The sequence below is a fragment of the Methylosinus sp. shoA genome (genome assembly GCF_059718125.1).
Window position 1 is genome coordinate 337,980 of sequence record NZ_AP046091.1, and the last position, 455,107, is coordinate 793,086.

The window sequence follows — 455,107 nt, forward strand, 5'->3', positions numbered from 1 at the left end:
CGGGCCGGTCAACATCGGCAAGTCGATCAGCATCGTGAACGACGGCGTCGGCGCCGCCGGCGTGCTGAGCATGAAGCCCAATCAGACCGCGATCTATGTCGGCGCCGGCCCGTCCGACGTCGTCGTTCTGCGCGGGTTGACGATCGTCGGCGCGAGCACGGGTCAGGGCGGCGGCGCCGGCATCGTGCTGACCTCGGCCCGTTCCGCCAGCATAACGGGCGTGCGCTTGCGCAAGCTGCTCTTCGGCATCGTCGCCGACGCGGTCGACTTCTCCATCTCCGACGCCACCGTCACGGAGGCCGATTCGGCGATCGTCGTCGATCCGACGACGGGCGGCGTCAACGGCGTCATCAAGAATGTCGTTCTCTCGCACAATATGAGCTGGGGATTGCAGGTCGACAGCAATGTGGCCAAGGGGCCGGTGCGGGTCGAGGTCAGCGACAGCGTCTTCACGGGCAATTGCTACGGCGTGCTGGTGAACGGCTCGGCCCGCCAGCTCGCCGACGTGACGCTGCGCGAGATCGTCTCCAGCAGCAATGCCGCCTGCGCCTCGGGCGCGGGGATCGCCGCCATCGGCGGGCGGGCGCGCGTGCGCCTCGCACATTTGGTCGCGACCGACAACGCCGTGGGCGTGCAGATCGGCGCCGGGCCGGCGGTCGTCGAGAGCTATCGCGACAATGACCTGCGCGGCAACGGCGCCGCGGTCGCGGGCGGCGCGCTCACCATCGTTCCCAATCAGTGACGGCGCCTCTCGAGGACGCGAGACATCGAAAGGATTTCGCCATGATTTCGCACAGCGCTTTTCACCGTCTTCTTCACGTCGGCCCCGCCGCCGCGGCTCTTCTCGTCGCGGCGCCGGCTCTCGCCGCGCCGGATGTGATCTATGTCTCCGGCAAGGGCAATGACGCCAACGCCTGCGACACGATCGACAAGCCCTGCCTGACGCTGCAGGCCTCCCATGACAAAGCGGCGCCCGGCGGCACGGTGGTCGTCGTCGACGGCGGCAATTACAAGCCGCTCGTCATCAAGAAGTCGATCAACATCGTCAATGAGAGCGCCGGCGTCGCCGATATCCTGCAGCCGGCGGCCGGCGGCGACGCGATCACCGTCGCCGCGGAGGCGAACGACGTCGTCCAGTTGCGCGGCCTGTCGCTCGACGGCGCGGGCGTCGCGGCGAGCGGCGTGCGATTGAAGAGCGCCGGCTCTCTACACATCGCCGATTGCGTCGCGCGCCGCTTCGCGACCGCGGGCTATCTCGTCGTTCCGGTCACGAAGACATTCTTCGTCTTCGACAATGCGGCAGGCTCCGACAACGCGGCGGGCGTCGACATCGCGCCGAGCGACGGCGCCGTGAAGGGAGTCATCCGGAACTCGCGCTTCTCCGACAACAAGGGTTTCGGCGTCCGCGCCCAGCGCAAGAGCGTGGTGAGCCTCGTCGGCGGCTTCGCTTCGCGCAATGATGTGGGCGTCATGGCGAGCGGCGGCGCCGTTCTCACGGCGCGCGACGCGACGTCGAGCAACAACAGATCCCTCGGCTACGCCGCCGCGGACAAGGGCTCGATCCTGCGTCTCGCGCATTCGGTCGCGAGCGGCAACGCCACCGGAGCGTCGGGCGCCGGCGGCGCGCAGGTGGAGAGCTACAGCGACAATAATCTGCGCGGCAACGGCGCCGCGATCAGCGGCGCCTTCGTGGCCGTGGCGACGCAATGAGCGCGCGGGCCTCGGCGTTCGCGCCGAGGCCCGCCGCTTCCTCGCCGCATCGCCTCCTGGAGCATCCTTCGAGGCTTTTCGCCTTCGGCAAAAAGCGCCTCGGGATGAGGGGGTGGATGGGGCTTTTCATTTCGGCGAAACCAGTTCCCGCGCCCTGAGGAGCCCGCGCAAGCGGGCGTCTCGAAGGGCGCGCCGCCCGCGGGGCTTCTCGCCTCCGGCGAGAAGCCCCGCGGGATGATGGGGTGTGTTTACGGTCAAAGCCGGCGGCTCAGCTCGTCCGCCACATCGGCCATCGACGGGCGCGCCGCCCTATTCGGCTGAAGGCAGGCGCCGGCCAGTTCGCGCAGCGGTTCTGCCGTGCTTCGCGCCGCCAATTCGTCGAGCAGCACCCCGAAGGCGCGCGCCTCGACGCGTGTCCAGCGTTCGCCCGCGGCGCCGTCGGGCAGCGCGCAGGCGGCGCCGAAATCGGCGAGCGCCGCTTCGCCGTCTGTTCCATCCCAGACGATATTATGCGCGTAGAGATCGCCGTGCATGACGCCTCTCGCGTGCAGATGCGCGGCCGCCGCCGCGACGCATTGCGCGAGACGCAGCGCCGCCGTGGGGGCGAGGCGCAGCGCATCCTCATAGACGTCGCGGCTGCACGTCGAGAAATCCGGAGGTCCGGCGAGCGCGCGCCAGCTGTCGGGCAGCAGCGGCGTCAACAATCCCTCTCTGCCTTCGGGATGGCCCTCGACGCGCCCGAGCGCCGAGACGAGATGCGGATGCGCGCCGGCGGCGAGGCTCGCCGCCATCTCGCTCGCAGGCGCGCCGTCGCTGGTCATCGCGCCGCGGAACAGTTTTACCGCGACGGGCCACGGTTCGGGGACATGCGCCGCGCGCCAGCGCGCGCGAAAGACGTCGCCCGAGGCGCCGCCGCCGAGAGGCTCGCCCGTCGCGATATCCGACCATCGCGCCGCCGCCGCGGTCGCGAAGGGGAGGACGCGCTCGGCCGGATTGCCGCTCCAGGAGATCCAGGCGAGCGTCGGCACATCCGTGAGCCAGGCCGGAATCTCCTCGAAGCGATTGGCGCTGAGCCGAATCAGCTCGAGAGAGGGCGCCTCGGCGAGGCGCCGCGGAAGCGAGGAGAGCCGATTGCCGGCCAGCATCAGCTTCTGCAGCAGCGGCCTCTGGCCGAGCGAATCGGGGAGGCGCTCGATTCGATTGTCCGTGAGGGTCAGCCAGCGCAGCGCGGGCGGCAGGGATTCGGCGGGAATCTCCCGAAGTCGGGCGGCGCGAAGGCCGATCTGGCTCAGGCCCTCGCAATCGCCGAGCGAAGGCGGAAGCCGCTCGAAACGATTGTTCGACGCGAACAGAATGCGCAGGCGGCGCAGGCGTCCCATGTCGTGCGGCAGTTCTGTGAGCGCGCCGCCGCTGATGTCCAAGAACTCGAGCGTGTCCGCGAGGCCGAAAATTTCGCGCGGCAGTTCGGTCAGGCCCGGCAGGCGCAGCGTCCGCGCGCCGGCGAGGTCGCCGCGGCGAAGGGCGTCGAGATCGCAGACGTGGTTCGGCATTCCCCTCGCGCTCCGGCTCGATTATTCACGAGAGTCGATGCAGACGGAAGACCCCGCCCGGCGCTCCGCGGTGATGCGCGCAGTCAAATCGCGCGATACGGCCCCCGAACGGGCGGTGCGCGCCCTGTTGCGCGGCTTCGCGCCGTATTACCGGCTGCATCGCAAAGACATTCCCGGCAATCCCGATGTCGCCTATGTCGGGAAAAAGCTCGCCATATTCGTGCACGGCTGCTTCTGGCACGGCCATGATTGCGCGCGCGGCGCGCGCATGCCGAAGGCGAACGCCGATTACTGGCGCGCCAAGATCGGCCGCAACCGCGCGCGCGACGCCGCCCATCGGGAAAATCTCGCGGCGCTCGGCTGGCGCGCGCTCGTCGTGTGGGAATGCGAGCTGAAGGATCGCGCCGCGGTCGAGCGGAAGCTGCGAGAGTTCGTCGCGCAAGACGCTACGCCCTCGCCACGGCGCGGGCGAGGTTGAGCTCGAGGCGTTTCGCGAGCGCTCGGTCGAAATATCCTGCGACCCAGCCATAGGCGGCGGCAGCTTCGACACGGGCGATCATGTCCCAGCGCGCCGCTCGGCATCGGCGCCGGGAACATGACGTGCGAGCCGCGGCTCGGCTATTCGTAAGAAATGATCTCGCGCTCGTCCTCATGGACGACATTCAGGCGCGCCGGCTCGCCCCTCTTGCGGCGCGTCGAAAAGCGCGAGCGGCGCTGCTGCACCGAGACATTGCGCCGGCGCTCCAGAGCGCCGCGGAAGGCGACCTCGCCGATGCGCGGATCCAGCGTCTCCAGCTCCCCGCCGCGGCAGGAGAGGCGCGGCAAGTCGAGCCAGGCCGCCCAATATTTCCAGTCGGCGGAGACGGCGCCGCCGTCGGCGGTCTCCGCCAGCACGACGTCGAGATCGGGATCGCGATGGGCGAGCGACAGGCGATAGGAGGCGCCGCCGTCGCCGCGCGGCTCGACGTCCAGTGCGACGCCGCGATAGGCGCGCACCGGCACGCTGATCATCATCGAGACGCCGGCGAGGCGGCGCGTAATGAGAACGTCGCGGCGGCCGACTCGCACGCGCCGCTCGCCCTCGTCGGCCCGCCGGTCGGGCTGGATCGCGAATTGCGGGAAGGCTTCCGCCGCTTTGCCGTGCTCGAACATGCCGTCTCTCCGAAAGTGAAGCTCGGGTCTCGTTGGACGCATGTTGCGCGATCGCCGGGCCAGAGCTTGCTAACGAGGCTGGTGAATCCGGCGTAAACTATTGCTTTTCTGATCAAATCGCCGAGATTGGGTTAGCGCGCGGCAAACGCGGTCGATCAAATCGACGACATTTCGCCGCAAAAAGGCGCCTTGCGGGGCAGGCTCGCCTCGCATAACCACTGGGCAATGGCCGATAATCGAACAGACCTCGCGGCGAAGCTGCCGCTGCTCGAAGCCGTTGCGCGTCGGGCAGGCGAGATCGCGCTGGCCTATTTCCGTCCCGGCGCGAAAACGAGCGCGGCGATTTCCTTCAAGGACGGCGGCTCACCTGTCACCGAGGCCGATCTCGCCGTCGACCGCTTCCTGTTCGAGGCCGCGCCGGCGCTGTTCCCGGAGGCCGGCTGGCTGTCGGAGGAGACAGCGGACAGCGAGGCGCGCCTTTCCCATTCGCGCATCTTCGTCGTCGATCCGATCGACGGCACCTTCGCATTCTCACGCGGGGACACGCGTTGGGCGGTGTCGATCGCGCTGATCGAGGAGGGAAGGCCGGTCCTCGGCGTCATTCACGCCCCGGCGATGGAGGCCACATTCGCCGCCGCGGCGGGTTCCGGCGCGTCGCTCAATGGCCAGCCGATCCGCGTCTCGGAGCGCGCCGGGCTCGCGGGCGCGCGCATCGTCGCGCCGCGCGGGCTCGCAGGCTATTTCGCGCGCTCCCCTCACAAGTTCGATCTGCAGACGCGCACGCCCTCTCTCGCCCTGCGCCTCGCCGACATCGCCGCCGGCCGCAACGACCTCGCCATTGCATCGAAGGATTCGCGCGACTGGGACATCGCCGCCGCCGATGTGATACTCACCGAGGCGGGCGGCGTGCTTTCGGAGCTCGAGGGCGCGCCCTTGCGCTACAATCGTCCCGAGCTGCGGCGCGACATGCTGGTCGCCGCGCCGCAATCGATCTTTCCCGAGAGCCTCGCATTGGCGCGAGCCGTTTCGAAAGGCGAAATATGAGCAAATCGGCAGTCGAAGCCGGCGCTGCGCCGGCGCAGCCCCTCCACCTCGTATTCGGCGGCGAACTCGCCGATCTGCATGGCGTCGCCTTCCGCGATCCGTCCAAGCTCGACATCGTCGGCATTTTCTCCGACGTCGACTCCGCGCTCGCCGCCTGGAAGGCGAAGGCGCATGCGACGGTCGACAATGCGCATATGCGCTATTTCGTCGTTCATCTGCACGGACTGCTCGACCCAGAGGCCGAACGGGCCTGAAGACCGATCGCGCCGCTCGTCGGGGACGGCGCCCGCCAGCGCGGCCGCGCCGCGGCGCGGCCGGATTGTCTTTCCTGTCTCGGAACGCCGATGCCGTTGCTGACGATCTACAGATTGCTGACTATCGGCCTGACGCCCTTCGCCGGCGGCGTGCTCGCCTGGCGGGCGCGGCGTGGCAAGGAGGACCCGGACCGGCTGAAGGAGCGCGTCGGCGTCGCCAGCGCGGAGCGTCCGGAGGGCCGGCTCGTCTGGCTGCATGGCGCGAGCATCGGGGAGAGCCTCGCCCTGCTGCCGCTGGTCGACCGCTTCATCCAGCGGGGCGTCGACGTGCTGGTGACCACCGGCACGGTCACCTCGGCCAAAGTGGTGAAGGTGCGCCTGCCCGCCGGAGCGACGCATCAATATCTTCCGCTCGACGCGCCGCGCTTCATCGAGCGCTTCCTCGGCCATTGGCGGCCCGACATCGTGCTGTTCGCCGAATCGGAGCTGTGGCCGAACATGATCCGCGCCATTCATGCGCGGCGGCTGCCGCTCATCCTCGTCAACGCCACGATCTCCCGCCGCTCGGCGGAACGTTGGCGCCGTCTGCCCGGCGGACCGGACCGGCTGCTCGGCAAGATCGACCTCTGCCTCGCCCAGAACGCCGAGAGCGCGGCGCGCTATCTCGGGCTCGGCGCGCCGCGGGTGCGCGTCTGCGGCAATCTCAAATTCGACGTGCCGCCGCCGCCTGCCGGCCCGGCCAAGCTCGCCGCCTTCACCGGCGCGATCGGCGCGCGGGCGGTCTGGGTCGCCGTCTCCACCCACGAGGGCGAGGAAAAGATCGCCATCGAGGCGCATCTTTCGCTCGCCCGCGACATTCCCGGCCTCCTCACCATCATCGCCCCGCGCCACCCCGAGCGCGGCGGGGAGATCGCGGCCCTGGCGCGGGGCGAGGGGCTCGACACGGCGCAGCGCACGCTGGACGGCGAGCCGCGCCGCGCGACACAGATTTATGTAGCGGACACGGTCGGCGAATTGGGACTTCTCCTGCGCACGGCGGGCGTCGTGTTCATGGGCAAATCGCTGACCGCCGCGGGCGGACAGAGCCCGATCGAGCCGGCCAAGCTCGGCTGCGCGGTGCTGCATGGCCCGCATGTGGAGAATTTCGCCGACATCTACGCCGAGCTCGCGACGGCGCGCGCGGCGGCGCGGGTGACCGACGCGGAGACGCTCGCGCGCGCGCTGCACTATCTGCTGGCCGACCCCTCGCGCATGCGCAAGATGGGCCGGGCGGGGACCGAGGTCGTCGCGCGCCTCGGCGGCGCTTCGCAGAGCATCATGGCGGCGATCGAGCCCTATCTCGCGCAATCGGCGCTGGAGCAGCGATGATCCGCGCGCCGGGCTTCTGGCGACGGGCGCCCGCGTCTCCGCTCGCCCGCGCGCTCGCCCCGCTCGGCGCGATTTACGGCGCGGCGGCCGGAGCGCGACTGGCGCGGCCGGCGCCGCACGCCGAGCTGCCGGTCATTATCGTCGGCGGCCTCACTCTGGGCGGAGACGGCAAGACGCCGACCGCCCTCGCCCTCGCGACGCTGTTGCGCGAACTCGGCGAAACGCCGGTCATTCTGACGCGCGGGTACGGGGGAGCGCGGCGCGGCGCGCCGTTCCGCGTCGATCCGGCGCGCCACACGGCCGCGGAGGCGGGCGACGAAGCGCTGCTCCTGGCGCGCCGCGCGCCGACCTTCGTCGGCGCCGACCGCCTCGCCGCGGCGCGGCTCGCGCGGACGGCCGGCGCGACGGCGCTGGTTCTGGACGACGGCCTACACAGCCGCCGGCTCGGCGCCGATCTCGCCTTCGCCGTCGTCGACGCCGCTCACGGGGCCGGCAATGGCCTGTGCCCGCCCGCCGGGCCGCTGCGCGCGCCGCTCGTCCGCCAACTCGCCGTGGTCGACGCCGTGATCGTCCTCGGCGCCGGCGAGGCCGGCGACGAGATCGCCGATCTCGCCCGCGCGTCCGGCAAGCCCGTGTTCCCCGCGCGGATTCGGCCGGACGCCGAGGCGGCGGGCCGCTTGGCGGGATTGCCGGTCCTGGCCTTCGCGGGGATCGCCCGCCCGGAGAAATTCTTCGCGACTCTCGAGGAAACGGGGGCGCGGCTCGTCGGACGGCGCGCTTTCCCCGACCATCATCGCTATCGGCCGCGGGAGATCGTCTCGTTGGAGCGGGAGGCGCGCGCGCTCGGGGCGAAGCTCGTCACCACGGAGAAGGACGCGGCCCGTTATCCGGCCGGCCCTTCGGTATTGCCGATCGCTGTTCGCTTCGAGGAAGAGGGGGCGGTTCTCGCGGCGCTGGCGCAGGCGCTCGCCCGCGTGCGGCTCACCCTTCGCGCGGCTTGACGCCGAGCCGCGCCAGCTTGGCCTGCGGACTGCTGTAGGCCTCCTGCAGGTCGACGTTCCAATAGCGCAGATCCTCGAGCGGAATGGGCTCGCCGGTGACGGCGCAGCGCACGAAATTCCCTGCCCGGCGCACGCGGAACTCGCCGTCGCCATACTCGACCTCGGCCTCCGCCGCGGCCTGCGGATGTCGCTCGAATTTGTTCATTCTCATCCCGCGTCTCGCGCGCGCCGCGAGGCGCCGCACCGACGAAATAATCGAGGTCATACGGAATTTTCAATAGGGTCGCCGCGCTTGGCAAGAGGGAAAGCGCGAAAGCCACCGCCGCGCCTGGAAAAACAGGACGGCCGCCCCGACAGTCGGGACGGCCGCAGTTGCATATAGGGCGTCGACGATCGCCCGCCGGCGCCGCTGGATTTCAAAACGGCCGCGACTCCGTCCGAGCGACTCCCCGCCTCTACTTGCCGAGGATGGCGCCGAGATCGAAATGGCGGTTGACGCCCGCCTGGATCACATTGCCGTCGAAGCGGGTGCGCGTCGTCGCCGAATATTGGAACAAGCCGTTGGGCTGCAAGGAATAGGCGGTAGCCGACGCCGTCCCCAGATCATAGCGCAGATACTCGACCTTGACGCTCCACTTCGAATCGAGCGCCCATTCGACGCCGCCGCCGGCCGCCCAGCCGACGAGCGAGTCGCGATAGGCCGGACTGGCCGAGGTGAGGCCCGCCACGCCGATGGGCTGGGTGAGGAGCGCAGCGTAGGTCATGACGCCGCCATAGGCCAAGCCGCCCGTGCCATAGAGCTGCAGCGTCGGCGTCACGAGATAGCCGACGCGGCCGCGGATGGTCCCGAAGTAGTTGAGAACCGTCGTGCGCTGCCCGAAATTGACGAAGGTGGTCCCCCCCGCCGCGACCGTGGACGTCTGCCGTTTCATATCCAGAGCGTTCGAAGCGCCGTGCAGATCGGCTTCCACGCCGGCGACGAAGCCGTTGTCGAAGCGCCAGTTCGCGCCGATCTCGACGCCGCCTTTGAAGCCCGAGAGGCTGTTGCCCTGGTCCGCGATGACGGATGCGGCGGCGACCGGAGCGCTGGCGGGGGCGGCGCTCAGCGGGGCGGTGACGATGCTCGCCTGCGGGCTGGACCAGGCGGCGCCGCCGCTCAAGCCGGCATAGACGTCGCGCCAGCTCGGCGGGGCCGCTTTCTTTTGCGCCTCGGCCGCGCCGAGCCCGGCGAATTGCGACGCGATGGTTCCTTCGATCGGCTTTCCGTCGCCGAAGGCGTTCGCCGTCACCTGAATATAGATGAAATCGGTCGGACGCGCCGTCAGCCCGTTGGTCGTTCCGGTCTGTCCGGTGAAGGTCTGCGGGAAATAAGTCTGGAAGGCGGTCGGCGGCGCGAAGCTGGATGTGAACGCGCCCGGCCAGAAGCGGGCATAGCTCAACTCCCAATCGATGAACTGATTGAGCTTGTAGCGGATGCGGATGTCGAACTCGGAGCCGAGATAGTCGCCCCTGTTGCCGAGCGGCGCGACGAGATTGGCGCGTTCCCACGCGCCGGCCGCGCTCGCGAGCCAATAGGCGCTGAAGGCGGTGTCCACCTTCACGTCCTTGATCGGCTCGAACTCGATCCGGCCTTTGAGATTCTTGGTGTTGTTCCAGGCGAAATAGTCGTTGCGCGAGAACGGCTGGTTGAAGCCGTAGAAGATGTCGAAGTTCTGATTGGCGTTGTCGTACGGGCTCTTGTCGCCCGAGCCATAGGTGTAGCCCACGCTCACGCGCGGCTTCCACGGGTGCTCGGAGAAGGTGTAGCCTCCTTCGAGCCCGTAAGCGATGGCGTCGTGGCGCACATTCGTCAGGGCGCCGCTGCGGAGCTCTCCGCGCTCCCCGAGCTGCTTGTTGATGTCGATGTCGTAGTCGAAATCGCCGAGCACGCCATAGGCTCTCAAGCCCGGCGCGTAGGTTTCACGCGGCAGCCGAAGCGCGGAGGACTCGTTCAATGTGTCCCCATATTGCTTGCGCCCGATGAAATAGGGCTGAATCGTCGCATATTCCGACCAATTGCGAATGCTGAGAACGCCGCCGTAGATCCATGTGCCCCATTCCGGCCGGTCCCATTCGTAGGGGATGCGGCGGACAGGCCGCATCAGGAAGGTGTCGAGATCCCAATCATTGTCACGCTTTCCGAGCTTGATCCGGAAGCCCTCGAAATTATTCGTGGTGTTGCGGAACTGGTTGTTGCCGATCAGCCGGCGGTCGAGCAGCTCGAGATGGAAACGTCCCGCCTTGAGCGTGAGCGGGCGATCGTTTCCGAGATCGTCCTTGCCGAGCGCATCCTTGAAATAGAGCTCGGCGTAAGCCTGGATCAGCTCGTTCTCATCGATTTCCTGGCCTTGCAGCTCGTAAAAATTGTTGTTCGCGCGTGAATCCTGGAACTCGACGGCGAAGCGCAGGGGATCGAGCACTTTCTTGACGCCGAGATAGGCGCGCGTGCGGGTGAGCCACAGAGAGTCGGGGAAATTGCGTCGCTGAGACGCCGGCACGCCGGGAGCGGTGGTCGTCCACGGCCGATAGTCGTCCTTGCGATATTCGAAGCGAACCCGCTCATCGAGACCGACATCGAGCCAGTCGATCCCTTCGAACTCCTTGTAGGTCTTGCCCAGCTCCCTGACATAGTCGGGCACGTCCGGGGCCGGATCGAGCCGATAGGCGCGCGTCTTGACGTAATAGCTCTTCGGTTTTTCCGACTTCTTCTCTTCGGTCTTCGACGCGGCCTTCGCGGCGCCGACCGCCGGCTCGGGGGTGCGAACGGCGGAGGCCGAAGCCGCGAAAGCGGATCCATTCGCCCACAGCGCGACCGAACTCAGCAGCGCGGCCGTCCCCAACCGCGTCTTGCGAACTCGCGCTTTCACCGTTGACGATATCGGCGCGGCGTCGGCGCCCGGCGCGACTCGCGGGCTCGCACGCCGAGGCCGAGAGGGTTCGCACAGAGCAACGAACGCCCGGGTCCATTCTCCTGCCGTCGGCCGCCTCGACCGCGACGCGCCCGTCGCGCCGAATTCGTCAATTCTCATCTCATCCCCCTTCGACGTGTCGCGCTCTCATGCGCGCGCCACGAAACGCGTCGGCTCTCCGACGCCTTCCAAATCGCTGGTCGATCTCACGAAGATCGTCGGTCCGCATGCGAGGCAGACCATGACCTCGATGGTCCTTATCTGGAATAGATTTCTCTTACCTCTCGACGGCCAAGGCAAGGACAGAGTCTGCTATCTCCTACGTGTGCGCCGCAGAGTGACATTTCTGTCACACCTCATGGCGGTCTGCGCCGCGCCTTCGAAGAAGAGCCTGTGTTTTGCGCTCCGCCGGGCCGGGCTCCGTCACTCGTTCGTCGGAGGTCTCGGGCGAGGACCGTTCTCGTCTCGCCGTCGAGCAGTTCAAGTCACCCATGGAATTAGTAAGGAATACAGCGCCATTACGTTCGAGTGCGGGCGCGCGCTTCGTCGACAGACGGCGCGGCTTGTGACCTCCGGGACACATCGCATGGGGAATCGGCTGCAAAAAACGCCCGAGCTCCCGTTTGTAGCAATAGTGTCACGAACCACCTCTAGCGCTGCCGCGGCTGTCATCGAACGACTGAGACGGATCGAGGCCGACAATGACAAATGTGACGCGCCGGTATGGTGGAACCCAGGGGTCGGCGACGGTGAGAGGCGCGATGCGCTCGCGGCTGAAGAGCGGCGCCGCGCTGCTCGCTCTGCTCGGGTCCGCGGCTCTGCCTGCGACCGCGCTCGCGGATACGGCGAGCGAGATCAGAGCGCTCAAGGCGCGCCTGCTGAAGCTCGAGACCCAGGCCGCGAAGGAGAGGCAGGAAGCCAAGGAGAAGCAGGCGAAGAGCCAACCCGCGTCGGCTCACGCGTCGTCGGGAAGCGGATCGGCGCCCGCCCCGTCGCATTGGTACGAGCGCATCAGCCTGCGCGGCTACACGCAGGTGCGCTGGAATGACGTCCTGGACGCCGGACCGTACTATAACGACGTCGTCAATCCCGCCGACCGGTCCGTCGGACGGCGCAACAATTTTCTCATCCGTCGCGCGCGGCTCATCTTCAGCGGCGACATCACCGATCATCTCTCGATCTACATCCAGCCGGATTTGGCGAGTTCTCCGAACAGCTCTTACTCGGCGAGCCCGACGATCGCCAACACCAGCCTCTACGGCGCGTATAATCCGGGCCTGTTCGGCACATACGCGAACAACGGCGGCGGATATTTCGCGCAGCTGCGCGACGCCTATGCGGACATCTATTTCGATGACGACAAGGAGTTCCGCGCCCGCGTCGGCCAATCTAAGATTCCGTTCGGCTTCGAGAACATGCAATCCTCGCAGAACCGTCTCGCTCTCGACCGTAACGACGCGATCAACAGCTGCTGCCGCGACGAGCGCGATCTCGGCATCTTCTTCTACTACACGCCCAAGGAGCTGCGGCCGCTGTTCCGGGACCTCGTGCGCAACAATCTGAAGGGCAGCGGCGATTACGGCATGCTGGCGTTCGGCGTCTACAACGGTCAGGGCGCCAATCGCGTCGAGCTGAACCGGAACCTGCATCTCGTCGCACGCGCGACCTATCCTTACGTCTTCGAGAATGGACAGATCGTCGAAGTGAGCGTGCAGGGCTACACCGGCCGTTTCGTTCCCTTCACCACGGCCATCACGCCGTCCTTGTTCGGCGCCTCTTTCCAGGCCGGCTATCGCCCGCCGGACGCTCCCGCCGCCGGCATTCCGCTCGTGAACGCGCCCGGCTATGGCCCCGGCAATTTCACCCTCGGCACATATCCCTCCTCGAACCCGTGGGTCGCTCAGGCCGTGAACGGCGGACAGGGCGTGAGAGACGAGCGCGTCGCGGTGTCGGGCGTTCTCTATCCGCAGCCTTTCGGTCTGCAGGCCGAATGGAACTGGGGCCGCGGCCCGGGCCTCGATCCGACGCAGACGGTGATCTCCTCCGGCTCGCTGAACGGCGGATATGTGCAGGCGACCTACAAATACGTCGACACGGGGCTCGGCACCGGAACCTGGTTCCCCTTCGTGAAATATCAGTATTTCAAGGGCGGCCAGAAGTTCGAGAACAATGCGCCGCTCGCGCGGCTCTACGAGTGGGACTTCGGCGTCGAATGGCAGCCGGTTCCCGAGCTCGAGCTCACGGCGATCTACACCAAGACGGATCGCACGAATGTCCTGGCGGCGCCATACAGGCAGTTCCACGCCGATCTCTTGCGAATGCAGCTTCAGTGGAACTACTGAAGCGGTCCGGCCGGTACGGACTTCGGACGAGGCGCTCCCGCATCTGCGGGAGCGCTTTTTTTATGCGCTCTATGAGACGTCAGGCTCGGCGTCGACGCCGAACGCATCCCGGGTTCCGATCTACCCTCATGGCAGGGCGCGGGACGTTTCAGCGGCGGAACGAGAAGGCCCCGTCCTCCTCCATCAGCTCGAGCAGCATGCCCTCGCGCAGGCCGCGGTCGGCGATGCGCGTGCGCGCGGCGGGGAAGATGCCGCGGATCGCCTCGAAGATGGCGCAGCCGGCGAGCACCAGATCGGCGCGCTGCGGGCCGATGCAGCCATTGGCCGCGCGCTCGTCGAAATCCATGGCGCGCAGCCGCTCGATCGCCCGCGTCGCATCCGTGTCGGAGAGCCACAGACCGTCGACGCGCCAGCGGTCGTAGCGCTCGAGGCCGAGATGCACGCCGGCGAGGGTCGTCACCGTGCCGGACGTGCCAAGCAGATGAAAGCGCCGGCAGCGGCGCTCCGAAGCGGTGAGCGCGGCGAAGGGCGCCAATGCGTCGAAGGCGTGGGCCGTCATCGTCGCGAAGGTCGCCTCGCTGACGCTGCGGCCGCCGTAACGCTCGGCGAGCGAGACGACGCCGAGCTCGAGCGAGGTCCAATGGCGCAGCTCGAAAGCGCTCGTCACCGACGCCTCTTGCGCCAGCCAGACGAGCTCGGTGGAGCCGCCGCCGATGTCGAACAAGAGAACGCTCTCGGCCTGCGGATCGGCCAGAGAGCCGCAGCCCCGCGCGGCGAAGCGCGCTTCGGTCTCGCGATCGATGATCTCGAGCCTCAGGCCGGTGCGCTCATAGACCCGCCGCACGAACTCCTCGCCGTTTTCCGCCGCGCGGCACGCCTGTGTGGCGACGAGCCGCGCCCTTGTGACGCCGCGCGCGTTCATCTTCTCGCTGCAGACGTCGAGCGCCGAGAGCGTGCGCTCGATCGCCTCCTCGCTGATGCGGCGGGCGTGGCCCATGCCTTCGCCGAGCCGCACGATGCGCGAGAAAGCGTCGACGACGCGCAGCATGTCGGACTTGCGCCGCGCACGGTGGTCGCGGCGGGCGATCAACAGCCGGCAATTATTGGTCCCGAGGTCGAGAGCGGCGTAGACGGGCTCACGGCCCTGCGCAGCGCAAGGTCCGGCCGCCGGCCGATCGGCCTCCTCGCGGAGAGAAGCCGGCGGACGCGCGCCGCGCGTCGAGGCGAAACGATCGAGCCGCCGCGGCCCGCCGTCCGCTCCGCTCCAATATTCCGGTTTTCTCAACGCTCCTCCCGCCCGGCCGCCGTCGACAAGGGCGAGCCGCCGGTCCGCTCGTCGCTAGAAATATGGTCGAGACGAGCATAGCAAGGACGGCGGGAATGCCAAGAACAGGTTTCTGCTCGGCGCCGGGGACGGCGCACGAAAGCTAATCCGTCGGCGGAAAAGCGGCGAGCGTGGCCGTGATGTCGTTTTGCGACGGCAGGCCGGCCTCATTGCCGAGATGCTGGATCTTGAAGGCCGAGGCGGCGCGGGCGAAACGGAAATGCTCGCGCCAGGACGCCTCCGGCCGCTCGACGAAGGAGGCGACATAGGCGCCGTGGAACACGTCGCCCGCCCCGGAGGTATCGACGATCTTCTCCTTCGGCACGGGCAGCGCGGCGAGCCGCGAAATCTCGCCGGTTTCGTCGAACCACAACATGCCGTGCTCGCCGGTCGTGACGCCGCCGATGCGGCACCCTTTCTCGCGCAGGAAGGCGAGCATCTCCGTCTCCGAGAACGACATCTGCTCGCACAGGCGCTCGGCGACGACGGCCACGTCGACATAGTCGAGCAGCTCCAGAATGCCCGGCCGCAGCGCGCCGCCGTCGAGCGAGACCAGCGCGCCGCTCTCGCGGCAGGCGCGCGCATAGTGGATCGCGGCGTCGCTCATATGGCCGTCGACATGCAGCACGCGCAGGCCGCTCGGGTCGACGCGCGGGAAATCCTCGAGGAAATCGGCGTCGCGCGCGCGGAGAATGGCGCGCTTGCCGTCATTGGGCAGCACGAAGGAGAGCGACGAGCGCCGCACCCGGCGCGGATGCACGCGAATGCCGTAGCTCGCCGCCATGTCCATGAACATGTGGCCGAGCCAGTCCGGCGCGAGCGAGGTGACGAGATCGACGCCCTTGCCGATGAGCTTGGCGCAGGCGAAGCCGGCCGTCACCGCATTGCCGCCGAATGACACGGCGTAATCCTGGGCGACCGATTTCTGGTCGCCATGCGGCACGACATCGGTGCGCATGGTCACATCGATATAGGAATGGCCGATGAAGAGCGCGTCCAAACGAAACTCCGGAATTGGGGAATGGCGCCGGCGGCGCTCTAGACCGAGAAGCTCGCGCCGCAGCCGCAGGAGGAGGCGGCGTTGGGATTGTCGATCCGGAAGGACTGACCCATCAAATCCTCCACATAGTCGATCCGCGCGCCCGCGAGATAGGCGAGCGACGCCGGATCGACGACGATCCTGGCGCCGTCGCGCTCGATCGTCACATCCTCGTCGGCGGGCGCAGTCTCGACCGAATAGGTGTATTGGAAGCCGGAGCAGCCGCCCCCGCCGACGCCGACGCGCAGCGCCGCACCCTTCGCCGCGTCGGCCAGCAGGGCGATGATGCGCTTGGCCGCCCGCTCGGTCAGTTCCGGCCTCGTGACCGTCTGCGCAAGATCCATGTCCTTCTTCCGCCTTTCGTTCCGGGCGTCGCGTGCGGCCCTCGTCGATCCCGGCCGGCGAGCGTTTTGTTCGCCGATCCCTTGCGCGCCGCCGCCGGGCCGAGATATTCCTCGCGGCAACATATGGCCGCCCGCGTGACCTTGCAATGACAGGAGGAGCCGTTTGGCGACCTTGGACCTCCCCGCCGCCCGTCGCGCCGTCTACGCCTGCGATCCGGGGAAATCGCGCGGGCGGCTCGTTCCCGAGCACGCCTCGCCGACGCGCACCGAATTCCAGCGCGACCGTGACCGTATCATCCATTCGACCGCCTTCCGCCGCCTCGCGCACAAGACTCAGGTCTTCGTGCCGCTCGACGGCGACCATTTTCGCACGCGGCTCACGCATACGATCGAGGTCGGGCAGATCGCGCGGGCGCTGGCGCGGGCCTTGGCGCTGGACGAGGATCTGGCCGAGGCGGTGGCGCTCGCGCACGACCTCGGCCATCCCCCCTTCGGCCACGCCGGCGAGCGCGCGCTGCAGCGCTGCATGGCCGATCACGGCGGCTTCGACCACAACGCCCAGGCCCTTCGCGTCGTCACTCTGCTGGAGCGCCGCTACGCCCGCTACGACGGGATCGACCTCACCTTCGAGACGCTGGAAGGCATCGTCAAACACAACGGACCGCTCGTCGGGCCGAAGGCGACGCGGATCCTGCCGGCTTATGTGAAGGAGTTCGACGCGCAGTTTCCGCTGGAGCTCGACACCTTCTCGAGCGCCGAGGCGCAGGCGGCGGCGATCGCCGACGACATCGCCTATGACGCCCATGACATGGACGATGGGCTGCGCGCCGGCCTGTTCTCGCTGGACGACATCGCGCAGGCGCCCTTCATCGGCGTCATGCTGGAGGAGATCGCCGCGGTCTATGGAGCGATCGAGCGGCCGCGAATCATTCACGAGCTGGTGCGGCGCGTCATCACCCGCTTCGTCGAGGATGTGATCGTGCAGTCGAAGAAGCGCCTGGCGCTGACGGCGCCGCAGAGCGCCGACGAGGTGCGCCGCGCGGGCGTCGCGGTCGTGACCTTCTCGCCGCCCATGGCCGAGGCCGACCGCTCCATCAAGGCGTTTCTGTTCCCGCGCATGTATCGGCACGAGAAGGTGAAATGCGTCTGGGAACGGGCCGAGCAGGTGATCTCGCGGCTCTTCCCGGTCTATCTCGACGATCCGGGGCGGATGCCGGCCGAATGGGCCGAGCTGGCGCGAGCCGCCGAAGGGGTGGAGCGGGCGCGGCGCGTCGCCGACTACATCGCCGGCATGACCGACCGCTATGCGCTCGGCGAATATCGCCGCCTGTTCGGCGAGGAGGTGGCGCTCGGCTGAGGAAGGGCGCCATTCGACGTTCCCGCGCGCCATTCCATTTCCACGGAATTCGCGTTATGGCGTCGGCTCGAAACAATGGGTTTTCGAAGATGCGCCGGCGAGGAGCCGGACGCCATCGGCAAGGGGCCTTCAGCAATGAGCGCAGAGGTGTTGGAGCCGGGTCGGCTCGTGACGGTGTTCGGCGGGTCCGGCTTCATCGGCCGCCATGTCGTGGGCGCGCTCGCCCGCGACGGCTGGCGCATTCGCGTCGCCTGCCGCCGGCCGGATCTCGCCTTCCACCTGCAGCCGCTGGGCAAGGTCGGGCAGATTTTCCCGGTTCAGGCCAATCTGCGCAACAAGGCGTCGGTTGCCGCCGCGGCGAAGGGCGCCGAGGCGGTCGTCAATCTGGTCGGCATTCTCGCCGAGGGCGGCAAGCAGAGCTTCTCCGCCCTTCACGCGGAGGGCGCCAAGGCGGTCGCCGAAGCCGCGGTGGCTGCGGGCGCCACTCATTTCGTCCAGATCTCGGCGCTCGGCGCGGACGCCGATTCGCCCTCCGTCTACGCCCGCACCAAGGCCGCGGGCGAGGCCGCCACGCGCGAGGCCTTTCCCGCCGCGGTGATCCTGCGGCCGTCGGTCGTGTTCGGTCCCGAGGATGATTTCTTCAATCGCTTCGCGACCATGGCGCGCTATTTTCCGGTCATTCCCGTGGTCGGCGAGGCGACGCGTTTCCAGCCCGTCTATGTCGGCGATGTGGCGCGCGCCGTGGCGCTGGCGGTCGACGGACAGGCCGCCGCCGGGGCGACCTACGAGCTCGGCGGTCCGGAAGTGAAGAGCTTCCGCGAGCTCGTCCAATATGTGCTCGAGGTGACCGAGCGCGACCGCCGCATCCTGCCCTTCTCCTTCGAGACCGGCAAGAAAATCGCGGCGCTCACCCAGCTCTTCGCCAAGCTGTCGTTCGGCCTGTTTCCGAAGCTGCTCTCGATGACGACCGATCAGGTCGAGCTGCTGCGGCGCGACAATGTCGTCTCGGCCGAGGCGAAATCGACCGGTCTCACGCTCGAGGGACTGGGCGTCGCGCCGACGGCGATCGAGTCGGTCGTTCCGTCCTATCTCTACCGCTATCGCAAAACCGGCCAGTATCAGGCTCAGCGTCTCGCTTGATCCGTCACGGCGCGCGCACGAAGGGGCGCGGCGAGGGCGCGGCCGCGAGCCGCTTGTGCATCCGCACCATGAAGGCCACGCCGAACAGGGGCGTCAGCAGATTGAGCCCCGGCACGGCGACGAAGCCGGCGATGAAGAGGCCGGCGACGAACAAGGTCGTCGCATGGCGGCGCGTCAATTCGCGCGCCTCCTCCAGCGAGCGATAGCGCGTCGCCGCGAAGGCGAAATATTCCCGCCCGAACAGGAAGGCGTTGGCGAGCAGGAAAACGACCGCATTGACGCCGGGCACGAGCAGCAGCAGCAGCGCGAGGAAGTTGACGCCGGCCGAGACCAGCGCGAAGCGCAGGGCCATCACCAGGGCCTGACCGGCCGGAAGCGGGCGCCCGGGCGGGCCCTCGGGATCGACCTCCCGTTCGACGATTTCGGCGAGATCGTCGAGGAACAGGCCCGCCACCAGCACCGAGATCGGCGCGATCAGAAAGGCGAGGCCGACGACGAGCCCGGCGCCGGTCGCGAAAGTGATCGCCGTGTGCAGTATGACATTGTCGACATCGACGAAGGAGAGCGCCAGCCGATCGAGGCCGACCCAGGCGAGAGCCAGCAGCGCGAAGGTCATGCCGAGGCTCTTCAGCAGAACATTGCGGAAGGGCGGCGAGAGAATTTCGCGTACGGCGTCGATGGCGGCTTGCAGCATGAGAACTCCGATCGGCGAGCCCGCCGCGAAAATGGGAAGGCGGAGGCGCGGGCGCAAGTCCCGCAGCGTCGTCACTCTCGCGGCCATTCGGTCGGTTCGCGGTCGGCGGCCATCTCTTCGCATTCGCGCTCGCTCAGGGCTTTCGAGAGATCGCGGGCGCGGCGCATCTGCTCGACGGTCGCGCGCTCCGCACCGCGGCTCGCAGGCGTCTCGCTGTGATGGAACAGCACGTCCATCACCGTCTGCACGCCCGAAGGGCTCACCGAGCGCAGGTCGGCCTCGAAAAAGCCGGCCGAATGCGGTCCCGTCACGATCTCATAGGCGGGGAAATAAACGAGGTCGGGGCAGTCCTGCGCCGCTTCCTCGCAGGCCGCGCGCAGCGCCGCCTTGCTGTAGGAGGTCGCGCGCTGGACATGGGCGCCGGAGGCGGTCGCGACGAGCGGGACCGGCGAGACGGTCGTCATCATGCGAATGGCGGGATTGATGCGCTTCAGCAGCCGCACGCTCGCGAGGAGATCGTCGCGAACCTCGCCGCTGCGGAAATTCACGAAAGCGTGGCGATCGGCGTCGAAAGCGCCGGCGATCGTCCCCGGACAGGCCGGAAAGACGGCCCCGTCCGCCTTGGAGACCCAGGCCTCGGTGAGCCCGAGGGTGAAGACGAAGAGGCTCGCTCGGCCGATCGCCTCGCGAATCCGGTCGTGATGGGAGGCGAGGATCAGGTCGAATTCCTCGTCCGATCCGGCCGGATCGGGCAGGCCCGGACGGAATGGATCGATCACCGCCTCGCCGATGGCCCAGCGGTCCTCGACCGGGCGGAAGGCGCCCGAGAGGCGTTCCAGCAGCTGCCGCAACTGGCGCGCCGTGTAGATGTTCCCATAGGCCGCGGAATAGAGATGGTAGCCGTAACGGTCGGCCTCCTCGACATATTCCGTGCGGACGTAATGGAAGCCCGCGGTCTCGAAGAAGGGGATGATATTGGCGGCGAAGCAGCTTCCCGCCGACATGATCCTGTCGTCGGCGCGTAGCAGCGGCGCCGCCGGGCCGACGAGGGCGCGCGCGTCGAAGCCGCGCGCCACCGATCGCGACCAGAAAGCCGTGTCCGGCAGGGTCAGATAGGGATGGCTCGCGCTCCTTTTCACGGAGCGATTCCCTCCATCACTTTTCGCAGCACGATCGCGCCATAGGCGGCGTTGGCGTGCGTGACGTCCGGATGCCAATATTGCTTGAGCAGGAATCCCTCCTCGTCCTGCAGCGTGCTCGGCACGGGGATGAATCGGGCGCCGTGGCGGCCGGCGATCTCCGCGATCATATCCTGCAGCAGGAACCACATCTTCAACCGGATATGCGGATCGGTGATCTTGATCTCCGCCGTGCTCTGGCCGAGCTGGGCCGCCCAATCGCAGAAATAGGGCTCCTTTTCCAAGAGCTTGCGCAGCGCCTCATTGTCCTTTTTGGGCGGCGGCGTGCCGACCAGCGTCACCGACGCGGGAGCGCGCTCGTTCAGCATCGCCAGCACGCCGTTCAGCTCGTCGAGATCGATCTCGTTGAAGCGTCGCTTGATTCGGCTCTGCGAGACGATCTGGAAGCTCGGGATCAGCCGCTTCACTTTGTTGGAGAGGAAGTCGAAGGCGAAAGCGGCCTGGAAGAAAAAGCTGACATTATGCTCGTTGCCGCCCCAGACGATCACGATGTCGGCGCCGGCGGCGTTGTCGGCGAGCGCCCGCCAATAGGCCGCGTCGCGCGGCCAAGTCCCTTCCAGCACGTGAAGATTGTCGCGCTGGCGGAGCGCGCGCAGCGCCGGCGGGTCTTTCACATGATTGACAGTCAAGGCGGTCAGATGGGAATGTCCTGCGAGGATCACCTTCGCCGACGGCTGAATGGATGCGGCGGTGTCGGCAGTTTCGCCAAGGTCTTGGTCACCTGCGCGGATGGCCATTTCGACGCTCGATCTCTCTCTTCTGTGCACCTTGCCACGCTCCTTGCGCAAAGGGGTCCGGCGATTCGCTGCAAGCACACTGATAAACCCACGCAGAGCATGCGCCGGGCCGGCGCAGCGCTCCGTTCATACGACCGTGCGACCCTAGAGATCAAATATGAAATTGGAAAGCCCGGGGCGCGCCCGGCTCACGGCGCGGTCTCGGCGTCCTCGCGGGCGTGGGGACGCCAGGCGCGGTCTGTCGCGCCTTTCCCCGCCGCGCGACTGACGGACATCATTTCCTCTTCTTCCCTGTGCGTCTGCCTGGCCATGGCGACATAGGCGGCGTTCTCCTCGGGCGCGAGCTTCGAATCATGGAGCTCGGCCAGCTTGCGCAGCGAAATGCGGTCGCCCTTGACGAAGGTCTTCACGATCTTCTCGGCCTCGTAAGGGTGGACGCCGAGCGCCTCCAGGGACGAGCGCCCGGCGCGAACCGCGCTGTCGAAGGTCTCGCGAATAATGTCGTCACAACCGGCGCTGTATAGATCATAAACATGCAATCGATCATAGGCGCGGGCGACGATATGAATGTCGGGGCGGACACGCTTGGCGTATCGGACGATGGTCAGCGCGCGCTCGCGGTCGTCGATGGCGACGATGAGGAGGCGCGCCTCCGCGAGGCCCGCGGCTTCGAGCAGATCCGGCCGCGCAGCGTCGCCGAAGAAGGTCTTGACGCCGAACCTCGCCATGGCGTCGACCATTTCGGCGCTGAGGTCGAGCACGACGGTCTCATAGCCGTTGGAGCGCAGGATGCGATTGACGATCTGCCCGAAGCGACCGATGCCGGCGATGATCGCGACGCCTCTCACATCGATCGCATCGGCCTCGCGCGTCTGTTCCTGCGTCGTGCGCGGCACGATCACGCGATCGAACAGGATGAACAGGAGCGGCGTCGCGAGCATCGACAGGGCGGCGACCAGCAGCAGCAGCTTCGCGAGCGCGCCGGGCAGGATGGCGTGCTGTTCGGCGAAGGCGAGGAGCACGAAGGCGAACTCGCTCGCCTGCGCCAGCCCGAGCGTGAACAGCCAGCGGTCGGCGCCGCGCAGGCGGAACGCGCCGCCGATCGAGAACAGAATTGCCGCCTTGACGAGGATGAGAACGGCGGTCAGCCCGAGCACCAGTGGCGCGTTCTCGAGGAAGAGCGAGAAATCGACTCCCGCGCCGACGGTGATGAAGAAGAGGCCTAGCAGCAGGCCCTTGAACGGCTCGATGTCGCTCTCGAGCTCGTGGCGATATTCGCTGTCGGCCAGCACGACGCCGGCGAGAAAGGCGCCGAGCGCCGGCGAAAGTCCGACCAGCGTCATCAGCATCGCGATGCCGATCACGAGCAGCAGCGCCGTCGCCGTGAACACCTCGCGCAGTTGCGCCGAGGCGATGAAGCGGAACAGCGGTCGTGTCAGATAATGTCCGCCGACGACCACGAGGGCGACCGCCGACAGAGTGACGCCGCCGGCCGCCCAGCCCGGCAGGCCCTGCAGAAGCGTCGCGCCATGTTCTGCGGGCTCGCCCGACGCCGGACGCGCGCCGGGGCCGGCCAGAAGAGGCATCAGGGCGAGCGTCGGAATGACGGCGATGTCCTGCAGCAGCAGCACGGCGAATCCGGCCTTGCCGCCGTCGCTCTCGAGCAAGCCTTTTTCCCCGAGGGTCTGGAGAACGATCGCAGTGCACGAGCCCGCCGCCATCAGGCCGATCGCCACGGCCGTCGGCCAGCGCGTTCCGACCGCGAAGGCGAGCGCCGCGATCGCCAAAGCCGTGGCGACGAACTGCAGACCGCCCAATCCGAGCAGGCGGTTGCGCATCGCCCAGAGCTGCCGCGGCTCGAGCTCGAGGCCGACCAGAAACAGCATCATCACGACGCCGAATTCGGCGAATTCCTGAAGCCTCTGCGTCTCGGCGCCGACGAGCCCCATCAAGGGGCCGATGACGACGCCCGCGACCAGATAGCCGAGCACCGATCCGAGCCCGAATCGCTTCGCCAGCGGGACGGCCGTCACCCCGGCGCAAAGATAGACGAAGGAGTGGAAGAAAAGGCTGTCCATGCGGCTCTCACCCGATCATCGCGCTGTCGAGACGGGCCGCGAACAGATAGTCGTTCGCATGAGAGGCCTCGATGTCGAGCCGATCGTCGCGCAGCGCCTCGAGCAGGCGGACATAGCCGTCAACATGCGCGCGTCGCCGCGCCTCGTCGGCGTCGGGCGCGCCGAACAGAATATACGGCGCGAGAAACGTCATCCGGCAGAGATTTGCGGTCGCCTCCAGCGGCAGCAGCAGCCGCCGCACCGGCGGATAGTCGCGGCTGTCGGGCCCATAGGCATGCTCCGGCGCGCCGGTGGTGATGACGCAGAGCCATGGCTTGCCGGCGAGGGCGACGCCCGTCTCGCCATAGGCGAAGCCGTGCTCGAGCACGAGATCCTGCCATTCCTTGAGCAGCGAGGGCGTGGAATACCAGTAGAGCGGAAACTGGAAGACGATCGCCTCGTGATCGAGCAGCCGTTGCTGCTCGCGCTCCACATCGATCTCGAACCTCGGATAGTCCGCGTAGAGATCGACGACGGTGATCCCGTCGATCCGCCGCGCGGCGTCCAGCATGATCCGATTGGTTCGCGAATGCCGGTGCGCGGGGTGAGCGCAGAGAACCAGCGTCTTCATTTTTCCTCCCGCCGCCGCTGTCCACCGTCCTTTCCGAGGCTTTATAGCACCGATCGCCCGGCGGAGCCGAGGCGCGAGCGCAGCTTTCGCAGGGCGATCGGGTGAAGGAATACAGCCCTATCATCCTCGTCCCGAGGAGCCCGCGAAGCGGGCGTCTCGAAGGACGGCTGTTATTCGGCGTGCAAATTTGACCCCCATACGAGGGGAATCGGCGTCGAAAATTGACCCCCTCTGGTGAAGCCAGGACTGTCCGCTCGCTTTGGTTGAAAGGGCGGGCGGCTATGACGCCGTGCGTCGCTACGCGCGCAAATGGCGCAGCGAGCAAGGCGCGGCGACGGCGGCCGCTTATGTGCCGCTGAGCTTCGAACCGGGTGAAGCCTACCAGTTCGACTGGAGCCATGAGATTGTTCTGCTCGACGGCGTGACTCAAACGAAACGGCCTCCGGCAAACCCGGGGCAGTTCAGAGGTCTCGTCGAGACACACGACGGGGCGCTGCGGATCATGCGGCCGTTGATAAACGGCAAGCACATCCTCCATGTTGGCGACGAAAGCGGCGTTGGCTTCCGGCGCGATCACCCATTGCTGTCTGAGATGCGGTTTGAGAATGTTTTTTTGAGCATGCGCCCGATCGTGTTGTCGCTGGCTTTTTCCACGATCTTCAATTCCACGACCTTCTCTTCGAGCAGGCTCAACGTCCATCTGGCGTAGCCTGCGGGCGCCGGCCCGCAGGCGAGCGCGATCAGCTTGGCTTCGGCCGCGCCGTCGAAAATCCGCGGCCGGGCGCAGCTCGGATTATATTTGCGGGTCAGCACCGCCTCGAACCCTTCCTCCACCAATTGTCGGCGCGTCCGCTCGACATTGGCGACGCTGGTGTCGAGCGCCTCGGCGATCTTACTATCGCTCCAACCTTCACCGGAATCCGAAACGTCAGCCTTCAACAGAATGCGCGCCTTCGTCAGCAATTGCGCCGAGCGCTTGCCCGAGCCGATAAAGCGCGTGAGCTTCTCGCGTTCATCCGCGCTCAGCCGAACCACGTATTTCTTGACGGCGATCTCTTTCCCGGCCACGAATCACCTCCAACGCTACTGCTGCGGCAGTGATTCAGAACTTCACGTCAATAGCAATGACGCAGACCACTAGCATCCGCCCGTTTCCGGCCGATCCCCCGAGATCCATCAAAATGCTGATAAGCCGATCTCGTAGCGCTTCACGCAAGTTCAATATCCCCCAGAAGGCAGCTATCCGGCGCCGGCCGCAGTATCAAGCCTGCTTGCCCAAAAAGCATCACCCTCTTCATGGGGCGGGGCAAGGCGCCGAAGAAGAATGGTGCCGGCAGAGAGGATTGAACTCCCGACCTTCGGTTTACAAAACCGCTGCTCTACCGCTGAGCTATGCCGGCCCCTGCGACACCGAATCCGGTGCCTATTCGGTACTTGGTCGAACCGCGCTGACCCTAAGCGCATGATCCGATTCGCCTTCTCGTCTCAAGGCCCTTCGATTACAAATCAGTTGCTCTACCAGCTGAGCTAAACCGGCCCCGTGCGCACTCGAGCGGGCCTTCGCGCGCTCGCGGCGCTTGCCCCGCCCGGCTTCTATACGCGCCCTCGGCGCGTCGGAAAAGACCCGGATCTCCGCTTCTATGCGGGCTTGACCTGATCACGTCTCCCACAGCTTTCGTCGCCGCTCGCCCTCACGCAGCCTTGCGGCGTTCGAGCTTTCCACGAAGGAGTTCCTCATGCGCCGGCCGCATGCGCCTTCGGCGGTCTGGCGGCCTCGACGTTTCGGAGAGCCGGAGCCGTGACGGCCGCGCCCAATGTCATCTTCGTCAATCGGTTCTTCGCGCCGGACCAGTCCGCGACCAGCCGCCTGCTCTCCGATCTCGCTTTTCATCTCGCCGGGCGGGGCATGAACGTGACCGTGGTCGACAGCCGTGGGCGCTATGAGACCATCGGCGGCGGCGTCCTTCGGACCTACGAGCCGCGCTTCGGCCGCCATTCTACTACGGGCCGCGCGCTCGATTGTCTCGCAATGTATCGCAGCGTCGCGTCGCGCGGCTCGCGCGGCCGGGCGACCGCATTGTCGCCAAGACCGATCCGCCGATGCTCTCCGCCGCGCGCGCCCGCCTCGTCAACTGGCTGCAGGACCTCTATCCCGAGGTCGCGCTCGGACTGAGCGTCCGCGCGCTTTTCCCCGCCGCGCGCGACAAGAGCCTCGCCTGCGCCGTGCGCAATGTAGTGATCGGCGAGCGCATGCGCGCGCTCGGCCTCGCCGAGGCGCGCATCGAGGTCATTCCGAACTGGTGCGACGACGAGGCCATCATCCCGCGCGCGCCACGACAATCCGCTGCGCGCCGCCTGGGGCCTCGGCGACAAATTCGTCGTCGGCTATTCGGGCAATCTCGGCCGCGCGCATGACTACGCCACTCTGCTCGGCGCCGCCGAGCGGCTGCGCGACGAAGCCGACCTCCTGTTCATCGGCAGCGGCCGCCTCGCCGCAGGCCTCGAGGCCGAGGTCCGCGCCCGAGAACTCGCGCCCATGTTCCAGTTCCGTCCCTATCAGACGCCTTGTTGCCCTTGTCGCTCGCCCTGCCCGACGTTCACTGGATCTCGCTGCGCCCCGCCATGGAGGGGCTGATCGCGCCGAGCAAATTCTATGGCGTCGCGGCGGCCGGACGCGGCGTCATCGCCATCGGCGATCCGCAGGGCGAACTCGCCTCCACGATCGTCGCGCATGATCGGCGACGTCGTCGCGGAAGGCGAGCCGCGCGGCTCGCCGATGTCATACTTACGTATAAATACGATCAAGTGAAATTATATCGTGTCGGATCGAACGCACGAAAGCTTCTTGATAGGCATCTTTCGTGCAGATATGCTTTCGAGCGTTGGGAGTTATTGATACGTAATTAACACTGGCGCAGCTCGAGAGGCTGCGTCGCGAGCGTTGCGAGGATGCCCATGAGAGAAGAACGGATCTGGGTCGCCGGACATGGCGGAATGGTCGGCTCCGCTCTGACGCGCCTGCTGCGCGCGCAGGGCCGCAATGTCATCACCGTGGATCGGTCGATCCTCGATCTCAGAAGCCAGCCGGAGGTCGAATTCTGGCTGCGCGCCAATCAGCCGACGGCGATCCTGTTCGCGGCCGCCAAGGTCGGCGGCATTCTCGCCAACAGCCGCTATCCCGCCGATTTCATCTATGACAATCTGACCATCCAGAGCAATGTGATCCATGGCGCGCACAAGGCCGGCGTCGATCGCCTCGTGTTCCTCGGCTCCTCCTGCATCTATCCCAAATTCGCCGAGCAGCCGATCCGCGAGGCCTCGCTCCTCACCGGCGCGCTGGAGCCGACCAATGAATGGTATGCGATCGCCAAGATCGCCGGCATCATGACCTGTCAGGCCTATCGGCGCCAGCACGGTCGCCGCTATATTTCCGTGATGCCCTGCAATCTCTATGGGCCCAACGACAATTTCGACCTCGAGACCAGCCATGTGCTGCCGGCGCTGATGCGCAAGCTGCACGAGGCGAGGCTGGCGGGCGCCCGCGAGGTGATCGTCTGGGGCACAGGAACGCCGCTGCGCGAGTTCCTGCATGTCGACGATCTCGCCAAGGGCGTCGTCCATTGCCTCGATCATTACGACGATTATCCGCACATCAATTGCGGCGCCGGCTCCGAGGTCTCGATCCGCGAGATCGCCGAAACCATGGCGCGCGTCGTCGGCTTCGACGGCCGTCTCGTCTTCGATACGACGAAGCCCGACGGGATGCCGCGCAAGATCATGGAGTCGAGCCGCATCCGCGCGCTCGGCTGGGCGCCGGAGATCTCGCTCGAAGCGGGGCTCGCCGCGACCTATCGCTGGTATCTGGCGAATGTCGTCCCGAAAGCGCAGGACGAGGCGCGCGCGAAGGTCGACGCCGCCTGAGCGCGGCGCCTATCGCGCGACGGCCGGCGGTCGCATGGCGAGGGAGGCGACCGCCTCCCACAGATCGTCGAAATGCGAGATCACCCGATCGGGCCCGAAGCTCGCGACCGGCTCCTGCGTATAGCCGAAATCGACGGCGACGACCGGCGCCCCGGCCGCTTTCGCCGTGTCGATGTCGGTCTGCGAATCGCCGATCATCACCGCCCGCGAAAAATCGCCGCCGGCGCGCGCGATCGTCTCGGTCAGCGCACGCGGATCGGGCTTGTGGAAGGGGAAGCTGTCGCGGCCGCAAATCGCCGAAAAGCGCCGCGCGACGCCGAGCCGCTCGAGCAGCAGGATCGACAGCTCCTCCGGCTTGTTGGTGCAGACGGCGAGCCGCCAGCCGGCCGAGGAGAAGCGCTCGAGCGCCGCCTCGGCGCCCGGGAAGAGGCGCGTCTCCTGCGCGATCCGTTCGCGGTAATGAGCGAGAAAGAGGTGGAACAGCAGTTCCAGCCGCTCGGGCGCGAGCTCGGCGCCGCTCGCCGCATAGCCGCGCTGGATCAGCGCGCGCGCCCCGGCGCCGACCAGCGCGCGCGCGGCCGGGGCCGGCAGGGGCGCATGGCCGTCCCGCCGCAGCAGGACGCCGAGCGTTCCGATGAGGTCGCCGGCAGTGTCGGCGAGCGTGCCGTCGAGATCGAACACCAGGATCGGCGCGCCCGTCATGAGCCCCCTCGGTCTGTGCCGCCGCGCCGGCGCCTCGCGAATGACGCGTCGGCGTGTAGACTGCGGCAGGTGATTCGCCGGTGGAGTTTAACCTTGCGCCCGACCTTCCGTCTCCCCTTCCTCGGCCTCTTCCTTCTCGCCGCGCCCGGCGCCGCGCTCGCCGGCAATTATGAATTTCTGGCCGCGCCGCAGACCGATCTCAACCGCGTGTTCCGCCTGGACCGGGCGAGCGGCGAGGTCGGCGCCTGCCAATATGGCCTCAAAGAGGGCGCCTCGATCGGCGTGACGCTCTGCTATCCGCCGGGCGAGGGCGCGAAGGCCGGTCCCTTCAGCGAATATGCGCTCATCGCCTCGCGCCACACGGGCGAGGGCGGCGTGTTCCGCGTCGATCTGCGCACGGGGCTGATGTCCATCTGTTTCGTGCTGAACGAGAGCTCGGTGGTGTGCACGCCGCCGGCGAAGTGAGAAGGGGCCGGGGAACCCGAGTTCGAACGCGAGTTCATCTCGTATGCCGCTCGGCCGGATCGCGCGCTCTTAGAACTCGAACATCCGCATCGGGGCGCACGAGCGACGCGAAGCGCTCCATCGGCCGTTGGGCGCTTCCGGAGCCCGACTCGTCGTATTGGCGAGGTCAGGCCGTCCGCGTCGCGCCGCCGTCGATGCGGCCGAACACGCCGTTCGGCACGCGCGGCGTCGGCAATATGTAGCGGTCGCGGTCGCGCACCATGGTCACGACCGCGGCGAAATCGAGCTTGCCCGAGCCGAGCAGCGGCAGGCGCTCGACGATCATGATCTCCGCGGGAACCATCAGCTCCGCGGCGCCTTTCGATTTGGCGAAGGCGAGGAAATCGGCGCGCGTCGCGTCGCGCTGCTGCGTGACCAGCACGATGCGCTCGCCCTTGCGCGGATCGAGCTCGCGCGCCGCCGCCGACAGGGCGTTCGGCCACAGCTCGGCGGCGAGCGATTCGACCGCGGCAAGCGAGATCATCTCCCCGCCGATCTTGGCGAAACGCTTGGCGCGGCCCTGTATCCTGACGAAGCCTTCGGCGTCGATCGAGACGATGTCGCCCGTATCGTGCCAACCTTCGTGCGGCGGCTTCAGAGCGCCCGGCGCATCGGCGGTGAGATAGCCGAGCATCACATTGGGGCCACGAACGAAGAGCCGCCCGCCCTCGGCGACGCCGGAAACCGCCTCGAGCCGCGCCTCCATGCCCGGCAGCAGCCGCCCCACAGTGCCGAAGCGGTTGAACATCGGCGTATTGAGCGCCAGCGCCGGCGCCGTCTCGGTGACGCCATAGCCCTCGAGTATGCGAATGCCGAATTTCTCGAGATAGACGTCGCGCGTTCCCTGCTTCACCGGCTCGGCGCCGGCGATCACATAGCGCAGCGAGCGGAAGTCGTACGCATGGGCGACGCGCGCATAGCCGGAGAGGAACGTGTCGGTTCCGAGCAGCACTGTGGCGTTGACGCCATAGACGAGCTCCGGCACCAGCTTGTAGTGCAGCGGCGAGGGATAGAAATAGATCCGCACGCCGGAGACGAGCGGCAGCACCAGGCCGACATTGAGCCCGAAGCAGTGGAACGCCGGCAGCACGCTGAACAGCGTGTCGGTGCGGCCGAAGTCGATGCGCGCCGCCGCCTGCGCGGCGTTGGCCAGCAGATTCTTGTGCGAGAGCGCGACGCCCTTGGGCGCCCCTTCCGAGCCCGAGGTGAAGAGAATGGCCGCCATGTCGTCCGGCCGGCGCGCGGCGAGCGGACGGCGATGGCAGAACATCGCGCGCAGCCTGTCGCCGAGCGACACCTCCGCGCGCAGGTCCTCGAGATAGACGACGCGGAAATCCGGCTCCAGCGCGGCGACGAGTTTCTCCAGCTTCGCCTTCTCGAGGAAGGCGCGCGAGGTGAGCAGCGTCTTCGCCTGCGCCGCGCCGAGGCCGGCGCGGATATTGGCGGCGCCCGCGGTGAAATTGACCATGGCCGCGACGCGTCCGGCGCCGACCACGGCGAAGAAGGTCGCAGCCGCGGCGTTGGAGTTCGGCAGCATCACGCCGATCGCTTCGCCGATCTCCGATTTCTGCATCAGCTTGCGGCCGAGCGCATGGGCCCCGATCAGCAGACGCCGATAGGAGAGCGTCCCCGTGATCGGATCCTCGATCGCGATGCGGCCGGGGCCGTGCTCGCGCGCCGCCTCGACGAGCGCGCGATGCAGCGTGCGCTCGATCGGGCTCGTGCGGAACACGAGGTCGGACATGATCTCATAGAGCGCCGCGCCGGAAGCGATGCGCCGCGCCTTGCCCTTCAGCGCCGGGTCGACATGGAGCTTTGCCGGCTCCTGTATGGAGAGCGTGAGTTTGGGAAAGAGGCGACGGCGCGCCTGCGCGCGCGTCAGCCGCGAGAACATGGTCGCCTCCGCGCCCTCGATGCGCACGGGCACGACGAAAGCGCCCGTCTTCTCGGCGATGAGGCCGGCGCCGTCATAGACCTTCATCAGGCTGCCGGTGACGGTGAGGCGACCTTCCGGAAAGATGATCAGCGGATCGCCGTTCTTCACGGCGTTGACCAGCGTGCGCGCGCCGAGCGGGCGCGCGGGATCGAGCGGAATGGCGCGCGCGAATTTCAGAAACGGCCGCACCCACCATTTCTTCGCGATCGTCGAATCGACGGCGAAGACAGGATCGATCGGCAGCATGCAGAGGATCGCCGCCGCGTCGAGGAAGCTCACATGATTGAGCGCGATGATCGGATTCTCGCCGGCCCTGTCGAGATTGGAGAGGCCCTTCGCCTCGAGCCGATAGAAGGCGCGAAAGACGATCGACAGGGCGTCACGAAAAGGGGAGACGACGACCGCCTCATAGATCCACAGCGCGGCGAGCGCCATCAGCGCGCCCATGCCGAGGAAGAGGTTCGGCACACCGGCGCCTTCCGCCTGCAGCAGAGCGACGGCAAGCGTGCCGGACGCCATGAAGGCGGCGTTGAGCACATTGACCGCGGCGATGATGCGCGCACGCTCGAAATTGGGCGCGAAGGCCTGGATCGCGGCGAAGGAGGGCACGATCATCAGTCCGCCCGCGACAGCGAGCAGAGCGAGATCGATGGTGACGCGCCAGGCGCCCGGCTGCACGAGGAAGTCGGCGGCCTCGAGCGGCGCGACCGCCTCGACCGGCGCGATCGTCGAGAGCGTCAGCCCGAGGTCGATCGAGACGCCGGCGATGATGGCCGCGCCGATCGCCGCCGGCAGCAGCACGATGCGCCCGGCGAGCAGGAAGGAGGCGAGGCCGGAGCCCGCCGCAATGGCGATGGCGAAGACCGCGAGATACAGCGTCACGACGAGTTCGGAGCCATGCATCGTGCGCGTGACGAGCGGGGCGAGCAGCGACAGGGCGACGGCGCCGACGAGCCAGAAGATGCTGGTGACGACGCCCACGCGCCAGAGGCGCCTGTCCCGCCACAATTCCCGCAGCAGCGCGAAGGTGGAGCGCAGGATGTTGGGATCGAGCCTCAGATCGGGCGCCGCGCGGGCGGTGGAGGGGATGTAGCAGGCGGCGCCCCAGGCGGCGATCGCCGCGGCTCCGACGCCGAGCGCCGTGACCAGCAGCTCGCCGCCGCTGCGCATGGCGAGACCGCCGGCGATGGTTCCGGCGAGAATGGCGAGGAAAGTCGCGCCCTCGATGAGCGCATTGCCGCCCGGCAATTCCGTTTCGCGCAGATGGTCGGGCAATATGCCGTATTTGACCGGGCCGAACAGCGCGCCGAGGGACCCGAAGCAGAACAGAGCGAGGAAGAGAATCGGCACGGAAGCGAGGGCGAAGCCCGTCGCGGCGATCGCCGCTGCTCCGATCTCGACGAGCTTCAGGCGGCGCGCGACGAGCGCCTTGTCGAATTTGTCGGCGATCTGCCCGCCGAGCGCGGAGAGCACGAAATAGGGCGCGATGAACACGGCGCCGGCGAGAGTGACGAGCGATTCGCCCTCCGAGCCGCCGATTTTGAAGAGGATGAGCAGGACCAATGCGTTCTTCAGGAAATTATCGTTGAAGGCCGCGAAAAACTGGCACCAGAACAAAGGCGCGAAGCGCTTGGCGAAGAGCAGATGGTCGGACATCATCGACGTTCCGTTTGCGCGCGGCGGGAAAGAAGCCTTTTTCGCCGATTCTGTTTAAGGACGGGTTTTCGACAGTGGACGCGGAAATCGGCGGCGCGCGGACAGCGGGCTTGCTCATTGAGCGTCTCCTGTTATGAACATCGTTCAAGTTGGATCATAACACAAGCTGAACGCTGTTCAAGAAAATTTGGAACGTCGTTCATGTCATTGAACAGGGGCGTCCCTTGGTCGGGAGGAAAGCATGATAGAGGCGCAGCGTAGCGCCGCGAAGACCGCCGCGCGGCGCGCCGGCCTGCGTGAGCGTCTGCTCGCCGCCGGGCGCGCGGCGATCGAGGCGGGCGGGCTACACAGCCTGAAGGCCCGCGATCTCGCCGCGGCGGCCGGCTGCGCGGTCGGGGCGATCTATACCGTGTTCGCCGATCTCGACGAGCTCGTCCTCGAGATCGGAGCCGGCACCTTGCACGCGCTCGAGAGCGCGCTCGAGCCGCCGAACGCCGGCGTCCTCTCCTCGCCGGTCGACGAGCTGTCGCGTCTCGCGCGCGGCTATCTCCAATTCGCCCGCGCCAATGAGCGACTGTGGCGGGCCTTGTTCGAGCATCGCCTCGGCGGCCGCGCCGTCCCGGCCTGGTTCCTCGAGGATCAGAACCGCCTTTTCGCCCTGGTCGAAACGCCGCTGGCGCGTCTTCTGCCGCAAGAGCCGGCCGCTTCGCGCGCGCGCCTCGCCCGCAGCTTGTTCTCTGCCGTGCATGGCGTGGTCTCGCTCGGCCTCGAGGAGAAGCTCGCGCCGATTCCGGCCGCGACGCTCGACGCCGAGCTCGACCGCTTGGTGCGCGCCTTCGCCGCGGGTCTCGCCGCTCAGAGTCCCGGATCGTGCGGCTGGTCGATCAACTGATCCATGGTCAGCGACGGCTCGGCGGCGCCGACGTCGCCGATGATGCGGGCGGGCACGCCCGCGACCGTCTTGTGCGGCGGCACGGATTCCATCACCACGGAGCCCGCTGCGACACGCGCGCATTCGCCGATCTCGATGTCGCCGAGAATTTTTGCGCCTGCGCCGATCAGCACGCCGCGGCGCACCTTGGGATGGCGCGCCCCTCCCGCCGTGCCGGTGCCGCCGAGAGTCACGCCGTGCAGCATGGACACATTGTCCTCGATCACGCTGGTCGAGCCGATGACGACGCCGGTCGCGTGATCGAGGAAAAAACCCCTGCCGATTCGCGCCTGCGGATGAATGTCGGTCTGAAAGCGCGCGGAAGAGGCGCTCTGCAGCCAAAGCGCGAGGTCGCTCCGGCCGGACTTCCACAGCCCATGCGCCAGACGGTGCGTCTCGATGGCATGGAAGCCTTTGAAATAGAGCGCCGGCTCAAGAATGCGCGTACAGGCCGGATCGCGATCGAAGACCGCGACAATATCGGCGCGCAGCGCCTCGCCGAAGCCGGGATCGCGCGCCATTCTGTCGAGCAGGACGCGACCGAGCAGAGCGGCCGGCATGTCCGGCGCTTCGAGCCGCTGAGCGAGCCGATGGGCGATGACGCTCTCGAGCGAATCATGCGAGAGCACGGCCGCATAGAGAAAGCTCGCAATGTTCGCATCGCGCCCCGCCGCGTCCTGGGCTTCCGCATGGATGCGTGCGAACAGCGGATCAGCCCCGGCGAGAGCGAGGATTTGCGCGGCGCCGATTTTTTCCTGTGGAGACATGGCCATGGCGGTCCTTCCGCGATGGGCGGAGCGCTTCGTCTACTCGCGATGCGCGAGGAAATCGAGCACGGCCTGCTTGTAGACGCGATCGCCGACGGCGCGATTATGGTCGCGTCCCGGTATGTCGACAATATGCGCGTCGCGAAACAGCGGATGCAGCGGATGCGGATCGCCCGCCACTTCGTCGCGCGTGCCGACGCAGATGAGCACCGGCGCGACGATCTGCGCGAGCGATGCGCGATCGACGATCTGATTCGCGCCGCGGGCGCAGGCGGCGAGCGCGGCGAGGTCGGAGCGCGACGCTTCGGCGAAGCCGCGGAACATCTTCAGCAGCGGATCGTCGATGTCCTCGATGCGCTCGGCCTCCATCGCTTCCGGCAGGCCGCGCGGCAGAGGCGCGCCGACGAGATTGGCGCCGATTCCGCCGAGAATTAGCGAGCGGACGCGCTTCGGATGGGCGATGGCGAGGCGCGTCGCGATTCGCGCGCCCATGGAATAGCCCATGACGTCGGCGCGTTCGACGCCGAGATGATCGAGCAGATGAGCTACGTCGTCGGCCATCAGAGCGACGTCATAGGCCGCCGGATCATAAATCTTCTCCGACCGGCCATGGCCGCGATTGTCGAGCACGACGACGCGCCGTCCGTCTTCCGTCAGAGTCTTGACCCATTGGGGGAAGAGCCAATTGACGGCATGCGTCGAGGCGAAGCCGTGAACGAGAACGATCGGCTCTCCACGATCCCCCGCGAGCGGCGGAAAATCGACATAGGCGAGCTGCACACCGTTCGACTCGAACTGCTCCATCATGAATTTCCATTTCTATTACATCGAACGCGCGCGGGCATCAGGATCACCGGTACTTATCGCACCCGTGAGGCCCCGCAAGCCGATCAAGACATGAAATATCGTCTATTGCCAAGAGCCTTGCGAGGCGCTAAACGACGGCCTCGTCGCGAAAGCGGGGTCGAAACACGCCCGCGTCGCCGATCGACGGGCGCCCGTAGCTCAGCTGGATAGAGCACCAGACTACGAATCTGGGGGTCAGGAGTTCGAATCTCTTCGGGCGCGCCATTTCGGTATAAAACTGCGAACGCCAGCAGCCGCCGATTCTACGCCAGCAGCCGCGACAAGTGTCCGCAGCAGTTCGGTTTTCGACCCCAGGATACGAATTTCGGTCCGGTCGATAACCTCGACACGTTGCGCGAGGGCCCGTAGATGGTCCCGCCGATACGTTCCATCTTCGTTCCGGAGCTTGCGGCGCGCAACCAGCGCGAACCGCCGCAAGCTGTCAGGCGTAATGGCCGGGCCCAAGCGCTCGACGGCTGCCGTTGCACGTTCTGCGTCGGCTTGTGCTTGATCGCGAACGGCCGCGAGTTCGGCGATCCGATCCTTAAGCGATGGGTCCGCCACATCCACGACGCCATTTTCGATCGCGTCATAGAGGCGCTTCAACTTCGCCTCGGCCTCGGCCGCACGCTTTCGCAATTCGCCAATGTGTCCGCGCCGACGCTCGTTCCACTCGTCGCGCCGCACAAGTAGCTGATCCATCAGCATCGCCAAGCGCGAGGGATCGAGCAAGCGCCATTCGAGGTGATCGGCAACTGCCCGGTCAAGCTTGTCCATCGGCACTGTCAGCCCACGACAGCCGCTCACCCCCTGCCGCGCCTTCGTCGAGCAGGTGTAATATCGATATTGGCTCCCCTTGCCGGTCCGCAGCGTCATCGCACCGCCGCAAGATGCGCAAAAGCAAATCCCGGTCAGCAACGTCGGCCCGCTCACGGCACGCGGGGGCATCCACTGCGGGCTGCGCGCCTTCAACGCCGCCTGCACGGCGTCGAACTCCGCTTCGGTGATGATCGATGGAACGTCCATAACTGCGTGTTCGGCTGCGGGCTTCGCCGTGCGTGTCTTGTGGTCACGCGTATTGAATCGGTGTTGGCCGATATAGGTCGTGCGCGTGAGGATCTGATGCACCGAGGCGACGCCCCAACGGCCGCCATCGCGAGTGCGAATGTCGCGTTCGTTGAGATATGTAGTGATCGACTTGATTCCCAACGGGCCTCTGTCGCCATCGCCGTTGAGCGCTAGCCTGTAGATCAAGCGCACTGTGTCGGCATGGATCGGATCAATCTCCAACTTCTTTTTGATCTTCGCTCCACGCTGCTCGGCTGCGACGATCCGATAGCCGATCGGCGGCAACGCGCCATTCCAGTAGCCTTGGCGCGCATTCTCTTTCATGGCGCGCAGGGTGTGTTTAGCATTCTCCTTTGACTGGTATTCGTCGAACAGCGTCATGATCTGGCGCATCATCACACTCATCGGATCGTCGCCGAGGTCTTGCGTGATGGAGATCAACCGCACGCCGTTCTTGGCGAGCTTGCGGACGTAGAACTCGAACTGAAACTGATCGCGGAAGAAGCGCGAGAAGGAGTGGACTACGATGACGGTGAAGGTCGGAGGCTTCACCAGCGCTGCGTCGATCATCGCCTGGAACGCCGGGCGGCGATCATCCGTGGCGGTGTTGCCAGGCTCGACGAATTCGGCCGCGACATCCCAGCCCTTGGCGACACAATAGGCCGTAATCTGCCGGCGCTGATCGGGGATCGACAAATCGCTCTCCGCCTGCCGTCCGGTCGAAACGCGCAAGTAGAGCGCTGCCTTGGCAAGCGCGGTCCCAGGCATCACGTCGGGTGAAGCAGGCACTGCGTCCGTCATTGTTCCACCATTCGCTGGATCGCGTGCATCGGCAGTACCAGCCGGAGCGAATCCGGCAGGCGCACAAAACCATTTCCCTCGTAGAAGGCGGCGGCCCGCTCACTGATGGCGTCGACAACCAGCATTGATGAACCGACCGTGGCCGCGCTCGCGTAGGCGCGGCGCACGGCGTCGGCGAGAAGCATCGCACCCAGGCGTTCACCCTGCCGCGCCTCCGAAACCGCCAGCCGTCCGACCAGTGTGGAGCTGACCAGCGGATACCGGGGAATATGCTTGCGGGCAGCGGCCGGCACATCGCCCTGCGCCACCCCGGTCGCGCATAGAGTATAATAGCCAAGCACGACGTCCGGCTTGTCCGGCTCGACGAGAATGAAGACCCCGTTGGCTTTGCGCCGCACATCCTGGCTCGCCTGCGTCCGGAGATAGCGGTCGAGGCTGTCGACGCCGCACGAAAAACCATCACGGTCGTGATGCGACGCAAGCGCCTCGATCTTCAAATCTGGCCGAGGCGTCGCCATGCTCAGGAAGCGACCCGGCGCTTATGCTCGGCCAGAGCCCGGACCAGCCGCTCGCTTGGCTCAGGCGGATTGACCAGTGCGTCGAAGAACGCCACGCGATCCCGGTCGGACAGCACAAGTGTCTCATGTTCGGCGATCGTCCGACGCGCCGTATCGGTGAGCGCGGTCACGCAAAAATCGCTGACCTTACGCCGTGACAAATGAGCGGCCCGCTCGATCAGATCCTTCGTCTCTTCGTCGAGACGAAATCCCAGGCGCTCGATGCGATTGGGCGTCTCCCGTTCAATTTTGCTCTGCTTGCGTGGCATTGGAATCGCTCCTAGCATGGCCTACTTTCCCCACAATGTACGTCATATCGACTAACAATTCAAGTCTTTTCTACTCGTGCTTTAGGCACGCGGCCCAAAGATCGCGTCAAGCTCCTCAGCAAAGTGGCCTTCTATGACCCGCAACTCGGCCTCGGTGATCGGCACCACCACCGGCCAGTCGTCTGTCACCTTGATCGGCTCCTCCGAACACGCAGAGCACCTGCCCGCGCGCGGCGGGATCGGTTGGACATAATCAAAAAGGTCTTCAAGGGCACCAGACCAGCCAAGCCGGGCCCGGCGCGCACTTCGCCGCTTCTGAGCCATGCCATAAGGGAGCCGAGCCACGGCGCCCGGTGCAATCAAAACTCCGCGCCATCGTGCTGTGGCGAAGAAAGACAGGTTGTCGGCGAGCCGCCGGTCCGGCGGCCTTCCAGAGGAAGAGGGCTGCGGCTGTCGCCGTGACGGGTTGAGGGTCGAGAGAGAGGCTCACGGCCAGCCCGTCATGGAGATTTGCCATGACACGGACAAGCACCATCGCCGAGCGCGACGCCTTCGCATCGTCGGTTTCCGCCGGGTTTAAAGTTGACATCTCGCGAGGCGAACGGATCGGGCGCGTGTCGTCCGAATGGTTCTCGCGGCCCGATGACGAACGCTATCTATCCCTTAGCGATCTCTACGCCGCCGTTCGCACACGCGCCGACCGCGCCACCGCACGCACCGTCGAATCCCGCGCCATCCGCGTCGAAGCCAGTCGCGACGACGCCGAACACCTGGCGCTGATCGTGCCCGGCCGCGAAGAGCCTATCGCTCCAACGCACTGGTCATTCGGTCAAATGTGCAGCCTGATCGTAAGCGCCGTTGCGACCCCATTGATTCTTCGGGTTCGGAAGGATTTTCGGATGTGAGATTCTTCTGAGGGACAGCCATGTCTCTGGAAGGATCCGAAGATGAACGAGAATGCGACGATCGAAACGGCTTTTGGCGCAGGATTTGTCGGACGTGTGGATTTTCGTCGTTCACGTTCGGGCAATCGGCTGTGGTCGAAGGAGCTGAAGGGCCGGATCGTACGAGAGAGTCTCGCGCCTGGAGCGCGCGTCGCCGACGTGGCCCGCAAATATCGGATATGCGCGCAGCAATTGACGCAGTGGCGCCGCCAGGCGCGCACCGGGCGGCTCGCGCTGGTGACCGACGGTCCCGCGGAGTTCGTGGAGATCGAGCTCGAGCAGCCCTCCGTTCGTAACGAGAGCGATGCGAAGATCGAGATCGTCGTCGGCAAGGTCGTGTTACGGCTGGATCAGGACACCGCGTCGACGCGCATCGCCGAGATCATGACGGCGCTGGAGCGCGGCGCGTGATCATTCCGTCGCAAGGGTTGCGGATCGTGCTCGCCGTGCGTCCCGTCGATTTCCGCTGCGGGCATGACGCGCTGGCCGCTCTCGTGCAAAACAAGCTCGGACTCGATCCGCATTCCGGGCTCATCGTCGTGTTCCGCTCGAAGCGAATGGATCGCTTGAAGATTTTGCTGTGGGACGGAACCGGACTCGTGCTCGTCTACAAGCGTCTCGGCGATAGCCGCTTTTCTTGGCCGCAGATCAGCGACGGCGTCCTGCAATTGAGCCGGGTGCAATTCGAAGCTCTATTCGACGGGCTCAACTGGAAGCGCGTCGGCGAGCGGATCGTGGCGACGCCGACCGCGGCGAACTGATCGCAACTTCGGCTTCATTCGGCGCCTCGCTTGCGATAGATTCGCCGACGTGACGCCGAGCTTCGATCCCTCCAGACTCGCAGAGCTGCCTGCCGAACTACGCGCATTGTTCGAAGCTCAGCGCGCCATGCTCGAAGCCGAACGCATCCGCGCCGATCATGAGCTCGCCGCGCGCCTTCACACCGAGAGCGAGCTCGCAGCGTCGAAGGAGACGGTCGAACGTCTGCAATTGCTCGTCAAGGAATATGAACGCGCGCGTTTCGGCAAGCGTTCGGAGAAACTCGATCCCGATCAGTTACAGCTCGTTCTGGAAGATATCGAGATCGCCATTGCCGAAGTCCAGGAGCGGGAAGACGATCGCGCGCGCCGCTCGGGGCGCCCGGCGACCAGGGAGCGCGCCGCCCGCGCCGCGCGCGCCTTTCCTGCTCATCTGCCGCGCGTCGAGCGCGTGATCGAGCCAGAAAGCCTCGCCTGTCCCTGCGGCTGCGGCCTGATGGTTCGGATCGGCGAGGACCGCTCCAGCCGCCTCGACGTGACGCCGGCGCAATATCGCGTCATCGAGACCGTGCGGCCCCGCTACGCCTGTCCGACAGGATGCGCGGGCGTCGCCCAGGCGCCGGCTCCTGCGCATCTGATCGAGGGCGGCGTTCCCACCGAGGCGCTGCTGGCGCAAGTGGCGGTCGCCAAGTTCAGCGAGCACATGCCGCTCTACCGTCAATCGCAGGTCTTCGCGCGCCACAGGATCATGCTCGACCGCGCCGTTCTGGCCGATTGGATGGGAACGACGGCCTTCCACCTCGCGCCGATCGTCGAGCGCATGAGCGCGCTGATGAAGCTGTCCGGCCGTCTATTCATGGACGAGACTCGGGCGCCGGTTCTCGATCCCGGCCGCGGCCGGACGAAAACTGGCTATCTCTGGGCGGTTCTGCGCGACGACCGCGGGCACGGCGGCGCCGATCCGCCGATCGTGGTCTATCATTACGCGCCGGGTCGCAGCGGCGAGCACGCCGAGCGGATGCTCGAAGGATTCGACGGCGTTCTCCAGGTCGACGGCTATGGCGGCTATCATCGTCTGGCGCGCGCCGAGCGCAAAGGTGGCGCCCCACTGCGGCTCGCCTGGTGTTGGAGCCATGGCAGGCGCGAGATCATCGCCGCCACGCCGAAAGCGGGCTCGCCCATCGCCGAGGCGATCCTGGCGCGCATCGCCGCGCTCTATGCGATCGAGGCGGACATCCGGGGCAAAGAGGCGCCGATCCGGCAGAGCGTTCGCGCCGAGCGGTCGCGGCCTCTTGTCGTCGAGCTCGAAGAGTTTTTGCGCGCCCAGGCCGCTCGCCTCTCCGGCCGCAGCGACATGGGCAAGGCGGTCGCCTATCTTCTGAATCATTGGGCCGGGCTGACCCTGTTCCTCGACGATGGACGCGTCGAGATGGACACCAACCTCGTCGAAAATCAGATTCGGCCGCTGACTCTCACGCGCAAGAATGCGTTATTCGCGGGGCACGATGAAGGTGGACGTTCCTGGTCACGTCTCGCTTCGCTCATTGCGACATGCAAGTTGAACAGCGTCGATCCCTATGCCTGGATGAAGGCGACGCTCGAGGCGATCGCCGATGGCCATCCGCAGTCGCGCATCGACGAGCTGATGCCCTGGGCCTTCAAATCCTCGTCGCCGACGCCAGCCGCCTGATCGCTCACCATTGCGCTGAACCAATCGCTGACAAAGCTTTGCGCCAAAGGCTTGCAATGCCTTGTCGCAACGAATTGCAAGCTATTCTTCCATTCCAGCGGCAATGGGACGACAACGGCGCTTACGCCTGATCGGCGCGCCCGCCAGCTACATGCGGCAGCTTCCCGCCCCGCTCGCTGGCATCAATATGCAACATGGGTTGCTCTCGCACCGTGCCGAGCTGGTGAAGACTTTGGAGTCAGACGACGGACGAATCGAACTACGCGCCGTCACCGGCCCCGACTATGGCCGCATCTGGGACCACGAGCTGGTCGCTGCGGTCATGAAGATCGCCGGCGAGGGAACGGGCGACACCCGGTGGAAGGTGCCGGGCCTGCTCGATTGGTCGACCATGACGCACAATCCATTCGTCGAGGTGACAAAAGACACCACCACGCTTTACGCCTCCGACCGCGATGTCTTCCTCTTCCTCGTGGATGACACTCATCCGATCGAGGCCGACCGCCTGCCCAACGGCGACCCCGACCTCTATTTCCGGGGCTTCTGTGCGCCGTGACGGCGCGGGAGGTAAACATGACTTGAGGCTTATCTCCCAAACTAGCTGATCTTCGACCGGCGGCTGCAATGCCGCCCCCCTGCTGGGAGAACAGCAGGCGGAAGGGGACCGAAAAGCCTGATCGGGCGCTTGCCGGTTGGGTGTCATAAGCAGATCGGTCTGAACTGAATCGGCTGCGGACCATCACCCGCAGGCCGGACTACCACAGTGTCTATGGCGAGGTAACGAAGTGGGCGCTGGACGCCTCTGTATTTACGGAAGCCTGTCTCCACATGCCGTGATGGCGGCGGAGGCCGGGCGATCAGAAGTGGTGGGGCTAGAATCTCCTCACTGCTGGATGCGCGCAACGCATTCGAGATGGGGCATCTTCTCCTCGACCCATCTTCCGCATCGCCAGGGGTATAGCTCACCGCCTAACGACACGAAGGTTGAAGATCGGAACACGGGAACTCGGATCGTCCGCCCAGCAAGGAACCGGGCTAGCCGCAGCGGCCGGAGAAGGACGACACCGAGGGCGGAGCTTCCGTAGTAGTCGGCGCGCGGGAAAGCCGCGCACATGGCGAAGGGAAGCAGGAAGACGATGGAATAGCGAGACGGAGGAATGATCTGTGGACACGGATCGCCAGGCCGACGAGGCTTGGATACTCGGCGTTCAGCGCAAACTCTATCAGTGGAGTCAGGCACATCCCAACGACGCTTGGCGAGATATGTGGGGTTGGCTTACCGACCCGCGCATACTCCGCCACGCTTGGCGGCGCGTCGCCTCTAATAGAGGCGCGCGCTCCGCCGGGATCGACGGGGTGACCGCGGATAGCATCCGGAAGAAGGGTAACGAGCAACGCTTCCTCGACAGGTTACATGCCGAGTTGCGCTCCGGCGCATATCGGCCCAGCCCGTCGCGGCGCAAGCTCATTCCCAAGGCCGGTAAACCAGGGCAATTCCGACCCCTGGGCATTCCGACGGTCAAAGATCGCGTCGTACAAGGCGCGGTCAAAATTCTCTTGGAGCCGATCTTCGAGGCGCAGTTCTGGCATGTCTCCTATGGGTTCCGGCCCGGCAGGAGCACGCATGCCGCCTTGGAGTATATCCGTCGCGCCATCCTCCCGCGCAAGATCGGTAAGGACGGACGACGGGCGGGAATGCCGTACAGTTGGGTCATCGAGGGGGATATCAAGGGCTGCTTCGACAACATCGACCATCATCATCTGATGAATCGGATACGCGCTCGCGTCGCCGACCATAGGGTGACACGGCTGGTGGGGCAGTTTCTCAAAGCCGGCGTCCTGGCGGAAGATCAATTCCTCCGCACAGACGACGGCGCCCCTCAAGGCGGAATCGTTTCGCCGTTGCTCGCCAACATCGCACTCAGTGCGATCGAGGAGCGCTACGAACGGTGGACGTATCAACGCGCCAAGGCCCGGCCCGATAATCCCGAACTCGGGATCGTCGCGGCGCGCAGAGCGAGGGTTTGGGATCGCGGTGCTGGTCACTGCGTATTCCTGCCGATCCGCTATGCGGACGATTTCGTGGTTCTGGTCTCCGGCACGCAGGAGGACGCCGTCGCAGAGAAATCCGCGCTGGCCGAGCATCTGCGGGCGACCACCGGCCTCGAATTGTCGCCCGAAAAGACGAAGGTCACAGCCATGACGGACGGATTCGAGTTCCTCGGATTCCACGTCACGATGCGATGGGACAAGCGCTACGGCTACGGCCCGCGCGTGGAAATTCCCAAAGCGGTGGCCGCCGACCTTCGGCGAAAAGTCAAGCAACTGACCAAACGTAACACGGTGTTGGTCAGTCTTGGCGCAAAGCTCCAAGAGCTCAATCCCACCCTGCGCGGATGGACGAATTACTACCGCCACTGCGCCTATGCGGGCCGAGTGTTCACCAGTCTCGACTGGTACATCCGTGACCGCTTGTGGCGTTGGCTGCGGATGAAACGCCCGAAGGCGGGAATGCGCGACATACGGGATGCGTTCTTACCCAGTCGCGTGCGCCCGACACGGCGGGTCTGGCAGGAAGGAACAGTCGAGCAATTTTTGCTCGCGTGGGCGTCACGTCGATGACGATGAGCGTGGTGGCGATGAACGCCACCTCGCCGCCGAGAAGGCCGAACCCGCTATCTATGTAGCGGGTGAAGGTGCCGAGAAAATTGTCGATGACGCCCGCGCCGCCCATGCGTCACCGCCCTTCGCTGTCGTTGGAAGCGGGCGCGGCCGGTGCGCGCGTGCGGCCGAGAAAGCGGTCGCGTGTCTCGGCCCATACGCGCAGGCACTCGGCGTTGTTCGCCGCCTCCTGGCCGAGCTGCTGGCAACGGCGCTGCGCCTCGCGCAGCGGGTTGCGCTCGGACTGGACGGCCCGCGCCGGCGTTTCTGCCGGCGCGTCGTCCTTGCGGGTCATTTCGATGGCCATCGCCGTGATGGCGATGGCGACGAAGGCGATTGCGCCGATGCGCGCCAGCATCTTGCCGTCCATCGCAGCGCCCTCAATTGCCGCTATTGAACATGGTCGCGTTGCCGGGCTGGTAGCCGCTGCCCGGCGTGAGGAAGCGGCGACGCTGCTCGCGTCCCTGCTCGGCGGCGGCGGCGCGCTCGGCCTCGGTCAGCGCGCTCGCCCGGCCGTTGGCGGCAAGAAGCGCGACAAGATCGGAAAGCTGCTGCGATTGCAGCGCGAGAATCTGATTGCCGGCTTGCGTGGCTTGCAGCGCGCCGGTCGCACCCTGGCTCTGGCCGACCAGCGCCGACATCTGCGCGCGGTTGGAGTCGATATTGCCAACGGCCCCGGCCTGCACGCGCCTCGCGTCCTGCAAGCCGCCGACCGTGTTCTGCCAGCGGGCGCGGGCATCGGCGACGAGCTGCCGGTCGCTCGCCGACATCGACGCGCTGCCGTATTGCGTTTGAAACGCCTGGTCGATGCGCTGCACGTCGAAGCCGATGTTCTGCGCCTGGTTCAAGAGCTGCTGCGTGCGCTGCACGTTCTGCTGGAGCTGCTGGAGCGCCGAATACGGCAGGCTCGCCAGATTGCGCGCCTGGTTGATAAGCATCTGCGCTTCGTTTTGCAGGCTCGTGATCTGGTTGGTGATCTGCTGGAGCGTGCGGGCGGCGGTCAGCACGTTTTGCGCGTAGTTCGACGGATCGAAGACGATCCCGCCGAATTGCGCGTGGGCCGGCGTCGCGATGATCGGCGCGAGCGCCAGCGGCGCGGCGAGCATGGTCGCGGCCATGAAGACGGCGCGCGAGCGGAAACGGCGAATGGTCATGGGTGGGACTCCTTTTCGGTTTGGGGGGTGAGCGTCGGGACGTTCGGGAGAAGATCGACGGCCCAGGCGACATCGCGCTCGGCGAGCCATGCGGCGAGGAAGCCGCCGCGGCCGTGCTCGGCGACGATCCGCGCAATGAGCGTCTGGTCGGATTTGGCGGATGCGGCGCAGAGCGCGAGGCCGACTTCGGACAGGCCCAGCTCGAACAGGCGATTGCCGCGCCGCGACTGGCAGTAATAATCGCGCTTCGGCGTCGCCCGCGCGATCAGCTCAATCTGTCTGTCGTTCAAGCCGAAGCGGCGATAGATCGCCGTGATCTGCGGTTCGATGGCGCGCTCGTTCGGCAGCAAGAGGCGCGTCGGGCAGCTCTCGATGATCGCGGGCGCAATCGGCGAGTTGTCGATGTCGGACAGGCTTTGCGTGGCGAAGATGACGCTGGCGTTCTTCTTGCGCAGCGTTTTGAGCCATTCGCGAAGCTGGTTCGCAAACCCCTCGTCGTCGAGCGCGAGCCAGCCTTCATCTATGATGAGCAGCGTTGGCCGCCCGTCCAGCCTGTCGCCGATGCGATGGAACAGATAGGCGAGCACGGCCGGAGCCGCGCCGGTCCCGACAAGGCCCTCGATCTCAAACGCCTGCACGTCGGCCGAGCCGAGATGTTCGGATTCTGCATCGAGCAGCCGGCCATAAGGACCGCCGACGCAATACGGTCGAAGCGCCTGCTTCAAATCGTTGGACTGCAACAGCACCGCGAGGCCGGTGATCTGGCGATGCGGACCGTGGCGCAGCCTCGAGCAGGTCGAGTTCGCCACGCTCGAATGGGTGGACTGGTTCAACAACAAGAGACTGCTGGAGCCGATCGGAAACATCCCCCCGGCCGAAGCCGAAGCGCGCTACTATGCGCAGATCAAAGAGCACGCCATGGCGGCGTGGCTCAAACAAAACGGCCTCCGGCAAACCCGGGGCGGTTCATTCTCCTTGGACTGATATTCGTCGAACAGCGCCATGATCTGCCTCATCATGACGTGCATGGGATCGTCGCCCATTCTTGCGTGATGGAGACGAGCTTGACGCCATTCTTGGCGAGCTTTCTGACGTAGAACTCTAGCTCGAAGTGATCGCGAAAGAAGCGCGAGAAGCTGTGAACCACGACGACATCGAACGGCACGGGCTTCGACGTGCCCGCTTCGATCATGCGCTGGAACTCGGGGCGGCGGTCGTTGGTGGCCGAGGCGCCGGCTTCCACGAAGGTCTCGACAGGCTGGTAGCCCCGCGCGGCGCAATAGGCTTCGGCCCTGCTTTCGCTGATCGGGAATCGACACATCGTGCTCGGCTTGCCGCACTGTCGAGATGCGCAGATAGAGGGCGGCGCGCGTGGCGGTCACGGCGCTCTGATGGATGTTCATCGCCGCCCTCCCGCCGCCTTTCGGGGCTTGGCGCGCTTTGTCAGCGGCAGCTCCAGTTCAACCATGTCATGTACGACCTTCGGCGCGAGCTTGCGGCCCTCGCCGGGGTCCATGCGAACGAGCCCATAGCTCGCCATCTTCTTCAACGTGCGCGACAGGTTGGATTTGGCTCGGCCGGTGATCTCGGCCAGTTCCTCGAGCGAGCCCGGCGCCTGCTCGGCGATGACGCGCAGCAACTCGCGGTTTCCATCTGGCGCGCTCTGCGCAGGAAGGCCGAACCATCGTCGTGATGATCGACCAGAGCAAGGTCAACGACGCTCATCAGATGGTCATGGTCTCGTTGCGGGTCGGCGAACGCGCGCTGCCGCTCGCCTGGCGCATGAAGAAGACACAAGGCGCGATCGGCTTTCGCGAGCAGAAGGAGGCGCTGGAGGCGGTCGCGGCCCTGCTTGCCTCGACCGCCAATCTGGATGAGGGACGCGGTAGCAAATCGCTCCCTAAAGGGCGTTCGAAACGAAACGTCGACGCCTGCTTCCATCAGGCTCGTCACAACCAGCGTCCAGTCATCCGGATAATTCGTCGCGCCGTTCAGTCGCGTCTCGATGATCCCCAAGACTACATCGCGATCGCGCGGCGCCAGCGCCGTCGACATTCGCCGACAGGGTCTCGAAGAACTGGACGGCGGTGGTCAGGACGATCGGGGCGGTCCATAGCGCCGCCAGATCACGAGACGAAATGGAGTCGAAATCAGCCCGATGATGGTGCTCGGCGACGATCATGTCCGCCTTGTCGCGCTCGTCGTCCAGCAACAGAGCCGCCCGCAGCCGCTCCGCGGTCTGCGACAGAATGCTGTGTATGGCGCAACGACAAACAGGCGGCGCGCGCCCGTCGAGATGGCGCGCCGCAGGAGATAGGTCGTCACCGCCGTAGTCTTGCCGATGCCGACCGGCCCTTCGCAGGCCATCAGCGCATGATCCGGCTCACAGCTTCGACAGGCGTCGTAGAATCTGCGCCTCAGATCGTCTTGTCCGTCACCTTTGCCGAGCTCTGCCACATACGCGTCCAACGCGGCCAGCCGTTCGGTCCAGCGCGGTCGCGGCGCGTCCGGCGCCGTCCACTCCGTGTCTGCGTAAGCCGTGTCGCTATGGTCGGCATCGGCCAAACAGGACAAGGCCAAGCGCATCGCGAGGCGCGCGGGAAGATCGTCGGGCAGAGCCCGTTGGAATGTCGTATTCCTCGATGCCGAGCGACGGCTGCGCCGGACCGAATTCCGGTTGCCATTTCGGCTTCAGCGCGCCGAGGATCAGCTGGTCCGGGCAGGAGCCGAGCGGGTTCTTGTGCTCCGCATACCAGGCATGGACAATGTACGCTTCGGGACGGATGCCGGATGCTGTTTGTGCATAGGCATGAGGAATGAGAAATTTGAGAACATCGATGTCCCGCGCATCGCAACCGCTCTTGTGAGCGGCGCTCGGATTGACGAAGAACGGCATGACATAAAGTCCGTGACGCACGACTCGAAACGCCAACGACGCCATGCCACGGTCCTTGTCGCCCTCGACGCCTGCCTTGTTGGTCAAGGTGATGCTCGTGACCTGTAACGACCTCGCAGGTCCGAATGGCGAGATCCCGACCGTCGATGCTGAACTGCCGGACATTCTGCTCGGAGATGTGAAGGCGCGGCGCACCGATCGAGAGGTCCTTTTTGCCTACAACAGCGGGATGGTGATCATAGATGCGGCGCTGGGGCGGTATCTCGCCGACCGCGCGCTTGCGCAAAAATCTCGGAGAGAGAGTGAAGCTATTGGACGTAGCAACATAATAATCCAGCGAACGTTAATGGCTATCGGGAGCTTGCCGACGACCTCTTTGCGAATTCGGGGCCCGGCGTTACGCATCTATTCGGAGCTGTGGAAACGGGGGGCTCTCTGTGTGGAACAGCCTGCGCGCTTAAAGTGCGTATTCCAGAACTCGTGATCGTCGGCGTAGAACCCCAGGGATCCGTTATTTTCGGCGGCGTCGGAACTCCGTACCATCAGTCGGGTACATCCGAACGAGACGGCTCTGGTCGGATTGGGCGAGTCGGAGCAATAGGCGCCGCGTCAGGGCGAATCATCGACATCAAAGTCGAAGGGCATCGATTTTCTCGGCTCTGCGGGACGGTTGAGATGAACGAGTTCAGGCCAGTTTTCATAAGTCCGGCGCGGCTTCTTCCGCACGAGGAGACAGTCGACGAAAATGTCGCCGAACTCGGGAAGGCGAGTGCGCAGGAAGGCGTTTGGACGACGCTTTTGTACGTCGATCGAGACAGCCTGGTAATAATGGATGGGCATCATCGGCGAGCCGTCGCAATGACGATGGCTCTGGTGGTCGCGCCTTGTCTCATGCTGTCTTAATGACATCGTTTCTGTCGTCAGCATGAGAGAGGACCATGGAGCCCTTCCAGAAGATATCATCGCGCGGGCGCGACAGGACGCCTATTTCCTCCAAAGACGACGAAACACCACTTATGCAGCCCGGCGCCGGCCCTCTCATTGCCGTTGCCCTTGTTGAGGTCGAGTTGATCTCGCGCCTCTGGACGCTTTACGGATGCTCGCGCGGATCCGGCCTCCCATTTTATCGACGGGCCGTCATCGGACTCCGGTTACTCACCGAATTCGTTATGAGGGGTTTTCCGAACGGACCAGCGTTGTTCATCGGAACTTTGCGCTGTCCGATCGACACGCAAGGGAAAGCCGAGGGGCGCTTCCATTCCTGCGCCGATATAGTATAGTCCCCCATACTATATCGGCAACCGAAAGTCTCGGCTGAATGTCCCACGTCACACGTCAGAAAGCGAAGCTCGTTGCTCGCGTTCGCCGGATAAAGGGCCAGCTGGACGCGGCCGAGCGGGCGTTGGAGGCCGAGGCGTCTTGCGCGGAGGTGCTAAGGCTCATCGCTTCGGCGCAAGGCGCATTGAACGGGCTGACGATGGAAGTGATGGAAAACCATCTGCGCGAGCATGTGCTGGAGGCGAAAGCCAACGACGATCGTCGCCAAGCCGGCGAGGAGCTCATCGAAGTGATGAGATCCTACATGAAATGAGCAGATCGGCTCACTGAAGAGGATCGATCGATGGCCACGCGGGACTCTTCGTCCTCGACTCATGATCATGTTTTCCTCGGCGACGACTATCTGCGTAACGAGCGCAGGGTATGGTTCGTCATCGCATTGACGGCGAGCATGATGGGAATCGAGATCGGCGCGGGCGCAATCTATGGTTCGATGGCGCTCGTCGCCGACGGATGGCACATGTCGACCCACGCCGCCGCCATGTTGATTTCGGCGCTCGCCTATTATTACGCCCGCCGGCACGTTCACGATCGCCGTTTCACCTTCGGAACCGGCAAGCTCGGCGATCTCGCGGGCTTTACCAGCGCAATCGTGCTCGCCTTGGTTGCGCTTTCTATCTGCTATCAGAGCCTGCTACGTTTCTTCGATCCTGTCGCGATCGGCTTCGACGAGGCGATTGCGGTCGCAGCGCTCGGGCTCGTCGTCAATCTCGTCAGCGCCCGGCTTCTGAGCGCCGCTCATTCACATCACGTTCATGCACATGAAGGTCGGCGCGGCCACGAGCACAGCAATCACGATGATCTTCATCGCGCCCGCAGCGGCCCCGGGAGCGACAATAGTCTTCGCGCGGCCTATATTCATGTCCTCGCCGACGCTCTGACATCGGTGCTCGCGATCATCGCCCTGCTGCTCGGTCGATCGAGGGCTGGCTCTGGGCCGATCCCTTGATCGGCGTCATAGGAGCCCTGGCGATCGCCTACTGGTCATGGGGCTTGATCCGCGATGCAGGCGCAGTGCTGCTGGATTTCACGGGGAATGAAGAGTTGGCGAATGAAATCCGCGACTCGCTCGGGAACGAGGATGCACGCATCACGGATCTGCATGTGTGGCGGATCGGGCCTCGGCATCATGCCGCCATCATCGCGCTCGCCGTTTCGGAGCCGAAGCGCCTGTCGTTCTACAAGGGCCGAGTGGGTCATATTCATGAACTCTCGCATGTGACTTTCGAGATTCATGACGAAGACGGTCGAGCAGCCACGGACGGTTGAACGTCCCGTTGGCGTACGCCAGCGGCGCTTCGACTGGTTCGACGTCGAATTCGCCGAAGTGACGCATCTGCGAAACGCGTTGATCGCGCTGCGTGCGAATGTCCGATGCCTCGTCGTCGCTAACGCCGATCCGACAGCTGGCTCGGATCGCTACCGTGGCGGAAGGGGCGGCCGACATTGGTGTCGGCGGAAGGCGTGCTGATGTATTTTGCAGCGACGTTGGTTCAATATCTCGGCCGGGGGCAGATCCAGTCTATGCTGTTCCTGTCGCTCATCGGATGTCTCGCCGGAATTATGGCGTTCGAGGAAATCCGGGCTTCTTCACCGCCCGGACCTCATTGAAGCGCCGTCTATTCGATCTTAGCGATCGGTCGCCGAGGGCCGAGCGCGGCGGATCACGGATTGCGTCGCGGCGCCAGAGTGCTACAAGAGCGCATGACACTACTCGGCCAATGCCGCCGGACGTGACGCGAATTCCACGACTTGTGCCTTCCGGCGCCCGAGGCCGGCGTCCTCCCGCCATGAATACGCAGGTCATTGGAATCATGTAAAAATCATGGGCGCGCAAAATTGCGCGAACGGAAGTTCTCGAGGCGAGCGACGAAAACATGGCGGCGAGATCGGTCGCGCTCTGCGCGGATGATTACGGGCTGTCGATGGGCGTCAGCCTCGGCATTCTCGAGGCGCTGGAGGCCGGACGGCTCTCCGCCGTCTCGGCGATGACCAATAGCGCGTTCTGGCCCGCCATGGGCCGCGAGCTGGCGCGTCGCCGGCTCGACATCGACATCGGCCTGCATTTCAACCTGACGCTCGGCGCGCCTTTGTCGAACATGCCGAAATTCGCGGCCGGCGGCGCGCTGCCGCCGGTCGGCGAGGTGATTCGCATGGCGATGCGCGGCAAGCTGCCGATGGAGGAGATCGCCTACGAGATCGAACGCCAGCTCGACCGCTTCATCGCCGTGATGGGCCGCGCGCCCGACCATCTCGACGGACACCAGCACGTGCATGTGCTGCCGGGCGTGCGCACGGCGCTGTTCGACGCGCTGGAGCGCCGCGATCTCGCCGGCAGAGTCTGGCTGCGCGACGCGGGCGACAGCCTCTTCCGCATCTTCCTGCGCGGGTCCGACATGCGCAAGGCGCTCGCCGTGCGCGCCATCGGCCGCGGCTTCCGGCGCGAGGCGAAGGACCGGGGCTTTCCGCTCAACGACGGCTTCGCCGGCTTCTCCGATTTCGATCCGCGTGGCGATTACGCCGCGCGCTTTGAAAACTATCTGCGCGCGCCGGGCGAGCGCCATCTGGTGATGTGCCATCCCGGCCGCGTGGATCAGGATCTCGTCGCCCTCGATCCCGTCACGGTGACGCGCGAACAGGAACTCGCCTTTCTGCTCTCTCCCGGTTTCGAAGAAGTGATGACTCTGCGCGGCGCGCAGCTCGGCCGCCTCAGCCGGCCTTGAGCCGCCTTCGGACGATCACCACGTCGAGGCCGAGGTCGAGCGTCCTCGCCGAATGGGTGAGCGCGCCGACCGAGATCAGATCGACGCCGGTTTCGGCGATGGCGGCGATCGTCTCCAATGTCACGCCGCCCGAAGCTTCGACGATCATGCGGCCGCTGATCGTCCCGACCGCCTCGCGCAGCATGAACGGCGGCATATTGTCGAGCAGCACGATATCGGCGCCCTCGGTGAGGACCTCCTCGAGTTGCGCGAGCGTGTCGACCTCGATCTCGATCTTCACCATATGTCCGGCGAATTGTTTCGCCGCGCGCAGAGCCGCGGCGACTCCGCCGGCGACGGCGATGTGATTGTCCTTGATCAGCACGGCGTCGTCGAGACCGAAGCGGTGATTGGCGCCGCCGCCGCAGCGCACCGCATATTTTTCGAAAGCGCGCAGCAGCGGCGTCGTCTTGCGCGTGTCGCAGACCTTCGCCTTCGTATGCGCGACGCGCTCGGCGTAGCACGCCGTGAGCGAAGCGATTCCACTCAGTCGTCCGAGAAAATTGAGCGCGACCCGCTCGGCCGACAGAATGGCGCGGGCCGGCCCTTCGATGCGGACGAGAATGTCGCCCTTGTCGATGCGCGCGCCGTCTTGCGTTTCGGCGGCGAAGACGACCGCAGGATCGACGAGACGAAACGCGCAGGCGGCGACATCGAGCCCGGCGGCGACGCCCGCTTCGCGAGCGGCGATGACGGCGCGGGCTCGGGCCGTCGCCGGAATCGTCGCCTGCGTCGTGATGTCCCCGGCGCGGCCCAAATCTTCGACGAGCGCGGCGCGGACGACGTCCTCGACGAGCAGAGGCGGAAGAGTCCGGCCGGTCATGACAGCGCCTCGGCGATGGCGCGCGCCTGCGGCAGGGTCATATAGGAACGTTTCGCAAGTGCGGCCTCGGCTTGTGGGAAATCGGAGCGGAAATGCGCGCCGCGGCTCTCTTGCCGCGCCGCCGCCGCGCTCGTGACGAGCAGAGCCGTGGTCGCCATATTGCGCAGCTCGGCATTGGTGGTCGCGGATTCGATGCACAGAATCGCGCGCGCCGCGCGCGCGAGCCCGGCGCGGTCGCGAATGACGCCGACATCGCGCGCCATCACATCGCGCAGCTCTTCGACGAGCGAGACATCGAGCGCATCCTCTGGCGAGGCCGTGTCACAAAGCGCGGCAGGCGGCGCCTCATCGGCGGCGTCACGGAGATCGGCCGCGATGCGCGCGGAAAAGACCAGCGCCTCGAGCAGCGAGTTGGACGCGAGCCGATTGGCGCCGTGCACGCCGGTGGAGGCGACCTCCCCGGCGGCCCATAGGCCCGCGAGCGAGGTTCTTCCGCGCGCGTCGGCAGCGATTCCGCCCATATGGTAATGCGCCGCCGGCGCGATCGGAATGGGCTCCTTTGCCGGATCGACGCCGCCCGCCATGCAGCTCGCATAAACGGTCGGAAAACGCGCCGGAAATTCGGCGCCCACGGCGGCGCGCGCGTCGAGAAAGGCGCCGCGTCCGGCGGCGATGGAGGCGAAGACGCCACGCGCGACAATGTCGCGCGGCGCGAGCTCGGCGGCCGGATCGATATCGGCCATGAAGCGGCGGCCGTACGAATCGACGATGATCGCGCCTTCGCCGCGCAGCGATTCGGTCGCGAGCGGCGCAGGATCGACGCCGATGTCGATCGCCGTCGGATGAAATTGCACGAACTCCGCATCCGCGACGAGCGCGCCGGCGCGCGCGGCGATGGCGAGGCCGACGCCGCGCGCCTCCTTCGGATTGGTGGTGACGCGATAGAGATGGCCGATCCCGCCCGTCGCCAGAACGACCGCCGGCGCGAGGAAATCGCGTGTCGCGCCGTCGCGATGGCGCGCGCGCAGGCCGATGACGCGGCCGTCCCGTGTCAGCAGATGCCGCGCGGAAAAACCTTCGGCGAGATCGATCGAAGCGCGGGCGCGCGCGGCGCGGACCAGCGTCTCCATGATCGCGCGGCCGGCTGTGTCGCCTTTGACGCGCACGATGCGCCGCTCGGAATGCGCCGCCTCGCGCGAGGGCGTGAAGTTTCCTTCGGCGCGATCGAACGGCACGCCGAAGGCGAAGAGGTCGTCGATGCGCGCGCGCGCTTCGCGCGCCATGCCGAGCGCGATCTCCGCATCGACGACGCCGGCGCCGGCTTTCACCGTGTCCTCGGCGTGGCGCTCGGGCGAATCCGTGTCGAGCACGGCCGCGGCCACGCCGCCCTGCGCCCAGAAGGAGGCGGCGCCTTCGTCGATCGATCCGGGCGTCAGCACCAGAGCGCGCCGTGGCGCGAGCTTCAGCGCGCAAAACAGGCCGGCGAGCCCGCCGCCGACGATCAGAACGGGAGGAACGGCCATGATTTCAGTCGATCGCGACAGTGGCGAGCTTGGCGAGCGCCTCGCTCTCGCGCGCGATCGCCGCGGCGACGAGCGCGCGCGTTCGCTCGGGCAGAGGCAAGGCGAGCGCGGCCGCATGGCCCTTGGGCGACATCTTGCAGAGGGTCTTGGCCAATATGTCGACGATCTTGTCGTCGTCGTAATCTTTGTATTTCTCGTGGAAGTCGTCGAAATAATGCTCGAGGAAGACGATCGCCGCGACATTCTCCAGCGCCTGGGATTCGCGCTCCTTCTTCAGCTTCTCCTTGCGGATCAGCGAGCCCACATGGGCGACGGCCTCTTCGTCATAACCATGCGCGCGCATCAGCTCGCCGACGAGGCGGGCATGATGGACGCGGCATTCCTTGCGCCATTCGTTGTAGCCGTGACGGCCGAGCGGAAAGTTTTCGCGCGGAATGTCGAAGCGGCGAAGATGCTGTGCGCGCGCGGCGATCTTCAGCAACTCGGAGGCGTCGGGATAGATCGCGGAAAGGCGCGCGCTCATGCGCTCGGCGTAGAGAATCTCGAAGGGCCTCGCGACGCCGTCGATCTCGACCTCGCGCGGATCGTCGGCGTTGGCGGCGTCGATCGCCGCGATGAGAGCCTCGAATTGAGCCGTCACGATCACGCTCCTGAATGACGACGCCGACGGAAGCTCCCGCCCCTCACCCTGAGGAGCCTGCAGCGAGCGTCTCGAAGGGGTCGCCCCACCGAGATCCTTCGAGGCTTTTTGCGTTTCGCAAAAAGCGCCTCAGGACGAGGGGGCTGCTTGCTGCTCACCCCACGTCGATCATCCGCTGCACGCTCCGCCGCGCGCGCGCGGCGACGAGCGGATCGACCGTCACCTCCTCGCGCATATGGAGCAGCGAGTCGAGAATCTTCGGCAGCGTGATCCGCTTCATATGGGGGCAAAAATTGCACGGGCGCACGAATTCCGTCCCCGTCGTCTCGGCCGCGACATTGTCGGCCATCGAGCATTCGGTGACGAGCAGCACGCGCGCCGGCCTGTTCCGCCGCACATAGTCGATCATCGCCGCGGTCGAGCCCGAGAAATCGGAGATTTCGACGACCTCGCGCGGACATTCGGGATGAGCGATGATCGTCAGCCCCGGATTATCGGCGCGATAGGCGTCGAGCTCCGCCGGTGTGAAGCGCTCGTGAACTTCGCAGGCGCCGTGCCAGGCGAGGATCTTCACCTTGGTCTGCGCCGCGACATTCTCGGCGAGATAACGATCCGGCAGCATGATCACGCGGTCCGAGCCGAGGCTCTCGACCACCTTCAGCGCATTGGAGGAGGTGCAGCAGATGTCGACCTCGGCCTTCACCTCGGCGGAAGTGTTCACGTAAGCGACGATCGGCACGCCCGAATATTCGGCGCGCAGGGCGCGCACGTCGGCCGCCGTGATGGAGGCGGCGAGCGAGCAGCCGGCCTCGAGGTCGGGCGTCAGCACGACCTTCTCGGGACTCAAGATTTTCGACGTCTCGGCCATGAAATGCACGCCGCCCTGCACGATGACCTCGGCCTCCGAGGCCGCGGCCAGCTTGGCGAGCTGCAGGCTGTCGCCGACGAAATCGGCGACGCAATGATAGATCTCGGGCGTCTGGTAATTATGCGCGAGGATGACGGCGTTGCGCTCGCGTTTCAGCTCATTGATCGCCTTCACATAGGGCGCGTGGAACGGCCATTCGATCGCCGGAATGACCTTGGCGACCCGCGCATAGAGATGGGCCGTCGCGGCCTCGACGTCCCTGTTCCAGGCGAGGCCCGGAGCGGGCAGCGGGGGGAAACGCCGCGAAGCGCCATGGGTCGCCAGCGACGACAGAGCGGATGCCGGAGGTTTCTCGCCAGTCTGGAACGGCAGGGCCATGTCCTTGCTCCGAACTAACTTATACTCATTAAGAGTATAAGTCGGCCAATCAAAAACTCCCACGGGCGCCGCTCGAAGGAGTAGGATGTTTCAGCTTAGAGGCTGTGTGACAATTCGGCAACCCTCGCCGAGCCGTCGTCAAAGACATATGCTCGTGATGAGCATATGTCAAATCCGGCCGGGAGACGATTTTTCGTCGAAGCGAAGCGGGGCCGTCCACTCATGTGGAGCCCGCCTCGCGGAGCCCATCTCGGCCGGCGATCCGATGCGGCCGCATCGAACAGGCCGGACATATGGACGCAAGCGATCCGATCGAAAAAGTCTCTCTCAGACACTTGCGAGCGGGCCGTCCACATATGGATTGCTTCGCTGCCGCGCTCCTCGCAATGACGCGACCGCGCGCCCTATCGCGCGAAGACCGCGCCCTTCCGCTTCAGATAGTTGCGATCCACATATCCCGACTTGCCCTCATAGGTCACCTTGCACCATTTGTTCATCCAGCCCTGCTGGCAGCCGGAGGCGGCGACCTTCTCGCCCGGCGGAATCGTGGCGATCACCTTCCATTTATTGCCGGGACCGGAGCGCACGGCCGTGATGTCGCGCGTCACCAGAGGAGCCACGACCACGCTGTTGCTGGTCGGCGCGAGGGTGTTGGCGGGGACGAAGCCCATCTTGCCTTTGTAATGGACCTGACACCAGTCGCGTTTCCAGCCGGGACCGCAATTGTCGAGCCGGACCTTCGCACCGGCGGGGATCTGCGCGATCACCGGCCATTTCGCGCCGGGGCCGGACCGCATATTGGAGACGTCGGTCGCGATGCGCGGAGCCGCCGTGGCGGAGGCCGCGAGGAAAAGAAAGAACGCCGCGACGAGCGGCGAGCCGGGCCGAATTTGCATGGCGATCTCCTGTTTTTCACGAAAATTGTCGAGATAGAGAGGTCCCGCTCGGGCAAGACCGAAAACTCCTTTCAGGGTCCTTGGTTCCGCCGTCGCTTTCGAGCGATTTCGGTCAGGATTTCTCGAGCATTCTCGTCGCATCGCAGGATGGCTCGCGCGTGAGAAGCTGCTATAGACGGCTCTCATGCCGCAAAGACCGACGCCTCTCCTCTTTCCGCATCGCCATCTGCTCGGGATCGAGGGCCTGTCGCGCCCGGACATCGTCACTCTGCTCGACATGGCCGAGGATGCGATCGAGGTCTCACGCCAGGTGGAGAAGAAGCGCGCGACCCTGCGCGGCCGCACGCAGGTCAATCTGTTCTACGAGGCGTCGACCCGCACCCAGGCCTCCTTCGAGATCGCCGGAAAACGCCTCGGCGCCGATGTGATGAACATGTCGGTCGCCAACTCCTCGGAGAAGAAGGGCGAGACACTCGTCGACACGGCGACGACTCTCAACGCCATGCGCCCCGATATTCTGGTGATCCGCCATGCGCAGGCCGGCGCCGTGCATCTGCTCGCGCGCAAGGTCGATTGCGCCGTGGTCAACGCGGGCGACGGCGCGCATGAGCATCCGACGCAGGCGCTGCTCGACGCCTTGACGATCCGCCGCCACAAGGGCCGCATCGAGGGACTCACCGTGGCCATCTGCGGCGACGTGCTGCATTCGCGCGTCGCGCGCTCCAATATTCTGCTGCTCGGCGCGCTCGGCGCGCGCGTGCGCGTCGTCGGGCCCTCGACGCTCGCGCCCGATTCGCTCGCGCGGCTGGGGGTCGAGGTGTTTCACGAGATGCGCGCCGGTCTCGCGGGCGCCGATATCGTGATGATGCTGCGGCTGCAGCGCGAGCGCATGAACGGCGCCTTCGTGCCGAGCCCGCGCGAATATTTCCATTTCTTCGGACTCGACGAGGAGAAGCTGGGCTTTGCCGCGCCGGACGCGCTGGTGATGCATCCGGGGCCGATGAACCGCGGAGTCGAGATCGACTCGGGCGTGGCCGACGGCGCCCGCTCGCTGATTCGGGATCAGGTGGAGATGGGCGTCGCCGTGCGCATGGCGGTGCTGGAGGCGCTCGCGCAACATCTCCCGAATGTGTAGAATGACGGCGCGTCCGCCGATCGCAGGGGGCTCCTCATGCTGAAGATCCTACGGCTGATCACGCTGTTTCTCGAAAGCGTTCTCCATCAATTCGTCAATGGAATAGGCGTCCTCGGGCTGACGGCGGCGCTCGCCGCCGGCTTTCTGCGAGCGCCTTGGTGGAGCGTCTTCGTCCTGACCTTCGGCTTTGGCGTCGGCGTGGACTTGTTCTTCGAAGGACGCATCGCGATCTCGGACAAATCCGCGAGCGCCAGCGAGCGGCTCTTGTGGCTCCTGTTGATTTATTTCTTCATTTCCGCCGTCGGCTATATGACCGGGCGGATGTGGCGCCGCTACGTGGAGCGGCGCGGCAAAGCCGCGCCGCGTCCGCATTGATGGAGCTCAAACTCCCTCGAATAGCGCGGTCGACAAATAGCGCTCGGCGAAATCCGGGATGATGAGCACGATGTTCTTGCCCTCGGCCTCCGGCCGCGCGGCGATCTCGAGCGCGGCGGCGACCGCCGCGCCGGAGGAGATGCCGACCGGAATGCCCTCGACGCGGGCGAGCTGGCGCGCCGTCTCGAAGGCCGTCTGATTGCCGATGGTGATGATTTCGTCGATGACGCCGCGGTCGAGGATCGGCGGCACGAAGCCGGCGCCGATGCCCTGGATTTTGTGCGGTCCCGGCGGGCGGCCGGACAGAACCGCCGAATCCTCGGGCTCCACGGCGACGATCTTGAGGCTCGGACGCCGCGGCTTCAGAACCTGGCCGACGCCGGTGATGGTGCCGCCGGTGCCGACGCCGGAGATGAAATAATCGACCTCGCCATTGGTGTCGTTCCAGATCTCCTCGGCCGTGGTCAGCCGGTGAATCTCCGGATTGGCGGGATTTTCGAACTGCTGCGGAATGACCGAGTCCGGGTTCTCGGCGGCGAGCTCCCCGGCCTTGGCCACCGCGCCCTTCATGCCCTGGGCCGCCGGCGTCAGCACCAGTTCGGCGCCGAGCAGGGCGAGAACGCGGCGACGCTCCAGCGACATGGATTCGGGCATGACCAGGATCAGGCGATAGCCGCGCGCCGCGGCGACGAAAGCGAGCGCGATGCCGGTGTTGCCGGAGGTCGGCTCGATGAGCAGGGTCTTGCCCGGCGCGATCCGGCCGCTCTTTTCGAGCGAGTCGATCAGATTGACGCCGATGCGGTCCTTGACGCTGGCAAGCGGATTGAAGAACTCAAGCTTGCCGAGGAGATTGGCCTTGACCCCTTTCTCCTTGGCGAGCCGGTCGAAGCGAACGAGCGGCGTGTCGCCGATCGTCTCGGTGATCGATTGATAGACGCGCCCGCGTCCGGGCGTATGGGCGATCGCTGATTCCGACATGAAATGTGCTCCCTGGCTGTTCCTCGTCCTTCGGATTCAGAAGGCGACCTCGCCTTGCAAGCTTCGCGCTACTCCGCCGCCGCCTCCGCGACGCGGCGCATACGCGGCGGAACCGCGATCGATTCCAGCGGCAGCGCCGTCGTCGCCTTGATGCGCTCCATGGCGAAGCGGGAGACGACGTTGCGCAGCGGCGCGATCGCGATCAAACGTTTGTAGAACTCGTCGAAAGCCGCCATGTCCGGCACGACGACACGTAGCACATAGTCGACGTCCCCCGCCATGCGATAGAATTCGACGACTTGCGGCATCTCCGCCACGGCGCGGGTGAAGCGCTCGAGCCAGACGTCCGAATGCTCGCCGGCGACCACCGACACATAGACGGTGAGGCCGAGCCCGAGCTTTTCCGGCGACAGCAGCGCGACCCGGCCCTGAAGCACGCCGCTCGCCTCGAGGCGCTGAATGCGCTTCCAGCAGGGCGTCTGCGACAGGCCGACGCGCGCGGCGATTTCGGCGATCGAAAGCGACGCGTCTTCCTGTAGAATAGACAAGATATGGCGATCGATCGCGTCCATTGGCCCGTACCGCCCGTTCTGGTCGCAGTCCGGCCGAACGAGGCACAGGACCGCTCGAAGAGGAATAATCCTATAGTCCACAAAATTAGTATAGCATGTCAAGATCGTCTTCCGCCGCGATGCGGCGGGGGACGGACGCGACGGACGATCAGGGTCTCCGCGCGACGACGGATCGCGTGTGCGCCGACCTCCTTCGAAATCCCTCCCCCGACAAGCGAGAAGAACTCCAGGAAGGCGTCGCTTCATGCTGACGAAGAAAGCGAAATACGGGCTGAAGGCCATGATCTATCTCGCCGGCTTCGAGCCCGGCCGGACCGCCCTCGTCGCCAATATCGCCGCGGCCAATCAGATTCCGAAGAAATTTCTCGACGCCATTCTCGGCGAGCTGCGCAACGCCGGCTTCGTCCATTCCAAGAAGGGCAAAGGCGGCGGATACACTCTCGCCCGCCCCGCGGAGGACATCCGCGTCGGCGCCGTCATACGGGTGCTCGACGGACCGCTCGCGCCGATCCAATGCGCCAGCCGCACGGTCTATCGCCGCTGCGACGATTGCGAGAACGAGGCGCGCTGCACGGTCCGCCTGGTGATGGTGGAGGCGCGGGACGCCATCGCCAGCGTGCTGGACAATCGCACCCTCGCCCAGATGCGCGCGCTGGGAGAAGGCGCCGAGCCCTGCGAACCGGCGCCGGCGCTCGGAGAGAATTGACGGAGCAGCGCGCGCGACGGCATGGACATGCGCGCGGCGCGAACCTATAAAGCGCGCAAGGCCGAGCTCATGTGCGAGCGCGGCGCATGTCGATCAGCGTCCGCGGCCAGGGAGCCGGCCCGTCGGCGGACGTCCTCTCCCGAGGTCGTGTCAAAGGCGGGCATTCGCGCGGCGGACCGGCGGCCGCTGGGGCGAAAACCGCGAGAGGCCGGCGCGACGCCGGATTATCGATGGCCGAAGCTGCTGAGATCCCCGCAGAAACGCATTCGCACCTCGGCGCGGCGACCGCCGCTCTGCGCCAGACCATGGTCGAGCGGCAGCTGCGCACTTTCGATGTGACCGATCTGCCGCTGCTGCGGCGCTTCCTCACCGTGCCGCGGGAACTCTTCCTCCCGCACGATCTCGTCCCCCTCGCCTATTCGGATCTGCCGCTGACGCTCAAGTCCGAGCGCGGCCGTCCGCTGCGCCAGTTGCTGCCGCCGCTCATTCTCGCGCGCATCCTGCAGGAGGCGGAGATTCGCGAGAACGATCGTGTGCTGCTCATCGGCGGCGGCGCCTTCTATTCCGCGGCGCTGATCGCGCCGCTCGCCCGTGAGGTCGTCGCGCTGGAGAGCGAGGCGCGCCTCGCCGCGGCGGCGCGCAGCCATCTCGACGCGCTGGGCCTTTCCGGCGTGCGCGTCGAGGAGGGTCCGCTGCCCGCCGGCGTCCCTGCTGCGGCGCCTTTCGATCTCATCGTCATCGAAGGCGCAATCGAGACAGGGCTCGACGCCCTCGAGTCGCAACTGACCGCCGACGGTCGCCTTCTGGCGATCGCCAAGCCCGAGGCGGACGCCGGATGGGCGGTAACTCGCTTCGATCGCTCGGGCGGCCAGCCCGCGGGGGCGCGCGCGCTGTTCGACGCTTCCGCGCCCGTGCTCGAAGGTTTCGCCAAAGCTCCGGCCTTCGTGTTCTAGAGACCTTCGTCGCCGGAACGAAGCGCGACGCGGCGCTCCGTTCCGGAAGCGTCGCCCGAGAGTGGGTCGTTCGGTATGCGTCTCGTCGTCGAGCGTGCGGTGTGGGGCAGGCGCGGCCTTGCGCGGGCCATCGGCGCCGGCATGCTCGCCGTCCTGCCATTGCTCGGGCCGGCGCGCGCCGAGACCCTGAAATCGGCGCTGGCCCAGGCCTATCACGCCAATCCCGATCTCCAGCAGCAGAGGGCGAGCGTCCGCGCGCGCGACGAGGAGGCGCCCAAGGCAGCGGCCGGCCTGCGCCCGCACGCCGCCATCACCGCCAATGCGGGACCGCAATTCTCCAACATCAAGATTCCCGCCGGGCGCAATATGCCGACCGGCGGCCGCGCTTATTCGTACGACGAATATCTCGGCTATCCGCGCGGCGCGGCGCTCGACTTGTCGCAGACCCTATACGACGGCGGACGCACCGGCGCGGCGGTGCGCCAGGCCGTGGCGGGAATCGACGCGGCGCGCGCCGGCTTGCGCCTCACAGAGCAGGCGATTCTGCAGAACGGCGCCACCGCTTATATGAATGTGCTGCGCGATGCGGCCGTGCTCGGCCTGCGCAAGAACAATATCGCGGTTCTCGAGCAGCAGCTGCGCATGACGCGCGACCGCTACGAGGTCGGCGAGGTGACGCGCACCGACGTCGCCCAGGCGGAGGCGACGCTCGCCCAGGCGCGCACCGAATTCTACGGCGCGCAGTCGCAGCTGAAGACCACCATCGCCAATTACCGGCAGATCATCGGATCCGAGCCGAAGAATTTGCAGCCGGCGCGAGCCGTCGATTCTCTGCTGCCGAAATCGCTGGATCGGGCGGTCGCGGTCGCGCTGGTCGAGCACCCGGGCGTCGTCGCCGCTCTCCGTCAGGTCGACTCCGCCGAGCATGCCGTGAAAGTGGCGGAAGGCGCTCTCGCCCCCACCCTGTCGGTCGGCGCGCAGATCGCCCAGCAATATGATTCGTTCCTCGGTTCGCCGGCGACGCGACAATTCTCGGCCTCGGCGACCGGCCGGCTCAATGTGCCGATCTATCAAGGCGGCGCGGAATACGCCTCGATTCGGCAAGCGAAAGAGCAATTGGGCCAGGCGCGCTTCAACGCCGATCTGCAGCGCGACAGCGTGCGGGCCAGCGTCGTGTCGAGCTATGGTCAACTCGAGACGGCCAGAGCGTCGATCGTCTCGGGCCAGGCCGCGGTGAAGGCGGCGGAAATGGCCTTGCAGGGCGTGCGCGAGGAGGCGCAGGTCGGCCAGCGCACGACGCTGGACGTGCTCAATGCGCAATATTCGCTGCTCAATGCGCGCGTCGCCGTGGTCACTGCGCAGCGCGACCGCGTCGTCGCCTCTTACGCCGCGCTCGGCGCGATCGGGCGCCTGTCCGCGACGATGCTCGGACTCGATGTCGCGGTTTATGATCCGCGCGCGCATTTCGAGGAGGTGAAGGACCGTTGGATCGGGACCGGCGCGAGCGACGGCCGCTGAACCCGCGCGCACGGGCGCTGTTTCTACCCAAAAGCGAAAAAAGCATGTGATTAAGTCGGCTCCGCACAATCACGTGGTTTTACGACTGTGCGGAATTGTCCGATGATGTCTCTCGTCGCCGGGGACAACGCGACGGGAGCGCGCGGCCTGGGGCTTTTTCGTCCTCCGCGATGACACGAGAAGCACGACATCCATGAGCGCAATGAACGCTTCGATCAATCCGACCTCGCTCGACGCCGAGCGCCGTTCGCACGAGCCGTCGATGGAAGAGATTTTGGCGTCCATCCGGCGTATCATCGCCGATGACGACGCTCTTCCCGTCATTCGCCGAGAACGGGAGAAGGACAGACGGCCGCCGGCGGCGGCCGAAGCTCCGAAGCAGGCGGACCCGCGAGCAGCGACTCCCGTAGCCGCGTCCGAATCGCGTCGCCCCTCGTCCCCTGCCGTCGCCGCCCTGGGGCCTGTCCGCCCCTCCGTCGTCGCTCTCACGCCCATCGAAGAGGTCGAGCCCGATACGAGACCGGTCGTCGAGGCGAAAGTCTCGGAGGAGTCCGGCGAATTCTGGCTGCGCGCCGGTCATCCGCCAGCCGAGGATCTCACCGTGGACGACGAGCCCTCCGAAGAACAGAGCCGGTGGGCGATCGACGCCGATCAGGATGCGCGCGCACCGGAGGAAGACGAAACGACCGACGATCTGCGCGAGGCCGGCCGCTACGAGCCGGAGGCGAGGGCTGCACAGCCGGATGAAGGGCAGGAGGAGGACGCCTCCCCCGCCCTCGTCTCTCCCGACGCGGCCAATTCGATCGCTTCGCATTTCCAGGCTCTGGCGGCGAGCATCGTGATCAGCGAATCGGATCTCATCGAGCGCTATGCGCGCGATCTGCTGCGCCCGCTGCTGAAGCAATGGCTGGACGACAACCTGCCCCATATCGTCGAGAAGCTCGTGCGAGCCGAGATCGAGCGCGTCGCCCGCGGACGGCGGTGAAGGCGAGAGACGAGGTGAGGACGCTCGGGTGAAGGACCTTGGTTCTCGCCCTCATGCCGAGGAGTCCGCGAAGCGGACGTCCTTAAAGCACGAGGACGAGCTCCGGATCACGGAACGAAGGTCTTCGCGGGCTTCGGACGGCTCCTTCGGAGCCTCCATCGGCATGAGGAAGCCTTTACCCGATCGCCATGGAGGCGAGGTCGCCTTTCTGAGCATTTTCGACTAAAGGAGAGGCCGCGCGCCGGGCAATCGAGCGGTCGGAGCCATGCGCGCCTTACGAATCCTATCGGCCGCGCGGTTCCTCCGGAATGAAGCCTCTTCTCGCCGCGCTCGTTTTTCTCCTGCCGCTCTGCGCGGCTTCGGCGCCGGCCCGCGAAAGCGGGCTCGCTTTCACCGAGAGCGTCGACCCGCATCGGCATCTGCCTACGCCGCCGGAGCCGGGCTCATCGGCGGACGAGGCGGAGCTCGCGGAGCTGCATCGAATCGAGGCGACGCGCTCGGAAGAGGATGTCGCCGAGGCGAGAGCGGACGCCGCCGACAAGAGCGTGTTCCTGTTCAGAAACGTCTTCGGCGACAAATTCGCCAAGGAAAATCTTCCGGCGCTGGACGCTCTCGGCGCGAGACTCGCCCGTGACGAGCACGAGGCGAACGAGGAGACGAAGACGGAATTCCATCGCCCGCGTCCCTATAAGGTCGACAGGACGCTGCACCCCGCCTGCAAGACGACGGAAAAGGACGATTCCTATCCGAGCGGCCATACGACGCTCGGCTATGTGCTGGCGCTGACGCTCGTCGACCTGGCGCCGGAGAGGCGCGACGCCATTCTGGCGCGGGCGGACGAATATGGCCGCAACCGGCTCGTCTGCGGCGTGCATTATCCGAGCGACGTCGCCGCCGGCCGGCTCGCCGCTTATGCGCTGCACGCCGTCATCGCGCTCGATCCGCGCTATCGCGAGGAGCTCGCCGCCGCGAAGGCGGAGCTGCGACGCGCGCTGGGAACGGCGCGCGCCGACTGAGCATATGGGACGCGGCGCGTCCCGGCCGTATCAGTAGGAGCGATAGTAGCGTATGCAGACGCGGTTGCCGTAATCGTCCCAGCCCCAGCGCGCGCACCGCGGCGGGGGCGGCGGATAATAGCCGGGCTCCGGCTGGGGAGCCGTCGCGGCGCCGACCACGGCGCCGGTCGCGGCGCCGAGCGCCGCGCCCGCGAGCGTGCCGCCGGCGCGTCCGCCGGAGGCCGCGGCGCCGATCGCCGCGCCGCTGGCGCCGCCGAGCAGCGCGCCGCCCGTGGCGCGCTCGCCGGGCGTATTGCAAGCCGAGAGCGACGCCGCTGACGCCAGCGCCGTCGCCATGATGAGAATGCGTTTCATGAAGCGTCTCTCCCTTCCGACCAGCCCGCGCACTCACGCCCGCGCCGCCGACGCCGCGCCGCGCGGCGCGACCGAATCAGTCGGCGCCGGGACGGCTACGTTCGAGACAAGCGGCGCAAGCCGGCGGAAAAAAGGCGCGCGGCCGGCGCGATTGTCGGATGGCGAGGTTACCGAAACATGGACAATTCGAGCGTTCGCTCTGCTCGGGCCCGCGATGCGCGTCGTGGTCGCGGCGGCCGCGTTCGGATTCGCCGCGCCGCCGCCGGCCCACGCCGGTGAATCTTACGCCTGGGTCCAATTCACAGCGGCAGGGCTGCAAGCGCGCGCCGTCACCCGGCAGACGGCGTGTCCGCCGGCCGAAATCGACGGCGCGCCCGCCGCAATGGCGCCGCGCGCGCAGCCCGACGAGGCTTTCCCGATCCTGGTCTGCGCGCTCGATCTTCCGCGCGGCGCGGCGCGCGCATCGATCGACGGCCGCGCGCTGCCGCTGCCGCCGCCGCGCGTCGACAGGCTGATCGTCATCGGCGACACCGGATGCCGGCTGAAGGGACTCTACTGGCAGGAATGCAATTCGCCGGAAGGATGGCCCTTCGCGCGCGTGGCGATGACCGCCGCAGCGCGGGCGCCGGAGCTCGTCCTGCATGTCGGCGATTATTATTATCGCGAGAGCGCCTGCCCGCCGCTACGCGGGTCCTGCGCGGGCTCGCCGTATGGCGACAATTGGGAGGCGTGGAGAGCGGATTTCTTCGATCCCGCCGCGCCGCTCCTCGCCGCCGCGCCCTTCGTGTTCGTGCGCGGCAATCACGAGAATTGCGAGCGCGGCCGGCGCGGCTGGGCGCGGTTGCTGTCGCCCTTTCCCATCGAGGGAGACGCCTGCACGACGCGAGAGTCGACCTATTCGGTCGATCTCGGCGGCCCGACTCTCCTCGTCATGGATGTCACCGCGGCGGAGGATCGCGCGGTCGATCCCGCGCTCGCGCCGGTCTTCGCGCGCGAACTCACAGCGGCGCAGGCTGTTCGAGGCCCCGTCTGGTACGCCTTCCACAAACCGATCTATTCGACCATTCGCGTGATCGCGGGCGCGAGCGTCGGCGACAACAAGACGCTGGGCGAAGCGGCGCGCGCCGGCTTGCCTGCCAATGTGCAGGCGATCCTCTCGGGCCATCTCCATACATTTCAGGTGGCAAGCTATGTGGAAGATTTTCCGGCCCAGATCGTCGCCGGCCATGGCGGCGACGCCATGGACATGTTCGTGCCGGCGAATTTCGACGATCTGAAGATCGATCGCGTCACCGTCGAGCAAGGCCGCAGCGTCGGCGGCGTATTCGGCTTCGTCACGCTCGAGCGCGCAACCGCCGATTGGCGTGTGACGGACGTCGACGCGGAAGGCAAATCGCTGCTGAGCTGCCTGTTGCGCGAACGCAAGCTCGATTGCGATGGAAAAGGCGATCCTTCGCCATGAGGAGCCCGCCAAGCGGGCGGTTTCGAAGGGCGGGGGAGCCTCACGCGCCTCCGGAGCATCCTTCGAGGCTTTTGCCACCGGCAAAAAGCCTCTGGATGAAGGAGTGGAATTCGTCGTCAGTTCCCGCCGACCGCCTTGCGGTCGGCGGGGGTGAGCGCCGCATCGATCGCCGCGCTCACCGCGTCGACCGGCTTCATGCCGTCGACCTGTTTCAGCTCACCCTTGTCCGCATAATAATGCGAGACCGGGGCTGTCTGGCTGCGATAGGCCTCGAGCCGCGTCTTGAACGCCTGCGGGTTGTCGTCGGCTCGCACCGATCCTCCGGTCGCGATGGTCTCCGCGACGCGCTTCTGCATCCGCGCGAGCAGCGCATTTTCATCGACGCTGAGCTCGATCACCGCATCGAGCCGCTGGCCTTCGCGTTGCAGCAGTTCGTCCAGCGCGCGCGCCTGCGCGACCGTGCGCGGAAAACCGTCGAGAATAAAGCCGCGCGCGGCGTCCTTCTCCTTGATGCGCTGGCCGATGATGCCGACGACGACCTCGTCCGGCACGAGCGCGCCACTGTCCATGATCTCCTTCGCCTGGAGACCGATGGGCGTCCGCGCCTCGACGGCGGCGCGCAGCATGTCGCCGGTCGAGAGCTGGGGAATCGCATATTTGGCGACGAGCCGTGCCGACTGCGTTCCCTTGCCCGCGCCGGGGGGGCCGAGAAGCACCAGCCTCATTTGCGCCGCCCGCGCAGCTTCGTCTTGCGGATCAGCCCTTCGTATTGATGGGCCTGGAGGTGGCCGTGGATCTGCGCGACGGTGTCCATGGTGACGCTCACGACGATCAGTAGCGATGTGCCGCCGAAATAGAAGGGCAGATTGGCGTAGGAGATCAGCATCTCCGGCAAGAGGCAGATCACCGCGAGATAGGCGGCGCCGAGCACGGTGATGCGCATCAGCACGTCGTCGATGAACTTCGCGGTGCGCTCGCCCGGACGAATGCCCGGGATGAAGCCGCCGTGCTTCTTCAGATTGTCGGCCGTTTCCGTCGGATTGAAGACGATCGCCGTGTAGAAGAAGGCGAAGAACACGATCAGCGCCACATAGGACAGCATATAGAGCGGCCGCCCGTGCCCGAAATAGGCGGAGATCGTCGCGAAGATGTTATCCGTGCCCTGCGTCTGGTAGAAATTGGCGATCGTCGTCGGCAGCAGCAGCAGCGAGGAGGCGAAGATCGGCGGAATGACGCCCGAGGTGTTGAGCTTCAGCGGCAGGAAGGACGTCTGCCCTTCATAGACGCGATTGCCGTGCTGGCGTTTCGGATAAGTGATCAACAGACGCCGCTGCGCCCGCTCCATATAGACGATGAAGGCGATGACGAAGAAAGACATCGCCAGCACGCCGAGGATGATGCCGGTCGAGATCGCGCCCTGGCGGCCGAGCTCCAAAGTGCTGAGAATCGCCGCCGGGAAGGCGGCGACGATGCCGGCGAAGATGATGAGCGACGACCCGTTGCCGATGCCGCGCGAGGTGATCTGCTCGCCGAGCCACATCAGGAACATGGTGCCGCCGACGAGGGTGACGACCGTCGTCAGGCGGAAGAACAGACCCGGCTCGGTGACGACGCCCTGCTGGCCCTCGAGGCCGATCGCCATGCCATAGGCCTGGAATGTGGCGAGAACGACGGTGAGATAGCGCGTATATTGATTGAGGACCTTGCGGCCCTGCTCGCCCTCCTTCTTCACCTGCTCGAGCGTCGGAATGACCGTCGTCAAGAGCTGGATGATGATGGAGGCGGAGATGTAGGGCATGATGTTCAGCGCGAAGATGGCGCTGCGCTGAACGGCGCCGCCGGCGAACATGTTGAACAGCTCGAGCACGCCCTTGGACTGGCCGAAAAAGCTCTTGGCGAAAGCGTCGGGGTCGATGCCGGGCAGCGGAATATAGGTGCCGAGTCGATAGACGATCAGCGCGCCGAGCGTGAACCAGATGCGCTTCTTGAGCTCTTCCGCCTTGCCGAAAGCGGAGAAATTGACGTTGGCCGCGAGCTGTTCGGCTGCCGATGCCATTGCGGGGCTCCCTGTCGCGCGCCGCGCGTTGCTTTGAGCGTCGAAGCGCCGCAGCGTCACGCCACGACGCCGCGCTCCGTTTTTCTTCCGGCGCATTTCGCCGGACCCGGCGCATTATTGTCGGTCGAAAGCGGCGAAAAAAACGTTTGCGCTCTTCGTCGCCGGCTCGTCCCGGCGACTCCGTATCACGACGGAGCGGCGGCCCGCCAGTTTTTTGCTGGGCCTCGCCGCCCCTCCGCCTGCGATGTTCGGCTCAGGCCGAAGCCGGCTCGACCGCTCCCGCGAGCAGCTTGATCGTTCCGCCGACGGCTTCGATCGCCGCCACGGCTCCCTTGGACGCCGCGGCCACCTCGAAGGCGAGCTTCGCCTCGAGCTTGCCATTGCCGAGGATCTTTACGCCGTCGCGCGCCTTGGCGACGACGCCGGCGGCGATCAGCGCCTCGACCGTCACCGGCGCTGCGGCGTCGAGCTTGCCGGCCTCGACCGCCTGCTGAATGCGGCCGAGATTGACCTCGTTGTAATCCGTCGGAAACGGATTGTGGAAGCCGCGCTTGGGCAAACGGCGATGCAGAGGCATCTGGCCGCCTTCGAAGCCTTTCACGGAGACGCCGGTGCGGGCCTTCTGGCCCTTGACGCCGCGTCCGCAGGTCTTGCCCTTGCCGGAGCCGATGCCGCGGCCGACGCGCATGCGATCCTTGCCGGCGCCGGGATTGTCGGAGAGTTCGTTGAGCTTCATGTCGGAGCCCTCACTTCTCGTCGACGATTTTGACGAGATGCGCCACTTTGGCGATCATCCCGCGCACGGCGGGCGTGTCCTCGAGCGTGCGGCGGCGGCCGATGCGGGTCAGGCCGAGGCCGAGCAGAGTCTTGTGCTGGCGGTCCGGCCGGCCGATGGCGCTGCCGGTCTGCTCCACGGTGATCTTCTTGTCGGTCATCGCTCAGCGCTCCTCTCAGGCGTCGACCGCCTCGGCCTCGGCGCCCTGGCGGCGCGCCTGCAGGGCCGAAACCTTGAGAGACCGGCGCGCGGCGACGGAACGCGGCGAGTCCTCGCGCTCCAGCGCGTCGAAGGTTGCGCGGATCATATTGTAGGGGTTGGACGAGCCCTGGCTCTTGGCGACGATGTCGTGGACGCCGAGCGTCTCGAACACGGCGCGCATCGGGCCGCCGGCGATGATGCCGGTGCCGGGCGGCGCCGCGCGCAGCACGACGCGGCCCGCGCCATGGCGGCCGTTGACGTCGTGATGCAGCGTGCGGCCCTCGCGCAGCGGCACGCGGATCAGCGCGCGCTTGGCGGCTTCCGTCGCCTTGCGGATCGCTTCCGGCACTTCGCGCGCCTTGCCATGGCCATAGCCGACCCGGCCCTTCTGGTCGCCGACGACGACCAGCGCGGCGAAGCCGAAGCGCCGGCCGCCCTTCACCACTTTGGCGACGCGATTGATGTGGACCAGACGGTCCACGAATTCGCTGTCGCGGTCTTCCCGATCTCGGTCGCGGCCGCGGCCGCCTTCTGGTTCACGCGCCATTTTCTCTTCCGTCACTTACGCGGCAGGATCGCCGCTCGCTTGGGTGTTCCTCCCTCTCCCGCCTGCGGGAGAGGGTGGCCTCGCGAAGCGAGGTCGGGTGAGGGCCCCTCAGGCCATCATCCGACCTAGTCGCAGCGGCCCTCATCCGTCGCTGCTTCGCAGCGACGCCTTCTCCCGCGAACGGGAGAAGGGATCAAAACTGCAGCCCCCCCTCACGGGCGCCCTCGGCCAGCGCCTGCACGCGGCCGTGATAGATATACGCTCCGCGGTCGAACACCACTTCGGTGATGCCCTTGGCGATGGCGCGCTCGGCGATCTGCTTGCCGACGATATGCGCCGCCTCCTTGTTGGCGCCGGTCGCGAGGCTCTCGCGGTTGGCCTTCTCGAGAGTCGACGCCGAGACCAGCGTCACGCCCTTCTCGTCGTCGATGATCTGCGCATAGATCTGCTCCGAGGAGCGGAACACCGACAGACGCGGACGGCCATAGGCGCGCGCCCGAATGCTGCGGCGGACCCGCGCCTTGCGGCGGTCGAGTGCATTGACGTCCTTTGCCATGGCTGGCGTCCTTACTTCTTCTTGCCTTCCTTGCGGAAGATGAATTCGCCGGCGTATTTGACGCCCTTGCCCTTATAGGGCTCGGGGCCGCGCAACGCTCTGATCTCGGCCGCGACCTGCCCCACTTGGCGCTTGTCGATGCCGGAAATGGCGATCTCGGTCGGCTTCGGCGTCACGATGTTGATGCCGGCCGGAATCGGATAGTTCACGTCGTGCGAATAGCCGAGCGCGAGCTGCAGATTCTTGCCCTGGACCGCGGCGCGATAGCCGACGCCGTTGATCTCGAGCTTCTTCTCGAAGCCCGCCGTGACGCCGACGACCAGATTGTTCACCTGCGCGCGCGAGGTGCCCCACAGCGCGCGGGCGCGCTTCGTCTGCGAGCGCGGATCGACCTTGATCGCATTACCTTCGCAGGTAACCGCGACATCGTCCGGCACGCGGAACTGCAGCTCGCCCTTCGCGCCCTTGATCTGCACGAGCTGGCCGTCGACCTTGGCGGTGACGCCGGCCGGCACGATGACGGGCTTCTTGCCGATACGAGACATGGTAGATTCCTATTCTCGATCGCTGGAGCGAAGGTCAGAAGACCTTCGCCAGCACCTCGCCGCCGACATTGTTCTCGCGGGCCTTATGATCGGCCATGACGCCCTTGGGCGTCGACACGATGGTGATGCCGAGGCCGTTGGCGACGCGCGGAGTCTTGTCGACGCCCGCATAGACGCGCCGGCCCGGACGCGAGACGCGCTCGATCTGCCGAATGACGGGCTCGCCGTCGTAATATTTCAGCTCGATCTCGAACTCGGTGCGACCGTTGCTGAAATCCGTGGTCGTATAGCCGCGGATGTAGCCTTCTTCCTTGAGCACGTCGAGCACATGACCGCGCAGGCGCGAGCCCGGGGTCGAAACCTTGTCCTTGCGGCGCAGCTGAGCATTGCGGATGCGGGTGAGCAGATCGCCCAACGGATCGCTGATCGACATGAGCGCTCTCCCTTACCAGCTGGACTTCACGAGACCGGGGATGAGCCCCCGCGAGCCGAGCTCGCGCAGAGCGACGCGCGACAGCTTCAGCTTGCGATAGAAGGCGCGCGGGCGGCCCGACACTTCGCAGCGGTTGCGGATGCGGATCGCGGCCGAATTGCGCGGCAGCTCGGCGAGCTTGAGACGCGCCTCGAACCGCTCCTCCGGCGTCAGCGCCTCGTCATTCGCCTTGGCCTTCAGCCGCTCTCTGCGGCCCGCATAGGCCTTGGCGAGCTTCGCCCTGCGCTTGTTGGTCTCGATCGAACTCTTCTTGGCCATGGTCTCGCCTTCGGTTTCCGCGTCTGAGACTCTCGATCGCCTCACTGCCGGAACGGGAAATTGAACGCGTGCAGCAGAGCGCGCGCCTCATCGTCTGTCTTCGCCGTCGTGACGACGATGACGTCCATGCCGAGGATCGACTCGGCCTTGTCGTAGTCGATCTCCGGGAACACGATGTGCTCCTTGATGCCGAGCGCATAGGAGCCGCGGCCGTCGAAGGACTTCGGATTGAGCCCGCGGAAGTCGCGCACGCGCGGCAGCGCGATCGTGATCAGGCGATCCAGGAACTCGTACATGCGCGTCTTGCGCAGAGTCACCTTGGCGCCGATCGGCATGTTCTCGCGCACCTTGAAGGTCGAGATCGCCTTGCGGGCGCGCGTCACCACGGGCTTCTGGCCCGCGATGAGCCCGAGGTCGGCGGCCGCAGCCGTCACCTTCTTGCTGTCGTTGACCGCCTCGCCGACGCCCATGTTGAGCACGATCTTCTCGATCGCCGGCACTTCGAAGGCGTTCTTATAGCCGAACTGCTCGGTGAGCTTCGGCCGCACGACCTCTTCATAGTGCGTCTTCATGCGCGGCGTATAGGGACCCTCCGGCAGAACCGCCTTCGCGGCCGAAGAGGATTCGGCGTGCGCGGCCTCGGGAGCGGCTTTCGCCTTGCCGGCCTTGCCCTCTCCCTTCGGAGCCTTGGCGGCCTTCGGCTTCTTTTCCTCAGCCATCGATCTGTTCTCCGGAACGCTTGGCGAAGCGGACCTTGCGGCCGTCTTCGAGAATCTTGAATCCGACGCGCGTCGGCTGGCCGTCCTTGGGATCGGCGATCGCGAGATTGGAGAGGTCGATCGGCGCCGTCTTGGTGACGATGCCTGCCTCTTGCGTCCGCGTCTGGCGCTGATGGCGCTTGACGAGATTGACGCCCTCGACCACCGCGCGGCCTTCGCTCGGCAGCACCTGCAGCACCTGGCCCGAGCGGCCCTTGTCGCGGCCGGTGAGAACGACGACCTTGTCGCCTTTCTTGATCTTGGCGGCCATTACAGCACCTCCGGCGCGAGCGAGATGATCTTCATATGGTTCTTGGCGCGCAGCTCGCGCGGCACCGGTCCGAAGATGCGCGTGCCGATCGGCTCCTGCTGATTGTTGATCAGCACCGCCGCATTGGAATCGAAACGGATCACCGAGCCGTCGGCGCGCTTGATGTCCTTCGACGTGCGCACGACGACCGCCTTCAGCACGTCGCCCTTCTTCACGCGGCCGCGCGGAATCGCCTCCTTGATCGAGACGACGATGATGTCGCCGACCCCGGCATATTTGCGCTTCGAGCCGCCCAGCACCTTGATGCACATGACGCGGCGGGCGCCCGAATTATCGGCGACATCGAGATTTGTCTGCATCTGTATCATGGCTCGTCCCGCCTTTGGTCCCGGTCTGGTTTCGGTCGCCCGACTTCGTCCGGGAAAACCATTTCACGATTTGACGTTCCGTCGCGTCAGGCCTTCCCGACGACGCCGATGACCTTCCAGCGCTTCAGTCGCGAGATCGGCGCCGTCTCCTCGATGGCCACCTCGTCGCCGACCTTGAACTGCCGCTCTTCGTCATGAGCGTGATAGTTCTTGGTCCGCCGCACGGTCTTCTTGAACAGCGGATGGGTGAAGCGGCGCTCCACCTTCACCACCACGGTCTTTTCCTGCTTGTCGCTGACGACGACGCCCTGGAGAATTCGCTTCGGCATTGCGCCCTCTCAACTCAGCTTTTCGGCGCGCTTCTGCGCGGCGATGGTCTTGGCGCGGGCGATGTCGCGGCGAACGACCCGCACGCGCGCGGTGTTCTCGAGCTGTCCCGTCGCCCGCTGGAAGCGCAGGTTGAACTGCTCCTTCTTCAGCTTCAGGACCTCGTCGTTCAGCTGATCCTCGGACTGAGCGCGAAGATCGGAAACGCGTTGCTTGGTCGTGCTCATCTCGAAAGCCCTCACTCGGCGATGCGCTCGACGAAGCGCGTCTTGATCGGCAGCTTGGCGGCGGCGAGCGTCAGAGCCTCGCGCGCCAGCTGTCCGGAGACGCCGTCGACCTCGAACATGATGCGGCCCGGCGCGACGCGCACGGCCCAGAGCTCCGGCGCGCCCTTGCCCTTGCCCATGCGCACCTCGGTCGGCTTCTTCGACACCGGAACGTCCGGGAAGATGCGGATCCACACGCGTCCGGCGCGCTTCATGTGGCGCGTCATGGCGCGGCGGGCCGCCTCGATCTGGCGCGCCGTCACGCGCTCCGGCTCCAGGGCCTTCAGCCCGAACTGGCCGAAGTTGAGCGAGAAGCCGCCCTTGGCGTTCCCGTGGATGCGGCCCTTGAAGGCCTTGCGGAATCTGGTGCGCTTGGGTTGCAGCATGATGCGTTGCTCTCGAGTTTAAGCCGCGTCGCGCGGTTCGCGCGGCTCGCGGCGGCGACGCTCGCCATGATGGTCGCGTTCTCCGCCGCCCGCGGCCTGCTCGGCGAGACGCTTGTCCTGAGCCATCGGATCATGCTCGAGGATCTCGCCCTTGAAGATCCACACTTTGATTCCGCAGGCGCCATAAGCGGTGTGCGCGGTGGCGACGCCGTAGTCGACATCGGCGCGCAGCGTGTGCAGCGGCACACGGCCCTCGCGATACCATTCGAGACGGGCGATCTCGGCGCCGCCGAGACGGCCCGAGCAATTGATGCGGATGCCCTGCGCGCCGAGGCGGATCGCCGACTGCACGGCGCGCTTCATCGCGCGGCGGAAGGCGACGCGGCGCTCGAGCTGCTGCGCGATCGAATCGGCGACGAGCGTCGCCTCGACCTCGGGCTTCCTCACCTCGACGATGTTGATGACGACCTCGCTGCCGGTCAGTCTGCCGACCAGCTTGCGGATCTTGTCGATATCCGCGCCCTTCTTGCCGATGACGACGCCCGGACGCGCCGAGTGAATGGTCACGCGGCACTTCTTGTGCGGGCGCTCGATGACGATGCGCGACACCGCCGCCTGCTTCAATTGCTTGGCGACCGCCGCGCGGATCGCCAGATCCTCGTGCAGAAGCTTGGCGTATTCGCCCTTGTTGGCGAACCAGCGCGAATCCCAAGTGCGGTTGACGCCGAGGCGCAGACCGATCGGATTGACCTTCTGACCCATCGTTTGCTCCTCTTTAGATTACGCCTTCGCCGGCGCTTCGACTTCGCGGACGATGATGGTCAGATTCGCGAAAGGCTTCTCGATGCGGCTCGAGCGGCCGCGCGCCCGGGCGGCGAAGCGCTTCATGACGAGCGACTTGCCGACGAAGGCCTGCGCGACGATGAGGTCGTCGACGTCGAGGCCGTGATTGTTCTCCGCATTGGCGATGGCGCTCTCGAGCGTCTTCTTCACCTCATGCGCGATGCGCTTGCGGGAGAACTCGAGATCGGCCAGAGCGCGATCGACCTTCTTGCCGCGGATGAGCTGGGCGAGAAGATTGAGCTTCTGCGGGGAGACGCGCAGCGTGTTGGCGACGGCCTTCGCTTCATTGTCGGCGAGCGCGCGCGGATTGCTCGGCTTGGACATGGGATATCAGCCTCTCTTCGCCTTCTTGTCCGCGGCATGGCCGTGGAAGGTGCGCGTCGGGGAAAACTCGCCGAACTTGTGGCCGATCATGTCCTCGGAAACGAGCACCGGAACATGCTTGTGACCATTGTGGACGCCGAAGGTGAGCCCGACGAACTGCGGCAGGATGGTGGAGCGGCGGCTCCAGATCTTGATGATCTCGTTGCGTCCCGACGCGCGCGCGGTCTCCGCCTTCTTCAGCAGATAGCCGTCGACGAACGGGCCTTTCCAGATAGAGCGAGTCATGGATCAGCCCTTCTTCTTCTTGGCGTGCCGCGAGGACACGATGAATTTGTCGGTCTGCTTGTTCGTGCGGGTCTTCTTGCCCTTGGTCGGCTTGCCCCAGGGCGTGACCGGATGACGGCCGCCCGAGGTGCGGCCCTCGCCGCCGCCGTGCGGATGGTCGACCGGGTTCATGGTGACGCCGCGATTGTGCGGACGGCGGCCGAGCCAGCGATTGCGGCCTGCCTTGCCGAGCGAAATATTCATATGGTCGGGGTTCGATACGGCGCCGATCGTCGCGAAGCACTGGCCATGCACCAAGCGCTGCTCGCCGGAATTGAGACGGATGATGACGTAACCCTGATCGCGGCCGACGATCTGCGCGTAATTTCCCGCCGAGCGCGCGATCGCGCCACCCTTGCCGATCTTCACCTCGACGTTATGCACGATCGTGCCGACCGGGATGTTGCCGATCGGCATGGCGTTGCCGGGCTTCACATCGACCTGGTTGCCGGCGATCACCTCGTCGCCTGCGGAGAGGCGCTGCGGCGCGAGAATATAGGACAGTTCGCCGTCGGCGTAGCGGATGAGCGCGATGAAGGCGGTGCGGTTCGGATCATATTCGATCCGCTCCACTTTCGCCGTGACATCGAGCTTGCGGCGCTTGAAGTCGACGAGGCGATAGGCCTGCTTGTGGCCGCCGCCGCGGAAGCGCACGGTCACGCGGCCGAGATTATTGCGGCCGCCTTTCTGCGTCTTGCCCTCGGTCAGCGTCTTGACCGGCTTGCCCTTATAGAGATCGCTGCGGTCGACGATGACGAGCTGGCGAAGGCTCGGCGTGACCGGCTTGAATGTCTTCAGCGCCATGGTTCTTGTCCTCGAGCCCTTCAGAGTCCCGTCGTCACGTCGATCTTGTGGCCTTCGGCCAGAGTGACGACCGCTTTCTTCACATCCGACTGGCGGCCGCGCACGCCGCGGAAGGCGCGCAGCTTGCCCTTGCGAAGAAGCGTGTTGACCGCATCGACCTTCACGTCGAACAGCCCCTCGACCGCCGCCTTGATCTGCGGCTTGGTCGCGGTGCGCGCGACATTGAAGACCACCTTGTTCTGCTCCGAAGCGATCGTCGCCTTCTCGGTGATGACCGGAGAGACGATCACGTCGTAATGGCGCGGATCCTTGCTCATTTCAGGCGCGCCTCCAGCGCATCGACGGCCGCGCGGGTGAGCACCAGCTTCTCACGGCGCAGAATGTCGTAGACATTGACGCCGGCGACCGGCAGCACGTCGATCCTCGGCAGATTGCGGGCGGCGAGCGCGAAATTCGTCTGCGGCTCGGCGCCGTCGATGATCAGCGCGCTGGTCAGCCCCGTCTTGTCGAAACCGGCCTTCAGGATCTTCGTCTTCGGCGCGTCGAGCGCGGCGTTGTCCCAGACAATGATCGCGCCGTCCTTGGCCTTGGCCGAGAGCGCATGCTTCAGCGCGAGGGCGCGCACCTTCTTCGGCAGATCGTGCTCATGGCTGCGCACCACGGGCCCGAAAGCGCGGCCGCCGCCGATGAATTGCGGCACGCGGCGCGATCCGTGACGGGCGCCGCCCGTGCCCTTCTGCTTATACATCTTCTTGCCGGTGCGGGCGATGTCCGCGCGGTTCTTCACCGCATGCGTGCCCGCCCGCCGCTTGGCGAGCTGCCAGCGGATCATGCGGAAGATGAGATCCGTTCGCGGCTCGAGACCGAAGATTTCGTCCGCGAGCTCGATCGAGCCGGCCTCCTGGCCGTCGTACGACGTGACGCCGATCTGCACGGCTCAGTCCTCCTTGTTTTCGTCTTGCGCGGCGGCGGCGTCGCCGAGGCGATATTTGCCCGGCTGCGGCGCCTCCGCCGGCAACGCGCGCTTCACCGCGTCGCGCACGAAGATCCAGCCGCCGGCATGCCCCGGAACCGAGCCTTCGACCAGCAACAGGCCGCGCTCGACGTCGGTCTGCACGACGCGCAAATTCTGCGTGGTCACGCGCTCGACGCCCATATGGCCGGCCATTTTCTTGTTCTTGAATGTCTTGCCCGGATCCTGACGGCCGCCGGTCGAACCATGCGAGCGATGCGAGATCGAAACGCCGTGCGTGGCGCGCAGGCCGCCGAAGCTCCAACGCTTCATGGCGCCGGCGAAGCCTTTGCCCATCGAGGTGCCGGTCACGTCGACGAACTGTCCGACGACGAAATGATCGGCGGTGATCTCCGCGCCGACCGGCAGCAGCTCGGATTCCTCGACGCGGAACTCGGCGAGCTTCAGCTTCGGCTCGACCTTGGCGACGGCGAAACGGCCGCGCTCGGCCTTGGAGACGTTCTTCACCTTGGCGCGGCCGATGCCGAGCTGCACGGCGGTGTAGCCGTTCTGCTCCTTGGTGCGATGCGCGACGACTTGGCAGCCGTCGAGCTTCAGCACGGTGACCGGCACATGCTCGCCCGCCTCGGTGAAAACGCGGGTCATTCCGACCTTTTGCGCGATGACGCCAGACCGCATGATCTCTTCCTTCGCAAGGCGCATCGCTCTTCTCACGGCGAGAGGCGCCCGGTTTATTTCTTTTAGAGCTTGATCTCGACGTCGACGCCCGCGGCGAGATCGAGCTTCATCAGCGCGTCCACCGTCTGCGGGGTCGGATCGACGATATCGAGCACGCGCTTATGCGTCCTGATCTCGAACTGCTCGCGCGATTTCTTGTCGATATGCGGCGAACGGTTCACCGTGAACTTCTCGATCTTGGTCGGCAGCGGAATCGGCCCCCGCACTTGAGCGCCCGTGCGCTTGGCGGTGGAGACGATCTCCTTCGTCGACGTGTCGAGAATCCGGTGATCGAACGCCTTGAGGCGAATCCGGATGTTCTGGCCATTCATCAGCGTCTTCCTCTTGGACCGCGGGCCGGGGCCCTTCTCGGACTGCGAGCCTTTTCGGGCTCGCAATCCCGCTTCGTGAATGCGAGCCTGAAGGCTCGCGGTCCAAATTCGCGTTACTCGATGATGCTCGCGACGACGCCGGCGCCGACGGTGCGGCCGCCTTCGCGGATGGCGAAGCGCAGCTTCTCCTCCATGGCGATCGGAACGATGAGGCTCACCTCCATCGCCACATTGTCGCCCGGCATCACCATCTCGACGCCCTCCGGCAACTGCACCACGCCGGTCACATCCGTCGTGCGGAAGTAGAACTGCGGACGGTAGTTGGTGAAGAACGGCGTGTGGCGGCCGCCCTCCTCCTTCGTCAGGATATACGCCTCGGCCTTGAACTTGGTGTGCGGCTTCACCGTGCCGGGCTTGCACAGCACCTGGCCGCGCTCCACGTCCTCACGCTTCGTGCCGCGCAGCAGGCAGCCCACATTGTCGCCCGCCTCGCCCTGGTCGAGCAGCTTGCGGAACATTTCGACGCCCGTCACCGTCGTCTTCGTCGTCGCGCGGATGCCGACGATCTCCACTTCCTCGCCGACCTTGATGATGCCGCGCTCGATGCGCCCCGTCACCACCGTGCCGCGGCCCGAAATCGAGAACACGTCTTCGACCGGCATCAGGAACGGCTGATCCTTCGGGCGCTCCGGCTGCGGAATATAGGCGTCGACCTCGGCCATCAGCTTCAGGATCGCGTCATGGCCGAGCTCGGGATTCTTGTTCTCCAGCGCGCACAGCGCCGAGCCCTTGACGATCGGAATGTCGTCGCCGGGGAACTCGTATTTCGACAAGAGCTCGCGCACTTCGAGCTCGACGAGCTCGAGCAGCTCCGGGTCGTCGACCATGTCGACCTTGTTCAGGAACACGACCAGCGCCGGCACGCCGACCTGGCGGGCGAGCAGAATGTGCTCGCGGGTCTGCGGCATGGGGCCGTCCGCGGCGGACACGACCAGAATGGCGCCGTCCATCTGCGCGGCGCCGGTGATCATGTTCTTCACATAGTCGGCGTGGCCGGGGCAGTCGACATGCGCGTAGTGGCGGTTCTGCGTCTCGTATTCGACATGCGCCGTCGAGATGGTGATGCCGCGCGCGCGCTCCTCGGGGGCCTTGTCGATCTGGTCATAGGCCGTGAAGGTCGCGCCGCCCGTCTCGGCCAGAACCTTGGTGATCGCCGCCGTCAGCGACGTCTTGCCATGGTCCACGTGACCGATCGTGCCGATGTTGCAATGCGGCTTCGTGCGTGAGAACTTTTCCTTGGCCATGGCCACACTCCTTCAGAAGACTGATTCCGAGACGACGGGACGATCAGGCGTATTTCGCCTGGACCTTCTTCGACTCCGCCTCGGGGACCTGGTCGTAGTGGTCGAATTGCATGGTGTAGTTGGCGCGCCCCTGGGTGAAGGAGCGCAGCTGATTGACGTAGCCGAACATATTGGCGAGCGGCACCATCGCGTCGATGACCACCGCATTGCCGCGCATGTCCTGGCCCTGGATCTGCCCGCGCCGCGAGTTGAGGTCGCCGATGACCGAGCCCGTATATTCCTCGGGCGTCACCACCTCGACCTTCATGATCGGCTCGAGCAGCACCGAGCCGCCCTTCTGCAGCGCTTCGCGCGTCGCCGCGCGGGACGCGATCTCGAAGGCCAGCACCGAAGAGTCGACGTCGTGGAAGGCGCCGTCGATCAGCGTCGCCTTCAGATCGACGACCGGGAAGCCGGCGAGAATGCCGGAGCCCATCACCGACTGAATGCCCTTGTCGACGCCGGGGATATATTCCTTCGGCACCGCGCCGCCGACGATCTGGCTCTCGAAGCTGTTGCCCGCGCCCGGCTCGTTGGGCTCGAAGATGATCTTCACGCGCGCGAACTGGCCGGTGCCGCCGGTCTGCTTCTTGTGCGTGTAGTCGATTTCCTGCTTGCGCGAGAGGCGCTCGCGATAGGCGACCTGCGGCGCGCCGATATTGGCGTCGACCTTATAGGTGCGCTTCAGAATATCGACCTTGATGTCGAGATGCAGCTCGCCCATCCCCTTCAGAATGGTCTGGCCGCTCTCCTGATCGGTCGAGACGCGGAAGGACGGATCCTCGGCCGCGAGCTTGGAGAGCGCGATGCCGAGCTTCTCCTGATCGGCCTTCGACTTCGGCTCGATGGCGATCTCGATGACCGGCTCCGGGAACTCCATGCGCTCGAGGATCGCCGGCTTCAGCGTGTCGCAGAGCGTGTCGCCGGTGCGGGTCTCCTTGAGGCCCGCGAGCGCGACGATGTCGCCGGCGAAGGCTTCCTTGATGTCCTCGCGGTTGTTCGCATGCATCAGCAGCATGCGGCCGACGCGCTCTTTCTTGTCCTTCGTGGAGTTGAGCACGGTGGTGCCCGACTCGATCTTGCCCGAATAGACGCGGCAGAAAGTGATGGTGCCGACAAAGGGATCGTCCATGATCTTGAAGGCGAGCATGGAGAAGGGCTCGGCGTCGGACGGATTGCGCACGAGTTCGGCGCCCGTGTTCATGTCGACGCCCTTGATCGCCTCGCGATCGACAGGCGAGGGCAGATAGTCGACGACGGCGTCGAGCAGCGGCTGCACGCCCTTGTTCTTGAAGGCCGAGCCGCAGAACACCGGATGGAAGGAGGTCTGGCGCACGGCCTTGCGGACCAGCGCCTTCAGCGTCGCCTCGTCGGGCTCCTGGCCGTCGAGATAGGCGGCCATGGCGTCGTCGTCGAGCTCGACGGCGGCCTCGATCAGCTTGATGCGATAGTCCTTGGCCTTCTCGACGAGATCGGCCGGAATCTCCTCGTCGTGATATTTCGCGCCGAGGCCCTCGTCCTCCCAGACGACCGCCTTCATGCGGACGAGATCGACGACGCCCTTGAAGGTGTTCTCGGCGCCGATCGGCAGCTGCATGCAGACCGGCTTGCCGCCGACCTTGGTCACGATGTCGTCGACGCAGCGATAGAAGTCGGCGCCGATCTTGTCCATCTTGTTGACGAAGACGACGCGCGGAACGCCATATTTGTCGGCCTGACGCCATACCGTCTCGGTCTGCGGCTCGACACCCTGATTGCCGTCGAGCACGCAGACCGCGCCGTCGAGCACGCGCAGCGAGCGCTCGACCTCGATGGTGAAGTCGACGTGGCCGGGCGTATCGATGATGTTGAGGCGCTTGCCGTTCCAGAACGTCGTCGTCGCAGCCGAGGTGATGGTGATGCCGCGCTCCTGCTCCTGCTCCATCCAGTCCATCGTCGCGGCGCCTTCATGCACCTCGCCGATCTTGTGACTCTTGCCGGAATAATAGAGGATGCGCTCGGTCGTCGTCGTCTTGCCCGCGTCGATGTGGGCCATGATGCCGAAGTTGCGATAGTCTTCGATGGGATGGCTGCGGGGCATTGGACAAGTCCTCGGTCAGAGGGCGACGGAAACGGGTTACCAGCGGTAGTGCGAGAAGGCGCGGTTGGCTTCCGCCATGCGGTGCGTGTCCTCGCGCTTCTTCACGGCGTTGCCGCGGTTGTTGGAGGCGTCGAGCAGCTCCGCCGACAGGCGATCCACCATCGTCTTGTCGTTGCGGGCGCGCGCCGCGGTGATGATCCAGCGGATCGCCAGCGCTTGGCGGCGCTCGTTGCGCACCTCGACCGGCACCTGATAGGTGGCGCCGCCGACGCGCCGCGAGCGCACCTCGATCGCCGGCGCGACATTGTCGAGCGCCTGCTTGAAGACCTGCAGCGGATCGGTCTTGGCCTTGGCCTCGATCGAGTCGAAGGCTCCGTAGACGATCGCCTCGGCCACCGACTTCTTGCCGGCGTACATGATCGAGTTCATGAACTTGGTGACGACGGTATCGCCGAACTTGGCGTCCTCGATGATTTCCCGCTTCTCGGCGCGATGTCGACGCGACATGGCTCTCGCTCCTTACTTCGGACGCTTCGCGCCGTATTTCGAACGGCGCTGCTTGCGGTCCTTGACGCCCTGCGTGTCGAGCACGCCGCGCAGAATATGGTAGCGCACGCCGGGAAGGTCCTTCACGCGGCCGCCGCGGATCATGACCACCGAGTGCTCCTGGAGGTTATGCCCCTCGCCCGGGATGTAGCCGATGACCTCGAAGCCGTTGGTCAGGCGAACCTTGGCGACCTTGCGGAGAGCCGAGTTCGGCTTCTTCGGCGTCGTCGTATAGACGCGCGTGCAGACGCCGCGCTTCTGCGGGCAGGCCCCGAGATGGCGGGACTTCTCGCGGTAGGTCTTCGGTTGCCGCGGCTTGCGGATCAACTGGCTGATCGTCGGCATTCCAGGTCCTTCGCGTGTGGCGAATTGGCGATTCTTACTGTTCCAAACCCGCCGGCGTTCCGTGAACGCAAGCGAGCCGAGCGCCCTCGGCCGGCCGGCCCAAGGCGCTCCTCATGCAGAGGACCCCGGAAACCGGGGTCGTGCCTTCCTGTCCGGCGCTTTCACGCCGTATGATGACCAACCGCGTGGCAGTCTCAGGTGAGGCCGGCAGCGTTTAAGTCCGGAATGTCGCACGCGAGGCGCGCGCGACCACATGGAACTTACGGCCTGCCGAAAGTGCGCGGAACCTAATGTCCGCGCCGCGACGCGTCAAGCGCAGATTGCGGCGCGTGAAAGAAAATTTCACGAAATCCCCGGCATGAGCTGGGCCGATGGCGCGTCGATCGTCTCTCGCGGGCCCCCGGCCGACATGGGCGAAAGCCGGAAAGACGCGCGCCGCGGCTCGTCGGAACCTCGTGCGCGTGCTATATCGAAGCCATGTCCGCGCAAGTGCTCTTCAACCAGCTCGCCTATGTGGACCGCCTCACCCGCGGCGGCTTCACGCCCGAGCAGGCGCGGGCCTCCGCCGAGGCGCTGGAGACGGCCTTTTCCGAGAGCGTCGCCACCAAAGCGGATGTGGAGGGCTCCAAGCGCGAGCTCCAATCGAGCATCGAGGCCTTCAGGCACGAGACGACCGCGAGCATCGAGGCCCTCAAGCACGAGACGGCGGCGAGCATCGAGGCCCTCAAGCACGAGACGACGGCGAGCATCGAGGCCCTCAAGCACGAGACGGCGGCGAGCATCGAGTCTCTCAGACGGGAGACGGCGTCGAACGTCGAAGGCGTAAAGCACGAAATTTCGTTGCTGAAGCACGATTTCGAGGGCCTGCGGCGAGACGTCGCCGATTCGGAGTCCCGGCTCCGGCTGGAATTCAAGCGGGACATCTCCGAATCCGAGGTCCGCGTGCGGCTCGAGATCGCCCAATCGAAGAACGAGACGTTGCGCTGGCTGTTCGGCTTCGTCATCGTGCTGATCGGCGCCATCTTCACCATCGTGAAATTCGTCCGCTGAGCCGCCCATGACCGTCGTCGACCGGCTGAGGGCCGCCGAACTAGCCATCGCCGCGCGCGCGCGCGACTGCGGCCGCGATCCGGCCGGGATCACCCTCGTCTGCGTCGCCAAGACTTTTCCGGCCGAGGCGGTCGTCCCGCTGCTCGAGGCCGGCCATCGCGTCTTCGGAGAGAACAAGGTGCAGGAGGCGCGCGCCAAATGGGGGCCGCTTCGCGAACGATTCCCGGATGTGGAGCTGCATCTCATCGGCCCGCTGCAGTCCAACAAGACGCGCGAAGCGGTCGAGACCTTCGACGTCATCGAGAGCGTCGACCGACCGAAGATCGCCGAGGCCATCGCCGCCGAGATCGCCCGCCAGGGCCGGCGCCCGCGCCTGCTCGTGCAGGTCAATACGGGCGAGGAGCCGCAGAAGGCCGGCGTGAGGCCGCAGGAGGCGGACGCCTTCATAAAGCAGTGCCGCGAGCAATATGGGCTCGACATCGCCGGGCTGATGTGCGTGCCGCCGGTCGATCAGCAGGCCTCGCCGCATTTCGCGCTGCTCGCGGAGATCGCGCGGCGCAACGGGCTCGAGGAGCTGTCCATGGGCATGAGCGCCGATTACGAGCTCGCCATTCAGCTCGGCGCGACACATGTGCGCATCGGCTCGGCCATCATGGGCGAACGCGACTATTCGAACGGCTGATCGATCGCCAGCCTCACGCCCCGCGAAAGCCTCGGCAGCAGCCGCGCCATGTCGCGAGCCCGCAGCGCGACGCAGCCCGCCGTCGGGCCGAGATCGCGCGTCGCGATGTGAAAGAAGATCGCGCTGCCGCGCCCGAGCGAGCGCGGGCGGATATTGTAATCGAGCACGCCGATGACGTCATAGAGGCGGTCGCTCCGCCACAGGCGCTCATGGCCGAGCCTCGTCGGCGCGCGCAGAGGCCGATTGTAGGAGAAGGAGGCCGGATCGTCGCACCAGAGATCGTCCCGCCGGATGAAGCGGGACGGAATGCCGCAGGCCGCCGCCCGACCCGGGCGCAGCATGAAATGGAGAAGACGCAGCCGCCCCGCGGGGGTCGCGCCGTCGCCCTCGCGCTTGGCGCGGGTCACGCCGGCGCGGCCGAACGCACAGGGAAGGACGAGGGTCCCCGCGATCAATTTTCCTCTGTGCCGGGGCTCCCCGTCGAACCGGCGGGCCACGCGCAAGAGGCCGAGACCGTGGCGGACCTGCGGCGAATGGGACGTGAGGACGGACATGGGACCTCGTTTACACCCTCGGCGCGCCGAGAGAAAATATCGGACAGGGGTCGGCGCGCGCCGAGTTGCTCGCAGCCGGCCGATCGAGAGAGCGCCGGAGCTCCCCATCTCGTGTCGCGTCCGCGCCGCATTCTGATCTTCGCCGCGCCGAGCCTGCGCGAAGCGCTCGTCGAGCAGCTCGCGCTTCATCCGGAGTTCGAAATCGCGGAAGCGGCCTCCGCCGATGAAGCCGAGAGGATCGTCGCGTCCGGCGCGCTCGACATTCTGCTCATCGACGCAGAGGCCGGACCGGCGTTCGCCACGGCGCGCTTCGGCGGGGCCGTCTTCCTGATCGGCGACGCCGAGGTGCGGGATCGCGACGCGCAGCCGCTTTCGATCGAGCGGATCGCGCGCCCGTTCCGCTTCGCCGATCTCCTGCGCCGGCTCCGCGCTGCAGGCGTCGTGGCGGGGCGGGAGGTCGTCATCGGCGCCCGCCGCTTCCGGCCCGGCGCCTTCGAGCTCCTCGACGAAGCCGGCCGGCGTCTGCCGCTCACCGAGAAGGAGGCGGCGATCCTCTCCCGCCTCGTGGAGGCCGATGGGGAGATCGTGACGAAGGAGATATTGCTGCGCGACATTTGGGGCTATCGTCCGGACGTGACGACGCGGACGCTGGAGACTCATCTGAGCCGCCTGCGCCGCAAGATCGGGACGACGCCCGGCGCACGCTCCCTACTCACCGAGAAGAACGGCTATCGCCTGATCTTCCGGCGGACGGACGAATTGGGGGAAGCGAAGGCCGAACTTTGAAAGGGGCCTCCAGAAATGGCTCTCGATGATGACATCGCCAATCTGCGGCGCATTTCCCTGTTCGAGGATTTCGAGACCGAGGCGTTGCGCCTGCTCGTCTTCGGCTCCGAAACGAAACTGCTGCGCGCCGGCGACGCTTTGTTCCGGCGCGGCGAGCCCTCGGACGGCGGCTATATCCTAACTGGCGGCTCGATCGCGCTGGAGAAGCGCGACGACGGCCGCCCCGCCGAGAAAATCCTGCGGCCGGTCACGCTGATCGGCGAGACGGCGCTGATCGCCGAAACCATCCGGCCGATCACGGCGATCGCACGCGAGCCGGCGACCACGCTGAAAATCACCCGCGCTCTGTTCCACCGGCTGCTCGAGGAATATCCCGCCACCGCGCTGCGCGTGCGGCGGCGTCTCGCGGGTCGGCTGGCGCAGCTCGCCGGCGAGCTCGCCTTCGAAGCCTGACGCCCTCGGAGGATTCACGCGAGCGCGCTCTCGACGGCGCGCGCATCCCTCACTATTTATTAAAATGCGAGTGGGGGCGCATCGTTCGCCGGCGCGCGAGTTCTGCGTCGCCGGCAGGAGGAAAGCCATGCCTCATTCCATCCGATCGGGCGCCGCCGCGGCGCTCGGCGCAACGATCGCTCTCGCATTCCCGCCGTCCGAAAGTTCGGCCGGGCCGACCAGCGTCGCCGGCAGAGCGGTCGTCGAATTGCAGTCCCCGGTCGAGACCGTCGCTTATTGCGGCAAGCGCCATCGTCAGAAACGCTGCCGCCACGCCGGCGCCCGCGTCAAGCGTGTTTATAATTATGTCTATGGAGCGAGCGCGGCGCCGGTCGTGACGACCTACCGGGTCTATTCCGACTATCCCTCTTATTACGATTATGGCTACGGCTACCCCGGTTATGGCTACGGCTGGAGCGCCCCGGTCTTGTGGGGCGGCGGCTGGGGCTATCGCCGCCCACTCGGCGCGTGGGGCGGCTGGGGCGGTCATCGCCACATCGGCCATTGGGGCGGCGGCTGGGGCGGTCCCCGTTGGGGCGGAGGCGGCTTCCATCGCGGCGGCCATTGGGGCGGCGGTCGCGGCTTCGGCGGAGGCTTCCGCCCGGGCGGCTTCGGCGGTTTCGGCGGGGTCCACCATGGCGGTTTCGGCGGGTTCCACGGCCGGCGCTGACATTTGATCGCGATCTCGCGCCGAGCCCTGCCGGCCCGGCGCGACGCCATTCGCCGCATTCCTTCCCGGGTGGGAGCCGATATGCTCTCTGTCCGATTCGGGAGGAGAACGAGGCGACATGGAACGGGACGACGAGGGCCGCGCGGGCGCGGCGAGCAGGCTCCGGGAGCACGAAGCGCGCGCCGCAGTCCTCGCGGAGCTGCACGCCCGGCCGTTTTTGCCGATCGAGCTGCCGCAGCGTATCTACCATTTCGCTTTCGCGACCGACGAGGAGGAGGCGCGCGCCGACCGCTCCGCGCTCGCCGAGCTGCTCCGCTCGCATATGCTGCCGCCGCCGACCGGCGACGCCAAATTCCAGCGCCTCTCCATCGGCGACTGGCGGCTGCGCTGGGAGCAGCATACGGAGTTCACCACCTACACCTGGTCCTCGCAGAAGGAGGCGGACGAGCCTTTCGCTCGCACGGATCCGCTCGGCGCGGGCGAAATCGCCTTCCGCCCGCCGGGCCGGCTGATCGTCGCGACCCATCTCAGCGCCATAGAGGGCGGCCATTCGCACGAGGTCTATGCGCAGATGTTCAATTCGCAGAGCCTGTGCCTCGTGCGCGCGGCCAAGGGCGGCGCGCATGTGATGACCGACTTCGCCGTCGATCCCTTCGGCTTCACGCGCTTCTTGGTGAAGACGAGCGGGATCGGGCCGCTGGAGTCGGGACGCCTGCTGCAGCGCGTGCTGGAGATCGAAACCTATCGCACCATGGCGCTGCTCGGCCTGCCGGAGGCCCGCAGCGCGGGCGCGCGATTGCGCGCGATGGAGAGCGAGATCTCCGATGTCACCCATGCCCTGAGCCAGACGCAGGACATGCGCACCAGCCGCGATCTGCTGAAACGCTCGAGCGATCTGCTCGCGAGAAGCGAGGCGCTGTCGACGCGCACGGCCTTCCGCTTCGGCGCGAGCCGCGCCTATCACGCCATAGTGAAGAACCGCCTGGCGCTGATCCAGGAGGCGAAGGAGAGCCATTACACGACCATCTCCGCCTTCTTCAGCGCCAGGCTCGATCCGGCGATCGAGACCTGCAACGCCTTCGAGGCGCGCCAGGCGCGCCTCGCCGCCCAGGTCGAGCGCGCCGTCGACCTGATGCGCACCGGCATCACCTTCGAGCTCGAACAGCAGAACCGAGACCTGCTCGATGATATGAACCGCCGCGCACGGCTGCAGATGCGCCTGCAAAAGCTCGTCGGCGGCCTCTCGATCGCCGCGCTCAGCTATTACGTCGCCGGCCTCTCGCTCTATTTCTTCAAGGGTGTGAAAGACGCGGGCTTCCTGCCGTTCGGCTTCACCGGCGAGGAGGCGGCCGCGGCGGCCATGCCGCTCGTCATCTTCGGCGCCTGGGCCTTCTGGCAGCGCGTGAAGCGCCTCTCGGCCAAGGCGCAGGAGGAGGAGCGGGTGAGCTGACGCGCGCAGAGGCCCGCCACGAAGCTGCGAATTACATGGATTTGACGAAATTCGTCTTATTTAGACAAGTGAATTCGATAGAATTGTCTTGATTTCGGCGCGCCGACGCGCTCGTTTCCCGCTCGGCAGCGCAAATACCCTTCGGGCCAAGCACCTGTTTATACGAGATATTTTTCGAACGCTCGCTTCCGCTGGCCGCATATAAGTAAATGCCCCAATTTTGGATTCGGCTCTGAGCAAGTATTGACGAGCATCCACCCAGCTCGCAGCCGGACCCGGCTGGAGAACTGGCCAAGAAGAGGGCAGAAAATGAGCAAAAATTTACGTACGCATTCGATCAATTTGAAGTATTTCTTTTCGTGACTCCCACCGTCCCCCGCGGATTCGGCTGACCGGATGGAGGCGCCGTTGTCTTTCTGAGCCATACGCCGCCCGAGCCGGGCGGGTCGTCGTTTGCGTAACGCGTAAGGAGCTCATCATGATTTCTGTGTCGGAATGCGCGGCCCTCGCAGGCCTCGCGTCGAACGAGCTGATCCTCGGCGCCGTTCCCTCTCCGAAGCACCGCTCCCTTCTCTCGAGCTACCTGCTCAACACCCACCGCGGCCTCGACGCCGTGCGCGGCCTGATCGTCGCCGATCTGCGCCGCTTCCTCGATCTCGGCGTTCCGGCGCGCGCCGCCGATCTGCTGATCGTGCTGCGGTTGTTGTTGACCCATCACCCAGAGGCGCGCCGGCCCGCGCTCGTTCCAGCGTCGTGCGGGTCGCGACTGCTCGAAGTCACGCTCGCCGACGTCGAGGGGTTCCACCACCCGCTCGAAACCGGAGTGGTGCTGTCCTTCACGCGCAGAACGCGGCGCAGCGACCCGCTCGGCTATTTCGACCGCGCGGGCGAAGGGCGCGCCGCCCGCCGCCGCGGCGCGCGAAATTTTCAGCTGCGCGGCGACGGCTGACGGTCCGCGCCGCCGCTGCGAGCCTGTTTCGGAAACCGTCAGCCGCAGTTCACGCCACTTTGGCGAAGTCCGCGACCTGCAACATGGCGCCGCGCAGCTCCGCGAGCAGGCGCAGGCGATTGAGCCGCAGCCTCGGGTCCTCGCAATTGACGGTCACCGTGTCGAAAAAGGCGTCGACCGGCTCGCGCAGCTTGGCGAGCGCCTGCATGGCGCCTTCGAAATTCTCCTTGTCGAGCCGCTCGGCGGTCTCCTCACGGGCGCGCTTGATGGCGGCGGCGAGCTTGTGCTCGGGCATTTCCATGCGCAGATTGGGATGGTGGGGCTCCTCATAGGCGCCGGCGCCATCCTTCTTCTCCTCGATCTTGAGAATATTCGCCGCCCGGCGAAAGCCCGAGAGCAGATTCTTGCCGTCGTCGGTATCGAGGAACTTGGCCAGGGCCTCGACCTTGCGGGTGATGGCGAGCAGATCGTCTTGCATGTTCGCGCTCCCTTCTCCCGCTCGCGGGAGAAGGCGCCCCCGCGAAGCGGGGCCGGATGAGGGTAGAGCTCCCAGCGCCGCATCGATCAGGTCATATCGTGCGCCGCGATCGCGAAGGTAGACCTTCAGGCGATCGATGAAGAAGGCGAGGAGGTCGGCGGCGTTCGACCCGAGCAGAGACGGCAGCGTCTCCCGCACGAAGATTTCGGCTTGCGCCGACGGCGCTTCGGCGCTGTTCTCGCGGCCGATCGCCGCGAGCCGCTTTTCTATGTCCGCGCGCAGATGCGCCTGCGCATCCGCGGTGAGGCTCGACGCGCCGTTCGGCGAAAGATCGGAGGCGACGCGAGCGACCTCGCCCGTCACCAGCTCGCGCAGCGGCGTGCGGGCGTCGAACCAGATCGCCGTTTGCGCAGCGGCGAAAACTTTGCGCAGCGGCAAGCGCAGCCCATTCTCGAGCGCGATGCGAATGACGCCGAGCGCCGCCCTGCGCAGCGCATAAGGGTCCTTGCTGCCGGTCGGCTTCTCGTCGATCGCCCAGAAGCCGACGAGCGTGTCGATCTTGTCGGCGAGCGCCACCGCGATCGATACGGGAATCGTCGGAATGCGGTCGTTCGGCCCCTGCGGCTTGTAGTGCTCCTCGAGCGCCGCCGCGACATCGGCGGTTTCGTCCTGCGCCGCGGCATAATAGCGGCCCATCAGCCCTTGCAGCTCGGGAAATTCGCCGACCATCTCGGTGACGAGATCGGCCTTTGCGAGCCGCGCCGCGCGCTCGGCTCTGTCCGCATCGGCGCCGACGAGAGGCGCGAGCTCGCGCGCGAGCGCGGCGATGCGCGCGACGCGCTCGCCCTGCGTGCCGAGCTTCTCGTGAAACACGATGTTGTCGAGCTTCGGCAGGCGCGCCTCGAGAGGCGTCTTCATATCCGTCTCATAGAAGAATTTCGCATCCGAGAGCCGCGCCGCGATGACCCGCTGATTGCCGCCGACGATGGTCGCGCCGCCGTCGCTCGCCTCGACATTGGCGACGAGAATGAACCTGTTGGCGAGCCCGCCGTCGGCGCGCTTCAGCACGAAGCATTTCTGATTGACGCGAATGGTCGCGCGAATGACTTCCGGAGGAATGGCGAGAAAGCTCTCGTCGAAAGAGCCCATCAGCGTGACGGGCCATTCGACGAGGCCGGCGACTTCTTCCAGCAACGCCGCGTCCTCGACGAGCTCCAGCCCCTGCGCCATGGCGAGATTGCGCGCGTCGTGCAGTACGATGTCGCGCCGCCGCGCGGAGTCGAGCACGACCTTCGCCTTCTCGAGCGAAGGAACATAATCGTCGAAGCGGCGCACGACAAAACCTTCCGGCGCCATGAAGCGATGGCCGTGGGCGATATTGCCGCTCTCGATTCCGTCGATCGAGAAACGGACGATCTCGGGCGTCTCGGTCTCGGGTCCGAAGGTGGCGAGGACCGACTGCAAGGGACGCACCCAGCGCAGCGAATCGAGCTTGGCGGAGGCGGCGCCCCAGCGCATCGACTTCGGCCAGGGAAAGCTCTTCACGATCCCCGGCAGAATCTCCGCCAGCACCTCGATCGTCTCGCGCCCGGCGCGCTCGATCACGGCGACATAGAATTCGCCCTTCTTCGGGTCCTTCTCGATCTTCGCTTCATCGAGCGAGGCGAGGCCGGCGCTCTTCAGAAAGCCGCCGATGGCGGCCTCGGGCGCGCCGACGCGCGGGCCTTTCTTCTCCTCCCGCACATCGGGCTGGCGCGTCGGCAATCCGGCGACATGCAGCGCGAGCCGCCGCGGCGTCGCATGAGCGGTCGCGCCCTCGAAGGCCACCCCGCGCTCGGCCAGCGCGCCGCAGACGAGCCGCTGCAGATCATCTGCCGCCTGGCGCTGCATGCGGGCGGGAATTTCTTCGGAGAAGAGCTCGAGGAGAAGGTCGGACATCGCTTTGTCTGGTCAGGAGAGAAAAATTCGCGGCCGCTCCACCCTCCCCTTCCTCAAGGGTAGGGTGGGGGCGCGGGTTTCTCACAACGGCTCCTCGGAGGCGAGCGTCTCGGCCGGGGCGGGCGCATCGAGAAGATATCGCTCTACGTCGAGCGCGGCCATGCAGCCGAGGCCGGCCGCCGTCACCGCCTGGCGATAAATGTCGTCGGCCACGTCGCCCGCCGCGAAGACGCCGGGAATGTTGGTGCGCGTCGTGCCCGGCTGCACGAGGATGTAACCCGAAGGCTTGAGCTCCAGCTGGCCGACGAACAGCTCCGAGGCCGGCTGATGCCCGATGGCGACGAACACGCCGTCGACGTCGAGGGTCTGCGTCGCGCCGGTCTTCACATTCTTCACTCGCGCCTTGGTCACCGAGAGCGGATTCGTCTCGCCCAGAATCTCGTCGATCGCATGGTCGAACACTATCGTGACATTGGGGCGCGCGGCGAGCCGCTCCTGCAGCACGCGCTCAGCGCGGAAGACGTCGCGCCGATGCACGATCGTCACATGCGCGGCGAGCTGCGAGAGATAGAGCGCCTCCTCGACCGCCGTATTGCCGCCGCCGACGACCAAGACCTTCTTGCCGCGGAAGAAGAAGCCGTCGCAGGTGGCGCAGGCGGAGACGCCATAGCCCTTGAACTTCTCCTCGCTCGGAATGCCCAGCCATTTGGCTTTCGCTCCGGTCGCGACGATCAGCGCATCGGCCGTGTAGAGCTTTCCCGAATCGCCCAGGAGCTCGAAAGGCCGCTCGCCGAGCCTCGCCTCCACGATATGGTCGGAGACGAGCCTTGCGCCGACATGCTCGGCCTGGGCGCGCATCTGATCCATCAGCCAAGGGCCCTGGATCGGCTCGGCGAAGCCCGGATAATTCTCGACGTCGGTGGTGATCATCAGCTGCCCGCCCTGGTCGAAGCCGGCGATGACCACGGGCTCGAGCATGGCGCGCGCCGTATAGATCGCCGCCGTATAGCCGGCGGGGCCGGAGCCGAGCACGATGACGCGGGCGTGCAGGCCTTTATCGTCTGCGGACATGAAGGAGCCTTTTGCGAAAGACGACGAGCGCGCCGGCGGCGCGGACATGGGCGCAATCTAGTCATTATGCGTTGCGCCGCAACCTTCGCTCGCGCGCAGCAAATCAGGCGCCGTCCCCCGACCGGAAGCGCCGATAGGCGCGCGCGATCTCCTGCGCGACCTCGGCGGTCGAATTCAGCGGCTGGCGGCGCCGGCGTTCGAGCCGGCCGCCCCAGCGCCGCACGGCGCCCTGCGTTTCGAGAGCGTCGAGAAAGGCGGCGAGCTTCGCCGAGCCCCCGCCGGGCGCGAAGACATGAACCGGCGCCCCGGTCGACGCCGCCTCCGAGATCATATTGACGCTGTCGCCGGTGACGAGCAGCGCGTCCGAGCAGGCGAGGATGGAGAGATAGGGGTTTTCCCCCTGCCCTTCCCAAAGAAAAGCTCGCGGAATCGTCGTGAGCGACTCCTTCTCCCGCTCGCGGGAGAAGGCGGCCCCGCAAAGCGGGGTCGGGCGAGGGCTCGCACCGCCGCGATGATCCTGAAGCTCTCCCCACGAACCACGAACCGCAGCCGCCCTCATCCGACCCGACTTCGTCGGGCCGCCTTCCCCCGCGAACGGGAGAAGGGAGGACCGCAACGCGTCCGCCAGCCGCGGCGGCGTCCGCCGCGACAGGGTGGCTGCGACGCTCCAGCCCTCCGCGAGCAGCCCGTGCGCCGCCGCCGCCAGCTCGGCGACATCCCGCTCCGAAAACCGGAAATGCCGACTATCGCCTCCGACGAGCAGCCCGGCGATCGGCCCCGGCAGCGCCGCGATGCGAGGGTCCGGCGCCGCGCGCGCCTCGGCGAGCCGCTCCGGCGTCAGGCGATTGGGCGGCGTCGGCGGCGTGAGGACATTTGCGCCCGAAATGCCGTCGTGCCGCGGCGCGACGATCACATCGGCGGTCCCGAGCCCGCTCGCCGGCTTGTTGACATAGACGGTGAACGCCGCGCCGCCCGAGGCGCGCTTCACATGACGGAGATAGGGAATGGTCCGCCGCCCACAGGCGAGCACGAGATCGGGAAAAGGCGGAGCGAGCAGGCCCGCCTCGCGCGGATCGATCGGACCGAAGGGCGCGAAGGCGGCGATCAGGCGGCGCGGCGCAATGCGGACGAGGCGAGGGGAGAGGCCGAGCGATTCGACGAGGCCGAGGGTCTGCGCCTCATGGCCGGCGCGACCGTCGGAGAGAACCCAGACCGTCGCCAAATCGTCCGACGTTGTTCAATCCTCTAGACGTTTCTTCCTTCTCCCGCAGAGCGGGAGAAGGTGGACGCGAACCTTCAGACGAAGGCGACCTTCAGGATCTCGTAACTCTTCCCGCCGCCGGGCGTCTTCACCTCGACCGTGTCGCCGACCTTCTTGCCGATCAGCGCGCGGGCGATGGGAGAGGCGATGGAGACGCGGCCGTTCTTGGCGTCGGCCTCCGGCTCGCCGACGATCTGATAGGCCTTCTCTTCCTCGGTGTCCTCGTCGACCAGCGTGACCGTCGCGCCGAATTTGATCGTATTGCCGCTGAGCTTCGACACGTCGATGACCTCGGCGCGGGAGAGCTTGTCCTCGAGCTCGGCGATGCGCCCTTCGTTCAGCGACTGCGCTTCCTTGGCGGCATGATATTCGGCGTTCTCCGACAAATCGCCGTGCGAGCGGGCTTCGGCGATCGCCTGGATGATGCGCGGACGCTCGGTCTGCTGGCGATGCCTCAACTCCGTATCGAGAGCGGCGTAGCCGGCGGCGGTCATGGGCACCTTGTCCATCTCTCTTGCTCTCTTGCTCTTTTCGTTCCCGGAGGGTCGGTCGCGCTGAAAAATCCTTTCCGACGCCGGCCTCTCGCGAGACACGGCGGGCGATCGTACCTCCACGACATGAATGAGCCGCTGATGCGGCGGCCGAATTTACGCTTCGCGCGCGCCCGGCCGAGGCGCGTCAGTCACGCGAAATAGTCCTGTAGGGCGCGGACTTCGAGATCTCCCGATACATAGGCCCTGATGCTCTGCGCCGCCGCTATCGCGCCGGCGAGCGTCGTATAATAGGGCACTTTATGCAATAGCGCAGCTTGGCGCAAGGAACGTGAGTCGGCCAGCGCCTGGGCGCCTTCGGTCGTGTTGAACACGAGCTGGACCGAGCCGTTCTTGATCGCGTCCACGATATGCGGACGCCCTTCCGACACTTTGTTGAGCTTTTGCGCCGGCACGCCGTTCTCGGCGAGATAGCGGGCGGTGCCGCCGGTCGCCACGACGGCGAAGCCGAGCTCGGCGAGCAGCCGCACGGCCGGCAGCACGCGCGGCTTGTCGGCGTCGCGCACCGAGACGAAGACCGTCCCCTGCCGCGGCACCTTGGTCCCGCCCCCGAGCTGGCTCTTGGCGAAGGCGGCCTCGAAGCTGCGGTCGAGGCCGATGACCTCGCCGGTCGAGCGCATCTCCGGCCCGAGCACCGTATCGACGCCCGGAAAACGCGCGAAGGGGAATACCGACTCCTTCACCCCGACGTGATTGGGCGCAGGCCGCGGTAGGCCGAACCCCGCGAGTTTCTCGCCGGACATGATTCGGGCCGCGATCTTGGCGATCGGCGCGCCGATCACCTTGGCGACGAAGGGCACGGTGCGCGAAGCGCGCGGATTGACCTCGAGCACATAAATCTCGCCGTCCTTCAGCGCGAATTGCACATTCATCAGCCCGACGACTCCGAGCGCCTTGGCGAGCAGCACCGTCTGCCGCTCGAGCTCGACGACCGTCTCGGCGGAGAGCGAGCGCGGCGGCAGCGAGCAGGCCGAATCGCCGGAATGAATGCCCGCTTCCTCGATATGCTCCATCACGCCGGCGATCGCCGCGCTCTCGCCATCGGCGACGCAATCGACGTCCACCTCGATCGCATCGGTGAGATAGCGGTCGAACAGAAGAGGATTGCGGCCGAGCACGGTGTTGATCTGCCCGGTCTTGTCGTTGGGATAGCGCGCCTTGACGTCCGACGGCACCAGGCTCGGCAGCGTGCCGAGCAGGTAATCGTCGAGCGCGTTCTGATCGCGGATGATCGCCATGGCGCGCCCGCCGAGCACGTAAGACGGCCGCACGACGAGCGGCAGGCCGAGCTCGCCGGCGACGAGCCGCGACTGCTCCACCGAATAGGCGATGCCGTTCTTGGGCTGCTTCAGGCCGAGCTTGTCGAGCAGGCGCTTGAAGCGGTCGCGATCCTCGGCGAGATCGATCGAATCGACCGGCGTGCCGAGGATCGGCAAGCCCGCCGAGCTCAGCGCATGAGCGAGCTTCAAGGGCGTCTGCCCGCCATATTGGACGATGACGCCGACGAGCGTTCCCTCGCCGCGCTCGACGTCGAGGATCTCCTCGACGTCCTCCGCCGTCAGCGGCTCGAAATAGAGACGATCGGAGGTGTCGTAATCCGTCGACACCGTCTCCGGATTGCAGTTGATCATGATCGTCTCGAAGCCGGCCCCGGCGAGCGCGAAGCAGGCGTGGCAGCAGCAATAATCGAATTCTATGCCCTGGCCGATGCGGTTCGGCCCGCCGCCGAGAATGACGATCTTGCGCCGATCGGACGGCCGCGCCTCATTGGCGGGAGCGCCCATGAAAGGCGCTTCATAGGTCGAATACATATAGGCGGTCGGAGAGGCGAACTCCGCCGCGCATGTGTCGATGCGCTTATAGACCGGCCGCACGTCCAGCGCCCTCCGCGCGCCGCGGACGTCTTTTTCTGTCGCGCCGGCGAGCGTCGCGAGCCGCGCGTCGGAAAAGCCGGCGAACTTCAGCGCGCGAAAATTCTCGGCGTCCTTCGGCAGGCCGAATTTGCGCACTTTGTTCTCGAGCGCGACGATCTCCTCTATGCGCGCGATGAACCAGGGATCGATCTTGCAGGCTTCGTGTATCTCCTGCGCGCTCATGCCGAGGCGCAGCGCCTGGCCGACGACGAGCAGCCGGTCCGGCGTCGGCGTGCCGAGCGCGGCGCGCAGCACATTCATATCGTCGCCGCGACCGACGCCGTCGATCTCGATCTCGTCGAGACCGGAGAGGCCGGTCTCCAGCGAGCGCAGCGCCTTCTGCAGGCTTTCCGCGAAATTGCGCCCGATCGCCATGGCCTCGCCGACCGATTTCATCGCGGTCGTCAGCACCGGCTCGGCGCCCGGAAACTTCTCGAAGGCGAAGCGCGGAATCTTGGTGACGACGTAATCGATCGTCGGCTCGAAGGAGGCCGGCGTCGCGCCGCCCGTGATGTCATTGGCGATCTCGTCGAGCGTGTAGCCGACGGCGAGCTTCGCCGCGACCTTGGCGATCGGAAAGCCCGTCGCCTTGGACGCCAGGGCGGAGGAGCGCGAGACGCGCGGATTCATCTCGATGACGATCATGCGGCCGGTCTTCGGATCGACGGCGAATTGCACATTCGATCCGCCGGTCTCGACGCCGATTTCGCGCAGCACGGCGATCGAGGCGTCGCGCATGATCTGATATTCTTTATCGGTCAGCGTCAGCGCCGGGGCGACGGTGATCGAATCGCCCGTATGCACGCCCATCGGATCGATGTTCTCGATCGAGCAGACGATGATGCAATTGTCCGCTCTGTCGCGGACGACCTCCATCTCATATTCCTTCCAGCCGATGACGCTCTCTTCGATCAGCACCTCGGTGGTCGGCGAGGCGTCGAGCCCGCGCTCGATGATGTCGATGAACTCGGCCTTGTTGTAGGCGATGCCGCCGCCCGTGCCGGCCAGAGTGAAGGACGGCCGGATGATCGCCGGCAGGCCGATATCCTCCAGCGCCTCCAGCGCCTCGGTCAGGCCCTTGGAAATATAGCGCCGCTTGCGCTCCGGCTCGTCCGCCTCCCAGCGGCGGCGGATCTCGGCGATCGCCTTCTTCTTCTCCTCGTCCGGCAGGGCCGAAGCCTCGATCTCGGCGATCTCGGCGTTGCGCCTGGCCTTGTCCGCGGTCTTGAGGTCGGTGGCGTTGGCGAGGCGCGAGCGCGGCGTCTCGAGGCCGATCTTCGTCATGGCCTCACGGAACAATTCGCGATCCTCGGCCTTGTCGATGGCCTCGGCGTCGGCGCCGATCATCTCGACGCCGAATTTTTCGAGCACGCTCATGCGCTCCAGCGAGAGCGCGCAGTTCAAGGCCGTCTGCCCGCCCATCGTCGGCAGAAGGGCGAAGCCGCCGGGATGGGCGTAGCGCTCCTTCTCGATGATCTTGGCGACGATCTCGGGCGTGATCGGCTCGACATAGGTCCGATCCGCCATATCGGGATCGGTCATGATGGTGGCGGGATTGGAATTGACGAGGACGATGCGATAGCCCTCGGCGCGCAGGGCCTTGCAGGCCTGGGTTCCCGAATAGTCGAATTCGCAGGCCTGGCCGATGACGATGGGGCCGGCGCCGATGATCAGAATGGTCGATATGTCGGTTCGTTTCGGCATGTCGCTTTCGTCTGTCATCCTTTCTTCGCGCGCGGGCCCGCCTCGGCAGGAGGGAAAGCGCGCGCCCGGTCGCGCGCCGCCGTCACATTCCGCACGGGCGCACACAAAAAAAGGCCGCGCCGCAGCCCTTTCTCAGGTTCGGCGCGCCCTCCGTGGGGACGAGATCGAGCGGGGCGAGCGGCCCGCCCGGCGGTCGGGCGTGTGTTAGACGAGAATTCGCGGCAGGGGAAGGGGGCGCAGCGACGCACTCGACGGGAAGCCCCGCTTCGCCGCTCGAACAGGCGCTCCTCGAATATCGTGGATCGTTTGTCGCATAAAGCGGAATAAAGATAGTGATTCCGAGAGATGATCGCGTCTCGACGACGATGCTTCCGATATCGAATGTCATTGCGTAGGAGAGAGCTCGGCAAGATCTCTGCAAAATCGCTGAAACTGCCGCGCTCGAGCGGCGGACGGCGGCGGCTGTGGCTTCGAAATGTCAGCGCGACGTTCGAGTTGCATCGAATTCTTCTTTCGCGGCCGCACTGTGCAACGGTGGACAACAAGCTCTGCCGCATTATCTGCCTGGCGGCGGGCCTCGCTCGCGAGAGCCGCAAGGCGAGACAGGGCGGAGAGTGTCGCATGGAGAAGAGGGCCGAAAACCGCACGTCCCCAACCCCGGACGCCGATTACGACAAGCTCGGCCGCGACGCGCTGATCGCGCTTCTGCGCAGCGCGATCCAGCAGCGCGACGAGGTGATCTCGAAATATGAGGCGATGGCCTACCAGGTCGACGACGCGACCCGCGAGGTCGACGACGCCATGCTGGACGCGCGCCGCAAGGCGCAGCAGGCCGAGAAGAACGAGCGCCACGCCGAGGAAGAGGAGGCGCTCGTGCACAAGCTCGAGAGCCTTCTCGACGAGGAGCGCGGCAAGAACGCCGCGCTCGCGGCAGATTTCGCCCGTTTCCGCGAACGGATGGCGAAGACGCCGGTCGAGGACCCGTGGGGCCATCTCGGACGAGCCCTCTCCCAGATCGGCGACGACGGCGTCGCCTGGACACGGGAAAAGATTCCGCCGGACAGCCAGATGCTGCCCTGGTTCGACCGGGCGGTCCAAGCCTCGAAGCGAGCTGGACGGCTCGCCGGCAAATGGGGCTGCGCCGCATATGATTGGGCGAAGCCGCGGGCGATCGAGCTCTATGAGTGGGCGCGGCCCCGCGTGATCGAAGCGTATAAGAGGGCGCGAGGAGAAATCGAGCGTCGGATGGGCAAGGGACAAGGACATTCAGGCTCCTGAACCGGCTCGCATCGGCGCGCGCCCAGTCGATTACGACGACACCAGCCGCATTCGGCTCGAGCACGGCTCGCTCGAGCGATTGCACGCGATCTCGTGCGAGCTTTTTGTGATCCGCGGTCGCTCGGCTGTCGGCTTCGATACGCGCCGCCGCTTTGCCTCGACCGCGCGTCATCCTATGATGTCCCGCGAGCAGGCGGGGACCTTCATTCATGAGCTTCGGCGCGCAGGACGAGACCGTCCGCTTCCTCATGGCGCAGGGCGAGAGCGCCGGCGCGCCGATCGTCACCCATATCTCGATCGTCGTTCTGACGCGCGAGCGCGCCTATAAGCTCAAGCGCGACGTCGTCTTTCCTTATCTCGATTTTCATACGCCGCAGATCCGGCTCGCCATGTGCGAGCGCGAGCATGAATTGAACCGCCGTCTCGCCCCCTCGCTCTATCTCGCCGCGCGGCCCGTCACCCGCGAGAGCGACGGCTCGCTGGCTTTCGACGGCGCGGGCGAGCTCGTCGATGCGGTCGTCGAGATGCGCCGCTTCGACGAAGACGCGCTGCTCGACCGCCTCGCTCTGGCGGGCCGTCTGACGGCGCCGCTGATCGAGCGGCTCGCGGCGCGCCTCGCCGCCTTCCACGACGGCGCCGAGATCGATCGCGCGCATGGCGGAGGCGAAGCGATGGCCGCGCTGCTCGATCTCGGCGACACGAGTTCGCTCGCCAAATCCCCCGTCGTCGGGATGCGAGAGCGCCTCGCGCTGGCCGAGGGGCTGCGCGCCGCGGCGCTCGGCCATGGCGGGCTCCTCGATCGCAGGCGCGACGAAGGCAGAGTGCGCCGGTGCCACGGCGATCTCACGCTTCGCAATATCTGCGTCGTCGACGGCGAGCCGACGCCCTTCGACTGCATCGAATTCTCCGACGATCTGGCGACGATCGACACGCTCTACGATCTCGCCTTTCTGCTGATGGATCTGACGCGGCGCGGCGCGCGCGCGCTGGCGGCGCTGGCGCTGAACCGCTATCTCGACGATCGTGACGAGACGGACGGGCTTTCGCTGCTGCCCTTCTTCATGGCGCTGCGCGCGGCGATCCGCGCCGATGTGGCGGCGGCCCGCGCCGTCGAGCCCGACGTCGACGCCGCCGCGCCGAACGCCGAGACGCGCGATTATTTCGATCTCGCCTGCGCGCTGCTGCGCCCCGCTCCGCCGCGCGTGGTCGCGATCGGCGGGCTCAGCGGAACCGGCAAGTCGAGCATCGCCGCGGCGCTGGCGCCGCTCCTCGGCGCCGCGCCCGGCGCGCGCGTGCTCTCCAGCGACCGGCTGCGCAAGCGGCTCTGCGGCGTCGCGCCGACGACGCGCTTGGCCCCGCACGCCTACACGCCCGAAATGTCCGCGCGGGTCTATGCGTCGCTGCGCAGCGAAGCGGCGCGCGCCGCCGCCGCCGGCTGGAGCGTCATCGTCGACGCCGTGCACGCCCGCCCCGAGGAGCGCGCCGCGATAGAAGCGGAAGCGCTCGAGGTCGGCGTCCCCTTCGCAGGCGTCTGGCTCGAGGCCGACGCCTTTCTCGCCGAGAGCCGCGTCGCGGCGCGCCGCAACGACGTCTCCGACGCAACGCCTCGAGTGCTCGCCGAGCAGCGCCGCTACGACATCGGCGAAATGACATGGACGCGCATCGACGCGTCGCGCAGAGTCGACGAGATCGCCCGAGACGTTGCGGGGCGCTTGTAGAAAGGGCGCTCCCTTCTCCCGCAAAGCAGGAGAAGGGAGCGCCTGCCCGAAAATTGGTCCGCCGCGCCTTCGACAGCCGTCCTTCCATCATATTCGAAACTCATGTCCAGCGCGCCGGCGCGCGTGTCGGTCAGCACATTGCCGGCCGCGTCATAGTGAAATTGCGCGGGCGTTCGTCGTTCTTCTCAATCCGACAAGTAAGACACGATTCTCAATTTCGCGCCGATTGTTGTTAAACTGTCGACAATGCGCGGCGGGATCTCGACTGAGAAGGAAGCTTTACTCGAAGGATGGAAGATAGCTATCTCTGCAATCAGATCATAAGGCGTCACCTTTTCTAAGGCAGCAAACAATTCAGTTTGGCGTCTCTTCAGAAAGAAAGAGCGGTCCAAAAGAATTGCAAAACTTACTGTCGGCCGTCCATCGGCGTAACGAACGTGCCGACGATGAGGTTTTATTATCTCCTCGTATTTTGAGGCGATACTCTTTCTTCCGGGAAAACTCAGCCAGAGAACAACGTCCGAAGCCCTTATTTTCATTTCCCCTCCCTAGGGCTTCCCGAGCCGGCACCATTCGTCGTGAAAGGCACAAGCTTCTTCATATGTCAGGTCGGCGTCGCCCTCCCGCTTGCATTCTCGGTGATACCACCGCCAAAAAAGCTTTGGCAGCCCAAATCTCTTAGATCACCGGCGAGCCGGTCGCGACCTTGTCCACCACGGCGAGCGGAATGTCGTTCAGCCAGATATATTCCCGCTGCGTCGCGCCGCTCGCATCCGTCTCCGCGATGATGTGGTCGTCGAGGTCGTGGACATAGAGCGTCGTGAAGGTGGTCGGCGCCGCCGTCTGCGTCACCGTGCGCGAGACGAGGCGATTGCGGGCGTCATAGCGGTAGGTCCCGCCGATGCCGGGAGAATTGGTCCGCCGCGCCTTCGACAGCCGCCCTTCCACATCATATTCGAAACTCATGCCCAGCGCGCCGGCGCGCGTGTCGGTCAGCACATTGCCGACCGCGTCATAGGTGAAACTGCGCACCGTGCCGCCGGGCGGCGACACCGAGGCGAGACGGTTCGACATTGCCCGTCTCAATCGCGGCTGGTGACAGTCCGCGGGGGGTCAGAGCGTTCGCCTCAAGGCCTCAAAAGCGAAGAGACCGGCCGCAATTGCCCCAGGAACCCAACCATTTGCCGCAAGGAATGGAAAAAACAGAGAGATACAAAACAGATCAATCGCAGATACGCTGCTGCTGTAACCATTCAATAGCAATAAACTAGCGGCGAGGTATGAAAATGAACTACAAATATAACTCGCGCAAATTACATAAAATATACGCAATACTAACATCTTATTCCCTATAACAAAACCGCATATTGTAAATGAAACGATATACGCTGCAATAAACGTACCCGTTAGTATCGTCAGTCGACGAGATAACATCTCTCCCTGCAAAATAACGTAGAAACTCGTCGCGACCGCACACCAAGCGGCTGCGACGATCCGATCCCGATGTCCTCCTAGGCCTAGCTTATGGGAGTGCATAATTCAGGCCACGAGGAGTCCAGGTCAGAGGCAAGTTTCGGAAGGGACCAATCCCTTGTAACGCATTGCTTGTGCATCGCGCGCAAAGCCCTGGAAAACAGGCGCCTTGATCCTCGATTCTCTGCCTAATTTGATCTTCTTCATTCGGCGAAGTGTTATAGCGATGAATATGCACGTTCGGCCCATCTTGCCGCTGATATCTTAAATAATCTCGAATATTTACATCTGGCCCCGTGACAGTATCGTCCGATCCTCGTCCAGCATTCGCCTTATAGCTGCCACCTGGGTCGTAAATATTTGTAACTCTGCTCGATTCTATGATCACACCGGCGTGAGTCCCGATAAAGGCCGTATTGCCATTGATGATCATGATCCCGCGCGGATCGGTCTTCTGCGTGACCAATCCCCGCGATTCATGGCGAGCGGTCCCCTTTGAGTAGGGAGTTCATCTCGGAGTTATGATGCGGATTTCACTAGTCCTAGGAAGCGAGATATCGCCGTTGATCTCCAGGATACCCATGCCCTGTAAATGAACAACACGCTCTAAGATATCGCCCTCAAGGCCATCCGACCATTGCTCGCCCATTGATTTTAGTACCCGCGCGATAATCAAAGCCGTCTTTTTCCAGTTCTGATCTACGCTTGCTGTTATCGCAGCATCTATCATTTCAGCCCGACTCACAGTCACGCACTCCCCTGAGTTATCCCGCCTTAGTGAGACACCGGATTTCCGCCGCATCTTTCAGAGACGTATCCCATCGCGCATCTATGCAAATTGTATGGCTCAGGACCAAACCTTCTTCTATTAAAATTCTCCCCGTTATTCATCAATTCTCGGCATATGCCGTAGGCTTCCTCCCATTCTTTATCACAGTCTTTATCTTTTGTTTTACGGCAATAATTCTCTATTGCCCACGCACCTCCCAAAACAACCGATGTCCCCAATATTGCACCGACTACTGTACCAGGGCCTGGCAATATAGCCGTTCCGAGTTCAGCACCTGCCACTGTGCCTGCATTCCGTCCCTCGGGATCAATCCACACTAAGGGACTCTGCCCCACATACCCATACAAATTTCGCCCACCCGCGTAGCCAATCGGATCCGGCTGCAGATACCTCCCCAGCGTCGCATCATAATGCCGATGCCAGTTGTAGGCGAGCCCGCTCTCCAGCTGGAACCATTGACCCGGAAAGCGGATGTCGTTCGTCCCCGGATTGGTCTTTATATAGCTCGTCTCGCCGAAGGGCGAGTAGATCACGTCCCACACCCAGGCTTGGTTCTGCGCGGTCATCCGCGCCGGGCGGCCGAGATGGTCGGCGTGGACGTAATAGATCACCGGCGAGCCGGTCGCGACCTTGTCCACAACCGCCAGCGGAATGTCGTCCAGCCAGATATATTCCCGCAGCGTCGCGCCGCTCGCATCTGTCTCCGCGATGATGTGGTCGTCGAGGTCGTGGACATAGAGCGTCGTGAATGTGGTCGGCGCCGCGGTCTGCGTCACCGTGCGCGAGACGAGGCGATTGCGGGCGTCATAGCGGTAGGTCCCGCCGATGCCCGGAGAATTGGTCCGCCGCGCCTTCGACAGCCGCCCTTCCACATCATATTCGAAACTCATGCCCAGCGCGCCGGCGCGCGTGTCGGTCAGCACATTGCCGGCCGCGTCATAGGTGAAGCTGCGCACCGTGCCGCCGGGCGGCGACACCGAGGCGAGACGGTTCGACGTCGGCGGATAGGAATAAGGCGAGGTCACGCCGTTGAGCGTCTGCGACGCGCGGTTGCCGTTGGCGTCATAGGTCCAGGAGAGTGCGCCATAATAGCCGCTCGCGGTCTTGAGCCTGCGCGTCGGCGTATAGGTGAAGCTCTGCGTCTGCGCGGCGTAGTCGCCGGGCGGCGTGGTTCCGGGGGACAGATTGTCGACGATCGAATCGATCGTCTCGCCGGTCCAGCCGAGGCTGCGGTCGAGCGTGGCGCCCGGGCTGCCGGCGGGGCCGACCCGAACCCGTGTGATCCGATAGTCCGTGTCCAGCGTGTAGCTCGCGGCGAGGCCATTGCCGAACGCGATGCCGGAGACCGGGCCGAACGGGGCCCATGTGACGGGTGAAGCGAGGGTCTGCGCGGCGGCGGCCGCATTCTTGTAGGTGACGACGCCGCTGATGCGCCCGGCGGCGTCGCGCGAGAAGGCGACGCGCCGGCCGGAAGGATAGACCATTCCGATGACGTTTCCCGCCGCGTCATAGCTGTAGTCGACTTCGACAGCGGGCGCGGGGCTATTGGTTCGATAATCGATCGCTATGCGTCCCTTGCGGTCGAACACGCGCCAATCGGAGCCCGATTCGTCGTAGACGCCGACGAGACGACCCTTGCCGAAATTGCCCGTCTGCGTCTCATCCCAGCGGAACGTCTGCCAATAGGCCGAATTGCCGGGATAGGACTTGGCCGTGAGGCGGCCGGCGTTGTCATAAGCGTAATCCGTCACGATCCCGCGCGGGTCGGTCTTGCGCGTGACGAGGCCGCGCGCGTCGCGCACATAGACCGTCGTCCCCTTGTCCGGCGAACTCTCCTGGATCACCTCGCCGAAGCCGTTGCGAACATAGGTCGTCGTGAGATTGCGCGCATCCTTATAGGCCGTGACCTCGTCCTGACCGTCGCGGGTGAGATCGACGACCGCGCCTTCCTCGTCCACCTCGCGGAACAGCCGGTCCAGGGCGTCGAAGCCATAGGAGAAGACCTTGGATCGAGGATCCTTGACACTGGTGAGATTGCCGGTGCGATCATAGCCGAAGCTATGCGTCTGCGAGCCCGCTCCGATCGATTTGATCAAACGCCCGAGCTCGTCGAACGTCTGCGTCTTCCGATAGACGATGGCCGAGCTCGCCTCGGCGATCGCGATCTTGGTCGCATTGCCCATCGCGTCGCGCGTGTAGCCGATCTTCTCGCCGGCGGAATTGGTGATTCTGGTGAGCCGCCTCGCGTCGTCATAGGTATAGATTTCATAGACGCCATTCGGCTGCGTGATTTTGGTCACATCGCCGACGGCGTTATATTCGATCGTCGTCACCGCGGGCGTGTTCGCCTTGTCGACGGAGATGCGCGTGACCCGTCCGCGCCCGTCATAGTCCAGCGCCGTCCCCACACCATTGGCGTCGATGAACGATGTCGGCTGTCCGAGCGCATTCCAGGCGGTGATGTTGGTGATGAGGCCGACCTCGTCGGTGACGCTCTCCAGTCCGCCCGCCGCATTGTAAGCGAAGCGGATAGTGTCGCCCGTTCCGGCGAGCGGGCCATGGACCGAGGTGAGACGGCCCGTCGTATCATAGCCGAACCCCCAGACGCGCTTCTGCCCTTTTGTGGAATAGGGAACGGTTTGCGTCGTCGTATCCGTCTTCTGAATTTGGGTGACGAGGCCGGAAGGACCGATCGTCAGCTCTGTCGTCAGCCCGGGCTCGACGATCTTCTTCGGCAGATTATAGTCGCTGCTCCATGTCACCGAGGTCGTCGACGCCTGAGGCGCGCCGACGCCCCGGGTGATCGACGTCGGGCGAGCGCGCGAGTCGCGCACGAAGGTCGTGACGCGCCCCTCCTCATCCGTCTGGGAATCCGTGAATCCATTCGCGCCGTACGTGTAGCTGCTCGCGCTGGCTGGACAATTGGTCGACGCCTTGCCGACGACCGAGGTCTGCCGCGACAGGTTGCTGTTGGCGGGATGGCTCCAATGATATTCGGCCTTTTTCCCGAGAGGATTGGTCACAGTGCGGATCAGCTCGTTGGGCAGTGTGGAGGCCGGCGTGTTGTAGAGGATCGAATAAGCGTCCTGGCCGGCGTGCGATGTCGAAATGGCGCGGCCTCGAGTATCATAGGCAAATGTGGCGTATCGAATGTTCCGAGCGTCGGTTATGCCGGTCAGGAATTCGGGGTAGGTGAGGTTCTCGTAATGGTAGGTCGTGGCGTCGATCAGCGTCCCGCCTCCGCCGAACAGCTCGGCTTTGACGAGTCGAACTGCAAGAAGCGATATTCCACGTGCGTCGACATCCGGATCTGGATGTTCTGGATCGTGATAATCGAAGGTTTGCTCATACGTGTATTTGAGAGTCTGAGTGCCCGGTAGATTGATCTGTGCTATGCTGACAGGTCGGTCGAACCATACTGCGTCTGTCGCCTGAGGATTAGTCTTCTTCGGATAAACAAGGATATTCCAGGTAAAACTAAATATTCGATTAAAACTGTCTCGAATTGACAAAAGCATCCCATTCGTATCATAGGAAAATACCACACATAGCCACCTGGCGCAGTCATCTTTATGGGTCTGGCTATATTGAATATAGATGTAGTCTCTTTATTATTTTTTCGACCATCGAATGTCTGCAGCAACCAAGTTCTGTTTGCAGAGTCCTTCACGCTCCATTGCGTCATCCCTCGAGTTACATTTGGCCAGCCTCCTGCCGGCGTCGTTCCCAGGAACGACAATTCATAATCGCCTTGAGGGTTGCTCCCGGGTGTAGAAGAAAATTGAGATTCGGACCTCGAAAAGTCGTAAGCGACGCCGTTCGGCAGATGCAGAGTGACGGCATTGCCGGTATCCTGCAAATGAAGTTCGATTTCGAAGCCGAAACGCCAGCCGCCGATTGCGCCGCGGATATCGCCGTTGCGCGCCTGAACTCCAAAAATCTGCGGTATGCTGCGATAATGGCGCTCGATCAGGAAACGACCGTCCGCCGTCGAAAAATCCGTTACACGCTCGACCTTTGCGCCGTCGAACAGCGCTATGGGATTTCCTGCTTGGGTATTGGGGAGGCCGCCCGAATTCGTGTTGCATCCATCGCCGCGCGCCGGCGCGTCTTCATTGTCACGGGCGCATTGCGAGACTCCGATCGGGTGATACCCAGGTATACAAGATATAAGCCGTGGAAGGACCGCCGAAACCACACGATAAATTTCCTTCGCACCGGCCGTCCACCGCATTCGTGAAATCGCACCGAAAAGCAGCTGGGTTGCTGGTCGGAAAAGCGCCTAAATATCGCGTCTTCTTGGTGTTGGGTGGATCCATGGTCTGAATCCACTGCTCGTGACAAGTTTGTTCGGGGCTAGGGCTGCAAATGGGCGGAGCGCCGAGCCCGGCTGTGACGGCGCACCATTCTGCGGGCCCTTCTCCGGAAGAAGACTGCTGCGCTCGAACGCTGGCAGGGGTGAGGCATGCCAGCACTACGAAAATCGCAACAGCGCAACCGACGAAGGAGACGAACCGCATAATCGACCTCAGAAAGGTGATGAGAATTTAACCATGTATGACCACTTAAGTTTCTTCCTATCTTCTTCATATGTCAAGGCCAAGCTTTCGCAGTGTCCGTGGTCTTCGCCCAGGAAGACATGCGCATGGGTCGGCGTGGAAAAGTCGTCGGCAACCATAGACTTTACGTCTCCGCATCATGGAATTCTCGCATCCTTGGATATCATGTCCACATTGCGCGCCATTCCGGACAGCGTCGGCGCGCCGAACGCAGCCCTCAGAGAAAATCGGATCGAAAAATCGCGGTTGATGGCCTGTGTCAGCTGGGTCAGCAGAATGGAGTTCCCGCCGGACTCGAAAAAGTCATCGTCACGCCCGACATGCTCGACGCCGAGCAGCTCTCGCCAGAGCGAAGCGATCCTGATCTCGGTCCTGCCGGAAGGCGGCGCCGACGCCCGATCCGCCGCCGAAGCCGAGGGCGCGGCCAGTTTTCGTTTCAAGATTTTGCCCGTCGGAGTAACCGGCCAATTGCGAACCGTCACGACATGGTGGGGAATGAAGGAAGGCGGCAAGCTGCGCCGCAGATGGTTCTTCACGCGCAGCGCGAGGTCGCCCGCGCTCACGGCGTCATAAGGAATATTGGCGTAGGACGCCCGCGCCACATTCGCGTCCGCCGGTTCGGCGACTGTCGGGCGAAGCGCGCCCCGAGGAACGAAGGCGGCGCGAAACTCCGCCGGATCGTCGGTCAGGTCCAAGCCGACGACCGTCTGATAGCCCATCGCAGACCCCAATTGCGCGAGCGTAGACGGATCCGAGCCGATCGCCGCGGGGCTCGATCCGGCGAGCTCGTCGTCGACCATTCGTCGCCATTCGGCGACCGGCGCCTCGGGCGCGATCTGCTCGAGGCCGCGCGCCGCCGCGGCGGCGCGCGCGAGGCGGCGATGAGGGATGGCGCGAACCGCCAGGATTTGCGGAGCTTTGCTCAGCTCGCTCGTCACCTCCTCCGCGCCTGCCCATTCTCGCCAGACGAGAGGCGTCCCGCCAGGCTGGCGATCGAGATGGAGGATGACGTCGTATCGATATGTGGTGAGCTCGTTATCGTGCGCGTTCGGCTTCGGGCGCGCCTCCACTGCGGCTAGGCGCGGCAGCCGGCGCCCGAGGCCCAAAAAGAAGCGTGGGTCGAGAAGCAGCTCCGGCTCATGCTCGAGCCGCTCGTTCAACCATCCGAAAATCGTCGCCATGTCGGCGCTGTCCGGCATGCGGACGAGAAGCGTATCGACGAGAAGCAGACGTTGCAGATGATGGGCCCTTATATCCGCGATGACGATGCGCCCTCCCTTCGCCACGCTCGGCTCGAGCTCGGCAAGGGCGCGTCGCAGATAGTCGGCGTCCGGGAAATATTGCACGACGGAGCTCAGGAGCGCGCAATCGAAGCCGCCGGTCGGGACGAGCTCCTCCGGCAGCCGACGATCGGCAGGCGCCTGATGCAGCCGCACATGCGCGAGCTCCGGATGCGCTTTCTGAAGCCGCCGCACGCATTCCAACGCGTCGTGACTGATGTCGACGCCGAGATAACAGGCGTATTCCGCAGCCATCCGGCCGAGCAGAAGCCCCTGTCCGCAGCCGATCTCCACGATGCTGTTCGGCTCGCCTTCGCGGGTCAGCGCGATCGTCGCATCGACCCAGGCGCGCATATGGTCGGCGGGTATGGGCTTGCCGTCGATCGCGCCGACCCAGATTCGGAAATCGTCGAGCGCGCGCCCCTCGCGCGCGATCTCCTGATAGGCGTCGTCATAGAGCGCGCGCCAATTCTCGGCTCGCTGCTCGGACGTCGGTTCATGCGCATGAGGCTCCACATAGGCGACGAGCCGCTTCTCCTCCGGCGCGGCGCCCGGAACGGCGAGGACGACCGCCGTCTTCACCTCGGGAAGCTCCGATATCTTCGCCTCGATCTCTCCCGGTTCGATGCGCACGCCGCCGATCTTGATCTGCGCGTCCTTGCGGCCGAGATGGACGAGCGCGCCATCGAAGCGCCGCCTCGCCAGATCGCCGGTCGCGAAAATTCTGACGCTGCGGCCATCCGGCGCGCGCCAGACTCGAAAGCGGCGCGCCGTCAGATCGTCGTCGCCATGATATCCGAGCGCGAGCGCCGCGCCTGCGACATGCAGTTCGCCGACGGAGCCGCGGGGCGTTGGCGCGCCATTGTGATCGAGCAGCCAGATCTCGCAGCCGGGAAGCGGCGTTCCGATGACGATGTCGGGCGCGTCGGCGGCGATGTCGATCCTCGCCGCCGTCACATCGGCGCTCACCTCGGTCGACCCGTACATGTCGAGAGCGAGCGCATCGGGCGGAAGCTTGCGAGAAAGATCACGCACGAGGCGAGGATGGAGCGGTTCGCCGGAGATGTGCAGCCGCTTCACGGGCCAGGCGGACGTGTCGCCATCGGCGTCGATCATCGCGGCGAGCACCGAGGGCGTGGCCACGAGCCGCGTCGCTTTCGCGAGTCGGAGCAAGACCATGAGCGCGGACGGAGACCTCGCCTCTTCCGGATCGGGAACGACGACCGGATAGCCGTCCAGCAGGGGCTGCAAGGCTTCGGCGACGGCGTCGACGAAGGCCGGCGAGGTCTTGAGCAGCCCGCGCGCCGCCTCCTCGCGGGGATAGACGGAGGAGCCCCAATTCAGGCGATTGAAGATGGCGCTTTCGCTCAGCACAGGCGCTTTGGGCGTTCCGGTGGAGCCCGAGGTCCACACCATCAGCATGGGCGCGTCGGGATCGGAATTCGGACGCGGCTCCGGCGCCGCGACGGTCGGCGCCGTCTCCGGATCGATGACGATCACGCCCGAGGGAGCGCGCAGGGCGGAGAGGCGAGCCGAGGAGGCGACGAGCGCGCGAATGCCGCTGTTCGCCAAGCGCGCGGCCATGGCTTGCGCCGGCAGCAGCGGATCGATCGGAGCATAGCAGCTCCCGCGCCTGAGGCAGGCGAGGATCAACGCGACATAAGCGAGGCCGGGCTCGAGCAGAAGCGCGATCGTCTCGCCGCCGCCGACGCCCGAAGCCGAAAGCACGGCGTCGATAGCGGCGGCGCGGGCGAGAAGCTGCGGACCGTCGGCGATCACGGCCCCGTCGGGAGCGAGCAGCGATGCGCCCGTCTTCGCGAGGCGCTTCTCCAAAGTCGCCCACAGGCCCTCGGTCGGCCGCGGGCGAGGAGCGCCGCAGAGGACCGGCGCGGCGCAGTCCGGAGCGAGCGAATATTCCGAGAGCCGCCGTTCCAGGCTTCGCGGCAGCCAGCAGAGGGCGTGATGGAAGCGTTCCAGAAGAAGTCTGATCGCCGCGCCGTCGAATTGGCCGGCGTCATAATTGGCGTGCAGCATCGGATGCATGCCGGCGGCGAGGCGCAGGCTCAATGGAAAGGCGCCGCCATCGGGGACGGAAAGAGAGCGAAAGCCGAAGCCGATATCACGCCAGGGCGTCGCCGGATCATCGTCGCCTTCGTTCACGGCCACGCTGGACGTGAGGAATTCGGCATCCGGGAGAACGCCGGCGAGAGATCGCAGCTCGGAAACGGATAAGCTGTCATGCTCGCGGGCGTCGATCAGCGTCGCATGCAGCTCTCGCAGCCGAGCGCCGACGGGCTTGTGGTCGTCGAGCACGACGAAGCAGGGCAGGTCGACGGTCAGCGGCCCCAGGATCGGCGCGTCCGAGGACAGGAACTGCGGCCGACGCCGGTGAGGAACGGCGAACAGCGCCTGCTCCTGCATCTCGTGCCGTCCCAGCAGAAGCGCCCACGCGCCCAGAACGAGAGTTTCCACGCTCGCTCCGATGCGCGCGGCCGCTTCGGACAGGGCGCGCATATCCTCTGAGGGAAGCGGGATGGTCGAAATGCAAAAACTCCGCGCCGCTCGCTCAGGCTGCCCTGCGTCGCGCAGCGGCAAGCGGGAAGGCGCCGCGCCATCCAAATGCGCCGACCAGAACATCGTGGCCGCCTCGACATCTTGTCGCGCGAGCGGGTCCGTGAACGTCGGGACGGCTGGAAGCTCTTTACACGGGCGCGCGGCGCGCCCAGCGTAGATCTCCGCCGTCTCGCGCAACGCGATTTCCAGCGACCGGTCGTCTGCGACGAGAGGATGAGCGGTGATCGCCAAGCCGAAAAGGTCGGTCCCGAGCCGGGCGATCGTCAGTCGAGCCAGAGGCGGACGGCTCACGTCGAAACGCCGGTCGTCGGATGAAAGGCTCCGAAGCCATTTCTCCTCGCTATCGGCGCCATGAGCGCTCCAGTCCTCGACGCCGGCCGCCAGATCGACCGACGGCTCGACGATCGCCGACCAGCCACTCGTCGAATCGTGATGGAAGCCGCTGCGGAGAACCGCATGACGCTCCGTCACGGCGCCCCAGGCGTCGATCAGGAGGCCGATTTCGACCGGCCCCTGTATCGCTATGGCGCGTATGCGAAGAAATAACTCCGGCAATGCGTCGGCGCGTTCCAAGAGGTCGAGCTGCGAAGCGCTCGGAGGGCAGCGATCCAGAACCTTTATCGTTTTGCTCATGCCTATCGCTCGTCTGAAAAATAATCATCATATGCGACTGCGAGAGCGAGCGTTCAGGTCTTCGCCGATATGGCGTCGGCGCTCCGCCCTCAATCGAATTTGATGGTCAGGCCCACTCCCGCGGTTCGGCCCTGGCCGACGACGAGCCCGATCGCCTGCGCCGAGAGATAGCTGCCGAAAGCTTCGTAGCGTATGTCGAATAGATTTCGCGCGAAGCCGTAGATGCGCACGCGGTCGTTCTCGACGCCGGCCGTCAGATTGACGAGGCCATATGATTTGAGATCGAAATTATTGACCGGATCGCCGGCCCGCTTGCCGACATATTGATATTCGACGCTTCCGATGAGCCGGCCCGCGAAGGAGTCGACGACGATCGGGTGTTTCACGTCGAGCCCGAAGTTCGCGTTCCAATCGGGAACATTGGGCACGATGTTCCCGCTGCGCACATTGGCCGCGTCGTCCAGGGGGACATTGGCCAGCTCCGCGTGGATGTAGCCGACGCCGCCGCGCACGCTCACCGACTCGGTAATGGCGAACCGGCCTTGCAGCTCGAAGCCCGTCGAGCGGTAGTCATAGGGCATATAGGCGAAGGTGGCCGTCATGGGGTCGTAGTTGAAGGTCGGGCCGTTCTTCACATCGGTGAAGAAGCCCGCCGCCGTGATGTCGAACTTGCCCTCGGGATCGAAATATTTGACGCCCGCCTCGTAGCTCCAGTTCGTCGCCGGCTCGAAGGCGTCCTCCGGCTGGCCGAAGGGAGCGTTGTTGGTGAAATGGCTATAGCCGCCGGACGAGTGGCCGCGCGCGACGCTGGCGTAGGTCGTGAAGGCGTCCGTCCACGCATAGCTCAGAGCAGCGCGCCCCGTGACATAAGTCTCGTCGAATTTGTGACGCTGATCGAAGAAGGGCGCGATCGTGAAGATCCCGTTGGAGCGATAGCTCCCGTCGAACCATTGGTCGTCATGCGCGACGCGCAGCCCGAGCGTGAATGTCAGCTTGTCGATCACCGGCACGGAGGCTTCGCCGAACGCGCCATAGGTGTTGGAAGTCAGAGTGTTCTTGAAATAGCCATTGGCGACCGGCGAGATGCTGCTGATGGCGTTCTGCGTGTAGCCGTAGTCCGAGCTGAAATAGGACAGTCCCCCGACCCATTTGATCTCGCTGTTATCGAGCGAACTCAGCCGCAACTCCTGGCTGACGACGGTCTCGCTCTGGTCGACGCGCGACTTATCCATGTTCGGATCGGCCCAGAAGGAGGGCGGCAGGCCCGGGAAAAACGGATGAACGGCGAACAGGTACGAGTCGGTGATGTCGGTGAGGTTCAAGGCGTCGACCTGCTGGACCGCGGTGACGGAGGTCACTCGCGCAAAGTCGAGATCATGCGTGATGGTCACATTGGCGAAGCCGATCTCGCGATTCGCCTTCTGGTGAATGTCCGTGCCGCTGACCGGAAAGCCGATCATGTCGCGCAGAACGAATTGGGGAATGTTGGTTCGCTCATTGTTGTAGAAGCCGGTCACCTTGACCGTCGTCGCGTGGTCGGGCGAGACGAAGCGGAGCGTGCCTTTGAACGCCGACAAGGCCTGGCCGCCGTCATTGCCGCCGATGATCCCGTTATGGATGTCGCCGTCGAAGTCGCTGAAGCGGACCGCGACACGACCGAACAGCGTATCGGGAACGAGCGTGGCGCCTGCGGTCAGCTCTCCGAGCTTGTAGCCCTTCGAGCCGATTTCTCCGCGGAAGAAGGCCTCGGACTTTCCGTCGGCCTCCTTCGAGATGTAATTGATCGCGCCGGCGAGCGTGCCGCGGCCGTAGAGCGTGCCCTGCGGCCCGCGCAGCACCTCGATCCTTTCGACGTCCAGCGGCTGCACGCCCGCGCCCAACAGAGTGGTCGGCGCTCCGTCGTAAGTGAAGCCGACCGTGCTATCCATCGAGTTGAGCGGTCGGATGAGCGGCCCCATGCCGCGTATGCTGTAGGAGCTCTGGGTCGGATCACCGATATTGGCATAGGTGACGTTGGGTGTCTGCCGGGCGAGCGAATTCGGCATGTCCGCGACGGTGTTGCTCAATGCCGGAGCGGCGAGGATGCTGACATTCGCCGGAACGCCCTTCAGCGGCTCCTTTATCTTTCGCGCAGTCACCGAGATGGTGATGTCGTCGAGCGCGACCGGCTCCTTGCCGGATGCTTGCTGGGCGAGACAAGGCGAGCCGAAAGCGGTGAGCATGCACGGCATGATCGCGACCGTGCTCTTCGCACGGAATCGAAAGCGCTTCATTGTTCATTTGCTCCAAGCTGAGGATGTTCGGTCGAAGGAGTGTCGTGATCGATCCGGCGCCGGCGGCGTCGCTGCGGCGAGAAAGACGGAGGCGTATCCACTCTTTGTTTCCCGCTTTCGATTATTGCGCGGCCGACGCCGTGATAGCTTCCGATGATCGAATGGCGATCGATCGCGCATTCGCCTGAATGGTCCACAAGCGCGCGTAGAGTCCGCCGCGCGCGAGCAGATCCGCATGGCGCCCCTCGGTCACGACTCGTCCGCCTTCGAGCACCACGATATGGTCGGCGTGCTCCGCGGAGGCGAGATCATGGCTGACGACGAGAACGGTCTTGCCTGCGCAGAGCCGCGCCAGGGCGGCGCGGATGTCCTCCTTCGCGTCGGGATCGACCGCGGCGACGGCTTCGTCGAGCAGCACGATCTCGGAATCTTTCAGCAGGGCGCGGGCGAGGGCGAGGCGCTGGCGCTCGCCGCCGGAGAGAGGCGCGCCATTCTCGCCGAGCACGGTGTCGTAGCCATTCGGCAAAGCGACGATCGTCTCATGGATCTGCGCCGCGACGGCGGCCTGCGCGATCTCGTCGTCGGGAGCGCCCGGGCGTCCGAGCGCGATATTGGCGCGCGCCGTGTCCCGGAACAGGAAGGGGTCCTGGAAGACGATGGACAGGCGCGAATACAGATCCGCCAGCGGGAGATTGCGAATATCCACGCCGCCGATCTCGATCGATCCGCGCTCCACGTCCCAGAAGCGCGCGAGCAGCGAGAGGGCCGTGCTCTTCCCGGCGCCCGAGGGTCCGACGATGGCGGTGACCTTCCCTTCGGGAGCCTCGATGTCGACATCGCGCAAGCCGCCATGCCGCTCGCCATAGGCGAAGGACACGTCGCGGAAACGAACCGCGCTTCCGCTCGGCGCCGCAGCCGCGGCGCGGAGCGAGGGAAGCGGAGAGACGGCGAGAACGGCGGCGATCGCCTCGACATGGCCGGCGAGCGAACGGCCATAGGCGACGAGCTCGATCAAATCGAACATCGGCCTGTAGAAGACGAGGCCGAGCGTCACGAAGATCGCAAATGCGGCGGCGGAGAGGCTTCCCTCCACGAAGAACGCGCCGCCGAGCGCGAGAATGGCGACGAAGCCGAGCTCGAGCGCCGCCGGGCCGATCGCGGCGATGATCGCGATCGGCCGAGTCGCCGCGAGAGCCGCCTGCGCTTCGTCTCGGATAGCGCGCGAGAATCGCGGCAGCCGATCGCCGATGAGCTGGAAGCTGCGCGCAACGGGCAGGCCGAGGAGATATTCCAACGTCAGCGCATTGGCGCGTTCGCGGCAGGCGAGGAGACGGCGCGACGCCTCGACATGGCTGCGACCGTTCCAGAAGAGGACGGCGGCGAAGACCGGGACGCCGGCGAGCGCGGCGAGGCCGAGACGCCAGTCCAGCCAGAGCAGGAACAGCGCGGAGACCGCGGGCATCGCCGCCGCGCGGATGAGCAGCGTCGGCGGCGTCACGAGATCGAGCTGGCCGAGATGGGTGGAAAAGAGGCCGCTGACCGCATTGCCGCCGGCGCCTTGAAAGAAGCCGAGCGGCAAGCTCATCATGTGGCGGATGACCCGCCGCTGGAGCGAGGAGGCCGCGAGCCGCTGCGAGCGGAACAAGATCGACTGCGCGGCATAGGTCAGCGCGCCGGAGATCACATAGGCCGCGACGAGAAAGACCGTCGCTCGAAATGCGACGGATGCATCGATGGCGTCGGACTGGACGGCGATCACGACGGAAAGGGCGATGAAGACCGGCGCCGAGGAAAAGATCGTCTCGAGCGCGAGCAGTGGCGCCGCATGGCGCGTCAGCGGAATGCGGGCGGGCCCCAGCAGAGAGAGCAGCGTGCGCCAGGCCGATCCGGTCACGAGGGGCTCGGGCGCCGCCCGTTCTTCCGCAATGGAGACGGGCGTCGGCGGATTACGTACGCCCTTTCGTTCCGGCGCCGCCGGAATTGCGGATGGCGCGCCTGCCGGCTTCTCGGACCAGAAGGCCGCATAGACCGCGTCTCGCGCGATCAGATCCTCATGCGGGCCGCAGGCCCTGAGCGCGCCGTCATGCAGGAAGGCGACCTGATCGGCCGCGCGAACCGAGGCCAGCCGATGCGCGATGACGAGCGTCGTCCGGCCCGCGACCAGCTCGGCGAGCGCGATCAAGACTTGCGCCTCCGTCTCGGGATCGAGTGACGCCGTCGCTTCGTCGAGCAGGATGATCGGCGCATCCTTCAGCAGCGCGCGGGCGATCGCCACACGTTGCCGCTGTCCCCCAGAGAGACGCCCGCCATTATGCCCGACAGGCGTGTCGAGACCCTCCGGAAAGGCGTCGGAGAACTCCGTGACCTGCGCGCGGCGCGCGGCTTCGATGATTTCTTCGGCGCTCGCGTCCGGCCGGCCGAGACGGATGTTCTCGTAGATCGTGTCGTCGAACAGAAACGTATCCTGAAACACCATGGCGACGCGCGCGAGCAGGTCGCTCTCCGACATCTCCGATACATCGACGCCGCCGATCCGGACATGGCCCGCCGCCGGCTCGGCGAAGCGCGCGACCAAGAGAGCGAGGCTCGTCTTGCCGGCGCCGGACGCGCCGACGAGCGCGGTCATCGATCCGGCCGGAACCGAGAAGGTCACGTTCGAAAGAATGGTCTTGTCGTCGTGCCGAACCGCGACGTCATCGAAGCGAAGGTCGTCGTCGGCGGGACGGCGCGGCGCCGCCGGCTCCGGAATCTCCGGCGTCTCCATCAGCCATGCGAAATTGCGGCCCGCGAGATGAACCTTCCAGACGAAGCCAGTCGCCGTATAGGCGAGATTCAGCAGCGGCTGATTGAACACCAGCGACAGCAGCACGAACAAGAGGAAGGTCGCCGCATCGAGCGAGCCGGAGAGGGCGAGCCAGCCGCCGACCGGAACGACGACGAGCAAAGTCGCCCGCAGGCAGACGAGAAACGCCGACCATGGAGCGAGGCTCACGCGCTCGGCGGCTTCGTTGATGGCGGCGAGATCGTCGACGGTCGCGAGAAGCTCGTCGAGGGCGCGAGGCGCGCCGCCATAGGCCTTCAGCACCTTGACGCCTCGCGCGACCTCGACGGCCTGCGCGTTGAATCGGGCGAGCGCCTGTCCATAGGCGGATATGAGGCTGCGCTTGGCGCGCATCGTCCAGACATAGAGGGCGACGAGAACAGGCGCCGTGGCGATCAGAGCCAGGGTCATGCGCCAGTCCGCCACAAAGAGCGCCGCCGCGGTCAGCACGGGCGCCGCGACGCCGGCGGCGATGTCCGGAACCGCGTGAGCGAAAGCGTCCTCCAGGCGGTCGACGTCGTCCCGCAATATGGTCTTCAACCGTCCCGATTGCTGCCGATCGAGAAATCCGAGTGGAAGCTTCGCGAGTTTCTCCGCCGCGGCTCGCCGCAGATCCGCGAGCAGAGCGAAGGCCGCGGCGTGCGCGGCATAGGCCGCGCCGGCGGTCAGCAGGCTCCTCACGACGATGCCCGCGGCGGCCGCGGCCAAGAGCCGGGGCGATTCGTCGCGCAGGCCGGCGACGTCATCGGCGAAGGCCAGCGCGATCAGGCGATAGGCGACGAAGAACGGAATGAGCGCGAAGCCGGAGGCGAGCGCCGACATCGCGGCGGAGGCCGCGAGCGGCTTCGCGCGCCTGCGAATGTAAGGGGCGATAGGGCGAAAGACAGACAGCATGATATCGGCTCTTGCAAATTCTCAACGACTATCGACCGTCGGACTCGCGGCGTTGGCGCCGGCGAACGATCGACGCAAAACTCCGTTCCCTGCGCGTCTCAGTCAATAGTTCAGGAAATAGTTCAGAAATATTCCAGTTCTCATCTAATTTGAAACGAGTCTAAAATCAGATTTCAATGTTGCCGAACTGTTATTGCCATGCCTACGATATGCACATCAAAAATTATTCAGTCAGGCGACGCCGATCGACTCGACGTTGCTAACCCGTAGTAAGTATTTACTCTTTCGACGCGAGTATTTCATATGCTCACGAAAGCCGCCAGACGCCGGGGCGAAACCGGATCGGCAATCGAGTTCGGTCGCGAGAGCGACAGCGGCTTGGAGGCCGCAATCTCGCGCCTTCCGGGCGTCGCCGAGGCCGCCGTCGCGCAAGGGGTGATTTATCTCGTCTCGAGGACGACGGAGGACAGCGCGTCGTGGAGCGCGCGTATCGAAGAAGCGCTCGGCCTCTCGTCCGCGAAGCCTGTCGTCCTCTTCTCCCGCCTACCGCGCCTCGGAGATGGATCGCTCGACCACGAAGCGCTTCGCGCGGCGCCCGAAGTCTCGCTCGCCGTCGCGAAACAGATCGCCGCTGCGGTCGGTCCTCGCGCGACCGCAGGCTTGCGGCGGCGCGCCAGTCCGATGCGGCGATCCCATGTCTTCGACCTGGCCGGATGCGATCCGCTCGTCCGCGAGTCGTACGAGGCGTTGAGCCTCGCCGATCTGCCGAGGGCGGACGCGCGGGGCGGAAAATCATCGGAATGCGCCGGGCCGCCGGTCCCTACGCGCCCCGAGAGCGTCGATTTTCTGGAAATCCTTCGGAACGCCTCCGCCGCAGGGAAGGGCGTCGCCTTTCGAGACGGCCCGGCGAGACGCGGCGAGATCTTCTACGCCGAGCTCGTGGACGACGCCCGCCGGCTCGGATCGGCGTTGCGCGCGACAGGGATGCGCGCCGGGACGCCCGTGCTGATCTGCCTCTCCGAGCCGCGGGCGATGTTGACGGCATTCTGGGCCTGTCTCGGCGCCGGTCTCGTCGCGGCGCCCTTGCGGACGCCCAGATTGTGGACGATGCAAGACCCGCTGGCGCGCCGCGTGACGGACATGGCGCGCCACGCCGTCGCCTTTGTGGGCGGCGAAATCGGCGCGCCTGTGATGCTGGCGGATCTCGAGTCGCACGAGAGCGCTATCGCCCTGTTGCGCGAGAACGGGCTGCCGCAGCCCCTCCTGTTCGCTCGGACCGCTCACGAGGTCTGCGACGAAACATTCGACGCTCATGTGTGGAAGCCGGAGGAGATCGCTCTCCTCACCCTCACCTCCGGAAGCACGGGCGACCCGAAATGCGTTCCGCTGACGGTCGAGAACATTCTTTCGACTCCGGAGAATCTTTGTAGCGAGCTCGGCCTGTCGAGCGCCGACACGCTTCTCAACATCATGTCGCTCGATCATGTCGCCTCGCTCGTCGGCTTCTGCGGCGCGGCCATTCACGCCGGCGCTCGCCTGGTCGTCGCGCAGCTCGAGCCGATTCTCGCGGAGCCGGAGCTTCTTCCCGCTCTGCTGGCGGAGGAGCGCGTGACGCGCAGCTGGGCGCCCGACTTTCTCTGGCGCTTGCTCGCCGGCGCGCTCGAGGGCGAGCGGCGTCATGCGCTCGACGCCTTGCGCACATTGATTTCCGGCGGAGAAAGCGTCCGCCGCGAGACCTTCCTGCGATTGGCGCCGCTGCTCATCCGCCATGGCGCGAGATCCGACAGTCTTCGCACGTCTTGGGGAATGTCGGAGACGACATCCTTCATGACCTTGTCGCCGCCATGGGACGGCGATGGCAGCCACGCGACCTATCGGGGCGTGCTCGACAACGGACGGCCGATGCCGGGCAATGCGCTGCGCGTGGTCGACGCCGACGGCGCCGTGATTCCCGAAGGAATGGTCGGCCTGCTGAAGGCGAAAGGGCGTTCGGTCTTTCCCGGATATCTCGGAGACGCGCCCCGCGCCGACGGCTGGATGGCCACCGGCGATCTGGCCGAGATGCGCGACGGGGCGACCTTCGTCCGCGGCAGGGAGAAAGAGTTTCTCGTCGTCAATGGACAAAACATCCCGCATGTCGAGATCGAAGCCCAGGTCGAGGGGATCGAGGGCGTGGAGCCGGGCCATGCGGCGGCCGTCTCGACGCGCAACCGGGTTCTCGATCGCGACGAACTCGTCGTCTTCTTCACGCCGAGCGCCGGCGGGACGGCCTCGAGCGAAGGCCGGCGAGCGCTGATCGAGCGCATCTCCGGCGCCGTCGCCGGATTCTGCGGCGTGCGGCCGCGCTTCGTGCTGGCGGTCGAAGCCGCAGATATTCCGAAATCCGGAATCGGAAAGCTGCAGCGGAGCGTGCTGCGCCGTCGCTTCGAGATCGGGGCGTTCGAGACGGCCGTTCGCGAGGCGGACGAGCTCTGCGGCGGCGAGAGGATGACGCCTCAATGGAGATCGCGCCTGCGATGGGCGCCGCTGGCGAGCCCGCCGGTTCATGGACTGGAGGGGCGCGCCGTCATCGTCGTCGGCGAAGGGGCCGATGCGGCGCGCCTCGCGAGAGCCTGCGCCGACTCCGGCGCCATCGTCGAATCCGCGCCGGACGCAGCCGCTCTCGCGCGCATTCTTACGACCGAAACAGCGTTCGGCGTCCAAGTCGAGATCGTCGATTGCCGACTCGGCGCCGGCCGCGATCTCGATGCGGCGGAGGCGCTCGCGCGAGCGCTCGGTCCTTGTCTCGAGACAGCGCGCCTTCTCGCGAGCATGCGCCAGGGCGAAGTCGCGCATTACCTTCTTCTCACGCGCGGCGCCTTCGGCGATGCGCCCGGCGGGTCCCGATCATTCGACGGCGCTCTCGGCGCGGCCCTCTCGGGATTCGTCTGCAGCCTCGAATCCGAAACCGACAGGATCGGCGTGTCGCACGTCGATCTCTCGGCGGCCGGCGCCGCGGACGCCGCGCTCGCATGGATCGCAGCGCCGACGGCGGCGATGCGGCTCGCGGAGCGGGACGGCGCATGGTTCGGCCTCCGTCTCGAACCGTTCGAGATGACCAGCGGCGATCCGACGATCGGCCGCGGCGCCGAAGCGCTCCGTTCCGATGGGGTGTGCCTGATCGCCGGCGGGCTCGGACGCGTGGGCCGCGCCATCGTGCGCCGCCTCGCGATCGCCGGCGGCCGGCGTATCGCCGTCGCGGGCCGCGCCACGCCAGAGGAGGCGCGCGAAGGTTTCGGAGCGCTGAACGCCGAGCAGAGCGACCGCCTCCACTATGTGCGCCTCGATCCCGCCGATGCGGAGTCGGTGGATGCCGCCTTCTCCGAAATCCGGCGCCGCTTCGGCGAGCCGCCGCGATCGGTGATCCATCTCGCCGCGGAAACCGGCCCCTCGCCTCTCGCGCGCTGCGCCGAGGCGGATCTCGCCGCCGCGCTCCGGCCCCGCGTCGACGGGACGCGGGCTCTTGCCCGCGCGCTCGCGGCGCGCGGCGGCGGCTCGATGCTGACCCTGGCTTCGGTCTTCGGCTTGATCGGAACGAAGGATCATCTGGCGCACGCCGTCGGCGAAGCCTGCGCGCTCGAACAAGCGGAAACGCTCGCGCGCGAATTTCCCTCCGTGCATCAGCAGGCGGCCGCCTGGGCTCCGTGGCGCCTCGAAGACGCTCCGGCGGCGCTCCTCGCCTATCTCGAGCGGCGCGGCCTTCTTCCCGCGACGCCCCTCCAGGCGCTCGCGACGCTTCTGGCCGGCCCGGCGGATGCTCCGGTCGTCACGGTCGCGGGCGTGGATTTATGGGCGCCGGCGGTGGCCGGCTTCGCAGCCCCGCCGGCCGGACCGGCCGAGACGATCGTGATCCGGCGCCCCTCGGGTGGGAACGAGGCGGCCGCACGGGCGCTCGCCGACGAGATCGGCGCGCCCTTGGAGATGGAGCCGCTGCCGACGCAGTCCTCGGACAGGATCGAGGACTCGAAGCCGCTGCGCCGCATTCTGGCGATCTGGCGCGAGGTGCTAGGCAATCCCGGCGTCGCCGCCGACAGCAATTTCTTCGACGCGGGCGGGAGCTCCATCCTCGCCGCTCGCGTCCATGCCCGGCTGCGCGACGACGCCGGCGTCGATTGCGCTCTGATCGATCTGTTCATCCATCCGACGCCGCGCGCGCTCGCCGCGAGCGTCCTCGCGAAGGACGCGGACGACGAAGCCGCAGTGCCCGCGCAGCTCGCGGCGGCGCGCCTTCGCCGTCGCGCCCGGCGCGGCGCGCGCGGCCCGGTCGTGTCGAGAGCGTCAGCGCAAGGAGAACCCGCATGAGAGACGAAGTTGCTCCCTTCGATCGCGTCGATGTCGACGACGCGGCGCCGGCGATCGCGATCGTCGGCATGGCCGGCCGCTTTCCCGGAGCGGAGTCCCTCGACGCGCTCTGGGACCTGCTCGAAGCCGGCGGCTCGACGCTCGAGCGTCTCGACCGTGACGCGCTGATCCGGAACGGGCGAGACGAGACGGAGATGGCCGCTCCGGGCTTCGTGCCCGTCGGCGGCTATATGCGGGATGTCCGGCGGTTCGACGCGCAATTCTTCGGCTACACGCCGCGCGAAGCCTCCTTCATGGATCCTCAGCTCAGGGCCATGCTCGAGACCGCCTGGCACGTCTTCGAGGACGCCGGGATCGATCCTGCGCGCGCGGGAGAGCGCACGGGCGTCTTCGCCAGCATGAAGATCAGCAGCTATCTGCTGAAGAACCTGCCCCTGGAGCTCGCGCGCGGCGGCGTCAACATGGAGACGCTCTGCGTCACCATGAACGGGCAGGATTATGTCGCGACCTGGATCGCCTACAAGCTCGGCTTGACGGGCCCTGCGATGAATGTGCAGACGGCGTGCTCGAGCGGTCTCGCCAATGTCGTCGTCGCCTGCCGCTGCCTCGACGACCATAGCTGCGACGCGGCGCTCGCCATCGCCGGCGCGGTCACCGTGCCGCAGGGTCGCGGATATGTCGCCGAGCCCGACAGCATCGTTTCCACCGATGGGGTGTGCCGCCCCTTCGACGCCGACGCGAATGGAACGATCTTCGCCGACGGCGTCGCAGGCGTGCTGCTGAAGCGGCTCGAGGACGCGCTCGAGGACGGCGACCGCATCGTCGCGGTCATCCGCGGCTTCGCGCTCAACAATGACGGGCAGCGCAAGGTGAGCTACAGCGCGCCGAGCGTCGACGGCCAGGCCGAGGCCGTCGCCGAGGCGCTGGCGATGAGCGGGCTAGATCCGAGCGACGTCGATTTCATCGAGGCGCATGGGACCGGCACCCATCTCGGCGATCCGATCGAGTTCGCGGCCTTCGACCGAATCTACGGATCGGCGCGGCGCAAGACCCCGATCGTCATCGGCGCGATCAAGGCGAGCATCGGACACACGGCCGAAGCCTCCGGTATGGCGGGGCTGATCAAGGCCGCCATGTGTGTCGATCGCGGCCGTATTCTTCCGCATCCGACCTTCCGGACGTTCAATCCGCACATCAACGCGCGCGCGGATCGGTTCCGCGTCGCCACGGCGCCGGAGCCGTGGCCGCAGCAGGATGCGCCGCGGCGCGCCGCCGTGAGCTCGCTCGGCTTCGGCGGAACCAACAGCCATGTCGTTCTGGAGCAAGCCCCCTCGGCCGCATCGCCGAAGACCACCGGCGGCGTCGATGACGGGCCGCATGTCTTGGTTCTCTCCGCGCGATCCCGCGACGCGCTCGAGAAATTGCGCGACCGCTATTTGGGCCGGCTGGCCGGCGCGAACGACGAAGAGATACAGGATCTCTGCGCGACCTCCTGGCGCGGTCGGGCGCAAATGCCATGGCGGCTCGCCGTTTCCGGCGCGGAAGCCGCGGAGCTGCGGGCCGCGCTCGCCGCCGCCGCGCCGCCGCGCAAGCCGGTCCCGCCGACGCCGCGGCTCGCCTTCGTGTTCGGCGGGCACGGGCCGGAGAGCCTGCGGTCGGCGCGCGAGATGGCCGATCGATCGCCGGAGTTTCGCGCGGCCGTCGAGGCGGGTCTCGCCGCGCTCGGCCGCAATGCGCCGCCCGTGCGCGCGCTGCTCGAGGGCGCGGATCTCGCGTCCGCCGAGCCGCCGGCGGCCCAGAGCGCGATCGTTCTGCAAGGGTGCGCCGCCGCCCGCGCCTGGCGGAGCCGGGGCCACCGCCCGGATCTCGTCATCGGCCACAGCCTCGGCGAGCTGGCCGCTGCGGAAACCGCGGGAGTCGTCGACCTCTCCGACGCGGTCTCCCTGGCCTGGGCGCGGGGAGAGGCCATGCTGCGGAACGCTCCGGCGGGCGCCATGCTCGCTCTCGCGCTTTCCGAGGCGGAGGCGGCCGCGCTGATCGACCGTATGCGCGAGGATGGCTCGCTCGCGCTCTCCGGCGTCAATGGCGTGCGGCAATGCGTGGCGTCCGGCGACGTCGAGGCGATCGAGCGTCTGCGCCGGGCCTGCGCCGAGGCGGGCGTCACGGCGAGGCGCCTCGGCGCGCCCTTCGCCTTCCATTCGCCCGCCATGGCGCAGGCCGCGCACGCTTTCGCCGAGACGGCGCGAAGAACGACCTTCCGAACGGCGAAAACGCCCCTCGTCTCCACGGTCTCCGGCGCGCTCGACGACGGGTCGATGGGAACGTCCGATTACTGGCGCCGTCAGATGCTGGCGCAGGTGCGATTCAGCGACGCCGTGCTGGCGGCCGTCGGCGAAGGAGCCACGGCGTTCCTCGAAATATCGGCGCACACGCTCTACGCCTTCGCGGCCCGGGCCACTCTCGACTCCGCCGGCCGCGACGCCGCCTGGATCGGCTCGTTCGGCTCCGACCTCGGAGGTCCGGCGTCCTTCGCCGCCGCGCGCGCGCAGCTCTTCGTGGCGGGTTTTTCCGGCAATGAGCCGCCCCCTCCCCGTCGTCGCGCGGCTCTGCCGCTCTATCCCTTCGCCGAGACGAGGTTCTGGATCGATCCCCCCGAGGCGATTGCGCGGATCCGCGACGGCGCCCTGGCCGCGGAGACGAACGTTCCTCCTCCCCTCTCTACGCCGTCGCCGGAGGAGGAAACCGATCCTCTGCTCGAAGAACTTGCGGCGATCTGGAGAGACCGCATCGGGGGCGAGGTGGGGCTCGACGACGATTTCTTCGCTCTCGGCGGCAACTCGCTCGTGGCGCTCAGCATCCTCAGCGATCTCGAGCTCGGGCTGGGCGTGCGTCCGCCGCTGTCGAGCTTCCTCGAGGCGCGGACGGTGAGAAGCCTCGCCCAGCTCGTCGAGCGCCTCGTCGAAAACGCCGCGCCCGCCGCCTGACCTTTTTATTCGGGAATGCATTCCATGACGCAGATATCGCAATCATCGAGCCGTGAATCCATCGCGCGTCGCCTGGCGGAGAGCCGGCGACGAACCGTCCCGAAGCAGGTGGCGATCACGCCCGATCCTTCGGCGCGCTTCGAGCCGTTCCCGCTCGCGGACATGCAGCACGCCTATTGGGTCGGCCGCGACTCCCGGCTCGACAGCGCGGGAGCGATCCAGTTCTACCTCGAGTTCCAGACGGTAGACTTCGATCGGAATCGTTTCGAGCAGGCATGGAACGCGCTCGTCGCCCGCCACGACATGTTGCGGGCGGTGGTCACGGAAGATGGACGACAGCGCGTCCTCGAAACCGCGCCGTTCCAGAGGGTCGAGGTCGAGGATCTCTCCGGCCTCGCGACGGAGGAGCAGGAGACGCGCGTGCAGGCGTCGCGCGCCCGGCTGCAGAGCGAGGTCGCCGACATCGCACGCTGGCCGCAGTCGACCTTCGTGTTCTCCCGTCTCGGCGCCGAGAGGGCCGGGCGACTGCACATGAAATTCGACATCTGGTGCACCGACGGCCGCAGCCTGCAGATCATCTTCGAGGAGCTCGCGGCCCTGTATCTGCGTCCCTCCGCCGAGCTGCCCGCGATCACGCTCTCCTTCCGCGATTATGTGCTGGCGCTTCGGGCCTATGAGCAGGGCGAGGACTGGCGCCGCTCGCTCGAATGGTGGCGCGGCCGGCTCGCGGACCTGCCGCCTCCGCCGCCCCTGCCGACCCGCCGCGCGCCCGGCGGCGCGCCGCTCTTCGTGCGCCATGACGACAGCCTCGACGCGTCCGAGACGGAGGCTCTGCGGAGCGCCGCGGCCCGCAACGGTCTTTCGCTGCCGGTGACGATGCTCGCCGCCTACGCCGAGGCGCTCGGGCGGTGGTCCGGCGCGCGGCGATTCACCATCAACGTGCCGCGCTTCAACCGGCTGGACTGGCACCCGGACATCGACCGCGTGGTCGGCGAGTTCGCCTCCTTCAACCTGCTGGCGATCGACCTCGACCAGGGCGCGACCTTCCTCGACAGGGCGCGCGCCATTCAGCAGCGCCTCTGGGCGGACCTCGAGCATCAGACCGTGTCCGGCATCCGCCAGCTTCGCGAATATGCGCGCCTGCACGGCGGCATAGAGGCCGGCGCCATGCCGATCGTGTTCACCACCATGCCGGAGAGCCGCCCGGGCGAATCCGGCCGGCTGACGGATGCGCTCGCGCCGTTCGGCGAGATCGTCGACGCCGTGAGCCGGACGCCGCAGGTGTGGATCGACTGCCAATATTTCGAGAACGCCGGCCGCTTCGTCTTCAACTGGGACGTGATCGACGCGATGTTCCCGGACGGCGTCGTCGAAAGCGCCTTCGGCGCATTCTCGGGGCTCGTGAAGGGCCTCTCGCGCGATCCCGCCGTCTGGACGCAGGCGGAGCCGATCTCTCTGCCGCAAGCGCAGATTCGGGCCCGCGAGCGCGCCAATGCGACGGCGCGCCCGATCGTCGAGCATGCGCCCATCGAGGAGATTCTCGAGCGCGAGACCCGCGCGCCGCGGGCGCCCGCCGTCATCGAGGCGAAGGGCGAGACGTTGAGCTATCACGCGCTGCTCGGCCGCGCGCGCCGCATCGCAGAGGAGATGGAGCGCGCCGGCGCGCGCCGACGGGGCGTCGTCGCCCTGTTGCTCCGCAAGGGCTGGCGGCAGCCGGTCGGCGTCCTCGCGGCGCATCTGCTCGGCTGCGCCTATCTGCCCATCGATCCCTCGAACCCGGACGAGCGCATCGCGCGCATCCTCGCCGTGGCGCGTCCCGATCTGCTCGTGACCGACGATCCGGCGCGATCGCATCTGCACGAACGCGTGCTCGCGATCGGCGGCGCGGTCCTCGACGGCGAAGCCGAAGGCCCTGTCTTTTCGCCGCCCGGCCTCGACGATGCGGCCTGCGTGATCTTCACCTCGGGCAGCACCGGCGCGCCCAAGGGCGTCGCTCTCACTCATCGCGGTCTCGCCAACTCCCTCCAATTCAGCGCCGAGCGCTTCGCTCTCGCGCCGCAGGATCGCGTCATCGCCGTCACCGGCCTGCATCACGATCTTTCGCTCTTCGACCTGCTCGGAACACTGTCGACCGGCGGCGCCGTCGTGATCCCCGACGCGCGACGCGAGATCGATCCCGATCATTGGCTGGACCTCGTCGCCGACGCCGGCGTCACGATCTGGAACAGCGTGCCGCGCTTCATGGAATTGCTCGCGGCCGCCGCCGAAAGCCGGGGCGAGGGCCTGCCGAAGAGCCTGCGGCAGGTCATGCTCGGCGGCGATTGGATTCCCGTGGATCTGCCCGGCCGCCTCCGGGCGCTCCGGCCGGATGTCCGAATCACCAGCGTCGGCGGCCCGACCGAGACGACGATCTGGAACATCATGCACGAGGCGACCGAGCCGCGCCCGGCCGATTGCCCGAGCATTCTCTATGGACGCCCGATCGCCAACACGTCCTACCACATCTTCGACGAAGCGCTGCGGGACTGCCCCGATTTCGTGCCCGGGGAGATGTATTGCGGCGGCGTCGGCGTCGCGATCGGCTATGTCGATGACGACGATGCGACGGCGGCCCGCTTCGTCATTCATCCGCGCAGCGGCGAGCGTCTCTACCGCACGGGCGACCGCGGCTGCTACCGGCCGGACGGAACGATCGAGTTCCTGGGCCGCGTCGACTTCCAGCTGAATTTCGGCGGCCATCGCGCCGATCCGCTGGAGATCGAACAGGCGATCGCCGCGCATCCGGCGGTGCGGGACGCCGTGGTGGTGACACATTCGGCGACGGGGACGCCGCTTCTGGTCGCCTTCTACCGTGCGGCGGTCGAGATCGACGGCGAGGCCCTGCGCGAGTGGACGGCGCGTCGCGTGCCGCCCTCGCTGGTGCCGCGCGTGTTTCAGCCCATCGAGAGCTATCCGCTCAGCGCCAATGGCAAGGTGGATCGAGCGGCGCTCGCCGCGGCGCCGCTCGAAGCGAGAGCCGGCGACGACGAGCCGCCTGAGACGCCCCTCGAGCGGCATGTGGCGACGATCTGGTCGGAGACGCTCGGCCGGCCCGTCACGCGCGCCGGCGACAATTTCTTCGAGCTCGGCGGGGACTCGCTCAACGCCACGCAGATCTTGCTCCGGCTCGAGGCGGATATCGGCGTGAGGCCGCCGCTCGCCCTCGTCTTCACCAACGCCACTGTCCGCTCCTTCTCGGCCGCCGTGATCCGGCTGATCGCCGAAGGGAACGAGATCGAGAACGCCGCCTGAGAGGAAACGCGATGACCAGCACGTCAGCCGCCGCCGGCGCCCCGGGCGATATTTCGGGCCTTTCGCTGAACGCCCTCGCCGCGCTCGCACGAAAGAAGCGGGCGAGCGATCAGACCGACGCCCTCCCGAGCGCCGATCCGGTCGAGCCGGATCTGTCCTTCGCGCAGGAGAGGCTCTGGTTCATGGACCGGCTCGTTCCGGGCAATCCGTTCTACAACCTGCCCTTCTGCATCGAGATCGAAGGGCCGCTCGACGTCGGCGCGCTGGTCGGCGCGATCAACGACGTCGTGGCGCGCCACGAGCCCCTGCGCACCATCTTCCCGGCGGGAAGCAGCTCGGCGCGCCAGAAGATCCTGCCGGAGCTCGTCATCGACGCGCCGCTCGAAGACCTGCGCACGCGAAGCGCGGAAGAGCAGGAGGCGATCGTGCAGGCCGCGATGCGGGCCGAGGCGGCGACGCCCTATGACATCGCCGCCGGGCCGCTCCTGCGGGCGCGGCTGTTCCGCCGGGCCGACGATCTTCACGTCCTCGTCTACGGCTTCCACCATATCGCCTTCGACGGCTGGTCGATCACGGTGTTCAACAGCGAGCTGATGGCGTTCTACGCGGCGCGCGCGCACGGAACGGCGATCGCTCCGCCGGCGCCTCGCCGTTACGCGGATTTCGCGCTCTGGGAGCGCAGGCAGCTCGACGGGCCGCGCCGATCGGAGATCGTCGAATATTGGCGGGCGCGGCTCGCCGGCCTCCCGCCTCTTCAGCTTCCGACCGACCGCCGGCGGCCGCCCGTGCAGACCTTCGCCGGCGGGACCGCCTTCTTCCGCTTGTCCGCGGAGAGTCGCCGGGCGGTGGAGGCCATGGCCCGCGGCATGCGGGCGACGCCCTTCATGGTCATGCTCGCCGCCTTTCAGGCCGCCATGGGGCGTTGCGCCGATCAGGAGCGCTTCGTCATGGGCGCCTCGATCGCCGGCCGCACCCATCCGGCGACGCAGGACATGGTCGGCTTCTTCGTCAATAATCTGCCGATCCGCTGCGATCTTTCCGGCGAGCCGAGCTTCGCCGCGGTCGTGGAGCGCGCGCGCGACGAGCTTCTGGAGACTGCTCCTCGCCAGAGCTATCCCTTCCAGGATCTCGTCGACGCGCTCGAAGGCGGGCGCGACCTCAGCCGGAACGCCGTCTATCAGGTTTCTTTCACCTATCAGCCGGCGCCCTTGAGCGGCGCGTCCGTGGCGGGGCTCGCTCTGCGGTCCGTCCCGGTGCGGACGGACGCGACGCATATGGACTTCGAGGTCCTCGCCTGGCCCGACGGCGACGAAATCCTGTTCTGCATCATCTATGCGAGCGACCTGTTCGACGAGAGCTCGGTCGCGCGCTTCTTCGAAGCATTCCGCAGGACGCTGGAGACGGGGCTCGCGGAGCCGGATCGGGCGATCTCCGAGCTTCCCGTCGCCGCGCCGGAGGAACTCGCCCGCTGGGCGAGGATCGACGGGCCGCCGCCGACTCGGGGCGCGCCCGTCTGGGAGGTCGTCTCCGGCCAGGCGGCTCGCCGCGGGAAGCAGGACGCATTGATCCTCGCGTCCGGGCGGCGCGTGAGCTGGGACGCCCTGATGGAGGAGGTCGCGCGCTTCGCCGACTCGATTTGGGCCGTCTCCCCGAAAACGGGGCCGGTCGCGATCCGTCTTTTTCCTGGACTGCCTTATGTGAGCGCGATTCTCGCGGCGCTCCGCCTCGGACGGCCCTGGATTCCCGTCGATCCGCGCCGGCCGCAGGAGGCGGTCGAGGACATGCTTCGAAGCGTCGGCGCCGAGGTCCTGCTGACGGACCGGGCGCTATGGGGTGGAGCGAGCGATGCGGAAGCCGGCTTCGTCATGCTCGACGTCGACGCGTTGCCGGCGGGAGCGGCTCCGCCGCCCTATCGCAGGCCGACGGACGAGGACCCGATCTTCATCCAGTTCACCTCCGGCTCGCTCGGACGGCCGAAACCGGCGGAGATCAATCACGGCGCTTTCGCGAACCGCCTTCCCTGGGCGCTGTCGGCGACCGAGGTCGGCGAGGGCGAGCGCGGCTGCCTCAAGACATCGCCCGCCTTCGTGGACGCGGTCGGGGAGCTCTTGGACTCCCTCGCGCTCGGCATGACGCTGGTCGCGCCAGATCCGGACGTGGCGCGCAGTCCCCGGGAGCTGCTCCAGCTCATCGAGAGCGCGGGCGTCACCCGGCTCATGGCGACCCCCTCGCTCGCCGACGCGATGCTCGAGGTTCTGGGCGATCGCGAGCTGCCGCTGCGCCATCTGATCCTCGGCGGCGAGAATGTGCGAACGGATCTCGCCGCGCGGCTGCTGGGCGCGTTGCCCGAAGGCGCGCGTCTCGTCAACTTCTACGGCTCCACCGAGCTGACCTCGGACGCCGCCTTTCACGTCGTCACGAAGGATGATCTCGCCGCCGGCGCGGTTCATGCGCCGATCGGAGGTCCCCTGCCGGGCGTCGCCATCTGGCTGCTCGATTCCAGAGGGCGCCTCGCCGCTCCCGGCGCTCCCGGAGAGATCCATGTCAGCGGGGCCAATCTCGCGACGGGCTATCGCGGCGCGCCGGACCTCACGCGCGCGGCGTTCCGCGATTGGCGGACGCCCGAGGGCGAGACGATCCGGCTCTATGCGACCGGCGACATCGCCACCCGCCGAGCCGACGGAAAGCTCGTCTGCCTCGGCCGGCGAGATCATCAGATCAAGATCCGCGGCATGAGGATCGAGGCCGGCGAGATCGAGACGCGCCTGCGCGAGCATCCCGACGTCGCCGACGCTCTCGTGACGCTGCGGCGCGGCTCCAGCGGAGCGGACGACCGGCTCCTCGCCTATGTGCTCCGACGCGCCGGCGCCGAATGCGCGACGCAGGCCCTGCGGGCTCATCTCGCGCGTTTCCTGCCGCAGAGCGTCATGCCGGGCGCCATGGTGGTTCTCGACGCCTGGCCATTGACCGGGACGGGCAAGATCGATCGCCACGCGCTTCCGGAACCCTCGACGACGGGCGTCGAAGGCGCGGCGCCGAAGCCTCCGGAGAACGACCTGCAGCGCGCTCTTCTGGCGATCTGGCGCGAGGCGCTCGGACGCGAGGACATCGGCGTCAACGACAGTTTCTTCGAGGCCGGCGGCAACTCCCTCCTGCTGGCGCGCGTGCATCACAGAGTGTGCGGCCTCGTCGGCCGCGACGTGCCGCTCACCGCGCTGTTCCAGCACCCGACCATCGCGAGTCTCGCGGACCGGCTCGCGGCGGCCGACGGCCCGCCGGGGGCTTCCTCCGACGAAGCGCTCCGGCGGGCCGAGGCGAGGCGTCAGGCGCTTCGCGGCCGCCGGCGCTCCAGCGCGGCGGGAGGCGGCGCATGAGCTCCTTCGAACTCGCGGAGGCGGGGCGCGGCGGCGTCGCGATCATCGGAGTCGCCGGCAGATTTCCCGGAGCGCCCGACGCGCCGGCGCTGCGCCGCATGCTGGCGGACGGGCGCGGCGGCTATCGCGATCTCGCCCCGGAGGATCTCGCCGGGACGATTCACCGCGACCTCGCGCGGAACCCGGATTACGTGCCGGTCACGCTGGCGCTCGACGGCTACGACCTCTTCGACGCGGCCTTCTTCGGCTATTCGCCTCGGGAGGCGGCCTTCATCGATCCGCAGCAGCGGCTGATGCTCGAATGCGCCTGGCACGCATTCGAGCAGGCCGGCCGCGTCCCGGGAGATGCGCCCGACCAGCGCACGGCCGTCTTCGCGAGCTCCAGCCAGAGCGGATATTATTCGGCGCACATCCTGCCCTTCATCGTGCGCGGCGAGGCCGACATGCTCGACGGCGCGATCGGCGCCGACAAGGACTATGCGGCGACCAGGATCGCCCACAAGCTCGGTTTGACCGGGGCGGCGATCGGCGTGCAGACGGCCTGCTCCTCGTCGCTCGTGGCGGTTCATCTCGCATGCCAGAGCCTGCTCGGTTTCGAGGCGGACCAGGCCCTCGTGGCCGCCGCCTCGATCCCGGTCCCTCTGGGACTGGGCTATCTGAAGCAGATCGCGGGCATACGCGCCCATGACGGCCGCTGCCGCCCCTTCGACGCCGACAGCTCGGGAACGGTCTTCGGCGCCGCGGCGGCGGCCGTCCTGCTGCGGCGCGTCGAGGACGCGGTCGCGGACGGCGATCCCATTCTGGCGGTGATCCTCGGCAGCGCGGTCACCAATGACGGAGCGCGGCGGCTGAGCTTCACCGCTCCCGGCGTCGACGGCCAGGCCCGGGCGATCGCCGAGGCGCTGACGGTGGCGGGCGTCGACGCGGCCGAGGTCGGCTATGTCGAATGCCACGGCACCGGGACGCAGCTCGGCGATCCGGTCGAGATCGCGGCGCTCGATCAGGCTTTCAGATCGGCATCGTCGGATCCGGCCGCGCTGCGACCAGGACGCTGCGTCATCGGCTCGATCAAGAGCAATATCGGTCATCTCGACGTCGCCGCCGGCCTCGCCGGCCTGATCAAGGCCGCCTTCTGCGTCTTCGACGGCGTGACGCCCGCGACCGTGAATTTTTCGCGCCCCAATCCGAAATTGGGGCTCGAGCGGACCCCCTTCCGGGTCGCGGCGTCGACACGAGAGTGGCGCGCGCCGGGCGGCCGTCGCGTCGCGGGCGTCAGCTCCTTCGGCTTCGGCGGCGCCAACGCGCATGCGGTGCTCTGCGAGGCGCCGCCGTCCCTCCCGTCCCGCCAGGAGCCCGAAACGGGACTGCAGCTTCTGGTGGCGAGCGCCGCCGACGCAGAGGCGTGCGATCGACTGTGCGCCGCCCTCGCGAGCCGGCTCGCTGGAGGCGAGCCGCGGCTGGCGGACGCGGCGTATACGCTCGCGGTCGGGCGGAAGACGCTGCGCCACCGCCGCTTCGTCGTGGCCTCGTCGGGCGAGGAGGCGGCGGCAGCCTTCGCCCGCGCCCGCGGCGCGGATGCGCCGGACGAGCCGGCGAAGATCGCCTTTCTCTTCCCGGGCCAGGGCGTGCGTCATCGAGGCGCCGCCGCCGAGCTCGCCGCGCGGGAGCCGACGTTCCATCGTCATCTGGACGAGGCGCTGGAGGCGGCGCGCGCCGCCGGCCGCCCCGACATTCACGCGCTCCTTTTCGAAGCCCGCGCCGGCGAGCCCGCCGACACGGCGCGCGCGCAGCCCGCCATTTTCGCGCTCGAATATGCGCTCGGACGCACGCTGATCGACTTCGGCCTCGCGCCGGACGCGATGATCGGCCACAGCGTCGGCGAATATGCCGCGGCCTGCCTGTCGGGACTGTTCTCGCTCGGCGACGCCAGCCGGCTCGTCGCCGCCCGCGCCGCCGCCATGGCCGATTGCCCGGCAGGAGCGATGGCTCTCCTGGCCGCGCCGGAAGAGGCGGTGACGGCGCTCCTCTCAGGGCGTCCGGACGTCGGCGTCGCGGCGGTCAATGCGCCGGAAGCCGTCGTCGTCGCCGGCGACGCCGCCGCCGTGGCCGCGGTCCTCGCCGAGGCGCGCGCGCGAAGCTGGCCGGCCCGGCCGATCGACTCGTCGCGCGCCTTTCACAGCCCGGCGATGCGTCCGGCTATCGAGCCAATGAGGATGGCCTTCTCGTCGGTCGGCTTCGGCGCTCTCGCCATTCCGATCGTCTCGACGGTCACGGGCAGATTGTTGACGACGGCGGAGGCGTCGACGCCCGAATATTGGCTCCGCCAGATTCTCGAGCCCGTGCGTTTCCGCGACGCGGCTGCGGCGCTCGATGCCGACGAGAGATGGACCTGCGTCGAGGTCGGACCGAGCGGAGGGCTCGCGCGCTTCGCCGCCGCCTCCCGGGACGACCGCTCTGGTTCCGCGCTGCTGCCGGGCTCCGCCGGCGCCGGAACAAACGACCATCGCCGCTTCCTGGAGACGATCGGCGAATTGTGGCGGGCGGGGCATCGGATCGATTGGGCGGCCTTCGCCGACGGCCGGCCGACGGCGCGCAGGCTCGGCGACCTGCCGCTCTATCCCTTCGCCCGGGACCGGCATTGGCTGCCCGACGCCTATGATGCTCTGCTCGGCGCATTCGGCGCGCCGATCGCTTCGCCTCCGGCCTCGCCCGCGCGTGAGCGAGCGAGCCTGCATCGGATACGCCCCGGCGGCGCCGGCGAGAGCGTCCCTCCGCTGTTCGGCGTCGAGACGCGGCTCGCCGCGCTGTGGGAGGATCTGCTCTTCATCCGGCCGATCGGCCGCGACGACGACGTGTTCGCTCTGGGGGCGGATTCGATCCTGATCCTCCAATTCGTGAAGCGCGCCCGCGACGAAGGGCTGTCGATCGAGCCGGCCGACGTGTTCGAGACGCGCGCCGTCTCGGCGCTCGCCGAGCGGCTCGAAAGCCGCTCCGCCGCCCGACCGCCGTCGTCTCGGCGCCCGCCCGCCGCGGGCGGCTTGTCGGGGGTCTCGGAGACCGATCTCGCCGGCCTGATCGCGCAGACAGGAGGAAATCGACATGGCTGACGCGTCGCATCTCGAAGACGTCCTGCCGACGACGCCGCTCCAGCAGGGGCTGCTCTATCACGCGCTGGAGAGCGGGGATTCGAGCCTCTATCTGGAGCAGTTCGGCTTCACCGTCGAAGGCGCGTTCGACATCGAGCGCTGCCGGGACGCCTGGGCGCGCCTGATGGTCCGCCAGCCGTCCCTGCGGACGTCGTTTCATTGGGAAGGGCTCGAGAAGTCCTATCAGGTCATCCATCGCGAGGCCGCGCTCGATTTCGCCTTCGAGGATCTCTCGGCGCTGAGCGAGACGGATCGGACGTCCAGGCTCGCCGCATGGCGGTCGCTGGACCGCTCGAGAGGATTCGGCGTGGATCGCGCGCCGCTCTTCCGTGTGACGGTCCATCGTCTCGGCGCCGAGCGGCACGAGGTCACGCTCAGCCTGCATCATGTGATCGCGGACGGCTGGTCGCTGACGCTGCTGACCCGCGAGTTCGCGGAGATCTACGCGGCCGGCCGTTCGCCGGAATCCGTCCCGGCGCCGTCTCTGCGCGGATATGTCGAATGGCTGGCGCAGCAGGATCGCGACGCCGCGGCGCAATTCTGGCGCGCGCGGCTCGCCGAGGTCTCCGCGCCGACTCCGGCTCCGCTCGCGCGGGAGGCCGCCGCGGAGCGCGAGGCCGCGAGCGGCCTCCTGACCTTCGCTTTGGAGGAGAGCCGGAGTCTGCGTGAGGGAGCGCGCCGCTTCGGCGTCACCGAGAGCACTCTGTTTCTCGCGGCGTGGGGGCTGCTGCTCGCACGCTATAATCGCCAATCCGTCGTCGTCTTCGGCGAGACGGTGGCCACGAGGCCGCCCGATGTCGAGGGCGTCGACACGCTGGTCGGCCTCCTGCTCAATGTTCTGCCGGCGGTCGTGCCCGTGGAGGAAGACGCGCCGGTCGGGGACTGGCTGAGGGAGATCCAGCGGCGGCAGGCGGCGACGCGGCGCTTCGATTATTTCCCGCTCGCCGAGATGGGCGCGCTCGCCGGCCTCAGAGGAACCGGCCTTCTCGATACAATGGTCGTCTGGGAGAATCAGCCCGGCGGTCCCGCCGTCACGACGCCCGGGGCCCCTCGCGTGACGGGAACGAGCTTCTACGATCGCAGCAGCTATGCCCTGATGCTCGCGGGCTATCCGGGCGAGCGCGTCGTGCTCAGGATGAGCTATTCGCCCTCCCGCTTCGCCGCCGACGTCGTCGACGGCCTGTTGCGGCAGATGGCGCATCTGATGCTGTCGCTGGCGGAGGGCGGCGATCGTCGCGTCGGCGATCTGGGGCTCGCGCCCGAGCCTGTCGACGCGTCCTCGGCGCCTCTGCGTCCGACGCGCTGCGATTTATGGGCGCGCTTCACCGAGCTGGCGGATCGAGATCCGTCGGCGCCCGCCCTGATCATCGCCGAGACCGGAGAAACGGTCACGCGGGAGAAGCTGACGGAGCGCGCCAAGCTGATCGCGGCGCGCGTTCTCTCCGTTCGTCCGAATGTCTCGGCGCTGGCCGTGCGTCTTCATCCCGGCCCTGATCATGCAGCAAGCGTTCTCTGCGCCCTGCTGCTCGGCATTCCCTGGCTGTCGATCGATCCGCGCCGCCCGGCGCAGGCGGTCGCGGAGAGGCTCGCGGACGAGAGGGCTTCGTGCCTGCTCACGACCGACGACCTCTGGGAGGCGGGCCGGGACGAGGGGTTCGACGTCATTCGTCTCGATCGCGAGACCGGTTCGAAGCTGCCGCCGCCGCAGCGACGAACGCCCGCGCCGCAGGACGTCGCCTGCGTCGTTTTCACCTCCGGATCGACGGGACGGCCGAAAGCAGTCGAGCTGACCTTCGCCGGCCTCGCGAACCGCATCGATTGGATGGCCCGTCGCTTTCCGCCGGACGGGGAGCGCCTCGGCTGCCTCAAGACGTCTCCCGCCTTTGTCGATTCCGTCTTCGAGCTGCTCGGACCCCTGCTCGACGGCCATCCCGCGCTCGCGCCGGATCCGGACATCGCGCGCGATCCGCCCGCGCTCGGCGCGCTGGCCGCCGAGCGTGGCGTCGGGCATCTCGTCGTCACGCCGACCTATCTCATCGCCATGCTGGCCGCGGAGGCGGAGCCGAACGATCGTCTCCGCCTGCTTCAGATCAGCGGAGAAGCCCTGTCGCCATCGACCGCGAAACATGCGCGCGCGGCGTTCCCGCTGGCGACGATCGTCAATCTCTACGGCTCCTCGGAGACGACCGCGGACGCGACCGTCGAGATCCTGCAGGGCGACGAGCGCGTCGTATCGATCGGCCGCCCGATCGACGGAGCGGAGGTCTTCGTGCTGGACGAGCGCGGCCTCCAGGCGCCGCGCGGCGCAGTCGGCGAGATCCATGTCGGCGGGCTCTGTCTCGCCAGAGGATATCGCGGCGAGCCGGAACGAACCGCCGCGGCGTTTCACGAATGGACCGGCCCCGACGGGCGGACGCGCCGGCTCTACGCCACAGGAGACCTCGGCTCGGTCGAGGAGGACGGCCGGCTGCGCTATCGCGGCCGCAAGGACCGCCAGATCAAGATTCGCGGCGTCCGAGTCGAGCCGGAGGAGATCGAGCTCCTGCTCCGAAGCCATCCCGGCGTGACCGAGGCGCTGGTCGTCACGAGTCCGTCGGAGACGGGAGGACGGCTCGTCGGCTATGTCGCCGCCCCGGCGGCGCGCGGCGACGAGGGCGCGTTGCGGCGGTCCCTGCGGGAGCTGCTGTTGCGCCGCCTCCCCTCCGCGCTGGCGCCGGAGGCCTTCGTCATTCTCGACGCCATGCCGCGCTCGGGGACCGGCAAGCTGGACCTCGCGGCCCTGCCGCCGCCGATCTTCGCGCCTTCGGACGGACAACGGCGCGGCGGCCCTCCGGCGACGCGGACGGAAATCCGGCTGGCCGAAATCTGGCGAAAGGTCCTCGGCGTGGAGGATCCCGGCGTCGAGGATGATTTCTTCGACTGCGGCGGCAATTCGATCCTGATGACGCAGCTCTGCTTCTCGGCGCGACGGGAGTTCGCCGTCGACTTTCCGCTGCGCGCGGCCTTCGAGGCGCCCGACATTCGGCGCCAGGCCGCGCTGATCGACGCGCTTCTCGCCGGCGCTGCGCCGGCCGCGGCCGCTTCGTCCACGCTCGATCTGGAGCAGGACGTGAGGCTGGCCGACGATGCGCTCGGACGACCCATGGCCTCGGCGCCGGCATGGACACGCGGCGGCGGAACGATCTTCCTGTCCGGCGCACAGGGATACATCAATGCCCGGCTCCTCTCCCGCCTGCTCGACGGCGCGGCCGATCGCGTCCTGTGTCTCGCGCCCGGAGGCGACGACGACGAGGCGTTGGTGAATCTGAAGCGGCATTTGAACAGTTTCGGCCTGCTGACGGCCGCCCGCGCCGCGCGGCTCGCTGCGATCGCCGGAGATCTCGCTCGTCCCAAGTTCGGATTGGGCGAGGAGCGCTGGCGCCGCATCGCGAAAGAGGCGGACGCGCTGTTCCATACGGGCGTCGCCATCAACTTCGTGCTGCCATACGAACGGCTGCGCGATTCCAATGTTCTCTCCACACGTGCGATGATCGAGCTCGCGACGACGGAGCGCGCGAAGCCGCTGCATTTCGTCGGCAGCGTCAACATCGTCGATCATGGCGGAGCGACGCCCGGATGCGCGGCGGTGGACGAGACCGCGGCGCTGTCCTCGTGGCGGACCTTGCCGAACGGCTATCTGCAGGCGCGCTGGGTCTCGGACCGGATGATGCGGCGCGCCATGACACGCGGCCTCGCCGGCTCGGTCATGCGTCTCACCACCGTCTGCGGCGACCTTGTCGAGAACCGTCCCAATCCGGAAGATTTCTTCTGGCGCGTCGTCACCTTCGTCATCGAGCTCGGCGCGGCCCCCGATGGCGAGCGCCCGCTCGCATTCACCCCGATCGACGAAACCGTCGCGGCGGTGATCGGCCTCGCCGGCGATCCCCTCTCGCTTGGCAAAGCGCATCATCTGTGCGGCGAAACGTCATTGCGCTGGCGCGACGTGGCGCGCGTGCTGAACCGGATGGGCTATTCGGCGGCGCTGCTGCCGGGACCGCAATGGGTCGCGCGCGTGCGCTCGGAGGCGGCGAGACATTCGGAGAGTCGCCTGTGGCGCGAGATCCTGCCGATCGTCGGCGACGTCTGGCGCGATCACGAGAGCTTCATCCCCGTCCATTCGGACATCACGCGCCGCCGGCTCGGCGAGCTCGGCCTTCCCCTCCGAGCGATGGACGAGCCGCTGCTCGAGGCCAATCTCCGGCGGCTCGTTCATGACGGCGTGCTGCCGCGCGCCTTCGCTTCCCTCGCCGGATAAGGATCGAACATGACCGCATCGACGACACCCTTTCCCGACATCGGCCGCTCGCCCTGGTTCAGCCGCGTCGCGCGTAGCGACGCAGCGCGGGCGCGCCTCGTCTGCCTGCCTTTCGCCGGCGGCGGCGCCGATTTCTATCGCAGCTGGAGCGATTGGCTTCCGCCCGGTCTCGAAGTCTGGCCGGTTCAGCCGCCCGGTCGCGGCGCCCGGATGATGGAGAAGCCGCATGAGGACGTGTCGGCGATGGTCCGTTCGATCGTCGAGGCAGCCGCGCCTCTGCTGGACGACCTGCCGGTCGCGCTGTTCGGGCACAGCATGGGGGCGCTGCTCGCCTTCGAGCTCGCGCATGAGCTCGTCGCGCGCGGCGCGCCGGCGCCGAAGCTGCTCATCCTGAGCGGCCGCCCGGCGCCCGCCTGGCGTCTGCCACGGATCCGGCATGTCATGACCGACGCCGAGCTGCTCGGCGAACTGAAGTCCTTCGCCGGCACGCCGGCCGAGGCGCTGAACAATCCCGAGCTCATGGAACTCATGCTCCCGACGATCCGCGCGGATTTCAAGCTGGTCGAGACCTATCGCCGTCCCGGCGGACGACCCCCGCTCGGCATTCCGTTCTTCGTTTGCTGCGGCGACGAGGACGAGCTCGCGCCGGCGGCGTCGCTCGAGGGCTGGAAAGAAGAGACCGCTGCGGCCGCCGAAATTCAGATCTTTCCGGGCGGACATTTCTATTTGGCGGGACCGCCCGAGGCGGTTCGGCGCGCCATTCGCGGCGCGATCGCGGACCGCCTTCCGGAGCCGGCGACAATCGGCCAAACGACAGGCGTTCCGGCGCCGCACGAAAATATTTCATGAAAGAAGGAGATGCAGAGATGCTTCAGGTCGTCAGAGCAAAGCTTCACGGAATCGCCGTCACGGGCGCCGATCTCGACTATCACGGATCGATCACGCTCGATCCGGATCATTGCACCATGGCGGGTATCCGTCCGCTGGAATTCGTCGATATTTTCAACAAGAACAATGGAGCGCGGTTCTATACTTATGTGATCTTCGGAGAGGCCGGCTCCGGCTGCTGCGTGCTGAACGGCGCCTCCGCTCGGCAATGCCAGAAGGGCGATCAACTGATCATCTGCGCCTCCTCCTACATCCTGGAGGAGAGGCTCTACGACGTTCGCCCGAAGGTGTTGACCTTCGCCGCCGACAACATGGTGAGCGAAATCTTGAGCTACGAGGTCTTCGAAAGCGAAAAGCGGCCGTTCGATTTCGCCATGAGGATCGAGGAAACCGCAGATGCGGGACGCCAGATCGGCCGGGTCGACGTCAAGGCCTTCCGCGAGGATCTGCGCGCGCGTGGGCTCGGCGACCATGCGGTCGCGGACATCATCGCCCGCCATTTGAAAGCCGTCGCGTGAGGCGGGCGACCCGCCGCGTCTCCGGCTGGCGCAGAAGGCCATGAGCACACAACGATCGTCCGCCGAATCTCGGATTCGAAGTGAGGCGATCGTTGAGCTCTGAGAGGCATGGCCCAGCGTCTATCGCGCAGAAATGGTTGCGAAGTCGGCGCTGGGAAAAGGAGACCGTCACTTCGAGCGCACGGGTTCGACGCCTCACATCCGCGACGCGCCTTTGCCTTTCGCCGCAGCTTTTCTGGAACGGCAACGCGAGTGATCGGAATTGGAGACCAGAAGCGAGTCATCTCCGCTGTCCGTCCTCGAAGGGATGAGTCGAAGCTCCCTTGCGCCGGTCAAGGACACGATATTGCCATCCTACAGAATGCGCGGCGCCGCTACCGAAGCGAGGCCTCATTAATCCTCGCCGTGGCAATCGAGGCTCCGATGTTTTTGTCATGCGGCAGGAACAACTCCGCGGCGGCTCTCGTTATGCACGAAATCCGATCGAGGAGGAGAAGGCATGAGACTCCGTGGATATCTGGTGGCGGCGGCGACGCTGCTGGCGACAGCGGCTTGGAGCCAGGCGACGGCTCCCGTCCAATATCTCTCCATAGCGCCCGATGCGCTTTTCACGTCCAAGGTCGTGGGCCTCGACGTCTATAATCAGAACAATGAAAAGATCGGCGAAATTGCCGACGTCGTGCTCGAACGCGGATCTCTCGAGGGGTATGTGCTCTCGGTGGGCGGCTTCCTGGGCCTGGGCGAACGTTATGTCGCGGTGCAGCCGTCGTCCATCGCTCTCAAATATGACGAGCCGGCGCAAAAATGGCGCGCCACGGCGAACGCCACCAAGGATCAACTCAAATCGGCGCCCGAGTTCAAGTATCACTCCCGGTGGAAGGGTTGAGTTTTTCACCCGATGCCTCTGCGTGTGAAGTTGCATGGAATAAGGACCCCGCTTTGGGGGTGATTTGCATCCAATCGGGACCCCGGGGCTGAGGGTTCACACTGGCCTCCTGATGTGAGGGAGGCCGAGATTGGAATGCTCGTTGTGGAAACGATTGCGAAGATTCGCCGCGCCTATTTTGTCCAGAAGAAGCCGATCAAGGAGATCTGCCGGGACCTTCACGTGTCGCGGAAGGTCGTGCGGAAGGTGGTCCGCTCGGAAGCGACTGAGTTTCACTATCATCGCGAGACGCAGCCGCTTCCCAAGATCGGCCCCTGGCGCGAGCGGCTGGACGCGCTTTTGTCGGAGAATGAAGGGAAAGCGTCTCGCGAACGGCTGACGCTCGTGCGGCTCTACGAGGAGCTGCGCGGTTTTGGTTACGAAGGCAGCTACGCCGCCGTTCGTCGTTACGCGGTCGGTTGGCGCAAGGAGCGCGGAGCCGCCGAGGCGCAGGCCTATGTGCCGCTGAACTTTGCGCCGGGCGACGCCTATCAGTTCGACTGGAGCCACGAGATCAAGCCTATGCCGACCGCGTCGTCATTCGACAGGACGGGGTTGTCGTCGGCGAACATTGCCGTCGCTTCGGACGCGAAGAAACAGCCTATAATCCTTGGCATTACGTGCCTGTCCTTGCGAAGAAGCCCGGCGCTCTGCGCAATGGCGCGCCGTTCAAGGACTGGGTCCTTCCCGCCGCTATGGAAAAAATCCGGCGCAAGCTCGCCGGCTCGGCCAATGGCGATCGGCAGATGGTGAAAATCTTCGCCGCCGTTCTCGACGACGGGCTGCCGGCGGTCGAGGCCGCCTGCGCCGAAGCGCTGGATCAGAGCGTTCACTCCGCCGACGTCATTCTGAACATACTCGCACGGCGCCGCGATCCCGGTCCGCCAGTGACCATCCTCACGCCGGACGCGCTGCGACTGAGGCGCGCGCCGCGCGCCGACTGACCAACCAGTACCAGAGATAGCGCTGTTCGACAGCTTTTGGTCGAAAGACGTGAAACTCGGTCGAGCCTGCGGCATACCCCAAAGGCAACCCCGTCACGGGCGCCACCTTACCGTTCTCCATGCAGGGTGTGATCTTTGCGAAGATCACGTCACCTTCCATGAAACGGACGTAGCCCTTCGCAACTTCATTGACGGGCCGACGGATAGAGAGGTCGATCTGGCCTGTTTCTTCTGAGACAGCCGCCATTGGCACGAAGGGGATCGACTCCGTTCCTGAGAGGCAATCGAGGCTCGTGGTCGGGTTAATGTCGGCTATCTCCGCATACTTAGCCCACACCCATCCTTCCGGCAGTTCCCACGGCCCATCCCCGCGCGCCGCCTCGCCGCCCGCAGCCTTCGGCTTCGCCTCCACGAGCGTCATGCCGCCCAATCCGTTACCAGCAGCCCCGGCACGCGCTCAAACTCGCGGCGGTTGAGCGTCACCAGCGCTGCGCCGCGCCGCCGCGCCTGCGCCGCAACGAGATAGTCGAAGGGACCGATCGGCGTCCCCTGCCGTTCGAGGAACGCCCTTATGTCCGCCGCTTCGCGCGCATCCTCGGCGTCAAACGCCGGCTGGCCGATCCCGGCGGACAAGAAGCCGTTGAGGAGGGCGCGCGCCTGTTCGACTCGGTCGCTCTTGGCGATTCCATATTCGAGTTCGAACAGCACGATCGCCGGGACGATGAGCGTCGTTCCCGCCATAAGCTCATTCTCAAGCCGCGTGGCGATCCAGGGCTTCCGCTTGTTCAAGGCGAAGATGACGATGTTGGTGTCGAGACAAAACATCGTCCGCGTCAATCGAATGAGATCGAGTCGTCGGGCTCGAGCGGCGGATCGTCGGGCAGACCATCGGGCAAGAAGTCCCGCGCGCCCAAGGCGTCGAGCCGCGCGCGCCAGGCCTCCACGTCGAACGGCTCCTTTTTCAAAGGCTCCAGGATCACCTTGTCGCCCACCTTGCTGACTCGCACCTCTTTCCCCTCGAAGCGGAATTCCTTGGGCAGGCGCACGGCCTGGCTGCGGCCATGCATGAACAGCTTGGCGGTCGCTTTCCCTTCGATGGGCTTGTCGGCGCTCGCGGTCATCTCGCGTCTCGGTTGAATGGCGTCTATCTGTGATAGATATCATGCGACCAGAGCATCGGTCAATTCGTCGAGAAGCGCAGGCAGGCGCGCGCCGAACAAAGCGCGCGCCCGGACGATTCCGCCGCGGGCGGCGAAATCCGGTGCGTCCATGACGTCCTGCTGCCTGATCTCGATATTGACCGCAAGATGATCGCGGATTGCCGTGAGCCATTCTCTCTGCTCGTCGCTATAGACGCGGCCCGCCTTTTCCTCTCGGCCGAGCCACAGGTTGAAGCGGCCGGCGACGACCGACGGCAGCGGCTCCAGCGCCTCGCTCTCGCTGAGCGCATAGCGCACGAGCATGACGATGTCGGCCAAAGTGCCGGCCGGGTTTCCGTGCGGATGCGAAAGACCTCGAAAGCGACATTCACGCCGTCCACGACGGAGCGCTTCGAGGGATCACGCCGCTGCGCCGCATGCGCCCGATAGCTGGACGGGGCGATCGGCAAGACCTTGCAGATCGGCTCGACCCCGTAGCTGTCGCGGTTCTCGTCGATGAAGGCGATCATGGCTTCGACCGGCGGTCGAGCTCCGCCTGGGCAAAATAGGCCGACGCCTTGCGCAAAATCTCGTTGGCCTGCCGGAGTTCGCGGTTCTCCCGCTCCAGCGCCTTTAAGCGCGCCCCTTCGTCGGTCGTCAGACCGGCGCGCGATCCGGCGTCGCGCTCCCCTTGCCGGACCCACTGCGCAGCGTCTCCCCGGTGCAGCCGAACTTCGAGGCGATCGAGTTCAGCGCCGCCCATTCCGACGGATATTCGCCGCGATGCTCCTGAACCATCCGCACCGCCCGTTCGCGGACCTCAGATGAAAATTTGTTCGTCGTCTTCTTTGCTTCCATGACCCCAGTCTCTCAAGAGTTGGGGCCTCCGGCATACCCGGGGCGGTTCAGGCGTTGTTCGGACGTTGACTTGCGTCACGAGCGGGCCGCTCGAAGCGGCGCAGTTCCCCGGCGACGCCGTGCGCCGCTATCGTCCCTGCGCTGCGAGCGCATGTGCGCAGCCCCGTGGCGAGCGCGCCATGACGCCGAGCCATGTGACCCACGAACAGCCGAGACATCCCATGGCGAGCGTCGCCATGGGACGCTCGCCAGGTTTTTTCGAGGAGCCGCTTCGATCTCGTTCGAAACACGATTTTTGCGCGCAGGACGGGAACCGTCGACGCGCCCGGCGGTTGGGCCGAACACGCCGCTCATTCGAGCGGACGCCCGCTCAGGGAGAAGATCATGCCGATCCAATCGACTGAGCAGCTCCTTGTTCACGAGCTGCAGAGTATTCAGGACGCCGAGACGCAGGCCGCTCGAGCGCTCAAGGCGCATCTCGATGAGGTGGACGACGATGAGCTCTGCGAGCTTCTGGAACGTCGTCTGAAGGAGGGCGAGCAGGTCCTGCGGGACGTTCGCAAGTCGCTCGACAAGTTCGACGGAAAGGGTCGCGGAAAGGAGAACAAAGCCGCACGGGGGCTGATCGAGGAAGCCGAAAAGACGGCGGACGACGTCGAGTCGCAGGAAATCAAGGAGGCGGTCATCATCGCAGGAGCGCAGAAGCTCGAGCACTATTGCATCGCCGCCTGGGGCACGGTGAAAGCGATCGCCACCGAGCTGAGCGAAGACGAGTTGGCGAAAGCGATGGAGCGCGCGCTCGACGAAGGCTACCGCTGGGACGAGGAAATGTCGGAGTTGGCCGAAGGCGCGATCAATCCGGCTGCGCTCGAGAGCGAAAGCGAAGAGCCGAAACAGACAACCGCCTCGCAGAAGGGCAACGCGCGACGCGACGGGCGCAAAAAATCCAAGTGAGGAGCGACCACGAGAGCAGGACTTGACGTCGCACGCGTCATGCGCCGCCGACATCGGAAGCAGAATCACGCCGAGTCCCGGCCGGCGCCGCCGACCGCCCGCCCTCAATAAGCGCGGGCGATCAAAATTAATAAGCGCGGGCGATCAAAATTTCCTCCGCCGCCGCGCGGCCGGTGAAGACGCAAGTTCCGCTCGCCGGGCCCTGGCCGAGCGGGATATTGCGCAAGGTCAGCTTCAGCGCCTTCAGCCGCGCTTCCACCTCCTCGAGCTCCGCGCCGGTCGGCCGCGCCCAGGGAGCGCGCACCCAGCCCTTGAAGGAAGCGGCCTCGTCGTCCTCGGCCGCTTTGCCGAAATAATCGGCGATGTCGTCGAAGCTCGTCAGATCGGCGCGAATATTGGCGTCGAGCCGCGCCTTCGCCTCCTCGAACAAATTCCGCTGAATCTCGGCGAGCAGCGCCGGCGCCTGGGCCAGGAACTCCGCCCGAGGCAGGGCGGCGGAGACGATCTTGTCGCCGTCGCGCAGCCTGTCGCGGCGGATCATCGTCACCATGCCGCTCGCGGCGTCGCGCGGGCCGATCTCGAGGATGATCGGCGCGCCGCGCCGCGCCCAGTCCCAGCGCTTGTTGGCGGCGCGGATCGGCTTCTTGTCGACATGGGCGCGCAGAGGCGCCTTCAACGCAAGGAGCCCGTCCAGCTCCGCCTTCAGCGCCTCGCAATAGCCGAGGACCTCGGCGTCCTCGGGCTTCTCGCGCAGCATGGGGACGATGACGATCTGCTTGGGCGCGATGGCGGGCGGCAGGCGCAGGCCGTCGTCGTCGCCATGGGTCATGATCACGCCGCCGACGAGGCGCGTCGAGACGCCCCAGCTCGTGGTGTGGCAGAATGAGAGCTCGCCCGAGGCGCCCTGGAAGCGGATGCCCTGCGCCTGCGCGAAATTGGTTCCGAGATAATGCGAGGTGCCGGCCTGCAGGGCCTTGCCGTCCTGCATCATGGCCTCGATCGAAAACGTGTTCACGGCGCCGGGGAAACGCTCGTTCTCCGGCTTCTCGCCGGCGACGACCGGCAACGCCAGGACGTCTTCGACGATCTGCCGATAGACTTCGAGCATCTTCAGCGTCTCCTCGCGCGCCTCGGCCTCGTCGGCATGGGCCGTGTGGCCCTCCTGCCAGAGGAATTCGCTGGTGCGGAGAAAAAGCCGCGTGCGCATCTCCCAGCGCACGACATTGGCCCATTGGTTGACGAGCACCGGCAGATCGCGATGTGAACTCACCCAGCGGCGGAAGGCGTCGCCGATGATGGTCTCCGAGGTCGGCCGCACGATCAGCGGCTCCTCGAGCCTCGATTCGGGGTCGACGACGAGCTTGCCGTCTTGCGCTTTCAGCCGGTGATGGGTGACGACCGCCATCTCCTTGGCGAAGCCTTCGACATGGCTCGCCTCCTGAGCGATGAAGCTCATCGGGATGAACAGGGGGAAATAGCAGTTCTCGTGGCCGGTCTCCTTGATGCGCCGGTCGAGCGCGGCCTGGATCAGCTCCCAGACGCCATAGCCCCATGGCTTGATGATCATGCAGCCGCGCACCGGGCTCGTCTCGGCGAGATCGGCCTCGGCGACGACCGCCTGATACCATTGCGCGAAGTTTTCTTCTCTGGTGACCGACAGGGCGCGTTTCATCTTGGCCTTCGGGATGCGAGTCTCAGGGCTTCGACCCGAGAGATAGCCCAAGCTTGCAGTCATGGCGAGCCGCGCGACCAAGAGCGCAGCCGCTCGTTCGGGTCACGGCCGAGGCGCGTCGTCCGGCCAGAAGTCGGCCGCCGTGATGTCTTCGAAACTCCAGGGACAGGCCGCAGGGAAGACGTCTTCCCCGAAGCCCGTTTCCCGCTGGGCCCCGATGAGCGCCAGCTCGTAGCCTTCGACCATCGCCGCGTCCAGCAGGGCCTTCAGGCTCGGATTGTCCTCGAGATGACGCTTTATGCGCAGCCTCTGCTCGCGAATGCTGAGCCTCCAGCTGTTGCCGCGGAGCCCGGGCTGATAGCGCCATTTCAGCAAATGCGCGAGCAAAATCGCCAGCCGGCTCACCAGCTCCCGCTTCTCGCTGCGGCCCATGCTCTCGATCTCCTCGGCGATATTCTCGATATCGGCCGCCTGGAGCGCGCCGGCGCGCAGAAGCGCCGCCTGTTCTCGCGCCCAGGCGTAGAAATCGGTCTCGTAGAGCGGGCTCTGAGGCATATCGCTTTCCCCGTCACGACATTCACGAAGAATACACGACATCCCCGCTTCGCGCGACGCATTCGCCGTCTTCGCGCTTTGGGTATATAGTCCCGCGCGAGCCTCCCATCGGTCCCGTGAGGCGCGAGCGGAGCTTATGGCGCGCAAGTGATCGACAAGCTGGAATTCTTCATCACCGTCGCCAAGGAGCGCAGCTTCTCCCGCGCCGCCGAGCTGTGCGGCGTCACTCAGCCCACGCTCTCGGCCGGCATCAAGCAGCTCGAGGACAGTCTCGGCGTGCTGCTCGTCAACCGCTCCTCGCGCTTCCACGGCCTCACCGCCGAGGGCGAGCGGGTGCTGGAATGGGCCAAGCGCATCGTCGCCGACGCGCGGGCGATGCGCCAGGAGGTGCGCTCGCTGAAGGAGGGACTGGGCGGCCAGTTGAAGATCGCCGCCATCCCCACCGCCCTCACCATGATTCCGGCGCTGACGACGCCCTTCCGCGAAAAACATCCGGGCGTCCGCTTCACGATTCTGACCAGCTCCTCGACCGATATTCTGTCGATGCTCGACAATCTCGAGATCGACGCCGGCCTCACCTATCTCGACAATGAGCCGCTGGGACGCGTCAGGACGGTCCCGCTCTTCTCCGAGCGCTACCGGCTGCTGACCTCGGCCGAAAATCCACTCGGCAATCGCGACAGGGTCACATGGGCGGATGTCGGGCGCATTCCGCTCTGCCTGCTGACGCCCGACATGCAGAACCGCCGCATCGTCGAGCGGCTGATCCGCGACGCCGGCGGCGAGCCAGAGCCCGCCCTCGAGTCCAATTCGGTGATCGTGCTCTTCGCCCATGTGAAGACCGGGCGCTGGGCCACTATCCTACCCGAAAAGCTGGCCGACTCCCTGCGCGTCACCGCCCCCTTGCGGTCGATCCCCATCGTCGAGCCCGAGGCCGTCCACGAGATCGGATTGGTCGTTCCGCATCGCGAGCCGACCATTCCGCAAGTGGCCGCGCTCGTGCTGGAGGCCAAGAAACTCGCCAAAAATCCGTCGGCTGCGGATTTATAGGCGCGACCTATCGTCTAACGATTCCAGGTTATTGATCGAAAGCCGGTTTTGCTGCACTGTTACGGAAATTACCTAAAATGGGCGGACGTCGCCCGTCCGGGTCCGCTCTATAAGAACGGGGAAGAAATGTCTGGCGCTGTTCCATGGAACGAGGCGCGGGCGCAGGAGATCATCGACGCCCATCTCGGGCTCGAGGGGCCTGCCCTGCCCATCCTGCATGCCATTCAGGAAGAGTTCGGCTATGTGCCCGAGGCGGCGGTGCCGCAGATCGCGCAATCGCTGAACATCTCCCGGGCCGAGATGCACGGCGTCGTCACCTTCTACCACGACTTCCGCCGCGAGCCGGCTGGCCGCCATGTGCTGAAGCTGTGCCGCGCCGAGTCGTGCCAATCCATGGGCTCGGAGAAAATCGCCCGGGATTTCCTCGAGCGCCTGAAGCTCGAATGGGGCGCGACGACCAATGACGGCTCGCTGACCGTCGAGGCGATTTATTGCCTCGGCCTCTGCGCCCACAGCCCCGGCGCGCTGTTCGACGGCGAGCCGATCGGCCGCGTCGACGCCGAGCTGCTGGACGAATTGGCGGCGGAGGCGCAAAGGTCATGACCAAGGTCTATGTTCCTCGCGATATGGCGGCGCTGGCGGTCGGCGCCAAGCGCGTCCTCGCCGCGATCGAGAAAGAGGCCGCCGCGCGCGGCGAGACCATTCAGATCGTGCGCAACGGCTCGCGCGGCCTGCTGTGGCTGGAGCCGCTGGTCGAGGTCGAGACGCCCGACGGGCGCATCGGCTACGGCAATGTGAAGCCCTCCGATATTCCTTCGCTGTTCGACGCCGGCTTTCTGAAGGGCGGGGCGCATCCGCTCTCGATCGGCAAGGTCGAGGAGCATCCCTATTGGGCCAAGCAGACGCGTGTGACCTTCGAGCGCGTCGGCGTGATCGACCCCGTGAATCTCGACGATTATGTCGCCCATGGCGGCGGGCAGGGTCTCGCCAAGGCTTTCGAGATCGGCCCGGCCAAGGTCATCGAGGAAGTGACGAAATCCGGCCTGCGCGGCCGCGGCGGCGCGGGCTTCCCGGCCGGCATCAAATGGAAAACGGTCGCCGACGCTCCGGCCGATCGCCGCTATGTCGTCACCAACGCCGACGAGGGCGACAGCGGCACTTTCGCCGACCGCATGGTGATGGAGGGCGATCCCTTCGTTCTTCTCGAGGGCATGACGATCTGCGGCTACGCCATCGGCGCGAGCAAGGGCTTCATTTATCTGCGCGCGGAATATCCGCAATGCGCCGAGGTGCTGACCGAGGCGCTCGCGGCCGCCCGCAAGGCCGGCTGGCTCGGGCCGAATGTGCGCGGCTCCGGTTTCGCCTTCGACATCGAGCTGCGCATCGGCGCCGGCGCCTATGTCTGCGGCGAGGAGACCTCGCTGCTCGAGAGTCTCGAGGGCAAGCGCGGCATCGTGCGCGCCAAGCCGCCGCTGCCGGCGCATGTCGGCTTCATGGGCCGTCCGACCGTCGTCAACAATGTGCTGACGCTCGCCACCGCGCCCGCCATTCTCGCCAAGGGCGGCGAATATTACGCCTCCTTCGGCGTCGGCCGCTCGCGCGGCACCATGCCGCTGCAGATCGCCGGCAATGTGAAATATGGCGGGCTCTACGAGACGCCCTTCGGCCTGACGCTCGGCGAGATCGTCAACGACATCGGCGGCGGGACGCTCTCCGGCCGGCCCGTGCGCGCCGTGCAATGCGGCGGCCCGCTCGGCGCCTATGTGCCGCCGTCGCTGTTCGGCACGCCCTTCGACTATGAGGCGTTCCAGAAGCACGACAGCCTCATCGGCCATGGCGGCCTCGTCGTGTTCGACGATACGGTCGACATGGCGCAGATGGCGCGCTTCGGCATGGAGTTCTGCGCCATCGAGAGCTGCGGCAAATGCACGCCCTGCCGCATCGGCTCGACGCGCGGCGTCGAGACGATCGACAGGATCGTCGAAGGCGTCGACGTCGAGGCGAATATCGAGCTCTTGTCCGATCTCTGCCACACGATGAAATTCGGGTCCCTCTGCGCGCTCGGAGGTTTCGCCCCATATCCTGTCGAGAGCGCTCTTCGTCATTATCCGGAAGATTTCCGCAAAGCGACGCTTCCCGCCGCCGCCGAGTGAGGAGCACAGCCATGAGCCTCGTCAAAGAAATCGATTACGGCACGCCCGCGTCGAAGTCCGAGAAAGACGTCACTCTGACCATCGACGGCGTATCCGTCACCGTGCCGGAGGGCACGTCCATCATGCGCGCGGCGATGGAGGTCGGGACCGAGATCCCGAAGCTCTGCGCCACCGACAGCCTGAAGGCCTTCGGCTCCTGCCGTCTCTGCGTCGTCGAGATCGAGGGCCGCTTCGGCACGCCGGCCTCCTGCACCACGCCGGCGCTGCCGAACATGGTCGTTCATACGCAGACGCCGCGCCTGAAATCGATCCGCCGCGGCGTGATGGAGCTCTACATCTCCGACCATCCGCTCGACTGCCTGACCTGCGCCGCCAATGGCGATTGCGAGCTGCAGACCATGGCCGGCGCGGTCGGCCTGCGCGACGTGCGCTATGGCTATGACGGCGCGAATCACGTGTTCGCCCGCAGCCGCGTCGACGGCAAGGCCAATTTCGAGTGGAAGCCGAAGGACGAGTCGAACCCCTACTTCACTTACGATCCGTCCAAGTGCATCGTCTGCAATCGCTGCGTTCGCGCCTGTGAGGAAGTGCAGGGCACTTTCGCGCTGACGATCGACGGCCGCGGCTTCGACAGCCGCGTCTCGCCCGGCGCGGGCGAAGCCTTCATGGAGTCGGAATGCGTCTCCTGCGGCGCCTGCGTGCAGGCCTGCCCGACCGCGACGCTCACCGAAAAATCGGTCATCGCCATCGGACAGCCGGAGCATTCGGAAGTCACCACCTGCGCCTATTGCGGCGTCGGTTGCACCTTCAAGGCCGAGATGCGCGGCGAGGAGATCGTCCGCATGGTCCCCTGGAAGGACGGCAAGGCGAACCATGGCCATTCCTGCATCAAGGGCCGTTTCGCCTATGGCTATGCGCTGCACAAGGAACGCGTCACCACGCCGATGATCCGCGACAAGGCGACGGATCCCTGGCGCGTCGTCTCCTTCGAGGAGGCCATCGCCTTCGCGGCCGATCGCTTCAAGAAGATCATCGAGACGCATGGCAAGCGCTCGGTCGGCGTCATCACGTCCTCGCGTTGCTCCAATGAGGAGACTTATCTCGTCCAGAAGCTGACCCGCGCCGGCTTCGGCAACAACAACACCGACACTTGCGCGCGCGTCTGCCATTCGCCGACGGGCTACGGCCTCAACCAGGCCTTCGGCACCTCCGCCGGCACGCAGGACTTCGACTCGGTCGACGATTCGGACGTCATCCTGGTCATCGGCGCCAATCCGACCGATGCGCATCCGGTGTTCGGCTCGCGCATGAAGAAGCGCCTGCGCGAGGGCGCCAAGCTCATCGTCGTCGATCCGCGCCGCATCGACCTCGTGCGCTCGCCCCATATCGAGGCGGATTATCATCTGGCCTTGCGGCCCGGCGCCAATGTCGCGATCGTCACCGCGCTGGCGCATGTGATCGTGAAGGAAGGCCTCGTCGACGAAGCCTTCGTGCGCGAGCGTTGCGACTGGGACGAGTTCCAGGATTGGGCGGCCTTTGTCTCCGAGGACCGCAACAGCCCCGAAGAGGTCGAGAAGCTCTCGGGCGTTCCGGCCGAGGACATTCGCGCGGCGGCGCGTCTCTACGCCACGGGCGGGCGCGCGGCGATCTATTACGGCCTCGGCGTCACCGAGCACAGCCAGGGCTCGACGACGGTGATGGCGATCGCCAATCTCGCCATGGCGACCGGCAATCTCGGCCGCCGCGGCGTCGGCGTGAACCCGCTGCGCGGACAGAACAATGTGCAGGGCTCCTGCGACATGGGCTCGTTCCCGCACGAGCTGCCGGGCTATCGCCACGTCTCCAACGACGCGGTGCGCCAATCGTTCGAAGAGGCTTGGGGCGTCACGCTCGACAATGAGCCGGGCCTGCGCATCCCGAACATGTTCGACGCGGCGATCGCGGGCGAGTTCAGAGGCCTCTATTGCCAGGGCGAGGACATTCTCCAATCCGACCCGGACACGAAGCATGTGTCGGCGGCGCTCTCCGCCATGGAATGCGTCATCGTGCAGGATCTCTTCCTGAACGAGACCGCCAATTACGCCCATGTCTTCCTGCCGGGCGCGAGCTTCCTCGAGAAGGACGGCACCTTCACCAATGCGGAGCGCCGCATCCAGCGCATCCGCAAGGTGATGAGCCCGAAGAACGGCTATGGCGACTGGGAGATCACCCAAATGCTCGCCAAGGCTTTCGGCCTCGACTGGAACTATGCGCATCCGAGCGAGATCATGGACGAGATCGCGCGGCTGACGCCGACCTTCAAGAACGTCTCCTATGAGAAGCTCGACAAGGACGGCTCGGTGCAGTGGCCGTGCAACGACGCCTCCCCGGAAGGCATGCCGATCATGCACATCGAAGGCTTCGCCCGCGGCAAGGGCAAATTCGTCATCACCGAATATGTCCCGACCGACGAGCGGACGGGACCGCGCTTCCCGTTGCTGCTGACGACCGGCCGCATCCTCTCGCAGTACAATGTCGGCGCGCAGACCCGCCGCACCGAGAACAGCCAGTGGCATCCCGAGGATGTGCTCGAGATTCATCCGCACGACGCCGAGCTTCGCGGCGTGCGCGACGGAGATTGGGTGCGCATCCAGAGCCGCGCCGGCGAGATCACGCTGCACGCCAAAGTCACCGACCGCGTGGCGCCGGGCGTCGTCTACACCACCTTCCATCACCCACTCTCGCAGGCGAATGTGGTGACCACCGATAATTCGGATTGGGCGACCAACTGCCCCGAATACAAGGTGACGGCGGTGCAGATCTCGCCCTCCAACGGCCCGACGGAATGGCAGGAGCAGTACCGCGAAATGGCCGAGAACGCCCGCCGTGTCGCGGCGGAGTGATATAGGGCCGAATCGATGTGAGCGCTTCCTTCTCCCACTCGTGGGAGAAGGTGGCCCGGCGCAGCCGGGTCGGATGAGGGCCCGTGTGAGCGGCTTCATCTTCCGCCGATCGATCGCGAAACGATGTGGACCCTCATCCGACCCCGCTTCGCGGGGCCACCTTCTCCCGCAAGCGGGAGAAGGGGCGTGCGCTGGAGAAAGATCGAGGAAATGACGGAGGAGCTGCCTGCCCCGAGCGTTCGCGTTCCGTGCATCGCACGGCGCAACGACGCCGCGTCGGACAGCTCCCGGACCATTCCCGAAGAGACGCCCGTCGCCTTCACCTATGGCGGCTCCACCCATGCGGTGATGATGGCGACACCTGCCGATCTCGAGGATTTCTCCCTGGGCTTCGCAATCACCGAAGGGCTGATCGACTCGGTCGAACAAGCGGGAGAGTTCGAGATCGTCTCGTCCGACGCCGGGATCGAGCTGCGCAGCTGGCTCGCCGGCGGGCGGCAAGAGGCCTATGCCGCGCGCAAGCGCTCGATGGCCGGGCCGACCGGCTGCGGACTCTGCGGCATAGAGAGCCTGGAGCAGGCGAGCCGGCCCTTGCCGGTCCTCGACAATGCGCTGCGGGTTCCGGCGATCGCGCTGATCGAGGCGATGGACCGCCTTCCCGGCGCGCAGCCGCTCAATCGCGAGACGCGCGCGGTCCATGCCGCCGCATTCTGGACGCCGGGCGACGACACGCTGATCGTGCGCGAGGACGTCGGCCGCCATAATGCGCTCGACAAGCTCGCCGGCGCGCTGGCGCGGCAGGGCGTTCCTGCTGCGCAGGGCGTCGTGCTGATGACGAGCCGCGTCTCCGTCGAGCTGGTGCAGAAGGCAGCGCGCATCGGCGCGCCCATCATCGCCGCGGTCTCCGCGCCCACGGCGCTCGCCGTGCGCACGGCGGAAAAATGCGGCTCGACGCTCGTCGCCGTCGTGCGCGGGCGCGACTTCGAAATCTTCACCCACCCCGAACGCATTCTGGAGCAGGTCTCGTCCCATGTCGCATAATTCGGCCGACAAGCTCGTCAAAATGGCCAATCAGATCGGCAAATTCTTCGCCGCGCAAAGGCATTCGGACGCGGTCGCCGGCACGGCCGAGCATTTGAAGAAATTCTGGGACCCACGCATGCGCGCCGGCATTATCGCCCATGTCGAGCATGGCGGAGAGGGCCTCGACAAAGTGCCGCTCGAAGCGGTTCTGAAGCTCGCAGAAAAATAGCGCTCGTCATTGCGAGCGACGACGGATTTCATCGGCTCCGCAATCTCTCCAGCACGTCTTTGGTCGCGAAGCCATCGGCGGGGCGCATGCCGACGCTCAGCTGAAAGGCGTGCACGGCGTTGCGGCTCGTGCGGCCGAGCTTGCCGTCGATCGTCCCATGATAGAAGCCGCGCGCGGCGAGCAGGCGCTGCATCTCCATGCAATCGGCGGTCGAGAGCGCGGCGATCTTCGGCCAGGGGACGATCGGCGATCGCCGCCCGGCGATGAGTTCGGCGAGCAGCGCCACGGACAGCGCATAGGCGTCCGACGTATTGTATTGGCGGATGACTTCGAAATTATCGGTGATGAGAAAGGCCGGTCCCGCCGCCCCCGCGGGCTGAAACAGGCTCGCCGCTCCACTGTCGGGCAAGACGCCTCCGTCGGCGCGCGAAAAGCCCAGAGCGCGCCATTGCGAGAGATCGCGATCGAGCGTCGCATAGTCGAACCCGCGCGGAACGACGACCTCCATGACCGGGGGAAGACCGGCGACCCAGCCCGACTTTTTCAGGAAATTGCCGATCGAGGCGAGGGAGTCGAGCCGATTCGTCCAAATATCCGCGGGACGTTCGCCGTCATAGCTCTGCGCATATTCGAGATAGGCGGAGGGAAGGAACTGCGGCTGTCCCATGGCGCCGGCCCAGGATCCCCGGAGGCGCTCGCGCGCGACATAGCCCTTTTGCAGCATCACCAGCGCCGCGACGAATTCATCGGCGAAGACCGTAGCCCTGTGGCCTCCATAGGCCAGCGTCGCGAGGACGCGCAGCGTGTCCGCTCCGCCGGTCGCGGAACCGAAATTGCTTTCCACTCCGAGAATGGCGAGGAGGGCCTCCGAAGCGACGCCGCTGCGCTCTTCGATCCGCGCCAAAGGCGCGGCGAGCTCCGAGGCGAGGCCGCGGCCGCGCGCGACGCGCGGCGGCGTAATTGCGCTTGAAAGATAAGACGGTATAGAGACAGTAAATTCCGCTTGAGCATGCGGACGCTTCAAGACACCCGGTTCAATAGTCAAGCTTTCGACCGCATTGTCAAAGATTTCGCGGGAGACGCCAGCATCGCGCGCCGCGGGCCACATCTGCTGCAGGAAAGCCGCGAGACCAGCGTCGTCCCGCGCGTTCGCGGCGCCGCAGAAAACGTTGAGAATGCAAATCAAAACAGTGAAGAACGAGAGAAGGGCGCCGATGATGGGGCCTGTTACGCCGCCCGCCTCCGCCGCAACGGCGACGGCGCCCGCCGGGCCCGCGGCGTCCGGCCATATTTTGGAATGTTTACACCTTTGGCCATTTCGTTTGACAGCCGGCGGCGTGGCGTTTTCTATTGACATTAATTCGACTTCCCTAAAGGAGCCGCACGCACGACCGAGGCGGAACCGAAAATGACGCATCAACCCATGATTACGAATTTTCGCGCCCCGATCCAGTTGGGTAAGCGGCCGACAAAGACCTCCTCGACGCGCGGCGACGAGGAGCTGAAGACGAAGCTCAGAAGCGCCGGCCTACGGCCGACGGTGCAGCGCATCGCGCTCTCCAAGCTGCTCTACGGCAATGGCGACCGCCATGTGAGCGCCGAAGCGCTGCACGCCGAAGCGCGCGAGGCCGGACTGCAGATGTCGCTGTCCACCGTCTACAACACGCTCAACCAGTTCGCCGACGCAGGGCTGTTGCGCGAGATCGCCGTGCAAGGCCCCCGCACCTATTTCCACACGCGCACCTCGCCGCATCACCATTTCATGGACGAGGCCAGCAAGAAAATGTTCGACGTCGCCGACGGCAGCGTCCAATTCGCCAGCCTGCCGGCGCCGCCCGAGGGCATGGAGATCGTCGGCTGCGACGTGATCATTCGCCTGCGGCCGAAGCGTAAGGTTTGATGGCAGTCCTCGACATTGGGCAGTAGGGCTTGGTCAGAGCTTCTACTGCCCATTGCCCTCACAGCAGCTTCTTCAGCTCGGCGCGCAGTCCATCGGCGATGTCCGGCCGCGCCAGTCCGAAGGCGATATTGGCGGCGAGAAAGCCGAGCTTCGATCCCGTGTCATAGGTTCGGCCGTCGAATCGCACGCCGTGGAAAGCTTGGCTCGCCTGCAGCGCCACCATGCCGTCGGTGAGCTGAATCTCTCCGCCCGCGCCTTTCTCTCCCTTCTCCAAGATGGCGAAGATTTCCGGCTGAAGAACATAGCGGCCGGAGATCATCAGATTGCTCGGCGCCGTTCCGCGCGGCGGCTTCTCCACCATTCCGGCGATCTCGAAACTGTCGCCATAATCCTTGCCGAGCGCGACGATCCCATATTGATGCGCCTCTTCCGGCGGGACCTCCTCGACCGCGATGATATTGCCGCCATGCGTCTCATAGGCGGCGACGGCCTGCGCCAGGCAGCGGCTCCGCTTCGGACCATTGGGCAAGGTCACCATATCGGGCAGCAGCACGGCGAAGGGCTCGTCGCCAACGATGTCGCGCGCGCACCAGACGGCGTGGCCGAGGCCGAGCGGCGCCTGCTGGCGCGTGAAGCTCGTCGCGCCGGCGGGCGGCAGATCGGCGGCGAGCGCTTCATATTCCTTTGTCTTGCCGCGCCGGCGCAGCGTATCCTCGAGCTCATAGGCGATGTCGAAATGATCCTCGATCACCGCCTTGTTGCGTCCGGTCACGAAGATGAAATGTTCGATGCCCGCCTCGCGCGCCTCGTCGACGACATGCTGCAGCACCGGCCGGTCGACCACGGTGAGCATTTCCTTCGGCACCGCCTTGGTGGCGGGGAGAAAACGCGTGCCGAGGCCGGCGACGGGAAAAACTGCCTTGCGAATGCGCTTGCTCATGTGTAATCCGTTGCATCGGTAGCGATTGCGGCGATGCGTCGCCGCCCGGCGCTCGCGGCGAGCGCGCACGCCCTATTTGCCCTTTATTTCGGTCCGGGGGAAGTCTCCAGCAGAGGCATGGCCGCATGACCATTCTCGTAACCGGCGGCGCGGGCTATATCGGCAGCCATATGACGCTCGAGCTTCGCGACGCCGGCGAGAAGGTCGTCGTGCTCGACGATCTCTCCACCGGCTTCCGCTCCGCCGTCCCCGCGGATACGCCGCTGATCGTCGGCGACTTCGGCGACGAAGCCCTGGTGCGCGATATTCTCGTCCATCACGAAATCGAATCGATCATCCATTTCGCCGCAAAGATCGTCGTGCCCGAATCCGTCGCCGATCCGCTCGGCTATTATCTCAACAATACGGCGAAAGCGCGCAGCCTTCTGGCGAACGCCATCCAGGCGGGCGTGAAGCGCTTCATCTTCTCCTCCACCGCCGCCGTCTATGGCGATCCGCAGGCGAACCCCGTCACCGAGGATGCGGCCCTCGTTCCTGTCTCGCCCTATGGCCGTTCGAAACTGATGGTCGAATGGATGCTGGAGGACACCGGCCGGGCGCATGGCCTCGGCTATGTCGCGCTCCGCTATTTCAACGTCGCCGGCGCCGATCCGCTCGGCCGCTCGGGACAGTCGACGCCCAACGCCACTCATCTCATCAAGGTCGCCGCGCAGGCGGCGCTGGGACTGCGCCCGAAGCTGCAGGTGTTCGGCACGGATTATCCGACGCCGGACGGGACCTGCGTGCGCGACTACATCCAGGTGAACGACCTCGCCCGCGCCCATCTCGACGCTCTGCGCCACTTGCGCTCGAAGGGCTCGAGCCTCGTCTGCAACTGCGGCTATGGTCACGGCTTCTCCGTGCTCGAAGTGATCGAGATGGTGAAGCGCGTCTCGGGCGTCGACTTCCCGGTCGAGCTCGCCGGAAGGCGCGCGGGCGATCCGGCGGCGATCGTCGCCGCCAATGAGAGGATCGAGGCCGCCTTCGGCTGGACGCCGCGCTATGACGATCTCGAGACGATCGTGCGCCAGGCGCTCGAATGGGAGCGCCGCCTCGCCGAACAGCCTCCGGCCTGAGCGCTATTTTGCGCGCCTCCACATGGAAGGCTCTGATCGATGGCGGATCGAGAGCGTTAGCGAGACGTGCGCAAGGCCGAGAATTCGCGGCGAAAAATGTCGAATGTTCGTCGTTCGACGGGCAGCGCCGAATGCGTTTGGCGTCCCGGCGCTTTTCGCCTATGTGCTTGCGGAGCGAGGTCACGCCTGAGGAGAAACGATGTTCCCGAAGCCCGTCGCCGAATTGTCGCCCAATACTTTCGCCTATGAGCAGACGCCGCTCGTCAAGCCCACGGGATTTCGCGAATATGACGCGCGCTGGCTGTTCGAGAAAGAGCTCAATCTGATGGGCGTGCAGGCGCTGGGTCTCGGGCTCGGCACGCTGATCCACGAAATGGGCGTCCCGCTCGAACTCGTCACCGGCCATGATTATCGCGCCTATTCCGCCTCCATCAAGCTCGCGCTCGTCTCCGGCCTGATGGCGGCGGGCGTGCGCGTGCACGACATCGGCCTCGCGCTGTCGCCCATGGCCTATTTCGCGCAATTCGCGCTCGACGTTCCCGCCGTCGCGATGGTCACCGCCTCGCACAACGACAACGGCTGGACCGGCGTGAAGATGGGCGCGCAGCGTCCCGTCACCTTCGGCCCCGTGGAGATGGGCCGGCTGAAGGAGATCGTGCTCGCCGGCGCCTTCCGCTTCGCCGAGGGCGGCTCCTATCGTTATGTCGAGAATTTCGGAGCGCGCTATCTCGACGATCTCGCGTCCGGCGTGACGCTCACCCGCAAGCTCAAGGTCGTCGCAGCCTGCGGCAACGGCACGGCCGGCGCCTTCGCGCCGAAGCTGCTCGAGCGGCTCGGCTGCGAGGTCGTGCCGCTCGACATCGAGCTCGACTATAATTTCCCGCATTACAATCCGAATCCGGAAGACCTGCATATGCTGCACGCCATGGCCGACAAGGTGCGCGAGAGCGGCGCCGACGTCGGTCTCGGCTTCGACGGCGACGGCGACCGCTGCGGCGTCGTCGACGACAGGGGCGACGAGATTTTCGCCGACAAGATCGGCGTGATGCTGGCGCGCGACCTCGCCAAGCTCTATCCGGGCTCGACCTTCGTCGTCGATGTGAAGTCGACCGGTCTCTTCGCGACCGATCCGGAACTCCTGTCGCGCGGCGTCAAGGCGGATTATTGGAAGACCGGTCATTCCTACATCAAGCGCCGCGTCACCGAGCTGAAGGCGCTCGCCGGCTTCGAAAAGTCGGGACATTTCTTCTTCAACGCGCCGATCGGCCGCGGCTATGACGACGGTCTTCTGACCGCCGTGCATGTGCTGCAGATGCTCGACCGCAATCCGACGAAGTCGATGGCCGATCTCTACGCCGATCTGCCCAAGACCTGGGGCTCGCCGACCATGTCGCCGCATTGCGCCGACGAGCGGAAATATCAGGTCGTCGAGGAGGTGACGGGGCGCTTCCAGAAGATGGCGGCCGATGGCGGATCTTTCACCGGTCAGAAGATCCGCGATCTCGTGACGGTGAATGGCGTGCGCGTGACGGTCGAGGACGGCACCTGGGGACTGGTGCGCGCCTCCTCCAACAAGCCGGAGCTGGTCGTCGTCGTCGAGAGCCCGGCGTCGGAAGCCCGGATGCGCGAGATGTTTCAGGCGGTGGACGCCGTGCTGCGCAAGAGCGAGGGCGTCGGCGCCTATAATCAGACGATCTGATCGGCGTCGAAAGCAAGCCTCAGGTTTCATTCGCCGATTCTCGACGCGCGTCCCTTCTCCCACTTGTGGGAGAAGGTGGCCCTTTTCTTCATCGGACCGGATGCCCGGATCACTCGCTCTCCGCCGCTCCGTCGCGGCGGAACGGCAGGCCGGCCTCGTAATCGGCGATCGCCTCGTCGATCGCGACCTTCTCGCGGGAGAGAAACTGGTCGACCGCCGTGCGCAGCCGCGCGTCGGCGAAATCATGCGCCGAGCGCGTCGCCACCGGCCGATAGCCGCGCGCGAGCTTGTGCTCGCCTTGCGCGCCGGCCTCCACGCGCGCGTAGCCGTGGCGGATTGCATATTCGATCGCCTGATAATAGCAGACCTCGAAATGCAGGAAGGGCCGCTCCTCCAGCGCGCCCCAGTTGCGGCCATAGATGGCGTCGTCGCCGAGGAAATTGATCGCGCCGGCGATATGCTCGCTCCCGCGCCGCGCCATCACCAGCAGGACCCGCTCGGCCATGGTCTCGCCGATGCGGTGGAAGAAGTCGCGGGTGAGATAGGGCCGGCCCCATTTGCGCGCGCCCGTGTCCATGTAGAAGGCGAAGAACCTGTCCCAATGCTCGGGCTTCAGGTCTCGCCCGGTGAGCAGATCGATCGACAGATCGTCGCCCAGCGCCTCGCGCCGCTCGCGCTTGATGGTCTTGCGCTTGCGCGAGGAGAGGGCGGCGAGGAAATCGTCGAAATCGCGATAATTCTCATTGAAGAAATGGAACTGCTCGCCGGCGCGTGGCGCGAAGCCCGCGGCCTCCAGCGCCCGGCTGTCCGCCTCGGTCCCGAAGGTGACGTGAATCGAGGAGGCTTCCGCCGCCTGACGCAGCGCGCGCAGGGCGGCGATCAAGGATTCGCCTGCGCCCTCCGGCGCGTCGCGCGCCACGAGCAGGCGCCGGCCCGTCGCCGGGGTGAAGGGAACCGCGACCTGAACCTTGGGATAATAACGCCCGCCGGCCGCCTCATAGGCCTGCGCCCAGCCGAAGTCGAAGACATATTCGCCCATGCTGTGCGTCTTGACATAAGAGGGCGCCGCGGCGACGAGCCGCCCCTCGGCGTCATCCAGCAGAGTGTAGAGCGGCGTCCAGCCGGTGCGCGCGCCGACCGATTTCGAGCGCTCGAGCGCCAGCAGAAAGGCGCTGGAGACGAAGGGATTATAGCGCTCGCCGTCGGCCTCGTGCGGCGCCAGGCCCGGCGGATTGGCGAGCGCGTCCCAGGCCGCGGCGTCGATCTGCTCGAGCGAGGGAATGAAGCGGGCTTTGAAGCGGGCGACGGACATCGGCGGCGGGGGTGAAAGGGGCGGTGCTCCATTGTATCTCAAGCGAAAGCCGTTCCAGAAGCGGAGCAGGCCGAGAATAGGCGGCACGAAGCTTGCTTGAAATTTAGGCGCCGTCCCCGGCCGGGCGGCGCGCACGACCAAAACGGACAAGAGGAACAGGATGCCGCTCTATTCCTATGAATGCGAGAATTGCCACGCGGAATTCGAGCTTCTGGTTCGCGCCTCGGACACGCCGGCGTGCCCCTCCTGCGGCAGCGAGAAGCTGAACCAGGCGGTCTCGAAAATCCAAAAGGAGATCAAATATCCGGCCATCGCCAAATCCTGGCGGCGCGCGGCCGCCGCGGCCGGCGATCTCAATAATTTCAGTCAGAAGGAAATCGCGGCGCCGAAGAAGAGCTGACGCTCAGCGCTCCTCTCCCTCGTCGCGCACGCCGAGCTCATAGACGCTCCACAGCGCCGCGGCGGCCAGCACGCAATCGAAGATCGTCACCTGCCAGCGCGGCATCGCGTCGGCGACATGCGGCTGGAGAAAATGCGCCGAGGCGGTGAGCAGGGCCGCGAGCGGCAACAGGGTGGCGAGGCCGGCGGGCGCCGGCCGGCCGAGCGCCCGGAAGCGCTTGGCGGAAAGATTGACGAAGCTCGCCGCGATCACCAGCACGGCCAAAGCATACAGGCAGAGATAGAAATAGGCGACCATCGTCTGCCAGACGAACAGCGGGCTCGTCGCGAGATCATGGAACGTATAAGGCAGCAGCGCCCACATGATCAGCGTCAGCGCGGCGAGCGCCGCGGCGAGGAGCGCGATCCCCTCGCGCCAGCTCGCGCGATCGATGCGGCCCGCCTCCGTGCGAAAGAGGAAGGACAGGCGCTCGCGGCCGGGCAGCGCCATCAGTCCCTCAACAGCTCGTTGATCGCGGTCTTGCCGCGCGTCTGCGCGTCCACGGTCTTCACGATGACGGCGCAATAGAGCGACGGCCCCGCCGAGCCGTCCGGCAGCGGCTTGCCCGGCAGGCCGCCCGAGACCACCACCGAATAGGGCGGCACATGGCCAATGTGAATCTGGCCGGTGGCGCGGTCGATCACCTTGGTCGAGGCGCCGATGAAGACGCCCATGGAGATCACCGAGCCCTTGCCCACGACGACGCCCTCGACGATCTCCGAGCGCGCGCCGATGAAGCAATCGTCCTCGATGATGGTGGGGCCGGCCTGCAGCGGCTCCAGCACGCCCCCGATGCCGACGCCGCCGGAGAGATGCACATTCTTGCCGATCTGCGCGCAGGAGCCGACCGTCGCCCAGGTGTCGACCATGGTCCCGGCGTCCACATAGGCGCCGAGATTGACGAAGGAGGGCATCAGGATCACGCCGGGGGCGACATAGGCCGAGTGGCGCACGACGGCGCCGGGCACGGAGCGGAAGCCCGCGGCCTTGTGCTCGGCCGCGCCCCAGCCGGCGAATTTGGACGGAACCTTGTCCCACCAGGTCGCGCCGCCGGGCCCGCCCTCGATGATGCTCATGTCGTTGAGGCGGAAGGAGAGCAGCACGGCTTTTTTCAGCCATTGATTGACCTTCCAGGAGCCGGGACCCGTCTCGCCTTCGATCTTCTCGGCGACGCGCAGCTTGCCCGCATCGAGGAGGCGCAGCGCGCTCTCGACCGCGTGGCGGATGTCGCCCTGCGTGGAGGCGTCGATATCGGCCCTGTTCTCGAAGGCGGCGGTGATGATGTTCTCGAGACCGGTGTGCGGCATGAAATCGTCGGGCTCCGGGGCGAAGGACTTGGCCGGCTATAGGCGGCAAGGCCGCGGCGCTGTCAATCGGCGAAATTGGACATGCTGAGGCGTCAGCTCCCCTCGCCCCATGCTGCGGAACCCGCGAAGCGGGCGTCTCGACGAGGGCGAATTCCAGAACGCGGATGAAGGTTGCTGCGTGCTTCGAGACGGCTCCTTCGGAGCCTCCCCTCGGCATGAGGGAGCCTTCGCCGGATCGCTCTCACGGACGCTCCTCACCGCGACGCTTCGGACCCTGCCTCCATGCCCGCCTCTCGCGCGCCGATGAATTGCGCGCGGGCAAGCTTCTCGAACAGCCCGCCCCTCGCCACCAACTCGTCGAAGCTTCCGCTCTCGACGATCTCGCCCTTTTCCAGCACCAGAATCCGGTCCGCGTGGCGTACCGTGGAGAGACGATGCGCGATGATGAAAGTGGTGCGGCCGCGGGTCGCAGCCTCCAGCGCCTTCTGCAGCAGCCGCTCGGTGGTCGCGTCCAGCGCGCTGGTCGCCTCGTCGAAAATCAGGATCGGCGGGTCCTTGAGCAAAGCGCGGGCGATCGACAGGCGCTGGCGCTCGCCGCCCGAGAGCGTGCGGCCGCGCTCGCCGATGCGCGTCGAAAGCCCGTCGCTCTGGCGCGCCACGAGATCGCGCGCCTGCGCCAGCTCCACCGCGCGCGCGATCTCCTCCTCGCTCGCGTCCGGCTTGCCGACGCGCAGATTCTCCTCGATCGAGCGGGCGAACAGCATCGGCTCCTGGAACACGACGCCGATGTTGCGGCGGAGCGAGGCCAGCGTCATGTCGCGAATGTCGACGCCGTCTATGGCGATGCGCCCCTCTTTCGGATCGAAGACGCGATGCAGGAGGCCGAGCGTCGTCGATTTGCCGGAGCCCGTGGCGCCGACGAGCGCGATCGTCTCGCCCGGCCGCGCATGGAAGGAGACGGACCGCAGCGCGAGGCGGGCCCCATCATAGGAGAAGCTCACATTCTCGAAAGCGACGGCGCCCTCGAGCCGGCCCATCTCGCGCACGCCCGGACGGTCGGCCACGTCGGGATGCGTGTCGAGGATCGAGAAGAACTCGCCGATCTTCGGCGCGAGCAGGAACAGCACGTTGAGAAAGCCGACGACCTGCTCGAGGCGGCCGATCAGCATGGTCGCGAAGCTCATGAAGGCGACGATCTCGCCGATCGAGGCGAGGCCCTGCAGATGCAGCCAGGAGCCGAGCAGGAAGATGACGAGCAGGGTGAGCGTCGCCGAGGCGCGGCTCGCCACCGCGGCGACCGCCCACCAGGAGAGCACCGGAATTTGCGCCGCCAGCAGCTCGTCGATGATGCGGCGCAGGGCGCGGGTCTCGCTGTCGATGCGGGTGAAGCTCTGCACCACGGCGACATTGCCGAGCGTGTCCGAGGCGTGCTCGGCGAGATCCGAATGATGCCGTTCGACGGCATTCTGCAGTTCCTGCGTGCGGCGCAGGACGAAAGCCGTGAGCAGGCCGAAGGCGGCGACGAGGACGATGAGCGGCAGAGCGAGCCGCCAATTGACGAAGAGCGTCGCCGGAAGCAGCACGAACAGAGCGACGAAGGAGGCGCAATTCTCGCGAAAGAAGGACAGCCACAGGCCGAACATGCCGCCGGCGCCCTCGAGCATGACCTTCAGCAGGCGCCCCGAATGCGCGCCGGAGTGAAAGCTCGAAGGAAGGTCGAGCACATGCTCGAAATAGCCGGCCATCGCCGCGAGGCGCCGGCGATGCGCGAGCCGGTCGGCATGAAGCGCGACCAGAACCGAGGCGGCGATGGAGAAGAGGCCGAAGCCGCCCCAGGCCGCGAGCAGAGGCAGAAGATCGCTCCAGGCGAGGCGCTGGCCGGCGACCTGCGCCTTGGTGAGCACGTCGATGACGCGGCCGAACAGCATCGGCTCGGCGAATTGCGCGATAGCGACGGCGAGATTGGCCGCGACGAGGCTCGCGGCGAGCCGCGCCTCGGGCTTCAGCTGCCGCAGCACGCGAAAATAGATGGCGAGAACGGACATGTTCGGATGAGATGGGGAGCACAGACAGCGCCGTCTACAGCGGGCGCGGCGGCCGCGCAAGGCGACCAGCCGAATCTCGGCGCGGGCCCTCATCCGACCCCGCTTCGCGGGGCCACCCTCTCCCACGAGTGGGAGAAGGGAACGCCCCCGCCTCCGCCGCTTGCCGGGCGAGGGCCATCTGATATGGATCATGAAACAGAGGCTTGCGACGGAGAGCCGGCATGTTTCACGATCCCGATTTCCTCCCCTTCACGCCGCGTGAGACGCCTTCCTTCCTCGCGGTCACGCGCAATTTCCTCGAAAACTATCCGCCCGAGGCCTATCGCTCGGAATACTGGACGTCCGAAGGATTTCTCGGCCTCGTGCCGCGCATGCATTATGTGGCGAGCCCGGCGCTGATCGAGGAACTGCTGGTCTCCCGCGCCGACGCCTTCCGCCGCGACGTCGTGACGAGCGAGGCTCTCGCCGGGCCGGTGGAGCGCGACAGCCTGTTCTTCTCGGAAGGCGCCGAGTGGAAATGGCAGAGGCGCGCGCTGTCGCCGGCCTTCCGCCACGAGAATCTACTCGCGCTCGTCCCCCATTTCTCCCATTGCGCTCAGGCGCAGGCGGACGAATGGCGCGGCCTCGGGCAGAGCGCGGCCGTCGACGTCATGCACGCCATGTCGAGCACCACCTTCGCCGTGATCGAGAAGGCGGTCTACGGCGCCTCGGAGGATTTCGACGGCGAGAGCTTCGTCGCGGCGCTGCGCCCCGTGCTCGGCGGCGTCGGCTGGCGCATGCTGGCGGCGATGTTCCGCCTGCCGCCGGATTTAACGCCCTACCCCGGGTTTTTCGCCGCGCGGCGCGCGACGCGCTTCCTGCGCGCGGAGACCGAGAAGCTGCTCGCCGCGCGCCGCGCCGCCGCGGAAGGAAGCCGCGACATTCTCGGCCTGATGCTCTCGGCCCGCGACCCGGAGAACGGCCGCGCCCTCGACGATTCCGAGCTGGTCGCCAATATTCACGGCTTTCTGCTCGCCGGCCACGAGACGGCGGCCGTGGCGTTGGCCTGGAGCCTGTGGCTGCTCGCCAAGGATCAGAATTCCCAGCAGCGCCTGCGCGAGGAAGTCCTGAGCGTCTGCGGCGACGCGGACGTCGGCCGCGACACGGTGGAGACGCTGGCCTTCGCGCGGCAGGTTCTGCAGGAGTCGATGCGGCTCTTCCCGCCGGCGGCGGCGATCGGCCGGCAGGCGCGCGAGGACACGACGCTCGGCCCGCATCGCGTGCGAAAGAACGAGCCGATCTATGTCATGACCTGGTGCCTGCACCGCAACGAGACGCTGTGGGAGGAGCCGCTGGGCTTCGATCCCGACCGCTTCACGCCGGAGACGGTAAAGACCCGGCCGCGCTACGCCTACCTGCCTTTCGGCGCGGGTCCGCGCATCTGCGTCGGCATGGGCTTCGCGATGCTGGAGATGACCACGATCCTCGCCACTCTCGTTCGCGCGTTCCGCTTCGAGACGGCGCCCGGCCATCGCCTCGAGCTCGCGCCGAGCTTCACCACACGGCCGAAAGGCGCGCTGCCGCTGCGCGTCACGCCGATCCGGGCGAGCGCCGGCGCCGCCGCTTCGCGTCAGCTCCCGGCATAGGCGGCTTCCAGCGCGGCGACGTCGATCTTCGCCATCTGCAGCATGGCGCGCATCGCGCGTTCGGCGCCGGCGCGATCGGCGCTTCCGATGAGCTCGGAGAGGCGCCGCGGCGTGATCTGCCAGGAGAGACCGTAACGGTCCTTCAACCAGCCGCAATGGCTGTATCGCCCGCCGGCGCCGAGCCTCTCCCAATAGAAATCGACCTCGGATTGATCCACGCAATCGACGGCGAGCGAGATCGCCTCGGTGAATGTGAAGATCGGGCCGCCGTTGAGCGCCATGAAGGGCTGGCCCGCGAGCTGGAAGGAGACGACCATCACCGAGCCCGGCGCGCCCGGTCCCGCCTCGCCGTAACGGGATATTCCGGCGATGCGCGAATCGGGAAACAGCGAGACATAAAATTCGGCCGCCTCCTCGGCCTCGCGGTCGAACCAGAGGCAGGGGCGGATCTTCGAAGCGGAGATCATCGAGGCGCCTCCTCTCTGGCGGTCTCGACCAGCGTCTTCAGATCGGCGAGGCCCTTCTCGAAGGCGCCGCCGATCATCTTGTCCGAATTCACCACGAGGCCGAACAGCTTGCCGACGAAGGTCTGGCGGCCGGTCATCTCCCAGGTGACGAGCGAGCCGCCGTCCTGCGGCAGAATGGTGAATTCGACCTGGTTGCGGCACGTCATCGGACGGTCCATGCGCAGAGACAGCGCCACTCTCGTCGGCGCGACCGATTCGACGATCTCGATGCGTCCGACGCCCGCGCGCGAGCCGCCGTCGAAGTCATCGGCCGCGCCGACGCCGCGCTCGGGGCCGCTGTAGACATTCGTCACGCCCGGCTGGTTCGCGAAGGGATTCCATTCGTTCATCGCGCGCAGATCGTCGACGAGCGGAAAGACGCGCTCCGGCGGCGCGGCGATGAAGATCGACCGCGCGGTGTGGCAGATGTCGGGCCGGCGCGCGGCCAGGAGGAGAATTGCGGCGATGACGACGGCGACGCCGGCGCCGATGATTTCCAACATGTCGAACCTCGCGAATACACGCGGCGGCGCTCCTCGCCAAAGGAGCGCCGCGCGCCGTCACTGCGGCACGACCACCATCCAATGAACGCCGAAGCGATCGGTGAGCATGCCGAAAGCAGGTGAGAAGAACGTCTTGGCGAGTTTCATCTGCGTCTCGCCGCCCTCGGCGAGCGCGGCGAAGATTCGCTCGGCGTCCTCGGGAGTCTTGGCGCTGTAGGAGAGCGAGAAGCCCTTGAAGCCGGTCGGCTCGCCGTCGCCGTCCGAGCCGAAGACGACGGAATCGCCGATCTCGAGGCGCATGTGCATGACCTTGTCGGTCCAGCCGGGCGGCAGCATCTCGGCGGGCGGCGGCACGGGGCCGTCCTTGTAGCGCATCAGCATGGCGGTCTTGGCGCCGAGCGCTTTCTCGTAGAAGGCGGCGGCTTCCTCGGCGCGGCCATCGAAGACCAGATAGGGTTGAACGGTCATGACATTCTCTTCGCGTCGTTCGAGCGTCGCCGGAAGCGCGACGCCTCGTCTCGGAGGAGAGATCATGTCCCCGCGCCGGCCTTCGTCAACCGCCGATCGCGGCTCACTGCGGGACGATGACCATCCACAGCACGCCGAAGCGATCGGCGACCATGCCGAAGCGCGGCGAGAAGAAGGTCCTGCCGAGCGGCATGCGGATTTCGCCGCCCTCGGCGAGCGCGGCGAAGATTCGGTCCGCCTCCGCCTCGTCCTTCGCCGCCGCGGAGAGCGCGAAATTGGCGAAACCCGCGGCGTCGGCGCCGCAGCCGTCCGAGCAATGCACGACGCCGTCGCCGATCTTCAGCGTCGCATGCAGGATCTTCTCCTCGAAGCCGGGCGGGACGACGCCCTCCGGCGCCGGCTCTGGACTGTCCTTGTGACGCAGCAGCATCTGCACTTGTGCTCCGAGGGTGTCGCCATAAAAGGCGATCGCCTCCTCGGCGCGGCCGGCGAAGAAGAGATAAGGTTGGATATTCATGCGTCTTCTCCCTTTGCGCCGGGCTCGCTCGCGAGATAGAGGTCGAGCTGCTCGAATGTTCCCGCCCAACCGTTCTTCATGGCGTCGAGCGCGCCGGCGAAGGTCGCGATCTCTTCCGCGCTCGCCTCGAAAGGCCGCGCGCGCAAGGTCAATTCGGCGCCCCCGTCTCTTTCCGCGAATAGATAGGTCGTCGCGACCTTCAGCGGCCAGGTTTCGCTGAGCGGATGGCGAGTGAGGCGGCGCGTCTCGTCGGAGAAGGAGGCGATCAGAACGATGCGCGTCGGCGCGTCGATCTCGCGATAATCGAACAAGCCCCACATGGCGCCGCCGTCCGGCGTGCGCAGCCCGTAGTGATAGGAGCCGCCGGGACGAAAATCCATTTCGGATGCGATCACGGGAACGCCTTTCGGCCCGAACCATTGCGCCATGCGCTCGGGCTCTGTGAGCGCTTTCCACAAGGCGTCGCGCGACGCGTCGAAACGGCGCGAGACGATGAAGACGGGGCCGGCCGTCTCTTCGACGAAATCGCCGAGGCGTCCGAGATTTTCCGTAAGGCCGGTCGCGACGCCATAGTCGCGCTCGGCGCGATCGCGCGCGTCGAACGTCGGAAAGCGCATGCGCCAGTCGATGCGGGTCTTGCCCCCCTCCTCCGAGAAAGAGATCATCGTCTCCTTCCTCGCAGGGTCGGCGTCGCCGTCGCCCGGATGGACATAGGAGATGCGCTCGGGCCGCACGATCTCCTGAAAGACGATTTTGTTATCATAGTCACGGCCGTCGGGTCCGTGCATGACGAAGCGCCAGACGCCCCCGGGCGCGAATTCGAAGGATTGCGTCGTGAGCGAAAATCCTTTGGGTCCGAACCAGCGCGCGAGACGGTCCGCTGCGGCGAAAGCGTCGAAGACCAGCTCGCGCGGCGCATCGAAGAAGCGCGTCCCGCAGATTTCAGGCGCATCCGCAGGAACGGTGATGCGAATGTCGCCGGACATGGCTGCTCCTCGATGATTGGCGGCGTCGAGCTCGCGCGCGAGCGCGGCGAGAGAATCGAAGGCGCCGGTCCAGCCGTGCTGATGCGAGGCGGCGGATTCCGCCGTGGCGAGTCCGCTCTGCACGAAGATCATCTCGGTCTTGCCGTCCTGCTCCGAGAGCTCGATCTCGAGCGTCGTCAGCGCGGCGGGCTCCAGATGATTTCGCTCCCATCGATGCGTCATCACGAGGCGCGCGGGCGGCGCGATCTCGACATATTCGCCGTGATGAATGAACTCCTCGCCGTCCGGCGAGCGCATGCCGCCGCGCCATTTGCCGCCGATGCGAAGATCGCTCTCGACGAACAGGACTTCGAATGTCGCCGGGCAGAGCCATCGCATCAGACGCCGCGGCTCGGTCCAGCACTCGAAGACGAGCGCGCGCGGAGCGTCGAAGCTGCGCAGCAGAATGAGCCGATGAGGCGCGTCGGCCTCGCCGGTCTCGCGCGCGAGGCCTTCGAGAACGCCGGCCCAGCCGGCGCGGAAGGCGAAGGATTTCGGCGCCCATTCCGGCGCGATGATTTGCGTCAGAGTGAGGACGCTCCCGTCGCCGTCCGGGGCGATGTCGATCGCAACGCGCGAGAACGGGCCCTCGCGGCTCCCGCCGAAGGTGAAGGCCAGGCGGCGAGGGCGATCGATCTCGAGATACTCCCCGAAATGCGTCGCGAGCGTATCGCCGCGCATCTCGTGGATCGCGAAGCCGCCGCCGACGCGCGCGTCGATCTCGACATGCGCCGACCGGCCGCCCGGAGTCGCGAAGAGCCAGGCGCCGACCGCCTTCGGGTCGAGCCAGGCGTCGAACACGATCCGAGGGGGCGCGGCGAAACGGCGCGTGACGACGAGAGGCTCGAGAGCCGCATCAGTTCTTCGGCGCATCGGGATCGCCCTTCTGCAATTCGGCGAGATAGGCGTCGAGCCGGTCGAAGCTCTCCTCCCAGAAACGCCGATAGGTCTCGAGCCAGTCGGAGACTTCGCGCAGGCGCGCCGCGTCGAGCTTGCACGGCCGCGACTGCGCGGCGCGGCCGCGCTTGATGAGCCCGGCCTGCTCCAGCACCTTCAGATGTTTCGAGACGGCCGGCTGGCTGATCGAAAAAGGGGCGGCCAGTTCGCCGACCGTGGCCTCGCCCCGCGCGAGCCGGGCCAGAATGGCTCGGCGCGTGGGGTCGGCGAGGGCGGCGAAAGTGGCGCTGAGCGGGTCGGGCACGGATAGCCTGTAAGATATGTAACTATCTAGATATATAAATGATACGGAATGAGCGTGTCAACCGTATCGCGGCAGCGATGCGAAGTCCGGGAAAACCGCCGCCATCGCGAGCGTAGCGAAGCGATGACGCAGAGGCTCGCGCGTTCAAAGGCGTCGGTTGCGTCTCTGGACAAATGGCGGCATGTAGGAAATCGTTTTTCCACACGGCCCGAGCGGGCCTCTTCGAAAGAGCGAGAGAGAATGAGCGCTGCGACCGAGACCTCCTCCACGAATTGGCTGCCCGACGCAAAGGCGGCTTTCGCCTCGGTGGAGGCGCTCTATGCGCAAGCGCTCGACGCCGTGCGCGCGCGCGTCGCCAAGGACGGCAAGCTCTCGAACGAGCTGATCGAGGTCGAGCAGCACGCCGCCCATGGCCTCTCCTGGTTCGCGACCTATGTGCAGGGCCTGCGCGAATTGCTCTCCTACGCCGATCGTCTTTCCGCCGAAGGCGCCTATGGCGAAGTGGAGAATCTCCTCACCCGCATCGCCTTCTCCGAATATCTCGCGCAAGTGTTCGGCGGCATTCCGATGAGCCAGGGCGAGTTCGTCCGCCTCTCGGATTTCGAGCTCTCGCCCGAGCAGGTCGCGGCGCGCCGCACGCCCGAGGTCGACCGGCTGATCGCGACCGGCTCGACTGCGAAGAACCGCGCGCGTCTCGCCGAGCTCATCGACCATCACGAAGCGGCCGAGACGATCGGCGCGACCGGCCTCGACGAGACGCTCGAAGCGATCCGCAGCGAGATGCGCAAATTCGCCGCCGACAATGTCACGCCGCATGCGCATGAATGGCATTTGAAGAACGCCTATATTCCGCTCGAGGTCATCGCCGGCCTCGCCGAGCTCGGCGTCTTCGGCCTCACCATTCCGGAGGAATACGGCGGCTCCGGCATGGGCAAGATCGCCATGTGCGTGGTGTCCGAGGAATTGTCGCGCGCCTATATCGGCGTCGGCTCGCTCGGCACGCGTTCGGAGATCGCCGGCGAATTGATCCTCGTCGGCGGCACTAAGGAGCAGAAGCAGAAATATCTGCCGAAGATCGCCTCCGGCGAAATTCTGCCGACCGCCGTCTTCACCGAGCCGAACAATGGCTCGGACCTCGCCAATCTGCGCACGCGCGCGACGCGTGAGGGCGATGTCTACAAGGTCGTCGGCGCCAAGACCTGGATCACCCATCCGGTGCGCGCCGACGTGATGACGCTGCTCGTGCGCACCAATCCGAACGAGAAGGGCTATAAGGGCCTCTCGATGCTGCTCGCCGAAAAGCCGCGGGGCACGGATGAGAATCCTTTCCCGGCGAAGGGCATGACCGGCGGCGAGATCGAGGTGCTCGGCTATCGCGGCATGAAGGAGTTCGAGATCGGCTTCGACAATTTCGAAGTGCCGGCCGAAAACCTCCTCGGCGGCAAAGAGGGCAATGGCTTCAAGCAGCTGATGGAGACTTTCGAATCCGCGCGCATCCAGACCGCGGCGCGCGCGCTCGGAGTCGCGCAGGCGGCGCTGGACTTGGGACTCCGCTATGCGAAAGAGCGCATCCAGTTCGGCAAACCGCTGTTCTCCTTCCCGCGCGTTTCCGACAAGATCGTCACCATGGCGATCGAGATCCATGTGGCGCGACAGATCACCTATTTCGCCGCCCGCGAGAAGGACGAGGGCAAGCGCTGCGATCTCGAGGCCGGCATGGCGAAGCTCCTCGGCGCGCGCGTCGCCTGGGCGGCGGCGGACAATGCGCTGCAGATTCACGGCGGCAACGGCTTCGCGCTGGAATATCCGGTCTCCCGCGTGCTCTGCGACGCGCGCATCCTCAACATCTTCGAGGGCGCGGCGGAAATTCAGGCGCAGGTCATCGCGCGGCGCCTGCTGGAGGGTTGATGTCGCGGCTGATCGGTTCACGAGCGGCGGCCACGACGAGCCCTCGCCCTGAGGAGCCGGCGAAGCCGGCGTCTCGAAAGGTCATCTCCATTCCGGGCCTGCTCGCCGGCCGCGGCATAGGCGCGCGGTCGAACGCCGAATGGCTCGAGCGCGGCAATCCACCACGCTTGCCGTCGCGCTCGACTCCCCCCAGATTCACCCTGTAGGGCCGTTCAACGAAAGACGAACAAAATGACCAATATTGCGGTTCACAACGGAGCTTGGGTTCTCGTCGGCGACGGCCGGAGAGCCCTGTTTCTGCAAAATCACGGCGATCCGGATCTGCTCGATCTGCGTGTCATCGAGGCGCGCGTCGACGAAAATCCGCCGACCCGCGAGCAGGGAAGCGACGCGCCGGGCCGCGCCTATGGCACGGCGGGAGCGCCGCGCAGCGCTGTCGAGAATTCCGACTGGCACGAGCTCGAAAAGGAGCATTTCGCCAAAGAGATCGCCGAGCGGATCAATACCGCCGCCGAATCCGGCGAATTGAGCGAGATCGTCATCATCGCCCCGCCGCGCGTGCTCGGCGAATTGCGCCAGGAGCTGTCGCAGAAGGCCAAGGGCAAAGTGAGGGGCGAGCTGGACAAGGATCTGACCCGCCATCCGCTGCCGGAAATCGAGAAGGCGCTGGCGCGGGAGTTCCGGGCGGAATAGCGAAAGCGAGTGGCGAGTGGCGAGCAGAGCGCCACTCACCGTCTCACGGCTCGCTTTTCAATAGGGTCCGATCGGAAAATATTTCAGATACAGCTCCGAATAAACGCCCTTCTGGGCGATGCGCGCCAGCGCATAGTCGAGCGCGCGGCGCAGCGCGACATTGCTCTTCTTCACGGCGATGCCGACGCCGTCGCCGAAGAAGCGGGGATCGGAATACGGCCCGTCCTTGAACTGGCAGCAATCGCCCGCCTCCTGGCCGTTGAGCCAGAAGGAGAGCGTGATGGCGTCGCCGAACATCGCATGGACGCGTCCCTCCTTCAGCGCCGCGCGCGCCTGCTGCGCGGTGGCGAAAGCCGCGAGCCTGGCTTTGGGAAAGAAGGTCTTCAGAAACGCCTCATGGGCGCTGCCCTCGGCGACGGCGACGGTGCGATCCGCGAGCGCGGCCGGAGTCGCGGCGGGGAGCAGCGAATCCTTGCGGATCACGAAGCGGCCGGGCGTCGTGTAATAGGGCGCGGTGAAATCGACCGTCTTACGCGCCTCGTCGCTGATCGCCATGGAGGCGACGGCGGCGTCGCCGGCGCCCTCCTCCAGCGCGGCGACGATGAGATCGAAGCGGCGGCGCTGAATCGTGCAGGCGACCTCGAGCTCTTCGCAGATGGCGCGCGCAAGATCGACGTTGAAGCCGGCGACCGTTCCATCGGGAAGCGCGAAATCGAACGGCGGATAATCATCCTCAGTGAGGAAGCGGATCTGCTTGACCATGGAGAGATCCGGCTTCTCCAGCTTGCGCGCGGGATCCCAGAAAGAGGGCGCGGGCGCAGGTTCGGCCGCGCGGGCGGCCGCAGCGAGGAGGGCGGCCGCTAGGACGGCGCCGAGGCGCAGGCTCCGCCTTGCCAAAGGCGCCGGCCTTTGCCAAGCTTCGGCTTCAGGTCGTTTCTTCGATCTCGTCATCGAATCGAGAGCGCGTCCCTCGAGTCCGCGCGAACGGCGGGCGGGTCGCGGAGACATTAGCGTATGAGCGTCGATCGGGTCGATAGGTTTTCCCCGCGGTCCGCGCCCGGACGGCGCGACGATCCTCATTCATTTTCGCGGCGCCGCGAGACTGCGCCCGAGCTGGTCGACGTCCCGCGCCGACGCGCCTGGACGACGCCGGAGGGCCTCGAGCCGGGCGCCGGCCGCCCGCTGCCGCAGGAGATCGCCTTCCTCGCCGGCCACGGCCCGCCGCTGGTCATGCTGCAATATGGCGCGGCCATGGCCCGGCGTCAGGGGGCGAGCGCAGACGCCGTGCTGATCGCGGAAGGGCTCGTTTCCGAAGAGGAATTCTATCGCGCCCTCGCCGCCGAGCTGAAGGTTCCCTATCTCGCCGAGCCCGACGGCCTCGCGCCCTCCGTCGATCTCGAGGCCGATGCGGCGCGGGGATACGCCCGTTTCGCCTCCGGCGCCGGGCCGCTCTGGCTGTTCGCGCCGCGCGGCGCGGAGATCCCCCGTCTCGTCGGCGTCGCGCGCGCGGCAGCGGGACGTCCTCTCTTCGCGATCACCTCGCCCTCGCTGTTTCAACAAGCGTTGCGCCGCGCCGCGGCGGGCGCGCTCGCGCGGGGAGCCGCGCACTCGGTCGAGCGCGTCCTGCCGCATCTTTGCGTGCGGCGCGCGTTGGCGACGGGGGCGCCCGTGGGATTCATTCTCGCGGCCGCCTGGACGGCGCCGGCCGCGGAGGCTTTCGCCTTTACGTCCGCGCTGTTGGCCTTGGCCTTTCTCGGCAATGTGCTGCTGAGGCTCTACGCTTGCGCGCACAGCGCCGCGGAAGGAGAGCGCGCGCCCTCTCTCGCGGAGGCGGAGCTGCCGGTCTATTCGGTCGTCGTCGCGCTCTATCGCGAGGCTCCCGTCGCCCGCCAGCTCGCGCGCGCCATTGCGGCGCTCGATTATCCTCGCGCCAAGCTCGACGTGAAATTCGTGGTCGAGGCCGACGACCCCGAGACGGCGGCGGCGCTGCGAGCGGCGCCATTGCGTCCCTTTTGCGAGATCATCGTCGCGCCGCTGGGCGAGCCGCGCACCAAGCCACGCGCGCTCAACGTCGCTTTGCCCTTCCTGCGCGGCTCGCTCGTCGCCGTCTTCGACGCGGAGGACGCACCCGAGCCGGCTCAATTGCGCAAGGCCGCCGCTCTGTTCGCGCGCGGCGACGACAGGCTCGCCTGCCTCCAGGCGAGCCTGTGCATTCACAATGGGGCGCAGAACTGGATGACCGCGCTGTTCGCGATCGATTACGCGCTCTTGTTCCTGGTCTTCAACAAGGGCGCCTCGGCAGCGGGACTGCCCTTCTTTCTGGGCGGCACGTCCAATCATTTCCGCGTGACCTGTCTGCGCGCGCTCGGCGGCTGGGATGCGTTCAACGTGACAGAGGACGCCGACCTCGGCCTGCGCCTCGCCCGTCGCGGCTATGTCGCCCGCACCATGCGCTCACGCACCTATGAAGAGGCGCCGGTCGAATTTTCGAGGCTCGTCGCGCAGCGCTCGCGCTGGATGAAGGGCTGGATGCAGACCGCCCTCGTCCATTGCCGCGCGCCCTCGCGCTTGGCGAGCGATCTCGGCGTCTCCGGCGCGCTCGTCGTCGTCGCGCTGTTCGTCGGCGGCGTGCTGGCGCCTCTGCATGGGCCGCTGCTCGCCTGCGCGCTCGTTCTCGACGCGGTCTTCGGCCGGCTGCTGCGACCCGAGACGCCACTCGAAAATCTGCATTGCGGTCTCTGGTGCTATGTCGCGGCGACGGCCTTCTACGCCGAGTTGGGGACGCGGCTGATCGCCATGCGGCGCGGCGGACTGCTCGGCTTGTGGCCGGCGCTGCTCTTCCGGCCTTTATGGGCGCTGATGCTCATGCTCGCCGCCTGGCGCGCCTTGCGCGATCTGTGGATCCGGCCCTACCATTGGGACAAGACCGAACATGGCGCCGCCGCCGCGCCCGACACCACTCGCCATGCCCCGCCCGAAAAGCCTCGACCCGCGGCCTCCCGCGGATGATGCGCCGCCCGAAGCCGCGCCGCCCACCGCGCTCGCCAAGCATTCGCTGGTCGTCGCCGGCCATCGCACGAGCGTTTCGCTGGAGCGCGCCTTCTGGGACGCGCTGAAGGCCGCCGCCGCCGAGGAGGGCTGCTCGCTCGCCGCCCTCGTCGCCCGCGTCGACGCCGCGCGGGGCGAGGCCAATCTCTCCTCGGCCCTGCGCGTCTTCGCGCTGGCGCGGGCGCTGGCGAAGGCGCGGGGATGACACGGTCTCAGACGAGGCCTGCGGCGATGTTCACCGTCAGCGCCAATATGGCCGTGTTGAAGAAGAAGGCGAGAACGCCCTGAACGAGCGCCACGGCGCGCATGGTCGCGGAGGAGGTGGCGACGTCGGCCGTCTGGCAGGCGACGCCGATCACATAAGCGAAATAGAGAAAATCGACATAGCCCGGCTGCTCCGCTCCCGGAAACATCAGCCCGCCGCGCAGCGCGGCCGGCCGATCCGGCGCGGCAGCCCGCTCGAGATAGAACTCATGCGCGTAATGCAGCGCGAAGGCGAGATGGATGAACAGCCAGGAGCTGACCACGGTCAGCACGGCGAGGCCGGTATGCGCGGTCTTCGGCCAGCCTTCGAGGCTCTTGACCGGCCCGAGCTCGGCGACGATGGCGCCGAGCGAGGCGCAGCCCGTGGCTATGGCGAGCAGGAGAATGACGAAGCGCCCTTCGTCCTGAAGCTGCGCGTGTCGGCGCATGGAATCCGGGGTCGAACGCGCCATGAGCTCGGCGGATACGGCCAGATAGAGAAGCGCGAAGACGTTCCAGCCGATGAGCGCCCGGGTCACGTCGCGCCAGGATTCGGGCAGGAGCAGGCCGAAGATCGCTCCGGCGAGCGCGCAGAGGAACAGCCGCGAGCGCGCCCGCAGAATGCGCCACAGCAGCGGACGCCGCCGCGCGAGGGGAGCGGTCTCCGCCACCGCCGCGTCTCAGCTGCTGCGCCGGGCGACGAAACGCGCCGCCTCGGCGAGCGTGGCCGTCGCCGCGCCGAGCCCGGTCTCGGCGAGCGCGGCTATGGCCGCTTCGACCAGAGCGTCGCGGCGCGCCCGCGCCGTCTCGAGGCCGAGCAGGCCGATCAGCGTCGCCTTGTTGCGCTCGGCGTCCTTGCCGGCGCGCTTTCCGAGCGCCGCCTCGTCGCCCTCGGCGTCCAGAATGTCGTCGGCGATCTGGAAAGCGGCGCCGAGCGCGTCGCCATAGCGGCCGAGCGCCGCAGCGACCTCGGGCGAGACGCTCCCCAGAATGGCGCCGAAATCGACGCAGACGCGCAGCAGCGCGCCGGTCTTCATCGCTTGCAGGCGCAAAATTTCGTCCTGCGCGAGGGGCGAAGCGGCCTTCTCCGCCTCGAGGTCGAGCGCCTGGCCGCCGACCATGCCGCCGAGGCCGGCGGCGCGGGCCAGCGCCAGCACGAGCCGCGCGCGTATCTCGGCCTCCGCATGGGTCGCCGGATCGGCGAGAACGTCGAAGGCGTATGTGAGCAGCCCATCGCCCGCGAGAATCGCGGTCGCCTCGTCGAAAGCCTTGTGCGCGGTCGGGCGGCCGCGGCGCAGATCGTCGTCGTCCATCGCCGGTAGATCGTCGTGGGCGAGCGAATAGCAATGGATCATCTCGATCGCCGCCGCGGCGCGCGCGGCGCTTTCGCCCGACACGCCGAAGAGGCGCGCCGATTCGAGCGCCAGAAACGGCCGCAGCCGCTTGCCGCCGCCGAGCGAGACATAGCGCATCGCTTCGAGCAGCCGGGCGGGCCGGGCGATTTCGCCCGCGAGCGGCGAAGGCCCGAGCAGCGCGTCGAGCGTCGCCTCCGTCACGGCGGCGGCCTCATCGAGGCGGCGGCGGAAGTCCTGGTCTGTCATAAGGATCGGCTCGCGCTGTCGGATCGGCGCGAAACGGCGCCGGCGACGTCATTATGGCCCCCCTGCCCGGCTTTCAAGTGCGAAGGAGCCGCGCCGCTTCCGCCCGCAGCGCCGGGACCGCCTCCGCCTCGAACCAAGGGTTGCGCTTCAGCCAGGCGCTGTTGCGCCAGGAGGGATGCGGCAGCGGAACGATCCGCGGCCGTAGATCCCAGAACTCGCGCCAGCGGCCGACCGTCTCGGTCACGCTCGCGCCGGGGGGAAGCGCGCGGCCGAGACGGCGCAGATGATAGTCCTGCGCATATTTGCCGACCGCCAATATCGTCTCGATCTGCGGCAGGGCGGCGAACAGCGCGTCATGCCATTCGCGCGCGCATTCGCGCCGCGGCGGGAGGTCGCTCCCCTGCGCGTCATAGCCCGGGAAGCAGAAGCTCATGGCGGCGACGCCGATCCGCGACGCGTCATAGAAGGTCGCGCGGTCGACGCCCATCCAGGCGCGCAGCCGGTCGCCCGAGGGATCGTCGAAGGGAAGTCCCGAGCGATGCACGCGCAGCCCCGGCGCCTGGCCGGCGATCAGCAGCCGGGCCGTCGGCGACACGCGCACCACCGGCCGCGGCTCGTGCGGCAGCGGCGGACCGTCCGGCCGCTCGGCGCAGATGCGGCAGGCGCCGATCGCCGCGAGCAGAGAGGCGAGATCGGCTCTATTCAACGCTCCGTCTCCGGCCGATGCGCACAATTCGACATATTCCGTGAGCCCCCCGTTAACGTTTGCGTTCCATTATCGGCAAGGGTCGACCTGCCTGCCAGATTGTGCGGAAATTCCGGGCTTCTCTCGCCACGGCGAGGGGGCGGGAGCGCCGCTTCTCCGGCGCGAGCCGTCGATGTTCGTCGCTTCGGGTCCCGCGTATCATGGATGAGATTACCGCCGAGATGATCGAGCGCGGCCGCGGGCGGGACGGACGCTCGGAGCGCCGCCGCCGTGGCGCCAAGGTGCGCGAGGCGCGCGAGAAGCTCACCACATCCGACACGGGTCATCGCGGCTGCGACGTGGGGCTGCTGCGCGCCTACGCCTCGGCGCGGCTCCATTCGGCCGCTCCGGCCTCGGCGCTCATCGCCATGGTGGCCGGCCTCACGCGCTATTGGATGGACGGCGAGCTCGAGATCGTGTGGATCACCTTCGCCTTGTCGACGCTGCTGCTCTGCTACGGCCTCGCCAAGCGCCTCGACCGGCTCGCCGACGCCGAGATCAACGTCATTTCCTGGCGCAGCAAATTCGTCGCCGCGGAATTCGCCCATGGCCTCGTCTGGGCCTCGATGGCGGCGCTGCCGCTGCAGGCGGGCGATCCCAACGCGAAAGCCTTCGTGCTCGCCATGCTGATGCTGGCGGCGGCTTTCAACACCATGGTGACCGCGACCATTCCCATCGCCGTCTATGCGACGGTCACGCCGATCTCGATCGCCATCGTCGCCTGCCTGCGCGTCTCCTCGCTCGAGGACACGAGCCTGTCGCTGCTCGCGCTGGTCGGCGCGGCGCAGGTGTTTTTCGTGGTGCTCGCCAAGCGATTCCACCATGTGACGCGCGAGAGCCTGTTCTTCCGCATCGAGAAGGACGATCTGATCGGCGAATTGGAGCAGGCCAAGGCCAATTCCGACGAAGCGCGCCGGCGCGCCGAGGAGGCCAATCTCGCCAAATCGCGCTTCCTCGCCACCATGAGCCACGAGCTGCGCACGCCGCTCAACGCCATTCTCGGCTTCTCCGAGGTGCTGAAGAACGAATTGTTCGGCGCCCATGCGGTGGCGGCCTACAAGGACTATTCGAAGGACATTCATTCGAGCGGCCAGCATCTCCTGATGCTGATCAACGAAATTCTCGATCTCTCCCGCGTCGAGGCCGGCCGCTACGAGCTGAAGGAAGAGAGCGTCTCGCTCTCGACGGTGGTGGAGGACTGCCGCCATCTCCTCACGATCCGCGCGCAGAAGCGCGGGATCGAGATGATCGAGATGAAGGAGCCGGACCTCCCGCGCCTGTGGGCCGACGAGCGCGCCGTGCGGCAGATCGTGCTCAATCTCCTCACCAATGCGATCAAATTCACGCCGCAGGGGGGGCAGGTGACACTGAAGGTCGGCTGGACCAGCGCCGGCGGACAATATGTGGCGATCAAGGACACCGGCCCGGGCATTCCCGAGGAGGAGATCGCCGTGGTGATGTCCTCCTTCGGCCGCGGCACTCTGGCGCAGAAGAACGCCGAGGAAGGCACGGGCCTCGGCCTGCCCATCGTCAAGGGACTCATCGATCTGCACGGCGGTCTGTTCAAGTTGAAGTCCAAGGTGCGCGAAGGCACGGAGGCGATCGTCGTGTTCCCGCCCGAGCGCGTGATGAACGCTCTGCCGAAATTCGAGCCGGAAGACGATTCGCAGCCGCATGCCGGCGAGCGGAGGCGTCCGGCCGCGTGAGTTTCACCCGTCGCGCCCCAATGTTCGCGCGACGAGCGTTCTGCGATAGAGCTCTTCATATCTGCCCGCCATGAACGCGACGGTGTTCCGGACGCCTTCGTCTTTCTGCCATGCGGCGACGGCCGCCTGCGCGCGTGCGACCTCGCCGCCATCGCTCGCGATGCGGCAGATGTCCCGATAGAGCCTTTCGATGGAATCGAGCGGCAGGACCCAGCCCGCGCCCGTGGCGCGAATCCTCTCCGCCACGGCGCCGAAATCGAGGCCGATGACCGGCATGCCGACCGACCACAACTCGGTCAGAGTATGGCAATGCGTTTCGGGCCATGTCGACAGAACGGCGCCGATGGCCGCGCCGGTCGCGAGAAATCGCGCGGCGAATTGCTCCCTGGAATAGGGGCCGTGCGACACGATCCCCGGACCCTGCAGGGGAGGGCAGACCTCACCGACGAGATGAAATCGCAAGCGGCGCCCGGCGTCGAGCGCCGCGAGCGACATGATCAGGTCGCGCCCCTTCTTCGCATTTATGTTTCCGGGAACGAGAATGTCGACGAGACCGACCTGCGGCGCGACGGCGCGCGGCGGATGAAACGGCGGAAAATCGCGCCCGTGCTCGATGACTTCGATACGGCCGGCGAGGGAAGGAAGATTCGCTTCCAAAATCGTCTTCGCGGCGTTCGAGGTAGTGACGAAAGCGTCGCAGAATTCGAACGCATGGGCGAATTTCCTCCGCCATTCGCGCACCCAGGCGCCCTTCAGCGGCGGGATGTTCTGCATGATCCACAGCTCGGGGATGCATTCGCCCGGCGACGGCGTGCAGACGCCGCCGCAATAGCGGCCCAATTCGTCCACCAGTTTCAACGAAGGGCAGACGGCGTAGAAGTCGTGGAACGACATCACCACCGGCACGCCGGCGCCTTCGGCGATCTTCGGCAGCGCCACGCTGTGCCAGGCGAGATGGCGGATATGAACGAGCTCGATCGCATGTCGCGCGAGCCAGTCCTTTGTTATGTCGGCGTAAGAGCCGCTCGCATGAGCGACGAGATCGATGGGCTCGTCGAGCGCGCGCCGCTCTACGATTTGATCGTCCGATTCGTCGAGTCCGACTTTCGTCAGGGTGAGCGTTCGCCGGTCGCAATGGAGGAGCCAGGGCTCGAAGCGATCGCGCAGGCGGCGCATGAGATCGCGATTGGTCAGCGGCGTGCCGCCGGTGAGGGTCGAGATTACGAACAGGATGCGCGGCCTCGGCGCCGCGACGCGCTTCGAGGCCATTTCCTCGCGCAACCGCAGCACGCCGTGGCGGACCGCATTCATTCTCGGTCCCGCGTCGAGACGATGCGCCAGCGTGCGATAGTCGAGGTAACGCTCCTCGAGAATCGTCCGAGCGCGCTCCGAGAGCTCCCGCCCTCGCTCCTCCGAGGCGGCGGAGCGGGCGTGATGCACGAGCGTGCGGTCGTCGATCAAATGGCGCCAGCCGGCTCTGCCGGCGCGCATCGACCAATCATTTTCTGCGCCATGACCGAAAGGAAAGGATCGGGCGTCGAAATCGCCGATCTCATCCAGAGCGTCGCGCCGCAGGAAGGCGCAAAACCCGCCTGCCGTCGGCGTTTCCGGCAGGAACGTCGACGAATGCTGCAGGATCAGCCGCTGATAATCCTCGATCGTCCAGCCCGGCTCGAGCGGGGCGGAACGACCGGCATGCGGAACGGTGAAGACGCCGGCGTCGTCGGAGACGGCGGTGACGGAAGCGATATCGTCGGCGCTATAGGCGGCGTCCTGGAGATTTTCCGCCCAGCGAGGCCCCACTCGCATGTCGCAGCTCAGGAGAATCACATCGCATCCGCGCGCGATCTCCAATCCGAGATTCACCGATTTCGCATATCCGACCGCCTCCTCGTTCTTGCGGATGTCGATGTTCGGGAGCGAGACGAAGGCGCGCAGCGATTCGGCGATCCGCCGATGCGCGCCCACGTCGTCGATCAGGAGCACGGATGCGGTTCGCGGCGTATGGCGGAGCACGGAGTCGAGGCAGCGCTCCGGAGCCTGCGCAGCGTCGTCGATCGGCACGACGATGGCGAGCGGCGGCCGAGCGCGGCGGCTGGAGAGAAGCCGCGGCCGGTGCGGCCTCAGATCGACCGCCAGCGGCGCGCCCTCGATCGAAGCGCCGCGCCAGCGAATGTCGACGACCGCCGCCCCGGCGCCGGGCGGCAGAAAAATCTCGAAGCCGCCGCCGACGACGCGATGATCCAATCTTCGCAGATCGCTTCGCGGCAGGGTCGCGTTCGCCTGCGCAAAATAAACGCCGTCGATCGAGACGTCCAAGGCGACCGGCAGGTCGGGCGAGGCGGGATCAAAGGCCCAGCCCACGATCGATTGCGGATCGACGCGCTCGATATTCGACGCCAATTTCACTCGCGTCGTTGCGTCGGCGCTCGCCTTTGCGAGACCGTCGGGGCGAAGCGCCAGCCAATGATAGAGCGGCGACGCGCTCACCTGCCGCAGAAAGGGGTTGGCGTCGAGATGGCGCTCTGTCGAGAAGACCGGCGACGGGTCGAAGAGCAGCTTCCAGCCGATGCGGAGATAATGCTCCGCGGCGTCGACGTCCTCGTCGACGCCATAGCGGGCGCGATAGAATTGCCCGTCGACATGGGGCCTGACCGTCTCCAGCTGAAAGCCGACGATCTCGTCGTCGGTCGACGGCCTCAAGCCCTCCGCGCGCGGCCAGACACAACCGACGTAATGCGTCAGCGCATTGGTTTCGAGGGAGAGATTGCGGGTTGCGAGATAATAGAGAGTGTCGAACGTCTCGGACGGATTGCGACCCTCGCGCCACCCGTAGCGCATGAAATGCGTGAAAGGATTCGTCGCAGACTTCGCGACATCGGGATTCGTCCTCGTATAATAGTTCTTGTCGAAAAGTCGCTTTTCGGTCACGAAAAGGCGAAGCAGCCTGTTCTTCGTCTCGCCTGCCGATATCATTCGCTCGAGCCCGATGGTCGTTCAGATCCGGCGCCGCCGCGCCTCGTTTCGTCACGATGCGCGCGATGTATAGTTATTCGAAATGGCGTTGTCGACACGATTACGATCGCATGCAGCCGCGAGACGAAAAGAACCACACGCTCCGGAGTGTGCGCCGGCGCACATCGGCGGCGCACACTCCGCGCTTTAACTCTTTGTAGAGATTTCGCCGGCGCGCGCGGATTTCCGCATCTCGCCCGCAACCAGAGCGGGGCTCTCCGCGTTAGGCTCGGAAAAGGAGTGTCGCGTTATGAACGTTTCGGGAAACAGGCTGTTTTCGAACGGCGCCTCGCGCCTCGTCGCCGCGGCGATCGTCGTCACGGGATTTTGCGCCGCCGTCGCCGCCGCGCCGGCCGTCGCGCCGCTCCAGAAAGCGCCCGTCGCGCCCGCGCAGCGCGTCGCCTTGGGCGAGGGCGTGACCGCGCTGCGACCCTTCGGCCAGGGCGCGTCGATCCGCGTCGACCGCGCCTATGGCGAGGAAGACGAGGACTGCGTGCTCGCGGTCACCAAGGTCGAGGACGCGCGGGGCGGAATCAGCGTCACCCGCGGCGTCGCCTGCGCGCCCTAACGCCGCGTTCACCGCCCGACGATGCGCCCCACGGCCCAATCGGGCTGGACATAGGGACGCCGCGTGCGGAACTGGCCTTTCATCACCAGCGCGAAAGCGATGGCGTCGAGCCCGGCGAGCGTCAGCCACCAGAGCTGCTCGCCAGCGGGGCCGAACAGGGAGATGGCGAGGCCCGTCGCGAGCCCGGCCAGCAAAAAGGGCGCGAGCACCGGCCGCGTCCGCCCGACGATGATAAAGGCGCGCGCTCCCACCGCCGCCAGAGCCATGGCGCCGATCGCGCCGAGATCGAACCACACCTGGAAGACGAGGCTGCGCGGCGTGTCCGGATCGAGATAATGGCCGAGCACGCCGAAGATGGCGGCGCCGAAGCCATGGCCGAGCAGCACCCGCGGGCCGTCGCCGACGATGATGCGGCCCCAGACCAGCAGCGGCTCGAGCGCGGCCGGAGGACGCTCGGGTAGAGCATAAGCCGACAGGACGGCCGCCAGCGGCGCGACGAGAATCGCCGCCGCGGCCGCGAGCGCGAGAACGCGCGAGACGCGCCGCGCCTTGCCGAACGACAAGGCGAGAACCAGGGCGCCGATGAGCAGAGCGGGCAGAGCGCTGGGCGCGCGGGCGAGCGCGCAGGCGGCGACGGCGACCGCGGCGACCGCGCCGGCCGAAATCCATCGTCCACGCAATGCGAGCGCTCCGAGCGCGGGCCACAGCACGAGGGCGAGGCCGAGGCCGGCGCGCTGCAGCGGATCGCTATCGAGATCGGCCGGCGTCTCGGCCGGCCGGGCGACGAGCGCGACGGCGAGGAGCGCCGCCGCCGCGGCGGCGGTGCCGATCGGCAGAAGATTGAGGTTGGAGGTCTTGGTGCGCGGAGGCAGCAGCGCGCAGGCCGCCGCCACCAGAGCCAGCGTCGCCGCGCTCTTGCCGAATCGCTCGGCCGGTCCGGAGCCGAAGGGCGTCCAAGCCAGGGAGAGCGCGCTCCAGGCGACGAAGAACAGAGCGGCGAGCGTCGTCGGCTTCAGCGCCAGAGCGGAGATTTCGCCGAGCTTGCGCGAATCGGGCGCGAGGCTCGCCGACAGCAGCAGCAGGGCCGCGCCGATCGGCAGCAGAATGTAGATCGTCTGCCGCGCGAGGATCGGCGCCACCTGCGAGATGATGAACAGCAGCATGATGCTGAGCCGCGCCAGCAGCCGCGCCGCCTCCATGGCCGGATCGTCGATGGTGCGTCGCGGAAAATTCGGCATGGCGGAAAGCGCCCGCGGTTGCGGTCGAGACTCCCGAGTCTACAGGCAGAGTTGCGGGGAATCCATGGAGGATGGGACGGTTGCGCTGCGGCGGAGCGAGGGCGGCCTCATTTTTTCTCCCACTGTGTCTCTTTTACCCATTCCGCGCACACTAGCGCATCGGCCTCGCGCGGAGCATATCGTCGCGCCAGCTTCACGAACTCCTCGGACGGCGAGAGTCGGGCCAGCGCCCAGACGGCGGCGCCCCGCGTCAGCGGCGAGCCGTGGTCGAGCAGCGGCCGCAGGGCGGCGGCGAGGCGCGCGTCGCCACAATTGCCGATGGCGATCGCCACATTGCGCAAGAAACGCGCATGGCCGAGCCGCTTCACCGGCGTGCCGGCGAACAGCGCGCGAAAGCCCGCATCGTCGAGCGCGGCGAGTTCGGCGAGCGGCGCGGCGTCCAGTTCGGGACGCAGAGCGAGCCGGGCGTCGCGGGCGCTCTGCGCGAATTTGTTCCAGGGGCAGACGGCCAGGCAGTCGTCGCAGCCGAACACGCGATTGCCGATGGCGGCGCGCAGCTCGCGCGGGATCGGGCCCTTGTGCTCGATGGTGAGATAGGCGACGCAGCGCCGCGCGTCGAGCCGATAGGGCGCGGAAAAGGCGTTCGTCGGACAGATGTCCAGGCATTTGCGGCAGGAGCCGCAATGATCGCGCTCCGGCGCGTCGGGCGCGAGCGCGAGATCGGTGAAGATCGAGCCGAGGAACAGCCAGGAGCCGAAACGGCGCGAGACGAGATTGGTGTGCTTTCCCTGCCAGCCGAGCCCGGCGGCCTGCGCGAGCGGCTTCTCCATCACCGGCGCCGTGTCGACGAACACTTTCGCATCGCCCGAGCCGGCGCGCGCCAGCAGGAAGGCGGCGAGCTGCTTGAGCCGGCCCTTGATCACCTCGTGATAATCCCGCCGGCGGGCGTAGAGCGAGATCGCGCCGCGGTCGCGGCGCGCGAGGGCGGCGAGAGGATCCTCGTCCGAGCCGTAATTGGAGCCGAGAAGAACGATGGAGCGCGCATCGCTCCACAGACCCTGCGGCGCGGAACGGCGCTCGGGCGTCTGCGCCATCCACTCCATGTCGCCATGGGCGCCGCTGGCGAGCCAGGCGGCGAGCCGCTCGCCGGCCTGCGGCGGCGCGCTCGCGGGAGCGATACGGCAGAGGTCGAAGCCGAGCGCCGTGGCGCGCTCGCGCAGCTCCTCTTCGAGGCTCAGAAGTCGAGATCGGCGTAGCGCGGCGCCGGCGTCGTTCCCACGGCGCGGTCCGAGAGCAGCGGACGGAAGGCCGGGCGCGATTTGATCCGCTGATACCAATGCTTGACCGTCTCGTGTTCGTCCCATGGAACGTCGCCCAGATAATCGGCGCAGGAGAGATGCGCGGCGGCGGCGAAATCGGCGAAGCTCAACGTCTCGCCCGCCAGCCAGTTCCGCGCCGCGGTCAAATGGCCGATGTAGCGCATATGGGGACGGATATTGGCGCGTGCGACGCGCAACAGGTCCATGTCCGGCGCGCCGCCGCCGATCTCCGGGGCGAGGAAACGCTTGTAGACCTTCTCGGTGACCAGCCAATTGGTCACTTCCTCGAAGAATTTGAGGTTGAACCATTCGGTCAGCCGGCGCGTCTCGGCGCGCTCGCGGGGCGTCGGCGGCAGCAGCCGCAGGCGGTTGAGCTCCGGATCCGCCGTCTCCTCGAGATATTCCGCGATCGCCATGGCGCCGGAGACGACGGTTCCGTCGTCGTCGACCAGCACCGGCGTGCGGCCCGCCGGATCGAGCTGGAGAAACTCCCGGCGCCGTTCCGCGGCTCTCTCCTCGATCAGCGTCGTCTCGATCCCGTATTCGGCCAAAATCAGCCGAACGAAGCGCGAATGGGGACAGAGCGGATGATGATAGAGAGTGGCCATGGAGCCTTTCGTCTGACGGCGCGACGCCGCGGCAAGAAAGAATGAGATGCGTCGCTGCGGAAATTTTCGTATAGGCCCCGCCATGGAGCGCGACAAGCGCGGCCATTGCCGCGCCCCTCGCCCGTCTTCAGGCGCCATCCTATTGAGATTTTATACAATTTTATCGATTTTGGGCGGCGCCGGGAAACCCTGCGGCGCCGCGCCATTTTCGAGTGTGGCGTTAGCGAATCCTTGACGGCCCCGGCCGGCCCGCGCTCACAACACGACGACGGTCGCGCCGAGCCGCACGCGGTCATAGAGATCGGCGACATCCTCGTTGAGCATGCGGATGCAGCCGGAGGAGACGGCCTCGCCGATCGACCAGGGCTCGTTGGAGCCGTGAATGCGGAACATGGTGTCGCGGTCGCCGGCGTAGAGATAGAGCGCGCGCGCCCCGAGCGGATTGTCCTCGCCGCCTTTCATGCGTCGGGGCAGGTCCGGGCGGCGCTTCAGCATCTCGGCGGGCGGCGTCCAATCGGGCCATTGCGCCATGCGGCCGATGCGGGTGCGCCCGCTCCAGGCGAAGCCCTCGCGGCCGACGCCGACGCCATAGCGCAACGCACGGCCGTCGGCGAGCGAGAGATAGAGATAGCGGTTCTTGGTGTCGACGGTGATCGTGCCGGCCGGCGCGCCGGTCGGATTCTCGACGAGAGCGCGGGTCGAGGTCGGGTATTCCTGGGCGAGCCGCTCGTCGTCCTCGGCGACGGAGCGGCCTTCGAAGAGCGAGAAGACGTCTTCGGCATGGGCGGCTGGGATGAAGACCATCGAAGCGGCGGCGATTGCGGCGAACGACAGCGCCTCGACGGCGCGGCGGCGGATGGAACGGAACATGGCGCACTCCCTCGGGCTGGTTCGTTTTCCGCTCGCTTCATGGCGAGCGGGACGAAACTAGCCGGGTCGAGCGGCGGCGTTTGTGCGCCTTCGCACAGGGCGCATGCGGTCCGTCCTTCGAGACGCGTGCTGCGCGGGCTCCTCGGCATGAGGGGCGCTCACTGGTCAAGCAATCGATGTCGCCCAGCTCCCTGTCCCGAGGAGCCTGCGCAGCACGCGTCTCGAAGCACGAGGGCTGCGATGCCGGTCGCTGGCGCCATGGTCTACATCCTGCTCTGCGCGGATGATAGCTACTGGGAACCTTCGAAGGCTCTACGACGCTTCGCAGGCCCGTGAAGCTGCTCTGGTGGTTTGTGAAGGGTCTCTCGCACCGAGGAGACCTGAAAGGCGCGTCTCGAAGCACGGGCCGTTTCCACAATCTGAAAAAATCTCCGCCCTCGCGAGGAGGGCGGAGCCTGTTCGTCTCCCGCTCAGCCTTTTTTCGGGCTTTCGGCTTCTCTCGCCTTCAGCGCGGCGCCGAGAATGTCGCCGAGCGAGGCGCCCGAATCGGCGGAGCCGTATTGGGCGATCGCCTCCTTCTCCTCGGCCACTTCCAGCGCCTTGATCGACACGGCGATCTTGCGCGCCTTGCGGTCGAACAGAGTGACCCGCGCGTCGACCTTCTCGCCGACGGCGAAGCGCTCCGGACGCTGGTCGGCGCGATCGCGCGCCAGCTCGTTGCGCTTGATGAAGGTGGTGAGGTCGGTCCCGGCGATCTTCACCTCGAGCCCCGAGTCCTTCACCTCGAGCACCTCGGTCGTCACGACGGCGCCCTTCTTCACCTCGCCTGCGCCCTCTTCCGAGACCGAGGCGAACGGATCATTGCCGAGCTGCTTCACGCCGAGCGAGATGCGCTCCTTTTCGACGTCGACGTCGAGCACCTGGGCGGTGATGACGTCGCCCTTCTTGTATTCCTCGATCACCTGCTCGCCAGGACGATTCCAGTCGAGATCGGAGAGATGGACCATGCCGTCCACATCGCCGTCGAGGCCGATGAACAGGCCGAACTCGGTCTTGTTCTTGACCTCGCCGGTGACCGTGGAGCCCACCGGATGCTTCTCGGCGAAAGCCTCCCACGGATTCTGCAGCGTCTGCTTGAGGCCGAGCGAGATGCGGCGCTTGACCGGATCGACCTCGAGCACCTGGACATCGACCTCCTGGCTCGTCGCGACGATCTTGCCGGGATGCACGTTCTTCTTCGTCCAGGACATTTCGGAGACGTGGACGAGACCCTCGATGCCCGGCTCCAGCTCCACGAAGGCGCCGTAGTCGGTGATATTGGTGACGCGGCCGTGGAACTTGGCGCCGATCGGATATTTGGCCTCGATGCCCTGCCACGGATCCTCGAGCAATTGCTTCATGCCGAGCGAGATGCGATGCGTCTCGTGATTGATCTTGATGATCTTCACGCGCACGCTCTGGCCGATCGACAGAACCTCGCTCGGATGGTTGACGCGCCGCCACGCCACATCGGTGACGTGCAGCAGGCCGTCGATGCCGCCGAGATCCACGAAGGCGCCGTAATCGGTGATGTTCTTGACGACGCCCTCGATGACCTGCCCCTCCTCGAGATTGGCGACGATCTCGTGGCGCTGCTCGGCGCGGCTCTCCTCGAGCACGGTGCGGCGCGACACGACGATATTGCCGCGGCGGCGGTCCATCTTCAGAATATGGAAGGGCTGCGGAACGTTCATCAGCGGGCCGACGTCGCGGATCGGACGAATGTCGACTTGGCTGCGCGGCAGGAAGGCCACGGCGCCGTCGAGATCGACGGTGAAGCCGCCCTTGACCTGATTGAAGATGACGCCCTCGACCTTCTCATTGCTCTCGAAGGCCTTCTCGAGCTTGACCCAGCTCTCCTCGCGGCGCGCCTTGTCGCGCGAGATCACGGCCTCGCCGAGCGCGTTCTCGATGCGCTCGAGATAGACCTCGACCTCCTCGCCCACCTTGGGAGCGGGATCGCGGCCATAGCCGGTGAATTCCTTGAGGGCGACGCGCCCTTCGGTCTTGAGGCCGACATCGATGACGGCGACGTCCTTTTCGATGGCGACCACGCGGCCCTTGATCACGGACCCTTCGAAAGCCTCGTTCTGGCCATAGCTTTCGTCGAGCAGGGCGGCAAAATCCTCGCGCGACGGCACGCGCTCTGTTGCAGTGGACATTCGTTCTCCTGAGGACCCTTCTTCGGGCGGGCGCCGGCTGGGGTTGGCGTTGCGGACGGGCTTCTTCGGTCGGAGGCTTCCCCGGCGGCCGGCATATGGCCGAAGCGGAGGAAGCGAGAGTTCTCAGGTGAGAACTGGCCGGCGCGGCCCGATCGAAAAAGCTCTGGGTTCAAAAAGGGAGTGGCCGGAAGGGAAAATCCCGCCGGCCGACCCTGTGGATAATCTAGCAGGAGGGCGCGGTCCCGGCAAGGGACGCGAACATCACCCCGGTTGTGCCGGGCGGCGAGCGCTCTCCGGGCCGCGTGAGGGTTTCCGTCGTCTCGAGCGTCTTGCGCAAGAGCGCCGTTTTCGTGTAGCGAGCCGCGCTCGAGCATCCGGCAAAGACGCGACCATGCTCGAGCGTTCGTTCGAATCTTTCCTGTTTTTCTCGCGATGGCTCCTCGCGCCTTTCTTTTCTTTCTCATGCTCGTCGCCGGGCTCGTCGAGCTGCTGATCGAGGCGGGCGCGCATCTCTGGGAGGCGACGGCCCGTCTCTTCATCGTCTCCGAAGCCGATATGACGCTGCTCGTGCTCGATCATCGACACGACCCTCACCGACGCGCCGGTGGTGATTGTCATGCCTGTCGACACTGGCTTTCGCGCTTTCGGACCGCCTGTCCGGCCACCACCCGGCCGAGGCCGCGAAGAGCCGCACTGAGCGCAGCGCCGGGCGGCCGGCGGACGTCGCCTCTTCTCGGCGCGCGCTCTCCGGCGTCAATTCTGCGGCAGCGCGGTTCGCATCTCGTCGCAGGCGCGCAATTGCGCGTCCGTCGCCGACCAATAAGAGAGCTGGCACAGCGACTGATAGCGGCTCGCCACCAAAAAGGACCATGCCTCATAGCCGAGAATAGCGGCGATGGCCGCCAGCATCAGCCCTTTGCTCATGAGCTCCTCCGCAAGCGCCGCGCGGGATGAGCGATATCTTCGCTCGAGGGCCGCCCGATGGTCAATCGCCGCTCCCTGCAGAGCGCGGCAGATCCGCCCTTATCCACTCGCGCCCGGACCGCCCCAGAGCCAGGCCGCGCCGCGCACGCCGCTCGCGTCGCCATGGCGGTTGCGCAGGATTTTGGTGTCGATGGCGTCGGAAAAGGCCTGTCGCTCGACGAACTCGAAGAGCCCGTCATAGATGCGGCCGATGTTGGAGACGCCGCCGCCGAGCACGATCACATCCGGGTCGAGCAGATTGACGATCGCCGCGAGCGCGCGCGAGAGCCGGTCGCGATAGGCGTCGAGACAATCGAGCGCCGCAGCCTCGCCGCGCGCGGCGCGCGCTGCGATCTCCTCGCCGCCGGCCCGCCGGCCGCTCCGGACGTCATAATCATAGGAGAGCGCGGGACCCGCGAGAAAGGTCTCGACGCAGCCGTAATGGCCGCAATAGCAGAGGCGCCCGGGAAATTCGGCCGGCGTCATCCAGGGCAGAGGCGTGTGCCCCCATTCGCCCGCGACCTTGTTGACCCCCTGCAGCACCTTGCCGTCGACGACGAGGCCGCCGCCGACGCCCGTGCCGAGGATGACGCCGAACACCACGCGCGCGCCCGCCCCGGCGCCGTCCACGGCCTCCGAGAGGGCGAAGCAATTGGCGTCGTTCTCGATGCGCACCGGCCGGCCCAACAGGGCCGCGAGGTCCTTGTCCAGCGGCTTGCCGTTGAGCCCGGTCGTGTTGGAGTTCTTGACGAGTCCGGTGCGCGGGGAAATCACGCCCGGCGTGCCGAGGCCGACCGTGCCGCGCCCGCCGAGCTCGGTCTCCAAATCCCGAACCAACGCCGTGATCGTCTGCAGGATCGCGACATAGTCGTGCGCCGGCGTGGGCGCGCGTCGGCGCGCCAGCGTCTCGCCGCTCGCGTCCATGGCGACGGCCTCGATCTTGGTGCCCCCGAGATCGACGCCGATACGGAAGGGTTCCTGTGTCATCGCCCTTCCTCTATCTAGCGCGGCGGCGGCGCGGCGGCAGCCCCCGTACGCCCTCTACTGCAGCCGGGCGCGGTCCAGATCGAGCGCGCCCTTCAGACTCTCCGCGGCGCTCCGGTCGATCCGCGCCGAATCGAGAGACAGTCCCTCGGCCGCGGCGCCGTCGAAGCGCGCGCCGGTCAGATCGGCGCCGGCCGCATCGGCGTCCTTCAGCGAGGCTCCCGAGAAGTCGGCGCCGGCGGCGCGGGCGAAGCGGAGATCCGCCCGCGAGAGATCGGCGCCGCCGAAATGCGCCCCCTCGAGCCGGGCCGAGCGCAGCACGGCCCGCATCAGCCCCATGGACTGGTTCTTCATATCGGCCGAGAGATCGGCCTCCCGGAAGGAAGCGCCCGAGAGATCGGCGCCGGTCATGTCGGCGGCGAGGCGGCTTTTCGAGAAATCCGCCTTCGCGGCCTTCGCCCGCTGCATCTGCGCCGCGAAGACATGCGCGGCGCGCAGCGAGGCGCCGGAGAGATCGGCCTCCAGCAGCCAGGCCTGATCGAGAATGGCGCCGTCGAGCTTGGCGCCGACGAGCCTCGTCTTGACGAGCCGCGCCGCGCGCAGATTGGCGCCCGAAAGGTCGAGGCCGGAGAGATCGAGGCCGTTGAGGCTTCTCGACGAGAGATCGAGGCCGCCCGCCCCGCCGGCGATCTTCGCCTCGATCTCGGCGCGCGTCAGCTCCGCCTGCGAATAGGCCGGCTGCGACAGGTCGATATTGCGCAGCATATCCTGCGCGCGCGCCGGCGCCAGGGCGGCGACGAGGGCGAGCGCTGCGGCCTGCGCCGATCTCACGGCGCTTCGTCCGGTCTCGGAGCCTGCGCCCCGGCGAGCTCCCTGGCCTGGGCGACCCAGCGTCCCCGCTCGAGACGTCCGGGAATGGCGAAGGACGCGCTCACCCATTTGACGTTCTCCGGCGTCCAGGCGGCGATCTGGTCGAAGTGATAGACGCCGAGCGCGTGAAGCTTTTCGACGCTCTTGGGTCCGACGCCCTTGATCTTCGAGAGGTCGTCCGGCGTTCCGCCGCGTGGACCCGGCAGGCCGGGGGGCTGGACGCCCGGGTGTTTTTTCGTGGCCTCCGCCGGCGCGGCCGCCGCCTTGGGCCGGGCGGGCGGCTCGGGCGGCAAGGAGGCGGCCGCGGGCGCCTCGGATTCGGGCTCGGGAGCGGCCGTCGCGGGCTCCGGCGCCGGGGCGGCGAGCTCCGGCTTCGGCGCGCCCCTCACGACGACATGAGGCGGCTTCTTCGTTGCGGGCGCGGCGGGAAAAGCGGCGGCGGCCAGGAGCCGCGCGCCGCCGCCGATCGGCAGAGCGAGGGCGTAAGCGGCCGCGAACAATAGGCCGAGGTCGAAGAACAGCCCCGCGCGACCCGGAACGATCTGCAGATTGGAGAGGAAAAATCCGCCGAGCAGCGTCAGCGCCGCCCCCACCACGACGCCATGGCCGGAAAACTCCGCGTCCCTGGCGTTGGTGAAGGCGACGAGGCCGACGACGAGGCCGAGGGCGGCCGCCCCCGCCAGCCATTCCCAGGATGCGGCGAGCAGATAGAGCATGCGCGTTCTCCTTCTCCGCTGGACCCGCTCACTTGACCATGAATTCGATGCGCCGGTGCGGCGCTTCGCTCTCGACGGGCGCGCCGCCGCCTGCCGTCGCCGTCAGCCGGGCCGCATCGACGCCCGCCGCCACCAGATAGTCGCGCAGCGTCTCGGCGCGTCGTCGCGCGATCGACTCGTTCTCCGTCACCGAGCCCGCCCCGTCGAAATAGACGATGATGTCCAGCGCGGCGCCCGGACTGCGCAGCAGGTCGAAGGCGAGCGCGTCGGCGATAGGCAACGACTCCTCGGCGAGGGCCGAATGATCGGCGCCGAAGGAGAAGCCCGGCGCGACAGTCTTCGCGATCGTCGCATAGAGGTCCGTCGGCGCGATCTCGTCCGCCGGCGAAGCGACGCTCAGCAGCGCCGAGGTCTCGAAGCCCTCGGGCGTCTCTCTGGCGAGACGCGCCTTGATGTCCTCGGCCGCCCGCGCGGTGAAGGCGGCGCCCTCGATCGCGATGCGCCGGTCCGAGATCGCCGCCGCGCCCGTGCGCAGCCGGGTCACGGCGCGCAGAGCGGCGTCGGCCGCTCTATCGAAGCCCCCAGGCGCGCCGGCCGCGACGCCGATCTCATCGGCGATCTCGCCGCCGAAGCGACGCTTGCTCGCGGCGACGAACCCGTCGCGCGTCGCCGCATCGGGCGCATAGCCCGACAAGGCGAGCGTCCCGTCCTGCTTGTGCGCGGTGAGCACATAGGGCGAGACGAGGCCCGCCGCGATCTTCGTCGCGCCGAGATCGAAGCCCTTCGGGAGAGCGGCGCGCAGCCTCGCCTCGACAGAGGACGCGGTGACGTTCGGCTTGCCGGCGCCCTCGATCACGAGGCTCGCATCGGAGAGCGTCGCCTTGCCGTTGTCGAGGCCTTCGAGCGCGCCGAGAGCCGCGCGCGCGGCCGCGGCGAAATCGGCCGGCGCGCCGCTCGCGACGCGGCTCTGGTCGCCGACCGTCCCGGCGCCGGCCAGGGCGGCGGCTTCGCTCGCGAGCGCGTCATGGACCGCCGGCGACGGCGCATAGCCGAAGAGGGACAGGGACGCGCCGCTCTTGACCGCGCTCCAGACGAAGGGCGAGACGCGCGGCGGCGTGACGTCGACCGCCGTCACGACGATCCCGGCCGGCGGCGATCGCAGCGCCGCGAGCGCCCGGTCATAGGCGTCGAAGCTCGCCGGAGCGCCGCTCACCGTCAGCGTCGCGTCCGAAAGAACGGCCTTGCCGTCGCCGAGCGCGTCGAGCACGCCCATGGCGTAGGTCGCGAGCGCGCCGAAATTCGCCGGCGCGCCGAGCGCATAGGCGGCCTTGTCGGCGACATCGAGGCCCTGCCCCGCCGCGACGGCGCGAATGCGCTCGCGCGCTCCCGGCGGCTCGGCGCCGGCCACGACGAGCGTCTTGCCTCGGCGCTCGAAGGAGGCGACGAAGGGCTTGGCGAGGGCCGGAGCCGTCGTCTTGTCGACGACCGCGCGAACGCCGTCCTGCTTTTCGATCGCCGAGACGATCAGCTCGACCGCGTCCCGCGACAGGGCCACTCCCGAAACCGTGACGTCGCGGCCGTCGACCGCGACGGAAGCGTCGGCGAGCGCCTGCGGCGTTTCGGCCCGCGCCAGAACCGAGCGGGCGCGGCCCGCTATGTCGGTCTCGATCTTCTCGCCGTTCATGGTCGCGGCGAAGGTGAAGAGGATGGCCAGCGGCGGCAGGCCGATCCACCATTTGCCCGGCTGCATCATCGCGCTTCCGGCTCCCTGGAGCGAGAATCATTACGTATGGACGCAATGTTCTATCAGGGGGCGGGGGCGAGACCAACTCGCGCGATCCGCCGATTCCGCGGAGATGGGGGACCGTTCAGGGTTTTTTCTTGGCCGGCGGCTCGCCGGCGGCCGGAGGCGGAGAGGGATAGAGATCGATCGCCTTGTCGAGCGTCCAATAGCAGTCCAGCGCGCCGGAGGGACGCACGCACCAGAGCGGACCGTCGCGCTGATCGACCAGAACCTTCTGATCGCGCACGAGCTGCACGCATTCGCCGGCGGAGAGCCTGGCCTTGAAATAGGCGGCGTCCTCCTTGGCGGTCTTCTCGTTGATCGGCTTGAAGGCGCGCTTGATGTCGGCGGGATCGCGGCAGGCGAGCACGGCCCCGCGCGCCACGGCGGCCTGCGCCGAAGGGGCGAGGCAGAGCGAGACGGCCAAAGCGAGGAGCGCGCGCATGCGCGATACCTTAGCCGAGCCGAGCGCGATTTTCCAGCAAAAGGCCACGTTTCAGCTCACGGCGCCCGCTGAAACAGGCCGATGGTGAGCAGGACGCCGACGAGGACGACGACGAGGCGCAGCCGATTTTCCGGAATGCGGTGCAGGAGCCTCGCGCCGGCGACGCCGCCGACCGTCGCCCCGGCCGCGGTGACCAGCGCCTGCGCCCAATGCAGATCGGGCGAGAACAGGAAAATGCCGACGGCCGAGGCGTTCATCACCCCCGCGAGCACATTCTTGGTGGCGCTGGCGATGCGCACATTCTGGCCGGCCATGGTCAGCGCCGCGACCATCAGAAAGCCGATGCCGCCGCCGAAATAGCCGCCATAGACGGAGATGAGGAATTGCGCGAGGCCGGCGGCGCGGACGGGCAGGCGCCCCTTCGAATCGCCCGGCCGGCGAAGAAAGCTGCCATAAGCGAAGACCGCCGTCGCGAACAGCACGAGCCAGGGCACGAGCTTCGCGAAGAAGGCGGGCGGCGTCACCAGCAGAATGGCGGCGCCGACCGCCCCGCCGACGACGCTGATGGCGAACAGCGCCCGCAGCGAGAGACCGCCCGCCCCTGCAGAGAGGTCACGGCCGGCCCATCCTGTCGCCACCTGCGCGGGAAATAGGGCGACGCAGGAGGTGATGTTGGCGGCGCGCGCGTCCATGCCGGTCAGCATCAGCGTCGGCAAGGTGAGGAAAGAGCCGCCGCCGGCGAGCGCATTTTGCGCGCCGGCCCACATGGCGACGAAGAAGAGCAGGATCAGCAGCATCGCCCGGCTATCCCAGCTGGGACGGCTGAAATCAAGCTCGAAGCGGCGTCACCGGGCCATCGCCTCGCCCTTTTTTGTGAGCAGCCAGAGCCGCTCCATCCGGAAGGCGGAAACGCATCCCGGCCCGCAGGGATCGTTGCAGCACCCGTCCGCCGTCGCGCCGCGCAGGGCGAAGGCGTTCCACAGCATGCGGGCCGCCGGCTCGAACGCCTCGCGCGGCCAGCCGAGCTCGGCCGCGAGGGCCTCGCCCGTCGCCGGCGCGAGGCGGAGGCGGCGAAGAATCGCCGCCTCCCGGCTCTCCCGCGCGGGCGCGGCGCGGTCGAGCTTCGCGCTCACGCCGCGACCGGCTCCACTTTCAGCGCGGCGAGATAGTCGGCGAGCTTCCTGCGGTCGGCCTCGACGAGCGGCTTCAGCGGCGGCCGCGGCGCGCCGGCCTGCAGGCCGCGCAGAGCGAGGCCCGCCTTCACCGTGGTCGGCAGGCCGCCGACCACGATGAATTTCAGCACCGGGAGGATGTCGTAGAAGAGCGCGCGGGCGCGCGCGATGTCGCCCGCCTGCACGAGCTCGAACAGCCGTCCCGGCCGATCGTCGAGCAGATTGGGCGCAGCCGTGCACCAGCCCGACGCGCCGGCGGCGATCGCCTCGAGCGCCATATGATTGGCCCCGTTGTAGAAGGGGATCGTTCCGTCGGACAATTTGTGAATGGCGTGCATGCGGTTGAGGTCGCCGCTGCTCTCCTTGACGAAGCGCACCGTGTCGAGCTCGCGGACGAGGCGCACCAGGAATTCGGGCGACATGTCGACGCCGCTGGTGCCCGGGTTGTTGTAGGCCATGATCGGCAGATCGGTCGCCGCCGCTATGGCCGCATAGTGATCGAAGATCTCGGCTTCGGTCAGCTTCCAGTAGGACACCGGAATGACCATCAGCATGTTCGCGCCGATCTCCCGGGCGTAGCGCGCCTTGGCGACGGCCGCGGCCGTGGTCAGCTCGGCGATGCCGACGATGACCGGAACGCGGCCGGCGACGGTCTCGACGCCGAGCTTTGCGCCGCGCCGCCATTCCTCGTCCGTGAGATAGGCGCTCTCGCCGGCGCTGCCGAGAAAAGCAATGGCCGCCGGCTTCGAGCGGAGCAGATTCTCGGTGACGCGGCGGAACGCCCGGTCGTCCACGCCGCCGTCGGCGGAGAAAGGCGTGACGGGATAGGCGACTATTCCTCTGATCGTGTCGATCATGGCGATCCTCACTTCGCTTCTTCGCGGATCGCCAGGCGGCCGGCGTTCTGCAGCATGGGCGCATTCTCGCAGGCGAGATAGCGTGCGGGCTTGTCGGGATCGGCGTTGACGTGATGGTGCCAGGCCCACACGGGGATGTAGACGGCGTCGCCCTTCTCCCACTCGATGCGCCGATCCTCGATCATCGAATAGCCGCGCCCCTCGAGCACATAGAGGATGGTCTCATAGGTGTGGCGATGGCGGTTCGAGCGCCCCCCCGGCGTCAGCCCGCCGACCGTGAGGCTGATCGCGTGGGAGGGAAGATCGATGAAATGCACAGGATGCTTGCGCTCGACCGAATAGGCGGCGCGCGCGTCGTCCTTCTCGACGCCGCGATGCGCGAGCCGCTCGGGCAGCTCGACCTCGAATGTGGGCGGAGTCTTGTCGAAATCGGCCGAGTGGAAAACTCGCTGGGCGGACATGGCCAACCTCCCGTTTATTGCGGTCTTTTTTCATCACAGAAAAATGAGAATAGGTCCAAGACTTGTTTTCGATACTGAAAATCGGATTTTCCTATGATAAAGACGGCTCATGGACTTCCGGCGCCTGCGCTATCTGATCCGGGTCGGGGAGGAGCGCAGCTTCACGCGCGCCGCCCGGTCGCTGAACGTGTCGCAGCCGACCCTCTCGCAGCAGATCCAGGACCTCGAGGCCGAGCTCGGCGTGATCTTGTTCATCCGCACCGCGCATAAGGTCGAGCCGACCGAGGCCGGCCTGCTGACGATCGACTGCGCCCGCCGCGTGCTCGCGGAGGTGGAGGGACTGCGCGAAGCCGTGCTGGAGCACAGAGGGCTGAAGCGGGGCCGGATGCGCATCGGCGTGACGCAGACGGTCAACGCCCTCTATCTCCCTGGGATCGTGACCGCCTTCGCGCGCGACTATCCGGCCATCGACCTGGAGATTTTCGAGCTCGCCAATGACGAGATCGACGCCGGAGTCGAGGCGGGGACTCTGCACCTCGGCGTCGGCCTTCCGCGCGCGCATACGAAGAGCCGCGCCGAGCCGCTCTATGCCGACACGCTGATGCTCGTCTGCGCGCGGGGGAGCCGGCTCGCGCAGGCCGAGGAGGTGGCGGCCGAGAGAATCGCCGAGGAGAACCTCGCGCTGCTCGGCCACGGCTTCCGGACGCGCGCGGCGGTCGACGATTATCTCGCCAGGGTCGCCGTGACGCCGCGCCGCATCCTCGCCTTCAACACATTCGCCGCCATTCTCAATGTCGTCGGCACGGGAGATTATGTCTCGATCGTGCCCGCCGACGTGCGCCATGTCTCGGGCGTCTCGGCGCTGCATTTCGCTCGGCTCGACCCTGGCCCCGGCAGTCGGACGATCTGCCTCCTGAGCGCCCCGGACGGCCGGGCGACGCCCGCCGCCGTGCGCTTCGCCGCGCGCATCCGCGACCATTTCGCGGGCTCGGCGCGGTGAGCGGCCGCGGCCATGTCGTTCTCGATCAGGCCGCCTCGATTTCCGATCGGATGCGTTCGCCGAGATCCCGCTCGGCGATCTCGAGATCGTATTTCGACTGCAGGTTCATCCAAAACGCCGCGCTCGTGCCGAGATAGCGGGCGAGACGCAACGCGGTCTCCGCGGTGACGCCACGCTTTCCGGCGACGATTTCGCTGATCCGATTGGCCGGCACCCGCAAATTCAGTGCGAGCGCGTGGGCGCTGATTCCACGCGCCGTCAGCTCTGCGGCGAGAGTGCGGCCCGGATGGACCGGGCCGAAGCGGAATCCCCCTACCGGCGCCTCGAACGTGTCTCCAATTTTCTTCGCCATGGCGAACCTCGATGAGTGGTAAGAGACGATCACAATCTTCATCGCGACTCTGGCTCTTCAATGAGGTCCGGGCGATTTTGCCCGGAAAGCGCAGAGCGTCGACCCGATCGCGGCCGTCAGACTGACCCGTTTCAATGATAATCCACGATCTCCACCTCGAAAACGTCTCCGCCCTCGAAACGGAAAGTGATCCGCCACGGGCCGTTGACGGTGATCGCCCATTGGCCCTTGCGGTCGCCCGAGAGCCGATGAAGTCCGACGCTTCGAAGCGGCGGCGGCAGGTCGTCGAGCGAGGCGGCGCTGTCGAGCTTCCGCCAGACGTTGCCGCGCCAGCGCTTCGTCGAGGCCAGAAAATTTCGACTCGCCAGTCTCGACGAACTGGCGAGTCGCCGTTCCTTTGACGGAGCGTATCATACGTTGACCATATTACGACATGCGATAGGCTTCGACTCCCCAGCCGAAGGATGAACTCGAGCGCGCGGCGGCAATCCATTCCCCTCGGGCCGGCCCTATGCTATCGGCTCCCGCCATGACCACACGCATCGACGCCCGCTTCGAAGCCCTGCGCGCCGAGGGCCGCGCCGCCCTCGTCACCTTCGTCATGGCCGGCGATCCGGACCTCGAGACGTCCTTCGAGATCGTGAAGAGCCTGCCGCAGGCCGGCGCCGATGTGATCGAGCTCGGCATGCCCTTCACCGACCCGATGGCCGACGGCCCCTCGATCCAGGCGGCGGGCCTGCGCGCGCTGAAAGCCGGGACGACGGTCGCGAAGACGCTCGACCTCGTGCGGCGCTTCCGCGCCGAGGACGACGCGACGCCGATCGTGCTGATGGGCTATTACAACCCGATCTATGTGCGCGGGGCCGAGACATTCCTCGAGGAGGCGAAAGCCGCCGGAGTCGACGGGCTGATCGTCGTCGACCTGCCGGCCGAGGAGGACCGGGAGCTGTGCCTGCCGGCCCGCGCCGCCGGGCTCGAGTTCATCCGCCTCGCGACGCCGACCACGGATGACGCGCGCCTGCCCAAAGTGCTCGAAAACACGAGCGGCTTCGTCTATTATGTCTCACTCACCGGAATTACGGGAGCGGCGCTCACCGATTATGCGGGCGTCGCAGAGGCGGTCGCGCGGCTGAAGCGCCATACGCCCCTGCCGATCGCGGTCGGCTTCGGCGTCAAGACGGCCGAGAACGCCGCGGCGATCGCGCAATATGCGGATGGCGTCGTCGTCGGCTCGGCGCTGGTCGACGCGCTCGCCGGCTCTCTCGACGAAGAGAAACGCGCGGGCGAGAAGACGGTCGCGGCGGTCGCCGAGCTCGTCGCCGATCTCGCCCGAGGGGTGCGCGGCGCGCGCGCGCCCGTCGCCGCGGTAGAGAAAGAATCGCCCTTCTCCTTGAAAGCGACCTTCGGAGCGCTCGCGAGGCTCTGGTCATGAACTGGTATTCGAACGTCGTTCCACCGAAGATCAAAGCGCTCATCAAGCGCGAGGCGCCGGAGAACGCCTGGGTCAAATGCCCGGAGAGCGGCCAGCTCGTGTTCCACAAGGACATAGAGGACAATCTCTATGTGATCCCGGGCTCGGGCTATCACATGCGCATTCCGGCGGAGGTGCGGCTCGCGAGCCTCTTCGACGACGGCGAGCACGAGTTGCTGCCGACGCCGGAAGTCCCCGCCGATCCGCTGAAGTTCCGCGACATCAAGCGCTATGTCGACAAGATCAAGGAATATCGCTTGAAGACCGGCCATGCCGACGCGGTGACGCTCGCCTTCGGCAAGCTCGAGGGCGCGCCCGTCACAGCCGCCGTGCAGGATTTCGAGTTCATGGGCGGCTCGCTCGGCATGGCGGCCGGCGAGGCGATCATCGCCGGCATGACCCATGCGCTGGAAAACCGTACGCCTTTCGTCATTTTTACCGCCTCGGGCGGCGCGCGGATGCAGGAGGGCATGTTCTCGTTGATGCAGATGCCGCGCACGACAATCGCCGTGCGCCGCCTGCGCGAAGCGCGCCTGCCCTATATCGTCGTACTCACCAACCCCACCACGGGCGGCGTCACCGCCTCCTATGCGATGCTGGGCGACATTCACATAGCCGAGCCCGGCGCGATCATCGGCTTCGCCGGCGCGCGCGTCATCGAGCAGACGATTCGCGAGAAGCTGCCGGAGGGCTTCCAGCGCGCCGAATATCTGCGCGATCACGGCATGGTCGACATGGTGGTCCCGCGCGCCGAAATGCGTGGGACGCTCGCGCGGCTCTGCGCCCTGCTGACCAAGGCGCCCCGGCGCGCCGCCTGACGGGACGGCCATCCATGGATCAGCGCGACGCGATTCTGACGCGGCTGCTGGACCTTCATCCCAAGAAGATCGATCTGTCGCTCGGCCGCACCGAGCGGCTGCTCGCCGCCATGGGCCATCCCGAGCGGCGCCTGCCGCCGATCATCCATGTCGCGGGCACCAACGGCAAAGGCTCGACGCTCGCCTTTCTGCGCGCCATGCTCGAATCGGCCGGCCTGCGCGCGCATGTCTACACGTCGCCGCACCTCCTGCGCTTCAACGAGCGCATCCGCTTGGCCGGAACGCTCGTCGACGACGACCGCCTGCGCCACGCGCTCGAGGCGTGCGAGAGCGTCAATGGCGCGCAGCCCATCACCTTCTTCGAGATCACCACGGTCGCCGCTTTCGCTCTGTTCGCGGAGGAGCCGGCCGATTGGCTGCTGCTGGAGACGGGCCTCGGCGGCCGCTACGATTCGACCAATGTGATCGAGCGGCCGAAGGCGACGATCATCACCTCGATCTCGCACGACCATCCGGAATTCCTGGGGGACACGATCGAGAAGATCGCCTATGAGAAGGCCGGCATCTTCAAGCGCGGCGTTCCGGCGATCGTCGGCTTTCAGCAGGACGCCGCCCGCAATGTGCTGGAGCGCGAGGCGCGGCGCGTCGGTGCGCCGGCCTTCATCGCCGGCGAGGATTTCCAAATTCACGAGGAGAACGGCCGGCTCGTCTATCAGGACGAGAAGGGCTTGCTCGACCTGCCGTTGCCGCGCCTGCCGGGCCGGCATCAGCAGGCCAACGCCGCCGGCGCCATAGCGGCGCTGCGGACCGTCGCACCCGAGATCGGCGCCGAGCATATCGAAGCCGGCCTCATCCGCGCGGAATGGCCGGCGCGCCTGCAGCTGCTCTCGCGCGGCCGCGTGGCGGAGCTGGTTCCGCCGGGCTCGGAAGTCTGGCTCGACGGCGGGCACAATGACGACGGCGGCCGCGTGCTCGCCGAGGCGATGGCGGAGTTCGAGGAGAAGTCCGCGCGACCGCTCGTCTTCGTCTGCGGCGCGCAGGTGACAAAGGACGTGCGCGCGCTGCTCAGGCATTTCGCGGGCCTCGCGCGTGATGTGGTCGCCGTCCCGGTCGAGGGCGAGCACAAGAGCTGGCCGCCAGAGGAAATCGCCGCGCTCGCCTGCGCCGAGGGCATGCGCGCCGCGGCGGCGGGAAGCGTCGAAGAGGCGCTGGCCATCATCGCGCGGCGCTCCTATGAGGCCTCGCCGCGCATATTGATCGCCGGCTCGCTCTATCTCGCCGCCGGGGTGCTGGCGCTGAACGGCTCGATCATCGAGTAAGCGACGTGGCCGAGCATGCAGGTCATACGGCCGATCGCTTCAACCCCAGAGTGCGAATGGCGACAAATCAACCCCCTCATCCTGAGGCGCTTTTTGCGGAACGCAAAAAGCCTCGAAGGATGTTCCAGAGGGCGGCGGCTTCGACCCTTCGAGACGCCGGCTCCTCAGGGTGAGGGCGGTCGTCGCCGCCGTCCATGAATCGATCGGTATCACGCCTCGGCGAGCTCCTCCACCAGCCCGACGGCCGCCGGGCCCGAGGACGCCGGATTCTGCCCCGTGATCAACAGGCCGTCCTGAACGACATGAGGCGCCCAGTCGGCGGCCTTCGAGAAGCGCCCGCCCTTCGCCCGAAGCTCGTCCTCGACGAGGAACGGAACGACATGCGTGAGGCCGACGGCCTCCTCCTCGCTGTTGGCGAAACCCGTCACATGCTTGTCCGCCACCAGCGGCCGCCCATCCGGACCCCGGACATGGCGCAGCGCCCCGGGCGCATGACAGACGAGAGCGACCGGCTTGCCGGCCGCGACGAAGGATTCGATCAGTGCGATCGAATTCGCGTCCTCGGCGAGATCCCACAGCGGCCCGTGCCCGCCAGGGTAGAAGACCGCGTCGAAATCGTCCTGACGGACGCCGTCGAGGCGCGCCGTGTCCGCGAGCCGCGCTTTCGCCGCCGCATCGGCCTCGAAGCGGCGGGTCGGATCGGTCTGGAAATCGGGCTCGCTGCTCTTCGGGTCCAGCGGGGGCCGGCCGCCCCGGGGCGACGCCAGCGTGACGTCGGCCCCGGCGTCCTGGAAAACGTAATAGGGCGCAGCGAACTCCTCCAGCCAGAAGCCGGTCTTTCGGCCGGTGTCGCCGAGCTGGTCGTGCGAGGTGAGGACCATGAGGATTTTCATCGATTTTCTCCCATATCGGCGCGCCTGCGGCCATCAGAAATGGGGCGCTCGTCCGGCCACGTCCGCCCGAAATCGAGCGCGCCCGCGCGCGGCCCCTTGGATTCGGGCAGAATTTGCTCCACAAGCGCGCGGATAGGTATTGCGCCTCGGCCGGAGCGAAGTGAATGACCCTCATGTTGACGAGCGTCGCCTGTGTGGCCGAGGCCGAGATCGTGCTGGCCGGCGGCGCCGACCTCATCGACTGCAAGGACGCCGCGCGCGGGGCGCTCGGCGGGCTTCCCGAGCGGGAGATCGCCGCCATCTTCGCCGCGGTCGGCGGCCGCCGCCCGGTCAGCGCCGTGGTGGAGCTGCCGCACGACGCCGCGCAGGCGCGGCAGGCGATCGAGCGCGTGGCCGCGCTCGGGGTCTCTTTCGTCAAATTCGCTTTGCCCGCGACGCCGGACGCCGACCGGCTCATCGACGCGCTGGCGCCGCTCGCGAAAGAAACGCGGCTCGTCGCCGTGCTGTTCGCCGATCTCGGGCCGGACCTCGATCTTCTGCCGCGCCTCGCCCGCGCCGGCTTTTCCGGCGCGCTGCTCGATACGGCGCACAAGGGCAAGGGCCGGCTCATCGATCATTTCGACGTCGGCGCGCTCGCCGCTTTCGTCGCGCGCTGCCACGAGCTCGGTCTCCAGGCTGGGCTCGCCGGCTCGCTCGAATCGCCGGACGTGCCCCGACTGCTGGTGACCAATCCCGATGTTCTCGGCTTCCGCGGCGCCTTGTGCGAGGGCCGCGACCGCCGCGCCGCCGTCGACCCGGCGGCGGTGGCGCTGATCCGCGACCTCATTCCGGGCGGTCCGGCGCGCGCGCAGCCGGGCGGCGTCGCCGAGAATGTCGACTGGTCGCTGGTGGTCGGCCGCGGCTTTCTCGAGAGCCGCGAGCGAACCCGCGAGATCGATCATGTCTTCGTGCGCGATCTCGTCATTCCGGTCGAGATCGGCGCCTATGATTTCGAGCGCGGCCGCACGCAGCGCGTGCGTTTCAACGTCGATGTCGACGTGACGCGCGCGAGCGGCGGAGACGACATGCGCACGGTGTTCTCCTATGACGTGATCATGGACGCCATCCGCATCATTCTCGCCTCGGGCCATATCGACATGGTCGAGACCATCGCCGAGCGTCTGGCCGAGCTGGTCCTGCGCCACGAGCGCGCCCAGGCCGTGAATGTGCAAGTCGAGAAGCTCGACGTGGCGCCGGGCGCGGTCGGCGTGAGAATCCGCCGCGAGCGGCAGCCGGAGACGGCCGAGGTCCATCATCTGCTTCCCGGAGTCGCCGATGCGGCCGACAAGCAGCCGAAGCCCTGAGCCGCCGCATCTCGTCGCCAAGCTCGGCGGGAGCCTGTGGACGCAGCCGGAGGCGCTGCGCGGCTGGCTCGCGGCGCTGACGCGCTATGCGGGGCCGCTGACGATCGTGCCCGGCGGCGGCCCTTTCGCCGACGCCGTGCGCCGTGCGCAGGCGACGCTGCGCTTCTCCGATGCGGCGGCGCATGAGATGGCGATTCTGGGCATGGAGCAATACGCCCTCGCCCTCGCCGATCTCGAGCCCGGCCTCGCGCCGGTCGCGGCGCCCCGGGAAGCGGCGCTCGCCCATCGCCGCGGCGCCGTCGCGCTCTGGCGCCCGGTTGCGATGACGCGTTCCGCTCCCCAGATTCCGGCGAGCTGGGACATTACTTCGGACAGTCTCGCCGCCTGGTATGCGCGCGAGGCCGGCGCGGAGGCGCTGCTGCTGATCAAGAGCGTCGACCCGATACGAATGAGCACGGTCATCCGCACCCTCCCTCATGCCGAGGAGGCTCCGGAGGAGCCGTCTCGAAGCACGCGCGAACCGGGAGCGCCGCTGAAGCTCCCCTCGTCCTTCGAGACGGGCCCTTCGGGCCCTCCTCAGGACGAGGGGAGCTTCAGCGGCGAGGACTCGATGACGCAATCGATCGTCGATCCCTGCTTCGCGCATTATGCGCGAGGACTCGTCGTCTTCATCGCCAGCCCTTCGGATCTGCCGAAGGCGAGCGAGACTTTCGGCGGCGGCGCCATTCCCGGCGCGGCTTACGATTTCACACGAGAGCAAGCAATCGCATGAAAAAGGTCGTCTCGCCGCGGTGGGGCTGGGCGCTCACCGGCTCGGGCCATTTCTTCACCGAATGTCTCGACATCATCCGCTCGCTCGACCATGTCGACCTGTTCGTGAGCAAAGCGGCGGCGGAGGTGATCCGCATGTACAAGCATCGCCTCGACGAGATGCCGGACCATGTGCGCATCTTCAAGGACACGACGGCGAGCTCGGCTCCGGTCGGCGGCTTCTATCACAATCTCTATCACACGCTGATCGTCGCGCCGGCGACCTCCAACACGGTCGCGAAATTCGTCTACGGCATCTCGGACAATCTCGCGACCAATGTGTTCGCGCAGGCCGGCAAATGCCGCGTGCCGACGGTGGTCTTCGCCTGCGACACGGCGCCGGAGCTCGAGACCCAGGCGCCCGACCGCAAAGTCATGGTCTATCCGCGCCGAATCGATCTCGAGAACACCGACAAGCTCAAATCCTTCGAGGCGACGCAGGTCGCCGAGAGCCTCGCCGCGCTGCGCGAGGCGGTGGAGAGCCGCCGCCGCGAGATCGCGACGCGGGAGCCCATGGGGAATGTCTGAGCGCCTGCTCTTCCTCACCGGCCATCTCGCGCTGCCGCGCCTCGAGCGCATGCTGGCGAGCTTCGGCGAGGAGGCGGAGCGCTGGCGCATTCACGACATCGGGGTGAAGGTCGCGGCGCTGATGACGCAGGAGATCATTCTGCGCCGCCTGCCACGCCCACTCGGCGCCGATCGCGTGATCCTTCCCGGACGCTGCCGCGCCGATCTTCGCGCTCTGTCGGACGCTTTCGGCGCGCCCTTCGAGCGCGGCCCCGAGGAGATCGCCGATCTTCCCGCCTATCTGGGCAAGCGCGGCGGCAAGGCGGATCTCTCGCGCCACGACATGCGCATCTTCGCCGAGATCGTCGACGCCTCGATCATGAGCGTCGATCAGGTTCTCGCGCGCGCGCAGGCGTCGAAGGACGCCGGCGCCGATGTGATCGATCTCGGCTGCCTGCCGGACACGCCTTTCCCGCATATGGAGGAGACGATCGCCGCGCTGAAGGCGCGAGGCTTCGAAGTGAGCCTCGACTCGGCGCGGCGCGACGAGCTGGAGCGCGGGGCGCGCGCGGGCGCCGATCATCTCTTGAGCCTCGACGAGCATACGCTCTCGATCCTGCCGGACAATTCGCCGCTCGTTCCCGTGCTCGTCCCCAATCCGCACGGCGATCTCGACTCGCTGCAGCGCGCCGCGCGCATCGCCGAGCGGCGCGGCGTCGCCTATATCCTCGATCCGATCCTCGATCCCATTCATTTCGGCCTCGCCGCCTCGATCGAGCGCTATGTCGAGACGAGACGACGCGAGCCGACGGCGGAGATCATGATGGGCACCGGCAATCTGACCGAATTGACCGACGCGGATTCCTCCGGCGTCACTGCGATTCTGCTCGGCCTCTGCTCGGAGCTCGACATTCGTCATCTGCTCACCGTGCAGGTGAGCCCGCACACGCGCCGCACCGTGCAGGAGCATGACGCCGCGCGCCGCATGCTCTTCGCCGCGCGCGCCGATCGCGCGCTGCCCAAGGGCTATAGCGACGCGCTGCTGCAAATTCACGACAAGCGTCCCTATGCCGCGACGCCGGACGAGATCGCCGAGCTCGCGCGCGAATTGCGCGACGAGAATTTCCGCATCGAAGTGGCCGAGGACGGCATCCACATCTATGCGCGAAATTTCCATCGCGTCGCGCAGGACGCCATGTCGCTCTTTCCCGAGCTCGGCGTCGAGAAGGACGGCGCGCACGCTTTCTATCTCGCGAGCGAATTGACCAAGGCGGAGATCGCCTTTCGCTTGGGGAAACGCTATCTGCAGGACGAGCCGCTCGATTTCGGCTGCGCGATCGACCGCACGGTGGAGGACGAGACGCGCCTGCGCGAGGCCGGCCACACTCTGCGCAAGGCGCGCGAATAGGAGCAGCCGATGCCGATGATTCGCGAATGCGTCGTCACGACGGTCGGCCCCACCGGCCAGACTCATCTCGCGCCGCTCGGGCTGATCGAGGACGGCGAGTTCTGGATCATCGCGCCCTTCCGTCCCTCGACGACCCTCGCCAATCTCGAGGCGGCGCCTTTCGCCACGGCGAGCTTCATCGACGATGTGCGCATCATCGCCGGCTGCGTATGCGGCAGGAGCGACTGGCCGCTCGAGCCCGTCCCCGGCTGGTCGACGCCGCGTCTCGCCGCCGCTCTCTCCCATGCGGAGCTGGAAGTGGCGCGCGCGCAGGCCGATCCGAAACGTCCGCGTTTCTCCTGCCGCGTGAGAAAAATCGTCTCCCATGCGCCTTTTCTCGGATTCAACCGCGCTCAGGCGGCGGTGATCGAAGCGGCCATACTCGCGACGCGCCTCGGCCTGCTGCCGCGCGAAAAAATTGCCACGGAAATCGATTATCTGCGGATCGCCGTCGACAAGACGGCCGGCCCCGTCGAGCGCGAGGCCTGGGATCTGTTGACGGCGAAGATCGAGGCTTATCTTCAGACCCGGCCGAATTGAGCGATTCGGCGGCCGTTCTCGCGACGTGGGGACGAGGCCGCGTCGACGCGTCCCGCACGCCTTTTCACGAAGGAACCACTATTGTCCGAAGCAATGACGACCGAGCATCTCGAGCATGCGGAGCACGCCGAGCATGAGGGCGCGCCTTTCCTGATGAGGCTCGCGCTCACCGCGGCGGAAGTCGCGCCGGCGGGGTATGCGTATATTTGAGGGTGTCGAGCGAAGGCGAAATCGACGCGCTCGATCCTGCGCGACGCCGCAGTCGGGCTGCGGGGCCGAACAGCGCCGGCGGACCCTTACCCTTAAGGGAAAGGAGAAGCGCTTTCGTCGTAAAACTTGTGGTAGGTCCCACGGGGGCGCGACTTCCTCAGGCCGAGGAGCGCGCCAGAAAGGGCTCGTGACGGCCTCTTTTTTCGATAGGTCGCCCGCTGCCGCGAAGCAGAGGGGGTGGGCGGACACGCTCACGTGAAAAGTGATTTATATTCAGATATTGCGCGGAGTCGCGGCGGCCAGCGTGGTTATATTTCACAGCATCGGCAATGCACGTCTTTATACCGGCGGCGAAGAACACTGGATTTTACGAATATTCAGGCATGGCGGGCACGGAGTCGATCTTTTTTTCGTGATATCTGGATTCATCATTTATCACTCGATGCAGGCTTCCAGCGCGAGCCGTAGCGAATTCATTGTCCGGCGTCTCCAGAGAATCGTTCCACTCTACTGGATTTTCACAGCCGCCTTTTTGTTCGCCGTTGTTTCCTGCCCTTCGATCGCCTCCAATGCGAGCGAATTCACGGGGCTGCGCGGCGTTCAGTCCTTTCTCTTCCTGACCTTCGTCAGCGGCGAGGCGCCGATCATCTATGTCGGCTGGTCTCTCGAGTTCGAAATGTTATTTTATATCATTGTCGCTCTCTTCCTCGAGCGCTCGGAAAAAATGTGGCGCTATATCGTATATCTGTTTTCGACACTGACTGTTTTGCACTTCGCTCCCGGCGTGAACACACTCAAACCTGTCCATGCATTCTTCACGAATCCGCTCGTCTTGGAGTTTTGCTACGGCATTCTGGCGGCGCAAATATTTACCCGCCGCGCTCCGATCGGACCGATAGTGGCCGCTGCGGTCGCGACCCTGACCGTCCTGATCTTGGACGAAGAGAGCATGCTGGTCCGGGCAGGCCTACCATCCGCGCTGCTGGTGTTTCTCGCAGCGCGCTCGAGCACGAGCGCACGCGCCCCATCCGGGGTCGAACGGCTCGGCGCCCGTGTGGGCGACGCATCCTATTCGATCTATCTGGCCCAGGTTTTCGTCATCGCAGCCGTCTATAAGACATTGGGGCGCCTGCGCCCTTCGATCGACCTGTTGATCCTCGCCGAAGCGGGGCTGTCGATTCTCGCGGGCTATATGATCTTCCGTCTGCTCGAACAACCTCTGCTCGCTGCGCTGCGTGACATTCGATCGCAAAACAGGAGCGCTTCGGACGAAGAGGCTCGTCCGGAGCGCGTGACTTGAGTCGATGAGCCTCTGCGTCACATGGGCGCGGGCAGCGCCTCGAGCCGCGCCATTCCGGCGCGCACCGCCGATTGCACCTTCTCGAAGGCGCGCACCTCGATCTGGCGCACGCGCTCGCGCGAGACGCCGAACTCGGTGGAGAGATCCTCGAGCGTGACCGGATCGTCGGAGAGGCGGCGCGCCTCGAAGATGCGGCGCTCGCGCGGATTGAGCACGGTCAAGGCGCCGCGCAGCGCGTCGAGCCGGTTGTCGGACTCCTCCCGGTCGACGAGCACGCGCTCCTGATCGGAGGAATCATCGACCAGCCAGTCCTGCCATTCGCCCTCGCCCTCCTCGCGCAGAGGGGCGTTGAGCGACGCGTCGCCGGACATGCGGCGGTTCATCTCGATGACGTCCTGCCGCGTCACGCCGAGGCGGCGCGCGATCTCATCGACATGCTCGGGCGTCAGATCGCCCTCCTCGAAGGCGGAGATCTTGCTCTTGGCCTTGCGCAGATTGAAGAACAGCTTCTTCTGGCTGGCCGTCGTGCCCATTTTCACGAGCGACCAGGAACGCAGGATATATTCTTGAATCGAGGCGCGGATCCACCACATCGCATAAGTGGCGAGGCGGAAGCCGCGTTCGGGCTCGAAGCGCTTGACGGCCTGCATCAGGCCGACATTGCCCTCGGACACGATCTCGCCGATCGGCAGGCCGTAGCCGCGATAGCCCATGGCGATCTTGGCCACGAGCCGCAGATGCGATGTGACGAGCTTCTGCGCGGCGTGAGGGTCCTGATGCTCGCGCCAGCGTTTGGCGAGCATATATTCCTGCTCCGGCTCCAGCATGGGGAACCGGCGGATCTCGGCGAGGTAGCGCGCGAGGCCGCTTTCGCCGGAAATGGTGGGAAGGGCGTTCGCCATGTTCACCTCCTGGCGGGCCCCCTTATGCGGCGAGCCCGCAATGGTCGGCCGCAAGCGCCGGCCGCAACGCCTCAATATAGACCGATCGAAGCATGGCCGAAAGATGGCTTTTTGCTGAGGGGCGAATGGATACGGGGTTAAGTTTCGGTAATGTGCGACAGGCGCGCTCACAAACTGGCGTTTAATTAGCGCGGTGCGACATCCCGCGCGGCGCGACATTGCGTCACCCCCTTCGCGAGACGACGCCCAAAAAGAAATGGCGGGCGCGCCTTCTCGACACTGTCCCGGCGCAACGGCTCAGCGCGCCTCGAGCGCTTCCCGCAGCGCGGTCAGATCGGCCGGCAATTCGCTTTCGAACATCAGCTCCTCGCCCGTCGCCGGATGCTCGAAACCCAGCGTCGCCGCATGCAGCGCCTGCCGGCCGAGCGCCTCGACCGCCGCGCGAGCCTCGGGCGAGAGCAGCGCCGTCTTGGTCTTGAAGCCCGCGCCATAGGTCGCATCGCCGATCAGCGGATGGCCCATATGGGCCATATGCACGCGAATCTGATGCGTGCGGCCGGTCTCCAGCCGGCAGGCGACGAGCGAGGCCGCGCCGAAGCTCTCGACGAGCTCCCAATGGGTGATCGCCTCGCGGCCGCGCTCTTCCGAAACCACCGCCATTTTCTCGCGCTGGATCGCATGGCGGCCGATCGGCGCGTCGACCGTTCCGCGGGCGCGCTCGGGAGCGCCCCAGACGAAAGCGAGATATTCGCGCACGAGGCCGAGGCTGCGCCCGTGATCCTCGAACAGGCGCGAGAGGCCCCGATGCGCCGCGTCGGTCTTGGCGATGACGAGAAGGCCGGAGGTGTCCTTGTCGATGCGATGCACGATGCCGGGCTTTCTGACGCCGCCTATGCCGGAGAGGCTGTCGCCGCAATGGGCGAGCAGCGCATTGACCAGCGTCCCCCTCTCATGGCCATGGGCCGGATGGACGACGAGCCCGGCCGGCTTGTCGACGACGACGAGATGCGCATCCTCGAAGCGGATATCGAGCGGAATAGTCTCGGGTTGCGGCTCCGGGGGCTCGGGCGGCGGCACGGCCAGCGAGACGCGATCGCCGGCGGCGAGCTTGCGGGCGGCGTCGCGCGTCGGCGCCGGGCCGATCGTCAGCCGCCCGTCCTCGATCAGCGCCTTGAGCCGCGTGCGCGAGAGATGCGCGGCGACGATCTCCGGCCGCTCGGCGAGGAAGCGGTCGAGCCGCGTTCCGGCCGCCTCGGGCGGAACCTCGAAGGCGAACAGAATGTCCTCGATCGTCTCGTCATCCGCTTCGCGCATGGAATTCCTTCTGTCGGTTCGCTCGCGGCGTGGTAACGGAGCGGCGTCCCATCGTCCCGCCGGAGCCGCGCCATCGTTCCCTCGCCCGAAAACTCTGCCTGCGCCGTCGTCGGCGCCGGGCCGGCCGGCCTCGTCGCCGCCGATCGTCTCGCGCGGCTCGGCGCGAAAGTGATCGTCTACGAGCACAAGCCGAGCGCCGCGCGCAAATTGCTCATGGCCGGACGCGGCGGCCTCAATATCACGCATAGCGAGAGCCTCGATAGATTTATCCTGCGCTATGGCGCGGCGGCGGCTCGGCTCGAGCCGTTCATCCGCGATTTTCCGCCCGAGGCGCTGCGCCGCTATTGCGCAGAGCTCGGCGAAGAAACTTTTGTCGGGTCCAGCGGAAGGGTGTTTCCGAAAAGCTTCAAAGCCTCGCCGCTGCTGCGCGCGCTGCTGGCGCGCCTCGCCGCCAATGGCGCGACGATCGCGACGCGTCATCATTTCGAAGGCTTTTCCGACGACGGCGTTCTGCGGCTGACCGGCGCCGCCGGCGAGCCTCTGCATCGCCGCGCCGATGCGGTCGTGCTCGCGCTCGGCGGCGCTTCCTGGCCGCGGCTCGGCTCGGACGGCGCCTGGACCGGCCTTCTCGCGGCGCGCGGCGTCGCGGTGACGCCGCTCGCGCCGGCCAATTGCGGCGTTCTGATCGACTGGCCGGAGCCGTTTCGCGCGGCCTTCGAAGGGTTGCCGTTGAAAACCATCGAGTTGCGGCACGGCGACGCCCGAGTCCGCGGCGACGTCGTCGTCACGCGCGGCGGGCTCGAGGGCGGGCCGGTTTACGCGCTTTCTTCCGCTCTGCGTCGTGCGATCGAACAGGACGGCGCTGCGACAATGCTGATCGACCTGCGCCCCACGCTCTCGATCGAGACGCTGACGGGCAAGCTCGCCCGCCCGCGTGAAAAACAGTCCTTCGCCAACTTTCTGCGCAAGGCGGCCGGACTCTCGAAGCTCGAGATCGCGCTGCTGCGCATCGCCGCGCCGGCGCCGCCCGAGGATCCGGACGCGCTCGCCGAACTCGTGAAAAATCTGCCTTTGACGATCGCCGCGACCGCCGGCCTCGAGCGCGCTATTTCGACGAGCGGCGGCGTCGCCTTCGACGAGCTCGACGAGGACTTGATGTCGAAGCGCCTGCCCGGCGTGTTCGTCGCCGGCGAGATGCTGGATTTCGACGCGCCGACCGGCGGCTATCTTCTGCAGGCGGCCTTTTCGACCGGAATGGCCGCGGCGCGGGGCGTCGCGCGCCGCCTCGGGGAGGCGAAGCTTTCCGCGGCGGCAGATGTCGCGTGAAAGCCGGACATGCGCTTCCGCGTCGGAAGCTTTCGTGCTATTTATAACTCATGAGCAACTTGCAGTCAGAAAGTCTTCGAGGCGTTTCGCGCTATCGACACTCCCGAGGACAAGGCTTTGAAGGCCGCTACGGCGCTCAGCAAGCGTGACGACGAGGCGTCGTCGATCAAAGGCGAATTGCTCGTCATCGAGTGGATGATGGGTTTCGTCCTGGCGTTCCAAGTAGCCATTTTCGCAAAACTTTTCATGCATTGACAGGTCGCCTCCGACTGGAGCGACTTTCGGCGGGTCGTCACCAAACCGGATTCTACTCCGCCGCCTTCCCGCCCCGGCGCGCCAGCTCCGGCTCCACGAGATTGTAGCGGATCAGATAGGTCAACGCCCGCCGCCAGGATTCGTCCGTCTCGCCGCGCAGATCGGTCTGCGAGATGTTGACCAGTTCGCCCGTGCGCGCGTCGCGGATGCGGAATTCGAGATATTGCTCCATCACGCTCACCTTGCGGAAGAAGCCGACGAAAGAGAGATCGGCGCCGGCTTCGCGCGCCACATCGGCGTCGCAGCCGTTGCATTTGCGCAGCCAGTGATCGGCGACCCTGCTGTCGCTCGTCGGGCCGACGTCCACGATCTCGAACAAGCCGGAAGCGGCGAGCAGTTCCCGCGCGAGCCGCGTCATCTTGCGCAGCCGCTCGGTCTCTTCCGCGCTCTCGCCGGCGAGCGGCCCGCCGGCGCTGAAATCGTCGAGCTCGAGATCGAAGACGATGAGCTTCGGCGGCGGCGCGGCGCGCGCCGGCGAGGCGAAGAAAACGATCCCCGCGAGCAGAACGATCGAGAACAATCGAGCCATGACGCGCCCTCCTGCTGTCCGAGGCTCGACATTAACGCGAAGAACGGCGTCGGCCAGCGATTCTGTCCCGTCCGAACACGGGAGAATTTCCCGCGTCAGAGCGGCGGCGCGTCGGCGGCGACGAGTCCCGCGCCGATGGCGAGCCAGACGAGATGCGCGTCGGTGCGCGCGCCGACCTTGGACTTGATCTGATAATGATAATTCTGCACCGTCTTCGGGCTCAGATGCAGCGAACGCGCGATGTCCTCGGTCGTACAGCCGGACGCGACGAGACGCAGGATTTCCGTCTCGCGCGGGCCGAGATCGGCGAGCGGCGAACGTCCGTCGGCGAGACGCTCGGCGGCGATCTCGCGGGCGACGTCGTCGCCGAGCGCGCGCCCGCCGCGCGCGACGAGCGCCACGGCGCGCACCAATTCGCCCGGGTCGCCGCCTTTGGTGATGAAACCGCTCGCGCCCGCCTCGAAGGCCTTCAGCGCATAGGCTGCGGCGCTGTGCATGGTAAAGACGAGAATGCGCGCGCGCTTGTCCCATTGGCGAATGTGGCGCACCGCCTCGAGCCCTCCGGCGCCGCCGCGCAGCGAGAGGTCCATCACTACGACGTCCGGCGAATGATCGCGATAGGCCCGATAGGCCGAGGCCGCATCCTCGGCCTCGGCGACGACGGTAAAGCCGCCCTGGCGCTCGAGCAGGCGGCGATAGCCCTCGCGCACCACCGGATGATCGTCGACGAGCAGAACGGAAACGGCTTTCATGCGGCCTTGCGCTCCTCCGCCTTGCGCTCCTGCGCGCCATTGGCGTTGGCGGCGACGAGCGGAATGCGCGCCGCGACGCGGACGCCGCGCGCGGCGCGGCCGATCTCGAGACTGCCGCCGAAAGCGGAGACGCGCTCGCGCATGCCGAGCAGCCCATGGCCGGCGGTCAGATCGATGCGCGTCGGATCGCCGCCGCCGTCGTCCTCGACGGTCAGCGCGACGATCCCGTCGTTGGACGCGAGGCGCTCGACACGCAGATAGACGTCATGCGGGCGTCCATGGCGCATGGCGTTGGTCAGGCATTCCTGCGCGATGCGGAAGACGCTGGTCGAGACGGACGGCGGCACCACGGCGAGATCGCCCATCAGATCGAGATGCACGACGGCGCGCGGCGCCGTCTGCGCATTCCATCCCGCGACGAGCTGCACGAGGCAGGCCTCGAGGCCGAGCTCCTCGAGATCCTGCGAGCGCAGCCGCGCCAGCGCCTCGCGCAAGGTCGCCGTCATGCGCCGCGCGACCTTGCCGATCGAGCGCGCGTCGGCGGCGAGATCGGGCCGATCCTGCGCGCCTGCCTCGATCGCCGCGGCGAAAGCCGTGGTCGCCGCCAGGCATTGGCCGAATTCGTCGTGCAGGTCGCGCGCCAGCGCGCGGCGTTCCTCCTCCTGCACCTCGAACAAGCGCTTGGTGAGCGCGACGCGCTCGGCCGTCGTCTGCGCGAGGCGCTCGGCGAGGTCGTTGACGGCGCGGGCGATGAGGCCGAATTCACCGCCGGTGAAGGCTCGAATTCTGTGACGGTAATTGCCGCTCTCCAACCGGCGCAGCCCCTCGATGACGACGCGCGTCGGCGCCAGCGCATGGATGATGACGAGCGCGGCGAGCAGCGACACGCCGACCGCCATGGACACGGCGACGCCCGCGACCATCGATATCTCGCGCCACGCCTGGCGCACCGCCGCATCCGGATCGGCGCGCGCGACGATCGCGCCCGTCTCCGGCTGGCGCACGGTGAGCGGGCGCGCGATCGGCGCAGGAGGACCGAACGAGAGCTCGAAGACATGCGCGAACCATTTCGGCGCCGGCGCGCCGACCCCTTCCATCTGGCTGCACAATTCGCGCGGCGCTTCGGCGCCCGGCGCGAAGACGATGCAGACGCCCGGAGACACGAGCTTCAACGTCGCGAGCGACTCCCAATTTGGAATGGGCAGAATATTGTCCCGCCTCATGCTGCCGCGCCAGAGAATCTCGCGCCAGAACAGAGTCTCCAATTCGTGCGCGACGCGCTCGGCGGAGGCCGCGGTCTCGGCGCGGATCGTGCGATGCGCGTCGAGCATCACCCAGCCGATGGCGAGCGCGAGACACAGCATCACGACGCCGACGAGACGCAGGACGAGACGGATGATCAACTGCATTTCGTTCATCCTCACCGGCCGTCGACGCCCGTCATCGCGAGGAGCGCAGCGACGAGGCGATCCAGAAGCCGCCCCACGGCTGAAGGATCGCTTCGCCTTCGGCTCGCGATGACGGCGGGGCGCGACGGCTCGCTTCGACGTCGGCGGCGGAACCGTACCAGCAATCCATAGCCGCGCCAATGCGATAGCGTCGTCGCCTCCGAGATCGGGAAAATTGCCCGCCGAGCAGGAGGGCGCAGGATCGACGGCGACGCGGCTTCAGCCGTCGACCGTCGCGCCGAAAATCGCCTCGAATGCGCGGCGCATTTCGGCGTCGACCCGCTGGCGATCCGCGTCGACGCCGAGATCGGCGAGGCTCGCGACGCCGAGATGCGACTGGCGCACGCCGCAGGGCGCGATGCCTGAGAAATGCGAGAGGTCCGGCGCGACATTGAGCGCGACGCCGTGGAAGCTCACCCAGCGCCGCACGCGCACGCCGATGGCGGCGATCTTGTCCTCCGCCGGCTCGCCCGCAAGCCCAGCGGGCTTGTCCGGACGCCGGACCCAGACGCCGACGCGTTCCTCGCGCCGCTCGCCGATCACGCCGAAGGCCGCGAGCGTCGCTATGAGCCAGGCCTCGAGCGAAGAAACATAGGCGCGCACGTCCCGCCGGCGGCGCGCGAGGTCGAGCATCACATAAGCGACCCCCTGGCCCGGCCCGTGATAAGTGAATTGCCCCCCGCGTCCCGTGCGGTGGACGGGGAAACGCGCGTCGAGGAGATCGGCCTCCTTCGCCGACGTCCCCGCCGTATAGACTGGCGGATGCTCGAGCAGCCACACGCGCTCCCCCGCCTCACCTGTCGCGATGCGCTCGGCGAGCGTCTCCATTTCGGCGACGGCATCCTCATAGCCGACGAGGCCGGGCGCGACGATCCATTGCGCCGGCGGCGATCCGGGCTGCGGAAGGAAAGAGGCGGCGCAGGCGTCGCGGGAGAGCGGCGAGGACATGGCGGAAGTCTACACCGAAACGCGATTCGCGCCGCTCTCCTTTGAAAAGGTCGCGAATGTCTGGCAAGCTCGGGCGTCGCAACTGGTTCGGGAGGCGCGAATGAGCTCGGGCGAAGGTTTTCTCGGCGGCGGCGGAATTTTGGGGCCTTATCAGTCGGCGCCGACGGTCGCGGCCGGGGCGAACCGAACGCCCGCCGAAGCGCTGCGCTTCGAGATCAAGGGCCATGAGATGCAATTCGTCGAGATCGAGCTCGACCCCGGCCGCGCCTGCATCGCCGAAGCCGGCGCCATGATGTTCAAGGAGGCCGCCGTCGGAATGGAGACGATCTTCGGCGACGGCGCGCAGGAAGATTCCGGCCTGCTCGGCAAGCTCTGGCGCGGCGCCAAGCGCGCCCTCTCCGGCTCCACCCTGTTCATGACGCGCTTTTCCAACAACGGCTACGGCCCGGCGCGCCTCGCCTTCGCCGCGCCCTATCCGGGCAAGATCCTGCCGCTGCGTCTCGATCTCGTCGGCGGCGAGCTGCTCTGCCAGCGCGACACCTTTCTCGCCGGCGCGCCCGGCGTCGCCATCGACATCGCCTTTCAGCGCAAGATCATGACCGGCCTCTTCGGCGGCGAGGGCTTCATCATGCAGAAGCTCTCGGGGAACGGCATCGTCTTCGTCCACGCCGGCGGCACGGTGGTCGAGCGCGAGCTCGCGCCGGGCGAGGAGCTGCATGTCGATTCGGGTTGCCTCGTCGCGCAGACCTCGAGCATCTCCTTCGACGTCGTACCGGTCGGCGGCGTCAAATCCATGTTCTTCGGCGGCGAGGGCTTCTTCTTCGCGCGGCTCGTCGGGCCCGGCCATGTGTGGCTGCAGTCCATGCCCTTCTCGCGCCTCGTCGGCCATATCGCGTCGCGCATGCCCTCGTCGGGCGGCGTCGGCGTCTCCTGGCCGATCGGCGGCTCCGGTTCGAACTCGGGCGGCGATTGGAGCGGCGGCGACAATAACGGAAGCGACGCCTGAGCCCCATCGATAAGATCCGTGGATCAGGCGATAAGCGCAAACGAATGGATGCGCGTCGTCGAAATCGATATAGCCGCTGACGGATCCTCGGTCTCGCCGAGGCTCCGCTGGGCGCTGGCCTGAAAGGGCCGCCGCCGGCGCGGACGGCTCCCCCGTCGTCGATGCGCCGCCTCCCGGACCGGCCTCACGGCCCTCGCTTCGGGTTGTAGATGAAGCCGCAAGCGATTCCCGCCGGGGAGCGCTCGCGGCTTCTTTTTTTTTGCGGGCCAAATCCGACGGTCCGCGGCGCGCATAAGATCGCCTTATCGAACCATCAGCCGATTCGATTAGACCCCACGCCACGCTCGACTAAACGTTCCCTGCGCGCGACGTAGACTATTCGCTCCGCCGATCGGCTCTCCGCAAAGACGATCGGGACCGTCGCGTCCGAACCCTCGAGAGGAAACGCAAATGGCGAAAATCGTCCTCGTTCTCTACGACGACCCTGTGGGAGGCTATCCGACGTCTTATGCGCGCGACGACGTTCCGCAGCCCAAAATCTATCCCGACGGACAGACGCTGCCGACGCCCAAGGCGATCGACTTCAAGCCGGGCGTGCTGCTCGGCAGCGTCTCGGGCGAGCTCGGACTGCGCAAATATCTCGAGTCGAACGGCCATACGCTGGTCGTCACCTCGAGCAAGGACGGAGCCGACAGCGTTCTCGACCGCGAGCTGCCCGACGCCGAGATCGTGATCTCGCAGCCCTTCTGGCCGGCCTATATGACCGCCGAGCGCATCGCCAAGGCGAAGAAGCTGAAGCTGATCGTCACCGCCGGCATCGGCTCGGACCACACCGACCTGCAGGCGGCGATCGCGAACAACGTCACCGTCGCCGAAGTCACCTATTGCAACAGCAATGCGGTGGCCGAGCATGTGGTGATGTCGATCCTGGCGCTGGTGCGCAACTTCATCCCGGCGCACGACATCATTCTGAACGGCGGCTGGAACATCGCCGACGCCGTGTCGCGCTCCTATGATCTCGAGGCGATGCAGGTCGGCACGGTGGCCGCGGGCCGCATCGGCCTGCGCGTGCTGCGGCTGCTGAAGCCCTTCGGCGTCGGATTGCATTATCTCGACCGCCATCGCCTGCCGAAGGCCGTCGAGGACGAGCTCGAGCTCACCTATCACGATAATCTCGAGAGCCTCGCCAAGGTCAGCGACGTCGTTACGCTGAACTGCCCGCTGCATCCCGAGACGGAGCACATGATCAACGAGCAGACGCTGAAGTTCTTCAAGCGCGGCGCCTATCTCGTCAACACCGCCCGCGGCAAGCTCGTCGATCGCGACGCGCTCGTCCGCGCGCTGGAGAGCGGCCATCTCGCCGGCTATGCGGGCGACGTGTGGTTCCCGCAGCCGCCGGCCAAGGACCATCCGTGGCGCACGATGCCGAACCAAGCGCTGACGCCGCATATCTCCGGCACCAGCCTGTCGGCGCAGACGCGCTATGCGGCAGGCGTGCGCGAGATCCTCGAATGCTATTTCGAGAATCGTCCGATCCGGAACGAATATCTCGTCGTGCAGGGCGGCAAGCTCGCGGGCGTCGGCGCGCATTCCTACAGCGAAGGAAATGCGACCGGCGGCTCGGAAGAAGCCGCCCGTTTCAAGAACGGCTGATCGCTCGGATCACATCGTCGCGACTATCGGACGCCGGGCGCGCCGGCGTCCCCTCTCACGCCAGGAAAAACAATGTCTGCGACGGATGCGCTCGCGCGGAAAATCGGCGTCGAGCTCCGCTCGATCGCGACGGCCGGATTGGGCGGCTTCGCTCTCGTCCTGCTGCTCGGGCGACTCGGCGAGAGCCTCGATCTGCCTCTTCTTCTGGGCTCGTTCGGCGCCTCTTGCGTGCTCGTCTTCGGCTTTCCCGACCTGCCGTTCTCGCAGCCGCGCAATGTGGTCCTCGGCCATACGATGTCGTCGGCGATCGGGCTCGGCAGCCTCGCCCTTTTCGGCCCGACGCCCTGGGCCATGGCGGCGGCGGTGAGCGTCGCGCTCATGGTCATGATCGCGACGCGCACCGTCCATCCGCCGGCGGGCTCGAACCCGGTCATCATCTTCTCGACCCACCCGGGATGGAGCTTTCTGCTCACGCCGACGCTCGCCGGCGCTCTGTTGATCGTCGCCTTCGCGTTCGTCTACAATAAATCGGCTCGACGCCGGCAATAGCGGTAGACTGTCGAGGAGGCGCGGCGACCCGAGGATGTTCATCCGGCAACTCGTTTATCTGGTGGCGCTAGCGCGTGAGCGGCATTTCGCGCGGGCGGCGGAGGCGTGCCGGGTGTCGCAGCCCGCCTTGTCCGCGTCGATCCGCCAGCTCGAGGAGAAGCTCGGCGTGTCGATCGTCGAGCGCGGCCACAAATTCGTGGGCTTCACCAAGGACGGCGAGCGCATTCTCGCCTGGGCGCGCCAGACGCTCGCCGCTTGGGACGGACTGAAGCAGGAGGCGTCTCTCGCGCGCGGACGGTTGAGCGGCGCCCTTCGCATCGGCGCCATTCCCACGACCATGCCGATCGTCTCGCTGCTGACGGGGCCCTATTGCCGGGCTTTTCCGGAGATAGGGCAGCTGGTGCTGTCGCTGAGCAACGAAGAGATCATGCGCCGGATCGACGACTTCGAATTGGACATCGGCGTCACTTACCTCGAAGATCAGAATCTCGAGCGCTTTCGCGTCATGCCGCTCTATAGGGAGCGACACGTGCTGCTCGCGCGCGACGCATCCGCTTTCGGCGATCTCGCGTCGATCTCATGGAGCGACGCCGCCGAGCTGCCGCTGTGCCTGCTGACGCGCAACATGCAGAACAGGCGCATCATCGACGCGGCTTTCCGTCGCGCCGGCGCGCAGCCGCGGGTCGTGGTCGAGACCGATTCGGTTTTCGCGCTCTATTCGAATGTGCGATGCGCGGAGCTCTACAGCATCATTCCGCACAGCCTTCTGGTGCTCTTCGAGCTGCGCGAGGAGCTGACCGCGATTCCCTTGTCGCCGGAGCTCAACCGGGAAATCGGACTCGTCGCTCTCGACAATGAACCAGCGTCGCCAATCGTCTCGGCCGTCTGGTCCGTCACCAAGCGGATGGATCTCGAGGCGCGTTTCGATTTCCTCGGACCGAGCGCTCGACCTTCCGCGCCGTGACGGCGCGCCTCAGAACTGCGCGTGCAGGCGCAATCCGAACACATTCACCGGCCCACGCGCGACATTGTGCGCGGGATTGCCGACGAACTGATAATCGAGCGTCAGCTCGACGCCGTCGCGCACATTGTATTTGTAATAGGTCTCGAGCACCTTCTCGCCGACGTAAGAGATCGCGCCGTCGCCGATATAGACGCTGAGGCCGCCGAGGCCGAAATAACGGATGCGCGGCGCGGCGAGGCCCGAGAACACGCCGGCGAAGCCGATCTCGTCCTTCTCGCGTCCCCATAGCGCGCCCTGCAGGGTCAAGCCGGTCGCGAATGATCGATCGATATCGGCGAAATCGACGGTCTCGAAGCGTCCGTCGCACATGCTGGCGCGCAGAAAGAAGCCGATCTCCTTGGAGATCTGCTGCTGGACATTGATTCCGCCGCCGACCTTGAAATGGCGCTTGCGCAGCCAGGGAAGATTCACGTCCGGCGGCAGACTGCCGGTGACGAGCGCATAATTCACGACGTCGTCGACCTTGGCGAAATAACCATTGTCGCCATAGGCGAGGAATTTGATCACGCCGGGCTGGCGGAAGAGATCATAACGCGCCTCGAATTCGGCGACGCCCATGAATTGCCGACCGAGCTGCGGCTCGATGTTGGGACCATTCGGAATATCGGAGAGCTGGAACGCTCCGGCGCGCGCGGTCCACCAGTCCTGCTTCCACTCGACGGCCACGCCGTGGGTGTAGCCCCAGGCATCCGCGGCATAATCGAAAGCGCCCATCGAATTGACGCCGAAATTCAAGAAGCCGGTGGTCGGATCATGCGCGTATTTATTGTCGTCGAACACGTCCGGCACGGCGAATTTGCCGATGGTGAGAATGATCCGGTCCTTGTCGACCTTGCCCGAAAGCTGGTTCTGCGTCGATTCGAGCACCTCGTTGAAAGAGCCCGTGTCGGGGTCGCTCACCTGCGCCTCGCCGTCGAGGCCGACGATCTGGCGCAGGAAATAGCGCTGGAAGCGCATATAGGGCGCCGCCCGCCCGACTTTGGCGACCGCTCCGTCGACATAGGCCGCGGCGCCGACCGAATCGGCGAGGCCGTAGCCGATGTCGATCTCGGGATTGACATAAGCCGCGCCGCCCTCCCAGAGCCGCACGCCGAAGAACAGATTGCTGGTCGAGCCGGCGTTGGCGAGGCCGTTCGGCGGAAAGCTGTGCTCGCCGCTGTAGAGCGCGCGGAATTTCGGATAACCTTGGAGGACGGCGGTCGTCTGGCCATGGAAGCTGTAGAGCTCCTCCTCCGACTTGTCGTCCTTCTTCGCGTCATCCTTTTCTTCGTTTCGGCGCCCGTTTTCGTTCCTGTCGCCTTTCCTGCTCCTCTCGCCGCCCTTCGCGTCCTTCTTCGCTTCGTCTATTGCTTCGCCGTTCGCTTTCACATCGTTCGCATTCGCGTCCTCGCCCGCCTCCTCCTGCGGATCGAAGCGGTAGTTCAGCCCGAGACGCAGCACATGCGCCTCGCTGCGCCGGCGCACGGCGAATGCGGAAGAGGCGTAATCGTCGAAGAGGCGCGTCTGCAATTGCTGATTCACGTAAGTATATTCGAGCCGGGCCGACCAGCGGTCGAACAGAGCCTGCTCCAAACCGGCGCCGACGACGAATTTCATGCGCGAGGACTGCGAGATCGGCGCGAAGAACGGGCCGCCGGCGCCCGGCGCGACCGTGAGCAGAGACGCGCCGCGCCAGCCGCCCGCGGCGACGCCTCCGGTCGCATAGACGAGCGAGCGGCCGAAGGCGTAGCCGAGCCTGCCGCGCACGCTCGCGAAATAATTGCCGTTCTCATCGGTCGCGAGCGCGCGCGTCGCGGCGCCGAACGGCCCGGAGCCGGCGAAGACGCCGTCGTCTCCCCTGCGCAGTCCGAGAAAATTCAGCTCGGTCTCGAGGCCGTAGATCCATGGCCCCATCCGCCAGTCGTAACCGATCTGCGCGCCGAAGCCGACGCCCGCGCGGTCGCGGTTCGGCGCGACGAGTTCGTACGCGCCGGGAGCGAGGCCGGCGGCGACCTCGACGCGGCCGCCGCCCGGCGCCGGAAAGCCGACGCCGGCATTGACGCCGATATGGAGCCCCGCCCAGGTGAAAGCGGGCGGCGTGGAACCGGCGGGCGGCGCAGGCTCGGCCGTGCGCGCGCCGCTCACGCTCGCGGCCAATGTCAGCGTGATTGTCGCGAAGTGGAGAAGCTTCATAGGCCCGTCGTCGATCGCCGCCGCGAATCGCATTTTGTCAGAGCTTCGTGTCGCCTGCGCGATCGGCTCCACGTAAGAGAGCGAGCGTTACAGTCGAGCGGGACGACGATTTCATGACGCGGCCTCTTCAGAACATCGCGCGCAGCCGAAGGCCGAAAATATTCACCGGCCCGCGCGCGACGTTGTGCGCCGGGTTGCCGACGAGCTGATAGTCGAGGGTGAGGTCGACGCCGTCGCGCATGCGATATCGGTAGAAGCTCTCTAGAACCTTTTCGCCCGCGTAGGTCATCGTCCCGTCGCCAATCGTGATGCCCGCTCCGCCGAGCGCATAATAGCGCGCTTGCGCGCCGGAAAGGCCAGAGAAGACCATTGCGGCGCCGGCCTCGTCCCGTTCGCGGCCCCAGAGCCCGCCGGAGGCGGTGAATCCAACCGCGAGCGAACGGTCGATGTCGGCGAAATCGATGAAGGGGTAGCGCCCGTCGGCCATGCTGGCGCGCAGGAAGAAGCCGATGTCGGGGGAAATCTCCTGCTCCACATTGACGCCGCCGCCGAGCTTCGAATGCCGTTCGCGCGGCCAGGGAAAATACGCGTCCGGCGGAAGCGCGCGGGACGCGAGGGCGTCGTTCACGACATTGTCGAGCTTGCGAAAATAGCCGCTGTCGCCATAGCCGAGCAGCCTGATCGCGCCCGGCCGGCCGAACAGCTCATAGCGCCCCTCGAACTCGGCGACGGCGGTGAACTGGCTGCCGATGCGCGGCTCGATCGAGGGCGAGCCCGGATATTGCGAAAGCTGGAAAAGCCCCGCTCGCGCGGTCCACCAGTCGTGCTTCCATTCGAGCGCCGCGCCATAGGTGTAGCCCCACCAGTCGGAGCCATAGTCGAAGGCGCCCATCGAGTTCACGGCGATGTTCAGAAATCCCGTGGTCGGGTCATGGGCGTATTTGTTGCCGTCGAATATGTCGGGCACGGCGTATTTGCCGATGGTGAAGGTCAGGCGATTCTTGGCGACCTTGCCGGCCAGCTGATTCTGCGCGGTCTGCAGCGTCTCGTCATAGCCGCCCGATTCGGGGTCCTGCCCGCTCGCCGCTCCGCCGAGGCCGATGATCTGGCGCAGGAACCAACGCTGGAACCGCAGATAGGGAGCCGAGCCTCCCACCCTGGCGACGGCGCCGTCGACATAGGCGGCGGCGCCGACGGCATCCGCGAGCGCGTGTCCCGCATTGATCTCGGGATTGAAATAGGCGGCCGCGCCCTCCCAGAGCCGCATGCCGAAGAACAGATCGGTCGTCGTCCCGACGTCGGCGCGGCCGTTCGGCGGCAGGCTGAAGGCGCCGCTATAGAGAGCCGGAAATTTCGGATAGCCCTGGAGCACGGCGGTCGTCTGCCAATGAAAGTTGAAATTCTCCGGCGCGGCCTTCTCCTCGTTTTTCTCTTCGGCTCGCTCGTTCTCGCGCTCCGCGCTCGACTCGTCGGCACGGTCGTCCTGCCGCGTCTTCGCGCTCGTTCGCGAGTCGGCGCTGGACTCGCGCTGTTCGCCGTCGCGCTTCCGCTCGGCGTCGGCGCCGCTCGTGCGCTCATGCGGAGCGAAGCGGCAGTTCAGCCCCAAGCGCAGGACATGCGCCTCGCTGCTCTGCCGCGCCACAAAGGGCGGCGCCTCGTCGTTCTCGAACAGCCGCGTCTGCATCTGCTGGTTCAGATAGAAATATTCGAGTCGCGCCGACCAGCGGTCGGAGAGCGCGCGCTCCAATCCGGCGCCGATCGCGAATTTCATGCGCGAGGATTGCGAGACCGGCGCATGGAGGAGGGCGAGAGACGGAAGCCGCAAGAGATTGGATCCTCCGCGCCAGCCGCCGGCCGCGACCCCGCCGGTTCCATAGACGAGCCAGTGGCCGAAAGCGTAGCCGAGCCGCCCGCGCAGGCTCATGAAATAATTTCCGCTCTCGTCCGCGCCGAGAACATAGCCGGAAAGGCCGAAGGGCGAGGGCGCGGCGAAGAGGCCCGTCGCGGCGCGTCGCACCCCGAGAAAATTGAGATCGGTCTCGACGCCATAGACGATGTCGCCCTTGCGCCAGTCATATCCGACCTGCGCGCCGAAGCTCGCGCCGGCGCGATCACGATCCGGCGCGGCGAGGCCGAAGGCGTCGGCGCCGAAGCCGTCGAGCCGGCCGCCACTCGAAAGCGGAAAGCCGGCGCCGGCGTTCACGCCGATGTGCATGCCTTCCCACGAGAAGACGGGCGGCGGCGCCTCGGCCGCGCGCGGAGCGCAGACCGTCACGGCCGAGGCCAACGCAGCAGTCGCCAGAAAGATCGGTCTCATGAGGCCCGTAGTCGATCGCTCGGCGAATCGCATCCTGTCACGGCTTTCCGCCGCTTGCGCGATCGTCTTCACTTACGTGCGCCGCCGTACATCGCGGCTCGTCAAAACTGCGCGTGCAGTCTCACGCCGAAGACATTCACTGGACCACGCGCGACATTGTGCGCGGGATTGGCGATGAACTGATAATCGAGCGTCATGTCGACGCCTTCGAACAGATTGTGCTTGTAATAGGCTTCGAGCACCTTCTCGCCGGCATAGCTCATCGCGCCGTCGCCGATATAGATCCCCGGCCCGCCGAGCGCGAAATAGCGAATATTCGGCTCGTCGAGCCCGGAGAGCACCGCAGCGGCGCCGATCTCGTCGCTGTCGCGCCCCCAGAGCGAGCCGGAGGCGACGACGCCCATCGCCAGCGAACGATCGATGTCGGTGAATTCGACCGCCTCGTAGCGCCCGTCCGCCGCGCTGGCGCGCAGAAAAACGCCCAGCTCCTCGGAAATATCCTGCTGGAGATTGATTCCGCCGCCGAGCTTGAGGCCGCGGCGGCGCAGCCATGAATTGTTCACATCGGGCGCCTCGCCGGCGAGGATCGCGAAGCTCACGACATCGGCGACATCGGCGAAATATCCATTGTCGCCGTAGGCCAGAAGTCTCAGCACGCCGGGCGCGCCGAACAGCGCATAGCGCGCCTCGAATTCACCGACCGCGGTGAATTGGCGGCCGATGCGCGGCTCGATCACCGGACCCTTGGGGATTTGCGACAGCTGGAAAACTCCCACCCGCGCAGTCCACCAATCCCGCCGATACTCCGCGGCCGCGCCATAGGTGTAGCCCCACCAGTCGGCGCCATGGTCGAAGGCGCCCATCGAATTGACCGCGATGTTCATGAAGCCGGTCGTCGGATCATGCGCATATTCGTTCTCGTCGAACACGTCGGGAACGGCGAATTTGCCGATGGTGAGAGTGAGGCGATTCTTCGGCACCCTGCCGGCGAGCTGGTTTTGCGCCGACTCCAGCGTCTCGCTATAAGCGCCCGGCTCATAGTCGCGCTCGGCGCCCGGACCGCCGAGGCCGATGATCTGGCGCAGGAAATAACGCTGCAGGCGCATATAGGGCGCGGCGCGTCCGAGATTGACGACGGCGCCGTTCACATAGGCGGCGGCGCCCGCCGAATTGGCCAGGGCGTAGCCGACATCGATCTCGGGATTGAGATAGGCGCTCGCGCCCTCCCACAGACGAACGCCGAAGAACAGATTGGCCGTCGCGCCGGCGTCGACGCGCCCTCCCGGCGGCAGGCTCTGGGAGCCGCTGTAGAGCGCCGGAAATTTCGGATATCCCTGCGCGACCCCCGTCGCCTGCCAATGAAACCCGTAGCTCTCCGGCGCTCCTTCGACGGCGCGCTCTTCGGCCAGCGACGGCGCGCCCGGCTTGGTCGGCTCCTGCTCGGCGAAGCGGTAGTCGAGGCCGAGACGCAGGATATGGGCCTCGCTTCTACGGCGCGCGGCGAGCCAGAACGCGCCGTCGCCATAGAGCTGCGCCTGCAGCTGCTGATTCAGATAGAGATATTCGAGCCGCGCCGACCATTGGTCGAAGAGCCGCTGCTCCACGCCGGCGCCGACGACGAATTTCATCCGCGACGACCCCGAGACCGGCGCCTCGAACGCGCCCGAAGCCGGAAAGAGCAGCATCGCCGGCGCGCGCCATCCGCCCGCCGCCGCGCCTGCGAAGCCATAGACGAGCCGCGAGTCGAACGCGTAGCCGAGCCGGCCGCGCAGGCTCGCGACGAAATTTCCGTCGGGGCCGGAGCCTATGGCGTAGCCGAGGGCGCCGATCGAGGGGGGCGCGGCGAAGGCGGCGGTCGCGCCATGACGCAGGTCGAGCCATCCGATATCTGCTTCGGCGCCAAAGACCCAATCGCCGCGCCGCCAATCGTAGCCGATCTGGCCGCCCGCGGCGGGGCCCGCGCGATCGCCGCCGGGCGTTACCGGCGCCGCGACGCCGCTCGTTCCGTCGACGCCCTCGACGCGCCCGCCGCTCTCCAGCGGAAAGCCCGCCCCCGCATGCAGGCCGACATGAAAGCCCGACCAGGTGAAAACGGGCGGCGGACTGCGTTTCGGCTCGCGCATCTGCGCGGCAGCGTCGACGCTGCAAAGAATCGCCGCCGCACATAGTAGCTTTCGCATCGCGATCGTCGTCGATTCTCCGGGACGAATCGCATTTTGTCAGAAGACTTCAATGGAGACGCGCAGGCGAATATACGTAAGAGGGCCGCGTTACAGAGAGCCATCGTCGTGTCGTCTTTTTCGAAAAATCGGACGGCGAGCGCCCTATTCGCGGATATGGGGCTCACGCCGACGCCCAAGATTCGCGCTGCGAGTGTGATCAGAGTAGAATGGCGCGCGAGTCGAGGACTCGACCGTTCCTCCGACCGTCGTCTGGCTTGCTTCTTGCCATGAGCGCTCATGGGCGCGCCGCCTCGCGCGAGCGGCCGGCCGTGCTGGAAACCCCTCGAGGAGAGCGACACGTGCTTTCGAAGGCGGTGCAATTCGATGAAATGGGCGGAGCAGACGGCGTGACCCGCCCCCCTTACGAAAAGCTTTCGAAATGGCTGTCCTCGGTCGAGCCAGAATTTCTCGCCTCGCGGCGGGCGCAGGCCGAATATCTGTTCCGCCGCATCGGCATCACTTTCGCCGTCTACGGCTCGCAGGAGGCGACCGAGCGGCTCATTCCCTTCGACATTCTGCCGCGCATCATCGCCCGCGCCGAATGGGCGCAGCTCGAGAAGGGGCTGGTGCAGCGGGTGAAGGCGCTGAACCTCTTCCTCGGCGACCTCTATGGGCCGGGCGACATTCTGCGCGCCGGAGTCGTGCCGTCCGAGCTCGTCTACCGCAATCCCGCCTTCCGTCCGGAGATGGCGGGACGCCGCGTTCCGCATGATATTTTCGTGCATATCGCCGGCATCGACATCATCCGCACCGACGACGACGGCTTCTATGTGCTGGAGGACAACGCCCGCACGCCCTCCGGCGTCTCCTACATGCTCGAGAATCGCGAAGTGATGATGCGGCTCCTGCCCGATCTCTTCGCGCTGCATCGCGTCGCGCCGATCGAGAACTATCCCGATCAATTGCTCGCGACGCTGCGCTCCGCGGCGCCGCGCAGCGCCGGCGCCGATCCGGTCAGCGTGCTGCTGACGCCCGGCCAATATAATTCCGCCTTCTACGAGCACTCCTTCCTCGCCGACAAGCTCGGCGTCGAACTCGTCGAAGGCCGCGACCTCTTCGTCAAGGACGACATCGTCTATATGCGCACGACCGAGGGGCCGCGCCGCGTCGACGTGATCTACCGCCGCATCGACGACGACTTCCTGGACCCGCTCGCCTTCCGGCCCGACTCGACCCTGGGCGTCGCCGGGCTGATGGGCGCCTACCATGCAGGCAATGTGACGCTCGCCAATGCAGTCGGCACGGGTGTCGCCGACGACAAGGCGATCTACACGTACATGCCGGAGGTGATCCGCTTCTATCTCGGCGAGGAGCCGCTGTTGAAGAATGTGCCGACTTGGCGCTGCCGCGAGCCGGAGGCGCTCGCCCATGTGCTCGAGCATCTGGACGAGCTGGTGGTGAAAGAGGTGAACGGCTCGGGCGGCTATGGCATGCTGGTCGGCCCGCATGCGACGCGCGCGCAGATCGCCGATTTTTCCGCCAAGCTCGCCGCCAATCCCACGAGTTTCATCGCCCAGCCGACGCTCGCCCTCTCCACCTGCCCGGTCTCGGTCGAGCGCGGCGTCGCGCCGCGCCATGTCGATCTGCGGCCGTTCGTGCTTTATGGTCCGAACGGCGCGAGCGTCGTTCCCGGCGGCTTGACGCGCGTCGCCATGACCGAGAATTCGCTGGTGGTGAATTCGAGCCAGGGCGGCGGAACGAAAGACACTTGGATCATCGACGACGCTTCGGCGCGGGCGTGACGATCTTTCGACGAAGACGCTCGCGCCGAGACACGACGGGACCTCATGCTCTCACGCACCGCGGATAATCTCTACTGGCTGGCCCGCTACATGGAGCGCGCGGATTTTCTCGCGCGCATTCTGCAGGCCACGCGCCGCCTGGCGACGCTGCCCAAGGCCTATGGCGGCGCGGAGACGGAATGGGAGAGCGCGCTGCTCTCCTCGGGCGCCGCGCCGGCCTTCCACGCCGCCGGCCTTCCGGTCGACGAGGCCCATGTCACCGATTTCCTCGCCTTCTCGGCGGATAATTCGAGCTCGATCCGCAATTGCATTCAGCTCGCCCGCGCCAACGCCCGCGCGGTGCGCACGGCGCTCACCGTCGAAATGTGGGAGGCGATCAACGGCGCCTATCTCGAGCTCGAGGCCTTCGGCCGGCGCGGAGGACGGTCGAGCGAGGATCTGACGCGCTTCCTCGATGTGGTGAAGCAGGTCTCGGCCGCCTATGACGGCGGCGCGCATCGCACCATGCTGCGCAACGACGCCTATTGGTTCTCGCGCGTCGGCCTCTACATCGAGCGCGCCGACAACACCGCGCGTCTGCTCGACGTGAAATATCACGTGCTGCTGCCGGATTCGGAGGCGATCGGCGGCTCGCTCGATTATTTCCAATGGACGGCGATCCTGCGCGCGGTCTCGGCGCATACGGCCTATCACTGGGTCTATCGCGACAGCCTGAAGCCCTGGCTCGTCGCCGATCTGTTGATCCTGCGGCCGGAGATGCCGCGCTCGCTGCTCGCCTGCTATGAGAGCGTCGTGCAGAATCTCGACCGGCTGGGCAAGTCGCACGGCCGTCATGGTCCCGCCCAGCGTCACGCCCGCGCCGTGCTGGGGCAGCTCGAGAACGCCACGATCGAGAGCGTATTCCAGAAGGGCCTGCACGAATTCATCCAGACTTTCCTCGCCGACAATCACCGGCTCGGGACCCTGGTGTCGGAGCAATATCTCTTCTAGGATACGAAATTCCAATAGGATCGACCCGGCGAACACATGCTGATCCGAGTGAGGCGAGAGACGATCTATCGCTATGGCGAGCCCGTGCGGGCGGCCATCCAGAAGCTCGCGCTCACGCCCCGCAATTACGCCGGCCAGCGCGTGCTCGGGTGGCGCATCGACGTCGACCATGATTGCCGTCTGCGCGCCTGCGAGGACGCGTTCGGCAATATGACGCACAGCCTCGGCGTCGAGGGACCGCTCGACTCGCTGACGATTCTCGTCGAGGGCGAGGTCGAGACTTTCGACACGACGGGCGTGGTGCGCGGCGCGGTCGAGCGCTTTCCGCCGCAGCTCTATCTTCGCGAGACGCCGCAAACCGAAGGCGACGCCGCGCTGCGCGCCTTCGCGCGGGCGGCGACCGAAACGGCGCCGGACCCTCTCTCCAAGCTTCATGCGCTGCTCGGCGCGCTGCACGAAACGATGCTGTTCGACCCGCAGGCGTCGGAACCGAAGGGCTCCGCCGCCGACGCGCTGGCGCGACGCAACGGCGGCGGCGCCGATCTGGCCCATGTCTTTATCGCCTGCTCGCGCGCGCTGGACATTCCGTCGCGCTTCGTCTCCGGCTATGTGCTGCGCGCCGACTCGCGCGCGGCGGAGCACGCCTGGGCGGAAAGTCTGGTCGAAGGGCTCGGCTGGGTCGGCTTCGACGCCGCGCAGGGCGCCTCTCCCGACGAAACCTATGTGCGCGTCGCCGTGGCTCTCGATCACCTCGGCGCGGCGCCGATCCGCGCCGCGCGCAGCGGCGGCGGCGAGGAGACGACCGAAGTGCGGGTCTCGGTCGCGCGCGGCCAGAGCCAGTTCCAGAGCCAATCCTGACGCCCGAAGGCGGGAGCGTCGGGTCGAAGCTCGATTGCGACGCTCTTTGTAGGGGCATCGACGGCTTCCAGAGCCAGCGGCGCGATCGCGGTCTGCTTGCCCAGCGCCTTGTCGCGCGCATTGGCGGCGATGTCCGCGAGCACGAAGTCGCGTCTCCCATGGCTCCGGCACGCGGCTTCGATGATCCGCCCCGGCGACTTCTCCGGCGCATAGAGCCGGTTGAAGCCGACGTGAGCGTCGGCCTGAAGGACCCCGGAAAACTTGCCGGATGGCGCTCCGGATGGTCGGCGGCGCGATTCTGCGAGTAGAAGAAGACCGCCGCCGGCGGATCGGCGCCGCCGAAGGGCCTGTCGTCGCGCACATAGGTCCAGGCCCGATTCGCGTTTCGAGCCACCCCTCCCGCATAGGCCGGCTCCTACCGCAGGCGCCTCGAGCAAGCGTCCAGTCGCAGCAAGTATCGACGAGCGCTCTTTCCAGGCGGCCGTCGACATCACCTATGACGAGTTCGAGAGGCAACCAAAATTATAACGAAGACGCCCAGCATTTGGGTAGTTTCCGAGTCTCGTGTGGACGCCGGGCTTCCGCGAGGGTGAAAGCGCTCTCTTTCATTGGAATAAAAAGGAAAGCAATCATGCAACATCATCCGATCACGACCACGGCAGTGGCGTTGGGCGTGGCGTTTTCGTCGGCCCTGTCGGCCGAAGCCCGCGACCGAGGCGCTCAAGGAATCGGCGGAGCCGCCATAGGCGCGAGCCGAACCGGCGTGCTCCGAAACGTCAAGGGATCACGGAGCAACTCTGCGGCTCGGCGCAGCCAATTCGGCTCGGGTCGAATGATCTCCGGGCGTCTGGCGTCCACGCCGCGCGGTGGTCTTTTTCAGAATTATTCGGACCGGCCGAGTCGCGCCGGCTACGATCGCGGGTCCTGGCCCGGCGGCGTCTTTTTTCCGCTGGCTACCGTCGCCGCGGCGCTCGGCTATCCATATTATGACAGTTATGGGTACGGCGACGCTCACAATCCCGGTTACGACCAGACCGGCGGCTACAGGCTCGCTCCTGCCGCCGCCGAGTATGCCTATGGGAACTACTGCGCGACCGACGTCAAAACCTGCCCGCTCTATGGGCCGGCCGTAACGGGAGTGAACTGCTCATGCCGCGTGCCGGGTGGACGAGCATATGGATCGGTCATCCAATAACGGTCTCGCATCGAGCCCAGCGACGGGTCGCCGCGAGATGAGCGTCTGGACTTTCTTCGGTTCGACATGCTTTCCGCGGCGCGCCGCTTCAGGTCGAATGAGTTGCGGCGTGACGACACGAGGAGGACGGGCCGAATGATGGCGCTCCTGTCACGGGCGACCTTCGGGATCGTGAGCGCCATGTTGATGCTGTTGGCGCTGGCCCTTGTCGTATATGGCGCGCTCGGGTTGGTCGCCGAGCTGAATAAATCCTGGTACGAAGGCGGCAATGCACTTCTCACGGCGATCGGCTATGTCGTCATCGCGATAGCGGTTTTCGACGTCGCCAAATATTTCGTGGAAGAAGAAGTCATACGTCGCCCTGGGACGCTCACCTCGTCCGAGGCGCGGCGCAGCCTCGCAAAGTTCATCTCGACGATCGTCATCGCCGTATTCATCGAGGGTCTGGTCATCGTGTTTCAGGTGAGCAAGCAGGACGTGGAAAAAATGCTCTATCCGACGGCCCTGCTCGTGACGGCCGTTCTGATCGTGCTCGGACTTGGAGTTTACCAGCGGCTGAACGTCGAGGTGGAGCGCCAAAGCGACCGAAAAGACGAGGCCGAGCAACGCAAGAGCGCTGGTGAGAGACGATCTGGTTGACGCTCGATCGCGGCCACGCTCGACGGCAGGCGCCGCGTCGAATTCGAAAAATGTGAGCCCGACCCGACGAACTCGGAGCAACGGCCTTGAAGCTTCGCATCGGCTATGAACTTCTATACGAGTTTCCGCAGCCGACCCCGGCCATCTTGATTCTCAACGTGCATTTCACGCGCGTTTCCGATCTCTCGCGTCCAGACCATATCTCGATTTCCCCTGCGGTTCCGATCTCTGGATACCGAGACGGCTTCGGCAATTGGTGCAGCCGCGTCGTTCTGGGGCCGGGCCGCTCGCTCATCTCGACCGACGCCCTGATACGCGACTCCGGCTTGCCGGACGTCGTCCCGTCGGAGGCTGGTCAATCGCCGGTGGAGAGCTTGCCGGAGGAGGCGCTGGTCTTCCTGTTGCCGAGTCGCTTCTGCGAGAGCGACAGACTTCTGGAGCTCTCATGGACGCTGTTCGGCGCCGCGACGCCGGGATGGGGCCGAGTGCAGGCGATCTGCGACTTCGTGCATAACCATATCTGCTTTGGATACGAGCACGCGCGGGCGACGCGGACGGCGTGCGAGGCATATGAAGAGCGCCGCGGCGTCTGCCGTGATTATGCGCATCTGGCCATCGCATTTTGCCGCGCGCTGAACATCCCCGCGCGCTACTGCACCGGCTATCTCGGGGATGTGGGCACGCCGCCTCCCTATCCACCCGGGGATTTCGCCGCCTGGTTCGAGGCCTATATCGGCGGCGGCTGGCATATGTTCGATCCGAGAAACAACACGCCCCGGATCGGGAGAATTCTTCTGGCGCGCGGCCGCGACGCGGCGGACGTCGCGATCACGACGACCTTTGGTCCCAACAAGCTGGAGCATTTTCGTGTCTGGACGGACGAGGTCAGCGAAGAATCCGGATGATGCGCGGATGTCATGGGGCGGCGACGCCCTCGATCTCCGATGATCTGCGGAGGTCGGGCTCATGCGTCTCTTTCGCCGTCGCTCCCGCTCCTCGACTTTCGTCGTCACCCCCGGCGCCGCCCTCGTTCACCCAAGCTTCGACGCGTTCATGCATGCTTTGCCGCCGAACGCCGGGGGATTCGTGCGTGCGCCCTTTCGGAAGCGTCTGGTTCATTTCAGGGCCCGATACGACACGGATGAGCCGGCCGCAACGTGAACGACAGGCGCCCTCTGCGCTGGCGCGAGCAGGCCTTCATGAACCTCCAAACGCATCGGCTTCATGCCCGCCAAAATCGATCGGGCTCGCATCGCCTCCGCGCCGCTTCCATGCACGAGGACCAAAAATCCGTCTGCCTTCAATGTTTGCTCGCATTTGAGAACGCTGTCTTCCGGAATACCGAGACCATAGAGCGCCGCGCCCAAGGCGCCGGCGCCGCCGAACGGCGTCACGCCGTCGACTCGCCGCTGGACGAGGGCGGCAAGGGCGCCGAGCGCCACGACCGGTCCGGTCGATGGCGACGTCGAGAAGACGCCTCCAGTCGACAGCCCACATAGGCCGCCCCAAAATGCGCCATAGTTTCCCCAGATTCGGATCTGTCCGCCGACATTGTGAAAGCCGACTCCATCTTTCTCAGAGTGATATCCGCGTCCGACGACGCTCAATCGCCCGGCGTCGAAGCCGGCCTGCGATAGCGTCTTGACGGCTGTCTCGGCCTGAAAATGATAAGCGAAACTCGCGATCGATATTTTGTCGATGCGTTCCATGAGAGCCTCCTTTCGAGAAGGCGGATCGGACGACGGAACGCGGCGCTATGGCGTCGACGCCGTGACCGTGCCGAGTGACGGGACGATGCTCGCAAACCGAATGATCGGCGAGGGTTGCGCCCGCTGGGAGCAAGACCTCGATATCCCCGAAGACGGCGCTCGAGCGAAGTTCGTCGAGTTGCGCGGCACGGAGGATCTGCGTGGCGGTCCCCTTGATTCATCGCCGATCGGTCAGGCGTTCGAAAGGACTTGAACCTCCCGTTGCGAGACCCGGGCTCGATATCGAGCAGTCGACATCTGTAATATAGGCGCCGGGCCGGCGATCGTCAGAGTCGGAAAGTACCCGAGGCGCAGGGGCGCCATGCATCACGCCTCGATGATCACCTTCAAAGCCTTGGTCGTGGCGGCCTCGGCGAAGGCATCGTAGGCCTCGAGGATATGATCCAGCCTGAAATGGTGCGTGATCAATTGGTTCGGGTCGAGCTTGCCGGACTGAACAGTCTTCAGCAGCATCGGCGTCGACACGGTGTCGACCAGCCGCGTGGTAATCGTCACATTTTGCGACCAGAGCCGCTCGAGATGGAGATCGACCTTGACGCCATGCACGCCGATATTGGCGATCGTGCCGCCCGGCGCGACGATGTCCTCGCAGAGGCCGAACGTAGCGGGGATGCCCACGGCCTCGATCGCGGTGTCGACTCCGCGCCCGTTGGTGAGACGCATGACCCGTTCCGCCGCCTTGCCGTCGGAGCTGTTCAGCGTCGCCGTCGCCCCGAAGCGCTTCGAAACCGAGAGACGGTTATCGTCGAGGTCGATCATGATGATTTCGGACGGCGCATAGAACTGCGACGTGAGAAGCGCCGCGAGTCCGATCGGACCCGCGCCGACGATCGCCACGGTCGAACCGGGCTGGACCTTGCCGTTCAGGACGCCGCATTCGAACCCCGTCGGCAGGATATCGCTGAGCATCACGAGCGCTTCCTCGTCGGCTCCGTCGGGGATGGGATAGAGACTGGTGTCCGCATAGGGAATGCGGACGAACTCGGCCTGCGTTCCGTCGATGCTGTTGCCGAGAATCCAGCCCCCCGTCGTGCAGTGCGAATACATGCCTTTGCGGCAATAGTCGCATCGACCGCAAGCGGTGATGCAAGAGATCAGCACCCGGTCGCCCGGCCTGAAAATCGTGACGCCGGACCCGACGGAGTCGACGACGCCCACTCCTTCATGGCCGAGGATGCGGCCGGGCGAACAAGTGGCGACATCGCCTTTGAGGATGTGCAGATCGGTCCCGCAAATCGTCGTCTTGACGATTTCGACGATGGCGTCCGTGGCGTCGACGATGACGGGCTCGGGGTGGTCTTCCAGGGATTTCTTGCCCGGGCCGTTATAGACGAGCGCTTTCATGACGGTCTTCCCTTTCCAGCCTTCGCGCCGGCTCGGCGCGCTCGTCCGAGCAGCTGAGCTCTCGATCGACGGGAGAGTCGCGCCATACGGATGATCGGAGCTTCTTCTTGTCGCCGAACCGGCTTCTGGCCGATGTCGATTTAAAGCCGGCCGAGAAGAACAAGAATGAGCACGACGACGGCGATCGTTCCCAAGACGCCGGACGGGCCATAACCCCAGCCGAGGCTGTGCGACCAAGTCGGGAAGGCGCCGACGAGCAGCAGAATGAGAACGATGAGGAGGATGGTTCCGAGAGACATCGAGATTTCCTTTCTTACGAGCTGACGAGGTTGCGTCTTCATATTCGCGGGCGCCGCCGATCGTCGGCGCCGAAATAGATTCGGGCGAGGGCGACCAAGGCGCTGCTGCCGGGGTGATCGATCGTCTCGACGCCGGCGATGCGTCGCGTGAGATCTAAATGGCGATGCATGACATATGCGGCCAACTCCGATTTGGCGCTTTCCGGACCTGTGATCAAAATCATCCTCGCATCTGTGACCGCCCCGGCGATCCGTTCGAAGAAGTCCTGGTCCGCGGGCCTGTCGCCGCCGATCGAGTGCGCCTCATGACGGATGCGCCTGGCCGGATCATGCGGACGGATGATCAGCCGATCGATTTCGGTTGCGTCGAAATGGAAGATTTTCGCTTCCTGGCGGTCGATCCAAACGATCGCGAAAAAATGGGCGTTCATAATTGGCGTTCTCGGCTCTCGTCTAGACGCGTCGCAGAGCATCGAGACCACTCCCGCACACGCCTCGCGCCGTGGCGTCCGATCATTGGATTATGGTCCTTACGCCAAGTCGCAGGCAGCTTCGGAAACTACTCGAGGCGAGAAGGCGTGCTATTCGACCGAAACGCCTCGGCCGAGCTCGTCTCGCCGAATCGTGAATCCGAGTGGACGTCGGATGTGCTAAGATGAATGGTCGCGCCCCTGACGACGCTTGCCCGAGCAACGGGGTGGGAGAAGGTCAGGCGATATCATGACGAGTTCCACCATCCCTTCGTTCGACGGAACGAAGGCGAAGACCGCGAGTCCTCGCGAAGGACGCAAATCGACGACGAAAATCTCCTTCCCGATCGTCGGGATCGGCGCTTCGGCGGGCGGGCTGGAAGCGTTTCGGCGTTTCCTCGACGCCCAGACGCCAAACAGCGGAATGGCTTTCGTGATGATCCAGCATTTGGATCCCACGCATCCCAGTCTGATGGCCGACCTGCTCTCGAACCATACGAGCATGACCGTCGCGCAAGCTTCGGACCGCATGCCGCCTCGGCCAGACCATGTGTACCTCATCCCACCGGGAACGTCTCTTGCAATTCGAGAGGGGCTGCTCCGGCTTTCGAAGCCGAAGGAGCGGCACGGCGCGCGCCTGCCCTTCGACGCATTCCTGTCTTCCCTCGCCGAAGCCTGTGGCCCGCGCGCCGCCAGCGTCGTCTTGTCGGGGACCGGCGCAGATGGCAGCCGAGGGCTGCTCGCGATCAAGCAAAAAGGCGGTCTGGTGATCGTTCAGGACCCTCTGGAGGCGGATTTCGACGGAATGCCGCGCAGCGCGATCGCGACCGGCGCGGTCGATCTCATCGCGCCGGTCGCCGACATTCCGGAGGCCGTCTTCAGGCATTTTCATCCTGCACATCCCGAGTCCGTCCCGCCGGCAAAGCCGGTCGGCGAGCGCGCCTTCGATGCATTCTCGAAAATCATCGAGCTTCTGAGAGAGAAGACCTCTCACGATTTCAGCGTCTACAAACGGGGCACGCTGGAGCGCCGTCTCGCCCATCGCATGAGCGCGGCGCATGTCGAAGATCAATCTTCTTATCTGAAGCTCTTGCGTGCGGATCACGATGAAGCGGAGTTGCTTCGCAAGGATCTGCTGATCGGCGTCACGCAATTCTTCCGTGACAGGACGGCCTTCGATTTCTTGTCCGAAAAAATCATTCCCGATCTCGTGAAGCAGCGTCCAGATGCGCGACCGGTTCGCGTCTGGTGCCCAGGCTGCAGCACTGGTGAAGAGCCCTATTCGATCGCCATGCTGTTCCTGGAGGCATTCGCCGCGTCGAATCGGCCGGGAAAGCTGCAGATCTTCGCATCCGACACCAATGCGGACGCCGTGGCGCTCGCGCGCGACGGGCTCTATCCGGATACGATCGAGGCGGATGTGACGCCCGGCCGACTGGCCCGATTCTTTTCGAAGGAAGATGGCCATTATCGAGTTATTCGCGAATTGCGCGACGCTGTGGTGTTCACGATCCACGACATACTGACGGACGCGCCGTTCTCCGGCATGGATCTCGTCTGCTGCCGCAATCTTCTCATCTATCTTCAGCCGGAAGCGCAGCGTAAAATTCTGTCGTTCTTCCATTTCGCCCTGCGTGACGGCGGCGTGCTGCTTCTCGGCGAGTCCGAGTCGGTCGGCTCGGGAGGGCGCTTCAGAGCCATCTCGAAAAAGCATCGCATCTACCGCCATATCGGCCGCAGCCGGCCAGGAGAGGTCGCCTTTCCGGTCGGCGCCATCGCCGGCAGCCGCGCCTCGTCGCCGTCGACGGCGAAGTCTCCGCTCAGACGAGCATCCGATTTCGACGATGTGTCGCGACGCGCTCTATTCGAGACCTTCGCTCTGACCTCGGTGCTGATCGACGCTCGCCACGAATGTCTGCATTTTTCCGGATCGGCCGATAAATATCTGAAGGTCGCCTCGGGCGCCGCCAACAAGGACCTGTTGACGATGGCCCGTGAAGGTCTGCGCCCCAAACTGCGGGCCGCGATCGAGCGCGCCGGCCGCGACCATGCGCGAACCATCGTCAGAGGCGCTCATCTGAAAAAGGACGGTGGCGAGACAGCGGTCTGCATCATTGTCCAGCCGGTCGCATCGGGCGACGAGGAGCTGTTTCTCGTCAGTTTTCTCGACGACTCGCTGTCGGTCCCGAAAGCCGGTCGCTTGCCGGCGGGGGCGGCGGAACCGTCGCGCGTGGCCGAGCTGGAGCGCGAACTCGAGGATGTCGGCAAAGAACTCGAAAACGCGCTCCAGGACCTCGATAGGGCGAAGGAAGAACAAAAACGCATCAACGAACAGGCGATGTCCCTGAACGAGGAGGCGCAATCGACCAACGAAGAACTGGTGACGTCCAAGGAGGAGCTGCAATCGCTCAACGAAGAGCTGACGGCTTTGAACAGCCAGCTCCACGAGACATTGGAGCGCCAGCGCAATACGTCCAACGATCTCCAGAATATTTTGGAGAGCTCTGGAATCGCGACGATCTTCCTGGATACGGATCTCAGGATCCGGTTCTTCACGCCTGCGGCGAAGTCGCTGTTCCGGGTGATCGCCACGGATATCGGCCGACCTCTGGCCGATTTCACGTCGCGTACGGCGGACAGCGATCTGATCCCCGACGCCACGAAGGTCCTCACGACCCTCGCGCCTATCGAAAGAAAAGTTTCGACCCGGAACGCGACTTGGTACAATCGGCTCATTCTGCCCTATCGGACCCACGACGGTTCTGTCGAAGGCGTCGTGATCACTTTCACGGACATCACCGACAGCAAGCACGCCGCGGAAGCTCTCGCCGCCGCCAAGCAGGCCGCCGATCACGCCAATGTCGCCAAGTCGCGCTTCCTGGCCGCCGCGAGCCACGACTTGCGCCAACCGCTGCAAACCATCCGGCTGTTGCACGGCCTGCTGGCTGCAAAATCGAAAGAGGGCGATACGCGAACGCTTCTGAAACGTCTCGACGCCGCGGTCGGCGCCATGTCGGGAATGCTGAACACGCTCCTCGACATCAATCAGCTCGAGGCCGGCGTCATCCACGCCGAGATCGAGAGTTTTCCCCTGGAAGAGCTGTTCGAACATCTCGATTCGGATTTCGGCTATCACATGCGAGCCCAGGGTCTCGACTGGCGAGTCGTGCCGAGCAAATGCATCGTACGCAGCGATCCGAGACTGCTCGAACAGATTCTCCGCAACCTTCTGTCGAACGCCGTGAAATTCACCACGAACGGAAAGGTGCTGCTGGGATGCCGTCGTCATGGCGAGACGATGCACATCGAAGTCTGGGATACGGGCCCGGGAATTCCAGAGGAGCATCGTCTGGCGATCTTCGAGGAGTTTCGTCAGATCGACAACCCCGCCCGCGAGCGCGGCAACGGGCTCGGCCTGGGTCTCGCCATCGCGCAGCGATTGTCAAGTCTTCTCGGCCATCCCATCGATCTGCGATCGCGTCCGGGGCGCGGTTCGATGTTCAGCGTCGCCGTGCCGCTCGCGGCCGACACGCCGACGGCCGCCAGGCGCTCACGGCAAGAGCCCGCCTTCGAGCGCGCGAAGACCACCCTCGCGATTCTCGTCATCGAGGATGATCCGACCATTCGCGAACTTCTCGAACTGCTCTTGCAGGATGCGGGCTATCGTCCGGCGAGCGTCGCCGACGGCGTCGCGGCGCTCGCATCCGCAGAATGTCCCGACCTCGTCATTGCCGATTTCAATCTTCCCAACGGCCCGAACGGCGTCGAGGCCATCGCTGGGCTGAGGCAGAGATTCGAGCGACAGATTCCCGGCATTGTCCTGACCGGCGATATTTCGACCGAAACCCTGCACGCCATCGCCAGCCGAGCCTGCACGCATCTCGACAAGCCGGTCGAAGCGGCGGAGTTGTTGCACGTGATTGCAGATCTCCTCGGCGCGCCGACGCAAACGGCGCCTCCCGACAGGATCGTGGAAGCGTCCGGCAGCCGATCGTCCGTCAATGTCTTTGTGGTCGACGACGACGCAGACGTGCGCGACGCCATCCGTGACATGCTCGAAACGCACGGCTGGTCGGTCGAAACTTTCGTGAGCTGCGAAGACTTTCTCCATTCCTTGCGTCCCGGGCATGAAGGATGCCTGGTGATCGACGCGCTTCTGCCGGAAATGAACGGGTTCGAGCTTCTTTCCCGGCTCGCGTCCGATAAGATCGCGTTGCCATCGATCATGATCACGGGGCATGGCGACATATCGATGGCCGTGAAGGCCATGCAGGCCGGGGCCTCGGACTTCCTCGAGAAGCCATTCGGCCATGAGGAGCTCATCGCTAGCATCACACATGCGCTGGCGGAAGGCCGCGAGTCCGGGCCATCACCCGAGCGGCGCGCAGCCGCGGCGCGTCTCACCGGCTTGACGACGCGTCAAAGACAAATTCTCGACCTCGTGCTCGCCGGGCATCCCAGCAAAAACATTGCCGCGGATCTCGGCATCAGCCAGCGTACCGTAGAGAACCACCGCGCCGCGATCATGCGAAAGACCGGATCGCGTTCTATTCCGGCGCTGATCCGCTTGGCCGTCGCGGCGGGTTGAAAGCGGCCCGGCAAACACGATCGGGAGATCGAGTTCGAGTCTCTTCAGTGGCGGCGCGGCCTCGATGCATGTGCGACGCCGCCAGCCTGGGATCGAACTCGTATCTGGCTCATGCCGAAGATCCGGGTCGAGGACGAGGAAAAGGAAACGAGTTGCGTTGGCCCGGGAAATTGCCGAACGACTGCGATCGTGAGATGCTCCGAGAGAAACCGTCGTAGCACGATCAACAGATCCGCCGCCCGTTTCGACGCTCCCAGATCGAGCGAAGCGCGGATGTCGGCGACGATCATGTCGCGCACGGCCCGCCAGCCTCTCCCGTCGTGAAGACGATAGCCGGCGTGAAGGGAATCATGCATAGCGTTCGGACTCACCCCCAGCATCATTTCGCTGGAGCGGAGGCCGGACAAGGCAGCGCATTGAGCGAGCGTGATTTGCTTGGACGTCATGGCGGAGTCCTTTCTCGACGATGGTCTGGATAAGGAAATTCGCGTCTGCTCCATTTGCTGGGAACTTCGGCTCCTCGCGACGTCCGACGCGACGCATCGCATAGAGAGACGAATGCCGGCCCTCTCCGCCTGGGCTGTCGCGACAGAGAGTTCATCTCATCCGTTGATGCAGCCCCACGCTAGATGTCGTTCGAGGGCGCGCCAGACACGGAAACTACTCGAGCCGATCAGTCGAGTAGAAAATGCGCCGTCGTGCCGGCGCTGCGCTTCGTCGGCGTCGCACGATGAGTAGTTTCCGACGCTGCGCCCAGCAGCGGAGTTCGAGTACAAGGTAAATGACGAACAAGACGGGAGACGAAGTCATGGACAAGGAAACCATCAAAGGCGCAGGACAGAAAATAAAGGGCAAGATCGAAGAAGTCGCGGGGAAGGCTCTCGGCGACAAGGAGCTCGAGCTGCAAGGCAAGGCCGATCAGCTCGGAGGCGCGGTTCGCAGCGCTGTCGGGGACGCGAAAGATACGATCAAGGATGCGATCGAGGACGCCAAGAAAGTCTAGGAAAGTTCGACCATGTGAACGGGGCGTCGTCATCTCGGCGGCGCGCCGATCTCCAAACCTCTTTTTGCCGAGGCCGGTCTCGGCCGTTGAATCGCAGCCCGAGAAATTGGCGCCGTCGAGCCGGCCCGAGCGATGTCGATCGATCTCGGATCGGACTCCATTCCGTCGACATATTTTTAATATGCGATCTTGCCCGTAAATTCTGCCGAAGATAACTCCAGAGGAGCAGTTGCCATGAACATCAGCATCGAACATCTCCAGCCGATCGTCTCCCTGCTCGCGGGCATTCTCATTCTGATCATTCCCCGGCTTCTCAACTACATTGTCGCTATCTTTTTGATCGTTTCGGGAATTTTAGGCCTCGGATGGATCAGAGGATGACGCCTCGGAAATGGAGCGCCCCGGGCAGCCGACGGAGCTCGCGACTGCATGTGATGCTGACGGATCCTCTCTCGAGCTATGTCTCCGGAGCGACCGTCGCAGTGACAGGCGGCCGGCTATTCTTGTAAATGGAAGCCGATCGGCACGGAATTCAGAGCCGGCCGGTCTAGAGGCATGGCGACAAGACCGCCACCGGGAACAGCGACCATATGGCCGCAACGAGAGCGGCCGCCGCCAGCGTCACGCTGATCTCGGCCGCGAAGGGCGATGCCGCGCCGAAGCGCGGCGTGCGCAGCGCGAGCAGCAGACCGAGCTGCGCCAGCAACGCCGCGCCCCATGCCGACGCCAACGCTAACCGGAAGAGTGAAGCCTCGCCGATTTTCATCGCCTGCCAGCCTTCCTCGCATGCGAGTCCGTGCAGGCCATAAACTCCGCTGAAGCAAGCGAGCCACAGAAGAAACGCACTCGTGATGCGGAGGATTTCCGTCATGCCGCAAGACCCGGCAGAGGCGCCACGCAGAGACAGATCAACGTGACGAAGGCCGCGTAGTCGATCCAAAGGCGCACGATTTCGAAGCCCGACCTCCGTGAAGCCGAGGTGTAGCCGCACCGAACCCTGAGCATGAGAAAGCCGGTCATGAGAACGACAATGGTTACATGAATCAGCGCATAGGCCCCGATCACGTAAATCGTCGCGCCATAGGCGTGGTCCAGGAGGCTGTGCGCACGCGAGAGAAGCATTGCGAGCGCCGCCATCGCCGCCGACGCGCCGGCGAGCGTAACGAACAAGCCGATCAGAGGCGAGGATCCGCGCATGTTCGCACGCGCGGCGAACCGGATTCCGGCGACGCCGGCAACTGCGCCGGCCAGTCCCGGCAGGAGTTCGCCGACAGAGGGCGACAGCCATCGAGACGGAGGCCAGCCAGGCGCAACGGTCGACAGAAATGCATAGCCGAAAACGAGCGACCCGAAGAAGACCGCGTCGGCTGCGAGAAGGAAAATCGAGCCCCACCAGCCGGACGAACGGTCGATTTCGACCGCTCTCGGGAGCCACAGTCCCCGCCCGGCGTCCTGGGGCCCGCGATCTACGACATCGCCCTGGGACCAAGCCCAGCGCAGCGCGAGCGCAGCTACGCAAGACAGAGCCGGAGGCAGGATCCAATAGGCTCTCGTCAGCACAGCGAGAAAAGCCGCTCCAGTGGCCGCGGCGAGCGCGACGGGCAGTATCGTGTTGCCCGGAAAGATCGCCAGCGCCTCCGGCCTGCCGCTGGCGACGTCGACCATCAATATCTCGCGCAGATTCCCCCGCGGCTCGCCGAGATAGCCCTCGCCGCGCGCGATCCGAACCGCGAGGTCTGGATCCGTGGCGAGCGGATCGCGCGACTCCACCTGCGGCAGACTCGCGAAATTATATGCGGCGGGCGGCGTGGGCATGGCCCATTCCAACGTCCCCGCCTTCCAGGGGTTCCGAGATCTCCGGGTCGCGAGCAGCACATGCAGGACTATGTCGATGAGCGCCATCGCGAAGCCGATCGCCAGAATGAAACTGCTCATCGATGAGAAAAGATTCACCGGACCCCAGCCGTCCTCCTCGGCGTAGGTCGAGATCCGTCGCCGCTGGCCCAGAAGCCCGATCCAGTGCATCGCGAGAAAGGAGCCGTTGAAGCCCACGAAAATGAGCCAGAACGCCATTTCTCCGATGCGGAAGAATCGCTTGCGGCCGGTGACGTGCGGAAGCCAGTAGTAGAGCCCCGCGAGCATCGGCAGCACGAAGCCGCCGATCAGCACATAATGCAGATGGGCCGTCACGAACGCCGTATCATGCGCCTGCCAGTCGAACGGGACGATGGCGACCATCACCCCGGTGAGACCGCCGATCACGAAGGTGAAGAAGAAGCCGACGATGTAGAGCATGGGCAATGTGAGCTGCGGCCGTCCCTTCCAGAGGGTTCCGATCCAGGCGAAAATCTGGACCGCCGTCGGCGCCGCCACGAGCGTCGACGCTGCGGAGAAGAAGGCGAGCCCCATATGCGGGATGCCCGTCGCAAACATGTGATGCACCCAAAGTCCGAAGCTCGAGAACGCCAGAGCGACGGCCGCCGCCACTACCCAGCGGTAGCCCAGCAGCGTCGTGCGCGCCATCACGGGCAGCACGGTCGAGATGACGCCCGCCGCGGGCAGGAAGATGATGTAGACCTCCGGATGGCCGAAGAGCCAGAACAGATGCTGCCACAGCAGCGAGTTTCCGCCGAGGCCGGCTTCGAAGAAGGGAAATCCGAAGGCGCGCTCGAGTTCGAGCAAGATCGAACCGAGGATCAGCGGCGGAAAGCCCATGAGGATCATCAGAGCGGTGACCAGCGCATACCAGGCGAAGATCGGCATGAGATCCAGAGACATGCCGGGCGCACGAAACTTGAGCACGGAGACCACGATCTCCACCGCCGCTCCAATGGCCGATATCTCCACGAATGTGATGCCGACGAGCCAAAAGTCCGAGTTGACTCCGGGGGAATGCGCTACCGAAGAGAGCGGCGGATACATGAACCAGCCGCTGTCGGGAGCGACGCCGGCGAGCATCGCGAAGACCAGCATCGAGGCGCCGAAGGCGTAGCACCAGAAGCCATAGGCGGTGAGACGCGGATAGGCGAGATCGCGAGTTCCCAGAAGCTTTGGCAGCAGATAGACCGACGCGCCCTCGAACAGCGGGATCGCGAAGAGGAACATCATGATCGTTCCATGCATCGTGAAAATCTGATTGTAGACGGCGGGGCCGAGAAAGGCGGAATGCGCCGTGGCGAGCTGAGCGCGAATCAGCATGGCGAGCACGCCGGCCACGAGGAACAGGAACATCGCGACGACGAGGAACATTCGTCCGAGATCATTGTGGTTCACAGTCGTGAAAAAGCCTCTCCATCCCGGCTCCGAGGACCAGATGAGAGTGAAGGCGCGGTGACGCGCCAGCGCCTTCATTCGGGCGCTCCGCCGAGGAAGGCGTCCCAGCCGGCGGCGTCGTGGGCGATCACGGTAAAGGCGTTGCCGCTGTAGCCCGTTCCACTGAATTCCGCATCGACCCCGCGGTATTCTCCCGGCTGCGCCGCCTCGATCCTCAGGACGTTCGTCTGCCCCGGCACGGCGTCCAGCTTGCCGGCGAGACGCGGCGCCCAGAAACTGTGGATCACGTCGACCGAGGTGATCTGCACGTCGACGGGGCGTCCGGCGGGAATGTGCAGCACGCCCCGGGTGCGCCGTCCTTCGGCGTCCGCATAGCCGAAGCTCCAGGACCATTGCCGCGCTTCCGCGCGGACAGTCACAATGTCGTTCCCGCCGCGAGGCAGAAGCGCTTCGCCGATCGCGAGTCCGTGGATGAGGAGCGCTGCGAGGACAAAGAGGGGAAAGGCGACGCCAAGCCCTCGAATCCAGAAGCGCTCGCGCCGATCATCATCCTGATGCTCGGCCGGCGGTCGGCGGAAGGCCGCGAAAACCAGGGCCATCACCAACGCCAGGATCGCGAGCGCTCCCGCCAGCATCGTCCACCAGAGCGTGGCGATGCGCTCGGCCGCCGGGCCTGCGGGATCGACCGCGGACAGCCGCCCCGAGCAACCGGCCAGCACGATGGGCGTTAAGCATGTGAACCAGCGCAAGGACGAAGACCGATGGCCCGAGAGCAGATCGACGTCCGAGAGAACGTCCTGATCGACCCGATCCAGCAGCATCCGGAATTTCACGAAACGGAATCGAAGGTCGCTGTGCTCGGACATCCGATTCACGCGATGTCCGTCGCTTTTCCGATCGCGCTGACCTTTGTCCTGTTCTGCGCCGATCTCCTGTACTGGTGGACTGGCGACCCGTTCTGGGCGCGGGCCGGCATATGGTCGGCCGGCGGCGGATTCTTGCTCGGCCTCTTCGCGGGGTTGTCCGGCGCCGCCGAACTGCTCCTCGTGCCGGGAATTCGCGCCCGAACCGCGGCATGGACTCATTTTATCATCGCCGTGCTGCTTCTCGCCCTTCTCGGCGCGAACTGGGGCTACAGGCTGTGCGATCATGAAGACGCGGTGCTGCCATACGGCCTTCTCCTGTCCGGCGTCTGCGTGGTCGTGGTCTCGGCGACAGGCTGGCATGGCGGCAAGCTCGTGTTCGACTATCGGCTCGGAACGGCGAAGGGGAGGTGACGCTCCCTCGGTTCGGTCAGCCAGGACGGGAAGGCTATCCAGGCAAGGTTTGGCTTGGCGAGCACGAGAAAGAGGATCGCCACGATCAGGGTGAACGCCAGCACGGTGAGCGCCGCGGGATGTGGGGGCCGGCGCCGGCCGGCGGTTTCGCCGACGATCACGATTTGATGGCCGATCCAGCCATGGAGAGCGACCAGAAATCCGACGAAGACCAATTTCGCGAACATCCATGGCGTGAAGACTTCGCGCAGGAAGACGAGCATCGTGCCAGTGGTCACTGCCAGCACCGCTGCGGGCGTCACGCCGAAGGAATAGGCAAAATGCGTGTAACGGCGGATGCGTGCGTAATCCGCCTGCCCGCTGGCGGGGTCGTGGCGCGTGAGCATGAGCGGCAGCGCGATCACGCCCGCGCACCAGATCGCGAGCATAGAGATATGCGCCGCTTTCAAATGTGGGACGATCGCCTCGAGCCATTCGATCATGGCTCGACGCTCTCGGCCCGGGCCCAACCGCGCCGGAAGAGGATCGTCGCGATGACGGCGAAGGGAATGCCGCTCGGCGCCCACATGAGGAGGCCGCCGAGCTGCTGATCCATCAACGGCGAAAACCCCCAGGCCAAAGGGGCCACGGCATGCGCCGAATAAAGCGGCGCCGGAGCGAATGTCAGCACCGCGCCGAGAAGGCCCATCTGGCCGTACGCCGCGACGACGAGCGGCGTCCCGGCCACAACAGAGGCTGCAGGCGCGAGGATCTCTCGCCAGAACCATACCGCGCTCCCGAGGAGCGTCAGCTGCATGATCCAGTAGACGCCCTTGTGTGACAACGCAAAGTCATATGCGGCAGGCGTGTGCCAAGCCCAGAGCACGACCGCGAAGGCCGCGAGGGATGGAACGGCCGCGCCGGCCTTGCGCGCCGGAAAGGTCGTCGCGATGAGAGGCGCCGCAACCGCGACAAGCAGCAAATGATGCGTCACACGGGCTGCGAACAGCGCGGACGACAGCGCGCAGAGCGGCGACACGAAGGCGATGATCAGAGCGCCGATCGCAGCCGAACCAGCTCGGCTACGCCCCAGGACGATCGCGCAAGCCGTCAGCGCGACCAGAAGGACAGGATCGAAGTTCCAGCGCAGCAATATTTCGGCCGGCAGCGGCGCAGAGCCGCAATAAACACCATTCATCGACGACTCCGGCGTTGCTCAGGCCTGCGAGCAAGGAACGTTGCCGAGGCGTTTATCGTTCCACCGCAGGCGCGGGTCCCGGCCGCGACGAGTGCGCGCCTTCGGCGCGGCGCTACGCGACAGCCTCACGGTTTCCGGCGTGAGGCTTACTTTGTCGTGGCCGCGGCAAGAACGGGATTACCCCCTCCCCGACCACACCGGGCCCGGCACATCACGGTCTACATCACCATCACCGCCAGGGGTGCGGCGGGAAGAGCACGCCGAACGGATCTTCGAAGGAACCATGGCGTCCTTCAGGCCGACGAATATCGGGCCACTAGCCACCCATGATCTTCAGCGCCCGCAGGATGCTCTTCTTGCCTCGCAGTCCCTCGATGAGCAAACCCCGTATGACGCCCGTATGGTCGCGAATGAATTCGATGACATTGCCGGAGTCGTCGATGAAATGCATGGTGTCCATCGGCGTCAGAGGAGCAGGGTCGCCGTCGCCACGCCGCCGAAGCCGGCACAGGCCATCGTCTCGCCGCACGATCCGAAACGGAGGCTCTTCGTCCCGGCCGTATCGGGCGCCGGACACAGTGAAGGAATCCTGTACGGCATAGACGCCGGCGCGTTCGTCCAGTTCGGCGGTTGTCAGTTCTATCGCCGGAACGCTGACATGATCGGCGAAGCCGTCGCTCCATCCCTCGGCCAGCGCTACCGCCCGACGAGCTTCGGCGTTGAGCGCCGAGCCATTGCTGCCATTGGAGAAGATGACCACGCCATTGCCCGTGGCGAGATGGCCTTCCATCAAGGCCATATAGGAATCATTCGCGCCCTCGTGCGAAAAGCGCCGCTCCCGCCCTCGGCCGCTCAGCATCGGGCCCAGTCCGAAGTCGCCGGGATCGACTTCGCTCATCATCTGCCGCGCGAGCGGGCCGCTGAGGAAGGCGCCCTGTTCGCCGCGATAGGATCGAATGAGCGCGATCACCAGTCGCGCATAGTCCGACGGCGTGGTCCAGAGTCCGGAGGGCGCCGTTTCAGGCATGCTCTCATAGCCGCGCGGGAGCGCGCGGGGCCGCCCGTCCGGCCCATGCGCCTTGGCGATATTGCCGTGAGAGGGCGGGAGAGGATTACGATAGGTGCTGCGCGTCATGCCGAGCGGCTCGAATAGATGGCGCTGCGCGGCGGTTGGAAAATCGAGGCCCGTCGCTTCCTCGACGATCAACTGCTCGACCATCGTCCCTCCGCCCGAATACTGAACGCGCGCGCCCGGCGTATAGACCACGCGGATCGGCTCGTTTTTCGCGGGCGGACGGCCCTGCAGCACTTCCTTGGTCGTGGGCAGCGTCTCGCCCGGCTGAAAATCGGCGAATCCATGCACGGAAAGGCCGGCCGTGTGCGACAGTATTTCGCGCAACGTCACGGGACTGGCGGCCGTGTAGGGATTATCGGGAATCTTCCATCCCTCGAGATAGACGTTCACATCCCGATCGAGGTCGAGTCGCCTGGCGTCGACCAGGCGCAATGTCACTGCGGCCGCTCCCACCTTGCTCACCGAGCCGACGGAAAAGACGGTCTGCGTGTCGACTTTTTCCTCGCCGCCGGCCTGCAGCACGCCATAGCCGCGCGCCCAGGCCAGTGCGCCATTGCGGATCACCGCGATGCTGAGGCCGGGAACCTTCCAGTGCGCCATTCGCTCTTGCAGTGTCCAGCGCTCTTCCGGCCTCCCTTCCACGCTCAGCGCCGAGCGCAACGAAGTTTCGAAGATTCGGATTTTTTCTTCGTCGTTGTCCGCCGCCACGGACTGCGCGACGGTCGCCACCATTGCCGCGACGACGAGCGAGCATCCAAGATTTGAACGCATCATGCGACTCTGCCTTCGAAAATTTCAGGCGCTGTGACTATTTTTCCTCACGGACGACGAGTTCACGCATTCTGTCGGACGGTGGAGGATCTCGTGCTGCTGCGTTCTTTCGCCTTTTTCGCGGGTCCGGACGACTTTGCGCTCGCCTTCGGTTTCGATGGCTTTTCCGTCGCTTCGGACTTTTCGGGAAGAACGACCTGGGCATGGCGAGGAATGACCCGCGGAGAGTTCGGGTCCTTCTCGAAGAGGCGCTCTATATGTTTCAAGTCCTCGGCGAATATCTCGTAATACCGACGTTCGATGTCGCGATAGCGTGCGAGGAGTTCGGCGCCGGCGGGAGTGAGCGCCGCGCCGCCTCCGCGCCGTCCACGCTTGGCGACGATGATTTCGCCGAACTCGTTGTTGATGTCCTGCACGAGTTCCCATGTTCGGCGGTATGTCAGCCCGACGGCGACAGCGGCCTCTTTGATCGAACCGCTTTTTTCGATCGCCTCCATGACTGCCGAACGAACCGGTCCGATTGCAGCGCCGCTAGCGAATTCCAAGCGGATGAATGTCCAAATTGCCACTTGATGTCCCTTCGAGAATCGCTTCGAGCGCCGACAGTGTCTCATACGCAATGCGTAAATTGGAGGCAATTAAAATAGGAACATTGACATCATATTTTGAGTCGCTATATTCACTCGCCATATAGCGAAAATCTCGGAAGCGGGGCGATGAACGAGGCATGAGAATTCCTGGTTCCCGGCGTAATGCGGGCCGACTTCGATCGACCCATGGCCCGGAGGTTCGTCGTCACGAGGGGCTACACGATGAGCCGAAGGGCGATGCAATCGAACGTCCATTGCGCGAAGTGGGCGGAACCGGCGGCGGCGCGCAATCGAGAACACTTTCGTGTCGGCGCGCGGGACGACCTGACCCAATGAAGATATCGCGGCGCGCCTGATGGATGGATTCGCTCGACGGCATTGGTCGAGATTCATCTAGTCGCCCAGGCGGCCAGGCGCGCCCGAAGACGGCTGCGTTCTCCAATTTCATAAAACGCTTCGAATCTTGTGCGTCGCCGACTGGTGTCGAGCGAATGGGTCGAACTGCGCGCAAAGAGGACCGCAGCGAAGGGATCCTCATGCGTCATACAAAAACGGGGCGAACGGGAAATGACGGTAAGACATCTACTCCTCGACACGAGTGCGATCTGCGTTCTACGTTGCATGGGATATGGATCGCTCGCGCTACTCGCGATCGGTGAACCAGCCTACGCGGAAGATCCAACACTGCTGCCGCCGATCGACGTGGCTGCTAGCCGGGAGCCGACATCAAACAAGAACGCAAAGCCGAAGGAAGGTAGCGCCGAGGCGGGCTACAAGCCCGAGACTGCGAAGACGACTGGTCCCTGGGGCGACAAGCCGATTCTCGACACGCCCTATTCAATCCACTCAACGTCGTCGGAACTATTGGAAAACATGATTTCCGGCTCGACGGATCAATTCTTGAAATTCAACCCGCTCATCAAGGCGCAATGGCCGTCGACATACGGAGCTTTTCTGTCGACCTCGTTGAGGGGATTCGCTTCCGGCGAGGTGGCTCGTGATGGCATTCCCGTTCGCTACTCTTGGCTGAGTTCGGATGTCGAGGACCTCGACCGTATCGAGGTTTTGACCGGGCTTTCGGGCTTTTTGTATGGCTCCGGCAATGTCGGCGGAATGATCAATCAAGTCAGCAAGCGACCGACGAAGGAACCGTTGGCCGATTTGACCGGCGGAAACTACGGAGGCAGCCAGTATTTCGTACATGCCGATCTGGGCGGCCCCATCGATAAGGAAGGGCAGTTTGCATACCGATTGAATGTTCTGAATACCGATGGGAATTTGGCTGTAGTCAATCAGTCGCTAAACAGGAAGCTGATCAGCGGCGCATTGGACTGGCATGTCACGGACAATCTTCTGTTTCAGATCAATGCCGCTCATAGTAAGTATAAGCTGTTTGGATCAAATGGATATTTTGCTATGTGGGGAATAAAACAGTTTCCATCTGCGTATAATTTCGATAATAAAAGATCATTGACTCCAGGATGGGGATACTATACAGTCAATGCGAATCGTATTGGATTTAATACCCGTTGGGATGTCGATCATTCGACGACGTTGCGTGGTGGATTTCTTTATATGGAAGAAAGAAAAAACTCTGCGCAGCCAACTGCGCTATGGATTCAGCCAGATGGAAAAGTATGGCTAGGCAATAGCAAAACAGCCGACGCTTTGAGTACGAACACCGGCGGATACGCCTATTTAGACAGGATGTTCGAGACATTTTCTATAGATCATAAATTAACTTTCGGATTAAATTTCAGCGGCTATGAATTATGGCCACACAAGGATGATTTCATCTATGGCGAAAAGCTTTATTCTAGCATTCAAGAGGCCATGAATGCTCCAGAATATCCTTTGCCGGCTCTCGGGATCAAGCCTCGCTATCTTCAATCTAAGTTCGATAACACGAATATACTCGTCGGCGACGACGTCAGAATCAATGACCAGCTCTCCGCGCTCATCGGCGTCAATTACTCGATCATGTCGGCGAAGTCCTACAGCGCGACGGCAGGTCTGACGAGCAAATATGACAAATCGGCGTTCACTCCGTCATTTTCGCTCGTCTACAAGCCATGGAGTAATATTTCGACCTATGGCACCTACATGGAATCCATGGAGCAAGGACCTATAGTTTCGGACAGCGCTGCCCCGACCTATACGAATGGCGGTCAGGTATTGGCGCCGACGATCAGCAAACAGATCGAGTTCGGAGCAAAAGGGGAGATCGGCGGCGCCCTTGTCACTGCGGCGATATTCGAGATAGACAAAGCGAACAACTACGACAAATATAACGCAGACGGCACGCGCACGCTGACCCAGGACGGAAGGCAGGTCCACAAAGGGATCGAACTGACCGCCACTGGCAAGATCACGGACGACCTGACGGTCGTCGGCGGCGCCACTTTCCTCAATGCACAAATCAAGAAGAGCGATGCTTCTGCAGCAGAAGGGAAAATCCCAACGGCAGTGGCGAGAAACAAGGCGTCGATCTACGCGGAATATCGTCTGCCGTTTTTGGACGGGCTCTATCTGACCGGTGGGGTGAGCTACACCGGGAATATCTATCTCGACACAGCCAACGAGCACACCGTTCCGGCCTTCATCATCGGAGATGTCGGATTACGTTACGAGACCAAGATATATGACAAGACCTTTATCGCTCGTTTGAACGTGTCGAATGTTAACGACGAACACTATTTGATCGGCTCCGGCCCGATTGTCACGATGGGCCAGCCGAGGGCTGTCAGCTTTTCCGCAACGATCAAGTTCTGAACACGAACGATCAAGTTCTGAACACGACAGAGGGAACGATGGAACAGATGGATCAAGGCCTCACCGGGCACGACCAGATGGCGGGAGCCGGCGTCTACATTCGCAATTTGCCCTGGCTTCACGACAATCCGGTCGCGTTCTTTTTTCGCGAGGTGCAGGGAAAGCTGCTCAGGCACGTCGTTCGCGAGAAGGTGACCGCCACCGGCTGGTCGATCGATCTCCTCGGCGATTTCGTTCGCCAGCTCGAGGCCAGCGAAAGCCAGGAGGGGTATCGCAAGTCGTGGCTGTTGCGACACGACGACTATCTCGTCACTCTGGTCGAGCTGGTCGACGGTCTGGCGGAGATCATCACCGCCGGGCGGGATTACGCCGCGGTCGAGCAGACCTGCTTCGCCATCGCCAAGCAGGTCGCTACGGACAATAAGGAGGTGGTGCCGATCACCTTTTGGGCGACCGATCCCGAAAAATTCCCGATCCCGATGATGCGTAAGCTCGAAGCGCCGCGATGGGCCGAGCTGTCGGGAAATTATGATACGTCGGTGGTGGACGGGATGGAGCGGCTCTTTGCGCTCGACAAATGTCCGCAAGAACGCCTGATCCTCTGGCACGGGCCGGCCGGCACAGGAAAGACGCATGCGTTGCGCGCCCTCTTGCGTGAATGGCAGGGCTGGTGCGACGCGGCGTTCATCACGGATGCGGAGCGATTCATCGGCGGCTCGCCGAGATATCTCTTCGAGGTCGCGAATTTCAGAGGCGGCCGAACCGCAAGCGAGGCGAACAGGCGCAGCAAGCTCATCATCCTGGAGGATGCCGGCGAGCTGATGACGACGGAAGCGCGCGCGACCACCGGCCAAGGTCTCTCGCGACTGCTGAACTTGACCGACGGGCTGATGGGGCAAGGTCTCGAGGTCATGGTGCTGATCACCACCAATGAGCCGCTCAGCTCGATGCATCCCGCGGTCATTCGTCCAGGCCGCTGCCTGTCCGAAATGGAGTTCGGCGCGCTCTCGACGCGCACGGCCAATCGTTGGTTGCGCGATCAAGGCTCCGGGGTCGTCGTCGACGAGCCGACGCCATTGGCGCAGCTCTACGCCATCGTCACCGGCCACGTCAGGCGATGAAGCCGTATCGAGCGGGGAACGCTGGGCCTCGGGACAGAGTGGCTGAACAGGTGAGAGCATTTTCTGAAATGCGCTCTGGGGTCCGAGCATGATGCGGCTGCCGGCCTTGTTATCGGGCGGCCTGGCGTTTATCGCGCTCGTGCTGGGACTCTTTCCGGCTACCGTAGGCCAGAGGGCGGCGTTGGCGCCGAGCGCGCTGGTCATCGAAGAAATGGACGGCCGCAAAGTCGGCTTCGCGCGCCGTCCCGAGAGCGTGGCGATCTATCCGCCGTTTCAGGTCGCCTTTGCCGCGATCGACGGAACGATGGATCGGCTCGCATCCATGCCCGACTATATTCGTTCGGAGATACGGAAGACGGCGATAGAACGGATTTTTCCTCGATTGGAGAGTCTGCCGTCGAGCGGACGCTTCGCTTTCCCGGAGCCCGAACGGTTCTTGCATTTGCATCCCGACGCAGCCGTCGTCTGGAAGTCGACCGGCGACGTTCTCGAGAAGGTCGGCGTTCGAGGCGTCGTCGAGTTCGATTACTCGGACGAAGACTACAGGACCGCACGGCTGCGAATATGGCGCCTCCTCGGGGTCCTCGCCGGTAAGAGCGAGCGCGCCGAAGAACTTTTCTTGCCGCTTCGGCCGATCAACTCGCCGACGTCGGGAGTCGACGGAAAGCCGACGACCGTCCTCTGGGCATGGACTTACGGCGACAATCATTGGGCCTTCGTGTCCGCGCGCAGTCATCTGAATGACTTCATTCGATCGGCAGGCGGCGTCAACATCGCCGGCGGCGCGGCGTTCAGCCTCAATGCCGGCATCGAGCAGATCATTCGCTATGATCCGGAGGTCATTCTGCTGGACCCGCCGACCGACGCTCGCAGCCCTATGCCGCAGACGCTCTACGACGCTCCGGCCTGGCGATCGCTGCGCGCCGTACGCGGTCGTCGAGTATATACCATGCCCAGGTATTTCATGAACAATCCTGCCGTCGACGAGCCGCTGCTCGTGACGTGGCTCGCGGAAGTTCTCCATCCCACTGCGGCGACACCACGGATGACGCGCGCGGCCTATCGAGAACTCTACAAGAAGGCGTACGGCTACGACATGACGGAACGAGAAATCGATGAGATCCTGTTCATCGCCGAAAACCGCAATTCGTCGGGATATGCACGCTTTTCAGCAGAGATTCAGAACGTCCGGACGCCGGCTCGATGATGAGCCGGAGCCGCTGCAATCCTCGGCGCCGAGGGCGGCGGGCGCCACGGCATCGCGCTGTGGACGATCGGCTCATGCGTGTTCGAGCAAATTCCAGGCTCGTGCTCGAAACGCGTCGAGTTCTGTGCGCCAATGCGCCGTCATCGTCGAGCGCTCGACATCTCGAGCGTCGAGGCGCTCGAGATAGGCCGCATCGCTCGCTTCCGCGGTGGAAACGGGAATCGCGCCGGCGAGACGCCGCGCCTCGCCGATGCGCGCATTGCCGCCCGTGGGACCGAGCTGCGCCTCCGCGGCGCGTATGGCGCGCCACAACGACGTCACTTCCTCCTGCCGTTCGGCGAAGGCGGCGTCGAACAACATTCGGACGAGGCCCGGCCGCCGGCGCCCGAGATCGATGTCGTAATCGAAGACCGCGTCGGATCGCAGGCCGAACGGATCGACGAGATCGTCGGTCCTCGCCCGATAGGCGTCGGGGCGCGCCGGATGGCGGGCGCTGTCGGCGTCGAGCATCAGCCGCTGTCCCTCACAGGAGAGGGCGAAGTCGACGAAGGCCTTCGCCGTCTCGAATTTTCGCGTCGAGGCGGTGACCGCGATATTGCTCGGCAGAAAGGCCGTGCGGGCGGGATAGGAGAAAGCGATCGGCGCGCCATTGGCGCGGGCCGAAAGGGCGATGAAGTCGATCGTCAGTCCGATCGGCGCGGCGCCTTCCTCCACCGCGGCGGTCGGCCCGCTGCCGGACGGGACGAGGCGGGCGTTGGCGATGATTTCGCTCAACAGCGCCCAACCGCGCTCCCAGCCTTCGGCCTGCAGAATGACGTCATAGAGCGCAGGACCGTATCCGACCCGGCGCGGAATCGGCGCGACGATCTGATCGGCGTAAGCAGGGGAGGCGAGATCGCCCCATGCGCTCGGCTCCGGGAGGCCGCGCTCGCGCAGGAGCACGGGATCGAGCACGAAGCCGTAGCCTGCGATGTCATAAGCCTCGTAGGCGCCGGACGGATCGGACAATCTCTGGCCGCCGAGCCGTCCCGGCAGGACGGCGCGATCGACGGCGATGGCGCGCAGCGCCCCCTGGTCACGCAGAAGCGGAAAATTTCCCGAAGGCGCCCAATAGACGTCGACGCCGCCCTGGTCCGGATCGCTCAACAAAGCGAGAGCGTCGCGTGAATGCTTCCAGACGAACTGGACATGCGCGCCCGGATATTTTCTTTCGAACTCCCGCTCGTAGCGGGTCGTGAGCTCTTCCGGAAAGCTCGTCAGCACGATGAGCGGCGCGGCATCGGCGCGCGCCCGCGGCGATAGTCCGCAAGAGAGCGCGAAAGCCGCGGGCGCGGCGCCGATGAGCAAGCTCCGGCGTGTCGGAGAGGAAGGAATCAACGCCATGGGAGCCTCGCTATATCTTATGTTTACATGTCGATAGAGATATTGCGTTGCAGCATAAGGAGTCAATATAGAAGGAGCAGTGAATGTCGGCATCAGGCGCCTTTTCGCGCGTCACCTGCCCAAAAGACTTGCTCAATCGCAATATGTAAGGAGTGTATATAGAGTCTCGTTCCCGACCCGCCCAAAGCCGGCGTCGGGTGCGCCGCATTGTGTGGCGAGAAGGCGGCTTCGAGCGACTTATCGAGAATTTGAATAAAGAGGCGGACGGCGTGAGCAGACATGACGTGCATGACGTTCTCAAGTTCGAGCATCCGGGCGCCGGGCGCCGCCGTGGACGCGCGACGCCGAAAGGCCGTCAGATCGACCCGAACGCCGCGCATGAGATCGCCGAGCTTCTCGGCGACCGATCGCGCCGGCGCGACCTTCTGATCGAGCACCTGCATCTCGTCCAGGACACGTATCAGCAGATTTCCGCAGCGCATCTCGCCGCGCTCGCCGACGAGATGGGTCTCTCCTTCGCCGAGGTCTTCGAGACCGCGACGTTCTACGCGCATTTCGACGTCGTGAAGGAAGGCGATCCGAGCATCCCGCCGCTCACCATCCGCGTCTGCGATTCCATCGCCTGCATGATCCACGGCGCCGAGCGCTTGCTCGCGGAATTGCAGGCGAGCGCCGGCTCGGGAGTCCGTGTCGTTCGCGCGCCCTGCGTCGGCCGCTGCGACACCGCGCCGGTCGCCGAGGTCGGCCATTATTTCGTCGACGAGGCGACGACGGAAAAAGTGCTGCATGCGGCGCAGGACGGCCACACGCATCCGGACGTTCCCGAATATGTCGGCTACGACGCCTATGTCGCGCAGGGCGGCTATTCGCTGCTCGGAAAAATCCGCGCGGGCGAGTTCGGCGTCGACGCAGTGTTGGACGGGCTGGATCATTCCGGGCTGCGCGGCCTCGGCGGCGCGGGATTTCCGACAGGACGCAAATGGCGTTCGGTACGGGCCGAGAAGGGCCCGCGCCTGATGTGCGTCAACGGCGACGAGGGCGAGCCCGGCACGTTCAAGGACCGCTGGTATCTGGAGCGCGATCCGCATCGCTTCCTCGAAGGCATGCTGATCGGCGCGCATGTCGTCGACGTGACGGATGTCTATATTTATCTCCGCGACGAATATCCGGCGATTCACGAAATCCTGCGGCGCGAGATCGCGAAGCTCCCGACGGGCGGCCCGCAGGTGCATCTGCGCCGCGGCGCGGGCGCCTATATCTGCGGCGAGGAATCCTCTCTCATCGAGAGCGTCGAGGGCAAGCGCGGCCTGCCGCGGCAGAAGCCGCCCTTTCCCTTCCAGGTCGGGCTGTTCGGCCGGCCGACGCTCATCAACAATGTCGAGACGCTCTATTGGGTGCGCGACATTCTGGAAAAGGGCGCGGAGTGGTGGGCGAGCCACGGCCGCAACGGCTCCAAGGGGCTGCGCAGCTATTCCGTGTCGGGCCGCGTCAAGGAGCCGGGCATGAAGCTCGCGCCGGCCGGCCTCACCATTCGCGAGCTCATCGATGAATTCTGCGGGGGCATGGCGGAGAGCCATAGTTTCGCGGCCTATCTGCCTGGCGGCGCCTCGGGGGGCATTCTGCCGGCGTCGATGGGAGACATCCCGCTCGATTTCGGCAAGCTCGAACAATATGGCTGTTTCATCGGCTCGGCGGCCGTCGTCGTGCTCTCCGACAAGGACGACATCCGCGACGCAGCGCTCAATCTCATGCGCTTCTTCGAGGACGAGAGCTGCGGCCAGTGTACGCCCTGCCGCGTCGGCACGGCCAAGGCCGTGAAGCTGATGGAGCGTCCCGTATGGGACGAGGCGCTGCTCTCCGAATTGTCGCAGACGATGCGGGACGCCTCGATCTGCGGCCTCGGACAGGCGGCCTCCAACCCGTTGATGAGCGTGATCCGCTATTTCGGCCCCACGGTCGAACCGCGACAAGCGGCCGAGTGACGAAGCGATTTCGGATGGAAGCGATGACCGATAAAATTTCTTTCGAGCTCGACGGTCAAACGGTCGAAGCCGCGCCCGGCGAGACGATCTGGCAGGTCGCCAAGAGGCTGGGCACGGAAATTCCGCATCTCTGCTATTCGCCCGAGCCCGACTATCGGCCGGACGGCAATTGCCGCGCCTGCATGGTCGAGATCAAGGGCGAACGCGTGCTGGCGGCCTCCTGCATGCGCAAGCCGACGGCCGGCATCGAGGTCGAGACGCAGAGCGCCCGCGCCGTGACGGCGCGCAAGATGGTGATGGAGCTGATCGTCGCGGACCAGCCGCCGCGCGAGACGACACATGATCCGGCCTCCCGGCTCTGGGCCTGGGCCGAGAAGAGCGGCGTGACGACGAGTCGCTTCCCCGCGGCGGAGCGCTGGCAGGGCGACGCGAGCCATCCGGCCATGCGCGTCAATCTCGACGCCTGCATCCAATGCGGGCTCTGCCTGCGCGGATGCCGGGAAATCCAGGTCAATGACGTGATCGGCGTCGCCTATCGCAACCATCATTCGAAGATCGTCTTCGATTTCGACGATCCGATGGGCGAGTCGACCTGCGTCGCCTGCGGCGAATGCGTGCAGGCCTGTCCGACCGGCGCGCTGATGCCGGCGGCGCTGATCGACGACGCGACGCAGCAGCGTAAGTTCTATCCCGACCGCACGGTCGACTCGCTCTGTCCCTTCTGTGGCGTCGGCTGTCAGGTGACTTATCAAGTGAAGGACGACCGCATCGTCTACGCCGAAGGCAAGAATGGCCCGGCGAACCATAATCGCCTCTGCGTGAAGGGGCGGTTCGGCTTCGACTATATCCATCATCCGCATCGGCTGACCAAGCCGCTCATCCGCCTGCCGAACAGGCCGAAGAGCGCGGCTTCCCAGGTCGACCCGGCCAATCCCTTCACGCATTTCCGCGAGGCGAGCTGGGAAGAGGCGCTGGAGGCCGCCGCCGCCGGCCTGCGCCGCGTGCGTGATGCGCATGGATCGAAGGCGCTCGCCGGTTTCGGCTCGGCCAAGGGCTCCAATGAAGAAGCCTATCTCTTCCAGAAGCTCGTGCGCACCGGCTTCGGCTCCAACAATGTCGATCACTGCACGCGCCTCTGCCACGCCTCCTCCGTCGCCGCGCTCATCGAGGGCCTGAATTCCGGCGCGACGACGGCGCCGTTTCTCGCGGCGCTCGACGCCGAGCTCATCGTCGTCATCGGCTCCAATCCGACCAGCAATCATCCGGTCGCCGCGACCTTCATCAAAAATGCGGTCAAGCAGCGGGGCGCAAAGCTCGTCGTGATGGATCCGCGTCGTCAACTATTGTCGCGCCACGCCTGGAAGCATCTCGCCTTCAAGCCCGGCGCGGACGTGGCGCTGCTCAACGCCATGCTGCACACGATCATCACCGAAGGGCTGACCGACGAACAATATATCGCCGGCTATACGGAGAATTACGACGAGCTGCGCCGGCGCATCGTCGAGTTTCCGCCGGAGAAGATGCAGGATGTCTGCGGGATCGACGCGCAGACGATCAAGGAGGTGGCGCGCGCCTATGCGAAGTCGCGCGCCTCGATCATCTTCTGGGGCATGGGCGTCAGCCAGCATGTGCATGGCACGGACAATGTGCGCTGCCTCATCGCGCTCGCGCTCGTCACCGGCCAGGTCGGCCGGCCCGGGACCGGCCTTCACCCGCTGCGCGGCCAGAACAATGTCCAGGGCGCGTCGGACGCCGGCATCATCCCGATGGTCTATCCGGACTATCAATCCGTCGAGAAGGCGGAGGTGCGCGAATTCTTCGAAGAGTTCTGGGGACAGAAGCTCGATCCCGAGCGCGGGCTCACCGTCGTCGAGATCATGAACGCGATCCACGCCGACGAAATCCGCGGCATGTATATCGAAGGCGAGAATCCGGCGATGTCGGACCCGGACCTCAATCATGCGCGCGCCGCGCTCGCCAAGCTCGAGCATCTCGTCGTCCAGGATCTGTTCGTCACCGAGACGGCCTTTCACGCCGACGTGATCCTGCCGGCCTCGGCCTTCGCCGAGAAGACGGGAACCTTCACCAATACGGACCGCCGCGTGCAGATGGCGCGCGCGGTGGTGCCGCCGCCCGGCGACGCGCGTCAGGACTGGTGGATCATCCAGGAGGTGGCGAAGCGCGTCGGCTGCGATTGGAGCTATTCGGGACCCTCGGAGATTTTCGCCGAGATGGCGCAGACGATGCCGTCGCTGAACAACATCACCTGGGAGAGGCTGGAGCGCGAAGGCGCGGTGACCTATCCGGTCGACGCGCCGGACAAGCCGGGCAATGAGATCATCTTCGCCACCGGCTTTCCGACGGCGAGCGGGCGCGGCAAGATCGTGCCGGCCAATGTCTCGCCGCCGGACGAATTGCCGGACGCGGAATTTCCGATGGTGCTGTCGACGGGCCGCGTGCTCGAGCATTGGCATACGGGCTCGATGACGCGCCGCGCCGGCACGCTGGACGAGATCGAGCCCGAGGCGACGGCCTTCATGACGCCGAAGGATATGCGGCGCATGGGGCTCGCGCCCGGCGACTTCATCCAATTGGAAACGCGGCGCGGCGCGATCGAGGTGAAGGTACGCGCCGACCGCGACGTGCCGGAAAATTTCGTGTTCATGCCCTTCTGCTATGCGGAGGCGGCCGCCAATCTGCTGACCAATCCGGCGCTCGATCCCTTCGGCAAGATTCCGGAGTTCAAATTCTGCGCGGCGCGAGTTCGGCCGGCCTTGGCGCAGAATGCCGCGGAGTGAGCGTCGCCCGCGGACGTTTCGCGAAGCGTCCACGGATTATCTCAAAAGCGCATAATCGACGAAGCCGACCTTGTCGCCCGGCGCGACACGCTCGACGTCCTCGGCCAACTCCACGAGGCCATGCGTCCGCGTGAGCGATGTCAGCACCGCCGCTCCTTCGACCGGATATTTTTCGGCGATTGTATCTCCTGCGGCGTCCTTTCGCAGCGACACACGCACATATTCGCGCCGCCCTTTCTTTTTCTTATAGGCGAAGCCGGAGGTGACCGGCAGCGCGTGCGCCGGCTCGAAAGCCGCGCCTGAGAGCGCTGCGATCAGCGGCCGCACGACATGAACGAAAGTGACGAACACCGCGACGGGATTGCCCGGAAGGCCGACGAAGGGCGTTCCGCCGATCACGCCCATCGCCACGGGCCGCCCGGGCTTGATCGCCAGGCGCCAGAAGGCCAGGGAATCATCCGCCGTGATCGCCTTTTTCACATGATCCTCTTCTCCGACCGACACGCCGCCGGAGGTCAGCACGAGATCATGGGTCGCGGCCGCCTCGTGCAGCGCCGCACTGATGACATCCGGATCGTCGGCCAACACGCCGAGATCGACGACCTCGACGCCGAGACGTCCGAGCAGCGCATGCAGCAGGAAGCGGTTCGCATCATAGATCGCGGCCGGGCGCGGCGGCTCGCCCGGAGACAGGACCTCGTCGCCGGTCGAAAAGACCGCCGCTTTCAATCGTCGGCGCACGAGCAGCCGAGCGACGCCGAGCGCGGCGGCGAGGCCTATGTCTTCCGGCGCCAGACAGCGGCCCTTCGGCAGCGCTTCGTCTCCGACGCGAATGTCCTCTCCGCGCAGGCGACGATTGGCGCCGAGCGAGAGGCCGGGCGGAAGCGCCACGGAGCCGTCTTCGAGCAGGCGGCAATCCTCCTGCATGAAAACGGTGTCCAATCCCTCGGGTATGGACGCCCCGGTGAAAATACGCACGGCGGCGGCGGCGTGCTGCGGCGCCGGGGCCGGGGCGTGACCGGCCGCGACGCGATCGGCGATCGGAAGAATGGTCTCGGCGTTCAGCGTCAGATCGGAGAAGCGGACCGCATATCCGTCGACGGCCGAATTGTCGAAGCGCGGCAGATCGATCGGCGCCGCGAGCGCCTCGGCGAGGACGCGCCTTTCCGCCTCGAAGAGAGAGACGCTCTCGACGCCCTCGACGCATGGAATGCGCGCGAGCAACTCGACCGCCTCGTGGACGCGCATCGGCTTTTCGCCGGCGGAAAAACTGTCCTTGCCGAGCTGCGCCATTCTCAATCCTTCTCCGTGATCCTCGCTCGCGCATTTTCGAGCGCCGCGATCGTCTCGTCGAGCGGACGCGCGACGGTCATGATCAGATCGGCGATCGCTTCGACGTCGTCGAGAGAGACGTGCGGCAATCGCGACGGCGCGCCCTCGGCGAGATCGCTCGCCAGCGCGACGATCGTCTCGTCATGCGTATGGAGGAAAGGCTTGCCGTTCGCGGCGCGATGAATTTCGATCTTGGCGAGGGGCTCCGTCTTGAAACCTTCGACCAGCACGAGATCGACAGGACCGAGCAGCCGTAACAGCTCGGCGAGGCGCGGCTCGGGCGCGCCTCGCAATTCATGCGTCAGGGCCCAGCGGTTGGCCGAGGAGACGAGAACCTCCGTCGCGCCGGCCTCGCGGTGAAGCCAGGAATCCTTCCCCGGCTTGTCGACGTCGAAATTATGATGCGCGTGCTTGAGCGTCGAGACCGTGAGGCCGCGCGCGCGCAGCAGAGGGATCAGCTCGACGATCAGCGTCGTCTTGCCGGCGCCGCTCCATCCGGCGAAACCGATCACGCGCATGGCCGTTCGCTTTCCGCTGCATCGCCGCCGGCGAATCCCATCACGCCCAGCTCCTTCCGCACGTCCTCTCTGCCGAGAGCCTCGACGAAGGCCCGAACGGCTCTGTCGCCGCGTCGGCTCTGCGGGATCACGAAATCATAATGCTCGGCGCCGATCGGCAGAAAGCCCAATCCATAAGCCTGCGCCACAGGTTCGATCGCGACGCCCCAATCGGCCCGATGCTGCGCGACCGCCGCCGCGACGGCGTTATGGGAATTCGGCTGGTTCCAATAGCCGTTCGGCCGCTTCGAGCCGATCAGCCGATCGATCATGATGCGCGTGCCGGCTCCCTGATTGCGGTTGACCATGAGGCACGCGGGATCGGCGATCGCCGCAGCGATCGCCTCCTCGACGCTGCGCCCCTCGAAACGCGCGTCGCCGGCTCGAAAGACGAGGCCCTGCATGCGTCGCCAGCCGTGGACGAGACACTGCTCCGGCCCGAGAAAGGGCGCGTTATAGACGCCGGTCTTCTCGTCCATGAGATGGATCGGCGCGACGTCGCATTCGTTCCTCCTGGCGGCGGCGAGCCCGCCCATGCTGCCGATCGCCACGACGCGAACGGCGAATCCCATCTCGGCCAGCGCGTCGATGACGATTTCGAGCCCCACGCAATGCGAGCCCATGATCACGAGATCGGGAACGCGCAGCTCGGGGTCGAACAGCGTCACCTTCGCGCGCGCGCCCTCTTCGAGATGGTCGGCGAGCGCGTCGATCGCCAAAAAACCGTCGGCGCGGGCGAAGCCAGAGACCGCGCCGGAGCCCTTGCCCAGCGGAAAGGCCTTCAGCCCCTCCGCGCGTTGCGTCAACGCCACCATGACGAATTCCGTCCGGCCGAGGTCGGAGAGGATGCGGAACGGCGTCGTCGCCTCGACCGACTCGTTGCGACGCGCGGCGAGCCCGCTCATCGCCCTTATGACCGGCGCGACGAAATCATGGAAGGTGAACATGGCGGAGGTCGGAAAGCCCGGCAGGATGACGACGGGCTTGCCGTCGACGACGGCGAGGCACAGCGGCTTTCCCGGCTTCAAGGCGACGCCATGAGCCACGATCCCCGGCGCGCCGAGCCGCGCCACGACGCGATAGGTCAGATCGCCGGCGCTTTTCGACGTGCCGCCGGAAAGGATGATCGCGTCGCACTCGGCGAGCGCCTCGCGGAGCGTCGCTTCCAGCGCCGCCTCCTCGTCGCGGACGATGCCGAGCATGATCGGCTCGCCGCCGTTCTCCCGCACGGCCGCGGCGATGATCGGCGCGTTGGAATCATAGATCGCCGCCGGCCTCAGCGCTTCGCCCGGCTGGACGAGCTCGTCGCCGGTCGAAAGGATCGCCACGCGCGGCCGGCGATAGACCGGCACGTTCGCGAGACCGCAGGCCGCCATCATGCCGATCTCGCGCGAGCCGATCCGGCATCCGCGCCGCAACAAGGTTTCGCCCCGCGCTATGTCGGCGCCGGCGAAGCCGATGTTCTGGCCCGGCGTCAGCGCGCGCCGGATCAGGACGTCGCCGGCGTCGCCAGGATCGGTGTGCTCGACCATGCAGACCGCATCGGCGCCGCGCGGCAAGGGGCCTCCGGTCGCGATCGACGTCGCGGTTCCGGCCGCGACTTCGAGACGCGGGGCCGTTCCGCAAGCGATCGTCTCGGAATTGACGCCGAGGCAGGTGGGCGCCTGCTCGTTCGCCTGCGCGACGTCGCGGGCTCTGACGGCGAAGCCGTCGACCAGCGCCCGGTCGAAAGGCGGAACGTCGATGGGCGAACGAAGCGTGCACGAGGTCACGCGGCCGAGACTTTCGCCGAGCGCGACGGTCTCTTCGCCGAGCGGCCGCATCGCGAGGCAGGCGTAGAAACGCGTCATCGCCTCATCGCGTGAGAGCACGATGAGGAATTGCTCCTGCGCCGTCGTCGGGATTCTGCTGGAGCCGTCGATCTTGCTCATGCGATTCGAGCCGATGTCGACAAGAGTTGCGCGGCGACGGTCTGGCCGGCGGCGAAGCCTTCGGACTGCGGCCCGGCGAGAAGCCAGGCGTCGGCGTTGGCGATCGCCGAATAGGGAATGTCTCCCGTCGCCAACGGTTCCCATTCGCCATCGCCTGCAACGCGGCGCAGCAGGATCAATTCGCTCAGCCCGGGCGCAGAAACGATCTTTCGGGTCAAAGGCAAGCTCACCGCCGCATCTCGAAACGTCGCGCCGGCGAGCCGACGAAGACACGGGCGGATAAGCAAGAGCCAAGCCGCCAATGCCGATTCGAGGCGCGGGCCGATGAAGATCACCGGGATTTCGGATCGATGGGGCGCTCCTGACGAGGCATGGACGACGCAACTCGTCGCCTCGCCGGGACGGATCGCGATACGGGAGAAGAGAGCTCTTCCTCGCTGCAAGAAAAGCTCGCGCCATCCGCCAGAATCGACGACCAGGACGAGATCGGCCGGTGTCGGCCCCATGATCTCCGAGAGATCGAGTTGTTCCGATGCGCCGATCGCCGGGGTCGAGCAATCTGCGCCCTCGCGCTTCGCCAAATCCGCCAGCCAGCTCCCGACGGCGTCGGGCGCGACGATATGAATCTGCGGGATGCGCAGCAGCGCGTCTCTCACGCCGGCGGCCTGCATGAGAGTGATGTGCCGGGCCTCCAGCACGGCGCCGGCTGCGGCGATGATCTCGCCGCGACTGAAATCGCCGCCCGCCGCGCGCACGCCTTCGCCGGGCGCGATGGCTCCCAATATCTCGAAGCCTCCGGGCCGATCGGACGCATTCGGAAGCGGCAGGACGGCGTCGGCGAAATCCGGCAGCGCGTCGCCGGCTGCGACGCGCCGGAAAGCCGAGCTCGCGAATGCGGGCGCGTAGGACGACGCTCCCAGCGTATCCTCTGCTTCGACCGCCCATCCTTCATCGAGCGCCTGCGACGAGGACGGCGTCGCAGCCGGCGCCGCGACGGCTTCCGCGGCGACTCGACCGAGGGCGGCCGCAGTCTCGACGCGTCGTGGTGGAGCCGGCGGAGTCCAATCCGCGAGCGCAGAGATGGCTTGCTCCAGCGACAAACGGCCGACGTGGCCGCCGTTCATGGACATTCCCTCCTGATCAAAGCCGCTCACGCCTCTGATACGCGCCGAAAACCGGCAGCATCTCGTCAGCCGAAGAATAGCGTCGACGCAAGAACATGTTCTGTCGGGCCTCTGAACCGCGAGCTGTCGAGCGGCGTCCATCGAGCCATCGCCGGCTCACGTTTCGGCGACGATCTTTCCGATGTCGTGGATATCATACCCGCCGATGTTCTCGCCGCGGGAAATCGCCCATGCGCTGAAACGAGGAAGGCGTGAGACCGCCTCGCGGCGTCGATTGGACGCCTTCGACGATCGACGGCGACAAGAAGCGGCATCACGGAATCATTCTCGATGAACTGCATGCAGGCGTCGTCGTGTGGAACCGACGAGCGCTTGAAGTCGCCTCGAGCACGGGGCGTCTATTTTCTTTTCCGAGGCGTCGTGCAAGCGCGAAGGCGAAGGCCCACCGTCGATGGGAGCCGACGATCTGCGCGCCGGCGCGCCAATGCCCGCGCCGCGCAGCGCGAATTTCGACAGGACTCGAGTCCACCCCTCGATCGCGGCCCAGCCTCTCTTTCGGCCGAGGGCCGCCGCCTTAATAACCACTTAATTTTCGTCCCGTTACGACAGAGCTTGGTCGGAGCGCTGAGGGGCGGTTGGCGTATGCGTGTCTTGCTGGTCGAGGACGATGGCATGATCGGCCGCGCGATTTGCGAGGGCTTGGAGCAGGATCATCTCGTCGTCGACTGGGCGCGGGATGGCGAACACGCCAGATTGGCCTTGGCGACGCCTAACAATGGCTACGCCGTCCTGCTGCTCGACCTGGCGCTTCCGCGGCTCTCGGGCCTCGAGCTGCTCGCCGAGCTGCGCCGGCAGGGCAATGCCCTCCCGGTGCTGATCCTGACAGCCCGGGACGCGGTGGCGGACCGGGTCAGGGGCCTGAACAGCGGCGCCGATGATTATCTGGTCAAACCTTTCGACCTGGAGGAACTGGTCGCGCGCATCCACGCCCTGGCCCGCCGCGGCGCGGGACGCGCCGCGGCCGTGATCGAATACGGTCCGATCCGTCTCGACCCCATCTCCCACGAAGCATGGCTGCAGGGGCATGCGTTGGATCTTTCGCCCCGAGAATTCGCCTTGCTTCACGCCCTGCTGGAGCCGCCGGGCGCCGTCCTGTCCCGCAGCCGGCTGGAGGAACGTCTCTACGGCTGGGATCGGGAAGTCGCCAGCAACGCCGTCGACGTTCATCTTCACAATCTCCGCAAGAAGCTCGGCGGAGAGACCATCGTCAATGTGCGCGGCGTGGGATTTCGAGTGGCGAAAGTATGAACGCCTCGATCCGGCGCCGGCTTCTTCTCTGGCTCTCCCCCGCCTTGCTGCTGACGGGATTGGCGTTCGCCGTTCCGACCTGGTTCAGCGTGCGCGAAGAGATCGACGAGCTCTTCGACAAGGCGTTGCGCCAGGCCGCCTATTCGCAATTCGACCGCGCGGCGCTCTCGTCCGATTCCGCAACCACGCCGTCCTCCCTCCTTCCGACGGTGGGCGAGGTCGATTTCATCACCCAGGTCTGGGACCGGGACGGAGCGTTGCGACACAGCTCGCACCCTTTTCCGCCCCTGCCGGGCGAGACCCGCGAAGGCTGGTCCGATGTCGAATGGCGCGGCTCGCCGTGGCGCGTGTTCACCTTGAAGACGGCGGATGGCCTGATCCAGACCGCCCAGTCCCATGGCGAACGCCGGGACACTGCGAAAGAGATCGCCCTGCGCCTGCTCACGCCGGTGCTGGTCCTGCTGCCGGCGGCGGCCGGACTGGTCCTGTTCGGTCTCGATCGCGGTCTCGGCCCTCTCCGGATCATTGTCGAGGCGGTGCAAAGGCGCACGCCCGAGGCCCTCGACCCTATTCCCGACGATGGTCTGCCGCGAGAGGTCGGCGCGCTGGTCGGGGCCTTGAACGACCTCTTGTCGCGCCTGAACCGGGTTCTGGCGGCGCAGCGGCAGTTCATCGCCGACGCCGCGCACGAACTCCGCACGCCGCTCGCCGCCCTGTCCCTGCAGGCCCAAGTGGCCGAGCGCTGCGACGATCCGGACCGGAAAGCCGCCGCCCTCGCGACGCTCCGCCAGGGCATCGCCCGCGCCAACCATCTCGTGCATCAGCTGCTGACCCTGGCTCGGCTCGATCCCGAGGCGATGCAACGCCAATTTGTGCCGCTGCGCTTGGACTCTCTCGCGCAGGCCGAGGTGGCCGGTCTCGCGCCGGTGGCCGCCGACCGCGGCGTCGATCTGGGACTCGAGGCGGCGGAGCCGGCGATCGTCGTGGGGGACGAAGCGGCTCTCGCGATCTTGCTGCGCAATCTCATCGACAACGCCATTCGCTATTCGCCCGCCGGCGGCCGCGTGGATGTCGAGGTGAGAACCGATCGCGATGGAATCCGCCTGGAAATCCGCGACGAAGGCCCCGGCGTCCCGCCGGAGGAAAAGCGGCGCGTGTTCGATCGCTTCTACCGGGGAGCCGGCGCCGCGGAGCCGGGCAGCGGGCTGGGGCTCGCCATCGTCCGTTCCGTCGCCGACTGGCACGGCGCCAATGTTCAACTCGAGGACAACAAGGAGGGACGAGGCCTCGTGGTCCGGGTCCGCTGGGATGGGGCGACGCCATGACGCCACGGAAATATCGGCGAGCGGCCCTGTGGTCCTGCGCCTGCCTCCTGTCCGGAGGCTGTGCGGTCGAACATCTCGACGACGTCGGCGAGGTGTCGGCCGAACTGACGGCGCGCGCGGGGCGCCGCCTCGGCGATGCGAAGGCCGGGGAATTGACATGGCCTCCGGGCGTTTCGCCCGCCGACGGCCTGTCCGAGGACGAACTCGTAGCGTTGGCGCTCTGGAACAACGCCTCATTTCGGGAGAACCTCGCCGATCTCGGACTGTCGCGCGCCGATCTCGCGCAGGCCGGCATGCTGCCAAATCCGACCTTGTGGACATTGCTCCCGGGCGGCGTGAAGCCGTTCGAACTGATGCTCCGCTACCCGGTCGAGGCGCTCTGGCTCCGCCCCGCCCGGATGGAGATCGCAGAGCTGGACGTGCAGCGCACGATCCAGCGACTGGTCCAGAACGGGTTGGACCTGATCCGCGATGTGCGCGTGGCCTGCGCGGAGCTCGCGTCGGCGCGCGAGCGGGCCGAGCTCGCCGGGACGACGGCGAAGCTCGCCCAGGACGTCGCCGAGCTCACCCGCGCGCGGCTCCGCGCCGGCGACGCCACGGAGCTCGAGACTGCGAGCGCTCTGGCCGACGCACGCCAAGCGAAGGAGCAGCAGGACCGTTTGCGGCGCGAAGCCGACATCGCCGGCGAACGATTGCGCGCGCTGGCAGGACTGGCTCGGGAGCATTGGCCGGCCAAAATCGTCGTCGATCCGCTGTCTTCGGCCGCGCCGGGCGATCCGGAAGCCCTGGTGCGAGACGCTCTCGCCGCGCGTCCCGACCTGCGGGCGGCCGAACTCGGCGTGGAGGCGGCGGGACAGCGCCTGGGGCTCGCGAAGGTCGAGACGTTCACCGTCACCGGCATTTTCAGCGCCAAGGACGTCAATCAGCAGACGGTGTCGGGGCCGGGCATCGACATCGCCGTGCCTATCCTCAACCAGAACCAGGGCGGCATGGCCCAGGGGCAGGCGCGGCTCGAAAAAGCCGCGCGGTTCTATGTCACCGTCCGTGACCGGATCATGCTCGAGGTCCGCGAAGCGGCCGCGCGTTTCGCCCTGGCGAAGCAAAGCCATGATCAATGGCGCAACGGGGTCCTGCCGCTGCTGGCCACCGCCGCGCAACGCGCCAAGCGGGCTTATGCGGACGGCCATGTGACCTTGCTGTTCGTGTTGGACGCCCAGCGCAAATTGGCCGATGCGCGCTTCATGGCGGTCGGCGCGGCCGCCGACCTCCGCCGCGCGCGCGCCGAGCTCGAACGCAGTATCGGACGCGGCCTCTCTCCACCTTCTCCGAGTTCGAATGTTCGCACATGAAATATTCATATCTACGATCTTGCAGACGAATGTCCTGGGGCCTCGCCATCGTCGCGTGCCTCGACCTCGCGGCCGCCGAACCGGCGCCGGCTCGGGTCGAGAAGCCGATCAAGGAAGCAGAGCTGACGAAAGTCACGCTCACCCCTGAAGCGGCGCGGAGGCTCGGGCTGACGACCGCCCTGGTGGTGTCGCGTGTTCTGCCGAGGACGCGGATATTCGGCGGCGAAATCACCGTGCCTGCGCCGGCCGGGACCCCGAGCGGCGGACAGTCCGTGTTCACCATCCTGCCCGTGCTGTCGCCGGCCGAACAGGTGCGGCTGGCGCAATCGCAGATCGAGGCGGACGGGCAGGTGGAGCAGGCGCGCGTCCAGTTGGAAGGGGCGCAGCTGGCGCTGCGCCGCGCCGAGCAGATGCGGCGGGACAAGGTGGGCACGGAGCGATCGGTCGACGAGGCGCGCGTGCAGGTCGGCCAGGCGGAAGCAGGATTGCGCACGGCGGAGGCGCGCCGCGGTCTGCTCGGTCCGGCGATATTGGAGGCGTCGAGCCCGGCCGAAGTCTGGGTGCGGGTCCCCGTCTATGTGGGCGATCTTCCGAAGATCGATCGGAACGGGACCGCTCGCGTCGGAGGGTTCGGCGGCGGCGCGGGCGGACTTTCGGCGGTTCCGGTCGACGCGCCGCCATCCGCCAATCCGGCGGCGTTCACCGTCGATGTGTTCTATCGGCTGGCGAATCCGGACCGCGCCTTCCGCCTCGGCCAGCGGGTCGGCGTGACCGTTCCGCTGCGTCAGGAGGGCGTGGCGCTGGCCGCCCCATGGTCGGCGATCGTGTATGACGCCGAGGGAGGGACCTGGCTCTACGAGCAGACCGACGCGACGACCTTCGCGCGGCGGCGGGTTCAGGTCGAGCGCGCGGTCGACGGCATGGCCGTTCTGGCCAGCGGGGTGCGGCCCGGCGCGCGCGTGGCGGCGACCGGCGCCGCCGAATTGTTCGGCGTCGAGTTCGGGGTCGGCAAATGATGCGCCGGCTTATCGCCGCCGCGCTTCGGCAGCGGGTCCTGACGCTCGCGCTCGCCGCGCTCCTGATCGTGTTCGGCCTCCATTCCGCGCGCGTGACGCCGCTCGACGTCTTTCCCGAATTCGCGCCGCCGATCGTGGAAATCCAGACCGAAGCTCCAGGACTTTCCGTCGAGGAGGTCGAGAGCCTCGTCACTGTGCCTCTGGAGAGCGCGGTGAATGGGACCGCGGGGCTGAAGACGCTCCGCTCCAAGTCGGTGCTCGGCCTGTCTTCGGTGGTCTGCCTGTTCCGGGAAGGCTCCGACCTCACGCGGACGCGCCAATTGGTTCAGGAGCGGGTGGCTCTGGTCGCGCCGCGTCTGCCTGCCGTGGCGCGCGTTCCCGTGCTCATGCCGCCTCTCTCCTCCACGAGCCGGATGATGAAGATCGGCGTCTCGTCGCCGACCCTTTCCCAGATGGACCTTTCGGAGCTGGCGCTCTGGACGATCCGGCCGCGGCTGATGGCGGTTCCGGGAGTCGCCAATGTGGCGATCTGGGGCCAGCGGGACCGGCAGCTCCAGGTGCGCGTCGACCCGGACCGGCTGGCCGCCCAGGGCGTGAGCCTGGACGCGGTGGTTCGCGCCGCCGGCGAGGCGGCGGCGGTGACGGCGGGCGGGTTCCTGGACACGCCCAATCAACGATTGCCGGTCCGCCATCTCGCGCCCGTGCGGACGCCGGAGGACTTGGCGCGCACGGTGGTGCAGTTCGCCGGCGGGGTTCCGCTGCGGCTCGGGGACGTGGCGGAGGTCGTGGAGAGCCATCCTCCGCCGATCGGCGATGCGGTCGTCAACGACGGGCCGGGCCTTCTCCTGATCGTGGAGAAGCAGCCTGCGGCCAACACGCTGGAGGTCACGCGCGAGGTCGAGGCGGCGCTGGAGGCGCTGCGGCCGGGCCTCGAGGGCGTGGCGATCGATGCGAACATCTTCCGTCCGGCGACCTATATCGAGCGGGCGCTCGATCGTCTGACCCATACGCTGGCGATCGGCTGCGCTTTGGTGGCGATGATCCTGGTCGCCTTTCTGTTCGAATGGCGCGCCGCGCTCATCAGCATATCCGCCATCCCCTTGTCTCTGCTGGCGGCGGCCGCGGTGCTTCATCTGCGCGGCGGCGCGCTCGACACGATGGTCCTGGCCGGGCTCGCCATCGCGGTGGGGGAGGTCGTGGACGACGCCGTCATCGACGTCGAGAATGTGCTGCGCAGGCTGCGGCAGAACGAGCTGGCGGAGCGGCCCTCGTCGCCCTTCCGGGTGGTGCTCCAGGCCTCCCTCGAAGTGCGCAGCGCCGTCGTGTTCGCCAGCCTGATCATCGCCCTGGTGTTCGTGCCAGTATTCTTCCTCGACGGCCTCGCCGGCGCATTCTTCCGGCCGCTCGCCTGGTCCTATCTTCTGGCGATCCTCGCCTCTCTGGCGGTGGCCCTGACCGTCACCCCCGTCCTGTGCCTGACGCTCCTGCCCGGCGCGCCGCGGCGGGACGGCGACGCCCCGCTCGCCCGTTTCCTGAAGCGGCGCTACCGCGCCGCGCTGCCCTGGATCATCGACCGTCCCGCCGTGGCGGTCAGGACGCTTCTGATTGCCTTCGCGCTCGCCGGGCTCGCGCTGCTCCGGCTCGACCAGGCCTTCCTGCCGGATTTCAAGGAGACCGATTTTCTGATGCACTGGGTGGAGAAGCCCGGGACCTCCCTCGAGGCCATGCAGCGGATAACCGAGCGCGTCAGCCGGGAGCTGCGGGCCATTCCGGGCGTTCAGAGCTTCGGCGCGCATATCGGCCGCGCGCAGGCCGCCGACGAGGTCGTCGGGCCGAACTTCACGGAACTCTGGATCAGCGTCGACCCGAAAGCGGACTATGACGCGACTGTCGCGCGCATCAAGACGGTCGTCGACGGCTATCCCGGCCTCTATCGCGACGTGCTGACCTATCTTCGGGAACGTCTCAAGGAAGTGCTGACCGGGGCCAGCGGCGCCATCGTGGTGAGGCTCTTCGGCCCCGATCTGGCGGCGCTCCGGGAGAAGGGCGAGGAGATCGCCCGGGATCTGGCCGGCGTGCGCGGCGTCGCCAATCTGAAGGTGGAGCCGCAGTCCCTGACGCCCCAGGCGCAGATGCGGATTCGGCCCGATGCGGCGGCGCTGTTCGGCCTGACGGCGGGGCAGATCCGGCGGGCGGCGGCGATCCTGACGCAGGGCGCGAAAGTCGGCGAGATCTATCGGGATCAGAAAATCGTGGAAGTGGCCGTCTGGGGCGATGAGCGCGTCCGTCACGACCTCGCCGCGTTGCGCGAGGCGGTGATCGACACGCCGTCGGGCGCGCGCGCGCCGCTCGGCGACGTCGTGGATTTCGAGATCGCCCCCGCGCCCAACGAGATCAAGCGCGAGAACGCCTCCCGCCGCCTCGACGTGACGCTCGACGTGGCCGCAGGCGCCGATCTCGGCGCCGTCGCGCGGGAAGTGGAGGCGCGGGTCCGGGCGCTCCGCTTCTCGCCGGGACACCATGCCGAAGTCATCGGCGAATATGCGGCGCGCCAGTCCGCTCGCGATCGGCTGGCGTGGCTCGCCGCGGGTTCGCTGTTCGGCGTGTTACTGCTGCTCTACGCGGATTTCCGTTCGCTCCGGCTGGTCGCGCTGACGGCGCTCACGCTGCCATTCGCCCTGATCGGCGGAGTCGCCGGGGCCTGGCTCGGCGGCGGCGTGCTGTCGCTCGGATCGCTGGTCGGCTTCGTGACCGTGCTGGGAATCGCCGCCCGCAACGGCATTCTGCTGCTGAGTCATTATCGGCGCCTCGAATTGCGGCAGAACATCACGTTCGGCCGCGAGCTCGCCATGCGCGGCGCCGAGGAGCGTCTCGCCCCCATCTTGATGACGGCGAGCTGCGCCGCGCTGGCCCTGCTGCCGCTGGTCGTCCAGGGCCTGGTTCCGGGCCAGGAGATCGAATATCCGATGGCCGTGGTGATCCTCGGCGGCCTGTTCACATCGACGATCTTGAATCTTTTCCTGGTTCCGGCGCTGTATGCGCGCTACGCCAGACCGAAAGTCGACGATGTCGCTTCTCCATGAAGTCAGAATATCGGACGTCAGAATATCGGCGGAATCTTCGGTCGGCGCGAAATCGAGTTCGACCGTCGTCACCGGCGCGGCGTCCAGCGTAGCAGGCGCGCGCTGGCGCTCTCTGGGGCCGAGCACAACGTGCTCCGATCGACGACGGAGCCATCGTGGCGTGGCGGCGCCTCGAGGGGCATCTGCAGCTTTCGACCGATAATATGAGCCTACGAAAACTCGATCGCCGCGATCGCGCCGACAGCGTCCCGACGGTTCCGAACAGACAGACCAAATCGGTTTCGATCCGCAATGGCTTTCGCGATCGCAAGTCCTAAACCAGCGCCTTCGACATCCGGCGGCGCGGCTCGAAAGAACCTGTCGAAGATAAACGGGAGCGAGCTTTCCGGGATTCCGCAGCCGCTATCGACGATCTCGATTACGGCGTGCCGTGCGTTCAGCTCGGCCGTGATGGTGACCGATCCGCCCGAAGGCGTATAACAGATGGAGTTCTCGATCAGAATTCGCAGGAGGAGCTCCAGATCGGCTCTATCCCCTTTGATTTTGATGTCCTCATCCAAATTCACAGCCATGGTCAAATTCTTGGCTTCCAGGATAGGGAAACAATCGCCGACAACGACACGTATGACGTCGCAGACGCTTATCGATTGTTGCTCGCTCGTCGAAGGCGATTCCGCCCTGGCCATTCGGAGAAGCTGACCGACCAGCCTGGTTCCACGCCCGATCCCGTCTCGGAGTTCAGCCACGAGGTCCGGGAAGGGACCAGCCAGATTTTGCCCGAACAGATTGTCCACCTGAAGCTGAAGCGCGGCGAGAGGAGTTCTGAGCTGATGGGCCGCGTCCGCGACAAAACGGCGTTGGGTCTCGATAGCATGTTGTTGTCGGATGATCAGGGAGTTCATCGCGCCGATCAGAGGAACAATTTCGGTCGGAACACCATCCGGACCGAGGACATCTCTCGCTTCGATGCTTCTCTTTTCGAGTTCCGCGGAAAGACGGCCCAGTCCCTGCAGAACCTGATTGACCGACCAGCCGATCAGAAGCCATGCCAAAGGAATAGCGAGCACAAAGGGCAGCGTCGCGCCTATCGCTGCGCGAGTGGCGATTTCGTCCCGTGCGCTCCATCGTTGGGAGATCTGCACGACGAGTTGATCATCGCTCGCATTGTAGGTCCTCCACGCTTCATTGTCGGCGATCACGTCGAAGTAACCTTCGCCCGGCTGACGCGGAATACTGTTTTCCGGCCCGGAAGCATAAATCAGCGCTCCGGAGCGTTCCCACATCTGAACGACGAGCCTGTCCTCGAGTTCGTGATCATGTCTGCGCCTCACGTCTTCTTTCAGCCCCTGGCCCGCATTCATGGCGACCTCGGCCAGCTGAACGTCCAGAAACTTGTTCGCCTCGCCCTTGGCCAGGACATAAGAGGTCGACGCCGTGGCGAGACTGACGATCGTGAGAAGCAACGTCATCCTCACGATCAGGGTTCGACGAACGGAGCTCATGGGCCGTCCTTGGTCACCATCCAGCCCGCGCCGTAGACATTTCGTATGATGTCTTTGCCGAACTTCTTACGAAGGACGTGGATGAGAACGTCGACAGCGTTGCTCTGAACTTCTTCTCCCCATCCATAGATTCGCTCCTCGATCTGACTGCGCGACAAAATAGCGCCCGGTCGCTTCATCAGCGCATACAGGAGCGAGTACTCACGCGCTGTGAGAACGCCCTTGACGCCACGAAATGTCGCAAGACGCGTGGACGGATCGAGAATGATTTCGTTGCTCACCAACAACGAATGCGCTTGCCCGTTCATGCGGCGGAGAACAGCCCTGATTCTCGCCAACAACGCGTGCAATGAAAAAGGCTTGACGATATAGTCATCCGCTCCGAGGTCGAGGCCGTCGACCATGCTTTCCACGCCGTCGCGGGCGGTGATGATCAATATGGGAACTGATCCACCGGCTTTACGTGCGGCCCTGAGAACATCAAATCCCGAAATGTCCGGAAGTCCGATGTCGAGCAGCACGATCGTGTGTTCGGCCTGTTCGAACGCGGCATATCCATCGCGCCCGTTTCGCACCCAGTCGACGGTCATGGCGTTATCGCGCAGCCCTCGGACCAACGCCTTTCCAAACATTTCATCATCTTCGATCAAGAGCGCGCGCATGTTGCCGTTTTCGTTCTCTCGAGAACGCCGGATCCGTTTGGAGCCGCCCCTCTCGCATTCCGTCGATCGATGTGCAGCAAGCCGAAACGATCTCCCGAGCTCGATATGTCGGCGCCGGTCGACCGACCCGATGCGCAACGCGAACCGTCGATTGGGCCGCCGGATAGGAACATTATATCAGCCCGCGCCGGCAGGCATTTAGAATGATTGTAACTTGATCCTAACTGTGTCCTAATTTTCCTGCCGACATCTGCACCGCAGCGTTCCGTAACGAAAGGGCGCGAAGCTGCCGTGGTTCGAAGCACGGAAATAAAAATGGGGTGCAGGATGTCTTCAACGCAAACGGCCCAGAGCAACAGCCGACGAATGCGGTCGGCGCTTCTGATTTCCTCGAGTGCGATCCTCTGCCTGTCGGCGTCGGAGGGTCTTGGTCCCGCTGCTGCGCAAGAGAGCCCACCCGGCTCGAGCACGTTGCCGCCGGTCACCGTCGCGCCGCCGGTCACAGTAGGCAGGCCGGCCGAGCACGTCGGCCATGCGCCGCGCAACGCTTCGCCACGGCGACTGATTTCTCGTCGGCCGCCGCGAGTCTCGGAACCGGCGCGAGTCTCGGCGCCGGCCCCACAATTCCCTGTCGTCGACAGTCAGGATGCGCGCTCGGGCCAGCAGGGCTACATCACACGAAGCCTGTCGACCGCGACGAAGACCAGCACGCCTCTCATCGACGTTCCCCAATCGGTGTCGGTGATCACGAAGCAATTCATCCAGGATCAAGCGTTCACATCGATCGGCCAAGCTGTTCGTTACGTGCCGGGGCTCATTCCGCATCAGGGCGAGTCCCATCGCGACGACCTCATTATCAGGGGGCAGCGAAGCAACGCCGATTTTTATGTGAACGGGATACGCGACGACGTTCAATATTTCCGTGATTTCTACAATCTTCAGCGATTGGAGGTCCTCAAAGGACCCAATGCGATGATTTTCGGACGCGGCGGCGGCGGCGGCGTGGTCAACCGCGCTCTGAAGGAAGCGGATGGCGTGACCATCAGGGAAGTGACAGTCGGTGGAAATTCTTTTCCCGGTTTCAGAACATCGGTCGATGTCGGCCAAGCCGTGAATGAAAATGTGGCCGTGCGATTCAACGCGTTCTATGAGAATACCGAAAGCTACCGCGACTTCGTGCGCCTGGAACGCTATGCCTTCAACCCGACTATCACCTTCGCCCCGACGGGTAGCACGACGATCAAGCTGAGCTATGAGTACCTGCACGACTGGAGAGTGACCGACCGAGGCATTCCGTCTCAACAGCGACCCGGGGGTACGCTTCCGCAGTATCCTTATCCGACTTCGAGAGCGACCTATTTTGGCAATCCGGATCTCAACTATGCCGTGGCGGACGTCCATATCGCCACAGGCGTCGTCGACCACGATTTCGGCGGAGGCCTGTCGATCAAGAATTCGTTACAGTTCGCGAACTACGACAAGTTCTATCAGAATATCTATCCGGGCGGCGCCGTGAATGTGGGCGGAACGTCAGTGAATCTGACCGCCTACAATAATGAGACGGATCGCCAAAACATCTTCAATCAAACGGATCTGACCTACAAGTTCGAGACCGGCCCGGCGCGGCATACCGTGATTCTGGGCGGCGAAGTCGGCCATCAAAATGGTTTGAGCTATCGGCAGGACGGCTACTTCAACTACAATCCGGCGCAGACGACTCTTGCGGTATCTCCGTTCGGCCCCGTGACCTACGCGCCTGTGACATTCCGCAATATTGCATCTGGCGCCAATAATACGTACGGGCTCGATCTCGGCGCTGTCTACCTCCAAGATCAGGTGGAGCTCACCCCGTTTCTCCAGTTGATCGGCGGCGTTCGATTTGATCATTTCGACCTGCAATCCCGTGATCGGCGTACGGGGGCCGTGCAGACCAGAGCGGACAATTTCGTCTCCCCGCGCGGGGGAATCGTCGTGAAGCCAGTGGAGAATCTATCGATTTACGGAAGCTATAGCGTGTCCTACCTGCCCAGCGCGGGCGATCAGTTCAGCACACTGACTCCCGGTCTCGTGGTCGCCGCGCCTGAGAGATTCGAAAATAAAGAAGTCGGCCTGAAGTGGGACATACTGCCAAAGCTGCAGTTCACGACGGCGTTCTATGATCTGGACCGCACGAACCAGCGTTTGCCCGACCCCAACAATGCGGGATTTTTCATTCTCAGCGGCGCGACAAAGACACGGGGAGTCGAGGTCGGCCTCACCGGCTATGTCACCGACGATTGGCAGATCTCGGGCGGCTATGCGCACACCGAGGCCAAGATCGAGAGCAATACGTCGGCGTCGATCGTCGCGGGCAACCGCGTGGGGCTCGTCCCTTACAACACATTCTCGCTGTGGAACCGCTATCAGTTCACGCCGATGTGGGGAGCTGGCGTCGGAGTGATCCACTACACGGATTTTTTCGCATCGTCCGACGACATGGTGAACATCCCGGGGTTCACGCGGGTCGACGCCGCAGTCTACTTCAACCTGAACGAACAGTGGAGAGCGCAGCTCAATATCGAGAACCTGTTGGACCACCGTTATATCGCCACCGCGGACGGCAACAATAATATTACGCCGGGGGCCCCACGAACGTTCCGCTTTTCCGTGACAGCGAACTTCTGATTTCCGAAAGGTCGGGCGGTCGTCAAACGCCGCCCGATCCATTCTCGTCGACTTCGCGCCGGCGGTCACGACGTCACCGTCCAGCTCGACGGGCTTGTTTTCGAGCCGGACGTTCGCCACAGGCCGAAGCTGTCGCCGTGGCGCATCGAGCTTGCGCCGAGCTTTGGACCGTCGACCGGCGCGCAGCGGCGGAATTCGAGATCCACACTTATTTCGATCTCGCTTGGTCGATCGCGACCGACGAGGCCCGCTACGCCGAGCTGAAGTCACGCCTCGCCGCCAATCGACTGACGTCCCCCGATGTCGCGAAGCGCCCCCCGACGCGAGCGAATACGCATGAGGAAAATCCGCGCCCTGTGCTATGTGTCTCCGTCGGCGTCACGCCGGATGCCCGAACGAGCGGACACAAGGTGCTCCGGGGAGTCGCGGCGACCTTCGGATCGGAGCTGTCTTGCAGATATTCGTCAAAGACAACAATGTCGATCAGGCCCTCAGAGTGCTCAAGAGGCGGATGCAGCGCGAGGGCGTCTTCCGCGAGATGAAACGGCGCAGGGCCTATGAGAAGCCGTCCGAAAGGCGCATCCGTGAACGGGCGGAAGCGGTCCGCCGAAGCCGTAAGGCCGCGCGAAAAAAAGCGATCAACGAAGGGCTCATCGCGGCGCCGAAACGGATCGTGAAGAAGCCGCAGTCATCCTCGCCACGCTGAACGAGCGGCGCTCGGGAGTGGACGAAGCTCTCGTCGCGCGACGGAACGCGGGCATCGGGCGACCTCTCCGCCCGCCGCTCGCATACGAAAAGCGTCGATCCGGCCTTGCAATGAACACAATCCATGCCCATTATGATAATTGATCTTGGATGGCTAAGTTCTCTCTCATACACCTCGGTGGATCTGGCGATACTTCCCTTCAACATCGACTCGCAAACGTGCTCATCCTGACGCATGTGCGAAATTACGGCACGATTGAAAGGAAATCGTCATGAATATCGGAACGGTGAAATGGTTCAACCCCGCCAAGGGCTTCGGCTTCATTCAGCCTGACAATGGCGGCACGGATGTATTCGTGCATATCTCCGCCGTCGAGCGCGCGGGCATGCTGACCCTCGCCGAAGGGCAGAAAATCCAGTTCGATCTCGTTCGCGACAACAAGTCGGGAAAGAGCTCGGCAGGAAATCTCCAGGTCGCGTGAGCGATCGCCTCTCTCATTGACCACGGATGTACTGGCAATGAGGCAGAGGTTCTCGCCGAGGACATAGCGAAAGAGGCTCCGCGCCCTCTCGGGTGACGGGGCTTTTGTTATTCGACATCTCGACGAACACGCTCTCTCGCAGGTTTCGAACACGCCGCACGGGCGCGAGTTCGCGTATCTGGGGCGCGAGGCGATCGAGCGTCCCGGCGCGTCCTGCATTCGGATCCGTTCTCGGCCTCTGAAAGCGGCGGCGCGTCGCCGGCGCTGCGACGCGCCGATCCGACTGGTTCGGCTTCTCATGGCTGCCTCAGGCTGGAGCCTCGTCGACTGAACCCACATCCGCTTTTGCCAGAGGCAATGTGAAGCTGAAGATCGTTCCGCCTTCCGGATTGGACTCGGCCCATATCTTTCCGTAATGCGCTTCGACGATCGAGCGTGAAATCGACAATCCGACGCCTATCCCGCGCGTCTTCGTCGTGACGAAAGGCTCGAACAGTCTGACCTTGACCTTTTCAGGCACGCCGGGACCGGTGTCGGCGACATCGATTCGAATCATGTCTCCTTCGGTCGAGGACGTCGATATCGTCAGCTCCCGCTTAGCCGAAGCGCTCATCGCATCGATTGCATTCCGCATCAGATTGATCAGGACCTGCTTGACCTGGACCTCGTCCACGAGCGCGCGATCGTCCTGCGCATTCAAATGAAAGGCTCCATGGGCGCCGGACTGCTTCGCGGTCGGCAGGGAGAGCTCATAAGCCTCTTCGATCAGCTTGTGCACGCTGGAAAAAGTTTTCTTCGGCTCATCGCGGGAGACGAATTCACGCAGGTGATCGACGACCTGCGCCGCCCACAGCACCTGCTCGACCGCGCTTCCCAAAATGCTTTCGATGCTCGCGGGGCGCTGCTTCGACGGTATTTTCAACAAGCGTTGCGCCGCATGGAGATAGGTCGCGGCCGCCGAGAGCGGCTGATTGATTTCGTGCGCGAGGCCGGTGCCCATTTCCTTCATGGAGTTCAGTCGGTCCGCCTGCAGCTTCTGCACCTTCTCTTCGGAGCGCGTCGTACTGGTCACGTCGATGAACGTCGCCACGACTCCGTCGATTTGCTGGGAGGCGCCGTGATAAGCGGTGAGGCGGGCGAGATAATAAGGCGCATCGACATCGTTCTTGTGCACGCGCCGCTCGATCGGGGCCCCGCTTTCCAAAACCTTGCGAAGATCGGCCGTCAATTCGGGGTAATCGAGCTTGGCCGCGAGGTCGGTGAGCGGCCGTCCGGCGTCCGAAGGTATGATATTGAAGATTTGAGACGCCGCCGGCGTGAAGCTCCGGATGACGAGATTGTGATCCATGAAGATCGTCGCGATTCGAGTGCTCGCGAACACGTTCCTCAGATCGCTGTTGGCCCGGTCCAGATCGTCGATCTTGCTTTCCAGCTCCTGGTTGACGGTCCTCATCTCCTCATTGAGCGATTGCAGCTCTTCCTTGGAGGATTCGAGCTCCTCATTGGTGGACTGCGTTTCCTCGTTCATCGAAATCAGCTCTTCATTCGCCGATTTCAATTCCTCGAGAGCCGTCTCATATTCCTCGATCGTCGCCTGCAGCCGCTCGCGGGTCTCGAATAATTCGCATTCGAGCCGCGCTGCGTCGCTCGCGGGTTCGCGCTCGCTCGGAGACGGCGACGTCGTGTCCGCTGTCGACGGTTCTCTTCCTTGGAACAGAATCAAGAAAAGCGACTTGCCGCCCTCCCGATCCGACAGAGGCTCCGCCGTCAGCGAGACGAGCTCCGTATGGTCTTCATCGGTTTCGACTTTCACGTTCTGACGCGTCGCCGACCGGCGCGTTTCGATCGCCTCGCGCAGCACGCTGCGCAAATCGAGGCGCAGACCTTTGCGCGCCATCGCGAAGAGTTGACGATCGGGCGCTCCGGGCGCCGCTTCGAGATATTTGCCCGTTCGGGCGGAAAAATGAACGATGTCGCCGTCCTCGTTCACGACGACATGCGGAGGCGCGAATCCTTCGGCGATGCGCGCTTCCACGGCGCGCCGCAATTGTGATGCGGATCCGGCGCTCGTCTTGCCGGAAGCATGGGCGGGGAAGGAGAGAGTGTGCAAGCCCGCCATGAAGTGCGGCATGCGCACCCGCCGGCCGGGGTCGCGCGCCTCGAACAGGCAATGTTTCTTGTCGAGCGGCGCAAAGAGGTCGGCGAAATGGCCGATGCTCTCCGACATACCGAGAAAGAGAACCCCGCCGGCGCGGAGGGAATAATGAAAGATCGGAATCACCTCCCTCTGCACGTCCGCTCCGAGATAGATCAGCAGATTGCGACAGGAGACGAGGTCCATGTGCGAGAAAGGGGGATCGCGCAGGATGCTGTGCGGGGAGAAGACACAGAGGTCGCGAACCGCCTTGACGAGAACATAGCTGCCGGACTCGGCGGTAAAGAAGCGTCTGCGTCGCTGGTCCGACACGCCTTCCATCAGCGCGGCGGGATAGCGGGCGGCGCGCGCGATCGCCAGAGCCGCTTCGTCGATATCCGTCGCGAAAATGGTCACGCGCGGGGCGACCCTCAGTTCGTCCATATGTTCGCGCAGAATGATCGCGATCGAATAGACTTCTTCGCCCGTTGAACAACCCGGAACCCAGACCCGCACCGAGTCGGCTGCTCCTTTTCCCTCGAACAGCCGCGGGATGGCGCTTTCTCGAAGCGCGCGGAACGCTTCCGAATCGCGAAAAAAGCTCGTGACATTGATCAGGAGGTCGCGAAAGAGCGCCGTCGCCTCGCCGGGAGCCTCGCGAAGGCGCTCCACATAGTCGGTGATCCTTTCGCATTGCTGGATATGCATGCGGCGACGGACCCGGCGCATGAATGTCTTGGTCTTGTAGCCGCTGAAGTCGTGTCCCGTCTGATCGCGGAGGATCGAATAGATGGCTTGGCGCGCCTCGAGAACGACGCTGTCGTCGTCGTTCGTCCGCCGGTCGGATGCGAGGTCGTCCGGCTCATCGAGAGCGCGCATGATCTCGATGAGCTTCGCCGCCATCGCATCGACGGGAATTGCAAAATCAACCAGTCCGCTGGCGATGGCGCTGCCCGGCATTCCTCCAAATCCCGGACCCGACCCGTCGCTCGCCTGCGCCATGGTCACGCCGCCGTACTCCTTGATCGCCTTGATGCCGAGAACGCCGTCGCTGCCGCTCCCCGACAGCACGACCCCGACCGCGAGTTCGCCGCGGTCGCGAGCGAGCGCGCTGAAGAAAACGTCGATCGGCGATCGCTCGTGATGGGCAGCGTCCGTCGCGATCAGCCGAAGCCGCCCGGAGGCGATCGTCAGGACCGCGGACGGCGGCATGACATAGATCCTATCCTTTTCGAGCTCCTCGCCGTCGCGGGCGACCTCGACGCTCATTTTGGCATGGCGCGCCAAAATGTCCGTGAGGAGGCTCTTCCGATCCGGAGCCAGATGCATGATGATGACGAAGCTCATGCCCGGATTGGCAGGCATGGCGCGGAACAGGCCCTCCAGCGCTTGGATGCCGCCCGCGGAAGCGCCCACGCCCACGATCGGGAACGATATGTCCGGTTGCATTGGCGGCGCCTTCGGTCTGTCTCGAGATAATGCGCTTCGAAACTTGCAATGTCACCCTGATCTGTAACGCAGCAATGCCGGACAACGTATTTCGCGCGGAGGAGTGGCTGACGGCGCATTTCTTTCGTCATCGCGACCGCGCTCGTCGGAGCCATGACCGCCGTCTGGCCCCGACAATGTCATTTCGACTCGTTTTTCGAATGAGAACTGCCAGATCGGCGTCCTGCCGTCGGCGCCCGCCCCGAATTGTGCATGCGTTCGCACATTGGAGCCGGAATAATGAGTCGAGGACGAGGAATTTGCGCGTCGAATTGCGTCACGAAACTGCCGAAGCCATCGAATTCATTTCGAAGAATTGGCGCGTCGCAAGAGCGGATAATCGGCGTTTTCATACAGATCGCGGATCTCGGCGCCGACATAAACCGCGTCGCCGACCTCGAGAGAGCAGCTGCGCAACATGTCGGAAGAGACATTTTCCATTGCGAAGCGGATTGCATCCGCGGCCCGGGCGAACTTTTTATATCCGAGGCTATTTGGACGGAATTTCGGACCTTTGTAGGAAAATAGTCCCGCTTCGCTGCCGTAATCGAATGCGCTCATTGTCCATCTCCTTGGCTGTGATGTGGCTCGTTTCGCCGCTCTTTGTCGGCGGCCGGAAGAGATGGAAGGATGGGCTGCAAATTCTCGATCCCGCAGAGTGAACGAGAACGCGGCCGGCCTCAGCCGCCCCGCTCGAGAGACGACTCCGTCACCACACGTTCCAGACCGTCCCGCTCTCCTTTGATCCGATATTGAAGGCCCGCGCCGCCATCCGGCAATTGGCGCGTGACGCGAAACGACGCTCTTTCCGACCGCACTCCGACCTTATGAAGAACAAGAGCCCCGACGTCGAACTTATGCGCCGCCACCGCTCTGACGCGATGACGCGGAATGCGGGAGAACTCGTTGACGTTCGCACTCATATCCGGCCCTTCTCTCGACGGAGGATTCGATTTTCGCAAAGGTGCAAAGACTGTTCGAAAGATGAAAAACAGGCTGTTCGCCGTCCGCGAGATCGAGGCCGCGTCAGGCGGCTACCCGGATATGATCCGCAGAAGACTTTCCGCTGCGCGAATCGACCACGATCTCGTAAGAGATCTTTTGTCCCTCTGCGAGGCCGCGCAGGCCGGCGCGTTCCACCGCGGTGATATGGACGAAGATGTCGGCTCCGCCGGTTTCGGGCTGTATGAACCCGAAGCCTTTGTGAGCGTTGAACCATTTTACGACGCCGGTCTGCATGACATGTCCTTTCTACGAATGGAGAATCGGGCGTTCGCGCCATGCGACGCCGTGTCGGATCGATGTTTGGAGAGGAGGTGATGTGCTTCGCGCGCCCAAGCTCGGCGCAACGGCAAGGTCATCCGACCGAAACCCGATATGTGTCATATGGCGCGTCGTCGTCGAGGTTCAAGTGGCGTTCGGGCGGTGGCTTTTTCCAAAGCAGTCCAGCATGACGGAGCCGGACATGGTAAGAAGCCGTCGACGAATGTTGCCGGCGGCGCCGAAACAACCAAGGAACGCCACGGCTGCAGCCGACCAGAGGATGGCCGACTCAGTCCGACCGCCCTACGTACAGAGCGCGTCTTGCATGAAATGCCGACCGGCAACATCGGAGACGCTCGTCATGGTCGATGTCCAAGCATGTCGTATCGAATTCCAGTGTCCGCAGTGCGGGCACGAACTCGGGCAGACGATCGGAAAATTGAAGTCCCAAGATCGGATGATCTGTCCTGGATGCGGAATCGGAATAAACATCGACGCAACCCGATTGTCGAATGTCGTCGAGGAGATCAGGCAAGCTGTCGATAAGGTCCCCCCGGAGATCACGATCAAGTTTTATCGATAGCGAGATGAGACATACTCCGAGATGAGACATACTCATAGCCTCGATGAAATCACGTTGAGAGCGATTGAAAGGTGAAGCGGATATGAGGGTGATGATATGGACGAGTTCAAGATCAAGGTGGCGCGCATCGAGGCGTTGGCGCCGAATACGAAAGGAGACCGTGTTCGGATAACGTTTCAGGTCGAGCGCGACCCCTTGTTTTTCCAAATCCCGATTATTCTCGAGATGAAAGAGTTCGACGATACAGAGATGGTTCAGGTAGCGAGGAACGAGCTGCATCGAACATTTGGCGAATTGACGACCCAGACCGAGAAGTGGACACTGAGTGCGGAAGACATACAGCGGCTTTCTAATATCAGCTTGCGTCCAAAGACATGATTTCCGAGACGAGCCTCGATCGTCAGTCGAACGGAGCTCGTTCTTCACCCCGACGCCAACTCGAGCTCATGCAACGCCTCGGCAATGTGTTTCGCCACGCCCTCGACGTGGCTCTGCTTATGCTCTGCCAGCGCGCTCTCGAGATGGCGCACCGCATTTGCGGTATGTGGATTGACCCTGGCCTTGTCGGCCGCCTCGACGTCCGCCAACGCGAGGTCGGCATGCACCGAGAGGACACTGAAGAGCTTGAGCATCTCGAGAGCCAAAGGTTCATATTCCCGCAACGCCGTCACCGCTTCGTCGTGGGCTCGCTCGGAGCGAGCATAAGCAATCTTTCGGGCGATCTCGGCATCTTGCCTCTTTGCATCGGAAAGGCGTTCGGCGGCCTTTTCGTGAGCCGCCTGCGCGCGCCGCAATTCGTGTTCTTCGGCCTCGATTGCCTCCGGCGCCGCAGAAGATTCGCTTTCCTCATGACCGGCGAGCGATGCGACGAATGCGGCATGCGCCCGAGCGAGAGTCTCGGTCGCTTGCGCCAATGTTCGGCGAGCTTCGTCTTCAGCGGCCTCGAGTGAGGGCAACTGCCACCGCCCCCGGGCGAGTGTTTCGACAATTGGCGTCATGCCGGGCGTTCTCGCGTCGCGACGCATCCTCACGGCCGACTCCAATGCCATCAAGACGGCGATGATGGCGTCCTTTTCTTGCTTTGCTTCGAGAACGGTTTCGGAGCCATCGTGATTTTCTATTTGCTGGAGCTCTTCAATTCGGCGATTCAGGATTTCCAGAAGCGCCGTGACGTCTGCTCGACGGAGCGTCAGCTCGAGCGTGATGTTCTCGTCCATTCTGTCCTCCCCGTGTCGAGAAGAAAATGGGGCGCCGAGTTCCAATTTGGAAGCTTGCGCTCGAGCCGATGGATTTGAAACTGGACGGGGCCCACGAGCGAACGCGTCTCGCTCTCAGAGCCATCGCGTCCTGCTGCGATATCTCGCCTCCGATCATAAGCATATCCTATCCGATGGCGCCGATCTTTCGATCGGCTCTCGGCGCTGGGGAAAAGCGACCGTCACTTCGAGCGCACGCCGAGCAGCAGGCCGCCGTCCGGCTCGGAATTTTCGCTCGATCCCGTGAGGACGGAGGGTTTCGACGCGAGCGCCAGCGCACGGAGACGAGTGGCGTCGACGCCGAGTCGCGCCAGCGCCGCGACCACGGCCTCCGCCCGCCGCTTCGACAGCTTCTTGGCGTCGCTATGAGCCGCGACCGTCGCTCTGATGCGGGGATGAGCGGCCAGAATGTCGGCGACCGCCTGCAATTGCGTCTGCGCCTTGGGCTGCAAGCCCGCTCCGCGCGGCTCGAAAGCGACGCCGTCGAGCTCGAACCAGGCGATGTTTCGCGTGGGGGGCGTTTCGCCCGCGAGATAGGCACGCAGCTTCGACTCCACGCCTTCGCTCGCGGCGGCGCTGGATCGCGCATCCGCCTTCGGCGCTTCGGTCGAGCGTTCCATCGGGAGAGGAGGAGCGGCTCCGGCCAATGGCGTCGCTTCACTCTGCGCCGACGGAACCGGCGGCGGCTCGATGGCGGGAGGGCTCGACCGCCATTGGCGCCACCCTAGAACCGCCGCGATTGCCAGCACGGCGGCCGTCGCTCTCGCCACTGTCAGGCGTCTCGATCCTTCCGGGCGTCGGAGGGCGCCGGCGGCGGCCGGCTCGTCGATATGCGATCGGCGCAGCCGCAGCGAGTTGGCGATCACGCTCACCGACGACAGCGCCATGGCGGCGGCGGCGATCGTCGGCGACAGCAGCAGGCCGAAAGCGGGATAGAGCGCTCCGGCGGCGACGGGCACGCCGGCGGCGTTGTAGAAAAAGGCGAAGAAGAGATTCTCGCGAATGTTGCGCATCGTCAGGGCCGAGAGGCGCCGGCCGCGGACGACGCCCTGCAGATCGCCCTTCAGCAAGGTGACGCCGGCGCTCTCGATCGCGACGTCGGTTCCCGTCCCCATGGCGATTCCGACATCGGCGGCGGCGAGCGCCGGCGCGTCATTGACGCCGTCGCCCGCCATGGCGACGATGCGGCCGGACTCTCTCAGCCGGCTCACCACCTCGCTCTTGTCCTCCGGGAGTATTTCGGCTTCGACATCGTCTATGCCGAGCCGCTTCGCCACCGCGCGCGCCGTCGTCCAATTGTCGCCCGTCAGCATGACCACGCGAACGCCGTCCTTCCGCAGCGCCTGCAGGGCGGCGGGCGTCGTCTCCTTGACGGGATCGGCGACGCCGATCACGCCGGCGACGGCGCCGTCCATGGCGACGAAAATCGCCGTGCCGCCATCTTCCCTGAGTCGCTCCGCCTCCGTATCGGCGGCGCCGGCGTCGATTCCGAGCTCGTCCAGGAAGCGGCGATTGCCGATGGCGATCGACCGGCCCTCGATCACGCCCGTCACGCCCTTGCCGGCCGGCGAATCGAAATCCTTCGCCTCGGCGAGTTCGAGCCCTCGCGCCAGCGCCGATTGCACGATCGCCTGCGCCAGCGGGTGCTCGCTCGCGCGCTCGAGGCTCGCGGCCAGGCGCAGGAGATCGTTTTCGGCGAGCCCCGCTGTCGGGCGGACGGCGGTCACTCGCGGCTTGCCTTCCGTCAGCGTGCCGGTCTTGTCGACGACGAGCGTGTCGATCTTCTCGAAGCGCTCGAGCGCCTCGGCGTTCTTGATGAGCACGCCGCTCTGCGCGCCGCGTCCGACGCCGACCATGATCGACATGGGCGTCGCGAGGCCGAGCGCGCAGGGGCAGGCGATGATGAGGACGGACACCGCCGCGACCAGGCCATAGGCCATGCGCGGCTCCGGTCCCCATGTCGCCCAGGCGACGAAAGCGAGGAAGGCGACGCCGATGACGGCCGGCACGAACCAGCCCGAGACCTGATCGGCGAGCCGCTGGATCGGCGCGCGGCTGCGCTGCGCCGCGGCGACCATGTCGACGATGCGCGCCAGCATCGTGTCGCGGCCGACCTTGTCGGCCCGCATGACGAAGCCGCCGCTCTGGTTGAGCGCGCCGCCGACGACTTTGTCGCCGGCGGTCTTGGTCACCGGCAGGGACTCGCCCGTGACCAGGGATTCGTCGACCGAGCTGCGGCCGTCGAGCAGTTCGCCGTCGACGGGGATCTTTTCGCCGGGGCGCACGCGAAGCCGATCGCCGACCGCGACCGCTTCGAGCGGAATGTCCTCGTCCGAACCATCGGCCGCGACGCGGCGCGCGGATTTCGGCGCGAGATCGAGCAAGGCGCGAATCGCGCCGCCGGTCTGCTCTCGCGCGCGCAGCTCCAGCACCTGACCGAGCAGCACGAGGACGGTAATGACCGCGGCGGCCTCGAAATAGATCGGGACCGAGCCGTCCGCATTGCGGAACGCTGCGGGAAACAGCGTCGGGGCGAAAGTCGCGAGCACGCTATAGGCCCAGGCGACGCCCGTGCCCATCGCGATGAGCGTGAACATGTTGAGATTGCGCGAGACGAGGGACCGCGCCGCCCGAGCGAAAAAAGGCCCGCCGGCCCACAGCACCACCGGCGTCGCCAGAGCGAATTGAATCCAATTGGAGATATTCGGCGGGAGGAAATGGCCGAGGCCGAAAAGATGCCCGCCCATCTCCAGAACGAAGACCGGAACGGCGAGAGCGAGGCCGATCCAGAACCGCCGCGTCATGTCGACGAGCTCCGGGCTCGGCCCGCTCTCCACGCTCGCGAGGACAGGCTCGAGCGCCATCCCGCAGATCGGACAATTGCCGGGCTGCGGCCGGCGGATCTGCGGATGCATCGGGCAGGTGTAGATCGCGCCTGGACGAGGTTCGCCATCGGTCGGCGCCGCACCGGCCGGAAGGCGCAAATGCTCGCCGTGCGAGTGGTGAGCGTGCTCGTGAGCCATCGGAGAACCCTTTTGAGGATATGGGGTCGACGATCGGTCGCCGTTCGAGTTCCTTCGAGCTTCGTCGCGAACGTCTGCGGCATTCCAACCAATATAAGGCGCTCAGGGAGACGCTGCATATGGCTCATCGCGACGGGGCCGTAACGCTCCTCTCGGAATCCGAATGCTTCACGCCGGTCTTCGCGATCGGGTCGCCTATCGGAAAGCTCGCCAGAACAATTCCGAGACGCGTGACCTCATCGACCGAAGAACCAGCAAACGAAGCTCACCGATCATAAGCGCTCGATAGTGGGTCGTCCGCGCGGCGGAGGATCAGTCGCTCGGCTGTCTTTCCAAGAAAAAGCGAACCATTTCCCGTGACGCATTCGGGCCGTGTACGTCCGTGTAAGAACCTCTGGAGTCGCCGCCGGACCAAGCATGCCCGAGACCTTGGACCTCCCAATGTTCGACGAGCGGAATTCCGGCTGCGTCTGCGACGATTGTTCGTCGAAACATTCTCCCGCCTCTTTCCTCCTCCGTATACGAAATCCTACCTGCATCGGCGATGCTCGAATGGACATCGGAGAAAATCAGTTCCCCGTTCGAAGGATGTACGGTGTGATCGGCTGTTCCATGAAAGACGATGGTGCGAACCGCGTCCGTTCCGCTTCGGGAATTGGCTCTCGGCGCCGAACCGCGCATGGCGGCGAAGGCGGATATGACATCCGTGCCGGCGCCGAAGGCGAGGCCCGAGTGAACGCCGGTGGCCGCATAAAGCTCTGGATAGGTCGCACCCATCACGACGGTCATCGCTCCTCCGGCTGAAAGCCCTGCGATAAAGACGCGACCCGCATCGACGGCGTGTTCGGCGATGACGCTGCGCGTAATGCCGGCGATAATGCTGGGCTCGCCCATGTCACGAATTTGATCCCCGCGATTGAACCAATTCCAGCATCCCGCATTATTCGCGCTGATGGCCTGTTCGGGGTAGACCACGATGAAACCGCTCTCTTCGGCGAGGTCGTTCATGCGTGTTCCGACTGCGAAATCATCCGGCTCCTGCGTGCAGCCGTGAAGCATCACGACGAGGAGTGGGCGCTTTTCGAGGCGACTCGGGAGAAAGATCTTGTAGTTGCGCGAACCGGCGGCGCATGAGAAATTACGCAAGAGGTAAGTTGCGCCCTCCGGAATCGTAGGCTGAACACGCCTTCTCGAAGGAGCGCCCGGGCGCTTCGCTTTTCGCAGAAGTTCGACGGTCTCGCTCAGCGGGCGGCGAATTCGAGCGAGAGGATTGCGATTCGCCGGAACGTGCGCATTTTCCAAGTTCGCTTCACTGGGTGAGAAACTCGAGGGAGCCTCGAGCAGCTGAGCGCCGGTCCGGCGCTCAGCGGGGGAGGAAGCGCCCCTCACGGCGATCTGAATCTGGCGGGTCGCCTCCGAGAGGTCTTGCGTACGGGTCAGCTTGGTCGCTTGCAGCATAGCGTCGACGAAAGTCGTTTTCATTGTGTTTGTTCCACTTCTGTGTCGGCGTCTCACGTGATCCGGTCGGCCAGCGCGGTCTTGACCGCTCTGCTGGCTTGGAGCGCCCCCAGAACCGTGATGGATTCGATTGTCGCGAGCGCGAGGTCGGGCGGAACGTCATCGTCGATCGTCGCAAGCCCGAGAACCTGAATCCGCAACTTTTCTCCCGCCACCTTCACCGCTTCGAGATCGCGGCGGGAGTATCGGCGCAGCCCCATTTCGAGCGTTCGCCGGATGACGGATTGTTTGACAGCGTCGGAATGGTTCGCGAGCTGATTCCGGATCGCCGTGCGGATGAAGTCGCTGCGATTCGAAAAGAAGCCTTCGCTCACCAGCAAGTCGATGCGACCGAGATCGACATAGCCCAGGTTGATGGTGATCTTTTCCGTATCGCCGATTTTTTCATTGGACCGCGTGTTCGACTTTGCCATCTGCTCACCATCCATGTGGATGGAGGTGGGAGCCGCCATCGCTATTTCAAGCGGAAAAACCCTTTTTCAAGCGGAAAAACCCTTTTTTCTCGCGGGCAATAGTGCGAACAGAAGGCTATGCGGCTTGTGCCGGACCGAGTGCCCATATCCTTTTCGAGATCGAGCTGCGCTCCGATCAGCGCCGGCGCAGCGGTGCGCGCTTCGAACCGAAAATGCCCTGAGACACCAGACGATCCCGTGACACATCAGACAGCGCTGAAGGGCGTAGCGAGCATGGGCCTGAGCAGCTCTTCGGGAAAGAGCTACGGCGACAATGCAGCGGCGACGACGATCGTACGCGTCCGGTTCAGTGGGATCTGCGGAAGGAAAGGCGTATTCGACGCCGTTCACCCCTCCCCGACCAGATGCGATGCGGCAGGTGAACTCTGTTTCCTGGGAAAGCACAATCGAGACTGGCTGTGACGCTCAACTCTCTACTTTCGGGCGCTGATCGCGTGGATGGGATGACCGGCTCTCGGGGCGACGCCTTTTCATGACGCGTCTCCGGCATTGGGATGACCTTTGCCTTGAAACAAGTTCCGGCGGACATGAAGGGCGTCGCGATTATCCGCCCTCTCGGCTGACCCGTGGCCCGCAAACGCGAAAGGAACTCCGATCGCGCTGGCGGCCGACAGGCGACTGGGATAAGTATAGGATCAAGCTACTTCCGGGTGAGGCCATGACCGTCGCCGCGAATGGGACCGCTCACACGCCGGTCTGCGCGCTCGGCGCCTCGGCCGGCGGCGTCGCCGCGCTGAAGTCGTTTTTCGGCCATGTCGGAAGCGATTTGGGCGTGGCCTTCGTGGTCGTCGTCCATCTCGCTCCGTATCATCCGAGCGCGCTGAGCGAGATCCTGGCGACGCAGACGGATATGCCGGTAGTCCAGATCGACGAGAGGGTGAAATTAGAGCCGAACCACGTCTATGTCATCCCTCCTAACCGCGAGCTGGTGATCGAAGGCGACGACCTGACGGCCCGTCCTTTCACCGAATCGAGAGGCCGTCGATCGCAGATCGATATATTTTTCCAATCTGTCGCCGCGGGCAGAGGCGGCGGTATCGCGGTCCTGCTGAGCGGCTCCGGCTCCGACGGCACTCTCGGCGCTCGCGCGGTGAAGGAAGCGGGCGGCATCATCTTCGCTCAAGACCCGAGCGAAGCCGAATATCCGATGATGCCGGAAAGCGCCATTGCCACAGGCGTCGTCGATTTCGTGGCTCCTATCGCCGAACTCACTGAGCGTCTTGCCGAGGTGATACGAAGCAAGGTCGCCCTTCGCCCGGAAAGGGAGGAAGACATCGAGCAGCAGATCCGCCAGATCGTCGCGTTTCTACGCCGCCGCACCGGGCACGATTTCTCCAATTATAAGCGGCCGACCATCATGCGTCGCCTCGCGCGCCGGATGCAGGTCGTGCGGCAGGAGAGCTTCAGCGACTATTACCGCTATCTTCAAGGTAACCAGAACGAGGTCCACGAGCTTCTCTCCGATCTCCTCATCTCGGTCACATCATTCTTTCGTGATCCGGAGGCTTTCGCGGCTCTCGTCGAGAAAGTGATCAGGCCTTTGTTCGACAGGCTGGAAGACGAGACGCCGCTTCGCGTCTGGGTCGTCGGCTGCGCGACTGGAGAGGAGGCGTACAGCATCGGCATTCTGCTGCTGGAGGAAGCGGCGCGGCGCGGCGTGCATCCCATCATGCAGATTTTCGCCAGCGACATCGACGATGTGGCGCTCGCGACGGCGCGGGAGGGTCGCTATCCGAAGTCGATCGAAGCGGATGTCCCGGAGGAACGTCTGCGTCGCTTCTTCGTTCAGGAGGACGCCCATTACCGCGTGAAGAAGGAGTTGCGCGATCTCATCCTGTTCGCGGCGCACAGCGCGCTCAAGGACCCTCCGTTCATCAAGATCGACCTGGTCTCCTGCCGCAATCTCCTCATCTATCTGCAGCGCGAGCTGCAGCGCCAGCTCTGCGGCCTCTTCCATTATGCGCTGAAGCCGAACGGCTATGTTTTCCTCGGCACGGCCGAGGCCGTCGACACGACGCAGTCGCTGTTCGCGCCGGTGGACCGCGACGCCCGCATCTATATTTCTCTCGGCCTGTCGGACAAGGTCGCGCCCGTCTTGCCGCAGCTCATCTCGGACTTTCGCACGCTGGAGCACCGTCAGATCCAGTCGGCCCAAGCCGAGCAGTCGGTCGGCGTCGGCCATGCGCATGCGACGGCGCTGGAAGGGAGCGCCCCGCCGAGCGTGCTGGTCGACGGCTCGCTCAAGATCCTTCATCTCTCCCCGAACGTCGGGCGCTTCTTCCGGCCTCTCGAGGGGCCATTCAGCGCCGAGCTGTCGGCACAGGTGCGGCCCGAGCTGCGGGTCGACTTGAAGCTCGCGCTTCAGCGCGTGCTGGAGAAAGGGGAATCGTCGCTGAGCGTGCCGATCCCCGTCGCGTTCAACGGCGATTCCCACCTCGTCGCACTGCATGTGACGCCGTGCAAGGAGAGCGAGCGGTCGATCGCGGGCCGCGCCCTGGTCTTCTTCATGGACCTCGGCAAAGCTCTTCCAGCCGATGAGACGCCGGAGGCAGAAAACGGCAGCGGCTCTGAAATCAAGCGTCTGCGTCAGGAACTCGCGGCCGCGCAGGATCGGCTCGGCGCCGGACGGCGGGAATATGAGCAGGCGACGCAAGACCTCCGCGCCGCCAACGAGGAGCTTCAGTCGATCAATGAGGAGTATCGCTCCACAGCCGAGGAGCTGGAGACCAGCAAGGAGGAGCTGCAATCGATCAACGAAGAATTGCAGACGGTCAACGGCGAGCTGAAGAGCAAGCTCGAGACGATTTCCACGGCCCACAACGACCTCCAAAATCTCGTGGCCGCCACCGAGATCGGCACGCTGTTTCTCGACCCCAAGCTCAAGATCAGGTTCTTCACGCCGCGCGTTCATCAGTATTTCAACATCAGCAGATCGGATATCGGCCGGACGATCTCCGATTTCCGCCACCGGCTCGTCTACGACGGTCTCGAACAGGATGTCGCGAGCGTGCTCCAGACACGCATTCCCATCGACAAGGACATCAAGACGACCGACGGGCGTTGGCTGTCGATGCAGGTGCGGCCGTATCGCACGATGGAGGAGCAGATCGACGGCGGCGTCGTCACCTTCACCGACATCACCAAATTGAAGCTCGCGGAGGAGGCGCTCGCCTCCGAGCTGCGCGCGATGTCCCGCCTGCAGGAGCTCAGCACCAAGGCCATGGAAGCCGATCGGCTCGAGCATCCGCTCGGCGCCATTCTCGACGCCATGATCGACTTGATCGCCGCGGATTTCGGCAGCATTCAACTCTATGAGGAGAGCAGCCGGACGCTGCGGCTCGTCGCGCATCGCGGGTTTCAGAAGCGCTATCTCGACTATTTCGCGACGGTCGACGCTTTGTCCGGCTCCACTTACGGTCTAGCCCTCGCCAAGCGTTCGTGCGTCGTCGTCGAAGACGTCGAGAAGGATCCAGATTTCGCGCCGGGCCTCGATGAAGCGAGGGCGGCCAGTTATCGGGCGGTCGTCGCCGCGCCATTGTCCGCCCGCTCGGACCGATTGGTCGGCATGCTCGCCTTACATTTCCGGGAGCCCCACCAGTTCTCGCCGCATGAACTGCGGCTCGTCGACATTTGCGCACGACAGGCGGCCGACGCGATCAGCGTCTCTCAGCTGCAACAGGCTTTACGCGAGGCGGATCGGCGCAAGGACGAGTTCCTCGCAATGCTCGGCCATGAATTACGCAATCCGCTGACGCCGATCAACAATGCGCTGCAGGTTCTGAAGCGGTCGAGCCTGCCGAGCCCGGAAGTCGAGCGACTGCACGGCCTCATCGAGCGACAGGTGTCGCACCTCATTCGCATCGTCGACGATCTGCTCGACGTGGCGCGTATCACACGGGGAAAAGTCGAACTGCAGCGGCGGCCTATCGAATTGAAGGATCCCGTCCGGCATGCGCTCGAAGCCACGGCGCCGCTCTTCGAGGCGAAACGGCAAAAGCTCGAGGTTTCCCTGCTCGACGAGCCGCTCGTCGTCGATGGCGATCCCGTGCGCCTGACACAGGTCTTTTCCAACCTGCTCGACAATGCGTCGAAATATACGCAGGGGGGAGGCCGCGTCGACGTTTCGACGAAGCGCGACGGCGACGGCGTGGTGGTCGCCGTCAAGGACAATGGCGTCGGCTTCACGCCCAACGATCTGGCGCATGCGTTCGAGCTCTTCAGCCAGGGAGAAAAACCCTCCGGTCAGGGTCAGAGTGGGATCGGAGTCGGCTTGGCGCTCGCGCGGGGCCTCGTCGAGTTGCACGGCGGGACCGTCGAGGCGTCCAGCGACGGCGAAGGAAAGGGAGCCGAAATTCGAGTGAGGCTTCCTCTCTGCGACCATCGAGACGTCGCGCATCCGTCTCCGGCCGAGCCGGAGACGCCCCCCGTGCTGGAACGGGTGTTGATCGTCGATGACCAATATGACGTCGCCGAGAGCCTCGCCATGCTCATCCGGACGCTCGGAGCGCAAGCCGAGATGGCGTCGGACGCTCCGACGGCGCTCGCGACCATTGAAAAGTTCAAGCCGGAGGTCGTGATTCTCGATATCGGCCTGCCGGACGTGAACGGCTACGAACTCGCCGCCGAGATCCGCAAATTGCCGGAGGGACGCAACATGATTCTCGCTGCGCTCAGCGGCTGGAGTCAGGAGGAAGTCCGCAAACGCGCGCTCGAATCGGGGTTCGACCATTTCTTCGTCAAGCCCATCGAAGTCGACGCCTTGATACGTCTGATCGGACGGTCGCCGGCGACCAACGTCGACGCCGGCGAAGCCCCATCGATCTAGCGCCACGAGAAGGCGGAAGATTCCTGGAACGGCACGCGCATCACGGCGCGGAGCCACATCGTCCAGGGATTGCGCCATGGCAAACCGTGGCCGACGCCAGCGACCGACACGGAACGACTTCGTGGCCGCGGGGTTATCTTCCGCTTCGTCACGGCGGCGAGCGAGCGGAGGAAGAAATGCCGGCAAAATCCAAAGCGCAGCAGCAGGCCGCAGGGGCCGCGCTCGCCGCCAAGCGCGGCGAGATATCCCCGAGCGAGCTGAAAGGCGCGTCGAAATCCATGTACGAGTCGATGAGCGAAGAGCAGCTTCGCGACTTCGCCGCGACAAAGCGCAAGGGCAAGCCCGAGCACGCTCATAAATCATGAAGGAGCACGCCATGCATGTGGAAGCGATGATCTCGAAGCATCCTCGAGCGCGCGGCCGCGCGGACCGCTCGCTCGTCCATTGCGTCGAACTGTGTTTCGATTGCGCGCAGACCTGCGCGGCCTGCGCCGACGCCTGCCTCGCCGAGGACGCCGTGGCGCAGCTGCGCCGCTGTATAAGGCTCGATCTCGATTGCGCGGAGCTCTGCGCCGCAACCGGCGCGATCGCTTCGCGCGGCGCCTGCGCGGAAGAGTCCATCCTGCCCGCGATGCTGCAGACCTGCGCGGAAATGTGCCGCATGTGCGAAGAAGAGTGCCGCCGGCACGCCGACCGTCACGAGCATTGCCGCATCTGCGCGGACGTCTGCAAGGAATGCGAGAGCGCCTGCCGCTCCGCGATGTCGCGCCCGCATTAGGAAGAGGAGGCCGGCGCGCCATAGGCCTTCAGAAAGACCTCGAGGCCGGCCTCCATGATCCGCTCGGCGTCCGCCGCATCCCGCAGCTCGAGGCCGAGCGCGACGCGGAACGGCATGTCCGACAGCACGAGATTCAAGAGCTGGTCGGCAGCGAGATCCGCGTCCTCGAAGGAAAGCAGGCCCCTCGCCTTCGCCTGCTCGAGATAGGCGGCGACGAAGTCGACGACGATCTTCTTGCCGCTCTTGAAATAGAGCTGACAGAGATCGGGAAAGCGCCAGCGCTCGCTCGACACGGTCTGAAAAAAGGCGGTCGCCTCCTCGGTGAGGAAATGTCGGACGAAATGTCCGCACAGGGCGCGCAGCGCCGGCAGGACGCCTTCATCTAGATCCGGCGAAGGCAAGCGTATGGCCTTCTCCCGGCACTCTACCTGGATCAGATGGCTGAACAGCGCCTCCTTGCTGGGGAAGTAGGCGTAGAGCGTCGCCTTGGACACGCCGGCGCCGCGCGCGATGGCGTCCATGCTGGTGTCGGAAAACCCCTGCTCGAGGAATTGCGCGCGCGCAGCCGAAAGGATTTGGCATTCCTTGCGGCCGGGAACATGCTCCTCCGCCTGCGACGCCGGCGCTGCTGCCTCTGATCTCATAGCCATCGATCCGATATCCGCTGCGCCACTGTAAGACGTCTCACCGCTTCTTCATACTTGGTCGTCCGGATTTCCCGCTTTCCGCGACGCAGCCGAGCCGGGACGCTTGGAAAAAAGCGGGAACTCGTATGGGACGGCCCGGTTTCAGCATTGACACTCGAGCCGCAGGTTAACATAATGCAGGGCAGAACTGAACGGTTCAGTTTCCTCGTGCGTCGTAAGGCGATTCCCCGTGCCCTGCAGCAAATTCGCCCGCCGTGCAACGAACGTTCCCGGCCGCAGCGGCTCGTCGGCCAGGGCGCCGGCCGCGCCCGCACGGGCGGCCCGCGCGGGCGCGGCCGGCGCCCTGGCCGCGTTCGCACTGGCGGGCTGCGCCGTCGGACCCGATTTCGTTCCCCCGGCCGCCCCTGTCGCCGCCGGATATGGACGGCTCGCGACCGAGACCCGGTCCGCCCCCGTCGCCGGCGGCGCCTCGCAGAAGCTGGTTCATGGCCGAGACGTGCCCGGCGAATGGTGGACGCTGTTCCGTTCGCCGCGGCTTTCGGCGCTGGTGAAGGAGGCCGTCGACAATCACCCGAACATAGCCGCGGCGGAAGCCGCGCTGCGCCAGGCGCGCGAGACGATCGAGGCGGATCGGGCCTCGCTCTTTCCGCAGGCCTCGGCGAACCACGGCTTCACGCGCAGCCAGTTCTCGACGGCGCAATATGGCGATTTCGCCGGCTCGTCGAGTTCTCTCGTCCTCTACTCTCTGCACAACGCCAATGTGGCGGTGTCTTTCACGCCGGACGTGTTCGGAAAGACGCTGCGCACCGTCGAGAGCGACGAGGCGGCGGCCGAATACCAGCGATTCCAGCTCGAGGCGGCCTATCTCGCCCTGACGGCCAATGTCGTCACGGCGGCGATCGCCGACGCCTCCTACGCCGCGCAGATCAAGGTCACGCGCGAGCTCATCGCCGCCTATCAGGCTCAGCTGGCCCTGCTCGAGAAGCGCTTCGAGCTCGGCGCGGTGAGCCAGGCGGACGTTCTCTCCGAACGAGCGCTGCTGGCCCAGGCGCAGGCGACTCTTCCGCCGCTCGAAAAGGCGCGCGCGCAGACGCGCGACCAGCTCATGGCCTTTCTCGGCCGCTTCCCGGCCGGCGACAAGGGCGAGGCGATCGATCTCGCCGGCCTGAAGCTCCCGCGCGAGCTGCCGGTCAGCCTGCCGGCGACGCTGGTCCGCCAGCGGCCGGACATCCTCGCCGCGGAGGCTCAGCTGCATCAGGCGAGCGCCCAGGTCGGCGTCGCCACCGCGAACATGCTGCCGCAATTCACGCTCTCCGCGGCGGGCGGGACCCAGGCCGGCGATTTCGCACGGCTGATGACGCCGCAGACGATGGTTTATAATCTCGCTTCGCAGTCGTCGGCCCAGATCTTCGACGCCGGCGCGCTGTTTCATCGGCGCGAGGCCAGGGTCGCGGCGCTCGAGCAGTCCGCCGCGCAATATCGCGCCACCGTCATCGGCGCGGTGCAGAATGTCGCCGACGCGCTGCAGGCGGTGAGCCATGACGCAGCCACATTGCGCGCGCAAGTGGCGGCCGAGAAGGCGGCGGCGCAGAGCCTCGACATCGCCCGCGTTCAATACACCGCCGGCGCGACCAATTACGCGACCGTGCTCAACGCCGAACAGACCTTGTTGAACGCGCGGCTCGGCCGCGTCCGGGCGCAGGCCGCGCGCTTCGCCGATACGGCGGCGCTGCTCCAGGCGCTCGGCGGAGGCTGGTGGAATCGCATCGACGAGACGCCCGCTTCCGCGCCCAAGCCCACCGATCCCATTGCCCTTTCCCCGATCGCCGCTGCGGCCCGGGCGCAGGCGGAGGAATATCGCAATGCGCGCTAGCTCGTTCTCCCTCGCGCGCGGCCGCCTCGGCTCCACGGCGAAGCCGATGGCGATCATGCTGGCGCTCGTCGCCGTCGTCTCCGGCGCGCTCTACGGCTTCGTCGACTTTCGCTCGAGCATGATCAATCAGATGCTTGCCGCTATGGCCAATCCGCCGCAGACCGTCTCGGTCACGACCGCGGCGTTCCAGGAATGGCGGCCGAAGCTCACCGCGGTCGGCACCTTCCGCGCCGTCAACGGCGCCGACCTCTCGCTCGAGGTCGCCGGCATCGTCGAGAAGATCCATTTCCAGTCGGGCGAAGAGGTCACGGCGGGCCAGCTCCTGCTCGAGCTGCGCAAGGATACGGATACGACGAGGCTCGCCGCGCTGAAGGCCGCGGCCGAGCTCGCCGGCATCAATCTGCGGCGCGACCAGTCGCAGTTGAAGCTGCACGCCGCGAGCCAGGCGACGGTCGACACCGACATCGCCAATCTCAAGAGCGCCGACGCCCAGGTCGCGCAGCAGGACGCGGTGATCGCACAGAAGACGCTGCGCGCGCCTTTCGCCGGCAAGCTGGGCATTCGCGCGGTCGATCTCGGACAATATATCGGCGCAGGCGCCGTCATCGTCACATTGCAGGCGCTCGATCCGATCTTCCTCGACTTTCTGCTGCCGCAGCAGGCGCTGAACGGCGTGGAGGTCGGACAGACGATCGCCGCGACGGTGGACGCCTTTCCGGGCGAGACCTTCTCCGGCGAGATCACCGCCGTCAACTCCAAGGTCGATACGTCGAACCGCAACGTGCAGATGCGGGCGAGCCTCGCCAATCCCGGCCATCGGCTGCGGCCGGGAATGTTCGCCGAGATCGAGATCTCGACCGGCGCGCCCGAGCGCTTCGTCACGTTGCCGCAGACGGCGATCGTCTATGCGCCCTACGGAAATTCGGTGTTCCTGGCCGAGCCGCCGAAGAACGAGGGCAAGACGCCGGCGCAAAACGCGAGCCTCGTCGCACGCCAGACCTTCGTGAAGCTCGGCGCCACGCGCGGCGACCAGGTCGCCGTGACCGAGGGACTCGCCGAAGGCGCGACCGTGGTCACCGCCGGCCAGATCAAGCTGCGCAACGGCGTGCCGCTGAAAATCGGCGACGGCGTGAAGACGCCGAACGATCCGCACCCCTTGCCGGTCGATCGATGAACGGAATGCGCCGATGACCTTCACCGACATTTTCGTCCGCCGCCCGGTCCTCGCGAGCGTGGTGAGCCTGCTCATCCTCGTGCTCGGACTCCGTTCGCTCTCAGTCCTGCCGATCCTGCAGTTTCCGCGCACGCAGAACGCCATCGTCACCGTGACGACGGTCTATTACGGCGCCGATCCGGCGACGGTCGCGGGATTCGTGACGACGCCGCTCGAGAACGCCATCGCCCAGGCGAACGGCATCGACTATCTCACCTCGACGAGCGGGGTCGGAACGAGCACGATTATCGCCAATATCAGGCTCAACCACGACACCGGAAAGGCGCTGACCGAGATCAGCACCAAGATCGATTCGGTCATCAATCAGCTGCCCAATAATGTGCAGCGCCCCGTGATCACCGTGACGATCGGACAGACCATCGACGCGATGTATATCGGCTTCGGCAGCGACATACTGACGCCGAGCCAGGTCACGGATTATCTCATCCGCGTCGTGCAGCCGCGCCTGCAGGCGGTGCCGGGCGTCCAGACCGCCGAGCTCATCGGCGGCAAGACCTTCGCGCTGCGCGCATGGCTCGATCCGGTCAAGCTCGCCGCCTATGGCATGACCGCGACCGAAGTGTCGACGGCGCTGTCCGGCAACGACTACATCGCCGGCCTCGGCAGCACCAAAGGCCAAATGGTCCAGGTCAATCTCTCGGCCTCGACATCGCTGCACTCGCTCGAGGAGTTCCGCAACCTCGTCGTCAAGCAGATCAACGGCGCCAATGTGAAGCTGCGCGACGTGGCCAATGTCACGCTCGGAGCGGATGATTACGAAACGTCGGTGGCGTTCGACGGCAAGCAGGCGGTCTATATCGGCATTCAAGTGGCGCCCGGGGCGAATCTGCTCGACGTCATAAAGGGAGTCAAAGCGGTCTATCCGGAAATCGCCAAGGCGCTCCCGACCGGCCTCATCAGCGAGATCGTCTATGATTCGACCGATTTCGTGAACAGCTCGATCGACGAGGTGATCCACACTCTGATCGAGGCGCTGCTCATCGTCACCGCCGTGGTGTTCGTCTTTCTCGGCTCGTGGCGCTCGGTCGTCATTCCCGTCGTGGCGATTCCGCTGTCGCTCGTCGGCGCCTTCACCATTCTGCTGGCGCTCGGCTTCTCGATCAATCTGCTGACCCTTCTGGCGGTCGTCCTCGCGATCGGCCTCGTCGTCGACGACGCCATCATCGTCGTCGAGAACGTCAACCGCCATCTCGCGCGCGGGTCGACGCCCTTCGACGCGGCGATCGAGGCGGCGCGCGAGCTCGCCGGGCCCATCATGGCGATGACCGTGGTGCTCATCGCGGTCTATGTGCCGATCGGCTTCCAGGGCGGGCTGACCGGCGCGCTGTTCGTCGAGTTCGCCTTCACCCTCGCCGGAGCGGTGGCGGTGTCGGGGATCGTCGCGCTGACCCTTTCGCCGGTCAGCTGCGCGCTGCTGCTGCGCCCGCCCGAGAAGCACGCGCGCGGTTTCGAGAGCCGCCTCGTCGCCTTCATCGACGCGGGCATGGACTGGACTCGCGAGCGCTATCACCGGCTGCTCGACCGTTCCCTTCATCATGTTTCCGTGACGCTCGTCTTCGGCGCGCTCGTGCTGGCGAGCATCCACTGGCTCTATTCGAGCTCGAAGACGGAGCTCGCGCCCGAGGAGGACCAGGGCATCGTCCTGACCATGTCGACGGCGGCGCCCAACGCCACGCTGCAGCAGAAGCTGCTCTACGCCGATCACGCCTACTCCATTCTCGCCAAGCATCCGGAGACCGCGAGCGTCTTCCAGATCAATTCGCCGGCGATGAATCTGAGCGGAATGGTGCTGACGCCCGCCGACCGCCGCAAGGCGACGGCGACCGATCTGCAGCATGTGATCCAGCAGGAGCTCGGCGACGTGGCGGGACTGCGCATCGTCGCATTCCAGCCGCCGCCTCTGCCGGGCGCCGACGGCCTGCCCATTCAATTCGTGCTGCAGGGAACCGACAGCGTCGACAAAATGAATGTCGTCTCGCGCGAGATCCTGAGCGAAGCGATGTCGACCGGGCGCTTCATGTTCCTCGATACCGACCTCAAGATCGACCAACCACAAATGTCTCTCGTCATCGATCGCGAGAAGTCGGCGCAGCTCGGCCTCAAGATGAACGACATCGGCGGCGCGCTCACGACGGCGCTGAGCGGCGGCTACACGCAATATTTCGGTTTCGACGGACGGTCGTATAAAGTGATTCCGCAGATCGCGCAGCGCTACCGCCTCAATCCCGATCAGATCCTCGGCTATTACATCAAGACCGCCGCCGGCGATTCCATCCCTCTCTCGACCGTGGCCAAATTCGAGACCATGGTCGTCCCGCAATCGATCAATCATTTCCAGCAGGCCAATTCGGTGACCATTTCCGGCGTCGCGGCGCCCGGCGTCATCGCCGGCGACGCGCTCGGCACGCTGAAGGAGATCGCCGAGCGCGTGCTGCCGCAGGGCTATACGATCGACTATGCCGGGCCGTCACGCCAGTTCGTGCGCGAATCGGCCGGCTTCATCGCCACCTTCGGCTTCGCGCTCATCATCATCTTTCTCGCGCTGGCCGCCCAGTTCGAGAGCTTCCGCGATCCTTTCATCATCCTCGTCTCGGTGCCGATGTCGATCGCCGGCGCGCTCGTCTTCATCATGCTCGGCTTCGGCGGCGCGAGCATCAACATCTACACGCAGGTCGGGCTGGTGACGCTGATGGGGCTCATCAGCAAGCACGGCATTCTCATCGTCGAATTCGCCAACGAGCTGCAGCATGCGGGGCGCTCGAAGCGCGAGGCCATCCTCGAGGCGACCTCGATCCGCCTGCGGCCGATCCTGATGACGACGGCGGCCATGGTGCTCGGCGTGACGCCGCTCGTCTTCGCGACCGGCGCCGGCGCGGCCTCGCGCTATAATATGGGCCTCGTGATCGCGTCGGGCCTGTCGATCGGCACGCTGTTCACTTTGTTCGTGCTGCCGGCCGTCTATCTCGTGCTCGCCGCCGACCATTCGCGGCGCGCGGCGGCGGCCTCCGAGCCGGAGCCGCAGGCTTCGGGCGCTTGACGCGAGGACGGGCGCGGCCCGCGTCGGCGCGCTAGATGAAGAGGCGGTCGCCGGAAGAGCCGGCCCGCCCCTTTCCCCGAGGCGCCGTCATGCAAGCGAGCCATCTGCACTATTTTCCCCTGCCGCCGATCGCCTATGCGGTGTTCGTCGGCGCGCTGATCGCCCTCTTCGTGCTCATTCAGCTGGGGCTGCTGCGCTACGCTTATGAGCGCATCGGGCTCGGTTCGCACGGCGCCATGCTCGCGCTGGCCGGTTCACTCATCGGCAGCTATGTGAACATTCCGGTGGCGCAGCTGCCGGATGAGGCGGTCCGGACGAAGGAGGTCATCGACTTCTTCGGTTCGCGCTATGTGCTGCCGGTCGAGCCCGACTGGCCCGGCACGATCGTCGCGGTCAACATCGGCGGCGCGGTCATCCCGACGGCGCTCTCGATCTATCTTCTCTCGCGCAACCGCATATGGGGGCTCGGCCTCGTGGCGACGGCGATCGTCGCTGCCGTCGTTCATCTGCTGGCGCGGCCGGTCGAAGGCGTCGGCATCGCCGTTCCGATCTTTGCGCCGCCTCTCGTCACGGCCGCCGTGTCGATCCTGATGTCCCGCGCGTTCGCAGCGCCGCTCGCCTATGTGAGCGGCAGCCTCGGCACGCTGATCGGCGCCGATCTTCTGAATTTCGGCCGCCTGCAGGGGATCGGCGCGCCGGTGCTGTCAATCGGGGGGGCCGGCGTCTTCGACGGAATTTTCCTCACCGGGATCATCGCCGTTCTGCTCTCTGCGCTCGGCGGACGGGCCGGCGGCCGCGCCCCGGCGACGGGCTGAGCCCGCGAAAGCTCCCGAGTCGAAATTCGGAGTCGCGAGGCGCCGAGGCCGCTCCAGAAGAAGGCTATGGTGCGCTCGGGCGTCGATCGGCGCGATGGTGCGCGATCGCTCCCGCCGAAAGGAATGTCGAGAAATGTCGAGTTCTCACCTGTCCAACATCACATTCGGGCGCGTCGCGCCGACCATTTGCGTGCGGGACATACAAGCCGCCTGGACGTTCTATTCCAGCGTTCTCGGTTTCGAGAAATCGTTCGAGAATGGCGATCCGGTCGTCTTCATGGCGCTTCAGAAGGATCGAGCCGAAATCCATCTCTGCGAGGCGCCGGATCACAATCCCTCGATTGTCAATGTGATGCATATGTTCGTCGATGATGCGGCTGCGCTGTATTCGCTTTGCCGGGCACGCGGCGTCGACATCATCAAGCCACTGACAGATAAGGACTATGGTCAGCGGGCTTTCGTTTTTGCCGATCCCGACGGCAACCGGATCGATATCGGCGAGAGCCTCGCATAGCTCTCGCCTTCATTGTTCGGGCCCTTCCACGCGCTTGCATCCCGCGCCGGCGCCGTTATAAAGCGGCCTTCGCGACGTTCCGGCCGGAGGCTGAACGGAAGGCCCCGGCTCGTCCGGGCAGGGCCGAACGCCCGTCTTCCCGTGTCTCCGCCTTCGAACTTCCCGCTCGAGCCTTTCCGCAAGGCTCGAAGGGCTCTGCGCCGGAGCGGCTCGCGACGAAACGGAAAGGCAAGAGGAATGGCTCTCTACGAGCATGTCTATCTCGCCCGCCAGGATATTTCGCCGCAGCAGGTGGAAGCTCTGACGGGACAGTTCAAGACCATCATCGCCTCGCTCGGCGGCAAGGTCTCGAAGACCGAATATTGGGGCGTGAAGTCGCTCGCCTATCGGATCAAGAAGAACCGCAAGGCGCATTTCACTCTGCTCAATATCGACGCGCCGCCCGCCGCTCTGGCCGAGGTGGAGCGCCAGGAAGGCCTCAACGAGGAAGTCCTGCGTTTCCTGACCCTGCGCGTCGACGCGCTGGAGGAAGGCCCGTCGGCGCAACTGCGCAAGCGCGACGACGACGACCGCGGCGAGCGTCGCGGCGGCCCGCGTCCCGAGCGAGGCGGAGAGCGCGGCGAACGCCGCCCCCGCCGCGACGAGCCTCGCGCCGAAGGGGAGAGCTTCTGATGACCACTCCGGCCCGCCGTCCGTTCTTCCGCCGCCGCAAGAGCTGCCCCTTCTCGGGCGCCAATTCGCCGAAGATCGACTACAAGGATACGCGCCTGCTGTCGCGTTACATCTCGGAACGCGGCAAGATCGTGCCTTCGCGCATCACGGCCGTTTCGGCCAAGAAGCAGCGCGAACTGGCCCAGGCGATCAAACGCGCCCGCTTCCTCGGCCTGCTGCCTTATGTGATCCGCTGACGCGCAGACGCCGACTAAATCGGCGCGTGGGAGAGGCGCGGCGCAAGCGCCTCTCCTCGCCCGCCGCGATCCGACGGGCGGCGAAACGCCCTGCATCAAACACGGCGCAACTATGAAGACGGCTGACGCAGGCGCGGCGCTCGTTCGAGCTCTGCGTTTTTTTATTTGCCGGCGTCGCGCTCCTATCGCCACGAGCCAGATGTCACGAAACCGATCGGACTCGGGCGTGACGCCGCGCCGGAGAGCGTGAGCGCCCGGGGCGGAACAACATAAAATTCGAGATGAATTCGACTTGAATTGCAGCGACTATTTTCTGCTATCCCTGAGAAAATCCTCCGATATTTTTTCTTTACCTCGGCGGCGACTGCGGCCAGTATGAGCCCCGAGGACGATCGTCCGACAGAGAGCTGCGGCTCTACTATAACAACTCGGGCGGCGCGGACGCGTCGACATCCGAGGCGGGCGGGAATCGACTGGGAGAGCAGATGACCGACGCGCAGACGGCGGCCGATGACTGGCGTCGTCTCGTCTTCGACGAGACCAGCGCCGCCTTGATGGTGATCGACCGCGATGGCGTGATCCGGCGCGCCAACGCCGCATCACAGAGATTGTTCCGCTATCCTGCGCAGGATCTCAGCGGCCGGCCGATTTCCGATCTTCTTCCCGACTTCACGCCTGTCGCATCGGTGTGCGGAAGCGTTTTCGGCGCGCGGCGCGACGGCGCCCGCATTCCCGTCTTCGTGCGCTTGACGCCGCTCGGGCAAGAAGCGAGCGATCCCATGCTGGCGTCCTTCTTTCGTCTCGCCGGAGGGACGCAGGGCGCGGCCTCGCTCGTCGAGCGCGCCGCCGGTCTCGAGGAGGCCAATGAGCGTCTGGCGCGCTTCGCCTTCGTCGCCTCGCAAGATCTGCAGGAGCCGCTGCGCAAGATCGCCGTCTTCGGCGATCTGATGCAGTCGGCGATCGCGCGCGGAGTGCACGACGAGATCGTTCACGCGAACGAGGTGATGCGATTCGCCGCGCTGCGCGCGCGCGCGCTGGTCGAGGATCTCCTGTCCTTCTCGCGCATCGTCAACGACGAGCTGGAGTTCGCCGCGCTCGATCTGCGCGAGGCGATCGAGGCCTCGCTCTCCGCCCTCGCCCCTTCGCTCGCGACGGCGGAGACGCGCATCGAGATCGATCTGCCGCGCGTTTCGATCAACGCCGACGCAATGCAATTCCAGCGCCTCGTGCGCAACATTCTCTCCAACGCCGTGAAATATCGCAAGCCCGGACGGCCGGCGAGCATCGCCATTCGCGGCTTCCGCGACGAAACGCAGCTCTGCCTCGCCATCGCCGACGAGGGCATCGGATTCGAGGCGCAATATGCGCAGAGGATTTTCGAGCCGCTGAAGCAATTGCACAGCAAGATCGACTATCCGGGCTCCGGCGTCGGCCTCGCGATGTGCAAGGCGATCGCCGACCGCCACGGCTGGCGCATATCGGTCGAGGCGCAGCCGGGCGTCGGCGCGACCTTCTTCATCGTGCTGCCGCTCCGTGAACCCGGCCGCACGGATATTCCGCGATAGGCTCAGCGAAATTTCCCGATCGCCTTGGCGGAGGCGATGCCCCTGAACGTATGGAAGCTCGGGCTCGCGCCAGTTTCCCGGCAATAGCGGATGAAATCATCCGCGCCGACATCGATCAACACGACTCTCCATCCGCTCCTTCGCCAATTGGCGATCTCTCTTTCTTGGAGAAAGAGCCATTTCTCATGCGTGTCGGCCGGATAATTGTCGACGACGCGCGCGAGCGTTTCATGATCGGCGGCCGTGACGCGAGGCAGATAGGTCGTCCTCCTCTCCTCGGTCACGCGTCCAGCCCCTTCCCCAGCCGTCCGGCGAGATCCTGAATATATTGCCACGCGACGCGGCCCGAGCGGGCGCCGCGCGTGATCGACCATTCGAGCGCCTCGCGCTCGATCGTCTCCCGCGGCGCGTCGAGCCCGTGGCGCCGCGCATAGCCGAAGACCATCGCGAGATATTCGGCCTGGCTGCAATTGTGGAAGCCGAGCCACAGGCCGAAACGGTCGGAGAGCGACACTTTCTCCTCCACCGCCTCGCCGGGAATGATGGCGGAGGAGCGCTCATTCTCCATCATGTCGCGCGGCAGCAGATGGCGCCTGTTGGAGGTGGCGTAGAACAGCACATTGCGCGGCCGGCCCTCGACGCCGCCCTCGAGCACGGACTTCAAGGATTTGTAGCTGGTCTCGGCGGCGTCGAAGGAGAGGTCGTCGCAAAACAGCAGAAAGGCGAAGGGCGCGCCGCGCAGCGCGCCGAGCAGGCCGGGCAGGCTCTCTATGTCCTCGCGGTGAAGCTCGACGAGCTTCAGCGGCAGGCGACTCTCGGGGTCGCGCGCGACCTCGGCGTGAACGGATTTGACGAGCGAAGACTTGCCCATGCCGCGCGCGCCCCACAGCAGCGCATTATTGGCCGGAAGCCCGCGCGCGAAGCGGCGCGTATTGTCGAGCAGAAGATCGCGCTGGCGATCGATTCCCTCGAGCAGGGAGAGCTCGACGCGATTGACCTCCTTCACGGGCGTCGGCTCGCTCCGAGCGGCGCGCCAGACGAAGGCTTCGGCCGCGGAAAAATCCGGCGCGGCGGGCGGCGGCGGCGCCAGCCGTTCGAGCGCCGCGGCGATGCGGGCGATGAGAGCGAGGGCGTCGGCCTCGGGCATTGTCACGTCCTTTCCGAAACTGGCGCGCCGTCGATCGCGTCGAAGCCGAACAGAAAGGCGTTGTCGAGATCGAGCGCGGCATAAAGGAACGGATCGGCGGTGAGGAAAGGCCTCCAGAATTCGGTGAAGGCGCGCGGACCGGCGATCCCCTTGCGGCGAAAGCGCCGCTCGCCCTCGCCGTGCGGATCGATGTTGGGACTTTGAAAGGTCTTCACGAAGCCGAATGCGGAGAGCGCGATGAAGCGCACCGAAACGCGCCCGTCGAGGGCGCGCAGCGCGTCGCTCCAGGGAGCCGCCAGCAGCGACCTGCGCAGCACATGCAGCGCCACGGCGGGATCGCAAGCGTAGGTGAAGGCGCTCGGCCCCAGCCGCACGAACAGCCGCTCATATTGCGAAAAGGCGACGACGACGCGCCGCGAGCGATTGTCGGGCGAGAGCGCCAGCCGCTCGATGAGACGCGCGAGACCGCCGACCCAAAAACTGTCCTCGAAACGCGTGAGCGGCAGGACGAGGACGATCGCGTCCGCGTTCTGCAGCTTGCTCGCGAAATCCTCGCGCAGATCGGGAGGCGTCTCCGCGCCCGCGTCGTCGGCAATGGCCAGCGCGCCGGCGGCGTCGATCACGCGCAGCAGGAAAGGCGCCTTCTCCCGCAATATCGGCGGCGCTTCGCCGTTCAGCGTCAGCCGGAAAAAATATTCGTCGAGGCGCGTCGGCTCGGTCGGCGCGCCGCCGGCGGCGAAGACGCGGCGCAATTTCTGATAATCGTCCGCCTGGCCGTCCAGAATGTCCAGCCTCGAGGCGGCCGAATCGAAGCCGTGGAAGGCCGCGCGGGAGATCGACTGCAGCGTCGGCCGCAGTCCGGCCGGATAGCCGTGCGCGTTCTGCACGACGCAGTCGGTCGCCGTGGCGAGCAGCGAGGACTTGCCGCTTCCGCGCGGCCCGACGAGGCAGATGGTCAGCGTTTCCGACATCGGCGTCACGCGCGCGGCCCTTTCGAGCCGCCCAATCGAAGCAGACTGCGCATCGTCGCCAGCAGCCCTTCGGACTTCGCCGCCGCCGGCGCGAGGGCGCGCGCCTCGACGACGGGCGCGACGCGCTCGGCCTGCGGGCGCCGCCAATAGGCGTTGGCTTCGTCCACCATTACGGCGAGACGCGCGGCGTCGTCGATGCGCGTCCAGCGCCCCGCGCGGCGGCGCTCGAGATAATCGCGCAACGAGCGCGCCTCGCCCTCCAATTGCAGATCGTCGCAATAGATCGCCGCGCGCTCGACGATCGCCTCGTCGACGAGCAGCCGCGCGGTCGCCGCGAGCTGCGCCGGCTCGCGCGCGTCGACGAGCTCTATGCGCGCGGCGATGAGCGGCTGCGCGAGCGCGCTCTCCCCCAGCAGCGCCCAGAGCCGCAGCTGCGCGGAGAGGTCGATGTCGGCGGCGGCGAGCCCCTGCGCATGGCAGAGCGCGAGAAAGCGCCGCAGCAGCGGCCGCGCCGGACCACAATAATCGCGAAAGCGCGCCTCGGTCGCCGCGCGCGTCAGCTCGGCGCGGCGCGCGCAGGCCTCCATCAGCGAGGGATCGGCGCGATAGGCGTCATATCCCCCGAGCCGGGCGATCGCCGCGCGTCCGTCCGGACCCGCATCCTCGGCCAGCGCGACGAAAGCGGCCATCATCAGCGGGTCGAGCATGTCCCACAGCCGCGCCGCGGAAAATCGTCCGCCATAGCCGCAGCGGGCGAGCGCGGCGTTGAAGCCGGAGAGCAGCCGCTCGCGCCGTCCTTGCGCGCTCGCCGCGCGCTCGTCGCGGCGTCCGGCGCCGCCGTCGGCCTCGCGCTCGGCGTCCACGGCGCGGCGCAGGATCTCGTCGAGCAGCCGGTCGTCGTCGCCGATGCGGCGCGGCGTCGCCCCGTCGCTCTCGACGCGGAACAGCCGGACATAGGGCGCGCCGCCGGGATCGTCGGGAACGACGCCGAAATCGCCGGCGTCGGCGCAGGTGCAGACGAGGCCGACGTCGTCGCCGAGCGCGGCGCCGAAGAAATGCAGATCGGCGACGAGGCCGCTCTCCGCGCCCTCCGCCACGCGCGGCGCCGACAGCCCGTCGAAGGCCGCGCCATCGGCCGCGGCGAGGACGTCGGCGAGGCGATGGACGATGATCGCGTCGCTCGCCTCCACCGCCTCTGGACGCTCGTCCGGATCGCCGATGGCGCGGCGGATGTCGGAAAAGCCGAGCGGGTCGACCGTCGGCTCGCCGGCCGCGCGCTGCTCGCGGAGCCAGTCGCGGAAACGTCGCCGCTGATGCAGCACGAGCACGATCGCCGCGCGTGCGAACAAGAGGTCGCCGCGCACCGCGTTGGGGATGCGGATGCGCAGCGTCGGACAGGGCGCGCCATTCTCGCGCAGCCAATTCTCCATGATGGCGAAAGGCGCCTTCAGCGTCGTCGGCCCGCGCGTCGGGGGCGCGTCGATCGCCTCGACGGCGATGCGGCTCTGCTGGGCGGGAAAGACGCGCTCGGCCGCGGCGAGGCGCATCAGCGCGGCGGCGCCGTCGCGCCGCTCGACGCGGCGGTTCTGGCGGACGGCCCAGACGAGGCGGCCGCCGCTGCGGGCGATCTGATCGCGCGCCGCCCGCTCGGCGTCGCCGCGCGCCGACAGCGAGACCGTGCGGAACGACGGCCCCGCCTCGCCCTCCCCCGCCTCGACGAGCAGCAGGCGCGCCTCGCCCCCGGCGGCGTCGGGCGCGAACTCGCCGAGCGCGAAGCGCAGCTCGCTGCCGTCGGCGGCGCGCAGGCTCACATGGGCGTGCTCGGGCGGCAGCTCGACGACGCAACAGCCCGCGCGCAGCCGCGGGGCGTCGAGGACATCGACGAGCGCGGCGCCGGAAAAGGCGGCGTCGCGCGCGCAAAACAAAGTGAGATCAGGGCGAAGGCCCGGAGCCCCCTCTTCCTCGAAAAATGCAATGGCGAAGGCTCTGCGTCCGTCCCAGAAAGCGTCTAGCCGATCTCGCCACATGCGACAGCGTTCACCACTCGAGAGACGACAGCCGGCCGCAAGATAGCCGCTAATGCGGCCTGCGCAAACCGTGACGACGCGGCTCGATCGCGCGCCGGCGCCCCGCCGCCGTCTCCGGCGCGGGCTTGGGGGTCCGGAACGCCGCGGCGCCGTTTTCGGCCGCGGAAAGACGAGAGCGTCGGAGCCGGAGCGTTCCGGACCACGGCCGCCTTTTCTGTTCGCCGCCTCCGGGGCCAGGGAGCCTCCCCCTTTCGGGTCGCGGATCCCCGCGCCGCCCTCGGACATTCGGCCGGCCCTTTCCCCGCTTTCGCGAGGCTTCCGCACGAAGGAAGGCCGGAACCGGCGGCGTGGCGTCGCGAGGGGTCGGACGAGGGTCGCCGCCCGTCCTCGCGAACCGTGCCCCGCCGACGCCGCCCGACCCTCGGGCGCCGCCCCATGCGGCGGAAGCGGGGCGCACAATAGGAATATTATCCGAAGATGTCAAGCCCGTTGAACGCGTCGGGACGCCGTTCCCCGATGGTGTCTCAGTTTTGAATTTCAGGGGCATGACGCGGTTTATAGGGAATTATCAACCTGGAGTCGGAGCCCTGATCAGCAACGGCCCTCGAGGCGATCGGGTGAAGGTATACAGCCCTATCACCCTCGTCCTGAGGAGCCCGCGAAGCGGGCGTCTCGAAGGACGGCCACGGCGAGAAGCCTAAGATTACGGCCAGCAGCCGTCCTTCGAGACGCCGCCTACGGCGGCTCCTCAGGACGAGGGTTAGGGATTTTCTCCTTCACCCGATCCCCCTCGCATTCGGGAGGCATTAGTGATCGGGCTCGCCCCCGCCCCCCCGAATCGCTAAAATCCCCCGCATGGCCAAATCCGACGATCTCTTCGGCGGCGCCCAGCGCAAGGCCGCCCCCGCTCCCGCCGCGCGGGCCGCGAAAGCGCCCGCGGACTACGACGCCGCCTCCATCGAGGTGCTGGAGGGGCTGGAGCCGGTGCGGCGCCGGCCCGGCATGTATATCGGCGGCAAGGACGAAGCCGCCATGCATCACCTCTTCGCCGAGGTGCTCGACAATTCCATGGACGAGGCCGTCGCCGGTCACGCCGGCTTCATCGAGGTCTCGCTCGAGCCAGGGGGCTGGCTCACCGTCACCGACAACGGTCGCGGCATTCCTGTCGGCCCGCATCCCAAATTCCCCAAGAAATCGGCGCTGGAAGTGGTCATGACCATGCTGCACGCCGGCGGCAAATTCGACTCGGGGGCTTATCAGACCTCCGGCGGCCTGCATGGCGTCGGCGTCTCGGTCGTCAACGCGCTCTCCGAGCGGCTCGAGGTCGAGGTCGCCAAGGATCAGCAACTCTACCGCCAGGTTTTTTCCCGCGGCCTGCCGCAGGGGAAGCTCGAGCAGGCGGGCCGCGTCGCCAACCGGCGCGGCACCAAAATCCGCTTCAAGCCCGACGCCGAAATCTTCGGCCCGCAGACGCATTGGCGCCCGGCGCGGCTGTTCCGCATGTCGCGCTCCAAGGCCTATCTCTTCGGCGGCGTCGAAATCCGCTGGCGCTGCGCCGCGGAGCTGATCGAGCCGGGCTCGGACGTGCCGGCCGAGGCAGTGCTGCGCTTTCCGGGCGGCCTGCGCGATTATCTCGCCCGCGAGATCGAGGGCAAGGAACTCGTCGCCGATCAGCCCTTCGTCGGCAAAGTGCAGCGCGAGGGCGGCCATGGCTCGCTCGAATGGGCGATCGCCTGGTTCGCCAATGAGGACGGGTTTTCGCATTCCTATTGCAACACCATTCCGACGCCGGACGGCGGCACCCATGAGGCGGGCTTCCGCCTCGCTCTGCTGCGCGGGCTGAAGGATCACGCCGAGCGCATCGGCCAGGCCAAGCGCGCCGCGCAGGTGACGGCCGAGGACCTGATGGGCCAGTCGGCGGCGATGATCTCGGTGTTCATCCGCGAGCCGGAGTTCCAGGGCCAGAACAAGACCCGGCTGATGAATGTCGACGCCTCGCGCCTCGTCGAAGGCGCGGTGCGCGACGCGTTCGATCATTGGCTCGCCGGCGCGCCGTCTCAGGCGACGAAGCTCCTCGATTTCGCGGTGGAGCGCGCCGAGGAGCGGCTGCGCCGCCGCGCCGAAAAGGAGCAGGCGAGAAAATCCCCGACGCGCAAGCTGCGCCTGCCCGGCAAGCTCGCCGATTGCACCAACACCTCGGCGCAGGGGTCGGAGCTGTTCATCGTCGAGGGCGATTCGGCCGGCGGCTCGGCCAAGGCGGCGCGCGACCGCGCGAGCCAGGCGGTGCTGCCTTTGCGCGGCAAAATTCTCAATGTCGCCTCGGCGGGCAAGGAGAAATTCGCCGCCAATCAGCAGCTCGCCGATCTCGTGCAGGCGCTCGGCTGCGGCACGGGCGCGCATTACCGCGAGGAGGACCTGCGCTACGACAAGATCGTCGTGATGACCGACGCCGACGTCGACGGCGCGCATATCGCGTCTCTGCTCATCACCTTCTTCTTCCGCCAGATGCCCAAGCTCATCGACGGCGGCCATCTCTATCTCGCCGTGCCGCCGCTCTACAAGCTCACGCAAGGCCCGAAGACAGTCTATGCGCGAGACGACAGGCACCGCGACGAGTTGGTGAAGAAGGTGCTGACCGGCAAGGGCAAGATCGAGACGAGCCGCTTCAAGGGCCTCGGCGAGATGCTTCCGGCCCAGCTCAAGGAAACGACCATGGATGCGCGCAAGCGCACGCTGCTCAAGGTCGTGATCGCCGGCGAGGAGCGCGAGGAGACCGCGGATTGCGTCGAGCGGCTGATGGGAACCAGGCCCGAGGCGCGCTTCGCCTTCATCCAGGAGCGCGCGCCTTTCGCCACAGAGCTCGACGTGTGAGCGCAAAGACGGGAACCTTGCCGGGCTCGAACGCGTTTCGCATGCGCGGGCGCAGCAGTCGCATATCGGGACAGAATGGCGTCCGTCGCGCAGCCGATCGCATGAGCGACCGCGACGATCGACAGAAGGCCGCCCCGCCTTCCCCTCGAGGGGAAGGCGCGCGAAAGGGGTGACACACTGGTCTCGGGAGCCGCACCCCAGCCCGGACGGCTTCGCCGTCCGACCCTCCCCCCTGAAGGGGATGATGGAACGCGGGACGACCGCCGAAAGGATGAGGTCTTGACCGACATCGACAGCAGATGCGTTTCGTCCGGCGGGAACGGTCGTGACGGCGATCAGACATTGGCGCTGGAGCGCATGCGCATGGCGCTCGACGCCAGCCTCACCGGCATATGGGATTGGGATCTCGTCACCGGCGACGTGCATCTCGACGAGCGCGTGCGCGCGCTGTGGGGGCTGCCCGAGGGCGCGCCCGGCAGCTTCGAGATTTTCCGCAACGCGCTGCATCCCGACGATAAAGAGCGCACGCGCGAGGCCGTCGAAGCCGCGCTCGATCCCGCTCATCTCGGCGACTATGAGGCGGAATATCGCGTGATCGGCCAGACCGACGGGATCGAGCGCTGGATCGCCGTGCGCGGCCGCACCGTCTTCGAGGACGGGCGCGCGGCGCGCATCATCGGCACCGCGCGCGACATCACCGACCGCAAGCGCCGCGAGCAGCATGTGCATGTGCTGCTGCGCGAGCTGGTGCATCGCTCCAAGAACCTGCTCGCCGTGGTGCAGGCGATGGCGCGGCAGACGGCGGCGGGCTCGCCCTCGCTCGAGGATTTCCAGCGCAAATTCGCCGCGCGGCTGCAGGCGCTCGCCATGGCGCACGACCTGCTCGTCTCGCAGGAATGGCGCGGCGCCTGCATGAGCGAGCTCGCCCGCGCGCAAATGGCCTATTGCCTCGATATGGAATGCGTCGACACGCGCATCGAAGGGCCGCGTGTGATGCTGAAGCCGGAGGCGGCGCAGAACATCGGCCTCGCCCTGCACGAGCTGGCGGTGAACGCGCTGACCCATGGCGCGCTGTCGCAGCCGGGCGGGCGCGTCGAGCTCGGCTGGCGGCTCGCGGACGACCGCTTCTTCGTCGAATGGCGCGAATACGGCGGTCCGCCGGTCGCCGGCGCGCCCTGCGAAGGCTTCGGCCACAAGGTGGTGAAGCGCCTCGTGGCGCAGGCGCTCGGCGGCGAAGCGACGATCGGCTTTCCGGCGGATGGTTTTCAGTGGACTCTCGCCGTGCCGGCGACGCAGGCGCTGGCGGAGTGATGCTTCCGCTCGCGAGCAGCGAGCGACGAAGCGATCCGGAGCCGTGAGGCGACTCCTTGGTTGCTTCGCTGCGCTCGCAATGACGGAGCTTCGCCTCAACGCGCGAAATATTTCTCGATGATGCGCTTATAGACGGCCGTCAGCCCGTCCACATCCTCGACGCGCGCATGCTCGTCGACGGCGTGGATCGATTTGTTGACGAGGCCGAACTCGAGCACCGGACAATCGCGCGTGATGAAGCGCGCGTCCGACGTGCCGCCGCTCGTCGACAGCCCGGGCCGGCGCCCGGTCACCTCCTCGACCGCCTCCGACACGAGCGCGGTGAAATCGCCCGGCGCGGTGAGGAAGGGCAGCGAATTGCAGGGCAGGAACTCGACCTCGACGCGGGCGCCGCCGGCGGCCTCGAGGATCACGCGGCGGATCTCCGCCTGCAGCGTGTCCAAAGTCCAGGAATTGTTGAAGCGGATGTTGAAGCGCGCGCGCGCCTCGCCCGGAATCACATTGGCCGCCTGATTGCCGATGTCGATCGAGGTCACTTCGAGATTGGAGCGGTCGAAATGCTCCGTGCCCTCGTCGAAGCGATGCGTCGACAGCGCCGTCACGATGCGCGCGACGACCGGCGAGGGGTTTTCCGCGCGATGGGGATGGGCCGAATGCCCCTGCTTGCCGCGCACCACGAGACGGCCGTTGAGCGAGCCGCGCCGGCCGATCTTGATCGTGTCGCCGAGCTCCTCGAGATTGGTCGGCTCGCCGACGATGCAATGATCGAAGATTTCGCCGTGGGACTTCGCCCATTCGAGCATCTTCACCGTGCCGTTGACGGCGGGCCCTTCCTCGTCGCCGGTGATGAGGAAGGAAATGGCGCCCTTCGGGACGCCGTGCTCTTTCACATGATCGATCGCGGCGGCGGCGAAGGCGGCGATGCCGCCCTTCATGTCGGACGCGCCGCGTCCGAAGATTTTCCCGTCGGCGATCTCGCCGGAGAAGGGATCGAAGCGCCAGCGCGCCGGATCGCCGCTCGGCACCACATCCGTATGGCCGGCGAAGACGAGATGCGGCCGGCCTTCGCCGATCTTGGCGAAGAGATTGTCGACGTCGGGCGTGCCCTCCTCCGAGAACACGAGCCGATGCGTGACGAAGCCGGCCTCCTTCAGCCGCTGCTCGAGCACGCCGAGCGCGCCGGCGTCGGCCGGGGTGACGGAGGGGCAACGAAGGAGGTCGCGGGCGATGGCGAGGGCGGGGGAAAGGGTCATGGGGCGAAGTTAGGAAAATCCACCGCGCGCCGCAACTCTTCGTCCGCGCTCTTGTGTCCCGCCGCCTCCACCAGGATGAAGGAGGGAAAGGTCGCGTTCCACGCCTCGACCTTGCGCCGCGGCATCACCGCGGGCGGTGGAACGATCGCGCAGCGATGCTTGTAGTCGGCCGCGTCGACGACGAGCCCCGCGTCCTCGAAAATGAGGCGCAAGGCCTCACGGCTGAAGCGAAAATAGTCGCTCGGATGGGAGTGGAGCGGAAAGCTCTGATGCGTCGCGACATGGAAGATCCCGCCCGGAGAGAGCACGCGGGCGATCTCGCGGGCGGCGATCCAGGGACGCTCGAGATGCTCGAACACGGCGTTGGCGAGGACGCAGTCGAATTTCCCCGACCATTCCGGCGGCAGCGCATGAAGGTCGCCGACGACGTCCACGTCCGGTCCGGCGAAAATATCGAGCTTCACATAATCGGACCGCGCCACCCAGGGAAAGCGCCGATGCGAGTGGGTCGAAACTCCGGGGCTCGATTGCAACGTTCCGGCCTCCAGCACTTTGGCGAGGCGCCTTTCCTCCACGAGGCGGTCGAAGACCGCGTCGACATCGACCAGGGTGGGCGCGTCGACGAGCGGCGCGCTTCTGCTCGTCGAGGAAGGCGCGGGCTCGCGGCCACGCGCCCCGGAGCGGATGAAATGGAGCAGCGGGTTGACCCCCGAGCGGGCGAGCTCCGGATGGCTGTCGAGATAGGCCGCGGTCGAGAAGGCCCAGCTCGGATCGCGCTTCTCCGCCGCGCCATGGTCGAGATAGTGCCGGGCCGGGTCCAGCCCTTTCGCCTTCACGTCGGGATAGACGTGCAGATACCAGTCGCCGTTGAAATATTTGGACGTGCGGATCGTCAGCAGATCGTGGAGGCGCGACAATTTTCGACGGAACGGCATTCCCGCTTGTCCCCGGACTCTGGCATGATCGATCGGCGCGGGCTGCGCCGTCATCGCGGCGGTCATATCGCAGACGAGAGGCCCTGTCTCGCCGCGGGCCCATCGCCGCCCCTGGCCCGGAATCTGCTTTTCCGCGCCTCGCAAGGGAAATGTCCGAAAGGGAACAGGAAATGTCCGAGGCGACCGGCGGCTATTTCATCGATTGGGACGGCAAGATGCGGCCCGTCGACAATCCCGGCAAAGAGCTGCGCTGCGAGGTGGATATGAAGGCCAAATATGTGATGGTCTTCAATAAATATGGCGGGCTCGACCACGAGTCGACATGGTATGCGGACGAGGCCGCCGTCGCCAAGGCCGGCCTCAAGGTCGTCCACGCCGATCTCGGCGCGCCGATCCGCATCTCCTCGATCGACTGAACGCGAGCGGCGCTCAGATGCGGCGGCCGAGGATTTCCATGCTGTCGGCCGCGGCGCGCCTCGACGAAAGGGCGGTTCCTACAGGCTGTTCGACGAATGCGTCGCGCAGCCGGCGCCGCGCATCGCCTCCTCGATCGCGGGGGCGACCGTCTCCAGCTCGACGGCCGCGAGGCTGTCGCAGGAGAGCGTCGCCGCCGCGCCCGCCAGCACTTGCTCCTCATAGCCCTCGACATCGATCTTTATCATGACCGGCCGGTTCTCGCCGATGAGATCGTCGAGCCTCTTCGGAGCCTCCTCGGCATGAGGAAATCTTCACCCGAGCGCCCTGGGCCGCTCGGGCTTTGCCCGGACAGCGCGAAGCTCGGCCATGACCGATTCGAGGCCGGCCTCTCGATCTCCACAATGGATGCCGGCCCGGCATCGGAACGAGGGTGATTCGCGTTCCGTTCTCTAGTATCCTCGCTGACTCGACCAGGGAGTCCCGCGATTTGACACGTCCCCTTCCGACGGAAGATCTCGCGCCGCGCGAAGGCGGCATAGCGGCGCGCGCCGCGGCGCTCGCCGGCGGCGCGCGCTTCCTCGACGCGCTCAATCCCGAGCAGCGCGCCGCCGTCGAGACGATCGACGGCCCGCTCCTGGTGCTGGCCGGCGCCGGCACGGGAAAGACGCGCGTGCTGACGACGCGCATCGCCCATATCCTCGCGGGCGGCCGGGCGCGGCCGTGGGAAATTCTCGCCGTGACCTTCACCAACAAGGCCGCGCGCGAGATGCGCGAGCGCGTCGAGACGCTCGCCGGCCCCGGCGCCGAGGCGCTGCAATGGCTCGGCACATTTCACGCGATCAGCGCCAAAATCCTGCGCCGCCACGCCGAGCTGGTCGGGCTGAAATCGAACTTCACCATCCTCGACACGGACGACCAGATCCGCCTGCTGAAGCAGGTGCTGCAGGCCGAGAATATCGACGACAAGCGCTGGCCGCCGCGCGCGCTCGCCCATCAGATCGACGCCTGGAAGAACCGCGGCCTCGGGCCCGCGCAAATTCCCGCGGGCGAGGCGAAGAGCTTCGCCGACGGCAAGGGCGGCAAGCTCTACGCCCTCTATCAGGAGCGCTTGAAAATCCTCAACGCGGTCGATTTCGGCGACCTGCTGCTCGAGACGCTGCGCCTCTTCCGCGAGAACGCCGACGTGCTCGACGAATATCGGCAGCGCTTCCGCTATATCCTCGTCGACGAATATCAGGACACCAACACCGCGCAATATCTCTGGCTGCGGCTCATCGCGCAGGGGCGCCACAATGTGTGCTGCGTCGGCGACGACGATCAGAGCGTCTATGGCTGGCGCGGCGCGGAGGTGGAGAACATTCTGCGCTTCGAGAAGGATTTTCCCGGCGCGAAAATCGTGCGGCTCGAGCGCAATTACCGCTCCACGGGCCACATCCTCGCCGCCGCCTCGCATCTCATCGCGCATAACGAAGGACGCCTCGGCAAGACCTTGTTCACCGAAGGCGCCGACGGCGACAAGCCGACCGTCACCGGCGTCTGGGACAGCGAGGAGGAAGCGCGCGCCATCGGCGAAGATATCGAGCAGCTGCAGCGCAAGGGCCATGCGCTGGACGAGATCGCCATTCTGGTGCGCGCCTCCTTCCAGATGCGCGAGTTCGAAGAGCGCTTCATCACGCTCGGCCTGCCCTATCGCGTGATCGGCGGCCCGCGCTTCTACGAGCGGCTGGAGATCCGCGACGCGCTCGCCTATCTGCGCTGCGTCGCGCAGCCCTTCGACGATCTCGCCTTCGAGCGCATCGTCAACACGCCCAAGCGCGGGCTCGGCGACGCGACGCTGCAAGTGCTGCATGATTATTCGCGCACGGCCTCCGTTCCGCTGACGCAGGCGGCGCGCGTCGTCGTCGAGACGGAGGAGCTGAAGCCGAAGCCACGCGCCGCGCTGCGCAATCTCGTCGCCGATTTCGACCGCTGGCGCGGCCTCGTCGACACGACGCCGCAGAACGAATTGGCCGAACGCGTGCTGGACGAATCCGGCTATACGCAGATGTGGCGCGACGACAAGACGCCCGAAGCCGCCGGCCGGCTCGAGAACCTCAAAGAGCTCGTGCGCGCGATGGAGGAGTTCCCCGATCTCGCGAGCTTCCTCGAACACGTCTCGCTCGTGATGGAGACGGACGAGGCCGCCGGTCAGCAGCGCGTATCGATCATGACTCTGCATGGCGCCAAAGGCCTCGAGTTCGAGACGGTCTATCTGCCCGGCTGGGAGGAAGGGCTTTTTCCGCATCAGCGCTCGTTGGACGACAATGGCCGCGCGGGGCTCGAAGAGGAGCGTCGTCTCGCTTATGTCGGCATTACCCGCGCGAAGCGCCGTCTGAAAATTTTCTTCGCCACCAACCGCCGCATTCACGGCCTGTGGCAGTCGACGATTCCGTCGCGCTTTCTCGACGAGCTTCCGGCCTCGGACGTCGAGGTGACCGAGGCGGCGGGCGCCTCGCAATATGGGTCCTATGGCGTATCGCGCTTCGCCAATATGGATTCCTATGGCTCGAGCTATTCGACGCCCGGCTGGCGGCGCGCCCAAGCCACGCGCGACTCCGCGCCGGCCGCGCAACGTCGCGCGCCTTTGACGATCGAAGGCGAAGTGCTGGCGAAATCGACGGGACAGTCGCGCTTCGCCGTCGGCGCGCGCGTGTTCCACCAGAAGTTCGGCCCCGGCACGGTGGCAGCGGTCGACGGCAACAAGCTGTCGGTCGATTTCGACAAGGCCGGACGCAAGATGGTGCTGGAGAGCTTCGTCGAACGGGGATGACGCGAGTCGATGCGAGCCTTCAGGCTCGCCCGTCTCCTCACAGCACGGCGTCGCGACTCTCGTCCGCCTCGCGGCGATCGACACGGGCGCCTGCATCCGCGGCGTCGCCGAAGCATTCGGCGGCGAGGCGCGGCACGCTCTCGATCTGCACGTCGCGCATCTCCGTGCGCACGCCGATCTCGCGCAGCTTGGCGAAGGCGCGCGAGAGCGTCTCCTGCTTCACGCCGAGACGCGCCGCGATCAGGCGCTTGTCGTAGGGCAAGCGAATGCTGCAGCTCTCCTCGCCCTGCGGACAGAGTGAGAGAATGAAACGCGCGAGACGCTGGTCCGCGTTGAGCCCTTTGAGCGACTCGATCTCGCCGACCAGCGCGCCGACCTTGCGCGAGGCCTCCGCGATCACGGCGCCGCCGAGAGACAATGATTCGCGCAGCGCATCGCGAAAGCGCGCCGCCGACAGCTTCATTGCGCAGACTTCGCCGATGGCCTCGGCGCCGACGCGATAGAGCTCGCCGTCGGGCGTCAGCGCCTCGTAGAGACTCTCGCCGACCGTGCAGATATTGATGAGCGTTTCGTCGCCGCAAGCGGTGGTGCTCGACAATTTCACATAGCCGTCGAGCACGACGACGACACAGAGCGCGCGATCGCCCTGACGGAAGATGGTCGCTCCGTCGGCGAAACATTCGACCTTGGAGTCGCGCGTCAAGCGCTGCACCGTCTGTCCATCGACAGACGCGAACAGCGGCACGTCCCTGAGAGACGGCGTCTCCGACATCGAGCGCTCCGGGCGATCTCCGTTTCGCCGACGGATTGGCGCACAAGTCACGCTCCGTCGATCATTGTCGTCAATCTATCGCGAACGGCGGCGCTGGAAAAGCCGCGGGGAAGTGACGAGAGGTCGCGCAGCAAAAGACGAGACTTGATGCGCGAGGCGGCGACGGCCTTGAATTTTCGGGCCTTGCAAGGTTCCGCGCCATCTGGCGGCGTTTTCGCGCGCGATTGCGCAGCGAAATTTTCTGCGCCACGAGTTACGCCCGATTCAATCGTCTACGTGAAATTACCGAGACGCCGGGATATTTTTTCGCTCGTTGCGTTCGAGCAGGAAAATCGCTTGCGCGCCGAGCAGATTCCATACCCACCACGGCGCGTTCACGCGAATCGGCCGGCCGGAATGGTCGAGCGCCACGCCGCGCTCGATATGCGCGCCGACATCCGCGACGAGCTCGACGAAATCCTTGATGGTGCAGAGATGTATGTTGGGCGTCTCGTACCAGCTCTCGGTGAGCGTGGGCGTGAGCGGCATGCGTCCATAGAGGAGCAGCGACAGGCGCACGCGCCAATGGCCGAAATTGGGAAAGGAGACGATCGCGCGCCGGCCGATGCGCAGCATGTTGACCAACACGTCCTTGGGACGCCGCGTCGCCTGCAGCGTCTGCGAGAGAATCACATAGTCGAAGCCATCGGTCGGATAATCGGCGAGATCGGTGTCGGCGTCGCCCTGAATGACCGACAAGCCCTTGGCGACGCAGTCGTTGACGCCGCGCTGGGACAATTCGACGCCGCGTCCGTCGACCTGCCGCGTTTCTGCGAGCCATTGCAGCAGCGCGCCGTCGCCGCAGCCGACGTCGAGCACCCGGCTGCCCGGGGCGACCATGGCGGCGACGGCGGCGAGATCGACGCGCACCGGCTGCGCGCGCGGAGCGAGCGAGGGCGCGTTCACGTGCGCGTCTCCCCGGAGCGCGGCGGCAATCCGCGCGCCGCCGCGGCGGATTCGAGGAAGCCGCGCGTCGTCGCGATGAAGTCGGGCTCATGAACGAGGAAGGCGTCGTGTCCTTTGTCGCTGTCGATCTCGACGAAGGAGACCGAGGCGCCGCCGGCGTTGAGCGCATGCACGATGGCGCGCGAGGCGGAGGTCGGATAGAGCCAGTCCGAATTGAAGGCGACGACGCAAAAGCGCGTCTTCGCGCCATGGAACGCCTGCGCCAGCGAGCCGCCGTAATCGGCGGCGAGATCGAAGTAATCGCAGGCGCGCGTCACATAGAGATAGGAATTGGCGTCGAAGCGGTCGACGAAGGCCATGCCCTGATGGCGCAGATAATTCTCGATCTGGAAATCGGCGTCGAAGGAGAAGGTCGGCGCGTCGCGGTCCTGCAGATTGCGGCCGAACTTGCGTTGCAGCGCCGGCTCCGAGAGATAGGTGATATGCGCGGCCATGCGCGCGACCGCGAGCCCCTTCTCGGGCCTGACGCCCTGCTCGAGATAGCGGCCGCCGCGCCAGTCGGGATCGGCCATCACCGCCTGCCGGCCGACCTCGTGAAAGGCGATGTTCTGCGAGGAATGCTTGGGCGCCGTGGCGATCGGCATGGCCGAGAAGACGCGCTCCGGATAGCTCGCCGCCCATTGCAGCACCTGCATGCCGCCCATGGAGCCGCCGGCGACGCAGAACAGCGACTCTATGCCGAGATGATCGACCAGCATGGCCTGGGCGCGGACCATGTCGCGGATCGTGACCACAGGAAAATCGAGGCCATAGGGCCGGCCGGTCGCCGGATTGGTCGAGGCCGGCCCGGTGGTGCCGAGACAGCCGCCGACGACATTCGAGCAGACGACGAAGAAGCGATCCGTATCGAAAGGTTTTCCAGGGCCGACCATCACGTCCCACCAGCCGGGCTTGCCGGTCAGCGGATGGAGATTGGCGGCGTGCTGGTCGCCGGTCAGCGCATGGCAGAGGAGGATGGCGTTGGAGCGCGCGGCGTTCAGCTCGCCATAGGTCTGGAAGCCGATGGTGAGCGGCGCGACGCGCCCGCCGCCGTCGGTGACGAGCGGCCGGTCCGCCCCGAATTCGACGAATCTGCCATATTGGGCGTCGGAAGCGGACATGGTCTCTATCGCCGGCAGCGCTCTGGCCAAATTTTCCCCTCTCGTTCGATTTGCCGAACAATTCGTTCGTCAGCATCGGGGGCGGAGGGGCGATAGTCAAGGCCTCGCGGGCGAAAGGTCAGGGGAGTCGAGTTCCTGCGGCAGTTCCTCGCGCTCGAGAACGGATTGCCGAGCCACGACACGTTTTCCCGCGTGTTCCGCCTCCTCGACCCCCACGGCCTGCAGAGTCGCGAACGGATCGGCGAGGCCGCTGTCGGCGATGAGCCGGCGCGTCTGCACGACGGGAAAGCAATCCCGGGGCCGGTCGGCCGCGAGCGGGCGCCCCCGGCGGCGATCGCGGGGGCGAGCATCAGCGGGCTCGGCGACATGCCACGCATCTTCTCCGGACGCGCTCATGGCGCCCGCTGTCGGAACGCGGGGTGAACGGCGGCCGGCGCGAGCGCGGCGGGACGCCGCGGCGGTCGCCCCGCCTCCGTAACTCATCCGTAACCGCCGGGCGTTGACTCGCCTCCCTCGCCCGCTTCAAATCGCGCTCGTCCGTCGGCGACAGTGGGCGAGCTGAAATGTTCACGCAAACGACGCGTCATTCGCTATTGCAGAAGGCCTTCTGGAATCCCGTCGGCGCGGGCCTCGTCTATCGCCTGATCTCCTACGCGCGCAAGTTCGACGTCGTCGTGCGCAACCATTCGCTGATCGGCGACACCAATGGCGAGCGCTGGATTTTGACGCTGATGGAGGAGGAGCCGCTCGTCTTCGACATCGGCTTCAACGACGGCGCCTCCACCCGCGAGATTCTGCGCGCCCGTCCCAAAGCCAAAGTCGTCGGTTTCGATCCGTCGCGCTTCGCCTCGCAATGCTATCTCGAGCATTTCGCGGCGGACGGGCGCGTCGTCTTCTCGAACCAGGGCCTATCCTCCGAGCCCGGCGAACTCAGCTTTCACGATTACGACAACATGTGCAGCAGCCTCGCCATCCGCAAGGAGACGACGCTGGAGAAACCGCCCGTCACCTATAGCGTGCCGATCGGCACGATCGACGGCTATTGCCGCGAGCACGGAGTCGATCACGTCAACTTCCTCAAGATCGACGCCGAAGGATATGATCTCAACGTGCTGGAGGGCGCGCGCGGCCTTCTCGAGCGCCAGGGCGTCGACATCTTCATGTTCGAATTCGCGAGCGGCTGGGCGGCCTCCAGACGCTATCTCTGGGAGGCGGACGAATACGTCGCTCCGCTGCCCTATCGCTTGTTCCACCTCTTCAACGGCTTCCTCTGCCCGCTCGTCTACGACATATGGATCGACAGCTGCTGCACGCTGCCGGCGATGTATGTCGGCGTGAGCGAGAAGCGCCTGAAGCGCGGCGACATTCCGACGCGCGACTACCGTTTCTGACGGGAGCGCTCACCGCGCTCCCTGCCGGCAGGCGTCGCGCGTCTTGCCGTAGTCGACGATCGTCGCCGCGAGCGTCGACTCCCTCGACAGCGCCATGATCCCATCCCAGCCGCTCGCGCCGATCAGTGCCGATCGGCGCTCCGCTTCAGATATGGGAATCCGCCCCGTTTTATCGAATCGCCATGCTCGGACAATGCTCCAGCTAGCGTCACGCCTCGCGCATCGACGGAACCGCGAACAACGTCGGAATGACGAAGCGGAAGGCCGCGCCCTGCCCCGGCTCGGACTCGACGGATATCCGCCACCCATGGCGGTCGGCGATCGATTTACAGATGGCGAGCTCGATGCCGGCGCCGGCGTATTCGACGCCGGCCGGACGGCTGAAGGGCTCGAAAATGCGCTGCGCGAACTCCGCGTCGAAGCCGACGCCGCGGTCGGCGATCTCGAGCGTCAACGTCAAAGCGTCGTCGATCGCGCCGGCGATCGTCACCTCGGCCGCGCAGCCGGGCTTGCGGTATTTGACCGCATTGGCGACGATGTTCTGAACGAGCCGCGCAAATTGCGCCCGGTCGGCGATGAAGGCGGCCTCCGGAAGATCGATGCATAGGCGCGTCTCGCCGCAGGCGATGGAGGGGGCGATCTCCTCGAGCGAGCGCCGCACCTCCTCGCCGAGCTCGACGATCTCCAGCCGCTGATCGCCATAGATGGTGCGGGCGTAGATCAGAAGGTCCTCGACCAGCCTGCGCGCGCCGAGCGCGCAATGCCGCATGCGACGGCTCGCCTGCACGACTCCTTCGCAGTCGCCGGCGGCCATGGCCGCCTCGAGACGTTCCGACTGGGCGACGATCTCGGCCAGCGGCTGCTGCAGATCGAGCGAGGCGACATAGGCGAATTGCGCGAGCTGTTCGTTGACGCGCTCCAATTCGGCGATGCTTCCCGCGAGCTCGCGCTCGGCGGCGCGGCGCTCGCTCATATCGAGCACGGTGGCCATGACGAGGAGACCGGCGGAGGTCTGCGCGGGGACGAGACCGACCTCGATCGGAAACTCGCTGCCGTCGCGTCGGCGCGCCTGGATCGCGGGACCACGGCCCATCGACCGCCGCGAGGGATCCGCGCAGTAGAGGCGGCGCAACTGCGTGTGGCGGCGACGCAGCCGGACCGGAACGAGCAATTCTACCGGACGGCCGATCAGGTCGGCGCGGGCGTAGCCGAACATCCGCTCGGTCTCACTATTGGCGTAGCGCATGGCGCCGTCCGCGCCGGCCATGATGATCGCCGCCGGCGACGCCTCGATCATTTCGCGGAAATGGTCGAACCCGACCGTATCGATGCTCATTTGCGCGCCCCCTCGAGCGCGGCAGGTCGCGCGGCGCGACGGTGAATGCTAGAGATATGTGCGTCGGGGCGGAAGATAAAAAGGGTATCGCATGCAAGAGGATGCGGCGGAAGGGCAGACGGCGGCGGACGCCTGCCCGACGCTCGGAAAGCGCAAGATCGGCCTCGCCCTGAGCAGCGGCATGGCGCGCGGCTGGGCGCATATCGGCGTCCTGCGCGCGCTCGGCCGGCTCGGCGTGCAGTTCGACGTGGTCGCCGGCGCGTCGGCCGGCGCGCTGGTCGGCGGCTGCTTCCTCGCCGGAAAGCTCGACGAGCTCGAGGCGTGGGCGATCGGGCTGAACAAGCGCCGCATCATGTCTTATCTGGATCTCCAACTCGGCTATGGCGGCCTCATCAAGGGCGACCGGCTGCGCATGGAGCTGCGCCGCGCGCTCGGGCCGCTGCGGATCGAAACCCTGCCCGTTCCCTTCGTGGCCGTCGCCACCGATCTCGTGACCGGCCACGAGATATGGCTGCAGAAGGGCGATCTCGCCGATGCGCTGCGCGCCTCCTTCTCTCTGCCGGGCCTGTTTCCGCCGATCGAGCTCGAGGGTCGCTGGCTCGCCGACGGCGCGCTGGTCGACCCGCTGCCTGTCGCCGCCTGCCGCGCGCTCGGCGCCGAAATGGTGATCGCGGTCAATCTCAACACCGACATCATCGGCAAGTCGCGCGACGCCGCGCGCCTGCCCGCGACCATGGGCTTCGATCCGCTCACCCTGACGGAAGACAGGCAGAAGCCCTTCATGTCCTCGCTCACCGAAAGTCTCACCCGCGGCATTTTCCGGCGGGACCCCGACCGGCCGAGCATTTTCGGCGTCATGACCACCTCGCTCGCCATCATGCAGGACCGTCTGACGCGCTCGCGCCTCGCCGGCGATCCGCCGGACGTGCACATCACGCCGCGCGTCGGCCATATCGGCCTCGTCGAATTCGACCGCACGGAGGAAGCGGTGCGGGAGGGCGAAGAAGCGGTGGAGCGCCGCCGCGACGAGATCGCCGACGCGCTGGAGGTGATGCGGCTGATCCGCGGCGGCGTGACGTGAACCCTTCGCTCTACTGCGCCGCGCGCAGGCCTGCGCTCATGCGCTCGAGCTTCGCACGATGCGCTGCGCCAGCAGAAAGCCGTCGCCTCCCTGAAAGCCCCAGCGCGATTGGGCGGCGCGAGCCGACCGACGACTTCGCGCCGCAGGCCGCTCATGCGCCGCCGGCGGCGCCCCGGCGCCGGAAAAGAAACAGCAACGCGCGCATCAACAGGCCCGGCCGTGCGTGGGCGCCGGGCGCGGACACACGGCGGAGCCTGCGCTTTTTGCCGATGCGGCGCGAGGCCCGCGCCGGCGCCTGCGCGAGATTTGCGTCATAAGCGGTGCGGCGTTCGGGCGTCTTCACATCGTTCCACGCCTGCGCGATGCGCGCGGCCGGCGCATGGCTCTCGCCCTGCGGATCGACGTCGGGATGCAGGCTGCGCAGAAGCAACGCCATGTTGCGGCGCAGCTCTGCCGTCGGCGTCGCCGCGTCGCCGCCGAGAATGCGATAGCTGTCGGATTCGGGAGCGAGCAGAATCTGTTCGACGAAGAACATCGCCGCCGCATGAAGGAGCTCGCGCGTGCGGCCGCTCGTTTCTTCGGCTCGAGCGAGCGCCTCCTCGTCGCGCGCGGCGACGCGCAGCAACAGGAGCATGTCGTCCGGCAATGGGCCGGATCGCGCCACACGGACGCGGGAGGGCGCCTGCACCAGATCGATGGCCGATCTCAGCGCGGTCGCTCGCCCCGTCACGCGTGGCTCTCCTCGACCCTCTCCGGCTCCGCCGCCGCGGCGATTCCCTTGGGAGCTTCGTCCCGGCCATAGCCATACCCATAGCCGTAACCGTTTCTGTAGCCATATCCATAGGCGCCGGCTTTGGCGTGCTGACGCGTCAGCACGCCGCCGACGACATTGGCGCGTGCGAAGCGCAGGCGCTTCAAGGAATGACGCAACTGGCCCTTGCGCGTGCCGCCGGAACGAATGACGAAGACGGTCGCCGCCGCGACATTGGAGAGAAGCTGAGCGTCGGCGAGGCCGAGCACCGGCGGACTGTCGATGACGATGAGATCGAATACTTCCGCGCCGACCGTGAGCAGAGTCATGAAGCGCGAGCTGGCGAGGAGATCGGCCGGATTGGGCGGGATGGGGCCCGACGGCATGAACACGAGATTATCGGTGGACGTGTTCTGTATCGCCTTGGGCGGCGGGCATCCGCCAGAGAGATAATTGCTCAGTCCCATGCTGTTGTCGAGCCCGAAGCGCCCATGCAGAGACGGACGGCGGAGATCGGCGTCGATGATGAGGACCTTGAGCCCCAAGGTCGCGAAATGGCGGGCGATGGCGAGCGCCGTCGTCGACTTGCCTTCGCCCGCCGCCGAACTGGTGACGAGCAGGCTCTTCGGCAGTCCGCTCTCCGTCGCGAAATGCAGAGAGGTGCACAAGGAGCGATAGGCTTCGCATACGCCCGAGCGAAGCTCGGCGAGCTCTTCCTCGATCGTTCGTCCTTCGCCTTCGATCTGCGGAATGAGGCCGAGCGTCGCGAGCCCGGTCAGACGCTCGAGCTCCTCCGCCGTGCTGACCGTGTCGTCGAATTTCTCGAGCAGGAAGATGAACGCCGCCGCCGCGGCGACGCCGAGCAGCAGCGAAATGAGCAGATTGCGACTGGTCTGCGGCGAGGACGGCGTGGCCGGCAGATGCGCCTGCTCGACGATGAACACATTGTTCGCGCCCGCGCCGCTCGCGACGTCGACCTCCTTGAAGCGCTGCAGCAGATGCTCGTAGAGCGCCCGATTGGTGTCGACCTCGCGCTTCAGAATATTATATTGGATGCTGCGCTCCTGCAGATCGAGCACTTCGGCGCGCAAAGTCTCGACGCGCGCCTTCATCTCTTTCTCTTGACTGAGCGAAGCTTCGTAAGCGCCTTTGTAGGAATCCTTGACCGCCTTGATCTCCACCTCGATCTGGCGGTCGATTTCTTTGATCTTGTTGCTGATCTGAACCATGCCCGGATAGTTCGGCTTGAACGTCTCGAGCTTCTCCTGATATTCGGTGACGAGCGCGTTGCGCTTCTCGCGCAGGTCCTCCACCATCCTGTTGCCGAGAAATTGCAGAAGGTTGACGGCTCTGGCCTGCGCGACCTGCTTGTAGAGCTGCTCGTTGCGAATGCGCTCGGCCGCGAGCTGTCCGAGCACGGCGCTTCCCTCCGCGAGATTGTTTTCCGCGATCGACGATTTCTCGTTGGTCGTGATGATCTGCTCCTTCTGCCCGAATTCGACGAGGCGCTTCTCGGAGTCCTGCAACCGGATCTGCAGCTGCCGGATCTGGTCCTCGAGGAAGGCCTTGGCGAAGGCGTTGACCTGAAATCGCTTGTCGAGGTTGGAATCGACGAAGGCCTGAGCCAGGCCGGCTGCGATCCTCTGCGCGCGCGCCGGGCTCGGATCCGTATAGGCGATGTCGACGAGGCGCGAGCCGGCGACCGGCTTGATCGCCCGATTGGCGAGGACGCGCTCCGCGGCGGCCTGCTCTCTGGCGGCGTGGTCGGCGCTCCCGCTCGGCGACACGCCGAAACCCACGATCTTCTTCAGCGCCGCGAAGAGCCCGGCTTCGGCCGGATCGACGAAATCCGTCTCGTCGGCGAGCTTCAGCGTCGACGTGGCGCGCTCCACGATGGCCGACCCCTGCAGCAGCTCATATTGGGTGCGCAGGAATTCGGTGTCAGAGCCCTCCACCGGCGTAACATTGCCGTTCTCGACCACATGCGCGACGCTGCGGTCGATCTGCATGCGCGCCGCCGCCGTGTAGAGCGGCGTCATCATCAATGTGCGCAGCATGCCGAGCGCGACGACGGCCGAGACGATCGCCAGCGCCTGCCACTTGTGCCGCAGAAGGATCCGCCAATATTCCCAGAGCGTCGGCTCCGCCTCGGCGCCGGCGGGACCGCCATAGCCGCTGGAATGCTCCGCGCCGCCGTAGAGCGCGGAGGCGGCGGCGGGACGTGGAACGAGCTTGCCCGAATCGCCGTCGATCGTCGTCGTCGTGTCGTTCATGCGGGCTCGACCTCGAAAAAAAGAATCGGCGACGAAAGCGGGCGGTCAGAAAACAGACGGGCGAAAGGCCGCGAGAGCCGGGGTAATGCGCAGGAAGGAATTCAGCGCGACCTTTCCGGACGAGGTCGGAACGACGATCACGTCGCCATCCTCGATCGCCGGGTCCGGCGCACGTCCCTCGCGGATCGCGTCCATGTCGAACTCGGCCGCGATGCGCTGTCCATTGCGGGTGCGAAACACCATCAGCTGGTTCGATGCGACGTCCCGGTCCAATCCTTCGGCGAGCGCGATCACCTGCAGCAACGAATATTTGCCGCGCAGCGGCACGACGCCCGGACGCTTGACCGCGCCTTCGATCGTCACGCGCTGGCTGTTGAACTCCTTCACATAGACCGACACTTGCGGCGACTTGAGATAGGTCGCGCCGAGCCTGGCGGCGAGCTCGCGCTCCACCTGCTGGGCCGTCTTGCCGGCGACCGGAAACTCGCCGACGAGCGGCAGGTTGATCGAGCCCGAATCCGCGACCTGCGCCGCACGCGTGAGCTCGGGCACTTTGAACACGACGATCTCGATCACGTCCTGCGCGCCGATCTTATAGGCGGTGTTGCCCGGCGTCGACGCGGCGACGAAGCCGCCGACCGTCTGCGCGAGCTGCTTCGTCTCTTCCGGCGCGGGCTCGCCGGCCTGTGTCGAGCCGGTGAAATCCGCTCCGCCCACGCGCGCGCGATCATCGAAAGATAGCTCGCACCCGGCCGAGAAAATCGCGCCAGCCGTCGCCATCGCCGCCATGATCCGCCTCGACATGATGTCCATGACCGCCCCCATTGGTTCGCGTCGAGCGCGCATGCGCATTGGCGGCCGCAACGGCCGCGCGCGAGGGCGCGGGCAGCCGCGAGGGCGCGGGCAGCCGCGAGGGCGGCTCGTTCGCCAGAATCATTCGCGGCCGGCCGAGCACCAACAGGGCGGCTTCCTCCTCACCGACGCGCTGCGCCGCCGCCTCGAATCCCTCGCCGAGATTGGGACGCCGCCGCCCGACCCCATGAGCGTCCGAGGCGAGGATATGCGCGCGTCCTTCGTCCAGCATGCGCTCCGCCCAATAGCGCGGCGCGCGTCCGAACGCGCCGGTGAGCGAGCCCGCCGTGAGTTGCATGAGCACTCCGCTCTGAAACAGCTTCTCGATCGACGCATAGTGCGAGCCGATCCAGGACAGGCGCTCCGGATGGGTGAGAATGGGAACATAGCCGGCGAGAAGCAGGCTGAAGAAGGATTCGACGAGGCGCAGCGGCGCGACATGATGCGGCGGCTCGACGAGCACATAGCGCGTGTCGGCGATCGACAGCACACGGCCCGAGCGCAGCCCCTCGACGAGATCGGGCGCGATATGCACGTCGGCGCCCGCGACGAGCGTCAGCGGAATGTCGTTCTCGTCGAGCTGCGCCTGCAGCGCGCGCGTCGCGAGGCGAATCTGCGGCCCGGTGTTATGGTAGAGGCCGGGCAGGATATGCGGCGTGCAGGCCTGGATCGTGACGCCGTCCGCGACCGCCAGGCGCGCCATTTCCAGCGCCGTCGCGAGATCGGAAGCGCCGTCGTCGACGCCGGGCAGAAAATGCGAATGAAGATCGATCATCGGCAAATCTTGGCAATTGCGAACGAATAAACGAAGGCTTCCACGCAAAACGCGCATGCGGCGAGAGCTGACGCCGCATAATTCGTTTCCTCTCTTCGGGGCGCCAAGTCCATACGCAATTATACGCCCGGCGCGAACGCATGCGAGCGAGAGACGCGACGACGGCGGGAACGCCTCGCATTCCCGCCGCCCCTGTCGAACAATGATTCCCGACGTGGACGCCGTTCAGTCGAGCCGCGCGACGACGACGAGCCGCTTGATGTCGCCCTTCTCGAAGGCGCGGAGGAAAGCCGCGTAATTCCTGAACGACACGCAGCCGTTCGAATCGCCGCGCGGCCCGAGCATATAGGTATGAGCGAGCAGGCCGACGCGGCCGAAGATATTGGCCTCGCCGCCGATCGGCGTCAGCCGGATCGCGCGCACGCCGTGGAAGGGCTTCTCGCGCAGGGTGAGATCATAGACATGCGGCGGGGTGACGCCGCGCATACGCACATGGGCGAAGCGCGGATCGTCGAATTTCTCGCCGAGCCCGGAATGCGCCTCGAGTTTCGTGCCGTCCGGCAGATAGACCGTGTGGCCGGTGATGTCGTAGACGGCGGTGCCCTCCTCGTAGCGCAGCGCCGGATTGGCGCTCGCGCGCCAGGCGTCCGAGACGCGTGTATCGGACGGCGCGTAGGCGAGCGCGGAGGTCGTCGGCTGCAGCGCGCCGAAGAACCTCTCGAACAGCGAGCGATTGTCGGCCGGCGCGGGGGAGAGCGCGGTCTTCCGCGCCGCGACGCCATGGCTCGGCGCGACAAAACCTTCGCGCCCGAGCGGAAAGGCGAATTCGGCGGGACGGCGCGGCGGCAACGGCGCGAGATGCTCGGCGAGCGGCGCGCGCGGCGACGCCCCGGGCGCCGGCGGGAGGTCGGCCGGCCCGGCCGCGTCCGCCTCGCCGCGCGCTTCGGCCGACGCTCGGAGGCGACGCGCCTCGGGCGGCGCGACCGAAGCGACTTCGACCGCGGCCGTTATCCGCGCGCGCAGGTCGACGACCAAGGCGCCGAATGGATTGACGTCCGAACGGGCGGCGGCCCGACCGGCCTCGACGGCTTCCTCGCCGTCTCCGAGACAGATCAGCGCGCCGGAGACTGCGGCGCCGGCAAGGAGAACAGCCGAGAAGACGATCTTGCGGGAAAAGGCGCGGCGGCTTTCGGTATAGAGATCATTGTTGTCGCCGGTCGTCTGAGTCATTCACCCCCACTTTCGGAGCTTTGTCCGTAACGCACGCTGTTTCGACGCTCTTTTTGCATCGAAGGACTGGAGAATCGTCGCGCGAGATCCGCCACACACTCGCGGACACGGCATGATAGGTAGAATGAATTCGCAATTTGGCGCTTTTTTGACGCGTTATTTTTTGTTTTCCAATCCAGAGCTTCACAATTACCGTCCCCCGGAGAATGTCGCGGGAAGGTAAACAGGATGCAAACAACGGCGAATGCTTTTCGAAAAAAGCGTGGAGCGCGCGTCGCGCCGATTCGGCGGAACGGATCGACTCAGGAGAGGATCGAGCGGTCGATCGCGGCGATCGAGGACACGCCCGTGAGGATCATCGCGGTGCGCATCTCTTTGGCGAGGAGGTCGAGCATCGTCTCGACGCCGCCGCGCCCGCCCGCGGCGAGCGCGAAAGCCGCGGCGCGCCCGAGCATCACCCCCTCGGCGCCGAGCGCCAGCATGCGCACGACATCGAGCCCGGAGCGCACGCCCGAATCGGCGAGGATGGTGAGCTCGCCTCCCACGGCGTCGGCGATCGGCGGCAAGGCCTCGGCCGTCGACAGCGCGCCGTCGAGCTGGCGGCCGCCGTGATTGGAGGCGACGATTCCATCCGCGCCGAAGCGGACGGCGTCGCGCGCGTCCTCGACGTCCAATATGCCCTTGAGGATCATCGGGCCGGTCCAGAATTCGCGGACCCATTCGATGTCCCGCCAGCCGATGGTCGGATCGATGTTGCGGCCGAGCCAGCCGATATAATCGAGGAGGCCGGTGCGCTTGCCGAGATATTTGGAGATGTTGCCGAGATCGTGCGGGCGCCCCATGAGGCCGACGTCCATGGCCCAGCCGGGCCGCCCGGCCGCCTGCAGCAGCCGGCGCGTGCGCACGAAGGGGCCGGAGAGGCCCGAATGGGCGTCGCGATAGCGCGAGCCGTGCACCGGGAGATCGACGGTGAAGACGAGCGTCTCGACCCCGGCGGCGCGCGCCCGTTCCAGCATGTGCCGCATGAAGCCGCGGTCTTTCAAGACATAGAGCTGGAACCAGATCGGCCGCGGGCAGGCCGCCGCCACCTCCTCGAGCGGACAGATCGACACGGTGGAGAGGGTGAACGGAACGTTCTTCGCCATGGCCGCCGCGGCGGACTGGACCTCGCCGCGCCGCGCCGCCATTCCGGCGAGGCCGACCGGGGCGAGGATCACCGGCAGATCGGCGGGACGGCCGAAGAACTCGGTCCCGAGCGAGACCTCGGACAGGCTGCGCAGAACGCGCTGGCGCAGGCGCACGGCGCGCAGATCCTCGGCATTGGCGCGCAGCGTCGTCTCCTCATTGGCGCCGCCGTCGATGTAATCGAACAGGAAGCGCGGCAGCTTTTTGCGCGCGGCTTCGCGGAAGTCGGCGGCGCATGAGATGATCATCGCGCTACTTGCCGCCGCCGGCGACGACCCGCGCCACCACCTTGGCCGTGTAATCCACCATGGGCACGATACGCGCATAATTGAGCCGCGTCGGGCCGATGACGCCGAGCGCGCCGACGATGCGCTTATTGCCGTCGTGCAGCGGCGCAGCGATCATCGACGAGCCGGAGAGCGAAAAGAGCTTGTTCTCCGAGCCGATGAAAATGCGCACGCCTTCGCCCGTCTCGGCCCGCTCCAAGAGGTCGATGACCTCGGTCTTGGTTTCGAGATCGGCGAACAGCAGGCGGATGCGCTCGAGATCGGCCATGGCCGTCAGATCCTCGAGCAGATTGGCCTGCCCGCGCACGATGAGCTGGCGATGCTCGGCGCCGGTTCCGCCCCAGCTCGCGAGCCCGGCCTCGACGAGACGCGCCGTCAGCGCGTCGAGCTCGCTCTGCGCCGCCTCGCGCGCCGCCTCGATCTCGCTGCGCAGCGCGGCGAGGGTGCGCCCGCGGATGCGGGCGTTGAGATAATTGGCCGCCTCCACCAGCGAGGAGGCCGGCAGATCGCGCGGCACCTGCAGCACGCGATTCTCGACCGATCCGTCTTCGCCGACGAGAATGGCGAGCGCCCGCTCCGGCTCGAGGCGCACGAACTCGATCTGCTTCAGCCGCGCATTGTCCTTGCTGGTGACGACCACGGCGGCGCCCCGCGTCAGCCCCGAGAGCAGGCTGGTCGCCTCCGCCAGCACGCCCTCGAGGTCGTGGTCCTTGGAGGCGGCCTCGACCTGAGCCTCGATCTGCGCGCGCTCGCTCTCCTCCATATCGCCGATCTGCAGCAGCGAATCGACGAAGAAGCGCAAGCCGAGCTCGGTCGGCATGCGGCCGGCGCTCGTGTGGGGAGCATAGACGAGACCCAATTCCTCGAGATCCTGCATCACATTGCGGACCGAGGCCGGAGACAGCGTCATCGGCAGCAGGCGCGAGAGCTGGCGCGAGCCGACCGGATCGCCGCTCGCGAGATAAGTATCGACGATCTGGCGGAAAATCTCGCGCGGGCGGGCGCCGAGATTGGCGAAGCCGCTGGTTCCCGCCGGCGGCGGCGCGAGAGGATGGCCCACGCGGATCATGACGAGAGAATGGCGCCTCGGCGGCGCGGGTCAAGCCTCCTGTCCGCCCTGCGTGTCGGCGACCGTTGACACGAACCGCCGCGAACTGGTCTATGCGGCTTCGGCGCAACCACCTTTCGCAAAGGAGCTCCGACCTGCAGCCGCTCGCCCCGACCTCCCTTTCGGCCGTCGTCGCCCCCTTCGAGCGCGCCTGGCATCATCGGGAGCTGATCCGCGCCGTGGTGCGCCGGGAGCTCACCGTGCGATTCCGCGGCTCTGCGCTCGGGCCGCTGTGGGCGGTGCTCTCTCCGCTCATCATGCTGCTCACCTACACGGTGCTGTTCTCCATCACCGCGCCCCAGCTCTCCGAGGGCATGAGCACGACGGGCTACGCGGCCGGCATCTTCATCGGGCTCATCGTCTTCAACCTGTTCAGCGAGCTGGCCTATCGGGCGCCGGGCCTGCTGCATGAGCATGTGACCTTCATCAAGAAGTCGATCTTTCCGAGCGAGACCATCGCCTGGGTGGCGACTATCCGCGCCTTCGTCTATGGCGGCGTGAGCTTCGCGGTCTATGTCGCGTTCCGCCTCGTCACGGCGCATGAGCTGCCCTGGACGGTCCTGTTCACGCCGCTGCTGGTGCTGCCTTTCGCCTGCTTCATGATGGGCGTCGTCTGGTTCCTGATGGCGCTCGGCGCCTTCACGCGCGACGTCGCCTACATCATGGTGTCGGTCGTGCCCGTGCTGATGTTCGCGACGCCGATCTTCTATCGGCTCGCGCAGATGCCGCCCAATTTCTCCTTCTGGCTGCGCTTCAACCTCGTTGGAGATTACATCGAGATGCTGCGCGGCGCCGCGCTCGACGGAGTGCTGCCCCATCCTCTCGCTTATATCGCGCTGGTCGTCGTCTCCTATGGCGTGTTCATCTTCGGCTACCAGTTCTTCATGCGCTACAAATCGGTGATCGTCGATGTCATCTGAGACCATCATCCGCTGCGAAGGCGTCGGCAAGGCCTTCCAGCTCTATCTTCACCGCAACGACCAGCTCAAGCAAGTGCTGTTCGGCCTGTGGCGGAAGTTCTACAAGGAGCATTGGGTGCTCCACGACATCGGCTTTTCCATCGGCAAGGGCGAGAAGGTCGGCATCATCGGCCGCAATGGCGCGGGCAAGACGACGCTGCTGCAGATCCTCTGCGGCATCACGCGCCCGACCCGCGGCTTCTTCGAAGTGAAGGGACGGGTGGCGCCGATCCTCGCGCTCGGCTCGGGCTTCGACGGCCTGCTGACGGGACGCGAGAACGCCATGATCGGCGGCGCCATTCTCGGGCTCAAGCGCAAGGAGGTGGAGAAGCGCCTGCCGGCGATCGCCGAATTCGCCGACATCGGGCCCTTCTTCGATCAGCCGATGCGGCTCTATTCGAGCGGCATGCTGGCGCGCGTCGCCTTCGCCATCTGCGCCAACGCCGACGCCGACATTCTCATCGTCGACGAGGCGCTGTCGGTCGGCGACGAAGTGTTCCAGGCCAAATGCGAAGCCTTCATCGCCGATTTCGCCAAGACCGGGACGATCCTCGTCGTGTCCCACGATCTCGACTTCCTCACCACCCTCTGCGACCGGATCATCTGGATCGACGAGGGGTCGGTGCGCGCCGTCGGCGCGCCGGAGGTCGTGATCCCCGAATATAAGGAAGTGGTGCTCGCGGCGGCGTGACGCCGCGAGCCTCGGCCTCAGTTCCGGCGCGCCAGCGAGCGCAGGAACCCTTCCATGTCCTCGGTCAGTTCCTGATCGATGGCCGGCGCCAATTTGAGCAGCAGATTGGCGACGAATGCCTGATCATTGCGCTTCTCCTCCAGCACCTCGCGCAACACCGGCACATTGTCCTCGATATGGGTCAGGAAGGAGACGCCTTTCTCCAGCGTCTCGGTCCAGCGCTCGCGACTCCACAGCGCGAGCGGATACATGATCTCGTGGACGAAATTGGATTTGCGGGTCTTCTCGAAGAAGCGCAGGCCGGCGTTCCAATTCTCCTTGGCGCGCAGCGGCGGCGGCGGAATATCGCCCGTCAGCATTTTCTTGCCGGCGAGGCCGACGTGATCCTCGAGGCTGACCGGCGGGTCGATCGGCGTGCGGAAGCTCCACAGCGCCGTCGAGCCCGGAAAATCCTTGCCCATGCTCTCGACGAGCGCGGCCTCGACCTTGTCCGCTGCGGCCTTGTCGCCCTTCAGCGCCGCCGTCATGAAGAAGGAGAACACCGCGTCGCCGCCATAGTTCACCGCCGCCGCGCCCTTCAGCTGCTGGTCGGTAAGCTTGGGCGTCACGCCGTCGGCGGGAACCTGGGCGTCGCCCGCTCGCAGCGCCGTGATGAAGGTCGTGATTTCGAGCCAGCCCATGTAATTGGCGATGAAGGCGTCCGGGTCCACATAGACGATCGCCAGATTGAGGGGCTGCTTGCGCTTCTGCAGTTCCGCCATGTCGGTCATGAATGATCCTCGCTGTCCTCTCTCCTGTCCCCGGCGCTTCGCGCTGCTCCGTCTCTCGCGCGAAGCGCCGCGCTCACTCGTCCGCCAGCATCACGCCGGTGATGCAGAGATCGCCGTCGTCGACGATGAGCGAAAGGGGCGTCAGCTTCGCGCCCTGGCAGGGGCCGATGAAGCAATGGCCGGTGTCGAGGTCGAATTGCGAGTGATGGCGCCCGCAGGTGATGAAATTGCCGTCCTCGTCGAGGAACTGGCCGGGGGTCGTGTCGAGGCGCATCTGCTCGTGCGGGCAGGAGTTCTCGAAGCCATAGAAATTGTTGCCCTTGCGGGTGATCAGGATCGGCCAGGGCCTGGTGTCGCCATTGTCGTAGGCCCGCATCAGGACGAAGCCGGTGGCCTGGCCGTCCTCGATGTGGCCTGTCCGACAAATCACAAAAAGATCGTCCATCGGCTGACCCCTTTCCAACAATGGCCGCGTCGCGACAGAGACGCAGCGAACTCTGGAAAGGTTTTTAGCAAGCGATGAGCCAGCCGGCGGGGAGCGCCGACGACCCGCTTGACGATATAGGAAGATCACTATATCCAGTCCGCGAGGAGACGATCTGCGATGAGCGCATCGGCGATCTTGAAACTGCAGGCGGCTGGCTTTTCCACGGAGCAGGTGACCGCGCTCGCGGAACTGATCGACTCCCAGGCGGCCACCAAGACCGATCTCGAGGCGGCAAAGCACGCGCTCGGCGGGCAGATCTCGGATGTCAGAACCGAGCTCGGCGGGCAGATCTCGGATGTCAGAACCGAGCTCGGCGGGCAGATCGCCGCCCTGAAGAACGATTTCGAATCCGCCAAGCACGAACTCGGCTCCAAGATCGACGCCGTCGACCATCGGCTCGACATGAAGATCACTCGGCTCGAGGGCGATTTCGCGTTGGTGAAATGGATGATCGGCTTCACGCTCGCGTTCCAGCTCGCGCTTTTCTACAAGGCGTTTCTGCACTGAAGGCGGGAGCGATGCCGAACCAGCAGACAGCCGAGGCGATCGGAACGCCGTTCGGGGAAGACAACACGCTCAAGGCGCAGCTCGTCGGCAAGATCGGCCGTTTGATGAAGGAGCGCGGCCTGAAGCAGGTCGAGGCCGCGGGCCTCCTCGGCGTCAAGCAGCCCGACGTATCGAAGATGCTGCGCGGCGATTTCCGGCAATTCTCGGTCGAGCGGCTGCTGCGTTTTCTCGTGGCGCTCGGGCAGGACGTCGAGATCGTCGTGAAGCCGCCGAGCGGCGCCGAGGCGCCGAGCCTGCGCGTCGCGCGGATGTGACCAAGAGACCTTATAGGCACTATCGGACGAAAGGACCGACATGACCGTGATTGCGCTGGCGCCGAAGCCGCCCGAATTCTCCGCCGACACGCTCGACGCGAGCATCGCGACGGCGACGCGCGCGCTGACGGCGCTCGGCCGGAGCGACGGCCATTGGTGCTTCGAGCTGGAGGCGGACGCGACTATTCCCGCCGAATATGTGCTGATGCGCCATTATCGCGACGAGCCGATCGACCGCGCGCTCGAGGCCAAGATCGGCAATTATCTGCGCCGCACGCAGGGCGCGCATGGCGGCTGGCCGCTGTTCCACGAAGGCGCCTTCGACATGAGCGCGAGCGTGAAGGCCTATTTCGCGCTGAAGATGATCGGCGACGATATTCATGCGCCGCATATGGAGCGGGCGCGCGCGGCGATCCTCGCCAATGGCGGCGCGGCGCGCAGCAATGTGTTCACGCGCGCGCTGCTCGCGCTCTATGGCGAGGTTCCCTGGCGCGCCGTCCCGGCCATGCCTGTGGAGATCATGCTGCTGCCGAAGTGGTTCCCGTTCCACATCGACAAGATCTCCTATTGGGGTCGCACCGTCCTCGTGCCGCTGCTGGTGCTGCAGAGCCTGAAGCCGCAGGCGGTGAACAGGCTGGGCGTGCATATCCGCGAATTGTTCACGACGCCGCCGGAGGACGTGAAGGAGTGGCCCAAGGGCGCGCATCAGCACCCGGCGCTGATCGCCGTCTTCGGCGCCATCGACAAAATTCTGCGCGCCGCCGAGCCTTTTTTTCCCAAAGGTCCACGCCAGCGCGCCATTCGTGCGGCGGAAGCCTTCGTGACCGAGCGGCTCAATGGCGTCGACGGGCTCGGCGCGATCTTTCCGGCCATGGTCAACAGCCTCGAAATGTATGACGTGCTCGGCGTCCCCGCCGACGACGACCGCGTGAAGCTCGCGCGCGAATCGATCGAGCGTCTGCTGGTGATCAAGGAGGACGAAGCCTATTGCCAGCCCTGCGTCTCGCCGGTGTGGGACACGGCGCTCGCCTGCCATGTGCTGCTCGAGGTCGGCGGGGAGGAGAACGAGGCGCGCGTGCGCGCCGGGCTCGAATGGCTCGCGCCCTTGCAAGTGCTCGATGTGAAAGGCGACTGGGCCGTGCAGCGTCCCGACGTGCGCCCGGGCGGCTGGGCCTTTCAATACGCCAATGCCTATTATCCGGACGTCGACGACACGGCCGTGGTGGTGACGGCGATGGATCGCGCCTACCGCGGCGGCGCGCAGCCCTATGACGAACGCATCGCCCGCGCGCGCGAATGGATCGACGGGCTGCAGAGCAGGAACGGCGGCTGGGGCGCCTTCGACGCCGACAACGAGCATGACTATCTCAACCACATTCCCTTCGCCGATCACGGCGCGCTGCTCGATCCGCCGACAGCCGACGTTTCGGCGCGCTGCGTTTCCATGCTCGCCCAACTCGGCGAGAAGCCGGAGACGAGCCCGAGGCTGAAGGCCGGCGTCGATTATCTGCTCGCCGAGCAAATGCCCGACGGCAGCTGGTTCGGCCGCTGGGGGATGAACTATATCTATGGGACATGGTCGGCGCTCTGCGCGCTGAACGCCGCCGGCTTCAGGCCGGAGCATCGCGCCATGCGCCGCGCGGTCGACTGGCTCGTCGCCATTCAGAACGAGGACGGAGGCTGGGGAGAGGACGGCGACAGCTACAAGCTCGACTATCGCGGCTATGAGAAGGCGCCGAGCACGCCGTCGCAGACCGCGTGGGCCCTGCTCGCGCTGATGGCGGCGGGCGAGGTCGACCATCTCGCAGTCGCGCGCGGGATCGCCTATCTCCAGGCCCATCAGGCCGAGGACGGCCTGTGGAAGGAGGAGCGATTCACCGCCACCGGCTTCCCGCGCGTCTTCTATCTGCGCTATCACGGCTACGCGAAATTCTTCCCGCTGTGGGCGCTGGCGCGCTTCCGCAATCTGCAGAGAGGCAACAGCAAAATTGTCCAGACCGGCCTCTAGACGCGGCTTGAACGGCCATGACGACGAGGAGCCCCCGCGCTTTCTCATCATCACGGGGCTGCTCAGCGAACGCGCCTGCGCGGAGGGCGAGGGGCTCGTGCCGATCTGCAGCGGCGCCGATACGGAAGGGCTGCGCGCGGCGCTGGAGCGCACGCAGGGCTTCGCGCTCGCCGGCGTCGTCAGCTTCGGCATCGCAGGCGGCCTGGACCCGGCGCTGCATCCTGGCGACGTGGTCATCGGCGGCGCCGTGATCGCCGACGGCGAGCGTTACGACACCAGCGCGGAGCTGTCGGCCATATTGAGCGAAGGGCTCGCCGCCGCGGGCGGCAAGATCGTCTCCGGCGCCATCGTCGGAGTCGAGGCGCCTGTCCTCGATCCCAAGGCCAAGGCGACGCTGCGGACGCAGACCGGCGCCGTCGCCGTCGACATGGAGTCGCATATAGCGGCGGATTTCGCGGCGCGGCGGCGCCTGCCGCTCGCCGTCGTGCGCGTCATCAACGATCCCGCGGCGCGCGCTCTGCCGCCTCTGGCGCAGACCGCGGTGACGCCGGACGGCGGCGTCGACCTTCGGGCCGTGTTCCGCGATCTCGCTCGCGAGCCGCGCCAGATCGGCGATCTCATCCTCGCGGGGATGGACTTCTGCAAATCCTCGGCGACTTTAGGCCGCTGTGGGCGTCTTCTCGGCCCGCTTCTGAGCCTCGGCCTCCCGGAGCTCTGACAAGGTCGCCACATTGGCGTCGAAGACATATTGCGCCGGCCGCTGCTTATCGAGCGGAATGTCGGGCGCGAACTCGCCCTCGGTGCGCACGCCGCGCAATGCGACCCAGGCCGCCTTCCAGGGACGCACGACGGCGTCCTGCACGGCGGTCGCCTCGAAGCCGCAATGCACCATGCAATCGGCGCATTTCTCGTAATTGCCGACGCCGAAGGAGTCCCAATCGGTTTCCTCCATCAGCTGCCTGAAGGTCGGGACGTAGCCCTCGCCGACGAGATAGCAAGGCCGCTGCCAGCCGAACACGGTGCGCGCCGGATTGCCCCAGGGCGTGCAATGATAGGTCTGATTGCCGGCGAGAAAATCGAGGAACAGCGTGGATTGGACGAAGGACCAGGCCTTGCCGCCGCGTCCGCGCCGCAGAATGCCGCGGAACAGCTCCTTGGTGCGCGCGCGGTTCAAGAAATGCGCCTGGTTCGGCGCGCGCTCATAGGCGTAGCCCGGCGACACGGTCATGCCATCGACGCCCAGACGCTTCACGTCGTCGAAGAAGTCCGCGACGCGTTCGGGATCGGCGTCCTGGAAGAAGGTGCTGTTGATGGTGACGCGGAAGCCCTTCGATTTCGCCAGTGCGATCGCCGCGACGGCGCGCTTGTAGACGCCCTTCTGGCTCACCGCGCGGTCGTGCATCTCCTCGTCGCCGTCGAGATGGATCGACCAGGTGAAATAGGGGCTCGGCTCATATTGATCGATCTTCTTGGCGAGCAGCAGCGCATTGGTGCAGACGATGGCGAATTTCTTGCGCGCCACGATGCCTTCGACGATCTGCGGCAGCTCCTTGTGCAGCAGCGGCTCGCCGCCGGCGATGACGACGACCGGCGCGCCGCATTCGTCGACCGAGGCGAGACTGTCGGCGGCGGAGAGCCGCTTGTCGAGAATATGGTCCGGATAGTCGATCTTGCCGCAGCCGGCGCAGGCGAGATTGCAGCGGAACAAGGGCTCCAGCATCAGCACCAGCGGATAGCGCTTCCGGCCTGCGAGATGCTGGCGAAGGATATAGCCGCCGATCGACCAAATATAGCGGAGCGGAATAGACAAGAACGCTGTTCCTTCTGCCGCGCGCCCCGGCTCTCGCCGACGACGCGCAAACCTGCGCGGACGCATCGCGAACCGAGCGCGATCGAGGTTCTGCTCTAACACGAAAGCTCCGCCGAGCAAACCGGCGGCCGCAGGCGCGCGGCCCGGCCGCGGGCGCGTGGGGGCTGGACCCCTTCGATTATCGAAACTGGCGGTTTCGTCGAAAGCGCGCCCCGCAATTATCGACTTCGGCCGCAGTCAGTCGGCCTGGAGCGAAGAAGCGGACCGAGCGTCGCGTCGTGGAACGCTCGGTCCGACACGAAGAGGGAGAAGAACAATGACGTTGCAAGTTCACAGCAGCGGCGATCTGGGCAAGACCATATTGTGGATCGCGGCCGCGGTCGCCTTCGTCGCCATCGCGCTGACCAAGGGGCCGGAATGGCTCGCGCCCGACAGCGCGAACATCACCGGCGGCACCGGCGCCACGAGCCGCATGATCAACTGAAAGCCCGAAAGCCTGGATGTCCCGGCCACGCTTCCGGGATGATCGCATTCGACAGGCCGGCGTCGGCGGCTCCGACGCCGGCGCAGCGTCCGGGCCCTCTCGCCGGCCGCCCGGTCGGTCGCGCAATCGGACGCCCGCTTTCCATTCGGAGCGGGCGAAACGGCGCGCCTCTCCCTTCCGCATTTCAGCGTGTTCGACCCGCCCGGCGCCCCTGCGCGGAAACGCCCGATTGCACGCCCGCGCGAACCGAGGCGCCGCCGCTGGACCCCGCGATCTCTCGAAATTGGCGGTTTTTGCCGAAACCCCATAGCATTACCACTCGAGAGCTCCATCATGCGCCCTGCTGGACGCATCATGTGGCGATCCGAATGACTTGCCTCGCCGGCTGCGGCCGCGCGAGGCTTTTTTTCGCCCGCGAGCCGATGATGATAGATGATGATAGAAGAGCTCCGAATTCGACCGGGCGCCCCGAGGCGCGGGAGACGAAGATGTCCGGCATCCGCGTCAAGATCTGCGGCCTTTCCACTCTGCCGACGCTCGAGGCGACGATCGCGGCCGGCGCCGACTTCGCGGGCTTCGTCTTCTTCGAGAAGAGCCCGCGCCATGTTTCGCTCGAGACTGCTCGCCTGCTCGGCCGGGCCGCGCAGGGACGCATCCGCAAGGTCGCGCTCAACGTCGACGCCCCCGACGCCGATCTCGACGCGATCGTCGAGGCGCTGCAGCCGGACCTGCTGCAATTGCACGGGAAGGAGACGCCCGAGCGCGTCGCCGCGGTGAAGGCGCGCTTCGGCCTGCCCGTCATCAAGGCGATCGGCGTCGCGACGGCCGCCGATGTGGCGCGCGCGGCCGCCTATCGCGGCGCGGCGGATGTTCTGCTCTTCGACGCCCTGCCCGCGCCCGGCGCAACGGTCCCCGGCGGCGCGGGCGTCGCCTTCGATTGGGAGGCGCTGCGCTTCTATTCGGGCGGCGAATGGATGCTGTCGGGCGGGCTCGACCCCGGCAATGTGGCCGAAGCGCTGCGGACGACTGGCGCGCCGGCGGTCGATGTCTCGTCGGGCGTCGAGAGCGTCCGGGGCGTGAAGGACGAGGGCAAGATCGCGGCTTTCGTCGCGGCGGCGCGGGCGGCTCCTCGATGACTTCGACAATTATCGGCGCGATATGAGAGGATGCGGACGGACGGCGGGCCGCCGCCCGAAGGAGCCGGCCATGGCGGGATCAGACCTCTATGACAGAGATTTCTATGCCTGGGCGAAGGAGCAAGCGGCGCTGTTGCGCGCCGGTGATCTCACCCACGCGGACATCGCCCATATCGCCGAGGAGATCGAGAGCATGGGCCGGACCGAGAAGCGCGAACTCGTCAGCCGGCTGACCGTGCTGCTGCTGCATCTGCTGAAATGGCGGCATCAGCCCGTCGGCCGCGGAAACTCCTGGCGCCTGTCCATCGCCAATTCGCGGGACGAGATCGTCGACCATCTGGACGACAATCCGAGCCTGAAGTCTCTCATCGATCCCGCGCTGGCCTCGGCCTATCGCTATGCGCGCCGTAAAGCCGCGGTCGAGACAAATCTCGCGGAAGAGACCTTTCCGCCGACCTGCCCCTGGTCCTTCGAACAGATCATGGACAATGGCTTCTGGCCGGAGGCGTGACAGACCTCCCGCGTCCCGCTTTCATCGCGGCGGCGGAGGGTCTAAGACAGCCGCGCAAAGAGACCGGCGAGGACGCGCGATGAATCAGCAGGCTCCGAATTCCTTTCGAAACGGACCGGACGAGAACGGCCGCTTCGGTCTGTTCGGCGGCCGCTTCGTCGCCGAGACCTTGATGCCGCTGATCCTCGACCTCGAGCGCGCCTATGGGGAGGCCAAGGCCGACCCCGCCTATCGATCCGAGCTGGACAACCTGCTCAAACATTATGTCGGCCGGCCGAGCCCGCTCTATTACGCCGAGCGCATGACCGAGCATTTGCGCGCGCAGGCGGCGGAGCGAGGCGGGGACGGCGGCGCCAAGATCTATTTCAAGCGCGACGAGCTCAATCATACCGGCGCGCACAAAATCAACAATGTGCTGGGCCAGATCCTGCTCGCGCGGCGCATGGGCAAGAAGCGCATCATCGCCGAGACGGGCGCCGGCCAGCACGGCGTCGCCACCGCCACGGCTTGCGCGCGCTTCGGCCTCGAATGCGTGGTCTATATGGGCGTGGTCGATGTCGAGCGCCAAAAACCCAATGTGTTCCGCATGAAGATGCTCGGCGCCGAGGTGCGGCCCGTGCAATCCGGCGCGCGCACGCTGAAGGACGCCATGAACGAGGCGCTGCGCGACTGGGTGACCAATGTCGCGAACACCTTCTATTGCATCGGCACGGCCGCCGGGCCTCATCCCTACCCCGCCATGGTGCGCGATTTCCAATCGGTGATCGGCAACGAAGCGCGCGCGCAAATGCTGGAGGCGGAGGGGCGCCTGCCCGATTCGCTCGTCGCCTGCATCGGCGGCGGCTCCAACGCCATCGGCCTGTTCCATCCCTTCCTCGACGATGCGTCGGTGGAGATTTACGGCGTGGAGGCGGCGGGCCATGGGCTCGACGTGCCGAACGGCCACGCCGCCTCGCTCGCCGGCGGCCGGCCGGGCGTGCTGCACGGCAACCGCACCTATCTCCTGATGGACGACGACGGCCAGATACTCGAAGGCCACTCCATCTCGGCCGGCCTCGATTATCCCGGCATCGGCCCGGAACATTCCTGGCTGCGCGACATCGGCCGCGTGAATTATCTCTCGGCGACCGACGAGGAGGCGCTCGCGGCGTTCCAGTTGTGCTCCAAGCTCGAGGGGATCATCCCGGCGCTCGAGCCCTCGCATGCGCTGGCCAAGGTCATCGATCTCGCGCCGGGCAAGCCGCGCGATCATCTGATGGTGATGAATCTGTGCGGCCGCGGCGACAAGGATATTTTCGCGGTCGCGGAGCATCTCGGCGGGATGTGAGACGCGGCGGCTCTCCCGAGCCATTCGCCCCCTCATTTCGGTTTGTCGGCGAAGCGGCGCACGATCGCTTCATCGGCGCCGGGGCCCGGCGTCAGCACGATCTCCCGCGCCGAGAGCGGCCGCCCCTCGCGCGTCGACACGGCGAGGGGAGCGATTTCCTCTCCCGTCTTCCGCTCGAGGAGCTTCACCGGCTCGCGCCCGCTGTTGAGCCAGCGGTCGCCCCATTGCATCAGCGCCACGAGCACGGGCAGGAGGCCGCGGCCTTTCTCGGTCAGGCGATAGGCCACGGGATTGCCGCGCCCCGGCTCGGGGACGCGGTCGAATATTCCGGCCTCGACGAGCTTGCTCAGCCGATCGCTCAGCACGTTCCGGGCGATGCCGAGATTGGCCTCGAACTCGCCGAAGCGTTCGGCGCCGAAGAAGGCCTCCCGCACGACCAGCAACGTCCACCACTCGCCGACGATCTCCAGCGACCGGGCGACGGAGCAGACCTGCGACGGGAACTCGTTGCGCCTCATGCCGATCTGACGGCACCACATTTGGTCTATTGACGCAACCAAATATATTTGGTTGCATAGAAGAACCAAATTGGCGGCGGAGGCGACGGGCGGCTCGTCCCGGAAGGCGCCGGCGCCGCAGTGACGCCTTCCCCGTGCGAGCTCTGGCGCGCACCGCACACCGACATCCCTCACACCAAGGGCATAATACGCCATGACCGATACACCGCTCCGCCCATCGCAGCCCGTTGTCCTTCCCCCGCAAGTCGCACGCTCGCTCGGCGGGATGGAGTTCCTGCGCGGGCTGATGGACGGCCGATTCCCGGCGCCGCCGATCGCCGCGCTGATCGGCTTCTTGCCGGCCGAGCTGGAACGAGGCCGCGCCGTCTTCAAGGGAACGCCGGACGAGCGCCATTACAATCCGATCGGCTCGGTGCATGGGGGCTATGCGGCGACGCTGCTCGATTCCTGCATGGCCTGCGCCGTGCATTCGATGCTGGAGGCCGGCTGGGGCTATACGACGATCGAGCTGAAGGTGAATTATGTTCGCGCCCTCACCGCGGCGACCGGCGAGGTGAGCGCGGAAGGCAAGGTCGTTCACCTCGGCCGTCAGATCGCATCGGCCGAAGGACGGCTGACCGACCCGCGGGGCCGCCTGCTCGCCCATGCGACGACGACCTGCTTCATCATCGGCGCCGGACAAAACGAAACGGCGTCGAGCGCGACTGAAGCCGCACCGAGCTGAGGCCTCACGAGATCGCGACGGGATCGATCGACGCTCTCGCCGCGCTTCCCTTTGCTGAAGAGGAATTTTGCTCACATTCAGCGCCAACGCGAAGGGCGCTTGGCTTTTCCGCGGATTTTCTCGATGGCGTCGGACGAGAGCGGCTCCGCCGGCGTCGAACCGTCGGATGGTCGCTTCGTCGATCGCGCCGACCGCATGCAGGTCTTCGGCAATCTCATGAAGCGCGTCGCTACGGTGGCCCTTTTTCGTCATGGCTCGATCTCTCGCCATCTTCGCCGGCGCATGCAGATCATCCTCCTCGCGCAGCCTGATCCGGCGTCGAATCGGCCCCTCTCCCATCGCTCGCGTTCCGACGCGCCTGCTCGACGTAAGAGCGCAGAACCGCGTTGATCTTGGTCTGATAACCTTTGCCCTGAAGGCGGAATACGTCGCGGTCGATCCGCATGTCGAGAACGGCTTTCGGCTGCGAGAGCTCGAGCGATGCTTTCGACCAGTCGAAGATCGTCTCGGCCTCGTCCGTATCTGTGGAGACGGCGGCCTCGATCTCCGCCTCCGACAACGCGGCGGCGCGCTCCCAATCGCTCTGATCCTGTCCGCGCGCCTGCATCGCGCGCAGCTGGTCATCCGTGCGCCTGACGACGCGCTCTTTCTTCGACACGACGCGCTCTCCTGAACGAAATGATTCATACACAATCAACCCCCGAACCGATTGTTCTTCGGGAACCCCCGCGGCGGCAGCCGGCCCGCCTCGGCTCGATGGGCGACCCATTCCGCCAACTCGCGCTTCTCCACCGTGTGGACACGGCCAGACAAATCCGTCCAGCTCAGACCGTCCGCCAACGAAAAGACCTTCGCATCGGCGACGCCGCCGTCCTTGTAGCGCTGCAGCCGCACGCCCTTGCCGCGCGCCATCTGCGGCGCCTCGGAGAGCGGGAACACCAGCAGCTTGCGGTTCTCGCCGACGATCGCGACATGATCGCCCTCGGCGGGAACGACGATTCTGAGCTTCGCCGGCGGATCGACATTGAACACCGCGCGGCCTTTGCGCGTCGTCGCGACGAGATCGTTCTGCGAGACGACGAAGCCGCGGCCGTCGTCGGAAACGAGCAGCAGCAGCGCGTCCGCCGTATGCGGCAGAACCTTCACGATCGCCGCATCCTCGTCGATGTCGGCCATCAGCCGGATCGGCTCGCCATGGCCGCGCCCGCCGGGGAGCTTGGCTGCATCCAGCGTGAAGGCCTTGCCGTTGGAGGCGAGCGCCAGAACCTTCGACGTCGTCTGCGCGAAGAAGGAGACGTCGAGCGCGTCGTCGCCCTTGAACTGCAATTGCGACAGGTCCGACACATGCCCCTTGAGCGCGCGGATCCAGCCCTTCTGCGACACGACGACGGTGATCGGCTCGCGCTCGATCAACGCCTCGGCGAGATCGATGTCCGCCGCCTCCGGAGCATCCTCGAATGTGGTGCGGCGCTTGGCCAGAGCGGCGTTGGCGCCCACCATCTTCTTCAGCTCGCGAATCTGCGCCGTGATCGCCTTCCATTGCTTGCCCTCGTCGGCGAGCAGGGCCTCGATCTCGGCGCGCTCCTCGACGAGCTTCTCGCGCTCCTTGCGCAGCTCCATTTCTTCCAGCCGGCGCAGGGCGCGCAGGCGCGTGTCGAGGATGTAGTCGACCTGCACGTCGGTGAGATCGAAGGTCGACTTCAAGACCTGCTTCGGCTCGTCCTCCTCGCGGATGATGCGGATCACCTCGTCGAGATTGAGGAAGACGATGATCATGCCGTCGAGCACTTCGAGACGGCGGATGATGGCGGCGAGGCGATGGCGCGAGCGGCGCTCCAGCACTTCGCGGCGATGGTCGAGCCATTGACGCAGCGCCTCGTCCAGCGAGACGACGCGCGGAACGGCGCCGTCGACCAGCACATTCATATTGACGGGGAAGCGGATCTCCAGCTCGGAGAGCTTGAACAAAGTCTCCATCATCAGCGCCGGATCGACGGTGCGCGCGCGCGGCTCGATGACGACGCGCACATCCTCCGCCGATTCGTCGCGCACATCGCCGGCGAGCGGCGCCTTCTTCTCGACGATCAGCTCGGCGAGTTTTTCGATCAGGCGCGACTTCTGCACGCCATAGGGAATCTCGGTGACCACGGCCACCCATTGTCCCCGCGCGGTCTCTTCCTTATGCCAGCGCGCGCGCAGGCGAAAAGAGCCGCGTCCGGCGCGATAGGTCTCGATGATCTGCGCGCGCGGATCGACGACGATTCCGCCGGTCGGGAAGTCCGGTCCCTGCACGAAGTTCAGCAATTGCTCGGCGGTCGCCTGCCGATGCGAGATCAGATACAGCGCGGCGTCGCAGAGCTCGGAGAGATTATGCGGCGGCACGGAGGTCGCCATGCCGACGGCGATGCCCTGCGCGCCATTCGCCAGCAGATTGGGGAGCGCCGCCGGCAGCACGACCGGCTCCTGCTCCTCGCCCGAATAATTCGGGCGGAAGTCGATCGCGTCCTCGTCTATGCCCTCGAGCAGCAGACGCGCGACGGCGGTCATGCGCGCCTCGGTGTAGCGATAGGCGGCGGCGGCGTCGCCGTCGACATTGCCGAAATTGCCCTGGCCGTCGACCAGCGGATAGCGCGAGGAGAAATCCTGGGCGAGGCGCACCAGGGCGTCATAGATCGCCTGGTCGCCATGCGGATGGAAGGAGCCCATCACATCGCCGACGATCTTCGCGCATTTCTTGAACGGCGCGTCCGGCGCGAGGCGCAAGGTCTGCATGCCGTAGAGGATGCGCCGGTGGACGGGCTTCAGCCCGTCGCGCGCGTCGGGGAGGGCGCGGCCGGTGATGGTGGAGAGGGCGTAAGTGAGATAGCGCTCCTCGAGCGCCTCGCGCAGCTCGACCGGGATCAGCGCCTCGCCGCCGCCGGCCTCGCCCGCCGGCGTTCCGCTCTTGGCCATGTCGAACGCTCCTTCCTCCGCCCGGGCCGAGCGATTCGGCGCCCGCGCCCGAAGCGTCGTCTATAGCCCGCCCCCGCCGGAGCGTGAACCATATCCCGCGCGAAGCATTGCCGCTGCGCCCCAGTTCCAGTAAGACGGCGACGCTTCGGACGAGCGGCCCGCCGGCCGCGTCGACGCCGGGGCGCATTTTCTTCGAGCCTCTCCATGAAGAAGCCGCTGTTGATCCTGTTCACGCTCGTCGCCGGGCTGTCGCTGACGCGCGCCGACGCCGGGCCTTTCGACTTTCCGCTCCTCGATTGGCTCGCGCAGGGGCCGGACGAGCCCGCGTCCGGAAAGGCCGAGCGGCGCGCCGCTTCGCCCGAAGCGCTGTGCAAGGAGGTCGAAGTTCCCGTGGACGAGGGCTATGGGGTGACGAGCCGCGAGAAGCGCGTCGTCTGCGAGGACGATCGCTGACCGGTCAGGAATTCGCGGCCGCGCCCACATAGAGCGCGCGGGCCTGCGGCGTCTCCAGTCCGCGCGGCGTGAACACGTCGCGGGAAAGAAAATGCCCCGTCAGGCGAAAGGCCGCGGCGAGCTCGGCCGAATCGGCCGGCGCGCGCGCGGCGTCCTGCAGAAAGCCGGGAAAGGGCAGCAGCCTGTCGCTCCAGGGCGCGCCGGCTTCGCGGGTCACCGCCCGGCCGGTCTTGGGCGAGACATAGGCGAGGTCCTCGCTCGCGCCGGTGAGCGCGCAGCGCTCGAGATCGAGGCCGAAGCCGAGCGCCCTCAGCAGCGCCAGCTCGAAGCGCGCCATCAGCGCCGGGGCGAGATCGAGCGAATCGAGCCGGTCGGCGATGACTTCCGCCATATCGAACAGTTCGCCGTGCGGGTCACGCTCCGGCAGCAGGCGCAGCAGCGCGGCGAGATGGGCGACCCCGTGCAGGGCGAAGGCGCGGTCGAGGAGCCGCGCCGCGCGCGAGCGCAGCGGCTCCACCGCATAAGAGCCGAGATGCTCCTCGAGCCGCGCCCGCCATGCCGCCTCGACGCTGTTGCCGACCTGCAGGACCGAACGAAGCGCGCGGCCGGAGCCGCCGCGCACGAGGCCGAGATGGCGGCCGTGCGCCTTCGTCATCAGCTCCAATATGACCGCGGACTCGCCGTGGCGGCGCACGCCGACGACGAGCCCTTCGTCCCGCCATTCCATGGGCGCTCTCTTTTTGCTTGGAGCGAATTCGGATCGCTCGAACGATTCCGTTCGAGCGAACGCGCTCTAGACCTCCGAGAGCTTCACGTCCGGCGAATAGTCGAAACCCTCGACATCCTTCGTGATCGCCTGGCCGCAGATCACCCGGCCTTTCGCCGTGTCGAAGGTCAGCGTCGGCGAGCCGTAGAGCGACCAGCCGAGGCTCAGCGCCTCGGTGACGCGCTTGCAGAATTCGGCGTCGTCCGGCCCGGTCAGATAGCGATAGACGGTCGACCGCTTGCCTCGTCCATTGGACATCGTCAGCCTCTGGGAATTGGGATGGCCGCGCGGCGGGGATCGCCGCGGCCCTCATCCCTCAATCCATGGACGGGGCGCCCCGCGCAAGAGGATTTTGGCGCCTCACCCCTTCCCGCCGCCGAGCTTGAACAGGCGCAGGACCAGCCAAACGGGCACCACGATCATCGCGCCGGTCAGGACATATTCGGCGACGAGCTTCACCGCGCCGACGCCGAGCGAGGAAATATGGTCGAAGAAGCGCTGCACGCCGTGTAGCAGATCGCTCGGCCGCAGTTCCAGCCACATCAGCAGCGCGCCGACGACCAGCGACACGAACAGGAGCTTGACGAACACCTGCAGCGGCGAGCCGCCGAGAAAATTATCGATCGAAGACATGATGGTCCTTGACTTTCGAGCCGCCGGTCAGAGCCGCTCGCCCTCGGGCGTCTCCTCGCGGAAGAGCTTCATCATGCGCCGCACGAATTTTTCGGTAAAGGAGAGGGCGCGTTCGAGCTCCTGTTCTCCAGGCATAGGCTTTTTCGGGGCCTCGGCGCCGCCGAGCTTGGCGCGCAGCTCGGCGTTCTCGCGGGAGAGGCGCGCGATCTCGGCCTCGAGCGCGGCGCGCTCGTCGGCCGCCGCCCGGCAAACGGAGAGGCCGTCCTCGACGGCGCAATGGGCGACGGCGCCGGTCTCCTTGTCGAGCCGCAGGAAGCCGTTCGGGGCCGGCGTCATGGCGAAGCGGCCGGTCTCCGGCGCGGGCGGCGGGTCTTCGGCGCGGGCGGCGCCGGCGCAGCAGAACAAGAAGCAGAGGATCGAAAGCGCGCGCATGGGCGTCTCCCGGCTGCCGGCGGCCGATGGCGGCTAGCCGTTCGCCTCATAATAATCCGCGACGAGGCGCGGATATGACCACGGCTCGTAGCGCCGCCGTTTTTTCCAGAGCGCCTCGAGCGGCAGGGCGAGCAGCGCGTCGTTGAGCGCCGAAGGCGCGGCGGCCAGCGCGATATCAAGTATATGCCCCTGCTCCGCCTCGCGCAGCCGCTCCGCCGGAGCGCCGATGTCGAAGACGACGGGGGGCACGCCGGCCGCGAGCGCCAGCGAGAGCGTGTAGCAGAAGGTCTCGGGCCAGATGGAGGGGAAGAAGGCGAGATGCGGCCGCCACTCCTCGAGCAGCGCCAGACCCGCGTCGTCGGTCGGATAATGGCCCGTCTCGACGACGCCCTCCTCCTCGAGCTCCTCGCGCAGCACGGATGAGCCGATGATGCGGAATTGGATGGGCAGAGCGCGAACTCTCGCGTCGAGCGCCAGCGCATGCAGCAGCGACGCGCCCTTGTGCAGGGTGATCGCGCCGATCACCGCGAGGCGCAAGGGCGCATCCGCCGGAAGCTCGGGCTCGCGGATCGCCGGCGGCGCATATTCATGCGGACGCAGCTGCGTCCGCACATTCGGAAAAGCGCGCGCGACGCGCTCGGCCGTATCGCGCGAGGGAACGAAGACGCGCTTCGCCCTTTCGTAGAAGGCGCCGTAGCGCGTCTCCCGCTCGGCCGGATCGATGATATGCGCATGCTCCTTGTCGGCGCGAACGCAGGAGCGGCAGGTCTCGACCCGGCGCTCGGCGCAATAGGCGCCCTGCGGCGTCACCAGATGATGGCGATGGCAGAGCGCCGTGTAGTCATGCAGCGTGCAATAGAACTCCGGCGCGGCGCGCTCGATCATCGACATGAGGCTCATGGTCGCCGTCCAGTCGAGCCCGACGAAGGAATGGACGTGGACGATTTCTGGACGCAGCCAGGAGATGAAATCCTCGATCGTCTGCGCATGGCGCGCAATCGACAGCGCGCCGAGCGAAGGCGCATAGATCGAAGCGGCGGCCGCCGTCTCGAACCGAATATCGTCGCCGCCGCTCGCGCCGAGCTTCATGAGCAGGACGTCGAAGCCTTCCTCTCCCAGCCGCTTCGCGAGATCGCCGATATGCGTCGCGACGCCGCCGCGGATCGCATGCGTGACCATCACCGCGACGCGCCGACGAAAGCTCCGCGCCAGACGATAGAGATCGAGACGAATGCGCGCCTCCAGCGCGGGATCGGCGCGCGCATGGAGCGCGATGCGCATCGGATAGTCGGGATGCTTCGCATGCAGCGCGATCTGATTGGCCGCCCGCTCTCTCGTCGCGCGCTCGGCGAAGGAGACGCGGCCGGTGTGACGGACGAATATATCATGCGCGAAGACATTGACATAGCCGGCCTTGGCCGCGCGCATGCAGAAATCGTTCTCCTCGCCATAGCCGCGGCCGAAGGTCTCGGCGTCGAACGCCCCGATCTCGTCGATGACGGCGCCGCGCATATACATGCAGAAGCCGACGCCGGTCGGCACGATCGTGCGCGCGCCTTCGTTGCACACTCTCGCGAAATCGTCGAGCTCGGCGAACGAAACTTCGAGCTCCAGCAGATTGTCACGGTTGGGGACGGGATAGCTGCAGATCGTCGCATTGTTGGAGAAGGGCGTGATCGTCGCGATCTTCGCGTCGCGCCGCGCATGAGCGAGCAGCCGGTCGATCCAGTCGCCATGCACGATCGCGTCGGAATTGAGGATGACGACGTCGCGCCGCGCGCGCCGCTCGAGCGCTCTATCGACCGTGCGCACGAAGCCGAGATTCTCCTCATTCTCCAGATAGTCGAAGAGGCCGCGCGCCGAGAGGCGGCGCAGAGCGTCGGTCAGCGCGGCGTCGGGGCTACTATCATTGACGACGCGGAGATTGAACGGCGTCTGCTGCGCATTGGCGAGAACGGCGTGGATGCTCGCGAGAGTCTCGTCATAACCCCGATAGACCGGAACGACGACATCGATCTCGGCGTTCGCGACATTCGCCGCGGCGACGGCGAGCTCCCATTCCTGCACGCTCGGCGCCTTCGGCGGCGGCCAGACGGAGGGGCCGACGGGATTGGGCTTTCGACCCTCGCCGCGCCCGCGGACGATATAATGATAGAAAGGATTTTCTCCCGAAACGCGCACATCGGGATTGCTCGACAGATAATGAGACGTCCAGAAGACCGCGTTGGGATCGCGTCCTTCACGCCAGCCGTGTTTCACATAATGGGCGAGCGGATCGATCTTCGCCGGATCGACGTCGGGATTGGCGCGCGAATAGAAGGCCGCGTCGAACTCCTCCGCGATCGTCGCGACGACCGCGTCGTGGCGCGCCACGGGCGCAACGGAGCGCGCGCGCGCGGACGACGCCATCGAGCGCGTCGCGACATGATGATAGAGCGGGCTGACCTTGGCGGCGCGCACATGCGCGTTGGCGTCGAGATAGTTCTGCGTCGAGAAATCGGGCGAGGGATCGAAACCCGAGGTCCAGCCGGTGCGGAGATAATGGTCCAGCGGCTCCGTGACGAGGTCGCCTCCGAGATATTTCAGCCGATAGAACTCCGCGTCGAAATGGCTCGCGACGACGCGCTTCTGCAGCTCGATGAGCTCCTCGTCCGACTCGGGGAAGACGAAGAGACGTTGCCTGCGCTTATTCGCCGCATAATGGACGAGCGGATTCTCGCGCCGTCCGCAGCTCGGATTCCTGTCGCGATAATAGAGCGTGTGAAAACTCCAGGACGGATTGCGTCCTTCCCGCCAGCCGTGCTTCAGGAAATGAGTGAGGGGATCGAGGCCCGCGGCGACGACGTCCGGATAGGTCGCCGCGTAATAATCCTTGTCGAAATGCGTGAGGCCGCGCCCGGCCCGAACGCCGATCATGATCGCCAATCGTCGCAGCATCCGCTTTCGTTCGTCCCGATCGATCGATAGAGGCGAGACGCCGTCCCGCGAGGACCCTTCGCCTGCTCCCGCCAGTAGGAAATTCCGTCATCATTGTAAAGTTTGCGGCCGGCGGCGCAGTCGCGAGCCTTTGACCGGCGCACAACAACGGGTAAGCTCGCGCGGGCCGAAACCGGAGGCGAAAGGCGCGATCGTGACGGAAGCCAAGCAATTCGACGTGGTGGTGATCGGCTCGGGCCTCGGCGGCCTGACCGCAGGAGCCCTGCTCGCGAAGCAGGGTTATGGCGTCTGCCTGCTCGAGCGCAACTTCAGCCTCGGCGGCGCCGCCTCCGTCTACAAGGTCGGCTCGCTGACGGTCGAGGCCTCGCTCCACCAGACCTCCGATCCGCGCAATCCGCGCGACGTGAAGCACCGCATTCTCGACGAGCTCGGCATTCTGAACGAGATCGAATGGATGCCCACGGGACCGCTCTACACCGTTCGCGGCGGCCCGCTCGACGAGCCTTTCGTCCTGCCGGTCGGCTTCGACGCCGCCAAGGACGCCCTCTCGGCGCGCTTTCCCGCCAAGGCCGAGGCGATCGGCGCCTTTCTCGACCGCATCGACCAGATCCAGGATTCGCTCTGGAATCTCTCCACTGCGCGCGAGGACCGCTCGATTTCCAAGCTCGTGAAGGGTCTCGCCGAGATCGGCCCGGTCGCCGCCGACTGGCGCGCCTCGCTGTCCGAGGTCTTCGCGCGCGAATTCGGCGAGGAGGAAGGGCTGAAGGCGGCGCTCGCCGCCAACCTCGCCTATTATGGCGACGATCCCAAGCGCATGTGGTTCATTTTCTACGCGCTGGCGCAGGGGGCCTATATCGGCTCGGGCGGCGCCTATATCAAAGGCGGCTCGCGCCAGCTGAGCCTGAAGCTCGCCAAGGCGATCACCAAGGCCGGCGGCGTCGTGCGCCTCGGCCGCACGGCGAGCGCGATCGAGCTCGACGGCGAAGGCCATCCCGTCGCCGTCCGTCATGTCGCCCGCAAGTCCGGCGAGGAGGAGGAGCGCATTTCGGCGCGCATCGTGCTCGCCAATTGCGGCCCGAATATCGCCGCCGATCTGCTGCCGGAGGCGGGACGCGCCGCCCTTGTGGAGGCCTTCGGCGCGCGAGAACTCTCGACCTCGCTGTTCTGCGCCCATTTCGGCCTTTCCGCCAAGCCCGATACGGTCGGACTCGCCGATTATTCGAGCATCGTGCTGCCTCCCGAGACCCGCTCCTTCGACGATTACGGCGCCGGCGCGACCCTGCTCGCCGATGCGCCGAAGGGCCGGCTGCCGGCCTATGGCATCGCCAATTTCAGCGCCGTCGATTCCGGACTATGGGACACGCCGCCGATCCTGCTCAGCGTGCTGGGCCTCGACCGGATCGACAATTGGCGCGGCCTCTCGCGCGACGATGCGCGCACGCGCCGCGAGCAATGGCTCGACGCGCTGCAGGCTCGGCTCGACGAGGATTATCCCGGCTTCTCCGGCCTCGTGCAGGAGCGCACGCTGCTCAATGCGCAATCCATGCAGGGCTATCTCAACACGCCGGATGGGGCGGTCTACGGCTTCGCCTCTCTGCCGCCGACCCAATCCATCCTCTCGGGCTTCCCGCGCACGCCGCGCACGCCGATCCCGCGCCTCTATCTCGCCTCCGCCTTCGGCGGCGAGCACGGCTTCAACGGCGCGATGCTGTCGGGCGCCGAATCGGCGAAGCTCGCTGCGGCCGATCTTTCGGGCCGCGACGCCTGACGGCTCGAGCGAGCGTGCAGGCTCGCCATCGAAGCAGGGAGCCTCACGCGCCCTCGAGCCGCGACGACCAATCTTCGACCACGCGTCGCTCGAGACGGCGCGCGGCGAGCTCGCGCCAAGGCGCCGCGAGCTCGGGCAGCTTCGCCATCCGTTCCAGCGAACGGAAATCCAGCGTGCGGCGATAGAGCATTTCATTGAGCCGCGATAAAGGCCAGTCGGGCAGCGGCCGCTCGATCAGCTCCAGCCGGTCGCCCGGTCGAACGACGCCCTCGCGCAGCACGCGATAGTACCAGCCGGTGCGGCCGCTCTCCTGAACCCGACGCGCCATGTCTTTGCGTCGGAAATGGACGTTGAGCTTCCAACAGGGCTGGCGACCCTGGCTCACCTGCACCACGGCCGAGCCGAGCATGTAGACGTCGCCGACACAGACATTCTCCTCGGTGAGGCCGAAAGTCGAAATATTCTCTCCGAAGGCGGGCGCCGCCGCCAGCGCCTCGGCGAGCGACGGCTCCTCGTCGAACCAGCGCGCGTAATGGTCGCGCGGATAATGATGCAGCGCCTTCTCCTCGCCCCCGTGATGGACGGGATCGCCCTGTCGGTCGCATTCGAGACCTGTGCTCATGATGCGCCACGGGGCCGGCGCGGCGGTCTTGGCGATTCCGCTCGGCGCGGCGCGCGGCCCGAGCGGAAGCAACGAATGAGCCGCGAACATCGTCTCGATCGAAAGGGAAACCATGGAGTCCTCGCAAAAGGGCCTCGCTCGGACGCAGGGTCCGGCGAGGCGAGTTCGGAGCAGCGGAAGGGACAGCGGCGGCGCGATGCCGACGTTATTTCAGCGCGGCGAGATCCGCGCCGAAATTGATGTGATAGGCGCGCCCGTCGATGACGAACGCCGGCACCGATTTCACGCCGGCTTTCTCCGCCTCGGGCAGGCGCGACTTGTCCTGGCCGAGATGCACGACCTCGACGTCGAATTCCTTCGGGTCGAGAGCGTGGGCGAAGGCGGTCTCCGCATCCGCGCAAACCGGGCAGCCCGCATGATAGAAGGTCGCTTTCCGTGCCATGGCCTTGATCCTCCTCTGTTCGGCCTCGTCGCACGGCGCGCTTTCGCGCGCCGCGTTTCCGCGGAGGCGGACGGCCGCCCCCGAGAAACTCCCCTCTCGATCACCCGCCCGCCGCGGCGGCGGCCGGGCGCAGAAAACTCGACCAGGCCGCGTCCTGCTGCAGCGGCGAAGCCTCGTCGTGCTCGCCGCAGTCGAGGCGCAGATGCCGCCCGCCGAAGGGCGCGTCGACCAGCGCGCAATGATGCGGCAGCTCCGCATCGGCATGGACATGAGGGCGAAAGTGGCGGCAGGTGACGCAGAGCCGCTGCGGCGCGATCGCCTTCGCTTCCTGCAAGGCGCGAATGGTCTTGATGACGAGACGCAGCAAGTCCTGCTGCTCTTGCGGCGGCAGCGTCGCGAGCGCCCGCTCTATCGACGAATCCTCGCGCGCGGCGGCCGACGAGGCCTCCCGCCCGGCGCCGGTGGCGCGCAGCACGATCGCACGGCCGTCCTCCGGGTCCGGCGTCTTCGTCAGCAGGCCTTTGCGCATGAGCGCCGCGACCGAATCGGTGGCGGTCGGCTGTGAAACGGCGAGATGCTCCGCGACGGCGCGAAGCCGCGCGCCCTTGTCGCCGCGCGCGGCGACGAACGTGAGGGCGTCGAGCTGCGTGGGCGTTACAGCGGCCCCCTCGGCCGCGCCCCATCGCTCCGCCCGCATAACGGCGCCGATGCGATCCAGGCCCTCGCGGAGGCGGCGAGGCAAAGGGGTCGAGAGGGCGTCGAAGGGCGACATGGAAATAACATAGGACTCCTATTTATATGCGTCAAGCGAAAAGGGCGTCCCGAAGGGGACGCCCTGCCTTCGCGAATTCGACGATCGTCAGCGCGAATAGAATTCGATGACGAGGTTCGGCTCCATCTGCACCGGATAGGGAACTTCCGCCGGCAGCGGCACGCGCGTCAGCTTGGCGGTCATCTTGTTGTGGTCGACCTCGTAATATTCCGGCACGTCGCGCTCGCCGAGCGCCGCCGCCTCGAGCACGGTGACCGCCTGCTTGGAGCTCTCCTTCACCTCGACGACGTCGTCGATCTTCACGAGGTAGGAGGGGATGTTCACGCGGCGGCCGTTCACCTTGATATGGCCGTGGTTGATGAATTGGCGCGAGGCGAAGACGGTCGGCACGAATTTGGCGCGATAGACGACCGCGTCGAGCCGGCGCTCGAGCAGGCCGATCAGATTGTCGCCCGAGTCGCCTTTGAGGCGGATGGCCTCCGCATAATATTTGCGGAACTGCTTCTCGGAGATATTGCCGTAATAGCCCTTCAACTTCTGCTTCGCCTTGAGCTGCGTGCCGAAGTCGGAGAGCTTGCCCTTGCGGCGCTGGCCGTGCTGGCCGGGGCCATATTCGCGCCGGTTCACCGGGCTCTTCGGACGGCCCCAGATGTTCTGGCCGATGCGGCGATCGATCTTGTATTTGGCTTCCGCGCGTTTCGTCACTTGCTTGCGTCCTCTTCTCGCATCCTCGCGCGGAAAAGGACGCCGCGCCCGCCCGAGAAAGGCGAGCGACGCCGAACCACGTTCCCGCGCCGAGGAAATGTCACCTGGGCGTCGAAAGAACGCGCCCTCCTCTGCCGGACGATCCGGCCGACAGGCTTATCCCTGGACGAAGACGACGAGGGACAGCCGCGGGTGCGCGCCGGCTGAAGCGCGCTTCGGCCGGACGCGGGTTGCTAGTCGTCCCGGCTGCGGAAGTCAACCCGCATGAGACGCCCGTGCCGGGCGATCGGGTGAAGGCTCCGCGTGCTTCGAGACGGCTCCTTCGGAGCCTCCTCGGCATGAGGGAGCCTTCACAAGATCGCCCTGGCGTCGCGGAGCCGCGCACTTGACAGGCTTTCGCCCATGCGCCACTCGGCGCGCCCATCGACGCAACGAGACGGGGCGAGCAGCGCATGGCGAGGGCTTTTCTATTTCCGGGTCAGGGGTCGCAGGCGGTCGGCATGGGCAAGACGCTGGACGAGGCTTTCGCCGAGGCGCGCGCCGTCTTCGCCGAGATCGACGACGCGCTGGGCGCGCCCCTCTCGACTCTGATGTTCGAGGGCCCGGAGGCCGAGCTGACGCTGACCGCCAACGCGCAGCCGGCGCTGATGGCCGTCTCGCTCGCCGCCATCCGCGTGCTGGAGACGCGGGCGGGGCTCGATCTCGCCGCTGACGCCGCCTTTGTGGCCGGCCATTCGCTCGGCGAATATTCGGCGCTGGCCGCCGCCGGCGCCCTCTCGATCGCCGATACGGCGCGCCTGCTGCGGCTGCGGGGACAGGCGATGCAGGCGGCCGTCCCGGTGGGCGCGGGAGCCATGGCCGCCCTGCTCGGCGTGGAGCTCGAGGCGGCCTGCGAGATCGCCGCGGAGGCGGCGCAGGGCGCCGTGTGCCAGGTCGCCAATGACAATGGCGGCGGGCAGATCGTCGTCTCGGGGACGAAGGCCGCAGTGGAGCGGGCGATCGAGATCGCCAAAGGGCGCGGCGTGAAGCGCGCCATTGCCCTGCCCGTATCGGCCCCCTTCCATTGCGCGTTGATGCAGCCCGCGGCCGAGACCATGCGGGCGGCGCTGGCCGCGACGACGGTCCACGCGCCGCGCGTCCCCGTTGTCGCCAATGTCACCGCAGGCGCGGCGCGAGATCCAGAGGAGATCCGCGGTCTGCTCGCGGAGCAGGTGACGGGAACGGTGCGCTGGCGCGAGAGCGTCGCCTTCATGGCCGGGCAGGGCGTCGACAAATTCGTCGAATGCGGTTCCGGCAAGGTGCTGACCGGCCTGCTGAAACGAATCGCGCCGCAGGCGGCGGGAATCAGCGTCGGCGCGCCGGCCGATCTCGATGCCTATCGCAGCTTCGTCTGACGTGAGAAAAGCCCGGCCGAAACGGCCGGGCTTCGGGACGCCGCGGGACGTTCAGTATCTGGCGACGACCGGAGCGGGCGTGAACAGATTGAAATGATAATTCACGCCGGCGCGCACCGTGTTGATCTGGGTGCGGTGACGGTTCCAGTTCCAGCCCCAGGCGCCGACGCCGACGACGCCCGGTCCCGACTGGAAGGCGGGCAGAGCCGTAAACAGCCAAGCGTTATTGTTGTTGTTATTGTTATTGTCGAGCTCGGTATAGAGATATTCGATCTTGGCCGACCAGTTGGGCAGGAAGGCCCATTCGACGCCGCCGCCCGCGGTCCAGCCGGTGCGGATGTTGCCATTGTTGTTGTTGCCCCACCAGCCCCAGCCGGGCCGGTTCACCTCGCCATAGCCGAAGCCGCCCGTGCCGTAGATCAGCAGGCGCGAATCGAGCAGGGCGACGCCGAGGCGGCCGCGGACCGTGCCGAACCACGGCACCCGCTCACGGTCGAAATTGTTCCACCAGCCGCCCCCGCCGACGCCCCCCCAGCCCCACCAATTGTTGTTGCCGCCGCCGCCGATGCTCGTGCCCTGGAAATCGGTCTCGAGGCCCACGACGAACAGCGGGCTCAGCTGGTAGTTATAGCCGATCTGCAGGCCGCCGGAGACGCCGCCGTTCGAGCCGCTGTTGTTGTTGTTCCAATTGTTCCACCCCCAGCCCCAATTGTTCCAATCATGGTTGCGGGTGAGCCAGCTGCCGCCGAGGTTGAGGCCGATATAGGGGCCGGTCCAGGAAAAGACCGGCGGCGGAACAAACACCGGAGCCTCCTTGCGGGACGGCAGGTCGGCGGCGGCAGCCGAGCCGGAGACCAGCGCTGCGGCGACCGCGAGGGCGGAAAACTTCATATTCATAGATAGCTCCTTCGATTCATAAAAAATGGCGCGCGCACACCAATCGCTGTTCGGCTCGTGCGTCACAAGCATTTGAACCGCCACGAAGCGAAGATTTCGTAAATGAGCGGTCCTGTAAACTGCATACCTGCTGGAAACGACATGTTTCTGTGATTTATATCAGCACTGTTGCAAACAAGCACCCTTAAGTATCCTTGTGAATGCTTCGAAATTATACGTAGACTACGGATATGAGCTCCGAAAAACTACCTAGTCCCACCCCTCCCGCGCAATTCGGCCGGCGATTGCGCGGCGCGCGCCCGGCGCCGTATACAGCCGAAAAAACGGATGGGGAAGACATGTTCGATCTGACCGGAAAGACGGCTCTGGTGACCGGCGCGAGCGGCGGCATCGGCAGCGACATCGCGCGCGCCCTGCACGCGCGCGGCGCGGCTGTGGCGCTCTCCGGAACGCGGCTCGACGCGCTGCAGGCGCTGGCCGCCGAATTGGGCGAGCGCGCCCATGCGCTGCCCTGCGACCTCGCCGACAAGGCTCAGACCGAAGCTCTGGTTCCCGCGGCCGAGAAGGCGCTCGGCGGCCTCGACATTCTCGTCAACAACGCCGGGATGACCCGCGATATGCTGTTCATGCGGCTCAAGGACGAGGATTGGGAGGCGGTGCTCGACGTCAATCTGACCTCGGCGTTCCGCCTGTCGCGGGCGGCCCTGCGCGGCATGATGCGCAAGCGCTTCGGCCGGATCATCGGCGTCACCTCGGTCGTGGGGGTGACAGGCAATCCGGGCCAGGGCAATTACGCCGCCTCCAAGGCCGGCATGATCGGCATGACGAAATCGCTCGCGGCCGAGGTCGCCTCGCGCGGCATTACCGCCAATTGCGTGGCGCCGGGCTTCATCGCGACGCCGATGACCGACGCGCTGACCGACGCGCAGAAGGAGGCGATCCTGCGCGCCGTGCCGGCCGGCCGTCTCGGGACCGGGGCGGACGTGGCCGGGGCCGTCGTCTATCTCGCGAGCGACGAGGCGGCCTATGTCACCGGCCAGACTCTGCATGTGAACGGCGGAATGGCGATGATCTGAAGCTGCGGCGGGACGCATGCGCCGCCCCCCTCGCCATGGCGAATGAATTATGCTACCAGACGCGACGCTGGCCGGGGGAGCCGCCGTTCGTAGAGTCGGGCGAGCCTTCGGTTCGTTTCCCGAAAGGCGACATTCCGCCCAAGTCGCGTGAGCCGATGAGCGGGAAGGTGAAGAGGTTTATCCCCTGAGCGATCGAGCGCGGCCGGGTCGATGTCGTCCCGGCGCCACGAAATCGGTATCAGCAGATCAATCGAACGAGGATCAGAACAGATGAGCGATGTCGCCGAGCGCGTAAAGAAGATCGTTGTCGAACATCTCGGCGTCGAGCCCGACAAGGTGGTCGACAAAGCGAATTTCATCGATGATCTCGGAGCCGACTCGCTCGACACCGTCGAGCTGGTCATGGCCTTCGAGGAGGAATTCGGCGTCGAGATTCCCGACGACGCCGCCGAGACGATCCTCACGGTCGGCGACGCGGTCGCCTTCCTGGAAAAAGCCAAGGCCGCCTGAGAGCGGGCGCTTGTCGCGCGGCGCAAATGGTCCTCTTCGGGATCGGCGTCGCGTTTCCTCGTGACATGCGGCGTCCGTCGGACGTGGATTGAGAGAAGCGCTCGAGAGCGATCATATGCGAAGGGTGGTGGTTACTGGGCTCGGCATCGTCTCGCCGCTGGGCTGCGGCGTCGACGTCAATTGGAAGCGGCTGATCGCGGGCGAGCATGGTTTTCGCCGCATCGACACGTTCGAAGCGTCCGATCTGCCCTGCCAGATCGCGGGAATCGTCCCGCGCGGCGACGGCTCGAACGGCAGCTTCGACGCCGACGCGTGGTTCGAGCCCAAGGAGCAGCGCAAGGTCGACGATTTCATCGTCTATGCGGCCAGCGCCGCGACGCAGGCGCTGGCCGACGCCGGCTGGACGACCGACACGCCCGAGAAGCAGGAGCAGACCGGCGTGCTGATCGGCTCCGGCATCGGCGGGCTCGGCGGCATCTACGAGACCTCCCTCATTCTGAAGGAGAAGGGCCCGCGCCGCGTCTCGCCCTTCTTCATCTCCGGCCGCATCATCAATCTCGCCTCCGGCTATGTCTCCATCATGCATGGCCTCAAGGGACCCAATCATGCGGTGGTGACCGCCTGCTCGACCGGCGCGCACGCCATCGGCGACGCAGGCCGGCTCATCGCGCTCGGCGAAGCCGAGGTCATGGTCGCGGGCGGCGCCGAATCGCCGGTCAACCGCATCGGCGTCGCGGGCTTCGCCGCCTGCCGCGCGCTCTCCACGGGCTTCAACGACCGCCCGGAGGCGGGCTCGCGTCCCTATGACCGCGACCGCGACGGCTTCGTGATGGGAGAGGGCGCCGGCGTCGTGGTGCTCGAATCCTATGAGCACGCCGAGGCCCGCGGCGCGCGCATCTATGCGGAGCTCGTCGGCTATGGAATGTCGGGCGACGCCTATCACATCACCGCTCCGGCGCCCGACGGCGACGGCGCCTATCGCTGCATGGCGGCGGCGCTGAAGCGGGCGGGCCTGCGCATCTGCGATGTGGATTATGTGAATGCGCACGGCACCTCGACGCCGCTCGGCGACGAGATCGAGCTCGCCGCCGTGCATCGGCTGATCGGCAATGAGCGGCCGAAGCTGTCGATGTCCTCGACCAAGTCGGCGATCGGCCACCTGCTCGGCGCGGCCGGGGCGGTGGAGGCGATCTACTCCATCCTCGCCATGCAGAATAATATCGCTCCGCCGACGCGCAATCTCGACAATCCGTCCGTCGAGACGGCGGTCGATCTCGTTCCGCACGAGGCGCGCGCGCGGACGATCGATATCGCTCTGTCCAATTCGTTCGGCTTCGGCGGCACCAATGCGTCGCTGGTGTTCCGGCGCGTGCAATAGCCGGGGCTTTTCTTTCGCGCTATATGAAAGATCGGCTGCGGCTCCGCCCTGCGGCCTCGAACGACTCGAGCCGATCGACGACGCGCGTGACCAAACGAGAAGACGGAGTGCTCCGATGAGCGATGCTCAGAACGGCCCGCCGGACCAGCCGGAGCGCGGCCCGCCCGAGCCGACGGGACAGAATTCGTCATCGTTCTTCCGTCGGCGCGCGAGCCTGCAGAGCGCGAGCCAGGCGCTGCAGCCCGACGCCCCGCCCCCGCCGCCGCCCCGGCGCGCCAAGCGCCGCGAGGGGGCGCTCTCGGCGCTCAGCGGATTCTTGTCGGCGCTGCTGCTGTTCGCCATCGCCGGCGTGTTCGGCGTCATAGCCGTCTTGCACAAGCTGCGCGAGCCGGGTCCGCTCGGCGCCGAGAAGATCGTCTATATCGCGCCGCGCAGCGACGTTCCCGACATTCTCGCGACGCTCGAGCGCGAGGGCGTCATCGACAGCCCGATGTTGATGAATGTCGCGCTGCTCGTCGAGGGCGCGCGCTCCAAGCTGAAGCCGGGCGAATATTTGTTCAAGCAGAACGCCAGCCTGCGCGAAGTGATGGACGAGCTCGTCAACGGACGGCAGCTGCTGCACGGCGTCACCATCCCCGAAGGGCTCACCACCGACCAGGTGCTGGCGCGGCTGCGCGACAATGACGTGCTCGCTGGCGACATGCCGGAGGTTCCCAAGGAAGGCGCCCTGCTGCCGGAGACCTACAAGGTCGCCCGCGGCTATCCGCGCGCCAAGCTCCTGGCGAAGATGCAGGAGGACCAGCGCAAGTTTCTCGACCATATCTGGTCGCGCCGCTCGCCCGACCTGCCGATCAAGACGCCCTATGAGCTCGTCACCTTGGCGTCGATCGTCGAGAAGGAGACGGGCCGTGCCGACGAGCGGCCGCGCGTCGCAGCAGTCTTCGTCAATCGCCTGCGCAAGGGCATGCGGCTGCAGTCCGATCCGACCATCGTCTACGGCCTCGTCGGCGGCAAGGCGACGCTCGGGCGCGGCATATTGCGGTCCGAGCTCGAGAAATGGACGCCCTACAACACTTATACGGTCGATGGTCTGCCGCCGGGGCCGATCGCCAATCCGGGAAAGGCCGCGCTCGAGGCGGCCGCCAATCCCTCGCGCACCCAGGACCTCTATTTCGTGGCCGACGGGACCGGCGGCCATGTATTCGCCGAGACATTGGACCAGCATCAGCGCAATGTGCAGCGCTGGCGGCAGATCGAGAGAGAGCAGAAGGACAAGGGCGCGGCCGGAATCGACCGCGCCGATCCCGGAGGCCTCGTCGGTCCGGCGCCGCAGCCGGATCCATCCCAGCCCCCCGCGCCGCCGGCGCGCCGCCGGCGCGGGGAAGCCGACGGGATCGGCCGGCTGATCATCGTGGGCGAGCCCCGCGAGGATCATCCGCGCGGACTGCGCGTCACCGCCGATCACGGCGCCTTGAAGCGGCTCGGCGCCTATCTGCCCGACGTGCCGCCCGAATACGCCGGCGAGAATGCGGAGAGCCTGCGTCTCGCCCTCCAGCGCGCCGCTCTGCCGTCTGTCGCGCCGCCGCTGTTCGTCACGGATTTCGCGCAGCGCGCCCGGCCGGCGATGGCCGATGTGGCGCAATTGTTCGCCGAGCCGCCGGAAGAGGAGGCGGACGCCGCCGTCGCCGAAGCGACCGACGACATCTCAGACCCTTCCGCGGTCCATCCCGTCTCGGATCGTCTGCGCGCCGAGCGGCGCGCACGTGCGGCGCGGCTCGGCCTCGCCCCGGAGCCGGAGGACGGACCTGGCGGCGAGACAGTCGTCGCCGCCGCCGCGCCGGACGCCGTGACCGCGCCCCAGCGCCGCGGCCGCGCGCGCGCATTCGACGCCTCGGAAGGCACGCCGCTCGATCCGCTGCGCGACAGGAGCTGGGATTTGAGCTCGCCGAAGACGGTGCCGAATGTGGCGAGCTTTCGATGACGGGGGAGTAGCGAGTAAACCGATAGCGCACAGAATTCTGCTCGCTATCGGCTACTCGCTGTTCGCCACAGGAGCGACATGTCTCTCGCCAGCATGACGGGCTTCGCCCGCGCCCACGACACGCTCGGACCATGGCGGTACGCCTGGGAGATCAAGACGGTCAACGCCAAGGGGCTCGACCTGAGGCTGCGCGCGCCGCCCAATTTCGACGCCGTGGAGGTCAAGGCGCGCGCGCTGATCGCCGGGCGCGTCGCGCGCGGCGCTTGCTTCGCCGGCCTCACCGCCAAGCGCGACGATTCCCTCGTCGAGACGCGCGTCAATCGCGCGGCGCTCGAGCGCCTGCTGAAGGCGCTCGACGATGTGCCGCTGCATGCTTCGCTTCGCCCGGCCTCGCTCGACGGTCTGCTCGCCGTGCGCGGCATCGTCGAGATCGTCGAGCCCGAGGACGACGAGGAGCAGCGCAATGCGCTCGACGCGCAGATACTCGCGACGCTGGCTTCCGCACTCGATGCGCTCGCCGCCTCGCGGCTCGTGGAGGGCGCGGCGCTCGCCGCCGTGCTGAGACAGCGGCTCGACCGCATCGCCGAGCTGACGACTCGGGCCGAGGCTCTGCCGGGCCGCGGCGCCGAGGCGGCGCGCGGACGGCTCGCCCAGCAGATCGCCGCTCTGCTCGACACGGGAGCCGCCTTCGATCCGCAGCGCCTGCATCAGGAGGCGGTGCTGCTCGCGGTCAAGGCCGACATACGCGAGGAGCTCGACCGCCTGAAGACGCATGTCGCGAGCGCACGCGACCTCCTCGCCAAGGGCGGGCCGGTCGGCCGCCGCCTCGACTTTCTCGCCCAAGAACTCTCGCGCGAAACCAACACGCTCTGCGCCAAATCCAACGACGGCGCGCTCACCGCCATCGGCCTCGAGCTCAAGATCGAGGTGGAGCAGTGGCGGGAACAGGTGCAGAACATCGAATAGGCAATCGGCAGATGGGCGGTAGGCAGTAGCCTTTGCGAGCGATACTGCCTATTGCCCTACTGCCCGACTGCCCCGGAAACACGCGATGCCCCACACCCCCGACCGCCGCGGTATCGTCCTCATCCTCTCCTCGCCTTCCGGGGCGGGAAAGACGACGCTGACGCGCATGCTGCTGCAGAACCGGGAGCTCGATCTCACCCTGTCGATTTCCGTCACCACGCGCGCGCGCCGTTCCAGCGAGGTCGACGGAATCCACTATTCCTTCATCTCGCAGAAGCGCTTCGAGGCGATGCGCGACGCCGGCGAACTGCTCGAATGGGCGGAAGTGCACGGCAATTTTTACGGAACGCCGCGCGCGCCGGTCGACGAGATATTGAGCGAGGGACGCGACGCGCTGTTCGACATCGATTATCAGGGCACGCAGCAGGTGCGCGACAAGATGGGCGCCGATACGGTCACCGTCTTCATCCTGCCGCCCTCGATGAAAGAGCTGCGCGCGCGGCTCGAGCGGCGCGCCGAGGACTCGCGCGACGCGATCGAGCGCCGGCTCGACAACGCCCGCAACGAGATCCAGCGCTGGAAGAGCTATGATTATGTGCTTGTGAACGACGACTTGCAGAGGACCTTCGACGATCTCATCGCCATTCTGCGGGCCGAGCGCCAGCGCCGGCCGCGGCGCATGAAGGGGATCGAGGCCTTCGTGGAGCGTCTGCTGAGCGAATGAGTCGAGGGGGAAAAGCGATGACGAGATTTGTGCGACCGATGCTCGCCGCCTGCGCGCTCGCCGGCTGCAATTCCGCGCAGCCGCCGGCCGCCGTTGCGCCCGTCGTCGCCAGCCGCAATGTCACGCCCCAGAATTTCACCCTTCCCTCCGGCCCCGGCTGCGCGGGCGCGATCGCGCGCTATCGCGCCGTGCTGGACAATGATCTCGCCATGGGTCATGTCGGCCAGAGCGTCTACTCGACCATACAGACAGAGCTGGGGCCGGCCGATTCGGCCTGCGCGGCGGGACGCGACGGCGAGGCGGCGTCGCTCCTGCGCGCCAGCAAGGCGCGCCACGGTTATCCCGGCTGAGTCGCCCCGCGACTTTTCGTCCGCCGCAGATTGGAAGCAATCCGATCTTGCGCCATTGTTCGCGCGCGAGCGTTCTTTTACGTTATCGTGACAGTTCGACAGCGCTCCTCGCGGACTCGCCGGCAGAGCTGGGCCGGTTCTTGCGTCCTATTCCCACGGGACGAGGCGGGGGTGTCGCCATTCGCTCTCTCGAGAGGCATGATATGATCTATTTCCGCACGCTCCTCGTCTCCGCGGCGCTGGTCGCGGGCTTCGCCGCTGTGGCGGCCGGCGAAACCACCCTGCAGCTGTCGATCAAGGATCATCGCTTCGAGCCTTCGACGCTCACCGCCCGCGCCGGCGAGCCGATCGCCATCACGGTGAAAAATCTCGATGCGACGCCCGAGGAGTTCGAGAGCAAGGCGCTCAAGGTCGAGAAGGTCGTCGCCGGCAATAGCGAGATCACCGTGCGGCTGCGTCCGCTGAAGCCCGGCCGCTACGCCTTCGCCGGCGAATATCACGAGGACACGGCGAAGGGCGAGCTGATCGTCGAGTAGAAGGGAGCAAACATGCTGGGCGCGCTCATCATCGTCTTTCGCGAGGTGATAGAGGCCGGCCTCGTGATCGGCATCGTGCTCGCGGTCACGCGCGGAACGCGAGGCGCGCGGCCCTTCATCTTCGGCGGCGTCGTGGCGGGCGCGCTCGGCGCCGGGGTCGTCGCCGCCTTCGCCGACGCTCTGTCGCAAGCGGTCGCCGGCCGCGGTCAGGAGCTATTCAACGCGGGCGTGCTGGCGATCGCGGTGGTGATGCTCGCTTGGCACAATATCTGGATGGCGCGCCATGGCCGCGAGCTCGCCTCGGAGCTGGCGGCGGTCGGCCGCGCCGCCGCCGCGGGCGAGAAATCCTTCCTGGCGCTCGCCGTGGTCGTCGCTCTCGCCGTGCTGCGCGAGGGCTCGGAGGTCGCGCTGTTCCTCTATGGCATTCTCGCCTCGGGCGAATCGGGAGCCGATCTTTTCTTCGGCGGCCTCGGCGGACTCGTCGTCGGGGCGCTGGTCAGCACGCTGACTTATTTCGGCCTCGTCACCATTCCGACGCGCTATTTGTTCTCGGTCACGACGGCGATGATCACTCTGCTCGCCGCCGGCCTCGCCGCGCAATGCGCCGGCTTCCTGCAGCAGGCCTGGATCGTCACGGCTCTGTCGGAGACCTTGTGGGACACCTCCGCCATCCTGCCGGATTCGAGCATACTGGGCCGCGTCCTGCATACGCTGATCGGCTACACCGACCAGCCGACGGAATTGCAGGTCGTCGTCTATGTGGCGACCTTGGCGACGATCGCGATCGCGACGAAGCTTTCTTCGCCGCCGCCGCGCGCGCCGAATACGGCGCACGCCCCGGCGGAATAGCCAGCTGAAAACCAGGCGCGCTCCCTTCTCCCGCGGAGTGGGAGAAGGGAGCGTGCTATCTCCCCGGCTCCTCCGGCGTCGAAATATCGATCTTGCGGATGACGCGCTCCGGCTCGGGCCGGACGAGATCGATCGACAGCAGGCCGTTGACGAGATCGGCGCCCTGCACCTGCATACCCTCGGCCAGCAGAAAGGCGCGCTGGAACTGCCGCGCGGCGATACCGCGATGGAGGAATTGCCGCTCGCGATCGTCGACCTGCTTGCCGCGAATGACGAGCTGATTCTCCTCGAGCGAAATATCGAGCTGGTCGCGGGTGAAGCCGGCGACGGCCAGAGTCAGCCGCAGTCGCTCCGGGCTGTCCTCGGTGCGCGGCAGACGCTCGATATTATAAGGCGGATAGCCGTCCGAGCCGGAGCGGGTGACGCGGTCGAGCGCGCGCTCGATCTCGTCGAACCCCAAGAGAAAAGGGGAGTTGAGCGTCGGCAGTCGTGCCATGGCGAAGCCCTCGCGGCGCTTCTCGTGATAATGTCTCGGAAGGCCCGTCGCGGCGCCCCGCGGCGTATATGGAGCCGAAGCTCGACGCGATCAAGCGGCGCTTCCGACTAGAGCGGTTTCCGATCCGATCGGATCGGAAACCGCTCTAGCTTTTTCGTTTTGGAGCGAATTCTGATCGCTCGAACGATTCCGTTCGAGCGGAAAGCGCTCTAGCCCGCGCGATCTCGGGGCGACATGCGCTCGGCCGCCGTCACACTCACGCCGTGGCCGGGGGAGAGCCTCGCGCTCGGCCGCACCGGCTTCAACGGACGCCGGGCGCGGTGGAATGCGAAGGCTGCCGCTCCTATTTTTGATGTTGCGGCGCAATGACTCCTGCTGCGGCGCGTCCGTGTTTCGCGCTTGCGCGTCGGCCGGCTTGGTGGGAGCATCGTCGTCACGGAGCCGACAAGGTTTCCACTCGCCGGCGCCGGCAACGGGAGCGGGTCATGAGTGAGACGAAAACGTCCGGCGAGGCGAGAGCCGCAGGCGCGCGTCTGATCGCGCTGGTCGGCCCCTTTCAGAGCGGCAAGACGAGCCTGTTCGAGTGCCTGCTCGCACGATGCGGCGCGATCTCGCGCCAGGGCTTCGTGCGCGACGGCGCCAGCGTCGGGGACTCCTCCCCCGAGGCGCGCGCCCATGCGATGAGCGTCGAGAGCAATGTCGGCGGCGTCGATTATCTCGGCGACCGCTATGTCTTCGTCGATTGCCCCGGCTCGGTCGAATTCGCCGATGAACAGCGCCGGGTCCTACCCGTGGCGGACGTCGCGATCGTCGTCGCCGAGGCCGATCCGCGCAAGCTGCCCGCGCTCCAGCTCGTGCTGCGCGCCGTCGAGGACGCCGGCGTTCCGCATTTGCTGTTCCTCAACAAGATCGATGCGGCTTCGGGAAGCCTGCACGAGACCTTGTCGCTGCTGCAATCCGTTTCGCGCACGCCTCTGCTGCTGCGGCAAATCCCGATTTGGAACAACGGCATTGCAGTCGGCTTCATCGATCTCGCTCTGGAGCGGGCCTATGTCTATCGCGAGCACGCGCCCTCCGAGGTGATCGACATTCCGCCGGGCGAGGCGGTTCTCGAGAAGGAGGCGCGCTATTCCATGCTGGAGCGGCTCGCCGATTACGATGATGCGCTGATGGAGGAGCTCATCACCGACATCGAGCCGCCGCGCGACCAGATTTTCGACGATCTCGCCAAGGATCTGCGCGGCGGACATGTCGCGCCCGTGTTCGTCGGCGCGGCCGAGCGCGGCGCCGGCGTCACACGTCTATTGAAGGCGCTGCGTCACGAGGCGCCGGGGATCGCGCAGACGCGGGCGCGGCTCGGAATCGAGGAGAAGGGGCCGGCGCTCGCGCAGATCATCCGCGCCGTTCACACGCCGCATGGCGGCAAGCTGTCGCTGGCGCGCGTGCTGCGCGGCGGCTTTCACGACGGCCAGGCGGTGGTCGGCGCCTCGGGCGTCGAGGACAAGATCTCCGGGCTCTTCTCGCTGATCGGCGGCGCAGCGACGAAGCAAGCGAAGGCCGAGACGGGCGACACGCTCGCGTTCGGACGGCTCGAGCATGCCGCTGTCGGCGATATTCTGAGCGCGGAGACGCATGGCGCAGCGCCCGTCCCCGCGAAGATAGACGCGCCGTCGCCCGTTTATGCGTTGGCGCTCGCGGTGAAGGACCGCAAGGACGAGATGCGGCTCACCGCCGCGCTCGCCAAGCTGATCGACGAGGACCCTTCGCTCGTCTTCGTCCACAATCAAGAACTCGGCGAGATGAAACTGCTCGGCCAAGGCGAAATGCATATTCGCGTCGCCCTGGAGCGGCTTTCGTCCCGTTATGGCGTCACGGTCTCCACCCATCCGCCGGCCGTCGGCTACCGGGAGACGATCCGCCGTGGGGTGAGCGTGCGTGGGCGGCACAAGAAGCAATCGGGCGGCCACGGCCAGTTCGGCGACGTCGTGCTCGAGGTGGCCCCGCGCGGGCGCGGCGAGGGCTTCGGCTTCCTCGAGCGGGTGCATGGCGGAGTTGTGCCAAAACAATACTACTCATCGGTCGAAGCCGGCTGCCGCGACGCGCTGGCCCGCGGACCGCTCGGCTTTCCGGTCGTCGATGTGGAAGCCGTTCTGGTCGACGGCTCTTACCATAGCGTCGATTCCTCCGACATGGCGTTCCGCACCGCCGCCCGCATCGGCATGGCCGAGGCGCTGGGCAAGGCGGAGCCGCTCCTGCTCGAACCCCTGCTCTCCGTGGTGATCCGCACGCCGAGCGAAGCGATGTCGCGGGCCACGTCTCTCGTCTCGTCCCGGCGCGGGCAAATACTGGGATTTCATCCGCGTTCCGCCTGGGAGGGATGGGACGAGATCGAGGCGCTCATCCCCGAGGCGGAGATCGGCGACCTCATCATCGAACTGCGCTCCGCCACATCCGGCGCGGGCAGTTTCGAGGCCGCCTTCGACCATCTCGCCGAAGTGGTGGGGCGGCAGGCGCGCGAGGTCGTCGCGGCGCGCGGGGGAGCGGCGGCGGAACGCTGAGCGCCGCGGGGCGCGATTGTCCCACGTAGAAACGATGCACTGCTGGCTCGTTTCTTGATCCGCGCCGATAGGCGTCTCATCGCTGTCTCATTTTGGCAAGGTTGACGCGGCGGCAAGGTCTCGCGCTCGGCGTTCGCCGCCGCGTGGACGAGTGTCGGCGCAAGCTGTCTATTCCGGAACAGGGCGCATGCATTCCGAAACGCATTTTTACTTCGGCGGGTCGATTGAAGTAGACGAAGCGCCACGCGCGTCCGGCATCGAGGGCGTCGGCGATCTGGCCTGGGGATCGCACTTCTGCCAGTTCTATCGGAATGCGGGCGAGCTGCTCGAGATCGTCGCGCCTTATTTGGCCGCCGGGCTCGCCGCCGGCGAACTGTGTCTCTGGGCGGTCGCGCCGCCGCTCGCCGTGGAGGAGGCAAAGGACGCATTGCGTCGCATCTCGCCCGAGATGCGCGGCCGCCACGCCGTGGACTGTATCGAGATCTTGCCGTTCGAGGAGATCTACGTCCATGAGGGAAGGCTCGACGGCGGCCATGCGTTGCGGTTGCTGGAGGCCAGGATCGAGCTCGCCTACCGGCGCGGTTTCGCGGGGTTGCGCGTCGCCGGCAACGCCTTCGAGTTCGGCGCGGACGATTGGCCGGGTATCGCGAGATACGAGACGCGGCTCGGCTCGCTCGTCGTGTCCAAACGTATCTTGTCGCTCTGCGCCTATCCGTTGTCGTCATGCGGGGCCGCCGAGGTGCTGGACGTCATCGCGCGCCACGACTTCGCGCTGATGCGCCGCAACGACCGCTGGGACGTGATCGAGAATGTCGCGGCTCATCGCGCGAGGCAGGCTCTGCGCGAGAGCGAGGAATATTTCCGCCTCATAGTCCAGGGCGCGCCCGATACGGCGCTGTTCACACTCGACTCCGAAGGACGCGTCGCGAGCTGGAATCACGACGCGCAGCGCATTTGCGGCTGGACGGCGGCGGACATCGTCGGCTGCGACGGTTCGGTCTTCTATCCAGAGGATCGACGCGGCTCGGCCGCTCAGGAGCTCGCGCACGCCATCGCTCACGGCGGCTACAGGGGAGAGAGCGAGTGCCTGCGCAAGGACGGGACGTCCTTTCCCGTCGAGACGCAGATTTCGCCGCTGCGCGATGATCGCGGGCGGCTGCGCGGCTTCGCCAGGACCATGCGCGATGTGAGCGAGCGCAAGCGCGCCGAGCGCGAGGCGATGGCCAATCAGGCCCATCTGCGGGCGCTCGTGGAAAGCGCCGTCGACGGCATCGCCACGCTGGACGAGAGCGGCGTCATTCTATCGGTGAACTCCGCGGCTCTGCGGATGTTCGGCTATGAGGCGTCCGAGGCGATCGGCCATCCCCTCGACCTGTTCGTCCCGCAAGCGCTCGAGCCCGGGAGCTTCCTCGCCGAATGGCCGGCGAGGAAGGACGCAGGCGCGCCGGAGGCCGGCGAGCTCGTCGGGCGGCGCAAGGACGGCTCCGCATTTCCTCTGGAGCTGACGATCAGCGAGGCGCCTTTCGACGGCGGCCGCCTCTTCATCGGATTCCTGCGCGATCTGACCGAGCGTCGCCGCGCCGAGGCGCAGATGCGCAAATTGCGCATCGACCGCTTCGATCTGATGGCGCAGGTCGCAGCCGGCGTCGCCCATGAGATCAACCAGCCGTTGTCCGCGATCGCCGCTTATCTCGGCACGGCGCGGCGGCTCCTGCATCGCGGCCGGCAGGCGGAGAACGCCGCCCACGACCTGGACCGGATTCTGGAGAGGGCGGTCGCGCAGGTGATGCGCTCCGCGCAGATCATCGGTCAGCTGCGCGGCGTCGTCGCCGCCGCGGAGCCGGACAAGACCCTGCAGAGCCTGCACCGGATCATCGAGGAAGCGCGCGACTTCGCCGATCCCGAGCAGACTGCCGCCAAGGTCGCAGTGACCGTCGAGCTCGCGGCGGCGAACGACTGCGTCATTGTCGATCGGGCGCAGATGCGGCAGGTGCTGATCAATCTCGAGCGCAACGCCGTCGAGGCGATGCAAGGCGCGGACAAGCGCGAGCTCGTCATTTCGACGCGCCTCGTCGACGGCGGCATGATCCGCACCGACATCGCCGATACGGGTGCGGGACTCTCGGAGGAAATCACCAGCCTGCTGTTCGAGCCCTTCGTCACCACCAAGACTCATGGCCTCGGCGTCGGCCTCGCCGTCTCGCGCGCGATCGTCGAGGCGCATTACGGCCGACTCTGGGCCGAATCCAATCCCGGCGGCGGCGCGATTCTGAGCTTCACGCTCCCGCTCGCCGGCGAGCATGGCGACGCAGGACTCGTCGAGGCGGAGTGAAGGGACGCGCCCCCGGCGCGTCCCGCTCGAGGATCAGGTCAGATATTGGCCGCCGTTGATCGTCAGCGTCGAGCCGGTGATGAAGCCGGCGTCGTCGGAGGCCAGGAACACGACCGCGCGCGCGATCTCCTCCGGCTCGCCGAGACGGCCGACCGCGATATAGGGAATGATGTGCTTGTCGAGCACTTCCTGCGGAACGGCCTTCACCATATCGGTGGCGATATAGCCGGGCGCGATGGCGTTGACGGTGACGCCCTTGGACGCGCTCTCCTGCGCCAGCGCCTTCACGAAGCCGATATCGCCGGCCTTGGAGGCGGAGTAGTTGGTCTGGCCCGCCTGGCCCTTCTGGCCGTTGATCGACGAGATGACGATGATGCGGCCGAAGCCGCGATCGCGCATGCCGTTGATGACCGGGCGCGTTACATTGAACAGCGAGTTGAGATTGGTGTCGATCACCGCCCGCCACTGCGCGAGCTCCATCTTGTGGAACAGGCGATCCTTGGTGATGCCGGCGTTGTTGACCAGAATATCGACGGGTCCGATATCCTTCTCGATCTGGGCGAGAGCGGCGGCGCTGGCGTCATAGTCCGAGACGTCGAACTTGTAGACGGGAATGCCCGTCGCGTCCTTGAACTTGTTCGCCGCCTCGTCATTGCCGGCGTAGGTCGCAGCGACATTATAGCCGGCCGCCTTCAGCGCCTTGGAGATCGCTTCGCCGATGCCGCGCGTGCCGCCCGTCACAACCGCTGTTCTGCCCACCTCGTCCTCCTTCATCGAATTCCCGGAAATATGGACCGCGAGCCTCTAGAGGTTCGCAGCCCTCGAGAGCGAGCCCGACGGCCCGCGGTCCTTAATTAGCGCTCGATGGTCAGCGCGACGCCCATGCCGCCGCCGATGCAGAGCGTGGCGAGGCCGCGCTTGCCGCCGCGACGCGCGAGCTCATACAGCAGCGTCGTCAGGACGCGCGCGCCCGAGGCTCCGATCGGATGGCCGATGGCGATGGCGCCGCCATTCACATTGACGATCGCCGGATCCCAGCCGAGGTCCTTGTTGACGGCGATCGCCTGCGCGGCGAAGGCCTCGTTGGCTTCGACGAGGTCGAGATCGCCGATCTTCCAGCCGGCCTTCTCCAGCGCCTTGCGCGACGCCGGGATCGGGCCCGAGCCCATCACCGTCGGATCGACGCCGGCGGTAGCCCAGGAGGCGATGCGCGCGAGCGGGGCGAGGCCGCGCCTGGCCGCTTCCGCCGCCGACATGACGACGAGCGCCGCGGCGCCGTCGTTGAGGCCGGAGGCGTTGGCCGCCGTCACCGTGCCGTCCTTGGCGAAGGCCGGCTTCAGCTTGGCGACGCCCTCGAGCGTCACGCCATGCTTGATATATTCGTCCTGGTCGACGATCACGTCGCCCTTGCGGGTCGAAACGGTGAAGGGAACGATCTCGTCCTTGAACTTGCCGGCCTTCTGCGCCGCCTCGGCCTTGTTCTGCGAGGCGACGGCGAAAGCGTCCTGCTCGGCGCGGCTGATCTGCCATTTCGCCGCGACATTCTCGGCCGTGACGCCCATGTGATACTCGTTGAAGGCGTCGGTCAGCCCGTCGACGATCATCGTGTCGACGAATTTCACGTCGCCCATCTTCGTGCCGGCGCGCATATGCGCGGCATGGGGCGAGAGCGACATGGACTCCTGGCCTCCGGCGACGATGACCGAAGCGTCGCCCGCCTGGATCTGCTGGGCCGCGAGCGCCACGGCGCGCAGGCCCGAGCCGCACACCTGATTGATCCCGAAAGCAGTCTTCTCCTGCGGCACGCCGGCCTTGATCGCCGCCTGGCGCGCCGGGTTCTGCCCCTGGGAGGCGCCGAGGACCTGTCCCAGGATGACTTCGTCGACGTCGGCAAGCTGGAGGCCCGCGCGCTCGACGGCGGCCTTCACCGCGACGGCGCCGAGCTCATGGGCCGGCGTCGAGCCGAACGCCCCGTTGAACGATCCCACGGCGGTCCGCGCCGCGGAAACGATCACGATTTCCGTCGTCATGTCGATCTCCTGCTTGGTCGAGCTGCTGCGAGGCGCCCCCGGACGCCGCTGGAGCGCACGTTGAGCATTTTGCGGCAAGGCTCGTCAAGCGCCCGCCGGCGGCCAAATCGACGCGCGTCGCCGGAGCGGCGACCCCGCGCCGCGCTCCCCGGACGCGTCGGTCGCATTCTCTTCTGAGATAAATCATGATCTCATGCCGAATCGACAAGGCGGCTCACGCCGTCGCAATAGGGAGGAGGGGGCGCCGATGTTGCGACCGAAATCGACGATTTGCGCCGCAGTGACCATGATCATCGCCGCCCTTCCCGCGCTGGCCGGCGGCGACGCCGCGCACGGCGGGCGGATCGCCCGGCGCTGGTGCGCCTCCTGCCATCTGGTGGCGGACGGACAGAAGAGCGCCATGTCCGACGCGCCGAGCTTCTCCGACATCGCCCGCCGCCGCGAGGACGCGAAGGCGCTGGCCAATTTCCTCGTCGACCCGCATCCGAAAATGCCCGACATGCATTTGTCGCGGCGCGAGATCGACGATCTCGTCTCCTATATCCGCAGCCTCGACCCGCGCCCGCGTCCGCCCGAGCCGGGCATCGACAAAGACGACCGGCCCAAGCACGGATAGACCCGCGGCCGCGCTGGACGAAGGCGGCGCGAGGCCCTAATCAGCCCCGATCGTTCGAGGATCGGCGCCATGGCCTATGCGGTCAAGGAGGCTTTCAAGACGCTGCAAGGCGAAGGCCGCCACGCCGGGCGGACCGCCGTCTTCTGCCGTTTTTCCGGCTGCAACCTCTGGAGCGGCCGCGAGGCCGACCGCGCGGACGCCGCCTGCCGCTTCTGCGACACGGATTTCGTCGGCGTCGACGGCGAGGAGGGCGGACGTTTCGAGACCGCCGCCGCGCTCGCCGACCGCCTCGCCGCCCTTTGGGGCGAGGGGCGCGAGCGGCGTTTCGTCGTCTTGACCGGCGGCGAGCCGATGCTGCAGATCGACGACGCGCTCATCGACGCGCTGCACGGCCGAGGCTTCGAGATCGCGGTCGAAACCAATGGGACTCGCCCGGTTCCGCGCGCGATCGACTGGATCTGCGTCAGCCCCAAGGCCGGGGCTCCGCTCGTCCAGCGCTCCGGCGACGAGCTGAAGCTCGTCTATCCGCAGCGAGGCGCCGAGCCGGAGCTGTTCGAAGGATTGGCCTTCGACCATTTTTTGCTGCAGCCCATGGACGGACCGGAGGCGGCGCACAATACGAGGGCGGCGGTCGACTATTGCCTCGCGCATCCGCTCTGGCTTCTGTCGCTGCAGACGCACAAGACGATCGGGGTGAAATGACCATAGAGTTCGAGGTCTACCGGGAATTCTGCTTCGAGGCGGCGCACGCCCTGTGCGACCCCGAGCACCCGACCGGCGGCGTCTACCGCAATCTGCACGGACATTCGTTCCGCGTGCGGGTGACCCTGCGCGGGCCGCGGGTCGACGGCGAGGAATGGGTGATGGACCTCGGCAAGCTCGGCCGCCGACTCTCGCTGCTGCGCGAAAAACTCGACCATTCCTTCCTCAACGAGCTCGAGGGGCTCGGCAAGCCGACGCTCGAGAATCTGTGCGTCTATGTCTGGCGCGATCTCGAGCCCGAGCTGCCGATGATCCACGAGGTCGGCGTGTTCCGCGACACCTGCAACGAGGGCTGCGTGCTTCGCAAGCAGTAGACTTTCCGCCCGGCCGCGGCCATAACCAGCGCGTTTGGGCGAACGGACGCCGAGGAGGACGTTCCCATGGGTTACAAAGTCGCCGTCGTGGGCGCCACGGGCAATGTGGGCCGCGAAATGCTCGACATTCTGGCGGAGCGCCGCTTTCCGGTCTCGGAAGCAGTCGCGCTCGCCTCGTCCCGCTCCATCGGGACGGAAGTGTCCTTCGGCGACAGGACGCTCAAATGCCGCCATCTCGACACTTATGATTTCTCCGACACCGACATCTGCCTGATGTCCGCGGGCGGCGACGTGTCGCGCGAATGGTCGCCGCGCATCGGCGCGCAGGGCTGCGTCGTCATCGACAACAGCTCCGCCTGGCGCATGGATCCGGACGTGCCGCTCGTCGTGCCCGAGGTCAACGCCGATGCGGCGGCCGGCTTTGCGAAGAAGAACATCATCGCCAATCCGAACTGCTCGACCGCGCAGCTCGTCGTCGCGCTGAAGCCGCTGCACGACGCCGCGACGATCGAGCGCGTCGTCGTCTCGACCTATCAATCGGTCTCCGGCGCCGGCAAGGAGGGCATGGACGAGCTGTTCGCGCAGACCCGCTCGGTCTTCGTCTCCGATCCGCTGGAGTCGAAGAAGTTTCCGAAGCGCATCGCCTTCAATCTCATTCCGCAGATCGACGTCTTCATGGAGGACGGCTTCACCAAGGAAGAGTGGAAGATGGTGGCCGAGACGAAGAAGATCCTGGACCCCAAGATCAAGCTCGTCGCGACCTGCGTGCGCGTGCCGGTGTTCATCGGCCACAGCGAAGCGGTCAACATCGAGTTCGAGAATCCGCTGTCGCCGGACGAGGCGCGCGACATTTTGCGCGAGGCGCCGGGGGTGCTCGTCATCGACAAGCACGAGCCCGGCGGCTATATCACGCCGCATGAGGCGGCGGGCGAGGACGCGACCTATGTCTCGCGCATCCGCGACGATCCGACCGTCGAGAACGGCCTGGTTCTGTGGTGCGTCTCCGACAATCTGCGCAAGGGCGCGGCGCTGAACGCGGTGCAGATCGCCGAGGTGCTGGTGAACCGGAAGCTCGTGACGCCGAAGCAGAAGGCGGCGTGAGGGGGACGCTCCCCTTCTCCCGCTCGCGGGAGAAGGTGGCCCCGCGAAGCGGGGTCGGATGAGGGTTCCGTCCACGACAACGAACCCGCTCGCTCTCCCGAAATATCACGGACCGCAGCCGCCCTCATCCGACCCGGCTTCGCCGGGCCACCTTCTCCCACGAGTGGGAGAAGGGGCGCGAACCTGCAAAGGCTCAGCGTGGGGCGCGAGCGCTTTCGTCGCTTCGTCCACACTGCGGAACAACCTTCCTTCCCCGAGAGTCTTCATCACGCCGAAGCGTTCCAGCGCGTCCCGCGCGCGCACCGATTCGAGCCGGGCGATCGCGAAATCCGCGCCGGCCGCGCGGCAGTCCATGATATCCTGCTCGAGAATGTGCGCCGCCGTATAATCCACCTCGACGATATTGCCCGCCTCGAGCACCACCAGCTTCGGCCGCGTCTCGTCCGCCTCGAAAGCTTCGCGCAGCTCGCGCTGAAAGCCGTAGGCGTTGAGGAAGGAGAGCGGCGCCTGGAACGCTGCGACCAGCACGCCTTCGAGGCGCTCGCCGCCGGGCTCGGCGCCGTCGTCCGCCGCGGGCCACCAGATCGACGTGCCCGGCACGCGCTCGAACACGAGAAGCCGCGTGCGCGTCGTCGTCCATACGCCGTGCAGCAGTGAAAGGAGTATCGCGAGCGACACGCCGGTCTGCACCGGCAATGCGACCACGGCGGCCACGGTCAGCGCGACCAGCGCGAATTCGCTGCGTGTCTTGCGGGCGATATCGCGCATCAGATGCAGGCGGAAGATGCGCGCGGCGATGAACAACAGCACGCCGGCGAGCGCCGCGTTCGGCACATGGGCGAGCAGCGAGGCGCCGAAGACGAGCAACGCGCCGACGATGAGCGCGGCGACGATGGAGGAGAGCTGCGAGCGTCCGCCGGTCGCGGCGACGATCGCCGTGCGCGGCGGCGAGGCGTCGACGGCGAAGGCGCCGACGAGGCCGGCGAGAAGGCAGCCCACGCCGACGCCGAGATAATCGCGATCGACATCGGGCGCACGCCCCTCCTCGTTCGGAAAGGAGCGCGAGGTCGCCGCCGTCTGCACCATGATCACCACGGCGATGATGATCGCGAGGCCGACGATGTGGGGGATATCCGCCGGCGCGATCTCGGGAAAGCGCGGATGCGGAAACTCCGTCGACACCGCGCCGAGCACGGCGACGCCGCGCCTCTCGAGATCGAAGGAGCGGACGGCGAGGCTCGCGCCGACGAGCGCGACCAGCGCCGACGGCAGGCGCGGGGCGATTCTCTCGCCGACGGCGATGACGGCGAGCGCGCCGAGGCCGATGGCGATCGTCGCCGGATTCACCTCGCGCCAATGTCTCGCCATTTCGTTCACGCGGTAGAATTCATTGCCTTCCACGCTCGGCAGGCCGAGCAGCGCCGGCAGCTGAGAGATCAGAATGTGGATCGATATGCCGGCGAGAAATCCCGTCGTCACCGGGACGGAGAGGAGATCGGCGATCCAGCCGGCGCGCAGCAGAAAGCCGAGAACGAGGATCGCCCCGACGAGCAGGGCGAGGAAGGAGGCGAGCGCCAGAAATTGCGGCGAGCCCCGCGCGGCGAGCAGAGCGAGGGCGCCGGCGAAGATCGGCGCGATCGTCGAATCGGCGCCCGACGAGAGAAAGCGATTGGAGCCGAAGGCGGCGAAGGCGAGCGAGCCCGCGAGAAAGGCGAAGAAGCCGATCTGCGGCGGAAAGCCGGCGAGCCGCGCCGTCGCCATCTGCTCGGGAATGGCGATGGCGGCGAGGGTGAGGCCGGCGGCGAGATCGTAGGACCAGCGGGCCTGAGGCAGAGACGGGAAGACCGGCCAGGAGCGCGTCGGCGGCATGATCGCAGTTCCGAAAGGCGGCCACGAACAGCCGCTCCGCAAATCTAGGGCGCGACGCTCGGCGATCGATGCGAGGAATGGCGCGGAGCGCAGCCGGCGCAGTCCGCCGTTGCGCGCAAGCCGTTGGCCGCACGCGACAAAGCATGCGGCGCGCGTGTCTTTAAAATCGGCCAGAACTCGGCTATGAACGGGCGAAATCAGCCGCTCGGCGCGCTCTGCGGCGCGCGCGTCGCATACGGCTCCTCTCGGGAATGCTCGCCTTCATGTCCTTCGATCCGTTCGCTGTGGCCCTGCCTCTGTCGTTCCTCGCCTGGCTCGTCCACATGATCGCCTTTCACGGCGTCGGGCTCGCCTTCGAATGGTGCGACAGGACGCATCGGCTCGCGCGCTTCAAGGTGCGCGATCTCGATCGCATGAGCTATCGTCAGCTCCTGCCGCGCGTGCTGCTCAATCAGACGGCGATCTTGCTGCCGGCCATGCTGGCGACGCAATATTTCGGCCTCGCCTTCGTCGGCTCGCCGCATCTCTCGTTCGTCGCGGCCGTCCTCTCGCTCGCCGGCATGGGGGTCGGTCACGACGTCGTGCAATATGTCTCGCACCGGCTGATGCATCATCCGGCGCTGATGCGCCCGCTCGGCCACACGCTCCATCACACGACCGGCGCCAGCAAGGCGATCAGCGCCTGCTATCAGTCGGGCGCCGACTTCTTCCTCGAGATCACCCTGCCCTATCTGCTGCCGCTCGTTCTCGTGGGCGGCGGCGGCTCCGACATGCTGTTCCATCTCGCCGTGCCCTGCCTCGGCGCCTTCGGCGGGCTCTACGAGCATTCGGGCTATGATTTCGGCGTCGCCTTCCGCGATCCGGCGGCGACCGGCTGGCGACGGCCGCTGAATTCCGTCCTCGACCGTCTCACCTCTAGCATCGCGCACGGCAATCACCACACGCGCGGCAATGTGAGCTTTTCCGACGGCTTCGGCAGCCCGGGCTTCTGCGACACGATCTTCCGCACCCGCTGGGATCTCGTGCCGGAGCGGGCGCGCCAGCGCGCCCGGGAAAGAGCGGCCTGAAGGCGATTACGGATCGCGTTTCCTCGCATCGGCCATATTCTCGCCCGAAGCGGCTCGTCTTCTCTTTCGTCACGCGTTCGAACCGCGCCCCGTTGGCGCCGGGCGGCGATATGGTTTAGAGAAAAAAGAACCGCGAATGCCGATGAGGCAGATGACATGCCGATGATTTCACGCCCGTCCCGCCGTTTCGCCGCCGCCCGCGGCGTCCTCGCGGCGCTGCTCGTCGCGGCTCTTCCCGCCGCGCCGGGCCGCGCCGACATTCTGGACAGCATCTCGAACGGCTTCGGCCTGTTCTCCGGCGAGAAATACAAGACCGAGCTCCTCCCCGACATTCCGGCGGAGGACATCTATAATCAGGCCCTCGCCAAGCTCGAGTCGAAAGATTACGAGAATGCGGCGAAGAAGTTCGGCGAGCTCGAGAAGCAATATCCCTTCTCGCATTGGGCGCGCAAAGGCCTCTTGATGCAGACCTACGCCCAATATCAAAAGCCGAGCTACGACGACGCGGTCGCCTCGGCGCAGCGCTACATAGGCCTCTATCCGACCTCGCCCGAGACGCCCTATATGTATTACATCGCGGGCATGTCCTATTATAATCAAGTGCCCGGCGTGATGCACGATCAGGAGACGGCGCAGAAGGCGCTCGTCATCTTCAATCAGCTGGTCGAGAAATTTCCCAAATCGGAATATGTGGCCGACGTCAAATACAAGATCCAGGTGGCGCGCGATCAGCTCGCCGCCAAGGACATGACGGTCGGCCGCTTCTATCTCACCCGCAAGAATTATTCGGCGGCGATCAATCGCTTCCACGACGTGCTCGCCAAATATCAGACGACCCGCCACGCCGAGGAGGCGCTCTATCGCCTGACCGAGGCCTATTTCGCCATGGGAATCGTCAACGAGGCGCAGACGGCGGCGGCCATTCTGGGGCATAATTTCCCCGATTCGCAGTGGTACAAGGACGCTCATGAGCTGCTCGCGACGGGCGGCGTGGCGCCGCAGGAGCATCAGGGCTCCTGGCTCTCCAAGATCGGGAAGACGCTCGGCGCCAGCTGACCGGAGCGACGGTCGGCGGCGCGCCGGCAGTGAAGTAGCGCGCCTATGCTCGTCCGTTTGTCCATCCGCGACATCGTCCTCATCGACCGGCTCGATCTCGAATTCGCGTCCGGCCTGACGACGCTGACGGGCGAGACGGGCGCCGGCAAATCCATCCTGCTCGACGCCTTTCTGCTCGCGCTCGGCGCGCGCGGCGACGCCTCTCTGGTGCGCGCCGGCGAGGCGCAGGGCCAAGTGACCGCGGTCTTCGACCTGCCGCCGACCCACGCCGCCCATGTCGCAGCCAGAGAGTTCGGCCTCGACACGGGCGAGGAACTGGTGCTGCGGCGCGTGCAGGCGGCGGACGGCCGCACGCGCGCCTTCGTCGACGACCAGCCGGTGAGCGCCCAGGCGCTGCGCGCCATCGGGGCGGAACTGGTCGAAATCCATTGCCAGCACGACGATCGCGCGCTCGTCGATCCGAGCGCCCATCGCGCGCTCGTCGACGCCCATGGCGGCCTAGCGGGCCTAGCGGCCGAGACGCGCGCGCTACACGCGGCGCTGCAGAACGCGCGCAAAATGCTCGCGGAGGAGGAGGCCCGCGTCGCGGCGGCGCGCGCCGAGGCGGATTATCTGCGCCATGCGGTGGAGGAGCTGGAGGCGCTGGCGCCGCAGCGCGGCGAGGAGGCCGCGCTCGCCGAACGGCGCCAGTCCATGCAGCGGGCCGAGAAGGTCGCCGGCGATCTCCGCGACGCGCTCGCCGCCTTCTCCGGCGATCATTCGCCGGCGTCCGAGATCGGCGCCGCGGCGCGAAGGCTCGAGCGCCGCCTGACGCAGGCCCCGCAGCTGCTGGAGCCGCCGGCGCGGGCGATGTCGGCGGCGCTCGACGCGCTCGGCCTCGCCGAACAGGCGCTGGAGCGGGCGCTGGCCGACGCCGATTTCGATCCGCGCGAATTGGAGCGGCTCGAAGAGCGGCTGTTCGCGCTGCGCGGCGCGGCGCGCAAGCATCAGGTCGCGGCCGACGATCTCGCCGCTCTCGCCGGGCGTTTCGCCGGCGAGCTCGCGGCGCTGGACGCGGGCGAGGCCCGCATCGCCGCCCTCGCGCAGGAGGTCGAGCGCGCCGGCGCCGTTTATGCCCGCGCGGCGGAACGCCTGTCGGCGGCGCGGCGGGCGGCGGCGAAAAAGCTCGACGTTCTCGTCGACGCCGAATTGAAGCCACTGCGGCTCGACGGCGCGCATTTCCGCACCGAAATCGTCAGCGACCCGACGAGCGGCGGGCCGGACGGCTATGACCGCGTCGAGTTCTGGGTGCAGACCAATCCGGGCTCGCGGCCGGGCCCGCTGGTGAAGGTCGCCTCGGGCGGTGAGCTCGCGCGCTTCATGCTGGCGCTGAAAGTCGTGCTCGCCGACCGCGGCTCGGCTCCGACGCTCGTTTTCGACGAGATCGACACGGGCGTCGGCGGCGCGGTGGCCGACGCCATCGGCCAGCGCCTCGCGCGGCTCGCGACGCGCGCGCAAGTGCTGGCGGTGACCCACGCCCCGCAAGTGGCGGCGCGCGCGAGCCGCCATCTGCGCATCGCCAAAGGCGTGGCGGGCGGCGGCAAGGCGGCCAATGCCGGCCGGGTCGCGACCCGCGTCGCCGAGCTGGCGGCGGCCGAGCGCCGCGAGGAGATCGCCCGCATGCTGGCCGGCGCGACCATTACCGACGAAGCCCGCGCCGCCGCCGCGCGGCTGCTGGAAGGGGCGGGCGGAACGTCCTCCTTCTCCCGCTCTGCGGGAGAAGGCGGCCCGGCGTAGCCGGGTCGGATGGGGGCCGCTGCTGTTCGCGGAGCGGATGACGTTTTCGATATCGTTGCAGCGGGACGCGCCCTCATCCGACCTCGCTGACGCGAGGCCTCCTTCTCCGCGAAGCGGGAGAAGGAGCGCGCACGATGTTCTCGCCTTATCCATTCACATCCGGCGACGTCGCCTCCGCCGCCAGCGCGGCGAGCGCATCGCCGAGGCTCGCGGAGCTCTGCGCCTGCGAGCCGAGCCTTCGGATCGACACCGTGCGCTCGGCCGCCTCCTTCTTGCCGACGACGAGAAGGACCGGGACCTTGGCGAGCGAATGCTCGCGCACCTTATAGGTGATCTTCTCGTTGCGCAGATCGAGCTCCGCCGAGAGGCCGAGTTCGCGCGCCCCCGCCGCCACCTCGAGCGCGTAATCATCGGCGTCCTGCGTGATCGTGCAGACGACGATCTGCAGCGGCGAGAGCCACAGCGGCAGATGGCCGGCGTAATGCTCGATCAAAATGCCGGTGAAGCGCTCGAGCGAGCCGAACATGGCGCGGTGGATCATCACCGGCGTCTTCTTTTCGCTGTCCGGTCCGATGTAGAAGGCGCCGAAGCGCCCGGGCAGATTGAAGTCGACCTGCGTCGTTCCGCATTGCCATTCGCGGCCGATCGCGTCGCGCAGCGTATATTCGAGCTTCGGCCCATAGAAGGCGCCCTCGCCCGGATTGACGCCAGTCTCGAGGCCGCGGGCCTTCAACTCGTCCAGCACCTTGTAGAGCGCGGCTTCCGCCTTGTCCCAGGCCTCGTCCGAGCCGACGCGCTTCTCGGGACGCGTGGAGAGCTTCACCACCACATGGTCGAAGCCGAAGTCCTGATAGATCGTCAGGATGAGGTCGTTGATCTTCAACGCCTCCTCCATGATCTGGTCCTCGTTGCAGAAGATATGCGCGTCGTCCTGCGTGAAGGCGCGGACGCGCATCATGCCGTGCAGCGCGCCCGACGGCTCATAGCGATGCACGATGCCGAACTCGGCGATCTTCACCGGCAGGTCGCGATAGGACTTGAGCCCGTTCTTGAAGATTTGCACATGGCCGGGACAGTTCATCGGCTTCAGCGCGAAAATCCGCTCGTCCTCGGTCTTGGTGAGGAACATGTTCTCGCGATAGGTCTGCCAGTGGCCGGAGGTCTCCCACAAGGCGCGGTCGAGCACTTGCGGCGTGTTCACCTCCTTGTAGCCGGCGGCCTTCTGGCGCCGGCGCATATAGGAGACGAGCGTCTGGAACAAAGTCCAGCCCTTCTCGTGCCAGAAGATCGTGCCCGGCCCTTCCTCCTGGAAATGAAACAGGTCCATCTCGCGCCCGAGCCGCCGATGGTCGCGCCGCTCCGCCTCCTCGAGCCGATGCAGATAGGCGTCCAAGTCCTCCTGCTTGGCGAAGGCGGTTCCATAAATGCGCGACAGCATCGGATTATTGTGGTCGCCGCGCCAATAGGCGCCCGCCACCTTCATCAGCTTGAAGGCCGTTCCGATCTTGCCGACCGAGGGCATATGCGGGCCGCGGCAGAGATCGAGCCATTGCCCCTGGCGATAGATTCTCAAATCCTCGTCGCCGGGAATGGATTCGATCAGCTCGCGCTTGAAGGCCTCGCCCTTGGCGGTGAAATAGGTCTTGGCCTGATCGCGCGTCCAGACCTCCTTGGTGATCGCGGCGTCGCGCGCGACGATCTCGCGCATCTTCTTCTCGATGAGCGGGAGGTCGTCGGGCGTGAAGGGCTCGGCGCGATGGAAATCGTAATAGAAGCCGTTCTCGATCACCGGGCCGATGGTGACCTGCGTGCCGGGGAAAAGCTCCTGCACGGCTTCGGCCAAGAGATGCGCGCAATCGTGGCGGATCAGCTCCAGCGCGCGCGGATCTTCGCGAGACACGAATTCGATCTTCGCGTCGCGGTCGATTCTGTCCGCGAGGTCTCGCAGCTCTCCGTCGAGCGCCATGGCGACGCTGCGTTTGGCGAGTGAGGGGGAGATGCTCTTGGCGACATCGAGGCCGGAGACGCCCGGCTCGAATTGACGGGACGCCCCGTCGGGGAAAGTAACGGCGATCATGTCTTCTCCTTTGCGCCCACTCGCCGATACGAATCGGCGTAAGTCGCGGAAATCCGGGCGAAGCCCGAACGCGCCCTGATTAAGAGCCTGCGCCGCGCTTGGCAATGGAAAAGGGCCGCGGAGCGGGAGCGCGCTGGGGCAGAATGCCACAGTCGCAAGGCGCGATCGTCGCCATTAAATCACAGACTGACGATGTGGAAGCGGCTCGCGGTCGGAGCGGCGAACGCCCAAGGTCGCGCACAATCGCAGGCAGGGAGGATCATATGAATCCGATATCGAAACGGAAAGGGACCATCGCCGCCGCCGCGCTGCTGCTGGCGATCGGCGGAACGGCGGCGGCGCAGCAAGGCGACGCCGCGCCGGGACAGGGCATGTCCGGCCATGACCATGGCGGCGGCGAGCGCCATGGCGGAATGGGTCATGGCGGCATGGGTGGGATGGGCGGAATGGGCCATGGCGGAATGATGCATGGAATGGGAGGCATGAACCACGGCGGCATGAGCCATGGCGATGCGGCCGGAGCCCCGGACGCCGAGCAGCCGGGCGAGGATCACGTGACGCACGGCGGCGGCATGAAGATGAAACATCTCTGCGGCGCCGGAGAGCATATCGAAGGCCGGCTCGCCTATCTGAAGGCCGAGTTGAAATTGACCGACGCCCAGGCGACGCAATGGAACGCCTTCGCCGACGCCTATCGCTCGGCCGGAGCCAAGGCGGCGCAATATCGCGCCGCCGCGAAGGACCATGAGATGCCGGCCGGCGTGCTGGAGCGGCTCGGCATGATGGAGCGCGACATGACCGCCCATCTCGATGCGGTTCGCGCGATCAAAGCGGCGGCGGAGCCTTTGTTCGCGGCGCTGAGCGACGAGCAGAAGAAGACCGCCGAGGAGGCCATGACCGGCGTGATGAAGCTCGGCATGGGCAAGCACTGAGCGGCGCAGCGGCTTTGTCGCGACTGCACGGCGCGGCCGCCGCTTTCAGCTGCGGCCGAAGGTCTCGTCGAAGGAATAGCCCGTTCCGCGCACCGTGCGGATCGGGTCCTTCTCGCGGCCGCGGATGATCGCCTTGCGCAGACGGCCGACATGCACGTCGACGGTGCGCTCGTCGATCTCTGCCGAGAGGCCCCAGACGCTGTCGAGCAATTGCGCGCGCGAGAACACGCGGCCGGGCTTCTCCATCAGATATTCCAGCAGGCGGAATTCGGTGGGGCCGAGATGAATCTCGCGGCCGGCGCGCTTCACCCGGCGTGTCTCGCGGTCGAGGTCGATGTCGCCGGCCACGAGGCGCGTCGCGACGCGCTCCGGGCGCGCGCGGCGCAGCAGCGCATGCACGCGCGCCATCAGCTCCGGCGTCGAGAACGGCTTCACCACATAATCGTCGGCGCCGACCGAGAGGCCGCGCACGCGCTCGTTCTCGTCGCCGCGCGCGGTCAGCATGATGATCGGCATGGTGCGCGTGTCCTCGCGCGCGCGCAGGCGCCGGCAGATCTCGAGGCCGGAGACGCCCGGCAGCATCCAATCGAGAATGACGAGATCGGGGAGCGATTCCGACAAGCGGATCTCCGCCTCGTCGCCCCGCTCGACATGCTCGACCTGAAAGCCCTCCGCCTCGAGATTATAAGCGAGCAGCAGAGCGAGCGCCGCCTCGTCCTCGACGACGAGAATACGCGGCGCCCGGTCGTTGGGCGTCTCGCGCGACGCCGAGACGCGGACTTCGTTCATGGCGTCTGCTCTTTCGCCTCGCCGGCCGGCGTCGCGGGCTTGCCGCCCTTGGGCCGCTCGGTCGGCATGGATTCGCCGGTGACGAGATAGACGATGGTCTCGGCCACATTGGTCGTGTGGTCGCCGATCCGCTCGATATTCTTCGAGCAGAACAGCAGATGCGTGCAGAAGGAGATGTTGCGCGGATCCTCCATCATGAAGGTCAGGAGATCGCGGAACACCGAATCTTCGAGCGCATCGAGCTCCGTGTCATTGGCCCAGACCGCCTTGGCCCGCTCCACGTCGCGCTGCGCATAGGCGTCGAGCACGTCCTTGAGCTGGAGCGAGGCGACCTCCGCCATCGTCTTCAGCCCGATGATGGCGCGCGGCACGCGCGCTTCCGACAGAATCTTCACCGTGCGCTTGGCGATGCTCTTGGCGAGGTCTCCGACGCGCTCGAGATCGGCGGCGATGCGCATCGCCGCGATGCACTCGCGCAGATCGACCGCGAGCGGCTGCCGGCGCGCGATGGTGAGAATGGCGCTCTCCTCGATCTCGCGCTGCAGCGCGTCGAGCCGCGTGTCGGTCGCGACGACGCGATGCGCGAGCTCCGTGTCGAAATTGGCGAGGGCGTCCATCGCCTCGCCCAGCATTTTCTCGGCGATGCCGCCCATCTCGGCGATGCGGCGGCCCAGCGCCTCGAGGTCCCGGTCGTAAGAACTGACGATATGTTCGCTCATGGTCTCGTCCTCATGTGCGTCGGGCGCGCGCGTCAGCCGAAGCGGCCGGTGATGTAGTCCTGCGTCTTCTTGCTCTGCGGCGCGGTGAACAGCGTGTTCGTCTCGCCGAATTCGACGAGATCGCCGAGATACATGAAGGCGGTGAAATCCGAGACGCGGGCCGCCTGCTGCATGTTGTGGGTGACGATGGCGATGGTGTAGCGCTCCGACAATTCGTCGATCAGCTCCTCGATCTTCGCGGTGGAGATCGGATCGAGCGCCGAGCAGGGCTCGTCGAACAGGATCACGTCCGGCTGAATGGCGACCGTGCGGGCGATGCACAGGCGCTGCTGCTGGCCGCCCGAGAGGCCGAGGCCGCTCGAACCGAGCTTGTCGCGCACCTCGTCCCACAGCGCCGCGCCGCGCAGCGCCGCCTCGACGCGGCCGTCCATCTCGCTGCGCGAGAGCTTCTCGTAGAGGCGGATGCCGAAGGCGATATTGTCGTAGATCGACATGGGGAAGGGCGTCGGCTTCTGGAACACCATGCCGACGCGCGAGCGCAAGAGGTTGAGGTCGATGCCCGGATCGAGGATGTTCTCGCCGTCGAGCAGCACCTCGCCCTCGGCGCGCTGCCTGGGATAGAGGTCGTACATGCGGTTCAGCACGCGCAGCAGCGTGGATTTGCCGCAGCCCGACGGGCCGATGAAGGCCGTCACCTTATTGGTGTAGAGCGGCAGCGAAATCTTCTTCAGCGCATGCGACTGGCCGTAATAGAAGTCGAGATTGCGCACCGAGACCTTGGTGGAGGCTTTGGTTTCGATCACCGGCATGGCGGTCATTTCTGCTTTCCTCGGCTGCTGAGCGCGCGCGCTGTGATCGACAGGAGAAGAACGGCGATCGTGACCAGCAGGGCGCCGGTCCAGGCCAGCTGCTGCCAATCCTTGTAGGGCGAGAGCGCGAATTGGAAGATGACGACGGGAAGGCTCGACAGCGGCGCGTCGAGGTTCGTGCTCCAGAATTGATTGTTGAGCGAGGTGAACAGCAGTGGCGCCGTCTCGCCGGAGACGCGGGCGACGGCGAGCAGCACGCCGGTGACGATGCCGGATTTGGCGGCGCGATAGGCGACGCGCAGCAGCATGTGCGAGCGCGGCAGGCCGAGCGCCGCCGCCGCCTCGCGCAGCGGACTTGGAACCAGCAGCAGCATGTCCTCCGTGGTGCGCACGACCACCGGCACGACCAGAACCGCGAGCGCCAGCGCGCCGGCGATGCCGGAGAAATGCCCGACGCGCGCCACCACCACGGTGTAGACGAACAGGCCGATGACGATCGACGGCGCGCTGAGCAGGATGTCGTTGATGAAGCGCACGATCGTCGTGAGCATCGAATAGCGGCCGTATTCGGCCATGTAGGTGCCGGCCAGCATGCCGAGCGGCGTGCCGATCACGACGCCGATGACCGTCATCATCAGCGAACCGACGATGGCGTTGAGCAGGCCGCCGGAAGAGCCCGGCGGCGGCGTCATCTCGGTGAAGACGGCGGGCCCGAGCCCGCGCGCCCCTTCGAAAATCAGCACGCCGAGGATCAGCACGAGCCAGCTGAGCCCGAACAAGGTCCCGGTCCAGCAGAGAGCCTTGGCGACGGAGTCGACGCGGCGGCGATGGGAATAGAGGGACAAGGGTCAGGCTCCCGATTTCTGCTCGATGCGCATCAGCATGAAGCGCGCCGCCGCCAGCACGAAGAAGGTGATGACGAAGAGGATGAGGCCGAGCTCGATCAGCGCCGATGTGTAGATGTCGCCGACCGCCTCGGTGAATTCATTGGCGATGGTCGCCGAGATCGTCGTGCCCGGCGCGAGCAGCGAGCTCGACACCCTGTGGGCGTTGCCGATGACGAAGGTGACGGCCATGGTCTCGCCGAGCGCGCGGCCTAGTCCGAGCATCACGCCGCCGATCACGCCGACTCGCGTGTAGGGAATGACGACATAGCGCATCACCTCCCAGGTCGTGCAGCCGATGCCGGAGGCCGCTTCCTTGAGGACCGGCGGCACGGTGTCGAACACGTCGCGCGAGATGGAGGTGATGAAGGGCAGCACCATGATCGCCAGGATGAAGCCCGCCGTCAGCATGCCGATGCCGTAGGGCGGGCCGGCGAACAGGCTCGACAGCACGGGGATGTCGCCGGTGACCGCGATCAGCGCCGGCTGCACATGCTGCTGCAGGAAGGGCGCGAGCACGAACAGGCCCCAGATGCCGTAGATGATCGAGGGAATGCCGGCGAGGAGCTCGATGGCGACGCCGATCGGACGGCGCAGCGCATGCGGGCAGAGCTCGGTGAGGAAGATGGCGATGCCGAGCCCGAGCGGGACGGCGATGACCATGGCGATCGCGGAGGTCACGAGCGTGCCGTAGATCGGCGCCACCGCGCCGAACTTCTCGGTCACCGGATTCCAGGACTCCGTCGTCAGAAAGCCGAAGCCGAAGGCGCGGATCGCGGGCATCGAGCCGTAGATCAGCGAGAAGATCACGCCGCCCAGAATGAGCAGGACGAGGATCGCCGCCGCGCGCGTGAGATTGTGGAAGAAGAGGTCGAAGAGAGCCATGCGGCTGAGAACTTTGCCGCGCTCGACTTCGGCGGCGCGAGGTTGCGCCGCCACGATTGCCAGGTCCGACACGCTGTCATCTCTCGTTTGGCGGTTGAAGCCGACGTCCATTTCGCGCTCCCGGGACCGGAATGCCCGATCTCTCATAGCCCGGCTCCCGGCCGGCCGCATCGTCCCGGGCTGCGGCGTCCCCGAGAACCTGTCCCGGTCCTGCGCCGCCTCACGCGGCCGCCGCCCGGCGGGACGATCCGGCCGCCGGGCGGCGGGCGCCTCAGTTCGAGGCCAGCGGCTTGCCGCTCGCATCCGTGACGTTCGCCCAGCTCTTCTTGATCAGAGCCACGACGTTCGCCGGCATCGGAATATAGTCCAACTCCTCGGCCGCCTTGCCGCCCTTGGCGAAGGCCCAGCCGAAGAACTTCAGCGCCTCGGCCGCGGCGGCGGCGTCCTGCGGCTGCTTGGGCAGCAGGATGAAGGTCGCGGCCGTGATCGGCCATGACTGGGCGCCCGGCTGGTCGGTCAGGATCTGGTAGAAGCCCGGCGCATTGGCCCAGTCGGCGTTGGCGGCCGCGGCCTGGAAGGTGGGCGTCGTCGGCGCGACGGTCTTGCCGTCCTTGTTGATGAGCTTGGTGTAGGTCAGCTTGTTCTGCTTGGCGTAGGCGTATTCGACATAGCCGACCGCGCCCCTGGTGTTGGCGACATTGTTGGCGACGCCTTCGTTGCCCTTGGCGCCGATGCCGACCGGCCACTCCACCGAGGCGTTCTCGCCGACCTTGGACTTCCAGTCGGCGCTGACCTTCGACAGATAATTGGTGAAGTTGAAAGTCGTGCCCGAGCCGTCCGAGCGATGCACGACGGCGATCGCGGTCGACGGCAGCTTCGCCTTCGGATTGAGCTTCTTGATCGCGGCGTCGTCCCACTTCGTGATCTCGCCGAGGAAAATGGAGGCGAGCGTGGCGCCGTCGAGCACGATGTCGCCGGAAGCGACGCCGTCGAGATTGACGACCGGCACGATGCCGCCGATCACCTGCGGCCACTGGGTGAGGCCGGCGGCTGCGAGCTCCTCGGCCTTGAGCGGCTGGTCGGAGGCGCCGAAGGTCACGGTGCGGGCCTTGATCTGCTTGATTCCGCCGCCCGAGCCGATCGACTGATAATTGAGGCCGGCGCCCGTTTCTTTCTTATAAGTGTCCGCCCATTTGGCGTAGATCGGGTAGGGGAAGGTCGCGCCGGCGCCGGAGATGTCGATCGCGAAGGCCGCGCCCGCAGTCGCCGCGGCCACGGCCGCCGCCAATGCGACCCGGTTGAGGAGTTTGGAGATCATCTGTTGTCTCTTTCGAACCCGAGGTTCACTTGAGGACGGCGCGTCGAGCGCCCCAGCGGCGCGCAAGCTATTCTCTCGCAGCAAGGCTTTTATGACGGCGAGATGACAGTCATATGACAATAAAATTGTTTGATTTATATTACAAATACACATCAGCCGCTTTCGGCTTTTTCTGCTTCGACCAGGGGAAGGAACACCCGGAACGTGGCGCCCTTGTCGGGCGCGGAATCTATCGCGAGCCGGCCGCGGTGGCGAGCCACGATGTGCTTGACGATCGCGAGGCCGAGGCCGGTGCCGCCCTTCGCACGGCTCTTGCCGGCGTCGACGCGGTAGAAGCGTTCGGTGAGACGCGGCAGATGCTCCGGGGAGATGCCCGGACCATGATCGCGCACCGAGAAGACCGCGGAGGCGCCGAGCGGGGCGAGCGAAATCTCCACCGGGCCGGCGCCGTATTTGATCGCATTCTCGATGAGATTTTCCGCAACCCGGGCGAGCTCGTCGCGATCGCCCGGCACCACGACCGGCCCTGCCGATTCGAGCCGGAGCTCGATCCCGCCGTCCTCCGCCATCGGGCCGAGCGTGTCGACGATATGCGCGACGAGAATGGCGAGATCGACCGGCGTGTCGGGTCGAAGATGCAGATGCTGTTCGATGCGCGAGAGAGACAGCAGGTCGTCGACGAGACGCGACATGCGCTGAGCCTGCTCGCGCATGATGGAGAGGAAACGCTCGCGCGCCTTCTCGTCGTCATGCGCCGGGCCTTGCAGAGTCTCGACGAAACCGAGCAGGGAAGCGAGCGGCGTGCGCAGTTCGTGGCTGGCGTTGGCGACGAAATCGACGCGCATGCGCTCGACGCGGCGCGATTCGGTGAGATCCCGCAGGCTCGCCACGGCGGCGTTCTCGTAGCCGTCGAGGCGCAGCGGCGCGATGTGCACCTCGAACCAGCATTCGACCGGCAGGCGCTCCACCCAGATCACCTTCTCCGGCGCGCCGCCGCGCAGCACACGGTCGAGCGCATCGAGCACATCGGGCGAGCGCAGGCTGCGCGCCAGCGGATCATTGACGCGCAGCGACGGCAGCACCGAGCGCGCAGCGCGATTGGCTGCGACGATGCGCGCCTCGGAATCGATGACGAAGACCGCTTCCGGCAGCGCGTCTATGACGAGGCCGAGAAGAGCTTCTCCCTGATAGCGTCGGCGCAGATCCGGCATCTAGTCCGAGGGCCCCCTCCCCGGCCCTCCCCCGCTGCGCGGGAGAGGGAGAAAGTTCCGCGCTTCGCGGAGGGCTCGCGCGACGCCGGCCGTTTCCCCTTCCGTAAAGCGGGAGAGGGCGAGGGAGGGAGCCTTTCCGCTTCGATCCATAGGACGCATGGCCGCTAGTCGCGGGCCTCCATGATGCGGGTGATGGTCTCGCGCAGGCTGTTCCAGCGGCGCGAGCCCTCGTCCGCGCCGAGCAGCGCGAGGGCGAGGAGGAACGGCAGGAAATAATAGATCACGCGAAACAGCAACAGAGAGGCGAGCAGGCTCTCCTGCGAATGCCCCGGCAGCGCGTTCAGCATCGTCGCCTCGAACACGCCGATGCCGCCCGGCGAATGGCTGACGACGCCGAGGACGCAGGCGAATACATAGACCGAGGCGAAGGTGAAGAAATCGAGGCCCGTGTCCTGCGGCAGCAGGGCGTAGAGGGCGGCCGCCGCGCAGCAGAGATCGGCGACGCCGAGAATGGTCTGTCCGAGAGACGGAACGAGGCCGGGCAGCTCGAACTTGTGGCCGCGCAGCCGCACGCGCCGCCGGCGCAGCGACACCCAGACGAGGTAATAGCCGACGCCGGCGCAGACGAGCAGCCCGAGCGCGAAATTGAGGAAGGGCGGCAATTTGTCGATCGCGCCGATTTCGCCGGCCCGCGCCACGAGGCCGGCGCCGACGACCGAAGCCATGCCGAGCCAGAAGGTGACACCGGCGATCAGCGTGACATTGGCGACCTGTACCGCGCCGACGCCGACGCGCGAATAGATCCAGTAGCGGACCGCCGCCGCGGTGACGACCGGAAAGCCCAGGTTGAAGGAGAAGGCGTAGCTGGTGAAGGAGGCGAGCGCGGCGATGCGGTAGCGCACGCGCAGGCCGAGCTGGCGCAAAGCCAGAGCGTCATAGCCGGTGAGCGCGAGATAAGAGAGAGCGGTGAGGAAGAACGCGCCGAGCACCTGCTCGGCGCTGGTGGCGGCGATGGCGGCGCGCACATCGGCGAATTTGACGCTCGAGACGACACTCGCGAGGACGAAGCCGGCGAGAGCGAAGACGGCGAGGCTCGCAATGCCGCCGACCGCCTTGCCCAGGTTCGGCGCGAGACGCCGACGCGCCGCCTCGACGAGATCATCGATCGTCGGCTTCTCGGTCGAGCGCGGCGCGGCCGGAGCCGGGATATCCTCCGCCATTTCGCTCTCCGGCCGCGTCGCTTTTTCCCACGCTTCGCGTTGACGGCGAAAATGCGCGGAAGCCTCTTCGATACGGCGGCGCGCGGAGGGGTTCAGAATCGGCCGGCGGGCCTCTCGGCGTCCGTTCATGGAATTTTCGATCCCGTTTTTTAGCCCTGCGGCCCCGAGACGAGACGCCGTCGAGGAAACGCCGCAGGGCAGGGATGGTTCGGTTTCTCCCCGAACCATGACGACAAGATGACAGGACGGCCGAGCGGTCGGAACAGGCCCTGCATAAAGCATTTCGCGCGCATTCACGGCCCGGCGGGCCTTTACGCGACAGCCGGAAGCGCAGGCCCGCGCTTGTCATCCACATAAAAATGGTCGCGTGTTTCCCGCCTCGCAGCGCGCTCCACCGCTGTGCGGGCCGATGCGTTCCGGCGCCTCGAAGCCACGAACTCGCGCAACGGCCAGCGTAAACGCAGCGGCGGCCCTTTCACAGCCTCGAACTTGTGCGCTCCGGTCCCGAAGGGAGAGGCTGGGGCCGCCCCCACCGGAAGCGGCCCGGCTTCGCCGGCCACCTTGCTTCCTATGGAAGAAGCGATCGACGCCTTTACAGCACTTCCGTCACTAACGGAGAATCGGTATTGCGCGAGCCGTTCGGTAGCCCGTCCTATCGATCGAAAGGAAAACTCTATCGAAGCTCTACATACACAAAGAGCGGGGACGGCCCTTGCCTTTCCCCACTCTTTGGTACCCGTCCTTTGACCGGAAGATTCGATGCGGCCTCGGAGTGCCGTTTGCGCGGACAACGATGTGGAGCGTCTCGCGGATCGAAGAATTCTTCCGGCGTCCTCCCCGACTTGGACCTCAGCCAGCTACTCGTCGAACGCCTTGGGCGCTCTGATGTTTTTATCCCGCCAGCTCGGCGACGAGGACATTATGACAGGCCGAGGAGTTTGTCATCCGAAAAGGTCGCAGAATGAAAAGAAATTGTGCGGCTGGCGCCTTCCTCGACGGCAGTTTTTTCAGAGCCTGCGCGCCCGGCGACCGGGCGGCGCGAGGCCCTGCCCGATCAGGCAGGTCAGAGCGGGATATTGTCGTGTTTCTTCCAGGGATTCTCCAGCTCCTTATGGCGGAGCAGAGCGAGCGCCCGGGCGAGTCGCTTGCGGGTCGCGCTCGGCATGATGACCTCGTCGATATAGCCGCGCTCGGCCGCCACGAATGGGGAGAGGAAGCGGTCCTCATATTCCTTCGTGCGCTGCGCGATCTTCTCGGCGTCGCCGATGTCGGCGCGGAAGATGATCTCGACCGCGCCCTTGGCGCCCATAACGGCGATCTGCGCCGAGGGCCAGGCGTAATTGACGTCGCCGCGCAGATGCTTCGAGGCCATGACGTCATAGGCGCCGCCGAAGGCCTTGCGGGTGATGAGCGTCACTTTCGGCACGGTGGCCTCGGCATAGGCGAAGAGGAGTTTCGCGCCATGCTTGATGAGGCCGCCATATTCCTGCGCCGTGCCCGGCAGGAAGCCCGGCACGTCGACGAAGGTGACGATCGGAATGTTGAAGCAGTCGCAGAAGCGCACGAAGCGCGCCGCCTTCTTCGACGCGTCGATGTCGAGCACGCCGGCGAGCACCATGGGCTGATTGGCGACGAAGCCGACCGTGCGACCCTCGATGCGGCCGAAGCCGACGACGATGTTCTTGGCGTGGGTCTCCTGGATCTCGAAGAAATCGCCCTCGTCCGCGACCTTGGCGATCAGTTCCTTGATGTCGTACGGCTTGTTCGGATTGTCTGGGATCAGCGTGTCGAGCGACGGATCGAGCCGCTCGGTCTCGTCGAAACTCGGCCACTCCGGCGGGTCCTCCTTGTTGGAGGAGGGCAGGAAGTCGATGAGCCGGCGCATCTGCAGCAACGCCTCGACGTCGTTGTCATAGGCGCGGTCGGCGATCGAGCTCCTGGTCGTGTGCACCGAAGCGCCGCCGAGCTCCTCGGCCGTCACCGTCTCATTGGTGACCGTCTTCACCACATCCGGGCCGGTGACGAACATGTAGCTCGTATCGCGCACCATGAAGATGAAGTCGGTCATCGCCGGCGAATAGACGTCGCCGCCGGCGCAGGGCCCCATGATGACGGAAATCTGCGGGATGACGCCCGAGGCCAGCACATTGCGCTGGAACACCTCGCCATAGCCGCCGAGCGCCGCGACGCCCTCCTGGATGCGCGCGCCGCCGGCGTCGAACAGGCCGATGATCGGCGCCCGGTTCTTCAGAGCCATGTCCTGCAGCTTGGTGATCTTCTGCGCATGGGTCTCGGAGAGCGAGCCGCCGAAGACAGTGAAATCCTTGGCGAAGACGAAGACGGCGCGGCCGTTGACGGTGCCCCAGCCGGTGACGACGCCGTCGCCCGAGATCTTCTCGCCGTGGTCCATGCCGAAGTCCGTGCAGCGATGCGCGACGAACATATCGAATTCTTCGAAGGAGCCGTGATCGAGCAACAGGTCGATGCGCTCGCGCGCCGTGAGCTTGCCGCGCGCATGCTGCGCGTCGATGCGCTTGAGGCCGCCGCCGAGGCGCGCCGAGGCGCGGCGCTGTTCGAGACCGTCGATGATATGCTTCATGGAACGCTTACCTTGGTTGGAGCGGCTGCGGGGCCGTTCGTTCTCGTTTCAAAGGTTGGGCGAGCCGAGACGCCAGCGGGCGATCTCGGCGGCCGTGAGCAGATGCACGCGATCGGGCGATGTGCGCTCGGCGAGCGCGATGAGGTCGCGGCTGACCCCCATCGAGGCGCTGTAGCGGGCAAGCGCCTTGCGCATGCCGCCGTCGGCAAAGCGTCGCTCGCGCAAAGTCTCGCCGCTCATCGGATCGACGCCGTCGACATAATTGAACATGCGATGGACGCCGACCCGGCTCTGGCGCGGGATGACACGTTTCAGCCCGCCCATCAGCGCATAGACGCAGGCCGAATAGCAGCGGCCGGAGACGAGCGGCCCGCCTTCGGCGCCGACGCGCGCGACGACCACCGCCATGCCGAGCTTGCGCAGTTCCTGGCCGAGCTCCATAGAGGCGATCACTTTGCCGCCGGGCGAATCGATCAGCAAAATGCCGCGCAGCGGCTCGCGGCTCGTGCGCCTGTGCAGGAAGCGCAGGAAGACATCGGGCGTCTCCTCGACGATCTCGCCCTCGGCGGCGACCACCTGAGGGCACCGCTCGTCGCAATGGGAGTCGGCCAGCGTCACCAGACGAAACGACATCTCTTCCGCGCGGGCCGGCGCCGCGGTCGCGGCGATCGCCACGAGGGCGACGAGAGGGGCGTAGAGAATGTTCATTCGATGCCCGTTCGGCGCTCCGCTGCGCCGGCTCTCAGATTCCGACGCTGGACTGGTGGGCGGTGACGGACTCGAACCGCCGACCCTCTCGGTGTAAGCGAGACGCTCTACCAACTGAGCTAACCGCCCCGTGCGTCTTCCGCAGCCGAAAGACGCGGCATAGGTTTACGGGACAGGAGCCCTTCGGCGCAAGATGGCCCTGGGCGCAATGAGCATCCGCCGGCGAGGGTCGCGCCCCGACGGCGAGTGAAGGGTCCGGCTCGCTCATGGAACGAGCGGCGCGCGCTCGCGCGCGGCTTTCGCTCACTTCGTCTTGTTGAGGGCGGCCTTCAGCGTGGCGCCGGGCTTGAAGCGGGCGCTCTTCGACGCGGGAATCTTGATCTCCTCGCCGGTCGCCGGATTGCGGCCCTTGCCGGCGGCGCGCTTCTTGACGGAGAAGGTGCCGAAACCGACCAGTCGAACTTCTTCGCCTTTCTTCAACGCCTTGGTGATGCCTTCCAGCACGGCGTCGATGGCGGCGGCGGCGGCGGCTTTCGACGTATCGGTCGCCTCGGCGACATGCTCGACCAGTTCCAATTTGTTGACCATGGTCCAATCCCTTCTTCTCTCCGCCGGGGAGCCGGGCGTCGAAAGGGCGAGCGGCCACGAATCGTCCAAACCCGGCATTCGAGAGTGATGTGCCGGAATGTCAGCAAAAGCAAGGGTTAGAACGTTTTCGCCCGCCGCAATCCCTGTAAAACAGGGGCGGCGGGCGCGCTTTGACGCCAAAAGGGCGGGATTTCCGCCGGACCTGCGCCGCCCGGGAGCGGCGCGCAGGCGTTACCTCGGGCGGTCAGTGGGCGCGCACGCCCGCCGCATCCTCCTCGACGACACGCGCGATCGGCGCGGGCTCCTCCCACACGATCGGCGTCGGCTGGCGCAGCAGCGCATGAGCGAGCACCTCGTCCATGCGCGAGACCGGCACAATCTCCAGCGCGTTCTTCACCGTGTCCGGAATATCGGCCAGGTCCTTGGCGTTCTCCTCCGGGATCAGCACTTTCTTCAGGCCGCCGCGCAGGGCTGCGAGCAGCTTCTCCTTGAGGCCGCCGATCGGCAGAACACGGCCGCGCAGCGTGATCTCGCCGGTCATGGCGATGTCGCGCCGCACCGGAATGCCGGTGAGGATCGAGACGATCGTCGTCGCCATCGCCGTGCCGGCCGAGGGGCCGTCCTTGGGCGTCGCACCCTCCGGCACATGCACATGGATGTCGCGGCGGTCGAACAGAGGCGGCTCGATGCCGAAATCGACGGCGCGGGAGCGTACGTAAGAGGCGGCCGCGGAGATCGACTCCTTCATCACGTCCTGCAGATTGCCGGTGACGGTCATCTTGCCCTTGCCCGGCATCATCACGCCTTCGATCGTCAGCAGCTCGCCGCCGACGCCCGTCACGGCGAGGCCGGTGACGACGCCCACCTGATCCTCGAGCTCCGCCTCGCCATAGCGATATTTGTGGACGCCGAGATAATCGGTGATGTTGTCGTTGGTGACGCGGACCTTCTTGCCCTTCTCCTTCGAGAGCAGGATCTCCTTCACCGCCTTGCGGGCGAGGTTGGAGATCTCGCGCTCGAGATTGCGCACGCCCGCTTCGCGCGTGTAGCGGCGAATGAGCGTCAGCAGCGCCTCGTCGTCGATCGACCATTCGTCGGAGGTGAGGCCGTGCTTCTTGATCGCGCTCGGAATGAGATGCTTGCGCGCGATCTCGGCCTTCTCGTCCTCGGTGTAGCCGGCGATACGGATGATCTCCATGCGGTCCATCAGAGGCGCAGGGATGTTCAGCGTGTTCGCCGTCGTCACGAACATGACGTTCGACAGATCGTAGTCGACCTCGAGATAGTGGTCGGCGAAGGAGGCGTTCTGCTCGGGATCGAGCACCTCGAGCAGGGCCGAGGACGGATCGCCGCGGAAGTCCATGCCCATCTTGTCGATCTCGTCGAGCAGGAAGAGCGGGTTGGAGGTCTTCGCCTTGCGCATCGACTGGATGATCTTGCCGGGCATGGAGCCGATATAGGTGCGCCGATGGCCGCGGATCTCCGCCTCGTCGCGCACGCCGCCGAGCGACATGCGCACGAACTCGCGGCCCGTCGCCTTGGCGATCGATTTGCCGAGCGAGGTCTTGCCGACGCCGGGCGGCCCGACGAGGCACAGGATCGGGCCGGTCAGCTTGTTGGCGCGGCTCTGCACGGCGAGATATTCGAGGATGCGCTCCTTGACCTTGTCGAGTCCGAAGTGATCGGTGTCGAGCACGTCCTGCGCCTGCTCGAGATCGCGCTTGATCTTCGACTTCTTGCCCCAGGGCAGGGCCAGCAGCCAGTCGAGATAATTGCGCACGACCGTGGCTTCCGCCGACATGGGCGACATCTGGCGCAGCTTCTTGAACTCTGCGACCGCCTTGTCGCGCGCCTCCTTCGAGAGCTTGGTGTTCTTGATGCGCTCCTCGAGCTCGGCGAGATCGTCCTTGCCGTCCTCGTCGCCGAGCTCCTTCTGGATCGCCTTCATCTGCTCGTTGAGATAGTACTCGCGCTGAGTCTTCTCCATCTGGCGCTTGACGCGCGTGCGGATGCGCTTCTCCACCTGCAGCACGGAGATCTCGCTCTCCATCAGCGCGAGGCACTTCTCGAGCCGCTTGGCGACGGAGATGGTCTCCAGCACATCCTGCTTCTCGGCGATCTTCACCGAGAGATGCGAGGCGACCGTGTCGGCGAGCTTGGAGAAATCCTCGATCTGAGTGACCGCGCTGGCGATCTCCGGCGAAACCTTCTTGTTGAGCTTCACGTAGGAATCGAATTCCGCGATGACCGAGCGGCCGAGCGCTTCGATCTCGACGGGCGCATCCGTCTCGTCGCCGAGCGTCTCGGCGTCCGCCTCGTAGAATTCGTCGGTGCGCGTATAGGCGCGCACCTTGGCGCGCGCGACGCCTTCGACCAGCACTTTCACTGTGCCGTCGGGAAGCTTCAAGAGCTGCAGCACCGAGGCGAGCGTGCCGATCTGATAGATGGCGTCGGCCGCCGGATCGTCGTCGCCGGCGTTCTTCTGCGTCGCGAGCAGGATCAGCCGATCCGACTTCGTCACCTCCTCGAGCGCGCGGATCGATTTGTCGCGTGCGACGAACAGCGGAACGATCATGTGAGGAAAGACCACGATGTCGCGCAGCGGCAGAACCGGGTAACTCTCGACCGCGCCGGGCGCGATGGAATTCCGCTTTTCGTTCGTCATTTCGTGTTTCCTGTTCCGTTTCGCTCTCCGCCCGGGCGGGTCGAGGCGGGGCTATGACGCTTGGAGGTTAAGCAAGTTCCGGGCTAGACGCCGTCGACTGAAAGAGCCGCCTTCGTCGCTCATGCTCGGAAGGCGTTACGCAACAAATGGGCCTGACGGCGCCGCCGTTCAAGAACTCTTGAAAAACAACCGAGTGCGACCCGGCCGCGGGCAAGAACGGCGCATTGGGGAGCCGCTCCTGCCGAAATTCGCGTCAGGCGCTCGCGCCGCTCTTCTCGCTGCGCTCGGCGTAAATGTAGAGGGGACGCGCCTTGCCTTCGACCACTTCGGGACCGATGACGACTTGCTCGACGCCCTCGAGGCCCGGCAGTTCGAACATGGTGTCGAGCAGAATGCCTTCCATGATGGAGCGCAATCCGCGGGCGCCGGTATGACGCTCAATCGCCTTGCGGGCGACGGCGGAGAGCGCCTCGTCCTGGAAGGTGAGTTCGGTGCTCTCCATCTCGAACAGCCGCTGGTACTGCTTGACCAGCGCGTTCTTCGGCTCCGTGAGGATGCGCTTCAAGGCCTCCTCGTCCAAATCCTCGAGCGTCGCGATCACCGGCAGACGACCGACGAACTCCGGGATGAGGCCGAATTTCAGCAGGTCCTCGGGCTGCACATGGCGGAAGATGTCGCCGGTGCGGCGCTCGTCCGGCGCCTGCACAGTGGCGCCGAAGCCGATGGAGGTGCCGCGGCCTCTCGAGGAAATGATCTTTTCGAGGCCGGCGAAGGCGCCGCCGCAAATGAAGAGAATGTTGGTCGTGTCGACCTGCAGGAACTCCTGCTGCGGATGCTTGCGCCCGCCTTGCGGCGGCACGGAGGCGATGGTGCCTTCCATGATCTTCAGCAGCGCCTGCTGCACGCCCTCGCCCGATACGTCGCGGGTGATCGAGGGATTGTCGGACTTGCGCGAGATCTTGTCGATCTCGTCCACATAGACGATGCCGCGCTGCGCCCGCTCGACATTGTAGTCGGAGGCCTGCAGCAGCTTCAGGATGATGTTCTCGACATCCTCGCCGACATAGCCCGCCTCGGTCAGCGTCGTCGCATCCGCCATGGTGAAAGGCACGTCGAGAATGCGCGCGAGCGTCTGCGCCAGCATCGTCTTGCCGACGCCGGTCGGGCCGATGAGCAGAATATTCGATTTGGCCAGCTCGACGTCGCCGTGCTTCGTCGCATGATTGAGGCGCTTATAATGATTGTGCACGGCGACCGACAGCACGCGCTTGGCCTGCGCCTGGCCGATCACATAATCGTCGAGCACCTTGCAGATCTCGCGCGGCGTCGGAATGCCATCGCGCTGCTTGACGATGGACTTGTTCTCCTCGCGGATGATGTCCATGCACAGCTCGACGCATTCGTCGCAGATGAACACGGTCGGGCCGGCGATGAGCTTGCGCACCTCGTGCTGGCTCTTGCCGCAGAAAGAGCAGTAGAGCGTGTTCTTCGAGTCGCTGCTGCCGACCTTGCTCATGTCTCATCTCCTGACGGATCGGCCCGCAATTGCGAATCGAACCAACCTCACTCGATATCAGCGTCGACCTAACAAAACGTGCAAGCGGCTCCGCCTGTCGTTCCGCCGGGACCCGCGACGCTTCGCCGTCGTGCTCGGACCTCAGTTTATAAGTCTCGCCGCGCTATGCAACCACGACGCCCGATTATAAATCAAGCAAGAATCGAGCCTTGGGTAGGGGCGTACGGCATTTTCCGGTCAACAAACCCTTCCCCTCATCGAACAAAATAGAAATCAAGAGGTTGAGTTCGTGCTCGGCGGCCGGCGCGACGCCTCCGGCCACCCGCGTATCTGTCACTTTTTCAGAATTTTGGCGACATGATTCCGTCGTAAACGATAGGCGTCGGGCATGCCCGAGCCGAGCAGAGGGCGCAGATAGAGACGGAAGGCGTCGGTCACATCGGTCCCGTTCTCGCTGATGAACTCGTCGGGCATGACCTTGGTCTTGCCGGCGACCGCCTCGAGCGGCGTGAGCTGATAGTCGACCGAATAGAAGCCGGTGCGGTGAATCGTCACGGAACCGTTCTTGTCGCCCCACAGCGCGAACTGCACCGCCTTCTCGCCGACCTCGCGCGCCTCGCGCTGGTCGACATCGGAGACGCAGCCGACGAAGCTGCGCTGCACATAGCCGAAAGTGTCGGCGCGCACGCGCTTGAAGCCGAGCTTCGCCTTCACCAGCTCGGTCAGCATGTCGGCGAGCGCGCCGCCGCCGAGATGCACATTGCCATGCGCGTCCTTCTCCACCTGCTCGGCGAGCTTAGCGGCGATCGGCGTATGCTTCTCGTCGGCTATTCCCTCGGACACGGCGACGACGCAGCGGCCATATTTGTCCATCGTCGCCTTCACATCGGCGAGGAAGCGCTCGGTGTCGAAAACGCGCTCGGGCACATAGATGAGATGCGGGCCGTCGTCGGGGAATTTCTTGCCGAGCGCCGAGGCCGCGGTCAGGAAGCCGGCGTGACGGCCCATCACCACGGCGATGTAGACGCCGGGCAGCGCCCAATTGTCGAGATTGGCGCCGGCGAAGGCCTGCGCCACCCAGCGCGCCGCGGAGGGAAAGCCGGGCGTGTGGTCGTTGACCGTCAGATCATTGTCGATCGTCTTCGGAATATGCACGACGCGCAGCGGATAGCCGGCATTCGACGCTTCTTCCGAGACGATGCGCACCGTGTCGGAGCTGTCGTTGCCGCCGACATAGAAGAAGCAGCCGATCCCGTGTGCGCGCAGCACTTCGAAAATCTCATGGCAATATTTGAGATCCGGCTTGTCGCGCGTCGAGCCCAGCGCCGAGGAGGGCGTGTCCGCCACCATCTCGAGGTTGTGCGTCGTCTCCTGCGTCAGATCGACGAAATCCTCATTGACGATGCCGCGCACGCCATGCAGCGCGCCATAGACGCGCTCGACGGCGCGGAACTTGCGCGATTCGAGCACGGCGCCGGCCAGCGATTGATTGATGACGGCGGTCGGCCCGCCGCCTTGCGCGATGAGGACCTTGGAGAAATCGATGTCGGACACGAAGGAGGCTCCAATCGGTTGTCGAACGCGACCCATACGAACAGCCGTCTCTCCGTCATTGCGAGGAGCGAAGCGACGAAGCAATCCAGGGGTCGCCCCGCGCCTCTGGATTGCTTCGCTTCGCTCGCAATAACGGCGACCGTCACACCAATGCGCCGTGGCAGTGCTTGAACTTCTTGCCCGATCCGCAAGGGCACGGCTCGTTGCGGCCGACCTTGCCCCAGGTCGCGGGATTTTCAGGATCGCGCGCGGTCGCCTCGGCCGCGGCGCCTATCGCCTGCGGCGAAAAATCGGCGGCGGCGAGACGGGCGTTGAGTTCGGCGAGAGCCGCCTGCTCGCCGCCCGCGGCGTTCGGGTCCGGATGCACATATTCCATCGGCGGCAGCTCGGCCGGCGCCGGAGGCGCTTCGAAAGAGACCTCGACGCGCATCAGCTGAGACGTGACCGTCTCGTCCCAATGCGTCATCAGGCTGCGGAACAGCTCCAGCGCCTCGGACTTGTATTCGTTGAGCGGATCGCGCTGCGCCATGCCGCGCCAGCCGATCACTTGGCGCAGATGGTCGAGCACGACGAGATGATCGCGCCAGAGCTGATCGAGCGCCTGCAGCACCACCTGCTTCTCGATCATGCGCGAGAGCTGCGCCGTGTTGCGCTCGACGCGCGCGGCGTAGGACTCGTTGGCCGCCGTCAGCAGGCGCTCCTTGATCTCCTCGTCGGCGATGCCTTCTTCCTTCGCCCACTCCTCGATCGGCAGATCGAGATTGAGCTTGGCGCGCACCTCGTCGGCGAGCTCATCGATCTCCCACGCCTCGGCATAGGCGTCGTGCGGAATGTGGCGGGAGACGAGCTCGGCGACCACATCCTCGCGCATCTCGTTCACCGTCTCCTCGACGCTCTCCTCCGCCATGATCTCGCGACGGCGCTCGAAGATCACCTTGCGCTGGTCGTTCATCACATTGTCGAACTTCAGAATGTTCTTGCGGATGTCGAAGTTGCGCGCCTCGACCTTGTGCTGCGCCTTCTCGAGCGCCTTGTTGATCCAGGGATGGACGATCGCCTCGCCCTCCTGCAGGCCGAGCTTGACGAGCATCGTGTCCATGCGTTCCGAGCCGAAGATGCGCATGAGATCGTCCTGCAGCGACAGGAAGAATTTCGAGCGGCCCGGATCGCCCTGGCGGCCCGAGCGGCCGCGCAGCTGATTGTCGATGCGCCGGCTCTCGTGGCGCTCCGTTCCGATGATGAAGAGGCCGCCGGCGGCGATCGCCTTCTCCTTGAACTCGGCGACCTCGGCGCGGATTTCGGCTTCCTTCGTCTCGCGCGCCGCGCCGTCGAGCCCTGCGCATTCCTGCGCGACGCGCATCTCGACATTGCCGCCGAGCTGAATGTCGGTGCCGCGGCCGGCCATATTGGTGGCGATGGTGATCGCGCCCGGAACGCCGGCCTCGGCGACGATATAGGCTTCCTGCTCGTGGAAGCGCGCATTCAGAACGGCGAACAGTCGCGACGGCTTGCCGGAATGCGCCGCCTCGTAGAGCTTGGCGAGCGCTTTTGTCGGATCGGAGAAGTCGATCTGCTTATAGCCTTTGGAGGCGAGGAATTCGGCGAGCTGCTCGGACTTCTCGATCGACGTCGTGCCGACCAAGAGCGGCTGCATCTTGGCGCTCGCCTCCTCGATCTCGGCGGCGATGGCGTTCAGCTTCTCCTTGCCGGTGCGATAGACCTCGTCGTCCTCGTCGATGCGCTGCACCGGGCGGTTGGTCGGGATCTCGACGACGTCGAGACGGTAGATCTCGGCGAACTCGTCGGCCTCGGTCGAGGCCGTGCCGGTCATGCCGGCGAGCTTCTCGTAGAGGCGGAAATAATTCTGGAAGGTGATCGACGCGAGGGTGACGTTCTCCGGCTGGACGGTCACGCGCTCCTTGGCCTCGAGCGCCTGATGCAGCCCTTCCGAATAGCGCCGGCCCGGCATCATGCGGCCGGTGAACTCGTCGATGATGACCACCTCGCCCTTGCGGACGATGTAGTCCTTGTCGCGCTGGAACAGCTTGTGCGCGCGCAGCGCCTGATTGACGTGGTGAACGAGCGTGACGTTCTGCGCCTCGTAGAGCGCGCCTTCGACCAGCACGCCGGCGTCGGCCAGCAGCTCCTCCATATGCTCGTTGCCGGCCTCGGTCAGATTGACGGTGCGCTGCTTCTCGTCGAGCTCGTAATCTTCCTTGTCGAGCTTCGGAATGAGCTTGTCGATGGCGTTGTAGAGATCCGACTTGTCGTCCGAATGGCCGGAGATGATGAGCGGCGTGCGCGCTTCGTCCACCAGGATCGAGTCGACCTCGTCGACGATCGCGTAGACATGCGGGCGCTGCACCATCTGCGCCAGCTCATATTTCATATTGTCGCGCAGATAGTCGAAGCCGAACTCGTTGTTGGTGCCATAGGTGATGTCGGAGGCGTAGGCCGCGGCGCGCTCCTCGTCCGAAATATCGTGGACGATGACGCCGACGCTCAGGCCGAGAAAGCGATAGACGCGGCCCATCCATTCGGCGTCGCGGCGAGCGAGATAATCGTTGACGGTGACGACATGCACGCCGCGTCCCGTGAGCGCATTGAGATAGACGGCGAGCGTCGCGACCAGCGTCTTGCCCTCGCCGGTGCGCATCTCGGCGATCGCGCCCTCGTGCAGCACCATGCCGCCGATCAGCTGCACGTCGAAGTGCCGCTGGCCGAGCACGCGCTTGGCCGCCTCGCGCACGGTGGCGAAGGCGGGGACGAGCAGATCGTCGAGCGCGCGGCCGTTCTCGAGCTGTTCGCGGAATTCCTGCGTGCGATCGCGCAGCGCGTCATCGGAAAGGGCGGCGAGCTCCGCCTCCAAGGCGTTGATCGCCATGACCTTCGGCGCATAGGTCTTGAGACGCCGGTCGTTGGCCGAGCCGAAAATCTTCTTGGCGATGGCGCCGAGCATACGGGAACCCTTCCAGGATGAGCCTCCGGCGGAGGCCGGGACAGGCCGCCTTTTCGCACAGGTTCCTTTCGATTTGGAAATCTCTTTTCGAAAGGCGGCGAAGCGCGAACGCACGGCCGCGTCCTTAGGGCCGGCTCTGCGACGACGCGCGAGAGATAAGAGCCGGTCGAGCCCTTGTCAACGAAATGCGGCCGGCAGGCGAAAGCCATGGTATTCCTGAAACTTGCGGCAGGCGTGCGCCCGGTCGGTCGTCCAGCCTGCCGGCCTGTACGCCGAAGCTCCGCGACCGCTCCGCCGAACGGCGGCTCATCGGACCGTCGCCGTCGGGGGCGTGGCGGCGACGGTCGAGCTGCGCGAGGAAAGGCTATTCCGCCGCCTCGACCGGCGCGATTCGGCGGCTCATCTCCGAGAGGCCGCGATAGCGCTCCTGCCATTCGGTCGGCCCGTTGGAGGGCGAGATCTGAACGGCCGTGACCTTGTATTCCGGGCAATTGGTCGCCCAGTCGGAATTATCCGTCGTCACGACATTGGTCTGGCAGAGCGGGTGGTGGAAGGTCGTGTAGACGACGCCGGGCGCGACGCGATCGGTGATCTTCGCGTGCAGCGTCGTCTCGCCGGCGCGGCTCTGCACGCGCACCCAGTCGCCGTCGCGCACGCCGCGCAGCTCGGCGTCGTGCGGATGAATCTCCAGCACGTCCTCTGGATGCCACTGGCTGTTCTCGGTGCGCCGCGTCTGCGCGCCGACATTATATTGCGAGAGAATTCGGCCCGTCGTCAGCAGCAGCGGGAAACGCGAGCCCGTACGCTCCTCGGTCGGCACATATTCGGTGATGACGAACTTGCCCTTGCCGCGCGCGAAGCCGTCGATATGCATGATCGGCATGCCTTCCGGCGAGGCGTCGTTGCACGGCCATTGCACGGAGCCGTCCTTGTCGAGCTTCTCATAGGAGACGCCCCTGAAAGTCGGCGTCAGCCGCGCGATCTCGTCCATGATCTGGCTCGGATGCGTATAGGTCCAATTGCAGCCGAGTGCATTGGCGAAGAGCTGCGTCACCTCCCAATCGGCGTAGCCCGCCTTCGGGCTCATCACGCGGCGGACGCGCTGGATGCGCCGCTCGGCGTTGATGAACACGCCGTCCTTCTCGAGAAAGCTCGCGCCCGGCAGGAGCACATGCGCGTAATTGGCGGTCTCGTTGAGGAAGAGATCCTGCACGACGAGGCATTCCAGCGCCCCGAGGCCTGCGGAGACATGCTTGATGTCCGGGTCGGACTGCAGAATGTCCTCGCCCTGCACATAGAGGCCCTTGAACACGCCGTCGACGGCGGCGTCGAACATGTTGGGGATGCGCAGGCCGGGCTCGCCATCGAGCGGAACGCCCCAGGCCTCCTCGAACAGCTCGCGCACATTGTCGTCGGAGACATGGCGATAGCCGGGGAATTCGTGCGGGAAGGAGCCCATGTCGCAGGAGCCCTGCACATTGTTCTGCCCGCGCAGGGGATTCACGCCGACGCCGCGGCGGCCGAGATTGCCGGTCGCCATGGCGAGATTGGCGATCGCCATCACGGTCGTCGAGCCCTGGCTGTGCTCGGTGACGCCGAGGCCGTAATAGATCGTCGCATTGCCGCCGGTGGCATAGAGCCGCGCCGCGCCGCGCACGAGATGAGCGGGAACGCCGGTGAATTTCTCCACCGCCTCGGGGCTGTTGCGCTCCTCTGCGACGAAGACGGCCCAATCGAGATATTCATCCCAGTCGCAGCGCGCGCGAACGAAGGCTTCGTTCGTCAGCCCCTCCGTCACGATCACATGCGCGAGCGCGGTGACGATGGCGACATTGGTGCCCGGCCGCAGCGGCAGATGGAAAGCGGCTTCGATATGCGGCGAGCGCACGAGCTCGGTGCGCCGCGGGTCGACGACGATGAGCTTCGCCCCTTCGCGGAGGCGCTTCTTGATCTGCGAGCCGACGACCGGATGCGCGTCGGTCGGATTGCAGCCGATGATCAGCACGACGTCGGCCTCGGCGACCGAGTCGAAATCCTGCGTGCCGGCCGAGGTGCCGAACGCCTGGCTCAGCCCATAGCCGGTCGGCGAGTGGCAGACGCGGGCGCAAGTGTCGACATTATTGTTGCCGAAGCCGCTGCGGATGAGCTTCTGCACGAGAAAAGTCTCTTCGCTCGTGCAGCGCGAGGAGGTGATGCCGCCGACCGCGAGCCGGCCATATTCGGCCTGGATGCGCTTGAACTCGGATGCGGCGTAGGCGATCGCCTCCTCCCAGGACACTTCGCGCCAGGGGTCGGTGATCTTCTCTCGGATCATAGGGCTCGTGACGCGGTCGCGGTGCAGCGCATAGCCATAGGCGAAGCGGCCCTTGATGCAGCTGTGGCCGTGATTGGCCTTGCCGTCCTTCCACGGGACCATGCGGATGATCTCTTCGCCGCGCATCTCGGCCTTGAAGGCGCAGCCGACGCCGCAATAGGCGCAAGTGGTCACCGCCGAATGCTCCGGCTGGCCGTTCGAGATCACCGATTTCTCGATGAGGGTGGCGGTGGGGCAGGCCTGCACGCAGGCGCCGCAGGACACGCATTCGGATTCGAAATAGGCTTCGTTCATGCCCGGCGACACGCGGCTGTCGAAGCCGCGGCCGTCGATCGTCAGTGCGAAGGTCCCCTGCGTCTCCGCGCAGGCGCGCACGCAACGGTTGCAGACGATGCATTTCGACGGATCATAGGTGAAGTAAGGGTTCGACTCGTCCTTCGGCCGCCACTCGGGATTGATGCGCCCCTTGTTGCGCGCGAAGACGTGATTGGCGCCCTGCTCGTAGCGCACCTCGCGCAGCGAGACGGCGCCCGCCATCGACTGCAGCTCGCAATCGCCATTGGCGGCGCAGGTCAGGCAGTCGAGCGGATGGTCGGAGATGTAGAGCTCCATGATGCCGCGGCGGATCTTGTCGAGGCGCGGCGTCAGCGTCTTCACCGCCATCCCCTGCGCGACCGGCGTCGTGCAGGAGGCCGGCGTGCCATAGCGTCCCTCGATCTCGATCACGCAGAGCCGGCAGGAGCCGAAGGCCTTCAGACTATCGGTGGCGCAGAGCTTCGGGATATCGATTCCCGCCGCCGTCGCCGCACGCATGATCGACGTCCCCTCGGGCGCCGTGACCTCCTTCCCGTCGATGGTGAAAGTGACGATCTTCTCCGATCCGGAGGCGGGAGTGCCGTAATCGATTTCCTTGATGAGCGTCATGACGTCGTCGCCTCGGCGGGGAATGGCAGGCTCCGATATGAATATCGATTGCATAGCGCTAATCAATAATCGAGTCCGGTATCTCGATCAGAATTTTCTATCACGGACGCTCATATGCGATTACTGCATTGATATAAAATAACTATGTGTCTTTGATGTCGTGTGTTTACATAGCGCTGGCGCGCGGCGGCCTCGCTCTTGCTTGCCCGGGACGCGCCGGCGCGCCGCCGGCCGAACACGCCGAGCCGCCCATGTCAGACGCCGCCGACGACCGACTCCATGCGCCCGCCGCGCAGCGCAATCGCGGCCCGATCCTCGACGTGCTGCGCGAGGCGCTGCCGGCCGAAGGCCTCGTGCTCGAGATCGCCAGCGGCACGGGCGAGCATGTCACGCATTTTGCGGCGCATCTTCCGGCGCTGACCTTCCAGCCGTCCGATCCCGACGCGCGGGCGCGAATGAGCGTCGCCGCCTGGATCGCCGCGGCCGGGCTCGGCAATATCCGCCCGCCGCTCGAGCTCGACGTGCGCCGGTCCTGGCCGATCGAGCGCGCCGAGGCGCTCGTCTGCATCAATATGATTCATATATCTCCCTGGGAGGCGACCGAGAGCCTGTTCGCGACGGCGGCGACGATCCTGCCCGACAGCGCGCCGCTCGTCACCTACGGCCCCTATAGGCGGAGCGGCGCGCTGTCGGCGCCGAGCAATGTCGAGTTCGATGCGAGCCTGCGCGCGATGAATCCGGCCTGGGGCGTGCGCGATCTCGAGGCGGTCGCGGCCTGCGCGGCGAAGAACGGATTTTCGGCCCCGCGGATCGTCGAGATGCCGGCCAATAACCTCGCTCTGGTGTTTCGCTCGCGGGCGTGAACGGCTCGCGCCGGGGCGCGCTCGCGTGCTACTATAGACGCCCATGAGCGTCCCGGCCGCCGCACGAATTTCGATTCCCGACTTCCTCGCCTGGTCCGACCGCCAGGAACAGGGCCGCTACGAACTCGTCGCCGGCGAGATCGTCGCCATGGCGCCGAAGCGCGCCGCGCATGTCGACGCCAAGGCGTCGATTTGGCAGGCTTTGGCCGGAGCGATCAAGGAAGCCGGCGCGCCCTGCAAGTCCTATGTCGACGGCCTGGGCGTGGCCGTCGACTCCCAGACCGTCTATGAGCCCGACGTTCTGGTGAATTGCGGAGAGCCCCTCGCGCCGGACGCCATGCTGGCGCCGGCGCCCGTCATCATCGTCGAGGTCCTCTCGCCGTCCTCTCGGCATATCGACAAGAGCGTGAAGCTCGCCGGCTATTTCCGGCTCGAAAGCCTCGCGCATTATCTCGTCGTCGACCTCGATCGCCGCACGGTCCTGCATTATCGCCGACAGAACGCCGACGAGCCGATCCTGCTGCGCATCGTGACCGAAGGCGTGATCCGTCTCGACCCGCCCGGCCTCGATCTCGCGCTCACGGATATTTTCGCATGACTTCGCTCTCCGGCCGCATCGCCCTCGTCACCGGCGCGTCGCGCGGCGTCGGCCGCGCCGTGGCGCTGGAGCTCGCGCGCGAGGGCGCGCATGTCGTCGCGCTCGCGCGCAGCCAGGGCGCGCTCGAATTTCTCGACGACGAGATTCGCGCGCTCGGCGGTCAGGCGACACTCGTCCCGGCCGATCTGCGCGATTTCGCGGCCATCGACCGGCTCGGCGCGAGCCTGCACGAGCGCTGGGGCCGGCTCGACATTCTCGTCGGCAACGCCGGCCTGCTCGGGCCGGTGACGCCGCTCGCCCATGTCGATCCGCCGCAATGGCAGGCAGTGATCGATGTGAATCTCTCGGCCAATTGGCGGCTGATCCGCTCGCTCGATCTGCCGCTGCGCGCCTCGGACGCCGGCCGCTGCGTATTCGTCACCTCGGGCGCCGCGCGCCGCATCAGGCCCTATTGGGGCCCCTACGCCGTCTCCAAGGCGGCGCTGAACGCTCTCGCGCGCACTTATGCCGCCGAGACCGCCAACACTTCGAACGTAAAGGTGATGCTCGCCAATCCCGGCCCTCTGCGCACGGCGATGCGGGCCGCCGCAATGCCCGGCGAGGATCCGGAGACCTTGCGCACGCCGGAGCAATTCGCGCCGAAGCTCGCGGCGCTGTGCCGGCCCGGCTGGGCCGAGACCGGCAAGCTCTATGACTTTCCGACCGACAGAATCGTCGAATTCGAGGCGTGAGCCTCTTGTCCAGGGAAACGGAGGCCCACGGGCGCATCTTCATCCTACGGACCCCGTGGAGGCTTTTTGCCTTCGGCAAAAAGCCTCGAGACGATGAGGGGCGTTACGGCTTCGTGATGAGACGCCGATGGCGCTTGCGGTAATGGCGCGGCTCGGGCTCCGGCGCATAGGTCAGCGTCAGATGGGCGATGCCGGCCGAGATGTTGAGCCCCGTGCCGCCCTGGACCACGATCGGCTGCAGCGACACGGAGTCGTGCGAGCCGCCCACCAGCACCGTTGCGCCGACGCCGCCGCCCAGGGCGAAAGCGCCGTGCACGCCGACATATTCGCCTGCGAGCGCGCCTTGTCCGATCTTGCCGCTCTCGATCAGCACGCCCCAGGCGAGATCGCCCGGACCGGTCACGCCGATCACCGCGCCGACATTGGTCAGCTCGCCGACATAATGCTCGGCCGGGGCGTCGTTCTCGTCCTCGTAATAGCAGTCGAGTTTCAAGCTCTCGACGGCGAGACCGCCCTCGGAGCCCGCATAGGAGCATTCGAGCGAGCCGGCATAGGCCTCGGCCGAGGCCGACGTCGGCGCGAGCGCCGCCAGAAGGGCCGCGAGGCCCGCCGGCGCGGCGAGACGCGTCAGATTTTTGATCGATCCACTCATGATTACTCCCTCCCCATAGGTTCGAGGCCCATCCCCGCATGACGGGCGGGCGGCGGCCGACGCCGCGCCGCGGCTCGAGATGCGCCTTGTCCTCGACCGTGAGATAGCAATCAATCACGACGGTTGGAAGGGCGTCCGCACGCGCGCCGGCCGCCGGCCCTTGCGTCCGCGGCGCGGCCATCCGATCTCAAACGCGGATCCGTCGGCACGGGAGGAGACGCAGGTGACGCAGGGGCTTCCGCAATTGGTCTTGCTCGAGATGAGCGAGGCGGATCGCGCCGCGCTGCAGTCCGCCGTGGATATTTTGGAGCGGACGAGCTTCGTCGAGCGCCTCGCGACGGCGACCGGACGCCGGCTCGGCTTCGCCGGCCGCGCTCTTCCACCCGACGCCCAGGCCTTCGCCGCCGCCGCCGCCCGCCGCGGCCTCGAGACGGCGCTGCATGTCGCCGTCTCCAGCCTCGCCGCGAGGCCGCAGCGCGACGGGGGACGTCTCCACCAGCGGCTCGCGGCGGCGAGCGGGGCGGTGGGCGGCGCGATCGGCATCGCCAGCCTGCCCGTGGAGCTGCCCGTCTCGACCACGATCATGCTGCGCTCCATCGCCGATATCGCCCGGCTCGAGGGCGAAGACCTCTCCGATCCGGAGGCGCTGGTCGCCTGCCTGCAGGTGTTCGCGCTCGGCGGCCATGCGGAGGAAGGCAATCTGCTCGAGGGCGGCTATCTCGCTTTGCGTGGTCTGCTGGCCAAGTCGGTGACCGACGCGGCCCGCTTCATGACTGGCCGGACCGCCTCCGACGCTACTGCGCCGATCCTCGCCCGCTTCCTGGCGCTCGTCTCCGCGCGGTTCGGCGTCGTCGTGTCGCAGAAGGCGGCGGCGCAGGCCGTCCCGCTGATCGGCGCGCTGGGCGGCGCGGCGATCAATCTCGCCTTCATCCGCCATTTCCAGCGGCTGGCGCAGGGGCATTTCACGGTTCGCCGGCTCGAGCGCGTCTACGGCCGCGAGATCGTCTACGGCGAATATGCGCGCATGGCCGGGCGCACGGCGGCCGCCGAGGGCTGAAGCCGCTCGTCGCTCGCGACCGCATCGGCGCCCGGATGCAGCGCCCGCCAGAGATTGTCGACCTGGCTCAGCGCGCCGATCTGCGCTTCGTTCTCCTCGAGCAGGACCGCGTCGGCCGCCGCCACGCTCTCGCGCAGCTCGGCGGGATTTGCGTCGATCCTCTCGCCATTGCCGGTCTCGCCGGGCCGGGTGCGGAAGCGGACGAGGCCCATACGGTCGCTCTCGAGGCGCATCGAGAACCAAAAATCGACCTCCGGCGGACAGGGCGCATAGGCGAGCGCGACGATGATCTCGCGCACGAAGCTGCCGCCGAGCGCGGTGAGGCGCGGCGTGCGCGCGCACGGCCCCGACGCCTTGGCCGCGAGCTTCGCCACCGGATAATGCGCATCAGGCCACAGCAGATTGAGCAGTTCGAGCAGATCTTTGTCCGTGCCCTTCGCCTCGTGCGAAAGGCTCCAGTCGAAATCATAGAGGCCGAGCGGGGCTTTCGCTCCGTCCTCGGCCATGAGGCGGGTCGCCTCGCGCGTCGCGAGAGCGGCGCCGAGCAGATTCCAATGTGTGCCGCCGCGCGGAAAGAAGCCGAGAGGATAGTCCGCCCCGCGCGCCTCCAGCAGGGTGAGGGAGTCGACATACGGAAGACGCCGCGCGGAGAGCGCGGCGCGGAAGGGCGAGAGCTTGTCGGTCGCATGCGCCGTCAGCGCCGGACAGCGCGTATCCGCGGGGAAATATCGCGGATAGTACGACGCCTTGGAGGGCGAGATCACATAGGCGAACCCCTTGCCCATGGCGCGCAGCGCATCGCGATTGCTGGCGACGCGATCCGCCCATCGATCGATCACGCTCGGATCGGGCGCGCCGCCGCGGCTGCAGAATTCCTCGATATAGAAGCGCTCGAACAATTGTCCGTCTCTGCCGCGCACGATGTTCGATGCGCCGGAGACGCCGAACAGCGAGAAGAGGAACTGATTCTTCGCCCGCACCGAGAAGGGAAACACCCACAGCGAACGGCCGAGCGCGGTCGAGAAAGACCGCTGCAGCGCGCCGGACAGGAAGCCTTGCGTCGAGAAATCGAGCGGCGGCGGCGCGGCGGCGCCGGGGAGCGGCCGGGCGCTGCGCAGGCGCCATTTGGGATGGTCTCGCTCGACGGCGGCGTTCCACAGCACCGTGAGAAAATAGAAGAAGATCGCGCCGGCGGCGGCGAAGATCGGCAGGCGGGCGAAGCGCTGGCGCATGGTCAGAAGCGGAAATAAATGAAGGGCTTGAATGGATCGGCGAGTCCTTTGCCGATGGCGCAGGCGAAGAGCAGCGCGAGCGCGCTGTTCGCCGTGAGAGCGTGGCGCCGCGCGAGCGCCGGCCAGGACGCACGCTCACCGAGCGAAAGGCCGAGGCGCTGTGCGAGGCAGATCGCGGCGGCGATCAGCAGAGCGAGAATGTCATAGGAGGGGAAGGCGATCGGCTCTCCCGACGCGAAGGGCCGCGCCATCGCCGAAAGGAGAAGCCCGGTCTGGCCGAGAGATGTCGCGCGGAACAAGCTCCAGCCGATCATCACGACGAGAAAAGTGAGCAGATTGGCGAGCCACGCCGGCCGGCGCTTCAGCCACTCGAGGAGGACCATGCGCTCGAGCGCGAGGAAGAATCCGTTGTAGGCGCCCCAGGCGATATAGGTCCAGGCGGCGCCGTGCCAGAGGCCCGAGGCGAGGAAGCAGATCCAGAGATTGATCTGTGTGCGCCGCTCGCCGCGGCGATTGCCGCCGAGCGGAACATAGAGATAGTCCTTGATCCAGGTGGTGAGCGAAATATGCCAGCGGCGCCAGAATTCGGTGACGCTCGCCGCCACATAGGGCCTGTCGAAATTCTCAGGCAAGCGAAAGCCGAACATGCGGGCGAGGCCGATCGCCATGCTCGAATAGCCGGAGAAATCGAAGTAGATTTGGAACGTGAAGAAGAGCACGCCGAGCCAGGCGTCGGCGCAGCCGAGGCGCGCGGCGTCGGCCGAGAAGACCAGATCGGCGCCATTGGCGAGCGTGTCGGCGAGGAGCAGCTTCTGCGCGACGCCCAGCATGAAGCGCGAGAAGCCCTCGACGAAATCCTCGCCGTCGGCGTGGCGGAAGCGGTCGAGCTGTCCGGCGATCTCGTGATATTTGACGATCGGTCCCGCCAGCAGCTTCGGAAAGAAGAACACATAGAAGGCATAGAGCGAGAGGCTCTTCGCCGGCGCCGTGACGCCGCGGCCGACGTCGACGAGAAAAGTGATTTTCTCGAAGACGATGAAGGAAACGCCGATCGGCAGAGCGATCGCGGGCAGAGCGAGGCCCGGCGCGCCGAAAGCCTGCGCCAGCGCGTCGAGGTTGGCGACGAGGAAGCCCGCATATTTGAAATAGACGAGCACGCCGAGATTGCAGGCGACGCCGAGCGCGAGCCACAGCCGGGCCTCGTGTCCGTCCGTGCAGGCGATGCGCCGCGCGATGAAGAAATCGGCGAGGACGGTTACGAAGACGACGAAGACGAAGAGCGGCTCGCTCCATGCATAGAAGAGGACGCTGCCGACGAGCAGCACGGCGAGCCGTCCGCCGCGCCGGGACCCGAGCAGCAGATAGAGGCAATAGACGAAAGGCGCGAACAGGAACAGGAACAGCGGTTCGTAAAACAGCATCCGCGCGTCGCTCGAAAAAAGAGAGCATCAAGATTCGGGGACGTCCTCGGCTCCGGCCGGACGAATATTCCCCTTTGTTTCTACGGTCCGTTGGAGAGGGGAGGTAGTTGGGGAAGGCCCCTAAGGGCGCGCCGGAGATGCGGGCATTCAGGCTCGCTCGTCGACGACGACGTCCGCGCAGCCGAGCGCGTCCAGCGTCCCGCGCATATGGGGCGGGATCGGCGCGGCGACGGCGACGCTCTCATGGCCGTCTCGCATCGGCACGACGACGGCGCGCGCGTGCAGATGCAGCGGCGGCGCGCCCTCGCGCCTGCCATGGCCATAGACCGGATCGCCGAGGATCGGCCAGCCCATCGCCTGGCAATGGACGCGTAACTGATGCGTGCGGCCGGTGCGCGGCTTCAGCTCGAGAAAGGCGATCTCGCGACCCTCCGCGTCATGGCCGCGGGCCAGCGCCCGCCAGTGGGTTTTCGCGGGAAGGCCCAGAGGATCGGGCCGCATCCACCAGCCGCGGGTCGAATCGATGCGGCCGAGGGCCATGTCGATCTCGCCCTCTTCCGTTTGCGGCGCGCCTTCGACCACCGCCCAATAGGTTTTCTCGATGCGCCCGTCCCGGAACAATTTGCCGAGGCGCTCCAGCGCTTTGCGGTGACGCCCGAGCACGAGGCAGCCGGAGGTGTCGCGGTCGAGCCGATGGGCGAGCGCCGGCGGGCGCGGCAGGCCGAAGCGCAACGCGTTGAAAAGCTCCTCGAGATTGTCGCCGCCCTTGGGGCCGCGATGCACGGGCAGGCCGGCCGGCTTGTCGACGACGAGCATCAGCCCGTCGCGGTAGAGGAGGCGCGAAAGCATGTCTTCGGGCGTCATGGCGGGCCGATCTTACGCGAAGAGTGAAGTGATTTCTTCCCCTTGGACGATCTGCGGCCCTTGCCGCCGCAGCCGGCGCGCTAGCTAGAGTCGGGTGTCGGGCTTCACGCGGCCCGTCGAAGAACGAACAAGGAGAGCAACCATGGCGGACGAAGACCAAGTCGACCGCATGATGTCGACGAATGCCTATATATTCGGCGGCGTGGGCGCTGTGCTCGGCGCTCTCACGGGCGCCGCCGTCGTCGGGTTTCCTTCGGCGATCGGCGCGGTCGTCATAGGCGCGCTGCTCGGCGGAATCCTCGGCTCCTTCATCCCGAGCAAATGAATGACGCGCCCGCGGAGCGGGGCCGACGCGTCGACCTCGCTCCTCGAGCGAAGGCTCAGTCGCCGAGGCCGACCATTGCGAGAACGCCGACGCGCTCCAGCAGCCAATAGGCTCCGAAGAGCGCGATGACCGTCGAGGCGGCGTAGACGAGCCGCTTGTCGCGTTTGCCGCCGGTCTGCTTGTCGATCGCGAGCAGCGCCGGCACGAGCACGAGCACGATGGCCACCTGCCCGAGCTCGACGCCGATGTTGAAAGAGGCGAGCGCCGGGACGATCGCATGCTGCGGCACGCCGAGCTCTTTCAGGCTGCTGGCGAAGCCGAAGCCGTGGATGAAGCCGAACAGGAAGGTGTCGCGCCAGCGGCCGTCGACGCGCCGCGAGAAGAAATTCTCGACCGCGACATAGATGATCGACGCGGCGATCGCCGATTCCACCCATTGCGAGGGCAGGGTGACGATGTCGAGCGTCGCGAGCGACAAGGTCACCGAATGCGAGACGGTGAAGGCCGTCACGATCTTCACCACCGGCCAGACGCGCGTCGCCCAGAGCAGGATGGCGATCAGGAAGCACAGATGATCATAGCCGGTGAGGATGTGCTCGACGCCGGCCATCAGGAATTTTCCCATCAGCTGCCAGATCGTCTCCAGGGGCTTGGAGAGATCGAGCGGCGGATCGGCGGGGTAGAGCATGGTCTGGCCGGCGTTCTCGCCCTCGCCGAGCGTGACGAGATGCTTGCCCCTCGCGCCTTGCGCGGCGAGCAGCTTGGTCGCGTCATAGAAGAGGGTTCCGGGCGCGTCGGAACAATCGAAGCGCAAGGTGACGAGCGCGCTGTCGGCGTTGGTCGGGTCCTCGCCGGCAAAATCGACGCGGCTGGCGCAATCGTGGCCCTCGGCGTCGCGCATGAAGACCCGGCGCTGGATCAGCCGGCCGATCTCCGTCTCCAGCACGCCCGGCTGCGACAATTCGGCGCCGGACCGCTCCGACATGGTCTCGGAAAAGATGCGCTCGAGGTCGGTCGCCAGGAAGCCGACGTCGACTCGATAGGCCCGATCCTTCTCGGGAATGATCTTGCCCGTCGAAATATCCGCCGTATGGGCGAAGGCCGGCGACACCGACATCAAGATCCATGCGACGACGATCGGCAGCCTCTTCATCGGCGGTCCTTTTGCACGAGCCTGCGGCGCCTCGGGACGAGGCGGGGCGCACAATAGACCGATGACGCGAAAATGGACAAGATCGCGTCCTCGGGAGGCCCGCAAAAGGCTCGGGCGGGCGAGATCGCTCTCGCCCGCCCGGAACAGCCGGCTCGGCTCTGTCTCAATGCGACAAGGAAAAGGTCTCGCTGGAGCTTTGCGGCGGCGGCGGACGGTGGGTCGCCTGCGGCCCGGGCGACGACGGATCGGCATGCGAGCCGTCACGGTTCTGCGCTGCAAGCGTCACCGCGCCATTGTTCGAGAGGCCGCGCACATTCTTCAGCTCGACGGTGATTCCGGAATCCGCCGCGGCCTTGATGAAGTCCTGCAAGGTCTCGAGGATGTCCTGATCGATGAAGGAGGCCTTGGCTCCGTCGACGATCAGATAGCCGTTCTCCTCGACGCGCTCGAGATATTCGCGCAGCAGGGCCTTGTTGAGGAAGGACACGTCCTTCTGCAGGCGCAACAGATAATTATTGCCGTCCCGCGTGAGCGTGATGGCCGCGTGATAATTGGCGCGCAGCACGAAGAAGAGGCCGACGGCCATGCCGATCGCCATGCCCAGAAGCAGATCGGTGGCGAGAATGGCGACCACGGTGACGACGAAAGGCCCGAACTGGTTGAAGCCTTTCAGATAGACCTCCTTGAACACCTTGGGCTTGGCAAGCTTGTAGCCGGTCAGCAGCAGGATGGACGCGAGACAGGCGAGCGGGATCATGTTCAACACGACCGATAGAAACATGGCGCTGAGCAGGAGCAGCACGCCGTGCACGAAGCTCGCGACCTTCGTATGCGCGCCGGCGTTGATGCTGGCGGAGGCGCGGACGATCACCGCTGTGATCGGCAGGCCGCCCAGCATTCCGCTGACGATATTGCCGACGCCCTGGGCTTTCAGCTCCTGGTCGGTCGAGGCCGTGCGCTTCAGCGGATCGAGCTTGTCGATCGCCTCGAGGCTGAGGAGCGTCTCGAGGCTCGCGATGAGCGCCAGAGTGGCGGCCGTCACATAGACCGAAGGATTGGCGAGGGCGCTGAAATCGGGAAATGTGAGCTTCCTCCCGAATTCGATCGGACCGAAGATGGACGGCAGATTGACGAGATGCTGCGAGGCGATCGACAGCGCCGGGACCAGCTTTGCGGCGATGATGTTGTAGACGACGCCGAAGGTCACGGCCACCAGCGGACCGGGCAGCAGCGCCAGGAACTTGCGCTGCTTGACGATCGGCGACTCCCACAAGAGCATGATCACGAGCGATCCCAGGCTGACGAGGGCGGCGCCCGGCGAGATGGCGCCCAGCGCGTCGGTTATGGTCTGCAGCGCCATGCTGCTGTCCGTCTCCACGAAGGAGAGATCGCGCTCGGCCTCGGCGTCGTAGCCGATGGCGTGCGGCAGTTGCTTCATGATGAGAATGAGGCCGATGGCCGCCAGCATTCCCTTGATGACCGCCGAGGGAAAATAGGCGCCGATGACGCCCGCTCTCAGATAGCCCATGCCCAATTGCAGGGCGCCCGCCAGCACCACGCTGACGAGAAAGGGCTCGAGCCCGCCGAGTTTCTCGATCGCGGTCGCCACGATGACCGTCAGGCCCGCCGCCGGGCCGGAGACGGCCAGCTGCGAGCCGCTGAGCAGCGAAACGACGACGCCGCCGACGATCCCGGAGATGATGCCCGCGACGGGCGGCGCGCCGGACGCCAGTGCGATGCCCAGGCAGAGCGGAACCGCGACCAGGAACACGACCAGGCCGGCGGGAACGTCATGGTCGAGATAGCGAAGATAATAGCCGAAATGTTTCTGCAGCACGCGCGTCTCTCCCCGAAAGATCGTTCAGCTCACGTAAGGCGCGTCACGCCTGCGGCTCGCCGTCCTGCTGATAGATGATGTCGACTTCGCTGCCGGGCGGCAATACGATCAATTGCTGCAGAATGCCGTCATTCAGCGCATAGACCCAGCCATGCAGCACGGGGCGCTGGTCGTGCTTCCAGGCATTCTGAATGATGGACATGTGGGAAAGGTTTCGAACCTGCTCGATGACGTTGAGCTCCGTGAGCCGGTCGGCCTTCTTCTCGGTCGGCTGGGATTCGATCTCGTCTCGGTGCAGGCGATAGACATCCTTGATATGCGTCAGCCATTTGTTGACCAGAGTGAGCTCGGGCTTCTGCCGCTCGAGGGCGGCGCGCACGCCGCCGCAATTATAATGCCCGCAGACGATGATGTGTCCGACCTTGAGCACCTGCACGGCATATTGGATGACGCTGAGGCAATTGAAGTCGGTCGCGATCACCTGATTGGCGATGTTGCGATGGGCGAAGATCACGCCGGGCTCGGCGTTGATGATGATGTCGGCCGGCACCCGGCTGTCCGAGCAGCCGATCCAGAGAAACTCGGGCTTCTGATCCGCGGCGAGCCGTGCGAAATAATCCGGCTCCTTCAGCTTTTTTTCTTCCGCCCACGCTTTGTTTTCCAGCAGGAGCTTTTCATATGGTTGCATCGGACCCGCGTTCTCGTTGCTCCCGCGCCGCAGCGGGAGACGGTTCAAGATATGGTGAGGTCGTGACGATGCGGCGACACGCGTCGACCCGATTGCTTCTCGCCGCTCGCGGCGCAACGCCCGAGGTTCAGACGTTTGTGAGGGCGCGTCCGGCGCCGCTTCGGCGCTCGACCAGATCAAACTAGTCACGGCCTAGATTAACTGCAAGAGTCCAAGATTGGTTTTTCGAAGGGGGCCAGGCGCTTCCGGCGCCCCCGCGCGCCCGCCGCGAAAAAGCGCAATTGCCGCCGCACCCTCGCTCAGCTAGAACAAAGGCATGACTTGAATGGAGCGCGGCCGTGCAACGCGTCACCTTGACCATCGACGACGACCTCATGGCCAGCCTCGATCGCTACATGGAGGCGGGCGGACATCAAAATCGCTCGGAGGCCGTGCGTGACCTCGTGCGCGCCGGACTGCTCGAACGACCCCAGAGCGACGACGGCGATCGCCCCTGCATCGGGGCGCTGGTCTATCTCTACGACCACGACACGCGGCAATTGTCGAAGCGGTTGACCAGCGACCATCACAGCCACGCGGACATTTCCATCGCCACGCTGCATGTTCATGTCGACGCCGAGACGTGCCTCGAAGTCTCGCTGCTGCGCGGACGCAAGTCGGAGCTCGAGCATTTCGCTCAGCATGTGATCGGCGTGCGCGGCGTGCGCTACGGCCAGCTCGTCGTCGCGCCGGCGGAGGCGCATACGCTTTCGGCGCCTTGCGGAGAGCCTCGCCACAGCCACGCCTGACCGGCTGTCCGACTGTTGCCGATATGCAACGCTTGCGGCTATTTCTTACGCAGTCGTTGACGCCACGCCCGATCGTATGATGAAAATACAAAAAAAACATACGATCGGGGGAAGCAATGGGCGCTCGGCTTCGTGCAGGCATTTCGACGTCGGCCTTGGCGGCCGCGCTATTCGGCAGCTCGGCCATCGCCCAGGAGGTGCTGCCCGAGATCGACATCGCCGCGCCGATCGCGGCCGCGACTCCGGCGGCGGCGGCCGCGCGGTCGGAAGCCGAGCAGAAGGCCAAGGTGAGGATCGAGGCCGCCAGCGAGACGGTCTATAGCGGCCAGACGGTCAATGCGGTGCCCTTCTCGCGTCCGGGCGAGGCGCTGGAGGTCGTCCCGGGCCTCTCCGTCACCCAGCACAGCGGCGAAGGCAAGGCCAATCAATATTATCTGCGCGGCTTTCAGCTGGACCACGGCACCGATTTCTCGCTGACGCTGGACGGCATGCCGATCAACATGCGCACCCATGGCCATGGCCAGGGCTATGCGGACGCCAATTTCCTGATCCCGGAGCTCCTCTTGTCGGTCGTCGGGCGCAAGGGGCCCTATTACGCCGACAAGGGCGACTTCTCTTCGGCCGGCGCCGTCGACATGCAATATATCGACAAGCTCGATTCCGGCATGGTCCGGGCGACGGGCGGCAGCTTCGCCTATGCGCGCCTGCTCGGCGCCAAATCATTCGACGTCCACGGCGGCAGTCTGCTGGCGGCCGTGGAATCGAATGTCTATGACGGACCGTGGACGCGGCCGGACGAGGTCCGCAAGATCAATTCGGTGCTGCGCTGGTCGCGCGGCACGCAGGAGGACGGCGTCTCGATCACCGGCATGGCCTACGCCAACCGCTGGTATTCGTCCGACCAGATTCCCTCGCGCGCCGTCTATGGCGGCGTCATTCCGCTGTGGGGCAATATGGACCGCACCGACGGCGGCGACGCGACGCGCTTCAGCCTTTCGGCGCGCTGGAGCCAGGTCGAGGGTCCCCACTCTTCCCGCGTGGAGGCCTTCGCCATCCGCTCGACGCTCGATCTCTACAATAATTTCACTTACTTCCTGGCGAATCCGGACCTCGGCGACCAGTTCCGCCAGTTCGACCGGCGCACCGTGCTCGGCGTCAACGCGCAGCATGCTTATAAATACGAGCTCGCCGGCCTGCCGATCGAATCGCGCATCGGCCTGCAGAGCCGCTATGACAATATCCGTCTCGGCCTGCAGGACAGCTTTCGGCGCCAGCCCTATGACACCATCACCAACAGCCATGTCGCGGAGGGCAATGTCAGCCTGTGGGCCGACACGACGGTCCATTGGGCGCCCTGGCTGAGGACCACGGTCGGCGGGCGCTTCGACTATTTCGCCGCCAGCATCGGCAGCTTGCAGGACCCGTTCTCCGGCCCCGAGGACGAGAATGGCGCGCCGATCTGGACGGGACCATGGAACAGCGGCTCCAAGAGCGCGACGCTCGGCAGCCCCAAATTCGGCCTCGTGCTCGGCCCGTTCGAGCAGACCGAATTCTTCCTCAATTTCGGCGAAGGCTTCCATTCGACCGACGCGCGCGGCACGGTCACGAGGCTCGGCCCCGCCGACGGCTCGACGGTGTGGCCGATCCCGCTGCTGGTCAAGCAGCGCGGCGCCGAGATCGGCGCACGGACGACGCGCCTCCTCGACGGGCTCGAATCCCAGGTCGCCTTCTGGTGGCTCGACTCCGATTCGGAAAATCAGTTCGAGGGCGATTCCGGCAGCACGGCCTTCGGCCGTCCCAGCCGCCGCTACGGCGTCGAGATCATCAATCATTATGCGCCGACCTCCTGGCTGCGCATGGAGGGCAATGTGTCGCTCTCTCACGCGCGCTACCGCGGGTTCGATCGGGAGACGGCGGAGAGCTATCTCGACCTGATCTCGCCCGGATCGATCCAATATTTGACCTTCCTCGGCAACGCCCCGGGCAATTACCTCGCCGACGCGCCCAATATCGTGGCCATGGGCTCGGTCGAGGTCGGCGAGGCGACGGGTCCCTTCGCGTCGCTGCGCTATCGTTATTTCGGCGAGCGGCCGCTGACCCAGGACGGGGTGATCAAATCGCCTGCGACCGGCACGCTGAACCTGCGCGTCGGCTACCGCTTCGACAATGGCTGGAGCATTCAGGCGGACGCGTTCAACATCACCAATTCGCGCTCGGACATGATCACCTATGGCTATGGCTCGCTGATTCCGACGGATAAGCTCTACGGCCTGTGCAAGGCGGGCGTCGCGCCGAGCAATGTCTGCGAGGTCGGCATGATGGACCGGCACTTCAAGCCGATGGAGCCGCCGGCGGTGCGCGTCACGGTGAGCGGCCCGCTGCCGTTCTGAATCGAAAGGGCGCGTCGGCGGGCGCCGGCGCTCTCTCACTTCACAGTCTCACTACGTCTTCGCCGAGCCGGGTCCACTACGAGGCGTCAAGCTTGACAGACAGCCTATTCCTCGGCGTCGGTCGAGAGAATGACCTCGTCCGGCAGGCCCGCCATCACGCTCTTCTCGAGCTCGATGCGCGCGAGGCGGGCGAAGGCTCCGTCGCCCTCGAGCAGGATAACGGCGTCGGCCGGCATGTCTTTGAGAGCCTCGAGCAGTTGCGCGACTGTCATCGGATCGCCTTCATCGTTGGACCGATACGGTGACGATCGGTCGGCGACGAGGATCAAGCGAAGCGGGCGCCACGAACGAGGTATGCCCCTACTGCCCCGTCGCCACGTCGAGCAGTAGCTTCCCGTTGAGCGCGATGATCACGACGGCGATCACGGCGGCGACGGCGGTGGTCGCGCGCGGCGCGGTCAATTCGCCCATCATGCGCCGGGAGGCGGTGAACCAGACCAGCGGCGCGACCGCGAAGGGAAGAGTGAGGCTCAGCACCACCTGGCTCAGCACCAGCAGCCGGGCGGTCGCCGATTCGCCGGCGACGAGCGTCACCGCCACGGCGGGCAGGATGGCGATGAGCCGGGTGATCAGCCGGCGCAGCGCCGGCTTCATGCGGATATGGACGAAGCCCTCCATCACGATCTGGCCGGCGAGCGTCGCCGTCACCGTGGAGTTCAGCCCGCAGGCGATCAGAGCCACGGCGAACAGCTTGGCGGCGATCGGCGCGCCGAGCAGCGGCGCGATCAGCCGATAGGCCTCGCCGAGCTCGGCGACCTCGGTGTGGCCGGTGGCGTGGAACGCCGCGGCCGCCAGCACCAGGATCGAGCCGTTGATCACGAGCGCTATCAGCAGCGCGAAGGTGCTGTCGAGCACGGCGAAGTCGATCGCCTCGCGCCGCTCCTCGAACGAGGCGCCGACCGCGCGGGTCTGCACGATATAAGAGTGCAGGAACAGATTATGCGGCATGACCGTCGCGCCGAGGATGCCGAGGCCGATATAGAGCATCTCGGGATTCTCGAAGAAGGCCCGCGTCGGGACGAGCCCCTCGGCGATCTCCGTGAGGTTCGGGTCGGCGAGCGCCAGCTGCGCGCCGAAGGAGAGCGCGATGATCCCGAGCATCGCCACGACGAACAGCTCGATCTTGCGGAATCCCGCCCGCTCGAAGGCGAGGACGAGGAACGTGTCGAGCAGCGTGACGATCACGCCCGCCGCCAGCGGCAGGCCGAACAGCAATTGCAGGCCGATCGCCGTGCCGATCACCTCGGCGAGGTCGGTCGCGAGAATGCCCGCCTCGGCGAGCAGCCAGAGAACGATCGTCGCGCCGCGCGGAAAGCGCGCCCGGCACGCGGAGGCGAGATCGAGCCCGGCGCCGAGACCGAGCCGCGCCGTCAGCGATTGCAGCACGATCGCCATCAGGCTCGACAGCACGGCGACGAACAGCAGCGCCGTCCCGAACTTCGACCCGCCGGCCAGCGCCGTCGCCCAATTGCCGGGATCCATATAGCCCGTCGCGACCAGATAGCCGGGGCCGAAGAAGATGAACAGGCGGCGCAGTCCGGCCGAATCGGGCGGCACGCTCACGGATCGGCGCATGTCTCCGCTCGTCGCGGCGAACGCTCCGTCGAGATCGGGGGTGGCGGCGGATCGCATCGACTGCTCGGCTCCACGGATGCGCGCGGACATGGGCAGGTCGGCGTGGCGCCCCGCGCCGACTCGACCCAATGATATAGATCGCTCGCGCCGTCAGCGCCAGCGGCCGGCGCCGGAGCGGCGCAGCGCGTAGCCGCGAACGCAGGGCGGAGACGAAAACATCCGGCGCCGCCGCGAAATTTGTGACCTTGTTGCAACAGTCGCCGAGATAAGTTTTCGCGCGCGGCGATAAGAGCGGGACGCCCCTTTTCAGCCATAAACGCTGCGCTAATCTCGGCGCCGTCACAAGGTCATCGAAGACACGTAGACGACTTCCGGAGCGCGTCGCAACGGAGGACAGGCTCGTTCGTTTCGATGTCCGACGCGCCCCATTACGGGACGCGGCGCCTTGGGAAATGCGTTCGAGTGTGTCGTCTGCGGGCGGCTGCCGTGTCAGAAAGTCGAATCCTGATATGATGGCGTTTCTTCATCGGATTGCGTCGACGGCGCGGCCCCGAGGGCATCGCGGGATGAGAGAAGCCGCGCTCGGCTGCTCGGCCGCCTGTCTCCTGTTTGTCGCGCCTCTCGCGCCGGCCTTCGCCTTCGACGCGTCCGAGCCGCGCAATGTCGCCGCGGTGACCGCGCCTCTGCCGATGTTCAAGGATCCGCGCGCGGCGCTGCGCATCGGCCTCGAGAATTATCACGCCGGCAATACGAAGAAGTCGCTGGAGGCGCTGCGCTACGCCGCCGACGGCGGAGAATCGCTCGCGCAATGGAAGCTCGGCCGCATGTATGCGGACGGCGACGGCGTCGCCCGCGACGACGCCAAGGCCTATGCCTATTTCTCCAAGCTCGTCGAGCATTTCGCCGAGGACGAGCCGAGCCCGCGCGAGCGCCTCATGGCCGCCGGGGCCTTCGTCGCCGTCGGCGTTTATTATCTCGAGGGCATCGCCGCGGCGCAGATCGCGCCCGACATCAACCGCGCCTTCGACCTGTTCCGCTACGCGGCCACCTATTTCGGCAATGCCGACGCGCAATACAACCTCGCGCGTATGTATCTCGACGGCAATGGCGTCGCCAAGGACCCGCGTCAGGCCGCCAATTGGCTCGACCTCTCCGCCCGTAAGGGCCACGCCCCGTCGCAGGCGCTGCTCGGCCATCTGCTGTTCAACGGCGGGGCGGGCGGCCCGCCGCAGCGCGCGCGCGGCCTCATGTATCTCACTCTGGCGCGCGAGACGGCGGGCGACCGCCCCTCCGACAAATGGATCGTCGATCTGCACGCCGGCGCCCTGGCGCGAGCCAGCGACGCCGACCGCAGGGCGGCCGTCGCCATGCTCGAATTCTACCTCGCCCGCCGAGACTGAGCGCTTCTCCATGACGAAAGCCGCGCCCGAGCCGAACCGCCTGCGTCGTCTCGGATCGAGCTGTCGCGCGCTCCGCGCCCGCGTCGAAGGCGATGCTGCGAAATCTCGTCGCGCGCGCTCATGCCACATTGTATCCGCCGATGAGTTGGTGTAGGCTGATCGCCGATGCGGCGTATCGAGTACAACAAAATAACACACCAAAATTCGGAGGATCGTCACATGTCAACCATCGGACACAGCAGCTCGGAGATCGGCAAGACCGTCCTGTGGCTGGTCGGAATTGTCGCTTTCGTCATCATCCTGCTGACGAAGGTTCCGGATTGGATTGCTCCGGCGGGCACCAACGGCACCGGCAATGGCCCGGATCCGGGAGTCGGCCGCACCGTGAAGATGATTCAGTAACGACGATCCTTCGCCTATCCGACTGCGGCTTCCCTCGAGAAGCTCGCGGCTTGGCGTTGATCGCCGACTTTTGAAAGTCGAAACTCGATCCGCCTCCTCCGCCTCGTTGTCGCGACAGCGGGGCGGAGCGAGGAGGAGGTCGGATCAAGACCGCGGCCCGATCGAAACGCGGCCGCGATGCTTCCGAGAGCGAGCCGGGCGGCTCGCACTCCAAAGCAGATCCTCGATCTGGAATTCGAGAGACGCGGCGAAGCGCACGCCAGGCAGGGCGGCGATCCGAGCGATCGCTTTATCCGGCGCCGGCTCGTCTATGCCGACGAGCGCGCGAGCCGAGCCGCCCGGTCGATCCCGCCCCAGAGCGCAGGTCGCGATATTCACCCCCGCCTCGCCCAACAGCCCGGCGAAACGCCCCATGAATCCGGGCCTATCCTCGTTGGACACGAAGATCATGCGCGGCGAAAACTCCGTCTCCAGCCTCACGCCGTCGATCGCGACGATGCGCGGCTCACCGTCGTGGAACACGGTTCCGGCGGCCGAACGCTCTCCCTCCCTCGTCCAGGCGGTCAGCGTGATCAGCGATTCGTAATCGCCGCCCGCGCTGCGCGTCACCTCGTCGACGATCATGCCGCGCTCTTTGGCGATCGCCGGCGCGGAGACCATGTTCGTCTCCGAGAGAATCGGCCGCAGCAATCCCGCGAGCGCCGCGGCGGTCAGCGCCTTCACATTCCGCCCGGCGGCGGCGCCCTCATAGACGATGGAGACGCGTTCGCAGGACCCGTGCGCCGCCTGACCGAGGAAGGAGCCGAGCCGCTCGGCGAGCGCGATGAAAGGCGCGAGGCGCGGCGCCTCTTCCGCATTGACGGAAGGGAAATTGACCGCGTCGACGATCTCGCCGCGCGTGAGAAAATCGCAAATCCGCTCCGCGATCTGCAGCGCGACCTTCTCCTGCGCCTCCAGCGTCGAGGCGCCGAGATGCGGCGTGCAGACGATATTTGCGCATGAGAGCAGCCGGTTGTCACGCGCCGGCTCGATCTCGAACACATCGAGCGCGGCGCCCGCCACATGACCCGAATCGAGCGCGGCGGCAAGGGCCGCCTCGTCGACGAGTCCGCCCCGCGCGCAATTGACGATGCGCGCGCCGCGCTTCATGCGCGCGATACTCTCGGCGTTCAGGATATTGCGCGTCTTCGCCGTCAGCGGCGTGTGCAGCGTGATGACATCGGCGCGCGCGAGCAATTCGTCGAGGGAGACCGGTCGACGCCGAGCTCTCCAGCGCGCTCCGGCGTGAGAAACGGATCATAGGCGACGACGCGCATGGCGAGGCCGAGCGCCCGCGTCGCGACATTGGCGCCGACATTGCCGCAGCCGATGACGCCGAGCGTCTTGCCCGCGAGCTCGACGCCCATGAAGCGGCTCTTCTCCCATCGGCCTGCGCGCGTGGAAGCGTCGGCGGCGGGAATCTGCCGGGCGAGCGCCATCATCAGCGCGATCGTATGCTCGGCGGTGGTGACCGAATTGCCGTAAGGCGTGTTCATGACGACGACGCCTCGCGCCGTCGCCGCCGCGACGTCGACATTGTCGACGCCCACGCCGGCGCGGCCGACGACCTTCAGCCGGCTCGCCCTCGCGAGGAGCTCGGCGTCGACCCGCGTCGCCGAACGAATCGCCAGCGCGTCATAGTCGCCTATGGTTTCGAGCAGCCGCTCGCGGTCCTTGCCGAGATCGGGCCGGAAATCCGCGTCCAAGCCCCGCGCGGCGAAGATTTGCAGCGCGGAGGGCGACAGAGAGTCGGATACGAGCACGCGCGGCGGCATGGCGGCCTCCCTGCGGCGTGAGCGTCGGCGCCGCGCAACGAGCGGCCGCCGACTCCGCCACGAGCGTCAGACCCGCGTCGTCCCCATGAAGAGAATCGCGATTCGGCCGTCTGCTTTCAAGCCGCCTTGGCCATTTGCGCGCGAACCTCGGCATAGGCCCAGTCGATCCAGCGGGTCAGCGCCTCGACATCGCTGGTCTCGACCGTCGCGCCGCACCAGATGCGCAGGCCGGGCGGAGCGTCGCGATAAGCGCCGAAGTCGAATCCCGCGCCCTCTTTCTCGACGAGCGCGACGATCTCCTTGGCCAGCGCCCATTGCGCGTCGCGCGACAGCGCGGCAACGGCCGGATCGCCGAAGACGAGGCAGACGCCGGTATTGGAGCGCGTCGCCGGATCCCCGGCCAGATGCGCGAAATAGGGCGTTGTCTCGACCCAGGCGGAAACCGCGGCGGCGTTGGCGTTGGCCCGTGCGAAGAGCGCGTCGAGCCCGCCGATCGATTTCGCCCAGTTCAGCGCGTCGAGATAATCCTCGACGCAGAGCAGCGAAGGCGTATTGATCGTCTCGCCCTCGAAAATGCTCTCGTTGAGCCTGCCGTTCTTGGTGAGGCGGAAAATCTTCGGCAGCGGCCAGGCCGGCGTGTAGCTCTCGAGCCGCTCGACGGCGCGCGGCGAAAGGATCAGCATGCCATGCGCAGCTTCGCCGCCCAGCACCTTCTGCCAGGAATAGGTGACGACATCGAGCTTGGCGAAGTCCAACGGCTGCGCGAAGGCGGCCGAGGTCGCGTCGCAAATGGTGAGGCCATCGCGGTTCGCGGGGATGAAATCCGCGTTCGGCACGCGCACGCCGGCGGTGGTGCCGTTCCAGGCGAACACGAAGTCGTTGTCGAAGTCGATTTTGCCGAGATCGGGCAATTCGCCGAAGGGCGCGACGAAGCTGCGCACGCCGCCGGGCTTCAGCTGCTCGACGATGTCGGTCACCCAGTCCGAGCTGAAGCTCTCCCAGGCGGCGACGTCGACGCCGCGCGCGCCGATCAGGGACCAGAGCGCCATCTCGACGGCGCCGGTGTCGGAGGCGGGAACGATGGCGATGCGATGGTCGGCGGGAACGCGCAGCACCTCGCGGGTCAGGTCGATGGCGCGCCGAAGCTTGCCCTTGCCCGCCGGGGCGCGATGCGAGCGGCCGAGCGCCGCGCCGGCGAGGCTCTGGAGCGACCAGCCCGGGCGCTTCGAGCACGGGCCGGAGGAGAAACGCGGATTGGCCGGCTTCACGCCGGGCTTCTCGATTGCCATTTCGGTGATGCCTCCCGGGGCGCAGATTTTTTCGAGCCTGCGCTACGCGCAACACGCCTTCGCGTCAAGCCGGGCGGCGCGGCGGCGCGCCGAACAGAGAGCGTTCAGTCCGTCGTCACGCGCACGCCGAGCCGCACCTCGTGCGAGATCAGATCGTAGCTTTTCGGCGACCCGCCGCCGAATCCCGCGAGGCCCGTGTATTTTCCGGAGTTCAGATAGCGGTAGCCGATGTCGACCTTGAGGTTCTCCGAAAGGTCGTAGCTCGCGCCGGCGAACAGGGCCCAGGCGAACTTCCAGCTGCCCTTGCCGAGGTTGCGATTCCAGTTTTGCGGGGCGAAGGGAATATTGGGCTGCGGGAAGACCGGCTCGCCGTTCCATTTGTCGACCCAGATCAGCGGATAGCCGTCCACGGGCGACAGATCGGCGGCGTAAGGCGCGCCGTCGGAGGTCCTGGTGTAGCTGAGAGCGCCGCTCGTGCGCACATAGCTCGCGCCGACGCCGGCGCCGACATAGGGCGTCACCCCGAACCAGTTTCCGAGGTCGACATAGGTGTTGAACAGCCCCGTGATGCGGCTGAGATTGGCCGTGGTGCGGGGCAGGCAGGTCTCGGCCGGATCGACGCCATAGCCGAGCTTGTAGCTCGGCTCCGTCTCGGTCGCCTGGGAGCTCAAGGGATGATTGGTATAGGGACACCAGATCGGATTTCCGGTGGCGTTCGGGCGAATGACCGAGCGGTCGAGCGCGATTTCGGTGCGCAGCCAGGAATTATATTGATAGCCGGCCCCGAGCGACCCCGAGACCGAGCCGGTTCGCGTAGTCGAATCGAGGATGTCGGCGATGACCTGCGGGGAGGTGATGTTGGCGTAGCCCACATCACCGCGCAGATACCATCCCGTCCCGAGCTCGGCCTGGGCGTCGACGGGCGCCTCGGGAGGAGAAAAGAAGGGCATGTCCGCGGCGCGCGCCGGGCCGGCGGCGGCGACGCCGAGCGCTGCGCAACACAGCAGGGCGCGGAAACCGGGAAAATTCATCTGCTCATCCTCGCTTCGCGCCGGCCGACCGCTCGGCGTTTCGACGCGAAGATGAACAAAGGATGAGGGATTATACTTAATGGCGGCTTAATGCCGCCGCCCGAGCTTTGTCCTCAGAGAAACGAGAAGGCGCGCGCCAGCAGCGGCGCGAGAACGAACACGTTGAAGCCGACATAGATCACCGAGACCGCGAGCGCCGGGATGAACCGCAGAGACGCGTGGCGGTAGATCCACATGAACAGCGTCACTTTCCAAAGCACCAGTGGGAACAGCAGGAAGTCGACCAGCTTCGCCGTCGGCAGCGGCGGCGGGAAGACGAGGCCCACGAGGGAATGCAGGACTGCGACGACGGCGGCGACCACTGCGCCGACCGCCGCCAGGGCGGCGAGCGTCTGGGTCATGCGATCGCGGGCGCCGACCATCAGCAGGACGACATAGGTCGTTCCGATGAGCAGGGCCGCGCTGGCGAGGCCATAGGCGATCGCAGGAAGAATATCTCGGCTCGCGAGCTGCTGCGCCATTTCTCCCGCCGTATAAGCGGCGAGGCTCGCGACGAGAAAGCGCTGCGTCGCCGGCAGGGCCGTCGGGCCGGCCTCGAGCCGTATGATGTCGATAACGGCTCTCGGCGTGGGCGGCAGGCTGAGCGTGGGCAGAGAGATCGACATGCGGCGGCCTATTGTTGGTTGGAGCGCGGCCGAAAGGATCGCGATGATCCGTCCGGCCGCAGCGAGCGAGGCTCGGGATCGCCCGCATTCGCAGGCGTCGCTGACGCTGCGGCCGTCTCTACCATGCTTTCGCGCGGGACGGAACAGCGGGCGGCGCTGCGATGTGATGCGGAATGCAGATCAGGGAAGGGTGTGGGTCCAGTCGTCTCGGGCGATGACGTCGACGATGCGTCTTGCGGCCTCGGACCAGGAGGAGCGGCTGATCGCGCCCGGGTCGCCGCTCGCGCGCCCGTCCAGCAGATCGGCGACGCGCTCCGCCAGCGCCTGCGGGTCATTGACCGCGAAATAGAGCGCCCCCGCGCCCCCCACCTCGCGAAACACCGGAATGTCGCTGCAGATCGTCGTCCGGCCGCGCCGCGCCGCCTCCGCGATCGGCAGGCCGAAACCCTCCGCGAAGGACGGCGCCAGCGCCGCCGCCGCATGGTCGTAGAGGAAAGCGAGGTCGTCGTCGCCGGCGTCGTCGAACCAGAACAGCCGGCGCCCGAACTCCGCATGGCCGGCGATCTCGGCGCAGACCGCCTCCTCATACCAGCCGCGCCGCCCGACGAAGACGAGCCGCACGTCGCGCCCCGCGCGCCACAGCGCCTCGAAGGCGCGCAGCGCCACCCTCTGCCCCTTGCGCGGCTCGATCGTCCCGACGCAGAGGAACAGAGGCGCACAGCCGACGGCGGCGGCGATCTTTTCGCGCGGCGCCGCGGAACCGGAGGAAATGTCCGAGCCGAGCGGGAACCAGCCGATCTTCAGCCCGCGCCGATGCGGCAGCCCGCGCCTCTCGACATGATCGGCGAGCTCCTGCGCGACCGTGCGCGAGATGGCGATGAAGGCGTCGCTCTCGATGAGCGCGCGGGCGAGCCAGGCCTCGTAGCGCGGCGCCGTCGTCTCGTGGCAGGCGAAAGGATGCAGCGCCGGAATGAGGTCGAAGACGCAGGAGACGACGGCGCCGCCGCCCTCGTGGATGCGGTCGAAGACGTCGGCATAATCGTCGAGCACGTTCCATGTGTCGGCGAGGGTGAGGAAGCGGTCGCCCGGCTCGATGGCGACTTCCTCGTCCGCGCCGGCCGCGCCGCCGCAGAGCGCGGCGACGAAGCGCCGGCAGGTGAGGAGGCGTCCGCCTTCGCAGCGCACGGCGATCGCGGGAATGGCTCCCCCGCCGTCGCGATACAGCGCTTGCGTCACCTTCTTCACCACCCGCTGGATGCCGGTGTTGCCGTCATATCTCGCAGTGGCGGTGACGTCGACGAGCAGACGGCGCGCGGCGAGACGACGCGCCGCCGGCGCGATGCGCGAGACATTGGCGGCCGTCCGCGGCTCGTCCGCGCCGAGGGCGCGGGAAGCAGGCGGGAGCAGCGCGTCGCGCAGGGCATGGAAGCCATCGACGATCTGCGCTTCGATGCGCCGTAGCGGACGATAAATGTTCCCGGCGACCGAATAGGTCATGAGCAGGCGTTCATGAACGAGATGCAGCATCTCGGCGCGCACATAATCGAGCTGATGCTCGAGGAGCCGGATTTGCGCCTCGAGCGCCGAGCGATCCTCGGCGGACAGGGACGGCGTGATCTCGCGCTCGCGCGAGCTCGACTGCAGCACGGGCGTGACGGACAATCGACGGCTCCATTGCTGAGAGAGCGCGACTACGTCGCGCGCTCTTCGCCGCGACGCGTCCGATCCTCGACGGAATACGCGATCCTGCCCGTGAGCGGATCGCCCGCACAATTCGTAAGACCACATGCGAGAAATTACGTGAGGCGGGGCGGGAGGCGCTTCGCATTCCGCGCGGAGGCGCCGATCGCGCAAGAGCGAGCCGCAGGCTCGCCTCAATTCATCGGATGTGTCCGCTAGAGCGCTTTCCGCTCGAACGGAATCGTTCGAGCGATCAGAATTCGCTCCAAAACGAAAAAAGCTAGAGCGGTTTCCGATCCGATCGGATCGGAAACCGCTCTAGCGCGCCGCGTCCTTCGCCGGCGGCTCTCGCGCGCGCCAATGATCGAGCAGGTCGCGGAGCATGTCCCCGATCGAATGTGACGGGCTCCAGCCCGTTGCGGCGCGCAGCTTCGACGCGTCGCCGACCGCGACCGGAATATCGGCCGCGCGCAGCCGCGCCGGATCGACGACGATGTCGAATTTTCGCGTCGAGCAGGAGCGCAGCGTATCGAGCATATGGGCGAGCGAGCGCGGCGCGCCCGAGGCGATGTTGAAGACACTGCGCGGCGGCAGGTCGGGCGCGGCCGCGACGAGCCGCACATAGGCGTCGACCACGTCGCGCACGTGGAGGAAGTCGCGCCGAACCGAGAGATCGCCCACATCGAGCCGCGGCGCGAGACGTCCCGCCTCGATCCCCGCGATCTGCGCGGCGAAGGACGACAAGGCAAAGCGCATATCCTGTCCCGGGCCGGCGTGATTGAACGGCCGCGCCACGATGAGCCGCGAAGTCGCCGGCAGCACGTCCGCGAGCATCGCCTCCGCCGCGATCTTCGATCGCGCATAGGCGCTGAGCGGATTCGTGGGCGTCTCCTCGTTCGCCGGGCCTGCGCCGAGCCGCGATCCATAGACGTCGGCGGTGGAGACGAACAGAAAGGCCGCCGCGGGCGCATAACGGGCGACGGCCGACGCGAGGTGCAGCGAACCGAGAAAATTGACGCGCCATGTCGCCTCCGCGGCGCGCATGGACTGGGCGGCCGAAGCCTGCGCGGCGAGATGCAGCACGAGATCGGGCCGCGCGGCGTCGACGGCGCGCTGCATCGCCTCGGCGTCGACGATGTCGCCGAGGAGCGGCGACCATGCCGAGGAGGGAGGCGCTTCGCCCGGCCGCGCCAGAGCAAAGCGCTGCGCGTCGGGATAGGCGCGGGCCAGCGCGTCCTGCAGATAGGGGCCGACGAAGCCGGTGCCGCCCGTCAGCAGAATGCGCGCATATCCGCTCCGGCCGACTTTCAACGCATGGGACGCCGCCGTCATCGGTTCTCCGGCTCGCGCGCCACGCGCTCGACGTCGGCGTCGACCATTTCGCGAATCAGCTCCTCGAGGCCGATCTGCGGCTCCCAGCCCAGTCTGGCGCGCGCCTTGGCGGCGTCGCCGAGCAGAATGTCGACCTCCGCGGGGCGATAGAAGGCGGGGTCGATCACCACATGCGCATCCATGTCGAGGCCCGCATGGGCGAAGGCGATGCGGCACATGTCGCGCACCGTCGTCGTGCGCCCGGTCGCGACGACATAATCGTCCGGGGCGTCCTGCTGCAGCATCATCCACATGGCGCGCACATAGTCGCGCGCATGGCCCCAGTCGCGCTTGGCGTCGATATTGCCGAGGCGCAGCTCCTTCGCCCTGCCGAGCTTGATGCGCGCGACGCCGTCGCTCACCTTGCGCGTGACGAACTCGACGCCGCGCAGCGGGCTCTCGTGATTGAACAATATGCCCGAGGAGGCGTGCAGGCCGAAGCTCTCGCGATAGTTCACCGTGGTCCAATGCCCATAGAGCTTGGCGACGGCGTAAGGGCTGCGCGGATAGAAGGGCGTCTTCTCGTTCTGCATCGGCTCCTGGATGAGGCCGAACATTTCGGAGGAGGACGCCTGATAGAAGCGCGCGCCCGGCGCGGCGATGCGCGTGGCCTCGAGCATATTGGCGACGCCGACCGCGGTGATGTTGGCGGTGAGGATCGGCTGGCGCCAGGAGGAGGCGACGAAGGACTGCGCCGCGAGATTATAGATTTCATGCGGCTCGACTTCCTGCACGATGCGCAGGAGGCTCGACAGATCGGCGAGGTCGCCGTCGATGAGCCGCACCTTGTCGGCGACGCCGAGCCAGCGCAGCCGATGATCCTCGACGCCGCGATGCGACGAGCGCCGGATGACGCCGCAGACCTCATAGCCTTTGCCGAGCAGCAATTGTGCGAGATAGGCTCCGTCCTGTCCGGTGATCCCCGTCAGCAGCGCGCGTCTCGTCATCGACGATCCCCCCTGATGGCCGCGCGCCGGGGAAATCCCACGGCCGCCCGCCGGCGTATGGGCGAGTTCTCGCTGCAGGGGGCTTACCCAATGGCCGGTCCGCTGGCAAGCCCGTTCGGGCCGCCGTTGCACGCGCGGCGCCGTGAGCATAATGTTGCGGCTACGTACGCGCTCGGCTCTGCTCGTCGCGGACTTCGCGACCGTTTCCGGCGCCGCGCGTGGGCCGCGACGGAAACGTCATCCACACGAATTTCAATCCCGAGGACGGCTGGACGCTCGTTCCTCCGCCAACCGGTCAGACCCGATGGGGATACGCCGTGCTCTACAAATTTCGCGGAGGAAAAGACGGCTTCGCGGGCGAATTGACGCTGGGACCGGACGGCGCGCTCTATGGAGCCACTTGGCGAGGCGGCGCCTACAATTGCGGAACCGTCTTCAAGCTCTCTCCGTCGAAGACGGGAGCCCTCCCTGGATTCATTCCGTGCCCTATGATTTCCACTGCGGGACAACCATCGTTCATTCCTTCGCCGGTGGGAGGATGGCGCGCCTCCGGTCGGCACCTCGATCCGCGATGCGAAAAGCGTGATCTATGGCGTGACCCGAGACAGCGGCGGCGCCGTCTACGAGCTCACGACGCCGTGAAGCGCGCATCCGCCTTCAGCGGCGCGGGAACTCGAGCGCGGGCGGGCGTGGCGACGGCCGCAGCGGCGCGACGCGCAGCGAGCGCGCGTCGAGATCGAATTTCGACAGATCGACGCTGCGCAAAGTCTGATCGTCATAGCTCTTGACGTAATAGATTCCTCTCGAGAGATCGGCGATCGACGACCATTGGGTGAATTCGAAGCGCGCCGTCTCGCGCGGCGCCGGCCGCACGTGACCCATCGGAATGTCGAAATTGTTGACGAGATGCTCGGCGAGGCGCACGGTCTCGGCCGCATCTTTCTGCGGCGCCGCGGAGAGCGCGAGGGCGAGCGCGCGCACGAAGCGGGAGGGCGGCGTCGGATCGCCGGGGACGCCCAGCATGCCGGAGCCGGAGCCGAGCGGCGCGAAGCTCTCGCCGCCGATCTCGAGCGGCGGCGCCTCGACCGGCGACAGTTTCACATAATTGCGCAGATTGGTGAGATGCCAGTCGAAGGGCGGCGAATTGGTCAGCACGCCGAGCGGGTTGTCATAGATTTTCAGCGTCCCGCCGATCGGCTCGACGACGATGGACGCGCCGCTCGCGTCATGCAGCGTGTAATGGAAGGGCGGAACGATTCCGAGCGTCGGCTGGACCACGCCGATGACGGAGATCGAGGCGAGCGCGGCGCGGACCTCGGCGACGCTCGCAAAATTGCCGAGCGTCCAGGTGAGCAGCTCCCAGGGCGCGAGCGAATGGGCGGGATCGGCCTGCGCCGGATCGGCATAGGCGGCGAAGCCGGGGAAATAGAGAATGCCGCCGGCGAGACCCTTCTCATTGACCCCGTCGACGACGACCGGCAGGCCGAAAGCGTTCATGCCGGCGATCGCATAGCGCGACTTCCAGCTCCAGGCTGATTTGCCGTCGGCGCCGGTGGCGTGGGACGCGAAACGGCGGGGAACGACGACCGCCTGCGATTCGAGCGGAAAACCGAATTCGAGCGTGCGGCCATAGACGCGCGAGCCGTCCGCCGCTCTCAGCAGGAAACTCGTGCAGGCGAAAGCCGGCGTGAGAAAGAGACAAGCGAAAATCGCAGCGGCGAGGACGCGCGCGAAGCGGCGCATCCGGTAAGCGATGCGACTTCGGCGTGAACGCTTCGCCGAGAAAGCGAGGCTCGCCTCGTCCGTCATCGCGAGCAAAGCGAAGCGATCCAGAGCCGCGGGGCGACTCCTGGATTGCTTCGTCGCTGCGCTCCTCGCAATGACGGCCCCGCCGCAGGCGAAGCGATCACATTGTGGTCCTGTCACGACTCGTCTCCGGAAAGAAGCTCGCAAGCGACATCTAGGGCGCTTGCGATCCTGCGGAGACGGCGACGAATAAGAGTCTTGCGGCGCGATTGAAGGTCGGTGACGGCGATCGCGACGATTTTCGTCGAATGCGCGCAGGCTTACCGCGCCGCGGCCTTCGCCTTCAATTCGTAGAGCGCGGCCAGCGCCTCGCGCGGAGTGAGCGCGTCCGGGTCGATCGCGGCGAGCGCCTCGCGCAGCGCATCCTTCGGCGGCGCGCTCTGCGCCACGTTCTGCGCCACATGGGCGAAGAGCGGCAGATCGTCGATGAGTTTCTCCACAGGCGCGCGCCGGTCCGCCGCCTCGAGCTGCGCGAGGATCGCATGGGCGCGTGCGACGACGCTCGCTGGAAGGCCGGCGAGCTCGGCGACATGCACGCCATAGGAGCGGTCGGCGGCGCCTTTCGTCACCTCGTGCAGGAACACCACTTCGCCCGCGTGATCCTTCACCTTCATGGTGAGATCGACGAGCCGGGAAAGGCGCTTCGTCAATTGCGTCAGCTCGTGAAAATGCGTCGCGAACAAGGCGCGCGAGCGATTGACCTCGTGCAGATGCTCGATCGTCGCCCAGGCGATGGAGAGACCGTCGAAGGTCGCCGTGCCGCGGCCGATCTCGTCGAGAATGACGAAGGAGCGCGGGCCCGCGCCATTCAATATGGCCGCCGTCTCCACCATCTCCACCATGAAGGTCGAGCGTCCGCGCGCGAGATCGTCGGCGGCGCCGACGCGCGAGAACAGCCGATCGACGGCGCCGAGCCGCGCGCGCGTCGCCGGCACGAAGGAGCCCGCCTGCGCGAGAATGGCGATGAGCGCGTTCTGGCGCAGATAGGTGGACTTGCCGGCCATGTTCGGCCCGGTCACCACGGCGATCTTGCCGGCGCGCGCATCGGAGAGATCGCAGTCGTTGACGGCGAAGATTTTTCCCTGCGCGTTCAGCGCGGCCTCGACGACCGGATGGCGGCCGCCGACGATCTCGAAATCGAGCGAGGAATCGACATGCGGGCGCGTCCAGTCGCGCGACGCGGCGAGCTCCGCGAGCGCGGCAAAGACGTCGAGCGCCGCGAAGGCTTGCGCCGAGCGCTGCAGCTCCTGCGCCTTCTCGAGAGCGCGCGCGGCGAGCTCGTCGAACAGCGCCAGCTCGCGCTCCAGCGCGCGATCGGCGGCGGAGGCGATCTTCGCCTCGAGCTCGGCGAGCTCGCGCGTCGAGAAGCGCATCGCGTCCTGCATCGTTTGGCGATGAGTGAAGGTCGCGTCGTATGGCGCGCGCAGCAGCCGCTCGCCCTGAGCCTGCGGAACCTCGATGAAGAAGCCGAGAAAGTGATTATGCTTGATCCTGAGCTGCTTCGTCTCGGCGAGCTCGACATATTTCTGCTGCAGCGACGCGATCACGCGGCGGCTCTCGTCGCGCAGATCGCGCGCCTCGTCGAGCGCTTCGTCGAAGCCGCGCGCGATGAAATTGCCGGCGCGCTTGTCGAGCGGCGGATCGGCGACGAGGCGGGCAGCGATCGCCTGCTCGAGCTCCGTGTCGGCCTCGGCGAGCGTCGCGACCTCATGCTCGACGAGCGCGACGAACGGCGCGCGCGCGGCGAAGCAGGCGACGATTTCGCGCGCCGAGGAGAGCGCGCCGCGAATGGCGCCGAGATCGCGCGGCCCGCCTCTCTGCAGCGAGAGGCGCGAGAGCGCGCGGGCGACATCCGGCGTGCGGGCGAGAAATGCGCGCAGGCGCGCGCGCAGTTCGAATTCCTCGACGAAATAGGCGACCGCGTCGAGCCGTTCGGCGATCGGCGCCGGATCGGTCGCGGGCGCGGCGACGCGCTCGGCCAAGAGACGAGCGCCCGCGGGCGTCATGGTGAGATCGATGGTCGCGAGCAAGGAGCCGTCGCGCTCGCCCTTCAATGTTCGCGTCAGCTCGAGATTTACGCGCGTCGCCGCGTCGATCTCCAGAGTCGCGCTGCGGCGTCGGCTCGCGGGGAGGCGCAGCGCCGGCTTCTTGCCCTTTTGCGTGCGCTCGACATAGAAGATCGCCGCAGCGGCGGCGGCGATCTCCGCCTCCGACAGCGCGCCGAAGCCTTCGAGCGTGGCGACGCCGTAGAAGTCGAGGAGCCGCCGCTCCGCGGCCTCGCCGCCGCCGGCGTCGCGGCCGAGCGGCGTCAGCGGCGCGTCGATCGCGTCGAGCAGCGACGCGAGCCGCGCGTCGGCGAAGATCGCTTCGGCCGCGACGATCTCGCGCGGCTCGAGCCGCGCCAACTCGGCGGCGAGCGCCGCCTCGCCGGCTTCGCCGACATCGAAGGCGCCGGTCGAAATATCGACGCAGGCGAAACCATAGCGCCAACCGCCGTCGGGGGCGCGAAGACGCGCGAGCGCCGCGAAGGCGTTGGCGCAGGCGGGATCGAGCAGCGTCTCCTCGGTGATGGTGCCCGGCGTGACGAGCCGCACGACGTCGCGCCGCACCACCGATTTGCCGCCGCGCTTGCGCGCCTCGGCGGGGTCTTCCAGCTGCTCGCAGACGGCGACGCGATGGCCGAGCGCGATGAGCTTCTGCAGATAATCGTCGGCGCGCTCGACCGGCACGCCGCACATCGGAATATCGTGGCCCCGATGCTTGCCGCGCTTCGTCAGCATGATGCCGAGCGCGCGCGAGGCCGTCTCGGCGTCGTCGAAGAACAGCTCGTAGAAATCGCCCATCCGGTAGAACAGCAGGCAGTCCGGATTGGCCGATTTGATCTCGATATATTGCGCCATCATCGGCGTCGGCCGCGCGGCGCTCTTGTCGTCGGACGGCTCGGTCGGCTGTCGCACGGTTCTATCCTCGGCGCCCCGCGCGCCCTCGCGCGCGCATCTGGCGCCGGGACGCGCGAAACGTCAACGCTGCGGCGGCGGTTTCGGCCACAGGCTCGCGCCGGTCGGGCCGACGCCGGTCTCGAGCATCAGAACCTCGCCGTCCTTCGCCCAGCCGTAATGCACGGTCTCGGCGGGAATGACGATAGAGTCGCCGGGGCCGAGCGCGCGCAGTGAGGCTTCGTCCAAACTAGTTCCGACCCCGGCGTAGAAGCGGCCGGAGACGACCGTCACGACGCGCGTGTCCGGATGGACGTGCGGTAGCGATTTCGCGCCCGCTGCATATTTCACCGAGAGCGCATAGAGCGCGCCGGGCTGCGTCGCCGTGCCGCTCACCGGCGCGGCATAGACGCCCTGGAACAGAGGCACGGGCGCATATTTCAATTCGCTCTGCAGGACGGCGGGCGGCGGCGCGCCCTCGGCCAGAGCGGCGGGCGATCCGAGCGCGAGAGAAAGAAGAAGGAAAATCGTCCCGCGCATGCTCCTCGCCTCGAGGTCGGTCGGCCGGTCGAAGAGGCGAGCCCGAAGGCTCGCGCTTCCCATGGATCATTAGTGGAACAGAACGAAGGTCTTCTGCAAGGTGATCGACACGCCCCAGGCGAGCGGGATCCCGACCGCCGCCCAGGCGGCGATCAGCAGCGCCCGCGCGCCGCCGCTGCGCGCGGCTTCGACGCGCCGCGCTTCGGCGGCGGCGGCCTCGGCGACGGCCCCCTCCTCGACGAAGTCCTCGAAATCGGCATGCGTTCCGGCTTCCTCCTCGGCGACGGCCGCGACGGTGATCTTCTTCTCCACGGCGACTTCCTTGTCGGTCATGAAGAAGCGCTCGGCCACCGGCCGCACGGCGAGATCGCAGAGGAGGCCGACGACGAGCAGGCCGGCGAGAATATACATGGTCTGATTATAGACGGCTTCGCGCGCGACGCCCTGGTCGAGCTGATAGTCGCGGATGTAATTGACGAGCACCGGCCCGAGCACGCCCGCCGTCGACCAGGCGGTGAGCAGGCGCCCGTGAATGGCGCCGACGTGATGCGTGCCGAAGATGTCAGCGAGATAGGCCGGAATCGTCGAGAAGCCGCCGCCGTACATCGACAGGATGACGCAGAAGAACAGCACGAACAGAACCACGCTGCCCTCATGCGCGGCCCAAGGCGCGGCCGAATAGAGGAAGAAGCCGAGCACGAAGAAGATGGCGTAGGTCGTCTTGCGGCCGAGCTTGTCGGAGCCCGTCGCCCAGAAGAAGCGGCCGCCGATGTTGCAGAGGCTGAGGAGCCCGGTGAAGCCGGCGGCGATGGCGGCGATCTTCTTCTTCTGGTCGGCGTCGAGATCGGAGAAGCCGACATCGAGGCCGATGAGCCGGCCGCCGAACACTTCCTGCAGCATCGGAGAGGCCATGCCGAGCACGCCGATGCCGGCGCTGACATTGAGCGTGAGCACCGCCCAGAGCAGCCAGAACTGCGGGGTCTTCCACGCGACATCGAGATGAACATGGCGGCTCGTCACCATTTTGTTGGCGGCGGGCGCCGGCGGGACCCAGCCGTCCGGCGTCCAGCCGTCGCGCGGCACGCGATAGCCGAGCGCGCCGCCGACCATGAAGACGAAATAGATCGCCGCCATCACGACGAAGGTCTGCCAGACGCCGATCGAGTCCGGCGTCGCGAAATAACCCATCAGCTTATCGGCGAGCGGCGCGCCGATCATCGCTCCGCCGCCGAAGCCCATGATCGCCATGCCGGTCGCCATGCCGCGCCGGTCGGGGAACCATTTGATCAGCGTCGAAACAGGAGAGATGTAGCCCAATCCGAGGCCGATGCCGCCGATAATCCCCGAGCCGAGCCACAGCATCCAGATCTGATGCAGATAGACGCCCGCCGCCGAAATCAGCAGGCCGCCGCACCAGCAGGCGGCCGCGGCGAGCCCCGCCTTGCGCGGGCCCGCCGTCTCCAGCCAATGGCCGAACACCGCCGCCGAGGAGCCGAGGAACACGAAGAAGAGCGTGAAGGTCCAGCCGAGCTGGCTGATCTTCCAGTCGCAGTCCGTGGCGAAGATCGTTGCGATGAAGTTCAGATCCGCCGGGCAGGCCTTGGGCTCGGCGCCGCCCACGGCGCGCGACAGCGGCAGCCAGAACACGCTGAAGCCATAGGCCATTCCGATGCACAAATGTATGGCGAGCGCCGCCGGCGGAACGAGCCAGCGATTGAAGCCGGGCTCCGCGATCGAGCGCTCCCGGCTGAAGAAAGACAGGGACGGTGACGCGGCTGCCGACATGACTCCTCCGAAACCGACGATGCGCTTGCGTGATTATCCGACTTTATTCACTATTGAAATCGCCATACGGCCGATCCGCAATCAATAGGGATTTCTCGTTATGTCATGCGAAACTTCTATGATTGGCCGAAGACGAGCCCGCAACCGCCGAAAATCGGGACAGGCGATACTTTATGCTTGCTGGCGCAGCGCGTCCTCCCTATTCTCTCATATCGATATGTAACCGGCGTATATAACCTATCGCGACGCCCATCGAAGCGGCCATGCCGAGGGATAACGCCATGCGGTTCGGCGTCTTCTGCACCTATGAGAATCCGCACCAGGATTTCGCGCGCTGCTTCGAGACGCAGACGCGTCTCGTGCGCCATGCGGAACAGCTCGGCTTCGAGGAGGCGTGGGTCGCCGAGCATCATTTCGATCCCGACGCCGTCTGCCCGTCCATTCTTACGCTCATCGCCCATCTCGCCGGCGTCACGAGCCGCATCCGGCTCGGCTCGGCGGCGGTGCTGCTCGCCTTCCGCAATCCGATCCAGGTGGCCGAGGATGTCGCGACGATCGACAATCTGTCGAGGGGCCGCTTCGAATTCGGCGTGGCGCGCGGCGGGCCGTTCGAGATGCAGAACCGGCATTTCGGCGCCGGCAAGGATCATACGCGCGAGATGACGCTGGAGGCGCTCGGCCTCGTCGAGCGGCTGCTCTATGAGGACAGGGTCACCTTCACAGGCACGCATTATCAGGCCAATGGCGTGAGCCTTGCGCCGCGCCCGCTGCAAAAGCGGATCCCGACCTATCTCGCGACGACGACGCCCGGCGCGATCCGCTGCGCCGCGCGCAACGGCTACGGCGTGATGGCGGGGCCGCCGTTTCCGATCGAGCAGATTCTCGCGACTCTGCGCACCTATCGCGAGGCGGCGGGCCCGGAAGGCGATCCACGCTTCACCATGGCGCGCTTCTATTTCGCCGCGCCGCGGCGCGAGCAGGCGCTTGCCGAAGCGGTTCCATTCGTCACGCGGTTCGTCGAGCGCATGCGCGGCAATTTCGCCCGGCAGGACGGCGCGCCGCCGGACTCCCTGACCAAGGAGGGGCTGCTCGAGCGCTCGCTGGTCGGCGATTTCGACGAGGTGGCGGCGAAAATCGCCGCCTATCGCG

392 protein-coding genes, 3 tRNA genes, 18 pseudogenes and 1 other annotated feature (2 of these 414 only partly in view) are annotated in these 455,107 nt (G+C 66.2%); of the genes and pseudogenes, 179 read left to right on the plus strand and 234 right to left on the minus strand.

Going from position 1 to position 455,107, the window contains the following annotated elements:
* Together AC6IW9_RS01580 and AC6IW9_RS01585 are read left to right on the plus strand one after the other, a co-directional pair.
* Nucleotides 1-742, plus strand: the 3' portion of a protein-coding gene (locus tag AC6IW9_RS01580) for a right-handed parallel beta-helix repeat-containing protein (RefSeq protein WP_497768317.1). 209 nt of this gene lie to the left of the window's left edge; the window shows 742 of its 951 coding nt (coding positions 210-951); its start codon lies off the left edge, out of view; it ends in the stop codon at nt 740-742.
* 41 nt (nt 743-783) lie between these two features.
* Nucleotides 784-1,710 (plus strand): right-handed parallel beta-helix repeat-containing protein, encoded by a 927-nt coding sequence (locus AC6IW9_RS01585; RefSeq protein ID WP_497768320.1) that lies wholly within the window; start codon nt 784-786, stop codon nt 1,708-1,710.
* Nucleotides 1,711-1,964: 254 nt separating this feature from the next.
* Here the strand turns inward: AC6IW9_RS01585 and AC6IW9_RS01590 are convergent, their stop codons facing one another.
* Entirely contained in the window at nt 1,965-3,260 is a 1,296-nt protein-coding gene (locus AC6IW9_RS01590) for a leucine-rich repeat-containing protein kinase family protein (RefSeq protein ID WP_497768323.1), read from the minus strand.
* Nucleotides 3,261-3,297: 37 nt separating this feature from the next.
* Between AC6IW9_RS01590 and AC6IW9_RS01595 the strand changes: the two genes are divergently transcribed.
* A complete protein-coding gene (locus AC6IW9_RS01595) occupies nt 3,298-3,738 on the plus strand; it encodes a very short patch repair endonuclease (RefSeq protein ID WP_497768327.1) in 441 nt (146 codons plus the stop codon).
* A 140-nt stretch (nt 3,739-3,878) separates the two neighbouring features.
* Here the strand turns inward: AC6IW9_RS01595 and AC6IW9_RS01600 are convergent, their stop codons facing one another.
* Nucleotides 3,879-4,412, minus strand: coding sequence for a DUF6101 family protein (locus AC6IW9_RS01600; protein WP_497768330.1), 534 nt, complete (start codon nt 4,410-4,412; stop codon nt 3,879-3,881).
* A 225-nt stretch (nt 4,413-4,637) separates the two neighbouring features.
* Between AC6IW9_RS01600 and AC6IW9_RS01605 the strand changes: the two genes are divergently transcribed.
* From AC6IW9_RS01605 to lpxK, 4 genes are all read left to right on the plus strand, one after another.
* A complete protein-coding gene (locus AC6IW9_RS01605) occupies nt 4,638-5,456 on the plus strand; it encodes a 3'(2'),5'-bisphosphate nucleotidase CysQ (protein WP_497768333.1) in 819 nt (272 codons plus the stop codon).
* The gene (locus tag AC6IW9_RS01610) at nt 5,453-5,710 is read left to right on the plus strand and encodes a DUF4170 domain-containing protein (protein ID WP_497768336.1); all 258 of its coding nucleotides are present in this window, start codon (nt 5,453-5,455) and stop codon (nt 5,708-5,710) included. Before AC6IW9_RS01605 ends, AC6IW9_RS01610 begins: the two co-directional genes overlap by 4 nt.
* A 90-nt stretch (nt 5,711-5,800) precedes the next feature.
* Nucleotides 5,801-7,078, plus strand: a complete 1,278-nt coding sequence (locus tag AC6IW9_RS01615) for a 3-deoxy-D-manno-octulosonic acid transferase (RefSeq protein WP_497768339.1) — start codon at nt 5,801-5,803, stop codon at nt 7,076-7,078.
* Entirely contained in the window at nt 7,078-8,079 is a 1,002-nt protein-coding gene (gene lpxK / locus AC6IW9_RS01620) for a tetraacyldisaccharide 4'-kinase (RefSeq protein ID WP_497772376.1), read from the plus strand. Before AC6IW9_RS01615 ends, lpxK begins: the two co-directional genes overlap by 1 nt.
* On the opposite strand, the gene AC6IW9_RS01625 is transcribed toward lpxK, so the two are convergent.
* Nucleotides 8,060-8,284, minus strand: coding sequence for a DUF2093 domain-containing protein (locus tag AC6IW9_RS01625; RefSeq protein WP_497768342.1), 225 nt, complete (start codon nt 8,282-8,284; stop codon nt 8,060-8,062). The genes lpxK and AC6IW9_RS01625 overlap by 20 nt on opposite strands.
* A 250-nt stretch (nt 8,285-8,534) precedes the next feature.
* Nucleotides 8,535-10,985, minus strand: a complete 2,451-nt coding sequence (locus AC6IW9_RS01630) for an alginate export family protein (protein WP_497768345.1) — start codon at nt 10,983-10,985, stop codon at nt 8,535-8,537.
* 743 nt (nt 10,986-11,728) lie between these two features.
* Between AC6IW9_RS01630 and AC6IW9_RS01635 the strand changes: the two genes are divergently transcribed.
* Nucleotides 11,729-13,369 carry a porin gene (locus AC6IW9_RS01635; protein WP_497768348.1) on the plus strand — a complete coding sequence of 547 codons (1,641 nt, stop codon included), beginning with the start codon at nt 11,729-11,731 and terminating at the stop codon, nt 13,367-13,369.
* 148 nt (nt 13,370-13,517) lie between these two features.
* Here AC6IW9_RS01635 and AC6IW9_RS01640 read toward each other — a convergent pair whose 3' ends face one another.
* The 3 genes from AC6IW9_RS01640 to erpA all read right to left on the minus strand — a co-directional run bounded on the left by AC6IW9_RS01640 (nt 13,518) and on the right by erpA (nt 16,076).
* Nucleotides 13,518-14,654 (minus strand): Ppx/GppA phosphatase family protein, encoded by a 1,137-nt coding sequence (locus tag AC6IW9_RS01640; RefSeq protein ID WP_497768351.1) that lies wholly within the window; start codon nt 14,652-14,654, stop codon nt 13,518-13,520.
* Nucleotides 14,655-14,796: 142 nt separating this feature from the next.
* The gene (locus AC6IW9_RS01645; RefSeq protein WP_497768354.1) at nt 14,797-15,693 is read right to left on the minus strand and encodes a sugar kinase; all 897 of its coding nucleotides are present in this window, start codon (nt 15,691-15,693) and stop codon (nt 14,797-14,799) included.
* Between the two features lie 38 nt (nt 15,694-15,731).
* Entirely contained in the window at nt 15,732-16,076 is a 345-nt protein-coding gene (gene erpA, locus AC6IW9_RS01650; RefSeq protein WP_497768357.1) for an iron-sulfur cluster insertion protein ErpA, read from the minus strand.
* Nucleotides 16,077-16,239: 163 nt separating this feature from the next.
* Between erpA and AC6IW9_RS01655 the strand changes: the two genes are divergently transcribed.
* Both AC6IW9_RS01655 and AC6IW9_RS01660 read left to right on the plus strand, forming a co-directional pair.
* Nucleotides 16,240-17,433 (plus strand): deoxyguanosinetriphosphate triphosphohydrolase, encoded by a 1,194-nt coding sequence (locus AC6IW9_RS01655; RefSeq protein ID WP_497768360.1) that lies wholly within the window; start codon nt 16,240-16,242, stop codon nt 17,431-17,433.
* 135 nt (nt 17,434-17,568) lie between these two features.
* Nucleotides 17,569-18,573, plus strand: a complete 1,005-nt coding sequence (locus AC6IW9_RS01660; protein WP_497768363.1) for a complex I NDUFA9 subunit family protein — start codon at nt 17,569-17,571, stop codon at nt 18,571-18,573.
* A gap of 4 nt (nt 18,574-18,577) precedes the next feature.
* Here AC6IW9_RS01660 and AC6IW9_RS01665 read toward each other — a convergent pair whose 3' ends face one another.
* The 5 genes from AC6IW9_RS01665 to AC6IW9_RS01685 all read right to left on the minus strand — a co-directional run bounded on the left by AC6IW9_RS01665 (nt 18,578) and on the right by AC6IW9_RS01685 (nt 23,891).
* The gene (locus tag AC6IW9_RS01665) at nt 18,578-19,267 is read right to left on the minus strand and encodes a sulfate transporter family protein (protein WP_497768366.1); all 690 of its coding nucleotides are present in this window, start codon (nt 19,265-19,267) and stop codon (nt 18,578-18,580) included.
* Between the two features lie 71 nt (nt 19,268-19,338).
* Nucleotides 19,339-20,406, minus strand: a complete 1,068-nt coding sequence (locus AC6IW9_RS01670) for a GSCFA domain-containing protein (protein WP_497768368.1) — start codon at nt 20,404-20,406, stop codon at nt 19,339-19,341.
* Nucleotides 20,403-21,203, minus strand: coding sequence for a hypothetical protein (locus tag AC6IW9_RS01675; protein WP_497768371.1), 801 nt, complete (start codon nt 21,201-21,203; stop codon nt 20,403-20,405). Before AC6IW9_RS01675 ends, AC6IW9_RS01670 begins: the two co-directional genes overlap by 4 nt.
* 188 nt (nt 21,204-21,391) lie before the next feature.
* Nucleotides 21,392-23,281, minus strand: a complete 1,890-nt coding sequence (locus tag AC6IW9_RS01680; protein ID WP_497768374.1) for a monovalent cation:proton antiporter-2 (CPA2) family protein — start codon at nt 23,279-23,281, stop codon at nt 21,392-21,394.
* 7 nt (nt 23,282-23,288) lie between these two features.
* Nucleotides 23,289-23,891 carry an NAD(P)H-dependent oxidoreductase gene (locus AC6IW9_RS01685; protein ID WP_497768377.1) on the minus strand — a complete coding sequence of 201 codons (603 nt, stop codon included), beginning with the start codon at nt 23,889-23,891 and terminating at the stop codon, nt 23,289-23,291.
* A 274-nt stretch (nt 23,892-24,165) separates the two neighbouring features.
* Here AC6IW9_RS01685 and AC6IW9_RS01690 point away from each other — a divergent pair.
* Nucleotides 24,166-24,324, plus strand: a pseudogene (locus tag AC6IW9_RS01690) (IS21 family transposase); the annotation flags it as partial.
* A 140-nt stretch (nt 24,325-24,464) separates the two neighbouring features.
* On the opposite strand, the gene AC6IW9_RS01695 reads toward AC6IW9_RS01690, so the two are convergent.
* Both AC6IW9_RS01695 and AC6IW9_RS01700 read right to left on the minus strand, forming a co-directional pair.
* On the minus strand, nt 24,465-24,959 hold the full coding sequence (locus AC6IW9_RS01695) for a helix-turn-helix domain-containing protein (RefSeq protein ID WP_497768380.1): 495 nt from the start codon (nt 24,957-24,959) through the stop codon (nt 24,465-24,467).
* Between the two features lie 257 nt (nt 24,960-25,216).
* Nucleotides 25,217-25,291 (minus strand) — tRNA-Thr (locus tag AC6IW9_RS01700).
* A gap of 619 nt (nt 25,292-25,910) precedes the next feature.
* Here AC6IW9_RS01700 and AC6IW9_RS01705 point away from each other — a divergent pair.
* The 3 genes from AC6IW9_RS01705 to AC6IW9_RS01715 all read left to right on the plus strand — a co-directional run bounded on the left by AC6IW9_RS01705 (nt 25,911) and on the right by AC6IW9_RS01715 (nt 27,812).
* Nucleotides 25,911-26,306 carry a hypothetical protein gene (locus AC6IW9_RS01705; protein ID WP_497768383.1) on the plus strand — a complete coding sequence of 132 codons (396 nt, stop codon included), beginning with the start codon at nt 25,911-25,913 and terminating at the stop codon, nt 26,304-26,306.
* 159 nt (nt 26,307-26,465) lie between these two features.
* Nucleotides 26,466-26,798, plus strand: coding sequence for a hypothetical protein (locus AC6IW9_RS01710; RefSeq protein ID WP_497768386.1), 333 nt, complete (start codon nt 26,466-26,468; stop codon nt 26,796-26,798).
* Between the two features lie 48 nt (nt 26,799-26,846).
* Entirely contained in the window at nt 26,847-27,812 is a 966-nt protein-coding gene (locus tag AC6IW9_RS01715) for a GDP-L-fucose synthase family protein (RefSeq protein WP_497768389.1), read from the plus strand.
* Between the two features lie 9 nt (nt 27,813-27,821).
* Here AC6IW9_RS01715 and AC6IW9_RS01720 read toward each other — a convergent pair whose 3' ends face one another.
* Nucleotides 27,822-28,514: an HAD-IA family hydrolase gene (locus AC6IW9_RS01720; RefSeq protein WP_497768392.1), complete on the minus strand. Its 693-nt coding sequence runs from the start codon at nt 28,512-28,514 to the stop codon at nt 27,822-27,824.
* A gap of 93 nt (nt 28,515-28,607) precedes the next feature.
* On the opposite strand from AC6IW9_RS01720, the gene AC6IW9_RS01725 reads away from it, so the two are divergent.
* Nucleotides 28,608-28,979 (plus strand): hypothetical protein, encoded by a 372-nt coding sequence (locus AC6IW9_RS01725; protein ID WP_497768395.1) that lies wholly within the window; start codon nt 28,608-28,610, stop codon nt 28,977-28,979.
* Nucleotides 28,980-29,145: 166 nt separating this feature from the next.
* Here the strand turns inward: AC6IW9_RS01725 and AC6IW9_RS01730 are convergent, their stop codons facing one another.
* Nucleotides 29,146-32,610 carry an acyl-[ACP]--phospholipid O-acyltransferase gene (locus AC6IW9_RS01730; protein WP_497772379.1) on the minus strand — a complete coding sequence of 1,155 codons (3,465 nt, stop codon included), beginning with the start codon at nt 32,608-32,610 and terminating at the stop codon, nt 29,146-29,148.
* Between the two features lie 241 nt (nt 32,611-32,851).
* Here AC6IW9_RS01730 and AC6IW9_RS01735 point away from each other — a divergent pair, with 241 nt between their 5' ends.
* Nucleotides 32,852-33,502 (plus strand): TetR/AcrR family transcriptional regulator, encoded by a 651-nt coding sequence (locus AC6IW9_RS01735; protein WP_497768398.1) that lies wholly within the window; start codon nt 32,852-32,854, stop codon nt 33,500-33,502.
* Here the strand turns inward: AC6IW9_RS01735 and cysE are convergent.
* Together cysE and AC6IW9_RS01745 are read right to left on the minus strand one after the other, a co-directional pair.
* Nucleotides 33,466-34,314, minus strand: coding sequence for a serine O-acetyltransferase (gene cysE / locus AC6IW9_RS01740; protein ID WP_497768400.1), 849 nt, complete (start codon nt 34,312-34,314; stop codon nt 33,466-33,468). The genes AC6IW9_RS01735 and cysE overlap by 37 nt on opposite strands.
* 33 nt (nt 34,315-34,347) lie before the next feature.
* Nucleotides 34,348-35,112, minus strand: coding sequence for an alpha/beta fold hydrolase (locus tag AC6IW9_RS01745; protein ID WP_497772382.1), 765 nt, complete (start codon nt 35,110-35,112; stop codon nt 34,348-34,350).
* Nucleotides 35,113-35,302: 190 nt separating this feature from the next.
* Between AC6IW9_RS01745 and AC6IW9_RS01750 the strand changes: the two genes are divergently transcribed.
* Nucleotides 35,303-35,379: transfer RNA gene (locus AC6IW9_RS01750), tRNA-Arg, on the plus strand.
* On the opposite strand, the gene AC6IW9_RS01755 is transcribed toward AC6IW9_RS01750, so the two are convergent.
* The 3 genes from AC6IW9_RS01755 to AC6IW9_RS01765 are packed head-to-tail and all read right to left on the minus strand — an operon-like array spanning nt 35,350 to nt 37,849.
* Nucleotides 35,350-37,023: a recombinase family protein gene (locus tag AC6IW9_RS01755; RefSeq protein WP_497768403.1), complete on the minus strand. Its 1,674-nt coding sequence runs from the start codon at nt 37,021-37,023 to the stop codon at nt 35,350-35,352. The genes AC6IW9_RS01750 and AC6IW9_RS01755 overlap by 30 nt on opposite strands.
* Nucleotides 37,020-37,520: a GNAT family N-acetyltransferase gene (locus tag AC6IW9_RS01760; RefSeq protein WP_497768405.1), complete on the minus strand. Its 501-nt coding sequence runs from the start codon at nt 37,518-37,520 to the stop codon at nt 37,020-37,022. Before AC6IW9_RS01760 ends, AC6IW9_RS01755 begins: the two co-directional genes overlap by 4 nt.
* Nucleotides 37,521-37,543: 23 nt before the next feature.
* Complete coding sequence (locus AC6IW9_RS01765) at nt 37,544-37,849, minus strand: type II toxin-antitoxin system TacA family antitoxin (protein ID WP_497768407.1); 306 nt, start codon at nt 37,847-37,849, stop codon at nt 37,544-37,546.
* A gap of 515 nt (nt 37,850-38,364) precedes the next feature.
* Between AC6IW9_RS01765 and AC6IW9_RS01770 the strand changes: the two are divergent.
* From AC6IW9_RS01770 to ltrA, 6 genes and pseudogenes are all read left to right on the plus strand, one after another.
* Nucleotides 38,365-38,697: pseudogene (locus AC6IW9_RS01770) on the plus strand (DUF932 domain-containing protein); the annotation flags it as partial.
* 99 nt (nt 38,698-38,796) lie between these two features.
* Nucleotides 38,797-39,204 carry an IS66-like element accessory protein TnpA gene (gene tnpA, locus AC6IW9_RS01775; protein WP_497763764.1) on the plus strand — a complete coding sequence of 136 codons (408 nt, stop codon included), beginning with the start codon at nt 38,797-38,799 and terminating at the stop codon, nt 39,202-39,204.
* Nucleotides 39,201-39,554 carry an IS66 family insertion sequence element accessory protein TnpB gene (gene tnpB, locus AC6IW9_RS01780; RefSeq protein WP_497763765.1) on the plus strand — a complete coding sequence of 118 codons (354 nt, stop codon included), beginning with the start codon at nt 39,201-39,203 and terminating at the stop codon, nt 39,552-39,554. The genes tnpA and tnpB overlap by 4 nt, the downstream gene beginning before the upstream one ends.
* A gap of 49 nt (nt 39,555-39,603) precedes the next feature.
* Nucleotides 39,604-41,241: an IS66 family transposase gene (gene tnpC, locus AC6IW9_RS01785; RefSeq protein ID WP_497763766.1), complete on the plus strand. Its 1,638-nt coding sequence runs from the start codon at nt 39,604-39,606 to the stop codon at nt 41,239-41,241.
* 127 nt (nt 41,242-41,368) lie between these two features.
* Nucleotides 41,369-41,791 (plus strand): annotated as a pseudogene (locus AC6IW9_RS01790) (DUF932 domain-containing protein); the annotation flags it as partial.
* Nucleotides 41,792-42,405: 614 nt separating this feature from the next.
* Nucleotides 42,406-43,863 carry a group II intron reverse transcriptase/maturase gene (gene ltrA / locus AC6IW9_RS01795; protein ID WP_497768410.1) on the plus strand — a complete coding sequence of 486 codons (1,458 nt, stop codon included), beginning with the start codon at nt 42,406-42,408 and terminating at the stop codon, nt 43,861-43,863.
* A 115-nt stretch (nt 43,864-43,978) separates the two neighbouring features.
* Here the strand turns inward: ltrA and trbK-alt are convergent, their stop codons facing one another.
* The 3 genes and pseudogenes from trbK-alt to AC6IW9_RS01810 all read right to left on the minus strand — a co-directional run.
* Nucleotides 43,979-44,272: a putative entry exclusion protein TrbK-alt gene (gene trbK-alt / locus AC6IW9_RS01800; protein ID WP_497768412.1), complete on the minus strand. Its 294-nt coding sequence runs from the start codon at nt 44,270-44,272 to the stop codon at nt 43,979-43,981.
* 10 nt (nt 44,273-44,282) lie between these two features.
* Complete coding sequence (gene trbJ / locus AC6IW9_RS01805) at nt 44,283-45,056, minus strand: P-type conjugative transfer protein TrbJ (RefSeq protein WP_497768414.1); 774 nt, start codon at nt 45,054-45,056, stop codon at nt 44,283-44,285.
* Nucleotides 45,053-45,823, minus strand: a pseudogene (locus AC6IW9_RS01810) (TraG/VirB4 family ATPase); the annotation flags it as partial. The pseudogene AC6IW9_RS01810 and the gene trbJ, both read right to left, overlap by 4 nt.
* Between AC6IW9_RS01810 and AC6IW9_RS01815 the strand changes: the two are divergent.
* Nucleotides 45,813-46,040, plus strand: a pseudogene (locus tag AC6IW9_RS01815) (hypothetical protein); the annotation flags it as partial. The pseudogenes AC6IW9_RS01810 and AC6IW9_RS01815 overlap by 11 nt on opposite strands.
* Here AC6IW9_RS01815 and AC6IW9_RS01820 read toward each other — a convergent pair.
* Nucleotides 46,025-46,459, minus strand: a pseudogene (locus tag AC6IW9_RS01820) (recombinase family protein); the annotation flags it as partial. The pseudogenes AC6IW9_RS01815 and AC6IW9_RS01820 sit on opposite strands and share 16 nt — an antisense overlap.
* The gene (locus tag AC6IW9_RS01825) at nt 46,456-46,695 is read right to left on the minus strand and encodes an HVO_A0114 family putative DNA-binding protein (RefSeq protein WP_497768417.1); all 240 of its coding nucleotides are present in this window, start codon (nt 46,693-46,695) and stop codon (nt 46,456-46,458) included. The gene AC6IW9_RS01825 and the pseudogene AC6IW9_RS01820, both read right to left, overlap by 4 nt.
* A gap of 14 nt (nt 46,696-46,709) precedes the next feature.
* Here AC6IW9_RS01825 and AC6IW9_RS01830 point away from each other — a divergent pair.
* Nucleotides 46,710-46,910 (plus strand): annotated as a pseudogene (locus AC6IW9_RS01830) (IS4-like element ISMmg3 family transposase); the annotation flags it as partial.
* 112 nt (nt 46,911-47,022) lie between these two features.
* Here the strand turns inward: AC6IW9_RS01830 and AC6IW9_RS01835 are convergent.
* Together AC6IW9_RS01835 and AC6IW9_RS01840 are read right to left on the minus strand one after the other, a co-directional pair.
* A complete protein-coding gene (locus AC6IW9_RS01835) occupies nt 47,023-47,268 on the minus strand; it encodes a hypothetical protein (RefSeq protein ID WP_497768420.1) in 246 nt (81 codons plus the stop codon).
* A 333-nt stretch (nt 47,269-47,601) separates the two neighbouring features.
* Entirely contained in the window at nt 47,602-48,039 is a 438-nt protein-coding gene (locus tag AC6IW9_RS01840) for a type I CRISPR-associated protein Cas7 (protein WP_497768423.1), read from the minus strand.
* A 294-nt stretch (nt 48,040-48,333) separates the two neighbouring features.
* Here AC6IW9_RS01840 and AC6IW9_RS01845 point away from each other — a divergent pair.
* A pseudogene (locus AC6IW9_RS01845) lies at nt 48,334-48,423 on the plus strand (hypothetical protein); the annotation flags it as partial.
* A gap of 138 nt (nt 48,424-48,561) precedes the next feature.
* Here AC6IW9_RS01845 and AC6IW9_RS01850 read toward each other — a convergent pair.
* Nucleotides 48,562-48,879: a hypothetical protein gene (locus tag AC6IW9_RS01850; protein ID WP_497768426.1), complete on the minus strand. Its 318-nt coding sequence runs from the start codon at nt 48,877-48,879 to the stop codon at nt 48,562-48,564.
* A gap of 391 nt (nt 48,880-49,270) precedes the next feature.
* On the opposite strand from AC6IW9_RS01850, the gene AC6IW9_RS01855 reads away from it, so the two are divergent.
* The 4 genes and pseudogenes from AC6IW9_RS01855 (at nt 49,271) to AC6IW9_RS01870 (ending at nt 52,013) form a co-directional block, all read left to right on the plus strand.
* Nucleotides 49,271-49,543 (plus strand): metal/formaldehyde-sensitive transcriptional repressor, encoded by a 273-nt coding sequence (locus AC6IW9_RS01855; RefSeq protein WP_497768429.1) that lies wholly within the window; start codon nt 49,271-49,273, stop codon nt 49,541-49,543.
* A 30-nt stretch (nt 49,544-49,573) separates the two neighbouring features.
* A pseudogene (gene dmeF / locus AC6IW9_RS01860) lies at nt 49,574-50,559 on the plus strand (CDF family Co(II)/Ni(II) efflux transporter DmeF).
* A gap of 177 nt (nt 50,560-50,736) precedes the next feature.
* Complete coding sequence (locus AC6IW9_RS01865; RefSeq protein ID WP_497768433.1) at nt 50,737-50,901, plus strand: hypothetical protein; 165 nt, start codon at nt 50,737-50,739, stop codon at nt 50,899-50,901.
* Between the two features lie 266 nt (nt 50,902-51,167).
* Nucleotides 51,168-52,013, plus strand: coding sequence for a ChbG/HpnK family deacetylase (locus AC6IW9_RS01870; RefSeq protein WP_497768436.1), 846 nt, complete (start codon nt 51,168-51,170; stop codon nt 52,011-52,013).
* Here the strand turns inward: AC6IW9_RS01870 and nadC are convergent.
* From nadC to AC6IW9_RS01895, 5 genes are all read right to left on the minus strand, one after another.
* Nucleotides 52,000-52,875: a carboxylating nicotinate-nucleotide diphosphorylase gene (gene nadC / locus AC6IW9_RS01875; RefSeq protein ID WP_497768439.1), complete on the minus strand. Its 876-nt coding sequence runs from the start codon at nt 52,873-52,875 to the stop codon at nt 52,000-52,002. The genes AC6IW9_RS01870 and nadC overlap by 14 nt on opposite strands.
* Complete coding sequence (locus AC6IW9_RS01880; protein ID WP_497768442.1) at nt 52,872-54,398, minus strand: L-aspartate oxidase; 1,527 nt, start codon at nt 54,396-54,398, stop codon at nt 52,872-52,874. The genes nadC and AC6IW9_RS01880 overlap by 4 nt, the downstream gene beginning before the upstream one ends.
* 4 nt (nt 54,399-54,402) lie before the next feature.
* Entirely contained in the window at nt 54,403-55,038 is a 636-nt protein-coding gene (locus tag AC6IW9_RS01885) for a DUF4202 domain-containing protein (protein WP_497768444.1), read from the minus strand.
* 154 nt (nt 55,039-55,192) lie between these two features.
* Entirely contained in the window at nt 55,193-56,284 is a 1,092-nt protein-coding gene (gene nadA, locus AC6IW9_RS01890; protein WP_497768447.1) for a quinolinate synthase NadA, read from the minus strand.
* 404 nt (nt 56,285-56,688) lie between these two features.
* The gene (locus tag AC6IW9_RS01895; protein ID WP_497768450.1) at nt 56,689-57,180 is read right to left on the minus strand and encodes an SH3 domain-containing protein; all 492 of its coding nucleotides are present in this window, start codon (nt 57,178-57,180) and stop codon (nt 56,689-56,691) included.
* Between the two features lie 184 nt (nt 57,181-57,364).
* On the opposite strand from AC6IW9_RS01895, the gene AC6IW9_RS01900 reads away from it, so the two are divergent.
* Both AC6IW9_RS01900 and AC6IW9_RS01905 read left to right on the plus strand, forming a co-directional pair.
* On the plus strand, nt 57,365-58,315 hold the full coding sequence (locus tag AC6IW9_RS01900; RefSeq protein ID WP_497768453.1) for an aspartate carbamoyltransferase catalytic subunit: 951 nt from the start codon (nt 57,365-57,367) through the stop codon (nt 58,313-58,315).
* A gap of 36 nt (nt 58,316-58,351) precedes the next feature.
* On the plus strand, nt 58,352-58,690 hold the full coding sequence (locus AC6IW9_RS01905) for a hypothetical protein (RefSeq protein WP_497768456.1): 339 nt from the start codon (nt 58,352-58,354) through the stop codon (nt 58,688-58,690).
* Between the two features lie 6 nt (nt 58,691-58,696).
* On the opposite strand, the gene cysK is transcribed toward AC6IW9_RS01905, so the two are convergent.
* Nucleotides 58,697-59,668 (minus strand): cysteine synthase A, encoded by a 972-nt coding sequence (cysK, locus tag AC6IW9_RS01910; RefSeq protein WP_497768459.1) that lies wholly within the window; start codon nt 59,666-59,668, stop codon nt 58,697-58,699.
* Between the two features lie 68 nt (nt 59,669-59,736).
* Complete coding sequence (locus AC6IW9_RS01915) at nt 59,737-60,240, minus strand: Lrp/AsnC family transcriptional regulator (protein WP_497768461.1); 504 nt, start codon at nt 60,238-60,240, stop codon at nt 59,737-59,739.
* 244 nt (nt 60,241-60,484) lie between these two features.
* Here AC6IW9_RS01915 and AC6IW9_RS01920 point away from each other — a divergent pair, with 244 nt between their 5' ends.
* The 5 genes from AC6IW9_RS01920 to AC6IW9_RS01940 all read left to right on the plus strand — a co-directional run bounded on the left by AC6IW9_RS01920 (nt 60,485) and on the right by AC6IW9_RS01940 (nt 65,418).
* The gene (locus AC6IW9_RS01920) at nt 60,485-60,946 is read left to right on the plus strand and encodes an RrF2 family transcriptional regulator (protein ID WP_497768464.1); all 462 of its coding nucleotides are present in this window, start codon (nt 60,485-60,487) and stop codon (nt 60,944-60,946) included.
* A 230-nt stretch (nt 60,947-61,176) separates the two neighbouring features.
* Nucleotides 61,177-61,899, plus strand: coding sequence for a protein-L-isoaspartate O-methyltransferase family protein (locus AC6IW9_RS01925; protein ID WP_497768467.1), 723 nt, complete (start codon nt 61,177-61,179; stop codon nt 61,897-61,899).
* Between the two features lie 75 nt (nt 61,900-61,974).
* The gene (locus tag AC6IW9_RS01930) at nt 61,975-63,417 is read left to right on the plus strand and encodes a TolC family outer membrane protein (RefSeq protein ID WP_497768470.1); all 1,443 of its coding nucleotides are present in this window, start codon (nt 61,975-61,977) and stop codon (nt 63,415-63,417) included.
* A 193-nt stretch (nt 63,418-63,610) separates the two neighbouring features.
* Nucleotides 63,611-64,402: a PopZ family protein gene (locus AC6IW9_RS01935; RefSeq protein WP_497768472.1), complete on the plus strand. Its 792-nt coding sequence runs from the start codon at nt 63,611-63,613 to the stop codon at nt 64,400-64,402.
* A 308-nt stretch (nt 64,403-64,710) separates the two neighbouring features.
* A complete protein-coding gene (locus tag AC6IW9_RS01940) occupies nt 64,711-65,418 on the plus strand; it encodes an acid phosphatase (RefSeq protein WP_497768476.1) in 708 nt (235 codons plus the stop codon).
* Between the two features lie 30 nt (nt 65,419-65,448).
* Here AC6IW9_RS01940 and AC6IW9_RS01945 read toward each other — a convergent pair whose 3' ends face one another.
* Nucleotides 65,449-65,772, minus strand: coding sequence for a YMGG-like glycine zipper-containing protein (locus tag AC6IW9_RS01945; RefSeq protein WP_497768480.1), 324 nt, complete (start codon nt 65,770-65,772; stop codon nt 65,449-65,451).
* A 214-nt stretch (nt 65,773-65,986) separates the two neighbouring features.
* Between AC6IW9_RS01945 and AC6IW9_RS01950 the strand changes: the two genes are divergently transcribed.
* Nucleotides 65,987-67,234 (plus strand): metallophosphoesterase family protein, encoded by a 1,248-nt coding sequence (locus tag AC6IW9_RS01950; RefSeq protein ID WP_497768484.1) that lies wholly within the window; start codon nt 65,987-65,989, stop codon nt 67,232-67,234.
* Nucleotides 67,235-67,350: 116 nt separating this feature from the next.
* On the opposite strand, the gene AC6IW9_RS01955 is transcribed toward AC6IW9_RS01950, so the two are convergent.
* The 27 genes from AC6IW9_RS01955 to rpsL all read right to left on the minus strand — a co-directional run bounded on the left by AC6IW9_RS01955 (nt 67,351) and on the right by rpsL (nt 83,672).
* Nucleotides 67,351-67,959: an adenylate kinase gene (locus tag AC6IW9_RS01955; RefSeq protein ID WP_497768488.1), complete on the minus strand. Its 609-nt coding sequence runs from the start codon at nt 67,957-67,959 to the stop codon at nt 67,351-67,353.
* Nucleotides 67,956-69,290, minus strand: a complete 1,335-nt coding sequence (secY, locus tag AC6IW9_RS01960; RefSeq protein WP_497768490.1) for a preprotein translocase subunit SecY — start codon at nt 69,288-69,290, stop codon at nt 67,956-67,958. Before secY ends, AC6IW9_RS01955 begins: the two co-directional genes overlap by 4 nt.
* Nucleotides 69,291-69,543: 253 nt before the next feature.
* Complete coding sequence (gene rplO / locus AC6IW9_RS01965; protein WP_497768493.1) at nt 69,544-70,026, minus strand: 50S ribosomal protein L15; 483 nt, start codon at nt 70,024-70,026, stop codon at nt 69,544-69,546.
* A 10-nt stretch (nt 70,027-70,036) separates the two neighbouring features.
* Nucleotides 70,037-70,225, minus strand: coding sequence for a 50S ribosomal protein L30 (gene rpmD / locus AC6IW9_RS01970; RefSeq protein WP_497768496.1), 189 nt, complete (start codon nt 70,223-70,225; stop codon nt 70,037-70,039).
* Between the two features lie 15 nt (nt 70,226-70,240).
* Nucleotides 70,241-70,813 (minus strand): 30S ribosomal protein S5, encoded by a 573-nt coding sequence (gene rpsE, locus AC6IW9_RS01975; protein ID WP_497768499.1) that lies wholly within the window; start codon nt 70,811-70,813, stop codon nt 70,241-70,243.
* A gap of 193 nt (nt 70,814-71,006) precedes the next feature.
* Complete coding sequence (gene rplR, locus AC6IW9_RS01980; RefSeq protein WP_497768501.1) at nt 71,007-71,369, minus strand: 50S ribosomal protein L18; 363 nt, start codon at nt 71,367-71,369, stop codon at nt 71,007-71,009.
* Between the two features lie 11 nt (nt 71,370-71,380).
* The gene (rplF, locus tag AC6IW9_RS01985) at nt 71,381-71,914 is read right to left on the minus strand and encodes a 50S ribosomal protein L6 (protein WP_497768503.1); all 534 of its coding nucleotides are present in this window, start codon (nt 71,912-71,914) and stop codon (nt 71,381-71,383) included.
* Nucleotides 71,915-71,948: 34 nt separating this feature from the next.
* Nucleotides 71,949-72,347 (minus strand): 30S ribosomal protein S8, encoded by a 399-nt coding sequence (gene rpsH / locus AC6IW9_RS01990; protein WP_497768506.1) that lies wholly within the window; start codon nt 72,345-72,347, stop codon nt 71,949-71,951.
* Nucleotides 72,348-72,359: 12 nt separating this feature from the next.
* On the minus strand, nt 72,360-72,665 hold the full coding sequence (gene rpsN, locus AC6IW9_RS01995; protein WP_497768508.1) for a 30S ribosomal protein S14: 306 nt from the start codon (nt 72,663-72,665) through the stop codon (nt 72,360-72,362).
* Between the two features lie 41 nt (nt 72,666-72,706).
* The gene (gene rplE, locus AC6IW9_RS02000; RefSeq protein WP_497768510.1) at nt 72,707-73,384 is read right to left on the minus strand and encodes a 50S ribosomal protein L5; all 678 of its coding nucleotides are present in this window, start codon (nt 73,382-73,384) and stop codon (nt 72,707-72,709) included.
* A complete protein-coding gene (rplX, locus tag AC6IW9_RS02005) occupies nt 73,377-73,694 on the minus strand; it encodes a 50S ribosomal protein L24 (RefSeq protein WP_497768512.1) in 318 nt (105 codons plus the stop codon). The genes rplE and rplX overlap by 8 nt, the downstream gene beginning before the upstream one ends.
* Nucleotides 73,694-74,062 carry a 50S ribosomal protein L14 gene (gene rplN, locus AC6IW9_RS02010; protein ID WP_497768514.1) on the minus strand — a complete coding sequence of 123 codons (369 nt, stop codon included), beginning with the start codon at nt 74,060-74,062 and terminating at the stop codon, nt 73,694-73,696. The genes rplX and rplN overlap by 1 nt, the downstream gene beginning before the upstream one ends.
* An 86-nt stretch (nt 74,063-74,148) precedes the next feature.
* Nucleotides 74,149-74,391, minus strand: coding sequence for a 30S ribosomal protein S17 (rpsQ, locus tag AC6IW9_RS02015; protein WP_222576194.1), 243 nt, complete (start codon nt 74,389-74,391; stop codon nt 74,149-74,151).
* Between the two features lie 9 nt (nt 74,392-74,400).
* Nucleotides 74,401-74,616: a 50S ribosomal protein L29 gene (gene rpmC / locus AC6IW9_RS02020; protein WP_497768517.1), complete on the minus strand. Its 216-nt coding sequence runs from the start codon at nt 74,614-74,616 to the stop codon at nt 74,401-74,403.
* A gap of 11 nt (nt 74,617-74,627) precedes the next feature.
* Nucleotides 74,628-75,041: a 50S ribosomal protein L16 gene (gene rplP, locus AC6IW9_RS02025; RefSeq protein ID WP_497768520.1), complete on the minus strand. Its 414-nt coding sequence runs from the start codon at nt 75,039-75,041 to the stop codon at nt 74,628-74,630.
* Nucleotides 75,042-75,059: 18 nt separating this feature from the next.
* Complete coding sequence (gene rpsC / locus AC6IW9_RS02030) at nt 75,060-75,803, minus strand: 30S ribosomal protein S3 (RefSeq protein WP_497768522.1); 744 nt, start codon at nt 75,801-75,803, stop codon at nt 75,060-75,062.
* An 18-nt stretch (nt 75,804-75,821) separates the two neighbouring features.
* Nucleotides 75,822-76,208, minus strand: a complete 387-nt coding sequence (gene rplV / locus AC6IW9_RS02035; protein ID WP_222576190.1) for a 50S ribosomal protein L22 — start codon at nt 76,206-76,208, stop codon at nt 75,822-75,824.
* A 6-nt stretch (nt 76,209-76,214) separates the two neighbouring features.
* Nucleotides 76,215-76,493, minus strand: coding sequence for a 30S ribosomal protein S19 (rpsS, locus tag AC6IW9_RS02040; RefSeq protein ID WP_497768525.1), 279 nt, complete (start codon nt 76,491-76,493; stop codon nt 76,215-76,217).
* A gap of 3 nt (nt 76,494-76,496) precedes the next feature.
* Entirely contained in the window at nt 76,497-77,336 is an 840-nt protein-coding gene (gene rplB, locus AC6IW9_RS02045; protein ID WP_497768528.1) for a 50S ribosomal protein L2, read from the minus strand.
* A 20-nt stretch (nt 77,337-77,356) separates the two neighbouring features.
* Nucleotides 77,357-77,653 (minus strand): 50S ribosomal protein L23, encoded by a 297-nt coding sequence (locus AC6IW9_RS02050; RefSeq protein WP_497768530.1) that lies wholly within the window; start codon nt 77,651-77,653, stop codon nt 77,357-77,359.
* The gene (gene rplD / locus AC6IW9_RS02055) at nt 77,650-78,270 is read right to left on the minus strand and encodes a 50S ribosomal protein L4 (RefSeq protein WP_497768532.1); all 621 of its coding nucleotides are present in this window, start codon (nt 78,268-78,270) and stop codon (nt 77,650-77,652) included. Before rplD ends, AC6IW9_RS02050 begins: the two co-directional genes overlap by 4 nt.
* Nucleotides 78,271-78,273: 3 nt before the next feature.
* Nucleotides 78,274-78,987, minus strand: a complete 714-nt coding sequence (gene rplC / locus AC6IW9_RS02060) for a 50S ribosomal protein L3 (RefSeq protein ID WP_497768535.1) — start codon at nt 78,985-78,987, stop codon at nt 78,274-78,276.
* Nucleotides 78,988-79,049: 62 nt separating this feature from the next.
* Entirely contained in the window at nt 79,050-79,358 is a 309-nt protein-coding gene (gene rpsJ / locus AC6IW9_RS02065) for a 30S ribosomal protein S10 (RefSeq protein ID WP_003613511.1), read from the minus strand.
* A gap of 113 nt (nt 79,359-79,471) precedes the next feature.
* On the minus strand, nt 79,472-80,662 hold the full coding sequence (tuf, locus tag AC6IW9_RS02070; RefSeq protein ID WP_497765187.1) for an elongation factor Tu: 1,191 nt from the start codon (nt 80,660-80,662) through the stop codon (nt 79,472-79,474).
* A gap of 43 nt (nt 80,663-80,705) precedes the next feature.
* A complete protein-coding gene (gene fusA, locus AC6IW9_RS02075) occupies nt 80,706-82,781 on the minus strand; it encodes an elongation factor G (protein WP_497768540.1) in 2,076 nt (691 codons plus the stop codon).
* 36 nt (nt 82,782-82,817) lie between these two features.
* Nucleotides 82,818-83,288, minus strand: coding sequence for a 30S ribosomal protein S7 (rpsG, locus tag AC6IW9_RS02080; RefSeq protein WP_497768543.1), 471 nt, complete (start codon nt 83,286-83,288; stop codon nt 82,818-82,820).
* A gap of 12 nt (nt 83,289-83,300) precedes the next feature.
* A complete protein-coding gene (gene rpsL / locus AC6IW9_RS02085) occupies nt 83,301-83,672 on the minus strand; it encodes a 30S ribosomal protein S12 (protein ID WP_003610013.1) in 372 nt (123 codons plus the stop codon).
* A 477-nt stretch (nt 83,673-84,149) separates the two neighbouring features.
* Here rpsL and AC6IW9_RS02090 point away from each other — a divergent pair, with 477 nt between their 5' ends.
* Nucleotides 84,150-84,722, plus strand: a complete 573-nt coding sequence (locus AC6IW9_RS02090) for a coiled-coil domain-containing protein (protein ID WP_497768545.1) — start codon at nt 84,150-84,152, stop codon at nt 84,720-84,722.
* Nucleotides 84,723-84,729: 7 nt separating this feature from the next.
* Entirely contained in the window at nt 84,730-85,404 is a 675-nt protein-coding gene (locus tag AC6IW9_RS02095) for a YggS family pyridoxal phosphate-dependent enzyme (RefSeq protein WP_497768546.1), read from the plus strand.
* Here AC6IW9_RS02095 and AC6IW9_RS02100 read toward each other — a convergent pair.
* Nucleotides 85,389-85,958: a L,D-transpeptidase family protein gene (locus tag AC6IW9_RS02100; protein ID WP_497768547.1), complete on the minus strand. Its 570-nt coding sequence runs from the start codon at nt 85,956-85,958 to the stop codon at nt 85,389-85,391. The genes AC6IW9_RS02095 and AC6IW9_RS02100 overlap by 16 nt on opposite strands.
* Nucleotides 85,959-86,069: 111 nt before the next feature.
* On the opposite strand from AC6IW9_RS02100, the gene AC6IW9_RS02105 reads away from it, so the two are divergent.
* From AC6IW9_RS02105 to AC6IW9_RS02125, 5 genes are all read left to right on the plus strand, one after another.
* Complete coding sequence (locus tag AC6IW9_RS02105; RefSeq protein WP_497768548.1) at nt 86,070-86,744, plus strand: winged helix-turn-helix domain-containing protein; 675 nt, start codon at nt 86,070-86,072, stop codon at nt 86,742-86,744.
* A gap of 15 nt (nt 86,745-86,759) precedes the next feature.
* On the plus strand, nt 86,760-87,197 hold the full coding sequence (locus AC6IW9_RS02110) for a cyclic nucleotide-binding domain-containing protein (protein ID WP_497768549.1): 438 nt from the start codon (nt 86,760-86,762) through the stop codon (nt 87,195-87,197).
* A gap of 127 nt (nt 87,198-87,324) precedes the next feature.
* On the plus strand, nt 87,325-87,906 hold the full coding sequence (locus AC6IW9_RS02115) for a hypothetical protein (RefSeq protein WP_497768552.1): 582 nt from the start codon (nt 87,325-87,327) through the stop codon (nt 87,904-87,906).
* Nucleotides 87,907-88,024: 118 nt separating this feature from the next.
* Entirely contained in the window at nt 88,025-89,356 is a 1,332-nt protein-coding gene (locus tag AC6IW9_RS02120; RefSeq protein WP_497768555.1) for a DUF3422 family protein, read from the plus strand.
* A 478-nt stretch (nt 89,357-89,834) separates the two neighbouring features.
* Complete coding sequence (locus AC6IW9_RS02125) at nt 89,835-90,305, plus strand: hypothetical protein (RefSeq protein WP_497768558.1); 471 nt, start codon at nt 89,835-89,837, stop codon at nt 90,303-90,305.
* A 49-nt stretch (nt 90,306-90,354) separates the two neighbouring features.
* Here AC6IW9_RS02125 and glyS read toward each other — a convergent pair whose 3' ends face one another.
* The 5 genes from glyS to carB form a co-directional block, all read right to left on the minus strand.
* Nucleotides 90,355-92,721 carry a glycine--tRNA ligase subunit beta gene (gene glyS / locus AC6IW9_RS02130; RefSeq protein ID WP_497768561.1) on the minus strand — a complete coding sequence of 789 codons (2,367 nt, stop codon included), beginning with the start codon at nt 92,719-92,721 and terminating at the stop codon, nt 90,355-90,357.
* An 81-nt stretch (nt 92,722-92,802) separates the two neighbouring features.
* Nucleotides 92,803-93,792 carry a thioredoxin-disulfide reductase gene (trxB, locus tag AC6IW9_RS02135; RefSeq protein WP_497768564.1) on the minus strand — a complete coding sequence of 330 codons (990 nt, stop codon included), beginning with the start codon at nt 93,790-93,792 and terminating at the stop codon, nt 92,803-92,805.
* A gap of 103 nt (nt 93,793-93,895) precedes the next feature.
* Nucleotides 93,896-95,014, minus strand: a complete 1,119-nt coding sequence (locus tag AC6IW9_RS02140; RefSeq protein WP_497768566.1) for a mitochondrial fission ELM1 family protein — start codon at nt 95,012-95,014, stop codon at nt 93,896-93,898.
* A 74-nt stretch (nt 95,015-95,088) separates the two neighbouring features.
* On the minus strand, nt 95,089-95,562 hold the full coding sequence (gene greA, locus AC6IW9_RS02145) for a transcription elongation factor GreA (RefSeq protein ID WP_497768569.1): 474 nt from the start codon (nt 95,560-95,562) through the stop codon (nt 95,089-95,091).
* 173 nt (nt 95,563-95,735) lie between these two features.
* Nucleotides 95,736-99,221 carry a carbamoyl-phosphate synthase large subunit gene (carB, locus tag AC6IW9_RS02150; protein WP_497768571.1) on the minus strand — a complete coding sequence of 1,162 codons (3,486 nt, stop codon included), beginning with the start codon at nt 99,219-99,221 and terminating at the stop codon, nt 95,736-95,738.
* Nucleotides 99,222-99,842: 621 nt separating this feature from the next.
* Here carB and AC6IW9_RS02155 point away from each other — a divergent pair.
* The gene (locus tag AC6IW9_RS02155; protein ID WP_497768574.1) at nt 99,843-100,499 is read left to right on the plus strand and encodes a hypothetical protein; all 657 of its coding nucleotides are present in this window, start codon (nt 99,843-99,845) and stop codon (nt 100,497-100,499) included.
* 209 nt (nt 100,500-100,708) lie between these two features.
* Nucleotides 100,709-102,217, plus strand: coding sequence for a bifunctional aminoglycoside phosphotransferase/ATP-binding protein (locus AC6IW9_RS02160; protein ID WP_497768577.1), 1,509 nt, complete (start codon nt 100,709-100,711; stop codon nt 102,215-102,217).
* Between the two features lie 185 nt (nt 102,218-102,402).
* Here the strand turns inward: AC6IW9_RS02160 and AC6IW9_RS02165 are convergent, their stop codons facing one another.
* From AC6IW9_RS02165 to AC6IW9_RS02200, 8 genes are all read right to left on the minus strand, one after another.
* Nucleotides 102,403-102,756, minus strand: a complete 354-nt coding sequence (locus AC6IW9_RS02165) for a hypothetical protein (protein ID WP_497768580.1) — start codon at nt 102,754-102,756, stop codon at nt 102,403-102,405.
* Between the two features lie 139 nt (nt 102,757-102,895).
* Nucleotides 102,896-103,291 (minus strand): hypothetical protein, encoded by a 396-nt coding sequence (locus AC6IW9_RS02170; protein WP_497768583.1) that lies wholly within the window; start codon nt 103,289-103,291, stop codon nt 102,896-102,898.
* Nucleotides 103,292-104,198: 907 nt separating this feature from the next.
* Nucleotides 104,199-104,435, minus strand: coding sequence for a hypothetical protein (locus AC6IW9_RS02175; RefSeq protein WP_497768586.1), 237 nt, complete (start codon nt 104,433-104,435; stop codon nt 104,199-104,201).
* 29 nt (nt 104,436-104,464) lie between these two features.
* On the minus strand, nt 104,465-106,663 hold the full coding sequence (locus tag AC6IW9_RS02180) for an RHS repeat domain-containing protein (protein WP_497772385.1): 2,199 nt from the start codon (nt 106,661-106,663) through the stop codon (nt 104,465-104,467).
* Nucleotides 106,664-107,871: 1,208 nt separating this feature from the next.
* Nucleotides 107,872-108,714 carry a DUF6531 domain-containing protein gene (locus tag AC6IW9_RS02185; RefSeq protein WP_497768589.1) on the minus strand — a complete coding sequence of 281 codons (843 nt, stop codon included), beginning with the start codon at nt 108,712-108,714 and terminating at the stop codon, nt 107,872-107,874.
* A 462-nt stretch (nt 108,715-109,176) separates the two neighbouring features.
* Nucleotides 109,177-113,526 (minus strand): AMP-binding protein, encoded by a 4,350-nt coding sequence (locus tag AC6IW9_RS02190; RefSeq protein ID WP_497768592.1) that lies wholly within the window; start codon nt 113,524-113,526, stop codon nt 109,177-109,179.
* A gap of 89 nt (nt 113,527-113,615) precedes the next feature.
* Entirely contained in the window at nt 113,616-115,799 is a 2,184-nt protein-coding gene (locus tag AC6IW9_RS02195) for a TonB-dependent receptor (RefSeq protein ID WP_497768595.1), read from the minus strand.
* Between the two features lie 121 nt (nt 115,800-115,920).
* The gene (locus AC6IW9_RS02200; RefSeq protein WP_497768598.1) at nt 115,921-119,514 is read right to left on the minus strand and encodes an ABC transporter ATP-binding protein; all 3,594 of its coding nucleotides are present in this window, start codon (nt 119,512-119,514) and stop codon (nt 115,921-115,923) included.
* Between the two features lie 303 nt (nt 119,515-119,817).
* Here AC6IW9_RS02200 and AC6IW9_RS02205 point away from each other — a divergent pair, with 303 nt between their 5' ends.
* The 10 genes and pseudogenes from AC6IW9_RS02205 (at nt 119,818) to AC6IW9_RS02250 (ending at nt 144,219) form a co-directional block, all read left to right on the plus strand.
* The gene (locus AC6IW9_RS02205) at nt 119,818-123,855 is read left to right on the plus strand and encodes an SDR family NAD(P)-dependent oxidoreductase (RefSeq protein WP_497768601.1); all 4,038 of its coding nucleotides are present in this window, start codon (nt 119,818-119,820) and stop codon (nt 123,853-123,855) included.
* Nucleotides 123,852-126,839, plus strand: coding sequence for a type I polyketide synthase (locus AC6IW9_RS02210; RefSeq protein ID WP_497768604.1), 2,988 nt, complete (start codon nt 123,852-123,854; stop codon nt 126,837-126,839). The genes AC6IW9_RS02205 and AC6IW9_RS02210 overlap by 4 nt, the downstream gene beginning before the upstream one ends.
* A gap of 24 nt (nt 126,840-126,863) precedes the next feature.
* Nucleotides 126,864-130,130: a non-ribosomal peptide synthetase gene (locus tag AC6IW9_RS02215; protein ID WP_497768607.1), complete on the plus strand. Its 3,267-nt coding sequence runs from the start codon at nt 126,864-126,866 to the stop codon at nt 130,128-130,130.
* 11 nt (nt 130,131-130,141) lie between these two features.
* The gene (locus tag AC6IW9_RS02220; protein WP_497768610.1) at nt 130,142-133,504 is read left to right on the plus strand and encodes a non-ribosomal peptide synthetase; all 3,363 of its coding nucleotides are present in this window, start codon (nt 130,142-130,144) and stop codon (nt 133,502-133,504) included.
* Nucleotides 133,501-136,611 (plus strand): type I polyketide synthase, encoded by a 3,111-nt coding sequence (locus tag AC6IW9_RS02225; RefSeq protein ID WP_497768612.1) that lies wholly within the window; start codon nt 133,501-133,503, stop codon nt 136,609-136,611. Before AC6IW9_RS02220 ends, AC6IW9_RS02225 begins: the two co-directional genes overlap by 4 nt.
* On the plus strand, nt 136,604-140,944 hold the full coding sequence (locus AC6IW9_RS02230) for a condensation domain-containing protein (RefSeq protein WP_497768615.1): 4,341 nt from the start codon (nt 136,604-136,606) through the stop codon (nt 140,942-140,944). Before AC6IW9_RS02225 ends, AC6IW9_RS02230 begins: the two co-directional genes overlap by 8 nt.
* 9 nt (nt 140,945-140,953) lie before the next feature.
* Complete coding sequence (locus AC6IW9_RS02235) at nt 140,954-141,793, plus strand: thioesterase II family protein (RefSeq protein ID WP_497768619.1); 840 nt, start codon at nt 140,954-140,956, stop codon at nt 141,791-141,793.
* A 17-nt stretch (nt 141,794-141,810) separates the two neighbouring features.
* Nucleotides 141,811-142,350, plus strand: coding sequence for an aspartate 1-decarboxylase (locus AC6IW9_RS02240; protein ID WP_497768622.1), 540 nt, complete (start codon nt 141,811-141,813; stop codon nt 142,348-142,350).
* A gap of 499 nt (nt 142,351-142,849) precedes the next feature.
* Complete coding sequence (locus AC6IW9_RS02245; protein ID WP_497768624.1) at nt 142,850-143,236, plus strand: PRC-barrel domain-containing protein; 387 nt, start codon at nt 142,850-142,852, stop codon at nt 143,234-143,236.
* Nucleotides 143,237-143,371: 135 nt separating this feature from the next.
* Nucleotides 143,372-144,219: pseudogene (locus tag AC6IW9_RS02250) on the plus strand (IS21 family transposase).
* Here AC6IW9_RS02250 and AC6IW9_RS02255 read toward each other — a convergent pair.
* The 5 genes and pseudogenes from AC6IW9_RS02255 to AC6IW9_RS02275 form a co-directional block, all read right to left on the minus strand.
* Nucleotides 144,173-144,640, minus strand: coding sequence for a restriction endonuclease subunit S (locus tag AC6IW9_RS02255; RefSeq protein ID WP_497768627.1), 468 nt, complete (start codon nt 144,638-144,640; stop codon nt 144,173-144,175). The pseudogene AC6IW9_RS02250 and the gene AC6IW9_RS02255 overlap by 47 nt on opposite strands.
* Nucleotides 144,637-145,044: a PIN domain-containing protein gene (locus tag AC6IW9_RS02260; protein ID WP_497768630.1), complete on the minus strand. Its 408-nt coding sequence runs from the start codon at nt 145,042-145,044 to the stop codon at nt 144,637-144,639. Before AC6IW9_RS02260 ends, AC6IW9_RS02255 begins: the two co-directional genes overlap by 4 nt.
* 8 nt (nt 145,045-145,052) lie before the next feature.
* Nucleotides 145,053-145,340, minus strand: coding sequence for an antitoxin (locus tag AC6IW9_RS02265; RefSeq protein ID WP_497768632.1), 288 nt, complete (start codon nt 145,338-145,340; stop codon nt 145,053-145,055).
* A 39-nt stretch (nt 145,341-145,379) separates the two neighbouring features.
* Nucleotides 145,380-145,697: a type I restriction-modification enzyme R subunit C-terminal domain-containing protein gene (locus AC6IW9_RS02270; RefSeq protein ID WP_497768635.1), complete on the minus strand. Its 318-nt coding sequence runs from the start codon at nt 145,695-145,697 to the stop codon at nt 145,380-145,382.
* A gap of 68 nt (nt 145,698-145,765) precedes the next feature.
* Nucleotides 145,766-146,216: pseudogene (locus tag AC6IW9_RS02275) on the minus strand (transposase); the annotation flags it as partial.
* Nucleotides 145,814-145,930: a sequence feature (AL1L pseudoknot), on the minus strand. (Overlaps the previous pseudogene by 117 nt.)
* Nucleotides 146,217-146,600: 384 nt before the next feature.
* Between AC6IW9_RS02275 and AC6IW9_RS02280 the strand changes: the two are divergent.
* Nucleotides 146,601-147,170: a YciE/YciF ferroxidase family protein gene (locus AC6IW9_RS02280; RefSeq protein WP_497768638.1), complete on the plus strand. Its 570-nt coding sequence runs from the start codon at nt 146,601-146,603 to the stop codon at nt 147,168-147,170.
* Between the two features lie 127 nt (nt 147,171-147,297).
* On the opposite strand, the gene proS is transcribed toward AC6IW9_RS02280, so the two are convergent.
* Complete coding sequence (gene proS / locus AC6IW9_RS02285) at nt 147,298-148,842, minus strand: proline--tRNA ligase (RefSeq protein WP_497768640.1); 1,545 nt, start codon at nt 148,840-148,842, stop codon at nt 147,298-147,300.
* Between the two features lie 102 nt (nt 148,843-148,944).
* Nucleotides 148,945-149,397 (minus strand): DUF29 domain-containing protein, encoded by a 453-nt coding sequence (locus AC6IW9_RS02290; RefSeq protein WP_497768642.1) that lies wholly within the window; start codon nt 149,395-149,397, stop codon nt 148,945-148,947.
* Between the two features lie 147 nt (nt 149,398-149,544).
* On the opposite strand from AC6IW9_RS02290, the gene AC6IW9_RS02295 reads away from it, so the two are divergent.
* The 6 genes from AC6IW9_RS02295 to AC6IW9_RS02320 all read left to right on the plus strand — a co-directional run bounded on the left by AC6IW9_RS02295 (nt 149,545) and on the right by AC6IW9_RS02320 (nt 156,734).
* The gene (locus AC6IW9_RS02295; RefSeq protein WP_497768645.1) at nt 149,545-150,447 is read left to right on the plus strand and encodes a LysR family transcriptional regulator; all 903 of its coding nucleotides are present in this window, start codon (nt 149,545-149,547) and stop codon (nt 150,445-150,447) included.
* Between the two features lie 126 nt (nt 150,448-150,573).
* The gene (locus AC6IW9_RS02300) at nt 150,574-151,050 is read left to right on the plus strand and encodes a formate dehydrogenase subunit gamma (RefSeq protein WP_497768648.1); all 477 of its coding nucleotides are present in this window, start codon (nt 150,574-150,576) and stop codon (nt 151,048-151,050) included.
* Nucleotides 151,047-152,600 (plus strand): formate dehydrogenase beta subunit, encoded by a 1,554-nt coding sequence (locus AC6IW9_RS02305; RefSeq protein WP_497768650.1) that lies wholly within the window; start codon nt 151,047-151,049, stop codon nt 152,598-152,600. The genes AC6IW9_RS02300 and AC6IW9_RS02305 overlap by 4 nt, the downstream gene beginning before the upstream one ends.
* Nucleotides 152,601-152,611: 11 nt before the next feature.
* The gene (gene fdhF, locus AC6IW9_RS02310) at nt 152,612-155,482 is read left to right on the plus strand and encodes a formate dehydrogenase subunit alpha (protein ID WP_497768653.1); all 2,871 of its coding nucleotides are present in this window, start codon (nt 152,612-152,614) and stop codon (nt 155,480-155,482) included.
* 210 nt (nt 155,483-155,692) lie between these two features.
* Nucleotides 155,693-156,523: a formate dehydrogenase accessory sulfurtransferase FdhD gene (gene fdhD, locus AC6IW9_RS02315; protein ID WP_497768657.1), complete on the plus strand. Its 831-nt coding sequence runs from the start codon at nt 155,693-155,695 to the stop codon at nt 156,521-156,523.
* On the plus strand, nt 156,513-156,734 hold the full coding sequence (locus AC6IW9_RS02320; protein ID WP_497768660.1) for a formate dehydrogenase subunit delta: 222 nt from the start codon (nt 156,513-156,515) through the stop codon (nt 156,732-156,734). The genes fdhD and AC6IW9_RS02320 overlap by 11 nt, the downstream gene beginning before the upstream one ends.
* A gap of 28 nt (nt 156,735-156,762) precedes the next feature.
* Here the strand turns inward: AC6IW9_RS02320 and AC6IW9_RS02325 are convergent, their stop codons facing one another.
* Nucleotides 156,763-158,151: a lytic murein transglycosylase gene (locus AC6IW9_RS02325; protein WP_497772388.1), complete on the minus strand. Its 1,389-nt coding sequence runs from the start codon at nt 158,149-158,151 to the stop codon at nt 156,763-156,765.
* Here AC6IW9_RS02325 and irrA point away from each other — a divergent pair.
* On the plus strand, nt 158,143-158,634 hold the full coding sequence (irrA, locus tag AC6IW9_RS02330) for an iron response transcriptional regulator IrrA (protein WP_497768663.1): 492 nt from the start codon (nt 158,143-158,145) through the stop codon (nt 158,632-158,634). The genes AC6IW9_RS02325 and irrA overlap by 9 nt on opposite strands.
* A gap of 58 nt (nt 158,635-158,692) precedes the next feature.
* On the opposite strand, the gene AC6IW9_RS02335 is transcribed toward irrA, so the two are convergent.
* Complete coding sequence (locus AC6IW9_RS02335) at nt 158,693-159,574, minus strand: UTP--glucose-1-phosphate uridylyltransferase (RefSeq protein ID WP_497768666.1); 882 nt, start codon at nt 159,572-159,574, stop codon at nt 158,693-158,695.
* Nucleotides 159,575-159,699: 125 nt separating this feature from the next.
* Between AC6IW9_RS02335 and galE the strand changes: the two genes are divergently transcribed.
* The gene (gene galE, locus AC6IW9_RS02340) at nt 159,700-160,689 is read left to right on the plus strand and encodes a UDP-glucose 4-epimerase GalE (RefSeq protein WP_497768668.1); all 990 of its coding nucleotides are present in this window, start codon (nt 159,700-159,702) and stop codon (nt 160,687-160,689) included.
* A gap of 199 nt (nt 160,690-160,888) precedes the next feature.
* Nucleotides 160,889-162,388 carry a phosphomannomutase/phosphoglucomutase gene (locus tag AC6IW9_RS02345; RefSeq protein WP_497768671.1) on the plus strand — a complete coding sequence of 500 codons (1,500 nt, stop codon included), beginning with the start codon at nt 160,889-160,891 and terminating at the stop codon, nt 162,386-162,388.
* 109 nt (nt 162,389-162,497) lie between these two features.
* On the opposite strand, the gene AC6IW9_RS02350 is transcribed toward AC6IW9_RS02345, so the two are convergent.
* Nucleotides 162,498-163,700: a GNAT family N-acetyltransferase gene (locus tag AC6IW9_RS02350; protein ID WP_497772391.1), complete on the minus strand. Its 1,203-nt coding sequence runs from the start codon at nt 163,698-163,700 to the stop codon at nt 162,498-162,500.
* Between the two features lie 160 nt (nt 163,701-163,860).
* Between AC6IW9_RS02350 and AC6IW9_RS02355 the strand changes: the two genes are divergently transcribed.
* Nucleotides 163,861-164,100 (plus strand): FmdB family zinc ribbon protein, encoded by a 240-nt coding sequence (locus tag AC6IW9_RS02355; protein WP_497768674.1) that lies wholly within the window; start codon nt 163,861-163,863, stop codon nt 164,098-164,100.
* 3 nt (nt 164,101-164,103) lie between these two features.
* On the opposite strand, the gene AC6IW9_RS02360 is transcribed toward AC6IW9_RS02355, so the two are convergent.
* The 3 genes from AC6IW9_RS02360 to AC6IW9_RS02370 all read right to left on the minus strand — a co-directional run bounded on the left by AC6IW9_RS02360 (nt 164,104) and on the right by AC6IW9_RS02370 (nt 167,491).
* A complete protein-coding gene (locus AC6IW9_RS02360) occupies nt 164,104-164,589 on the minus strand; it encodes a hypothetical protein (RefSeq protein WP_497768677.1) in 486 nt (161 codons plus the stop codon).
* Nucleotides 164,589-165,446 carry a 2,3,4,5-tetrahydropyridine-2,6-dicarboxylate N-succinyltransferase gene (gene dapD, locus AC6IW9_RS02365; RefSeq protein ID WP_497768680.1) on the minus strand — a complete coding sequence of 286 codons (858 nt, stop codon included), beginning with the start codon at nt 165,444-165,446 and terminating at the stop codon, nt 164,589-164,591. The genes AC6IW9_RS02360 and dapD overlap by 1 nt, the downstream gene beginning before the upstream one ends.
* A gap of 254 nt (nt 165,447-165,700) precedes the next feature.
* Nucleotides 165,701-167,491, minus strand: coding sequence for a glucan ABC transporter ATP-binding protein/ permease (locus tag AC6IW9_RS02370; protein ID WP_497768683.1), 1,791 nt, complete (start codon nt 167,489-167,491; stop codon nt 165,701-165,703).
* 221 nt (nt 167,492-167,712) lie between these two features.
* Between AC6IW9_RS02370 and AC6IW9_RS02375 the strand changes: the two genes are divergently transcribed.
* Nucleotides 167,713-169,116, plus strand: a complete 1,404-nt coding sequence (locus tag AC6IW9_RS02375; protein WP_497768685.1) for a cytochrome P450 — start codon at nt 167,713-167,715, stop codon at nt 169,114-169,116.
* Here AC6IW9_RS02375 and AC6IW9_RS02380 read toward each other — a convergent pair.
* The 6 genes from AC6IW9_RS02380 to AC6IW9_RS02405 all read right to left on the minus strand — a co-directional run bounded on the left by AC6IW9_RS02380 (nt 169,101) and on the right by AC6IW9_RS02405 (nt 173,336).
* Nucleotides 169,101-169,583, minus strand: coding sequence for a VOC family protein (locus tag AC6IW9_RS02380; RefSeq protein WP_497768688.1), 483 nt, complete (start codon nt 169,581-169,583; stop codon nt 169,101-169,103). The two genes, AC6IW9_RS02375 and AC6IW9_RS02380, sit on opposite strands and share 16 nt — an antisense overlap.
* Nucleotides 169,580-170,125 carry an SRPBCC family protein gene (locus tag AC6IW9_RS02385; protein ID WP_497768690.1) on the minus strand — a complete coding sequence of 182 codons (546 nt, stop codon included), beginning with the start codon at nt 170,123-170,125 and terminating at the stop codon, nt 169,580-169,582. Before AC6IW9_RS02385 ends, AC6IW9_RS02380 begins: the two co-directional genes overlap by 4 nt.
* 57 nt (nt 170,126-170,182) lie before the next feature.
* Nucleotides 170,183-170,593: a VOC family protein gene (locus AC6IW9_RS02390; protein WP_497768692.1), complete on the minus strand. Its 411-nt coding sequence runs from the start codon at nt 170,591-170,593 to the stop codon at nt 170,183-170,185.
* A gap of 103 nt (nt 170,594-170,696) precedes the next feature.
* A complete protein-coding gene (locus AC6IW9_RS02395; RefSeq protein ID WP_497768695.1) occupies nt 170,697-171,110 on the minus strand; it encodes a VOC family protein in 414 nt (137 codons plus the stop codon).
* Nucleotides 171,107-173,008, minus strand: a complete 1,902-nt coding sequence (locus AC6IW9_RS02400; protein WP_497768698.1) for an SRPBCC domain-containing protein — start codon at nt 173,006-173,008, stop codon at nt 171,107-171,109. The genes AC6IW9_RS02395 and AC6IW9_RS02400 overlap by 4 nt, the downstream gene beginning before the upstream one ends.
* Complete coding sequence (locus AC6IW9_RS02405; RefSeq protein ID WP_497768708.1) at nt 172,992-173,336, minus strand: ArsR/SmtB family transcription factor; 345 nt, start codon at nt 173,334-173,336, stop codon at nt 172,992-172,994. The genes AC6IW9_RS02400 and AC6IW9_RS02405 overlap by 17 nt, the downstream gene beginning before the upstream one ends.
* 240 nt (nt 173,337-173,576) lie before the next feature.
* On the opposite strand from AC6IW9_RS02405, the gene AC6IW9_RS02410 reads away from it, so the two are divergent.
* The gene (locus AC6IW9_RS02410) at nt 173,577-175,244 is read left to right on the plus strand and encodes an acyl-CoA dehydrogenase family protein (RefSeq protein WP_497768711.1); all 1,668 of its coding nucleotides are present in this window, start codon (nt 173,577-173,579) and stop codon (nt 175,242-175,244) included.
* Nucleotides 175,245-175,475: 231 nt separating this feature from the next.
* The gene (locus AC6IW9_RS02415; RefSeq protein WP_497768713.1) at nt 175,476-175,937 is read left to right on the plus strand and encodes a baeRF12 domain-containing protein; all 462 of its coding nucleotides are present in this window, start codon (nt 175,476-175,478) and stop codon (nt 175,935-175,937) included.
* Between the two features lie 57 nt (nt 175,938-175,994).
* On the opposite strand, the gene AC6IW9_RS02420 is transcribed toward AC6IW9_RS02415, so the two are convergent.
* A complete protein-coding gene (locus AC6IW9_RS02420; RefSeq protein ID WP_497768715.1) occupies nt 175,995-176,834 on the minus strand; it encodes a transporter substrate-binding domain-containing protein in 840 nt (279 codons plus the stop codon).
* Nucleotides 176,835-176,951: 117 nt separating this feature from the next.
* On the opposite strand from AC6IW9_RS02420, the gene AC6IW9_RS02425 reads away from it, so the two are divergent.
* Complete coding sequence (locus AC6IW9_RS02425; RefSeq protein ID WP_497768718.1) at nt 176,952-178,946, plus strand: glycosyltransferase; 1,995 nt, start codon at nt 176,952-176,954, stop codon at nt 178,944-178,946.
* Nucleotides 178,903-179,190, plus strand: a complete 288-nt coding sequence (locus AC6IW9_RS02430) for a ribbon-helix-helix domain-containing protein (RefSeq protein ID WP_497768721.1) — start codon at nt 178,903-178,905, stop codon at nt 179,188-179,190. Before AC6IW9_RS02425 ends, AC6IW9_RS02430 begins: the two co-directional genes overlap by 44 nt.
* A gap of 7 nt (nt 179,191-179,197) precedes the next feature.
* On the opposite strand, the gene AC6IW9_RS02435 is transcribed toward AC6IW9_RS02430, so the two are convergent.
* From AC6IW9_RS02435 to AC6IW9_RS02445, 3 genes are all read right to left on the minus strand, one after another.
* Nucleotides 179,198-179,899: a DUF1345 domain-containing protein gene (locus AC6IW9_RS02435; RefSeq protein WP_497768723.1), complete on the minus strand. Its 702-nt coding sequence runs from the start codon at nt 179,897-179,899 to the stop codon at nt 179,198-179,200.
* A 9-nt stretch (nt 179,900-179,908) separates the two neighbouring features.
* On the minus strand, nt 179,909-180,829 hold the full coding sequence (locus tag AC6IW9_RS02440; RefSeq protein WP_497768725.1) for a polyprenyl synthetase family protein: 921 nt from the start codon (nt 180,827-180,829) through the stop codon (nt 179,909-179,911).
* 73 nt (nt 180,830-180,902) lie between these two features.
* The gene (locus tag AC6IW9_RS02445; RefSeq protein WP_497768728.1) at nt 180,903-181,535 is read right to left on the minus strand and encodes a uracil-DNA glycosylase family protein; all 633 of its coding nucleotides are present in this window, start codon (nt 181,533-181,535) and stop codon (nt 180,903-180,905) included.
* 200 nt (nt 181,536-181,735) lie between these two features.
* Between AC6IW9_RS02445 and AC6IW9_RS02450 the strand changes: the two genes are divergently transcribed.
* Entirely contained in the window at nt 181,736-183,280 is a 1,545-nt protein-coding gene (locus tag AC6IW9_RS02450) for a sensor histidine kinase (RefSeq protein ID WP_497768731.1), read from the plus strand.
* A gap of 3 nt (nt 183,281-183,283) precedes the next feature.
* Here the strand turns inward: AC6IW9_RS02450 and AC6IW9_RS02455 are convergent, their stop codons facing one another.
* Nucleotides 183,284-186,211, minus strand: coding sequence for a glycosyltransferase (locus tag AC6IW9_RS02455; RefSeq protein ID WP_497768734.1), 2,928 nt, complete (start codon nt 186,209-186,211; stop codon nt 183,284-183,286).
* A 334-nt stretch (nt 186,212-186,545) separates the two neighbouring features.
* Here AC6IW9_RS02455 and AC6IW9_RS02460 point away from each other — a divergent pair, with 334 nt between their 5' ends.
* Nucleotides 186,546-186,863 carry a hypothetical protein gene (locus AC6IW9_RS02460; protein ID WP_497768737.1) on the plus strand — a complete coding sequence of 106 codons (318 nt, stop codon included), beginning with the start codon at nt 186,546-186,548 and terminating at the stop codon, nt 186,861-186,863.
* A gap of 8 nt (nt 186,864-186,871) precedes the next feature.
* On the opposite strand, the gene AC6IW9_RS02465 is transcribed toward AC6IW9_RS02460, so the two are convergent.
* The 15 genes from AC6IW9_RS02465 to AC6IW9_RS02535 form a co-directional block, all read right to left on the minus strand.
* The gene (locus AC6IW9_RS02465) at nt 186,872-188,101 is read right to left on the minus strand and encodes a hypothetical protein (protein ID WP_497768740.1); all 1,230 of its coding nucleotides are present in this window, start codon (nt 188,099-188,101) and stop codon (nt 186,872-186,874) included.
* A 107-nt stretch (nt 188,102-188,208) separates the two neighbouring features.
* Complete coding sequence (queG, locus tag AC6IW9_RS02470; RefSeq protein WP_497768743.1) at nt 188,209-189,438, minus strand: tRNA epoxyqueuosine(34) reductase QueG; 1,230 nt, start codon at nt 189,436-189,438, stop codon at nt 188,209-188,211.
* Entirely contained in the window at nt 189,336-190,028 is a 693-nt protein-coding gene (locus AC6IW9_RS02475) for a glutathione S-transferase family protein (protein WP_497768746.1), read from the minus strand. Before AC6IW9_RS02475 ends, queG begins: the two co-directional genes overlap by 103 nt.
* A 255-nt stretch (nt 190,029-190,283) precedes the next feature.
* Nucleotides 190,284-190,898 (minus strand): L,D-transpeptidase, encoded by a 615-nt coding sequence (locus AC6IW9_RS02480; RefSeq protein ID WP_497768749.1) that lies wholly within the window; start codon nt 190,896-190,898, stop codon nt 190,284-190,286.
* Between the two features lie 470 nt (nt 190,899-191,368).
* Nucleotides 191,369-193,099, minus strand: a complete 1,731-nt coding sequence (rpsA, locus tag AC6IW9_RS02485; protein ID WP_497768753.1) for a 30S ribosomal protein S1 — start codon at nt 193,097-193,099, stop codon at nt 191,369-191,371.
* Between the two features lie 753 nt (nt 193,100-193,852).
* Nucleotides 193,853-194,023, minus strand: a complete 171-nt coding sequence (locus AC6IW9_RS02490) for a hypothetical protein (RefSeq protein ID WP_497768756.1) — start codon at nt 194,021-194,023, stop codon at nt 193,853-193,855.
* Between the two features lie 99 nt (nt 194,024-194,122).
* Nucleotides 194,123-195,049, minus strand: coding sequence for an ROK family protein (locus tag AC6IW9_RS02495; protein WP_497768758.1), 927 nt, complete (start codon nt 195,047-195,049; stop codon nt 194,123-194,125).
* Between the two features lie 54 nt (nt 195,050-195,103).
* Nucleotides 195,104-195,811, minus strand: a complete 708-nt coding sequence (locus AC6IW9_RS02500; RefSeq protein WP_497772394.1) for a pentapeptide repeat-containing protein — start codon at nt 195,809-195,811, stop codon at nt 195,104-195,106.
* A gap of 62 nt (nt 195,812-195,873) precedes the next feature.
* Complete coding sequence (locus AC6IW9_RS02505; protein WP_497768760.1) at nt 195,874-196,632, minus strand: helix-hairpin-helix domain-containing protein; 759 nt, start codon at nt 196,630-196,632, stop codon at nt 195,874-195,876.
* A 28-nt stretch (nt 196,633-196,660) separates the two neighbouring features.
* A complete protein-coding gene (locus AC6IW9_RS02510) occupies nt 196,661-198,385 on the minus strand; it encodes an OmpA family protein (protein WP_497768762.1) in 1,725 nt (574 codons plus the stop codon).
* Nucleotides 198,386-198,500: 115 nt separating this feature from the next.
* Complete coding sequence (locus tag AC6IW9_RS02515) at nt 198,501-198,860, minus strand: hypothetical protein (protein ID WP_497768764.1); 360 nt, start codon at nt 198,858-198,860, stop codon at nt 198,501-198,503.
* 56 nt (nt 198,861-198,916) lie between these two features.
* Nucleotides 198,917-199,657: a sulfite exporter TauE/SafE family protein gene (locus AC6IW9_RS02520; protein WP_497768766.1), complete on the minus strand. Its 741-nt coding sequence runs from the start codon at nt 199,655-199,657 to the stop codon at nt 198,917-198,919.
* Nucleotides 199,658-199,705: 48 nt separating this feature from the next.
* Nucleotides 199,706-199,993 carry a hypothetical protein gene (locus tag AC6IW9_RS02525; protein WP_497768768.1) on the minus strand — a complete coding sequence of 96 codons (288 nt, stop codon included), beginning with the start codon at nt 199,991-199,993 and terminating at the stop codon, nt 199,706-199,708.
* Nucleotides 199,990-200,889: a dihydrodipicolinate synthase family protein gene (locus AC6IW9_RS02530; protein ID WP_497768770.1), complete on the minus strand. Its 900-nt coding sequence runs from the start codon at nt 200,887-200,889 to the stop codon at nt 199,990-199,992. The genes AC6IW9_RS02525 and AC6IW9_RS02530 overlap by 4 nt, the downstream gene beginning before the upstream one ends.
* Before the next feature lie 8 nt (nt 200,890-200,897).
* Nucleotides 200,898-201,350, minus strand: coding sequence for a cupin domain-containing protein (locus tag AC6IW9_RS02535; protein ID WP_497768772.1), 453 nt, complete (start codon nt 201,348-201,350; stop codon nt 200,898-200,900).
* A 109-nt stretch (nt 201,351-201,459) separates the two neighbouring features.
* On the opposite strand from AC6IW9_RS02535, the gene AC6IW9_RS02540 reads away from it, so the two are divergent.
* Nucleotides 201,460-202,350, plus strand: a complete 891-nt coding sequence (locus tag AC6IW9_RS02540; RefSeq protein WP_497768774.1) for a LysR substrate-binding domain-containing protein — start codon at nt 201,460-201,462, stop codon at nt 202,348-202,350.
* Nucleotides 202,351-202,375: 25 nt separating this feature from the next.
* Here AC6IW9_RS02540 and AC6IW9_RS02545 read toward each other — a convergent pair whose 3' ends face one another.
* Together AC6IW9_RS02545 and AC6IW9_RS02550 are read right to left on the minus strand one after the other, a co-directional pair.
* Nucleotides 202,376-202,702 (minus strand): HigA family addiction module antitoxin, encoded by a 327-nt coding sequence (locus tag AC6IW9_RS02545; RefSeq protein ID WP_497768777.1) that lies wholly within the window; start codon nt 202,700-202,702, stop codon nt 202,376-202,378.
* 131 nt (nt 202,703-202,833) lie between these two features.
* Complete coding sequence (locus AC6IW9_RS02550) at nt 202,834-203,070, minus strand: type II toxin-antitoxin system RelE/ParE family toxin (protein ID WP_497772397.1); 237 nt, start codon at nt 203,068-203,070, stop codon at nt 202,834-202,836.
* Between the two features lie 161 nt (nt 203,071-203,231).
* On the opposite strand from AC6IW9_RS02550, the gene trpA reads away from it, so the two are divergent.
* The 3 genes from trpA to AC6IW9_RS02565 are packed head-to-tail and all read left to right on the plus strand — an operon-like array spanning nt 203,232 to nt 206,310.
* The gene (gene trpA, locus AC6IW9_RS02555) at nt 203,232-204,134 is read left to right on the plus strand and encodes a tryptophan synthase subunit alpha (protein ID WP_497768780.1); all 903 of its coding nucleotides are present in this window, start codon (nt 203,232-203,234) and stop codon (nt 204,132-204,134) included.
* Entirely contained in the window at nt 204,131-204,991 is an 861-nt protein-coding gene (gene accD, locus AC6IW9_RS02560) for an acetyl-CoA carboxylase, carboxyltransferase subunit beta (protein WP_497768782.1), read from the plus strand. The genes trpA and accD overlap by 4 nt, the downstream gene beginning before the upstream one ends.
* A gap of 14 nt (nt 204,992-205,005) precedes the next feature.
* Nucleotides 205,006-206,310: a bifunctional folylpolyglutamate synthase/dihydrofolate synthase gene (locus AC6IW9_RS02565; protein WP_497768785.1), complete on the plus strand. Its 1,305-nt coding sequence runs from the start codon at nt 205,006-205,008 to the stop codon at nt 206,308-206,310.
* Between the two features lie 209 nt (nt 206,311-206,519).
* Here AC6IW9_RS02565 and AC6IW9_RS02570 read toward each other — a convergent pair whose 3' ends face one another.
* Nucleotides 206,520-207,203: a type 1 glutamine amidotransferase domain-containing protein gene (locus AC6IW9_RS02570; protein WP_497768788.1), complete on the minus strand. Its 684-nt coding sequence runs from the start codon at nt 207,201-207,203 to the stop codon at nt 206,520-206,522.
* Between the two features lie 164 nt (nt 207,204-207,367).
* Here AC6IW9_RS02570 and AC6IW9_RS02575 point away from each other — a divergent pair, with 164 nt between their 5' ends.
* The 7 genes from AC6IW9_RS02575 (at nt 207,368) to AC6IW9_RS02605 (ending at nt 213,360) form a co-directional block, all read left to right on the plus strand.
* Nucleotides 207,368-208,546, plus strand: coding sequence for a (5-formylfuran-3-yl)methyl phosphate synthase (locus tag AC6IW9_RS02575; RefSeq protein ID WP_497768790.1), 1,179 nt, complete (start codon nt 207,368-207,370; stop codon nt 208,544-208,546).
* Complete coding sequence (locus tag AC6IW9_RS02580) at nt 208,518-209,318, plus strand: amino acid kinase family protein (protein WP_497768793.1); 801 nt, start codon at nt 208,518-208,520, stop codon at nt 209,316-209,318. Before AC6IW9_RS02575 ends, AC6IW9_RS02580 begins: the two co-directional genes overlap by 29 nt.
* A complete protein-coding gene (locus AC6IW9_RS02585; protein WP_497768795.1) occupies nt 209,315-209,884 on the plus strand; it encodes a flavoprotein in 570 nt (189 codons plus the stop codon). Before AC6IW9_RS02580 ends, AC6IW9_RS02585 begins: the two co-directional genes overlap by 4 nt.
* Nucleotides 209,877-211,271 (plus strand): DUF6513 domain-containing protein, encoded by a 1,395-nt coding sequence (locus AC6IW9_RS02590; RefSeq protein WP_497768798.1) that lies wholly within the window; start codon nt 209,877-209,879, stop codon nt 211,269-211,271. Before AC6IW9_RS02585 ends, AC6IW9_RS02590 begins: the two co-directional genes overlap by 8 nt.
* Before the next feature lie 9 nt (nt 211,272-211,280).
* Nucleotides 211,281-211,850 (plus strand): DUF447 domain-containing protein, encoded by a 570-nt coding sequence (locus tag AC6IW9_RS02595; RefSeq protein ID WP_497768801.1) that lies wholly within the window; start codon nt 211,281-211,283, stop codon nt 211,848-211,850.
* 81 nt (nt 211,851-211,931) lie between these two features.
* Nucleotides 211,932-212,060: a hypothetical protein gene (locus AC6IW9_RS02600; protein WP_497768803.1), complete on the plus strand. Its 129-nt coding sequence runs from the start codon at nt 211,932-211,934 to the stop codon at nt 212,058-212,060.
* A gap of 262 nt (nt 212,061-212,322) precedes the next feature.
* Nucleotides 212,323-213,360: an acyltransferase family protein gene (locus AC6IW9_RS02605; protein WP_497768806.1), complete on the plus strand. Its 1,038-nt coding sequence runs from the start codon at nt 212,323-212,325 to the stop codon at nt 213,358-213,360.
* A gap of 17 nt (nt 213,361-213,377) precedes the next feature.
* On the opposite strand, the gene rpoH is transcribed toward AC6IW9_RS02605, so the two are convergent.
* Together rpoH and AC6IW9_RS02615 are read right to left on the minus strand one after the other, a co-directional pair.
* Nucleotides 213,378-214,262, minus strand: coding sequence for an RNA polymerase sigma factor RpoH (gene rpoH, locus AC6IW9_RS02610; RefSeq protein ID WP_497768808.1), 885 nt, complete (start codon nt 214,260-214,262; stop codon nt 213,378-213,380).
* Nucleotides 214,263-214,559: 297 nt separating this feature from the next.
* The gene (locus AC6IW9_RS02615) at nt 214,560-215,576 is read right to left on the minus strand and encodes an RluA family pseudouridine synthase (protein ID WP_497768811.1); all 1,017 of its coding nucleotides are present in this window, start codon (nt 215,574-215,576) and stop codon (nt 214,560-214,562) included.
* Nucleotides 215,577-215,648: 72 nt separating this feature from the next.
* Between AC6IW9_RS02615 and AC6IW9_RS02620 the strand changes: the two genes are divergently transcribed.
* Nucleotides 215,649-216,902, plus strand: coding sequence for a BaiN/RdsA family NAD(P)/FAD-dependent oxidoreductase (locus AC6IW9_RS02620; RefSeq protein WP_497772399.1), 1,254 nt, complete (start codon nt 215,649-215,651; stop codon nt 216,900-216,902).
* Nucleotides 216,903-217,019: 117 nt separating this feature from the next.
* Nucleotides 217,020-217,157 (plus strand): hypothetical protein, encoded by a 138-nt coding sequence (locus tag AC6IW9_RS02625; protein ID WP_497768814.1) that lies wholly within the window; start codon nt 217,020-217,022, stop codon nt 217,155-217,157.
* Nucleotides 217,158-217,209: 52 nt separating this feature from the next.
* Here AC6IW9_RS02625 and AC6IW9_RS02630 read toward each other — a convergent pair whose 3' ends face one another.
* From AC6IW9_RS02630 to lipB, 4 genes are all read right to left on the minus strand, one after another.
* A complete protein-coding gene (locus tag AC6IW9_RS02630; RefSeq protein WP_497768816.1) occupies nt 217,210-217,746 on the minus strand; it encodes a DUF3280 domain-containing protein in 537 nt (178 codons plus the stop codon).
* A gap of 95 nt (nt 217,747-217,841) precedes the next feature.
* Entirely contained in the window at nt 217,842-218,498 is a 657-nt protein-coding gene (locus AC6IW9_RS02635) for a response regulator (protein WP_497768819.1), read from the minus strand.
* The gene (locus tag AC6IW9_RS02640; RefSeq protein WP_497768822.1) at nt 218,495-219,907 is read right to left on the minus strand and encodes a sensor histidine kinase; all 1,413 of its coding nucleotides are present in this window, start codon (nt 219,905-219,907) and stop codon (nt 218,495-218,497) included. Before AC6IW9_RS02640 ends, AC6IW9_RS02635 begins: the two co-directional genes overlap by 4 nt.
* Nucleotides 219,908-220,165: 258 nt before the next feature.
* Nucleotides 220,166-220,894 carry a lipoyl(octanoyl) transferase LipB gene (gene lipB, locus AC6IW9_RS02645; protein ID WP_497768825.1) on the minus strand — a complete coding sequence of 243 codons (729 nt, stop codon included), beginning with the start codon at nt 220,892-220,894 and terminating at the stop codon, nt 220,166-220,168.
* Between the two features lie 100 nt (nt 220,895-220,994).
* Between lipB and AC6IW9_RS02650 the strand changes: the two genes are divergently transcribed.
* The 4 genes from AC6IW9_RS02650 (at nt 220,995) to AC6IW9_RS02665 (ending at nt 225,066) form a co-directional block, all read left to right on the plus strand.
* Nucleotides 220,995-221,900: a TIGR00266 family protein gene (locus AC6IW9_RS02650; protein ID WP_497768827.1), complete on the plus strand. Its 906-nt coding sequence runs from the start codon at nt 220,995-220,997 to the stop codon at nt 221,898-221,900.
* Nucleotides 221,901-222,350: 450 nt separating this feature from the next.
* On the plus strand, nt 222,351-223,553 hold the full coding sequence (locus AC6IW9_RS02655; protein ID WP_497768829.1) for an NAD-dependent formate dehydrogenase: 1,203 nt from the start codon (nt 222,351-222,353) through the stop codon (nt 223,551-223,553).
* A 72-nt stretch (nt 223,554-223,625) separates the two neighbouring features.
* Nucleotides 223,626-224,102, plus strand: coding sequence for an HPP family protein (locus AC6IW9_RS02660; RefSeq protein WP_497768832.1), 477 nt, complete (start codon nt 223,626-223,628; stop codon nt 224,100-224,102).
* A gap of 34 nt (nt 224,103-224,136) precedes the next feature.
* On the plus strand, nt 224,137-225,066 hold the full coding sequence (locus AC6IW9_RS02665; protein ID WP_497768835.1) for a LysR substrate-binding domain-containing protein: 930 nt from the start codon (nt 224,137-224,139) through the stop codon (nt 225,064-225,066).
* Nucleotides 225,067-225,075: 9 nt separating this feature from the next.
* Here the strand turns inward: AC6IW9_RS02665 and AC6IW9_RS02670 are convergent, their stop codons facing one another.
* The 3 genes from AC6IW9_RS02670 to AC6IW9_RS02680 form a co-directional block, all read right to left on the minus strand.
* A complete protein-coding gene (locus AC6IW9_RS02670) occupies nt 225,076-227,298 on the minus strand; it encodes a carbohydrate porin (protein WP_497768838.1) in 2,223 nt (740 codons plus the stop codon).
* 127 nt (nt 227,299-227,425) lie between these two features.
* Entirely contained in the window at nt 227,426-229,615 is a 2,190-nt protein-coding gene (locus AC6IW9_RS02675) for a carbohydrate porin (protein ID WP_497768841.1), read from the minus strand.
* A gap of 101 nt (nt 229,616-229,716) precedes the next feature.
* Nucleotides 229,717-231,795 (minus strand): carbohydrate porin, encoded by a 2,079-nt coding sequence (locus tag AC6IW9_RS02680; RefSeq protein ID WP_497768844.1) that lies wholly within the window; start codon nt 231,793-231,795, stop codon nt 229,717-229,719.
* Between the two features lie 371 nt (nt 231,796-232,166).
* Between AC6IW9_RS02680 and AC6IW9_RS02685 the strand changes: the two genes are divergently transcribed.
* The 3 genes from AC6IW9_RS02685 to AC6IW9_RS02695 are packed head-to-tail and all read left to right on the plus strand — an operon-like array spanning nt 232,167 to nt 235,427.
* Nucleotides 232,167-233,579: a circularly permuted type 2 ATP-grasp protein gene (locus tag AC6IW9_RS02685; protein ID WP_497772402.1), complete on the plus strand. Its 1,413-nt coding sequence runs from the start codon at nt 232,167-232,169 to the stop codon at nt 233,577-233,579.
* Between the two features lie 45 nt (nt 233,580-233,624).
* Complete coding sequence (locus AC6IW9_RS02690) at nt 233,625-234,569, plus strand: alpha-E domain-containing protein (protein WP_497768846.1); 945 nt, start codon at nt 233,625-233,627, stop codon at nt 234,567-234,569.
* A 36-nt stretch (nt 234,570-234,605) separates the two neighbouring features.
* On the plus strand, nt 234,606-235,427 hold the full coding sequence (locus AC6IW9_RS02695; protein ID WP_497768849.1) for a transglutaminase family protein: 822 nt from the start codon (nt 234,606-234,608) through the stop codon (nt 235,425-235,427).
* Here the strand turns inward: AC6IW9_RS02695 and AC6IW9_RS02700 are convergent.
* A complete protein-coding gene (locus tag AC6IW9_RS02700; protein WP_497772404.1) occupies nt 235,316-235,918 on the minus strand; it encodes an IS66 family transposase in 603 nt (200 codons plus the stop codon). The two genes, AC6IW9_RS02695 and AC6IW9_RS02700, sit on opposite strands and share 112 nt — an antisense overlap.
* A 341-nt stretch (nt 235,919-236,259) precedes the next feature.
* Between AC6IW9_RS02700 and AC6IW9_RS02705 the strand changes: the two genes are divergently transcribed.
* From AC6IW9_RS02705 to AC6IW9_RS02715, 3 genes are all read left to right on the plus strand, one after another.
* Nucleotides 236,260-236,622, plus strand: a complete 363-nt coding sequence (locus AC6IW9_RS02705; protein WP_497768852.1) for a hypothetical protein — start codon at nt 236,260-236,262, stop codon at nt 236,620-236,622.
* Between the two features lie 135 nt (nt 236,623-236,757).
* Nucleotides 236,758-237,261 carry a GNAT family acetyltransferase gene (locus tag AC6IW9_RS02710; protein ID WP_497768855.1) on the plus strand — a complete coding sequence of 168 codons (504 nt, stop codon included), beginning with the start codon at nt 236,758-236,760 and terminating at the stop codon, nt 237,259-237,261.
* A gap of 86 nt (nt 237,262-237,347) precedes the next feature.
* A complete protein-coding gene (locus tag AC6IW9_RS02715; protein WP_497768858.1) occupies nt 237,348-238,166 on the plus strand; it encodes a transglutaminase-like domain-containing protein in 819 nt (272 codons plus the stop codon).
* Nucleotides 238,167-238,376: 210 nt separating this feature from the next.
* On the opposite strand, the gene AC6IW9_RS02720 is transcribed toward AC6IW9_RS02715, so the two are convergent.
* The 4 genes from AC6IW9_RS02720 to AC6IW9_RS02735 form a co-directional block, all read right to left on the minus strand.
* Nucleotides 238,377-238,703 carry a hypothetical protein gene (locus tag AC6IW9_RS02720; protein ID WP_497768861.1) on the minus strand — a complete coding sequence of 109 codons (327 nt, stop codon included), beginning with the start codon at nt 238,701-238,703 and terminating at the stop codon, nt 238,377-238,379.
* Between the two features lie 633 nt (nt 238,704-239,336).
* Nucleotides 239,337-240,374 carry a zinc-dependent alcohol dehydrogenase family protein gene (locus tag AC6IW9_RS02725; protein ID WP_497768863.1) on the minus strand — a complete coding sequence of 346 codons (1,038 nt, stop codon included), beginning with the start codon at nt 240,372-240,374 and terminating at the stop codon, nt 239,337-239,339.
* 140 nt (nt 240,375-240,514) lie between these two features.
* Nucleotides 240,515-240,673, minus strand: coding sequence for a DUF3309 family protein (locus AC6IW9_RS02730; RefSeq protein WP_497768866.1), 159 nt, complete (start codon nt 240,671-240,673; stop codon nt 240,515-240,517).
* A gap of 38 nt (nt 240,674-240,711) precedes the next feature.
* Nucleotides 240,712-241,104: a translational machinery protein gene (locus AC6IW9_RS02735; RefSeq protein WP_497768869.1), complete on the minus strand. Its 393-nt coding sequence runs from the start codon at nt 241,102-241,104 to the stop codon at nt 240,712-240,714.
* 289 nt (nt 241,105-241,393) lie between these two features.
* Here AC6IW9_RS02735 and AC6IW9_RS02740 point away from each other — a divergent pair, with 289 nt between their 5' ends.
* On the plus strand, nt 241,394-245,731 hold the full coding sequence (locus tag AC6IW9_RS02740) for a chemotaxis protein CheB (protein WP_497768872.1): 4,338 nt from the start codon (nt 241,394-241,396) through the stop codon (nt 245,729-245,731).
* Between the two features lie 44 nt (nt 245,732-245,775).
* Here AC6IW9_RS02740 and AC6IW9_RS02745 read toward each other — a convergent pair whose 3' ends face one another.
* On the minus strand, nt 245,776-246,030 hold the full coding sequence (locus AC6IW9_RS02745; protein WP_497768875.1) for a hypothetical protein: 255 nt from the start codon (nt 246,028-246,030) through the stop codon (nt 245,776-245,778).
* Nucleotides 246,031-246,539: 509 nt separating this feature from the next.
* Between AC6IW9_RS02745 and AC6IW9_RS02750 the strand changes: the two genes are divergently transcribed.
* From AC6IW9_RS02750 to AC6IW9_RS02760, 3 genes and pseudogenes are all read left to right on the plus strand, one after another.
* Entirely contained in the window at nt 246,540-246,734 is a 195-nt protein-coding gene (locus tag AC6IW9_RS02750; protein ID WP_497768877.1) for a CsbD family protein, read from the plus strand.
* Nucleotides 246,735-246,968: 234 nt separating this feature from the next.
* The gene (locus AC6IW9_RS02755; RefSeq protein ID WP_497768880.1) at nt 246,969-247,115 is read left to right on the plus strand and encodes a DUF3096 domain-containing protein; all 147 of its coding nucleotides are present in this window, start codon (nt 246,969-246,971) and stop codon (nt 247,113-247,115) included.
* Between the two features lie 10 nt (nt 247,116-247,125).
* Nucleotides 247,126-247,243, plus strand: a pseudogene (locus AC6IW9_RS02760) (NAD(P)-dependent oxidoreductase); the annotation flags it as partial.
* Nucleotides 247,244-247,281: 38 nt separating this feature from the next.
* Here AC6IW9_RS02760 and AC6IW9_RS02765 read toward each other — a convergent pair.
* Genes AC6IW9_RS02765 through AC6IW9_RS02775 form a run of 3 tightly spaced genes read right to left on the minus strand, consistent with a single transcriptional unit; the run spans nt 247,282 to nt 250,840 of the window.
* Entirely contained in the window at nt 247,282-247,605 is a 324-nt protein-coding gene (locus AC6IW9_RS02765; protein WP_497768883.1) for a hypothetical protein, read from the minus strand.
* Nucleotides 247,602-250,085, minus strand: coding sequence for a cytochrome c oxidase subunit I (gene ctaD, locus AC6IW9_RS02770; protein ID WP_497768885.1), 2,484 nt, complete (start codon nt 250,083-250,085; stop codon nt 247,602-247,604). The genes AC6IW9_RS02765 and ctaD overlap by 4 nt, the downstream gene beginning before the upstream one ends.
* A complete protein-coding gene (locus AC6IW9_RS02775; protein WP_497768888.1) occupies nt 250,082-250,840 on the minus strand; it encodes a cytochrome c oxidase subunit II in 759 nt (252 codons plus the stop codon). The genes ctaD and AC6IW9_RS02775 overlap by 4 nt, the downstream gene beginning before the upstream one ends.
* Here AC6IW9_RS02775 and AC6IW9_RS02780 point away from each other — a divergent pair.
* Entirely contained in the window at nt 250,769-251,284 is a 516-nt protein-coding gene (locus AC6IW9_RS02780; protein ID WP_497768890.1) for a DUF2231 domain-containing protein, read from the plus strand. The genes AC6IW9_RS02775 and AC6IW9_RS02780 overlap by 72 nt on opposite strands.
* Here AC6IW9_RS02780 and AC6IW9_RS02785 read toward each other — a convergent pair.
* The 4 genes from AC6IW9_RS02785 to AC6IW9_RS02800 all read right to left on the minus strand — a co-directional run bounded on the left by AC6IW9_RS02785 (nt 251,254) and on the right by AC6IW9_RS02800 (nt 254,804).
* Complete coding sequence (locus AC6IW9_RS02785) at nt 251,254-251,766, minus strand: CopD family protein (RefSeq protein ID WP_497768892.1); 513 nt, start codon at nt 251,764-251,766, stop codon at nt 251,254-251,256. The two genes, AC6IW9_RS02780 and AC6IW9_RS02785, sit on opposite strands and share 31 nt — an antisense overlap.
* A complete protein-coding gene (locus tag AC6IW9_RS02790; RefSeq protein WP_497768895.1) occupies nt 251,763-252,461 on the minus strand; it encodes a cytochrome c oxidase assembly protein in 699 nt (232 codons plus the stop codon). The genes AC6IW9_RS02785 and AC6IW9_RS02790 overlap by 4 nt, the downstream gene beginning before the upstream one ends.
* Before the next feature lie 316 nt (nt 252,462-252,777).
* The gene (locus AC6IW9_RS02795; RefSeq protein ID WP_497768898.1) at nt 252,778-254,310 is read right to left on the minus strand and encodes a serine hydrolase domain-containing protein; all 1,533 of its coding nucleotides are present in this window, start codon (nt 254,308-254,310) and stop codon (nt 252,778-252,780) included.
* A 59-nt stretch (nt 254,311-254,369) separates the two neighbouring features.
* Nucleotides 254,370-254,804: a winged helix-turn-helix domain-containing protein gene (locus AC6IW9_RS02800; protein WP_497768901.1), complete on the minus strand. Its 435-nt coding sequence runs from the start codon at nt 254,802-254,804 to the stop codon at nt 254,370-254,372.
* A 660-nt stretch (nt 254,805-255,464) separates the two neighbouring features.
* Here AC6IW9_RS02800 and AC6IW9_RS02805 point away from each other — a divergent pair.
* From AC6IW9_RS02805 to AC6IW9_RS02815, 3 genes are all read left to right on the plus strand, one after another.
* A complete protein-coding gene (locus AC6IW9_RS02805) occupies nt 255,465-257,669 on the plus strand; it encodes a TonB-dependent siderophore receptor (RefSeq protein WP_497768904.1) in 2,205 nt (734 codons plus the stop codon).
* A 38-nt stretch (nt 257,670-257,707) separates the two neighbouring features.
* A complete protein-coding gene (locus tag AC6IW9_RS02810) occupies nt 257,708-258,790 on the plus strand; it encodes an AAA family ATPase (RefSeq protein WP_497768906.1) in 1,083 nt (360 codons plus the stop codon).
* 181 nt (nt 258,791-258,971) lie between these two features.
* A complete protein-coding gene (locus tag AC6IW9_RS02815; protein ID WP_497768908.1) occupies nt 258,972-259,997 on the plus strand; it encodes an ABC transporter substrate-binding protein in 1,026 nt (341 codons plus the stop codon).
* A 72-nt stretch (nt 259,998-260,069) separates the two neighbouring features.
* Here the strand turns inward: AC6IW9_RS02815 and AC6IW9_RS02820 are convergent, their stop codons facing one another.
* A complete protein-coding gene (locus tag AC6IW9_RS02820) occupies nt 260,070-261,380 on the minus strand; it encodes an ABC transporter substrate-binding protein (RefSeq protein WP_497768910.1) in 1,311 nt (436 codons plus the stop codon).
* A 269-nt stretch (nt 261,381-261,649) separates the two neighbouring features.
* On the opposite strand from AC6IW9_RS02820, the gene AC6IW9_RS02825 reads away from it, so the two are divergent.
* A complete protein-coding gene (locus tag AC6IW9_RS02825) occupies nt 261,650-263,362 on the plus strand; it encodes an NADH-ubiquinone oxidoreductase-F iron-sulfur binding region domain-containing protein (RefSeq protein WP_497768912.1) in 1,713 nt (570 codons plus the stop codon).
* A 23-nt stretch (nt 263,363-263,385) separates the two neighbouring features.
* Nucleotides 263,386-266,160, plus strand: coding sequence for a formate dehydrogenase subunit alpha (fdhF, locus tag AC6IW9_RS02830; RefSeq protein ID WP_497768915.1), 2,775 nt, complete (start codon nt 263,386-263,388; stop codon nt 266,158-266,160).
* Nucleotides 266,161-266,196: 36 nt separating this feature from the next.
* Here the strand turns inward: fdhF (AC6IW9_RS02830) and AC6IW9_RS02835 are convergent, their stop codons facing one another.
* From AC6IW9_RS02835 to AC6IW9_RS02850, 4 genes are read right to left on the minus strand one after another with little or no spacing between them, the layout of a single operon-like run.
* Nucleotides 266,197-267,453, minus strand: a complete 1,257-nt coding sequence (locus tag AC6IW9_RS02835) for a molybdopterin molybdotransferase MoeA (RefSeq protein WP_497768917.1) — start codon at nt 267,451-267,453, stop codon at nt 266,197-266,199.
* A 2-nt stretch (nt 267,454-267,455) separates the two neighbouring features.
* Nucleotides 267,456-268,010, minus strand: a complete 555-nt coding sequence (gene mobB, locus AC6IW9_RS02840) for a molybdopterin-guanine dinucleotide biosynthesis protein B (protein WP_497768920.1) — start codon at nt 268,008-268,010, stop codon at nt 267,456-267,458.
* A complete protein-coding gene (locus AC6IW9_RS02845) occupies nt 268,001-269,980 on the minus strand; it encodes a molybdopterin biosynthesis protein (RefSeq protein WP_497768923.1) in 1,980 nt (659 codons plus the stop codon). Before AC6IW9_RS02845 ends, mobB begins: the two co-directional genes overlap by 10 nt.
* Nucleotides 269,977-271,104 carry a molybdopterin-binding domain-containing protein gene (locus AC6IW9_RS02850; protein WP_497768926.1) on the minus strand — a complete coding sequence of 376 codons (1,128 nt, stop codon included), beginning with the start codon at nt 271,102-271,104 and terminating at the stop codon, nt 269,977-269,979. The genes AC6IW9_RS02845 and AC6IW9_RS02850 overlap by 4 nt, the downstream gene beginning before the upstream one ends.
* A gap of 642 nt (nt 271,105-271,746) precedes the next feature.
* Between AC6IW9_RS02850 and AC6IW9_RS02855 the strand changes: the two genes are divergently transcribed.
* From AC6IW9_RS02855 to AC6IW9_RS02875, 5 genes are read left to right on the plus strand one after another with little or no spacing between them, the layout of a single operon-like run.
* Entirely contained in the window at nt 271,747-272,412 is a 666-nt protein-coding gene (locus AC6IW9_RS02855) for a response regulator (protein WP_497768929.1), read from the plus strand.
* Nucleotides 272,409-273,737, plus strand: a complete 1,329-nt coding sequence (locus AC6IW9_RS02860) for an ATP-binding protein (RefSeq protein WP_497768931.1) — start codon at nt 272,409-272,411, stop codon at nt 273,735-273,737. Before AC6IW9_RS02855 ends, AC6IW9_RS02860 begins: the two co-directional genes overlap by 4 nt.
* Nucleotides 273,734-275,086: a TolC family protein gene (locus AC6IW9_RS02865; protein ID WP_497768934.1), complete on the plus strand. Its 1,353-nt coding sequence runs from the start codon at nt 273,734-273,736 to the stop codon at nt 275,084-275,086. Before AC6IW9_RS02860 ends, AC6IW9_RS02865 begins: the two co-directional genes overlap by 4 nt.
* A gap of 29 nt (nt 275,087-275,115) precedes the next feature.
* Nucleotides 275,116-276,102, plus strand: a complete 987-nt coding sequence (locus tag AC6IW9_RS02870; RefSeq protein WP_497768937.1) for an efflux RND transporter periplasmic adaptor subunit — start codon at nt 275,116-275,118, stop codon at nt 276,100-276,102.
* Entirely contained in the window at nt 276,099-279,185 is a 3,087-nt protein-coding gene (locus AC6IW9_RS02875; RefSeq protein ID WP_497768940.1) for an efflux RND transporter permease subunit, read from the plus strand. Before AC6IW9_RS02870 ends, AC6IW9_RS02875 begins: the two co-directional genes overlap by 4 nt.
* A 209-nt stretch (nt 279,186-279,394) precedes the next feature.
* Here AC6IW9_RS02875 and AC6IW9_RS02880 read toward each other — a convergent pair whose 3' ends face one another.
* The gene (locus tag AC6IW9_RS02880) at nt 279,395-280,687 is read right to left on the minus strand and encodes an ATP-binding protein (protein ID WP_497768942.1); all 1,293 of its coding nucleotides are present in this window, start codon (nt 280,685-280,687) and stop codon (nt 279,395-279,397) included.
* Nucleotides 280,684-281,349 (minus strand): response regulator transcription factor, encoded by a 666-nt coding sequence (locus tag AC6IW9_RS02885; protein ID WP_497768945.1) that lies wholly within the window; start codon nt 281,347-281,349, stop codon nt 280,684-280,686. The genes AC6IW9_RS02880 and AC6IW9_RS02885 overlap by 4 nt, the downstream gene beginning before the upstream one ends.
* 366 nt (nt 281,350-281,715) lie before the next feature.
* Between AC6IW9_RS02885 and AC6IW9_RS02890 the strand changes: the two genes are divergently transcribed.
* The 3 genes from AC6IW9_RS02890 (at nt 281,716) to AC6IW9_RS02900 (ending at nt 285,200) form a co-directional block, all read left to right on the plus strand.
* Entirely contained in the window at nt 281,716-284,013 is a 2,298-nt protein-coding gene (locus AC6IW9_RS02890; protein ID WP_497772407.1) for a TonB-dependent siderophore receptor, read from the plus strand.
* Nucleotides 284,014-284,464: 451 nt separating this feature from the next.
* Nucleotides 284,465-284,719 (plus strand): 30S ribosomal protein S21, encoded by a 255-nt coding sequence (gene rpsU, locus AC6IW9_RS02895; protein WP_497768948.1) that lies wholly within the window; start codon nt 284,465-284,467, stop codon nt 284,717-284,719.
* A gap of 271 nt (nt 284,720-284,990) precedes the next feature.
* A complete protein-coding gene (locus AC6IW9_RS02900; RefSeq protein WP_497768951.1) occupies nt 284,991-285,200 on the plus strand; it encodes a cold-shock protein in 210 nt (69 codons plus the stop codon).
* Between the two features lie 307 nt (nt 285,201-285,507).
* Here the strand turns inward: AC6IW9_RS02900 and AC6IW9_RS02905 are convergent, their stop codons facing one another.
* The 3 genes from AC6IW9_RS02905 to AC6IW9_RS02915 form a co-directional block, all read right to left on the minus strand.
* The gene (locus AC6IW9_RS02905) at nt 285,508-288,783 is read right to left on the minus strand and encodes a CheR family methyltransferase (protein ID WP_497768954.1); all 3,276 of its coding nucleotides are present in this window, start codon (nt 288,781-288,783) and stop codon (nt 285,508-285,510) included.
* Between the two features lie 342 nt (nt 288,784-289,125).
* The gene (locus AC6IW9_RS02910) at nt 289,126-289,383 is read right to left on the minus strand and encodes a hypothetical protein (protein ID WP_497768957.1); all 258 of its coding nucleotides are present in this window, start codon (nt 289,381-289,383) and stop codon (nt 289,126-289,128) included.
* Nucleotides 289,384-289,848: 465 nt separating this feature from the next.
* On the minus strand, nt 289,849-290,061 hold the full coding sequence (locus tag AC6IW9_RS02915; protein WP_497768960.1) for a cold-shock protein: 213 nt from the start codon (nt 290,059-290,061) through the stop codon (nt 289,849-289,851).
* Nucleotides 290,062-290,764: 703 nt separating this feature from the next.
* On the opposite strand from AC6IW9_RS02915, the gene AC6IW9_RS02920 reads away from it, so the two are divergent.
* On the plus strand, nt 290,765-291,046 hold the full coding sequence (locus AC6IW9_RS02920) for a hypothetical protein (protein ID WP_497768963.1): 282 nt from the start codon (nt 290,765-290,767) through the stop codon (nt 291,044-291,046).
* A 44-nt stretch (nt 291,047-291,090) separates the two neighbouring features.
* Here AC6IW9_RS02920 and AC6IW9_RS02925 read toward each other — a convergent pair whose 3' ends face one another.
* The 5 genes and pseudogenes from AC6IW9_RS02925 to AC6IW9_RS02945 form a co-directional block, all read right to left on the minus strand.
* Entirely contained in the window at nt 291,091-291,885 is a 795-nt protein-coding gene (locus tag AC6IW9_RS02925) for a hypothetical protein (RefSeq protein WP_497768966.1), read from the minus strand.
* A gap of 221 nt (nt 291,886-292,106) precedes the next feature.
* Nucleotides 292,107-292,544, minus strand: coding sequence for an OmpA family protein (locus AC6IW9_RS02930; protein ID WP_497772409.1), 438 nt, complete (start codon nt 292,542-292,544; stop codon nt 292,107-292,109).
* Nucleotides 292,545-292,751: 207 nt separating this feature from the next.
* A pseudogene (locus tag AC6IW9_RS02935) lies at nt 292,752-294,947 on the minus strand (copper-transporting P-type ATPase); the annotation flags it as partial.
* Between the two features lie 312 nt (nt 294,948-295,259).
* A complete protein-coding gene (locus AC6IW9_RS02940) occupies nt 295,260-296,429 on the minus strand; it encodes an extracellular catalytic domain type 1 short-chain-length polyhydroxyalkanoate depolymerase (protein WP_497768969.1) in 1,170 nt (389 codons plus the stop codon).
* Nucleotides 296,430-296,458: 29 nt separating this feature from the next.
* Nucleotides 296,459-296,878, minus strand: a complete 420-nt coding sequence (locus tag AC6IW9_RS02945) for a CopG family transcriptional regulator (RefSeq protein WP_497772412.1) — start codon at nt 296,876-296,878, stop codon at nt 296,459-296,461.
* Nucleotides 296,879-297,596: 718 nt separating this feature from the next.
* Between AC6IW9_RS02945 and AC6IW9_RS02950 the strand changes: the two genes are divergently transcribed.
* The 3 genes from AC6IW9_RS02950 to AC6IW9_RS02960 all read left to right on the plus strand — a co-directional run bounded on the left by AC6IW9_RS02950 (nt 297,597) and on the right by AC6IW9_RS02960 (nt 302,541).
* Nucleotides 297,597-301,763 carry a chemotaxis protein CheB gene (locus tag AC6IW9_RS02950; RefSeq protein WP_497768973.1) on the plus strand — a complete coding sequence of 1,389 codons (4,167 nt, stop codon included), beginning with the start codon at nt 297,597-297,599 and terminating at the stop codon, nt 301,761-301,763.
* A gap of 176 nt (nt 301,764-301,939) precedes the next feature.
* Nucleotides 301,940-302,128: a DUF3008 family protein gene (locus tag AC6IW9_RS02955; protein WP_497768975.1), complete on the plus strand. Its 189-nt coding sequence runs from the start codon at nt 301,940-301,942 to the stop codon at nt 302,126-302,128.
* An 11-nt stretch (nt 302,129-302,139) separates the two neighbouring features.
* Nucleotides 302,140-302,541: a four-helix bundle copper-binding protein gene (locus AC6IW9_RS02960; protein WP_497768978.1), complete on the plus strand. Its 402-nt coding sequence runs from the start codon at nt 302,140-302,142 to the stop codon at nt 302,539-302,541.
* Here the strand turns inward: AC6IW9_RS02960 and AC6IW9_RS02965 are convergent.
* Nucleotides 302,538-303,191, minus strand: coding sequence for a TetR/AcrR family transcriptional regulator (locus tag AC6IW9_RS02965; protein WP_497768981.1), 654 nt, complete (start codon nt 303,189-303,191; stop codon nt 302,538-302,540). The two genes, AC6IW9_RS02960 and AC6IW9_RS02965, sit on opposite strands and share 4 nt — an antisense overlap.
* 226 nt (nt 303,192-303,417) lie before the next feature.
* Here AC6IW9_RS02965 and AC6IW9_RS02970 point away from each other — a divergent pair, with 226 nt between their 5' ends.
* The 8 genes from AC6IW9_RS02970 (at nt 303,418) to AC6IW9_RS03005 (ending at nt 313,134) form a co-directional block, all read left to right on the plus strand.
* Entirely contained in the window at nt 303,418-305,061 is a 1,644-nt protein-coding gene (locus AC6IW9_RS02970; protein WP_497768984.1) for an efflux transporter outer membrane subunit, read from the plus strand.
* Complete coding sequence (locus AC6IW9_RS02975) at nt 305,051-306,235, plus strand: efflux RND transporter periplasmic adaptor subunit (protein ID WP_497768988.1); 1,185 nt, start codon at nt 305,051-305,053, stop codon at nt 306,233-306,235. The genes AC6IW9_RS02970 and AC6IW9_RS02975 overlap by 11 nt, the downstream gene beginning before the upstream one ends.
* Nucleotides 306,236-306,248: 13 nt before the next feature.
* Nucleotides 306,249-309,332, plus strand: a complete 3,084-nt coding sequence (locus tag AC6IW9_RS02980; RefSeq protein WP_497768992.1) for an efflux RND transporter permease subunit — start codon at nt 306,249-306,251, stop codon at nt 309,330-309,332.
* An 89-nt stretch (nt 309,333-309,421) separates the two neighbouring features.
* Entirely contained in the window at nt 309,422-310,147 is a 726-nt protein-coding gene (locus AC6IW9_RS02985) for a DUF1614 domain-containing protein (RefSeq protein ID WP_497768995.1), read from the plus strand.
* Between the two features lie 133 nt (nt 310,148-310,280).
* Entirely contained in the window at nt 310,281-310,661 is a 381-nt protein-coding gene (locus AC6IW9_RS02990) for a VOC family protein (protein ID WP_497768999.1), read from the plus strand.
* A gap of 237 nt (nt 310,662-310,898) precedes the next feature.
* A complete protein-coding gene (gene rpsF, locus AC6IW9_RS02995) occupies nt 310,899-311,333 on the plus strand; it encodes a 30S ribosomal protein S6 (RefSeq protein ID WP_497769002.1) in 435 nt (144 codons plus the stop codon).
* Nucleotides 311,333-311,569 (plus strand): 30S ribosomal protein S18, encoded by a 237-nt coding sequence (rpsR, locus tag AC6IW9_RS03000; protein WP_497769005.1) that lies wholly within the window; start codon nt 311,333-311,335, stop codon nt 311,567-311,569. Before rpsF ends, rpsR begins: the two co-directional genes overlap by 1 nt.
* Before the next feature lie 485 nt (nt 311,570-312,054).
* Nucleotides 312,055-313,134, plus strand: coding sequence for a sensor histidine kinase (locus AC6IW9_RS03005; RefSeq protein ID WP_497769007.1), 1,080 nt, complete (start codon nt 312,055-312,057; stop codon nt 313,132-313,134).
* Nucleotides 313,135-313,136: 2 nt separating this feature from the next.
* Here AC6IW9_RS03005 and AC6IW9_RS03010 read toward each other — a convergent pair whose 3' ends face one another.
* From AC6IW9_RS03010 to AC6IW9_RS03025, 4 genes are read right to left on the minus strand one after another with little or no spacing between them, the layout of a single operon-like run.
* Complete coding sequence (locus AC6IW9_RS03010) at nt 313,137-313,418, minus strand: hypothetical protein (RefSeq protein ID WP_497769009.1); 282 nt, start codon at nt 313,416-313,418, stop codon at nt 313,137-313,139.
* On the minus strand, nt 313,415-314,281 hold the full coding sequence (locus AC6IW9_RS03015; RefSeq protein ID WP_497769011.1) for an ATP-binding protein: 867 nt from the start codon (nt 314,279-314,281) through the stop codon (nt 313,415-313,417). The genes AC6IW9_RS03010 and AC6IW9_RS03015 overlap by 4 nt, the downstream gene beginning before the upstream one ends.
* 2 nt (nt 314,282-314,283) lie before the next feature.
* On the minus strand, nt 314,284-315,252 hold the full coding sequence (locus AC6IW9_RS03020) for a hypothetical protein (protein ID WP_497772414.1): 969 nt from the start codon (nt 315,250-315,252) through the stop codon (nt 314,284-314,286).
* Nucleotides 315,253-315,257: 5 nt separating this feature from the next.
* Nucleotides 315,258-317,279 (minus strand): hypothetical protein, encoded by a 2,022-nt coding sequence (locus AC6IW9_RS03025; RefSeq protein ID WP_497769013.1) that lies wholly within the window; start codon nt 317,277-317,279, stop codon nt 315,258-315,260.
* 855 nt (nt 317,280-318,134) lie between these two features.
* Between AC6IW9_RS03025 and parE the strand changes: the two genes are divergently transcribed.
* Both parE and AC6IW9_RS03035 read left to right on the plus strand, forming a co-directional pair.
* Entirely contained in the window at nt 318,135-320,150 is a 2,016-nt protein-coding gene (gene parE / locus AC6IW9_RS03030; RefSeq protein WP_497769016.1) for a DNA topoisomerase IV subunit B, read from the plus strand.
* Between the two features lie 279 nt (nt 320,151-320,429).
* Nucleotides 320,430-321,461, plus strand: coding sequence for a sensor histidine kinase (locus AC6IW9_RS03035; protein WP_497769019.1), 1,032 nt, complete (start codon nt 320,430-320,432; stop codon nt 321,459-321,461).
* Nucleotides 321,462-321,556: 95 nt separating this feature from the next.
* On the opposite strand, the gene dapE is transcribed toward AC6IW9_RS03035, so the two are convergent.
* Together dapE and AC6IW9_RS03045 are read right to left on the minus strand one after the other, a co-directional pair.
* Complete coding sequence (dapE, locus tag AC6IW9_RS03040; protein WP_497769022.1) at nt 321,557-322,714, minus strand: succinyl-diaminopimelate desuccinylase; 1,158 nt, start codon at nt 322,712-322,714, stop codon at nt 321,557-321,559.
* Nucleotides 322,711-323,649, minus strand: coding sequence for a class I SAM-dependent methyltransferase (locus AC6IW9_RS03045; protein ID WP_497769025.1), 939 nt, complete (start codon nt 323,647-323,649; stop codon nt 322,711-322,713). The genes dapE and AC6IW9_RS03045 overlap by 4 nt, the downstream gene beginning before the upstream one ends.
* Nucleotides 323,650-323,819: 170 nt before the next feature.
* On the opposite strand from AC6IW9_RS03045, the gene AC6IW9_RS03050 reads away from it, so the two are divergent.
* Nucleotides 323,820-324,065, plus strand: coding sequence for a hypothetical protein (locus AC6IW9_RS03050; RefSeq protein ID WP_497769029.1), 246 nt, complete (start codon nt 323,820-323,822; stop codon nt 324,063-324,065).
* Nucleotides 324,066-324,143: 78 nt separating this feature from the next.
* Here AC6IW9_RS03050 and AC6IW9_RS03055 read toward each other — a convergent pair.
* A pseudogene (locus AC6IW9_RS03055) lies at nt 324,144-324,338 on the minus strand (FkbM family methyltransferase); the annotation flags it as partial.
* A 215-nt stretch (nt 324,339-324,553) separates the two neighbouring features.
* On the opposite strand from AC6IW9_RS03055, the gene AC6IW9_RS03060 reads away from it, so the two are divergent.
* Nucleotides 324,554-326,875 (plus strand): ATP-dependent helicase, encoded by a 2,322-nt coding sequence (locus AC6IW9_RS03060; RefSeq protein WP_497772417.1) that lies wholly within the window; start codon nt 324,554-324,556, stop codon nt 326,873-326,875.
* A gap of 37 nt (nt 326,876-326,912) precedes the next feature.
* Here AC6IW9_RS03060 and AC6IW9_RS03065 read toward each other — a convergent pair whose 3' ends face one another.
* The 3 genes from AC6IW9_RS03065 to metX form a co-directional block, all read right to left on the minus strand.
* Nucleotides 326,913-327,647 (minus strand): Crp/Fnr family transcriptional regulator, encoded by a 735-nt coding sequence (locus AC6IW9_RS03065; RefSeq protein WP_497769032.1) that lies wholly within the window; start codon nt 327,645-327,647, stop codon nt 326,913-326,915.
* Nucleotides 327,648-327,929: 282 nt separating this feature from the next.
* Complete coding sequence (gene metW, locus AC6IW9_RS03070) at nt 327,930-328,592, minus strand: methionine biosynthesis protein MetW (RefSeq protein ID WP_497769036.1); 663 nt, start codon at nt 328,590-328,592, stop codon at nt 327,930-327,932.
* Nucleotides 328,589-329,752 carry a homoserine O-acetyltransferase MetX gene (gene metX / locus AC6IW9_RS03075; RefSeq protein WP_497769039.1) on the minus strand — a complete coding sequence of 388 codons (1,164 nt, stop codon included), beginning with the start codon at nt 329,750-329,752 and terminating at the stop codon, nt 328,589-328,591. The genes metW and metX overlap by 4 nt, the downstream gene beginning before the upstream one ends.
* A 138-nt stretch (nt 329,753-329,890) precedes the next feature.
* Here metX and AC6IW9_RS03080 point away from each other — a divergent pair.
* Together AC6IW9_RS03080 and AC6IW9_RS03085 are read left to right on the plus strand one after the other, a co-directional pair.
* Nucleotides 329,891-329,965, plus strand: a pseudogene (locus AC6IW9_RS03080) (hypothetical protein); the annotation flags it as partial.
* Between the two features lie 350 nt (nt 329,966-330,315).
* The gene (locus AC6IW9_RS03085; protein ID WP_497769042.1) at nt 330,316-331,143 is read left to right on the plus strand and encodes an FkbM family methyltransferase; all 828 of its coding nucleotides are present in this window, start codon (nt 330,316-330,318) and stop codon (nt 331,141-331,143) included.
* A 208-nt stretch (nt 331,144-331,351) separates the two neighbouring features.
* On the opposite strand, the gene AC6IW9_RS03090 is transcribed toward AC6IW9_RS03085, so the two are convergent.
* Nucleotides 331,352-332,479, minus strand: coding sequence for a sensor histidine kinase (locus AC6IW9_RS03090; protein WP_497769045.1), 1,128 nt, complete (start codon nt 332,477-332,479; stop codon nt 331,352-331,354).
* A 91-nt stretch (nt 332,480-332,570) separates the two neighbouring features.
* Here AC6IW9_RS03090 and AC6IW9_RS03095 point away from each other — a divergent pair, with 91 nt between their 5' ends.
* Nucleotides 332,571-333,560: a patatin-like phospholipase family protein gene (locus AC6IW9_RS03095; RefSeq protein ID WP_497769049.1), complete on the plus strand. Its 990-nt coding sequence runs from the start codon at nt 332,571-332,573 to the stop codon at nt 333,558-333,560.
* A gap of 151 nt (nt 333,561-333,711) precedes the next feature.
* Here AC6IW9_RS03095 and AC6IW9_RS03100 read toward each other — a convergent pair whose 3' ends face one another.
* From AC6IW9_RS03100 to hrcA, 7 genes are all read right to left on the minus strand, one after another.
* Nucleotides 333,712-334,290 carry a hypothetical protein gene (locus AC6IW9_RS03100; protein ID WP_497769052.1) on the minus strand — a complete coding sequence of 193 codons (579 nt, stop codon included), beginning with the start codon at nt 334,288-334,290 and terminating at the stop codon, nt 333,712-333,714.
* Complete coding sequence (locus AC6IW9_RS03105) at nt 334,287-336,584, minus strand: GumC family protein (protein WP_497769056.1); 2,298 nt, start codon at nt 336,582-336,584, stop codon at nt 334,287-334,289. Before AC6IW9_RS03105 ends, AC6IW9_RS03100 begins: the two co-directional genes overlap by 4 nt.
* Before the next feature lie 45 nt (nt 336,585-336,629).
* Nucleotides 336,630-337,301, minus strand: coding sequence for a polysaccharide biosynthesis/export family protein (locus AC6IW9_RS03110; protein ID WP_497769060.1), 672 nt, complete (start codon nt 337,299-337,301; stop codon nt 336,630-336,632).
* A gap of 10 nt (nt 337,302-337,311) precedes the next feature.
* Nucleotides 337,312-338,211 carry a tyrosine-protein phosphatase gene (locus AC6IW9_RS03115; protein ID WP_497769062.1) on the minus strand — a complete coding sequence of 300 codons (900 nt, stop codon included), beginning with the start codon at nt 338,209-338,211 and terminating at the stop codon, nt 337,312-337,314.
* Between the two features lie 225 nt (nt 338,212-338,436).
* Nucleotides 338,437-339,441, minus strand: coding sequence for a DUF2778 domain-containing protein (locus tag AC6IW9_RS03120; protein WP_497769065.1), 1,005 nt, complete (start codon nt 339,439-339,441; stop codon nt 338,437-338,439).
* A 302-nt stretch (nt 339,442-339,743) separates the two neighbouring features.
* Entirely contained in the window at nt 339,744-340,874 is a 1,131-nt protein-coding gene (gene lldD, locus AC6IW9_RS03125) for an FMN-dependent L-lactate dehydrogenase LldD (RefSeq protein ID WP_497769067.1), read from the minus strand.
* A 4-nt stretch (nt 340,875-340,878) separates the two neighbouring features.
* On the minus strand, nt 340,879-341,982 hold the full coding sequence (hrcA, locus tag AC6IW9_RS03130) for a heat-inducible transcriptional repressor HrcA (RefSeq protein ID WP_497769069.1): 1,104 nt from the start codon (nt 341,980-341,982) through the stop codon (nt 340,879-340,881).
* 92 nt (nt 341,983-342,074) lie between these two features.
* Between hrcA and AC6IW9_RS03135 the strand changes: the two genes are divergently transcribed.
* Together AC6IW9_RS03135 and AC6IW9_RS03140 are read left to right on the plus strand one after the other, a co-directional pair.
* Complete coding sequence (locus tag AC6IW9_RS03135; RefSeq protein ID WP_497769071.1) at nt 342,075-342,941, plus strand: ABC transporter permease; 867 nt, start codon at nt 342,075-342,077, stop codon at nt 342,939-342,941.
* Nucleotides 342,931-343,671 carry an ABC transporter ATP-binding protein gene (locus AC6IW9_RS03140; protein WP_497769074.1) on the plus strand — a complete coding sequence of 247 codons (741 nt, stop codon included), beginning with the start codon at nt 342,931-342,933 and terminating at the stop codon, nt 343,669-343,671. Before AC6IW9_RS03135 ends, AC6IW9_RS03140 begins: the two co-directional genes overlap by 11 nt.
* 17 nt (nt 343,672-343,688) lie before the next feature.
* Here the strand turns inward: AC6IW9_RS03140 and AC6IW9_RS03145 are convergent, their stop codons facing one another.
* Complete coding sequence (locus tag AC6IW9_RS03145) at nt 343,689-344,441, minus strand: hypothetical protein (protein ID WP_497769077.1); 753 nt, start codon at nt 344,439-344,441, stop codon at nt 343,689-343,691.
* 73 nt (nt 344,442-344,514) lie between these two features.
* The gene (locus AC6IW9_RS03150) at nt 344,515-344,886 is read right to left on the minus strand and encodes a Rieske (2Fe-2S) protein (RefSeq protein WP_497769080.1); all 372 of its coding nucleotides are present in this window, start codon (nt 344,884-344,886) and stop codon (nt 344,515-344,517) included.
* Nucleotides 344,887-345,045: 159 nt separating this feature from the next.
* Between AC6IW9_RS03150 and AC6IW9_RS03155 the strand changes: the two genes are divergently transcribed.
* The 4 genes from AC6IW9_RS03155 to AC6IW9_RS03170 are packed head-to-tail and all read left to right on the plus strand — an operon-like array spanning nt 345,046 to nt 348,475.
* Nucleotides 345,046-345,435, plus strand: coding sequence for a hypothetical protein (locus AC6IW9_RS03155; protein WP_497769082.1), 390 nt, complete (start codon nt 345,046-345,048; stop codon nt 345,433-345,435).
* Nucleotides 345,436-345,446: 11 nt separating this feature from the next.
* Entirely contained in the window at nt 345,447-345,749 is a 303-nt protein-coding gene (locus tag AC6IW9_RS03160; protein ID WP_497769086.1) for a helix-turn-helix domain-containing protein, read from the plus strand.
* Between the two features lie 40 nt (nt 345,750-345,789).
* A complete protein-coding gene (shc, locus tag AC6IW9_RS03165) occupies nt 345,790-347,757 on the plus strand; it encodes a squalene--hopene cyclase (RefSeq protein WP_497769089.1) in 1,968 nt (655 codons plus the stop codon).
* 7 nt (nt 347,758-347,764) lie between these two features.
* Complete coding sequence (locus AC6IW9_RS03170) at nt 347,765-348,475, plus strand: phosphorylase (RefSeq protein WP_497769092.1); 711 nt, start codon at nt 347,765-347,767, stop codon at nt 348,473-348,475.
* On the opposite strand, the gene hpnH is transcribed toward AC6IW9_RS03170, so the two are convergent.
* A complete protein-coding gene (gene hpnH / locus AC6IW9_RS03175; protein ID WP_497769095.1) occupies nt 348,416-349,567 on the minus strand; it encodes an adenosyl-hopene transferase HpnH in 1,152 nt (383 codons plus the stop codon). The two genes, AC6IW9_RS03170 and hpnH, sit on opposite strands and share 60 nt — an antisense overlap.
* Before the next feature lie 316 nt (nt 349,568-349,883).
* Between hpnH and AC6IW9_RS03180 the strand changes: the two genes are divergently transcribed.
* From AC6IW9_RS03180 to trpB, 4 genes are all read left to right on the plus strand, one after another.
* The gene (locus tag AC6IW9_RS03180) at nt 349,884-350,051 is read left to right on the plus strand and encodes a hypothetical protein (RefSeq protein WP_497769099.1); all 168 of its coding nucleotides are present in this window, start codon (nt 349,884-349,886) and stop codon (nt 350,049-350,051) included.
* 488 nt (nt 350,052-350,539) lie between these two features.
* Nucleotides 350,540-351,187 (plus strand): phosphoribosylanthranilate isomerase, encoded by a 648-nt coding sequence (locus AC6IW9_RS03185; RefSeq protein ID WP_497769102.1) that lies wholly within the window; start codon nt 350,540-350,542, stop codon nt 351,185-351,187.
* A 70-nt stretch (nt 351,188-351,257) separates the two neighbouring features.
* Nucleotides 351,258-351,698, plus strand: coding sequence for a DUF29 domain-containing protein (locus tag AC6IW9_RS03190; RefSeq protein ID WP_497769105.1), 441 nt, complete (start codon nt 351,258-351,260; stop codon nt 351,696-351,698).
* Between the two features lie 79 nt (nt 351,699-351,777).
* A complete protein-coding gene (gene trpB, locus AC6IW9_RS03195; protein ID WP_497769108.1) occupies nt 351,778-353,025 on the plus strand; it encodes a tryptophan synthase subunit beta in 1,248 nt (415 codons plus the stop codon).
* Nucleotides 353,026-353,057: 32 nt separating this feature from the next.
* On the opposite strand, the gene AC6IW9_RS03200 is transcribed toward trpB, so the two are convergent.
* A complete protein-coding gene (locus AC6IW9_RS03200) occupies nt 353,058-353,564 on the minus strand; it encodes a winged helix-turn-helix transcriptional regulator (RefSeq protein WP_497769111.1) in 507 nt (168 codons plus the stop codon).
* A 172-nt stretch (nt 353,565-353,736) separates the two neighbouring features.
* Between AC6IW9_RS03200 and AC6IW9_RS03205 the strand changes: the two genes are divergently transcribed.
* Nucleotides 353,737-354,267, plus strand: coding sequence for a PaaI family thioesterase (locus AC6IW9_RS03205; RefSeq protein WP_497769113.1), 531 nt, complete (start codon nt 353,737-353,739; stop codon nt 354,265-354,267).
* Nucleotides 354,268-354,556: 289 nt separating this feature from the next.
* Here AC6IW9_RS03205 and AC6IW9_RS03210 read toward each other — a convergent pair whose 3' ends face one another.
* Nucleotides 354,557-354,925, minus strand: coding sequence for a BrnA antitoxin family protein (locus AC6IW9_RS03210; RefSeq protein WP_497769116.1), 369 nt, complete (start codon nt 354,923-354,925; stop codon nt 354,557-354,559).
* 35 nt (nt 354,926-354,960) lie between these two features.
* Entirely contained in the window at nt 354,961-357,219 is a 2,259-nt protein-coding gene (parC, locus tag AC6IW9_RS03215) for a DNA topoisomerase IV subunit A (RefSeq protein WP_497769119.1), read from the minus strand.
* Between the two features lie 204 nt (nt 357,220-357,423).
* Here parC and AC6IW9_RS03220 point away from each other — a divergent pair, with 204 nt between their 5' ends.
* Nucleotides 357,424-357,672: a hypothetical protein gene (locus AC6IW9_RS03220; RefSeq protein ID WP_497769121.1), complete on the plus strand. Its 249-nt coding sequence runs from the start codon at nt 357,424-357,426 to the stop codon at nt 357,670-357,672.
* A gap of 4 nt (nt 357,673-357,676) precedes the next feature.
* On the opposite strand, the gene recO is transcribed toward AC6IW9_RS03220, so the two are convergent.
* From recO to AC6IW9_RS03245, 5 genes are all read right to left on the minus strand, one after another.
* Nucleotides 357,677-358,399 carry a DNA repair protein RecO gene (gene recO / locus AC6IW9_RS03225; RefSeq protein ID WP_497769122.1) on the minus strand — a complete coding sequence of 241 codons (723 nt, stop codon included), beginning with the start codon at nt 358,397-358,399 and terminating at the stop codon, nt 357,677-357,679.
* Nucleotides 358,400-358,465: 66 nt separating this feature from the next.
* Complete coding sequence (locus AC6IW9_RS03230) at nt 358,466-358,696, minus strand: DUF1737 domain-containing protein (protein WP_497769123.1); 231 nt, start codon at nt 358,694-358,696, stop codon at nt 358,466-358,468.
* A 102-nt stretch (nt 358,697-358,798) separates the two neighbouring features.
* On the minus strand, nt 358,799-359,071 hold the full coding sequence (locus AC6IW9_RS03235) for a DUF6460 domain-containing protein (protein ID WP_497769124.1): 273 nt from the start codon (nt 359,069-359,071) through the stop codon (nt 358,799-358,801).
* Nucleotides 359,072-359,098: 27 nt separating this feature from the next.
* Nucleotides 359,099-359,503 (minus strand): hypothetical protein, encoded by a 405-nt coding sequence (locus AC6IW9_RS03240; RefSeq protein ID WP_497769125.1) that lies wholly within the window; start codon nt 359,501-359,503, stop codon nt 359,099-359,101.
* 33 nt (nt 359,504-359,536) lie between these two features.
* A complete protein-coding gene (locus tag AC6IW9_RS03245) occupies nt 359,537-362,440 on the minus strand; it encodes a glycosyltransferase (protein WP_497769126.1) in 2,904 nt (967 codons plus the stop codon).
* Between AC6IW9_RS03245 and AC6IW9_RS03250 the strand changes: the two genes are divergently transcribed.
* On the plus strand, nt 362,418-364,208 hold the full coding sequence (locus tag AC6IW9_RS03250; RefSeq protein ID WP_497769127.1) for a phytoene desaturase family protein: 1,791 nt from the start codon (nt 362,418-362,420) through the stop codon (nt 364,206-364,208). The two genes, AC6IW9_RS03245 and AC6IW9_RS03250, sit on opposite strands and share 23 nt — an antisense overlap.
* Nucleotides 364,209-364,251: 43 nt before the next feature.
* On the opposite strand, the gene AC6IW9_RS03255 is transcribed toward AC6IW9_RS03250, so the two are convergent.
* The 4 genes from AC6IW9_RS03255 to rpsD form a co-directional block, all read right to left on the minus strand.
* Nucleotides 364,252-364,944 carry an MOSC domain-containing protein gene (locus AC6IW9_RS03255; protein ID WP_497769128.1) on the minus strand — a complete coding sequence of 231 codons (693 nt, stop codon included), beginning with the start codon at nt 364,942-364,944 and terminating at the stop codon, nt 364,252-364,254.
* Between the two features lie 91 nt (nt 364,945-365,035).
* On the minus strand, nt 365,036-365,272 hold the full coding sequence (locus AC6IW9_RS03260; protein WP_497769129.1) for a thioredoxin family protein: 237 nt from the start codon (nt 365,270-365,272) through the stop codon (nt 365,036-365,038).
* A gap of 100 nt (nt 365,273-365,372) precedes the next feature.
* Nucleotides 365,373-365,969, minus strand: coding sequence for a MarR family winged helix-turn-helix transcriptional regulator (locus tag AC6IW9_RS03265; protein WP_497769130.1), 597 nt, complete (start codon nt 365,967-365,969; stop codon nt 365,373-365,375).
* 162 nt (nt 365,970-366,131) lie between these two features.
* Nucleotides 366,132-366,749 (minus strand): 30S ribosomal protein S4, encoded by a 618-nt coding sequence (gene rpsD, locus AC6IW9_RS03270; protein WP_497769131.1) that lies wholly within the window; start codon nt 366,747-366,749, stop codon nt 366,132-366,134.
* A 452-nt stretch (nt 366,750-367,201) separates the two neighbouring features.
* Here rpsD and fabD point away from each other — a divergent pair, with 452 nt between their 5' ends.
* Complete coding sequence (gene fabD, locus AC6IW9_RS03275) at nt 367,202-368,143, plus strand: ACP S-malonyltransferase (RefSeq protein WP_497769132.1); 942 nt, start codon at nt 367,202-367,204, stop codon at nt 368,141-368,143.
* A 51-nt stretch (nt 368,144-368,194) separates the two neighbouring features.
* Here the strand turns inward: fabD and AC6IW9_RS03280 are convergent, their stop codons facing one another.
* A complete protein-coding gene (locus tag AC6IW9_RS03280) occupies nt 368,195-369,040 on the minus strand; it encodes an outer membrane protein (protein ID WP_497769133.1) in 846 nt (281 codons plus the stop codon).
* Nucleotides 369,041-369,378: 338 nt separating this feature from the next.
* Between AC6IW9_RS03280 and fabG the strand changes: the two genes are divergently transcribed.
* From fabG to AC6IW9_RS03325, 9 genes and pseudogenes are all read left to right on the plus strand, one after another.
* Nucleotides 369,379-370,116: a 3-oxoacyl-[acyl-carrier-protein] reductase gene (fabG, locus tag AC6IW9_RS03285; protein WP_497769134.1), complete on the plus strand. Its 738-nt coding sequence runs from the start codon at nt 369,379-369,381 to the stop codon at nt 370,114-370,116.
* A 270-nt stretch (nt 370,117-370,386) separates the two neighbouring features.
* Nucleotides 370,387-370,626 (plus strand): acyl carrier protein, encoded by a 240-nt coding sequence (locus tag AC6IW9_RS03290; RefSeq protein WP_116637600.1) that lies wholly within the window; start codon nt 370,387-370,389, stop codon nt 370,624-370,626.
* 115 nt (nt 370,627-370,741) lie between these two features.
* Nucleotides 370,742-372,004, plus strand: coding sequence for a beta-ketoacyl-ACP synthase II (gene fabF, locus AC6IW9_RS03295; RefSeq protein WP_497769135.1), 1,263 nt, complete (start codon nt 370,742-370,744; stop codon nt 372,002-372,004).
* Between the two features lie 214 nt (nt 372,005-372,218).
* Nucleotides 372,219-373,266: pseudogene (gene mltG, locus AC6IW9_RS03300) on the plus strand (endolytic transglycosylase MltG); the annotation flags it as partial.
* 797 nt (nt 373,267-374,063) lie between these two features.
* Complete coding sequence (locus AC6IW9_RS03305; RefSeq protein WP_497769136.1) at nt 374,064-374,951, plus strand: YicC/YloC family endoribonuclease; 888 nt, start codon at nt 374,064-374,066, stop codon at nt 374,949-374,951.
* Nucleotides 374,952-375,036: 85 nt separating this feature from the next.
* Nucleotides 375,037-375,675 carry a guanylate kinase gene (gene gmk, locus AC6IW9_RS03310; RefSeq protein WP_497769137.1) on the plus strand — a complete coding sequence of 213 codons (639 nt, stop codon included), beginning with the start codon at nt 375,037-375,039 and terminating at the stop codon, nt 375,673-375,675.
* 17 nt (nt 375,676-375,692) lie between these two features.
* On the plus strand, nt 375,693-376,025 hold the full coding sequence (locus tag AC6IW9_RS03315) for a hypothetical protein (RefSeq protein WP_497769138.1): 333 nt from the start codon (nt 375,693-375,695) through the stop codon (nt 376,023-376,025).
* 203 nt (nt 376,026-376,228) lie between these two features.
* On the plus strand, nt 376,229-376,561 hold the full coding sequence (locus tag AC6IW9_RS03320) for a cupredoxin domain-containing protein (RefSeq protein ID WP_497769139.1): 333 nt from the start codon (nt 376,229-376,231) through the stop codon (nt 376,559-376,561).
* Nucleotides 376,562-376,573: 12 nt separating this feature from the next.
* Nucleotides 376,574-377,410 (plus strand): FTR1 family iron permease, encoded by an 837-nt coding sequence (locus AC6IW9_RS03325; protein ID WP_497769140.1) that lies wholly within the window; start codon nt 376,574-376,576, stop codon nt 377,408-377,410.
* A 55-nt stretch (nt 377,411-377,465) separates the two neighbouring features.
* Here AC6IW9_RS03325 and AC6IW9_RS03330 read toward each other — a convergent pair whose 3' ends face one another.
* On the minus strand, nt 377,466-377,906 hold the full coding sequence (locus AC6IW9_RS03330; protein ID WP_497769141.1) for an Hsp20 family protein: 441 nt from the start codon (nt 377,904-377,906) through the stop codon (nt 377,466-377,468).
* Between the two features lie 485 nt (nt 377,907-378,391).
* On the opposite strand from AC6IW9_RS03330, the gene AC6IW9_RS03335 reads away from it, so the two are divergent.
* Both AC6IW9_RS03335 and AC6IW9_RS03340 read left to right on the plus strand, forming a co-directional pair.
* Nucleotides 378,392-380,464: an elongation factor G gene (locus AC6IW9_RS03335; RefSeq protein ID WP_497769142.1), complete on the plus strand. Its 2,073-nt coding sequence runs from the start codon at nt 378,392-378,394 to the stop codon at nt 380,462-380,464.
* Between the two features lie 187 nt (nt 380,465-380,651).
* Nucleotides 380,652-382,796 carry a PAS domain S-box protein gene (locus AC6IW9_RS03340; protein ID WP_497769143.1) on the plus strand — a complete coding sequence of 715 codons (2,145 nt, stop codon included), beginning with the start codon at nt 380,652-380,654 and terminating at the stop codon, nt 382,794-382,796.
* A 33-nt stretch (nt 382,797-382,829) separates the two neighbouring features.
* Here the strand turns inward: AC6IW9_RS03340 and phbB are convergent, their stop codons facing one another.
* Nucleotides 382,830-383,555 carry an acetoacetyl-CoA reductase gene (gene phbB / locus AC6IW9_RS03345; protein ID WP_497769144.1) on the minus strand — a complete coding sequence of 242 codons (726 nt, stop codon included), beginning with the start codon at nt 383,553-383,555 and terminating at the stop codon, nt 382,830-382,832.
* 95 nt (nt 383,556-383,650) lie between these two features.
* Complete coding sequence (locus tag AC6IW9_RS03350) at nt 383,651-384,826, minus strand: acetyl-CoA C-acetyltransferase (protein WP_497769145.1); 1,176 nt, start codon at nt 384,824-384,826, stop codon at nt 383,651-383,653.
* Between the two features lie 247 nt (nt 384,827-385,073).
* Here AC6IW9_RS03350 and AC6IW9_RS03355 point away from each other — a divergent pair, with 247 nt between their 5' ends.
* The 4 genes from AC6IW9_RS03355 (at nt 385,074) to AC6IW9_RS03370 (ending at nt 387,619) form a co-directional block, all read left to right on the plus strand.
* Entirely contained in the window at nt 385,074-385,442 is a 369-nt protein-coding gene (locus tag AC6IW9_RS03355) for a c-type cytochrome (RefSeq protein ID WP_497769146.1), read from the plus strand.
* 69 nt (nt 385,443-385,511) lie between these two features.
* Nucleotides 385,512-386,144 carry a 7-carboxy-7-deazaguanine synthase gene (gene queE, locus AC6IW9_RS03360; RefSeq protein WP_497769147.1) on the plus strand — a complete coding sequence of 211 codons (633 nt, stop codon included), beginning with the start codon at nt 385,512-385,514 and terminating at the stop codon, nt 386,142-386,144.
* A complete protein-coding gene (locus tag AC6IW9_RS03365; RefSeq protein ID WP_497769148.1) occupies nt 386,141-386,518 on the plus strand; it encodes a 6-pyruvoyl trahydropterin synthase family protein in 378 nt (125 codons plus the stop codon). Before queE ends, AC6IW9_RS03365 begins: the two co-directional genes overlap by 4 nt.
* A gap of 66 nt (nt 386,519-386,584) precedes the next feature.
* Nucleotides 386,585-387,619 carry an aspartate-semialdehyde dehydrogenase gene (locus AC6IW9_RS03370; protein WP_497769149.1) on the plus strand — a complete coding sequence of 345 codons (1,035 nt, stop codon included), beginning with the start codon at nt 386,585-386,587 and terminating at the stop codon, nt 387,617-387,619.
* Nucleotides 387,620-387,724: 105 nt separating this feature from the next.
* Here the strand turns inward: AC6IW9_RS03370 and AC6IW9_RS03375 are convergent, their stop codons facing one another.
* Nucleotides 387,725-389,488: a SulP family inorganic anion transporter gene (locus tag AC6IW9_RS03375; RefSeq protein WP_497769150.1), complete on the minus strand. Its 1,764-nt coding sequence runs from the start codon at nt 389,486-389,488 to the stop codon at nt 387,725-387,727.
* A 263-nt stretch (nt 389,489-389,751) separates the two neighbouring features.
* Between AC6IW9_RS03375 and AC6IW9_RS03380 the strand changes: the two genes are divergently transcribed.
* The 3 genes from AC6IW9_RS03380 (at nt 389,752) to recN (ending at nt 393,387) form a co-directional block, all read left to right on the plus strand.
* Nucleotides 389,752-390,555 carry a sterol desaturase family protein gene (locus tag AC6IW9_RS03380; RefSeq protein ID WP_497769151.1) on the plus strand — a complete coding sequence of 268 codons (804 nt, stop codon included), beginning with the start codon at nt 389,752-389,754 and terminating at the stop codon, nt 390,553-390,555.
* Nucleotides 390,556-390,711: 156 nt separating this feature from the next.
* The gene (locus tag AC6IW9_RS03385) at nt 390,712-391,611 is read left to right on the plus strand and encodes an outer membrane protein assembly factor BamD (protein ID WP_497769152.1); all 900 of its coding nucleotides are present in this window, start codon (nt 390,712-390,714) and stop codon (nt 391,609-391,611) included.
* 45 nt (nt 391,612-391,656) lie between these two features.
* A complete protein-coding gene (gene recN, locus AC6IW9_RS03390) occupies nt 391,657-393,387 on the plus strand; it encodes a DNA repair protein RecN (RefSeq protein ID WP_497769153.1) in 1,731 nt (576 codons plus the stop codon).
* A 145-nt stretch (nt 393,388-393,532) separates the two neighbouring features.
* Here the strand turns inward: recN and thrS are convergent, their stop codons facing one another.
* Nucleotides 393,533-395,464: a threonine--tRNA ligase gene (gene thrS / locus AC6IW9_RS03395; RefSeq protein WP_497769154.1), complete on the minus strand. Its 1,932-nt coding sequence runs from the start codon at nt 395,462-395,464 to the stop codon at nt 393,533-393,535.
* Nucleotides 395,465-395,727: 263 nt separating this feature from the next.
* Here thrS and AC6IW9_RS03400 point away from each other — a divergent pair, with 263 nt between their 5' ends.
* Nucleotides 395,728-396,396 carry a Spy/CpxP family protein refolding chaperone gene (locus AC6IW9_RS03400; RefSeq protein ID WP_497769155.1) on the plus strand — a complete coding sequence of 223 codons (669 nt, stop codon included), beginning with the start codon at nt 395,728-395,730 and terminating at the stop codon, nt 396,394-396,396.
* A 45-nt stretch (nt 396,397-396,441) separates the two neighbouring features.
* Here the strand turns inward: AC6IW9_RS03400 and phoB are convergent, their stop codons facing one another.
* The 17 genes from phoB to fdhF (AC6IW9_RS03485) all read right to left on the minus strand — a co-directional run bounded on the left by phoB (nt 396,442) and on the right by fdhF (AC6IW9_RS03485) (nt 420,058).
* Complete coding sequence (phoB, locus tag AC6IW9_RS03405) at nt 396,442-397,185, minus strand: phosphate regulon transcriptional regulator PhoB (protein WP_497769156.1); 744 nt, start codon at nt 397,183-397,185, stop codon at nt 396,442-396,444.
* Nucleotides 397,182-397,904: a phosphate signaling complex protein PhoU gene (phoU, locus tag AC6IW9_RS03410; RefSeq protein ID WP_497769157.1), complete on the minus strand. Its 723-nt coding sequence runs from the start codon at nt 397,902-397,904 to the stop codon at nt 397,182-397,184. Before phoU ends, phoB begins: the two co-directional genes overlap by 4 nt.
* A gap of 32 nt (nt 397,905-397,936) precedes the next feature.
* Complete coding sequence (pstB, locus tag AC6IW9_RS03415; RefSeq protein WP_497769158.1) at nt 397,937-398,722, minus strand: phosphate ABC transporter ATP-binding protein PstB; 786 nt, start codon at nt 398,720-398,722, stop codon at nt 397,937-397,939.
* The gene (gene pstA / locus AC6IW9_RS03420) at nt 398,719-399,558 is read right to left on the minus strand and encodes a phosphate ABC transporter permease PstA (RefSeq protein WP_497769159.1); all 840 of its coding nucleotides are present in this window, start codon (nt 399,556-399,558) and stop codon (nt 398,719-398,721) included. Before pstA ends, pstB begins: the two co-directional genes overlap by 4 nt.
* Nucleotides 399,559-399,561: 3 nt before the next feature.
* The gene (pstC, locus tag AC6IW9_RS03425; RefSeq protein WP_497772420.1) at nt 399,562-400,482 is read right to left on the minus strand and encodes a phosphate ABC transporter permease subunit PstC; all 921 of its coding nucleotides are present in this window, start codon (nt 400,480-400,482) and stop codon (nt 399,562-399,564) included.
* Nucleotides 400,483-400,753: 271 nt separating this feature from the next.
* Nucleotides 400,754-401,800: a phosphate ABC transporter substrate-binding protein PstS gene (gene pstS, locus AC6IW9_RS03430; RefSeq protein WP_497769160.1), complete on the minus strand. Its 1,047-nt coding sequence runs from the start codon at nt 401,798-401,800 to the stop codon at nt 400,754-400,756.
* A 152-nt stretch (nt 401,801-401,952) separates the two neighbouring features.
* Complete coding sequence (locus AC6IW9_RS03435; protein ID WP_497769161.1) at nt 401,953-403,011, minus strand: ATP-binding protein; 1,059 nt, start codon at nt 403,009-403,011, stop codon at nt 401,953-401,955.
* A gap of 164 nt (nt 403,012-403,175) precedes the next feature.
* Complete coding sequence (locus tag AC6IW9_RS03440; protein WP_497769162.1) at nt 403,176-404,231, minus strand: lysylphosphatidylglycerol synthase domain-containing protein; 1,056 nt, start codon at nt 404,229-404,231, stop codon at nt 403,176-403,178.
* A gap of 1,063 nt (nt 404,232-405,294) precedes the next feature.
* On the minus strand, nt 405,295-406,830 hold the full coding sequence (locus AC6IW9_RS03445) for an acyl-CoA carboxylase subunit beta (protein ID WP_497769163.1): 1,536 nt from the start codon (nt 406,828-406,830) through the stop codon (nt 405,295-405,297).
* A gap of 48 nt (nt 406,831-406,878) precedes the next feature.
* Nucleotides 406,879-407,538, minus strand: a complete 660-nt coding sequence (locus tag AC6IW9_RS03450) for a COG3904 family protein (protein ID WP_497769164.1) — start codon at nt 407,536-407,538, stop codon at nt 406,879-406,881.
* A gap of 53 nt (nt 407,539-407,591) precedes the next feature.
* Nucleotides 407,592-407,667 (minus strand) — tRNA-Val (locus tag AC6IW9_RS03455).
* A gap of 174 nt (nt 407,668-407,841) precedes the next feature.
* Nucleotides 407,842-408,126 carry an HU family DNA-binding protein gene (locus tag AC6IW9_RS03460; RefSeq protein ID WP_497769165.1) on the minus strand — a complete coding sequence of 95 codons (285 nt, stop codon included), beginning with the start codon at nt 408,124-408,126 and terminating at the stop codon, nt 407,842-407,844.
* Nucleotides 408,127-408,370: 244 nt separating this feature from the next.
* Nucleotides 408,371-410,791 (minus strand): endopeptidase La, encoded by a 2,421-nt coding sequence (lon, locus tag AC6IW9_RS03465; RefSeq protein WP_497769166.1) that lies wholly within the window; start codon nt 410,789-410,791, stop codon nt 408,371-408,373.
* 253 nt (nt 410,792-411,044) lie between these two features.
* Nucleotides 411,045-412,307: an ATP-dependent Clp protease ATP-binding subunit ClpX gene (gene clpX / locus AC6IW9_RS03470; RefSeq protein ID WP_497769167.1), complete on the minus strand. Its 1,263-nt coding sequence runs from the start codon at nt 412,305-412,307 to the stop codon at nt 411,045-411,047.
* A 333-nt stretch (nt 412,308-412,640) separates the two neighbouring features.
* Nucleotides 412,641-413,861, minus strand: a complete 1,221-nt coding sequence (locus AC6IW9_RS03475) for a 6-phosphofructokinase (protein ID WP_497769168.1) — start codon at nt 413,859-413,861, stop codon at nt 412,641-412,643.
* A 142-nt stretch (nt 413,862-414,003) separates the two neighbouring features.
* On the minus strand, nt 414,004-416,820 hold the full coding sequence (secA, locus tag AC6IW9_RS03480; protein WP_497769169.1) for a preprotein translocase subunit SecA: 2,817 nt from the start codon (nt 416,818-416,820) through the stop codon (nt 414,004-414,006).
* Nucleotides 416,821-417,184: 364 nt separating this feature from the next.
* Entirely contained in the window at nt 417,185-420,058 is a 2,874-nt protein-coding gene (gene fdhF, locus AC6IW9_RS03485; RefSeq protein ID WP_497769170.1) for a formate dehydrogenase subunit alpha, read from the minus strand.
* Between the two features lie 251 nt (nt 420,059-420,309).
* Here fdhF (AC6IW9_RS03485) and AC6IW9_RS03490 point away from each other — a divergent pair, with 251 nt between their 5' ends.
* The 3 genes from AC6IW9_RS03490 to AC6IW9_RS03500 are packed head-to-tail and all read left to right on the plus strand — an operon-like array spanning nt 420,310 to nt 422,250.
* Entirely contained in the window at nt 420,310-420,921 is a 612-nt protein-coding gene (locus tag AC6IW9_RS03490; protein WP_497769171.1) for a DUF938 domain-containing protein, read from the plus strand.
* Nucleotides 420,922-420,964: 43 nt separating this feature from the next.
* The gene (locus tag AC6IW9_RS03495) at nt 420,965-421,519 is read left to right on the plus strand and encodes a Uma2 family endonuclease (protein WP_497769172.1); all 555 of its coding nucleotides are present in this window, start codon (nt 420,965-420,967) and stop codon (nt 421,517-421,519) included.
* Complete coding sequence (locus AC6IW9_RS03500; RefSeq protein WP_497769173.1) at nt 421,516-422,250, plus strand: SDR family NAD(P)-dependent oxidoreductase; 735 nt, start codon at nt 421,516-421,518, stop codon at nt 422,248-422,250. Before AC6IW9_RS03495 ends, AC6IW9_RS03500 begins: the two co-directional genes overlap by 4 nt.
* 103 nt (nt 422,251-422,353) lie before the next feature.
* On the opposite strand, the gene AC6IW9_RS03505 is transcribed toward AC6IW9_RS03500, so the two are convergent.
* The gene (locus AC6IW9_RS03505; RefSeq protein ID WP_497769174.1) at nt 422,354-422,902 is read right to left on the minus strand and encodes a DUF992 domain-containing protein; all 549 of its coding nucleotides are present in this window, start codon (nt 422,900-422,902) and stop codon (nt 422,354-422,356) included.
* A gap of 223 nt (nt 422,903-423,125) precedes the next feature.
* Here AC6IW9_RS03505 and AC6IW9_RS03510 point away from each other — a divergent pair, with 223 nt between their 5' ends.
* Nucleotides 423,126-423,959 carry an EcsC family protein gene (locus AC6IW9_RS03510; RefSeq protein WP_497769175.1) on the plus strand — a complete coding sequence of 278 codons (834 nt, stop codon included), beginning with the start codon at nt 423,126-423,128 and terminating at the stop codon, nt 423,957-423,959.
* Here AC6IW9_RS03510 and AC6IW9_RS03515 read toward each other — a convergent pair.
* From AC6IW9_RS03515 to AC6IW9_RS03525, 3 genes are all read right to left on the minus strand, one after another.
* Nucleotides 423,908-425,191 carry an alginate O-acetyltransferase AlgX-related protein gene (locus AC6IW9_RS03515; RefSeq protein WP_497769176.1) on the minus strand — a complete coding sequence of 428 codons (1,284 nt, stop codon included), beginning with the start codon at nt 425,189-425,191 and terminating at the stop codon, nt 423,908-423,910. The two genes, AC6IW9_RS03510 and AC6IW9_RS03515, sit on opposite strands and share 52 nt — an antisense overlap.
* A 2-nt stretch (nt 425,192-425,193) precedes the next feature.
* On the minus strand, nt 425,194-426,612 hold the full coding sequence (locus tag AC6IW9_RS03520) for an MBOAT family O-acyltransferase (RefSeq protein WP_497769177.1): 1,419 nt from the start codon (nt 426,610-426,612) through the stop codon (nt 425,194-425,196).
* Nucleotides 426,613-426,759: 147 nt separating this feature from the next.
* Nucleotides 426,760-427,476 carry an RluA family pseudouridine synthase gene (locus AC6IW9_RS03525; RefSeq protein ID WP_497769178.1) on the minus strand — a complete coding sequence of 239 codons (717 nt, stop codon included), beginning with the start codon at nt 427,474-427,476 and terminating at the stop codon, nt 426,760-426,762.
* 142 nt (nt 427,477-427,618) lie between these two features.
* On the opposite strand from AC6IW9_RS03525, the gene AC6IW9_RS03530 reads away from it, so the two are divergent.
* Complete coding sequence (locus tag AC6IW9_RS03530) at nt 427,619-427,801, plus strand: hypothetical protein (protein ID WP_497769179.1); 183 nt, start codon at nt 427,619-427,621, stop codon at nt 427,799-427,801.
* Between the two features lie 55 nt (nt 427,802-427,856).
* Here AC6IW9_RS03530 and AC6IW9_RS03535 read toward each other — a convergent pair whose 3' ends face one another.
* The 3 genes from AC6IW9_RS03535 to can form a co-directional block, all read right to left on the minus strand.
* Nucleotides 427,857-428,954: a HupE/UreJ family protein gene (locus AC6IW9_RS03535; protein ID WP_497769180.1), complete on the minus strand. Its 1,098-nt coding sequence runs from the start codon at nt 428,952-428,954 to the stop codon at nt 427,857-427,859.
* 163 nt (nt 428,955-429,117) lie between these two features.
* The gene (locus AC6IW9_RS03540; protein WP_497769181.1) at nt 429,118-430,791 is read right to left on the minus strand and encodes a SulP family inorganic anion transporter; all 1,674 of its coding nucleotides are present in this window, start codon (nt 430,789-430,791) and stop codon (nt 429,118-429,120) included.
* A gap of 43 nt (nt 430,792-430,834) precedes the next feature.
* Complete coding sequence (can, locus tag AC6IW9_RS03545) at nt 430,835-431,479, minus strand: carbonate dehydratase (RefSeq protein ID WP_497769182.1); 645 nt, start codon at nt 431,477-431,479, stop codon at nt 430,835-430,837.
* Between the two features lie 338 nt (nt 431,480-431,817).
* Here can and nikR point away from each other — a divergent pair, with 338 nt between their 5' ends.
* Together nikR and AC6IW9_RS03555 are read left to right on the plus strand one after the other, a co-directional pair.
* On the plus strand, nt 431,818-432,267 hold the full coding sequence (nikR, locus tag AC6IW9_RS03550) for a nickel-responsive transcriptional regulator NikR (RefSeq protein ID WP_497769183.1): 450 nt from the start codon (nt 431,818-431,820) through the stop codon (nt 432,265-432,267).
* A gap of 116 nt (nt 432,268-432,383) precedes the next feature.
* On the plus strand, nt 432,384-434,657 hold the full coding sequence (locus AC6IW9_RS03555; protein WP_497769184.1) for a TonB-dependent receptor: 2,274 nt from the start codon (nt 432,384-432,386) through the stop codon (nt 434,655-434,657).
* 104 nt (nt 434,658-434,761) lie between these two features.
* Here AC6IW9_RS03555 and AC6IW9_RS03560 read toward each other — a convergent pair whose 3' ends face one another.
* Together AC6IW9_RS03560 and AC6IW9_RS03565 are read right to left on the minus strand one after the other, a co-directional pair.
* Nucleotides 434,762-434,929 carry a hypothetical protein gene (locus AC6IW9_RS03560; RefSeq protein WP_497769185.1) on the minus strand — a complete coding sequence of 56 codons (168 nt, stop codon included), beginning with the start codon at nt 434,927-434,929 and terminating at the stop codon, nt 434,762-434,764.
* An 88-nt stretch (nt 434,930-435,017) separates the two neighbouring features.
* Nucleotides 435,018-436,292 carry an Nramp family divalent metal transporter gene (locus AC6IW9_RS03565; protein ID WP_497769186.1) on the minus strand — a complete coding sequence of 425 codons (1,275 nt, stop codon included), beginning with the start codon at nt 436,290-436,292 and terminating at the stop codon, nt 435,018-435,020.
* Between the two features lie 566 nt (nt 436,293-436,858).
* Between AC6IW9_RS03565 and AC6IW9_RS03570 the strand changes: the two genes are divergently transcribed.
* Nucleotides 436,859-437,692, plus strand: coding sequence for a tetratricopeptide repeat protein (locus AC6IW9_RS03570; protein WP_497769187.1), 834 nt, complete (start codon nt 436,859-436,861; stop codon nt 437,690-437,692).
* Nucleotides 437,693-437,911: 219 nt separating this feature from the next.
* The gene (locus AC6IW9_RS03575) at nt 437,912-438,094 is read left to right on the plus strand and encodes a hypothetical protein (protein WP_497769188.1); all 183 of its coding nucleotides are present in this window, start codon (nt 437,912-437,914) and stop codon (nt 438,092-438,094) included.
* Nucleotides 438,095-438,325: 231 nt separating this feature from the next.
* Here the strand turns inward: AC6IW9_RS03575 and serA are convergent.
* From serA to gmd, 7 genes and pseudogenes are all read right to left on the minus strand, one after another.
* Nucleotides 438,326-439,908, minus strand: a pseudogene (gene serA, locus AC6IW9_RS03580) (phosphoglycerate dehydrogenase); the annotation flags it as partial.
* A gap of 116 nt (nt 439,909-440,024) precedes the next feature.
* Nucleotides 440,025-441,197: a phosphoserine transaminase gene (locus tag AC6IW9_RS03585; RefSeq protein ID WP_497769189.1), complete on the minus strand. Its 1,173-nt coding sequence runs from the start codon at nt 441,195-441,197 to the stop codon at nt 440,025-440,027.
* Nucleotides 441,198-441,301: 104 nt separating this feature from the next.
* The gene (locus AC6IW9_RS03590; protein ID WP_497769190.1) at nt 441,302-442,228 is read right to left on the minus strand and encodes an outer membrane protein; all 927 of its coding nucleotides are present in this window, start codon (nt 442,226-442,228) and stop codon (nt 441,302-441,304) included.
* 113 nt (nt 442,229-442,341) lie between these two features.
* Nucleotides 442,342-442,893, minus strand: coding sequence for a hypothetical protein (locus AC6IW9_RS03595; protein ID WP_497769191.1), 552 nt, complete (start codon nt 442,891-442,893; stop codon nt 442,342-442,344).
* Between the two features lie 180 nt (nt 442,894-443,073).
* Nucleotides 443,074-444,555: a glycosyltransferase family 4 protein gene (locus AC6IW9_RS03600; RefSeq protein WP_497769192.1), complete on the minus strand. Its 1,482-nt coding sequence runs from the start codon at nt 444,553-444,555 to the stop codon at nt 443,074-443,076.
* A gap of 336 nt (nt 444,556-444,891) precedes the next feature.
* The gene (locus AC6IW9_RS03605) at nt 444,892-445,905 is read right to left on the minus strand and encodes a GDP-mannose 4,6-dehydratase (protein ID WP_497769193.1); all 1,014 of its coding nucleotides are present in this window, start codon (nt 445,903-445,905) and stop codon (nt 444,892-444,894) included.
* Nucleotides 445,902-446,891, minus strand: a complete 990-nt coding sequence (gene gmd, locus AC6IW9_RS03610; protein ID WP_497769194.1) for a GDP-mannose 4,6-dehydratase — start codon at nt 446,889-446,891, stop codon at nt 445,902-445,904. The genes AC6IW9_RS03605 and gmd overlap by 4 nt, the downstream gene beginning before the upstream one ends.
* A 317-nt stretch (nt 446,892-447,208) precedes the next feature.
* On the opposite strand from gmd, the pseudogene AC6IW9_RS03615 reads away from it, so the two are divergent.
* Nucleotides 447,209-447,334, plus strand: a pseudogene (locus AC6IW9_RS03615) (choice-of-anchor tandem repeat GloVer-containing protein); the annotation flags it as partial.
* Between the two features lie 214 nt (nt 447,335-447,548).
* Here the strand turns inward: AC6IW9_RS03615 and AC6IW9_RS03620 are convergent.
* From AC6IW9_RS03620 to AC6IW9_RS03635, 4 genes are all read right to left on the minus strand, one after another.
* A complete protein-coding gene (locus AC6IW9_RS03620) occupies nt 447,549-448,634 on the minus strand; it encodes a linear amide C-N hydrolase (protein WP_497772422.1) in 1,086 nt (361 codons plus the stop codon).
* Between the two features lie 323 nt (nt 448,635-448,957).
* A complete protein-coding gene (gene mutS / locus AC6IW9_RS03625) occupies nt 448,958-451,600 on the minus strand; it encodes a DNA mismatch repair protein MutS (protein WP_497772425.1) in 2,643 nt (880 codons plus the stop codon).
* Between the two features lie 117 nt (nt 451,601-451,717).
* On the minus strand, nt 451,718-452,173 hold the full coding sequence (locus tag AC6IW9_RS03630; protein ID WP_497769195.1) for a cupin domain-containing protein: 456 nt from the start codon (nt 452,171-452,173) through the stop codon (nt 451,718-451,720).
* Nucleotides 452,174-452,242: 69 nt separating this feature from the next.
* Nucleotides 452,243-453,958: an OFA family MFS transporter gene (locus AC6IW9_RS03635; RefSeq protein WP_497769196.1), complete on the minus strand. Its 1,716-nt coding sequence runs from the start codon at nt 453,956-453,958 to the stop codon at nt 452,243-452,245.
* Between the two features lie 281 nt (nt 453,959-454,239).
* Between AC6IW9_RS03635 and AC6IW9_RS03640 the strand changes: the two genes are divergently transcribed.
* Nucleotides 454,240-455,107, plus strand: partial view of an LLM class flavin-dependent oxidoreductase gene (locus AC6IW9_RS03640; RefSeq protein ID WP_497772428.1) — the 5' portion only. The gene runs 137 nt beyond the window's last position; only the first 868 of its 1,005 coding nucleotides appear in the window; its start codon is at nt 454,240-454,242; its stop codon lies off the right edge, out of view.

Excerpts from the sequence above, each read along its gene's own strand:
- AC6IW9_RS02410 (WP_497768711.1), top strand. The coding sequence starts at position 173,577 with ATGAGCGCTGCGACCGAGACCTCCTCCACGAATTGGCTGCCCGACGCA.
- AC6IW9_RS02335 (WP_497768666.1), bottom strand. The coding sequence starts at position 159,574 with ATGAGCAAGCGCATTCGCAAGGCAGTTTTTCCCGTCGCCGGCCTCGGC.
- AC6IW9_RS01730 (WP_497772379.1), bottom strand. The coding sequence starts at position 32,610 with ATGTCCGACCATCTGCTCTTCGCCAAGCGCTTCGCGCCTTTGTTCTGG.
- lldD (WP_497769067.1), bottom strand. The coding sequence starts at position 340,874 with ATGATCATCTCATGCGCCGCCGACTTCCGCGAAGCCGCGCGCAAAAAG.
- AC6IW9_RS02865 (WP_497768934.1), top strand. The coding sequence starts at position 273,734 with ATGACGCCACGGAAATATCGGCGAGCGGCCCTGTGGTCCTGCGCCTGC.
- AC6IW9_RS03435 (WP_497769161.1), bottom strand. The coding sequence starts at position 403,011 with ATGCCGGATCTGCGCCGACGCTATCAGGGAGAAGCTCTTCTCGGCCTC.
- rplF (WP_497768503.1), bottom strand. The coding sequence starts at position 71,914 with ATGTCTCGTATCGGCAAGAAGCCCGTCATCGTGCCGGCCGGCGTCACC.
- AC6IW9_RS03230 (WP_497769123.1), bottom strand. The coding sequence starts at position 358,696 with ATGTCCAATGGACGAGGCAAGCGGTCGACCGTCTATCGCTATCTGACC.
- AC6IW9_RS02990 (WP_497768999.1), top strand. The coding sequence starts at position 310,281 with ATGTCGAGTTCTCACCTGTCCAACATCACATTCGGGCGCGTCGCGCCG.
- AC6IW9_RS02050 (WP_497768530.1), bottom strand. The coding sequence starts at position 77,653 with ATGAGCAAGGATCCGCGCCATTACGACGTGATCGTCTCTCCGGTCATC.
- AC6IW9_RS02810 (WP_497768906.1), top strand. The coding sequence starts at position 257,708 with ATGGAACAGATGGATCAAGGCCTCACCGGGCACGACCAGATGGCGGGA.
- AC6IW9_RS03235 (WP_497769124.1), bottom strand. The coding sequence starts at position 359,071 with ATGTCTTCGATCGATAATTTTCTCGGCGGCTCGCCGCTGCAGGTGTTC.
- rplR (WP_497768501.1), bottom strand. The coding sequence starts at position 71,369 with ATGGCAAAGGACGTCAATGCACTCGACCGCCGCAAGGCGCGGGTCCGC.
- AC6IW9_RS02570 (WP_497768788.1), bottom strand. The coding sequence starts at position 207,203 with ATGAAAATCCTCATGGTCCTCACCTCGCACGACCAGCTCGGCGACACC.
- AC6IW9_RS02950 (WP_497768973.1), top strand. The coding sequence starts at position 297,597 with ATGACCGTCGCCGCGAATGGGACCGCTCACACGCCGGTCTGCGCGCTC.
- secA (WP_497769169.1), bottom strand. The coding sequence starts at position 416,820 with ATGCTCGGCGCCATCGCCAAGAAGATTTTCGGCTCGGCCAACGACCGG.
- rpsG (WP_497768543.1), bottom strand. The coding sequence starts at position 83,288 with ATGTCGCGTCGACATCGCGCCGAGAAGCGGGAAATCATCGAGGACGCC.
- fabD (WP_497769132.1), top strand. The coding sequence starts at position 367,202 with ATGGCGAGGGCTTTTCTATTTCCGGGTCAGGGGTCGCAGGCGGTCGGC.
- AC6IW9_RS03180 (WP_497769099.1), top strand. The coding sequence starts at position 349,884 with ATGACGTTGCAAGTTCACAGCAGCGGCGATCTGGGCAAGACCATATTG.
- AC6IW9_RS02725 (WP_497768863.1), bottom strand. The coding sequence starts at position 240,374 with ATGAAAGCGCTCGTCTATAACGGCCCGGGCAAGAAATCCCTGGAAGAC.
- AC6IW9_RS03525 (WP_497769178.1), bottom strand. The coding sequence starts at position 427,476 with ATGACGCCCGAAGACATGCTTTCGCGCCTCCTCTACCGCGACGGGCTG.
- AC6IW9_RS02220 (WP_497768610.1), top strand. The coding sequence starts at position 130,142 with ATGACCAGCACGTCAGCCGCCGCCGGCGCCCCGGGCGATATTTCGGGC.
- AC6IW9_RS03250 (WP_497769127.1), top strand. The coding sequence starts at position 362,418 with ATGATCGCCAATCGTCGCAGCATCCGCTTTCGTTCGTCCCGATCGATC.
- nadA (WP_497768447.1), bottom strand. The coding sequence starts at position 56,284 with ATGGCCCTGCCGTTCCAGACTGGCGAGAAACCTCCGGCATCCGCTCTG.
- rpsE (WP_497768499.1), bottom strand. The coding sequence starts at position 70,813 with ATGGCGCGTGAACCAGAAGGCGGCCGCGGCCGCGACCGAGATCGGGAA.
- AC6IW9_RS02440 (WP_497768725.1), bottom strand. The coding sequence starts at position 180,829 with ATGACAGACCAGGACTTCCGCCGCCGCCTCGATGAGGCCGCCGCCGTG.
- AC6IW9_RS01895 (WP_497768450.1), bottom strand. The coding sequence starts at position 57,180 with ATGCAAATTCGGCCCGGCTCGCCGCTCGTCGCGGCGTTCTTTCTTTTC.
- AC6IW9_RS02705 (WP_497768852.1), top strand. The coding sequence starts at position 236,260 with ATGATCTCCGGGCGTCTGGCGTCCACGCCGCGCGGTGGTCTTTTTCAG.
- AC6IW9_RS02750 (WP_497768877.1), top strand. The coding sequence starts at position 246,540 with ATGGACAAGGAAACCATCAAAGGCGCAGGACAGAAAATAAAGGGCAAG.
- AC6IW9_RS01765 (WP_497768407.1), bottom strand. The coding sequence starts at position 37,849 with ATGCCACGCAAGCAGAGCAAAATTGAACGGGAGACGCCCAATCGCATC.
- AC6IW9_RS02960 (WP_497768978.1), top strand. The coding sequence starts at position 302,140 with ATGCATGTGGAAGCGATGATCTCGAAGCATCCTCGAGCGCGCGGCCGC.
- rpsA (WP_497768753.1), bottom strand. The coding sequence starts at position 193,099 with ATGTCCACTGCAACAGAGCGCGTGCCGTCGCGCGAGGATTTTGCCGCC.
- rpsS (WP_497768525.1), bottom strand. The coding sequence starts at position 76,493 with ATGACTCGCTCTATCTGGAAAGGCCCGTTCGTCGACGGCTATCTGCTG.
- AC6IW9_RS02790 (WP_497768895.1), bottom strand. The coding sequence starts at position 252,461 with ATGAATGGTGTTTATTGCGGCTCTGCGCCGCTGCCGGCCGAAATATTG.
- AC6IW9_RS02390 (WP_497768692.1), bottom strand. The coding sequence starts at position 170,593 with ATGACCGTTCAACCCTATCTGGTCTTCGATGGCCGCGCCGAGGAAGCC.
- AC6IW9_RS02255 (WP_497768627.1), bottom strand. The coding sequence starts at position 144,640 with ATGACGCTCGTGGAGGCGAAGCCGAAGGCTGCGGGCGGCGAGGCGGCG.
- AC6IW9_RS02565 (WP_497768785.1), top strand. The coding sequence starts at position 205,006 with ATGGATCAGCGCGACGCGATTCTGACGCGGCTGCTGGACCTTCATCCC.
- trbJ (WP_497768414.1), bottom strand. The coding sequence starts at position 45,056 with ATGACCATTCGCCGTTTCCGCTCGCGCGCCGTCTTCATGGCCGCGACC.
- AC6IW9_RS03265 (WP_497769130.1), bottom strand. The coding sequence starts at position 365,969 with ATGCGGGCGGAGCGATGGGGCGCGGCCGAGGGGGCCGCTGTAACGCCC.
- AC6IW9_RS02545 (WP_497768777.1), bottom strand. The coding sequence starts at position 202,702 with ATGGCGAAGAAAATTGGAGACACGTTCGAGGCGCCGGTAGGGGGATTC.
- AC6IW9_RS01610 (WP_497768336.1), top strand. The coding sequence starts at position 5,453 with ATGAGCAAATCGGCAGTCGAAGCCGGCGCTGCGCCGGCGCAGCCCCTC.
- AC6IW9_RS03370 (WP_497769149.1), top strand. The coding sequence starts at position 386,585 with ATGGGTTACAAAGTCGCCGTCGTGGGCGCCACGGGCAATGTGGGCCGC.
- proS (WP_497768640.1), bottom strand. The coding sequence starts at position 148,842 with ATGAAACGCGCCCTGTCGGTCACCAGAGAAGAAAACTTCGCGCAATGG.
- AC6IW9_RS02380 (WP_497768688.1), bottom strand. The coding sequence starts at position 169,583 with ATGATCTCCGCTTCGAAGATCCGCCCCTGCCTCTGGTTCGACCGCGAG.
- thrS (WP_497769154.1), bottom strand. The coding sequence starts at position 395,464 with ATGATCGCCGTTACTTTCCCCGACGGGGCGTCCCGTCAATTCGAGCCG.
- AC6IW9_RS02100 (WP_497768547.1), bottom strand. The coding sequence starts at position 85,958 with ATGTCCGTCCTCACGTCCCATTCGCCGCAGGTCCGCCACGGTCTCGGC.
- AC6IW9_RS02740 (WP_497768872.1), top strand. The coding sequence starts at position 241,394 with ATGACGAGTTCCACCATCCCTTCGTTCGACGGAACGAAGGCGAAGACC.
- AC6IW9_RS03620 (WP_497772422.1), bottom strand. The coding sequence starts at position 448,634 with ATGCGCCGCTTCGCGCGCGTCCTCGCCGCTGCGATTTTCGCTTGTCTC.
- AC6IW9_RS01905 (WP_497768456.1), top strand. The coding sequence starts at position 58,352 with ATGCTGAAGATCCTACGGCTGATCACGCTGTTTCTCGAAAGCGTTCTC.
- AC6IW9_RS03135 (WP_497769071.1), top strand. The coding sequence starts at position 342,075 with ATGCGGCTTCGGCGCAACCACCTTTCGCAAAGGAGCTCCGACCTGCAG.
- AC6IW9_RS02805 (WP_497768904.1), top strand. The coding sequence starts at position 255,465 with ATGACGGTAAGACATCTACTCCTCGACACGAGTGCGATCTGCGTTCTA.
- AC6IW9_RS02665 (WP_497768835.1), top strand. The coding sequence starts at position 224,137 with ATGTTCATCCGGCAACTCGTTTATCTGGTGGCGCTAGCGCGTGAGCGG.
- rplC (WP_497768535.1), bottom strand. The coding sequence starts at position 78,987 with ATGCGGTCTGGCGTCATCGCGCAAAAGGTCGGAATGACCCGCGTTTTC.
- AC6IW9_RS01585 (WP_497768320.1), top strand. The coding sequence starts at position 784 with ATGATTTCGCACAGCGCTTTTCACCGTCTTCTTCACGTCGGCCCCGCC.
- AC6IW9_RS01945 (WP_497768480.1), bottom strand. The coding sequence starts at position 65,772 with ATGAAACGCATTCTCATCATGGCGACGGCGCTGGCGTCAGCGGCGTCG.
- secY (WP_497768490.1), bottom strand. The coding sequence starts at position 69,290 with ATGGCATCGGCAGCCGAACAGCTCGCGGCCAACGTCAATTTCTCCGCT.
- AC6IW9_RS03495 (WP_497769172.1), top strand. The coding sequence starts at position 420,965 with ATGAGCGTCCCGGCCGCCGCACGAATTTCGATTCCCGACTTCCTCGCC.
- AC6IW9_RS01680 (WP_497768374.1), bottom strand. The coding sequence starts at position 23,281 with ATGGACAGCCTTTTCTTCCACTCCTTCGTCTATCTTTGCGCCGGGGTG.
- AC6IW9_RS02415 (WP_497768713.1), top strand. The coding sequence starts at position 175,476 with ATGACCAATATTGCGGTTCACAACGGAGCTTGGGTTCTCGTCGGCGAC.
- AC6IW9_RS03350 (WP_497769145.1), bottom strand. The coding sequence starts at position 384,826 with ATGACGACGGAAATCGTGATCGTTTCCGCGGCGCGGACCGCCGTGGGA.
- AC6IW9_RS02675 (WP_497768841.1), bottom strand. The coding sequence starts at position 229,615 with ATGAGACCGATCTTTCTGGCGACTGCTGCGTTGGCCTCGGCCGTGACG.
- AC6IW9_RS01615 (WP_497768339.1), top strand. The coding sequence starts at position 5,801 with ATGCCGTTGCTGACGATCTACAGATTGCTGACTATCGGCCTGACGCCC.
- gmd (WP_497769194.1), bottom strand. The coding sequence starts at position 446,891 with ATGACGAGACGCGCGCTGCTGACGGGGATCACCGGACAGGACGGAGCC.
- AC6IW9_RS02345 (WP_497768671.1), top strand. The coding sequence starts at position 160,889 with ATGTTCCCGAAGCCCGTCGCCGAATTGTCGCCCAATACTTTCGCCTAT.
- phoU (WP_497769157.1), bottom strand. The coding sequence starts at position 397,904 with ATGAGCGAACATATCGTCAGTTCTTACGACCGGGACCTCGAGGCGCTG.
- AC6IW9_RS02730 (WP_497768866.1), bottom strand. The coding sequence starts at position 240,673 with ATGTCTCTCGGAACCATCCTCCTCATCGTTCTCATTCTGCTGCTCGTC.
- fdhF (WP_497768915.1), top strand. The coding sequence starts at position 263,386 with ATGACCGATAAAATTTCTTTCGAGCTCGACGGTCAAACGGTCGAAGCC.
- rpmD (WP_497768496.1), bottom strand. The coding sequence starts at position 70,225 with ATGACCGACAAGAAGATCACCGTGGAGCAGACCGGCAGCGCCATCGGC.
- AC6IW9_RS03145 (WP_497769077.1), bottom strand. The coding sequence starts at position 344,441 with ATGACCGACATGGCGGAACTGCAGAAGCGCAAGCAGCCCCTCAATCTG.
- phoB (WP_497769156.1), bottom strand. The coding sequence starts at position 397,185 with ATGAACGAAGTCCGCGTCTCGGCGTCGCGCGAGACGCCCAACGACCGG.
- trpB (WP_497769108.1), top strand. The coding sequence starts at position 351,778 with ATGAATCAGCAGGCTCCGAATTCCTTTCGAAACGGACCGGACGAGAAC.
- AC6IW9_RS03160 (WP_497769086.1), top strand. The coding sequence starts at position 345,447 with ATGCCGAACCAGCAGACAGCCGAGGCGATCGGAACGCCGTTCGGGGAA.
- metX (WP_497769039.1), bottom strand. The coding sequence starts at position 329,752 with ATGTCCGCTTCCGACGCCCAATATGGCAGATTCGTCGAATTCGGGGCG.
- AC6IW9_RS02735 (WP_497768869.1), bottom strand. The coding sequence starts at position 241,104 with ATGAACGCCCATTTTTTCGCGATCGTTTGGATCGACCGCCAGGAAGCG.
- AC6IW9_RS01940 (WP_497768476.1), top strand. The coding sequence starts at position 64,711 with ATGAAGCCTCTTCTCGCCGCGCTCGTTTTTCTCCTGCCGCTCTGCGCG.
- AC6IW9_RS02375 (WP_497768685.1), top strand. The coding sequence starts at position 167,713 with ATGTTTCACGATCCCGATTTCCTCCCCTTCACGCCGCGTGAGACGCCT.
- trbK-alt (WP_497768412.1), bottom strand. The coding sequence starts at position 44,272 with ATGGACGGCAAGATGCTGGCGCGCATCGGCGCAATCGCCTTCGTCGCC.
- AC6IW9_RS02095 (WP_497768546.1), top strand. The coding sequence starts at position 84,730 with ATGACCGTCGTCGACCGGCTGAGGGCCGCCGAACTAGCCATCGCCGCG.
- AC6IW9_RS02195 (WP_497768595.1), bottom strand. The coding sequence starts at position 115,799 with ATGAAGCGCTTTCGATTCCGTGCGAAGAGCACGGTCGCGATCATGCCG.
- AC6IW9_RS02460 (WP_497768737.1), top strand. The coding sequence starts at position 186,546 with ATGAACGTTTCGGGAAACAGGCTGTTTTCGAACGGCGCCTCGCGCCTC.
- AC6IW9_RS02115 (WP_497768552.1), top strand. The coding sequence starts at position 87,325 with ATGCCTCATTCCATCCGATCGGGCGCCGCCGCGGCGCTCGGCGCAACG.
- AC6IW9_RS03460 (WP_497769165.1), bottom strand. The coding sequence starts at position 408,126 with ATGGTCAACAAATTGGAACTGGTCGAGCATGTCGCCGAGGCGACCGAT.
- AC6IW9_RS02835 (WP_497768917.1), bottom strand. The coding sequence starts at position 267,453 with ATGGCGCAGCTCGGCAAGGACAGTTTTTCCGCCGGCGAAAAGCCGATG.
- AC6IW9_RS03440 (WP_497769162.1), bottom strand. The coding sequence starts at position 404,231 with ATGGCGGAGGATATCCCGGCTCCGGCCGCGCCGCGCTCGACCGAGAAG.
- rpsF (WP_497769002.1), top strand. The coding sequence starts at position 310,899 with ATGGCTCTCTACGAGCATGTCTATCTCGCCCGCCAGGATATTTCGCCG.
- AC6IW9_RS02120 (WP_497768555.1), top strand. The coding sequence starts at position 88,025 with ATGGAACGGGACGACGAGGGCCGCGCGGGCGCGGCGAGCAGGCTCCGG.
- AC6IW9_RS02110 (WP_497768549.1), top strand. The coding sequence starts at position 86,760 with ATGGCTCTCGATGATGACATCGCCAATCTGCGGCGCATTTCCCTGTTC.
- AC6IW9_RS03535 (WP_497769180.1), bottom strand. The coding sequence starts at position 428,954 with ATGAAGAGGCTGCCGATCGTCGTCGCATGGATCTTGATGTCGGTGTCG.
- AC6IW9_RS02630 (WP_497768816.1), bottom strand. The coding sequence starts at position 217,746 with ATGGCTCGATTGTTCTCGATCGTTCTGCTCGCGGGGATCGTTTTCTTC.
- AC6IW9_RS03115 (WP_497769062.1), bottom strand. The coding sequence starts at position 338,211 with ATGATCGATCTTCATTCGCATTTTCTGCCCGGCGTCGACGACGGCGCT.
- AC6IW9_RS02230 (WP_497768615.1), top strand. The coding sequence starts at position 136,604 with ATGGCTGACGCGTCGCATCTCGAAGACGTCCTGCCGACGACGCCGCTC.
- lipB (WP_497768825.1), bottom strand. The coding sequence starts at position 220,894 with ATGTCCTCGCCGCTCTCCCGCGACGCCTGCGCCGCCTCTTTCCTTCCG.
- AC6IW9_RS01925 (WP_497768467.1), top strand. The coding sequence starts at position 61,177 with ATGGCCGAAGCTGCTGAGATCCCCGCAGAAACGCATTCGCACCTCGGC.
- AC6IW9_RS02710 (WP_497768855.1), top strand. The coding sequence starts at position 236,758 with ATGATGGCGCTCCTGTCACGGGCGACCTTCGGGATCGTGAGCGCCATG.
- AC6IW9_RS03095 (WP_497769049.1), top strand. The coding sequence starts at position 332,571 with ATGCAAGAGGATGCGGCGGAAGGGCAGACGGCGGCGGACGCCTGCCCG.
- AC6IW9_RS03320 (WP_497769139.1), top strand. The coding sequence starts at position 376,229 with ATGATCTATTTCCGCACGCTCCTCGTCTCCGCGGCGCTGGTCGCGGGC.
- AC6IW9_RS02540 (WP_497768774.1), top strand. The coding sequence starts at position 201,460 with ATGGACTTCCGGCGCCTGCGCTATCTGATCCGGGTCGGGGAGGAGCGC.
- fabF (WP_497769135.1), top strand. The coding sequence starts at position 370,742 with ATGCGAAGGGTGGTGGTTACTGGGCTCGGCATCGTCTCGCCGCTGGGC.
- AC6IW9_RS02300 (WP_497768648.1), top strand. The coding sequence starts at position 150,574 with ATGTCTGGCGCTGTTCCATGGAACGAGGCGCGGGCGCAGGAGATCATC.
- AC6IW9_RS02955 (WP_497768975.1), top strand. The coding sequence starts at position 301,940 with ATGCCGGCAAAATCCAAAGCGCAGCAGCAGGCCGCAGGGGCCGCGCTC.
- AC6IW9_RS02755 (WP_497768880.1), top strand. The coding sequence starts at position 246,969 with ATGAACATCAGCATCGAACATCTCCAGCCGATCGTCTCCCTGCTCGCG.
- cysE (WP_497768400.1), bottom strand. The coding sequence starts at position 34,314 with ATGGCCATGTCTCCACAGGAAAAAATCGGCGCCGCGCAAATCCTCGCT.
- AC6IW9_RS03560 (WP_497769185.1), bottom strand. The coding sequence starts at position 434,929 with ATGACAGTCGCGCAACTGCTCGAGGCTCTCAAAGACATGCCGGCCGAC.
- dapE (WP_497769022.1), bottom strand. The coding sequence starts at position 322,714 with ATGACCCTTTCCCCCGCCCTCGCCATCGCCCGCGACCTCCTTCGTTGC.
- recO (WP_497769122.1), bottom strand. The coding sequence starts at position 358,399 with ATGGAATGGCGGGACGAAGGGCTCGTCGTCGGCGTGCGCCGCCACGGC.
- AC6IW9_RS02520 (WP_497768766.1), bottom strand. The coding sequence starts at position 199,657 with ATGCTGCTGATCCTGCTCTTCTTCGTCGCCATGTGGGCCGGCGCGCAA.
- AC6IW9_RS01720 (WP_497768392.1), bottom strand. The coding sequence starts at position 28,514 with ATGACGGGCGCGCCGATCCTGGTGTTCGATCTCGACGGCACGCTCGCC.
- AC6IW9_RS02650 (WP_497768827.1), top strand. The coding sequence starts at position 220,995 with ATGAGCTCGGGCGAAGGTTTTCTCGGCGGCGGCGGAATTTTGGGGCCT.
- AC6IW9_RS03490 (WP_497769171.1), top strand. The coding sequence starts at position 420,310 with ATGTCAGACGCCGCCGACGACCGACTCCATGCGCCCGCCGCGCAGCGC.
- AC6IW9_RS02535 (WP_497768772.1), bottom strand. The coding sequence starts at position 201,350 with ATGTCCGCCCAGCGAGTTTTCCACTCGGCCGATTTCGACAAGACTCCG.
- mutS (WP_497772425.1), bottom strand. The coding sequence starts at position 451,600 with ATGATGGCGCAATATATCGAGATCAAATCGGCCAATCCGGACTGCCTG.
- irrA (WP_497768663.1), top strand. The coding sequence starts at position 158,143 with ATGACGCATCAACCCATGATTACGAATTTTCGCGCCCCGATCCAGTTG.
- AC6IW9_RS02910 (WP_497768957.1), bottom strand. The coding sequence starts at position 289,383 with ATGAGCGCATTCGATTACGGCAGCGAAGCGGGACTATTTTCCTACAAA.
- AC6IW9_RS03205 (WP_497769113.1), top strand. The coding sequence starts at position 353,737 with ATGACCGATACACCGCTCCGCCCATCGCAGCCCGTTGTCCTTCCCCCG.
- AC6IW9_RS02795 (WP_497768898.1), bottom strand. The coding sequence starts at position 254,310 with ATGATGCGTTCAAATCTTGGATGCTCGCTCGTCGTCGCGGCAATGGTG.
- pstS (WP_497769160.1), bottom strand. The coding sequence starts at position 401,800 with ATGATCTCCAAACTCCTCAACCGGGTCGCATTGGCGGCGGCCGTGGCC.
- AC6IW9_RS03340 (WP_497769143.1), top strand. The coding sequence starts at position 380,652 with ATGCATTCCGAAACGCATTTTTACTTCGGCGGGTCGATTGAAGTAGAC.
- AC6IW9_RS01930 (WP_497768470.1), top strand. The coding sequence starts at position 61,975 with ATGCGTCTCGTCGTCGAGCGTGCGGTGTGGGGCAGGCGCGGCCTTGCG.
- pstB (WP_497769158.1), bottom strand. The coding sequence starts at position 398,722 with ATGACCGCCATGCCGGTGATCGAAACCAAAGCCTCCACCAAGGTCTCG.
- AC6IW9_RS03315 (WP_497769138.1), top strand. The coding sequence starts at position 375,693 with ATGACGAGATTTGTGCGACCGATGCTCGCCGCCTGCGCGCTCGCCGGC.
- AC6IW9_RS02320 (WP_497768660.1), top strand. The coding sequence starts at position 156,513 with ATGTCGCATAATTCGGCCGACAAGCTCGTCAAAATGGCCAATCAGATC.
- rpoH (WP_497768808.1), bottom strand. The coding sequence starts at position 214,262 with ATGGCGAACGCCCTTCCCACCATTTCCGGCGAAAGCGGCCTCGCGCGC.
- AC6IW9_RS02575 (WP_497768790.1), top strand. The coding sequence starts at position 207,368 with ATGACCCTCATGTTGACGAGCGTCGCCTGTGTGGCCGAGGCCGAGATC.
- AC6IW9_RS02985 (WP_497768995.1), top strand. The coding sequence starts at position 309,422 with ATGCAAGCGAGCCATCTGCACTATTTTCCCCTGCCGCCGATCGCCTAT.
- AC6IW9_RS03530 (WP_497769179.1), top strand. The coding sequence starts at position 427,619 with ATGGCGGACGAAGACCAAGTCGACCGCATGATGTCGACGAATGCCTAT.
- AC6IW9_RS03450 (WP_497769164.1), bottom strand. The coding sequence starts at position 407,538 with ATGAACATTCTCTACGCCCCTCTCGTCGCCCTCGTGGCGATCGCCGCG.
- AC6IW9_RS03375 (WP_497769150.1), bottom strand. The coding sequence starts at position 389,488 with ATGCCGCCGACGCGCTCCTGGCCGGTCTTCCCGTCTCTGCCTCAGGCC.
- carB (WP_497768571.1), bottom strand. The coding sequence starts at position 99,221 with ATGCCGAAACGAACCGACATATCGACCATTCTGATCATCGGCGCCGGC.
- AC6IW9_RS01625 (WP_497768342.1), bottom strand. The coding sequence starts at position 8,284 with ATGAACAAATTCGAGCGACATCCGCAGGCCGCGGCGGAGGCCGAGGTC.
- AC6IW9_RS03380 (WP_497769151.1), top strand. The coding sequence starts at position 389,752 with ATGTCCTTCGATCCGTTCGCTGTGGCCCTGCCTCTGTCGTTCCTCGCC.
- AC6IW9_RS02180 (WP_497772385.1), bottom strand. The coding sequence starts at position 106,663 with ATGGGCAATGCGACCAAGATCGCGATCGCCGAGGCGAGCTCGGCCATC.
- AC6IW9_RS02200 (WP_497768598.1), bottom strand. The coding sequence starts at position 119,514 with ATGCTGTCTGTCTTTCGCCCTATCGCCCCTTACATTCGCAGGCGCGCG.
- AC6IW9_RS02530 (WP_497768770.1), bottom strand. The coding sequence starts at position 200,889 with ATGATCGACACGATCAGAGGAATAGTCGCCTATCCCGTCACGCCTTTC.
- AC6IW9_RS03105 (WP_497769056.1), bottom strand. The coding sequence starts at position 336,584 with ATGAACGACACGACGACGACGATCGACGGCGATTCGGGCAAGCTCGTT.
- AC6IW9_RS02885 (WP_497768945.1), bottom strand. The coding sequence starts at position 281,349 with ATGCGCGCGCTCTTGATCGAAGATGATGAAATGTTTGGAAAGGCGTTG.
- AC6IW9_RS02490 (WP_497768756.1), bottom strand. The coding sequence starts at position 194,023 with ATGAGCAAAGGGCTGATGCTGGCGGCCATCGCCGCTATTCTCGGCTAT.
- AC6IW9_RS02500 (WP_497772394.1), bottom strand. The coding sequence starts at position 195,811 with ATGCTGCGCAATATCGACCTGTCGCAGCCGGCCTATTCGCAGGCGGAG.
- AC6IW9_RS03605 (WP_497769193.1), bottom strand. The coding sequence starts at position 445,905 with ATGACGGCGGCGTCCCATGCGTTGAAAGTCGGCCGGAGCGGATATGCG.
- AC6IW9_RS02165 (WP_497768580.1), bottom strand. The coding sequence starts at position 102,756 with ATGAAAATAAGGGCTTCGGACGTTGTTCTCTGGCTGAGTTTTCCCGGA.
- rpsN (WP_497768508.1), bottom strand. The coding sequence starts at position 72,665 with ATGGCCAAGAAGAGTTCGATCGAGACCAACAAGCGCAGGGCGAAGCTC.
- AC6IW9_RS03015 (WP_497769011.1), bottom strand. The coding sequence starts at position 314,281 with ATGCCCGAGGCCGACGCCCTCGCTCTCATCGCCCGCATCGCCGCGGCG.
- greA (WP_497768569.1), bottom strand. The coding sequence starts at position 95,562 with ATGGACAAGGTGCCCATGACCGCCGCCGGCTACGCCGCTCTCGATACG.
- galE (WP_497768668.1), top strand. The coding sequence starts at position 159,700 with ATGACCATTCTCGTAACCGGCGGCGCGGGCTATATCGGCAGCCATATG.
- AC6IW9_RS02400 (WP_497768698.1), bottom strand. The coding sequence starts at position 173,008 with ATGCGCCGAAGAACTGATGCGGCTCTCGAGCCTCTCGTCGTCACGCGC.
- AC6IW9_RS02690 (WP_497768846.1), top strand. The coding sequence starts at position 233,625 with ATGCTCTCACGCACCGCGGATAATCTCTACTGGCTGGCCCGCTACATG.
- AC6IW9_RS01635 (WP_497768348.1), top strand. The coding sequence starts at position 11,729 with ATGACAAATGTGACGCGCCGGTATGGTGGAACCCAGGGGTCGGCGACG.
- AC6IW9_RS03515 (WP_497769176.1), bottom strand. The coding sequence starts at position 425,191 with ATGCGCCAGCGCTTCGCCCGCCTGCCGATCTTCGCCGCCGCCGGCGCG.
- AC6IW9_RS03585 (WP_497769189.1), bottom strand. The coding sequence starts at position 441,197 with ATGGCAATCGAGAAGCCCGGCGTGAAGCCGGCCAATCCGCGTTTCTCC.
- AC6IW9_RS03200 (WP_497769111.1), bottom strand. The coding sequence starts at position 353,564 with ATGTGGTGCCGTCAGATCGGCATGAGGCGCAACGAGTTCCCGTCGCAG.
- AC6IW9_RS03260 (WP_497769129.1), bottom strand. The coding sequence starts at position 365,272 with ATGGCACGGAAAGCGACCTTCTATCATGCGGGCTGCCCGGTTTGCGCG.
- AC6IW9_RS02930 (WP_497772409.1), bottom strand. The coding sequence starts at position 292,544 with ATGGAACGCTCGACCGAAGCGCCGAAGGCGGATGCGCGATCCAGCGCC.
- AC6IW9_RS02425 (WP_497768718.1), top strand. The coding sequence starts at position 176,952 with ATGAGCGTCGATCGGGTCGATAGGTTTTCCCCGCGGTCCGCGCCCGGA.
- AC6IW9_RS02205 (WP_497768601.1), top strand. The coding sequence starts at position 119,818 with ATGCTCACGAAAGCCGCCAGACGCCGGGGCGAAACCGGATCGGCAATC.
- AC6IW9_RS02125 (WP_497768558.1), top strand. The coding sequence starts at position 89,835 with ATGATTTCTGTGTCGGAATGCGCGGCCCTCGCAGGCCTCGCGTCGAAC.
- AC6IW9_RS03185 (WP_497769102.1), top strand. The coding sequence starts at position 350,540 with ATGTCCGGCATCCGCGTCAAGATCTGCGGCCTTTCCACTCTGCCGACG.
- AC6IW9_RS02160 (WP_497768577.1), top strand. The coding sequence starts at position 100,709 with ATGAGCTTCGGCGCGCAGGACGAGACCGTCCGCTTCCTCATGGCGCAG.
- AC6IW9_RS02800 (WP_497768901.1), bottom strand. The coding sequence starts at position 254,804 with ATGGAGGCGATCGAAAAAAGCGGTTCGATCAAAGAGGCCGCTGTCGCC.
- AC6IW9_RS02975 (WP_497768988.1), top strand. The coding sequence starts at position 305,051 with ATGCGCGCTAGCTCGTTCTCCCTCGCGCGCGGCCGCCTCGGCTCCACG.
- parC (WP_497769119.1), bottom strand. The coding sequence starts at position 357,219 with ATGGCCAAGAGCGGAACGCCGGCGGGCGAGGCCGGCGGCGGCGAGGCG.
- AC6IW9_RS03500 (WP_497769173.1), top strand. The coding sequence starts at position 421,516 with ATGACTTCGCTCTCCGGCCGCATCGCCCTCGTCACCGGCGCGTCGCGC.
- AC6IW9_RS03290 (WP_116637600.1), top strand. The coding sequence starts at position 370,387 with ATGAGCGATGTCGCCGAGCGCGTAAAGAAGATCGTTGTCGAACATCTC.
- AC6IW9_RS01935 (WP_497768472.1), top strand. The coding sequence starts at position 63,611 with ATGAGCGCAATGAACGCTTCGATCAATCCGACCTCGCTCGACGCCGAG.
- AC6IW9_RS01915 (WP_497768461.1), bottom strand. The coding sequence starts at position 60,240 with ATGGACGCGATCGATCGCCATATCTTGTCTATTCTACAGGAAGACGCG.
- dapD (WP_497768680.1), bottom strand. The coding sequence starts at position 165,446 with ATGCCGCACACCGGTCTCGAGAACATCATCACCGCCGCCTTCGAGAAC.
- AC6IW9_RS02845 (WP_497768923.1), bottom strand. The coding sequence starts at position 269,980 with ATGAGCAAGATCGACGGCTCCAGCAGAATCCCGACGACGGCGCAGGAG.
- AC6IW9_RS03385 (WP_497769152.1), top strand. The coding sequence starts at position 390,712 with ATGCCGATGATTTCACGCCCGTCCCGCCGTTTCGCCGCCGCCCGCGGC.
- AC6IW9_RS02765 (WP_497768883.1), bottom strand. The coding sequence starts at position 247,605 with ATGACGGAAATCCTCCGCATCACGAGTGCGTTTCTTCTGTGGCTCGCT.
- AC6IW9_RS02670 (WP_497768838.1), bottom strand. The coding sequence starts at position 227,298 with ATGAAGCTTCTCCACTTCGCGACAATCACGCTGACATTGGCCGCGAGC.
- AC6IW9_RS03445 (WP_497769163.1), bottom strand. The coding sequence starts at position 406,830 with ATGAAGCATATCATCGACGGTCTCGAACAGCGCCGCGCCTCGGCGCGC.
- erpA (WP_497768357.1), bottom strand. The coding sequence starts at position 16,076 with ATGGATCTTGCGCAGACGGTCACGAGGCCGGAACTGACCGAGCGGGCG.
- AC6IW9_RS02900 (WP_497768951.1), top strand. The coding sequence starts at position 284,991 with ATGAATATCGGAACGGTGAAATGGTTCAACCCCGCCAAGGGCTTCGGC.
- AC6IW9_RS03140 (WP_497769074.1), top strand. The coding sequence starts at position 342,931 with ATGTCATCTGAGACCATCATCCGCTGCGAAGGCGTCGGCAAGGCCTTC.
- AC6IW9_RS03090 (WP_497769045.1), bottom strand. The coding sequence starts at position 332,479 with ATGAGCATCGATACGGTCGGGTTCGACCATTTCCGCGAAATGATCGAG.
- AC6IW9_RS03280 (WP_497769133.1), bottom strand. The coding sequence starts at position 369,040 with ATGAATATGAAGTTTTCCGCCCTCGCGGTCGCCGCAGCGCTGGTCTCC.
- nadC (WP_497768439.1), bottom strand. The coding sequence starts at position 52,875 with ATGACCGGCCGGACTCTTCCGCCTCTGCTCGTCGAGGACGTCGTCCGC.
- AC6IW9_RS02245 (WP_497768624.1), top strand. The coding sequence starts at position 142,850 with ATGAGACTCCGTGGATATCTGGTGGCGGCGGCGACGCTGCTGGCGACA.
- AC6IW9_RS02480 (WP_497768749.1), bottom strand. The coding sequence starts at position 190,898 with ATGTTCCGTTCCATCCGCCGCCGCGCCGTCGAGGCGCTGTCGTTCGCC.
- AC6IW9_RS03570 (WP_497769187.1), top strand. The coding sequence starts at position 436,859 with ATGAGAGAAGCCGCGCTCGGCTGCTCGGCCGCCTGTCTCCTGTTTGTC.
- AC6IW9_RS02640 (WP_497768822.1), bottom strand. The coding sequence starts at position 219,907 with ATGCAGTTGATCATCCGTCTCGTCCTGCGTCTCGTCGGCGTCGTGATG.
- AC6IW9_RS02595 (WP_497768801.1), top strand. The coding sequence starts at position 211,281 with ATGCCGATGATTCGCGAATGCGTCGTCACGACGGTCGGCCCCACCGGC.
- AC6IW9_RS02855 (WP_497768929.1), top strand. The coding sequence starts at position 271,747 with ATGCGTGTCTTGCTGGTCGAGGACGATGGCATGATCGGCCGCGCGATT.
- AC6IW9_RS02170 (WP_497768583.1), bottom strand. The coding sequence starts at position 103,291 with ATGTCGAACCGTCTCGCCTCGGTGTCGCCGCCCGGCGGCACGGTGCGC.
- AC6IW9_RS02350 (WP_497772391.1), bottom strand. The coding sequence starts at position 163,700 with ATGTCCGTCGCCCGCTTCAAAGCCCGCTTCATTCCCTCGCTCGAGCAG.
- AC6IW9_RS01675 (WP_497768371.1), bottom strand. The coding sequence starts at position 21,203 with ATGGCCATCCGCGCAGGTGACCAAGACCTTGGCGAAACTGCCGACACC.
- AC6IW9_RS02915 (WP_497768960.1), bottom strand. The coding sequence starts at position 290,061 with ATGCAGACCGGCGTCGTAAAATGGTTCAACGCTCACAAAGGCTTCGGG.
- fdhF (WP_497768653.1), top strand. The coding sequence starts at position 152,612 with ATGAGCCTCGTCAAAGAAATCGATTACGGCACGCCCGCGTCGAAGTCC.
- AC6IW9_RS02395 (WP_497768695.1), bottom strand. The coding sequence starts at position 171,110 with ATGAATATCCAACCTTATCTCTTCTTCGCCGGCCGCGCCGAGGAGGCG.
- queE (WP_497769147.1), top strand. The coding sequence starts at position 385,512 with ATGGCCTATGCGGTCAAGGAGGCTTTCAAGACGCTGCAAGGCGAAGGC.
- AC6IW9_RS02465 (WP_497768740.1), bottom strand. The coding sequence starts at position 188,101 with ATGCCGAATTTTCCGCGACGCACCATCGACGATCCGGCCATGGAGGCG.
- tnpA (WP_497763764.1), top strand. The coding sequence starts at position 38,797 with ATGAACGAGAATGCGACGATCGAAACGGCTTTTGGCGCAGGATTTGTC.
- AC6IW9_RS01900 (WP_497768453.1), top strand. The coding sequence starts at position 57,365 with ATGCCGCAAAGACCGACGCCTCTCCTCTTTCCGCATCGCCATCTGCTC.
- AC6IW9_RS03155 (WP_497769082.1), top strand. The coding sequence starts at position 345,046 with ATGAGCGCATCGGCGATCTTGAAACTGCAGGCGGCTGGCTTTTCCACG.
- AC6IW9_RS02880 (WP_497768942.1), bottom strand. The coding sequence starts at position 280,687 with ATGAGCTCCGTTCGTCGAACCCTGATCGTGAGGATGACGTTGCTTCTC.
- shc (WP_497769089.1), top strand. The coding sequence starts at position 345,790 with ATGACCGTGATTGCGCTGGCGCCGAAGCCGCCCGAATTCTCCGCCGAC.
- AC6IW9_RS01605 (WP_497768333.1), top strand. The coding sequence starts at position 4,638 with ATGGCCGATAATCGAACAGACCTCGCGGCGAAGCTGCCGCTGCTCGAA.
- AC6IW9_RS01920 (WP_497768464.1), top strand. The coding sequence starts at position 60,485 with ATGCTGACGAAGAAAGCGAAATACGGGCTGAAGGCCATGATCTATCTC.
- rpsQ (WP_222576194.1), bottom strand. The coding sequence starts at position 74,391 with ATGCCGAAGCGAATTCTCCAGGGCGTCGTCGTCAGCGACAAGCAGGAA.
- AC6IW9_RS01685 (WP_497768377.1), bottom strand. The coding sequence starts at position 23,891 with ATGAAGACGCTGGTTCTCTGCGCTCACCCCGCGCACCGGCATTCGCGA.
- AC6IW9_RS02190 (WP_497768592.1), bottom strand. The coding sequence starts at position 113,526 with ATGAGCAAAACGATAAAGGTTCTGGATCGCTGCCCTCCGAGCGCTTCG.
- AC6IW9_RS02475 (WP_497768746.1), bottom strand. The coding sequence starts at position 190,028 with ATGGCCACTCTCTATCATCATCCGCTCTGTCCCCATTCGCGCTTCGTT.
- AC6IW9_RS01850 (WP_497768426.1), bottom strand. The coding sequence starts at position 48,879 with ATGCTGACGACAGAAACGATGTCATTAAGACAGCATGAGACAAGGCGC.
- AC6IW9_RS02210 (WP_497768604.1), top strand. The coding sequence starts at position 123,852 with ATGAGAGACGAAGTTGCTCCCTTCGATCGCGTCGATGTCGACGACGCG.
- AC6IW9_RS01715 (WP_497768389.1), top strand. The coding sequence starts at position 26,847 with ATGAGAGAAGAACGGATCTGGGTCGCCGGACATGGCGGAATGGTCGGC.
- AC6IW9_RS02265 (WP_497768632.1), bottom strand. The coding sequence starts at position 145,340 with ATGACCGCGAGCGCCGACAAGCCCATCGAAGGGAAAGCGACCGCCAAG.
- AC6IW9_RS01665 (WP_497768366.1), bottom strand. The coding sequence starts at position 19,267 with ATGCTGCAAGCCGCCATCGACGCCGTACGCGAAATTCTCTCGCCGCCC.
- AC6IW9_RS03590 (WP_497769190.1), bottom strand. The coding sequence starts at position 442,228 with ATGAATTTTCCCGGTTTCCGCGCCCTGCTGTGTTGCGCAGCGCTCGGC.
- AC6IW9_RS03575 (WP_497769188.1), top strand. The coding sequence starts at position 437,912 with ATGTCAACCATCGGACACAGCAGCTCGGAGATCGGCAAGACCGTCCTG.
- mobB (WP_497768920.1), bottom strand. The coding sequence starts at position 268,010 with ATGCGCGTGATCGGTTTCGCCGGATGGAGCGGCGCCGGCAAGACGACG.
- rpsL (WP_003610013.1), bottom strand. The coding sequence starts at position 83,672 with ATGCCGACGATCAGCCAGTTGATCCGCAAGCCGCGGCAACCGAAGACC.
- AC6IW9_RS03085 (WP_497769042.1), top strand. The coding sequence starts at position 330,316 with ATGTTCACGCAAACGACGCGTCATTCGCTATTGCAGAAGGCCTTCTGG.
- AC6IW9_RS02305 (WP_497768650.1), top strand. The coding sequence starts at position 151,047 with ATGACCAAGGTCTATGTTCCTCGCGATATGGCGGCGCTGGCGGTCGGC.
- ctaD (WP_497768885.1), bottom strand. The coding sequence starts at position 250,085 with ATGAAGGCGCTGGCGCGTCACCGCGCCTTCACTCTCATCTGGTCCTCG.
- AC6IW9_RS03365 (WP_497769148.1), top strand. The coding sequence starts at position 386,141 with ATGACCATAGAGTTCGAGGTCTACCGGGAATTCTGCTTCGAGGCGGCG.
- AC6IW9_RS03120 (WP_497769065.1), bottom strand. The coding sequence starts at position 339,441 with ATGACTCAGACGACCGGCGACAACAATGATCTCTATACCGAAAGCCGC.
- rpsH (WP_497768506.1), bottom strand. The coding sequence starts at position 72,347 with ATGTCGATCAGCGATCCGTTGGGCGATCTGCTCACCCGCATCCGCAAT.
- rplO (WP_497768493.1), bottom strand. The coding sequence starts at position 70,026 with ATGAAGCTCAACGAACTCTCCGACAATCCCGGCGCCGGCAAGGATCGC.
- AC6IW9_RS01955 (WP_497768488.1), bottom strand. The coding sequence starts at position 67,959 with ATGAGGCTGGTGCTTCTCGGCCCCCCCGGCGCGGGCAAGGGAACGCAG.
- gmk (WP_497769137.1), top strand. The coding sequence starts at position 375,037 with ATGCCCCACACCCCCGACCGCCGCGGTATCGTCCTCATCCTCTCCTCG.
- AC6IW9_RS02430 (WP_497768721.1), top strand. The coding sequence starts at position 178,903 with ATGCCCCGCCCGAAAAGCCTCGACCCGCGGCCTCCCGCGGATGATGCG.
- hrcA (WP_497769069.1), bottom strand. The coding sequence starts at position 341,982 with ATGATCCGCGTGGGCCATCCTCTCGCGCCGCCGCCGGCGGGAACCAGC.
- AC6IW9_RS02505 (WP_497768760.1), bottom strand. The coding sequence starts at position 196,632 with ATGCTCTATCTGCTCGCCGCATCCTGGGAATGGCTGGCGGGGGCGGCC.
- AC6IW9_RS02890 (WP_497772407.1), top strand. The coding sequence starts at position 281,716 with ATGCGGTCGGCGCTTCTGATTTCCTCGAGTGCGATCCTCTGCCTGTCG.
- AC6IW9_RS02870 (WP_497768937.1), top strand. The coding sequence starts at position 275,116 with ATGTCCTGGGGCCTCGCCATCGTCGCGTGCCTCGACCTCGCGGCCGCC.
- AC6IW9_RS02905 (WP_497768954.1), bottom strand. The coding sequence starts at position 288,783 with ATGCAACCGGACATATCGTTCCCGATCGTGGGCGTGGGCGCTTCCGCG.
- AC6IW9_RS02585 (WP_497768795.1), top strand. The coding sequence starts at position 209,315 with ATGAAAAAGGTCGTCTCGCCGCGGTGGGGCTGGGCGCTCACCGGCTCG.
- AC6IW9_RS03330 (WP_497769141.1), bottom strand. The coding sequence starts at position 377,906 with ATGGCACGACTGCCGACGCTCAACTCCCCTTTTCTCTTGGGGTTCGAC.
- AC6IW9_RS03400 (WP_497769155.1), top strand. The coding sequence starts at position 395,728 with ATGAATCCGATATCGAAACGGAAAGGGACCATCGCCGCCGCCGCGCTG.
- AC6IW9_RS03630 (WP_497769195.1), bottom strand. The coding sequence starts at position 452,173 with ATGCGCGGGACGATTTTCCTTCTTCTTTCTCTCGCGCTCGGATCGCCC.
- parE (WP_497769016.1), top strand. The coding sequence starts at position 318,135 with ATGGCCAAATCCGACGATCTCTTCGGCGGCGCCCAGCGCAAGGCCGCC.
- AC6IW9_RS02980 (WP_497768992.1), top strand. The coding sequence starts at position 306,249 with ATGACCTTCACCGACATTTTCGTCCGCCGCCCGGTCCTCGCGAGCGTG.
- AC6IW9_RS03190 (WP_497769105.1), top strand. The coding sequence starts at position 351,258 with ATGGCGGGATCAGACCTCTATGACAGAGATTTCTATGCCTGGGCGAAG.
- AC6IW9_RS01735 (WP_497768398.1), top strand. The coding sequence starts at position 32,852 with ATGATAGAGGCGCAGCGTAGCGCCGCGAAGACCGCCGCGCGGCGCGCC.
- AC6IW9_RS01595 (WP_497768327.1), top strand. The coding sequence starts at position 3,298 with ATGCAGACGGAAGACCCCGCCCGGCGCTCCGCGGTGATGCGCGCAGTC.
- AC6IW9_RS02780 (WP_497768890.1), top strand. The coding sequence starts at position 250,769 with ATGGCCCGAGAGCAGATCGACGTCCGAGAGAACGTCCTGATCGACCCG.
- AC6IW9_RS03020 (WP_497772414.1), bottom strand. The coding sequence starts at position 315,252 with ATGTCGGAAACGCTGACCATCTGCCTCGTCGGGCCGCGCGGAAGCGGC.
- AC6IW9_RS02235 (WP_497768619.1), top strand. The coding sequence starts at position 140,954 with ATGACCGCATCGACGACACCCTTTCCCGACATCGGCCGCTCGCCCTGG.
- tuf (WP_497765187.1), bottom strand. The coding sequence starts at position 80,662 with ATGGCCAAGGAAAAGTTCTCACGCACGAAGCCGCATTGCAACATCGGC.
- rplB (WP_497768528.1), bottom strand. The coding sequence starts at position 77,336 with ATGGCGCTGAAGACATTCAAGCCGGTCACGCCGAGCCTTCGCCAGCTC.
- AC6IW9_RS01600 (WP_497768330.1), bottom strand. The coding sequence starts at position 4,412 with ATGTTCGAGCACGGCAAAGCGGCGGAAGCCTTCCCGCAATTCGCGATC.
- AC6IW9_RS02155 (WP_497768574.1), top strand. The coding sequence starts at position 99,843 with ATGGAGAAGAGGGCCGAAAACCGCACGTCCCCAACCCCGGACGCCGAT.
- rpsJ (WP_003613511.1), bottom strand. The coding sequence starts at position 79,358 with ATGAATGGCCAGAACATCCGGATTCGCCTCAAGGCGTTCGATCACCGG.
- AC6IW9_RS02450 (WP_497768731.1), top strand. The coding sequence starts at position 181,736 with ATGGATGAGATTACCGCCGAGATGATCGAGCGCGGCCGCGGGCGGGAC.
- fdhD (WP_497768657.1), top strand. The coding sequence starts at position 155,693 with ATGACGGAGGAGCTGCCTGCCCCGAGCGTTCGCGTTCCGTGCATCGCA.
- AC6IW9_RS03025 (WP_497769013.1), bottom strand. The coding sequence starts at position 317,279 with ATGTGGCGAGATCGGCTAGACGCTTTCTGGGACGGACGCAGAGCCTTC.
- AC6IW9_RS03325 (WP_497769140.1), top strand. The coding sequence starts at position 376,574 with ATGCTGGGCGCGCTCATCATCGTCTTTCGCGAGGTGATAGAGGCCGGC.
- AC6IW9_RS02240 (WP_497768622.1), top strand. The coding sequence starts at position 141,811 with ATGCTTCAGGTCGTCAGAGCAAAGCTTCACGGAATCGCCGTCACGGGC.
- AC6IW9_RS01660 (WP_497768363.1), top strand. The coding sequence starts at position 17,569 with ATGAGCGCAGAGGTGTTGGAGCCGGGTCGGCTCGTGACGGTGTTCGGC.
- AC6IW9_RS03150 (WP_497769080.1), bottom strand. The coding sequence starts at position 344,886 with ATGGACGATCTTTTTGTGATTTGTCGGACAGGCCACATCGAGGACGGC.
- AC6IW9_RS03565 (WP_497769186.1), bottom strand. The coding sequence starts at position 436,292 with ATGCGCCGATCCGTGAGCGTGCCGCCCGATTCGGCCGGACTGCGCCGC.
- AC6IW9_RS02850 (WP_497768926.1), bottom strand. The coding sequence starts at position 271,104 with ATGAACGGCGGCCACGTCGGCCGTTTGTCGCTGGAGCAAGCCATCTCT.
- pstC (WP_497772420.1), bottom strand. The coding sequence starts at position 400,482 with ATGGCTCTCTTCGACCTCTTCTTCCACAATCTCACGCGCGCGGCGGCG.
- AC6IW9_RS03045 (WP_497769025.1), bottom strand. The coding sequence starts at position 323,649 with ATGCCGTTCCGTCGAAAATTGTCGCGCCTCCACGATCTGCTGACGATC.
- fusA (WP_497768540.1), bottom strand. The coding sequence starts at position 82,781 with ATGCCCCGCAGCCATCCCATCGAAGACTATCGCAACTTCGGCATCATG.
- AC6IW9_RS03255 (WP_497769128.1), bottom strand. The coding sequence starts at position 364,944 with ATGGTTTCCCTTTCGATCGAGACGATGTTCGCGGCTCATTCGTTGCTT.
- AC6IW9_RS02510 (WP_497768762.1), bottom strand. The coding sequence starts at position 198,385 with ATGATGCAGCCGGGCAAATGGTGGATCGGCCTGCCGCCGCTGGCCATC.
- AC6IW9_RS01590 (WP_497768323.1), bottom strand. The coding sequence starts at position 3,260 with ATGCCGAACCACGTCTGCGATCTCGACGCCCTTCGCCGCGGCGACCTC.
- AC6IW9_RS02360 (WP_497768677.1), bottom strand. The coding sequence starts at position 164,589 with ATGGCGCTGCCCGGCCGCGAGCGCCTGTCCTTCCTCTTTCGCACGGAG.
- AC6IW9_RS03065 (WP_497769032.1), bottom strand. The coding sequence starts at position 327,647 with ATGTCGGAGACGCCGTCTCTCAGGGACGTGCCGCTGTTCGCGTCTGTC.
- rplE (WP_497768510.1), bottom strand. The coding sequence starts at position 73,384 with ATGGCTGAGGAAAAGAAGCCGAAGGCCGCCAAGGCTCCGAAGGGAGAG.
- AC6IW9_RS02925 (WP_497768966.1), bottom strand. The coding sequence starts at position 291,885 with ATGGACGAGAACATCACGCTCGAGCTGACGCTCCGTCGAGCAGACGTC.
- AC6IW9_RS03050 (WP_497769029.1), top strand. The coding sequence starts at position 323,820 with ATGTCCGAGGCGACCGGCGGCTATTTCATCGATTGGGACGGCAAGATG.
- AC6IW9_RS02580 (WP_497768793.1), top strand. The coding sequence starts at position 208,518 with ATGCGGCCGACAAGCAGCCGAAGCCCTGAGCCGCCGCATCTCGTCGCC.
- AC6IW9_RS02590 (WP_497768798.1), top strand. The coding sequence starts at position 209,877 with ATGTCTGAGCGCCTGCTCTTCCTCACCGGCCATCTCGCGCTGCCGCGC.
- AC6IW9_RS02680 (WP_497768844.1), bottom strand. The coding sequence starts at position 231,795 with ATGCGAAAGCTACTATGTGCGGCGGCGATTCTTTGCAGCGTCGACGCT.
- AC6IW9_RS02695 (WP_497768849.1), top strand. The coding sequence starts at position 234,606 with ATGCTGATCCGAGTGAGGCGAGAGACGATCTATCGCTATGGCGAGCCC.
- AC6IW9_RS02700 (WP_497772404.1), bottom strand. The coding sequence starts at position 235,918 with ATGTCGACGGCCGCCTGGAAAGAGCGCTCGTCGATACTTGCTGCGACT.
- rpsC (WP_497768522.1), bottom strand. The coding sequence starts at position 75,803 with ATGGGTCAGAAGGTCAATCCGATCGGTCTGCGCCTCGGCGTCAACCGC.
- AC6IW9_RS02355 (WP_497768674.1), top strand. The coding sequence starts at position 163,861 with ATGCCGCTCTATTCCTATGAATGCGAGAATTGCCACGCGGAATTCGAG.
- AC6IW9_RS03220 (WP_497769121.1), top strand. The coding sequence starts at position 357,424 with ATGAAGAAGCCGCTGTTGATCCTGTTCACGCTCGTCGCCGGGCTGTCG.
- AC6IW9_RS03335 (WP_497769142.1), top strand. The coding sequence starts at position 378,392 with ATGAGTGAGACGAAAACGTCCGGCGAGGCGAGAGCCGCAGGCGCGCGT.
- glyS (WP_497768561.1), bottom strand. The coding sequence starts at position 92,721 with ATGTCCGACCTTCTCCTCGAGCTCTTCTCCGAAGAAATTCCCGCCCGC.
- AC6IW9_RS02940 (WP_497768969.1), bottom strand. The coding sequence starts at position 296,429 with ATGAAAACGACTTTCGTCGACGCTATGCTGCAAGCGACCAAGCTGACC.
- AC6IW9_RS02370 (WP_497768683.1), bottom strand. The coding sequence starts at position 167,491 with ATGTCCGTTCTCGCCATCTATTTTCGCGTGCTGCGGCAGCTGAAGCCC.
- AC6IW9_RS02660 (WP_497768832.1), top strand. The coding sequence starts at position 223,626 with ATGTCTGCGACGGATGCGCTCGCGCGGAAAATCGGCGTCGAGCTCCGC.
- AC6IW9_RS01870 (WP_497768436.1), top strand. The coding sequence starts at position 51,168 with ATGGCGGCGAGATCGGTCGCGCTCTGCGCGGATGATTACGGGCTGTCG.
- AC6IW9_RS01880 (WP_497768442.1), bottom strand. The coding sequence starts at position 54,398 with ATGGCCGTTCCTCCCGTTCTGATCGTCGGCGGCGGGCTCGCCGGCCTG.
- AC6IW9_RS02965 (WP_497768981.1), bottom strand. The coding sequence starts at position 303,191 with ATGGCTATGAGATCAGAGGCAGCAGCGCCGGCGTCGCAGGCGGAGGAG.
- AC6IW9_RS02185 (WP_497768589.1), bottom strand. The coding sequence starts at position 108,714 with ATGCGGTGGACGGCCGGTGCGAAGGAAATTTATCGTGTGGTTTCGGCG.
- trpA (WP_497768780.1), top strand. The coding sequence starts at position 203,232 with ATGACCACACGCATCGACGCCCGCTTCGAAGCCCTGCGCGCCGAGGGC.
- AC6IW9_RS03595 (WP_497769191.1), bottom strand. The coding sequence starts at position 442,893 with ATGTCGATCTCTCTGCCCACGCTCAGCCTGCCGCCCACGCCGAGAGCC.
- AC6IW9_RS03505 (WP_497769174.1), bottom strand. The coding sequence starts at position 422,902 with ATGAGTGGATCGATCAAAAATCTGACGCGTCTCGCCGCGCCGGCGGGC.
- AC6IW9_RS02920 (WP_497768963.1), top strand. The coding sequence starts at position 290,765 with ATGGACGAGTTCAAGATCAAGGTGGCGCGCATCGAGGCGTTGGCGCCG.
- rplV (WP_222576190.1), bottom strand. The coding sequence starts at position 76,208 with ATGTCCAAGCCGAGCAATCCGCGCGCGCTCGCCGACAATGAAGCGAAG.
- AC6IW9_RS02215 (WP_497768607.1), top strand. The coding sequence starts at position 126,864 with ATGACGCAGATATCGCAATCATCGAGCCGTGAATCCATCGCGCGTCGC.
- AC6IW9_RS02785 (WP_497768892.1), bottom strand. The coding sequence starts at position 251,766 with ATGATCGAATGGCTCGAGGCGATCGTCCCACATTTGAAAGCGGCGCAT.
- AC6IW9_RS02225 (WP_497768612.1), top strand. The coding sequence starts at position 133,501 with ATGAGCTCCTTCGAACTCGCGGAGGCGGGGCGCGGCGGCGTCGCGATC.
- AC6IW9_RS02260 (WP_497768630.1), bottom strand. The coding sequence starts at position 145,044 with ATGTTTTGTCTCGACACCAACATCGTCATCTTCGCCTTGAACAAGCGG.
- cysK (WP_497768459.1), bottom strand. The coding sequence starts at position 59,668 with ATGTCGGAATCAGCGATCGCCCATACGCCCGGACGCGGGCGCGTCTAT.
- AC6IW9_RS02495 (WP_497768758.1), bottom strand. The coding sequence starts at position 195,049 with ATGACACAGGAACCCTTCCGTATCGGCGTCGATCTCGGGGGCACCAAG.
- AC6IW9_RS03635 (WP_497769196.1), bottom strand. The coding sequence starts at position 453,958 with ATGTCGGCAGCCGCGTCACCGTCCCTGTCTTTCTTCAGCCGGGAGCGC.
- AC6IW9_RS01755 (WP_497768403.1), bottom strand. The coding sequence starts at position 37,023 with ATGACGGACGCAGTGCCTGCTTCACCCGACGTGATGCCTGGGACCGCG.
- AC6IW9_RS03245 (WP_497769126.1), bottom strand. The coding sequence starts at position 362,440 with ATGCTGCGACGATTGGCGATCATGATCGGCGTTCGGGCCGGGCGCGGC.
- AC6IW9_RS02615 (WP_497768811.1), bottom strand. The coding sequence starts at position 215,576 with ATGCGCGAAGCGGATGACGAGACGATCGAGGACATTCTGTTCGCCTTC.
- AC6IW9_RS03240 (WP_497769125.1), bottom strand. The coding sequence starts at position 359,503 with ATGCGCGCGCTTTCGATCCTCTGCTTCTTGTTCTGCTGCGCCGGCGCC.
- rpmC (WP_497768517.1), bottom strand. The coding sequence starts at position 74,616 with ATGAGCACGACCAAGCAACGCGTTTCCGATCTTCGCGCTCAGTCCGAG.
- AC6IW9_RS01950 (WP_497768484.1), top strand. The coding sequence starts at position 65,987 with ATGCGCGTCGTGGTCGCGGCGGCCGCGTTCGGATTCGCCGCGCCGCCG.
- rplP (WP_497768520.1), bottom strand. The coding sequence starts at position 75,041 with ATGCTGCAACCCAAGCGCACCAGATTCCGCAAGGCCTTCAAGGGCCGC.
- AC6IW9_RS02820 (WP_497768910.1), bottom strand. The coding sequence starts at position 261,380 with ATGGCGTTGATTCCTTCCTCTCCGACACGCCGGAGCTTGCTCATCGGC.
- fdhF (WP_497769170.1), bottom strand. The coding sequence starts at position 420,058 with ATGACGCTCATCAAGGAAATCGATTACGGCACTCCCGCCTCCGGATCG.
- AC6IW9_RS02325 (WP_497772388.1), bottom strand. The coding sequence starts at position 158,151 with ATGCGTCATTTTCGGTTCCGCCTCGGTCGTGCGTGCGGCTCCTTTAGG.
- fabG (WP_497769134.1), top strand. The coding sequence starts at position 369,379 with ATGTTCGATCTGACCGGAAAGACGGCTCTGGTGACCGGCGCGAGCGGC.
- AC6IW9_RS02875 (WP_497768940.1), top strand. The coding sequence starts at position 276,099 with ATGATGCGCCGGCTTATCGCCGCCGCGCTTCGGCAGCGGGTCCTGACG.
- rplN (WP_497768514.1), bottom strand. The coding sequence starts at position 74,062 with ATGATACAGATGCAGACAAATCTCGATGTCGCCGATAATTCGGGCGCC.
- AC6IW9_RS02655 (WP_497768829.1), top strand. The coding sequence starts at position 222,351 with ATGGCGAAAATCGTCCTCGTTCTCTACGACGACCCTGTGGGAGGCTAT.
- AC6IW9_RS03355 (WP_497769146.1), top strand. The coding sequence starts at position 385,074 with ATGTTGCGACCGAAATCGACGATTTGCGCCGCAGTGACCATGATCATC.
- AC6IW9_RS02280 (WP_497768638.1), top strand. The coding sequence starts at position 146,601 with ATGCCGATCCAATCGACTGAGCAGCTCCTTGTTCACGAGCTGCAGAGT.
- AC6IW9_RS03520 (WP_497769177.1), bottom strand. The coding sequence starts at position 426,612 with ATGCTGTTTTACGAACCGCTGTTCCTGTTCCTGTTCGCGCCTTTCGTC.
- AC6IW9_RS02385 (WP_497768690.1), bottom strand. The coding sequence starts at position 170,125 with ATGTTGGAAATCATCGGCGCCGGCGTCGCCGTCGTCATCGCCGCAATT.
- AC6IW9_RS03555 (WP_497769184.1), top strand. The coding sequence starts at position 432,384 with ATGGGCGCTCGGCTTCGTGCAGGCATTTCGACGTCGGCCTTGGCGGCC.
- rplX (WP_497768512.1), bottom strand. The coding sequence starts at position 73,694 with ATGGCCGCCAAGATCAAGAAAGGCGACAAGGTCGTCGTTCTCACCGGC.
- accD (WP_497768782.1), top strand. The coding sequence starts at position 204,131 with ATGAACTGGTATTCGAACGTCGTTCCACCGAAGATCAAAGCGCTCATC.
- AC6IW9_RS03005 (WP_497769007.1), top strand. The coding sequence starts at position 312,055 with ATGACCGACGCGCAGACGGCGGCCGATGACTGGCGTCGTCTCGTCTTC.
- trxB (WP_497768564.1), bottom strand. The coding sequence starts at position 93,792 with ATGTCCGCAGACGATAAAGGCCTGCACGCCCGCGTCATCGTGCTCGGC.
- AC6IW9_RS01855 (WP_497768429.1), top strand. The coding sequence starts at position 49,271 with ATGTCCCACGTCACACGTCAGAAAGCGAAGCTCGTTGCTCGCGTTCGC.
- clpX (WP_497769167.1), bottom strand. The coding sequence starts at position 412,307 with ATGAGCAAGGTCGGCAGCAGCGACTCGAAGAACACGCTCTACTGCTCT.
- can (WP_497769182.1), bottom strand. The coding sequence starts at position 431,479 with ATGCAACCATATGAAAAGCTCCTGCTGGAAAACAAAGCGTGGGCGGAA.
- recN (WP_497769153.1), top strand. The coding sequence starts at position 391,657 with ATGCTCGTCCGTTTGTCCATCCGCGACATCGTCCTCATCGACCGGCTC.
- AC6IW9_RS02515 (WP_497768764.1), bottom strand. The coding sequence starts at position 198,860 with ATGCGCGCGCTCCTCGCTTTGGCCGTCTCGCTCTGCCTCGCCCCTTCG.
- AC6IW9_RS02290 (WP_497768642.1), bottom strand. The coding sequence starts at position 149,397 with ATGCCTCAGAGCCCGCTCTACGAGACCGATTTCTACGCCTGGGCGCGA.
- AC6IW9_RS02945 (WP_497772412.1), bottom strand. The coding sequence starts at position 296,878 with ATGGCAAAGTCGAACACGCGGTCCAATGAAAAAATCGGCGATACGGAA.
- AC6IW9_RS01745 (WP_497772382.1), bottom strand. The coding sequence starts at position 35,112 with ATGGAGCAGTTCGAGTCGAACGGTGTGCAGCTCGCCTATGTCGATTTT.
- AC6IW9_RS03305 (WP_497769136.1), top strand. The coding sequence starts at position 374,064 with ATGTCTCTCGCCAGCATGACGGGCTTCGCCCGCGCCCACGACACGCTC.
- AC6IW9_RS02685 (WP_497772402.1), top strand. The coding sequence starts at position 232,167 with ATGGGCGGAGCAGACGGCGTGACCCGCCCCCCTTACGAAAAGCTTTCG.
- AC6IW9_RS02090 (WP_497768545.1), top strand. The coding sequence starts at position 84,150 with ATGTCCGCGCAAGTGCTCTTCAACCAGCTCGCCTATGTGGACCGCCTC.
- AC6IW9_RS02860 (WP_497768931.1), top strand. The coding sequence starts at position 272,409 with ATGAACGCCTCGATCCGGCGCCGGCTTCTTCTCTGGCTCTCCCCCGCC.
- AC6IW9_RS02635 (WP_497768819.1), bottom strand. The coding sequence starts at position 218,498 with ATGAAAGCCGTTTCCGTTCTGCTCGTCGACGATCATCCGGTGGTGCGC.
- lon (WP_497769166.1), bottom strand. The coding sequence starts at position 410,791 with ATGACGAACGAAAAGCGGAATTCCATCGCGCCCGGCGCGGTCGAGAGT.
- rpsR (WP_497769005.1), top strand. The coding sequence starts at position 311,333 with ATGACCACTCCGGCCCGCCGTCCGTTCTTCCGCCGCCGCAAGAGCTGC.